Annotated in this window: 393 protein-coding genes, 12 tRNA genes, 3 rRNA genes, 2 other RNA genes, 9 pseudogenes and 1 other annotated feature (2 of these 420 cut by a window edge); of the genes and pseudogenes, 248 read left to right on the top strand and 171 right to left on the bottom strand. The window is 43.1% G+C overall.

Annotated features, from left to right (window positions below; all coding sequences use genetic code 11):
- Positions 1-500, top strand: the 3' portion of a protein-coding gene (locus tag PYW33_RS12500) for a YggT family protein (protein ID WP_004278259.1). The gene continues 70 nt to the left of window position 1, outside the view; only the last 500 of its 570 coding nucleotides appear in the window; its start codon lies beyond the left edge, outside the window; its stop codon occupies positions 498-500.
- A 239-nt stretch (positions 501-739) separates the two neighbouring features.
- Here PYW33_RS12500 and polA read toward each other — a convergent pair whose 3' ends face one another.
- Complete coding sequence (gene polA, locus PYW33_RS12495; RefSeq protein WP_004647534.1) at positions 740-3,502, bottom strand: DNA polymerase I; 2,763 nt, start codon at positions 3,500-3,502, stop codon at positions 740-742.
- A 161-nt stretch (positions 3,503-3,663) separates the two neighbouring features.
- Here polA and PYW33_RS12490 point away from each other — a divergent pair, with 161 nt between their 5' ends.
- A complete protein-coding gene (locus PYW33_RS12490) occupies positions 3,664-6,372 on the top strand; it encodes a DUF2339 domain-containing protein (RefSeq protein ID WP_004647536.1) in 2,709 nt (902 codons plus the stop codon).
- A 47-nt stretch (positions 6,373-6,419) separates the two neighbouring features.
- On the opposite strand, the gene PYW33_RS12485 is transcribed toward PYW33_RS12490, so the two are convergent.
- Both PYW33_RS12485 and PYW33_RS12480 read right to left on the bottom strand, forming a co-directional pair.
- A complete protein-coding gene (locus tag PYW33_RS12485) occupies positions 6,420-7,343 on the bottom strand; it encodes a mechanosensitive ion channel family protein (RefSeq protein ID WP_004647537.1) in 924 nt (307 codons plus the stop codon).
- 9 nt (positions 7,344-7,352) lie between these two features.
- Entirely contained in the window at positions 7,353-8,132 is a 780-nt protein-coding gene (locus PYW33_RS12480; protein ID WP_086044916.1) for a hypothetical protein, read from the bottom strand.
- Between the two features lie 144 nt (positions 8,133-8,276).
- Between PYW33_RS12480 and gspE the strand changes: the two genes are divergently transcribed.
- Complete coding sequence (gene gspE, locus PYW33_RS12475) at positions 8,277-9,764, top strand: type II secretion system ATPase GspE (protein ID WP_004647539.1); 1,488 nt, start codon at positions 8,277-8,279, stop codon at positions 9,762-9,764.
- 50 nt (positions 9,765-9,814) lie between these two features.
- Here gspE and PYW33_RS12470 read toward each other — a convergent pair whose 3' ends face one another.
- From PYW33_RS12470 to PYW33_RS12445, 6 genes are all read right to left on the bottom strand, one after another.
- A complete protein-coding gene (locus PYW33_RS12470; RefSeq protein WP_004647540.1) occupies positions 9,815-10,207 on the bottom strand; it encodes a DUF4951 domain-containing protein in 393 nt (130 codons plus the stop codon).
- Positions 10,208-10,392: 185 nt separating this feature from the next.
- Positions 10,393-10,818, bottom strand: a complete 426-nt coding sequence (locus tag PYW33_RS12465; protein WP_004278250.1) for an organic hydroperoxide resistance protein — start codon at positions 10,816-10,818, stop codon at positions 10,393-10,395.
- Positions 10,819-10,920: 102 nt separating this feature from the next.
- A complete protein-coding gene (locus tag PYW33_RS12460) occupies positions 10,921-11,748 on the bottom strand; it encodes a carbon-nitrogen hydrolase family protein (RefSeq protein WP_004647541.1) in 828 nt (275 codons plus the stop codon).
- A 20-nt stretch (positions 11,749-11,768) separates the two neighbouring features.
- Positions 11,769-12,287, bottom strand: coding sequence for an anti-anti-sigma factor GigB (gene gigB / locus PYW33_RS12455; protein ID WP_004647542.1), 519 nt, complete (start codon positions 12,285-12,287; stop codon positions 11,769-11,771).
- A 112-nt stretch (positions 12,288-12,399) separates the two neighbouring features.
- Positions 12,400-13,368 (bottom strand): RsbU family protein phosphatase GigA, encoded by a 969-nt coding sequence (gene gigA, locus PYW33_RS12450; protein ID WP_004647543.1) that lies wholly within the window; start codon positions 13,366-13,368, stop codon positions 12,400-12,402.
- A gap of 103 nt (positions 13,369-13,471) precedes the next feature.
- The gene (locus tag PYW33_RS12445) at positions 13,472-14,371 is read right to left on the bottom strand and encodes an MlaA family lipoprotein (RefSeq protein ID WP_004647544.1); all 900 of its coding nucleotides are present in this window, start codon (positions 14,369-14,371) and stop codon (positions 13,472-13,474) included.
- A 540-nt stretch (positions 14,372-14,911) separates the two neighbouring features.
- Here PYW33_RS12445 and PYW33_RS12440 point away from each other — a divergent pair.
- From PYW33_RS12440 to hisC, 12 genes are all read left to right on the top strand, one after another.
- Positions 14,912-16,449: ribosomal RNA gene (locus PYW33_RS12440) — 16S ribosomal RNA — on the top strand.
- Between the two features lie 60 nt (positions 16,450-16,509).
- Positions 16,510-16,586, top strand: a tRNA-Ile gene (locus tag PYW33_RS12435).
- Positions 16,587-16,657: 71 nt separating this feature from the next.
- Positions 16,658-16,733, top strand: a tRNA-Ala gene (locus tag PYW33_RS12430).
- A gap of 445 nt (positions 16,734-17,178) precedes the next feature.
- A 23S ribosomal RNA gene (locus tag PYW33_RS12425) occupies positions 17,179-20,073 on the top strand.
- A gap of 224 nt (positions 20,074-20,297) precedes the next feature.
- Positions 20,298-20,412 (top strand): 5S ribosomal RNA (gene rrf / locus PYW33_RS12420).
- The 16S, 23S and 5S rRNA genes sit together here with 2 tRNA genes alongside, the layout of an rRNA operon.
- A gap of 197 nt (positions 20,413-20,609) precedes the next feature.
- Positions 20,610-22,061 (top strand): RNA polymerase factor sigma-54, encoded by a 1,452-nt coding sequence (locus PYW33_RS12415; RefSeq protein ID WP_004646021.1) that lies wholly within the window; start codon positions 20,610-20,612, stop codon positions 22,059-22,061.
- Positions 22,062-22,244: 183 nt separating this feature from the next.
- On the top strand, positions 22,245-22,577 hold the full coding sequence (hpf, locus tag PYW33_RS12410; RefSeq protein WP_004646022.1) for a ribosome hibernation-promoting factor, HPF/YfiA family: 333 nt from the start codon (positions 22,245-22,247) through the stop codon (positions 22,575-22,577).
- 133 nt (positions 22,578-22,710) lie between these two features.
- The gene (gene ibaG, locus PYW33_RS12405; RefSeq protein WP_004646023.1) at positions 22,711-22,962 is read left to right on the top strand and encodes a BolA family iron metabolism protein IbaG; all 252 of its coding nucleotides are present in this window, start codon (positions 22,711-22,713) and stop codon (positions 22,960-22,962) included.
- A gap of 7 nt (positions 22,963-22,969) precedes the next feature.
- Complete coding sequence (murA, locus tag PYW33_RS12400; protein WP_004646024.1) at positions 22,970-24,226, top strand: UDP-N-acetylglucosamine 1-carboxyvinyltransferase; 1,257 nt, start codon at positions 22,970-22,972, stop codon at positions 24,224-24,226.
- A complete protein-coding gene (hisG, locus tag PYW33_RS12395; RefSeq protein WP_004646025.1) occupies positions 24,226-24,927 on the top strand; it encodes an ATP phosphoribosyltransferase in 702 nt (233 codons plus the stop codon). Before murA ends, hisG begins: the two co-directional genes overlap by 1 nt.
- Before the next feature lie 185 nt (positions 24,928-25,112).
- Entirely contained in the window at positions 25,113-26,417 is a 1,305-nt protein-coding gene (gene hisD / locus PYW33_RS12390; RefSeq protein WP_004646026.1) for a histidinol dehydrogenase, read from the top strand.
- 133 nt (positions 26,418-26,550) lie between these two features.
- Positions 26,551-27,639: a histidinol-phosphate transaminase gene (gene hisC / locus PYW33_RS12385; protein WP_004646027.1), complete on the top strand. Its 1,089-nt coding sequence runs from the start codon at positions 26,551-26,553 to the stop codon at positions 27,637-27,639.
- Between the two features lie 101 nt (positions 27,640-27,740).
- On the opposite strand, the gene PYW33_RS12380 is transcribed toward hisC, so the two are convergent.
- Positions 27,741-29,072 (bottom strand): anthranilate synthase component I family protein, encoded by a 1,332-nt coding sequence (locus PYW33_RS12380; RefSeq protein WP_004646028.1) that lies wholly within the window; start codon positions 29,070-29,072, stop codon positions 27,741-27,743.
- 259 nt (positions 29,073-29,331) lie between these two features.
- Here PYW33_RS12380 and filA point away from each other — a divergent pair, with 259 nt between their 5' ends.
- The 6 genes from filA (at position 29,332) to filF (ending at position 37,546) form a co-directional block, all read left to right on the top strand.
- Positions 29,332-30,399, top strand: coding sequence for a putative pilus system protein FilA (gene filA / locus PYW33_RS12375; protein ID WP_004646029.1), 1,068 nt, complete (start codon positions 29,332-29,334; stop codon positions 30,397-30,399).
- A gap of 188 nt (positions 30,400-30,587) precedes the next feature.
- Positions 30,588-31,421 (top strand): putative pilus system C39 family peptidase FilB, encoded by an 834-nt coding sequence (gene filB / locus PYW33_RS12370; protein WP_004646031.1) that lies wholly within the window; start codon positions 30,588-30,590, stop codon positions 31,419-31,421.
- Positions 31,422-31,455: 34 nt separating this feature from the next.
- On the top strand, positions 31,456-32,661 hold the full coding sequence (gene filC, locus PYW33_RS12365) for a putative pilus system protein FilC (RefSeq protein ID WP_004646032.1): 1,206 nt from the start codon (positions 31,456-31,458) through the stop codon (positions 32,659-32,661).
- A gap of 12 nt (positions 32,662-32,673) precedes the next feature.
- Positions 32,674-34,338, top strand: a complete 1,665-nt coding sequence (gene filD / locus PYW33_RS12360; protein WP_004646033.1) for a putative pilus system OmpP1/FadL family transporter FilD — start codon at positions 32,674-32,676, stop codon at positions 34,336-34,338.
- A 7-nt stretch (positions 34,339-34,345) separates the two neighbouring features.
- Complete coding sequence (filE, locus tag PYW33_RS12355; RefSeq protein WP_026055748.1) at positions 34,346-35,593, top strand: putative pilus assembly protein FilE; 1,248 nt, start codon at positions 34,346-34,348, stop codon at positions 35,591-35,593.
- Positions 35,594-35,614: 21 nt separating this feature from the next.
- Entirely contained in the window at positions 35,615-37,546 is a 1,932-nt protein-coding gene (gene filF, locus PYW33_RS12350) for a putative pilus system protein FilF (protein ID WP_004646036.1), read from the top strand.
- A 59-nt stretch (positions 37,547-37,605) separates the two neighbouring features.
- Here the strand turns inward: filF and PYW33_RS12345 are convergent, their stop codons facing one another.
- On the bottom strand, positions 37,606-38,154 hold the full coding sequence (locus tag PYW33_RS12345) for an NUDIX hydrolase (RefSeq protein ID WP_161785319.1): 549 nt from the start codon (positions 38,152-38,154) through the stop codon (positions 37,606-37,608).
- A 123-nt stretch (positions 38,155-38,277) separates the two neighbouring features.
- Between PYW33_RS12345 and PYW33_RS12340 the strand changes: the two genes are divergently transcribed.
- The 10 genes from PYW33_RS12340 (at position 38,278) to PYW33_RS12295 (ending at position 46,655) form a co-directional block, all read left to right on the top strand.
- Positions 38,278-38,886, top strand: a complete 609-nt coding sequence (locus PYW33_RS12340; RefSeq protein ID WP_004646038.1) for an NUDIX hydrolase — start codon at positions 38,278-38,280, stop codon at positions 38,884-38,886.
- Positions 38,887-38,910: 24 nt separating this feature from the next.
- On the top strand, positions 38,911-39,438 hold the full coding sequence (locus PYW33_RS12335; protein WP_171057008.1) for a gamma carbonic anhydrase family protein: 528 nt from the start codon (positions 38,911-38,913) through the stop codon (positions 39,436-39,438).
- A 136-nt stretch (positions 39,439-39,574) separates the two neighbouring features.
- On the top strand, positions 39,575-40,240 hold the full coding sequence (tsaB, locus tag PYW33_RS12330) for a tRNA (adenosine(37)-N6)-threonylcarbamoyltransferase complex dimerization subunit type 1 TsaB (protein ID WP_004646042.1): 666 nt from the start codon (positions 39,575-39,577) through the stop codon (positions 40,238-40,240).
- Positions 40,241-40,256: 16 nt separating this feature from the next.
- On the top strand, positions 40,257-41,081 hold the full coding sequence (locus tag PYW33_RS12325; protein WP_004279167.1) for an undecaprenyl-diphosphate phosphatase: 825 nt from the start codon (positions 40,257-40,259) through the stop codon (positions 41,079-41,081).
- Positions 41,075-41,896, top strand: coding sequence for a class I SAM-dependent methyltransferase (locus PYW33_RS12320; RefSeq protein WP_004646043.1), 822 nt, complete (start codon positions 41,075-41,077; stop codon positions 41,894-41,896). Before PYW33_RS12325 ends, PYW33_RS12320 begins: the two co-directional genes overlap by 7 nt.
- Positions 41,897-42,016: 120 nt before the next feature.
- Entirely contained in the window at positions 42,017-43,399 is a 1,383-nt protein-coding gene (locus PYW33_RS12315) for a C13 family peptidase (RefSeq protein WP_004646044.1), read from the top strand.
- Positions 43,400-43,442: 43 nt separating this feature from the next.
- The gene (gene fghA / locus PYW33_RS12310; protein WP_004646045.1) at positions 43,443-44,279 is read left to right on the top strand and encodes an S-formylglutathione hydrolase; all 837 of its coding nucleotides are present in this window, start codon (positions 43,443-43,445) and stop codon (positions 44,277-44,279) included.
- 109 nt (positions 44,280-44,388) lie between these two features.
- Positions 44,389-45,504 carry a YjgN family protein gene (locus tag PYW33_RS12305; protein WP_016806806.1) on the top strand — a complete coding sequence of 372 codons (1,116 nt, stop codon included), beginning with the start codon at positions 44,389-44,391 and terminating at the stop codon, positions 45,502-45,504.
- 11 nt (positions 45,505-45,515) lie between these two features.
- Positions 45,516-46,235: a M48 family metallopeptidase gene (locus PYW33_RS12300; protein WP_004646047.1), complete on the top strand. Its 720-nt coding sequence runs from the start codon at positions 45,516-45,518 to the stop codon at positions 46,233-46,235.
- Positions 46,236-46,238: 3 nt separating this feature from the next.
- On the top strand, positions 46,239-46,655 hold the full coding sequence (locus PYW33_RS12295; protein WP_004646048.1) for a M48 family metalloprotease: 417 nt from the start codon (positions 46,239-46,241) through the stop codon (positions 46,653-46,655).
- Between the two features lie 44 nt (positions 46,656-46,699).
- Here PYW33_RS12295 and PYW33_RS12290 read toward each other — a convergent pair whose 3' ends face one another.
- The gene (locus PYW33_RS12290) at positions 46,700-46,978 is read right to left on the bottom strand and encodes a DUF2218 domain-containing protein (RefSeq protein ID WP_004646049.1); all 279 of its coding nucleotides are present in this window, start codon (positions 46,976-46,978) and stop codon (positions 46,700-46,702) included.
- Positions 46,979-47,146: 168 nt separating this feature from the next.
- Here PYW33_RS12290 and rpe point away from each other — a divergent pair, with 168 nt between their 5' ends.
- From rpe to PYW33_RS12270, 4 genes are all read left to right on the top strand, one after another.
- A complete protein-coding gene (gene rpe / locus PYW33_RS12285) occupies positions 47,147-47,833 on the top strand; it encodes a ribulose-phosphate 3-epimerase (RefSeq protein WP_004279174.1) in 687 nt (228 codons plus the stop codon).
- 628 nt (positions 47,834-48,461) lie between these two features.
- Positions 48,462-48,779 carry a DMT family transporter gene (locus PYW33_RS12280; protein ID WP_004279177.1) on the top strand — a complete coding sequence of 106 codons (318 nt, stop codon included), beginning with the start codon at positions 48,462-48,464 and terminating at the stop codon, positions 48,777-48,779.
- A gap of 73 nt (positions 48,780-48,852) precedes the next feature.
- Positions 48,853-49,335 (top strand): methylated-DNA--[protein]-cysteine S-methyltransferase, encoded by a 483-nt coding sequence (locus tag PYW33_RS12275; RefSeq protein WP_004646050.1) that lies wholly within the window; start codon positions 48,853-48,855, stop codon positions 49,333-49,335.
- 34 nt (positions 49,336-49,369) lie between these two features.
- Positions 49,370-50,032, top strand: coding sequence for a nuclease-related domain-containing protein (locus tag PYW33_RS12270; protein WP_004646051.1), 663 nt, complete (start codon positions 49,370-49,372; stop codon positions 50,030-50,032).
- A 52-nt stretch (positions 50,033-50,084) separates the two neighbouring features.
- Here the strand turns inward: PYW33_RS12270 and PYW33_RS12265 are convergent, their stop codons facing one another.
- The 3 genes from PYW33_RS12265 to paaZ form a co-directional block, all read right to left on the bottom strand.
- Positions 50,085-51,020, bottom strand: a complete 936-nt coding sequence (locus PYW33_RS12265) for a tRNA-dihydrouridine synthase (protein ID WP_004646052.1) — start codon at positions 51,018-51,020, stop codon at positions 50,085-50,087.
- Positions 51,021-51,205: 185 nt separating this feature from the next.
- Positions 51,206-52,645: a spinster family MFS transporter gene (locus PYW33_RS12260; protein WP_004646053.1), complete on the bottom strand. Its 1,440-nt coding sequence runs from the start codon at positions 52,643-52,645 to the stop codon at positions 51,206-51,208.
- 193 nt (positions 52,646-52,838) lie between these two features.
- Entirely contained in the window at positions 52,839-54,950 is a 2,112-nt protein-coding gene (gene paaZ / locus PYW33_RS12255) for a phenylacetic acid degradation bifunctional protein PaaZ (protein ID WP_004646054.1), read from the bottom strand.
- A 263-nt stretch (positions 54,951-55,213) separates the two neighbouring features.
- On the opposite strand from paaZ, the gene paaA reads away from it, so the two are divergent.
- The 13 genes from paaA to PYW33_RS12190 all read left to right on the top strand — a co-directional run bounded on the left by paaA (position 55,214) and on the right by PYW33_RS12190 (position 67,183).
- Positions 55,214-56,158 (top strand): 1,2-phenylacetyl-CoA epoxidase subunit PaaA, encoded by a 945-nt coding sequence (paaA, locus tag PYW33_RS12250; RefSeq protein WP_004646055.1) that lies wholly within the window; start codon positions 55,214-55,216, stop codon positions 56,156-56,158.
- 33 nt (positions 56,159-56,191) lie between these two features.
- The gene (paaB, locus tag PYW33_RS12245) at positions 56,192-56,482 is read left to right on the top strand and encodes a 1,2-phenylacetyl-CoA epoxidase subunit PaaB (protein ID WP_004646056.1); all 291 of its coding nucleotides are present in this window, start codon (positions 56,192-56,194) and stop codon (positions 56,480-56,482) included.
- 16 nt (positions 56,483-56,498) lie between these two features.
- Positions 56,499-57,254 (top strand): 1,2-phenylacetyl-CoA epoxidase subunit PaaC, encoded by a 756-nt coding sequence (gene paaC / locus PYW33_RS12240; protein ID WP_026055746.1) that lies wholly within the window; start codon positions 56,499-56,501, stop codon positions 57,252-57,254.
- A gap of 28 nt (positions 57,255-57,282) precedes the next feature.
- Complete coding sequence (paaD, locus tag PYW33_RS12235; protein ID WP_004646058.1) at positions 57,283-57,783, top strand: 1,2-phenylacetyl-CoA epoxidase subunit PaaD; 501 nt, start codon at positions 57,283-57,285, stop codon at positions 57,781-57,783.
- Positions 57,784-57,858: 75 nt separating this feature from the next.
- Positions 57,859-58,917, top strand: a complete 1,059-nt coding sequence (gene paaE, locus PYW33_RS12230) for a 1,2-phenylacetyl-CoA epoxidase subunit PaaE (RefSeq protein WP_004646059.1) — start codon at positions 57,859-57,861, stop codon at positions 58,915-58,917.
- Between the two features lie 38 nt (positions 58,918-58,955).
- Complete coding sequence (locus PYW33_RS12225) at positions 58,956-59,726, top strand: enoyl-CoA hydratase-related protein (RefSeq protein WP_004646060.1); 771 nt, start codon at positions 58,956-58,958, stop codon at positions 59,724-59,726.
- Complete coding sequence (gene paaG, locus PYW33_RS12220; protein WP_004646061.1) at positions 59,726-60,517, top strand: 2-(1,2-epoxy-1,2-dihydrophenyl)acetyl-CoA isomerase PaaG; 792 nt, start codon at positions 59,726-59,728, stop codon at positions 60,515-60,517. Before PYW33_RS12225 ends, paaG begins: the two co-directional genes overlap by 1 nt.
- A gap of 3 nt (positions 60,518-60,520) precedes the next feature.
- Positions 60,521-62,074, top strand: a complete 1,554-nt coding sequence (locus PYW33_RS12215; RefSeq protein ID WP_004646063.1) for a 3-hydroxyacyl-CoA dehydrogenase — start codon at positions 60,521-60,523, stop codon at positions 62,072-62,074.
- Between the two features lie 11 nt (positions 62,075-62,085).
- Entirely contained in the window at positions 62,086-63,297 is a 1,212-nt protein-coding gene (pcaF, locus tag PYW33_RS12210; RefSeq protein ID WP_004646064.1) for a 3-oxoadipyl-CoA thiolase, read from the top strand.
- Between the two features lie 60 nt (positions 63,298-63,357).
- Positions 63,358-64,650: a phenylacetate--CoA ligase PaaK gene (gene paaK / locus PYW33_RS12205; protein WP_004646065.1), complete on the top strand. Its 1,293-nt coding sequence runs from the start codon at positions 63,358-63,360 to the stop codon at positions 64,648-64,650.
- Between the two features lie 63 nt (positions 64,651-64,713).
- Positions 64,714-65,652 (top strand): phenylacetic acid degradation operon negative regulatory protein PaaX, encoded by a 939-nt coding sequence (gene paaX / locus PYW33_RS12200; RefSeq protein ID WP_004279192.1) that lies wholly within the window; start codon positions 64,714-64,716, stop codon positions 65,650-65,652.
- Between the two features lie 31 nt (positions 65,653-65,683).
- Positions 65,684-66,292: a DapH/DapD/GlmU-related protein gene (locus PYW33_RS12195; RefSeq protein WP_004646066.1), complete on the top strand. Its 609-nt coding sequence runs from the start codon at positions 65,684-65,686 to the stop codon at positions 66,290-66,292.
- 129 nt (positions 66,293-66,421) lie between these two features.
- Entirely contained in the window at positions 66,422-67,183 is a 762-nt protein-coding gene (locus PYW33_RS12190; RefSeq protein WP_004646067.1) for a class I SAM-dependent methyltransferase, read from the top strand.
- Between the two features lie 60 nt (positions 67,184-67,243).
- Here the strand turns inward: PYW33_RS12190 and PYW33_RS12185 are convergent, their stop codons facing one another.
- Entirely contained in the window at positions 67,244-68,053 is an 810-nt protein-coding gene (locus PYW33_RS12185) for a cytochrome C assembly family protein (protein ID WP_004646068.1), read from the bottom strand.
- A 138-nt stretch (positions 68,054-68,191) separates the two neighbouring features.
- Between PYW33_RS12185 and ffh the strand changes: the two genes are divergently transcribed.
- The 3 genes from ffh to PYW33_RS12170 all read left to right on the top strand — a co-directional run bounded on the left by ffh (position 68,192) and on the right by PYW33_RS12170 (position 71,066).
- On the top strand, positions 68,192-69,598 hold the full coding sequence (gene ffh, locus PYW33_RS12180) for a signal recognition particle protein (protein ID WP_004279196.1): 1,407 nt from the start codon (positions 68,192-68,194) through the stop codon (positions 69,596-69,598).
- Between the two features lie 151 nt (positions 69,599-69,749).
- On the top strand, positions 69,750-70,322 hold the full coding sequence (locus tag PYW33_RS12175; protein WP_004646069.1) for an RBBP9/YdeN family alpha/beta hydrolase: 573 nt from the start codon (positions 69,750-69,752) through the stop codon (positions 70,320-70,322).
- A 138-nt stretch (positions 70,323-70,460) separates the two neighbouring features.
- Positions 70,461-71,066, top strand: a complete 606-nt coding sequence (locus PYW33_RS12170) for an RBBP9/YdeN family alpha/beta hydrolase (protein ID WP_004646070.1) — start codon at positions 70,461-70,463, stop codon at positions 71,064-71,066.
- Here PYW33_RS12170 and PYW33_RS12165 read toward each other — a convergent pair.
- Together PYW33_RS12165 and PYW33_RS12160 are read right to left on the bottom strand one after the other, a co-directional pair.
- The gene (locus tag PYW33_RS12165) at positions 71,020-71,760 is read right to left on the bottom strand and encodes a type III pantothenate kinase (protein ID WP_004646071.1); all 741 of its coding nucleotides are present in this window, start codon (positions 71,758-71,760) and stop codon (positions 71,020-71,022) included. The two genes, PYW33_RS12170 and PYW33_RS12165, sit on opposite strands and share 47 nt — an antisense overlap.
- A gap of 14 nt (positions 71,761-71,774) precedes the next feature.
- On the bottom strand, positions 71,775-72,530 hold the full coding sequence (locus PYW33_RS12160; protein WP_004646072.1) for a biotin--[acetyl-CoA-carboxylase] ligase: 756 nt from the start codon (positions 72,528-72,530) through the stop codon (positions 71,775-71,777).
- Between the two features lie 27 nt (positions 72,531-72,557).
- Here PYW33_RS12160 and PYW33_RS12155 point away from each other — a divergent pair, with 27 nt between their 5' ends.
- From PYW33_RS12155 to rlmF, 6 genes are all read left to right on the top strand, one after another.
- Positions 72,558-73,361: a sulfite exporter TauE/SafE family protein gene (locus tag PYW33_RS12155; RefSeq protein WP_004646073.1), complete on the top strand. Its 804-nt coding sequence runs from the start codon at positions 72,558-72,560 to the stop codon at positions 73,359-73,361.
- A gap of 200 nt (positions 73,362-73,561) precedes the next feature.
- Positions 73,562-74,257 carry a GntR family transcriptional regulator gene (locus tag PYW33_RS12150; protein WP_004279202.1) on the top strand — a complete coding sequence of 232 codons (696 nt, stop codon included), beginning with the start codon at positions 73,562-73,564 and terminating at the stop codon, positions 74,255-74,257.
- Between the two features lie 11 nt (positions 74,258-74,268).
- Positions 74,269-77,721: a chromosome segregation protein SMC gene (gene smc, locus PYW33_RS12145; protein ID WP_004646074.1), complete on the top strand. Its 3,453-nt coding sequence runs from the start codon at positions 74,269-74,271 to the stop codon at positions 77,719-77,721.
- Position 77,722: 1 nt separating this feature from the next.
- Positions 77,723-78,688, top strand: a complete 966-nt coding sequence (locus PYW33_RS12140) for a cell division protein ZipA C-terminal FtsZ-binding domain-containing protein (RefSeq protein ID WP_004646076.1) — start codon at positions 77,723-77,725, stop codon at positions 78,686-78,688.
- Positions 78,689-78,796: 108 nt separating this feature from the next.
- Positions 78,797-80,836, top strand: coding sequence for an NAD-dependent DNA ligase LigA (ligA, locus tag PYW33_RS12135; RefSeq protein WP_034606155.1), 2,040 nt, complete (start codon positions 78,797-78,799; stop codon positions 80,834-80,836).
- Positions 80,837-81,061: 225 nt separating this feature from the next.
- Entirely contained in the window at positions 81,062-82,036 is a 975-nt protein-coding gene (gene rlmF / locus PYW33_RS12130; RefSeq protein ID WP_004646078.1) for a 23S rRNA (adenine(1618)-N(6))-methyltransferase RlmF, read from the top strand.
- Positions 82,037-82,157: 121 nt separating this feature from the next.
- Here the strand turns inward: rlmF and PYW33_RS12125 are convergent, their stop codons facing one another.
- Positions 82,158-83,225, bottom strand: coding sequence for an SDR family oxidoreductase (locus tag PYW33_RS12125; RefSeq protein ID WP_004646079.1), 1,068 nt, complete (start codon positions 83,223-83,225; stop codon positions 82,158-82,160).
- A gap of 342 nt (positions 83,226-83,567) precedes the next feature.
- Between PYW33_RS12125 and ftn the strand changes: the two genes are divergently transcribed.
- A complete protein-coding gene (gene ftn / locus PYW33_RS12120) occupies positions 83,568-84,032 on the top strand; it encodes a heteropolymeric bacterioferritin subunit Ftn (RefSeq protein ID WP_004646080.1) in 465 nt (154 codons plus the stop codon).
- A gap of 55 nt (positions 84,033-84,087) precedes the next feature.
- Here ftn and PYW33_RS12115 read toward each other — a convergent pair whose 3' ends face one another.
- The 5 genes from PYW33_RS12115 to PYW33_RS12095 form a co-directional block, all read right to left on the bottom strand.
- Complete coding sequence (locus PYW33_RS12115; RefSeq protein WP_004279208.1) at positions 84,088-84,504, bottom strand: ExbD/TolR family protein; 417 nt, start codon at positions 84,502-84,504, stop codon at positions 84,088-84,090.
- Between the two features lie 21 nt (positions 84,505-84,525).
- A complete protein-coding gene (locus tag PYW33_RS12110; RefSeq protein ID WP_004646081.1) occupies positions 84,526-84,951 on the bottom strand; it encodes an ExbD/TolR family protein in 426 nt (141 codons plus the stop codon).
- A 16-nt stretch (positions 84,952-84,967) separates the two neighbouring features.
- A complete protein-coding gene (locus PYW33_RS12105; RefSeq protein WP_115736958.1) occupies positions 84,968-85,867 on the bottom strand; it encodes a MotA/TolQ/ExbB proton channel family protein in 900 nt (299 codons plus the stop codon).
- Between the two features lie 36 nt (positions 85,868-85,903).
- On the bottom strand, positions 85,904-86,605 hold the full coding sequence (locus tag PYW33_RS12100; protein ID WP_004646084.1) for an energy transducer TonB: 702 nt from the start codon (positions 86,603-86,605) through the stop codon (positions 85,904-85,906).
- 148 nt (positions 86,606-86,753) lie between these two features.
- Positions 86,754-89,420 (bottom strand): TonB-dependent receptor, encoded by a 2,667-nt coding sequence (locus tag PYW33_RS12095; protein WP_004646085.1) that lies wholly within the window; start codon positions 89,418-89,420, stop codon positions 86,754-86,756.
- 724 nt (positions 89,421-90,144) lie between these two features.
- Between PYW33_RS12095 and PYW33_RS12090 the strand changes: the two genes are divergently transcribed.
- The 6 genes from PYW33_RS12090 to PYW33_RS12065 are packed head-to-tail and all read left to right on the top strand — an operon-like array spanning position 90,145 to position 99,611.
- A complete protein-coding gene (locus tag PYW33_RS12090; RefSeq protein WP_004646086.1) occupies positions 90,145-91,902 on the top strand; it encodes an ABC transporter substrate-binding protein in 1,758 nt (585 codons plus the stop codon).
- 22 nt (positions 91,903-91,924) lie between these two features.
- Positions 91,925-93,727 (top strand): ABC transporter substrate-binding protein, encoded by a 1,803-nt coding sequence (locus PYW33_RS12085; protein WP_004646087.1) that lies wholly within the window; start codon positions 91,925-91,927, stop codon positions 93,725-93,727.
- A 20-nt stretch (positions 93,728-93,747) separates the two neighbouring features.
- Positions 93,748-95,754, top strand: coding sequence for a M3 family metallopeptidase (locus PYW33_RS12080; RefSeq protein ID WP_004646088.1), 2,007 nt, complete (start codon positions 93,748-93,750; stop codon positions 95,752-95,754).
- Between the two features lie 12 nt (positions 95,755-95,766).
- Positions 95,767-96,705, top strand: coding sequence for an ABC transporter permease (locus PYW33_RS12075; protein ID WP_004646089.1), 939 nt, complete (start codon positions 95,767-95,769; stop codon positions 96,703-96,705).
- A 7-nt stretch (positions 96,706-96,712) separates the two neighbouring features.
- A complete protein-coding gene (locus tag PYW33_RS12070) occupies positions 96,713-97,864 on the top strand; it encodes an ABC transporter permease (protein ID WP_004646090.1) in 1,152 nt (383 codons plus the stop codon).
- 10 nt (positions 97,865-97,874) lie between these two features.
- Positions 97,875-99,611, top strand: a complete 1,737-nt coding sequence (locus PYW33_RS12065) for an ABC transporter ATP-binding protein (protein WP_004646091.1) — start codon at positions 97,875-97,877, stop codon at positions 99,609-99,611.
- A gap of 56 nt (positions 99,612-99,667) precedes the next feature.
- On the opposite strand, the gene rluB is transcribed toward PYW33_RS12065, so the two are convergent.
- From rluB to PYW33_RS12050, 3 genes are read right to left on the bottom strand one after another with little or no spacing between them, the layout of a single operon-like run.
- A complete protein-coding gene (rluB, locus tag PYW33_RS12060; RefSeq protein ID WP_004646093.1) occupies positions 99,668-100,720 on the bottom strand; it encodes a 23S rRNA pseudouridine(2605) synthase RluB in 1,053 nt (350 codons plus the stop codon).
- A 41-nt stretch (positions 100,721-100,761) separates the two neighbouring features.
- The gene (gene scpB / locus PYW33_RS12055; protein WP_004646094.1) at positions 100,762-101,352 is read right to left on the bottom strand and encodes an SMC-Scp complex subunit ScpB; all 591 of its coding nucleotides are present in this window, start codon (positions 101,350-101,352) and stop codon (positions 100,762-100,764) included.
- The gene (locus PYW33_RS12050; RefSeq protein WP_004279221.1) at positions 101,349-102,143 is read right to left on the bottom strand and encodes a segregation and condensation protein A; all 795 of its coding nucleotides are present in this window, start codon (positions 102,141-102,143) and stop codon (positions 101,349-101,351) included. Before PYW33_RS12050 ends, scpB begins: the two co-directional genes overlap by 4 nt.
- Positions 102,144-102,646: 503 nt before the next feature.
- Here PYW33_RS12050 and PYW33_RS12045 point away from each other — a divergent pair.
- The gene (locus PYW33_RS12045; RefSeq protein WP_004279222.1) at positions 102,647-103,126 is read left to right on the top strand and encodes a hypothetical protein; all 480 of its coding nucleotides are present in this window, start codon (positions 102,647-102,649) and stop codon (positions 103,124-103,126) included.
- An 81-nt stretch (positions 103,127-103,207) separates the two neighbouring features.
- Here PYW33_RS12045 and PYW33_RS12040 read toward each other — a convergent pair whose 3' ends face one another.
- The 4 genes and pseudogenes from PYW33_RS12040 to PYW33_RS12025 all read right to left on the bottom strand — a co-directional run bounded on the left by PYW33_RS12040 (position 103,208) and on the right by PYW33_RS12025 (position 105,765).
- Positions 103,208-103,492 (bottom strand): hypothetical protein, encoded by a 285-nt coding sequence (locus tag PYW33_RS12040; protein WP_004279223.1) that lies wholly within the window; start codon positions 103,490-103,492, stop codon positions 103,208-103,210.
- A 45-nt stretch (positions 103,493-103,537) separates the two neighbouring features.
- The gene (locus PYW33_RS12035) at positions 103,538-104,155 is read right to left on the bottom strand and encodes an L-threonylcarbamoyladenylate synthase (protein WP_004646095.1); all 618 of its coding nucleotides are present in this window, start codon (positions 104,153-104,155) and stop codon (positions 103,538-103,540) included.
- A gap of 99 nt (positions 104,156-104,254) precedes the next feature.
- A pseudogene (locus tag PYW33_RS12030) lies at positions 104,255-105,020 on the bottom strand (IS5-like element ISAba31 family transposase).
- Between the two features lie 82 nt (positions 105,021-105,102).
- On the bottom strand, positions 105,103-105,765 hold the full coding sequence (locus PYW33_RS12025) for an elongation factor P hydroxylase (RefSeq protein WP_004646097.1): 663 nt from the start codon (positions 105,763-105,765) through the stop codon (positions 105,103-105,105).
- A gap of 97 nt (positions 105,766-105,862) precedes the next feature.
- On the opposite strand from PYW33_RS12025, the gene PYW33_RS12020 reads away from it, so the two are divergent.
- From PYW33_RS12020 to lysM, 6 genes are all read left to right on the top strand, one after another.
- The gene (locus PYW33_RS12020; protein ID WP_004279226.1) at positions 105,863-106,420 is read left to right on the top strand and encodes a YceD family protein; all 558 of its coding nucleotides are present in this window, start codon (positions 105,863-105,865) and stop codon (positions 106,418-106,420) included.
- Between the two features lie 77 nt (positions 106,421-106,497).
- Entirely contained in the window at positions 106,498-106,680 is a 183-nt protein-coding gene (rpmF, locus tag PYW33_RS12015; protein ID WP_004279227.1) for a 50S ribosomal protein L32, read from the top strand.
- A 223-nt stretch (positions 106,681-106,903) separates the two neighbouring features.
- On the top strand, positions 106,904-107,890 hold the full coding sequence (fabD, locus tag PYW33_RS12010) for an ACP S-malonyltransferase (RefSeq protein ID WP_004646098.1): 987 nt from the start codon (positions 106,904-106,906) through the stop codon (positions 107,888-107,890).
- Entirely contained in the window at positions 107,887-108,621 is a 735-nt protein-coding gene (fabG, locus tag PYW33_RS12005; protein WP_004646100.1) for a 3-oxoacyl-ACP reductase FabG, read from the top strand. Before fabD ends, fabG begins: the two co-directional genes overlap by 4 nt.
- An 83-nt stretch (positions 108,622-108,704) precedes the next feature.
- Positions 108,705-108,941 (top strand): acyl carrier protein, encoded by a 237-nt coding sequence (acpP, locus tag PYW33_RS12000; protein ID WP_004646101.1) that lies wholly within the window; start codon positions 108,705-108,707, stop codon positions 108,939-108,941.
- Between the two features lie 185 nt (positions 108,942-109,126).
- Positions 109,127-109,621, top strand: coding sequence for a peptidoglycan-binding protein LysM (gene lysM / locus PYW33_RS11995; RefSeq protein WP_004279231.1), 495 nt, complete (start codon positions 109,127-109,129; stop codon positions 109,619-109,621).
- 87 nt (positions 109,622-109,708) lie between these two features.
- Here the strand turns inward: lysM and PYW33_RS11990 are convergent, their stop codons facing one another.
- Positions 109,709-110,176, bottom strand: a complete 468-nt coding sequence (locus PYW33_RS11990) for an Lrp/AsnC ligand binding domain-containing protein (RefSeq protein ID WP_004646102.1) — start codon at positions 110,174-110,176, stop codon at positions 109,709-109,711.
- 140 nt (positions 110,177-110,316) lie between these two features.
- On the opposite strand from PYW33_RS11990, the gene PYW33_RS11985 reads away from it, so the two are divergent.
- The 4 genes from PYW33_RS11985 (at position 110,317) to PYW33_RS11970 (ending at position 114,734) form a co-directional block, all read left to right on the top strand.
- Positions 110,317-111,576 (top strand): D-amino acid dehydrogenase, encoded by a 1,260-nt coding sequence (locus PYW33_RS11985; protein ID WP_004646103.1) that lies wholly within the window; start codon positions 110,317-110,319, stop codon positions 111,574-111,576.
- A gap of 34 nt (positions 111,577-111,610) precedes the next feature.
- The gene (gene alr / locus PYW33_RS11980; protein ID WP_004646104.1) at positions 111,611-112,723 is read left to right on the top strand and encodes an alanine racemase; all 1,113 of its coding nucleotides are present in this window, start codon (positions 111,611-111,613) and stop codon (positions 112,721-112,723) included.
- Positions 112,724-112,771: 48 nt separating this feature from the next.
- Positions 112,772-113,137, top strand: coding sequence for a RidA family protein (locus PYW33_RS11975; RefSeq protein ID WP_004646105.1), 366 nt, complete (start codon positions 112,772-112,774; stop codon positions 113,135-113,137).
- A gap of 169 nt (positions 113,138-113,306) precedes the next feature.
- The gene (locus PYW33_RS11970) at positions 113,307-114,734 is read left to right on the top strand and encodes an amino acid permease (protein WP_004646106.1); all 1,428 of its coding nucleotides are present in this window, start codon (positions 113,307-113,309) and stop codon (positions 114,732-114,734) included.
- 57 nt (positions 114,735-114,791) lie between these two features.
- Here PYW33_RS11970 and PYW33_RS11965 read toward each other — a convergent pair whose 3' ends face one another.
- Together PYW33_RS11965 and PYW33_RS11960 are read right to left on the bottom strand one after the other, a co-directional pair.
- Positions 114,792-115,244: a CopD family protein gene (locus PYW33_RS11965; RefSeq protein WP_004646107.1), complete on the bottom strand. Its 453-nt coding sequence runs from the start codon at positions 115,242-115,244 to the stop codon at positions 114,792-114,794.
- A gap of 23 nt (positions 115,245-115,267) precedes the next feature.
- Positions 115,268-116,497: a beta-ketoacyl synthase N-terminal-like domain-containing protein gene (locus tag PYW33_RS11960; protein WP_004646108.1), complete on the bottom strand. Its 1,230-nt coding sequence runs from the start codon at positions 116,495-116,497 to the stop codon at positions 115,268-115,270.
- Between the two features lie 272 nt (positions 116,498-116,769).
- Here PYW33_RS11960 and PYW33_RS11955 point away from each other — a divergent pair, with 272 nt between their 5' ends.
- The 7 genes from PYW33_RS11955 to rimI all read left to right on the top strand — a co-directional run bounded on the left by PYW33_RS11955 (position 116,770) and on the right by rimI (position 124,653).
- Positions 116,770-118,254 carry an EcsC family protein gene (locus tag PYW33_RS11955; protein ID WP_004646110.1) on the top strand — a complete coding sequence of 495 codons (1,485 nt, stop codon included), beginning with the start codon at positions 116,770-116,772 and terminating at the stop codon, positions 118,252-118,254.
- Between the two features lie 156 nt (positions 118,255-118,410).
- Complete coding sequence (gene rpsL, locus PYW33_RS11950) at positions 118,411-118,785, top strand: 30S ribosomal protein S12 (RefSeq protein WP_002050319.1); 375 nt, start codon at positions 118,411-118,413, stop codon at positions 118,783-118,785.
- Positions 118,786-118,965: 180 nt separating this feature from the next.
- Positions 118,966-119,436 (top strand): 30S ribosomal protein S7, encoded by a 471-nt coding sequence (rpsG, locus tag PYW33_RS11945; protein WP_004279240.1) that lies wholly within the window; start codon positions 118,966-118,968, stop codon positions 119,434-119,436.
- Positions 119,437-119,564: 128 nt separating this feature from the next.
- Positions 119,565-121,700 (top strand): elongation factor G, encoded by a 2,136-nt coding sequence (gene fusA / locus PYW33_RS11940; RefSeq protein ID WP_004646111.1) that lies wholly within the window; start codon positions 119,565-119,567, stop codon positions 121,698-121,700.
- A gap of 93 nt (positions 121,701-121,793) precedes the next feature.
- Positions 121,794-122,984: an elongation factor Tu gene (gene tuf, locus PYW33_RS11935; protein WP_004646112.1), complete on the top strand. Its 1,191-nt coding sequence runs from the start codon at positions 121,794-121,796 to the stop codon at positions 122,982-122,984.
- 223 nt (positions 122,985-123,207) lie between these two features.
- The gene (locus tag PYW33_RS11930; RefSeq protein ID WP_004646113.1) at positions 123,208-124,089 is read left to right on the top strand and encodes a metal-dependent hydrolase; all 882 of its coding nucleotides are present in this window, start codon (positions 123,208-123,210) and stop codon (positions 124,087-124,089) included.
- A gap of 105 nt (positions 124,090-124,194) precedes the next feature.
- Positions 124,195-124,653, top strand: a complete 459-nt coding sequence (gene rimI / locus PYW33_RS11925) for a ribosomal protein S18-alanine N-acetyltransferase (protein WP_004646114.1) — start codon at positions 124,195-124,197, stop codon at positions 124,651-124,653.
- Between the two features lie 15 nt (positions 124,654-124,668).
- On the opposite strand, the gene PYW33_RS11920 is transcribed toward rimI, so the two are convergent.
- From PYW33_RS11920 to trxB, 3 genes are all read right to left on the bottom strand, one after another.
- Entirely contained in the window at positions 124,669-125,484 is an 816-nt protein-coding gene (locus PYW33_RS11920) for an arginyltransferase (protein WP_004646115.1), read from the bottom strand.
- 21 nt (positions 125,485-125,505) lie between these two features.
- Positions 125,506-126,237: a leucyl/phenylalanyl-tRNA--protein transferase gene (gene aat / locus PYW33_RS11915; protein ID WP_004646116.1), complete on the bottom strand. Its 732-nt coding sequence runs from the start codon at positions 126,235-126,237 to the stop codon at positions 125,506-125,508.
- A 92-nt stretch (positions 126,238-126,329) separates the two neighbouring features.
- Complete coding sequence (trxB, locus tag PYW33_RS11910) at positions 126,330-127,292, bottom strand: thioredoxin-disulfide reductase (protein WP_004646117.1); 963 nt, start codon at positions 127,290-127,292, stop codon at positions 126,330-126,332.
- A gap of 249 nt (positions 127,293-127,541) precedes the next feature.
- Here trxB and PYW33_RS11905 point away from each other — a divergent pair, with 249 nt between their 5' ends.
- Entirely contained in the window at positions 127,542-130,601 is a 3,060-nt protein-coding gene (locus PYW33_RS11905) for a DNA translocase FtsK (protein WP_004646118.1), read from the top strand.
- A gap of 61 nt (positions 130,602-130,662) precedes the next feature.
- Here PYW33_RS11905 and PYW33_RS11900 read toward each other — a convergent pair whose 3' ends face one another.
- The 6 genes from PYW33_RS11900 to PYW33_RS11875 all read right to left on the bottom strand — a co-directional run bounded on the left by PYW33_RS11900 (position 130,663) and on the right by PYW33_RS11875 (position 135,290).
- A complete protein-coding gene (locus tag PYW33_RS11900; protein WP_004279254.1) occupies positions 130,663-130,950 on the bottom strand; it encodes a PA4642 family protein in 288 nt (95 codons plus the stop codon).
- 304 nt (positions 130,951-131,254) lie between these two features.
- Positions 131,255-131,527 carry a cell division topological specificity factor MinE gene (gene minE / locus PYW33_RS11895; RefSeq protein WP_004279256.1) on the bottom strand — a complete coding sequence of 91 codons (273 nt, stop codon included), beginning with the start codon at positions 131,525-131,527 and terminating at the stop codon, positions 131,255-131,257.
- Between the two features lie 2 nt (positions 131,528-131,529).
- Complete coding sequence (minD, locus tag PYW33_RS11890; RefSeq protein ID WP_004646120.1) at positions 131,530-132,342, bottom strand: septum site-determining protein MinD; 813 nt, start codon at positions 132,340-132,342, stop codon at positions 131,530-131,532.
- A 66-nt stretch (positions 132,343-132,408) separates the two neighbouring features.
- Positions 132,409-133,122 carry a septum site-determining protein MinC gene (minC, locus tag PYW33_RS11885; protein ID WP_004646121.1) on the bottom strand — a complete coding sequence of 238 codons (714 nt, stop codon included), beginning with the start codon at positions 133,120-133,122 and terminating at the stop codon, positions 132,409-132,411.
- Positions 133,123-133,281: 159 nt separating this feature from the next.
- Positions 133,282-134,346 carry a hypothetical protein gene (locus tag PYW33_RS11880; RefSeq protein ID WP_004646122.1) on the bottom strand — a complete coding sequence of 355 codons (1,065 nt, stop codon included), beginning with the start codon at positions 134,344-134,346 and terminating at the stop codon, positions 133,282-133,284.
- 2 nt (positions 134,347-134,348) lie between these two features.
- Positions 134,349-135,290 carry an acyltransferase gene (locus PYW33_RS11875; protein WP_004646123.1) on the bottom strand — a complete coding sequence of 314 codons (942 nt, stop codon included), beginning with the start codon at positions 135,288-135,290 and terminating at the stop codon, positions 134,349-134,351.
- Between the two features lie 252 nt (positions 135,291-135,542).
- On the opposite strand from PYW33_RS11875, the gene PYW33_RS11870 reads away from it, so the two are divergent.
- The 12 genes from PYW33_RS11870 (at position 135,543) to PYW33_RS11815 (ending at position 147,404) form a co-directional block, all read left to right on the top strand.
- Complete coding sequence (locus PYW33_RS11870) at positions 135,543-136,196, top strand: YiaD family glycine zipper/OmpA-like lipoprotein (protein WP_004646124.1); 654 nt, start codon at positions 135,543-135,545, stop codon at positions 136,194-136,196.
- 137 nt (positions 136,197-136,333) lie between these two features.
- Positions 136,334-138,373, top strand: coding sequence for a UvrD-helicase domain-containing protein (locus tag PYW33_RS11865; protein ID WP_004646125.1), 2,040 nt, complete (start codon positions 136,334-136,336; stop codon positions 138,371-138,373).
- Between the two features lie 47 nt (positions 138,374-138,420).
- Entirely contained in the window at positions 138,421-138,873 is a 453-nt protein-coding gene (gene dut / locus PYW33_RS11860; protein ID WP_004646127.1) for a dUTP diphosphatase, read from the top strand.
- Between the two features lie 387 nt (positions 138,874-139,260).
- A complete protein-coding gene (locus tag PYW33_RS11855; RefSeq protein WP_004646128.1) occupies positions 139,261-140,679 on the top strand; it encodes a phosphomannomutase/phosphoglucomutase in 1,419 nt (472 codons plus the stop codon).
- A gap of 10 nt (positions 140,680-140,689) precedes the next feature.
- A complete protein-coding gene (gene argB, locus PYW33_RS11850) occupies positions 140,690-141,598 on the top strand; it encodes an acetylglutamate kinase (RefSeq protein ID WP_004279270.1) in 909 nt (302 codons plus the stop codon).
- Positions 141,599-141,729: 131 nt separating this feature from the next.
- A complete protein-coding gene (locus tag PYW33_RS11845; protein ID WP_004646129.1) occupies positions 141,730-142,578 on the top strand; it encodes a class II glutamine amidotransferase in 849 nt (282 codons plus the stop codon).
- Between the two features lie 112 nt (positions 142,579-142,690).
- Positions 142,691-143,074 carry an IS66-like element accessory protein TnpA gene (tnpA, locus tag PYW33_RS11840; protein ID WP_004646130.1) on the top strand — a complete coding sequence of 128 codons (384 nt, stop codon included), beginning with the start codon at positions 142,691-142,693 and terminating at the stop codon, positions 143,072-143,074.
- A complete protein-coding gene (gene tnpB / locus PYW33_RS11835) occupies positions 143,071-143,406 on the top strand; it encodes an IS66 family insertion sequence element accessory protein TnpB (RefSeq protein ID WP_004646131.1) in 336 nt (111 codons plus the stop codon). The genes tnpA and tnpB overlap by 4 nt, the downstream gene beginning before the upstream one ends.
- 74 nt (positions 143,407-143,480) lie before the next feature.
- Positions 143,481-145,106, top strand: coding sequence for an IS66 family transposase (tnpC, locus tag PYW33_RS11830; protein WP_004646132.1), 1,626 nt, complete (start codon positions 143,481-143,483; stop codon positions 145,104-145,106).
- A 287-nt stretch (positions 145,107-145,393) separates the two neighbouring features.
- Complete coding sequence (locus PYW33_RS11825) at positions 145,394-145,849, top strand: bacteriohemerythrin (RefSeq protein ID WP_004646133.1); 456 nt, start codon at positions 145,394-145,396, stop codon at positions 145,847-145,849.
- 143 nt (positions 145,850-145,992) lie between these two features.
- Entirely contained in the window at positions 145,993-147,072 is a 1,080-nt protein-coding gene (locus PYW33_RS11820; RefSeq protein ID WP_004646134.1) for a hypothetical protein, read from the top strand.
- Positions 147,072-147,404: an RnfH family protein gene (locus PYW33_RS11815; protein ID WP_004646135.1), complete on the top strand. Its 333-nt coding sequence runs from the start codon at positions 147,072-147,074 to the stop codon at positions 147,402-147,404. The genes PYW33_RS11820 and PYW33_RS11815 overlap by 1 nt, the downstream gene beginning before the upstream one ends.
- 100 nt (positions 147,405-147,504) lie before the next feature.
- On the opposite strand, the gene PYW33_RS11810 is transcribed toward PYW33_RS11815, so the two are convergent.
- Entirely contained in the window at positions 147,505-147,903 is a 399-nt protein-coding gene (locus PYW33_RS11810; protein ID WP_004279275.1) for an outer membrane protein assembly factor BamE, read from the bottom strand.
- 112 nt (positions 147,904-148,015) lie between these two features.
- Here PYW33_RS11810 and fur point away from each other — a divergent pair, with 112 nt between their 5' ends.
- Positions 148,016-148,453: a ferric iron uptake transcriptional regulator gene (gene fur / locus PYW33_RS11805; protein WP_004646136.1), complete on the top strand. Its 438-nt coding sequence runs from the start codon at positions 148,016-148,018 to the stop codon at positions 148,451-148,453.
- 69 nt (positions 148,454-148,522) lie between these two features.
- Here fur and PYW33_RS11800 read toward each other — a convergent pair whose 3' ends face one another.
- Positions 148,523-149,644 (bottom strand): PilT/PilU family type 4a pilus ATPase, encoded by a 1,122-nt coding sequence (locus PYW33_RS11800; protein WP_004646138.1) that lies wholly within the window; start codon positions 149,642-149,644, stop codon positions 148,523-148,525.
- A gap of 30 nt (positions 149,645-149,674) precedes the next feature.
- Positions 149,675-150,712 carry a type IV pilus twitching motility protein PilT gene (locus PYW33_RS11795; protein ID WP_004279279.1) on the bottom strand — a complete coding sequence of 346 codons (1,038 nt, stop codon included), beginning with the start codon at positions 150,710-150,712 and terminating at the stop codon, positions 149,675-149,677.
- Positions 150,713-150,835: 123 nt separating this feature from the next.
- Here PYW33_RS11795 and PYW33_RS11790 point away from each other — a divergent pair, with 123 nt between their 5' ends.
- Positions 150,836-151,525 (top strand): YggS family pyridoxal phosphate-dependent enzyme, encoded by a 690-nt coding sequence (locus tag PYW33_RS11790; protein WP_004646139.1) that lies wholly within the window; start codon positions 150,836-150,838, stop codon positions 151,523-151,525.
- Between the two features lie 31 nt (positions 151,526-151,556).
- Here PYW33_RS11790 and PYW33_RS11785 read toward each other — a convergent pair whose 3' ends face one another.
- From PYW33_RS11785 to PYW33_RS11775, 3 genes are read right to left on the bottom strand one after another with little or no spacing between them, the layout of a single operon-like run.
- Positions 151,557-152,663, bottom strand: coding sequence for an acyltransferase family protein (locus PYW33_RS11785; RefSeq protein WP_004279281.1), 1,107 nt, complete (start codon positions 152,661-152,663; stop codon positions 151,557-151,559).
- 5 nt (positions 152,664-152,668) lie between these two features.
- Positions 152,669-156,274: an AAA family ATPase gene (locus PYW33_RS11780; protein WP_004646140.1), complete on the bottom strand. Its 3,606-nt coding sequence runs from the start codon at positions 156,272-156,274 to the stop codon at positions 152,669-152,671.
- An 8-nt stretch (positions 156,275-156,282) separates the two neighbouring features.
- Positions 156,283-157,536: an exonuclease SbcCD subunit D gene (locus PYW33_RS11775; RefSeq protein ID WP_004646141.1), complete on the bottom strand. Its 1,254-nt coding sequence runs from the start codon at positions 157,534-157,536 to the stop codon at positions 156,283-156,285.
- Between the two features lie 474 nt (positions 157,537-158,010).
- Here PYW33_RS11775 and PYW33_RS11770 point away from each other — a divergent pair, with 474 nt between their 5' ends.
- Together PYW33_RS11770 and PYW33_RS11765 are read left to right on the top strand one after the other, a co-directional pair.
- Positions 158,011-158,469, top strand: coding sequence for an ABZJ_00895 family protein (locus PYW33_RS11770; RefSeq protein WP_004646142.1), 459 nt, complete (start codon positions 158,011-158,013; stop codon positions 158,467-158,469).
- Between the two features lie 153 nt (positions 158,470-158,622).
- On the top strand, positions 158,623-159,528 hold the full coding sequence (locus tag PYW33_RS11765; protein WP_004646143.1) for a TIGR01777 family oxidoreductase: 906 nt from the start codon (positions 158,623-158,625) through the stop codon (positions 159,526-159,528).
- Here PYW33_RS11765 and thiO read toward each other — a convergent pair.
- On the bottom strand, positions 159,517-160,641 hold the full coding sequence (gene thiO / locus PYW33_RS11760) for a glycine oxidase ThiO (protein WP_004646144.1): 1,125 nt from the start codon (positions 160,639-160,641) through the stop codon (positions 159,517-159,519). The two genes, PYW33_RS11765 and thiO, sit on opposite strands and share 12 nt — an antisense overlap.
- A 15-nt stretch (positions 160,642-160,656) precedes the next feature.
- On the bottom strand, positions 160,657-161,670 hold the full coding sequence (gene hemB / locus PYW33_RS11755) for a porphobilinogen synthase (RefSeq protein WP_004646145.1): 1,014 nt from the start codon (positions 161,668-161,670) through the stop codon (positions 160,657-160,659).
- 105 nt (positions 161,671-161,775) lie between these two features.
- On the opposite strand from hemB, the gene PYW33_RS11750 reads away from it, so the two are divergent.
- On the top strand, positions 161,776-162,273 hold the full coding sequence (locus PYW33_RS11750; RefSeq protein ID WP_004646146.1) for a thioesterase family protein: 498 nt from the start codon (positions 161,776-161,778) through the stop codon (positions 162,271-162,273).
- 80 nt (positions 162,274-162,353) lie between these two features.
- Here PYW33_RS11750 and glpK read toward each other — a convergent pair whose 3' ends face one another.
- Entirely contained in the window at positions 162,354-163,838 is a 1,485-nt protein-coding gene (gene glpK / locus PYW33_RS11745) for a glycerol kinase GlpK (RefSeq protein ID WP_004646148.1), read from the bottom strand.
- A gap of 130 nt (positions 163,839-163,968) precedes the next feature.
- Between glpK and ssrA the strand changes: the two genes are divergently transcribed.
- Positions 163,969-164,327, top strand: a transfer-messenger RNA (tmRNA) gene (gene ssrA, locus PYW33_RS11740).
- A 182-nt stretch (positions 164,328-164,509) separates the two neighbouring features.
- Positions 164,510-165,649 (top strand): tyrosine-type recombinase/integrase, encoded by a 1,140-nt coding sequence (locus tag PYW33_RS11735; RefSeq protein WP_004646149.1) that lies wholly within the window; start codon positions 164,510-164,512, stop codon positions 165,647-165,649.
- Positions 165,650-165,668: 19 nt separating this feature from the next.
- Here the strand turns inward: PYW33_RS11735 and PYW33_RS11730 are convergent, their stop codons facing one another.
- Positions 165,669-166,550 carry a hypothetical protein gene (locus PYW33_RS11730; RefSeq protein ID WP_004646150.1) on the bottom strand — a complete coding sequence of 294 codons (882 nt, stop codon included), beginning with the start codon at positions 166,548-166,550 and terminating at the stop codon, positions 165,669-165,671.
- Between the two features lie 351 nt (positions 166,551-166,901).
- Here PYW33_RS11730 and PYW33_RS11725 point away from each other — a divergent pair, with 351 nt between their 5' ends.
- From PYW33_RS11725 to PYW33_RS11685, 9 genes are all read left to right on the top strand, one after another.
- The gene (locus PYW33_RS11725) at positions 166,902-167,810 is read left to right on the top strand and encodes a YagK/YfjJ domain-containing protein (protein ID WP_004646151.1); all 909 of its coding nucleotides are present in this window, start codon (positions 166,902-166,904) and stop codon (positions 167,808-167,810) included.
- 103 nt (positions 167,811-167,913) lie between these two features.
- Positions 167,914-168,192, top strand: a complete 279-nt coding sequence (locus PYW33_RS11720) for a hypothetical protein (RefSeq protein ID WP_004646152.1) — start codon at positions 167,914-167,916, stop codon at positions 168,190-168,192.
- Between the two features lie 20 nt (positions 168,193-168,212).
- Positions 168,213-169,244, top strand: coding sequence for a DUF932 domain-containing protein (locus PYW33_RS11715; protein WP_004646153.1), 1,032 nt, complete (start codon positions 168,213-168,215; stop codon positions 169,242-169,244).
- 175 nt (positions 169,245-169,419) lie between these two features.
- The gene (locus PYW33_RS11710) at positions 169,420-170,478 is read left to right on the top strand and encodes a YqaJ viral recombinase family nuclease (RefSeq protein WP_004646154.1); all 1,059 of its coding nucleotides are present in this window, start codon (positions 169,420-169,422) and stop codon (positions 170,476-170,478) included.
- 195 nt (positions 170,479-170,673) lie between these two features.
- Entirely contained in the window at positions 170,674-171,558 is an 885-nt protein-coding gene (locus tag PYW33_RS11705; protein ID WP_004646155.1) for a recombination directionality factor, read from the top strand.
- Positions 171,559-171,637: 79 nt separating this feature from the next.
- Positions 171,638-171,868, top strand: coding sequence for a helix-turn-helix transcriptional regulator (locus PYW33_RS11700; RefSeq protein WP_004646156.1), 231 nt, complete (start codon positions 171,638-171,640; stop codon positions 171,866-171,868).
- A 73-nt stretch (positions 171,869-171,941) separates the two neighbouring features.
- Positions 171,942-172,526, top strand: coding sequence for a class I SAM-dependent methyltransferase (locus PYW33_RS11695; RefSeq protein ID WP_016807129.1), 585 nt, complete (start codon positions 171,942-171,944; stop codon positions 172,524-172,526).
- On the top strand, positions 172,519-173,532 hold the full coding sequence (locus tag PYW33_RS11690) for an HNH endonuclease (RefSeq protein ID WP_004646159.1): 1,014 nt from the start codon (positions 172,519-172,521) through the stop codon (positions 173,530-173,532). The genes PYW33_RS11695 and PYW33_RS11690 overlap by 8 nt, the downstream gene beginning before the upstream one ends.
- Before the next feature lie 90 nt (positions 173,533-173,622).
- Positions 173,623-175,233 carry an HNH endonuclease gene (locus tag PYW33_RS11685; RefSeq protein WP_004646160.1) on the top strand — a complete coding sequence of 537 codons (1,611 nt, stop codon included), beginning with the start codon at positions 173,623-173,625 and terminating at the stop codon, positions 175,231-175,233.
- A gap of 41 nt (positions 175,234-175,274) precedes the next feature.
- Here the strand turns inward: PYW33_RS11685 and PYW33_RS11680 are convergent, their stop codons facing one another.
- Positions 175,275-175,688: a hypothetical protein gene (locus PYW33_RS11680; protein ID WP_004646161.1), complete on the bottom strand. Its 414-nt coding sequence runs from the start codon at positions 175,686-175,688 to the stop codon at positions 175,275-175,277.
- 299 nt (positions 175,689-175,987) lie between these two features.
- On the opposite strand from PYW33_RS11680, the gene PYW33_RS11675 reads away from it, so the two are divergent.
- Positions 175,988-178,702 carry a type I restriction-modification system subunit M gene (locus PYW33_RS11675; protein ID WP_016807165.1) on the top strand — a complete coding sequence of 905 codons (2,715 nt, stop codon included), beginning with the start codon at positions 175,988-175,990 and terminating at the stop codon, positions 178,700-178,702.
- Positions 178,703-178,842: 140 nt separating this feature from the next.
- Here the strand turns inward: PYW33_RS11675 and PYW33_RS11670 are convergent, their stop codons facing one another.
- Entirely contained in the window at positions 178,843-179,607 is a 765-nt protein-coding gene (locus PYW33_RS11670) for an IS5 family transposase (protein WP_004645258.1), read from the bottom strand.
- Between the two features lie 63 nt (positions 179,608-179,670).
- Between PYW33_RS11670 and PYW33_RS11665 the strand changes: the two genes are divergently transcribed.
- Both PYW33_RS11665 and PYW33_RS11660 read left to right on the top strand, forming a co-directional pair.
- Entirely contained in the window at positions 179,671-180,789 is a 1,119-nt protein-coding gene (locus PYW33_RS11665) for a restriction endonuclease subunit S (RefSeq protein WP_004646163.1), read from the top strand.
- Between the two features lie 74 nt (positions 180,790-180,863).
- Positions 180,864-184,004, top strand: a complete 3,141-nt coding sequence (locus PYW33_RS11660) for a type I restriction endonuclease subunit R (RefSeq protein WP_004646164.1) — start codon at positions 180,864-180,866, stop codon at positions 184,002-184,004.
- Positions 184,005-184,034: 30 nt separating this feature from the next.
- Here PYW33_RS11660 and PYW33_RS11655 read toward each other — a convergent pair whose 3' ends face one another.
- Positions 184,035-184,868, bottom strand: coding sequence for a TIGR02391 family protein (locus PYW33_RS11655; protein WP_004646165.1), 834 nt, complete (start codon positions 184,866-184,868; stop codon positions 184,035-184,037).
- A 389-nt stretch (positions 184,869-185,257) separates the two neighbouring features.
- Between PYW33_RS11655 and PYW33_RS11650 the strand changes: the two are divergent.
- The 3 genes and pseudogenes from PYW33_RS11650 to PYW33_RS11640 all read left to right on the top strand — a co-directional run.
- Positions 185,258-186,199: pseudogene (locus tag PYW33_RS11650) on the top strand (IS5 family transposase).
- 197 nt (positions 186,200-186,396) lie between these two features.
- Complete coding sequence (locus PYW33_RS11645; RefSeq protein ID WP_004646168.1) at positions 186,397-193,557, top strand: ESPR-type extended signal peptide-containing protein; 7,161 nt, start codon at positions 186,397-186,399, stop codon at positions 193,555-193,557.
- Positions 193,558-193,627: 70 nt separating this feature from the next.
- A pseudogene (locus PYW33_RS11640) lies at positions 193,628-194,466 on the top strand (IS5 family transposase); the annotation flags it as partial.
- Between the two features lie 38 nt (positions 194,467-194,504).
- On the opposite strand, the pseudogene PYW33_RS11635 reads toward PYW33_RS11640, so the two are convergent.
- Positions 194,505-195,724: pseudogene (locus PYW33_RS11635) on the bottom strand (IS3 family transposase).
- Positions 195,333-195,449: a sequence feature (AL1L pseudoknot), on the bottom strand. Its footprint overlaps the pseudogene before it by 117 nt.
- Before the next feature lie 304 nt (positions 195,725-196,028).
- Between PYW33_RS11635 and ppk1 (PYW33_RS11630) the strand changes: the two are divergent.
- Both ppk1 (PYW33_RS11630) and PYW33_RS11625 read left to right on the top strand, forming a co-directional pair.
- On the top strand, positions 196,029-198,107 hold the full coding sequence (ppk1, locus tag PYW33_RS11630; protein ID WP_004646175.1) for a polyphosphate kinase 1: 2,079 nt from the start codon (positions 196,029-196,031) through the stop codon (positions 198,105-198,107).
- A gap of 117 nt (positions 198,108-198,224) precedes the next feature.
- A complete protein-coding gene (locus PYW33_RS11625) occupies positions 198,225-198,452 on the top strand; it encodes a hypothetical protein (RefSeq protein ID WP_004646177.1) in 228 nt (75 codons plus the stop codon).
- Between the two features lie 341 nt (positions 198,453-198,793).
- On the opposite strand, the gene PYW33_RS11620 is transcribed toward PYW33_RS11625, so the two are convergent.
- Together PYW33_RS11620 and PYW33_RS11615 are read right to left on the bottom strand one after the other, a co-directional pair.
- A complete protein-coding gene (locus PYW33_RS11620) occupies positions 198,794-199,783 on the bottom strand; it encodes a helix-turn-helix transcriptional regulator (RefSeq protein ID WP_004646179.1) in 990 nt (329 codons plus the stop codon).
- Positions 199,780-200,667, bottom strand: a complete 888-nt coding sequence (locus tag PYW33_RS11615) for a GGDEF domain-containing protein (protein WP_228127475.1) — start codon at positions 200,665-200,667, stop codon at positions 199,780-199,782. Before PYW33_RS11615 ends, PYW33_RS11620 begins: the two co-directional genes overlap by 4 nt.
- A gap of 357 nt (positions 200,668-201,024) precedes the next feature.
- Here PYW33_RS11615 and PYW33_RS11610 point away from each other — a divergent pair, with 357 nt between their 5' ends.
- The 8 genes from PYW33_RS11610 to PYW33_RS11575 all read left to right on the top strand — a co-directional run bounded on the left by PYW33_RS11610 (position 201,025) and on the right by PYW33_RS11575 (position 211,182).
- On the top strand, positions 201,025-203,484 hold the full coding sequence (locus PYW33_RS11610; RefSeq protein WP_004646181.1) for a TonB-dependent receptor: 2,460 nt from the start codon (positions 201,025-201,027) through the stop codon (positions 203,482-203,484).
- A 58-nt stretch (positions 203,485-203,542) separates the two neighbouring features.
- A complete protein-coding gene (locus tag PYW33_RS11605; protein WP_004646182.1) occupies positions 203,543-205,510 on the top strand; it encodes a phytase in 1,968 nt (655 codons plus the stop codon).
- A gap of 72 nt (positions 205,511-205,582) precedes the next feature.
- Positions 205,583-206,269: a protein TolQ gene (gene tolQ, locus PYW33_RS11600; RefSeq protein WP_004646183.1), complete on the top strand. Its 687-nt coding sequence runs from the start codon at positions 205,583-205,585 to the stop codon at positions 206,267-206,269.
- Between the two features lie 6 nt (positions 206,270-206,275).
- Entirely contained in the window at positions 206,276-206,722 is a 447-nt protein-coding gene (gene tolR, locus PYW33_RS11595) for a protein TolR (RefSeq protein WP_004646184.1), read from the top strand.
- Entirely contained in the window at positions 206,719-207,498 is a 780-nt protein-coding gene (locus PYW33_RS11590; RefSeq protein ID WP_004646185.1) for an energy transducer TonB, read from the top strand. The genes tolR and PYW33_RS11590 overlap by 4 nt, the downstream gene beginning before the upstream one ends.
- A 12-nt stretch (positions 207,499-207,510) precedes the next feature.
- Positions 207,511-209,085, top strand: a complete 1,575-nt coding sequence (locus PYW33_RS11585; protein ID WP_004646186.1) for an alkaline phosphatase — start codon at positions 207,511-207,513, stop codon at positions 209,083-209,085.
- Positions 209,082-210,575: an alkaline phosphatase gene (locus PYW33_RS11580; protein WP_004646187.1), complete on the top strand. Its 1,494-nt coding sequence runs from the start codon at positions 209,082-209,084 to the stop codon at positions 210,573-210,575. Before PYW33_RS11585 ends, PYW33_RS11580 begins: the two co-directional genes overlap by 4 nt.
- Entirely contained in the window at positions 210,568-211,182 is a 615-nt protein-coding gene (locus PYW33_RS11575; protein ID WP_004646188.1) for a hypothetical protein, read from the top strand. The genes PYW33_RS11580 and PYW33_RS11575 overlap by 8 nt, the downstream gene beginning before the upstream one ends.
- Before the next feature lie 156 nt (positions 211,183-211,338).
- On the opposite strand, the pseudogene PYW33_RS11570 reads toward PYW33_RS11575, so the two are convergent.
- Positions 211,339-211,545, bottom strand: a pseudogene (locus PYW33_RS11570) (transposase domain-containing protein); the annotation flags it as partial.
- Between the two features lie 64 nt (positions 211,546-211,609).
- Here PYW33_RS11570 and PYW33_RS11565 point away from each other — a divergent pair.
- Entirely contained in the window at positions 211,610-211,885 is a 276-nt protein-coding gene (locus PYW33_RS11565; protein WP_016806891.1) for a type 2 periplasmic-binding domain-containing protein, read from the top strand.
- A gap of 29 nt (positions 211,886-211,914) precedes the next feature.
- On the opposite strand, the gene PYW33_RS11560 is transcribed toward PYW33_RS11565, so the two are convergent.
- Complete coding sequence (locus PYW33_RS11560; protein ID WP_004646189.1) at positions 211,915-212,646, bottom strand: Fic family protein; 732 nt, start codon at positions 212,644-212,646, stop codon at positions 211,915-211,917.
- 155 nt (positions 212,647-212,801) lie between these two features.
- Positions 212,802-213,485 carry a cupin domain-containing protein gene (locus PYW33_RS11555; protein WP_004646190.1) on the bottom strand — a complete coding sequence of 228 codons (684 nt, stop codon included), beginning with the start codon at positions 213,483-213,485 and terminating at the stop codon, positions 212,802-212,804.
- Positions 213,486-213,684: 199 nt separating this feature from the next.
- On the opposite strand from PYW33_RS11555, the gene PYW33_RS11550 reads away from it, so the two are divergent.
- Positions 213,685-214,677: a Fic family protein gene (locus tag PYW33_RS11550; protein ID WP_004646191.1), complete on the top strand. Its 993-nt coding sequence runs from the start codon at positions 213,685-213,687 to the stop codon at positions 214,675-214,677.
- A gap of 332 nt (positions 214,678-215,009) precedes the next feature.
- On the opposite strand, the gene PYW33_RS11545 is transcribed toward PYW33_RS11550, so the two are convergent.
- Positions 215,010-215,948, bottom strand: coding sequence for a LysR family transcriptional regulator (locus tag PYW33_RS11545; RefSeq protein ID WP_004646192.1), 939 nt, complete (start codon positions 215,946-215,948; stop codon positions 215,010-215,012).
- Between the two features lie 118 nt (positions 215,949-216,066).
- Here PYW33_RS11545 and PYW33_RS11540 point away from each other — a divergent pair, with 118 nt between their 5' ends.
- The 6 genes from PYW33_RS11540 (at position 216,067) to PYW33_RS11515 (ending at position 222,432) form a co-directional block, all read left to right on the top strand.
- Positions 216,067-217,032: an MFS transporter gene (locus PYW33_RS11540; RefSeq protein ID WP_004279327.1), complete on the top strand. Its 966-nt coding sequence runs from the start codon at positions 216,067-216,069 to the stop codon at positions 217,030-217,032.
- A gap of 21 nt (positions 217,033-217,053) precedes the next feature.
- Positions 217,054-217,395 (top strand): MFS transporter, encoded by a 342-nt coding sequence (locus PYW33_RS11535; protein ID WP_228128531.1) that lies wholly within the window; start codon positions 217,054-217,056, stop codon positions 217,393-217,395.
- 31 nt (positions 217,396-217,426) lie between these two features.
- Complete coding sequence (locus tag PYW33_RS11530) at positions 217,427-218,950, top strand: M81 family metallopeptidase (protein ID WP_004646194.1); 1,524 nt, start codon at positions 217,427-217,429, stop codon at positions 218,948-218,950.
- 329 nt (positions 218,951-219,279) lie between these two features.
- On the top strand, positions 219,280-220,503 hold the full coding sequence (locus PYW33_RS11525) for an efflux RND transporter periplasmic adaptor subunit (protein ID WP_004646195.1): 1,224 nt from the start codon (positions 219,280-219,282) through the stop codon (positions 220,501-220,503).
- Complete coding sequence (locus tag PYW33_RS11520) at positions 220,500-221,723, top strand: ABC transporter permease (protein WP_004646197.1); 1,224 nt, start codon at positions 220,500-220,502, stop codon at positions 221,721-221,723. The genes PYW33_RS11525 and PYW33_RS11520 overlap by 4 nt, the downstream gene beginning before the upstream one ends.
- Positions 221,716-222,432: an ABC transporter ATP-binding protein gene (locus tag PYW33_RS11515; protein WP_004646198.1), complete on the top strand. Its 717-nt coding sequence runs from the start codon at positions 221,716-221,718 to the stop codon at positions 222,430-222,432. Before PYW33_RS11520 ends, PYW33_RS11515 begins: the two co-directional genes overlap by 8 nt.
- Before the next feature lie 329 nt (positions 222,433-222,761).
- On the opposite strand, the gene PYW33_RS11510 is transcribed toward PYW33_RS11515, so the two are convergent.
- Positions 222,762-223,262, bottom strand: coding sequence for a Dps family protein (locus PYW33_RS11510; protein ID WP_004646199.1), 501 nt, complete (start codon positions 223,260-223,262; stop codon positions 222,762-222,764).
- 766 nt (positions 223,263-224,028) lie between these two features.
- On the opposite strand from PYW33_RS11510, the gene katE reads away from it, so the two are divergent.
- From katE to PYW33_RS11475, 7 genes are all read left to right on the top strand, one after another.
- Positions 224,029-226,152 (top strand): catalase HPII, encoded by a 2,124-nt coding sequence (gene katE, locus PYW33_RS11505; protein WP_004646200.1) that lies wholly within the window; start codon positions 224,029-224,031, stop codon positions 226,150-226,152.
- A 71-nt stretch (positions 226,153-226,223) separates the two neighbouring features.
- Entirely contained in the window at positions 226,224-226,433 is a 210-nt protein-coding gene (locus PYW33_RS11500; protein WP_004646201.1) for a hypothetical protein, read from the top strand.
- Between the two features lie 48 nt (positions 226,434-226,481).
- Positions 226,482-227,468 carry a hypothetical protein gene (locus PYW33_RS11495; RefSeq protein ID WP_004646202.1) on the top strand — a complete coding sequence of 329 codons (987 nt, stop codon included), beginning with the start codon at positions 226,482-226,484 and terminating at the stop codon, positions 227,466-227,468.
- Positions 227,456-228,241: a PIG-L deacetylase family protein gene (locus tag PYW33_RS11490; RefSeq protein ID WP_004646203.1), complete on the top strand. Its 786-nt coding sequence runs from the start codon at positions 227,456-227,458 to the stop codon at positions 228,239-228,241. The genes PYW33_RS11495 and PYW33_RS11490 overlap by 13 nt, the downstream gene beginning before the upstream one ends.
- Positions 228,231-228,845, top strand: a complete 615-nt coding sequence (locus PYW33_RS11485) for a class I SAM-dependent DNA methyltransferase (protein WP_004646204.1) — start codon at positions 228,231-228,233, stop codon at positions 228,843-228,845. Before PYW33_RS11490 ends, PYW33_RS11485 begins: the two co-directional genes overlap by 11 nt.
- Positions 228,842-229,555 (top strand): glycosyltransferase family 2 protein, encoded by a 714-nt coding sequence (locus PYW33_RS11480; protein WP_004646205.1) that lies wholly within the window; start codon positions 228,842-228,844, stop codon positions 229,553-229,555. The genes PYW33_RS11485 and PYW33_RS11480 overlap by 4 nt, the downstream gene beginning before the upstream one ends.
- 205 nt (positions 229,556-229,760) lie before the next feature.
- Positions 229,761-231,005, top strand: a complete 1,245-nt coding sequence (locus PYW33_RS11475; RefSeq protein WP_004646206.1) for an MFS transporter — start codon at positions 229,761-229,763, stop codon at positions 231,003-231,005.
- Positions 231,006-231,032: 27 nt separating this feature from the next.
- Here the strand turns inward: PYW33_RS11475 and PYW33_RS11470 are convergent, their stop codons facing one another.
- The 3 genes from PYW33_RS11470 to PYW33_RS11460 form a co-directional block, all read right to left on the bottom strand.
- A complete protein-coding gene (locus PYW33_RS11470; RefSeq protein WP_004646208.1) occupies positions 231,033-232,466 on the bottom strand; it encodes an alpha,alpha-trehalose-phosphate synthase (UDP-forming) in 1,434 nt (477 codons plus the stop codon).
- Positions 232,423-233,304 (bottom strand): trehalose-phosphatase, encoded by an 882-nt coding sequence (gene otsB / locus PYW33_RS11465; RefSeq protein ID WP_004646209.1) that lies wholly within the window; start codon positions 233,302-233,304, stop codon positions 232,423-232,425. The genes PYW33_RS11470 and otsB overlap by 44 nt, the downstream gene beginning before the upstream one ends.
- 1,054 nt (positions 233,305-234,358) lie before the next feature.
- Positions 234,359-234,553, bottom strand: a complete 195-nt coding sequence (locus tag PYW33_RS11460; RefSeq protein WP_004646210.1) for a hypothetical protein — start codon at positions 234,551-234,553, stop codon at positions 234,359-234,361.
- 502 nt (positions 234,554-235,055) lie between these two features.
- Here PYW33_RS11460 and sbmA point away from each other — a divergent pair.
- The 5 genes from sbmA to PYW33_RS11435 all read left to right on the top strand — a co-directional run bounded on the left by sbmA (position 235,056) and on the right by PYW33_RS11435 (position 241,131).
- The gene (gene sbmA, locus PYW33_RS11455) at positions 235,056-236,249 is read left to right on the top strand and encodes a peptide antibiotic transporter SbmA (RefSeq protein ID WP_016806899.1); all 1,194 of its coding nucleotides are present in this window, start codon (positions 235,056-235,058) and stop codon (positions 236,247-236,249) included.
- Between the two features lie 688 nt (positions 236,250-236,937).
- Positions 236,938-237,903, top strand: a complete 966-nt coding sequence (locus tag PYW33_RS11450; protein ID WP_004646213.1) for a hypothetical protein — start codon at positions 236,938-236,940, stop codon at positions 237,901-237,903.
- 277 nt (positions 237,904-238,180) lie between these two features.
- Entirely contained in the window at positions 238,181-238,702 is a 522-nt protein-coding gene (locus PYW33_RS11445; RefSeq protein WP_004646214.1) for a hypothetical protein, read from the top strand.
- Positions 238,703-238,779: 77 nt separating this feature from the next.
- Positions 238,780-239,175, top strand: coding sequence for a lysozyme inhibitor LprI family protein (locus PYW33_RS11440; protein ID WP_004279354.1), 396 nt, complete (start codon positions 238,780-238,782; stop codon positions 239,173-239,175).
- A gap of 501 nt (positions 239,176-239,676) precedes the next feature.
- Positions 239,677-241,131: an HNH endonuclease gene (locus PYW33_RS11435; protein WP_004646215.1), complete on the top strand. Its 1,455-nt coding sequence runs from the start codon at positions 239,677-239,679 to the stop codon at positions 241,129-241,131.
- 31 nt (positions 241,132-241,162) lie between these two features.
- On the opposite strand, the gene gatB is transcribed toward PYW33_RS11435, so the two are convergent.
- Genes gatB through gatC form a run of 3 tightly spaced genes read right to left on the bottom strand, consistent with a single transcriptional unit; the run spans position 241,163 to position 244,489 of the window.
- The gene (gene gatB / locus PYW33_RS11430; protein ID WP_004646216.1) at positions 241,163-242,644 is read right to left on the bottom strand and encodes an Asp-tRNA(Asn)/Glu-tRNA(Gln) amidotransferase subunit GatB; all 1,482 of its coding nucleotides are present in this window, start codon (positions 242,642-242,644) and stop codon (positions 241,163-241,165) included.
- Positions 242,644-244,122 (bottom strand): Asp-tRNA(Asn)/Glu-tRNA(Gln) amidotransferase subunit GatA, encoded by a 1,479-nt coding sequence (gene gatA / locus PYW33_RS11425; RefSeq protein ID WP_004646217.1) that lies wholly within the window; start codon positions 244,120-244,122, stop codon positions 242,644-242,646. Before gatA ends, gatB begins: the two co-directional genes overlap by 1 nt.
- Positions 244,123-244,174: 52 nt before the next feature.
- The gene (gene gatC / locus PYW33_RS11420; RefSeq protein WP_004279359.1) at positions 244,175-244,489 is read right to left on the bottom strand and encodes an Asp-tRNA(Asn)/Glu-tRNA(Gln) amidotransferase subunit GatC; all 315 of its coding nucleotides are present in this window, start codon (positions 244,487-244,489) and stop codon (positions 244,175-244,177) included.
- Positions 244,490-244,621: 132 nt separating this feature from the next.
- Here gatC and PYW33_RS11415 point away from each other — a divergent pair, with 132 nt between their 5' ends.
- The 6 genes from PYW33_RS11415 to PYW33_RS11390 all read left to right on the top strand — a co-directional run bounded on the left by PYW33_RS11415 (position 244,622) and on the right by PYW33_RS11390 (position 249,373).
- A complete protein-coding gene (locus PYW33_RS11415; protein WP_004279360.1) occupies positions 244,622-245,668 on the top strand; it encodes a rod shape-determining protein in 1,047 nt (348 codons plus the stop codon).
- Between the two features lie 16 nt (positions 245,669-245,684).
- Positions 245,685-246,542 (top strand): rod shape-determining protein MreC, encoded by an 858-nt coding sequence (gene mreC / locus PYW33_RS11410; protein ID WP_004279362.1) that lies wholly within the window; start codon positions 245,685-245,687, stop codon positions 246,540-246,542.
- A complete protein-coding gene (gene mreD / locus PYW33_RS11405) occupies positions 246,529-247,020 on the top strand; it encodes a rod shape-determining protein MreD (protein ID WP_004646219.1) in 492 nt (163 codons plus the stop codon). Before mreC ends, mreD begins: the two co-directional genes overlap by 14 nt.
- A complete protein-coding gene (locus tag PYW33_RS11400) occupies positions 247,008-247,574 on the top strand; it encodes a Maf-like protein (RefSeq protein WP_004646220.1) in 567 nt (188 codons plus the stop codon). The genes mreD and PYW33_RS11400 overlap by 13 nt, the downstream gene beginning before the upstream one ends.
- A gap of 38 nt (positions 247,575-247,612) precedes the next feature.
- Positions 247,613-249,067, top strand: a complete 1,455-nt coding sequence (gene rng / locus PYW33_RS11395) for a ribonuclease G (RefSeq protein ID WP_004646221.1) — start codon at positions 247,613-247,615, stop codon at positions 249,065-249,067.
- Between the two features lie 132 nt (positions 249,068-249,199).
- Complete coding sequence (locus PYW33_RS11390; RefSeq protein WP_004646222.1) at positions 249,200-249,373, top strand: PA1571 family protein; 174 nt, start codon at positions 249,200-249,202, stop codon at positions 249,371-249,373.
- A gap of 158 nt (positions 249,374-249,531) precedes the next feature.
- On the opposite strand, the gene PYW33_RS11385 is transcribed toward PYW33_RS11390, so the two are convergent.
- Positions 249,532-250,914 (bottom strand): WS/DGAT/MGAT family O-acyltransferase, encoded by a 1,383-nt coding sequence (locus PYW33_RS11385; protein WP_004646223.1) that lies wholly within the window; start codon positions 250,912-250,914, stop codon positions 249,532-249,534.
- A 464-nt stretch (positions 250,915-251,378) separates the two neighbouring features.
- A complete protein-coding gene (locus PYW33_RS11380) occupies positions 251,379-252,113 on the bottom strand; it encodes a phosphoadenylyl-sulfate reductase (protein WP_004646224.1) in 735 nt (244 codons plus the stop codon).
- Positions 252,114-252,317: 204 nt separating this feature from the next.
- Here PYW33_RS11380 and thrH point away from each other — a divergent pair, with 204 nt between their 5' ends.
- Entirely contained in the window at positions 252,318-252,935 is a 618-nt protein-coding gene (gene thrH, locus PYW33_RS11375; protein ID WP_004646225.1) for a bifunctional phosphoserine phosphatase/homoserine phosphotransferase ThrH, read from the top strand.
- A 74-nt stretch (positions 252,936-253,009) separates the two neighbouring features.
- On the opposite strand, the gene PYW33_RS11370 is transcribed toward thrH, so the two are convergent.
- The 4 genes from PYW33_RS11370 to PYW33_RS11355 form a co-directional block, all read right to left on the bottom strand.
- Positions 253,010-254,230, bottom strand: a complete 1,221-nt coding sequence (locus PYW33_RS11370) for an OmpP1/FadL family transporter (protein ID WP_004646226.1) — start codon at positions 254,228-254,230, stop codon at positions 253,010-253,012.
- A 313-nt stretch (positions 254,231-254,543) separates the two neighbouring features.
- Entirely contained in the window at positions 254,544-255,974 is a 1,431-nt protein-coding gene (locus tag PYW33_RS11365; protein WP_004646227.1) for an outer membrane protein transport protein, read from the bottom strand.
- Between the two features lie 337 nt (positions 255,975-256,311).
- Positions 256,312-256,387: transfer RNA gene (locus tag PYW33_RS11360), tRNA-Arg, on the bottom strand.
- 88 nt (positions 256,388-256,475) lie between these two features.
- Positions 256,476-257,831, bottom strand: a complete 1,356-nt coding sequence (locus tag PYW33_RS11355) for an amino acid permease (RefSeq protein ID WP_016806906.1) — start codon at positions 257,829-257,831, stop codon at positions 256,476-256,478.
- 332 nt (positions 257,832-258,163) lie between these two features.
- Between PYW33_RS11355 and prpF the strand changes: the two genes are divergently transcribed.
- Positions 258,164-259,354 carry a 2-methylaconitate cis-trans isomerase PrpF gene (gene prpF / locus PYW33_RS11350; RefSeq protein WP_004646230.1) on the top strand — a complete coding sequence of 397 codons (1,191 nt, stop codon included), beginning with the start codon at positions 258,164-258,166 and terminating at the stop codon, positions 259,352-259,354.
- A gap of 224 nt (positions 259,355-259,578) precedes the next feature.
- A complete protein-coding gene (locus PYW33_RS11345) occupies positions 259,579-260,487 on the top strand; it encodes a polyprenyl synthetase family protein (RefSeq protein WP_004646232.1) in 909 nt (302 codons plus the stop codon).
- A gap of 83 nt (positions 260,488-260,570) precedes the next feature.
- Here PYW33_RS11345 and putP read toward each other — a convergent pair whose 3' ends face one another.
- From putP to PYW33_RS11320, 5 genes are all read right to left on the bottom strand, one after another.
- On the bottom strand, positions 260,571-262,061 hold the full coding sequence (gene putP, locus PYW33_RS11340; RefSeq protein WP_004646233.1) for a sodium/proline symporter PutP: 1,491 nt from the start codon (positions 262,059-262,061) through the stop codon (positions 260,571-260,573).
- Positions 262,062-262,274: 213 nt separating this feature from the next.
- Positions 262,275-263,129 (bottom strand): SPFH domain-containing protein, encoded by an 855-nt coding sequence (locus PYW33_RS11335; RefSeq protein WP_004279377.1) that lies wholly within the window; start codon positions 263,127-263,129, stop codon positions 262,275-262,277.
- A 12-nt stretch (positions 263,130-263,141) separates the two neighbouring features.
- Entirely contained in the window at positions 263,142-263,615 is a 474-nt protein-coding gene (locus PYW33_RS11330) for an NfeD family protein (protein WP_004279378.1), read from the bottom strand.
- Positions 263,616-263,717: 102 nt separating this feature from the next.
- Positions 263,718-264,635, bottom strand: coding sequence for a patatin-like phospholipase family protein (locus tag PYW33_RS11325; RefSeq protein WP_004646234.1), 918 nt, complete (start codon positions 264,633-264,635; stop codon positions 263,718-263,720).
- A 63-nt stretch (positions 264,636-264,698) separates the two neighbouring features.
- Positions 264,699-265,328, bottom strand: a complete 630-nt coding sequence (locus PYW33_RS11320; RefSeq protein WP_004646235.1) for a 1-acyl-sn-glycerol-3-phosphate acyltransferase — start codon at positions 265,326-265,328, stop codon at positions 264,699-264,701.
- 137 nt (positions 265,329-265,465) lie between these two features.
- Between PYW33_RS11320 and PYW33_RS11315 the strand changes: the two genes are divergently transcribed.
- Positions 265,466-266,704, top strand: a complete 1,239-nt coding sequence (locus PYW33_RS11315) for an MFS transporter (RefSeq protein ID WP_026055762.1) — start codon at positions 265,466-265,468, stop codon at positions 266,702-266,704.
- A 74-nt stretch (positions 266,705-266,778) separates the two neighbouring features.
- Here the strand turns inward: PYW33_RS11315 and PYW33_RS11310 are convergent, their stop codons facing one another.
- Positions 266,779-267,480 carry an IS1 family transposase gene (locus PYW33_RS11310; RefSeq protein WP_004282341.1) on the bottom strand — a complete coding sequence of 234 codons (702 nt, stop codon included), beginning with the start codon at positions 267,478-267,480 and terminating at the stop codon, positions 266,779-266,781.
- A 156-nt stretch (positions 267,481-267,636) separates the two neighbouring features.
- On the opposite strand from PYW33_RS11310, the gene PYW33_RS11305 reads away from it, so the two are divergent.
- Positions 267,637-268,749: a porin gene (locus PYW33_RS11305; protein WP_004646237.1), complete on the top strand. Its 1,113-nt coding sequence runs from the start codon at positions 267,637-267,639 to the stop codon at positions 268,747-268,749.
- 147 nt (positions 268,750-268,896) lie between these two features.
- Entirely contained in the window at positions 268,897-269,598 is a 702-nt protein-coding gene (locus PYW33_RS11300) for an HAD family hydrolase (protein ID WP_004646238.1), read from the top strand.
- On the opposite strand, the gene PYW33_RS11295 is transcribed toward PYW33_RS11300, so the two are convergent.
- Complete coding sequence (locus PYW33_RS11295) at positions 269,595-270,272, bottom strand: DUF421 domain-containing protein (protein ID WP_004646239.1); 678 nt, start codon at positions 270,270-270,272, stop codon at positions 269,595-269,597. The two genes, PYW33_RS11300 and PYW33_RS11295, sit on opposite strands and share 4 nt — an antisense overlap.
- A gap of 483 nt (positions 270,273-270,755) precedes the next feature.
- Between PYW33_RS11295 and PYW33_RS11290 the strand changes: the two genes are divergently transcribed.
- The gene (locus tag PYW33_RS11290) at positions 270,756-271,442 is read left to right on the top strand and encodes a carbonic anhydrase (protein ID WP_004646240.1); all 687 of its coding nucleotides are present in this window, start codon (positions 270,756-270,758) and stop codon (positions 271,440-271,442) included.
- A gap of 143 nt (positions 271,443-271,585) precedes the next feature.
- Positions 271,586-272,629, top strand: a complete 1,044-nt coding sequence (locus tag PYW33_RS11285; RefSeq protein WP_004646241.1) for a coiled-coil domain-containing protein — start codon at positions 271,586-271,588, stop codon at positions 272,627-272,629.
- A 207-nt stretch (positions 272,630-272,836) separates the two neighbouring features.
- Here PYW33_RS11285 and PYW33_RS11280 read toward each other — a convergent pair whose 3' ends face one another.
- The 4 genes and pseudogenes from PYW33_RS11280 to PYW33_RS11260 form a co-directional block, all read right to left on the bottom strand.
- The gene (locus PYW33_RS11280) at positions 272,837-273,820 is read right to left on the bottom strand and encodes a hypothetical protein (protein WP_004646243.1); all 984 of its coding nucleotides are present in this window, start codon (positions 273,818-273,820) and stop codon (positions 272,837-272,839) included.
- Between the two features lie 102 nt (positions 273,821-273,922).
- A protein-coding gene (locus tag PYW33_RS11275; protein ID WP_115736956.1) for an IS3 family transposase occupies positions 273,923-275,070 on the bottom strand; the annotation gives its coding sequence in 2 pieces (ribosomal slippage) (positions 273,923-274,824 and positions 274,824-275,070; 1,149 coding nt in all).
- A 23-nt stretch (positions 275,071-275,093) separates the two neighbouring features.
- Positions 275,094-276,357, bottom strand: a pseudogene (locus tag PYW33_RS11270) (KAP family P-loop NTPase fold protein).
- A 107-nt stretch (positions 276,358-276,464) separates the two neighbouring features.
- Positions 276,465-279,359, bottom strand: a complete 2,895-nt coding sequence (locus tag PYW33_RS11260; protein ID WP_004646247.1) for a valine--tRNA ligase — start codon at positions 279,357-279,359, stop codon at positions 276,465-276,467.
- A 175-nt stretch (positions 279,360-279,534) separates the two neighbouring features.
- Here PYW33_RS11260 and PYW33_RS11255 point away from each other — a divergent pair, with 175 nt between their 5' ends.
- Positions 279,535-280,206, top strand: coding sequence for a hypothetical protein (locus tag PYW33_RS11255; protein WP_004646248.1), 672 nt, complete (start codon positions 279,535-279,537; stop codon positions 280,204-280,206).
- A 20-nt stretch (positions 280,207-280,226) separates the two neighbouring features.
- Positions 280,227-281,038: pseudogene (locus PYW33_RS11250) on the top strand (SDR family oxidoreductase).
- Positions 281,039-281,060: 22 nt separating this feature from the next.
- Here the strand turns inward: PYW33_RS11250 and PYW33_RS11245 are convergent.
- Positions 281,061-282,167: a GGDEF domain-containing protein gene (locus tag PYW33_RS11245; protein ID WP_004646251.1), complete on the bottom strand. Its 1,107-nt coding sequence runs from the start codon at positions 282,165-282,167 to the stop codon at positions 281,061-281,063.
- A 343-nt stretch (positions 282,168-282,510) separates the two neighbouring features.
- Between PYW33_RS11245 and PYW33_RS11240 the strand changes: the two genes are divergently transcribed.
- Positions 282,511-283,785 carry a glutaminase gene (locus PYW33_RS11240; protein ID WP_004646253.1) on the top strand — a complete coding sequence of 425 codons (1,275 nt, stop codon included), beginning with the start codon at positions 282,511-282,513 and terminating at the stop codon, positions 283,783-283,785.
- A gap of 124 nt (positions 283,786-283,909) precedes the next feature.
- On the opposite strand, the gene dhaK is transcribed toward PYW33_RS11240, so the two are convergent.
- Positions 283,910-285,640 (bottom strand): dihydroxyacetone kinase subunit DhaK, encoded by a 1,731-nt coding sequence (gene dhaK / locus PYW33_RS11235; protein WP_004646254.1) that lies wholly within the window; start codon positions 285,638-285,640, stop codon positions 283,910-283,912.
- 435 nt (positions 285,641-286,075) lie between these two features.
- On the opposite strand from dhaK, the gene PYW33_RS11230 reads away from it, so the two are divergent.
- A complete protein-coding gene (locus PYW33_RS11230; protein ID WP_004646255.1) occupies positions 286,076-287,224 on the top strand; it encodes a RelA/SpoT domain-containing protein in 1,149 nt (382 codons plus the stop codon).
- A 49-nt stretch (positions 287,225-287,273) separates the two neighbouring features.
- Here the strand turns inward: PYW33_RS11230 and metH are convergent, their stop codons facing one another.
- The gene (gene metH, locus PYW33_RS11225; protein ID WP_004646256.1) at positions 287,274-290,960 is read right to left on the bottom strand and encodes a methionine synthase; all 3,687 of its coding nucleotides are present in this window, start codon (positions 290,958-290,960) and stop codon (positions 287,274-287,276) included.
- Positions 290,961-291,496: 536 nt separating this feature from the next.
- Here metH and PYW33_RS11220 point away from each other — a divergent pair.
- Positions 291,497-293,116 (top strand): inorganic phosphate transporter, encoded by a 1,620-nt coding sequence (locus PYW33_RS11220; RefSeq protein WP_016806669.1) that lies wholly within the window; start codon positions 291,497-291,499, stop codon positions 293,114-293,116.
- Between the two features lie 322 nt (positions 293,117-293,438).
- Here PYW33_RS11220 and PYW33_RS11215 read toward each other — a convergent pair whose 3' ends face one another.
- Both PYW33_RS11215 and PYW33_RS11210 read right to left on the bottom strand, forming a co-directional pair.
- The gene (locus PYW33_RS11215; RefSeq protein ID WP_004646258.1) at positions 293,439-294,980 is read right to left on the bottom strand and encodes a hypothetical protein; all 1,542 of its coding nucleotides are present in this window, start codon (positions 294,978-294,980) and stop codon (positions 293,439-293,441) included.
- A gap of 218 nt (positions 294,981-295,198) precedes the next feature.
- Positions 295,199-295,816: a rhomboid family intramembrane serine protease gene (locus PYW33_RS11210; protein WP_004646259.1), complete on the bottom strand. Its 618-nt coding sequence runs from the start codon at positions 295,814-295,816 to the stop codon at positions 295,199-295,201.
- Positions 295,817-295,974: 158 nt separating this feature from the next.
- On the opposite strand from PYW33_RS11210, the gene nfuA reads away from it, so the two are divergent.
- Both nfuA and PYW33_RS11200 read left to right on the top strand, forming a co-directional pair.
- A complete protein-coding gene (gene nfuA, locus PYW33_RS11205) occupies positions 295,975-296,613 on the top strand; it encodes a Fe-S biogenesis protein NfuA (RefSeq protein WP_004279400.1) in 639 nt (212 codons plus the stop codon).
- 193 nt (positions 296,614-296,806) lie between these two features.
- Positions 296,807-298,888 carry a TonB-dependent receptor domain-containing protein gene (locus PYW33_RS11200; RefSeq protein ID WP_004646260.1) on the top strand — a complete coding sequence of 694 codons (2,082 nt, stop codon included), beginning with the start codon at positions 296,807-296,809 and terminating at the stop codon, positions 298,886-298,888.
- A 42-nt stretch (positions 298,889-298,930) separates the two neighbouring features.
- On the opposite strand, the gene PYW33_RS11195 is transcribed toward PYW33_RS11200, so the two are convergent.
- A complete protein-coding gene (locus tag PYW33_RS11195; protein WP_004646261.1) occupies positions 298,931-299,932 on the bottom strand; it encodes a hypothetical protein in 1,002 nt (333 codons plus the stop codon).
- 14 nt (positions 299,933-299,946) lie between these two features.
- A complete protein-coding gene (locus PYW33_RS11190; protein WP_004646263.1) occupies positions 299,947-300,984 on the bottom strand; it encodes an alpha/beta fold hydrolase in 1,038 nt (345 codons plus the stop codon).
- Between the two features lie 315 nt (positions 300,985-301,299).
- Here PYW33_RS11190 and PYW33_RS11185 point away from each other — a divergent pair, with 315 nt between their 5' ends.
- Complete coding sequence (locus PYW33_RS11185) at positions 301,300-301,914, top strand: carbonic anhydrase (protein WP_004646264.1); 615 nt, start codon at positions 301,300-301,302, stop codon at positions 301,912-301,914.
- Between the two features lie 43 nt (positions 301,915-301,957).
- Here PYW33_RS11185 and PYW33_RS11180 read toward each other — a convergent pair whose 3' ends face one another.
- Positions 301,958-302,587 (bottom strand): arylesterase, encoded by a 630-nt coding sequence (locus tag PYW33_RS11180; protein ID WP_004646265.1) that lies wholly within the window; start codon positions 302,585-302,587, stop codon positions 301,958-301,960.
- Positions 302,588-302,598: 11 nt separating this feature from the next.
- Between PYW33_RS11180 and PYW33_RS11175 the strand changes: the two genes are divergently transcribed.
- A complete protein-coding gene (locus PYW33_RS11175; RefSeq protein ID WP_004646266.1) occupies positions 302,599-303,324 on the top strand; it encodes an ABC transporter ATP-binding protein in 726 nt (241 codons plus the stop codon).
- Between the two features lies 1 nt (position 303,325).
- Positions 303,326-305,818: an ABC transporter permease gene (locus PYW33_RS11170; RefSeq protein ID WP_004646267.1), complete on the top strand. Its 2,493-nt coding sequence runs from the start codon at positions 303,326-303,328 to the stop codon at positions 305,816-305,818.
- A 34-nt stretch (positions 305,819-305,852) separates the two neighbouring features.
- On the opposite strand, the gene PYW33_RS11165 is transcribed toward PYW33_RS11170, so the two are convergent.
- Complete coding sequence (locus tag PYW33_RS11165) at positions 305,853-306,671, bottom strand: rhomboid family intramembrane serine protease (RefSeq protein ID WP_004646268.1); 819 nt, start codon at positions 306,669-306,671, stop codon at positions 305,853-305,855.
- A 77-nt stretch (positions 306,672-306,748) separates the two neighbouring features.
- Between PYW33_RS11165 and mtgA the strand changes: the two genes are divergently transcribed.
- Positions 306,749-307,423: a monofunctional biosynthetic peptidoglycan transglycosylase gene (gene mtgA / locus PYW33_RS11160; protein ID WP_004279409.1), complete on the top strand. Its 675-nt coding sequence runs from the start codon at positions 306,749-306,751 to the stop codon at positions 307,421-307,423.
- Between the two features lie 112 nt (positions 307,424-307,535).
- Positions 307,536-309,617, top strand: a complete 2,082-nt coding sequence (ppk1, locus tag PYW33_RS11155; RefSeq protein ID WP_004646270.1) for a polyphosphate kinase 1 — start codon at positions 307,536-307,538, stop codon at positions 309,615-309,617.
- 56 nt (positions 309,618-309,673) lie between these two features.
- Here ppk1 (PYW33_RS11155) and PYW33_RS11150 read toward each other — a convergent pair whose 3' ends face one another.
- The 5 genes from PYW33_RS11150 to rubA all read right to left on the bottom strand — a co-directional run bounded on the left by PYW33_RS11150 (position 309,674) and on the right by rubA (position 313,802).
- A complete protein-coding gene (locus PYW33_RS11150) occupies positions 309,674-310,267 on the bottom strand; it encodes a response regulator transcription factor (RefSeq protein ID WP_016806665.1) in 594 nt (197 codons plus the stop codon).
- A gap of 182 nt (positions 310,268-310,449) precedes the next feature.
- Positions 310,450-311,358 (bottom strand): LysR family transcriptional regulator OxyR, encoded by a 909-nt coding sequence (gene oxyR, locus PYW33_RS11145; RefSeq protein WP_004279412.1) that lies wholly within the window; start codon positions 311,356-311,358, stop codon positions 310,450-310,452.
- 13 nt (positions 311,359-311,371) lie between these two features.
- Positions 311,372-312,310: an esterase EstB gene (gene estB / locus PYW33_RS11140; RefSeq protein WP_004646272.1), complete on the bottom strand. Its 939-nt coding sequence runs from the start codon at positions 312,308-312,310 to the stop codon at positions 311,372-311,374.
- A gap of 57 nt (positions 312,311-312,367) precedes the next feature.
- Positions 312,368-313,546, bottom strand: a complete 1,179-nt coding sequence (rubB, locus tag PYW33_RS11135) for a rubredoxin reductase RubB (protein WP_016806664.1) — start codon at positions 313,544-313,546, stop codon at positions 312,368-312,370.
- 91 nt (positions 313,547-313,637) lie between these two features.
- Positions 313,638-313,802: a rubredoxin RubA gene (gene rubA, locus PYW33_RS11130; RefSeq protein WP_004646274.1), complete on the bottom strand. Its 165-nt coding sequence runs from the start codon at positions 313,800-313,802 to the stop codon at positions 313,638-313,640.
- A gap of 487 nt (positions 313,803-314,289) precedes the next feature.
- On the opposite strand from rubA, the gene PYW33_RS11125 reads away from it, so the two are divergent.
- Positions 314,290-314,832: an adenine phosphoribosyltransferase gene (locus tag PYW33_RS11125; protein ID WP_004646276.1), complete on the top strand. Its 543-nt coding sequence runs from the start codon at positions 314,290-314,292 to the stop codon at positions 314,830-314,832.
- Positions 314,833-314,872: 40 nt separating this feature from the next.
- Here the strand turns inward: PYW33_RS11125 and PYW33_RS11120 are convergent, their stop codons facing one another.
- Complete coding sequence (locus tag PYW33_RS11120; protein WP_004279417.1) at positions 314,873-315,367, bottom strand: YqiA/YcfP family alpha/beta fold hydrolase; 495 nt, start codon at positions 315,365-315,367, stop codon at positions 314,873-314,875.
- A gap of 388 nt (positions 315,368-315,755) precedes the next feature.
- Between PYW33_RS11120 and lysS the strand changes: the two genes are divergently transcribed.
- On the top strand, positions 315,756-317,285 hold the full coding sequence (lysS, locus tag PYW33_RS11115; RefSeq protein WP_004646277.1) for a lysine--tRNA ligase: 1,530 nt from the start codon (positions 315,756-315,758) through the stop codon (positions 317,283-317,285).
- A 352-nt stretch (positions 317,286-317,637) separates the two neighbouring features.
- Here the strand turns inward: lysS and trpS are convergent, their stop codons facing one another.
- On the bottom strand, positions 317,638-318,651 hold the full coding sequence (trpS, locus tag PYW33_RS11110) for a tryptophan--tRNA ligase (RefSeq protein WP_004279419.1): 1,014 nt from the start codon (positions 318,649-318,651) through the stop codon (positions 317,638-317,640).
- A gap of 189 nt (positions 318,652-318,840) precedes the next feature.
- Between trpS and PYW33_RS11105 the strand changes: the two genes are divergently transcribed.
- Complete coding sequence (locus PYW33_RS11105) at positions 318,841-319,767, top strand: DUF808 domain-containing protein (protein ID WP_004646278.1); 927 nt, start codon at positions 318,841-318,843, stop codon at positions 319,765-319,767.
- A 48-nt stretch (positions 319,768-319,815) separates the two neighbouring features.
- Positions 319,816-320,721 (top strand): KPN_02809 family neutral zinc metallopeptidase, encoded by a 906-nt coding sequence (gene ypfJ, locus PYW33_RS11100; protein ID WP_004646279.1) that lies wholly within the window; start codon positions 319,816-319,818, stop codon positions 320,719-320,721.
- A 37-nt stretch (positions 320,722-320,758) separates the two neighbouring features.
- On the opposite strand, the gene PYW33_RS11095 is transcribed toward ypfJ, so the two are convergent.
- A complete protein-coding gene (locus PYW33_RS11095) occupies positions 320,759-321,313 on the bottom strand; it encodes a hypothetical protein (RefSeq protein ID WP_016806662.1) in 555 nt (184 codons plus the stop codon).
- A 215-nt stretch (positions 321,314-321,528) separates the two neighbouring features.
- Here PYW33_RS11095 and PYW33_RS11090 point away from each other — a divergent pair, with 215 nt between their 5' ends.
- Both PYW33_RS11090 and PYW33_RS11085 read left to right on the top strand, forming a co-directional pair.
- Positions 321,529-323,028 carry a cation:proton antiporter gene (locus PYW33_RS11090; RefSeq protein ID WP_004646282.1) on the top strand — a complete coding sequence of 500 codons (1,500 nt, stop codon included), beginning with the start codon at positions 321,529-321,531 and terminating at the stop codon, positions 323,026-323,028.
- Between the two features lie 159 nt (positions 323,029-323,187).
- Positions 323,188-323,529: an MGMT family protein gene (locus tag PYW33_RS11085; protein WP_004646283.1), complete on the top strand. Its 342-nt coding sequence runs from the start codon at positions 323,188-323,190 to the stop codon at positions 323,527-323,529.
- A 43-nt stretch (positions 323,530-323,572) separates the two neighbouring features.
- On the opposite strand, the gene PYW33_RS11080 is transcribed toward PYW33_RS11085, so the two are convergent.
- Positions 323,573-324,013, bottom strand: a complete 441-nt coding sequence (locus PYW33_RS11080; protein WP_004279425.1) for a universal stress protein — start codon at positions 324,011-324,013, stop codon at positions 323,573-323,575.
- Positions 324,014-324,253: 240 nt separating this feature from the next.
- Complete coding sequence (locus PYW33_RS11075; protein ID WP_004646284.1) at positions 324,254-324,658, bottom strand: hypothetical protein; 405 nt, start codon at positions 324,656-324,658, stop codon at positions 324,254-324,256.
- A gap of 175 nt (positions 324,659-324,833) precedes the next feature.
- Between PYW33_RS11075 and PYW33_RS11070 the strand changes: the two genes are divergently transcribed.
- Positions 324,834-324,910 (top strand) — tRNA-Met (locus PYW33_RS11070).
- A gap of 216 nt (positions 324,911-325,126) precedes the next feature.
- Here the strand turns inward: PYW33_RS11070 and PYW33_RS11065 are convergent.
- From PYW33_RS11065 to gltA, 3 genes are all read right to left on the bottom strand, one after another.
- Positions 325,127-326,752: an NAD+ synthase gene (locus tag PYW33_RS11065; RefSeq protein ID WP_004646285.1), complete on the bottom strand. Its 1,626-nt coding sequence runs from the start codon at positions 326,750-326,752 to the stop codon at positions 325,127-325,129.
- 372 nt (positions 326,753-327,124) lie between these two features.
- Positions 327,125-327,628 (bottom strand): hypothetical protein, encoded by a 504-nt coding sequence (locus tag PYW33_RS11060; RefSeq protein WP_004646287.1) that lies wholly within the window; start codon positions 327,626-327,628, stop codon positions 327,125-327,127.
- Positions 327,629-327,784: 156 nt separating this feature from the next.
- A complete protein-coding gene (gene gltA, locus PYW33_RS11055) occupies positions 327,785-329,059 on the bottom strand; it encodes a citrate synthase (RefSeq protein ID WP_004279429.1) in 1,275 nt (424 codons plus the stop codon).
- Positions 329,060-330,064: 1,005 nt separating this feature from the next.
- Here gltA and sdhC point away from each other — a divergent pair.
- From sdhC to pgaD, 13 genes are all read left to right on the top strand, one after another.
- Positions 330,065-330,463 (top strand): succinate dehydrogenase, cytochrome b556 subunit, encoded by a 399-nt coding sequence (sdhC, locus tag PYW33_RS11050; RefSeq protein ID WP_004279430.1) that lies wholly within the window; start codon positions 330,065-330,067, stop codon positions 330,461-330,463.
- The gene (gene sdhD, locus PYW33_RS11045) at positions 330,463-330,828 is read left to right on the top strand and encodes a succinate dehydrogenase, hydrophobic membrane anchor protein (protein ID WP_004279431.1); all 366 of its coding nucleotides are present in this window, start codon (positions 330,463-330,465) and stop codon (positions 330,826-330,828) included. The genes sdhC and sdhD overlap by 1 nt, the downstream gene beginning before the upstream one ends.
- 12 nt (positions 330,829-330,840) lie before the next feature.
- A complete protein-coding gene (locus tag PYW33_RS11040) occupies positions 330,841-332,739 on the top strand; it encodes an FAD-binding protein (protein WP_004646289.1) in 1,899 nt (632 codons plus the stop codon).
- 14 nt (positions 332,740-332,753) lie between these two features.
- Positions 332,754-333,464: a succinate dehydrogenase iron-sulfur subunit gene (locus PYW33_RS11035; protein ID WP_004279433.1), complete on the top strand. Its 711-nt coding sequence runs from the start codon at positions 332,754-332,756 to the stop codon at positions 333,462-333,464.
- 821 nt (positions 333,465-334,285) lie between these two features.
- The gene (locus PYW33_RS11030) at positions 334,286-337,108 is read left to right on the top strand and encodes a 2-oxoglutarate dehydrogenase E1 component (RefSeq protein ID WP_004279434.1); all 2,823 of its coding nucleotides are present in this window, start codon (positions 334,286-334,288) and stop codon (positions 337,106-337,108) included.
- Positions 337,109-337,126: 18 nt separating this feature from the next.
- Complete coding sequence (gene odhB / locus PYW33_RS11025) at positions 337,127-338,341, top strand: 2-oxoglutarate dehydrogenase complex dihydrolipoyllysine-residue succinyltransferase (RefSeq protein WP_004279435.1); 1,215 nt, start codon at positions 337,127-337,129, stop codon at positions 338,339-338,341.
- A gap of 100 nt (positions 338,342-338,441) precedes the next feature.
- The gene (gene lpdA / locus PYW33_RS11020; protein WP_004279436.1) at positions 338,442-339,872 is read left to right on the top strand and encodes a dihydrolipoyl dehydrogenase; all 1,431 of its coding nucleotides are present in this window, start codon (positions 338,442-338,444) and stop codon (positions 339,870-339,872) included.
- 170 nt (positions 339,873-340,042) lie between these two features.
- Positions 340,043-341,209: an ADP-forming succinate--CoA ligase subunit beta gene (gene sucC / locus PYW33_RS11015; RefSeq protein WP_004646290.1), complete on the top strand. Its 1,167-nt coding sequence runs from the start codon at positions 340,043-340,045 to the stop codon at positions 341,207-341,209.
- A 12-nt stretch (positions 341,210-341,221) separates the two neighbouring features.
- Complete coding sequence (sucD, locus tag PYW33_RS11010) at positions 341,222-342,112, top strand: succinate--CoA ligase subunit alpha (RefSeq protein ID WP_004646291.1); 891 nt, start codon at positions 341,222-341,224, stop codon at positions 342,110-342,112.
- Positions 342,113-342,311: 199 nt separating this feature from the next.
- The gene (pgaA, locus tag PYW33_RS11005; RefSeq protein WP_004646292.1) at positions 342,312-344,765 is read left to right on the top strand and encodes a poly-beta-1,6 N-acetyl-D-glucosamine export porin PgaA; all 2,454 of its coding nucleotides are present in this window, start codon (positions 342,312-342,314) and stop codon (positions 344,763-344,765) included.
- Positions 344,765-346,585, top strand: coding sequence for a poly-beta-1,6-N-acetyl-D-glucosamine N-deacetylase PgaB (gene pgaB / locus PYW33_RS11000; RefSeq protein WP_004646293.1), 1,821 nt, complete (start codon positions 344,765-344,767; stop codon positions 346,583-346,585). The genes pgaA and pgaB (PYW33_RS11000) overlap by 1 nt, the downstream gene beginning before the upstream one ends.
- Complete coding sequence (gene pgaC, locus PYW33_RS10995) at positions 346,585-347,862, top strand: poly-beta-1,6-N-acetyl-D-glucosamine synthase (RefSeq protein ID WP_004646295.1); 1,278 nt, start codon at positions 346,585-346,587, stop codon at positions 347,860-347,862. Before pgaB (PYW33_RS11000) ends, pgaC begins: the two co-directional genes overlap by 1 nt.
- Positions 347,849-348,409 (top strand): poly-beta-1,6-N-acetyl-D-glucosamine biosynthesis protein PgaD, encoded by a 561-nt coding sequence (gene pgaD / locus PYW33_RS10990; RefSeq protein WP_004646296.1) that lies wholly within the window; start codon positions 347,849-347,851, stop codon positions 348,407-348,409. Before pgaC ends, pgaD begins: the two co-directional genes overlap by 14 nt.
- On the opposite strand, the gene pgaB (PYW33_RS10985) is transcribed toward pgaD, so the two are convergent.
- The 4 genes from pgaB (PYW33_RS10985) to PYW33_RS10970 form a co-directional block, all read right to left on the bottom strand.
- Complete coding sequence (gene pgaB, locus PYW33_RS10985) at positions 348,315-349,343, bottom strand: poly-beta-1,6-N-acetyl-D-glucosamine N-deacetylase PgaB (protein WP_252509240.1); 1,029 nt, start codon at positions 349,341-349,343, stop codon at positions 348,315-348,317. The two genes, pgaD and pgaB (PYW33_RS10985), sit on opposite strands and share 95 nt — an antisense overlap.
- A gap of 489 nt (positions 349,344-349,832) precedes the next feature.
- The gene (locus PYW33_RS10980) at positions 349,833-351,551 is read right to left on the bottom strand and encodes a flotillin family protein (protein WP_004646298.1); all 1,719 of its coding nucleotides are present in this window, start codon (positions 351,549-351,551) and stop codon (positions 349,833-349,835) included.
- Between the two features lie 37 nt (positions 351,552-351,588).
- Positions 351,589-352,224, bottom strand: coding sequence for a YqiJ family protein (locus PYW33_RS10975; protein ID WP_004646299.1), 636 nt, complete (start codon positions 352,222-352,224; stop codon positions 351,589-351,591).
- A gap of 315 nt (positions 352,225-352,539) precedes the next feature.
- A complete protein-coding gene (locus PYW33_RS10970) occupies positions 352,540-353,082 on the bottom strand; it encodes a hypothetical protein (protein ID WP_004646300.1) in 543 nt (180 codons plus the stop codon).
- A gap of 323 nt (positions 353,083-353,405) precedes the next feature.
- On the opposite strand from PYW33_RS10970, the gene cysD reads away from it, so the two are divergent.
- From cysD to PYW33_RS10955, 3 genes are all read left to right on the top strand, one after another.
- Positions 353,406-354,320 carry a sulfate adenylyltransferase subunit CysD gene (cysD, locus tag PYW33_RS10965; RefSeq protein ID WP_004646301.1) on the top strand — a complete coding sequence of 305 codons (915 nt, stop codon included), beginning with the start codon at positions 353,406-353,408 and terminating at the stop codon, positions 354,318-354,320.
- 165 nt (positions 354,321-354,485) lie between these two features.
- Positions 354,486-356,102 (top strand): sulfate adenylyltransferase subunit CysN, encoded by a 1,617-nt coding sequence (cysN, locus tag PYW33_RS10960; protein WP_004646302.1) that lies wholly within the window; start codon positions 354,486-354,488, stop codon positions 356,100-356,102.
- A gap of 141 nt (positions 356,103-356,243) precedes the next feature.
- The gene (locus PYW33_RS10955) at positions 356,244-356,519 is read left to right on the top strand and encodes a hypothetical protein (RefSeq protein WP_034605933.1); all 276 of its coding nucleotides are present in this window, start codon (positions 356,244-356,246) and stop codon (positions 356,517-356,519) included.
- Between the two features lie 69 nt (positions 356,520-356,588).
- On the opposite strand, the gene PYW33_RS10950 is transcribed toward PYW33_RS10955, so the two are convergent.
- Complete coding sequence (locus tag PYW33_RS10950) at positions 356,589-356,933, bottom strand: thioredoxin family protein (protein ID WP_004646305.1); 345 nt, start codon at positions 356,931-356,933, stop codon at positions 356,589-356,591.
- 130 nt (positions 356,934-357,063) lie between these two features.
- Between PYW33_RS10950 and PYW33_RS10945 the strand changes: the two genes are divergently transcribed.
- The 3 genes from PYW33_RS10945 (at position 357,064) to PYW33_RS10935 (ending at position 359,531) form a co-directional block, all read left to right on the top strand.
- A complete protein-coding gene (locus tag PYW33_RS10945; RefSeq protein ID WP_004646306.1) occupies positions 357,064-358,056 on the top strand; it encodes an NAD(P)H-quinone oxidoreductase in 993 nt (330 codons plus the stop codon).
- 215 nt (positions 358,057-358,271) lie between these two features.
- Positions 358,272-358,475: a hypothetical protein gene (locus PYW33_RS10940; RefSeq protein WP_004646307.1), complete on the top strand. Its 204-nt coding sequence runs from the start codon at positions 358,272-358,274 to the stop codon at positions 358,473-358,475.
- A gap of 153 nt (positions 358,476-358,628) precedes the next feature.
- Positions 358,629-359,531 carry a helix-turn-helix transcriptional regulator gene (locus tag PYW33_RS10935; RefSeq protein WP_004646308.1) on the top strand — a complete coding sequence of 301 codons (903 nt, stop codon included), beginning with the start codon at positions 358,629-358,631 and terminating at the stop codon, positions 359,529-359,531.
- A gap of 151 nt (positions 359,532-359,682) precedes the next feature.
- Here PYW33_RS10935 and PYW33_RS10930 read toward each other — a convergent pair.
- Positions 359,683-359,768 (bottom strand) — tRNA-Leu (locus tag PYW33_RS10930).
- A gap of 10 nt (positions 359,769-359,778) precedes the next feature.
- Positions 359,779-359,852, bottom strand: a tRNA-Cys gene (locus PYW33_RS10925).
- A 153-nt stretch (positions 359,853-360,005) separates the two neighbouring features.
- On the opposite strand from PYW33_RS10925, the gene folD reads away from it, so the two are divergent.
- Both folD and PYW33_RS10915 read left to right on the top strand, forming a co-directional pair.
- A complete protein-coding gene (folD, locus tag PYW33_RS10920) occupies positions 360,006-360,854 on the top strand; it encodes a bifunctional methylenetetrahydrofolate dehydrogenase/methenyltetrahydrofolate cyclohydrolase FolD (RefSeq protein ID WP_004646309.1) in 849 nt (282 codons plus the stop codon).
- Positions 360,855-360,989: 135 nt separating this feature from the next.
- The gene (locus tag PYW33_RS10915; protein ID WP_004646310.1) at positions 360,990-361,658 is read left to right on the top strand and encodes a class I SAM-dependent methyltransferase; all 669 of its coding nucleotides are present in this window, start codon (positions 360,990-360,992) and stop codon (positions 361,656-361,658) included.
- Positions 361,659-361,731: 73 nt separating this feature from the next.
- On the opposite strand, the gene PYW33_RS10910 is transcribed toward PYW33_RS10915, so the two are convergent.
- Positions 361,732-362,154 (bottom strand): hypothetical protein, encoded by a 423-nt coding sequence (locus tag PYW33_RS10910; RefSeq protein ID WP_004646311.1) that lies wholly within the window; start codon positions 362,152-362,154, stop codon positions 361,732-361,734.
- Between the two features lie 134 nt (positions 362,155-362,288).
- A complete protein-coding gene (locus tag PYW33_RS10905) occupies positions 362,289-364,118 on the bottom strand; it encodes a phosphoenolpyruvate carboxykinase (GTP) (protein ID WP_004279470.1) in 1,830 nt (609 codons plus the stop codon).
- Between the two features lie 417 nt (positions 364,119-364,535).
- Here PYW33_RS10905 and PYW33_RS10900 point away from each other — a divergent pair, with 417 nt between their 5' ends.
- From PYW33_RS10900 to groL, 4 genes are all read left to right on the top strand, one after another.
- Positions 364,536-365,474 (top strand): diacylglycerol/lipid kinase family protein, encoded by a 939-nt coding sequence (locus PYW33_RS10900; protein WP_034606170.1) that lies wholly within the window; start codon positions 364,536-364,538, stop codon positions 365,472-365,474.
- Positions 365,455-366,231, top strand: a complete 777-nt coding sequence (locus tag PYW33_RS10895) for a metallophosphoesterase family protein (protein ID WP_004646314.1) — start codon at positions 365,455-365,457, stop codon at positions 366,229-366,231. The genes PYW33_RS10900 and PYW33_RS10895 overlap by 20 nt, the downstream gene beginning before the upstream one ends.
- 168 nt (positions 366,232-366,399) lie before the next feature.
- Positions 366,400-366,690 (top strand): co-chaperone GroES, encoded by a 291-nt coding sequence (locus PYW33_RS10890; protein WP_004646315.1) that lies wholly within the window; start codon positions 366,400-366,402, stop codon positions 366,688-366,690.
- A gap of 70 nt (positions 366,691-366,760) precedes the next feature.
- Complete coding sequence (gene groL, locus PYW33_RS10885; protein WP_004279474.1) at positions 366,761-368,395, top strand: chaperonin GroEL; 1,635 nt, start codon at positions 366,761-366,763, stop codon at positions 368,393-368,395.
- A 66-nt stretch (positions 368,396-368,461) separates the two neighbouring features.
- Here the strand turns inward: groL and PYW33_RS10880 are convergent, their stop codons facing one another.
- On the bottom strand, positions 368,462-368,956 hold the full coding sequence (locus PYW33_RS10880) for a copper resistance protein NlpE (protein WP_004646316.1): 495 nt from the start codon (positions 368,954-368,956) through the stop codon (positions 368,462-368,464).
- Between the two features lie 227 nt (positions 368,957-369,183).
- Here PYW33_RS10880 and PYW33_RS10875 point away from each other — a divergent pair, with 227 nt between their 5' ends.
- Positions 369,184-370,338, top strand: coding sequence for a LuxR C-terminal-related transcriptional regulator (locus tag PYW33_RS10875; protein WP_004646317.1), 1,155 nt, complete (start codon positions 369,184-369,186; stop codon positions 370,336-370,338).
- A 38-nt stretch (positions 370,339-370,376) separates the two neighbouring features.
- On the opposite strand, the gene PYW33_RS10870 is transcribed toward PYW33_RS10875, so the two are convergent.
- Positions 370,377-371,543: a hypothetical protein gene (locus PYW33_RS10870; protein WP_004646319.1), complete on the bottom strand. Its 1,167-nt coding sequence runs from the start codon at positions 371,541-371,543 to the stop codon at positions 370,377-370,379.
- Positions 371,544-371,905: 362 nt separating this feature from the next.
- On the opposite strand from PYW33_RS10870, the gene PYW33_RS10865 reads away from it, so the two are divergent.
- Positions 371,906-372,454 (top strand): 1-acyl-sn-glycerol-3-phosphate acyltransferase, encoded by a 549-nt coding sequence (locus PYW33_RS10865; protein WP_005246937.1) that lies wholly within the window; start codon positions 371,906-371,908, stop codon positions 372,452-372,454.
- Between the two features lie 69 nt (positions 372,455-372,523).
- On the opposite strand, the gene PYW33_RS10860 is transcribed toward PYW33_RS10865, so the two are convergent.
- The 3 genes from PYW33_RS10860 to PYW33_RS10850 all read right to left on the bottom strand — a co-directional run bounded on the left by PYW33_RS10860 (position 372,524) and on the right by PYW33_RS10850 (position 374,579).
- Positions 372,524-372,850: a hypothetical protein gene (locus PYW33_RS10860; RefSeq protein ID WP_004646321.1), complete on the bottom strand. Its 327-nt coding sequence runs from the start codon at positions 372,848-372,850 to the stop codon at positions 372,524-372,526.
- Positions 372,851-372,984: 134 nt separating this feature from the next.
- Entirely contained in the window at positions 372,985-373,746 is a 762-nt protein-coding gene (locus tag PYW33_RS10855; protein WP_004646322.1) for a 3-oxoacyl-ACP reductase, read from the bottom strand.
- 98 nt (positions 373,747-373,844) lie between these two features.
- Positions 373,845-374,579, bottom strand: a complete 735-nt coding sequence (locus PYW33_RS10850; protein ID WP_004646323.1) for a sulfite exporter TauE/SafE family protein — start codon at positions 374,577-374,579, stop codon at positions 373,845-373,847.
- Positions 374,580-374,825: 246 nt separating this feature from the next.
- Between PYW33_RS10850 and PYW33_RS10845 the strand changes: the two genes are divergently transcribed.
- Positions 374,826-375,038 carry a hypothetical protein gene (locus PYW33_RS10845; RefSeq protein WP_004646324.1) on the top strand — a complete coding sequence of 71 codons (213 nt, stop codon included), beginning with the start codon at positions 374,826-374,828 and terminating at the stop codon, positions 375,036-375,038.
- Positions 375,039-375,125: 87 nt separating this feature from the next.
- Here PYW33_RS10845 and rsmD read toward each other — a convergent pair whose 3' ends face one another.
- Positions 375,126-375,683, bottom strand: a complete 558-nt coding sequence (rsmD, locus tag PYW33_RS10840) for a 16S rRNA (guanine(966)-N(2))-methyltransferase RsmD (protein WP_004646325.1) — start codon at positions 375,681-375,683, stop codon at positions 375,126-375,128.
- Between the two features lie 2 nt (positions 375,684-375,685).
- A complete protein-coding gene (gene mrdA, locus PYW33_RS10835; RefSeq protein ID WP_016806650.1) occupies positions 375,686-377,737 on the bottom strand; it encodes a penicillin-binding protein 2 in 2,052 nt (683 codons plus the stop codon).
- A gap of 238 nt (positions 377,738-377,975) precedes the next feature.
- Between mrdA and PYW33_RS10830 the strand changes: the two genes are divergently transcribed.
- The 4 genes from PYW33_RS10830 to PYW33_RS10815 all read left to right on the top strand — a co-directional run bounded on the left by PYW33_RS10830 (position 377,976) and on the right by PYW33_RS10815 (position 380,912).
- Positions 377,976-378,494, top strand: coding sequence for a hypothetical protein (locus tag PYW33_RS10830; protein ID WP_004646328.1), 519 nt, complete (start codon positions 377,976-377,978; stop codon positions 378,492-378,494).
- 65 nt (positions 378,495-378,559) lie between these two features.
- Positions 378,560-379,876: a DUF445 domain-containing protein gene (locus PYW33_RS10825; RefSeq protein ID WP_004279487.1), complete on the top strand. Its 1,317-nt coding sequence runs from the start codon at positions 378,560-378,562 to the stop codon at positions 379,874-379,876.
- A gap of 75 nt (positions 379,877-379,951) precedes the next feature.
- Positions 379,952-380,611, top strand: coding sequence for an adenylate kinase (adk, locus tag PYW33_RS10820; RefSeq protein WP_004279488.1), 660 nt, complete (start codon positions 379,952-379,954; stop codon positions 380,609-380,611).
- A gap of 88 nt (positions 380,612-380,699) precedes the next feature.
- Positions 380,700-380,912: a hypothetical protein gene (locus PYW33_RS10815; RefSeq protein WP_004279489.1), complete on the top strand. Its 213-nt coding sequence runs from the start codon at positions 380,700-380,702 to the stop codon at positions 380,910-380,912.
- Positions 380,913-381,028: 116 nt separating this feature from the next.
- Here the strand turns inward: PYW33_RS10815 and nth are convergent, their stop codons facing one another.
- Together nth and PYW33_RS10805 are read right to left on the bottom strand one after the other, a co-directional pair.
- On the bottom strand, positions 381,029-381,742 hold the full coding sequence (nth, locus tag PYW33_RS10810; protein ID WP_004646329.1) for an endonuclease III: 714 nt from the start codon (positions 381,740-381,742) through the stop codon (positions 381,029-381,031).
- A gap of 3 nt (positions 381,743-381,745) precedes the next feature.
- Positions 381,746-382,537 (bottom strand): RnfABCDGE type electron transport complex subunit B, encoded by a 792-nt coding sequence (locus PYW33_RS10805; RefSeq protein ID WP_004646330.1) that lies wholly within the window; start codon positions 382,535-382,537, stop codon positions 381,746-381,748.
- 349 nt (positions 382,538-382,886) lie between these two features.
- Here PYW33_RS10805 and gdhA point away from each other — a divergent pair, with 349 nt between their 5' ends.
- Positions 382,887-384,230: an NADP-specific glutamate dehydrogenase gene (gene gdhA, locus PYW33_RS10800; RefSeq protein ID WP_004646331.1), complete on the top strand. Its 1,344-nt coding sequence runs from the start codon at positions 382,887-382,889 to the stop codon at positions 384,228-384,230.
- A gap of 70 nt (positions 384,231-384,300) precedes the next feature.
- Here gdhA and PYW33_RS10795 read toward each other — a convergent pair whose 3' ends face one another.
- The 3 genes from PYW33_RS10795 to rlmH all read right to left on the bottom strand — a co-directional run bounded on the left by PYW33_RS10795 (position 384,301) and on the right by rlmH (position 386,571).
- The gene (locus PYW33_RS10795; protein WP_016806649.1) at positions 384,301-385,074 is read right to left on the bottom strand and encodes an META and DUF4377 domain-containing protein; all 774 of its coding nucleotides are present in this window, start codon (positions 385,072-385,074) and stop codon (positions 384,301-384,303) included.
- 127 nt (positions 385,075-385,201) lie between these two features.
- A complete protein-coding gene (locus tag PYW33_RS10790) occupies positions 385,202-385,978 on the bottom strand; it encodes a DODA-type extradiol aromatic ring-opening family dioxygenase (protein ID WP_004646334.1) in 777 nt (258 codons plus the stop codon).
- Positions 385,979-386,088: 110 nt separating this feature from the next.
- Positions 386,089-386,571: a 23S rRNA (pseudouridine(1915)-N(3))-methyltransferase RlmH gene (gene rlmH / locus PYW33_RS10785; RefSeq protein WP_004646335.1), complete on the bottom strand. Its 483-nt coding sequence runs from the start codon at positions 386,569-386,571 to the stop codon at positions 386,089-386,091.
- 167 nt (positions 386,572-386,738) lie between these two features.
- Here rlmH and PYW33_RS10780 point away from each other — a divergent pair, with 167 nt between their 5' ends.
- On the top strand, positions 386,739-387,671 hold the full coding sequence (locus tag PYW33_RS10780) for a M28 family peptidase (protein WP_004646336.1): 933 nt from the start codon (positions 386,739-386,741) through the stop codon (positions 387,669-387,671).
- Between the two features lie 72 nt (positions 387,672-387,743).
- Here the strand turns inward: PYW33_RS10780 and lon are convergent, their stop codons facing one another.
- Entirely contained in the window at positions 387,744-390,170 is a 2,427-nt protein-coding gene (gene lon / locus PYW33_RS10775; RefSeq protein ID WP_004646337.1) for an endopeptidase La, read from the bottom strand.
- 147 nt (positions 390,171-390,317) lie between these two features.
- Positions 390,318-390,899 (bottom strand): 5-formyltetrahydrofolate cyclo-ligase, encoded by a 582-nt coding sequence (locus PYW33_RS10770; RefSeq protein ID WP_004646339.1) that lies wholly within the window; start codon positions 390,897-390,899, stop codon positions 390,318-390,320.
- A 432-nt stretch (positions 390,900-391,331) separates the two neighbouring features.
- Here PYW33_RS10770 and PYW33_RS10765 point away from each other — a divergent pair, with 432 nt between their 5' ends.
- Positions 391,332-391,814, top strand: coding sequence for a VOC family protein (locus PYW33_RS10765; RefSeq protein ID WP_004646340.1), 483 nt, complete (start codon positions 391,332-391,334; stop codon positions 391,812-391,814).
- A 212-nt stretch (positions 391,815-392,026) separates the two neighbouring features.
- Here the strand turns inward: PYW33_RS10765 and PYW33_RS10760 are convergent, their stop codons facing one another.
- Positions 392,027-392,149 (bottom strand): hypothetical protein, encoded by a 123-nt coding sequence (locus PYW33_RS10760; protein ID WP_016806644.1) that lies wholly within the window; start codon positions 392,147-392,149, stop codon positions 392,027-392,029.
- Between the two features lie 116 nt (positions 392,150-392,265).
- On the opposite strand from PYW33_RS10760, the gene PYW33_RS10755 reads away from it, so the two are divergent.
- From PYW33_RS10755 to PYW33_RS10725, 7 genes are all read left to right on the top strand, one after another.
- On the top strand, positions 392,266-392,607 hold the full coding sequence (locus tag PYW33_RS10755) for a hypothetical protein (protein WP_228127476.1): 342 nt from the start codon (positions 392,266-392,268) through the stop codon (positions 392,605-392,607).
- Between the two features lie 159 nt (positions 392,608-392,766).
- Positions 392,767-393,468 (top strand): IS1 family transposase, encoded by a 702-nt coding sequence (locus tag PYW33_RS10750; protein ID WP_004646344.1) that lies wholly within the window; start codon positions 392,767-392,769, stop codon positions 393,466-393,468.
- Between the two features lie 292 nt (positions 393,469-393,760).
- Positions 393,761-393,988: a hypothetical protein gene (locus tag PYW33_RS10745; protein ID WP_004646345.1), complete on the top strand. Its 228-nt coding sequence runs from the start codon at positions 393,761-393,763 to the stop codon at positions 393,986-393,988.
- An 88-nt stretch (positions 393,989-394,076) separates the two neighbouring features.
- Positions 394,077-397,676, top strand: coding sequence for an urea carboxylase (uca, locus tag PYW33_RS10740; RefSeq protein ID WP_004646346.1), 3,600 nt, complete (start codon positions 394,077-394,079; stop codon positions 397,674-397,676).
- An 11-nt stretch (positions 397,677-397,687) separates the two neighbouring features.
- Positions 397,688-398,395 carry a GntR family transcriptional regulator gene (locus PYW33_RS10735; protein ID WP_004646348.1) on the top strand — a complete coding sequence of 236 codons (708 nt, stop codon included), beginning with the start codon at positions 397,688-397,690 and terminating at the stop codon, positions 398,393-398,395.
- A 214-nt stretch (positions 398,396-398,609) separates the two neighbouring features.
- Positions 398,610-399,896, top strand: a complete 1,287-nt coding sequence (locus PYW33_RS10730) for a PQQ-dependent sugar dehydrogenase (protein WP_370940763.1) — start codon at positions 398,610-398,612, stop codon at positions 399,894-399,896.
- A 307-nt stretch (positions 399,897-400,203) separates the two neighbouring features.
- Positions 400,204-400,365 carry a hypothetical protein gene (locus PYW33_RS10725; protein WP_004646350.1) on the top strand — a complete coding sequence of 54 codons (162 nt, stop codon included), beginning with the start codon at positions 400,204-400,206 and terminating at the stop codon, positions 400,363-400,365.
- A 208-nt stretch (positions 400,366-400,573) separates the two neighbouring features.
- On the opposite strand, the gene ssrS is transcribed toward PYW33_RS10725, so the two are convergent.
- The 3 genes from ssrS to PYW33_RS10710 all read right to left on the bottom strand — a co-directional run bounded on the left by ssrS (position 400,574) and on the right by PYW33_RS10710 (position 401,696).
- Positions 400,574-400,757: non-coding RNA, 6S RNA (ssrS, locus tag PYW33_RS10720), on the bottom strand.
- Positions 400,758-400,854: 97 nt separating this feature from the next.
- Positions 400,855-401,142 (bottom strand): cell division protein ZapA, encoded by a 288-nt coding sequence (locus tag PYW33_RS10715; RefSeq protein ID WP_004279505.1) that lies wholly within the window; start codon positions 401,140-401,142, stop codon positions 400,855-400,857.
- The gene (locus tag PYW33_RS10710; RefSeq protein ID WP_004279506.1) at positions 401,139-401,696 is read right to left on the bottom strand and encodes a hypothetical protein; all 558 of its coding nucleotides are present in this window, start codon (positions 401,694-401,696) and stop codon (positions 401,139-401,141) included. Before PYW33_RS10710 ends, PYW33_RS10715 begins: the two co-directional genes overlap by 4 nt.
- A gap of 64 nt (positions 401,697-401,760) precedes the next feature.
- Here PYW33_RS10710 and PYW33_RS10705 point away from each other — a divergent pair, with 64 nt between their 5' ends.
- The 8 genes and pseudogenes from PYW33_RS10705 to PYW33_RS10670 all read left to right on the top strand — a co-directional run bounded on the left by PYW33_RS10705 (position 401,761) and on the right by PYW33_RS10670 (position 409,337).
- Positions 401,761-402,393 (top strand): UPF0149 family protein, encoded by a 633-nt coding sequence (locus tag PYW33_RS10705; RefSeq protein WP_004646351.1) that lies wholly within the window; start codon positions 401,761-401,763, stop codon positions 402,391-402,393.
- A gap of 132 nt (positions 402,394-402,525) precedes the next feature.
- Positions 402,526-403,860, top strand: coding sequence for a Xaa-Pro aminopeptidase (gene pepP / locus PYW33_RS10700; RefSeq protein WP_004646353.1), 1,335 nt, complete (start codon positions 402,526-402,528; stop codon positions 403,858-403,860).
- 292 nt (positions 403,861-404,152) lie between these two features.
- Entirely contained in the window at positions 404,153-404,392 is a 240-nt protein-coding gene (locus tag PYW33_RS10695) for a DUF378 domain-containing protein (RefSeq protein ID WP_004279510.1), read from the top strand.
- Between the two features lie 354 nt (positions 404,393-404,746).
- Positions 404,747-405,512: pseudogene (locus PYW33_RS10690) on the top strand (IS5-like element ISAba31 family transposase).
- 268 nt (positions 405,513-405,780) lie between these two features.
- Positions 405,781-406,350: a GNAT family N-acetyltransferase gene (locus PYW33_RS10685; RefSeq protein ID WP_004646355.1), complete on the top strand. Its 570-nt coding sequence runs from the start codon at positions 405,781-405,783 to the stop codon at positions 406,348-406,350.
- A gap of 105 nt (positions 406,351-406,455) precedes the next feature.
- Positions 406,456-407,664, top strand: a complete 1,209-nt coding sequence (gene ubiH / locus PYW33_RS10680; protein WP_004646356.1) for a 2-octaprenyl-6-methoxyphenyl hydroxylase — start codon at positions 406,456-406,458, stop codon at positions 407,662-407,664.
- On the top strand, positions 407,661-408,908 hold the full coding sequence (locus tag PYW33_RS10675; RefSeq protein ID WP_004646358.1) for an FAD-dependent monooxygenase: 1,248 nt from the start codon (positions 407,661-407,663) through the stop codon (positions 408,906-408,908). The genes ubiH and PYW33_RS10675 overlap by 4 nt, the downstream gene beginning before the upstream one ends.
- A gap of 174 nt (positions 408,909-409,082) precedes the next feature.
- Entirely contained in the window at positions 409,083-409,337 is a 255-nt protein-coding gene (locus PYW33_RS10670; protein ID WP_004646359.1) for a hypothetical protein, read from the top strand.
- 91 nt (positions 409,338-409,428) lie between these two features.
- Here the strand turns inward: PYW33_RS10670 and rsmI are convergent, their stop codons facing one another.
- Positions 409,429-410,271 carry a 16S rRNA (cytidine(1402)-2'-O)-methyltransferase gene (gene rsmI, locus PYW33_RS10665; protein WP_004646360.1) on the bottom strand — a complete coding sequence of 281 codons (843 nt, stop codon included), beginning with the start codon at positions 410,269-410,271 and terminating at the stop codon, positions 409,429-409,431.
- A gap of 10 nt (positions 410,272-410,281) precedes the next feature.
- On the opposite strand from rsmI, the gene PYW33_RS10660 reads away from it, so the two are divergent.
- The 4 genes from PYW33_RS10660 to PYW33_RS10645 all read left to right on the top strand — a co-directional run bounded on the left by PYW33_RS10660 (position 410,282) and on the right by PYW33_RS10645 (position 413,360).
- On the top strand, positions 410,282-411,241 hold the full coding sequence (locus PYW33_RS10660; protein ID WP_004646361.1) for a penicillin-binding protein activator: 960 nt from the start codon (positions 410,282-410,284) through the stop codon (positions 411,239-411,241).
- Positions 411,242-411,252: 11 nt separating this feature from the next.
- Positions 411,253-411,669, top strand: coding sequence for a YraN family protein (locus PYW33_RS10655; RefSeq protein WP_004646362.1), 417 nt, complete (start codon positions 411,253-411,255; stop codon positions 411,667-411,669).
- A 133-nt stretch (positions 411,670-411,802) separates the two neighbouring features.
- A complete protein-coding gene (locus PYW33_RS10650; protein ID WP_004279522.1) occupies positions 411,803-412,489 on the top strand; it encodes a BON domain-containing protein in 687 nt (228 codons plus the stop codon).
- Positions 412,479-413,360: an alpha/beta hydrolase gene (locus PYW33_RS10645; RefSeq protein ID WP_004646363.1), complete on the top strand. Its 882-nt coding sequence runs from the start codon at positions 412,479-412,481 to the stop codon at positions 413,358-413,360. Before PYW33_RS10650 ends, PYW33_RS10645 begins: the two co-directional genes overlap by 11 nt.
- 104 nt (positions 413,361-413,464) lie before the next feature.
- On the opposite strand, the gene nudC is transcribed toward PYW33_RS10645, so the two are convergent.
- The 3 genes from nudC to dnaQ form a co-directional block, all read right to left on the bottom strand.
- The gene (gene nudC / locus PYW33_RS10640; protein WP_004646364.1) at positions 413,465-414,241 is read right to left on the bottom strand and encodes an NAD(+) diphosphatase; all 777 of its coding nucleotides are present in this window, start codon (positions 414,239-414,241) and stop codon (positions 413,465-413,467) included.
- The gene (locus PYW33_RS10635; RefSeq protein ID WP_004646365.1) at positions 414,241-415,884 is read right to left on the bottom strand and encodes a hypothetical protein; all 1,644 of its coding nucleotides are present in this window, start codon (positions 415,882-415,884) and stop codon (positions 414,241-414,243) included. The genes nudC and PYW33_RS10635 overlap by 1 nt, the downstream gene beginning before the upstream one ends.
- 125 nt (positions 415,885-416,009) lie before the next feature.
- Entirely contained in the window at positions 416,010-417,395 is a 1,386-nt protein-coding gene (gene dnaQ, locus PYW33_RS10630; RefSeq protein WP_004646366.1) for a DNA polymerase III subunit epsilon, read from the bottom strand.
- A gap of 207 nt (positions 417,396-417,602) precedes the next feature.
- On the opposite strand from dnaQ, the gene PYW33_RS10625 reads away from it, so the two are divergent.
- From PYW33_RS10625 to PYW33_RS10605, 5 genes are all read left to right on the top strand, one after another.
- Entirely contained in the window at positions 417,603-420,896 is a 3,294-nt protein-coding gene (locus tag PYW33_RS10625) for a LysM peptidoglycan-binding domain-containing protein (protein ID WP_004646367.1), read from the top strand.
- 10 nt (positions 420,897-420,906) lie between these two features.
- Complete coding sequence (locus PYW33_RS10620; protein ID WP_004646368.1) at positions 420,907-422,748, top strand: extracellular solute-binding protein; 1,842 nt, start codon at positions 420,907-420,909, stop codon at positions 422,746-422,748.
- 24 nt (positions 422,749-422,772) lie between these two features.
- Positions 422,773-423,819 carry an ABC transporter permease subunit gene (locus PYW33_RS10615; RefSeq protein ID WP_004646369.1) on the top strand — a complete coding sequence of 349 codons (1,047 nt, stop codon included), beginning with the start codon at positions 422,773-422,775 and terminating at the stop codon, positions 423,817-423,819.
- A complete protein-coding gene (locus PYW33_RS10610) occupies positions 423,819-424,829 on the top strand; it encodes an ABC transporter permease (RefSeq protein ID WP_004646371.1) in 1,011 nt (336 codons plus the stop codon). Before PYW33_RS10615 ends, PYW33_RS10610 begins: the two co-directional genes overlap by 1 nt.
- Before the next feature lie 130 nt (positions 424,830-424,959).
- The gene (locus PYW33_RS10605) at positions 424,960-426,204 is read left to right on the top strand and encodes an NADH:flavin oxidoreductase/NADH oxidase family protein (protein ID WP_004646372.1); all 1,245 of its coding nucleotides are present in this window, start codon (positions 424,960-424,962) and stop codon (positions 426,202-426,204) included.
- 66 nt (positions 426,205-426,270) lie between these two features.
- Here PYW33_RS10605 and PYW33_RS10600 read toward each other — a convergent pair whose 3' ends face one another.
- The 13 genes from PYW33_RS10600 to pyrC all read right to left on the bottom strand — a co-directional run bounded on the left by PYW33_RS10600 (position 426,271) and on the right by pyrC (position 437,033).
- Complete coding sequence (locus PYW33_RS10600; RefSeq protein ID WP_004646373.1) at positions 426,271-427,692, bottom strand: iron-containing redox enzyme family protein; 1,422 nt, start codon at positions 427,690-427,692, stop codon at positions 426,271-426,273.
- 307 nt (positions 427,693-427,999) lie between these two features.
- A tRNA-Glu gene (locus PYW33_RS10595) sits at positions 428,000-428,075 on the bottom strand.
- 46 nt (positions 428,076-428,121) lie between these two features.
- Positions 428,122-428,197: transfer RNA gene (locus PYW33_RS10590), tRNA-Glu, on the bottom strand.
- Between the two features lie 24 nt (positions 428,198-428,221).
- A tRNA-Glu gene (locus PYW33_RS10585) sits at positions 428,222-428,297 on the bottom strand.
- Between the two features lie 131 nt (positions 428,298-428,428).
- Positions 428,429-429,340 carry an alpha/beta fold hydrolase gene (locus tag PYW33_RS10580; protein ID WP_004646374.1) on the bottom strand — a complete coding sequence of 304 codons (912 nt, stop codon included), beginning with the start codon at positions 429,338-429,340 and terminating at the stop codon, positions 428,429-428,431.
- Positions 429,341-429,585: 245 nt separating this feature from the next.
- A complete protein-coding gene (locus PYW33_RS10575; RefSeq protein WP_004646375.1) occupies positions 429,586-430,479 on the bottom strand; it encodes an alpha/beta fold hydrolase in 894 nt (297 codons plus the stop codon).
- Positions 430,480-430,562: 83 nt separating this feature from the next.
- Positions 430,563-431,975 carry an amino acid permease gene (locus PYW33_RS10570; RefSeq protein ID WP_004646376.1) on the bottom strand — a complete coding sequence of 471 codons (1,413 nt, stop codon included), beginning with the start codon at positions 431,973-431,975 and terminating at the stop codon, positions 430,563-430,565.
- 114 nt (positions 431,976-432,089) lie between these two features.
- Positions 432,090-432,165, bottom strand: a tRNA-Glu gene (locus PYW33_RS10565).
- Between the two features lie 177 nt (positions 432,166-432,342).
- The gene (locus tag PYW33_RS10560; RefSeq protein ID WP_004646377.1) at positions 432,343-432,501 is read right to left on the bottom strand and encodes a hypothetical protein; all 159 of its coding nucleotides are present in this window, start codon (positions 432,499-432,501) and stop codon (positions 432,343-432,345) included.
- Positions 432,502-432,582: 81 nt separating this feature from the next.
- On the bottom strand, positions 432,583-435,108 hold the full coding sequence (locus PYW33_RS10555; protein WP_004646378.1) for a TonB-dependent receptor plug domain-containing protein: 2,526 nt from the start codon (positions 435,106-435,108) through the stop codon (positions 432,583-432,585).
- Between the two features lie 150 nt (positions 435,109-435,258).
- A tRNA-Glu gene (locus PYW33_RS10550) sits at positions 435,259-435,334 on the bottom strand.
- A 20-nt stretch (positions 435,335-435,354) separates the two neighbouring features.
- Entirely contained in the window at positions 435,355-436,014 is a 660-nt protein-coding gene (gene rnt / locus PYW33_RS10545) for a ribonuclease T (RefSeq protein WP_004279557.1), read from the bottom strand.
- Entirely contained in the window at positions 435,999-437,033 is a 1,035-nt protein-coding gene (pyrC, locus tag PYW33_RS10540) for a dihydroorotase (protein WP_004646380.1), read from the bottom strand. The genes rnt and pyrC overlap by 16 nt, the downstream gene beginning before the upstream one ends.
- A 152-nt stretch (positions 437,034-437,185) precedes the next feature.
- Here pyrC and PYW33_RS10535 point away from each other — a divergent pair, with 152 nt between their 5' ends.
- Positions 437,186-438,457, top strand: coding sequence for a GGDEF domain-containing protein (locus PYW33_RS10535; protein ID WP_004646381.1), 1,272 nt, complete (start codon positions 437,186-437,188; stop codon positions 438,455-438,457).
- A gap of 75 nt (positions 438,458-438,532) precedes the next feature.
- Here the strand turns inward: PYW33_RS10535 and argG are convergent, their stop codons facing one another.
- On the bottom strand, positions 438,533-439,873 hold the full coding sequence (gene argG, locus PYW33_RS10530; protein ID WP_004279561.1) for an argininosuccinate synthase: 1,341 nt from the start codon (positions 439,871-439,873) through the stop codon (positions 438,533-438,535).
- A gap of 247 nt (positions 439,874-440,120) precedes the next feature.
- Between argG and PYW33_RS10525 the strand changes: the two genes are divergently transcribed.
- From PYW33_RS10525 to PYW33_RS10515, 3 genes are all read left to right on the top strand, one after another.
- A complete protein-coding gene (locus PYW33_RS10525) occupies positions 440,121-440,474 on the top strand; it encodes a hypothetical protein (RefSeq protein ID WP_004646383.1) in 354 nt (117 codons plus the stop codon).
- A 139-nt stretch (positions 440,475-440,613) separates the two neighbouring features.
- The gene (locus tag PYW33_RS10520; protein ID WP_004646384.1) at positions 440,614-442,650 is read left to right on the top strand and encodes an NADPH-dependent 2,4-dienoyl-CoA reductase; all 2,037 of its coding nucleotides are present in this window, start codon (positions 440,614-440,616) and stop codon (positions 442,648-442,650) included.
- A gap of 87 nt (positions 442,651-442,737) precedes the next feature.
- A tRNA-Ser gene (locus PYW33_RS10515) sits at positions 442,738-442,827 on the top strand.
- A 125-nt stretch (positions 442,828-442,952) separates the two neighbouring features.
- Here the strand turns inward: PYW33_RS10515 and PYW33_RS10510 are convergent.
- The 3 genes from PYW33_RS10510 to PYW33_RS10500 form a co-directional block, all read right to left on the bottom strand.
- Positions 442,953-443,924, bottom strand: coding sequence for a methyltransferase (locus PYW33_RS10510; protein WP_004646385.1), 972 nt, complete (start codon positions 443,922-443,924; stop codon positions 442,953-442,955).
- A 335-nt stretch (positions 443,925-444,259) separates the two neighbouring features.
- Complete coding sequence (locus PYW33_RS10505) at positions 444,260-444,958, bottom strand: pirin family protein (RefSeq protein WP_004646386.1); 699 nt, start codon at positions 444,956-444,958, stop codon at positions 444,260-444,262.
- 180 nt (positions 444,959-445,138) lie between these two features.
- Positions 445,139-446,362 carry a L,D-transpeptidase family protein gene (locus PYW33_RS10500; RefSeq protein WP_004646387.1) on the bottom strand — a complete coding sequence of 408 codons (1,224 nt, stop codon included), beginning with the start codon at positions 446,360-446,362 and terminating at the stop codon, positions 445,139-445,141.
- 205 nt (positions 446,363-446,567) lie between these two features.
- Here PYW33_RS10500 and hemE point away from each other — a divergent pair, with 205 nt between their 5' ends.
- The 5 genes and pseudogenes from hemE (at position 446,568) to PYW33_RS10475 (ending at position 452,357) form a co-directional block, all read left to right on the top strand.
- A complete protein-coding gene (gene hemE / locus PYW33_RS10495; RefSeq protein WP_004646388.1) occupies positions 446,568-447,638 on the top strand; it encodes a uroporphyrinogen decarboxylase in 1,071 nt (356 codons plus the stop codon).
- Positions 447,639-447,648: 10 nt separating this feature from the next.
- Positions 447,649-448,452: a DUF817 family protein gene (locus PYW33_RS10490; protein ID WP_004646389.1), complete on the top strand. Its 804-nt coding sequence runs from the start codon at positions 447,649-447,651 to the stop codon at positions 448,450-448,452.
- A gap of 143 nt (positions 448,453-448,595) precedes the next feature.
- Positions 448,596-449,066, top strand: a complete 471-nt coding sequence (locus PYW33_RS10485) for a DUF3015 family protein (RefSeq protein WP_004646390.1) — start codon at positions 448,596-448,598, stop codon at positions 449,064-449,066.
- A gap of 77 nt (positions 449,067-449,143) precedes the next feature.
- A complete protein-coding gene (locus PYW33_RS10480) occupies positions 449,144-451,030 on the top strand; it encodes an Lnb N-terminal periplasmic domain-containing protein (RefSeq protein ID WP_004646391.1) in 1,887 nt (628 codons plus the stop codon).
- Positions 451,031-451,228: 198 nt separating this feature from the next.
- Positions 451,229-452,357 (top strand): annotated as a pseudogene (locus PYW33_RS10475) (GGDEF domain-containing protein).
- Between the two features lie 11 nt (positions 452,358-452,368).
- Here PYW33_RS10475 and PYW33_RS10470 read toward each other — a convergent pair.
- From PYW33_RS10470 to PYW33_RS10405, 14 genes are all read right to left on the bottom strand, one after another.
- Positions 452,369-452,929 (bottom strand): DUF4385 domain-containing protein, encoded by a 561-nt coding sequence (locus tag PYW33_RS10470; protein WP_004646395.1) that lies wholly within the window; start codon positions 452,927-452,929, stop codon positions 452,369-452,371.
- 113 nt (positions 452,930-453,042) lie between these two features.
- Positions 453,043-453,477, bottom strand: coding sequence for a hypothetical protein (locus PYW33_RS10465; protein ID WP_004646396.1), 435 nt, complete (start codon positions 453,475-453,477; stop codon positions 453,043-453,045).
- 323 nt (positions 453,478-453,800) lie between these two features.
- Complete coding sequence (gene folE / locus PYW33_RS10460; RefSeq protein WP_004730181.1) at positions 453,801-454,349, bottom strand: GTP cyclohydrolase I FolE; 549 nt, start codon at positions 454,347-454,349, stop codon at positions 453,801-453,803.
- A gap of 93 nt (positions 454,350-454,442) precedes the next feature.
- Positions 454,443-455,126: a Smr/MutS family protein gene (locus PYW33_RS10455; RefSeq protein WP_004646397.1), complete on the bottom strand. Its 684-nt coding sequence runs from the start codon at positions 455,124-455,126 to the stop codon at positions 454,443-454,445.
- 199 nt (positions 455,127-455,325) lie between these two features.
- Entirely contained in the window at positions 455,326-456,132 is an 807-nt protein-coding gene (gene trpC, locus PYW33_RS10450; protein ID WP_004646398.1) for an indole-3-glycerol phosphate synthase TrpC, read from the bottom strand.
- A 20-nt stretch (positions 456,133-456,152) separates the two neighbouring features.
- On the bottom strand, positions 456,153-457,199 hold the full coding sequence (trpD, locus tag PYW33_RS10445; RefSeq protein ID WP_004646399.1) for an anthranilate phosphoribosyltransferase: 1,047 nt from the start codon (positions 457,197-457,199) through the stop codon (positions 456,153-456,155).
- Positions 457,200-457,208: 9 nt separating this feature from the next.
- Positions 457,209-457,793, bottom strand: coding sequence for an anthranilate synthase component II (locus PYW33_RS10440; RefSeq protein WP_004646400.1), 585 nt, complete (start codon positions 457,791-457,793; stop codon positions 457,209-457,211).
- Positions 457,794-457,911: 118 nt separating this feature from the next.
- Positions 457,912-458,181 (bottom strand): helix-turn-helix transcriptional regulator, encoded by a 270-nt coding sequence (locus tag PYW33_RS10435; RefSeq protein WP_004646401.1) that lies wholly within the window; start codon positions 458,179-458,181, stop codon positions 457,912-457,914.
- A complete protein-coding gene (locus PYW33_RS10430; RefSeq protein ID WP_004646402.1) occupies positions 458,182-458,346 on the bottom strand; it encodes a hypothetical protein in 165 nt (54 codons plus the stop codon).
- A 2-nt stretch (positions 458,347-458,348) separates the two neighbouring features.
- Entirely contained in the window at positions 458,349-458,723 is a 375-nt protein-coding gene (locus PYW33_RS10425; RefSeq protein ID WP_004646404.1) for a hypothetical protein, read from the bottom strand.
- Complete coding sequence (locus PYW33_RS10420; protein WP_004646405.1) at positions 458,723-458,965, bottom strand: hypothetical protein; 243 nt, start codon at positions 458,963-458,965, stop codon at positions 458,723-458,725. Before PYW33_RS10420 ends, PYW33_RS10425 begins: the two co-directional genes overlap by 1 nt.
- A gap of 130 nt (positions 458,966-459,095) precedes the next feature.
- Entirely contained in the window at positions 459,096-460,241 is a 1,146-nt protein-coding gene (locus PYW33_RS10415) for a hypothetical protein (protein ID WP_004646406.1), read from the bottom strand.
- The gene (locus tag PYW33_RS10410) at positions 460,238-461,359 is read right to left on the bottom strand and encodes an ATP-binding protein (protein ID WP_004646407.1); all 1,122 of its coding nucleotides are present in this window, start codon (positions 461,357-461,359) and stop codon (positions 460,238-460,240) included. The genes PYW33_RS10415 and PYW33_RS10410 overlap by 4 nt, the downstream gene beginning before the upstream one ends.
- A 1-nt stretch (position 461,360) precedes the next feature.
- Positions 461,361-461,373 carry the 3' portion of a hypothetical protein gene (locus tag PYW33_RS10405; RefSeq protein ID WP_004646409.1) on the bottom strand. It continues 524 nt past the right edge of the window, so the window shows 13 of its 537 coding nt (coding positions 525-537); its start codon lies beyond the right edge, outside the window; its stop codon occupies positions 461,361-461,363.

Below are 461,373 nucleotides of genomic sequence, written 5' to 3'. Positions count from 1 at the left end.
TTTTAATGCAACTGGCAGCGGTCAGTCCTTACAATCCTGTGGTTCTTTCTACTGTGAAAGCCACTAAAATTGTAGATGTATTTGGTCGAATTTTCCCAACTTTGGCCAAAGGTCGAGTCAGTACTGCTGCTTTGGCATTACTGGTCGTGCTCTATCTGCTTAAAATTTTTGGCATGATGTATCTGTCAGGGGGGATGCCGAATGGGCCTGTCCATCTGATTATTCTGACTTTTGTTACCATGATGCAGGATCTTATCCGTTTCTGTCGTTATTTGATTTTCGCTACGATTATCTTAAGTTGGGTGGTGATGTTTACTCAGTCTCGTTCGCCTTATATTGAAGTCGTGCAAGAGCTGGCTGAGCCTTTACTGGCGCCATTCCGTCGTATCATGCCAAATATGGGGATGATTGACCTTTCTCCAATCTTCGCTATTTTAACTTTGATTATTATCGAAATGATTATGAACCAGGTGGCGATTGTATTGCTTACCGGTCTTTAATCGGATCCAAATAAAAAGGACGCTGAGGCGTCCTTTTTTATTTGCTCCTCCCTTTAGAAAAGGGAAGTTGGGAAGGATTTGTTAAACTTCCCAAACGGTGAACAAGTTTTAATCGCAGTACAAGAAGATGGGATATTAACCTCTCCCTAACCCTCTCCTGAGAGGAGAGGGGATACCTTTAAAATAATATTGGTTTTCACTCTCTCCCAGAGGGGGGAGGGCTGGGGTGAGGAAACCCTTTAATGCGCCTCATCCCAGTTTTTGCCTTTACCCACTTCTACCACCAATGGTACAGAAATCTGCAATACCGATTGCATCACTTCAGCCAGTTTAGGTGCCAGTTCATCGGCAATGTCTTCATCGACTTCAAATACCAGTTCATCGTGTACCTGCAACAGCATTTTGGCCTGATCTTTTGGCAACATTTTGTCGACTTCAATCATTGCCATTTTAATGATATCCGCAGCCGAACCTTGTAGCGGGGCATTAATTGCAGCCCGTTCTGCCGCTTTACGCACCATCATATTACGGGCATCAATATCTGGGGTATATAAACGGCGTCCGAGCAAGGTTTCAACAAAACCTTGTTCTAATGCGACCTGACGGGTACGTTGCATATAGTCATAAATGCCCGGATAGCGGTGGAAATACTGCTTGATATAGTCCTGTGATTCCTGACGGGTAAAGCCTAACTGACGGATCAGACCGAATTCAGACATACCGTAAAGTAGTCCGAAGTTAACAGCCTTGGCCTGACGGCGCTGGTCATTGGTCACTTCTTCCAAAGGAATGCCTAGAACTTCAGCTGCGGTACGGCGGTGTACATCCTGACCATGAATAAATGCATCCAGCAGGGCTTCATCCTGAGATAAGTGGGCCATGAGACGCAATTCAATTTGTGAGTAATCGGCTGCCAGCAAAACACGACCTTCCGGTGCCACAAACGCCTTGCGAATTTGACGGCCAATTTCGGCACGAATCGGAATATTCTGCAGGTTTGGATCAGTCGATGATAAACGGCCAGTTGCAGTCAATGCCTGGTGGTAACTGGTATGCACACGGTGGGTATCAGGATTAGCCTGTTTGCATAAGCCATCGGTATAAGTGCTTTTCAGCTTGGACAAACCACGATATTCCAGAATCAGCTGGGCAATCGGATGTTCAATTTTTTCCAGTACACTTTCACTGGTGCTGTATTGTCCGGTGGTGGTTTTTTTACCGCCTTTTAGCCCCAGCTTTTCAAATAACACTTCACCGACCTGTTTAGGTGAGCTGACATTAAAGCTTTCACCGGCAATTTCCATAATCTGGTTTTCCAGATTTTGCATGGTATTGGAAAATTCGCCCCCAAGCTGATCCAGAAAAGCCAGATCCAGTTCGATGCCGTTTTCTTCCATTTGTGTCAGTACACGTGCGACCGGAACTTCAATATTGTGCAGAATATTCACCAGTTCAGGATGTGCCTGTAATTTCCCGCTCAAGACTTCATAAAGACGATAAGTGACATGAGCATCTTCTGCGGCATAATGTGCTGCAGTTTCAAGTGGAATCTGGTTGAAGGTCTTTTGTTTAGCACCTTTACCGGCCACTTGTTCATAAGTCGTGGTCAGATGACTCAAATACAGACGGGCCACATCATCCATGCCATGACGGGTCGCGACAGAATTCAGGACATAGGAAGCCAGCATGGTATCGAAATACCAGCCTGCCAGATGAATGCCATGATTTTCCAGTACATGTGCATCATATTTCAGATGATGCCCAATTTTCTTTACAGACTCATCTTCCAGAATTGGTTTGATCTGCGCCAGAATTACTTCACGATTCAGCTGCTCCGGTGCGCCTTCATAATCATGTGCCAAGGGAACATAATAAGCATTCTGCGCATCGAAGGCGACCGAGAAACCGACAATCTGTGCAATACGATAATCCAAACTGGTGGTTTCGGTATCAAAGGCAAAACGTTTTTCGGTACTTAGGCGCTCAAACAGTGTGTCCCAGTCCTGCTGGCTTAATACTGTGTGGTAGGTCGCTTGACCTAGCTGGTCATCACTGCTGGTTACAGAGGCATGGTCTTCCAGAGGTTCTGGTGCTGTAACCGCTTTGGCGTTAATAGATTTTGCCGCCTGCTGGTAATTTGAATTATTCGGGTTGTTCGGGTGATCTAAGGACTGCAGCTGGTTACGGAATTCCAGCTCGGTGTACAAATGACGCAAGGTCTCGACATTCGGCTCACCCAGTTTTAAATCGTCATAACCAAAGTTAAGATCCAGATCGATGACAATACTGGCCAGTTGATGGTCCAGTGCAATACCATCGACATGTTCTTTAATATTTTGACCGACTTTGCCTTTGATCTTGTCGACATTTTCTAAAATGCCGCCAATCGAGCCATATTCAGTGAGCAGTTTTGCTGCCGTTTTGGCACCTACACCTGGCACGCCCATAATGCCATCTGATGCATCGCCCATCAGGGTGAGATAGTCAATAATCTGATTCGGCCAGACGCCAAACTTTTCAAACACACCGTCGACATCCAGCGGTTTTTCTTTAAAGCTGTCTTCCAGGGTGACTTTTTCGGTCACCAGTTGTGCCATATCTTTATCGCCCGTAGAGATCAGCACCTGATGTCCCATCGCCTCGGCACGTTTGGCCAGTGTTCCGATAATGTCATCGGCTTCGGCACCCGGTAAGGTATGCAGGGGAATGCCCAAAGCGCGGATCAAGGCATGCAGATAAGGAATCTGTTCGGATAATTCCGTTGGCATGCTGGGACGGTCACCTTTATAAATCGGTGACAGCTCATGCCGGAAGGTCGGTTCTGGGGTATCGAAAATCACCGCCATATGGGTCGGTTGGGTCCGGCGCATCAGTTTTTGAATAGCAGAAATCGCACCACGAATTGCATTGGTATGTAAACCGGTTGACGTGGTTAATGGTGGCAGTGCGTGAAAGGCACGAAATAAAAAGTAAGAGCCATCGACCAAGACAAATGGTGGCATGTAATCAATTCCTTATTCAAAATACAGCGCTATTGTACGTGATTTTTACCGCGCTCGCTGAGGCGAGTCTGAGTTTACAGCTTAGCGAATATCGGCCGAAGATGAAATAAGCAGCACAAGCTGTTGTATGATGGAACGATTCAGGAAAGAGAAATATAAGAATGGCTGCAGGACGGAATGAGTTGCGCATGATCTGGCTGATTACCCTGCTGATAGCCGGGATCAGCGCCTGGTATCTGGGTTATCAGATTGTAACTTATCTGTGTGGTTTGGGGTTTATCTTTAGCGTGATGCAATATGTCACTGCGGTAGAAGCACCGATGAATCAATTGGCCGGACAGCAGCAGATGTCCTTGGAGCGCAATTCTAAAGTTCCTTTATATATCTCATCAATTACTGCCATTGTCGGCGGGTTGGCTGAACTGGACTGGTTGATGGGAATCGGGATTACGGCATGGGTATTCTTTTTGCTCAGGTGGCTGCAACGTCTGGAAGGACGCTTGATACAGTTGCAATCGCAATCTCATTCTGCCGATCTATCCCCCTCGATACCAGCGACCTGGTCTGATGCTGCCCCTTTGACTTCTCAACAGGCTCTAAATTCTCAGTCCACGCCTAATCTCATAGATCAAGTTCAGCGCTGGATATTTCAAGGAAATCCGGTACTCAAAGTTGCGATTGGTATTTTGGTCATCGGTATTATTCTGTTATTACGCTTCGCGACGGAACACTGGCAAATTAGTCTGGCGATGAAACTGGGACTAATTGCGCTAGCAAGTATGAGTGTCGCCGGTCTGGGTTATTGGCTGATTGAGAAAAACCGCAGTTTTGCTTTGGCCTTAGAAGGTTTAGGTTTAGGAGCACTGTTCCTGACCTTATTCTTTGCCTATTACAATCTGGTGATTCCCACGTTACCGTTGGCGACTTTGCTATTCCTCATCATTCTGGCCATCACTTTGTATTTAAGTCTGAAACAGGAAAGCATCGAACTGGCCTTGATGGCTTTACTGATTGCTTATCTGGCGCCGTTTACCTTGCCGACCCGCGATGCTTCTGCTGTTGAGTTGATCAGCTATTATCTGCTGATCAATATCGGGGTGGCGGTGTTGAGCAGTTTCCGGCCATGGAAGATTCTCAATCAAATTGCCTTTTTAGTGACTGCGGTCGTTGGCGGGATATATAGCCTGATTCATGGTTATACATATGAGCGTTATGCCATGACTGCGTTGATTCTGGCACATAGTGCACTGTTTATCTGGCTAGGTTTCCGCTTCAGTCAGTTGCTGGCACGACAGGATCTCTCACGTTTTCACTTAAAACCGGTACTGGACTTAGCGCTGATTTTTGCTGCCCCTATTACCGCTTATATTTTTCTGTATCTGATTCATTTTAATCAGCCCAATCAAAAACTCTGGCAAGCTGGATTAAGCCTGTTCTTTGCACTGGTCTTTGCCGCTTGCTGGACACTGCTGCGCCGTAAACAAACTATCCAGCTCATTTCGCAGAGCTATCTGAGCCTGATGCTGATTTTCCTGGCCTTGGTGCCACCGATCTTATTGACAGAACAATGGAGTGTGATTGGTTGGGCAGTTGAAGGTGTGCTGATTTATTTATGGGCCTTGGAAAAAAATATCCGGGTAGCACACTATCTGAGCATGGGCTTATTGCTGATGGCCGGATTCAGCAGCCTGTATTATCTGGTCGAGATTAATCCAACACCGCGAATCATTTTCTGGATTTTGAGTCTGTGCTATGTGGCAGTCGTAGTCATCAGCCAGCTTAAAAAGCAGTACCAGCAGCAGATGGATAGTCTGAGTGTCAGCTTTTTAAGCAGTTTAAGTGTTGCGGCCAGCCTGATGTTATTTGCCTTGCTGGAAGATGAATTTCCGAGTCAGCATGCCTATGTGCTGAGTTTATTTATCATCACACTGGGTTATGTACTGTTCAATGAAATGATCCTGCGCAAAACCCAGGAATGGTCCTGGTTGCTGCCGAAGTGGAGTGGCATCTCGCCCTTGCTGGTCATTGCGGCGATTCTGACCCTGGATCGTAGTCAAAATGCGGTGATTGTCTGGAATAGTAGTTTTGAACGTGGAGTTTTTGCCCTTTCTACGATGCTACTAGCCATTTTGTGGCTTAGACCGTTGGCTGGCTTGCAGCTCTCCAAGGAGTGGATGAGCTTTGGTGTTTTTAGTAGTCTGGCTTTGGCAAGTGTATGCCTGATCCCGAACATGCCTTATCTGAGCATGGTGATTTTACCTTTATTCTTCTGCCTGTGGTGCTATCGACAGGATCCGCAGTCGGGCTGGCAGCAGCTTTGGCAAACCAAGAGCTGTTTATTGCTGATGGGAAGCTGGCTGGTATGTTCACAGCTGTTTAGCCAGCAAGCCTTTCAATATTACTGGCTGCCGATCCTGAATCCTTTTGACCTGATCAGTATCGCCATGTTTGCCAGTTTTATCTGGATGCTGTTACAGCAAATCAAGGTGGGACGTGATAAAGGCATGATGGCGGTTTTAATGGTACTAAGCCTGTTATGGCTTTCCAGTTATATTGTTTTAAGAGCTTTACATGTGTATCTGCAGACACCGTTTAATGAGCTGGCATTATGGAGCAATGCAACAGTTCAACTTAGTCTGACCATACTCTGGGTATTGCTGGCCTGGATCACCATGTGGACAGCAACACTCAAAAAACTGAAACCGATGTGGATTTTAGGTGGTAGTATTCTGGTGATTGTGACTTTGAAACTCGTACTATTTGACCTGTCACATATTGGCACCCTGACCCGGGTGATTTCATTCCTGCTGGCGGGTGGGGTGATGCTGCTGATTGCTTATATTGCGCCGATGCCGGAGAAGGAGCTTTGAATCCTCTCGCTAACCCTCTCCTTTAAAAAGGAGAGGGAATCTAAGGTTTATTTCAGATCAGGCTCTCTTTTGAGGGTCTTTTCATTGGCGTATTGATCGATCTCTTCATTTTCTAGAGGGCGGGAAAGTGGAGGATCGACAAAGCCCATTTTTGGCACCGGAATTTCAATCTGGTTATCGACAAAGCCGTTTCGAATCCGTTCCTGCATTTCATCACGTACTTTCAGGTAGTTTTCCTGTTGGCACCACACCGCAAACAGCAGTTCGATCGAAGATTCACGGAAAGCGGTAACGGTGACTGCAGGTTTCGGGTCGGCCAGTACCAGCGGATATTTATTGGCAACGTCCAGCAGCACTTCACGTACCTTGATAATATCTTCATGGAAATTGATCGCCAGGGTAATTGGAATACGCCGTATCGGAAATTTCGACAAGTTCTGCACCGGTGCCCGAATTAGCTGTTCATTCGGTAAACGCACATAGATATTATCTTGGGTCAAAAGTTTAACCGAGAGCAGATCAATCGAAATCACTTCGCCTTCAATGGTATGCCCACGAATCAAGGTAATCTGGATGGTATCACCGACTTCAAAAGAACCTTCACCAATCAGGAACAGACCACTGATCAGGTTGGATGCTGAGGTTTGCGAAGCAAAACCCAGTGCGACCGTTAAAATCCCTGCAGCGCCAAGGAAGACACTGAGTTTAAAACCGGCTTCTTTCAGACTAGCCATCACAAACAGCAGGAAGATAAAATAGAAAATTCCGCGGCGCCAGACCAGTTTCTGATGGGCATTAAAACGGACACCAATGGTGCGAATAAAGGTATTGGAAATAAAGCGTGCGATCAGGAAGCCAATAAAGCACAACACCACCGCCACCAGAACTTCGGTCAAACGGTCGGTATTGATATTGGTAAATACTCCCTTTAGGCTGTTGGTGACTTCGGTCGGAATATTTGAACTTGGCATCAGACGCCCTTAGAAAAATGAATCAAACATATTAAATAACGCACCTGCCGGATCGCGCGGTGGATGCAGATAGGCGACTTCGCCGGCATTTGGTGGTGTGCGGTTTTCGACCCGAATCCGTGGTGGACGATCCGAACTTTCATGCAAAACGCGGATTTGTGAGGTCCATAAGCGGCCGGTACTTTCACTGTAAAAAAGCGGCAGGGCAGGCACTGGCACATTCATTCGGTCAAAGCGCAATTGCTGGTTACTGGTATTGTGAAACTCAATCGGCGTGACTGCACGAAAGGCTCGCGGATGTAACTGTTTCAGTTCGGTTCTGCCATCGACTGCGGTGGCATAACAGATTTCCCCCGAACGGTGATTGGGTCCAAACCAGGTGTCTTTTGGCAAGATTACCGGCAAATCGAAAATCGGTTCGCGCTGCCCCTCGACAAAACCGGCAATCCATAAGGGCGTGCTGATATAAAGCGTACCGCGCTGTCCGGCAGGAATATAAATCGGATCGACTGGTTTAATCACCACAGAACGGTCTGCAAGGCGTGGCATCAGTTGCAATTTGTTTTGCGTGGATTTGAACATATAGCGTTCAATTTTCACAGGTGGGGGAAAGGCAAAATTCGGATCATCAATCTGATGCCATTGCTGTTCATAATCGTATTGCACAGAAGGGCGGAAATATTCCAGTCGCCATTCCTGAATCCCTCGGGTCAGCCGAAACAGCAAGGAGCCAAACTGCCAGGCTTTAGACTGATTTATTTCAAAATTCTGTTCTCCCCACCAGCGCATTTTCGCTGTATTCGGGATTAATTCATCTTTATCTTGCGGCAATCTTGGCACCCTTTCTTGCTAAATCTTTGAAAACATACTTCACGCTGTCATATGCTTAGAGTACACTCAATTTAAATTTTTTCATCATTATTATAATCCGCGATGCAAGTACTTAAACAATTACAAATCCCATATAGCTTCGCCAAGCGCCATGGTGTGCTGTTGCGTTATGAGGGAGATCAGGCCTTTATTCTGCGCCGTGACAATACCTCGATGCTTGCATTGCAGGAAGCCCGCCGTCTGCTCGGTTATCCGGCTCATTTTCAGCTTTGTACTGAACAGGAATTTAACCAGTTACTCAGTTCCAGTTTTGCCGGAGATAGCGGCGAATCACAGCAGGTGGCTGCCGGTCTGGAAGATCATCCGGATTTACTCAGTCTGGCTGATTCGGTACCGGAAGCTGAAGACCTGATGGATCAGGAAGATGATGCGCCAATTGTACGTCTGATCAATGCGCTATTATCCGAAGCAATTCGTGTTGGGGCCTCCGATATTCATATTGAATCTTTTGAGAAAAAACTGTCGGTGCGTTTACGGGTCGATGGCCAGTTACGCGAAATTGTCCAGCCACGCCGTGAACTGGCACCGCTTCTGGTTTCACGGATTAAAGTCATGGCCAAACTGGATATTGCGGAAAAGCGTATTCCTCAAGATGGCCGTATTTCATTACGCTTGGCCGGACGTGAAGTCGATGTCCGTGTATCCACCTTGCCATCTTCTTATGGGGAGCGGGTGGTGATGCGTTTGCTGGACAAGCAGGCTGGCCGTTTGAACATGACCCATTTGGGCTTGATGAATAATGACTATGGTCGACTCAAGACCTTAGTGCATCGCCCGCACGGGATTATTCTGGTGACTGGCCCGACCGGTTCGGGTAAAACCACCACCTTATATGCGGCACTTTCTGACCTGAATGACGGTTCTAAAAACATCCTCACGGCTGAAGATCCGATTGAATATCAGCTGGAAGGCATTGGACAAACGCAGGTCAATACCAAAGTGGATATGACTTTTGCCCGTGCGTTAAAAGCCATGTTGCGTCAGGACCCGGATGTGGTCATGGTTGGTGAGATTCGTGATCTGGAAACCGCAGAAATTGCGGTGCAGGCATCCCTGACAGGACATCTGGTGTTATCCACCTTACACACCAATACCGCGATTGGTGCGGTTACGCGCCTGAAAGATATGGGAATTGAACCATTTCTGCTGTCCAGTTCTTTAATCGGGGTAATTGCCCAACGTCTGGTGCGTACCTTGTGTCCACATTGCGCGACCTGGCATGAGGCAGATGCTTTCGAGAAGAATCTATTTGGCAATATTGAGCATCCCCAAGATTTAAGATTACCGCAACCTCAAGGCTGTGAACGTTGTGGCAATACTGGCTTTAGTGGCCGTACTGCAATTTATGAAATTGTCCCAGTCGATGATCATATGCGCCGTTTGATTCATGGCAATGCGGCTGAATATGAAATCGAAAGCTATGTACGTCAGCAGTCAGGTTCCATTCGTGATGATGGTCTGCGTAAAGTATTGGCCGGAAAAACCACGATTGAAGAAGTATTGCGAGTAACCAACGAAGCAGTAGAATAATTTTTTAATCTGCTCGCTTTATCATAATGATCGTCAGGACTTTTGGATATTTACCAGAGACTGACGATTTTTTTCATGAGTTGTACACGAAAAGGTGCAGTCGGATTTCCCGGATTACGCAGAGTTTCATTTTCATAAAAGTTCTGCCAGGCTTGTGCCATTGCTAAACTCAGTCCTTCCTGTTTCATTGTTTCAACATCTGCCTGAGTAATATTGAGAAAACGGGCTTCAGCATCTTTGGGGCCAGCTCCCCAGCCAATAATCCCTTTACCAAATTCAGGCAGAATCATATTGTTGGGTGTTGCAGGAATGGGTAGGCGTTCAATTTCAGTATTGAGCAGAGATTTTATTTTCGGACGGATTTTTTCTGAGAGATAAAGATCTGCAAAAGAGGTTGTAGCAGTGAGGAGCAGGAGAGAATTCAGAAGAACTAGTTTTAACATCAATATAAATCGAATAAATGTAAATAAGAATCATTATATATAATTTCTTAAGTTTTTGCTGCAGTTTTCAAGTGGGGAAGAGAAGTAGCTTTTGACAAAAGATGAAGCGGGTAAATTTTGAAATTTATAATTGAAGTCTAGCTATCCTGAAGCTATTTTTTCAGGATAGCAGGTAAATCAAAATCTTAAGTAATCACATTTAAGTTCACATCAATATTATTGCGGGTCGCATTCGAGTAGGGGCAGACGATATGCGCAGCATCGACCAGTTTTTGTGCTTCTTCCTGATCCATGCCTTCAAGATGGATATTTAAGGTCACTTCGATTCCAAACCCGGTAGGAATCGGACCAATCCCAACATCACCTTCAATATAGGCATCTTTGCTGATATTGAGCTTGTCTCGATTGGCGACAAATTTCATAGCACCCAAGAAACAGGCGGAATAACCTGCGGCAAAGAGCTGTTCAGGATTGGTTCCACCGCCTGGTCCCCCCATTTCTTTAGGTACGGCCAATTGGACGTCCAGAATCTGATCGTTAGAAATGGCGCGGCCATCACGGCCCCCTGTGGCTTTGGCATGTGCGGTATAGACGGCTTTTTCTAATGACATGAGTTAAATCCCTGTTTATTTTTCGTAGAGCTTCTATGCTCGGTGATTTCACCTGAAGAATAAGCAGGGATTTTGTTATTTTATGCAAGCAAATGAAACGATTCAGGAAAGTTGAAGAAGTCTACGGTGTTGCATTAAAGGCATGGATTCACGCACTTTTTGCTGTTCATTTAAATCAAAGTCGACGGTGATGAGTTGAGCACCTTCTGCATGGATCATATTAAGAAGTTGTCCACGACTATTGGTGGCGGCTGCATGCCCCCAGGTCTGGCGTTTTTCTCCATGCCAGCCTTGTTGAGCTGCACCAAGCACCGAACATTGGCTATCTAGAGCACGTGTTTGCAGAAGAAGCTGCCAGTGCATTTCACCTGTGGTATAGGTAAAAGCAGAAGGTGCGGTCAAGAGGTTTGCACCTTTGGCTCGTAGATTTAACGCTAGTTCCGGAAAACGCAGGTCATAACAGACCATTAAACCAATATTACCAAAAGGGGTTTTGGCTACGACAACATCTGTGCCGGGCTCAAAGAACTTGGATTCCTGATAACCGCCTACAGCATCACCGACTTGCACATCAAACAAGTGAATTTTGTCATAACGCGCTTCGGTCCGTTCCGGACTGATACACAGGCTAACGGTACGCACGCGGCCATCTTCAATGATCGAACCATCCGGACGATAAGGGCAGGGTAATGTACCAGCGACGATCCAGGTGTCATATTGATGGGCAAGTTGTTCCAGACGCTGCTGAATCACTTCAAATTGTGCAGCAGTTTCACGCTGTTTTCCTGCGGCAAAACAGACAAAGTTTTCCGGGAAAACAATCAGTTCAGCTCCATTGGCCTTACTTTGTTGAATTAAAGATTCAATCTCCACGAAATTGGCATCAATTTCATTTTGAGAATTCATTTGTACAACAGAAAGTAAAGTCATAGGGTCCTCTTATAAGATGGTTATACCTTTTGCTCGGAAATTTTATCTAAATTGTCTTGCTCTTTCTGTAGCTGTTTGACTAAAGGTTCAAACATGTTCTGATTGCTTTGATTCAGTTTCATCAAGGTTTTATGCGCATCCAGAACCGTATTCAGCATATTTTGATGCGTGACATGTTCTTCCATCAGCGCACGTGTGCAGACATTTGGATCACCACAATAATTCAGAATCACAAACACTTGGCTCAATCCCATACTGTTGGCCAAAGTGGTAATGTCAGAATTGGTAGAAAGCATGACAGCCTGAATATTGTGTACTTGCTTGAGTTTGAGTCCTAGTTTCGCTAAAACACCCAGTACGGTACTGTCAATGAAACTGGTTTCGGTGAGATCAACGATAGCGCCAACTACGTTGTCTTGCTGTTCAATTTTGTTCAGTAATTTGTCTAGACTAATACAAGATTGGGCACGCACTTCGCCGATAAGCTTAAAAATATGCGTTCCATTCAGACTTGCATATTCAACATGACCTGTTGACATATAAATGCCATTTGCAGAGAAGGATATTAAATTATCCCATAGGGTGTATTGATACTCAAGTGGCTGAAAGTAGTAATCAAATTAAGTGCTTATAAAGCCTGTAAATATACTGCTAATTTACGCGGATAAAGCTTAAAAAGGCGATATCGTCAGCCACATGTTCCGGAGCCTGAAAAGATTGATTCTGCAAATGGTGTAATAATTGCGAGAATTGTTCATTTAAACCACCATCAAAAGGTTCCAGTGCGCCATCCGAACAGATAATAAAGCGCGCATTGCGACTTAATACCCATTCATTTTCCTCAACTTCAAGATCTTCGGTTAAGCCCAAAGGGAAACTGCTGGAAGAGAGGATTTTAGGTTCTTGATTGGGTTCAAATATAATCGGTGGAGGATAATGTCCAGCGCTGGACCATTTTAATACATGGGTTTCCAGATTAAGAATCCCGGCAATCATGGTGATGTGCTTTTCAATATTTTCCTGCATCAGCATGCCGTTCAGCTTTTTGATCAGCTCGCGCGGTGTTTTAGAGCGGCCATGGAAAGCTGCCATCCAGGACGTGAGTAAACTACTGGTGACACCATGTCCAGAGACATCGGCCAAATAGAAAATCACTTCTTTGTCGCTGATTTTCCAATAATCATACCAATCTCCTGAAAGATAGGCAGAAGGCTGGAAATAGGTTTCGACCTCGTAATTGGTCAATTCAATCGGATTTGGTAACAATCTTTTTTGTAATTCTGCCGCAGAAGGAAGGTCGCGGCTATCCTGATTACGTTTATATTGTGCGTCAATTTTTTGTAATGCCAGATCAGGATTCTCGGGAAGTTTATTCCAGATCCAGCCAGCCAAAGCCCCTTGTTCCCAGGCCTGAGCCAAAGCAGTACCTTCATTTTCTAAGGCCAGTACAATCGTAGGCAGATTCCACTTATATTTCAGATAATCATGTACATCTGCAATTGCAATAATCGTAGAGTCATACAGTTCATGATCATCCAGATAGATCATCTGAACATGCGGAAGTGCATCAAGTACTTGATCTAAGTAAGGAATATCACGAGTCGGTTGAATGAAATACATAAAAAAGTGATTCAATCCCAAGATTGGTTATAAGATGTACTATAATAAGCAAAGTATTGCTAGCGAACAGATTTTCACTAGCAATCATACATGAGGCTTAAACTTAAAGATCTTCGTTTGAAGATTTAATGTTGCTATCAATAGAAGGTGCATCATCAGAATTTTCATCTTCAAAATCATCTTCTAGGAACAGCGTATCTTGCTCTGTACCTTTCTTTTCTGCAATTGCATAATTGGTACGTTGTAAATAAATATCGCGAATCTGCGCATAGCGATCGCCAGTCAGCACTCCTTCAACGTCCAGTATTTCTGAACGGGTATCGATGGCACGCCAAAACTGATCAGTCCAGTAAAGTCCATCTTCATCTTCGAGAATGTATTTTTGTGGACGAGCTTGACTATCTACAGCAGTACCGATTACGCCACGGACAGAACTTGGACCTAAAAATGGCAACATGATATAAGGGCCAGAAGGCACGCCATAATAACCTAAGGTAATTCCAAATTTTTCCTCTTCATGACTCAAGCCCAGGCGACGCGCTGGATCAGCCAGTCCTAAAGTTGTTAAGGTGTTAATGGTAAAACGACCTAGGGATTTAGCAGCGCGGGCAGGACGACCTTGAATCAGCTGATTCACCACATTCCAAGGTTCACCTAGGTTACTGCGGAACTGGGTATAGCTGCCACGAACATCTTGAGGAACTTTTTCCACATATTGTACGGCTATGGGACGTACCACGGTGCGGTCAATCGCATCATTAAACTGATAGATCTTTCTATTTAACGGTTGAAAAGGATCTTTAACTTCTTCTGCCTGTGCTGCACTGGCATCAACTTTCAATTGCGTTTGTAATTGTTGAGCTTTGGTTGATATCTTTGTTCTAAGCGGCGTTTTTGCAGGCTCGTTTTCCAGATTTTCCACACCGGTGGCCACCTCAGCGAAAACATGTGCGCTTGAAGCTAAAGAAAATAAGCATATAGATAAGTAAATAGAACGATGCATAAGGTAACCTGAGGCCTTTTCTGTGTAAGTAGCACTACTTATTAGTATGAAAATAATAAACGTTATATTCACGAATAGACATCATTTAAGCAAATTTGTATAAAAAATGAATGAAAACACACGAAAAGCTTAAAAAATATACATACAAAATGATTTTCTTGAAAAAGGTGTTGCAGTCCCTCTGAAATGCTGTAGAATGCACATCCATCGGCGGTGATGTTGATTAAAACTTGTTGAGAAACAAGGATTTAGCCTAAAGGGTGAAATCTAGAAGTCTTGAAGAAGTTTAAAAATAATCAATAAAACCTGTTGACTTTTTAGAAATAAAGAGTAATATAGCCGACCTAGCTTGCTGGTGACGAATCAGCAAGAAGATCATTAAGAGATTATGAAGAACAACTTGTGTGGATTTTTACTGGTTGATTGATCGAAATTATTTTCATTGATTGATGGTAGAAATTACTCGAAGTTTATTTGAGAAATATTTGTCAGAAAATTGATGAGCCAAGATTGGTGCCCTTTAAGGCACTACATAGTATTAAACTGAAGAGTTTGATCATGGCTCAGATTGAACGCTGGCGGCAGGCTTAACACATGCAAGTCGAGCGGGGAAAGGTAGCTTGCTACCTAACCTAGCGGCGGACGGGTGAGTAATGCTTAGGAATCTGCCTATTAGTGGGGGACAACATCTCGAAAGGGATGCTAATACCGCATACGTCCTACGGGAGAAAGCAGGGGACCTTCGGGCCTTGCGCTAATAGATGAGCCTAAGTCGGATTAGCTAGTTGGTGGGGTAAAGGCCTACCAAGGCGACGATCTGTAGCGGGTCTGAGAGGATGATCCGCCACACTGGGACTGAGACACGGCCCAGACTCCTACGGGAGGCAGCAGTGGGGAATATTGGACAATGGGGGGAACCCTGATCCAGCCATGCCGCGTGTGTGAAGAAGGCCTTTTGGTTGTAAAGCACTTTAAGCGAGGAGGAGGCTACCGAGATTAATACTCTTGGATAGTGGACGTTACTCGCAGAATAAGCACCGGCTAACTCTGTGCCAGCAGCCGCGGTAATACAGAGGGTGCAAGCGTTAATCGGATTTACTGGGCGTAAAGCGCGCGTAGGTGGCCAATTAAGTCAAATGTGAAATCCCCGAGCTTAACTTGGGAATTGCATTCGATACTGGTTGGCTAGAGTATGGGAGAGGATGGTAGAATTCCAGGTGTAGCGGTGAAATGCGTAGAGATCTGGAGGAATACCGATGGCGAAGGCAGCCATCTGGCCTAATACTGACACTGAGGTGCGAAAGCATGGGGAGCAAACAGGATTAGATACCCTGGTAGTCCATGCCGTAAACGATGTCTACTAGCCGTTGGGGCCTTTGAGGCTTTAGTGGCGCAGCTAACGCGATAAGTAGACCGCCTGGGGAGTACGGTCGCAAGACTAAAACTCAAATGAATTGACGGGGGCCCGCACAAGCGGTGGAGCATGTGGTTTAATTCGATGCAACGCGAAGAACCTTACCTGGTCTTGACATAGTAAGAACTTTCCAGAGATGGATTGGTGCCTTCGGGAACTTACATACAGGTGCTGCATGGCTGTCGTCAGCTCGTGTCGTGAGATGTTGGGTTAAGTCCCGCAACGAGCGCAACCCTTTTCCTTATTTGCCAGCGGGTTAAGCCGGGAACTTTAAGGATACTGCCAGTGACAAACTGGAGGAAGGCGGGGACGACGTCAAGTCATCATGGCCCTTACGACCAGGGCTACACACGTGCTACAATGGTCGGTACAAAGGGTTGCTACCTCGCGAGAGGATGCTAATCTCAAAAAGCCGATCGTAGTCCGGATTGGAGTCTGCAACTCGACTCCATGAAGTCGGAATCGCTAGTAATCGCGGATCAGAATGCCGCGGTGAATACGTTCCCGGGCCTTGTACACACCGCCCGTCACACCATGGGAGTTTGTTGCACCAGAAGTAGGTAGTCTAACCTTAGGGGGGACGCTTACCACGGTGTGGCAGATGACTGGGGTGAAGTCGTAACAAGGTAGCCGTAGGGGAACCTGCGGCTGGATCACCTCCTTAACGAAAGATTGACGATTGGTAAGAATCCACAACAAGTTGTTCTTCATACGATGTATCTGAGGGTCTGTAGCTCAGTTGGTTAGAGCACACGCTTGATAAGCGTGGGGTCACAAGTTCAAGTCTTGTCAGACCCACCAAATCTGACTAACGAAGCATGAAAGTGCTGAAGCAAACAGAACAGAACGATACATTGACTTATTGATAAGCTGGGGACTTAGCTTAGTTGGTAGAGCGCCTGCTTTGCACGCAGGAGGTCAGGAGTTCGACTCTCCTAGTCTCCACCATACATTCCTACGGAATGTATAAAGACAAAAGCTAATAAATAGACAATCAGTTGATTGTTAGTTTAGTCCTTAAGCGATCAAGTGATGAGATCCTAGAGATTAACAAGTACAAGCGTTATGATACGCGCACTTGATAATCTCTGTGATTTATCACAGTTTCCTGACCTGACGAAGGCTGGAAAAATCATTAACAGAATATATTTGAGTTGAAATAATTTGTTCAAACTCGTTTTTAAGATCAACACTAACAGTGATTTATTACTGTGATGTGAAGATTAAGGAAATGAGTTCTAGCGAAATTAACTGAATCAAGCGTTTTGGTATATGAATCTAATTGAAGCTGTACAGTGCTTAAGTGCACAAACGCCAACTGTATGAGTAAGTCGCAAGACAAGCTCTGTTGCTTATCCTACTTGTAAGGATAAACGACTGTTTGGGGTTGTATAGTCAAGTAATTAAGTGCATGTGGTGGATGCCTTGGCAGTCAGAGGCGAAGAAAGACGTGATAGCCTGCGAAAAGCTCCGGGGAGGCGGCAAATATCCTGTGATCCGGAGATGTCTGAATGGGGAAACCCACTTACCATAAGGTAGGTATTGCAACATGAATACATAGTGTTGCAAGGCGAACGAGGGGAAGTGAAACATCTCAGTACCCTTAGGAAAAGAAATCAATTGAGATTCCCTCAGTAGCGGCGAGCGAAAGGGGAAGAGCCCATTAAGTCATATAAGTTCTAGTGGAACGCTCTGGGAAGTGCGACCGTAGACGGTGATAGTCCTGTACACGAAAGGGCTTATATGATGATGTCGAGTAGGGCGAGGCACGTGAAACCTTGTCTGAATATGGGGGGACCATCCTCCAAGGCTAAATACTCCTGACTGACCGATAGTGAACCAGTACCGTGAGGGAAAGGCGAAAAGAACCCCTGTGAGGGGAGTGAAATAGATCCTGAAACCGCATGCATACAAGCAGTGGGAGCCGGCTTAGTCCGGTGACTGCGTACCTTTTGTATAATGGGTCAGCGACTTATATTCAGTAGCAAGGTTAACCGCATAGGGGAGCCGTAGGGAAACCGAGTCTTAATAGGGCGTTTAGTTGCTGGGTATAGACCCGAAACCAGGTGATCTATCCATGAGCAGGTTGAAGGTTGGGTAACACTAACTGGAGGACCGAACCCACTGTCGTTGAAAAGCCAGGGGATGACTTGTGGATAGGGGTGAAAGGCTAATCAAACTTGGTGATAGCTGGTTCTCCCCGAAAGCTATTTAGGTAGCGCCTCGGACGAATACCATTGGGGGTAGAGCACTGTTTCGGCTAGGGGGTCATCCCGACTTACCAAACCGATGCAAACTCCGAATACCAATGAGTACTATCCGGGAGACAGACTGCGGGTGCTAACGTCCGTAGTCAAGAGGAAAACAATCCAGACCGCCAGCTAAGGCCCCAAAATTATAGTTAAGTGGGAAACGATGTGGGAAGGCATAGACAGCTAGGAGGTTGGCTTAGAAGCAGCCACCCTTTAAAGAAAGCGTAATAGCTCACTAGTCGAGTCGGCCTGCGCGGAAGATGTAACGGGGCTAAAACTATATGCCGAAGCTGCGGATGCATAATTTATTATGCGTGGTAGGGGAGCGTTCTGTAAGCCGATGAAGGTGGATTGAGAAGTCTGCTGGAGGTATCAGAAGTGCGAATGCTGACGTGAGTAACGACAATGCGAGTGAAAAACTCGCACGCTGAAAGACCAAGGGTTCCAGTCCAACGTTAATCGGGGCTGGGTGAGTCGACCCCTAAGGCGAGGCCGAGAGGCGTAGTCGATGGGAAATTGGTTAATATTCCAATACTTCTGTGTAATGCGATGAGAGGACGGAGAAGGTTAAGTCAGCCTGGCGTTGGTTGTCCAGGTGGAAGGTTGTAGGCATGTATCTTAGGCAAATCCGGGGTACTCTATGCTGAGAACTGATAGCAAGCTGTACTTGTACAGTGAAGTGGCTGATACCATGCTTCCAGGAAAAGTCTCTAAGCTTCAGTTACACAGGAATCGTACCCGAAACCGACACAGGTGGTCAGGTCGAGTAGACCAAAGCGCTTGAGAGAACTCTGCTGAAGGAACTAGGCAAAATGGTACCGTAACTTCGGGAGAAGGTACGCTGTTGTCTGTGATAGGACTTGCTCCTTGAGCGGCCGACAGCCTCAGAAACCAGGCCCCTGCAACTGTTTATTAAAAACATAGCACTCTGCAAACACGAAAGTGGACGTATAGGGTGTGATGCCTGCCCGGTGCTGGAAGGTTAATTGATGGGGTTAGCGTAAGCGAAGCTCTTGATCGAAGCCCCAGTAAACGGCGGCCGTAACTATAACGGTCCTAAGGTAGCGAAATTCCTTGTCGGGTAAGTTCCGACCTGCACGAATGGCATAATGATGGGGGCGCTGTCTCCAGCAGAGACTCAGTGAAATCGAATTCGCCGTGAAGATGCGGTGTACCCGCGGCTAGACGGAAAGACCCCGTGAACCTTTACTGCAGCTTGACATTGAACTTTGATCTTACTTGTGTAGGATAGGTGGGAGGCTTTGAAGTCGCGACGCTAGTTGCGATGGAGCCGTCCTTGAAATACCACCCTGGTAATATTGAGGTTCTAACTCTGTCCCGTTATCCGGGACGAGGACCATGTCTGGTGGGTAGTTTGACTGGGGCGGTCTCCTCCTAAAGAGTAACGGAGGAGTACGAAGGTGCGCTCAGCGTGGTCGGAAATCACGCGTAGAGTATAAAGGCAAAAGCGCGCTTAACTGCGAGACCCACAAGTCGAGCAGGTACGAAAGTAGGTCTTAGTGATCCGGTGGTTCTGTATGGAAGGGCCATCGCTCAACGGATAAAAGGTACTCTGGGGATAACAGGCTGATACCGCCCAAGAGTTCATATCGACGGCGGTGTTTGGCACCTCGATGTCGGCTCATCTCATCCTGGGGCTGAAGCAGGTCCCAAGGGTATGGCTGTTCGCCATTTAAAGAGGTACGCGAGCTGGGTTTAGAACGTCGTGAGACAGTTCGGTCCCTATCTACCGTGGGCGTTGGAAATTTGAGAGGATCTGCTCCTAGTACGAGAGGACCAGAGTGGACGAACCTCTGGTGTACCGGTTGTCACGCCAGTGGCATCGCCGGGTAGCTATGTTCGGAAGGGATAACCGCTGAAAGCATCTAAGCGGGAAGCCTACCTCAAGATAAGATTTCCCCGAGACTTTATGTCTCCTAAAGAGCCGTTGAAGACTACGACGTTGATAGGTTGGATGTGGAAGCATAGTGATATGTGAAGCTGACCAATACTAATTGCTCGTGAGGCTTGACTATACAACACCCAAACAGTTGTTGTACGAACTTCGAAAGAAGTGAGGATCAATTGATTCGATATTAAGCAAAACAGCTTGATTTAGTGAACGCTTAAGAACAAATGAGAGTATAATTAAGCACTGCTTAGTTCTACTCGCAAGAACTCAAATATACCTGTTAATGAATTCTATTTGGTAGAAAGCAAGGCAAAACGTAAGACCTAGCAAGTATCCATAAACAGTTGTGCTGGCGACAATAGCAAGAGTGAACCACCTGATCCCTTCCCGAACTCAGAAGTGAAACCTCTTAGCGCTGATGGTAGTGTGGGGTTACCCATGTGAGAGTAAGTCATCGCCAGCTCATTATTCGAAATCCCCCTCCGCTAAGGCAGAGGGGGATTTTTTTATGCGCAAATTTAAGTATTTAAACAATTATTAGTCGCGAAAGACTAGAAATTTAAAATCCAATTTGTATGTTTTTTAGTAAATCTGTGTTATAAAAAATAAAACGGCATAAAAATTGCTTATAAAACGGGATTTTCTATTAAGGGGGTAACAATGAGATTATCAGTGGGCATAAAAATTGCGAACTCGCTGTCATTAACTCCACAATTACAGCAAGCAATTCGGCTATTACAACTTTCAAGTCTGGAATTGGAACAAGAAGTTCAGTTGCAACTTGATAGTAATCCTCTATTAGAAAAAGTTGAAGAGCAAATTACCCTTGAAAGCTTATCTACAATTGAATCAAATAATGAAAATCACGATCTAACCAATGAACTTAATGCCGATCATCTGCCTGATGACTTACCTGTAGATACCGATTGGGATGATGTTTATACCCATCAACCTACAAGTCTGGGGGCAGCCGAGTTCGAAGAGCGTGAAGATAATCGTCAAGGGCATCAGAGCCTGCAAGAATATATGCTAGAACAAATTAATCTGCTGAATTTTTCACAGGTTGATAAATTAATCGCTTATTGCATAGTCGATTCTTTGGACGACAAAGGTTTTTTAGATGCTGAGTTGAGTGAAATTACTGCATCAGTACAACATTTACTCTCTTCTATGGGGTCTGAAGAAGAAATTGAAGATGATGAGGTTGCCGTTGTATTAAAGCATATCCAGCGTTTGGATCCGGTAGGTGTAGGTTCTAGAAGCTTGGCAGAATGCCTATTAGTTCAACTTGATAATTTACCTGCGTCAACCCCTTGCCGAAATGATGCGATCAAACTTCTGCAACATTATGAATTGTTGATTACCAATGAGCTTCCTAAGCTGATCAAACAGACTGGCTTAAATCCAGAACAGTTGCGCTGTGCCGTAGATTTGCTAAAAACATTAAAACCGCATCCTGGTCTGGAATTTGAAAACAAGGAATCGGATTATCAGGTGCCAGATGTCGTGGTGATGAAAAAGAATAACTGCTGGCAAGTCAATTTAAACTCGGATGTGCTGCCAAAGTTACGCGTCAATTCTTTTTATGCCAAAATGATTCGTCGTGCAGATCAAAGCGATGATAATCAGTACCTGCGTAATCAGATGCTGGAAGCGAAGAACTTCATTAAAAGTATCGATGAGCGACATAAAACCTTATTGAAAGTCGCGACCTGTATAGTGGAACATCAGAAAATGTTTCTGGAAATTGGTGCGGAAGGCATGAAACCTCTTGTTTTAAGAGATATTGCTGAAGAAGTCGAATTGCACGAGTCGACAGTTTCGCGTGTCACCACCAATAAATATATGCTGACCCCGCGTGGTCTATTTGAACTGAAATATTTCTTCTCGAGCCATGTTGGTACAACTTCTGGAGGAGAAGCATCCTCTACCGCCATTCGTGCCAAAATCAAGAAACTGATTGCTGAGGAAAATGCCCGTAAACCTTTATCTGACAATACTATTGCCAATATGTTGAAAGAAGAAGGGATTGATGTGGCACGACGTACGGTGGCGAAATATCGTGAATCGTTACATATTCCTTCATCTTCTGAACGAAAAGTCTTGATCTGAAATTTAAAATCTGGCTATTCTAAAGATTCATTATGACAGCATAATGAATCTTTTTTCTTTTGAGGAACAGTGAAATGGTTTAATCCAGTACTTCAAATACGAATTTTTTATTTATAAGTTACTGTATTTAAATTATTTTATATTGTGACTCTTCTAATCCTAACGAAGGTGAGGGATAGAACTATGCAAATAACAATTCGTGGACATCATTTATCGATTACGCCAGCAATTGAAGAACGTATAAAAACCAAGTTTTCACAAATGACTAAACACCTGGATCAGGTAAATAGTATGCAAGTGAAACTCTCTAAAGATCATCAAATTGATAAACGCTCTCGGAAGGGCAGCAGTAATCATATCGCAGAGGCGATTATCAGATTACCGGGAATCGAGTTTTTTGCCCACGCCACTGCTGATGATATGTATACCTCAATTAAAATTTTGACGGAAAAATTAAAACGACAGATTGACCGCTATCGGGAAATGCATTTACAGCAGCATGCTTTGGCCTTATAAAGGACAAATGATAAAAAAGAGGTTTTAAAAGCCTCTTTTTTTTATATATATAATGTATGGATCCATGAATTATTTTTGCTATTTATAGTAAAATGGCTCGTTTTACACCCTTAGTCCTATAAGAGGTCTTGTGATGAATAATGAACAGCTCACTGAAATTTTAAAAGCCGCTTTTCCCGAGGCGGATGTTGCTGTGAGTGGTCAGGGCGGAAAATTCGATCTCCGTATCGTGGATGATCAATTTGAAGGTAAGCGTCCAGTTGCACGGCAACAAGCTGTTTATGCTCCTCTCAATGCCCATATTGCCAGTGGTGCAGTTCACGCAGTGACAATTCGAGCAATGACAAAAGAAGAATGGCGCAAAGCAAGCTTATTTGGAGCTTAATAAATTAATGGATAAATTTTTAATTCAGGGCGGTATCAAGCTCGAAGGTGAAGTGCGTATTTCCGGTGCGAAAAATGCAGCTCTGCCCTTATTAGCAGCAATGATTCTTGCTGAAACACCAACTACGCTCAAAAATGTTCCCAATTTGAAAGATGTGAACACATTGGTGAAGCTGATTGCGGGTCTCGGGATCATCATGAGCTATGAAGGTGATACTGTTATTGCGGATACCTCGACATTAGATAACCAGTTCGCACCGTATGAGCTCGTAAAAACTATGCGTGCTTCTATTTTGGTGCTTGGTCCATTATTGGCGCGTTATGGTAGTGCAAAAGTGTCTTTGCCAGGCGGTTGTGCGATTGGCTCCCGTCCTGTCGATCAGCATTTGAAAGCTTTAGAAGCTTTAGGTGCCGAGATTGAAGTCGAAGCTGGTTATGTACATGCCAAAGTCGATGGTCGCCTGAAAGGTGGCGAAGTCGTTTTTGATATGGTGACTGTAGGTGGAACAGAAAATATTCTGATGGCTGCCGTGTTGGCCGATGGTGTGACCACGATTCGCAATGCAGCACGTGAACCTGAGATCACTGATCTTGCGCAAATGCTGATCAAGATGGGTGCCAAGATTGAAGGTCTAGATACCGATACTTTAATTGTGACCGGTGTCGAACGTCTGCGTGGCTGTGAATATGCGGTTGTTGCTGACCGGATTGAAACCGGTTCATATCTGGCAGCAGCAGCGATCACTGGCGGTCGTATCAAAACCACGCATACTGATCCGTCCCTGATGGAAGCGGTGCTGGACAAGTTTGAAGAAATGGGCGCAGAAGTGACCCGTGGTGACGACTGGATTGAACTGGATATGCTGGGTAAACGTCCGAAAGCTGTCAGCTTCCAAACCTTACCACATCCAGAATTTCCAACCGATATGCAAGCCCAGATTATGGCTGTGAATGCCATTGCTCAAGGCTTTGCGACAATTTCTGAAACGATTTTTGAAAACCGTTTCATGCATGTTCCTGAATTGGCACGTATGGGCGCCAATATTCAGGTTGAAGGTAATGATGCTGTGGTAACTGGTGTAGAAAAACTTTCTGCTGCACCCGTAATGGCAACAGATTTACGTGCTTCGTTCTCTTTGGTGCTGGCAGCACTTGCCGCTGAAGGTGAAACGCTGATTGACCGTATTTATCATATTGACCGCGGTTATGAAGATGTAGAAGCAAAGTTACAAAGTTTAGGTGCCCAAATTAAGCGAGTAAATTAATGAGCGATATGAGAAACGATGATCCAAACTTTGACGTAATGGGCAATTTTGATCATGGTTTAACTTTGGCATTAAGTAAGGGGCGTATCTTAAAAGAGACTTTACCTTTGCTAGAAACAGCAGGGATTAACCTTTTAGAAGATCCTGATAAATCTCGTAAATTGATTTTCCCGACCACGCATAAACAGGTTCGTATCTTAATTTTACGTGCTTCAGATGTACCGACTTATGTTGAAAATGGTGCAGCCGATATTGGTGTGGCCGGTAAAGATGTATTGATGGAACATGGCGCGCAAAACGTCTATGAACCATTGGACCTGAAAATTGCGGTATGTAAATTGATGACCGCCGGTAAGGTGGGGATGCAACGTCCTAAAGGTCGTTTAAAAATTGCGACCAAGTACGTGAATTTGACCCGTCAATACTATGCTAGCCTAGGTGAACAAGTGGATGTGATCAAGCTGTATGGCTCCATGGAACTTGCGCCACTGGTCGGTTTGGGTGATTACATTGTCGATGTCGTAGATACAGGCAATACTTTGCGTGCCAATGGTTTAGAGCCACTTGAAGAAATTTGCAAAGTGTCTTCGCGTTTAATCGTGAATAAAGCCAGCTTCAAGCGTAAGCAAGCGTTGTTAAATCCGATTCTGGCACAGCTTGAAAAAGCCGTAGAAGAACGTGAAAAGGCCAAACAGGCTTAAATTTTTTGCATAAAAAACCGTCCTTTTAGGGCGGTTTTTTTATTCGATTGAACATAAATACGATGTAAATTCTTTCATCAATTTTACCAAAAGCTATTTCCAATAAAACTCATAGGGCTAGAGCACTATAGCTGCCGACAAAAGTCTGGAAAACAGGTAAACTAAAGCCTTCGAATTCAAACCTGATGGGTAAATTGATGCGACGTTTATCGACCCAAGATCAAAACTTCAAGCAAGCATTTGCTGACTTGTTGGCTTTTGAAACTGTTAATGATCCTGAACTTTTAAAAACTGTAGATCAAATTATTGCTGATGTTCGTCAGCATGGTGATGCTCATGTTCTTAAACTCACTCAACAGTTCGATCGACATCCAGCGCATCAATTTTCAGAGCTTGAACTGACCCAGGAACAATTGAAAGCAGCATTTGATGGTCTAAGCATGGAAGTCCGGGAAGCGCTTGAACTTGCAGCGAATCGTATTCGGGAATTCCACCAAGCACAAAAACAGGACGGCTGGACCTATGTCGATGCTTTAGGAAATACGCTCGGTCAAAAAGTTACCCCACTGGATCGTGTCGGAATTTATGTACCGGGTGGTCTGGCGTCTTATCCGTCTTCAGTATTGATGAATGCGGTGCCTGCACATGTCGCAGGTGTGCCGGAAATTATTATGGTGGTACCTGCGCCGAATGGTGAGTTAAATCCATTGGTACTGGCGGCTGCATATCTGGCAGGCGTAACGCGTGTCTTTACAATTGGTGGCGCGCAAGCTGTTGCGGCATTGGCTTATGGTACAGAAACCATTCTATCAGTCGATAAAATCACCGGCCCAGGCAACCGTTTTGTGGCTGCGGCAAAACGTGCGGTGTTTGGTCAGGTCGGTATCGACATGATTGCAGGACCTTCTGAAATTCTGGTCTATGCCGAAGGCCAAAATAATGCTGAATGGCTGGCGATGGATTTACTTTCGCAAGCTGAGCATGACACTGTGGCACAGGCCATTTTCATTACACCAGATGAACAGTTGCTGAATGATGTTGAGCAGGCGATTGAAATGCATCTGGCAACCTTGCCAAAGGCAGAAATTGCCCGTACCTCGATTGCCAATCGTGGTGCTTTGGTCTTGGTGAAAGACCGCCAAGAAGCATCGGATTTGATTAATCAGGTGGCGCCTGAGCATTTGATGTTATGTTTAGATGATGCAGAAGCAATGTCTGATAGCATTCGTCACGCAGGTGCAATCTTTATGGGTCGTTATACGCCTGAAGCCATTGGTGATTACTGTGCCGGTCCAAACCACGTCTTGCCAACTTCAGGTACTGCGCGTTTTTCATCGCCACTTGGTGTCTATGATTTCCAGAAGCGCTCAAGCCTGATCATGTGCTCACAAGAAGGTGTAAAAACTTTAGCAAAAACCGCGGATATCTTGGCGCAACAAGAAAACCTGGATGCACATGCGCGTTCAGCACGTTATCGTTATCAATCATAAATAGCATTACAACCTCTCACTGACCCTCTCCTAAAAGGAGAGGAGAATTTAAACCACAAAAATCTTGTGTCTTTAGTAATGAAAATTCCTCTCCCTTTGGAGAGGTTAGGAGAGGGTTTAAAGAGAATACAAAATGAATATCACAACAGAACAAATGCGTTTTTGGAGTCCTGAAGTACGTGAATTAAAACCGTATACTCCAGGCGAACAACCAAAAATCCAGAATATTTTAAAACTTAATACCAATGAAAATCCGTATCCACCTTCACCCAAAGTGGTAGAAGCGGTTCAAAAGGTACTTGCGAATTCGGCGGATGTTTTGCGTTTGTATCCAGACCCTGATGCATCAGAGTTGAAACAGGCGATCGCTAAACAACAAAATGTACCTGTTGAAACCGTCTTTGTTGGCAATGGCTCAGATGAAGTCTTGGCGCATATCTTTAAAGCATTTTTTGTTCAAGAAAAACCTGTACTTTATCCAGATATTACCTATAGTTTCTATCCAGTTTATAGTCAGTTTTTTGGCGTCAAAACCAAAATCTTGCCACTCAATGATAACTTTGAAATTGTTGTAGATGACTATAAACAAGCTAATGGCGGCATTATTATTACTAATCCTAATGCGCCGACCAGTATTGATCTAGGTTTGGCTGCGATTGGAGAAATTTTGCAAGCCAATCCGGATTCAGTGGTGGTGATTGATGAAGCCTATGTCGACTTCGGTGCAGAATCAGCAGTCAAGCTGGTTGAGAAATATGAAAATTTAGTGGTATGTCAAACCACATCGAAGTCACGTTCTCTTGCTGGTCTGCGAGTGGGTTTTGCGATTGCTCAGCCACATTTGATTGCAGCACTTGAAGCAGTCAAAAATAGCTTTAACTCTTATCCGATGGACCGTTTTGCGATTGCTGCAGCGGTAGCTTCATTTGAAGATCAAGCCTACTTTGAAGCACAAAATGCAAAAGTGATTAAGAGTCGTGAAAAGTTGGTGTCCCAATTAAATGAGCTTGGTTTTAAAGTTTTACCATCGAGTGCTAACTTTATTTTTGCCTCATTGCCATTTAAGGATGCAGGCGAACTTGCAAGTGAGTTGCGTGAACGTGGCATTATCGTACGTTATTTTAACAAGCCACGTATTAACCAGTTTTTAAGAATTACTATTGGTACAGATGAGCAAAATCAGCGTTTAGTGGATACATTAAAAAACGAGATTTTAGTTTAATCTCTCAAAACCCCTCTTTCATAAAGAGGGAATTTTTCCTCTCTTTTTAAAGGGAGGCTAGAAGGGATTAAAAAAGCGAATCAAATGATTCGCTTTTTTATTTATTCAGGCTGATACCACGTATTTAACAGATCCAGCATTGCTGAAATTTTATCAAAACATTCTTGGTATTCCGCATCACAATCCGAAGAAATGGTAATACCACCACCCGCCCATAAAGAAACATCTTCCTGATATTTTTGGATGGAACGAATCAGGATGTTCCAGGAACCGGTACCATCAAAATTAAAATAACCCATTGATCCACAATAAGCCCCACGTGCTGCACCTTCCAATTCAGCAATAATCTGCATGGCACGAATTTTAGGTGCGCCCGTAATTGAGCCACCTGGTAGGGCTGACATTAACACCTCGAAAGGATTCACATCTGCTTTTAAGGTCGCTTCTACTTCGCTCACCATATGATGCACTTGATTAAAACTTTCGATATTAAATAATTTAGGTGTTTTAACCGAGCCTGTTTCCGCATAAACACTTAAATCATTACGTAATAAATCCACAATCATGACATTTTCTGCCTGATCTTTTTCCGATGCTTTTAAGGTGTGTTTAGATTGTTCATCCAGCACTGGATCGCTATAGCGTGGCATGGTGCCTTTAATTGGTTTGGTGATAATTTTCCGATTTTTTTCGAAGTCAATAAATAACTCGGGTGAGCAGCTGAGTAATTCAAAATCACCAATACGCAGATAACTCGCATAGGGCGCTTCGGTTAATGTCCAGAATGCTTGGGCAGTCGCTAAGAGGGAGCCTTGGGCACGACCTTTAAATTCTTGGGTCAGATTAATCTGATAGCAGTCACCTGCAACAATATAGTCCTGAATTTTCTGAAAAGCCTGAGTATAGACAGATTTGGTCCAGCGTGAGCTACAAGGATTGTTTAAATGAAATGTCGGGTGAATTTTATCTTGGTTAAGTAAGTTCTGAATATGATTGAAAATCTGTTCTGCCTGTGGATCATCACTATAGAACATCCAGCCATCAGGGGTTGGTTTAATGTAGGAAGAAAATTGACCAATAAATAAACCAGGTTGAGTACGATCTGGATACTGAATATATTGTTGAGCCGCATAATCGTAGCTAATAAAACCGACATAGCCTCCACGAAATCCATTCTTTTGAGGATTTTTTAATGCATCAATCACTAAATTAAATTCAGATGGGCTGGGTTGATATTGTTCAATCCCTGTTCTTTTAAAAGACTGAATTTGTGATGTCTGCGCAACAAAATATTCTTGAGCACAGCAGGCAATGAAAGGCTGACCATTATTATTTAAATACACCAGATGATCTAATGTCTTTAATGCGGACAATACATCTGCAACCAGAGATGATTCAAACTTTAAGGGACGATGATAGAGAGCTTTGGTCATTCACGTATAGGGAGTTCGATATGACTCACTATTTTATATCAAGAAGACAAGAAAATATTTTTAAATCATGAAATACCGTTTATCGGTAAGCGACAGATTGCGACCAACGACAGTTGATCGAAAACTGACTCGACGCTAATTTAAGTGGGCTAGCAAAATTACTCAAGGAACGATGTTTAAGCTGTCAGAAAATAAAAAATACAGCCTAAATACTGAGTAATTCACAACCAAAAAAATAGTACTCTTGGGAGAGTAAACAATGAAAAAATTCACAAAATTAGTTCTAGCGACTTCAGTTGCATTTAGTGCCAATGCGATGGCGATGCAGGCAATGGATGATGCATCTCTAAGCGAAACAACGGGTCAAGACGGTTTGACAATTGGTATCGGCATCTCGAAAATTGCGATTGAAAAATTATTTATCCATGATAATGATGGTTTGAAAGATGGTTATAATCTAGTTGATACAACAGCTGGTACATCAACTCCTCAAACAGCAGGTGCAGGTGCGATCGTAATTCGTGGTACGAGTGATACTGCTATTACTGATGCTGATCGTGTAAATCCTACAACTACAGCACATCATGGTGTATTAATTGGTGCCAATTATGACGATAATGGTGCTTATTTACTTCCATCCCGTAATCTTGCTGATTTAGTGATTGACTCAGATGCTGGTAATGGTAATCCTTTCATTAATGTTGCTGCACAAGTATCGGGTCTAGATATTAAAATTGGCCGAATTGGTGTAACTGCCTCTGGTGCAGATAATCCAGATTCGATTCGCCGAGGCGGTACTGGTGTTGTGAATGACATCATTAGTGGTTTAGAAGTTAAAACGGGTGTAATGAATGCCAATATTCAATTAGGTGCTGCCCCACAAGGGGCAATGATCAAGATGAATACTAAAATGATTGGTGGTTTAGAAATCAATAACCTAGGCATTTTAGATAATTCGACTAAAAATAAAGCGGTGGGGCTTGTAGGCACGACAGCAGTAACTACACGTGAAGCTGGTGAGATTTTTGTCGAAAGTATTAAAATTACAGATGCGGAGTCTAATGATTTAACTATTAGCCAGAACATTTCTGTATTTAACGATGCTTATGTAGGAGCTACTGGCAGTACCTTAGGTAAGGCAGCACATGTTCGTATTGTAAGTAATGATACTGGGGCGAAAGACCAATACATTAAAGGCATTCATTTAGGGAACCGTGAAGCAAGATCATCAATTGGTGATATGGAAGTTCAGGGTTTACAAACTTTCTATTCTCCTGCACAAAATACTTATACTAAAGGCGCAATTATTACTATTTCAGGTCACTAATCTTCATTTAAAAAAAGCGCGTGTTTACACGCGTTTTTTTTATGACTAAATCATTTATCCAAAAAATAAAAAAAATGCTGTATTTTTTTGAAAAAGAAGGTATCTTTCTAGTTACAGGGAAGTAGAGTGAATGCTCTATAAAAAGAAAAATAGGCGCATCATGCCCATTATAAGAAAAGTTAATAATTATGTTAGAGATCGCGTTGGGCTCGGCATTGATGTATTACGCTGCCAAAGAAGCTCTGGATATCAAAAAACAGCCAAATGGTGCTGTTCACTATACTGAAGTTCTTGATTCAAGAAATGACTCTTTTGTACGTATGCACCGTGAAGCTGTAGAAGTAAAACCGGCACTTCTGGATCAGTTTCAGGGCATTGTACGTCAGGCTTATGATTATAGTTGTGGTTCGGCAGCGCTTACGACCCTGCTCAATGGTTATGTCGGTACGCAGCTGGATGAGCAGCAAGTCATGAGTGGGCTGATGAAATTCGGTGAAACGGATAAAATTGTTGAACGCCGTAGTTTTTCTCTGCTTGATATGAAGCGCTTTGTGTCAGCCTTAGGGTTGGAAAGTGGAGGCTATCGAGGGGAGTTCAAAGATTTAGTTAATCAAGATCAGCCCGCCATTGTTCCGATTTCCTATGCAGGATTTAAGCATTTTGTAGTTTATAAAGGTTATAAAAATGGCCGGGTTTATGTTGCAGATCCAGCACTTGGTAATATCAGTTTTGAGGAACGGCGTTTTCAGGATATTTGGGAAAATAACACTTTGTTCCTGATTAATGTACCTGAACAATATCGCAAAAATTTTCTAGCATTAAAAGAATCAGATATGCGCCATGTAGAAGATGCTACGATCAATCGCTATGCCTTGGTTGACATGCAGTATCCACAATTTTATATGGACAAAATTGCTGATAAAGCTTCTACGATCCGTATGGACCGTAATCGTAATACAGAGTCAGAAAAATTTGGGGAATATCAACATAACTTCCTGAGACTGTATTACAAGAATAAATAAAATGAAAAACAGTAATAAAAATTAAAATGGTGAAATGGATATGAACAGTAAATGGATGAACAAGACGTTCTTGGCACTGAGCATTCAAATGGTAATGGGCGTTGCATTTGCTGCAGAAGAACCAGCACTAGGTGAATACGAAACGGTTGATGAGGAAGTTGTCGTTGAAACTGCTGCATCTGTACCGGCTCAAACCGGGCAGGTCGAAACGCAGGCTGCAGAAGAGTCAGAACTAGGTGAATATGAAGCAGTTGAAGAGGCGGTCGTTGAAACAGCATCACCTGTAGAGACTCAGGCTGGCCAAGTCGTAGATGCATCTCAAGCTTTACAGCAACAAGAAGGAGATGCTACTCAGGCAGCTAATCTGGAAGAAGTATTTACGTCAAATGAACGCCAATACTCTCTGATAAAACAAGGCGAAATTTCATCATATTACGATATTGATTATACCTATTATCGAGACACTCAACTTGATATAGAAATGGCTCAGGGCCAATTGTATCAACTACGTGTTCAAGAAAATGCAACACATAGTATGACCAATACTTTCACTTTCCAATATGGCGTGAAAGATAACCTGACCTTGACTGCATCCTTACCTTTAGTGGCCAAAACTGACTTGTTAAAAGATACGTCTACTGCAGGTTTGGGCGATATTAGTTTGGGTGCTCGCTGGGAACCCTTTCCACTAAAAGCGGGTCGTCTGCCTCTGATTTTATTTGCAAATTTGTCGACTAAAACGGGTGATAGTCCTTATGAAATTAATGCCGCGACAGATCTAGCAGCAGGAAAGGGTTATTACTCTGCTGGAGTAGGTGCTAGTACGCGTAAATACATTGATCCAGTCGTGCTGTTTGCATCAGTTTCTGCGAACTATGGTTTTAAAGAATCAGGCCTAAATCAGCGTCGAGGTAGCCGAATTATTGAGGAGTTTGAACCTGGTGTTAGTGGAGGCTTTGCCTTTGGTTTCGCATATTCATTTAACTATGACGTTTCGATGACCATGTCCTATCAGCAAAGCTTTAATACCGGTGCGGAATTTAGCTATAACACGGGTGAAAGTTATTCTGCTGCGGATCAGACCAGTTCTACCTTTGCAATTTCCTTAGGTGTGCGAGTCTCTCCAGAAACCATTGTGAATGGTACCGTTGGCCTAGGGCTGACCGAAGATGCACCGGATGTTTCATTGGGACTGTCATTCCCACTTGATATTTTAGGTTTTGGTAAAAAAATTAGTTAATAGGGGTGTCGTATGAAAAACATTCGACTTAGCCCGTTATTAACAGGAATTATTCTTGCGGGCTGTTCAAGTTATACCTTTGCACAATTGGGAACCAACCTTTCAGTTGATTTACGTGCACTATCCATGGGGAATGCTGTCACTGCAGATCCTCCAGGGGTCAATGCGGTCCACTTTAACCCGGCTGCACTGACTAAAATTAATGGGCTGCAAACCGAACAGCAAATCATTGTGGCTAATTTTGATATCCAGCGTGAGTTTTCAGTACCCGCCGGATATAACGTATTTGGCTATTCTGATGATCCTATTGTCTGTAATGACGGACCTGAAGTTTCATCTGATTTGTGTACCGATTTTAAAGGTCCGGTCAAAGGCGATGTGGAATATGTCAGCCTTTATGTCCCTTTTCTGAAAAAAATGGTGGATTTAGGGGAAGGCCTTCCTTTGACTGCACCGACCATGGGGATTGCATACAATCCACCTGGATCTAAAGCCACTTATGCGACTGCTGTTTATGCTCCTCTCATGGCAGGTTTTGGTCATGAAGATGGTAACCCGGCAAACTTTATGGGGCAGCAGGTTGCTTTAGAGCGGATTACCTATCTGTCACCATCCATCGGTTATGAGGTCAATGACCAACTGTCGATTGGTGCTTCTATCGGGATGTCTTATCAAGCCATCGGGATGAAAACGGACTTGCGTTTCCCGAATGAGTTGATCGGGATGTTGCGTATGATCGACGAAGTTGTGTGTACGCCGTTTAAAGAAAATTCCGACATTATTACAGATATTCTTTTGCTCGGGATCTGTAATGCGGATGAGGGGATGAATCCATTTGGCAAGTTTGGTCAAATGCAACTGGAGCTTGAGCAAAACTTAAGCCCAAGTTATAACCTGGGAATATTGTGGGAACCGCGCGAAGATTTTAGTTTTGGTATGGTCTACCAAAGTTCTGCGAAAATGCGCTTAAAAGGTAAATATCATATTGATAATGCCAAAGCCCCTCAGGAAATGATCAAAGGTTTGATGACCTCGCCAACCGGTCAGATTCTGGCGGCTATTCTTGGCTTTCCAAATTATATACCATCAAGTGAATCAGGTCTGGTGTCGATGGATTTTGAATATCCGGCGCATTTTCAGGCAGGTATCAAATATAAAGTGATGCCAGATTTGCAAGTCAATTTTGATATTGGCTGGACAGACTACAAGGTTTGGGATGAGTTCAAATTCGAATTTGATCGTACCATTTCAGCTCTAAAAATTGCCAAAATTTTGTCCGCCAATGTTACTGACTCAACCTTGGCTTTACCGATGGGATTTGAATCGCCGTGGAACTTCGGTATCGGGATAGAGTATTCCGCTACAGATCGTTTGAAGCTTCGGGCAGGTTATGAGCCACGTACCAGTGCTATTCCGAAAAATAAGCGTAATACCATGGTACCGATCAATGGTGCGCAGTTATTTGGTTTAGGTGTAGGTTACCGATTTGATGCAGACACTGATCTGGATCTATCAATTGGTTTCTTGCGTAGCAAAGATCAGATTCCAGCAAATACCAGTAGTTTAGCCAACCAGACCGGGGTAAATAACCTGTTATTGAACCCATATGCAGGTTTAAACGTAAAAACAGATACCAAAATTACAATTTTAGGTTTGAATTATCGCACTCGTTGGTAAGGGAAAAATGATCAAGACAGGGAACGTTGGATTGACAGCGGTACTGGCATTAAGTCTGGTATCCGTGTCTTTTTATATAAGCGCTAAAGAATTTATTACGATTATTGGTCCGGATGGACGACCATTAGTCGTACCCCGTAATAATGCAGAGAAAAAAACTGAGGACAAATCTCGATTGTCGAAAACAGCAGGAACTGCAGCAGTTCAGTCCACACCTGTAAAGCAAAACTTAGAAAAAGTGCCCGTCGTAGAAAATGGACAAGTTAAACCTAAGCATGGCCATAATATGGTTGTACAACCAGTACAACCAGTACAACCAGTACAACCAGTACAACCAGTACAACCAGTACAACCAGTACAACCAGTACAACCAGTACAACCAGTACAACCAGTACAACCAGTACAACCAGTACAACCAGTACAACCAGTACAACCAGTACAACCGCATATTGCACAAGCACAGATTGAGTCTACACCACAATTAATACCTGAATCTAAAGCTCCTCAAATTTCTGATGCTGAAACTGGATCTTCTGTTGCTACCATACAAAAACCGGGATTTAGCCAGGTTGAAGGCATTGAATATGTGGATAGTGAGTATCTGGAAAATAAAGAATTTAATTTAGAAGGCAAAAAACGTTTCTACAGCATGCTCGAAGGAGTAGTAGATAAAAATATCGGAACTACCCGGATCCAGACAATTGAACGTGAAAAAGGGGTGGGACAATCCGTATTAAAATCCTTGTTTCAAACTCCAGAAGTAGATTCCGGTCCTGTGGTACTGGCCCAAAGTTATTATCGTATTTCACAGTCGGAGACTATCGATAGCTTGGGCATGCAGTGTTTTACTGATAAGAAAATTAAAAAAGCGAAAGAAATCAGCCTTAAAAAAGCAGTTAACCTGTGGCCTCGTGCGCCTCTTAAAGCAGACGAATTTGATTTTGAAGTGGTCAAGCTTCAATTCGATATCCAGAATATTCAGATCAACTCTTATGCCTCTAGCCAGAAAAATCCAACGTATTATTGGCCTTTTGTTGTATTTTTAGACAGTCGTGGCTGTGTGCTTGAAGGAGCGGGCGGTTTTAAAAATCAGGAAGGACAGGCGAATATTATTCAACATGAGCGTATCGAAGGGGTTCTCCAGATTCCTGCACAAACTGAATATGTATTATTGACGCCTTTGGCCTCCGCGATAGATGTTGAAGACAAGATGCTGACAAATCATGGACAACTAAAATTAGTCGCCATTCGATAAGGACTATTCGAGTATAAGAATATGAAAAATAAAATATTATTTCCATTTGCTATAAGTACACTTTTAATGGCACTGAGCGGATGTGGTGGGGAAAGTGCCAATGTTATAAAAGAACCAGGTGATGAAGCTACGGAAAATGGTGCTTGTACCCCCGGTGAAACTAACTGTGTGGAATGGGGGCTGGAATATCCGCTTGATGGTTTAAATTTCAACTGTAGTGGCGATACAGAAAATACGTTTATTACGTTATTTGACAGTAAAAATGGGGTAGCTTCTGGAACCTGCCAAAAGACCGATAATATTGAGTTTTCTATTCAAAGTTTTGGTTCGAATAAGATTAATTTAGGTCAAATAAAACTCAGTGATTATGCCAGTTTTAGTGCCCAGACTCAGCTGCCACGTTTAAGTGTGATTGATATTGCGAGTGGGATTAGCGGACGTCGGGTAAGTAACTTGGAGCCTGGTGATCCTACCGTTCAGGTGGCCATGCGTCTGGTTAAAATTCTGCAAGCTTTGGCACTACAAAAGGGAAGTATTGTTAATCCATCTGATGTGCAACCTTTATATATTACTGAAGACATGCGCAAAAATTTGGCTAAAATCAGTGGAAATATTAGTCTGACTGATACTGATTTGGCGACTAAAATCAAAGATTTTGTTGATATCAGCATAATTTCGGATGAGGTGGCTTTTGCCACCGTTAAAAAACTGGTGACGATTGCTAACGCAGCCGTGTATCAGCCAGAATTTTCATTATTCTCAACTTCAGGCGTAATTGGTAGTAACCTGACGGGTTCAGATGGACTGGTGGGCTGTAATCAAAGTCCTTGTGATATTAAGAATAAGAATAATAAATATTTATTTGGCCATTTTATGCTGATTACCGATCGCCAGGGCTATACCTTTGGCAGCGGCTTACAATGGCGTGATAATGAGTTAATTCTGGCTAAAGAAAATTTATCTTCCTTAGGGGGGATTAATGCTCAACTCATCCGTAAGGTGAAACCGGTACAAATGACCGCTGATCCACAAAGTTCATGGATTCATCCAACCAGTAAAACCATTAACACGCCTTACCGCTTGAATGTTGCAAATAATGCGACTCCGCTTGAGTTGTATCAAGGCAGATTATTGAATGATTATGTGATCGCGGGTAAAGAAGCTTTCTATAAGGTGGTGACTGACAAAAAATCGCTGGATACTTCCGATCAAGCCAACTTGGGGTTGTGGCGTTTGCAGGCCGATGGTGAAAACTATACGGGAAGCGTTGATCTATATAAGATTTTCCCGATTAGTTATCTGGATCGTCAGGTTTTTAAAACAGCGCAGAACGTCGCAGATGGGGAGAAATATATCTTCCCAATGTATGCCAATCTGGAATTTAAATTTACAGATACCACTGTTAATCCAATTACTTTGGGAATCGTAATTGACAGTAATGGTGATGTACGCACCAATATGCAATCTTCCAGCAATTTCGCGACTGATCCGGTGAATGGCTGTAAGGGTGATGTGTTGGCAGATACGTTCTTAGATCATCAAAGCATACAACAATATCGCCTCGGGACTTTGGGACGTGCATTTGTCGCTGATAAAGCGGTTTCCATGCGTCTGATTCTGGCCAATGAAAAGTTTGGTAATATTAATGGCGCATTGGTAGGGGTAGATTCACGCATCCAGTCTTCACCGGATTCTAGGGATTCGATTGTGATCGGTGGTGCGCTGCTCAATTTGTCTAATGTGTTGGATACTAATGTCGGCCAGAATGGGCGTGTAACTTTCCTGAATTCGGCAGGGGATGGGGTACAATGGGCCAATACCTATGCGAGTTTTCAAAAAGTTTATAATAATAACAATGAGGGTGAAACACCGGCAGATATTAGCCTAGCAAAATTAAACGGTGGTTCGGTTGAGTTTAAGCTTGCGGATTGCTATCAAGTCAAAGCCAAATAATATTCTTTAAAAATAAAAAAATCCCATCTTAGTATGGGATTTTTTTATGCCTATTAGATTTAACCGGTATGGTCTAGACGCGTGCCTAAGGTTTCCAGATGCATTGGAAAAATATTATTTTTACGGTCTTCAAAATAATGTCTGAGGGTATGTTCTACACTCGGGAAGGCTAGTTCAGTCCAGGGGATATCTGCTTCATCAAATAAACGCGTTTCGATGGTTTCTTCACCCGCACCAAATTTTCCATCAATCAGATTGGCTTTAAACAACACATAAATTTGACCAATACGCGGAATGTTATACATACAGTAAAGCTGTTCAATGTCTACTTCAGCTTCGGCTTCTTCGCGGGTTTCCCGGGCAGCCCCTTGCTCCATGGTTTCAAACAGTTCCATATAGCCGGCAGGTAAAGTCCATAAGCCATAGCGTGGTTCAATGGCACGACGGCACAACAGTACTTTGTTTTCGAATAAGACTAAAGCGCCACAAATTACTTTCGGATTAATGTAATGAATAGAGCCGCATGAATCACATACGCTGCGAATTTGCTGATCGCCCAAAGGAATTTTAGCAGTGGTTTTATGTCCACAATTCACACAGAAGTTCATATTCATCATCAATGATAAAAGTATGCTCAGGATAACTGAAAAAGCAAAATTTGGCATCATTTCTCTCCCGCCCCGACTAAAATCAGCTATGATGAAATTATGATCATCGTCAGGGTTGAAAGAATGGATGCATGTGAATTGACACAAAGGTTGCAGCAACGCTTACGTTTTTCCAAGCGTATCCGATCTGCGCATGCTGCCGTGTTGATTGCAATTACAGATGAAGCTGACCCCAAAGTATTGCTGACGCGCCGTTCAGCTTATTTGAATAATCATGCTGGAGAAGTCTCATTTCCCGGAGGGAAGCGTGATCCGCAAGATACCAGTAATATTGTGGTGGCTTTAAGAGAGGCCTATGAAGAAACGGCATTGAACCCCTTTGATGTGCATTTAATGGGTGATTTGCCCATGCAAAAAGCCCGAAATGGTATGCTGGTCAAGCCGATTGTGGGACTGATTCCTCCGCAAGTGCAACTGATTCCACAACCAACAGAAATTGACCGGATTTTCTTTGCTTCATTGCAGCATTTGCTTGAAGTGACGCCCACACCCTATGAAGTCCGTTTTGCCCAGCAATCTTTATATTTTCCGAGTATGCGGGTAGAAAATGAAGTGGTTTGGGGCTTGACCGCACGTATGCTGATTTCTTTATTTCAATATGGGCTGGATTATAAAAAAGACTGGCCATTCTTGCTTAATTCTCCAACCTTTAAACGCTCCAAATTTTTTTAACCATTGAACAGGATTTTATCAATGTTGTACAAATTTCAGGGACACTTACCTACCGCTACACATCAGCCCTGGGATGGCTGGGTGGCACCAACGGCAACAGTGATTGGACAAGTTGAGCTTGGACGACAAGTCAGTGTCTGGTTCGGTGCCGTAGTACGTGCAGATAACAGTAAAATCAAATTGGGTGACTTTAGTAATGTGCAGGAAAATGCAGTACTGCATACGGATGCCGGTATCGAGATGAGTATTGGCAATTATGTGACAATTGGGCATCAGGCCATGCTGCATGGTTGTACCATTGGTGATAACAGCCTGATCGGAATTCAGGCAGTCATTCTAAACAATGCCGTGATTGGCAAGAATTGTATTATTGGTGCCAATGCCTTGATTCCGGAAGGCAAGGTGATTCCAGATAATTCTGTGGTGATGGGCTCACCCGGTAAAGTGGTGAAAACGCTGGATGAAGACAGTATTCAAAAATTAACAATGAGCGCTATGCATTATGCCGAGCATTTTCAGAAATTTCAGGATTTGGAAGACGTGCAACTCTAAGGCGCTCTTTTATTGAGTGAATCATAAGCCTAGATTTTCTAGGCATTTTTGTATCTGTTTCGGGAAAATCTCGCGTAGCGGATATGAGTGGAGTATCATATCCGCGTTTTTTATATTCTCTGAATTAAGGTTGTGCATGAAAGTGCTGGCATTGGAGACTGCCAATGAGCAGTGTTCCGTTTCTGTAATCGATGATACTCAAGAACTATTTTTTCAGCTTGATGCGCGCGCCAAGGCACAAACGCAAACGATTCTCCCGATGATTGAACAAGGTCTGCAAGATCTTGGACTGGCCATTGCTGATTTGACCGCGATTGCCTTTAGTCGTGGTCCAGGTTCTTTTAGCGGTGTGCGTATTAATGCTGCCGTGACTCAGGCCTTGGCTTGGTCAAATGATGTGCCGGTAATTCCGGTGTCGACTTTGCAAGCTTTGGCACAAGCAGCCTACCGCTTGCACGGTCTGACTGAAGTGTCTGCGGTATTGGATGCCCGTATGAGCGAAGTCTATATCGCGAGCTATCAACTGGATGCCCAAGGAATTATGCAACCGGTCGATGATGAGCAACTGTTAAGTTATGCAGAAGGTAGCCAAGCTGTGCGCTTTACCCCGGTAGGTTCAGGTGCTGAACTGGTACAAAGTGAAACTTCAATTTATAAAGATGTGCATGCCACCGCACAGGATATCGCCAGCATTGCACGTGCAGCGGCACAAGCAGAAAACTGGGTGAGTGCAGAATTGGCATTACCCGTATATTTACGCGATAACGCGTGGAAAAAAATTCCAGAACAAGGCAAAGCATAATTAATTAGGATAAAGCATGGATCTTTTACTGCTACTCAAAGCGGCCATCATGGGTATTATCGAAGGCATTACTGAGTTTTTGCCTATTTCCAGTACCGGCCATTTGATTTTGGCATCAGAATTAATGAATTTCTGGACCAAGGAAAAGAGTGATGTATTCGTCATCGCGATCCAGATGGGGGCAATTGCTGCCGTTATTTATGAATATTGGGCACGTCTTTGGGGGGCAGCGACCGGGATTGTCAGCGGTGAACCACAAGGTCGCCGTTTAGGCATTGGCCTGATTCTGGCTTCTATTCCGATTATATTGATTGGTCTGACTCTGGGACAAACCGTCAAACAATTACTGTTTAATGATATTGCAATTGCCATTGGTTTGATTGTCGGCGGTTTGATCATTATCTGGATTGAAAAGAATCCACCACAAGTCCGTGTACATGAAGTTGAAGAACTCAGCATTAGAGATGCGATCTGGATTGGCCTGATTCAGGTTTTATCCTTGATACCGGGGACTTCCCGTTCAGGCGCAACCATTATCGGTGCGATGTTCTTGGGTGTGTCCCGTAAAGCAGCGACTGAATTCTCATTTTTTCTGGGTATTCCGGTGATTATTGGTGCTGGCCTGCTAGATCTTTATCAAAGCTATGATGTCTTAAATACCACTGAAGACTGGACCGTGATTGGGGTTGGGCTTCTGGTTTCCTTTATCTCGGCATTGATATTAATCCGTGCGCTGGTCGCTTATGTGGCCAAACGCGACTTTATGATCTTTGCCTGGTATCGTATTGCTTCGGGTCTGCTGATTTTATTATTTGCCTATACAGGTTGGAAATTATGGTAAGCGCGATTCGCTTATATGCCGAATCTGACGATCAAGAGAAAGCACAGCACTTCGAGGCTGTGCTTTCTTCTCGTGGGGTACAGGTCGAGATTGAAACTGTTGAAAAACTCAATGCACGTTTTTTCCGTTTAAATCCTGAACTGGCCCTTTGTGTTGATGCTGACGGACTCTGGTTATGTGCCAACGGCATGAAGATGCAACCGGACTGGCAAGCGGAAACCGGGCGTTTAAAACGCGCATCTTTAAAGTCAGAAATGATTGCACGTGCCTGTAATTTAAGTGAAAAACCAAGCTTAGTTGATGCGACTGCGGGTCTGGGACATGACAGTCTGTTGATGGCACATTTAGGTGCGCAAGTGACCTTGGTTGAACGGCATCCGATTTTGTTCACCTTGCTTGAAGATACCCATACGCGTGCCCAGTCGGATGCATTTCTAAGTCAGGTCGTATCACGGATTCATTTGGTTTTTTCTGATTCAGCCGATTATCTGCAGCAACAGGCCCAGCAGCATCAAATTGTCGATGTAGTTTATCTTGATCCAATGTTCCCACAGCGGGATCAAAATCAGCAGGCAGTCAAAAAGCAGGCACAGGTCAAAAAACAGATGCAGCTGTTGCATATGTTATTGCCTGAAGATGGTGAAATGGATCTGGGTGATAACCTTCTAGAACTGGCGCAGAAAATTGGCAAGCGTGTCGTGGTCAAACGTCCGCGTCTGGCGGTATTTCTGGCCGGAAAAGAGCCAAATCATCAATGGCAAGGCGATGCTTGTCGCTTTGATGCGTATTTTCAGCATGAACTTGTAGCTGAATAGGATAATGGCTTCTTTATTAAGCAAAGATTTGTTATATATTTAAAATTAGCATTGATTAAATGCTTATCAAGCATAAACTTATTCAGCACATTAGCGAGCCACTCATCTCCTTGAAATCCTATGATCGACTTTAAACCCTCCATTAATTTTTGGCACGATTTTAAGAGCAACCAAATTGCCGGGATGTGGTTATTTCTGGGGTCGAGGCGTTCTTTACAACTGGTCCGTCCATCCATCATGCAACTGGTGTTCTGGGGGATCTTAGGGGGCTGCGCCAACAGTTTGTTTAGCTGGCTCAGTTCAGGCCGTATGGGAGATTTTAACTCTCAAGGCCTGATCAGTTATGCGCTTTGGCCTTTCATTGCCCTGATTGTCGGTATTTTTCTTTCGCAACGGGTCAATAATCCACGCTTGATGCTGGTGCCAGCCTTGTTATGGTTGGTGTTAGATACCCATATCATGCTGTTCCAGTGTCTGATTCAGTATCTGGGTGATCTGGATTATCTGCCTTATATCCTTTACGACTATATTCCAACGCTCTTTGTCATGCTGTTTGTCTGGCAAAGTCTGGCAGTGGTCTGGGTGATTTCACGTGAATTAAAATGGCCGTGGTGGGAACGTGCGCTGATTATGCTGGCGACTTTGTTTACGCTAGTAGTTTGGCAGATTTCAGTCAAAGATCAGCCGATCTGGAAAGTCGAAGAAATTCCACCGAGTTTTGCCGAAGATGCTTTCTATGCCCAGCCAACTTTGCTGAATAAAGCGCTGGAAAATATCGAGTATGGTGAATTTGCACAGTCACACTGGTATTTCATGGGAGTAGCTGGAGCGAGCTATCAGGATGTATTCCATTCTGAAGTTGAGCGGATTAAAGAGCAGTTTGATACCCGTTTTGGTACTTTTGGCCGATCGATTGCCTTGGTCAATCACCCAGCGACACGTACCACTATGCCGATTGCTTCCAAAACCAGTATGGAGCTGACATTGCGCCGTATGGGGCAGCAGATGAACCGTGAAAGTGACGTATTATTTTTATATATGACCTCTCACGGTTTGCCGAATGTATTTGAAATGGAAAATGCCCCACTGGATCTGGCGCAGGTTGATCCAAAATGGTTGCGTGAAACACTAGATGCATCAGGCATACGTTGGCGCGTGATCGTAATCTCGGCCTGTTTTTCAGGCAGTTTTGCTTCTGCTTTACAGAATGACAATACCTTGGTGATTACGGCTTCGGCAGCTGACCGTCAGTCTTTTGGCTGTTCGAATGAAGCGGATTATACCTATTTTGGTCGTGCGTTCTTTGATGAAGCCATGCGTGAAAATAGCAGCTTGCAAAGCGCTTTCGCACAGGCCACAGATACCGTAGCAAAATGGGAATCAGCTCAAGGTTTTGAGCCATCAGAACCGCAATGGGTGATTGGTAAGAATATGGAATTGATGTTGCCACAACTGGAGCAACGTTTATTTCCACAGACTAGTACGGCAACACCATCTCCCTAGATCAATGTCATCCACAGACCGGTTGTAATAATAAGGAATAGCCATGGAACTTATACAGAACAATAGAAGCTTTGAAGGTGAACAGCGGATTTATCGTTTTGATTCACGCTATCTTAAAACACCGACTAAATTTGGCATTTTTCTGCCGCCTCAAGCTTTAGAAGGTCACAGCTGTCCGGCATTATTCTATCTGGCAGGTTTGACCTGTACCGAAGAAACCTTTGCCATCAAGGCGCATGCACAGCGTTTGGCGGCGCAACTTGGCTTGATTCTGATTACACCAGATACCTCACCACGTGGTGAAAGCGTGGCAGAAGGCGACAACTGGGATATCGGTCAGGGTGCAGGTTTTTATATTAATGCCACTCAGGCACCATGGGCTGAACATTATCAGATGGAAAGCTTTATTGTCGATGAGCTTTATGCACTGGTCACTGAGGAGTTCGTGATTCATCCCGGCAAGATCGGCATCTTCGGCCACTCTATGGGCGGTCATGGCGCATTGACCTTGGCATATAAATATCCAGAAAAATTTAAATCTGTTTCAGCCTTTGCACCGATTTGTGCACCGAGTCAGTGTCCTTGGGGTGACAAGGCATTCTCGAATTATCTGGGTACTGAGAAAGAGGAATGGCTGAAACATGATGCGACCGCTTTGGTTCAAGAAAAGGGCGCATTATTTAGCGATATCCTGATTGATCAGGGTTTTTCGGATCAGTTCTATAGTCAGCTTAATCCAGCCTTGTTTCAGCAAGCTTGTGATGCCGTCAACCAGCCGCTAACTTTGCGTGAACATCAGGGCTATGATCATGGTTATTACTTTATTCAAAGTTTCGTAGATGACCATTTGCAATTCCATGCCGTGCAGTTAAATCCTTAAAGCAAGACTGCACACATCTAGCAGTACTAAAAAGATTAAAAAACCTCCAAAATGTTTTTACATTTTGGGGTTTTTTCTTTTAATATCAGGTGTATAAAAGTATAAAAAATTGGGGTCGTCATGCAGCAGACAGCAGACAGCAGACGGTATTCGTGTCAGTGAGCCATTATTTCCAGCTGCTTCAAGTTTTTCGACTGAAGCCACGCCTTCAGTCCGCCCCAAATATCAGCGTTATGGATTCAGATTTCATGGCAGTGCATCCGAATATTTTGGTATCTGGATGGTGAATCTGATGTTAACCATTATTACGCTTACTTTGTATAGCCCTTGGGCAAAGGCACGCCGTATGCGTTATTTCTACGGTAATACCCAATTGTTAAAACATCGCTTTGACTTTGTGGCCATGCCGAGCCGGATCCTGCTGGGTCGTCTGTTTGCACTGGAACTATATCTGGTTACCGTCGTGCTGACCAACTATTCAATCCTTGCTAACAGCTCTTTATTGATGGTCGCTGCACTGTGTCTGCCCTGGCTCATTCGGATGACCCTGAAATTCAAGGCCCGAAATAGCAAATATGGCAATGTGCGTTTTTATTTTAATGGCAGCAACCGCGAGGCTTATAGGGTCTTATTTCTGGCCATCCTGATCAATATCTTTACTTTGCTATTGTTTAGTCCGGTGATGATCTGGCTCTACAAACGCTATTACTTTAATCATTTATCGATTGGTCAGTTGCAATTCAAGTTGAATATTAACTGGTCCAAGTTTATGTCTGCCGTTTATCTGCCCTTGAGTCTTTGCCTGCTGGTTGGTATTGGCTGGCTTGCAGCAGTAGTGTACTGGGTGGACCGGATTGGAACCAATTTGTTTAGCCTAGGTTTACTGCTTAGCTATCTGCTTTGCCTGGCGCTGGTCTGGCCGATTATTTATGCACGTTTATACATCATTACCTGGAATCATGTGGAGCTTGGTCAAAGTTACTTCAAAACACGGGTAAGCACCTGGCGTTATAGCTGGATTGTACTGAGCAACTGGATGGTACGTGTTCTTAGTCTGGGCTTAATGACGCCTTGGGCTGCCATCCGTTTATATGAATATCAGTTAAAACACTTAGAACTATATGTGGCAGAAGATGAATCTAATCTTGAGCATATCTTGCAACCTGACCCGAGTGCTTTGGCCGATGAAATCCTGGACGTATTTGATTTCGATGCGTCGCTATAGGAGTAAATGTGATGAAACGACCTGTCGAAGTTAAGTTTTATGATGGAATTCTCGCTGAAGCCCGTCGTGCCTGGATTGTACCGGATCAGCAACAAGGGATTGCCCTGAAACTTGATGAGGATATTCCAGCACAAGTTAGCGCTGCAGATTTTTATTTTGCTTATCCGGACATGGCTTATATTGGGGGTGTCGGTGGTCGTAAACCGATTATTGAGTTACCTGAAGAACGTCGGATTGAGTTTTTAAGCAAAGTGCCGCATTGGCTCAGAATTAAACATAAAGATATTTATCATGCGATCTGGGAGTTTGAACGTTCACCGATCCTGATTTTCTTTTCCATGATCATCGTGATCAGTGCAGTGATTGTTATTTTAAAATGGGGGATTCCTTATAGCGCCAAACAGCTGGCAAAACTCCTTCCGGAGCAGACTCTGGTTGAAGTAGGCAACCGGACAGAGCAGCAGTTAATTGCCCAGACCCAGCCAAGTACACTCCCGGCAGAACAACAGACGCGATTAAAAACTTTGTATGAACAAAAGATTGCTGTAGGAAAACCTGCAAAAATTATTTTCCGTCAAGGTGGATCAAGCATGGGCATGAATGCCGCAGCCATCCCGAATAACAGCATTATTGTGACTGATGAACTGGTGAAAATCAGCGGCACCGATGAAGAAGTCCTTGCAGTACTGGCCCACGAACAAGGCCATCTGGTACAAAAACATAGCATGTAAAAAGTGATTTTTAATCTGGGTGCGGCAGGAATTTTTGCCTTGGTAACTGGAGATTTAAGTGATGTGGTCACCGCATCTGTAGTCGTGTTGACCGATGCCGGATATTCGCAGGCGATTGAACTGGATGCCGATGACTATGCCATGCAGCATTTGCATCAACAGCAGATTTCCAGTATTCACTTGTCTAACTTTTTGCAGCGGGTGGAAAATGCCAGAATACTGGCAGAGGAATCGCAAACCTTAAAAATGAAAAATTTCACTCTCAATATTGATGGAAAAGACCGGCACCTGACAGAAACCGAACTGAAATGGATTCGCCTAATCGGGAAGTTTAAAAAATATCTGGAATCACATCTCGAACTGGATAAAAGAATTGAGCGTATTCATGCCTTTAATGAACAGGCGAATCATCGTATTTAGTTTCTGATCATTGCTATGCCTTGATCATCAAGGCTTTTTAATACCTATCTTTGCCAGTCGGCAGTCAGATGTTCCTGTCCCATACGGATCAGATGATCCAGTACTACATTTTCAAGTTTATTCAGGTCAGTGGATTCATCATTACTTTGAATCGTTACGGTTAGATGATCCTGTTCAGGAGCCAATATCACTTCAGCATTTGGAAAATGAATCAGGAAATTTTGTTCGGTTTCATCAATATTAAATTTATGTTTCCAGTGATTGGCCAGGCGTTTGGCAATTCGTGCTGCTTGTTGCGTCTGGATATGGGCAATACTTTTCATCAGTTTTCTACACTATTCATCATTATCCTGCACTTTAAACCAAGCGGTGATGCCGGCATAAGCCTCAAAGCGTTACACAGCGTTTTAATCTTGCAACATCGAATCACAGTAGCCGGAGCGGATTTGATATAATGGGAAAAATCCAATTTCAACAAGCCAGGTTCTCCCATGTCCAAGCCTTATTTAATTGCCCCTTCTATTTTATCTGCTGACTTTGCCCGTTTAGGTGAAGAAGTCGAGAACGTGTTGGAAGCAGGTGCAGACGTTGTCCATTTTGATGTCATGGATAACCATTATGTGCCGAACCTGACTTTTGGTGCGGGTGTTTGCAAGGCCTTGAAAAATTATGGGATTAAGGCGCCAATTGATGTGCATTTGATGGTTAAGCCGGTAGATCGCATGATCGGAGATTTCCTTGAAGCGGGTGCTGATATCATTACTTTCCATCCGGAAGCGTCTGATCATATTGACCGTTCTTTACAGTTGATCAAATCAGGTGGCGCCAAAGCGGGTCTAGTATTTAACCCAGCAACGCCACTGCATTATCTGGATTATGTACTGGATAAAGTCGATCAAATTCTGCTCATGAGTGTGAACCCGGGCTTTGGTGGACAGAAATTTATTCCAATGACTTTGGATAAATTGCGTCAGGCACGCAAACTGATCGATGCTTCAGGTCGTGATATTCGTCTGGAAGTTGATGGCGGTGTTACGCCAAGCAATATTCGTGAAATTGCCGAAGCGGGTGCCGATATGTTTGTAGCTGGTTCAGCTATTTTTGGTAAGCCGGATTATAAAGCTGTGATTGATGAAATGCGTGCGGAATTAGCGAGAGTAGGGCAGGTTCAACTGTAATCGTTAAAAACTCATAAGTGCATAAATATGTGGATAACTTTATGGATAAGTGTGTAGATATCTATGTTGATAACCATATGGATATGTTGCATAAAATGTAATCATTTGTAGCCTGATTGATTGCGATTTAGACAAAATTTGTATAAAAAGAACTCAAATCGGGTTCTTTTTTATTGCTTATAACCCTTGTGTTTGGTGGTTGTTTATTCACCATAGGTTGATAATGGAACTAGGCAAAAAGTGATCAATGTGTCGTATATTTGTGTTTCATTATGTAATTTCTCCAGACAAAGTTTAAATTTAATTGATGTGTATAACTTAATATTCTGAGTCCATTCTCATGTAATTGTTGTGAATGAATTGCCCGATTATTAGAACTATTTCTGACTTGGCATTTTCAAGATCTATCATAACCAGAGTAGCCATGAATGTCGTGGAGATTTGAGTAAGGCAAAGTTAAGTTGTATCTCGATAAGTCATTTTTTGTAAAAATAGCCAGATTACTGCAATGTGGTTTTATAAAATTTTTACACCTAGGAGGAACGACCTCCCTTGTGAATTGCGTGTCGGAATTTACAGGAAAAATCGTCAGGACGGCCTGATTCTTATATAAAAAGAGGAGGGCTGCATGGCCTGGATAGTACTTATTCTTGCGGGTATTTTTGAAATCGTGTGGGCATATTCGATGAAGCTGTCCGAAGGATTTACTCGTTTAACCCCCAGTATCATTACTATTGTTTTCATGGTACTGAGTTTTGCTTTGCTGGCTTATGCGATGCGTACTTTGCCACTAGGTACAGCCTATACGATCTGGACCGGGATTGGTGCAGTGGGTTCATTTCTCATTGGTATTTGGGTTTTGGGTGAACCCGCTACAGCGTTGCGTATGCTGGCTGCCGTACTCATCATTTCCGGTCTGGTGCTGATGAAAGTATCCTCTTCATAATTTGTTTCTGCCTGTCTCGGTGAACTGGGTTAATATAGAAAATGAACTCCAGCGATTGGGACAGGGCGCCATCATGAACTTAAGTTATATCTATATGGATTCTCCCGTAGGTCAGCTACAACTGGTCGCGAATGAAACCGCGCTGGTGGCCGTGCTTTGGGACTGTGAACAGCCGAATCGGGTGAAACTGGCGACTTTGGTTGAAGATCCGCAGCATCCGGTATTGATTGAAACCAGACGTCAGCTTCAGGAATATTTTGCCGGTCAGCGCAATGTTTTTGACCTGCCTTTGGACTTTGCAGGTACCGATTTTCAGAAAAAAGTCTGGCAGGCGCTACTGAATATTCCCTACGGACAAACGCGAAGCTATCGCGACATTGCTGAACAGGTGGGTAATATCAAGGCAGTACGCGCCGTGGGTGCAGCCAATGGCAAAAACCCGATTTCGATTATTGCACCCTGTCATCGGGTGATTGGTCGCAGTGGCAAGCTGGTAGGATTTGCCGGTGGTTTGGATAAAAAAGAAATCCTGTTAAATATTGAGCGAACGCATTAATATTTAAGCACTTAAAATAAATGAAAATTAGAATATGGAACATTCTACCATACAGCTATTAAGTCCACTCTGGTCCAGTTTAGGGTGGATTCTTCTGCTTTTCTTTGGCGTGATGATTTTTAAATTATTCAAGCCATTTTTAAAAGGGAAATTAGGAGAATTTGCGGTTGCTGCCCATGTCAAACTGTATTTAAAAGATCCTCAATATATTCTGCTCAATGATTTGACTCTTCCAGACGGGACAGGTGCGACCACGCAAATTGATCATCTGTTATTAAGTCCTTACGGAATATTTGTGATTGAGACCAAAAACTATAAAGGCTGGATATTTGGAAACGAGCGACAAAAAACCTGGACCCAGAAAATCTATAAACACAGTTATAAATTTCAGAATCCGATTCATCAAAACTATAAGCACATCAAAGTATTGGAGCAGCTACTGGCAGATATTGTGGAACCAGATCTTTTGCATTCTGTGATTGTATTTATGCCAGATGCCGTGTTTAAAACGCCGATGCCAAATCATGTATTTCGGGGGGCGGGCTGGACCGACTATGTGAAAAGTTTTGATCAACAGATGATTTCTGAAACGAAATTAAAATGGATACAACTGCGGCTAGAAAAAGAAGTTTTAGAAAAATCTTGGAAAACTAATCGGGAGCATGTAGAAAATTTAAAGCATCTTAAGCAGTCATAAGCTTTTACGAGTCCATAAAAAAGCCTTTAAATCATTCAAAGGCTTTTTGGTTTTAAATATTTGAAGCTTTCAGTTTTTCGGTAATCTCGGCCAGAACTTTAATCCGTTTTACTTCATCCCATAATGCTTTGGCTTCAGGATAATGTTTCGACATCATGCCGAGCCATTGCTTGTAACGACCGACCATCCCGATCTCAGTTTTGGCTGGGCCGTTGATAAAACGAATTTGCAGTTGTAGCAGTTCATTCCATTTCATCAAAGGTGCATCCGAGTTTTGACGGATACATTGAGTCAGGTCGGGTGTGGTCACTGCACCACGGCCAATCATCAGGTCTTCGCAGCCAGATTCTAGTCGGCACTGTTTGGCATCGGCATTGTTCCAGATTTCACCATTGGCTATCACATTGATCTTGAGTGCTTCACGAATCGGTTGTAGCTGGTCCCAAAAAGCGGGTGGAGTATAGCCATCGGCTTTGGTGCGTGCATGAACGGTAACCCATGCTGCTCCTGCATCTTCAATGGCATGGGCATTTTCCAGCATGAAATTACGGTCCATATAACCCAGACGCATTTTGGCGGAAACCGGAATATGCGCAGGCACTGCATCACGCACGGCTTTAACCAGCTCATGCACGACTTCGGGTTCATCGAGCAGGACTGAACCACCACGATGACGGTTCACGGTTTTGGCCGGACAGCCAAAATTCATGTCAATTGCCGGTGCGCCCATGGCTGCCACTTTGGCGGCATTCGCTGCTAGCATCTCCGGATTATTTCCTAAGAATTGGACATGTACCGGTGTACCTGCCGCCGTCTTGCCATCATTCAACAGTTCCGGGCAGTAAGTATGATAAATATGATCGGGCAGAAGGGAATCGGTGACACGGATAAACTCGGTCACACACCAGTCAAAGCTACCTACGGATGTCAGCACATCACGCATAATCGGATCGGTTAAGCCTTCCATGGGAGCAAGCACAAGTTTCAACGGTGCACACCTGTAAATTTAAAACGGTGTTATACGTTTTTTTAGGCAGCCTGTCTAGGCTGGATCGGAATTGAATGATGAGTACCTGAAAATTGAACTTTTTGGGCTGATATAAAAAGGCCCTTAATGTGAATTAAAGGCCTTTAAAAGTGAAAATTAAGAAGGTTTAGCAATATCCAGCCATTTTAGTCAGCCAGTTTCTCGACTTTCATACTTTCACGATAATACTGGCAGCCCTTGTACAACAGGAAGAAGCCAATCAATCCGGCAATCGCATTGACGATCGAGATCGAGTTGCCGACCATCAGGGTGTTCTGGAAGTATTTATCCGTAATTAACGCCACAGCGGTGGTTCCGACGCCTAAGGCAATCAGGTTTGAAACCAGCAGGAACTTGGCAGATACTTGTGCGCGTAGCTGGTTTGGTGTCAGCATTTGCGTAGCAGCAGCCGATGCAGGAATCGGGAAAGTGGAGAAGAACATCGCCACAAAAATCAGCGCAAATGAAAGCTGCATATTATCGACCTGAGTAAACAGCACACTCGGAATAATCAGCGCCGCACAGCCAATGGCACCGGTACGAATTGCAGCATCGCTATAGCCACGTTTCGAGAAAAAGTCGATCAGCCAGCCACAGAACAAGGCACCTGAAGTATTCGCGACTAGAATAATCGTACCGAGGATATAACCGGTTTGACTCGCATCCAGACCGAAATTACGCATGTAATAGGCAGGTGCCCAGCCTAGCAGCGAATACAGCATCATGGTGTAAAAAGAAAAGCCAATAAAATGACAGAAAAAGGTCTTTTTATGTGTCTTGATAAAACCGATCGAGTTTTTGAAAGATGCTTTAATGACCTGGCCATCCTGACCGACTTTCATACCCTTACGTGCAGGTTCACGCACCGTCAGCACCATGAGTAGGGCCAGCAATACGCCCGGTAGACCGACAATCATAAAGGTGAGTTGCCAGGTTTTTACTTCACCAATAAGCGGTAAAGCCACGAAGCTGACATCTTTGAGCAGGCCAATCACATAGCCGCCAATCAGGAAAGCTAAGCCCGAACCAATAAAGGCACCAATGGCATATACCCCGAGTGCACGACCTAATTTATCTTTCGGAAATAAATCGGCAACGATCGAATAAAAGGCAGGGGAAAGCGCAGCTTCGCCGGCACCCACACTCAGACGTGCAATAAACATTTGAATAAAGTTTTTACTGAGGCCGCAGGCTGCTGTGGCAAGACTCCAGAAAGCAATCCCGGTCGCAATGATTTTAATCCGGGACTTTTGATCCGCCAGTGCGGCAATGGGCAGGCCCATAATGGCATAAAACAAGGAGAAGGCCAGACCTTGTAATAGGCTGAACTGGGTGTCGCTCAGCATTAAATCGGCTTTAATCGGTTCAATCATGAGCGATAAAATTTGACGGTCTACAAATGACAGAATGTAAGCCCCCATACAAATGACCACCACATACCATTGGTAGGTGCTGCTTTCCGGTGGCGGTTCAATCTGTTCAGACAGCGGCACGGCCGATTCTGCTGGTGTAGGCTCAAAACTTTGATTTGGCGGTTGAATCGTCCTTTCAACCATTTCTAGGTTCAGCGATTTATCATTCATCATGCAACATCCTGTGCTGATCGTTTGAGATATTTATTTGATACTTTTAATTTGATTGTTATTTTTATATTGTATCGCATTTAATTAATCTAGAGGCTAAATGGATAGGCGTCAATCTGTTTTTAAGAATAGATACAAATAATTTTTAAAGACTAAAAAAAGGAATCATAATGATTCCTTTTTTTAGTGTGCATTTTTAGCCACGTTCAACCAGGGTTAAAATATCATAGGTTGCAACCAGTTCATCGCGCTGGTTTTTCACTTTAATATCCCAGACCACCACACCATGTGGCTTCTGTGCCGGATCGCGCAGTGCTTTTGGAGTTTTCTGCTTACAGGTCAGTTCTACCTGAATGGTGTCGCCAATTTTTACTGGCTCCACAAAGCGTAAGTTGTCCATGCCATAGTTGGCAATGACTGGACCCTGAGCGGCATCAACGAATAAACCGGCCGCAGCAGACACCACGAAATAGCCATGGGCAACACGCTCACCAAACAGCGATTCTGCTGCAGCAATCTTGTCCATATGCGCATAGAAATGATCACCGCTCAGGCAGCCGAAATTCACCAGATCTGCTTCGGTCACGCTACGTCGTGCAGTCAGTAAACGTTCACCGATACGCAATTCATCAAATGATTTTTTAAAAGGATGCACTCGGTCTTCAAAGACCTGAGCTCCGGCAGTCCAGCTATGGCCGACTTGGGTCATGGCATTTGGCGAGCCTTGAATCGCAGTACGTTGCATATAATGTTTGACTGCGCGCAAGCCACCGAGTTCTTCACCACCACCGGCACGTCCTGGCCCACCATGCACCAGTAAGGGCAATGGCGAACCATGTCCGGTACTTTCTTTGGCACTTTCAGCATCCAGAATGTGTACACGACCATGCCATGGCGAAATTTTGCTGAGCAGTTGTTCAATATTTTCATCGGTATTGCGTACGATGGATGCCACCAGACTACCTTCGCCACGTGCCACCAGGTCAGCAAGTTGAGCCAGGTCAGTATATGGCATTAAAGTCACTACAGGTCCAAAGGCTTCAATCTTATGGATATTTTCTGCCTGAGCTGGCACTTTGCATACCAAAACTGTCGGTGGATAGCATGCAGACTTTTCAGCGTTTTGTACTTGAATCTTAAAGTCCTGACGCAAGTGGCTACCGAATACGATCTCTGCATCCTGGCTGAGCTGTTCAACTTTTGCCGCGACATCATATTTCTGTTTGACGCTGGCCAAAGCACCCATCGTCACGCCTTCCTGAGCCGGATCACCCACAACGACTTTTTTCAGTTTTTCAATTAGGCGACTCTGTACGGTGTCCAAAAGTTCAGCCGGAATGAATGCACGACGAATTGCGGTACATTTTTGTCCGGCTTTAGAGGTCATTTCACGGAAGACTTCACGGACAAATAAATCAATGCTTTCGTCATTGGCTTGTTCAGTCAAAATCGCGCTGTTGACTGAATCTGCCTCCATCGTGAATGGAATAGAGTAGGCATTGAGGTGCGGATGAGAACGGAGTTTTTGTCCTGTTGATGCTGAACCGGTAAAGGTGACCGTATCTTGAGGATTTAAATGATCAAATAAATCATAAATCTGACCGCAAATCAGCTGAAGTGAACCTTCTGGTAAAAAGCCGCTTTCATGAATAGCTTTGACCACGGCGTGGGTCAGCTCGGCACCTTCTGTTGCCGGTTTGACAATACAGGGTACGCCTGCTAGTAGCGTCGGTGCGATTTTCTCCAGCATGCCCCAGATCGGGAAGTTAAAGGCATTGATATGCACTGCGACACCGGCTTTAGGACTCAGTATATGTTTGGCGCCAAAGTTGCCTTGCTTGGATAGCGGAATCCATGCATCTTCAACCCATGCGGTTTCATCACTCAGTTCGCGACGCACCAAACTCGAATAGGCATATAAGGTCCCAATCCCGCCTTCAATATCAATCCAGGCATCTTTACGGGTACAGCCGGTTGCCTTGGCAAGTTCATAAAAGTCTTCTTTGCGTTCCATCAAATACTGTGCCACTTGCTTCAGTGCATTGGCACGTTGATGAAACGTCCATGTGGCAATAGTCGCACCTTTTTGTTTGGCATACTTCACCACGGCTTGGGTATCGATGCCCTGACTGCCAACTTGATAAACCGCCTCACCGCTAATGGCATGATAAACCGTACGTAAATCGGCTTGCGCTGTGTATTCTTGGCCGTACACCAGTGAAGCTAAGCTTTTGATGGCAATAGGATTATGAGTTGATTCAGTATCTTGATAATCCATTGTGCTTGAGCTGCTGTCTAACTCTAACATTGTAAAAACTCCATTTATGATACGTTTTGAGTGGTATTTTTAATTTTGATGTTTCATAATTTGTGTTGAAAAATTGAAAATGTCAATCATAAATCTGTGTTTAAAAATGAATAACAATAAAATAAAAAATATTAAATGATGTAAAACATATATTTACAAAAAATAAGGGATAAAAATTAAATGATACCAATAAATAGATATTGATTTTAATTACGTATCGTTTTAATTTGGGTGTATCAACACTTGGGATAAGTGAGGGAACAATGAATAACCAACAACAAATCTTCGATCAAAAGATTGAAAAGGATATTTCCATAGAGCCGAAGGACTGGATGCCGGATGCTTATCGTAAGACCTTGATTCGTCAGATCGGTCAGCATGCACACTCTGAAGTGGTGGGCATGTTGCCGGAAGGCAACTGGATTACCCGTGCACCGACCTTGAAGCGTAAAGCTGTGCTGATGGCAAAAGTTCAGGACGAAGCCGGTCATGCTTTGTATCTGTACAGTGCTGCAGAAACCTTGGGTGCGGATCGTGACGACATGATGGATAAACTGATTGCCGGTCGCATGAAATATTCTTCAATTTTCAACTATCCAACCCTGAGCTGGGCCGATGTTGCCGCGATTGGCTGGCTGGTAGATGGTGCAGCAATTGTCAATCAGGTTGCGCTGTGCCGTACATCTTATGGTCCTTATGCCCGCGCTATGGTGCGTGTGTGTAAGGAAGAAAGTTTCCATCAGCGTCAGGGCTTTGAAGCCATGATGGAACTGGCCAATGGTACGCCGGAACAAAAGCAGATGGCACAAGATGCAGTGAACCGTTTCTGGTGGCCGGCCCTAATGATGTTTGGTCCAAGTGACGATAATTCACCGAACAGTGCACAAAGCATGCAGTGGAAAATTAAATTATTCAGTAACGATGAGCTGCGTCAGAAATTTGTCGATAACACCGTGTCGCAAGTTTTGCAGCTGGGTTTAACCGTTCCAGATCCAGACCTCAAATTCAATGAAGCCACCGGACATTACGAATTTGGTGAAATCAATTGGGATGAGTTTTTTGCGATTCTTGCAGGCAAGGGGCCGTGTAACCATGAGCGTATTGAAGCACGCCGCAAAGCTTGGGAAGGCGGCAAGTGGGTACGTGATTCCGCAGCTGTCTATGCTCAAAAACAGCAGCAACAGTCAGCAGCACAAAAAGTCGCTTAAAAAATAGTTTGATCAATATAGGGAATTTTGCTCATGAATAACAAAAACAACTGGTCACTTTATGAAGTGTTTGTCCGGAGTAAACAGGGTCTGAGTCACCGTCATGTCGGCAGCCTACGCGCACCGGATGATGAAGTCGCACTACAAAATGCCCGTGATGTCTATACCCGCCGCAATGAAGGCATCAGTATCTGGGTGGTGAAGTCTGAATTGATTACTTCTTCACAACCAGATGAAAAAGCGGAATTTTTTGAACCTGCTTTGGACAAGGTTTATCGCCATCCGACCTTTTATAACATTCCAGCTGGCATCGAGCACATGTAAGGGAAGGATGAAGATGATGACAAATCAAGTATTGGCAGAATTTCTTTTACATGTGGGTGACAGTCAACTGATCCTGTCACATCGTTTGGCAGAGTGGTGTGGTCATGCACCTGAACTGGAGCTGGATATTGCCTTGGCCAATATCGGACTGGATTTATTGGGTCAGGCACGTACTGCCCTCAGTCTGGCAGGTGAAGTGGAAGAACAGGGCCGTGATGAAGACAGGCTGGCTTATTTCCGAACCGAGCGTGAATACCGCAATTTACTGCTGTGCGAACAGCCGAATGGTGACTTTGCCCAGACTCTGGTGCGCCAGTGGTTGATGGATCACTATCACGCTTTATTGTTTAGCGCCTTAAGTCAAAGTCAGCATGCTGAGTTGGCCGCCTTTGCAGTGAAGTCACTCAAAGAAGTGAAATATCACCAGCGTTTTTCCACCACCTGGATGGAGCGCCTAAGTTTAGGTACAGCAGAAGCCCACGAGAAAACCCAGCAAGGTTTAAACCAGTTATGGCGTTTTACCGAGGAACTTTTTGTCCTGACGGCTGATGAAAGACAGCTAGTCGATAGCGGTGTAATTCCAGATATTGAAAATTTAAAAGCACAGTGGCTGGAAACGATTACAGCCGAGTTAGCGCGATTTGAATTAAGCCTGCCAGAGCTGGGCGCTTATCGCAGTGGGGCTAAACAGGGTTTACATACAGAGCATCTCGGTTTTGTTTTGGCCGAACTGCAATATATGCAGCGCTCATATCCAAACATGAACTGGTAATTCGGCACAATCACAGGGAGTGAGTCGCATGAATCTGATTCGACACGTAGAAGATCAATGTTGGGACGTTTTGCAGCAGGTTTCTGATCCAGAGATTCCAGTATTATCGGTGATTGATCTGGGCATGATTCGTGGCGTCGAGCTGAATCAGCAGGATGAAATTGTGGTGCGACTCACGCCGACCTATAGCGGCTGTCCGGCCACGGATTTATTAAAAGCAGAAATTACCCAGGCTTTCGAGGCGAACGGTTTGACGCCAGTCAAAGTGATTGTCGATCTGTCTGAAGCCTGGACTACGGACTGGATGAGTGAATCGGGCAAACACAAATTACAGCAGTATGGTATTGCCCCGCCGCAAGGCCAGTCACATAGCTGTGGTACGCATGTGGCATTGACCGATGGCATCACCTGTCCACAGTGCTTAAGTCATAACAGCAAATTATTAAGTGAATTCGGTTCAACCGCCTGTAAAGCTTTATATCAATGTCGGGACTGCTTAGAAACTTTTGACTATTTCAAATGTATTTGATTGTAACGATTGCTCGGTGGTCAGGGTAAACCAATAACAAGCCTGAACACCGCCACCTAAAAGAAGGATTTTGCCATGAGCCAATTTATACCGTTAACCATTAAATCGATTCAGCCACAAACCGAGCAGGCGATCTGCATTGCCTTTGATCTCGCGCCTGAACAATTGGATGCTTTCCAATATCAGCCAGGTCAGCATCTCACCATCCGCCATTTAAGCGATGACGGCGAGCTGCGCCGCTGTTACTCCATTTGTAGTGATACTCAGGAAGATATGAGTATTGCAATTAAAAAAATTGATCAGGGTCAGTTCTCGATCTGGGCCAATGATCATTTGAAAGCAGGCGATGTTTTAGAAGTGATGCCGCCGCAAGGGGTGTTCTTTCAAAAAGCAGCCAAGGCAGGCGGTCAACATTATTTAGGTTTTGCAGCAGGCAGTGGCATTACCCCGATCTTATCCATTGTGAAGTCGGTTTTAAACCGTCAGTCGGAAGCCACCTTTACTTTGGTCTATGGCAATCGTTCTTGGAAACAGACCATGTTTTCTGAACAGATTATGGATCTGAAAGATCGTTTTAAAGAGCGTCTGCAACTGGTGAATATTTTTTCCCGTGAATTGAATGATAGCGAGATTTTTAACGGGCGTATCAACGCAGATAAATTGCAGCAGCTGTTTCAGGCCAATCTGATTTCTGCTGAAGCCGATCACTGTTTTGCCTGTGGCCCTGAAGAAATGATGACGGCGGTGGAAACGGTATTACCGACTTGGGGCATTCAGCGCAGCAAGATTCATACCGAACGTTTCAATACCGGGACTGCACCACGAGCAACCGCCCAGCAGATGGAAAGCCGCAGTGAAGAACGCGTCAATATCATCCTCGATGGTCGCGAGCTGATTGTTGAAGTCTCTAAACAGGATGACAGTATTTTAGATGCTGCGCTACGTGCCGGAGCGGACTTACCTTATGCCTGTAAGGGCGGTGTTTGTGCCACCTGTAAATGTAAGGTGCTGGAAGGTCAGGTTGAAATGGCGGTGAATTACAGTCTGGAAGAAGACGAAATCCAGAAAGGTTATGTGCTGAGCTGTCAGGCACGTCCGACCACAGCCAATGTACGTCTGAGTTTTGATGAATAAGTACGGAATCAATTGCTGAGCATAGCAGGAGTTCAAGGATGACTTACATTAAAACCAGCTCACCCAAGCCAGGTGTGGTACTGATTGAGCTGAATCGCCCGGAAAAGCGTAATGCCTTAAACAATGCCACCTTGCAAGACATTGCAGCCTGTTTACAAGACTTGGAAACAGATGCTGCTGTGAAAGCCGTGGTCATCACCGGAAATACACAATGCTTTGCTGCTGGTGCCGATTTAAATGAGCTGGCGCAGTTAGATGTGGTTAGCATCCAGCAGGATCAGCGGCCACTGCTGTGGAAAAAAATTGATGAATTTTCCAAGCCTTTAATCATGGCCGTAAATGGCTATGCTTTTGGTGCAGGTTTCGAATTGGCTTTGCATGGTGACATGGTGCTGACCGGAGAAAATGCCCAGTTTGCCTTGCCTGAAATTGGCTTAGGCATGTTGCCGGGTGCCGGTGGAACACAGCGTCTGGCCCGTCTGGTCGGTCAGCAATTGACGATGCGCTGGGCCATGACCGGTGAAATGATTTCGGCACAGACCGCATTGCAACATGGCATTAGCAGCCAGGTTTGTCCGGCAGAACTGACCGTGCAATACGCACTGGAGCTGGCAGAAAAAATTGCCAAGCAGGCACCGCTGGCTATTCGTGCCATCAAGCAATCCTTAAAGTCGATTCATGAAGTGACTTTAAGTCAGGGATTGAAGCTCGAGCGTCAACATTTTGTCTGGCTGGCGGCGACCCAAGATCGCCAGGAAGGCATCAATGCATTTTTAGAAAAAAGAAAACCAGAATTTAGAGGTGTGTAATGGATTATCAAACAATTATTGTCGAAGAAAAAAATGCAGTGGGCTACCTGACCTTTAACCGTCCAAAACAGCTCAACAGTTTTAATGAAACCATGCATCAGGAAGTGTCCAGTGTCATGAAAGCCTGGGCCAAAGACAGCCAGATTCGTGCAGTGGTGATTTCAGCCGAAGGGCGTGGTTTCTGTGCTGGTCAGGATCTGAATGATCGTGTGGTCGATCCGAATGCCGATGCACCGGACTTAGGCCTGTCAATTGAAAAATATTATAACCCTTTGATCAAACTGATTACCGAGATGCCAAAACCAGTGATCTGTGCGGTGAATGGCGTGGCAGCAGGTGCTGGCGCCAATATCGCCTTGGCTTGTGACATTGTGGTGGCAGCAAAATCGGCTTCTTTTATTCAGGCTTTTTGCCGTCTAGGTTTAGTGCCAGATTCAGGCGGTACCTGGTTCCTGCCGCGTCTGGTCGGGCGTGCCCAGGCGATGGGCTTAGCGATGCTGGGCGATAAAATTCCGGCTGAGCGCGCAGTACAACTGGGCATGATCTGGCAGGTGGTTGAAGATGAGCAACTGCAAGCAGAAGCGAAAAAACTGGCAGAGCATCTGGCGCAGCAACCGACCTATGGTCTGTCGCTGATTAAAAAAGCCATTCATGCCGCAGCTGACAACAATCTGGATGAGCAGCTGATTCTGGAGCGTGACCTGCAACGTCTGGCTGGACGTTCAAGCGATTATAAAGAAGGTGTGCAAGCCTTTATGCAGAAGCGCACCCCTGAATATAAAGGATGCTAAATCATGCAACAGATCAATTTAGAACAAGTCAAAGTTGCTGTGGTGGGTGCTGGGACCATGGGGATTGGTATTGCACAACTGGCAGCCATGCACGGGCATCCGACCTATGTATTTGATCTCGATCGCAGCAAGGTTCAGAGTGCCTTGACTGTTTTAGAGGCGCAGCTCAGCAAGCGCGTACAGAATGGCAAAATGAGCCAGCAACTGCTCGATAGCACTTTGGCCAATCTGATCGTGGCAGAGGACATCCAGCAGCTGGCCGATGCGGGCCTCATTATTGAAGCCATTGTCGAAAAGAAGGAAGTGAAGCAAACCCTGTTTCAGCAGCTGGCTACCATTTGCCCGGAACAGACGATTTTTGCGTCCAATACCTCATCGATTTCCATTACCGCAATTGCCTCGGCTATTCCGCATCCGGAGCGGGTGATTGGACTGCATTTCTTTAATCCGGCACCGGTAATGAAACTGGTCGAGATTATCCGCGGACTGAAAACTTCAGCAGTCCTTGCCGATGCAGTATTTGAGCTGATGAAGGATTGGAACAAAGTCCCGGTACGGGCCAAATCGACCCCCGGCTTTATCGTCAATCGTGTCGCGCGGCCTTATTATGCCGAAGCCTTTCGTGCCTTGCAGGAAAATGCCACCATCCCGGAACAGCTCGATTACATCATGCGCGAATGTGGCCGTTTTGCCATGGGGCCGTGTGAACTTACAGATCTGATTGGGCAGGATGTGAATTTCTCGGTCACACAAAGTGTCTATCAGGAATTTTTCTATGAGCCACGCTACCGCCCGTCCTTGATTCAAAAAGAACTGGTCGATGCCGGTTGTTATGGTCGCAAGTCCGGTCAGGGTTTTTATGATTACGCTCAGGCCAAGCCTACGCCTGTATATGAATTGCCAGTGTGTTATGCCAAGTCGCTGAATAAGCTCAAAGTCACAGTAAAAGGTGAATGGCTACATTCCTCAGTACTGATTGAACGTTTAAAACAGGCCTCTCATGTAGAGCTGAGTTTTCAGGCAGCAGAACAGAATGAAATCCTGATTGGTGACCTTTCTCTGCGATTATCGCTTGGCGAATCAGTTGAACTGGCTTATCCGCATGAGCCTGTGGTGTTGATGGATTGGCATGCAGATTGGGAAAATGCCCAATCGATTCCAGTCGTTGCATCACCAGCATGTAGTGCTGAACAACGCCAGGCAGTGGAGCTATTCCTCATAGGTATGGATATGATACCTATTTGGTCTAAGGATCATCCCGGTCTTTATGTTATACGTAGTATTGCCATGTTGGTGAATGAAGCCTGTGAAGCGGTACTGCATGATATCGCATCAGAACAAGATATTGATTCTGCTATGAAATATGGCGTGAATTATCCTTGTGGTCCATTCGAATGGGCAGATAAAATTGGATATTACACAATTTTACAAATTTTAGAAAATATGTATCGTATTTATGGTGAAGACCGCTATAGAACTAGTATATATTTAGCAAAGAAAGCGGTGCAGGGATATGCACAGAAAACTCAGCAGCAACCATTACGTGTTGCTGGCTAAAAGGAAGAATCATGGAACAGGTTTATATTTTTGATGAAATTCGCACCCCGATCGGACGCTATGCCGGTGGACTGAGCAGCATTCGTGCTGATGATCTGGCAGCGCTACCGGTTCAATATCTGAAAGATCAGCATCCGGCCTTGCCATGGGCAGAACTGGATGAAGTGATCCTAGGCTGTGCCAATCAGGCCGGTGAAGATAACCGCAACGTGGCGCGTATGGCTGCTTTACTCGCAGGGTTGCCTGAATCTGTTTCAGCACTGACCGTAAACCGTTTATGTGCCTCAGGTCTGGATGCCATTGGACTGGCAGCCCGTGCCATCAAATCGGGTGAGGCTCAATTTATTTTGGCGGGTGGCGTAGAATCCATGAGCCGAGCGCCTTTTGTGCAATCCAAACCTACAACTGCCTTTAGCCGTACCCCTGAAATTTATGACACCACCATTGGCTGGCGTTTTATCAACCCAAAATTTAAAGCACAGTTTGGCGTCGATAGCATGCCGGAAACTGCCGAAAACGTCGCTGAAAAGTATCAGATTAGCCGTGCAGACCAAGACCTGTTTGCCTATCACAGCCAGCAGAAAACCGCAGTAGCGCAGCAAAAAGGTATTTTTGCCGAAGAAATTCTGCCAGTCGAGGTTAAAGGTCCGAAGAAAACCACTCTGACCATTTCCCAAGACGAGCACCCGCGTGCAGAAACGACGCTGGATAATCTGGCAGCCTTGAAAACCCCATTTCGTAAAGAAGGCGGTTCAGTCACCGCTGGTAATGCTTCGGGTGTTAATGACGGGGCGGCTTGCGTATTACTCGGCAATCAGCAGTTTGCTGAGCAGTATGGTTTGCGCCCGAAAGCTAAAGTGATTGGAATGGCCAGTGCCGGTGTGGAAGCTAAATATATGGGCATTGGGCCGGTGCCAGCAGTACATAAAGTGCTGAAACAGACTGGACTCAGTCTGGAACAGATGGACGTGATTGAGCTGAATGAAGCTTTTGCTGCGCAGTCACTGGCCGTGATTCGTGAACTCGGCTTGCAAGACGATGATTCCAGAATTAACCCGAATGGCGGTGCCATCGCCTTGGGTCATCCGCTGGGTATGAGTGGCACCCGTCTGGTGATCACGGCCATGAAAGAACTAAAACGCCGTAAAGGCAAATATGCACTCTGCACCATGTGTGTCGGTGTGGGTCAAGGTGTGGCACTGGTTTTAGAAAATATGGATTAAACACATCATTCAATCAATGAATTAAACCGTGGTCAGGAAGACTGCGTCAGGAGTAAGAATATGAATAACAATGCAATGGAAAAAATTGAAAAAGTATCGGTTGATGAGTTACGCAGTGTTCAGCTACAGCGTATGAAAAAGACGTTGCAACATGCTTATCAGAATAGCCCGGTTTATAAAAAGAAATTCGATGATGCTGGCGTGCATCCAGACGATTTTAACTCACTGGAAGATCTGGCCAAATACCCGTTTACCACCAAACAGGATTTACGTGATAACTATCCGTTTGGCATGTTCGCTGTGCCACAGGAACAGATTGTACGTGTGCATGCATCTTCTGGCACCACCGGTCAGCCGACCGTAGTCGGTTATACCCAAAATGATATTAATGTCTGGTCAGATGTAGTGGCGCGTTCATTACGTGCAGCCGGCTTGAGCAGTAAAGATATCATCCAGGTGTCTTATGGTTATGGTCTGTTTACGGGTGGTTTAGGTGCACATTATGGCGTTGAACGCTTGGGTGCAACGGTGATCCCAATGTCTGGCGGACAAACCGATAAACAGGCGCAACTGATTCATGACTTTAAACCGACAGCACTGATGGTTACGCCATCTTACTGCCTGAACATTATTGAAGCGCTTGAGAAGAAATTTGGCACAGCCAAAAACTGTTCGATTAAAACCGGTGTCTTTGGTGCAGAGCCATGGACCAATGAAATGCGTAAAGAAATTGAAGAGCGTCTAGGCATTGATGCGCTGGATATTTATGGTTTATCAGAAGTGATGGGGCCGGGCGTAGCGATGGAATGTCTGGAATCCAAAGATGGTCCAACCATTTGGGAAGATCATTTCTATCCTGAAATCATTCACCCTGAAACTGGTGAAGTGCTGCCAGATGGCGAACTGGGTGAACTGGTATTTACCACCATTACCAAAGAAGGCATGCCGGTAATCCGTTACCGTACCCGCGATCTGACCCGTTTATTGCCAGGCACGGCACGTACCATGCGCCGTATGGACAAAATTGTCGGCCGTAGTGATGACATGATGATTATCCGTGGGGTCAATGTCTTCCCATCACAGATTGAAGAGCAGATTTTACAGATCCAGCAACTCATTCCGAACTATCAGATTCAGATTTGTAAACAGGGACATCTGGATACATTGCATATCCGTACCGAAATGCGTAAAGATAGCAGTGACATTATGGCACACCAGCTGGCAACTCAGCTTAAGGGCCAGATTAAAACTATGGTCGGAATCACCGTGAGTGTCGAAGTGTTGCCTGAAGGGAGCCTGCCACGCTCTGAAGGTAAGGCACAGCGCGTGTTTGATATCCGCAAGTCTGCATGAAGTACTATTAGATGATAGCCAAATGGTCTATCATCCAGTTTCTATAAGGTAAAGTTAAACGCAATGAATCCGAAATTAAAACAAATAATTGATGACTTTATTCAAACTGAAGCACTCAGCGGAACCTCATTAATCATGACCATCTTCGGTGACTGTATTTTTCACCGCGGTGGCATCATCAGTCTGGCCAGTCTAATTCAGCTCATGGATGTCTTCGGATTTAATGAACGATCGGTACGGACTGCCGTATTTCGTCTGGTCCAAAATGGCTGGCTGATGTCTGAGAAAATTGGTCGCACCAGTTATTATCGCGTAACCGAAAGCAGCCGCCAGCGTTTTATTATGGCGGATCAAAAAATTTACAGTTTTCAGCATACCGAATGGGATCAGAAGTGGGATCTGGTGCTGCTCAGTTCAGTGGAACTGGAAAATAAACTGGTTCTGAAAAAAGAACTGGAATGGCTGGGCTTTGCCAATATCGCCACTAATGTCATGGCCTATCCGGGCTGTGATCACCAGAAACTGCAAAACCTGCTGCTGAACCTGAAAATGACCGACCAAGTCGTGGTGTTTAAGGCCGAAACCTTGCAGCTCTGGCAGGAATCCTATCCAACCGTGAAACGCATGGTTGCCACCAACTGGCCGGTGCAGGAACTGCATCAGCGCTATGAAAAATTTATTGCGGATTTCCGGGAATTCTTTCATCTGGTGGAACAGGAAGATGAACTGGATCCGGTTCAGGCTTTTCAGCTGCGAATTTTGCTGATTCATCAATTTCGCCGGATTTTATTAAAAGATCCAAATCTGCCTTTTGAATTATTGCCATCCAACTGGCTTTCCCTGAATGCCCGTAATCTGAGCAGTAATTTATATCAAACCGTGGTTGCGGCAGGGGATGAATTCTTTATGGAGATCGCCCGAACTTCGGAAGGTTCGATGCCGCCGGTACATCCACAATTCTATAAACGCTTTGGCGGTTTGCGACTGGAAGCCGTCAGCTAATCTAATTCTGCATTTTTAAAGGAATAAAATAATGCCGTGTTATGCCATTGATGGTGTGATTCCTGTGGTCAGCCCTCGTGCTTATGTACATCCACAAGCCGTTCTGATCGGGGATGTGGTGATTGAAGAGGGCGTATATATCGGGCCTTTCGCAACTTTAAGAGCCGACTTTGGCGGGATTCACATCCAGAAAAATGCCAATGTTCAGGATTCCTGTACCATTCATGGCTTTCCCGGCAATGTCACGCTGGTCGAAGAATATGGTCATATCGGACACGGCGCGATTTTACATGGCTGTATCATTCGTAAAAATGTATTGGTCGGCATGAACAGCGTGATTCTGGATGAAGCCGAGATTGGTGAAAATACCATTATCGGTGCCAATAGCACGGTTAAAGCCAAAGCTCAGATCCCGGAAAATTCATTGGTGCTCGGTAGTCCAGCGCGGGTTATCCGTCCTTTGGAAGCTAAAGAAATCGCCTGGAAAAGCAAGGGAACGCAGGAATATATTCAGCTGACAGAGCGCTGCTTGTCCTCCATGCAGGAAGTCAATCCTTTAACGGAAGTCTCCGCAGACCGGCTGAGCTACAAAGCCTTCAAGGCAGAGTATCAGATCAAGCAGAATAGCTTGAATGACTAAGTCAAGAACATGATTCTATTCATTGGATGAATTCTGCATTTTAAAAACAGGAAGTGACTGAAACCAAATTCCAACTGCATTCCCTGACTGGCTATTTAGACTGAAATAAAACTGGTCTGGAAAGCATATATGGAAAACAGGGAATTTAAAGATCATTTCTCCCAGCAATCACAGGATTATGCCTTGTTTCGTCCGCATTATCCGGATGCATTGGGAAAGCTATTGGCAGAGCTGTCACCAAGTACTAAATTGGCTGTAGATGTCGGCTGTGGTTCTGGACAGCTTTCAGAAGTTTTGGCGAATTACTTTGATCAGGTGCTTGCTATTGATGCGAGTAGTGAACAGATTGCCCAAGCCAAACCGCATCCAAAAATTCAGTATGGTCAGGCGCTCGCTGAAGAGATCCCGTGTGCTGACCATAGTATTGATCTGATTTCGGTGGCTCAAGCAGCGCATTGGCTGAATCTCGAAAAATTCTACGCAGAAGTCCGTCGTATTGCTAAACCCAATGCCATTCTGGCTTTAATTAGCTATGGCGTGTTCAGTGTGGATGAGCCACATCTGGATCATTATTTTAAGCATTTTTATAAGGTGACACTCGCACTGTACTGGCCACCTGAACGTCGCCATGTAGATGAAGGATATAAAAATCTCCCATTTCCATTTCAGGAAATGGTGATTCAGCCACCGGTATTACAGGTTGAATGGAATTTTTATCAGTTAATTGGTTATATGAGTACTTGGTCAGCCGTGAAAGCAGCCACTCAAGCACTTGGACATAATCCATTAAATGCACTGGCAGATGCCTTATTGCCAGAATGGGAAGATCCAGAATTGCCTAGAGTGATTCGCTGGCCATTGTCAGTGCGTGCGGGGCGTATAATCGTTTAAAGAATATTCAAGCTAAAGCCTGTTTATTGGACAATGAATTGAATATTTCAAGGCTCAGAATTATCGCCCTAGAATCATTTCCAGCACAAATTTAGACCCAATAAAACCCAGTGCCAGCAAGCCAAAACCGAGCAGGGTAAAGCGCACGGCTTTCTGGCCACGCCAGCCAAACTTCCAGTGTCCGATTAATAGGGAACCATAAACCAGCCAGGAAATAATACTGAACGCAGTTTTATGTGCCAGATGCTGGGCGAAGAAATTGTCGATGGTGAAAAAGCCAAAGCCCAAAGCGAGGGTAAGTAAAACAAAACCGGTCATCAGCATATCAAACAGGAGCGATTCCATGTCCTGATAAGAGGGTAGCAAACTGACCCAGACCCGGCGTTTCTGCTTCTTTTTCAGCTCACGATCCTGAAAACGTAAAATTACGGCCTGAATGGTTGCCATGAGCAATACTGCATAAGCAGACAAAGACAAAATAATATGAATATCCAGACCCAAAGAGTTTTGTGCGATGATTTTTGCAGGCTGAGTAAACGCAAAGCCGAGGATCAAACCTGTGGCAGCTACTGGAATTCCGATCAGATTCAGGGCAATAATTGGACGATAAGTACTGTAAATAATGCTGAGTAATAGCATTAGACCGGAGGTAAAAGAAAACAGGGCAAAGACATCATAATTGATGCCTAGCGAGGTATGCATATCGCCATATAAAACCAGTGCATGCAGGCTCAGGCCAAGCAGTGCAGTTAGCGAGACAAACCATTGATTAGGAGCACGTTTAGACATTAAATGAATGAACAGATACCAGAAGGAAGCGGTATAAGCGACTAATGCTAAGATCGTATAAACCAAGGGGAGGCTAACCATGTCAAACCTTTTTAAGGGTGATGAATATTCATTTATATAAATTCGCTGCGAACTACAGTATCCTATAGCATTCTATGCATAAATTTTCTATTTTAAGAAACAATTTTTTGCTCATGGCTATTTTAAGCGGATTTTGCAATGTTTGATACCTTAACAGAACGACTCACGCAGAGTTTAAGAAATGTTACTGGCTCAGGGCAGCTAACCGAAGACAATATTAAAGATACGTTACGTGAAGTGCGTATGGCGCTTCTTGAGGCCGATGTTGCATTACCTGTAACTCGTGAATTCATCGCGAAAGTTAAGGAAGAAGCATTGGGCCAGGAAGTGATGACTCAGTTATCTCCTGGGCAGGCTTTTGTCAAAATCGTTCATGACGAATTGACCAAAATGATGGGCGAGGCCAATGAAAGCCTCGACCTCGCTGCAAAACCACCTGTGGTTGTCCTGCTGGCAGGCCTGCAGGGTGCAGGTAAAACAACAACTGCAGCAAAACTTGCACGCTTCTTACAAGAACGTCAAAAGAAAAAAGTCGCGATGGTCTCTGCCGACGTATATCGTCCGGCTGCGATCAAACAGTTACAGACTGTCGCGGGTGAAGTCGGTGCGATTTTCCTGGAATCCAGCGCAGACGAAAAACCGATTACGATTGTGAATCGTGCGATTGAACAGGCAAAAATCCAGTTTGCCGATGTGCTGATTGTCGATACGGCAGGTCGTTTGCATATCGATGATGACATGATGGGTGAAATCAAAGAGCTGCATGCAGCGATTAACCCGACTGAAACCCTGTTCGTGGTCGATGCCATGACTGGTCAGGATGCGGCAAACACCGCTAAAGCATTCAACGATGCCTTGCCTTTAACTGGTGTGATTCTGACCAAAACTGATGGTGATGCGCGCGGTGGTGCGGCATTGTCAGTGCGTGCGATTACCGGTAAGCCAATCAAATTCTTGGGTATGGGTGAGAAACTCGATGCCTTGGAGCCATTCCATCCTGAGCGTGTCGCACAGCGTATTCTCGGTATGGGTGATGTACTTTCTTTGGTCGAAGAACTTGAACGCAAGGTCGACAAAGAAAAAGCCGAAAAAATGGCGAAAAAACTGCAAAAAGGCGGCAGCTTCAACTTTGAAGACATGCTGATGCAGTTTGAGCAGATGAACAAGATGGGCGGCATGATGGGCTTCCTGGACAAACTTCCTGGCATGAGCAATGCCGGTCTGCAAGATGCGTTGGCGCAAGCCAATCCTGAAAAGCAGGTCAAGAAAATGGAAGCGATTATCCAGTCGATGACTATCAAAGAGCGCCGTAACCCGGACTTGATGAACCCAAGCCGTAAAAAACGTATCGCAGCAGGTTGTGGTATGGAAGTGGCAGAAGTCAACAAGCTGATCAAGCAACATGCCCAAATGGCCAAGATGATGAAAAAATTTGCCAATCCATCGGGTATGGCGAAAATGATGAAATCACTTGGCGGCTTGCAGAAACAGTTTGGCGGCGGCGGTGGTATGGGTCCATTGTTCGGCGGCAACGACAAGAAATAAGTTTTATTTTAAAAAAAGGCGCAATATGCGCCTTTTTTTATTGCGAATAAATGGTCAAACTGGTTTAAACAAAACAACATTTACTTACCCAAAATAAAAATCCAATCAGGCAGACTCGGGAATATCAGCACAAAATAAAGAGAAATTTCAAATGAACCAAGTAATTGTCGTACATGGTTATACTGCAAGCCCGGAAGAAAATTGGTATCCATGGATTCAGGAAAAAGCCCAACAGGAAAATGTCAGTTTAAAAGTACTCCGGCTGGATCCATCGCCTACACCGACACTGGACACCTGGGATCAGCAAATGCGTGAACAGATTGATGCAATTGACGAGGACAGTATCTTTATCGCACATAGCTTGGGAACTGTGGCCGCATTGCATTACTTATCCAGAGAATTAAAACAGCAGAAAATTCAGCAACTGGTACTGATCGCGGGATTTAATGGTCGATTGGGTCGCCTGGATGAAGTAAATCCTTTTATTGATGCTGCTGAGATCGATTTTGATTTACTCAAACAGCAGATTGCAGAGCGTGTAGTGATCTATTCTGAAGGCGATGATCGGGTTGCGCCTGAATTTAGTCTGGAACAGGCGGACAGTCTGGATGCCATTGTGGTGAATGCCAAGCACCATGGGCATTTTATTGATTCTCAAGGTTGTACTGATCTGCCGGAACTCTGGAAAGTGATCAAGCCTTATCTGATTAAATCCGAAGTTTAAGCATGTTGTTGTATTCGCTAAATTTTAAAGTTTAACATGAGATGGTGTTCAAAAAGGCACTTGAATTCCATCTCCAGACTGGTTAAAACTAATTTTTTGTCGACGCAATTTGCGTTCAATGATAATAAGTAAATCACTATGAAAAATATAATAAAAAAAGTCTATATCGTCCCTGATTATCAGGCGAACTCCAATGATCACTGGTATCCTTGGCTGAGTCGCCAGCTTAAAAATGCCGGTTTTGAGTCCAAGCGGATTATGCTGGCCAACCCCTTTCAGCCTGATTTAGAAGAGTGGCAGCAGAATCTGAAACTGCACATTCCGCACATGGATGAACATACCTTTTTAGTTGCACATGGCCTGAGTTGCGTCAGTGTTTTAAAATTTTTACAGGAACATTATATTCAGCAGCAACACAAGATCGGCGGCATCATTCTGGTCTCGGCCTTTGATACACCGCTGGTGGCCTGGTCAGAACTGAATAAAATACTGCAGGCTGTGCGACTCGATCTGAAAAACTTGCCGTATAGCTATAAACGTGCGGTGATGCTGATCTCCAGTAATGATCCCTATGTGCCTGCACCGATTTCCTTGCGTTTAGCACATAGCTTGAATGCACAAATTTTTGAGATCAAAAAAGCCGGGCATTTCAACAAGTCCGATGGCTTTGCCGATTTTCCGCAATTGCTGGACATTATCAAACAGTGTCTGGCAAATGAGCTGCAAAATGCTGCAGGCCTTTAAGCAAAAGATCCGGTTCAATCCGGGGCTGATACTGAGCGAGATGTTGCGCAAACAGCGGCGCATCTCCACCAGTTAAAACCAACTGTGCAGGGAAATCACGCAATACTTTTTCGATGATACTCAGCAGACCAAGTAGGATGCCATGATGTACCGCATCGATGGTATTGCGTCCAGGATTGAGTTCAGAAAAAGCGGCATCCGGAATTTTAATGCCTTTGGTATTCTGAATTAGGGAGTCACGCTGCAAGTATAGATTTGGCAGAATAAATCCACCCAAATGTTGTTGTCCTTGCGCCAGATCAATGGTCAGCGCCGTACCGCAACTAATCACACAATAATTTTCATGCGTTTGCGTCGCCACTGCAAGTACCTGTAACCAGCGGTCAATCCCCAGTTGCGAAGGTTCATCATAGCCACAGATCAGACCGGCATATTCTGCCTGTACTTGAGCAAAAATCACTGGAATATGCAGGCTTTCTAAAATGCTGAGAATGCGCTCATTATTGATTTTATCTTGGACAGAGGATAGACCTACCTGATGCAAGCCCAGCGCTTTGAAATGCTGGATCAGGCCAAGTAACAAATCAGCAGGGGACTGTAAATGTAATTCTGCTGCCTGTTCAATAATCTGATCATGCTCGGTAATCCAGTATTTAAGCCGGGTATTGCCGATATCCAACCATAATTTTTTCATTGCTGTATGCCTGTTCATCCACCGTGTTGAAGGCGGAGCTGTCCCTGATAAAAGGTCTGGATTCCCTGATCGGTCAAAATCTTGACTGCACCATCATCCTGAATCCCGAGAAAAGTACCGGAATATTGCCCTTGCACGTCAGTAAATTCAACCGTTTGTTGCATAAATGCAGCCGATCGATTGAAACGCGCCGCCAGGTTTTGACTGCCATAATTAAACCATTGCCCGGCTTGCTGAATCGCCAGATATAACTGGGCAATCAGCTCGACTCTTGAGGTATGTGATAATCCCAACTCGTTCAAGGAGCTAACCTGCTGATCTGGAAGGTCAGTGAGCAGAGGATCGATATTTAAACCTACACCGACCACCACCTGTGTAGATGAAATCGGCTCGACCAGAATGCCGCCCCATTTTCCGTGCAGGCTATACAGGTCATTCGGCCATTTCACCTGTAATTCCAGGCCTTTTAGACTGGGCATTTGCAGGATATTTAACGCAATTTCTAGCGCCAGACGACCATCGATGGGTTTTTGTGTATGCAGCAATGTGCTTAAATAGATGTTCCCTTCAGGTGAAATCCACTGACGTTGACGCTGTCCACGGCCTTGGGTCTGCACATGACTGCACACCAGAACCTGCTGCACCCCCTTCGTTGCCAATTCGCGTACATCATCATTGGTCGATGTGGTAATCGGTTTGATGAGTAATACTTCCGGGAGTTGGCCTGCATCGCTTAATCGTTGTTGCAGTTCACGAGTTTCTACATCCATTTGAATCTAAACGTGGTAAATATCGTTATGGAGTTAATCATATATTTATTGATTGGTGCAATTGCCGGATTCACCGCAGGCCTGTTTGGGGTCGGTGGTGGTTTGATTATTGTGCCGATCCTGTACATTGTTTTTACCCAGCTTCAGTACGATCCCAGCGTGATTATGCATATGGCGGTGGGCACTTCCTTGGCAACGATTATTGTGACTTCTATCAGTTCGGTGATGGCGCATCATCAGCGAGGGGCAGTACTATGGCCTGTGTTTCGTAATCTGGCGCCAGGTCTGATTATCGGTTCTTTCCTAGGTGCGGGGATTGCCGATTATTTATCTGGTCAGGGTTTGCAGTTAATGATTGGCTTCTTTGCGGTCTGGGTGGCATTTAGAATGTTCAAGGGAGCGCATATCCAGATTGATCCGAATCAAAAATTGCCTTCAACCCCGGTACAAATTGCTGCAGGTGGTGGAATCGGTGTGGCATCGGCGATCTTTGGGATTGGCGGGGGAAGTCTGACCGTCCCATTTCTGAATCGCTGCGGAATCGTGATGCAAAAAGCCGTAGCGACCTCTGCGGCTTGTGGATTGCCAATTGCAGTCGCAGGTGCGCTGGGTTTTATCTGGTTTGGTAAACAGGCGCAGGTTACCGTACCAAATACCATTGGCTATATTCATATTTATGCCTTTATCGGGATCAGCATGATGAGTTTTTTCACGGTCAAGCTGGGGGCAAAAGTGGCACATCTGCTTTCACCGGCCGTATTAAAAAAATGTTTTGCTGCACTACTGACCACCGTCGGCCTGTATTTTATTTATCAAGGGTTTATGGCCTGATTTAAACCTTTTCGGTTGGACTGATGTACCGTATAAGGAGAATAGCTCACTATTCTCCTTTTTTATGGGCCTAAGTTGGCTATATAGACATAAGATTGTCTGACAATGTCAAAGTATTTATGGATAAAAACCCGTTTAATAGCAACATAGTCCAAATAAAGGGCTAAACCAGTATCCATAAAAATAAAGACAGGAACGGTATGCCATTAGAACAAGCGCACAGTTTGTCTGAGCAGATTGCCAAGCACATTAGCGAACAGATTATTCGCGGTGAACTGGTCGAAGGCGAACGTATACAGGAACTCAGGATTGCCTCAGAGCTTGATGTCAGTCGGGGTTCGGTTCGTGAAGCCCTGCTTTTGCTGGAACGCACCCAGCTGATTGAAATTTTCCCGCGCCGTGGGGCGATTGTCTCGGAAATGTCGGCCTTGCAGGTGCGTGCCTTATTTGACATGACCTCATTATTGCTCGGGCAAATGGTGTATCGCATGGCGGAAACCTGGCGGGTGCATGAAGCTGAGCGCATTCAGCTATTATTAGAGCAATTGGAAGCAGAAACTCGCCAAGGACACACTGAAAAGTTTTATGATCTGATCTTTCAGGGCATGGCCCAGCAGCATGAGATGGTGGGGAATCCTTATCTGATGCGCTACTATCAGGAACTGCTGCCATCTTTACGTCGGAGCTATTTTCTGACCCTGAATATTTCCAGACGCGAGTTACAGGAATCTTTTGACTTATTTAAACTGGTCACTGAAGCAATTTTGATACGAAAAAGCCATCAGGCCACTTTATTTATGGAAGATTTTTGTCGACACTTGCGCAACCTTGTGTTGGAATCTCTGACACGGATGAAACAAATTGAACTCGCGTGGGCCAGACGCTCACGACGTTAAATCAGGACATTATGCGTTTAAGCAGTTTAAAACTTTCAGGCTTTAAATCTTTTGCCGACAGTACCACTTTGCATTTTAAAGATAATCGTACTGCGGTCGTGGGACCGAATGGTTGTGGTAAATCTAACGTCATTGATGCCATACGCTGGGTCATGGGCGAGTCCAGTGCGCGCCAGCTGCGTGGTGGCAGCATGCAGGACGTCATCTTTACCGGAACTGCGAAACGTAAACCGGTGGGCATGGCCAGTGTAGAACTGCGCTTTGACAATACCTATGGCAAGCTGGGCGGTGCTTATAATGCCTATAATGAACTGGCAGTACGCCGTCAGGTCAACCGCGATGGCAAGTCCGAATATTTCCTGAATGGCAGCAAATGCCGTCGTCGTGATATTACCGATATTTTCCTTGGTACCGGTCTTGGGCCACGTTCTTATGCGATTATCGAGCAGGGCATGATCAACCGTCTGGTCGATGCCAAGCCAGATGAAATGCGGGTTTATATTGAAGAAGCCGCGGGTGTATCACGCTATCAGGCGCGTCGCCGTGAAACGATGCTGCATCTGGATCACACCACACAAAACCTGTCGCGTCTGGAAGATATCGCCTCCGAACTGAAATCCCAGCTAAAAACCCTGAAACGTCAGTCGGAAAGTGCGATTCAATATAAAGAACTGGAAGGACAGATCCGTACCATCAAGATCGAAATTCTGTCTTTTCAATGTGAGCAAAGCCAGCGTTTACAGGAAGAATATACCCTTGAGATGAATACGCTCGGGGAAAACTTTAAGCTGGTACGTTCCGAACTGACCACCGTTGAACATGATTTGGGCAGCACCAGTGAACTGTTCCAGCGTCTGATTCAGCAATCCACTCCTTTGCAAAGCGAATGGCAACAGGCCGAGAAAAAACTGGCTGAACTGGAAATGACCCTGCAACAAAAGCAGTCTTTGCTGGAGCAGAATTCCACCAGTCTGATCAAGTTGGAACAGCAAAAAGTCCAAACCAAAGAGCGTTTGCAGTTGATTGAACTGCAACTCGAAACCTTGCAGCAGCAACTTGAAGATCAGCAGGCACAATTGCAGCAGCAAGATGGCCAGAGTCAGGCGCAAAGCCAAAACTTGACTGAGCTCAAAGCTCAACATAGCACTGTGGCAGCGCAATTTACCCAGATCAAAACCCAGGTCGAACAGCAGCAACAGCGTAAATTACAGATGTTGGCTCAAAGCGAGCAACTGGCAAAGAATATTGAGCGGATTGAACAGCAGAAACAGACGCTCCAACAGCAAAGTGCACAGATTCAGCAACAGGCGCAGCAAGATGAGCTGGATCAGTATCAGGCAGACAAAGCCCAAGCTGAACAGCAAATCGTTGGCTATGAAATTCAATTAACAGATTTAAGAACTCAATTCGAGCAGATGCAGGCAGAGCAGGCGAACCATCAGCAGCGCTTGATGCAGCTCAAATCTGAAATTCAGGTGCTTCATTCAGAAAAGAAAAACCTGAGCCAATTACTGACCAAAGCCAATCCAAATGCTAAAAACGATGCGGTCCAGCTGATGCATGTACTTAAGCTCAATGATGCAGGCAAAGGACATGCCAGCCTGATCGAAAAGTTTTTGGCCAAGTGGCTGTCTGCCCAGATTCTGGCAGAGGGTGAGTACTTCCTTGAAGATTGTGCGCGTCAGTTAAAGCAACAGGCTGTTCAGAATAAAATTCAGATTGCCAATACGATGTGTCTGGCCGACTGGATTGAATCTCCGCATTATTCACTGTGGCAACAAGTCGCGGTCGTAGATACATTAGCACAAGCATTACCGCTTCAAACTGACCTATTACAAGGCCAGTCAATCCTAAGTCTGGATGGCTATCATGTTGGGTCAGACTGGGTCATTGCGCTGGACTATGATGAAGCCAGTCAGGCCGGACAAGGCGCATTGAGTCATCGAATCCGTCTGGATGAAATCGAGCAGCAGCTTGCGGAACTTGAACCCAAGCTTATGCAGCTGGAGCAGCAGTTACCTGAATTCGCCGATCAGGTTAAAGCTTTGCAAAATCAGATTCAGAGTATCAGCGAGCAGCACAAGCATACCCAAAAGCAGCTGCAGCAACTCGATGTCAATATTGCTAAAGTACAAAGTAGTGCGCAGGCTTTTGCATTGCAAAAGCAGCAATTACAGCATCAGTTACAACAACTGGATGAGCAGCTTGAAGAAGATGCCATGCAGAAAGATGATCTGGAAATTGATCTGCATGCCTTGAATATCAAACTGGAACAGGCGCTACCAAATTATAAAACCCTGCAATTCCAGCTGGAAGAATTGAGTACTCAGCTGGATGACTCACAGCAGCTCAGTCAGCAAGCGCAGCAGGAATTAGAAGTGCTGCGTAGGCAAAATGTGCAAAGCCAGCAGCAAATTGAATTGCTGGAAAAAGATCAGGTATTCCTAAAAGAACAGTCTCAACAAATTACTGCACAAATCGAGCAGGCCAAGAAATTTGTTGATCCGGTACAGCTGGAATTACCTGCTTTACAGAGCCAGTTTAATGAACAGGCGCAGATCACTGAAAAGCTGCAAAAGACCTGGGCCGACTGGCAGATTGAATTAAATCAGGTGCAGAGCAAACAGCAGCAGCTGACCGAACAGCGTCACAGCTTCCAGCAGCAGGATGAAAAACTCCGCAGTACACTGGAAGAAAAACGTCTGGCCTGGCAGGCAGCCAAATCTGATTTGCAGCATTATTCTGAACAGCTGAAAGAATTGAATAGTGAAGTAATTTCCGGACTGAATATTGACCTTAAAGCACATCAGGCGAAACTGGAAAAAGCTCAGGCTCAGTTCGATAAACTTGGTGCAGTCAATCTGGCGGCTTCTGAAGAATATGAAGAAGTGTCAAAACGTTATGAGGAACTGAGTCACCAGATGCAGGATCTGGAAAATACGGTTGAACAGCTACAGGCCGCGATGAAGAGTATTGATCAGGAAACCCGTAAACTGTTTATGCACACGTTTGATCAGGTCAATGCTGAACTGCAAAACCTGTTCCCGAAAGTGTTTGAAGGCGGTGAGGCGAGTTTAAGCCTTGAAGATGGCTGGCAGTCGGGTGTAAAACTGATGGCCCGACCACCGGGTAAACGAAACAGCTCATTGGCCTTACTCTCTGGTGGAGAAAAGGCCTTAACCGCATTAGCATTGGTATTCGCGATTTTTCGCTTAAATCCGGCACCATTTTGTGTACTGGATGAAGTCGATGCACCGCTGGATGATGCCAATGTGGGACGCTTTTGTAATTTAGTTAAAGAGCTTTCTGAACACGTGCAATTTATTTATATTACCCATAACAAACTTGCAATGATGATGGCGACTGATCTTTTAGGTGTAACCATGCCTGAACCGGGAACATCAAAATTAGTGACAGTTAATTTGGAACAGGCAAAAGAATACGGCCTAGCTGCGGAGGTATAATATGGAAATCACCACCATTATCGGGATTGTTATCGCAATTGTGATTATGCTGTTTGGTATAAGAATGCTGTTCAAAAAACCTGTAGAGGCTGTACCTTCACTGGATGCCAACCTGCATATCGACCCGGATAGCCAGACCCCGATCATTCCAAGGCATGTACGTTCTCAGTTGGCACAACAGGATGTCGAATCTGATCGTATCGAGCCAAGCTTGGGTATAGATGAACCGGCTCCTGAAAAGCCTTCCGCCTTTCGCAAGGCTGAATCAACTCCGGTTGAGCCAAAAGCAGTCGAAACTCCTGTAGCTGCCCCGTCAACAGAAGCTGAAGTAGTGGAAAAGTCGGTAGTCACGGCAGCGGATGTTCAACAGGTAGAAGCGGAACAGAAGAATAGCCAGATTGAAACCAAGGAAGAAATGCCTGAATTCAGCCTGAACAGCAACATCGAAAAAGCAGAAATTTCTGAATTTAATGATGAAAGCAGTATTCTGGATGCACATCTGCATGAGCAAAAAATAGTGGATGAAGAAAGTGCTTTGTCCAATGCTGAAACCATTATTTCTTTGCATATCTATCCACAAGGCCGTGTACTTTCGGGTGATAAAACCTTGAAGGTTTTATTGAAATATGGCCTGCGTTATGGCGAACTGGCCTGTTTCCACCGCTATAGTGAAGATGATTCAAAACTGCTGTTTTCGGTACTGCAAATGACGGATACCGGCATGGAAGGTTTTGATCTGGAAACTCTCTCGACTCAGGAAGTCAAAGGTCTGGCCTTCTTCCTGGCTTTGCCGCATAGCGATGTACAAAATGCCTTTGATACCATGGACAGTATTTCACGTCTGATTGCCCGTGAAGTGGATGGTCTGGTCTACGATCAGAACCAGCAGGAATTTACACCACAATTACGTGAATTCTGGCGCCATCAGGCGATTGATTATCGCGCGGGTCAACCTACAGAAGTTTAAGCGGTTTTGTTCGATCTGCAAGTTGAATCTGTGGACTGCAATTTTTATAATAGCCAAAAGCTGAATATTCTACAGGGCGGATTTTCCGCCCTTTTTTATGGTGAAATTATGACCCAAGATGCCACTGTCATTGCGCAAATGCGTCAACTGATTCAACTGCTTGCCAAGCATAATCATGCTTATTATGTGATGGATCAACCGAGCATTGAAGACAGTGAATATGATCAGCTCTTTCATCAGCTCAAAGCTTTAGAACAACAATATCCCGATCTGATCCAGCCGGATAGCCCGACCGATAAAGTGGGTGGGCAGGCGCTTTCAAAATTTGTGACCGTAACACACGCCGTGCCGATGCTGTCATTAGGCAATGTCTTTAATCAGGAAGATCTGCTGGCTTTTGCCCGCCGTATTGAAGAACGTTTGCCGAATCAAAAAATTGAATATGATGTTGAACTGAAATTTGATGGTCTGGCCATTTCACTCTGGTATGAGCATGGCGTACTGACGCGTGGGGTGACGCGCGGCGATGGGGAAACCGGTGAAGACATCACCCAGAATGTCAGAACTATTCGCAACCTGCCGAAACTTCTATCTCCAGTGAATGGCATCATTCCCGATTTGTTGGAAGTCCGCGGCGAAGTGTTGATGCCGAAATCCGGTTTTGAAAAATTGAATGCTGCCAATGCCGCCAAAGGTGAAAAGACCTTTGCTAATCCGCGTAATGCTGCGGCAGGAAGTTTGCGTCAGCTGGACCCGAATATTGCTGCCTCGCGGCCATTGGCTTTTTATGCTTATGGGATTGCTCAGTGCGTGCCGCATCATGGACAAACCACTATGTCCGCCAGTCTGGAATGGTTACATCAGTTCGGTTTTGCGGTTGGCGAGCGTCACTTTATCTGTGACAGTATTCAGGACGTGCAAAAGGTCTACGAACAGATCATTGATGAGCGTGCCAGTCTCAGTGTCGAAATCGATGGTATGGTGATCAAGGTCAATGACCTGAAACAGCAACAACAGCTTGGTTTCCTGAGCCGTGAACCGCGTTGGGCCACCGCCTATAAATTTCCGGCAGTTGCAGCACTGACCACAGTAGAAAATATTAACTGGCAAGTGGGTCGTACTGGAACATTGACGCCGGTTGCGCGTTTGAATCCGGTCGCTGTTGGTGGAGTAACAGTCTCCAATGTGACGCTGCATAATATTGGGGAAATTCACCGTCTGGATGTGCGTATTGGCGATACGGTCAGTGTTTATCGTAGTGGCGATGTAATTCCTAAGGTGGAAAAAGTCTGGCCGGAATTCCGCCCAGTCGATGCAGTAGAAGTGCATTTACCTGAACAATGTCCAGTATGTGATTCACCAGTAGTGATGCCGGAAGGTGAAGCATTGGCCCGCTGCTCTGGCGAACTCTATTGTGCTGCGCAGCGAATCGAAACCATTCGTCATTTTGTGTCGCGTAAGGCCATGGATATAGAAGGGCTGGGTGATCGCTGGGTAGAGTCACTGCTACATTTAAATCTTCTGAAAGATGTATCAGATATTTACCATCTGCATGAGCACCGTGAGCAATTACTCCAGATTGAAAAAATGGGGGAAAAATCGGTCCAGAATTTAGTTGATTCTATCGAGAACAGCAAGAAAACCACACTGGCAGCTTTCATCTATGCACTCGGTATTCGTGGAGTAGGAGAAACTACGGCACGTATGCTGGCCAATACTTTCCAGACACTGGATGCCTTACGTGAGGCAGATCTGGAAGCATTAAAGAAAACTCCAGATGTAGGTGATATCACTGCGGAATGGATTCTGGATTTCTTCCAGGCACCACATAACCTGGAAGTTCTGGATCGTTTACTGGCTGCCGGTATTCACTGGGATGCACCGATTGCACCGACCCGTCAGCCGTTAAACGGCGAAAGCTGGGTGGTCACCGGGACTTTAAGCAGTATGGGACGAGATGATGCAACCCAGTTATTGCAAGCCTTAGGTGCACGAGTCAGTGGCAGTGTGTCCAGTAAAACCAAATGTGTGGTTGCGGGTGAAAAAGCGGGTTCTAAGCTCGATAAAGCAGAAAAACTCGGTGTACCTGTGATCAATGAAGCGCAATTTATTGCTTTGATGAAAGAGCATGGGCAAATCGAAGACTAATCAGTTCTAAACAATGACTCAAATAAAAAAGACACCGAGGATGATGAATCTTCAGGTGTCTTTTTTATTGCTAGTTCAAAACTATAGGTGAATGAGAGGGGGAGGATAGACAAATACAAGGACAGGTTCGGCAATGTGAGTTGAATTCACGTACAATATCGATTCATTTGCAGGTATAGATCCTGCCTTATTGATTCTGTTCTCCCGTTGATGATTGGCATACACATGGCTCAAGCAAAGAAATCTTTTCCGCAACAAAAATCGGAATTACATGCACGAAATCTGCATCGTAGTCGTTACGATTTTCCTCAGTTAATCCAGAGTTGTCCGGAACTTGCCCCTTTTGTCATCCCGAATCAATATAACGATCTTTCAGTCAACTTTTCTGATCCTCAAGCTGTGAAAATGCTCAATAAAGCATTGCTCAAGCATTTTTATGGTATTCAATATTGGGATATTCCTCAAGATTATCTTTGCCCACCTATTCCGGGTAGAGCCGACTATATTCACTATTTAGCGGACTTGTTGAGTGATAGCAATAAAGGTCAGATTCCAACAGGACACGCCGTTCACGTATTAGATATTGGGGTGGGCGCGAACTGTATTTATCCGATTATTGGTCATCGTAGTTATGGTTGGAAATTTGTTGGCTCAGACATTCATCCTGCATCGGTAAAAAGTGCTCAATTTATTGTGGAGGCAAATCCAAATCTCAGGAAGGGGATTCAGATTCGATTGCAAAAGACACCGAGCAATATTTTCAAAGGTGTGATTAAACCTTCAGATCGTTTTGATTTGACCCTGTGTAACCCACCATTTCATGCTTCGCAAGATGAAGCAAATGCCACAGCAACGCAAAAAATACGCAAACTTGGTAAACCGGTTGATCGGTCTAAAGTGGTGTTAAACTTTGGCGGACAAAAGAACGAGCTGTGGTGTGACGGTGGAGAAGAACGCTTTGTTTGCCAGATGGTACAAGAGAGCACACAGTTTGCTGAGCAATGTCTTTGGTTTAGTACACTGGTTTCTAAGAAAACCACATTGCCTATGCTGTTAAATACCTTGCGTAAGTGCGGTGCAGTGGAGGTAAAAACCATTAAAATGACGCAGGGGCAAAAAGAGAGTCGTTTTGTGGCTTGGACTTTTCTAGATGCAAAGCAACAGCAAGCGTGGAAAAATGCGCGTTGGACTTCTGCTTAGCTTGTTTTTAGGCAGGAATAGTGAGCTTGTGGGCGTATAAGTCGGTGTAGTAGCTCAAATTTAATCTGACAGACACAATAAAAAAATCGGTAACTGTCAGATCAGGTTTGAGCAAGTACGATTAAGGAATATATTTTTTCACCACACCATCATCTAGTAATTGCTGGAAGTGCTCGACCAGACTCTCTTTCACCGGACGATATTCCAGACCGAGTTCATCCTTACTTTTTTGTGCATTAAAGAAAATTGGATAACCCATATTCAGTTCTACAAATTTGCGGCTAAAACCTGCTACAGGCCCGAACAGTTTAAAGGCTGCTTTGGGCAGTTGATTGCGTGGGAACGGAAACTTATTGCCGAAATGTGCCCGTAGAATTTGGCCCATTTCCAGCAGACTTAAGCTTTCACTACAAATGATATAACGGCCATGCGCTTGCGGATTAAATGCAGCACGGATATGCGCTTCAGCGACATCCTGAACATCGACCACGCCATTCCACATCGGTGGAACGCCAAGCAGGGTCATGCCATTGGCAAACTGTTGCAGGACTTCTACGCTGCCAGACTGGGTATTTGGTGTTAAGGATTGACCAAAAACCAGTGCCGGATTGATACAGACCAGATCCCAGCGATCCTGTGCTTCAGCCATTTCCCAGGCTTTACGCTCTGCCATGACTTTGGAATAAGGATAAGGCTGATGCGTGGCCGAACTGGTGGTATTCCAGCATGATTCATCAAAACTGTTATTTTCAGTTTGTAGAATATCAATGGCATCGCCATAGGTAGATGCAATACTCGATGTCACGATCACGCGTTTCACTGCTTCAGTCTGATTGACACTATTCAGTACATTTTCAGTGCCTAATACCGCAGGTTCGATAATATCTTTGACTGCATCTTTATAGTTGGTGACCACAAAAGGTGAGGCCATATGAAAGACAATTTCACAACCTTGCATCGCCTGATCAAAAGAACCCGGGCTTAATAAATTGGCCTGAAATAACTTGAGAGTTCCCGGTGTGCTGTCGGCAATTTTTTCTAAATGGGCAAAGCTTTTACTTTTATTTAGGTCACGTACCGTGGCATGTACAGTATAGCCTTGCGTGAGTAATTTCTGGATGACCCAGCTGGCAATATAACCCGATGCACCGGTAACCAGAACAGGCGCTGTTGTTTGTGGATGTGTCATATCGGAACCGTTGTTGTTTTAAATTTGTGTGAATGATAAGCGAAATTTAAGCATGAAGTACGCCAATGCAGTGATGTTTATACAAAAAGAATGAATCTGTCTGGTCAAAATTAAGATTTACAAATTTTAACGCATGTGTTTATTTGCCGGTTTTAGGTTATTGGCAAGCGTAATGAAAATGCAAAGTGTTGTTTTATAAATGGGATTTCATTAAGAACGAAGTGTAAATGCAAGTACTTCTCATTTTAATTATATAAAAATCAAATATTTAACCATGGTTAAGCTTTGCAAATTCAATTGCTTTTCGCCATAATAGCAAAATACAGGTAGGGAGTTATTCAAATGCGCGGAAATCCAGAAGTCGTAGATTATTTAAATATGTTGATCGGTGGCGAACTGGCTGCTCGTGACCAATACTTGATTCACTCTCGTATGTATGAAGATTGGGGATTGACCAAAATCTTTGAACGTATCGATCACGAAATGCAGGAAGAGTCCCAGCATGCGGATGCAATTATCCGTCGTGTTCTGTTCCTGGAAGGAACGCCAAACATGCAGCGCGATGACGTTGAGATTGGCGACGATGTGGTGAGCTGCCTGAAAGCCGATCTAAAACTTGAATACCACGTGCGGGAAAAACTGGCGCAGGGCATCAAGTTATGCGAAGAAAAAGGTGACTATATCAGCCGTGATATGTTACGCCAGCAAATGTCGGATACCGAAGAAGACCATACTTACTGGTTAGAAAAACAATTGCGCTTAATCGAACTGATTGGTCTGCAAAATTATATTCAGTCACAGATGTAAAACCGGATGAATAAAAAACCCAGCACATGCTGGGTTTTTTATATCTTGAAAATACTTAGTTGTTATTACTCATAATGCCAATTTTTTTGACCTCCAGCCTTTGAGCTGCCGCCATGACCATAGCGATATGTTTATATTCAGTGGCACGATCCGCCTTGATTTTAATCTGATCCTGATCCGCTTTTTGCGCTACTGTCTTGAATAAGTTTTCCAGAGCTTGGGTATTTGCTACCGGCTGTTCATTCCAGAAAATCTTACCTTGTGCATCCAGACGTAATTCCACCAGCTCAGGCGGTTTTTCATCGGTTACAGGAGGCGTTCCATTCGGTAGATCGATATTAATCGAGTTATTCGGCAAAGGAATTGTGATAATAAACATAATCAGCAAGACCAGCATGACATCAATCAATGGGGTCATGTTGACATCTAACATCACATCATCGTCTTGATTTGAACCAACATTCATACCCATAAACTTAATCCTTCTTTGTGCTTAAGGTGTAGCGGGCGGAGTGGTGACAAAAGCAATTTTGCCAATACCCGCTTGCTGGGTCGTACTAATCACCTGATCAATTGCTTCATAAGGTGTTAACTGATCACCACGAATATGCACTTCAGGCTGCGGACGTTTCTGTGCTTCTGCCTGTAAACGGCTCAGTAAAACTGTTTTATCTGCAATATTAATTTCGTTCCAGAAAATATCGCCAGTTTTATTGACAGCCAGCTGAACATTTTCTGGCTTGGTTTCATACAGTACATTTCTTTCTTCGGGCAGATCGACAGGTACGGTATGAATGGCAACCGGTACAGTAATCAGGAAGATAATGAGCAGAACCAGCATAATATCAACCAAAGGTGTGGTATTAATGGTTCCAATTACCTCATCATCGCTGTCGTTTGAATTGACCATCATTCCCATGGCTGATGCCTCACTCTTACTTCACGTCACGATTGACAGGATTATTGGTCGTAATTTCGCCGCTGAGTAATACTGCGTGTAAATCAGAACCAAAGGTACGTACTTCTTCCATGACCGCTTTATTACGGCGAGTCAACCAGTTGTAGCCGAGTACCGCAGGAACTGCGACCGCAAGACCGATTGCAGTCATGATCAGTGCTTCACCAACCGGGCCGGCAACTTTATCAATGGATGCTTGCCCTGAAACACCAATGGCAGTCAATGCATGGTAAATCCCCCAAACGGTTCCGAAAAGTCCAACGAAAGGTGCGGTAGACCCGACTGTCGCAAGGAAGGCCAGGCCACCACTCAGATGGTTCTGGATTTTGTCGATCGCACGGGAAATTGAGATAGTGACCCAGGTATTGAAATCAATACGCTCAAGTAGTGTACCGCCATGATTTTTAGTTGATTTAATCCCTTTTTCCGCAATAAAACGGTAGACGCTGGCTTCGTCCAGATTCTCGGTTGCATTATCCAGAGAAGAAGATTCCCAGAAAGTATTTTCAGCTTGCTTAGCCTGTTTGCGAATCTTGCCTTGTTGCAGGCATTTGCTGATCATGATGTACCAGGTACCGATCGACATGACCACCAGAATAAACAAAGTGATTTTAGAAACAATATCACCTTCTTTCCACATGGCTTCTAGGCCATAAGGATTGTATCCAGCTTTTTCATCGCTAGCTTCAGCAGGCAGTGGTGGCGGGGTCGGTGTAGCCGCTGTTGCAGGTGTTGTTACCACTGTTTCAGTGACAGCACTGGTATTGGGGGTAGCGGACTGTTCTGCAAAAACTGTTTGCAGAGGTAATAAAGTGCTCATGGCAATTACACCAGCAGCAGTCATATTTTTTAAAGGTTTTAGTGATTTTTTCATCATGGATCTCCTGATTTTTTTCTTTATCTGTTGTATCTGTTAGTCAAGGACAAATTCATATGGAATGTCATACCAAGATTCTTGCGGTTCGCCATTTTTCATTGCCGGCTTGAAAGTACATAAGCTGAAGGCCTTGGATGCTGCACGATCCAGCGCACGACTACCGCTCGACTTTTTCACTTTGGCATCCTGGACCTTGCCGGTGGTATTTACATATACAGAGATCAAGACTTCACCTTGTTCTTCATTCATCAGTGCATCACGTGGATAGTCTGGGCGTTTACAACCTGCTTCACCTTGTGAAACACCACGAGTTACGCCAGCGGGTGGAGGAGCTGGGGCTGGAGCGGCTGCGACTACTGGAGCCGGTGCTGCTACCGGACTTGGTGAAGGACTCGCTGCAACGGGAGTAGGTACTGCAACAGTTGTCGGTTGGGTTGGTGTTGGAAGTGTTTTCTGTACAGGAACGACTTTTTCAACCGGTTTCACCTCAGGCACTTGTGCTACTTTTTCCACGATTTTTGGTGGTTCAGGTGGTGTTTCTTTTGGTGGCTCAGGTTCAGGCGGCTTAATATCTTGAATAATCATTAGCTCAACTGGCTGTTCCGTTGGTTTAATAATGTCTTTTGCCATACCAGCCATGAGTACCAGGCCAACCAGGATATGCAAAAAAACAACGACCCCAATACCAGTCAGTTTTTTGGCGGAGTTTTTTTCTAAGTCTTCAAACTTTGTGCCCATCATGACTCCTAGAATTTAAGACAAACAGGAAATAGTGCACTGATGAGAAAATTTTTTTAGTTACAGGCAGCATTATTTTTTGTTTGGCTAAAATTAAACGGGGAAAACCGCAAACACCGCTTGGCAGCAGTGTTTGCGAAGTAATTAATTAAAAGAATTTATAAGTACCACGTAGGAAGTAGGTACGGCCCATTGGATCACCGTGACGAGGGTCATAGCCATATTGAGCATTGTTGGTTGCATCAGAAGCAGGTGGTTCTGCATCAAACATGTTGCGAATACCTGCAGTTAGCTCTAAATTCTTGAATCCGCTATAGGTGCCTGCAAAGTTATAAAGCGTATAGGCACTTACATCACGTTCTTGAGAAAAGTCTTCATAACCACGGATATATTGTTGTTCTAGTCTCATTTTCCAGTCTTCATAAGACCAGTTGATATTGGCAATATGTCTCCAGCGGACGACTGCAGGATCATCATAGATGCCGACGAGCCCTTCCCATTCACCGTTTGGTTCTTCTTGCTCATCCATTTTGATGACATAGGTACCATCAATCCCAAAACCAAAACGGCCTGTTGCTGTCATTGGGCTTAAGTAGTTCAGGCTGAGGTCAATCCCTTCAGTTTTTAATCCACCCATATTTTGTAGAGTTGTATTTAAATACTGGATACGACCATCTGGAGCGTAAACGATCAGATTGCCATAGCGATCAAGGTCATTAAAAATGTCATTAGGAGTAACTGAGCTGACTAAACCTTCAATGTCAATATTGTAGTAATCAGCGGTGAATACCAGATTCTTGATTGGTTCATATACGAATCCGGCTGTAAAAGAGGTTGATTCTTCTGGCTGTAAGTCTGGGTTACCACCTTGTTTACGCTTGAACTGCATACCACATTGGTCTGCAAATTGGGTGCTGGTCGGTTGACCGTTAGCATCACAAAAACGTGGGTTATTGAAGTTAGTGCTAGTATTGGTTTCACTTTGTAAAGAGTTGATTTCCCACATACTTGGGGCACGGAATCCAGTACTATAAGAACTACGGAACATTAACTCTTTAACCGGTTCCCAACGTAGGGATACTTTTGGATTGAAAGTATCACCAAAGTCACTATAGTCATCATAACGTGCCGCAAGTTGAGCTTCTAGAGTCGGCAAGATCGGTACATGTAATTCAGTAAACACCGAAGTAATATCACGGTCACCTGAACTTGACGGTTTATTTGGATCAATACCAGAACCTGGAACCTGGCGAACAAGATCGGCATTCACCTTGGCTTCCCAGTCCTGAGTGGTGTAGCTACCACCCAAGGCAAATCCAACTTCACCTGCAGGTAGTTCATAGATTGGACGGCTGACGGTGAAATCTATAGTGGTAGAATCCAGACTTGCCATATTTGTTGGGCCTGCCACATCAAAAGTAGACCATTTCCCAGCATCTGCAGCGGCCTGAGGACCAAATGGGTTTAAGGTGCCATCATTAAGTGCGGCTTGAACCAAACTTTGATTCAGGTAACCACTGACGAAATTATCAGTTGCTTCACTTTTGGCATAAGTAACGCCACCATTTACATCCCAACCGTAGACTTCACCTTCAATCCCTGCAAAAAAGCGGTTTGATTCATTTTCTGATTGAGAAACACGGTTACCTGATTGTGAACGTAAATAAAGTGCTGCTCTTGGATCTACCAGACCAGCGATGTCTGGTGTAATGCCGTTGCCTGGATAATATTTGCTGGTATTTGGAATAGAAAGACTACCTCCCCATACATCAGGTGCTATCGAGGTTTTTACTTTACTTTCAGTATAAATATATTCAGCAACCGCATTTAATGAATCGGTTAATTTGAAGGTACCTTTACCTAGAGCTGAAAAAGTTTCTTCTTCTGGAGTAATACCAATGAGTGCTTGAGTGTTTAACAGGCAACGTGTACCAGATACAAACATATTTGGTGCATTATTACAGTTTTGATTGATATAAGGGTTAACTACACCTACACCTGAATCTAAAAGGTTGGCAGGGAAGCCGGCACTTGAACCGATCGCCATGTTCAACTCTGGAATTAAACCACCACGACGGCTGACTTTACGATCTTTGGCCATGATCATGTCAGAAGTACGATAATCTACTACACCGTAAACGTTGAAACCTTGTTCATCCAGATCACCATAACCACCGAAAATAGAGACATCATATTTGTCGCCATTCTTTTCTTCAGGTGCTTGCAGTCCACCAGAAATACCGAAACCTTGGTATTCCTTTTTGATAATAAAGTTAATTACGCCGGCAATTGCATCTGCACCATATACTGCAGAAGCACCATCACGCAGAATCTCGATTCGCTCAACCATCGCGAGCGGAATAATATTCAGGTTAACTTCAGAAGTACTAAATGGGCTGTTAGCCAAACGACGCCCATTTAATAAAACTAAGGTCTTATCAGTACCAATCCCACGCAGGTTGGCAGAAGAACCTGAAGTATTACTTTTACCAATATTTTGAGAAACAGCAAAACCAGCTTGGTTAGCACTTACTTTATTAATGGCTTCTTCAACCGTGGTGACCCCCTGATTCACCAGATCTTCAACTTTAAGCACAGTAATAGGAGATGCACTTTGTGCAGCTACTCCTTTAATAGATGAACCTGTCACTGTCACTTTTTGAACCTTGGTAGGTTGAGCGGCAGAGTTTTCTGGTTCATCGGCTGCATGTGCCAAAGACAAGCACATCATACTTAAGGTAAGCGTACTTAACTTGAGTATTGTCTTGCCAACTGTTGGAGCCCCCATAGATCCGACCAATTTGTTTTTTTTCATCGTAATTTTCACCCTTTTGTTATGTGAAGTAGTGCTGGGAGGACTTAAGCAAAGCGAATGCCAACTTATAAATTATTAACTTTAAAAAACATTAAGTGATTGAAAGAATTATATTTAATTTGGTTTTTTTAGAGATTTACTAAATTCTGATGAAGAAATATTAAGAGAGTAGGGTTTAAAATCTGAAGAAAGTCTCTATAGGAAACCATGAGAAAGTAAAAAATAAATATTTAATGAATAAGAAAGGAATCTAAAACTGAAAGAGAAATTGAATAAAGTTTAATCATGGTGCATAATTTTTACATAAAATATATAATATTTTTTTAAAATAAATTATTTATAATACAAGTACTTGTGTTTATTTATTGTTTACCTAAAGGTATACAATAGTGCAATAAGATGAAACAGGGTTGAGTTATTTTTGTGCGAAATGAACTTCAGTAAGAATTTTGAGGATAAAAATTTAATTAATGATTCATGGAAAATATTATGTTATTGATAATGTTTTAAATGATTAATAAAAATAAGCTTTTTTGAGTTAATAACAGGAAAAAAACGTTATTTTTTGAGGATGGCATGAAATTCGCTTTGTTCAGTTTATTCCATCTGTCCAGCTTTGACCCATCCATTGAAGCAAATATGGGATGATGTGTTAAAGACTTCCTATAGCAATAAAACTTCAAGATCAAGAATAGGTACAAATTTGAAATCAGCATTTTTCAGTATGACAATTTTGGCCTTGGCCATGACTACGGGGCAAGCCTCCTGGGCAAAATCATCTGCACATCCGGATAAAGTTTTAAACTTGGCTTTCGAAGCACCTGATGATGGTTTTGATATGGTCAAAACCTATAATTTTTATAGTGGTAGCGTTGCTGAAGCTATTTTTGAGCCTTTGTTGCGTTATGACTATCTGGCCCGGCCTGCAATTTTGGCCCCAAATACCGCCGAGTCTTTACCCGTGGTTGAACAGGATGGCAAAGTTTATACTTTTAAAATCAAGCCAGGAATTTATTTCAGTCCGGATCCGGCCTTTCAGGGCAAGAAGCGTGAACTGGTCGCCCGGGATTATATTTATTCCATGCAAAGGGTGATGGATCCAAAAAATCATTCACCTTCTTTTTCCTTTATTGAAGGCAAAATTCTTGGCGCAGATCAGGTCATCCAGCAGGCTAAAAAAACGGGTAAATTTAACTATGATGCTCCGATTGCCGGTTTAAAAGCTCTAGATAAATATACCTTACAAATTACCTTGACCCGTTCAGACCTGAATTTTCCTTACATTCTGGCCTATGTTGCTTTTAGTGGTACCGCACGGGAAGCGATCGAACATTATGGTCATCGGGCAGGTCAGCATCCGGTTGGAACAGGGGCGTATCAGTTACACAAATATGTGCCGCGTAGCCGTATTGAACTGACTGCCAACCCGAATTATCGCGGTTTTGTCTGGAACTTTAAGGGCGATGGTTCCGAATGGGATCAACGTATTGTCAAAGCCATGCAAGGCAAGCAGATGCCGCAAATTGGCAAGGTCAAAATCAGTATTATTGAAGAGGAACAGTCTCGCTGGCTGGCTTTAAAGTCTGGACAACTGGACTATGACAAACTCACTGCGAGCGGTGCCGAACAGGCACTGGAAAATAAGCAGCTGAAAAGTGAATACAAGAAAAAAGGCATCCTGCATTATCCGAATAAAGAACCGGAAATTACCTATACCATCATGAATATGCGTGATCCGTTAATTGGTGGAAATTCACTGGAAAAAATTGCCTTACGTCGTGCTCTTGCCTTGTCCTATAACCAGAAAGAAGCTATCCAGCAGCTGTACAAAGGTCATGCCGATAAAGCTGAAATGATTTTGCCAGAGGGAGTAGGTGGACATGACCCGACGTATAAAAGCAGTATTGCTTATAACCCATTACTGGCCAATAAACTGCTTGACCGCTTTGGTTATAAGAAAGGCGCTAATGGTTACCGTAGCTTGCCTGATGGCAAGCCTCTGATACTAAAAATGAATTCAACCAGCTCAAGCTCTTCGGTGATTTCTGCAGAATTATGGAAAAAAAATCTGGATGCGATCGGGGTGCGAATTGAGTTCAAGGTCAGTAATTTTGCTGACAATTTAAAAGAAGCCACCCAATGCAAGCATATGATGTGGGGTGGAGCCTGGATTGCGGACTATCCGGAAGGGGAAAACTTTGCCCAGTTACTGTATGGGCCAAATGCGCAGCAAGGCAACCTGAGTTGCTATACCTCCAAAACTTATGATGCACTGTACCAGACCGCGATGAAACTGCCGCCGCAGCAGCGGGCGCCATATTATGAGCAGATGAACCGTCAGATGGAGGCCGATAATCCATGGATTCTGCACAATACTCGTATACGTAACTGGTTGATTCATCCGCATGTACAGGGTTTTAAGGCCCATCCGGTGACCAGAGCAGTTTGGCAATATATGGATATTGAACCTGTTAAAAAATAACTTGAGAAGATTAAGAACCAGTATGAATGTGAATAAAAATACTTTAAAAAAACTGGCCAGTGGGGTGCTAATGGCTGGTTTGATGATGGCAGGGGGCGCGTCCACATGGGCTAGCAATCCTGCCAACCCGAATAAGGTTTTAAAAACAGTATTTCTGGCAGCTGAAACCGGTTTTGATCCGGGTTATATCCAGGACCGTTATTCAGCCAAAATTAATGCCGCGATTTTTGAAACCTTATTTACCTATGATTATCTGGCCTCGCCAGCAAAATTAGTGCCATTGACTGCGGTCAGTCTGCCTCAAGTGAGTGCGGATGGCCTGACTTATACCATCAAAATCAAAAAGGGTATTTATTTTGCCGATGATCCGGTCTTTGGCGGTAAAAAACGTGAACTGACTTCGTATGACTATGCTTATAGCTTGAAACGTCTACTGGACCCAAAGCTGCATTCACCGAACAGCTGGTTGCTGGATGGCCGAATTAAAGGGCTGGACGCATGGATGGCCCTAACCAAAAAGAATGGCAAAGCCTATGAAAATCCGTTTGAAGGTATTCAGACCCCAGACCGCTATACCTTGGTATTAAAGCTGAATAATCCGGATCAGAACTTTCCGATGTTGCTGGCACATGGGCCGGCCGCTGCAGTAGCTCGTGAAGTGATTGAAAAATATAAAGACAAGGCGGGTTGGGTCATGAATAGGCCAGTGGGAACTGGTCCTTATGTGCTCAGCCGCTGGACACCAGGCTCACGGATTATCTTAAAACCAAATCCAGCTTATCGTGGTTTTGTCTGGGACTTTAAAGCCAGTGGTGCAGAAGATCAGGCCATTGTAAAAGCCATGCAGGGCAAAAAAATGCCTCAAATCGGCACTATTGATGTGCGTGTTATTGAAGAAGCGCAATCCCGGATGCTGGCATTTAAGAAAAATGAACTGGACCTGCTCGAAATTGAGGGCGATATCGTCGTACAGGCCCTTGATGGCGATAAATTAAAGCCTGAGCTGGCACAGCAGGGGGTGAAGCTGTCACGTATTTTAGAGCCCTCCATTAGTTACCATTACTGGAATATGCAAAACCCGGTCGTGGGTGGTTTCGCGCCAGAAAAAATTGCCTTACGTCGTGCCATGGCGATGGCATTTTCTGTAGAAAACATGATCAATGTATTACTTAAGGGAGATGGAGCAAAACTGCACATGCCTATTCCCCCAGGAGTAGCAGGTTATTCACCGTCCTATAAAAGCAGTATTCCCTATTCAGTCAAAGCAGCCAACATGTTGCTCGACCGCTATAACTACAAGATCGGTGCAGATGGCTGGCGAAAGACGCCTGAAGGTAAACCTCTGGTGATTGAACTGATTACTGGGAATACCAGTCGGGGCCAGCAGCAGGGTGAATTCTGGAAAAAGACCCTGGACAGTATCCATATTCAGCTGACCAGTAAGGCCATGCCATTCGCTGAAGGCATCAAGCTGGAAAAGCAATGTAAAACCATGTTTAAGAGTTCTGCATGGATTGCCGATTATCCGGATGCTGACAACTTTATGCAGTTGTTCTATGGCAAGAATATCAATGTCACCAACAATGCCTGTTTCAAGCATCCTGAATTCGACCGTCTATACGAACAAACCCAGAGCATGCCGCCTGGACCGGAGCGTGATCTGCTCTACCGCAAAATGACCCGGATTCTGGAAGTCAACATGCCGACCTTGATGCTCTATAGCACCTACCGTAACGCTTTGACCCAACCCCAAATTATTGGACATAAGTCCCATCCGATTCTGTCTTCAGAATGGATGTATATCGATATTAATACGAAAAAGTAAGAAAAAATCTGGAGATGAATATGAAATCAAAATCTTTAAAATTAAGTACCTTATGTTTAATGATGATGGGGGGATATCAAGGTGTAGCGGCAGATACCCAAGTACAGCTGCTGCCATTATTCAAGGCTGCAGAAATTCCGTCTTTATGTGATGCCAGTCTGGCCTCGATGCAAAAAGATATCCAGATATTTGAAAATAAGAAAATTAAAAATAAAGCCAAGGCAGGGCCTTATCTGGCTGAATGGGATGAATTGCATGCCAAAGCCCGTGATTTCGGTGCAGCAGTGGGACTATATAGTAATGTCGATCCGGATCCTGCATTGCGTCAGGCAGCCGATGACTGTGAACTTAAAATCAGCAAATACCAGACCACCCTGTATCAGAATCCGAAACTGTATGGACAGTTCAAAAAACTGAAAGCCAGCGATCCGATTGATCAGAAATTTTTAGAAGATATTCTGGAGCAGTTTGAGAACACCGGGGTACAACTCAGTGCAGAAAAACAGAAACGACTGAAAGAAATTATTGAAGAAAGTACCAAACTGGGACAGGATTTTTCCAAAAATGTGCGGGATAACCCTGAAAAAGTTGAATTTACTCCAGCTGAAATGAAAGGCCTGCCAGAAAGTTACATCGCAAATTTAAAGAAAAATGAAAAGGGCAATTATCTGCTTGGCTTTGATTATCCGGAATATCAGCCTTTTATGGAGCTGGCAGAAAGTGATGAAGCACGCAAACGTTACCAGACCGCTTACACGCGTCGCGGGACTGAACAAAACCTGCAATTCATGAAAAAGGCCATTGATCTGCGTTATGAAATGGCACAACTTTTTGACAAGGAAAGCTATGCCCATTCTGCGCTTGAATTCCGCATGGCCAAAACTCCGGAAGCAGTGAACGGTTTTCTGGATGAGGTTTATGCCAAAGTTGCACCTCTAGAAAAGCAGGATGTAGAACAATTACGCCAGTTCAAGGCTGAAACTTTAAAAGTTCCACTAGAGAAAGCAGAAATTACACGCTGGAATCAGGGTTACTGGAGTGAAAAACTGCGTCAGGCCAAATACAAGGTAGACCAGGAAAAATTGCGGGATTATTTCCCGACAGAAGCATCGCAAAAATGGTTATTCGCTATTTCTTCGGAACTCTATGGCATTGAGTTCAAGCCGGTGAAAGTCAAGGCCTGGCATGATGAAGTGGAATATTATGCGGTACATGACAAGGCTACGGGCGAATTCCTGGGCGGATTATATGTTGATAAATACCCGCGTGAAGGCAAATATGGGCATGCAGCTGTCTGGGGAGCTTATGGCGGCAGTACCCTGAATCAGCGTCGTCCGGTATCGGTACTGGTGACCAATTTTAACCGTAAGGGCTTGAACAGCAATGAACTGGAAACCTTTGTGCATGAAATGGGTCATGCCTTGCACGGGATTCTTTCGAAGACCCGCTATACAGAACAGTCTGGTACCTCGGTAGAGCGTGACTTTGTAGAAGCACCATCACAGATGTATGAAGAGTGGGCACGCCGTCTGGAAACCTTGTCAAAAGTAGCAGATTACTGTGAGCCGGCATGTCCTCGGGTGGATGCTGCCATGACCGAGCGCTTAAAGAATGTGAAGAATTACGGCCGAGGCCTGCATTATGCCCGTCAGGCTTTATATGCCCAATATGATATGGCCTTGCATGGTAAAGATGCAAAAAACATTGAGCCTTTAAAACTCTGGCAGGATATGGAAGGTAAAACTGCCTTGGGTTATGTTAACGGTCAGCAGTTCCCGGGACAGTTCGGGCATCTGATGGGCGGCTATCAGGCAGGTTACTACAGCTATATGTGGTCTGAGGTCATTGCCCTGGATATGCTTTCCTCCTTTGGCGATCAGCTGATGGACAAGAAAGTCGGTGCGCATTATCGCAATACGGTCCTGGCTCAAGGTGGTCAAAAGCATGGCGAGCAAATGGTGAAAGACTTCTTGGGTCGTGATCCGGACAGCAAAGCTTTCTTTAATGAAATCTCTGGAAAAAATTAAGGAAGGCAAGCGATGCTGGCATATATTATTCGACGGCTTTGGCAAATGATCCCGACCATGCTCGGGGTGATTTTGCTGATTTTCCTGCTGTTTAACTGGGTAGGCGGAGACCCTGCCTATATTCTGGCCGGTAAAATGGCCAATGCGGAACAGATTGAAAACATCCGTCAGCAACTGGGTGTGGATCAACCGTATTACGTACAACTCTGGATCTTTATCAAGCAGATTTTAACCTTTGATTATGGGGTGAGCTGGAGTACCGGAGAATCGGTGGCACAGATTATCACCACCCGTTTGGGGCCCTCACTGACCATTCTGATTCCACTGACCATTCTGCAAACTATTATTTCTATCATTTTGGCTTTGGGTGTGGCTTCGGTTCGTGGTTCTTTGACAGATCGCATGATCATGATGCTGTGTACGATCGGTATGTCGATCAGTATTCTGGTTTACATCATCGTGTTCCAGTATTTCATGGCTTATGAACTGAGCTGGTTCCCGGTACAGGGTTGGAGTGATAATTTCGCTGACAACCTTTTCAAATATGCCTTGTTACCTGTGCTGATTATGTTGGTGGTCAGTATTGCACCAACACTACGCCTGTATCGTAGTTTTGTACTGGATGAAGTCAATCAGGACTATGTACGTACTGCGCGTGCCAAAGGCTTGGGTGAAAACCGTATCATGGGCGTGCATGTCTTGCGCAATGCCTCGATTCCGATTATTACCGATGTGATGGCAGGACTTCCGGCACTGCTGATCGGTGCTTTCCTGATCGAACGTTTTTTTGGTATTCCGGGAATTGGCCGTGAAGTTATTATTGCGGTAGAACGTTCCGATTTTCCTGTGATTAAAGCCATTACGGTCTATGTCGCTGCTGCGACCATGATATTCAACCTGATTGCCGATCTGATCTATAAATGGGTCGATCCGCGTGTACAGTTGAAGTAGGTGAATTATGCTGAGTGCGATATTTAAAAAAGAACAAGCGGCTGAAGCAGCACCTGAATCGGCTTCAACAGGATTATGGCAACTGGCCATGCGCCGTTTGAAACGTGACCGGATTGCCATGTTTTCCCTGTATGTGGTGCTGTTTTATCTGCTGCTGCTGGTACTGTCAATGAGCGGCCTGATTGCCAAAGACTGGAATAAAGAAGTGGCGGTCAGCTATGCACCGCCGAGTTTTATCAGTGCAGCGCCAGTTCCGGCTGTATCTGATACAGAGCAGGGCGCAGAATCTGTACCTCTACCAGTCAATCCAGTTGATCCTTTAAAAGATGTCATTGCTGAATTGAATGCTGAAATTGCTGCTGAGCAGGGTGCTGGTGCAGGCATCGATTATTATGGAGTGGTCGATCCGCTGGCAGAAGACATGAAGGCCATTAATCAGGAGCTCGGCGGCCAGCTGATGGATGAAAGTGGGGAACTCAAGCAAAGTCTGGTCTTCGGCGCCGATAAATGGGGACAGGATGTTTTACAGAAAACCATCAAGGGGGCTGAAACCTCGATTCTGGTTGGACTGATTGCAGCCTTTGTCGCTGTACTGATTGGAACTGCACTGGGTGCAATAGCAGGTTACTTTGGTGGCTGGGTCGATGATCTTCTCAACTGGTTTTATAATATCTTTACTTCGATTCCCTATCTGTTGCTGGTTTTGGCGATTGCCGCAGTGTTACAACAAAAAGGTATTTTATCAATCATCCTGATTTTAGGTCTGACTGGCTGGACCGGGGTCTTCCGTTTGGTTCGTGCCGAATACATGAAACATACGGCACGTGAATATGTGCTGGCTGCCAAGGCGATTGGCGTGAGCAATATGCGTCGTATGTTTGTCCATATTTTTCCCAATGTCAGCCATATTGCCCTAGTACAGATGTCTATTTTGGTGGTGGCATTTATCAAGTCTGAAGTCATTTTGAGCTTTCTTGGTTTCGGTGTGCCTATCGGGGTAGTGTCATGGGGCAGTATGCTAAATGAAGCGCAAAGCGAGCTGATTTTGGGTAAATGGTGGCAACTGGCGGCAGCCTCAATCGCCATGGCGGTATTGGTGACTGCTTTCTCGATGTTTACCGATGCACTCCGTGATGCATTAGATCCAAAACTGAAATAGGAGCGCAACGATGTCTGAAATCAATCCAAGCACAGCACCTGCGTTACTTCGCGTAGAAAATCTGCGAGTCAGTTTTAAAGGTGAAAATAAAGAATATATTGAGACCGTAAAAGGGGTTTCTTTCGAGATTCCGGCCAATACCACGGTTGCACTGGTAGGTGAATCGGGGAGTGGCAAGTCGGTTACTTCCCTCGCCACTATGGGCCTGCTTCCGGCAGAAAGCGCACGTATTTCAGAAGATAGCCAGATCATCTTTGAAGGGAAAAACCTGCTCAAGCTTAAAACCCGTGAAATGCGCCAGATGTGCGGCAAAGACATTGCCATGATTTTTCAGGAGCCGATGTCTTCGCTAAATCCGGTATTTACGGTAGGCATGCAGATTGCAGAAATCCTGCAACTACATTTGGGCATGAATAAAAAACAGGCACGTCAACGTACTCTGGAACTGCTCAAAGAAGTGGGTATCCCTACGCCAGAAACTAAAATCGATGCCTATCCGGGGCAGCTTTCCGGTGGACAGCAACAACGGGTCATGATTGCCATGGCCATTGCCTGTGAACCTAAACTGTTGATTGCAGATGAACCGACCACAGCTCTGGATGTGACTATTCAAAAGCAGATTCTGGACTTGCTGGAATCGCTGCGGCAACGTCGCCAGATGTCGATGCTGTTTATTACCCATGATTTAGCATTGGTTGGTGAAATTGCCGATCAGGTTATTGTGATGCGCCATGGGGAAATCCGTGAACAGGGTCCGGTTCGGGAGGTGCTGGACCGGCCTCAGGACATGTATACCAAAGCCTTGTTGCACTGCCGCCCGCAACTCTCGCAACGTCCGCTACGTTTGCCGATGATTAGTGATTTTATGAAACAGGATGGCTCAACCTGGCTGGAAGATATCCGCCTGAATACTCAGCTTCCGCAACGTTCACGTGGACTAAAAGGCGGAGAGGAAATTATTCTGGATGTACGGGATCTGAAAAAATCTTTTTATAGTCGTAAAGGACTGTTTGGCAAAGATGAGTTTCAAGCAGTAAAAGGAATTTCTTTCCAACTGGCCAAAGGCAAGACCTTGGGGCTGGTCGGGGAATCTGGTTCGGGTAAAACCACCATCGGTTTATTGCTGATGCGTCTGCAACAGGCTACGGGCGGTAAAGCACTGTTTCAGGGTCGGGATATTTTGGACATGTCGGAACAGGAATTTACGCAGTATCAACGTAAAATCCAGATCATTTTCCAGAATCCCTATGCTTCTCTAAATCCACGTTTTACTGTTGGACAAATCCTGATGGAACCGATGCAGATTCATAAAATTGGTCAGGATGATGCAGAGCGCAAACAAATGGCCTTGGATCTGTTGGAGCGGGTCAGCTTGCCTGCACAGGCTTTTTATCGTTACCCGCATGAGTTTTCAGGTGGTCAGCGTCAGCGAATTGCGATTGCACGTTGCCTGACCTTAAAACCCGAGATTTTGATCTGCGATGAATCGGTCTCGGCATTGGATGTCTCAGTACAGGCGCAGGTGCTGAATTTACTGCAAGATTTGCAGGATGAATTCGGACTCAGCTATATCTTTATTTCACATGATTTGTCGGTAGTGAAATATATTTCAGATCAGATCATGGTGCTGAATCATGGTGAATTGGTGGAAATCGCCAATTCAGATGAGTTGTATCAATCGCCACAGCATGAATATACCAAGCGTTTACTCGGTGCTATCCCGCAAGGGATTCCACAAAGTGCCTGATGCATAAGGCATAAAAAAAGTCAGGCAATGTGCCTGACTTTTTTTATTTATCTTAATTAAAACTTTTTAAAGCCTTTGTTGATACCATATGGACGACGCGGCGCATTTTCATCACGCTCTTCACGACGACCAAAGCCTTGATCCGGACGGTTTTCACGACGCACAAACTGAGTGCCATTCTGGTTTTCAGCTCTGTCACGACGACCATAAGCATTGTCATCACGACGCTCACGGCCAGTATTATTTTGTGGTTGCTCATCACTGTCACGACGTTGCTGACGCAAGAAACCGCCACGGCGTGCAGCCATCGGCTTGTCCTGCATACGTTCATTACGGCGTTTCGCCATACCAAACAAACCAGTACCTTGACGTGGTTTCAATTCCACAGCTTTGGTCAGGTTGTCGATATCGTTTTTATCCAGTTCAATCCAGCGACCGGTACGCAGTTCGCGTGGCAAAATCACAGTACCATAACGGGTACGCAGTAGACGGCTGACTTTCAGGCCTTGTGATTCAAAGATACGACGTACTTCACGGTTACGACCTTCTTTTACTACCACCTGGAACCAACGGTTGATCCCGTCACCACCGAGTTCAGAGAAAGATTCGAATTTTGCCGGACCATCGTCTAGCACCACGCCTTTGAGCATGTTGTTACGAATTTGTGGTGTAACTTCACCCATGACACGAACTGCATATTCACGTTCGATTTCATTCGATGGGTGCATCAAGCGATTCGCAAGTTCACCATCATTTGTGAATAAAAGCAGACCGGTCGAGTTAATATCCAGACGACCCACCATTACCCAGCGATCGCCCGGAATAGCAGGCAGCTGTTCAAATACAGTCGGACGGTTTTCAGGATCGCTACGTGAGCAGATCTCGCCTTCAGGCTTGTAGTAAATAATGACACGACGACGGATTTCGTCTTCAATCTGGAAGGCAACTTTACGACCATCGATGCGAAGCTCATCACCTGGTTCGATTCGTTCACCCACTTGGGCAATTTGCCCGTTGACACTTACACGACCCGCGGCAATGACTTCTTCCATATAACGGCGAGAACCCAAACCAACGCGTGCAAGCACCTTTTGCAACTTTTCACTCATGACAGCATAACCTTAGAAATAATTATCAACAGTTCACCTATTTATGACTTCGGTGCATTCGCATCGAGGGCCATAAAAGCTTCCTTGGCATCCTGCAGGGGAGGCAATTGGCCCAAACTATTCAGGCCAAACGCATTTAAAAATTGTGGCGTTGTCATTAACAACGCAGGTCTTCCAGGGAGTTCACGAAATCCAGACTCTTTAATCCAGTTCCAGTCAAACAGCGTACGCAAGTTTTGACTGTTATTCGTGACACCACGAATCTGTTCAATATCCGCTCGAGTCACTGGCTGGTGATAAGCAATCACAGCAAGTGTCTCCAGTAATGAAGGCGACAAGCGAGCCGGTCGCTCAGGCCAGGTCTGTGCAATAATATTACGATATTTTGCACGCACTTGAAAACGATAACCTTGTGCTGTTTCAATCAGTTCAATTGAACGGCCATGCATCAGCATGGAAAGTTGTTGTAAATACTGGCGTAATTCCTGCTTGCTATAGCGATCCTGAAAAGTTTCTTTCAGATGAGCCAATGAAACCGCGGAGTCGCTGGCAAAAATAATGGCTTCAAGCTGCATCAATACTTCATGCAGATTATCTTCTGCAGATAACAGCGTATTTTGATCGAGTGTCATTGACTGGCTCCTTGAATCGCGAGCGGGGCTTCAATACCTGTAGCAATAATCTGAATTTTTTGTTGTCGGGTCAGTTCCAGCACCGCCATAAAGGTTACCACCATACCCATACGGCCTTGGCTCGGTTTTAACAAGTCCTTAAAGCTGAGTATTGCGCCAGTTTCAATACAACTTTCAATATAGGCAATACGTTCTTCCAGCAGTACCGGTTCCTGTTGCACCTGATGAATCACCGGTTCAGGACGGTTAAATATACAAAGCAAGGCATCACGCAATAAATCGCTTGAATAGCCTTCATTCGGCTGCTGGATTTCGCCCAAACTGACGTTGGTGGTGAAAGTGTCACGTTCCAGAATCGGCATCTGGCCCAGACGTTCTGCTGCCTGTTTAATTCTTAAATAATTTTCTAAACGGTCAATCAGTTCTTGTTTTGGATCCTGTTCAATCGCAGTCAGGCTTTTCGGTTTCGGCAAAAGCAAACGTGATTTCAGATCTGCCAGTAAGGCCGCCATCACCATATAGTCGGCCGTCAGCTCGATATTCAGGGATTTCATCGCGTCCATATAAGACAAATACTGCGCTGCAATCGGCGCGATATCGACCTGTAACAGATCAAAACCGTTTTTTTGAATCAGGTAAATTAAAAAGTCGAGTGGGCCTTCAAAATGTTCTAATAAGATTTCAAATGCCGCTGGAGGAATGTACAGATCCTCTGGAATTGTATCCTGCCATTCATCCAGAACCCGAATGTGCGGAGCAGATTCCATAGTGTTATGGATAATTTGAGTCATTACAATTATAGGCCACGCGAATTTTCAAAGGCATGCAAAGGCTTGATTTTCGGTATCTGATCGAAAGAAAAGCACAGGATTAAGCATTGTCATTGTACTGGAAAAGTAACTTTAAATAAATTAAATAAGCCGTCAAAGCCATAAAAACTTAAAAAAATAATGGAATTTCTCTGCGATTTAAAAATAGTAACGAGAAGAATGGCAGAACCGGGCAGGAAATGATGTAGTGATTTTTACGTTAAATTGATTCTCATAATTAAGCATATCTGGTAGATGATGCCAGTTGACTCACTTAAAAACCCGATCAATACAGTGATTCTCATCAAAAGAAGAAATAAGCTAGCTGGCAGATATTGAATGATTTTTAAACGGATTTCCCATTAAAAAACATAAAATTAATAAGTATTAATAAAATATTTCCCTATGATTTTTGGTCAAAAATCTCGCTATACTCTCGAAGAATAGTCAAGAATCACAAAAATCAATAAAAAGGTGAAGAAAGCATGCCACTTATTCTGGTTGTTATTGGGATGATCGCATTCGGGGGATTTTGGGCTTATCCCAAATATCAGATTATGCAGCTTGAAGATGAAGCACGCACAGGACTGAAATCAGGCGGATTTTCAGCTTTTGCAGAACAGGCCCGACCTGTCATGCAGGCCATGAAAATGGATTTTAGTGTGCTGGACCAATATCCCAATATTCGTTTTTACATGCGGCATATGGCCTATGAGGGCGACCAGCTGGATGAGCGGATTAAACTGGATATGCAAGCCATGTCTTGTGAGTCGATCAATTCCTTTAAAGTCATGGAACCCAAAGCACGTACGGCGATGCTGAATGTACTGGAAGATGATCAGATCATTTTTCATGTGTATCTGAAAAATAAGCTGGGCGAGGAACTCATGCACCATGAACAGAAGCTATCGCAATGCCCAAATTTCATTGCAGTTCGTCATTATGAACGTAGTTCAGATTCCTAAACTGGTTTTGGCAACCATTGCATACCTGTCGAATTGAAAAGAATAGAACTGCAACCTCTCACCCTATGCTTTTTTAGATTTTCATGGTGAGGAATGATTGTATTCCTTGGTCGCAAATTCAATGATACGTTGGCAAGTCTCTGCCAGGCATACATTTTGGTTTGAATAGATCTGCAACAACTGTCTCGCTACAGCCAACGTCAGGAAAAATTGGTACTCAGTATGATCAATATTTACAGTGGGATGGGAAGGAAAATGTGCTTCGACCATGACTGCCTTGGATTGCAGTGTCCAAGGCAGTTCTGCATAGATTAAATCCTGTGCAGAAAATTCATGCTGATTTAGCAGGAGATAAAATAAATCCATTCATTTTGACTCCTTCAATGTTTGTAGGAAATTCTCAGACCTCATTTATTCAAAGGCGCTGACATCTCCCATACCACGACGAATCACTTCTGGATGATCACCAGATAAATCTACAATAGAGGTCGTGCTCAACGTGCCTAAACCACTATCTACAAAAACATCAATGCGTTTGCCCAGTTGCATTTCAATATCATAAGGATCATCGAGTGGGTCAGTCTGACCCGGTAAAATCAGGGTAGAGGTCAACAACGGTTCACCGAGTTCTTTCAGTAACATCTGACACACCGGATTATTCGGAATGCGTAGACCAATGGTTTTCTTTTTAGGATGCATCAAACGACGTGGAACTTCGCTGGTCGCAGGTAAAATAAAGGTGGTGATGGCCGGTGTATTATTTTTCAGCAAACGGTACATGGCATTGTCCACCTTGGCATAAGTGGCAATATCGGACAAATCACAGCACAGAATCGCATATTGATGCTTTGGGCCCAGACCACGAATTTGCGCAATCCGCTCCATGGCACTCTTGTTCCCAATCTGGCAACCAATCGCATAGGCAGCATCAGTGGGATAGACCACCACATCACCCGCACGGATACGTTCCACTGCCTGACTGATTAAGCGGGGTTGCGGATTGTCTGGGTGTACGCGTAAATGCAGCATAGAGACTACTCCAAGCTTGGGCTGATGGCTTATTATGTGGCGCTCAGGCAAGACCTGGCAATCATAAAAAAGGTAGATTTGTGTAGGGTCTGTTGACATTTACTGTTCATAATTAACCCTATAAAGGTAGCCATAAAAATATACAGGCTAAAGCAACAGAACTTTGATAATTTCTTTTGAGCTTGTCATATCGAGTAGCTATTCCTCTAAATTGCTTTAATCTACAAAACATATTTTCAACTAAATGCTTGATTTTATATAAATACCAGTCCATATGGTCATTGTTCGATTGGCTATTTGTTTTCTTTGGTATATTCGCTTTAGTCCCTGTTTTCCTGATCTGTTCACGCAGTGGTTCTGAATCATAGCCTTTATCTGCACATACCACTTTTGTCTCTTTTAAATCTAATGTTGATATTAAATCAGGTGCAACTTTAACATCATGTGTGGTTCCATCGGTAATCATGAAATCAATAGGATTGCCATGTGCATCAACAATCAAATGTATTTTTGAGGAGTTTCCTCCTACACTTTTAGAAATAGATTGATTCGCTATGCCGGCAGAATGTTGATGAGCACGTACATGAGAGCCATCAATAAAAATCCACTCCATATCGGGGCATGAGGCTAGTAATTTGAATAATCTAAGTAACTTACCGCTGCTTGACCAACGATTAAAACGTTTGAAAATAGAGTTTGAATGACCAAAACAGCAAGGAATATCTCGCCACGGACAGCCTGTTCTAATTCTATAGAGAATAGCTTCAATAAAATTGCGTAAATTTGAGTTGTGGTGAATGGATAAATTACGCAGAATAACTTTCAACTTTTGCCAGTGTTGATCTGTCAGCATGGTACGAGGCATAGCGAATAGTAAAATTGGGTTTGGCGATTTGATTTTACTACTTCGCTATTTTTTTAAGCTAAAAGTGTCAACACACCCTAATTTAATCAAGCATTTCACGTATAAATTCATCAGATTGTAAACTTTTGCCACCTCTGATGTAGATACAGATACATTGGATAAAGCGCGCTGCATCACGTGGAAGTTTGGCTGTACCATTAAAATAAGCCTGTACTTGAGCGTAGACATTATCTTTAAAGCTGGCGCCATCACCGCCGTCGCCAGTCAGATTGTCCAAAGAAACCCGGAATTTACGGCCAAAAGCCTGGGCAAACATCCATTCAATTGCCTGTGGCTTGATTTCGACCTGTTCAAACAAAGCCTGCTGTTCGCGGGTACGGCCATCCGGTGCATACCAGTAACCCAGATCAGGTAGCAGGCGGCGTTTGTCTCCGGCAATGGTCCAGTGGCTGATTTCATGCAGAGCACTATTAAAGAAACCATGCGCAAACTGGATCCGGGCAGGACAGTCTACGCTGGCAGGGAAATATTCTGGTTCAAATTCGCCGCGCACTAAAGTGACATTTAAATGGGAAAACCAGTGATTAAAGTGTAAGATGAGCCAGTCCACCTGCTGCGCTTCTGACGATAAATTCGCCCATGGCGAGAGTTGCACTTGTTGTGTTGAACTGTCAGAATCAAGGCTTGGAATTGTGCTAACGAGTGATGAAACATTCACTTCTGTTTGCGGCTGCAACAGATGCATGACTTGAGTTACCCAAATGGTCTGTCGAAATAAGTACAAAATTGTATCTTAATCTTTGACAGAGTACTGATGAATTTGTAGAATTGCCGCCTTAATTATGTCAGCAAATACCTTTCCGGCACAGATTGAGCCGTTTAAATGGGCTGAACAGGGCTTTAAATGGTCAGGTCAACTGCCTTTATCCCGCTTTGTTCGTATCGCTCGTGAAGCTGTTGGATCAATTGATGATCAATTGATTAACATAGACTGTAAGCTATCAATGGATGCCTATCATCGTATTGCATGGCTAGATGGTCACGTTGAAACAAAAGTTCCTATGGAATGCCAGCGTTGTCTGGAAACTGTAGAAATTGAACTGGTTTCATCGTTCCATTTAGCACTTGTGGATGATGAGTCACTGATAGAGCGCTTGGATGAGGATGCTGATTTCATCGTCCTAGGTGAAAGTGAAGCAACGACCAAAGGTGATTATGATGCACCGGCGACCGCTGATTTGCTCGCGCTGATAGAAGATGAACTGTTATTGTTGATGCCGTTGTCGCCTAAACATGAGTTTTGTGAACATAAGCATCAACCTGCCGTAGAAGAAGTGGCTGAAGAAAAACGGGACAACCCGTTTGAAGTTTTGGCTGCTTTGAAGGGTAAACTTAACTAATTTTTGTGTTATACTCTTGTGTATAAGACAATCGAATTTGTTCTGATCCATTTTTTCGATCTTTGTAAGGAGCCATCATGGCCGTTCAGCAAAACCGTAAAAGTCGCTCTCGCCGTGACATGCGCCGTTCACATGACGCTTTAACCGAGAATGCATTAACTGTAGACCAAGCTACTGGCGAGACTCACCGTCGTCACCACGTATCTAAAGATGGTATCTACCGTGGTCGTCAATTATTCGCTAAAGCATCTGCTGAATAATTGGTGATGTATTAAGCGTCAAGCTTAGTAGAAAAAATGGGAGCATTTAGCTCCCTTTTTTTTGTCTTTGATTTTTAGGTGTATCGGTTTTTTGTTGTATTTGGCAATTACCGCCAGCAAAATTACATGCTAAATTGCGCTCCACAATGATTTAGGTGGTCTTATTGGTCAGTCTTCTTGTTAGGATTGAAGAAGCACACCTCTTGAATGAAAGGATTTTATTATGTCTGCTACACCACTCGAACAAGCAGTGCCAGCAACAAAAACTGCATTTGTGTTTCCGGGTCAGGGTTCACAAAAAGCTGGTATGCTGGCTGAGCTTGCAGAACAGTTTGCAAGTATTCGCGAGACATTTGCAGAAGCATCTGAAGCCGTCGGTTTTGATCTGTGGCAGATTGCGCAAACTGGCGAAGGTCTGGATCAAACTGAATTTACCCAGCCGGTATTGCTGACTGCAAGTATTGCCTTATGGCGCGTGTGGTTAGAATCTGGCGGTGTAGCACCGAAATATCTGGCAGGCCATTCACTGGGTGAATACAGCGCACTGGTTGCATCAGGTGCTTTAAGCCTGGGTGATGCTGCGAAGCTAGTGAACTTGCGTGGCAAACTCATGCAGACTGCTGTACCTCAGGGTGTGGGTGCGATGGCTGCCATTTTGGGTCTGGACGATGCCAAAGTGATTGAGCTGTGTGCACAAGCAACTGCAGCAGGCGAAGGTTCTGTCGAAGCGGCGAACTACAATGCGCAAGGGCAGGTTGTCGTTGCAGGCAATAAAGATCGCGTTGAAGCAGTGATGGCATTGGCCAAAGAAAACGGCGGAAAAGCCATTGCATTGCCAGTATCGGTTCCATCGCATTGTTCATTAATGAAACCTGCTGCTGAACAGTTTGCTCCGGCATTGGAACAAACCGCCATTGAGCTACCACGCATTCCTGTATTACAAAATGTAGGCGCGCAAGCGGCAACCAGTGTAGATGAATTGCGTCAGGCGTTGACCGCGCAACTTTATGAGTCGGTACAATGGACTAAAACCTTACAATTCCTTCAAGATGAAGGTGTTGAGTACATCGTAGAATGTGGTCCGGGTAATGTATTGACCAACTTGGCGAAACGCTTGCCGAATATTCAAAAAGCACTTCCACTGGACAGTCAATCTCGTCTGGAAGATGCATTAAACACCGTATTGGCGGCAGAAGGGAAAAGTGCATGACACAGGAACGTAAAGTTGCTCTGGTAACAGGTGCAAGTCGTGGTATTGGTGCTGCGATCGCACAGCAATTGATTCAAGACGGTTATTTTGTCGTAGGTACTGCAACGTCTGAAGCAGGTGCGGAAAAATTATCGGCAGAATTTGCTGAAAATGGCGCTGGAAAAGTACTAGATGTACGTGATGGTGCTGCGATTGATGCGCTGGTAACGGACATCGAACAGAACTATGGTCCAGTCCTTGCGTTGGTCAATAATGCAGGTATTACCAAAGACAATTTGCTGCTGCGTATGTCTGAAGATGACTGGGATGATATTTTAAATATTCACCTGAAAGCAGTTTACCGTCTGTCTAAGCGTGTACTCAAAGGCATGACCAAGGCGCGTTTCGGCCGCATCATCAATATCAGTTCTGTGGTGGCACACTTTGCCAACCCAGGTCAGGCCAACTATTCTGCTGCCAAAGCAGGTATTGAAGCATTTAGCCGCAGCTTGGCCAAAGAAATGGGTAGCCGTCAAATTACCGTAAACTCGGTCGCACCAGGTTTTATTGCGACTGAGATGACTGAACAGTTAAGCGAAGAAATTCGTAAAAAAATGACTGAGCAAGTGGCATTAAACCGTTTAGGTGATCCACAGGATATCGCAAATGCCGTAAGTTTCTTGGCTTCAGATAAAGCCAGTTACATTACTGGTACAGTTATGCATGTAAATGGGGGCTTATACATGAGCTAAGCTCAAGTATAAACTTTCCAAATTTTTTAGATTCAATTAAACTAACGGCATTAAAAACGCCACAAGCAATGAGGAGAATTCCTGTGAGCGATATCGAACAACGTGTTAAGCAAGCAGTTGCAGAACAACTTGGTATCAAAATCGAAGAGATTAAAAACGAAGCATCTTTCATGGATGACTTAGGTGCAGATTCTCTAGATCTAGTTGAACTTGTTATGTCTTTCGAAAATGATTTCGACATCACGATTCCTGATGAAGATTCTAACGAAATCACAACTGTTCAATCTGCAATTGACTACGTTTCTAAGAAACTAGGTTAATCGCCGATTTCAGCTTTGCTGAACATAAAGACCACCCTAGAGGTGGTTTTTTTGTGTCTGCTTTTCACATGAATGGAGGTTTTACAATTCATTACCTTTCTGTCACCAATGACTAACTATCTCTCTAGAGTTTTCATTATAAAAATAAGAGTGATGTGACATTAACAACAAGAATGGAGTCCGCTATGGGTCTTTTTGATTTTGTAAAAGGTATCGGTAAGAAGAATACAGCTGCTGCGGAACCACAGGCTGCACCTACAACGACAACGCCGGCTGCAGCACAACCTGCGGAGCCTTCTGCTCAGGAAGTGGCAAATAAATTACTCGGCCATGTGAAAAGTCTGGGCCTTCCGATCACTGGTTTATCCATCAGTTATAATTCAGCCTCAGATCTGGCGACGGTCAGAGGTCAGGTACAAAGTCAGGCCGATCGTGAAAAGATTGTTCTGGCCGTGGGTAATATTGATCATGTGGCCAAAGTGGATGATCAGCTTACAGTGAGTAGTCCTGAGCCGGAAAGTAAGTTCTACACGGTGAAATCAGGTGACAGTTTGTCAAAAATCTCAAAAGAGTTTTATGGTGATGCCAATCAGTATAATAAAATTTTTGAAGCCAACCGTCCGTTGCTCAAAGATGCAGATGATATTTTTCCGGGACAGGTGCTCCGCATTCCTGCTTGATTTTTAATAAGTCCAATCAATGTTCGATCTCAAAGCCCCGTTTGGGGCTTTGTTGTTTTTGCCAGTAGCTTTAAAAAGCCATCATTACTAAATACCCAAGTCCAGATATAAACTTTCTTTGACTTCTTCCATCACCACATAGCTGTGCGAGGAGGCAGAGGCGGGTAGTTTTTTCAGTAAATCTCCCAGTAGACGGCGATAAGCACTCATTTCTTTTAAACGTGCTTTGACCAGATAATCAAAATCACCGGAAATTAAATGGCATTCCAGGACTTCCGGGATTTCGGTTAGGTTACGTGCCACCTGATCAAAGACATCACCTGATTTGGCAGAGAGTTTGATTTCCAGAAAAACCAGCAGGTTGCGCTCCAGCATTTCCGGATTTAAACGGGCGTAATAGCCCATGATAATGCCTTCGCGCTCTAGCCGTTTTACCCGTTCTGAACAGGGCGTGGTCGATAGATTGACGCGTGCTGCAAGTTCGCTAATGGCAATCCGGCCATCGCGTTGCAGGATATCCAGAATCATGCGGTCAATGCGGTCTAATTTGCGCATCAATATTTCCCTCTTTTTTTTAATTCTGCCCGAAAAAATATTTATTCCACTGAATATACAGTCTGAATATAGTGAATTTAACTATTAAAGCAAAAATATACTAGTGAAATAAACTGAAAAGATGTTTGAGGGTTAAGGTAATGCGCGTATTAGTTTTGGGTAGTGGTGTGATTGGTGTGGCAAGCGCTTACTATCTGGCGCAGCAGGGAGCAACTGTGACTGTGCTGGATCGTCAGGCAGGTCCGGCGCAAGAAACCAGCTTCGGTAATGCCGGGCAGATTTCCCCAGGATACTCGACCCCTTGGGCTGCACCAGGTATTCCGTTTAAGGCAGTCAAATGGATGTTTCAGCATCATGCACCGTTGGCGATTAATGTCGATGGCAGCTTGTGGCAATTGCAGTGGATGGCACAAATGCTGAAAAACTGTAATGCGCAGCATTATGCAGTCAATAAAGAACGGATGGTGCGTGTGGCTGAATATAGCCGTGACTGTTTGCGTAATTTGCGCCGTGATATTGGCATCTCTTATGAAAACCGTTCAAAAGGCACTTTGCAGATTTTCCGTAAAGATGCGCAGCTGGATGCGGTGCAGCGCGATATTGAAGTTCTGAAAGAAACCGGAGTTGAATTTGAACTACTGGACCGCGATGGATTGGCGCGTGTAGAACCGGCATTGGCACAGGCAAAAGACAAACTGGTAGGCGGTCTGCATTTACCCAATGATGAAACAGGTGACTGCTATCTGTTTACCAATGCCCTGGCAGAACATGCCAAAGGGATGGGTGTAGAGTTTAAGTTCAATCAAAACGTTGAAAAGCTGATTGTAGAAGGTGACCAGATCAAAGGTGTTCTGGTGAATGGTCAGGTACTCACGGCAGATAAATATGTGCTGGCCTTTGGTAGTTATTCACGTGATTTCCTCAAACCGCTTGAACTGAATTTACCGGTCTATCCGGTGAAAGGTTATTCACTGACCATTCCGATTTTAGATCCGGCCTATGCACCACAATCTACAGTACTGGATGAAACCTATAAAATTGCGATTACCCGTTTCGACCAGCGCATCCGCGTAGGGGGAATGGCTGAACTGAGCGGTTTTAATTTGGGTCTGAATGAAGATCGTCGCGGCACGCTGGAAATGGTGACCCGTGATTTATTCCCTGGAGGAGACATGAATCAGGCCAGTTTCTGGACAGGACTGCGTCCAATGACCCCGGACAGTACGCCAATTATTGGGAAAACCCGTTTTAAAAACCTGTTCCTGAATACTGGACATGGCACGCTGGGTTGGACCATGGCCTGCGGTTCAGGAAAATTAATCAGCGATCTGGTTTTGGCACGTGATCCTGAAATTAGTACCGAAGGTCTGTCATTGGCGCGCTATCACCAGGCGGCTTAAGACTATCTGAGGCGGAATATTCAAGGAGGAATGTATGCCACGTCCCATTACTGCAATTATCCATCAACAGGCGCTTGCGCATAATTTAAGTGTGGCGCGCCAATGTATGCCCAATAGTCAGGTATTTGCCGTGGTCAAGGCCAATGCCTATGGGCACGGGATTGAACGTGTCTATGCTGGACTTGAAGGTGCAGACGGTTTTGCCTTTCTGGATATTGAAGAGGGCGCGCGGCTACGTGCGCTGGGATGCAAGAAGCCGCTAATGTTGCTCGAAGGTATTTTCGCTTTTGAGGATTTATTTGCATGTGTGAAGCATGAAATGAGCTTTGCCATTCATTCCCGGCATCAAGTGCAATGGCTAAAACAGTTTGCTGAAATAGCACCGGATGCACATTTTGATGTGTTCTTGAAAATGAACAGCGGCATGAACCGTCTGGGTTTCGAGCCGCAGCAATATGCAGAGATCTGGCAGGAACTGCATCAGCTGAATAATGTGCGTTCAATCACGCATATGACCCATTTCTCCGATGCAGATGGCCAGCGTTTTGGACAGGATGGGATTCAGTATCAAAACCTGATTTTTAGCCAGGCCATTCAGGGGTTTGAGGGTAAAATCTCACTCAGTAACAGTGCGGCCATTCTGCGTCATCATCAAACCCTTCATTCCGATATTGTACGTAGCGGCATCATGCTGTATGGCAGTTCACCAGATTATCCAACCCACACGATTCAAGACTGGAATCTGCAACCGAGCATGAGCTTGCGCAGTGAAATTATCGCCATTCAGATGATCCAGACAGGTGAGAGCATTGGCTATGGTTCCAAATTTATCGCCACGCAGAATATGCGGATCGGGATTGTGGCCTGTGGTTATGCGGATGGTTATCAACGGTTATCGGCGACCGGTACGCCCGTGCTGGTCGATTCAATCAAAACACAGACATTGGGTCGAATCAGTATGGATATGCTGGCGGTAGATCTGACTGCGCTGCCGCAGGCGAATGTGGGGAGTGAAGTGGTACTTTGGGGACGATCTTCCCAAGGTGTGGCTTTGCCGATTGATGAGGTGGCGGCCAGTTCAGGCACCATCGGCTATGAGCTGATGTGTGCGGTGACCGCCCGGGTTCATTTCCAGATTGACGCTTAAATTTTTAATTTAAATTTTATTTAAATATCCCAAATAAGGAAGATTAGCATGACACAGGACAATACAGCCATTCAGCGACTCAACAGCAATCAAATCATGAGTGCGGTGACGATTCATCATCAAACTGTGTATCTATCAGGTCAGGTGCCAAATAGCACGGATCTGGATGTACGCGGCCAAACACTGGAAGTCTTTGCAAAAATTGAAGAATTGCTTGCACTGGCAAATACCGATAAAAGCCAGCTGCTTTCTGCACAATTATTTGTCAAGCATCTGGATGATTTTCAAACCGTGAATCAGCTTTGGGTGGAATGGTTACAAGGACATGGTACGCCGGCACGTGCTACGATTCAGGCAGATTTGGTCAATCCGGACTGGCTGATTGAAATTGCAGTCATTGCAGCTCAAGCTTAATTGAATTTTTGATATTGAAATCTCCCATGCAATGATTTAAGTCGTTTTAGTGCAGTAAATCTCACTGAACAGCGCAGTAAAAAGTATGAAAATGTCATAATAAGCGTTCGAGGACTGAACGTTGTAAATTCAGCTTGATGCTGTTGTAAAGATTAAAAAGGATGTAAACATGAAAACCACCCCGGGCACAGAAGACGTAAAATCGTCGCCGCATGAGTTGCAACGAAAACTCTCTAACCGACATTTGCAGTTAATCGCCATTGGTGGCTGTATCGGTACTGGCCTGTTTATGGGATCGGGAAAAACCATCTCCCTGGCAGGCCCTTCAATTTTGATCATTTATATGATCATTGGTGGCATGTTCTTCTTTCTGATGCGTGCGTTGGGTGAAATGCTGTTGTCCAATCTGCATTACAAATCTTTTATTGATATGGCCCATGACCTGATCGGGCCGGGTGCTGGCTATTATATTGGCTGGTCGTACTGGCTGGGTTGGGTGCTGGTAGGGATTGCCGATCTCGCGGCGATTATTAACTATTTGAGTTTCTGGCTGCCCGAAGGCATGGCCTTTACCCCGATGGGGCAGGCGATGATTAGTATTGGCTGTGTGCTGTTTATTCTCGCGATTAACCTAGTCACGGTCAAACTGTTTGGTGAGATTGAATTCTGGTTCGCACTAATCAAGATTTTAGCCATTCTTGGTTTGATCTTTGTCGGTGGTTATATGGTGTTTAGCGGTTTTCAGGCACCGAGTGGCGCCGTCGCCAGTTTTAGTAATGTCTGGGCGCATGGTGGCTTATTTCCCAAAGGCTTTACTGGTTTTCTGGCAGGCTTCCAGATTGCCATGTTTGCCTTTGTCGGGGTGGAACTGCTCGGTACGATGGCGGCAGAAACCAAAGATCCGGAAAAGAATTTACCCAAAGCGGTCAACGCCATTCCTACGCGGATCATTCTGTTCTATGTATTGTCATTGCTGATGATCATGTCAGTTACACCATGGCATTTGATTCCTGCGGATCAAAGTCCATTTGTGAGTTTGTTCCTGTATGCCGGTATTCCAACTTCAGCCATTATCATGAACCTGGTGGTATTGTCGTCAGTGATGTCCTCTATGAACAGTGGGGTATTCTCGACCAGTCGTATGTTGTTTGGTTTGGCACGTGATGGACAGGCGCCTCAAGCTTTAGCGCGGTTATCTAGTCGGGCAGTACCAGCCACAGGGTTATTTTTCTCCTGTGCTTTTATTATGTTGGGGGCAGCATTTCAGTATTTTGTACCAAACACCATGGAAGCTTTTACTCTGGCAAGTTCGCTGTGTGTGATCCTGTTTATTAGTATCTGGAGCATCATCATGGTGTGCTACATCCGTTACCGTAAGCAGCAACCGCAAAAACATGTGGCTTCGACCTTTAAAATGCCGGGTGGGGTATGGATGTCTTATGTGGTATTAGCATTCTTGTTGTTCGCCTTGATTATTCTAAGCTTGGAACCTGATACTCTAAAAGCTCTGATGATCAGTCCTTTATGGTTGATTATTCTGGCAGTGACCTATCGTTTGCTGTATAAGCCGCGTATGCGTCAGCGTGGTAATCCTTAAATATTCAGACATAAAAAATCCCCGACTGATCGGGGATTTTTTTATTGCGCAGGTGAATTAGAAAGTAGGTTTAACCACGACTAAAATCACCACTGCAAATAAGATCAGGGTTGGCATCTCATTAAAATAACGCCAAAACTTGTGTGACTTGTAGTGTGCATTACCAATCAGCTTCTTGCGGTAATAACCACACACCAGATGGTAAATCACCAATAAGCCGACCAGGCCGACTTTAAGGTAAAACCATAAGGCTTCATGATAGTGACGCGTTGCATCACCCCAATCCACCAAAAAGTGCGCCGTAATCAAGGTAGCCAACATGGCTGGCCACATGATGCCACGGTACAGCTTACGTTCCATGACTTCAAAGCGTTGATGACTGACGGCATCTTCGCTCATGGCATGGTAAACATACAGCCGTGGCAAGTAGAACAAAGCCGCGAACCAGCAAACTACTGCAATAATATGTAATGCTTTTACCCACAAGAAAGCATCAGAAGGAGCATCCATCAAGTCACCCTAAACTGGGCAGCTTAGCCTTCCCATTTTTTGAAAATGAGACAAGCATTTACGCCGCCGAAACCGAAACTGTTACTCATGACAGTATTCAATTTTGCGTCACGTTTTTCAAGCACGATATCAAACGGTTTCGCGCCTTCATCCAGCTCGGTCACGTTGATGTTTGGAGCAATAAAGTCATTCTGCATCATCAGAACTGAATAAATCGCTTCTTGAACACCAGCAGCACCAAGACTGTGACCTGTCATTGACTTGGTTGAGCTGAGTGGAGGAACCTGACCTTCACCAAAAGCACGTTCCATTGCTTTAAGTTCTGTGATGTCACCTGCTGGAGTAGAAGTACCATGCGTATTTACATAGTCAATTTTATCGACACCGTGTTGTTTTGCTTCTTCTAAAGCCATTAGTACGCAACGCGTTGCACCTTCACCAGATGGTGCAACCATGTCGGCACCATCCGAGTTGGCTGCATAGCCTACGACTTCGGCAAGAATGTTGGCACCACGCGCTTGCGCATGTTCCAAAGACTCAAGAATCACGAAACCACCACCACCGGCAATCACGAAACCGTCACGGTCTGCAGAATAAGGGCGTGATGCTGTTTCAGGGCTGTCATTGTATTTAGAGCAAAGTGCGCCCATCGCATCAAACAACAAGCTTTGTGACCAGTGATCTTCTTCACCGCCACCTGCCAGCATTAAATCTTGTTTACCGAGTTGAATCAGGTTGTAGGCATAACCGATGGCATCGGCAGAGGTTGCACATGCACTGGTAATGGTATGCGCCACGCCTTGTAATTTGAATGCAACGCCAACGTTAGCCGTAATGGTGTTAGTCATATTACGTGGTACAAAGAAAGGACCGATTTTACGCGCACCTTTGGTTTGCAATAATTCGTTCATTTCAATAACAGAAGCAGTTGAACCGCCACCTGAACCACCCGCGATACCATAGCGTGGGTTGCCAGCTAGATCTTCAACCTTTAAACCTGCATGTTCAACTGCAGCAAGAGCTGAGTTGTACGCATACATCGCACATACACCCATAAAGCGTTTCAGTTTGCGGTCGATCCCATCGAAATCCTGCTCGGCTGCAGCACTGACATGACTTTTGAAATTGAGTTCAGCATAAGTCGGATTAAAACGTGTTCCTGAAATCCCGTTTTGTAAAGAATGGTTTACATCCTCTAATGTATTACCAATACACGAGTTAATACCCATGCCAGTGATGACAACACGTTTCATCTACAGATCCTTATAGTTTGCTCTATGCTCAGCGCAGATATCTGGGTTTTAAAATCGCCCAATCCAGCGCTTAGCCTTATTTCATGATGGGGAACATGATAGCAGAAAGACTTTTGAAATCTTATGGCAAATGTTATGCCGTGTGACAGTCGGTTGAGTTTGTGAGTCGGCGTGTAGGGGTTTTACTAAATGAAACAGAATAAAGTTGAGATAAACGCTGACTACACCTAGTATTTATACCAAATACAAGCACATGAATGCTGAGGTAAAAAATGGTAAATGCTAATAATAAACAATCTAATGGTCTGATTTCGAATGCCTTTGGAGTGGCGAAAAAGTTCAGTTCAACTGGATTGGATTTATTGAATCATGTTGCGCCGGATTCGGTGACTAAAGCGCTGAAGCCTTCCAGCTCCGATCAGGTGATTGACGGTTCGGCGAAGACGAAAAGCGCTTTTTCAGCTAAAAAATATGACAATCCTCAGCAAATGCTTCGCGAGCATCTTCCAAATGTCTCTCGTCAACTTCTCGGGCGCCGCTTTAATACCGTGAATAATGTCGCGCATTTTGTTTCTCCCGATCTGACCGAAAAAGTGTCTAACTACTTTTATGACCGTCTCAATCAATTCAGTAATCAAACCAGTTCAGTTGATGCCATTCTGAATGAGGCAGGAGCGAAAGATTTAGAGGAATTGACTCAGGACGTCGATCGATCCAAGCGAATTTCACAGGCTTTGGGTGAACAAAACAAATGGATTGCAACGGTGCAGGGTGCAGTGAGTGGTGCTTCAGGGATGCTTGGCACCGCGATTGATATTCCCGCTTCTTTACTGATGGCGTTGCGTACCATTTATCAAGTCGGTCGCTCTTATGGTTTTGACCTGAGCAAAGAAGATGATCAGGAAATCGTCCAGCATATCTTTAGACAGATCGACCTGAGCCTGATTGCAGAAAAGCAAACCTTGTTATTGGGTTTAAAAGCGTTAAGTAATACCCTTAAAACTCATGATATCTCCCAGCTACAAGCCATGCTAGGTTCTGATAATGATGTCAGCGCTATCAAACAATGGCTAAGTCGTCATGAGGGAGAGGCTAAATGGGAATGGATAAATCATCTGCCAAAAATTTCGATTCTGGAGCGATTAACCAAACTGACGCCTCTGGCGAGTGCTGGTATTGGTGCTGTATATAGTCATCGTTTTGTCGAGGATGTAAATCAGAAAGCTCAGGAAGCATTCTCGCATGCACGCCAATACCTGATTCAGCATCAGGATTCGCAATTGTCTCCTTATGCTGCTTATGAAAAAGCAGTTAGTTTGTTGCAACAGGCAACTCCGAAACTCTTAAATGGTGCCTCTCACGAAGTTGAGCCTGCGAAAGATAATCTGATCATGGATAAAGATATTGCGATTGAAGGCAATAACACGATTACCCAAGTCAAGCTGGTCAAAAAAGAGCAGAATGATCTAAGCTCTGAAGAAGCAGAAGTGAAGAAAGATGAAAAAGTGAGTGAAGGGCTGGAGGCGCTCAACGATGAGTTGGTTGAACCCGCGGCAGACAAGCAGTCGCAACAACCGGCTTTAACCAAAACTTCATTTGACCCGGAAATCGAAGCTGAACTGCATCCAGAAGCTGCTGACGAGGCAGAAGCTGCTACAGAGACTTCACAGCAGGGTGCAGAGGATCAAGAAAATTCGGAAACTGAATCTGAAGCTCAAGACGTGAGCAAAAAAGCCGGTAAAAATTCAAAAAAATAAGCGAATTTTGAAGGTAAATAAAAGCAGGCAAATGTCGTGAGAAACGGTATTTGCTTGGCTTGAGTAGGTTGACCAATTTTGCATCTTGAATTACAATTGCATGCCCTCAAAAAGTAGTAGTTTTTTGGGGCTTTTTATTAACGGGAGAATTGCCAAATGGCAACAACAAATCAGTTGATCCGCAAGGGTCGTACGACTTTAGTTGAAAAATCTAAAGTTCCTGCGTTGAAGGCTTGTCCACAGCGCCGTGGTGTTTGTACACGTGTTTACACAACTACACCTAAAAAACCTAACTCAGCAATGCGTAAAGTTTGCCGTGTTCGCTTAACTTCAGGTTTCGAAGTTTCTAGCTACATCGGTGGTGAAGGCCATAACCTACAAGAGCACAGTGTTGTTCTTATCCGTGGTGGTCGTGTTAAAGACTTACCAGGTGTACGTTACCATACCGTTCGTGGTTCTTTAGACTGTGCTGGTGTTAAAGATCGTAACCAGTCTCGTTCTAAATACGGTACTAAACGTCCTAAGAAATAATTCGTTAAGAATTAAATTTTAAGAACGTAGAACCGCAATCCTTTATCGTCTCGCTTGTCTGATTTCTGCATTAATTTTGTGAAAATTCCAAGCGACGTATAGTAAGGCCAGCGAGTAGTACATGACACTTTGTACTCATGCTGGATAAACCTGAAGTGTCATCTTTATAGGTAGTTTAAAATGCCAAGACGTCGCGTAGTCGCTGCTCGTGAAATCCTTCCGGATCCTAAGTTCAGCAGCCAAACAATCGCTAAATTCATGAACCACGTAATGCAAGATGGTAAAAAATCTATTGCTGAAAGTATCGTTTACGGTGCTTTAGACCGCGTTCAAGAAAAATCTAAAGTAGACCCAGTTGAATTTTTCGAGACTACTCTTGAAAAAGTTCGTCCTATGGTCGAAGTAAAAGCACGCCGTGTTGGTGGTGCTACATACCAAGTTCCTATGGAAGTACGCCCATCCCGTCGTACTGCTCTAGCGATGCGTTGGTTAGTAGATGCTGCTGCTAAGCGTTCTGAAAAAACTATGGCTTTACGTCTTGCTGGCGAGTTGCTTGATGCATCTGAAGGCAAAGGCGCTGCGGTTAAGAAACGTGAAGATGTGCACCGTATGGCTGAAGCCAACAAAGCATTCTCTCACTACCGTTTCTAAGCAGATAAAACAGGCCCTATTCAGGAGGGTGATAAGACCGTCATGGTTTTGTCACCAAAGCGCTTTAAGTTGCTATGCAGCTTAAAGCGTCCTGTTTTAAACAACAAAATTTAGGAATGCTAGAAATCATGGCACGTCAAACCCCAATTTCTCGTTATCGTAACATTGGTATTTCTGCGCACATTGATGCGGGTAAAACCACAACTACAGAACGTATTCTGTTCTACACAGGTGTATCTCACAAAATTGGTGAAGTACACGATGGTGCAGCAACAATGGACTGGATGGAGCAAGAGCAAGAACGTGGTATTACCATTACTTCTGCTGCTACGACTACATTCTGGTCAGGTATGTCTAAACAGTTCCCTGAACACCGTATCAACGTAATTGATACACCGGGACACGTTGACTTCACAATTGAAGTTGAACGTTCTATGCGTGTTCTTGATGGTGCGTGTATGGTTTACTGTGCTGTAGGTGGTGTACAACCTCAGTCTGAAACTGTATGGCGTCAAGCGAACAAATACCAAGTGCCTCGTTTAGCATTCGTGAACAAGATGGACCGTACTGGTGCCAACTTCTTCCGTGTTGTTGAACAAATGAAAACACGTTTAGGTGCATCTCCAGTACCTGTAGTAATCCCTGTTGGCGCTGAAGAAAACTTCCAAGGCGTAATCGACTTGATCGAAATGAAAGCGATCATTTGGGACGAAGCTTCACAAGGTATGAAGTTTGAATACGGTGAAATCCCGGCTGAACTTCAAGAAACTGCTGAAGAATGGCGTACAAACATGGTTGAAGCTGCTGCTGAAGCTTCTGAAGAGTTAATGGATGAATACCTGAACAATGGCGATTTGACTAAAGAACAAATCGTTGCTGGTCTACGTGTCCAAACTTTGGCTTGTCAAATTCAACCAATGCTTTGTGGTACAGCATTCAAAAACAAAGGTGTTCAACGTATGTTGGACGCAGTAATTGAATTCTTACCGTCGCCTACAGAAGTTAAAGCGATTGAAGGTGTTCTTGACGATAAGGCTGAAACTAAAGCGATTCGTGAAGCATCTGACGAAGCTCCGTTCTCTGCACTTGCGTTCAAAATCATGAACGACAAATTCGTAGGTAACTTAACTTTCGTACGTGTTTACTCTGGTGTTCTTAAACAAGGTGATTCTGTTTATAACCCAGTTAAATCTAAACGTGAACGTATCGGCCGTATCGTGCAAATGCACGCGAACGATCGTCAAGACGTTGAAGAAATTCGTGCGGGTGATATCGCTGCGTGTGTAGGTCTTAAAGACGTAACTACAGGTGATACACTTTGTGATGAGAAAAATGTCATCACACTTGAGCGTATGGAATTCCCAGAGCCAGTAATTGCATTGGCTGTTGAACCAAAAACTAAAGCTGACCAAGAAAAAATGTCAATTGCTTTAGGTCGTTTGGCTAAGGAAGATCCATCATTCCGCGTTCGTACTGATGAAGAGTCAGGTCAAACAATCATCGCTGGTATGGGTGAACTTCACCTTGACATTATTGTTGACCGTATGAAGCGTGAATTCGGTGTTGAAGCAAACATTGGTAAACCAATGGTTTCTTACCGTGAAACGATCAAAAAGTCAGTTGAGCAAGAAGGTAAATTCGTTCGTCAAACTGGTGGTAAAGGTAAATTTGGTCACGTATACGTACGTTTAGAGCCAATGGATGCTGATGCTGGTAAAGACTACGAGTTCGTTGAAGAAGTTGTTGGTGGTGTAGTTCCTAAAGAATTCTTCGGTGCTGTGGATAAAGGTATCCAAGAGCGTATGAAGAATGGTGTCCTTGCTGGTTACCCAGTAGTTGGCATTAAAGCTACATTGTTTGACGGTTCTTACCATGATGTCGATTCGGACGAATTATCGTTCAAGATGGCTGGTTCTTATGCCTTCCGTGACGGTTTCATGAAAGCAGATCCTGTTCTTCTTGAACCTATCATGAAAGTTGAAGTAGAAACTCCAGAAGACTACATGGGCGATATCATGGGTGACTTAAACCGTCGTCGTGGTATGGTTCAAGGTATGGATGACTTGCCTGGTGGTACTAAAGCAATTAAAGCTGAGGTTCCACTTGCTGAGATGTTTGGTTACGCGACTCAAATGCGTTCTATGTCTCAAGGCCGTGCAACATACTCTATGGAATTTGCTAAATATGCTGAAACTCCACGTAACGTGGCTGAAGGCATCATTTCTAAATTCCAGTCTGGCGGTAAAAAAGGTGACGACGAGTAATCTTTCGATTACTATAAGCCCAAACTAATTCATAGTTAAAAACCAAGTGCTCATGCAGTGATCCTGCATGAGTAGTTTAAAAAGGAAGATCTCATGGCTAAGGCTAAGTTTGAACGTAATAAGCCACACGTTAACGTGGGCACAATTGGTCACGTTGACCATGGTAAAACAACTTTAACAGCTGCAATTGCAACTGTATGTGCGAAGAAATTCGGTGGCGAAGCGAAAGACTACGCTGCAATCGACTCTGCACCAGAAGAAAAAGCACGTGGTATTACAATTAATACTTCACACGTAGAATACGATTCTCCAACTCGTCACTACGCTCACGTAGACTGCCCGGGCCACGCCGATTATGTTAAAAACATGATTACTGGTGCTGCTCAGATGGACGGCGCGATCCTTGTATGTGCTGCGACTGATGGTCCTATGCCACAGACTCGTGAACACATCCTGCTTTCTCGTCAGGTAGGTGTACCTTACATCGTTGTATTCTTGAACAAATGCGACCTTGTAGACGACGAAGAGCTTCTTGAGCTAGTTGAAATGGAAGTTCGTGAACTTCTTTCTACTTACGACTTCCCGGGTGATGACACTCCAGTAATTCGTGGTTCTGCTCTTCTTGCGCTTAACGGTGATGACAGCCAATACGGCGAGCCAGCTGTAGTTGCGCTTGTTGAAGCACTTGACTCTTACATTCCAGAGCCAGAGCGTGCGATCGACCTTCCATTCCTTATGCCAATTGAAGACGTATTCTCAATCTCTGGTCGTGGTACAGTAGTAACTGGCCGTGTAGAGACTGGTATCGTTAAAGTAGGTGAGTCTGTAGAAATCGTTGGTATCCGTGATACTCAAACTACTACAGTAACTGGCGTAGAAATGTTCCGTAAACTTCTTGACGAAGGTCGTGCGGGCGAGAACTGTGGTGTTCTTCTTCGCGGTACTAAGCGTGAAGACGTACAACGTGGTCAAGTATTGACTAAACCAGGTGCGATCAAGCCGCACACTAAATTCGATGCGGAAGTATACGTACTTTCTAAAGAAGAAGGTGGTCGTCACACTCCATTCCTTAACGGTTACCGTCCACAGTTCTACTTCCGTACTACGGACGTAACTGGTGCGATCGCGCTTAAAGAAGGCGTGGAAATGGTTATGCCTGGTGACAACGTTGAGATGTCAGTAGAGCTAATCCACCCGATCGCAATGGACCCAGGTCTACGTTTTGCGATCCGTGAAGGCGGTCGTACAGTTGGTGCTGGTGTAGTTGCTAAAGTAACTGCATAATCGCTGATTGTGTAAGAAAAGCGCCTCTTTGAGGCGCTTTTTTTTGATTCAAACTTTTATAAAACTAAAAATAAATTGTCTGACAATGATTTCAAAAGCTGTCCTTATCTGATATCGGCTTGACCTAAACTGCACTTATGTAAAAAAAATTACCACGTAATATACAGATAAGAATATGAATATTACATTTTTGGGCCTGGGTTGGCCTGATGGGAGTGGTCACATGAATGCGAAAGTAAATATTACCAATCGTGCGGGTGCTAGTTTTCCGGTTCGTCGCATGAACTTTGATTTTGATGCTGTACCGGAATATTGGATGAATGGTTCAGCAGGTCTCACTCATTTTATGACCGCATTATCTGCGCTATTTCCAGCAGGTGAAAAGTTTTTTATAGATTCAGTCCGCGCGGTACGTAACCATCCTGCAATTGCCAATAATGAAGCATTACAAAAAGAAATTTCTGCTTTTATTGGTCAGGAAGCCATGCATACTCACGAGCATATCGGCTTTAATGCTTCTGCGCAAAAACATGGGCATGATGTCGAGACGCTTGATCGTTATACCGATAAAGTCATTCAAACGACACGTAAAGTCATGGCTAAACTGGGTAAGCCTGTGGGAATTACCCAAGAAATGGTAGATTTGACTGCAACTACGGCACTTGAGCATTTCACTGCAACCATTGCCTCACAGCTTTTGACCAATAGCCACATTCAGGAATTGATGACAGATGAAACCATGAAAACCATGTGGTTATGGCATGCTATCGAGGAAAATGAACATAAGGCAGTTGCACATGATGTCTTTGAAGGAGTTTTTGGCAAAGGCCTAAAAGCCTATGCACTGCGTACTTCATCCTTGGTCATCGCAATGGCAACCTTATTTGTGGTGCAAAGCTATTTCCTCGCCCGTTTGCTTAAACAGGATCAGCAGTTTAATCTTGAGTCCTTAAAAGCCATTTATACCTATGCCTATAGTCCTTCTAAAGGTGTCATTACCGGTATGGCGAAAGAAATGCTGATGTATTTTAAACCGGGATTCCATCCGAATGATCATTATACAGATCAACTGTTGGCGACTTGGAAAGCTAAATTGGGTTTGTGACAGAACTGAAGATTGGAAAGCGACTAAAATCGCTCTTTTTTTTGCTCGATTTTTTGGATGAACTTTCTATAATGCGGAGGTTGATTCTATATAAGATGAACGAAGATGATTCGTTTAATGCAAGCAGCGGATGTAGAAGTCGTTGCAAAGATTGAAAAATCAGTTCAATCACATCCCTGGACTTTAAAACAGTTCGAAGATGCTGTAACAGCTTATCAAAGTACCGTGATTGAAGTAAAAGGGCAGGTGGTCGGATTTTGTATTTTACAACCGGTGCTGGATGAAGCCAATTTATTGCTCATGGCGATTGATCCGGCACAGCAAGGTCAGGGCTTGGGCTATCAGTTGCTGGAGGCTTCAGTGGCGATGCTAAAAAATAATCCGGTGCAGATTTTCCTGGAAGTGCGCGAGAGTAATCTGGCTGCGATCAAGCTGTATGAAAAATCAGGCTTTCATCAGATTGATCTGCGCAAGAATTATTATCCTAACAGTAACGGAAGCCGTGAACATGCCATCATTATGGTAAAAGCATGTACGGATGATTTTGCTAGTCTATTTAAATAATACAAACTGACGACCTTATTTAATAATCTGGTGATTCCATCCGCTGGGTAAGGTCGTCATTAATGAGTTTCCCAATTGCTGAATCTCCGTGGCACTCAATGCATGATTTAAACGTCGCCATTGTCCATCGATCAAGAGTTCCAGTGGCAGATACTGAGATTTGTAATTCATTTTGCTAGAATGCGGCACCCAATAACCCAGATAGATAAATTGCAAGCCCAGCTTTTGTGCATGTTCAATCTGTTTCAAGATTGCAAAAGCACCGAGTGAACGACGATTTTCATCTGGGTCAAAGAAGGTATAGACGGCAGAAATGCCATCATCCAGCAAGTCACAGGTTGAAACACTGATTAGACGCTCATCTTGCCATAATTCTAGAAAGAAGCTGTCGGCACAGCTTTGTAATAAAAATTTTTCGAACTGATCCCGAGTGGGTGGGAACATGTCGCCATCTGAGTGGCGTTCATTAATATAGCGTTCATACAGCGCATAATGTAGATCACCGGCGTGCTCTGGACTGGTAATTTTCATCACCAGGTCCTGATTCCGTTTCCAGGCTTTTTTTTGTGAACTGTTCATGCGGAATTCAGCAACGGGTACACGCGAAGACAGACATTGACGACACAGATGACATTCGGGTCGATAGACGAAATCACCACTGCGGCGGAAACCGGTACGTGACAGTTCCGATAAAGTGACTACATCAATTCGATGTGCAGGATCCAGAAAAACCATGCGCGCCGACTTGTTGGGCAAATAGCTACAATCATGCGGCGGCGTAATATAATACTGTAAATCGTTCAGTAGGGCCTTTGGCTGATAAGAGTTCATAACAACTACCCTCTGTTATTTTCATTCACTTAAGCGCGCGTTTTGCGCTATTGTTTTACTTGAAAATACACCTTCCTGATACTTTTTCCAATCGATAGCAGGCTTTTTTACAATATCTTGTAAAGAATTAAGATAAGCTTGGCGAGAAATTGTGCAGGCACCCAGGCTTAACAGATGATCGTTGACCAGTTGGCAGTCGATCCAGGATAGTTTATTTTCCTGTCCAATCAGCATTAAAGTATAGAAAGCCATTTTAGAAACATCGGTTTGCGTACTAAACATGGATTCACCAAAACAGCCTTGACCGATGGTCACACCATAAAGTCCACCGACGACGCGATCTTCATCCCAGACCTCAATGCTATAGCCATATCCTGCGTCAAACATGTCGCAATAGCCTGCGATAATATCTTCACTGATCCAGGTGTCGTCTGCATAAGCACGAGGCAATGAACAGGAACGAATCACTCTTTCAAAAGCATGATTGACCGTAATCTTATAGTCCTGCTTTTTCATATTACGTAGCAGGGATTTGCTAGGATGATAATCTTCGGGGCGAATAATGCAGCGTGGTTCCGGACTCCACCAGCAAATCGGATCACCTTCTGAAAACCATGGAAATAATCCATGCATATAGGCTTCATAAAGTGTGGAAGGGGAGAGGTCTGCACCAATACAAATCAGTCCTTCACCTTCAGGATCAACCTCGACCGGATTGGGAAAAATGAATTCTGAGGGAGGAAGTAAAGACATGGCAGACCCGACATAAATCTATAGATAAATCATCATCTCATTCTAGCAATAAAAAAGCCGTCCATAATGGACGGCTTTTTTATTCTTGCTGCTTAGTCTAGTTTGCCCATCGCATCAAGATATTTTTCTGCATCAAGCGCAGCCATACAGCCTGAACCGGCAGAAGTAATGGCCTGACGGTAAATGCTGTCCGCAATATCACCGGCTGCAAATACACCCGGTACCGAAGTTTGGGTTGCATTACCTGCAGTACCGCTTTGTACCTGGATATAACCGTCACGAAGCTCTAACTGGCCTTCAAACATGGTGCTATTTGGCTTGTGACCAATCGCCACAAACATACCCGTCACATCGACGTTTTGAGTAGAGTCATCTTGAGTTGATTTAAGACGAACCGAGGTCACGCCAGATTGTGCGTCACCGAGTACTTCATCGACTTGATGGTTCCAGATAATGCTGATCTTGCCTTCTTTTTCTTTGGCAAATAAATGATCTTGCAAGATTTTTTCAGAACGTAGTGAATCACGACGGTGAACCAGAGTCACGTGAGACGCAATATTGGATAAGTACAACGCTTCTTCAACAGCGGTATTACCACCACCTACAACCATGACTTTCTGGTTTTTATAGAAGAAACCATCACAGGTTGCGCAAGCACTGACACCTTGACCCATATAGGCTGCTTCAGATTCCAGACCGAGGTATTGGGCAGTTGCACCGGTACAGATAATCAGGGCATCACAGGTGAATTCTTCCATATCGCCTTTTAACACGAAGGGGCGCTGGCTAAGATCCACTTCATTGATATGGTCATACACGATTTCAGTGCCAAAACGCTCTGCATGTGCCTGCATACGTTCCATCAATGCTGGACCAGTCAAACCTTCGGGATCACCCGGCCAGTTATCGACGTCAGTCGTCGTGGTCAGCTGACCGCCCAGTTGCAAGCCTGCAATCAGGGTAGGTTTCAAGTTTGCACGCGCTGCATATACTGCTGCGCTATAGCCTGCAGGGCCAGAACCTAAAATAATCAGTCGTGAGTGACGTGCGCTCATCAGCTGTATCCTTTTTTATTTAGAAATTTATTGAATTATACGTGAAACTGTATAACAGTGGTGTGAGATTAAAGTCGATATTATTGATCATTGAAATCGATTTGGGCTATATAGCATAAGTAACATTGTGCTTGCACAATAGTGCATCTTTTTTCACAGAACAGGTGCATAATATGTATTTTATTGCGTCGCTTTTTTCAAGCATTGAAGCAAAAGAATATTCATGAAGAATTGGTTACAGGACAGTATATGACAGCGGTGTCGAGTGCCTATGCACAGCGCTTAGTAATGACATTATTTTTAGTCTCATTTGGGATTTATCTGTTTCTTGCAACAGTGACCTATACGCCATTTGATCCGGGGTGGATGCATATCTCCAGTGATACGCAGACGGTTTCGAATGCCAGTGGGGTAGCGGGTGCCTGGATTGCAGACCTTTTGTTTGGCTTCCTTGGTTGGGCAAGTCTGCTGATCCCTGTCTATCTGTTTATGGAAGCGATTCAGGTCTGGTGGCCGCGTAGCTTCCTGAACCGGCCATTTCGCTATGCTGCGCAATTCTTCCTGTTGCTGACCACCTCAGCGCTGTTGTTTTTATTTTGGCAAGTCCCTGCTGATACGCTGGATAATTCTTCCGGCGGTATTATTGGCTATGAATTAGGCCAGAGTCTGGAACAACTGCTGACAGTATACGGTGCAGCATTCTTCCTGCTGGTGCTTTGGGTGGTGCTATTTACCTTGGCGTTTGGGGTGAAATGGAACAAGACCTGGAGCAGCCTCAAAGCAACCCCTGCTTATTTACAAGACCTATTCTACCGCAATGTGCCTGAAGGCATGTCTGATTTTGACCGGACTGCACCTGTCGCCAAAAAAGAGCCAGTCATTAGTGCAAAAAAAGTAGCGGTTGCAGTAACACCTGCGCCTGAGCATCAACTGGTAGAAATAGATCCGGTGGTGCGCGATCAGGTGGCTGAACGCTTATTTGATGATTTTGCCGATAAAGAATCACAACAACCGCAGTTTTATGAGGATATTCCTGAGGCTGAGCAGCAGGCTCCTGAGCCAGTCGAGACATTTAAGCAAGTACAGCAAGTGCCTCAACAGCCGGATCGTGTGGTAGCGACAGGCGAGGTGTGGCGTGCCTTACATTCAAATGAAGATCAGCGCCATAAACAGGATATTGATGCCTTACTCAAAGCAGCCGAAGAAGAACAGCTTAATTCTCCAGTCTCACATATAACCGCTCCTCAACCTGTTGCAGCACAGACTCATGCTCATACCAGAACCGCATCGGCTCCGCATACAGGCCTGGACTGGGATGATGATGAAATCTTTGATGAACTTCTGGCTGCAGTTCCGCAAGGCAAAACTGCGACCGATGTGCATAGTCCATTCAATACAGCGCCAGCCGAAAAGACGGCAAGAATTGTAGAAGACATGACCAATGTTGCACCTGTCATGGCGTCTATGACAACGGCACATGTCGTGAAAAATAGCGCATTACAGGCCGATCTGGATGACCTGGGTGATTTACTGATTGAAGAAGATGAGCCAAGCCAACCAGTACGTGCATCAAGCTATGCCCAATCTTCTGCTTTTGTTCAGGCACCAATTCAGCATCAGGGTATAGAGCAACCAGTATCTCCTCCTTCTGCAACTCATGCAGCAGTACGCGAGGCTTTATCTAAAGAAGAATTTGTAGAAGCCTGGCAAGAAACGGCTGGTAAACCACAAGATGAAGACGAGTTTGATTTTGATGCTCCTTTAACTGATGCTTCAGGCCGTCCGATGTCACGTGCCATGCAGGTGGTGGAGCGCCGAAAAGATTTATCACCGCTTCCAGGTCTGGATTTACTGGATGAAGTCGATCCGAATAAAAAAGTGAATTTTACTGAAGAGCAGCTGGCACGTTTATCTGAATTGCTTGAAATCAAGTTGCAAGAATTCAACGTCAAAGCCAAAGTGGTAGAAGCACAGCCAGGCCCAGTCGTGACACGTTTTGAACTGGATCTGGCGCCAGGGGTAAAAGCCTCTAAAGTGACGAATATTTCGCGTGATTTGGCACGTTCGATGTCGATGGCATCGGTGCGTGTGGTTGAAGTCATTCCGGGCAAACCGTATATCGGAATTGAAGTACCAAACAGTACCCGTGAAATGGTCCGTTTGATCGAACTTTTGACCATTCCAGCCTTTACTGATCCGAATAGCATCCTCTCCATGGCAATGGGTAAGGATATTTCCGGTAATCCGGTGATTGCTGATCTGGGTAAAGCGCCGCATATGCTGGTGGCAGGAACCACAGGTTCCGGTAAATCGGTGGCGGTCAACTCGATGATTCTATCGATGTTGCTGAAATATACACCGGATGAATTGCGTCTTATTCTGATCGATCCGAAGCAGCTGGAACTGGCGAACTATAACGATATTCCACATTTATTGACGCCTGTAGTTACCGATATGAAAGATGCGGTCAGCGCATTGAACTGGTGTGTCAATGAAATGGAACGTCGTTATAAACTGATGTCTTTCCTGAAAATCCGTAAACTAAGCGACTATAACCGCAAGGTGGAAGAGGCGATTGCCAATGGTGAAGACCTGATCGATCCAACCTGGAAAGCCAGCGATTCTGTTGTGGGTGAACGTGCGCCGCGTTTGACGCCATTGCCTTCCATTGTGATTGTCGCGGATGAGTTCGCGGATATGATCATGCAGGTCGGTAAGAAAGCTGAAGAGATGATTACCCGTCTGGCACAAAAATCACGTGCTGCCGGTATTCACCTGTTGCTTGCGACCCAACGTCCATCGGTGGACGTGATCACCGGTTTGATCAAAGCCAATATTCCAACACGTGTCGCGCTACGGGTTAACTCCAAGATCGACTCGCGTACTATTCTGGATGCGGGTGGTGCAGAGGACTTGCTCGGTCACGGTGACATGCTATTCCTCGGCCCGGGTAAAATCGAACCTGAGCGTGTACATGGTGCCTTTATTGCCGATGACGAAGTCAACCGGATCTGCGATGCATGGCGTGAACGTGGTTCACCAAATTATGTCGACGAGATCCTGACACCATTTGATGAAGAACCATCCAGCCGTGGTTTTGAAGATGGTGGTGAGGGCAGTTCAGACCGTGATGCACTGTATGACCAGTGTGTAGCTTTTGTTTTGGAAACCCGTAAGGCTTCTACTTCATCCTTGCAACGTAAATTCAGTCTGGGCTATAACCGTGCTGCACGGATCATTGACCAGATGGAAGAAAACGGCATTGTCAGCGGTATGGGTGCCAATGGTAAACGCGAGATTCTGGTTTAATTTCAGTCTACCTACAATAAAAAAGCCTGCTTTCAAAGCAGGCTTTTTTATGTATTTTGACTCAGGCAAATTTTGCCAATACATCCAGAAACTCGGCACTTTGACGCGGGAAAGTGGCAATCACGTCATGAATCCGTTGTCCTTCCGGATTGGTTGCATTGACATCACGGCCATCAGCGACAAATTTCGTCAACAGGCGTTCATAATCAAATGGACGCATATGCTTGAAAGCATGATAGAGCACGTGAAAATCAGCATTAACACCTGCAGGAGGAAGCTGATTCAAGTAGGCAAATACACGCTCATCTGACCATTCTTCGTTAAAGGTCGCTGGTTGAGATAATGCCATCGCAATTTCCTTGATCTAATGTAGTTTTTTCGGCATGAAAAAAGGCAAAATATGAGTACGCAAGTGACAATGTCCTTAAAACGACATTGTCTAGGCGAAGTCTCGCTACTCGTCTTATGACTAGGTAGCGTAGAGTTACTAGCCTATTGGAAGCCTAGCTTCTCGTCTTCTGGGTAAAGCAGTATTTTACGACCAGCCCACTCGAAGCATAGCTTCTCATCTTGCGGCCGGGTAAAGCAATGCTTTACTAATCCGGCCTCATATTTTGCCTTGAATCAATTTACTTGACCAATCAAAAATCAGATTATCGTTCTTCAGGTAAATTGATATTCATTTCAAGCATTTCAATATTGGCTTCAGAACGGACCTGCATTTGAATATGCTGTTCATCGACACCGCGAACATAACGATTGACCACTTGCATGATTTCAGTCTTCATCTGGTCAATTTTGTCCTGGCTCAAGCGACGACCCAAGCCTTGTTCGGATGCAACGATCACCTTCAAACGGTCTTTAGCAGTCCGTGCGCTTGATGGTTTATCCTCGCCACTAAAAAGTTTACTCCAGAATCCTGCCATGTCTACGCTCCAAATAGTCGTGCTAACCAGCCCTTAGGTTTTACCTCGATATGACGGTAAGGACGCTCTTCGCCAAGGAAACGCGCAACCAGATCATCATAGGCCTGACCTGCAGAAGCTTCAGTGAAAAGAATCACCGGCTTACCTTCATTCGATGCCTGTAAAACGCTTGGACACTCAGGAATAACGCCCAAGGTCGGTACACGTAAAATATCCTTAGAAATATCATCAATCGTTAGCATTTCCTGTTTATCGGCACGTTCCGGATTGAAACGGGTAATACACAGATGCTTACGAATGCGACCTTCGTTTTGTTCTACTTTTTTTGTTTTGCTATCGAGCATACCAATGATACGGTCAGAGTCACGGACTGAAGAAATTTCAGGGTTGGTCACAATGATCGCTTCATCCGCATGGTACATGGCCAGAATGGCACCACGCTCGATACCGGCAGGTGAATCACAAATAATATAGTCAAATTCCTGCGAAAGCTCATCCATTACACGTGCTACACCCTCATCGGTTAAGGCATCTTTATCACGTGTTTGGGAAGCAGGTAAAATATATAAATTCTCAATATCTTTATCGCGAATCAGTGCTTGTTGTAATCGTGCTTCGTTATTTAAAACATTCACAAAATCATAAACTACACGGCGTTCACAGCCCATAATCAAATCAAGGTTACGTAAACCTACATCAAAATCAATAACAACAGTTTTGTGACCACGTAGGGCTAAACCTGTTGCAAAAGATGCACTTGTTGTAGTTTTACCTACACCACCTTTGCCTGATGTTACGACAACAATTTTCGCCACCGAATCCACTCCTGTTATGGTTCAAATCCCCTGTTTAAAATGGGGTTTTTGGTGTTTATTTATACATTAAAATTGTAGAGCTTCAAATACAAGCTCTTGTTGATCATTCAAGTAAATATGCACTGATTTTTTGACCACATGCGGAGGAATGTCATCCGCTACGCAATAGGTTCCTGCAATCGAAATCAGTTCTGCTTCGAGGCTATGACAGAAAATACGTGCTGCAGTATTACCACCCGCACCTGCAATGACACGGCCACGCGCGCTGCCATAGACATGAATATTGCCCGAAGCAATCACTTCTGAACCACTATTGATGCCGGCATTAATAATAATGTCGCCATTATGTTGCACGATACATTGGCCGGTACGCAGGATTTCATCATGATATGAGGTGATATGCGCGACGATCGGGGCAGCAGGGGCCTGATCATCATTCACCGCTGTAGGTTCTGGTTTAACTTCCACGACCTGTTCTTTGGTGGCTTTAATTTCTTCTAACTGGCGATCAGGTGGCAGTACCGGGAACTGAATGGCGCGCGCCTGATCTCCAAGTAAGCCTTCAGTAACAGCCATAGGCTGTACATCCAGACTGATTAACAGTTGAATCAGCGCAATGAGTTCCTGTTCAACTGAACTTTCAATGACTGCCAAAGTGCCGGGTGGAAATGCTGCTTGTAATTTTGGGCTAAGTTGCTGGCGGATTGCATCATGATCATTGGTATCTAGGCTAATGCGTATCGCATTGACCATTCTGCCTTTTATCCGTATATCAGCCATAATTCTTCCTTAAATACTTCTGACGTGCTGGTTTTGTGTCGAAGCAATGTTGTAAATAGTGCAAATCCTAGAACAAATTGCAGTAATTCTCTAGCGATCTCAGTTATTTTTTTATGCGAACAGGACCGGACGGATTAGTCTGATTCTGTACTTTAAACTTTACTTATCTATTGAGCTCTGATTTTGCTCATGTTCTTCTAAAATCTGTTGCCACTGTTTGACTTTTACCTGTTTTCGGATTGCTTCAAGTGTTTCAAAAACAGCCGATTCGACCAATTTATCAATATGTGGATTATGTTCAATCTGAATCTGGCTGATTTTATCTGAAATTAGGGTAAAAGTCGGATTTTCTTTTTGGCCTGTGTGGGTAAATGGTTCAATCAGTCCTTGCGTGATATTTTCTCCGAGGCGTTGACCAATACTTTGAATTTGCTGTTCGATCCGGCTACCTACGATTGGAATCAAACGTAATAATTGGGTCAGTTCCGGAGTATCTTCAATCGCCTGATTCACTACTTGCCCTACATTTTTAGCGATCATGGAACGTTGTGACTGTAATTCCCTACCCAAAGACTCCTGCAAGATATCTGCCAAGGCAATGGCCAGTAATTTACGGTGATGTTCCACTAAATCATCAATTAACTGTTTATGTGATGTACTTGTGGTCAGTTCACGCTTGATGCCGTCCAGTACGGTCAGTACCACCCGGCTGGAAAGCTCTTCCATCAGCATGTTGTAATAAAAGTTGCCTTGGCGATACCAACGATTGGGAATTACTTTATAACCATGGCTATGCAGGTTGTAGCCAATCGCAACCGCACGCAGCAGACGTAGGAAACGTAGCTGAGGGATAATAGATAAAATTTCATACCAGTGCACAAAAGGGAAGAACCACCAGCGTCGATGATGACGCAGGACAATCGCGATGACCCAGCGTGCCAGTAATTCACAGACCAAGAAGGTGGTAAACCAGCCCTCGGTAATGATGACCCAAGGGCGTAAATCACTTTTATAAAACTGCAAGATTTCCGGTAAACGAATGAAGTCAAACAACCACTGCCCAAAATCGCTCATTAAAATGGCGTTAGCACTGAGACAGAACAGATTGATGATGATCAGAACCATCATGAAAATATCGTAAATCAGTGCAATTTTCCAGCCCCAGGTTCCTTTACGAACAAATTTAAATGAGCTGGACGTAATGTCCGGGTTGTCTTTCTTCATAATTACTCGGTTACAGATCCGACCGGGGCTTGGGCAAAGTTCTGCTGCATTTGTGCGATGAGCTGATCTTTTTCAGTCCAGATTTGATCAATCCATTTTTGAAAACGTGCACGATATTCAGCATCATCTTCATAATTGCCGCCCAGTACCCAGTCTGGAATATCAATTTTTCTTAAATTTACCGCAATACGTGGCACTTCACCTAACCAAAATTCACCATAGCCCGGAATACCGTCAGGATAAACAATGGTCATGTCGACCAGCGCATCAATTTTATCGCCGAGAATACTGAGCGCCAATGCCAGACCACCGGCTTTAGGTTTCAGTAAATGTGTGTAGGAAGACTGCTGCTGATCATGCTTTTCCTGGGTAAAGCGGGTGCCTTCCAGATAATTTAACAGGGTAAAAGGCTGACTGATCAGCTGTTCACAAGATTTGCGTGCTTCTTCCATATCCCGGTATTTCAGTGCAGGATTTTTGGCAATCTGTTCCTTGCTATGCCGCTTCATCATCGGGAAGCCCAAAATTTTAAAGGCCTGTCCAACAAAAGGAATAAAAATAAGTTCCCATTTGGTAAAGAAACGCGTCAGGGGCATACGGGTCAGACCGAAGTACTGGTTGACGGTGGTATCGACCCAGCTTTGATGATTACAGGTCATCAAATAACGGCCCTGCATATTCAAATCCAGTGATTCATCTACGCTGATTTGCCATTGCGTGTTTTTCAGCACATGCTCAATCAGCCAATTATTGACCCCTAACCAGCTGTTGGTAATCTTGATATTGGTTTCATCCACTTTTGCGGATTTTTTAAAAAGTTTGGTTAAACCCAAGGCCAGCACCGGGGGACCATGAAAAAAAGTACTGCCCGTCATGACGGATGTGACCGTCAGGCCACGCGCCAGTTTTTTTAAAGTCGGTTGCTTGTTGCTATTCGATGACATATCCAAACAGTCCCCAGAGATTAATCACTTAAATTTTTTCATATTTTGAGTAATATAGAGACAGTTAGGCAAATAAAAAAGCCTAAACAGGAAACTATGAAGATATTGTGACGAACTACTTGGTTTTAGTTACATATAAACATTACAAAATATTACTAAACGATTTATTATTAACAAAAATTCAATGGTTAGCCCATTCAATTTAAATCATTATCTCGCTTAACAACAAAGCATACAACAAGGAGTCATGCGATGCGTGCACTAGTCATTTCAGCAGCTGTAGCAGGGGCCGTAGCACTTACAGGTTGTCAATCAACTGGTAATAACATCGGTGGTGTGGAATATGATAAAGCTGCTCTAGGTACTTTAATTGGTGCTGCAGCAGGTTACGGTGTTTCTAAAGGCAATGCGAATACCAGCCGTCAAAATAACCGTGCAGCAGCGATTGGTGCTGTTGTTGGTGGTGCAGCGGGTGTGTATCTTGATAACAAAGAGAAAAAATTACGTCAAGCAACAGCGGGTACGGGCGTAGACGTTAACCGTAATGCAGATGGTTCGATTAACCTTGTGATGCCAGGCAGCATTACATTTGATACCAACAAATCAAATATCAAACCAAACTTCTATGGCACTTTAAACAAAGTGGCGCAAGTATTAACTGAAGATAACAAGAGCGGTATCCTTGTAACTGGTTATACCGACAGCACGGGTAATGACTCAATTAACTTGCCATTGTCTCAAGCACGCGCAAACTCTGTAGCGACTTACTTGGCAGGCCAAGGTGTTTCACGTACACGTATTAATGCTCAAGGTTTAGGTTCAGCGAACCCAATTGCAGACAATACAACTGCCGCAGGTAAAGAGCAAAACCGTCGTGTAGAAATCGCGGTATATGCAGTTCAATAATTCTTGAACGCTTAAGAAAAAACCACCTTCGGGTGGTTTTTTTATATCTGAATATTGATCTGATTAATCGTATTTTAAATTAGGCAACTGACGCAGAGATGACTATAATCGGAGCCGAATCTAGAAGAGGAAGCCATATGTCACTCGCCAGTCAGTTAAATGACAAGCAACTTGAAGCCATGAAATACACTCAAGGACCCTTGTTAGTACTTGCAGGAGCGGGTTCAGGCAAGACTTCAGTGATCACGCGAAAAATCGCGTATTTAGTCAAGCATTGCGGGATTCCCGCACATCGTATTACTGCGATGACTTTTACCAACAAGGCAGCACGTGAGATGAAAGAGCGTGTCAGCAAATTGTTGACACGTGAAGAAAGTAAAGGCGTTTCAGTTTCAACCTTCCATACTTTTGGCCTGAATATGCTGCGCCTGGAGTTGAAACATACCCCACTGAAAAATAATTTCTCAATTCTGGATGCTGACGACTGTAAACGCATTCTGATGGATCTGATGCAACGTGACAATTTATCCGGTGCAGAAAGCAAAGAACTGATCGCCAAAGCCATGAAAATGATCTCGGACTGGAAAAATGATCTCATTCCACCTGAGCAAGCCCACACCACCTGTGAAACTGCCGAAGATGTGCAGTTTGCGCATTTGTATCAGCTTTATGAACGTAATTTACGCGCCTATAACGCCGTGGATTTTGATGATCTGATTGTAATGCCAACGCGCTTGCTGCAGGAAAATGCAGAAGTCCGTGACAAATGGCAAAACCGCGTGCGTTATTTGCTGGTCGATGAATATCAGGATACCAACACCGCACAGTATATTCTGGTGAAATTGCTGGTTGGCGTGATGGGACAGTTCACCGCCGTAGGCGATGATGATCAGTCAATCTATGCCTGGCGTGGGGCTAAACCGGAAAATATGGCCTTGCTGCAGCAGGATTTTCCTAATTTAAAAGTGATTAAACTGGAACAGAACTATCGTTCGACCAGTCGTATTCTCAAGGCAGCCAACACTGTCATTGGCAATAATCCGCATATTTTTGATAAAAAACTTTGGTCAGACAAAGGCCATGGTGAAGTAATCCGTGTGATTACCTGCCGCAATGATGATGATGAAGCAGAGCGTGTTGTTAAAGACCTGATCACGCATAAATTAATGAACGGTAAAAGCTGGAAAGATTATGCGGTGTTATATCGCGGCAATTTCCAGGCGCGTATTTTAGAAACCCATCTACGTCAGATGCAGATTCCGTATAAATTGTCTGGCGGACAGTCCTTCTTCGCACGTGCCGAAATCAAGGACATGATGAGTTATTTGCGCCTGATCATTAACCCTGAAGACGACAGCGCATTCCTGCGAATTATCAATACGCCAAAACGGGCGATTGGTCCGGTAACGCTGGAAAAACTTGGATTATTTGCTCAGGAAAACAACCTGTCCTTGCTGGCTGCAGCAGCGGATCAACGTCTGACCATGGCGATTCCGAAAAAGGCCACGACTCAATTGGCCGAATTTGCCGATTTTATTGAGGGCTTTACCCGCAATTTACTGGATGATGATGAACCAGTACCGATCATCCGCCAGATGATGATTGAGGCCGGTTATATCGATTACATCAAGGAAACTGCAGCCACGCCAGCACAGGAAAAAACCAAGCTTGACAATATCGAGGTGCTCTACAGCAGCATTCAGAGCCTGATTAACCGCGCTGAAGATGTCGACGAAAAAAATATTGAAAGTGTGATTCGTAAAATGGTGCTGCTGGACATGCTGGAGCAGCAACAGGAAGAAGAGGACACCGATAAAGTCAACTTATTGACTTTGCATGCGTCTAAAGGTCTGGAATTTCCTTATGTCTATTTGATTGGTCTGGAAGAAGAAATTCTGCCGCATAAAAACTCGATTGCTGCAGAAACCGTCGAAGAGGAACGCCGTCTGATGTATGTGGGCATTACCCGTGCACGTCAGGGCTTGACCATTACTTTGGCAGCGCAGCGCAAGGCCGGTGGGCAGATGAAGCAGATGACCCCAAGCCGTTTTCTGGATGAATTACCAGAAGATGAGTTGGAATGGTTAGGTCGTAAGAAAAAGCTGGCAGGCAACATCGATCCGAAATTACAAGCCCAACATTATCTTGATAATTTGCGTAACCTTATCAAACGATAAGGCGCAAGGCTTGCTCTTATTTTAAATGAAACAACAGGAATGAATACATGAAAGTTCAGGTGAAAGTCCTTGACTCGCGTCTCGGTCAGGAATGGCCATTACCGACTTATGCTACGACAGGTTCAGCGGGGCTGGATTTGCGTGCGTGTGTTGCAGAAACCACAATCATTGAACCAGGCCAAACGGTTTTGGTAAAAACTGGTTTAGCAATCTATATTGAAGATCCTGCATTTGCTGGTCTGATCTTGCCACGTTCGGGTTTGGGCCATAAACATGGGATCGTGTTGGGTAACCTGGTAGGTTTAATTGATTCTGATTATCAGGGTGAATTGATGGTATCCGTTTGGAACCGTAGTCAGACGGCATTCAGCTTAGAGCCAGGTGAACGTTTGGCGCAGTATGTGTTGGTTCCTGTGGTACAAGCTGAATTCGATCTGGTGAATGAATTCGAAGCGACTGAACGCGGTGCTGGCGGTTTTGGTCATACGGGTAAAAACTAAGTTTTAATAATGGCTTACATTCATTAACTGGATGTAAGCCATTTTTAGTTGATTAGATTAAATATTAAAAAAAATGAGTTGGTTGAAATATATTTAAAAAATAAAACCTTATTTTTTCGGCCAAGTAGAATTATTTAAATCCAAAATTGATGTAATTATCAAATGTCTAATTAGATGAAACTCAAAATAAATATAATTGAATAATCATTGTTTAATTACAAGAACCCTATAATTCTAAAGTTGTAGATTATATTTTTATAATTGATTGTTACATTGAAATCGTTTAAAAATAGCAGGTCTTAAAACAAAAACAAATGTTTAAAGTCATTATGATGAAATCATCATTTTAAATCTCCTTATTTTAACGAATAGTGAAAAGACAGTTTTATGGGATCTATGAATCATCCATTCCCCATGCATATCTTTCGTGCCTATGACATACGCGGTAAAGTCAGTCTATTAGGTGCCGGGATCATTGATGCAATTGCCCACGGTTTAGCCCAGCAGTATCAGGCTGCGGGACAGACACGTGTCGCCATTGGTTATGATGCACGCATCAGTAGTCCGGCTTTTGCCGACATCATTGCCCGTATTTTTAAAGACTATTCGCTGGAAGCCACTATTATAGGCTGTTGTTCCAGCCCGATGCTGTATTTCACCGCACGCCAGTTTGATGGCAATGGCATTATGGTCACCGCCAGTCATAATCCTAAAGAAGATAATGGGATTAAATGGATTATTGATGGTGAACCACCTTGTCCTGAGATGATTCAACAGGTGGCCCAACTGGCAAAGTCACATTGCGATAGCCAGCTAATTACTTTAGCTGAACTGCCGCATCAGATTATTCCAGAGTTTTGCATGCAGTATCAGCAGGGAATATTAGAAGATATTCAATTAAAGCGCTCATTTAAAGTGATTCTGGATGGTCTGCATGGCTCAGCCGGACGTTGTGCTGACTTGGTACTCAGAAAAATGGGCTGTGAAGTGATTGCTTTACGTTGTGAGGCCAATGGATATTTTCCGGATCATGCGCCGGATCCTTCGCAGGACAAACATCTTGAGACTTTACGCCAAACTGTCATGCAACAGCAGGCTGATCTCGGTATTGCTTTGGACGGTGATGGCGATCGCCTGGTTCTGGTTGATGAACATGGTCAGATTATTACAGCCGATCAGTTATTATGCCTGTTTGCCGAAATTTGTCTCACTGATTCAACGCCACGCCAATTTGTTTATGATGTGAAATGTTCAACTCTAGTTCGCGATACAGTGCAACGTCTGGGCGGTGAACCGGTGATGATTCGTACCGGCAGTTCATTTCTCAGAACCTATCTGAACCAGTCTCAGCAGCAAGCCATTTTTGGTGGGGAATATGCCGGACATTATGTCTTTAATGATGGCCGCGGCTGGGGCTATGATGATGGCCTCTATGCAGCACTCCGAGTCATGGAATATTTAGATCAAACGGGGCAAACTCTCGCGCAGGCCTTGGCAGCTTATCCAAAACGGTATGGTACTGAAGATCTTTATATTTCAACGCGTCAAGTACGTCCAGTTGAGCTTTTAAACTTCGTTGAACAACAATCCGCAAGAATTAATGCGCAAATCAGTAAAATTGATGGGATACGTCTTGATTTTGAGGATGGTTTTGGCATCATTCGAGCATCCAATACAGGTGAGTATTTCACAGTGCGCTTTGATGCCAATAATGCCCAAGGTCTGAATGAAATTCGTCACTTGTTTGTAGCCATGTTGCGTGACCGTTATCCAGAGATCGCTCAAGACATTTTAGATGCTCAATAAGGAGAGGCGAATGCCAAATCAACAAACAGGCATCGACAAAGCACAGATTTTGACAGAAGCTTTGCCGTATATTCAACGCTTTGCGGGTAAAACCCTGGTGGTAAAATACGGCGGTAACGCGATGACCGATCCTGAGCTGGAAAGTTCATTTGCACGTGATATCGTATTATTAAAAACCGTCGGTATTAATCCGATCGTGGTGCATGGCGGTGGTCCGCAAGTCGATTCCATGCTGAAACAGCTAGGCCGTGAATCAGACCGTATCGACGGCATGCGCGTGACTGATCCTGCGACTATGGAAGTGGTCGAGATGGTGCTTGGCGGTAGCGTTAACAAATCTATCGTGAATTTGATCAACCAGCATGGTGGCCGTGCGATTGGTCTTACCGGTAAAGACGGCAACCTGATTCGTGCGCAAAAGCTGCTGATGGAAAAAGTGGCTGAAGATGGTTCAGTTGAGCAAATTGATCTGGGTCTGGTCGGTGAAGTCGTTGGCGTGAAAACTGATGTTCTGGAAATGTTTACCAATAGTGACTTTATTCCAGTCATTGCCCCGCTAGGTGTCGATGAAGAAGGCAATACCTATAATATCAATGCTGATTTGGTCGCTGGTAAAGTCGCTGAAGCCCTAGGTGCAGAAAAACTGATTCTACTCACCAATATCACCGGTGTCTTGGATGAAAATAAAAACCTGTTGACTGGTTTGACCACTCAAGAAGTCGATCGTCTGATCGAAACTGGCGTGATTTATGGCGGCATGATTCCAAAGGTCGGTTGTGCGCTGGATGCGGTAAAAGGCGGCGTCGTAAGTGCACATATCGTGGATGGCCGTGTACCTCATGCCAGCTTACTAGAAATTTTCACCGATCATGGTGTGGGCACCCTCATTACCAATCGTGCCAATCCGCATCGTTCTTAAGCCAATTTTTGCAAAAAAGAGTCTCAATAGAGACTCTTTTTTATTTGGATTTCTTATAGCCACCTATTTGAAATGACTAGGACAGTCATGCACAATAAGCTTCTAAGTAAATAGAGAGCTGAAACCAGACCATGTGCCAACTGCTCGGAATGAATTGTGCCACCCCGACGGATATTACTTTTTCTTTTCGCGGGTTTTCCCAGCGGGCGGGCATTACCTCTGATCATGCGGATGGCTTCGGGATTGCTTTCTTTGAAGATAAAGCCTGCCGTCTGTTCGTTGATAACCAGTCTGCGGTTGAGTCGCCGATTGCCGAGCTAGTGCGTAACTATCCGATCAAATCACGTAATGTGATTGCCCATATCCGTAAAGCCACTCAAGGCAAAATTAATCTGGAAAACTCGCATCCTTTTAGCCGTGAACTTTGGGGGCGGCAATGGATTTTTGCCCATAATGGCGATTTATATGATTATTTTCCTGAACTGTCAGGGCGCTTTACCCCAGTCGGAAATACCGACAGTGAGCGTGCCTTCTGTTACCTGCTGGATCAACTGGTGAAACGCTTTGGCTATCATGAGCCGAAACTGGATCAGGTTTTCGATCTTCTAGCTGAAATTTCACCTGCAATCGCGGAGCATGGCACCTTTAATTTCTGCCTGTCGAATGGTCAGGCGCTGTTTAGCTATGCGATTACTAAACTCCACTGGCTGGTACGTGAATACCCGTTTAGACCGGCTCAGCTGATTGATATTGATGTCGAAGTGGACTTTAGTCAGGTCACGACCCCTGAAGATCGCGTCGCAGTGATTACCACTGAACCATTGACCCAGAATGAAGAATGGACTGCCTTCCAGCCCGGTGAAATGATCCTGTTTCAGCATGGGGCGAAAGTACGTTCTCAGTTGACGCATGTTGAACGTCTGGAACGTGAACGTCTTGATCCTTCCTTAAAACGCGTCACGCGAGCTGATCAATATTGAAATGCGATTAAAGACGGAGTTTAAACGTAAGCGTCCGCTGAACACACCTTCTGAATTCATCCTATAAGCCTTAATTTAGTCCCCACTTAGAAACAAGTGGGGACTAAAATTTATGACTACAAATCACCAGACATCCATCGCATCTCTTGCGAAAAAACGAAGAACATACAGTGCTGAATTTAAACAGCAGATCGTTCAGGCTTGTAAAGCACCAGACGTTTCAATTGCTTCAGTCGCTTTGCAACATGGATTGAATACAAATCTTGTATCCAAATGGATTCGCTTAATTGATGCTAAGCCAGGGAATGATCGCTCACCACTACCGAATAAACCTGCATTTATTGCCTTATCTTGCTCTGCACCATTAGATCCTACTCCTACTGACATGTTAAAGGTTCAAATTACTTTACCCCACTCAAAAGCAGAAATTGGCTTGAAATGGCAAGTATCAGAAATATCTGCTTTAGCAGAATTACTCAAGGCACTTGCAACATGATCCGTATCGATGAAATCTGGTTGTCTACCCAGCCCATGGACATGCGTGCGGGTATGGATACGGCCATGGCGCAGATTATGAAATCCTTTGGTTCAATCAAACCGCATTGTGCTTACCTGTTCTGTAATAAACGTGGCCATCGTATGAAAGTACTGGTACATGATGGATTGGGCATCTGGCTGTGTGCCCGGCGGCTGGAACAGGGCAAATTTCACTGGGCTCAAGTTCACCAAGGTGAAACCGTGGCCCTCAGCCCGGAACAGTTACAGGCACTGATCCAAGGTTTGCCCTGGCAGCGCATTGGACGACAGCAGGTGGTGACGATGCTTTAAACCAGGCTGTTCCATTCTGCTATTCTCCAAACGTTCTATTTCATTCTTCTCATGACCTCAGGCATACTGCGGTCATGAATACGCTGCCAGACTTAAGCCAACTGACCCATGAACAACTGCTGGAATTCACCAGGCAGTTGGCGTTGCAGCATCAGTCTCTGGCACAATCAAAGCAAGAATTAGAAAAATCAAACCAGCAATTGGATGCCAAAGTTCAGCATCTTGAAGCATGCAACCAACATCTTTCCATTCTCAATCAAAAATACGAGCATGAACTGGCGCTGTTTAAACAGCACAAATTCGGCAGTAAAAACGAACATCTCACCGCAAAACAAATCCATCTCTGGGATGAAGCGGTCGAAGAAGATATTGCAGCCGTTGATTTGGAACTGGAACGGCTGAATGCAGATAAAACCGATGCAGCGACACACAAAGCCAAAGCAAATAAACCTAAACGTCGACTGCTGCCCGATCATCTACACACCATCCGTATTGAGCATGAACCTGCATCAACCCAATGCAGTTGTGGCTGCCAGTTACGTCGTATCGGCGAAGATATCAGTGAAAAACTGCATTTCAGACCGGCACAGTTCTATAAGGAACAGCATGTGCGTGGTAAATGGGTCTGTGATCAGTGTGACACCCTGACTCAGCAAGCGATGCCTGCCTATGTAATTGATAAAGGCATTGCTTCACCTGAATTGCTCAGCCATGTGCTGGTATCGAAATATGCCGATCATTTGCCGCTGTACCGTCAACGCCTGATCTATCAGCGGGCGGGAATCGAACTTTCTAGATCAACGTTATCTGACTGGATAGGTCGCTGCGGAGTAGAACTCGAACCTCTGGCCAATGCCTTAAAAGAGGTGGTACTACAACAGCAGATGCTGCATGCCGATGAAACGCCGGTCACCATCATGCGGATGGGTGATGATGAGAAAAAACCGAAAAAAGGTTATGTCTGGGCCTATGCCACTACACAGTACAATCCAGTTCAGGCGGTGATCTATGACTTTCAGGATAGTCGTTCAGGCCAGCATGCTGAAGCGTTCTTGAAAGGCTGGCAGGGCTATCTAGTCTGTGATGATTACAGTGGTTATAAAGCACGCTTTAAATCAGGCCAGGTCATTGAGGTGGGCTGCATGGCCCATGCACGTCGTAAATTCCATGAACTGCATGTGACCGGGAAAAGTCAGGTCGCTGAACAGGCATTGGTGCTGATTCAGAAACTGTATGCGATAGAAGCAGAGCTCAGGAAAAAGACCGATGGTACAGCGGAAGACCGCCGCGAATACCGACAACAGCATAGTCAACCAGTGATGCAACAACTATATGAATGGCTCAACCAACATCATCTGACAGTGCCATCGAGTTCTCCCACCGCCAAGGCCATCAATTACAGTCTGAAGCGTTGGCCAGCCTTAAGCCGCTATCTGGATGATGGCAATCTACCTATTTGCAATAATTGGGTCGAGAATCAGATGCGTCCCTGGGCGTTGGGGCGCAAGAACTGGCTGTTTGCTGGCTCGCTGCGCAGTGGTCAGCGAGCGGCAAACATCATGACGTTAATCCAGTCAGCAAAGCTGAATGGGCTGGATCCGTATGCCTATTTAAGTGATGTGCTGAAAAGGTTACCGACACATAAAGTGACCCAGATTGAAGAGTTACTGCCACACTGCTGGAAACCTAAATTGAATTAAAAATTGGTATGGGATTCAGCGGACGCTTACGTTTAAACTCCGTTTTTTTATATTTAAAAAATAAGAAAAAATCTAAGAATAAATAAAGGCTTATTGTGGATTTTGGTTAATTAATATCTTAGCCTTTTACTCAGGATAAATTATTTTTAATTATATATAACAGAAACTTAAAATGAAAAAGCCGGATTTAGGCGGAAAGCCGACTAATTTGCTTCATTTTTATTTGAATCAATACGCTATATGCTCATTTTCACGTTATAAGTCCTTAATATTTATAGGTGGTCGTAATGAAAATGAAATGGGTTCCAGATTATAATACTGGTATCGATGTGATTGACGATCAGCACAAACGAATTCTCGATTATATCAACGAAATTGATGGAATTGATGCCAATACCGAGCGTGCCCGTATTAAACAGATTCTTGATAATATTATTGATTATACCCAGTCGCATTTCACCTTTGAGGAATCTCTTCAGGAAGAAGCCGGCTATAAATATCGGGTGCCGCATAAACGTGTGCATGACCTGTTTATTAAGAAAATTGAATCTTATCGTGACCGTTTTGAACTGGGGCAGTCGATTGAACATGAACTGCACGAAGTATTATCGAAATGGCTGATTAACCATATTCAGCACGATGACGCCGATTATGTCGGTGCCGTGAAAGAAAATATGATGGGCATCATCAAGGAAAAAGAAAAGAAAACCGGTAAAAACTGGTTCGCTCGGTTTTTCTCATAATAAAATATCTAAAGAGATAACAAGAATTACAATTTAATTATAATTTTGGCGCAGCAAATCACCGTTAAGGTGGTTTGCTTTTTGTTTTTGATTTTCACCGCTTCACAAGGCAAAATAGCGCTAGATTTTTATAGGAATGCATCATGCAGGACAATGCTATGTCAAAATGGTTATCGCCGCTGATGGCTTTCTGTTTATCGTTTATTATCATCGCGACGCTCGCACCGATAACCGGTATACAGATTGATCGTCAGCTGGATTTCTGGATGCTCTGGTTAGCCACCATGCTGATTCTGGCACTTCCAGTCTGCTACTTGGAAATTGCTTTGGCCAAGCGCTCTAGAACAACGCCATTACAGGCGCTGTCAACGCTGACCCGTGAAGCTGATGCGTCACAGAAATGGCGTATTGTCGGCTGGTTAAGTGTGATTTTTATTCCGTTTCTGGCAGGTGCAATGCTGAACAATGCCAGTAATGTTCTGGCGGTTGCTGCACTTGATCTTGCACCGAACCTTTTGTTGATCGGATTGACAATAGTAGCGTTGGCCCTGTCACTGCTACCGCGTCAAATTTTATTGGCTGTTACAACGATTGGGGTGCTCGCATCTCTGGTTCTGGCCAATGTAATGGGAACTGCACTACCTGCATGGCAAGTCACGCCAGTCGAATTCTCGGAATGGGGCAATGCCACCGTATTAGCGCTGGTGGCAAGTGGTCTGGGCATGGGCTTGTACTGGCAGTCTAGCCTAAGCGCTGTACAACAACAGGATGTCGCCAGCAAGACGGTATTGCCGATCTGGATTGCGCAGCTCGTTGCTGTCATTGCATTTGCTTTCTTTGCTGTGCAAGCGCAAATCCCTGCATTCACCTTGGTCGCAGCGATGGTGGCAGCTGCCGCATTAATTTTGCAAATGGCACGTGAACAGTTACAGCAACGTCAGCTTCATCCTGCGATTCAATGGGCGATTGTGGCGGCGGTTACGCTGATCTGGGCTATTCCAAATCTAAGCCCAATTTTCAATGTGGTCTTGCTCGTCTGGGGCTTATTGATTTGTTTGATCTATGCATTATTTGCCGGCTGGATCATGAAGATCAGTCATTTGCGTAAATCAATGAATTTTAGCTCTGAAGCGTTTTATAACATCTGGCGTATTGCAGTACGTGTGGTGTTGCCGGTCGGGATTATTCTGGCAATCATTGCTGTCTTAGGACAATTCGTCTGATGAGTGAGGCGATGATCTGGGTAGCGTATGCGACGTCAGAAAAACAATTTCATCTAGCCGTGCCATTTCAGCCCGGCATGACGGCACTGGATGCGATTGAGCAGAGTGGAATCCGTGAGCAGGTCGACTTGCCTGAACCGTTATCTCTGGGCATCTTTGGGGTGCGTTTGCAAGATCATCAGCAGCCACTGGCAGCAGGGGATCGGGTAGAAATTTACCGAGCACTGACCATCAATCCTAAAGACATCCGACGTAAACGCGCCGAGAAAAATCCTGTGGGTCGTTATGCCAGAGGCAATCTTTTAAGAAAGCTGAAACCATCTTCCGAATAGAAAGCGGCTTGAATGAGCAGTAGCCTCAATGATCTGCTCAATCAATCAGCTTAATTAAAAAAGCCCCTAATGATTCAGGGGCTTTTTCATGTGAAACCGACTATAGTGGGGGAGCATTTAAAATCGCTTCTTTTGATCCTGGTAAGCCGGGTTGAGATTCTGGAATCGTCTCCAGACCTTCAACACGTTCCACGATACCAGACTGGTTAAAGTAGATTTTCAAATGCTGGCCTTGGGCTGCCGGGATCTTGGCTTTTTTAGCGTAGGTTCCTGGGGTATAGTTATAGATGTAGTCCCAACGTAAAGGATTCAGTGGATCGCTTACTGTTGGACTGCCCAGTAAGAAACGCACCTGTTGATGGCTCATTCCCACCTGAATTTTAGCGGCTTGTGCTTGGGTTAAAGGGGTTCCTTGTGGAATATCTACTTTATAAACACCTAATGTCGAACAGCCGACGAGCAATGAAGTGACGAATAACGTCAACATGATTTTTTGCATTTTGCTAAACTATCCCAAATTAATTATGATGCATTTGATCCAAGGATAGATCATACTGCATCTAAACTTTGTTGCATATTCCAACTTTGATTTTGTTGAGAGACCTTTTTACATGACTATTTCAAACCAAGATTTACGAAAAGCTGGACTGAAAGTTACCCTTCCACGAATTAAAATATTAGAATTACTAGAAAATTCAAAACAACATCATTTAAGTGCGGAAGATATTTACAAGACTTTACTCGATCAGGGCGAAGATGTAGGTTTAGCAACTGTGTATCGTGTGTTAACGCAATTTGAAGCAGCGGGCATCATCGAACGTCATAATTTTGAAAATAATCATTCAGTTTTTGAAATTATGCAGGAAGATCACCACGATCACCTGGTATGTTTAAATTGCAGCAAAGTTGTTGAATTTATTAATGACACGATTGAAAAAGAGCAGCATGACGTTGCTGAGAAATTTGGTTTTGAATTAACCGGTCACTCACTGAATCTGTATGGCTACTGCGATGCGACTGCATGTCAGGAAGTGTTCCGTAAAAAATAATTTGAGCTCTGGTTCAAACAAAAAAAACAGGCTTCATGGGAAGCCTGTTTTTTTATGCGCTCAATCCGATCAGGACTGACCGTCAAAGGTGATATTGGAATGTGCACGCAATAAATGGCTGCCACCTTCTTCTGACAGTTTGATTTGCAAACGCAGGTCGTTGGGTGAATCCGCATGTTTCAGTGCATCTTTATAGCTGATCTGTTTGGCTTTATACAGATCATACAGCGCCTGATCGAAGGTCTGCATGCCCAGTTCACGGGAACGCTTCATCAGATCCTTGATCTCATGCACATCACCTTTACGAATCAAGTCGGCAATCAGTGGCGAGTTAATTAGAATCTCAATGGCAGCGCGGCGACCATTGCCATCGATGGTTGGAATCAGTTGCTGTGCCACAATCGCTTTCATGTTTAGGGACAAGTCCATAAACAGCTGATTATGCCGGTCTGCTTCGAAGAAATGGATAATCCGGTCAATCGCCTGGTTAGCGTTGTTAGCGTGCAGGGTAGCAAAGACCAGATGACCGGTTTCGGCAAAGGCAATCGCATAATCCATGGTTTCACGTGAACGGATCTCACCAATCAGAATTACATCCGGTGCCTGACGCAAGGTGTTTTTCAGAGCGATTTCAAATGAATCTGTATCAATGCCGACTTCGCGCTGGGTGATAATACAGCCCTTATGCTGGTGAATAAATTCGATCGGATCTTCAATGGTAATGATATGACCTTTGGAATTTTCATTGCGATAACCGACCAAAGACGCCAGCGAGGTTGATTTACCGGTACCCGTTGCCCCGACAAAAATAATGATGCCACGTTTGGTCATCGCCAGTTCTTTTAAAATTGGCGGTAACTTGAGTTCATCCATAGTTGGAATAACAGTTTCAATCCGACGCAAAACCATCCCCGGTTGATCGCGTTGCTGAAAGGCACTGACACGGAAGCGGGCACTTTTGTCCGGTGTGCTGATGGCAAAGTTACATTCACGACTGTCAGCAAATTCTTTACGCTGCTTTTCAGTCATGATGGAATTGAGCAGTTGTCCTACTGCCGCACCCGGTAATTTTACTGAGCCAATCGGTAAAATCTGACCATTAATCTTGATGGATGGTTCGACATCGGCAGTAATGAACAGATCCGATGCTTTTTTCTCCACCATATAATCGAGTAAGCCGTTAAAATCCATGTATATAAACCCCAATACAATTCAATTTTCTTATAAAAATGCTTCTGGCTGTTTGGCTGCAGTACGTGCAACTTGCGGGCTGATCAAACCTTTGGACACCAGTGTTTTCAGGGTCTGGTCCAGTGTGGTCATGCCATAGTTGGCACCGGTCTGAATTGCTGAGTACATTTGTGCGACTTTGTTTTCACGAATTAGGTTACGAATCGCCGGAATACCAATCATGATTTCATGCGCCGCCACACGCCCACCGCCATTTTTCTTCAGCAGAGCCTGTGAAACTACGGCTTGTAGGGATTCAGACAACATGGCACGTACCATGTCTTTTTCTTCAGCAGGGAATACGTCGATCACACGGTCAATGGTTTTGGCCGCTGAGGTGGTATGCAGGGTGCCGAAAACAAGGTGACCCGTTTCTGCCGCAGTTAAAGCCAGACGAATGGTTTCAAGGTCACGCATCTCACCGACCAGAATAATATCCGGATCTTCACGTAATGCAGAACGTAATGCTTCATTAAAGCCATGCGTATCACGATGCACTTCACGCTGGTTAATCAAACATTTCTTGGACTGATGCACAAATTCGATCGGATCTTCGACGGTCAGAATATGGTCATAGCGGTTGTCATTAATATAATCCAGCATCGCCGCCAAGGTAGTTGATTTACCCGAACCGGTTGGACCTGTGACTAGTACCAGACCACGTGGATATTCACAGATATCTTTAAAAATCTGTCCCATGCCCAGATCTTCAAGGGTCAGTACTTTAGAGGGAATGGTACGGAATACCGCACCGGCACCGCGGTTCTGGTTAAATGCGTTGACACGGAAACGTGCCACGCCAGGCACTTCAAAAGAAAAGTCAGTTTCCAGATTTTCTTCAAAATCACGGCGCTGTTTATCGTTCATGATGTCATAAACGAGTTTATGCACTTCTTTGTGTTCTAATGCTGGCAGGTTGATGCGACGAACTTCCCCATCGACACGAATCATTGGCGGTAAGCCCGCAGACAAGTGTAAATCCGACGCACCATTTTTAGCAGAAAATGCCAACAATTCTGTGATATCCATAAGGTCCCCGAGTTCATTAAAATGTTAATTATTTTGATAGAATAATAAGGCTTTCCCACAGCTTAACCAACACTTAGTTCATGGGCAAGGGAAAAAAAGATGAATGAAATGAGAACCCCATCAATGAATATGTTGCAACAGTCACGAAATCAGGTCTTAGTGCAAATTGAAACTGCCTGTATTCAGGCCGGCCGCGAAGCAGATGCGGTGCAACTGCTTGCCGTTTCCAAGACCCAGCCGAGTAGCGTGCTGGCAGATATGTATCAGGCAGGGCAACGTGCTTTTGGTGAAAATTACTTGCAGGAAGCGCTGGAAAAAATCACGGCCCTGAAAGAGCTGGACATTGAATGGCATTTTATTGGACATGTGCAGCGTAACAAGACCAAGCATCTGGCAGAAAATTTTGCCTGGGTGCATGGGGTGGATCGTCTGATTATTGCCGAGCGCTTATCCAATCAGCGTGGAGATGATCAGCCTGCACTAAATATCTGTATTCAGGTGAATATTGATGGTCAGGATACCAAAGATGGTTGCCAGCCGGCAGAAGTTGCAGATTTAGTGGCACAGATCAGCCAACTACCGAATGTGCGTTTACGTGGCCTGATGGTGATTCCAGCACCGAATAATCCTCAATCCTTTGGTGATGCCAAAGTTTTATTTGATGCAGTCAAAGTTCAGCATGCACATCCTGAAGATTGGGATACTTTAAGTATGGGCATGTCTGCGGATATGACCGAAGCGATTGCTGCGGGTTCTACCATGGTTCGTGTTGGCACAGCCCTATTTGGTGCACGGCCTAAAAAAGATGTATAAACTACTAATGTCAGTTTTTTGCAGCAAAACGTTATCGCAGGGTATTGGATAACGCTTTTTTTCTGGCTGGTTCGAGCCATTTAGCCATCAGCCAGGCAAAGACTATTATGCCGAACATGCTCGTAAGCAAGGCTAAAACTGCTCCACCCAGACCATAGCCTAAAGTTGCCGGAATACAGCCCAAAATAAATAAAAGTAAGGGGAAATGGGTGACATACAAGGTATAGGAAAAGTCTGCGGATTGAACCCAGACCGCATGATAATGACTGCGTTGATACTGGAGCTGTACCAGCCAGCAGCTAAAGGCCAGACCCACACAGAAATTAAAAGGGGTGAAATTCGCAGCGCGGTATTGCTGGGTTTCATCGATCATCTGAAACTGGTAAGCATCAAAACAGGCAATTAGAAATGCCAAGCCGAATAGGGCTAATTTGACCGATTGTAAGCGGTTTAAAAAACGTAGCTGGATATATTGAAATGAACAGGCAAAGGCACTAAGCCAGACCAGAAAATAAATAAAAAACTGGATGTTCAGTAATGACAGTATAGCCAGAACTATAAAAAATCCGATTTTGGCGATTTCCGAATTTTTTAAAAAAGGTAGGAATCCGGCCAGCACATAAAACCACACTTCATAGCTCAGGCTCCAGAGCGCAGCATTGGCTGAAACCGTTGGTGTTACAAAGCCATTCAAAAATAGCAGCGAACCAATAAATTCCATCATGTCTACACTATAGTCAGTCCGGATCATCATGCCAAAACTGTGTTGAAAAGCATGAGTATGACTGGCAAATAATAGTGGAGCAAGCAGATATAAAAGCAGCGTCAACCCCATGGCAAACAGAAAGGGTGGTAAAATTCTGCTGCAACGCTGTCGGGCATAACGGTGCAGATTGAACTGACCATGCTGATGAATGTTGTGCTGAATCGAATAGCCGATCAGATAGCCACTTAAGGCAAAGAAAATCATGACTGCAGCCTGCCCAAGCAGGCGTATCCATGAATAAATGCTGGTATCGAAAGGCGCAATAAATGCCTGAAAGCAGTGACTGAATAACACCACAATGGCACTGATACCCCGTAGGCTCTCAAGCTGTAGGCTGAAATAGTGCGAGAGCGTATTCGGGGCAGTGTTCATGATCCTTAGCCTATAATCTGAATGGTACTTGCACCTGCACCAACCGGTTTGACCTGAATCTGTACCGGAATACGTTCATGCATTTCCTGCACATGCGAGATTAATACAACTTTACGACCCTGACTTTGTAAATGATCCAGTGCATTCATCACCATATGTAACGAAGCAGGATCTAGCGTACCAAAACCTTCATCAATAAACAGTGATTCCAGTTTCATGGAGCCGGAGGCCATATTGGCAATCGCCAAAGCCAAAGCCAATGAAACCAGGAAGGTTTCACCACCCGATAGGGACAGCACAGGGCGGACTTCACTATTCATGTCCAGATCAATAATCGCCAGACTCAGGCTATCCGGAATACGGTGTAACTGATAGCGGGGTGCCAACGGTTGCAACTGCTGATTTGCATATTCCACCAGAATATCCAGATGATGTTCCTGGGCAATTTTCTGGAATTTGGTACCTTCCTTATGTCCGATCAGGTCGTAAATACGACCCCAACGGTATTCTTCGGCTTTGATCTGCTCAATTTGCTGCTGATATTTGGCATAGGTGTTTTGATTATTGGCATTCATACGCAGTTTGGCATCAGTTTCATTGAGCACTTCCTGCTGCATTATTTTTTCCTGATGCAGCATGCCAAGTTTTTGTTCAATTTCCTCAAATTCATGTTCTGGCTGTAGTTTTAAATGGGCCTGATATTGTTCTTCAAGTAATTGCCAGGCTGTTCTGGCATTTTCGAGTGCCTGTTTCTGGTTGGCCAGATTCTGACGAATGTGTTGATGGTTGCTCAGATCAATACTGAGCCATTGTTCAATTTGAGCTGCCGTCACTTGCGGATGTGCTGCTTGCCATGCCTGAATATCTTGCTGATATTGAGCCAATTGCTGATCGATCTGCTGAAGTTGGCTGATAAATTCTTGCAGTTTTAAGTGGGTTTGATGCCACTGTTTTTCGGCCTGCGCCGTGCATTGACGCTGTTGTTCTAAAGTCTGCTCTAAGGTCTTGGCTTGTAGCTCTAGTGCATCGCGCCATTCTGCAGCGACACGGTAGACTTGTCCTGCATGTTCTTGGGTCAGTTCAGCCAGTTGTTGACGCAGGTCTTTGCCTTGCTGAATCAACTGCTCTACAGACTGACTCAATTGAGCAAAATTTTGCTGTTCCAATTGTAGTTGATACTGGCTCTTTTCCAATATCTGCTGCTGTTGATGCAGGTCAGATTCCAGCTGCTTTTGTACTGCCAAGTGCTGCATGCGGTGCTCTACTTGTCGTTGCAACTGAGGTAAGCAGAGCATAGGTGGCTGCGACTGGTACTGCTTGGGCAGTATGCTTAAAACTGGGTGTATCAGCTGGTCGAGTTGCTGACGTTGCTGTAGAGCCAGTTGTAATTGGTGCAATTGCTGTTGTTGTTGACGCCATTGTTGTAATTGTTGCTGGAGCTGTTGTTCCTGCTGTTGTGATAGTTCTAGCTGCTGGACCAGACTTTGAGTGTGATTCGCCAGTAACTGGATGAATGTAGGAAGATCATTGTGCTGCTCGGTAACCACTTCCAGTTTAAGTAGTTGAGATTTACAGTCAGCAGAGGATTGTTGAATCTGGTTTTGCAGGATCTGGCAACGCTGTTGCTGTTGCTCAATTACTGTTTGTGCTTTAGACATTTCAATGCGTTGCTGCTGCTGAGATTGCAGTTGCTGATCGAGCTGCTGTTTTGCCTGCCGTAACTGTTGCTCCTGTAGCTGGTTCAGGCTCTGTTCCAGATGTTCATGGACGGCATCGACAAAAGGATGGGCTGGGCTTCCACAGACCATGCATGGCTCATCCGGTTTTAACTGGCCACGAAGATCCTGCACACTTTGCGCATGCAATAAACGTTGCTGGGCAAGTATTTGTTCCAGGTGTTCATAGGCCTGTTGTTCAGCCTGAATCTGCTGATGTAGTGCCTGTTCGGCCTCTTGCTGCATTTTTAGTTGCTGCTGTTGGCTATTTACAGCAGATTGCAGTTGTTCAAATTCTTGTGATTGTTGAACGATTTGTTGTACCTGCTGTTGCAGCAGGTCGAGCTGACGCTGTTCCGCTTGGCGTTGCTGACGCATTTCCTGAATGGTTTTGAGATGCTCTTCTAGCTGTTCCAGACTATGATGCTGTTGTATCCACTGGTTCAGATTTCCTGAAAGTACTGTAACGGTTTTTTCCAGTTCAGGTAAAGGCTGCTTCAGGCTGTCCGGATTCTGTTGCTGCAGTTGCTGATACTGACGCATAAAGTCTTGTATGCGTTGCAAGGTACTTTGCGGCTCCAGATCGAACACATTTAAAAAGCCAGATTCAGCCAATTGTTGTGCAACCTTTTCTTGCCGAGCTTGTAGCTGATTCAAAGTCTGTTGTTGCTGTCGCAGTTGTTCTTCTAAAGGCTGTAGACGAAGGGTTTGAAACTGGCTTTGCTCTGCATGCAGTTTTTTGTACCGCTCTGATACCGTATCAATTGCATGATCCAGCCTTAAACCTGCCTCCAGATGCGGTTTCAGGTTTGCCAAGTGTTGCTGAAACTGGTGCTGCTGTTGTTGTAAGGCTGTAAGTTTGGCTTCTTCTGCTACAAAGCTCTGTTTGAGCGTTTCAAATTCCAGCGTAAATTGGGTGTGCTGGTGCTGAATCTGCTCTTTTTGAGGGGCTAGACGGGTACGACTCACAAACTGATCCCGAATCGACTGGAATTCATCCAGCTGCTCCAGTAGCTGTTGCTGTCCTGCAGATTTATTTACTGCATCTTGCTGTACTTCGTAGACTTCTTTTTTGGCATGGACTTCTGCATAGAGTTTATGTCGGTCCAGATGCCATTGTTTCTCATTTTCTAGCAGTTTTTCTGATTGCTGCAAATTCTGAAGTTGCAAAGACAAAGAGTTCTGCTGCTGTTGTAAAGCGCTGATGTCTTCTTCAGACAGAATTTCAATATGCCCGATCAGCTTTTCCAGATCGTTGCGCTTGTTTTTGACTTCGCTGAATTTCTCTGCAGCTTTCTGACTAACTAGACTGAAAATCTGCGAATTGGTGAGATATTCCAGCAAGTCTGCGCGTTCATTATCTTTGGCTTTAAGAAAGGCACCGACTTCCGACTGTGCCAATAACACCGCGCGGGTAAACTGCTCAAAATTTAAGCCTACCAGTTTTTCAATGAGGGGGGTGACTTCCGATATTTTTTGCGTCAGTGTGGTGTCATCATCCAGACATTTGACGTAGCGGTCTACTTTTAGATTGCCATCGACTTTCTGGCGTGCCCGTTTAATTTCCCAGCGTGCTATATAGCGTTTGCTATCGAGTGCAATAAATTCCAGTTCGGCAAAACCATGCACGCAGCCACGGCGCAGAATATTCTTGGAATCCTTGATGGACACATCCTGACCGCCAGCATCTTTCAGGCTGCCTGTCGCACCTTTTAGGCGGGGGATTTCATTGTATAGCGCCAGACACATGGCATCGAGCAGGGTGGATTTTCCTGCACCGGTTTTTCCAGTAATCGCAATCAATCCGGCATGAGCCAGTGGGCTGGATTCAAAATCAATATGATGAGTGCCAGTGAGAGATGCCAGGTTATTCAGGCTTAGACGTAAAATTTTCATGGCCAATCCTAGGCTTGTTGTTTTTGTGCAAGTTCGTGCTGGGCTTCAATCAATAATTCCTGAAAATCCCGTTGTACCGAATGATCCTGCTCATAGCCCATTTTTTTCCAGATATTGAAAAATAGCGATTCCGGGGTAGGGGGTGCCAGATCAATTTTAGACTGGCTTGAACTAAGGTCGACCTGTTGCTGGTAAATCCGGCTGATGCGGAGCAGTCGGTAACGGTTAGCAGGGAGGGCCTGTTCTATTTGCTGACGCAGGTCTACCGGAGGCGGCGCATCGGTCGTGTATTCCACTTCCAGAAAATGCCGTGCAGAAAGCTGCTCGATTTCTCCGGCGGGCAGCGCCTGAATTTGAGTAATTAAATTTTCCAGCTTTTCACGAACGCGGAACAGCTCGACAGTACGCGGAATGCTTAAGGCATCGTACTGAAAGCGGTTTTCCGGGTTTTGTTCAGGATCAATCCGGACTTCAACCACCTGATGCTGGTAATGGATTTCACTAAATGATAGCGGAATCGGGGAGCCACTATAGCGAATATGCGGCTGACCGACTTTTTGTGGTTTATGCAAATGCCCGAGCGCGACATAATCAATCACATCATCAAACAGCGCCGTCGACAGGGCTTCTTCATTGCCGACGATAATCGGACGTTCAGAGTCCGAGGTCTCACCACCTTGCATGTGCGCATGTGACATTAAAATTAGTGCCTGATGTGGCTGTTTGCGGGCTCTGGCTTCGGCAATCAGTTGTTGATGCAGATAACTGATCGCGTTCTGGTTATTGCTGGTATGTTCATTCAGTCCGGTAATTTCGGCACTGCGTAAATAGGGTAGGGTCAGACACCAGGCGATGATATTTTTATCCCGATCATAAATAGGAATAAGTAGACGATCCAGGTTCAGGGTATTTTCTGCAGTGCGGCCTACGATTCCCACAGCTTTGGCATTGAATTTGGCCAGCAAGGGTTCAACCTGTTCAATCCGATAACCGGAATCATGATTGCCTGCAATCATCAGGGTCTGCATATGTGGCGCCAGGTCGTGGGCGTCGGCCAGAAACTGGTATAGTTGTCTTTGCGCACTGGAAGCTGGATTGATCACATCAAAAATATCGCCGGCAATCAGCAGAGCATGCGGCTGCTTTGTTTTAATTTGCTCAAGTAGCCAAGTCAAAAACTGTGCATGTTCAAATTCACGGTCATGGTTATGGAAAAATTGTCCCAGATGCCAATCGGAAGTGTGAAGAAAATGAACTGCCATGTAATGAACCCCAAGATATCTGCCTTGCTACTATAGGAAAAAGCACAGGTAAAAATCTACTTGTAAAACGATATTTCAGCGAATTGTTGGTGATGTTTAAGCTGAATTTATTTTGATCAGTATGGAAATTACTGGATGATCGCATCCAAATCATCAGACATCGAAAAGTCATGCAATCCATCAGGCTTTTAAAAAAATAGGAATTTTAAAAAATAAAAACCGACGATTCGAGTGATGATGAAATCGTCGGTCAAATTTGTGTTACATGAAGATTTTGGCTGCTATTCAAAATTTCCCTGTACACTGGACTTATTGCTTTAGCTCTAAAGGTCAGCAAAAATTCGTGGATGCCAGTCCAAATTTTTGTACCTTGTACCCTATATAACGTCACCCTATAGTGGATGGTTGACAATAAAATGAAAAAAAACCTGATTTTTTTTATACTAGCTTGTTGAAGATCACTGAGTCATGCATATGTTGCCGCTAAGTCGTTATTTTATCTGGTTTTTCGTTATATGTTTTATTTTTACTTGTATTTGCGGTGTACTGGCAGCCTTGCTGCCGATGGGCATGGGTGCAGTCTTGACGATTGTTCCGTATCTGGTGGCCATGATTTGGGTGCTTTTTAAATTTCTAAAACAGCAAAAACGTGCGCCGACCCAGGCAGAGCGTAAAAAATTCACCCTCGGTTTTAGCCTGATTTACTGGGGCTATAATTTATTATTTCTGTTGCTCGGTATTGTCATCGCCACCCGTTCCAATCCGAATGCCTGGCAGGACTTCTTGCTGTATCTACAGCAGCCACAATTTATGAGTATTGTGCTGATCATGTTCCTGATGATCGCAATTCCACTATATCTACTGACGTACTGGTTTTATGGCAAGCAGGCCCAGCGTATGGCAGAGAAAATGTTTGGCCATTCGCCTCAGTGAATATAGATGAATCATTTTGTGACCCGATCTTCATAAATTAATTGAATGATGAAAGATACAAATTCTCCACTACAAAGATCTTCTTGGTTTAAAAAGCTGAAGATGAGTGGCGTATAATTTAAACCAAGAAAATAATAAGGCGAAGAATGACGAATGTATAAACCTGTAGTGCTGGTGACGGGAGCGAGTGGTTTTATTGGCAGTCATCTCGTGCATTTTTTACTGGAACGGGATTATCGGGTGATTGGTCTGACCCGTCAGAAAAATAAACGTGAACCACATCCGGACTTCCACTGGATTAACCAGCTGGAAGAATTAAAACAGCATCAGATTGATTATGTGGTCAATCTGGCTGGCGAAAGCATCGGTCAAGGCCGTTGGACGGCAGCGCGTAAAAAGAAATTGCTGGATAGCCGTTTAGATAGCACCAAACGGTTATTTGATTATTTAGAAAAAAATCAGCTTAGACCGAAACGGATTATTTCAACATCGGCCGTCGGCTATTATGGCATTGATCCGACAGAGCGCTGGGATCAGGTCTGCACGGAGCAAAGTCCGCCACAAGATATTTTTATGTCCGAACTCTGTGCGAAGTGGGAGCAGCTGGCCTTGTCCTATACTAACCAGAACACCAAGATTGTTCGCTTTGCGGTGGTGTTTGGCAAAGGTGGTGGGATTCTTCCGCAGATGCTATTGCCGATTAAGCTGAATCTGTTTGGGCGGATTGGTCATGGACGTCAGCCAGTGACCTGGGTGCATCTAGAGGATGTGCTGCGTGCGATTGAATTCTTGATACTTGAGGATACAGCCGAGCAGATCTTTAATGTGGTCGCGCCAGAAAAAAGTAGTCAGGCCCAGTTTGCACGAACTACGGCCCAGATTCTGAAACGCAAACCCTTACTTCCACTACCCGCATGCAGTCTGAAAATGATGCTGGGAGAACAGTCACAACTGGTATTGAACGGTCAGTATGTACAGCCCAAAGCCTTGCAGGAGGCTGGATTCCAGTTTCATTATCCAACTCTGAAAGAAGCGCTGGATAATATCCTAAAGCACTAAATGACTGGACTCTAATAAACAGACTGGATCATAAGGAACTGGATCAACGATTGGCGTTTGTTCAAGGATAAGTTGAGCGAGTAGTTTGCCTGATGCCGGCCCCATACATAAACCATTACGGAAATGTCCGAAATTGGCCCAGGCATTGTGTAGCTTGGGAATTCTGCCTATATAGGGAATGCCATCGGGTGAGCTGGGTCTTAATCCGGCCCATTGCTTGACCAGCGGAAAATCTGCCAGTTCCGGTACCATCTCGATGCACGCCTGTAAAATATCCTGCCGAATTTCGGCAGAAGGCGAGGTGTCAAAACCGACCTGACGCATACTGGAACCACATAAAATATGTCCGTCTGGTCGTGGAATCAGGTACATCACCTTGTTCATGCACATGGTCGGCAGCCAGTTTTCTGGCGTTTTAAACAGCAGCATCTGACCTTGCACCGGTTGTACCGGAATTTCCAAACCAAGTTGCTGTGACCAGTATTGTGACCATGCTCCGGTTGTGAACACATATTGATCTGCCTGAAAAACCTGGCTATGTTCATCTGAGATACTTTTTACACAGCCTTGCTGAATATTGAGCCGAGTGATTTTACAGTCTTCTTGCCAGGTGACACGAGGATGCTGCTTCAAATAGTGAATGATCGACTGTAATAACCGTGGATTACGGATATTCGCCAGTTCAGGGAAATAAATCGCCTGCTTGAATTTGCTCTGATTAATTCTTGGATTGATCTGTTGCAGTTTAGCCTGATCAAGCAATTCTGCCTGTTGCTGCGGATCCTGATGTGTTTTGGCATAACTTAAACCGATTTCAAAATCGGATTCATCAAAAATCAGCATACCTGTTTCATGAATCTGGAAATCGATGCCAGTGAAAGGTTGCAGTTTTTGATTCCAGTCCTGATACATGGGTTTGGCATGTCGAGCCAGAGCATTTACAGCAGCGGGATAACGCCACGGATACATCGGGGAAAGGATTCCTCCTCCAGCCCAGGATGCAGCCTGTCCGGCGGCCTGTTGATCAAAAAGGGTAACAGAACATCCCTGTTCAAGCAGTTCCAGCGCCGACATCAAACCGGTGATGCCAGCGCCGACAATGGCAATATGCATTGCGCCGAAATCCTTTTACTTCATGTCTTTCAGTTTAAGCGCAGCTTCTTCAGCAAAATAGGTCCAGATACCATCTGCACCGGCACGACGACAGCTCATCAATGATTCTAAAATGACGCTATCAGATAACCAGCCATTTTGAATTGCCGCAGCCAGCATCGCGTATTCGCCACTGACCTGATAGACAAAGGTTGGTACGCCAAAAGTGTCTTTGACTTCGCGGACGATATCCAGATAAGGCATGCCCGGTTTAACAATCACCATGTCTGCACCTTCCTGAATATCCAGCGCAATTTCATGCAGGGCTTCAGCACGGTTACCGACATCCATCTGGTAATTGTATTTATTGCCGCCTTTTAAGTTGCTGGCAGAACCGACTGCATCACGGAACGGGCCATAGAAACTTGATGCATATTTGGCTGAATAGGCCATGATCGAAGTATAGATATGACCATTTTGCTCAAAGGCCTGACGAATCGCACCGATCCGGCCATCCATCATGTCACTTGGAGCAAATACATCTGCACCGGCTTCGGCATGGCTCAAGCCCTGTTTAATCAGGCACTCGACCGTTTCATCATTTAAGACATAACCGTTCTCATCAATAATGCCATCCTGACCATGTGTGGTATACGGGTCTAATGCGCCGTCAGTAATCAGCACCATTTCTGGCAGTTCTTTTTTCAATAAACGCAAGGTGTTTTGTACCAGACCATCTTCACGCCACGCAGCTTCTGCAGTCAGGCTTTTATCTTCTTGTGGGGTGACCGGAAATAGCGCCAGTTTATTGACACCGAGTTCCAGTAGACGTTCTGATTTTTTTAACAACAAGTCCGCTGACAGACGCTGGATATTCGGCATACTTGGAATATCTTGGGTCTGGTTTTGTCCTGGCAGGACAAATACTGGATAAATGAGATGATCTGCCGCGAGATGGGTTTCACGAACCATCGAACGTAAATGTTCATTTTTACGAATACGACGCATGCGAGTTGCAGGAAACGCGGGACGATTGAACGTATAAGTCATAAAAATCTCAGTAATCAGTATTAAACTAGGCCTCTATTGTAGCCCTAACTCAAATTTTTGGGCATAAATTAGCGGTTTTTTATTGTGGTGGATTCGGGCAAAGTGATGAGTAAGACAGAGAGAAACTGGACCGGTAATATACATCTGGGCTCGAAAGTGGATATTGATGTAGTCCTGAACCAGCTGGTACATGCTTTTAATAGCTCTCCTTTTTTTAAGCATAACGGCATGACCATGCGGGTGGTCGAGGGCCAGATTGAGGCCTATGTAGAAATGCAGGATTTCATGATTGGTAATGTGGCTTTCCAGATTCTGCATGGCGGTCTGGCTGCAACTGTACTGGATAGTGTCGGTGGTATTGTGGCCATGGGCGAACTGTATAAAAAAGCTGAACCGGAAACGATTGCAGATACCATTAAAAAAGTATCGCGTCTGGCGACGGTCGATATGCGGGTAGATTATCTGGCGCCTGGACGTGGCAAATATTTTATTGCACGTGCAGAAACCTTACGTTTGGGGCGTAAGGGCTGCACCATGCGCATGACCATGGTCAATGATGAAGATAAGGCGATTGCAACTGCAATTGCGTCTTATGCCTATTAATAAAATCGTGAAATGAGGAAATTAAAAAGCACTGTTTAACAGTGCTTTTTTTATAATGATCAAATATGAACCTAGAGGATTTAGAGATCAGATTTAGCCCGTTTCAAGGCATTTTGCCATTTGGCTAAATGCATTTCTCTTTCGTCATTTTGCATTTTGGGTTCAAAAGCACGGTTCAGCTGCCAGGACTGGGAAATTTCATCCAGGTTTGAAAATACGCCAGCTTTTAATCCGGCCATAGCGGCTGCGCCCCAGGCAGTAGCTTCTAGCATTTTCGGACGCAGTACCGGTACATTCAGAATATCGGCCTGAAATTGCATTAGCATGTCATTGCTGCTGGCACCACCATCAACCCGCAGTTCTTTAAGTGGATGTGCAATATCAGACTGCATCGCACTGAGCACATCCGATACCTGAAAGGCAATAGATTCAAGGGCTGCACGAGCGATATGCGCTTTGGTCGTACCGCGTGACATGCCACAGAGTAGGGCACGTGCTTCACTATCCCAATGCGGCGCGCCCAGTCCGGTAAATGCCGGAACCAGAACCACGCCGTCACTATGCTCGACCTGATGCGCCAGTTTTTCCACATCACTGCTTTTTTGAATAATTCCGAGGCCATCACGTAACCATTGCACTACAGCACCAGCCATAAATACGCTGCCTTCGAGCGCATAGGTAGTTTGGTCCTGGGCTTGCCAGGCAAGAGTAGAAAGCAGCTTGTTCTGGCTAAGCTGAATATTATGTCCGGTATTGAACAGCATAAAGCAGCCAGTACCATAGGTGTTTTTAGCACTGCCCACCTCAAAACAGGACTGGCCAAACAGGGCAGACTGCTGATCCCCCAAAATTCCGGTAATGGGAATATTGGCCCCCAGTAAGCCAGAAGCAGTGTCAGCGACATAACAATCAGAAGAAATAATTTTCGGTAAGACCGAAGCAGGGATATTAAACAGCTCGAGTAGCTCTTCATCCCACGACTGTTGCTGCAGATTCATCAACATGGTACGAGAAGCGTTACTGGCTTCAATGACGTGCTCTGCGCCTTGGGTCAGATTCCAGATCAGCCAGCTATCGATCGTACCAAATGCCACATGGCCTTGTTCAGCGAGTGCCCGTACTCCCTCGACATACTCTAAAAACCAGACCAATTTTCCCGCACTAAAATAAGGATCAATCCGTAGGCCGGTTTTTTGCTGAATTTTGGACATCAGGCCTTGTTCAATCAGCCGGTTACACCAATCAGACGTACGACGGTCCTGCCAGACGATTGCCGGGGCGAGCGGTTTGCCGTTTCGACGATCCCAGACTACAGTGGTTTCACGCTGGTTAGTCAGGCCAAGGGCTCTAATATCTTTTGCCAGAATACCTGCAGTCGCTAAAGCTTGCTGTACCACCGCAATCTGTGAGCTCCAGATTTCCTGTGCATCCTGTTCCACCCAGCCTGAATGTGCGGTGTGGATATGTGTTTCACGTTGAGCCGTTGCCTGAACTTGTCCATGTTCATTAAAAATAATGGCCCGACTTGACGTAGTTCCCTGATCCAGGGCCAGAAGGTAGCTCATAATTTTTCTGTTATTCGGCTTGAAAAGTAAAATATTAGCGCAATAATGTAATTAAGCGCATCAAGTTGTGTAAATGTTCAGAAAATACATCGTAATTTTTGACATTTATGCTATGATTGCCTTGTACTTTGGGGGTGTTTCTGGCTTCGACGCTGGTGATGAAACTCATAGATGCATGCCGAGAGCGCATTTTCTCTCGTAAATCAAATTTGCATTTTTTAGTCGCAAACGACGAATCATACGCTCTAGCTGCCTAAGGGCAGCTTGTCCGCCTCTCCGAATACTTGTGGTTAGAGAGTCCGACTGAAGCGCACGCACACAAGTCCGTATAAAGCCAAGCCTCGGGGCTTTGTACTAAATTAAGAGGATCGCGATTTGTACCCTGTTCGTCGGGTCACAAAGAGTTAAAACAATAGACGATATCTAAGCATGTAGTATTCTCGAGCGTAGTGCTGGCGGACGCGGGTTCAACTCCCGCCACCTCCACCAAAATTCTTTCCGAAGTAATCCATCGGAATCTAAAAAAGCCTTTAAACTCAATGTTTAAAGGCTTTTTTTTATGCCTGTTTGTCCGATAGCGTCTGATCCCATTTGACCCCATATTTGCTCTTTGTGGGTAAATATTGGGAAAATTTACCCAGAAATTAATACATCAATTATGGGTAATCGATATGCCACTTACAGATACTGAATGTAGAAAAGCACAGCCGAAAGACAAACAGTATCGTCTTTCGGATTCACATGGTTTATCCCTCATCATTACCACCAAAGGTCAAAAATATTGGAATGTACGCGTCACTGTCCATGGTGAGCGTAAGTCTGAATCGCTTGGTCCATATCCAGATTTAAGCTTAAAAAAGGCAAGGGAGCTTGCATATGAGCTTAAGCATCGATTCTCACGTTCAGTGCTGCATGAAGAATTAAAGCCATATTTCAAAGAAGTTGCAGAAGATTGGTTCAATAATCAAAAAGAAACCTGGTCATCCAAACATATTAGTAATGTTAGAGCTTCATTGGATGAGCTTTATATTGCTCTTGCTAATAAGCGTATTAACCAGATTCAGGCTCCTGAGATTCTGCAGATTATTAAGAAGATTGAAGCTAGAGGCTCGCTTGAAATTGCAAAACGTACCTTATCTCGTTGCGGCATGGTCATGAAGTATGCCATTGCGCATGGCTATCGTTATGATAATCCGGCAGGTGATCTGGTTTATGCTCTCAAGAATAAAAGAGTCAAAAATTTGGCTTCGCTTACTGCCTCTGAAATGCCTGAATTTTTAAGAAAGGTAAGAGCTTACCCAAGTGATGCTCAAACACATCATGCCATTATTCTGATCATGCTGACAGGTGTTCGGGTTAGTGAATTGCTGCAAGCACGCTGGGAAGAATTTGACCTGGAAGGGCGTAAGTGGGATATCCCTGAAGAGCGGATGAAGAACCGTCTTCCACATCGTGTACCGTTGACGGACATGATGATTGCCGAGCTTCAGGCTTTGAGACTTACCCATAATCAGGAACTGTTATTTCCACATCGTTTAAATAACAAAGAACCTATGCGTAGCGAATCTATTTTGGCCGTGATCAAGCGTTCGGGCTATGCAGGTCGGATGACCACACATGGTTTTAGATCGCTATTCAGTACAGTCGTAAACGAATCAAATCTGTTTAATCCAGATGCCATTGAGCGCCAGCTTGCTCATGTGCCTCAAAATAGAATTCGCTCGGCCTATAACCGAGCACAATACTGGGATGAGCGGGTAAGGTTGATGGCGTGGTATGGGGAGAAGATTAAGGAGTGGATGGCTCAGTAAAGAGCCTTTCCTTTTTTGATCACTTATATTCTCTATATTCTTCATATGCCTTATTAATCAATTCTTCTAGAACATTACTTTCAGACATATTTTTTAAATGTGCTAATTTCTCTAAATGGTTTTTTGTCTTTTTCTTTAATGGTAAGTGAAAATATTTTTTAGGGTTTTCTTTATTTTTTTCTCTAAAAATATTTTGCTGCCATGATTTTTTAAGTTTATTTATTTCAATACAATATTTTTGTAGGTCATTAATATAGAGAAAGTCCCAATATCCTAAAAGTTTCTCCAGTTGGTCATTAGAGTTAGTAGGGGTGAAATTAGGAAAAGTAATTATGCGATTTTTTCTTTCTGTATATTTTAAAGCCCAATCTATAAATTCAGGATTTTCTATATATTTACTTAGAAATACTACTGGATTGTCCTTATTGCTTATTTGTTTTAAATAATGTCTTAATTCATCAACTTGTATATTAAAATTAAATAATTCAATATGTATTAAAAAGATAAGAGAGAAATAAGGATTTCTGAAATTATATCTTCTTGGTATATCTTCTTTATATTTGTATTTAAGATTATTGATAATTGCCCAGCATAATCGACTATCTTTTTCTAAAAATTTTAGATCTTCATTCAGAATATATTTATGTTTATTTTCATAACAATTTTCTAAAAAAATCTCTAAATTCTTGGGTGTGGAATTTTTGAACTCAATTTCTAAATAATCAGCTATTTCTTTAAAATTATGTCTGTCATTAATAAGTTTAAGAACACCCATTTTACTCATATCATTTTTATCAGCCCAACGATCTACTATCCAGATTAAGGATTCATCCTTAAATTCTTTAAAAATTTTTATAGTAAGTTCATAGTTAGGATGATCTTTATCAATAGTGTTTAACATAAGATTTTTACATAAATATTTGTAGTGATTACTGTAGTATTTATAGTAGTTTTTTTCAATACTAAAACTATACTGGACTCCTCGAAATCATAGTTTATACACGTTTTTTGGTAGTCATCACTATGCTTTTGCTTAATTCTAGCTTTTTTAAGGCTAGAGACTAAGTGTAAAGCAGGGAGGAAATATGCTTAATGTGGGGATTAGATGCTGTACCACAGGTGAAGTTTGGACTCTCTAGAGCTTTGGTTATATATATTATCTTTTATTAGCTAACATGCTATTGAGAAGTAAACGTATAAATATACTGAATTCCCTATCTCTTATGTAACTATCACATACATAGGTTTAAACATGAGAGATTCAATTAACCAAGCACAACTTACACTTGAGATTGAGAACTTCTTAAAATGTCTAAAAAGAAGAAGTAGGGAATGGGATGAATTCTATTCGCAGCTTACTAATCTATTATTCGACTTTGATGATATTTATGATCCTGATGATCAATACATAGGTTATCTTCAATTCTTTGTAATTCTGAGATATGACTTGCAGAGAATAAACTCCGATTATTTTGATCTTATGGATGAGCTAAAGATAATTGGGTATAGAGAGATGAGATCATGGTTTTTAGATTTATCTGAGGATTTTGAAAAAGATTATAAGATTATCGAAAAACAGAAAGATGAAAATAAAATTGAAGTGCAGAAATATTGTAGATCAATACTTAATAAATGTAGTCGAATATTAGTCTCTCGTGTGGACTTGGGTTATTTGCAAGAACATTCTAGTCGAATCAGAGTTGAAGATATTTATAAGGACTTAGATATACTGCTTAATCGTATCCAAAATAAAGATGGCATATTTAAACATGTGATCGGGTATATATGGGGAGTAGAGCAAGGTGGTAAAAGTAAAGGTTTTCATTGCCATTTAGCAATCATTTATGATACTGCCTTTCGTGATGGAAGCGCAGCATATTGGGGGAATAAAATTATCGCGCTTTGGAGTGAGATTACTCGAGATTATGGTCAAGGCTATAATTGTTGGAACCGCGAACGCGTAAAGGAGCTCCGAGGTAGAGATGAGCTGGGGATCGGTTTGATTTATCGTCGCGATTCAACCCAAGTGACAAATTTCATTGAGGCAATGGAATACCTTACTGATCATCACAAACGTACCCTTCAATACTTACGAGTTAAACCGAGAGGGCGAAGAGTATTTGGCAAAGGTCAGTTAATAACGCAATATGATAGACGCTAAATGAAAATAATCTCAGATATACATTATCTAGATGAAAACGAGTTTTTTAACTTTGCAAGGCTTACCAATCGGTGAGCCTTTGTCATTTCTAGAGGTATATATTATGAGTTTAAATTGTCCTTATTGTTTGTCGGATCAGGTCATTCAGGTTGTTAATCATCAGGTGAGTGGTTCTAATTCCACAGGTCTAGCAGCATCAACTTCGTTCGCAACCATCGGTGCATCCATTTCAAAGGGTTTACCTTTGCCTGTATCACCACTGCTTGGCGGGCTTGCAGGTGCGGTCATTGGTGGTTTATTTAGCAGCGTGTTTAATGAGCCTAAAAAGCCAATCACTATGACCTACTACCACTGTAATCAATGTCAGCAGAACTTCCGCTAATAACCTAGGAGATAAGAACGATGGCACATCAAATCGAACAAATCGCCTATGTTGGCGAAACCCCTTGGCATGGTTTAGGTAACCAGCTGAGTCCGAAACAACCACTGGAAGTCTGGGCACAGCAAGCCGGAATGGACTGGCGGATTGAATCCTCGAACGTCAGCTATATGGCCCAGAATGAACGTGGTCAGAGCATCATCATGCCGTTTGAAGAGCAGCGTGTCTTGTATCGCTCAGATACACATGCGCCTTTATCTGTGGTCAGTCAGCGTTACCAGGAAGTTCAACCCAAAGAGATTCTGGAGTTCTACCGGGATCTGACTGAGCAATCAGGTTTTGAGCTAGAAACCGCAGGGGTTTTGAAAGGCGGGAAGAAGTTCTGGGCATTAGCGCGTACTGGGCAAAGCACTGCATTAAAGTCTAAGGATGTTAGTAATGGTTATATTCTGCTGGCTACTGCATGTGATGGTACTTTGGCAACTACAGCGCAGTTCACCAGTATCCGGGTGGTTTGTAACAACACTTTAGCAATTGCTCTACGTGGGCAGAGCAGTAGTGCTGGTGTAGTGAAAGTTCCACATAGCACCAAGTTTGATGCCGAGAAAGTGAAACAGCAATTGGGTATTTCAGTTCGTGCTTGGGATGAACACATGTATGAAATGAAACAGCTCACACAGCGTAAGGTGAGTCAGCAAGAAGCCAAAGCCTACTTTGATGCGGTGTTTAATAACAGCACCATGGCAATTTCTGATCCTGAAGAAAACATCATTCAGTTCTACCGTAATGTCGCTCAGCAGGCTCAGGAGAAAAAGCCTGAACCAAATGGTCGTGCCATGAATAAGGCCTTGGACATGTTCAATGGTCAAGGTCGTGGTGCTGACTTGTCATCAGCAAAAGACACTGCTTATGGATTACTTTGTTCGATCACAGAATTTGTGGATCATGAACGACGTGCCATGAGTACAGATCACCGAATTGATTCAGCTTGGTTTGGTGCAGGTGCGGGTGTGAAACAACGAGGACTGGAGCAAGCGCTTGCTTTGATCGCCTGAAATTAATCGACTCACTTATGTTGCAATCAAGTCACCCCAAACAAATGCTCATCAGAGCACTCATGTAACCCCTCTCAATTAAAACAGCAAACAAATCGCCATACCCGACCTCGTGTCGGGTATGGCTTTTTTATGCATTTCTTTTATAGAGATCAGAATTTATAAGGATAAATCCATGAATCAAATTGCATCTATTACCCATCAGCCTACGACTGTAGGATCAAAGATTGTAGTCAATCCAACCATCACCACCAAACGCTCAACAGCAGCCAAGCGACTGGTCAACACCAAAGGGATGGAATATCAGGACTGGCTCGAAGTTCGTAAGCAAGGCATTGGCAGCAGTGATGCCGCGACTGCCTGTGGTCTCAATCCCTATATGTCGATGCTGGAACTCTGGCTGATCAAAACAGGACGACAGGCTCCATCCATAGAAGATGAAAGCTCAGGTGTAGCACCGCTGTATTGGGGCAAGCAGCTGGAACCTTTGGTGGCAGAGTTCTATAGCATGCACACCAATAACAAGGTGCGACGGATCAATGCGGTACTTCAGCATCCTGATCCCGATAAACACTTTATGTTAGCCAATCTGGATTACAGCGTGGTCGGCAGTGATGATGTTCAGATCTTGGAGTGTAAAACAGCAGGTGAGCATGGTGCTAAGTTGTGGCGTGATGGTGTGCCTTTGTACGTGCTGTGTCAGGTGCAACATCAACTGGCGGTGACAGGCAAGCAGGCAGCACATGTTTGTGTCTTGATCTGTGGACATGAAACCAAGATCTTCAAAGTGACACGGTCTGAATCAGTGATTGAGCATATTGTCAAAGCAGAACGATATTTCTGGGAGTGTGTGGAAAAGGACATCCCTCCATCAGTGGATGCCAGTGAATCGGCAGCCAAAGCTATTCAGCAGCTCTATCCAGCGCATATACCCTTGACTGTAGAGGATCTCTCGCAAAATGAAAATGCCAATTTGATGTTCGACAAGCTCATCAAAATGAAGGAAGAGATTCAGCATCAGCAGGAACGCTTTGACCAACTTAAACATGAAATTCAGATGATGATGCAAGACAAAGAAAGGGCTGTCTTTGCACATGGCTCAGTGGTCTGGAAGAAAGCCAAGGACTCCATCAGCCTCAATACCAAGGCACTGCTTCAGTATCAGCCTGAGCTTATTGAGCTTTATCCACTTGAAAAGCAGGGCAGTCGTCGATTCAACATCTATACCGACTAAGCCCTATCTACAGCACCAAATCAAAAATTCACAAAAATCGCTCCCCGCTCTCTACCCTTCGGTAGAGAGCAAATCGGTCGCGATCTCTGTAGCACTTTATCTGGCTCTACATTCTTTGGGTAACTTATTTGGTCCTTGTTCCGACCTACATAGATAGACCCAAATTTGTAACGTAATACATTAAGGAATATCAACATGATTAAAGGTTTAGCAATTACCCCTCCAATCTTGGGGCGTATCAGTATCGGTCGGATGATCGAAAAGAATGGCAAGCGTCTACCGGAAAAAGATGACCAGTTCACTATTACTTCCCAGATTCAAAGCAAAGAGGGATGGGTGAAACATCCATTAGATGATCAGCTTCGAGCTAATACTCCCAATCAAAAGCTACGCTCAATCCCCGTCAGAATGATCTTTAATGATCCTGATCTGAACTTACGCGCTGAATACACCTTATTTGACCGACAGACCGGACGGCCAGTGTGCGTCGGTAATGGAGAAGCCTGCCAACGTTTAACCAATCAAGGGGTCGAGCAACAACCCTGTCCATCTCCTGACTTATGTCCTCTGGCTCAAGGTGGCAACTGCAAACCTTATGGACGTTTACATGTCAATTTAGATGAGTCGGATGAATTTGGCACATTCATCTTTAGAACCACGGGCTTTAATAGTATTCGGACTTTGGCTGCACGACTGAGTTATTACCATGCAGCATCAAATGGTTTGTTGTCTTGCCTCCCATTGCAGCTGATATTGCGAGGCAAGAGTACGACACAGAGTTATCGTCAACCGGTCTATTACGTGGATTTGACTTTAAGGGAAGGGATTAGTCTCAATGAGGCTATTATTCAGGCGAAGCAAATTGATGAACAGAGCAAACAGGCAGGGTTTTATCAGGAGGCTTTGGACTTTACCGCGAGAAAGGGGTTTGGGAATGGAAGGATGGACGTGGATATGGAGGAAGGCTTGGATGTGGTTGAGGAGTTTTATCAGCCTGTTGAGGGACAGCAGATCGAGGAGGCTCAGACTGCATTTAATATCCAGCAGGGATTAAAAGGATCTGTGACGGCTCTGAATTAGAACGGACAGGGTAAAACCTTACGGGATTGCCGTATCTCATGAGCGAGTTGCTCGAAATCATGAGATAGGAGTAAACATCATGAATGCCTTTGTAGGTCAGACTTTTCAGATGAACCAATTTATTAGCATCAAACAAGTTGTAACGTTTGTTGGTGTGGGGCGTTCCACCATCTATGAAATGATGGATGAGAACTCACCTTATTATGATCCTACTTTTCCGAAGAAAGTAAAAATCACCAAGAACCGTATCGGCTGGTCAGCTTATGAGATCCATCAATGGATGGAAAATAAGTTGGCGAGCCGTGAATAGAAAGGGAGCAAAAGCTCCCTTATTTTTTTGTTTTCTTGTAGACTAAAAATGTCTTTTAGCCTAAGTGTCTGTAATGAAAACAATAGACTACTACAATAAGCATGCAGAAGAATTTACAGCTTCAACTTTCAAGGTCGAAATGGAAAGCCTTTACGCACCATTTTTAAGGTATTTACCGGAACAAGCGTCTATTTTGGATTTGGGCTGTGGTTCGGGGCGTGATTCCTTCGCTTTTAAAAATAAAGGTTATCAAGTTGAGGCAATAGATTATTCTGCCGAGCTGGTTAAAAAGGCCAAGGAGTTGACCGGCATTGAAGTACGTCAACAAAGTTTCTATGAATTAAATGAGAGTGAGAAGTACGATGGTATTTGGGCCTGTGCTTCTCTTTTACACTGTGACAGAGATTGTTTGCCTGAAGTGATGGGGCACATATTTAAAGCACTAAAGCCAAATGGTGTGTGTTACATGTCTTTTAAATATGGTAATACAGACCGTGAGAAAGACGGGCGTAGCTTTACTGATCTAAATGAGCAGCAAGCGCATGACTTACTTAAGCAGATCGATCAAGCTTTACTGTTACAACAATGGATTACGATAGATAAACGTCCAGATCGTGATGAAAAGTGGTTAAATCTACTTTGGAAAAAGCATGCCTGATTTTATTCCTACAGCGCAGGAGCAGCTTAAGTTCCTTAAAAATATTCAGCTGATTTTACAGTCAGGTAGTTTTAGCAGTACCTATAAATTTGCGTTACTGATTAGCCTTAGCCGATTGGCTATTGAAAAAGGTGAAGACTCAGGCAAAAGCCTATCACTTGAGTATACAGAGATTGCTGAAAAGTTTATTGAGTTGTATTGGAAGCAGGCTGTGCCATATACCTTTAATGATCAAGGACAGCTGATCTTGAATCAAAACAATGGTAAGCAGGCAGCTATTGTGAAGCGGATAATTGAACATAGAAAAAATTATTCATCACTTGGGGTGTTAAGGCGAGATTCATTGGTATGGTTGGCGCTACTTAATGAGGTAAAAATCATTGTTAGAAAAATGCCTGTAACTTTCTTACAGAATATTAATGGTCAAGATTTTGAGTTTTTATATCAACTAGATCAGTGTGGGAATCAGCTCATTCTTTTACCTCAAGTCATGTATTGCTTAAGGCAGTTCAGTGAGATTATTGAAGAGCTGTGTCAGAAACGTTGGATTGACTACATCCGGAAGAACAGTAGCAATGCACCAATCTTGAATCAGTTACCGAACCTTGAACAATTCATGTTTGAGCCGAATAGAAACCAGTTAAATGCAGTAGCAAATGTATTAGTGGATCTACAAGACTGTAAATGCTTCTACTGTAATAAGCCAATGCGTAAAGGCAATTATGTAGTTGATCATTTTATTCCTTGGTCAATGTATCCATCGGACACAGGGCATAACTTTGTATTGGCTGATTCAAGCTGTAATTCTAAGAAGAGTAATTTGCTTGCATCAGATGAATTTTTGCATAAGTGGCAAGAACGTAATGAAGAACAGGATTTGCTGATTGTGGATCGAATTTCCGTACTGGGTTTTTTAACGGATAAAGAGCGTTCGTATAAAGTGGCTGACTGGGCATATGCTCAGGCAATAGAAAATAATTATTCTATTTGGTCTATAGGTAAGTGAAAACAATATGTAAAAGAAGAAGAAACTTATATGATTTAATACTTCAGATAAAAATTTATATATGCATTAAGAACAGTGGGTGATTTAGGAATGGCTTCATTATATCTAAACAGATTGAGCGTAAATGAAAGAGAAAAATTAATTAATGATCTTCATTTAACACAAAAAGGTCAGTGCTTTATTTGTGAAAAGCCAATAGATTTAGTCATTCACTCTGACAGTATTGATATCGATCATGTGATTCCATCTGCTCATAATGGCAAAGATGATCCTAGTAATTTTGCAGTAACACATGCGAGTTGCAATAGGTCAAAACAGGCAAGTAATCTTGAAGTTGCTCGGATATTGCAACGCTTTAAACAATTAAAAGAAGACTTACAGCAGGATAATAAAGTTCCGAATTTAGCGCATATTCTAGATAAGGCTAATGGTGGGAAACATGAAATTAGTTTTAAAATTGAAGGTGACACCATTCAGTTCAGCTTATCTAGTATAGGTGATGAAAAAATTTATCAATTACCTCTCTATCAGGATGATCTAAGTGCGTTTAAATATTTCTTCGCAAAAATGCCAATAGAATATCTACATCATGATCAACGAATTAATCCAAGATCAATTGGTCCTAATATTGGTAAGTTAGTTGAAGAGTTTTATCAAAAGAGACCGCAACTGCATATTCCTTTAGCATGGATGAAGAGTGAGCATAATAAGTCGGGTATCTTTATATTTGATGGTCAACATAAAGCAGCTGCACAAATCATGTTAGGCGTGCGTTCTTTACCTGTAAGGGTTTTTGTTGATGTAGATGCTGACGTGTTGATTACGACAAATTTCAACGCTGGCACCACATTAAAACAAGTAGCATTTGATAAATCTGTACAACGACATTTAGGTAGTACGTTATATCAAGATAAGTTGCAGCGTTACCGTACAGATACGGCACGTGACGTAAATGATTTCACCTTTTCAGAAAAGGATTTAGCATCTCACTTTAAAGGCCAAGCTCGTGAGATTAAACGCTACGTTTTGGATGCAGTTCGTAATGCAGTAATTACCAGCCAAGACAATAAATTGCGTGACTATATTGATATGGCAGGTAAGGCAACTGAAAAACCAATTTCATACAGCAGCATAGAAAGGACGTTCTATTCATTTTTTATTCATTCAGATCTATTAGAAACACGCTTGGATTATAAAACTGATATAGGGGAAAATCCTCGAGAGCTTGAGGTTAGTCAGTTGGTTCAGTTGATGAATATCATTGCTGAAGAGTTCTATATCGGGAAATATAACTTTGATATTGGAACAGGCCAGATCGAAAGTAAAATTCAAAAAGGGCAGGTCATTCCGCTCGAACACTTAAAAGCTTTTCGCTTGAGTAAAGAAGAGATTGTTTATAATTGGCTATCGTTCGTACGAGATTTAATTAGTAATTATTATAGTACGGTAGGTGGTGCCTACTATCCTAATAAGCCATTTCAAACAAAATTCCCTGATCAGCTATGGATTAATATCCGCAATTTTCTAAGAAATTTTGCGGCTCTTCCATTTCTAGTGAATACACAACTGTCATCCACGATTTTCAGTGGAAAACGTTCTACTGATTACTGGCAGACGATTTTGAAAACTGGTGAAAGTAATGATGGTATTAAAGTGATGCCTCATGGGATTATTCTTATTCAAATGCAGCAACCTAATTAAAGGCATACCCTTTGCAGCTTTATGACTGCAAAGGGAAATATTTAGAATTTAGTAATACCACTAATATTTTTTAGAGCAGTCGCTTCAATGGTGGTCACTTTTTTTAAGCCAGGCCTTTTGGTTAGAAATTTTTGATGGATTAACTGCCAATCTTCATTTGATTTATCCAATTCTAACGGTAAGGTTAGTAAGGATTTTTTGCCTTTATAGGCATACAAAAAATCATCTGAGACTATAGCAGGCGGTGTTGCTTTTGCATGAACGGTAAAACAATCAACTAATGTATATCGGGTTTCTTTATTACTTATTTTTTCGCCCTGAATCATCCAAATAATATCACCTGCATTAAGGCGAAATTCTTCTTTCGAGTAGACAATAGATTGCTCAAGAGCAGCGTAAGGGAAGGGATTTTCTTCAGAATGCGCTTGATGATAAGCAAGCCAATGTTGCTGCATTTTATTAAGACCTTTGATGTTGCATTACAATATTAAGCTATCCATTATAATCGACTTAAATAACGAAAAATTATTCAATTTTTCATCTTAATTTTATTAGTTGAATGAGTGTGTAAATAACTCAAAATAACAGTTGTCCTATATGCTCAAATTACCGAGAATATGGGCAATTGATTGGTCTGTATTGACAGGCTATAACCTCTTTTAAGCATCTACGAATGCTCTAATATTTGATTAAATGTAGACCACCTATGAACAAGCAACAACTCGCTTCCAAAATTTGGGATTCCGCAAACAAAATGCGCTCAAAGATTGAGGCAAATGAATACAAAGACTATATCCTAGGTTTCATGTTCTACAAGTTCTTGTCTGATAAAGAATTAAGCTTTTTAGAAGCCAATGATTTTGCACAATCAGATATTGAAGCACTGACAGAAGAAGATGCTGAAACAGTAGAATTTATTAAAAATGGTATCGGTTATTTCATCGCTCATGATGACCTATTCTCAACATGGCTCAATAAAGGCTTAGACTTTACCGTTGCTGATGTTCGTGATGCCCTTTCCGCTTTTTCACGCCACATTCATAGCTCTCACAAAAAAGTGTTTGATGGTATTTTCAAAACCTTAGAAACAGGTCTTAGCAAGCTTGGCGATAACTCAAATAGCCAGACCAAAGCGATCAGTGACTTGTTGCAACTGATTAAAGTCATCCCAATGAATAGCAAGCAAGACTATGACGTGCTTGGTTTCATTTATGAATACTTAATTGGCTCTTTTGCTGCGAATGCAGGTAAAAAAGCAGGTGAGTTCTATACACCGCATGAAGTTTCAGTTCTTATGTCTGAAATCATTGCACATCATTTAAAAGACCAGCCTGAAATTAAAATTTACGATCCAACAAGTGGCTCAGGGTCATTGCTGATTAATATTGGTAGCTCGGTGGCTAAGCATGTCAATGATGCCAATAAAATCAAATACTACGCACAAGAGTTAAAAGAGAATACTTATAACTTAACCCGTATGAACTTGGTGATGCGTGGTATTTTGCCTGCCAATATTGTGGCAAGAAATGCCGATACTTTAGAAGATGATTGGCCATTTTTTGAAGACAATGATCCAATTAATACTTACGAACCGCTTTATGTAGATGCAGTGGTATCTAATCCACCATATTCACAAGCTTGGGATCCAGCAAATAAAGATGCAGATCCTCGATACAAAGAATTTGGTTTAGCTCCTAAAACCAAGGCGGATTATGCGTTCCTGTTGCATGATTTATATCATTTAAAACCAAAAGGTATTATGGCCATTGTCTTACCACATGGCGTGTTGTTCCGTGGTGGTGAAGAAGAGCGTATCCGTACTAATTTAATTAAGAAAAACCATATTGATGCCATTATTGGTTTACCTGCCAATATTTTCTTTGGTACGGGTATTCCAACGGTCATTATTATTTTAAAACAACAACGCCCAACCACAGACGTATTGATTGTTGATGCATCTAAAGGGTTCGTGAAGCTCGGTAAGAACAACCATCTACAAGCATCGAATATTAAGAAAATTGTCGATACCGTGATTGAACGTAAAGACGTTGAGCAGTTCTCACGTCTAGTAACGCAAAAAGAAATTCAGGATCAGGGCTATAACCTCAATATTCCTCGTTATGTAGATTCTTCAGCAACGGCTGAAACATGGGATATTTATGCCACCATGTTTGGCGGTATTCCTAAAAAAGAAATTGATGCACATGCAGCATATTGGGCAGCATTCCCACAGTTACGCCAAGACTTATTTACAAAAAGCGATACCCCTTACGTGAATTTGGCGGTGACTGAAATTAGCCAAGCGATTCAAGGCCATCAAGATGTAAAAGGCTTTGTTGGTCAATTTAATACCGCATTTGCTGATTTTAAGGATTACTTAAAAGGCGAACTCATTGGCAAAATGCAAAGCTTGCACATTGCCCAGCAAGAGGATGTTTTAAGTAAAGACATCTTTAAGCGTTTAGCTGATATTCCATTGGTGGATAAATATCAGGCGTACCAAGCTTTAGATGACCAATGGCAAGGTATTGCAGGTGATTTGGAGATTATTCAATCTGAAGGTTTGAATGCTGCCAAAATCGTTAATCCAAATATCGTGATTAAAAAGAAAGATGGTAAAGAGCATGAAGTACAAGAAGGTTGGCTAGGCTATGTATTGCCATTTGATCTAGTACAGCAGCGTTTATTGTCTAAAGAGTTGGAAGCATTAAAAGCCAAAGAGCGTGAACTTGCAGAAGCCAGTGCAGAGATTGAGTCTTTGATGGAGTCTTTATCTGAAGAAGATAAAGAGCAGTTGTTAAATGAAGCCAATGATGCTTTTGTGCCTGCCGAAATTGCTAAAGCCTTAAAGCAAGCTTATGCGGAAATTGAAACGCCTGAAATTGTTGCACTCAATGAGTATCTTGAGTTTTTAGGTACAGACCCTAAACCGAAAAAGCCTCAAAAAGAGCAGTTTGTAAAAGACCATACAGAAGTGCAATGGTCAAACATTGAAGCAAATAAAGATGGCACTTATGCAGCCCCAAAAGTTAAAGCGTATTTAAAGCAATTACGTTCAGGCTTTAGTTTTGAAGAAGGCAGTTTAGAGGCAACTTTGGTGCAGGTGGATGAGTTACTTGCACAAGAAAAAGAGTTAAAAGCACAGATTAGTAAAGACGAAGCTGTACTGCATCTTTTAACCAAAACCACGATAGAAGCTTTAGAAGAAGCGCAAGTGAAAGCGTTGCTAGAAGCGAAGTGGGTTGAACCGATTGTTTCTGCGATTTTGGCATTGCCGAATGAAGTGATTGAGCATTTGACCGATACGGTACAGGCTTTAGCAGATAAGTATGCAGTGACCTATACGGAAACCACGCAAAAGCTGACTGAAGCAGAGCATAGCCTTGCAGACTTGATTGATGACTTAACTGGTGATGAGTTTGATATGCAAGGTTTGGCACAGTTTCAAGCATTGTTAAAAGGGGTGTAATGTGGAAAAGCAAAAGTGCCCTGAAGTGAGATTTAATCAATTTAATGGGTCTTGGTTTGAAAAAAATCTTTCTAATGAAGTTAGTTTTTATTCAGGTTTAACTTATTCTCCAAATGATATTACTAGGGTCTGTTGACATTTCAAGTATAGAATTTACCCGATAAAGGTAGCCAAATAAATATACAAGCTAATGCAACTGCCCCCTCATAGCTACACTTTAGCTTATCATATCGTGTTGCTATTCCTCTGAACTGCTTTAACCTACAAAATGCATTCTCAACTAAGTGTCTGATTTTATATAAATACCAATCCATATGATCATTATTTGACTGAGTATTTGATTTTCTTGGAATATTCGCTTTAGTTTTTTTCGCAGATATTTGTTCTCTTAATGATTCAGAGTCATATCCTTTGTCTGCACAACATACTTCCGTTTCACTCAAATCAAGTTTTTCAATCATTTTGGGAGCAATCTTGACATCATGTATCGTTCCATCGGAGATAATAATTTCGATTGGATTGCCATCCGCATCAACAGCTAAGTGTATTTTAGAACTATTTCCACCAATGCTTTTAGAAATATCCTGATCTTTTATTCCAGCAGAATGTTGGTGTGCCCGAACATGACTACCATCAATAAAAACCCATTCCATATCAGCACTTGAAGAAATTAATTTAAATATTTTCATTAACTTATCATTTTTACACCAACGATTATATTTTTTAAAGATTGAGTTATACGAACCAAATTCTTTAGGCAAATCACGCCATGGGCAGCCTGTTCTTATTCTATAAAGTATTGCTTCGACAAAATTTCTCAAATTAGATTTGAAATAGATATCAAAATTTCGGAAAATAGAAAGTAACTTAGACCAGTGTTGATCATTCAGCATTGTACGAGGCATAGCGAGAAGTAAATTTAGTTTGGCGATTAAATTTTACTTTCTCGCTATTTTTTTGAACAGTAAATGTCAACAGACCCTAATAAAAATGGAACATTAGTTTTACGTTCTTCTAATGTACAGAATGGAGAAATTTCACTCTTAGATAATGTATATGTTCGTTCGGAGGTTGCATACTCCCAAAATGTTGATGAAGGAGACATTATTGTTGTTGTCCGAAATGGTTCAAGAAGCTTAATTGGCAAACATGCAACTATCAAGAATAAGATGATAAATACAGTCATTGGTGCATTCATGACTGGCGTAAAATCATCTCAACCTGATTTTATCAATGCTTTATTTGATTCGAATAATTTCACAAATCAAGTTAATAGAAATTTAGGTGCTACTATCAATCAAATTACGATTGGTGCTTTCAAGGAAATGAATTTTTATTTTCCTCAAGAAGAGGAAAAAGTTCAGATTGGTGAGTTTTTCCAAAACCTTGACCAATCCATTGCTTTACATGAAAAGAAATTGGCTCAAACGCAAAACTTTAAAAAAGCGATGTTGGAAAAAATGTTTCCAAAACAGGGCATCCTGTGTCCTGAAATTCGTTTAAAAGGTTTTAGTGGTGATTGGGAAGAAAGGCAGTTAAAGGATATTTCTTTCAAAGTTCTTGAAAAGAATAGTGAGCATTTGTATTCAGAAACTTTTACGAACTCTGCACAGTTTGGTGTAATTTCTCAACGTGATTTTTTTGATAAAGATATTTCAAATACAAATAATATCGGAGGATATTACGTTGTAAAAGATAATGATTTTATCTATAACCCACGTATCTCAAACTTTGCTCCAGTTGGTCCGGTTAAGAGAAATAAGCTTGGTCGTACAGGTGTTGTCTCTCCACTATATTTTGTTTTTAGAACACATGACGTTGATCATCAATTCTTAGAAACTTATTTCGAAACATCTGTTTGGCATAAGTTTATGTTTCTGAATGGTGATACAGGGGCACGTTCAGATCGTTTAGCAATAAAAGATACGATTTTTATGGAAATGCCAATTTATTGTCCTTCTTTTGAGGAACAACAGAAAGTTGGTCAGTTCTTTAAACAATTAGATGAAACAATCAAGTTACAACAGCAACAGCTCCAAACTGTAAAAAATCTGAAACAAGCATTGTTAGAAAAAATGTTTGTTTAATCATTGCTATATCCCCCTTTATTTAAAGGGGGATTTTAAAATCTAAATACTGACTTGATAAAACCTAAATTGATATGACCTTTAAAAGCGAAACAGCATTTGAACAAGCACTCATTGACCTCCTTTTAAAAAAAGGTTGGCAAGATGTCATTAAAAATCCAACAGAACAGGATCTCATTAATAACTGGGCAGAGATTCTTTTCCAAAACAACCGAGAAATTGATCGACTGAATAATCAGCCGTTAACCCAAGGGGAAATGGCTCAGATTATTGAACAGATCAATACACTCCGCACGCCTTTTGCCCTCAATGGATTTATTAACGGTAAAACGGTATCCATTAAACGAGACAATCCAAATGACAAACTACATTTGGACAAAGAAGTCAGCTTAACCATTTACGACCGTCAAGAAATTGCCGCAGGTAAAAGCCGTTATCAAATTGCGCAACAACCGAAATTCCCAACCAAATCTAAAATCTTAAATGACCGTCGTGGCGACATTATGCTGCTTATTAATGGTATGCCACTCTTTCATATTGAATTGAAACGCTCAGGTGTACCCGTCAGCCAAGCGTCACATCAAATCGAAAATTATGCACGTTCAGGCATTTTTACAGGTTTGTTTTCCTTGGTGCAGATATTTGTTGCCATGAACCCAGAGGAAACTTGGTACTTTGCCAACCCTGGCCCTGATGGAAAATTTAACTCAGACTTTTATTTCAACTGGGCAGATTTTAATAACGAGCCGATTAATAATTGGAAAGAGATTGCAGGAACGCTGTTGTCCATTCCAATGGCGCATCAGCTCATAGGCTTTTATACCATTGCAGATAAAACTGATGGTATTTTAAAAGTCATGCGTAGCTATCAATACTTTGCGGTACGTGCTATTTCAGATCGTGTGGCACGTATTGAATGGGATGGGCGTGATCGCTTAGGTGGCTTTGTTTGGCATACCACTGGCTCAGGTAAAACCATGACCAGCTTTAAAGCAGCTCATCTCATTGCGACCTCCAAAGATGCAGATAAAGTCATCTTTTTGATGGATCGTATTGAACTAGGTGTACAGTCACTAGAGCAATATAACAACTTTTCAGAGATCGAAGACTTTGTCCAAGCGACTGAAGACACGCATGCATTAGTCAGTAAGCTAAAAAGTAAAAACCCAAATGAAGTCTTGATTGTGAGCTCAATCCAAAAAATGAGTAATATCAAAAATGAAGATGGCGGTTTAAATGCACATGACATTGAACTGATCAATAAAAAACGCATTGTCATCATTGTAGATGAAGCACATCGCTCTACATTTGGTGAAATGTTGATGACCATTAAAGAAACCTTCCCACAAGCTGTATTCTTTGGTTTTACAGGTACACCGATTCAAGAAGAAAATGAAAAAAATATGAATACCACGGCAACGGTATTCGGGAATGAATTGCACCGTTACAGTATTGCAGACGGTATTCGAGATAAAAACGTTTTAGGCTTTGACCCTTATTTAGTTTCAACCTATAAAGATGCTAAGTTGCGTGAAGCAGTTGCACTTGATGAGGCTAAAGCCAATACGGTAAAAGAAGCCTTAGATGATCCTGAGAAAAAAGCAGTCTATCAGCGATTTATGGATAGCAAGCAAGTTGCAATGGAAGGACATACGGATAAGACGGGTAAATACATCAAAGGGATTGAGGATTATCTGCCAACGTCACAGTATCATCGTACAGAGCATCGCAATAAAGTTGTCGAAGATATCAAAGACAATTGGGTGCAGTACAGCCAAAATAATAAATTCCATGCCATGTTTGCGACCAGTAGTATTCCTGAAGCAATTGAGTACTATCGACTGATTAAAAAGGCGATGCCAGAGCTCAAAGTCACAGCCTTGTTTGATCCAAATATCGATAACACAGGCAATGCAGCTTTTAAAGAGGAAGGTCTGGTCGAAATTATTGAGGATTACAATGCACTTTATGGTATGGAATTTACTTTAGCCAACCATGCCAAAATGAAAACCGATATAGCGGATCGTTTGTCACATAAAGAAGCTTATAAGCGTATTGAACATACGCCAGAAAAACAGCTTGATCTGTTAATTGTAGTGGATCAAATGCTGACAGGTTTTGACTCAAAATGGGTTAATACACTGTATTTAGATAAAGTATTGGAATATGCAAATCTAATCCAAGCATTCTCACGTACCAATCGTTTGTTTGGTAAAGATAAGCCTTTTGGTATTATTCGTTATTATCGTCGACCGCACACCATGAAACGTAATATCGATGCGGCGGTAAAATTATATTCGGGTGATAAGCCATTGGCTTTATTTGTTGATAAATTGCCAAGCAATTTAAAAAACATCAATGACATCTTTGAAAAAATTGATGACCTATTTAAAAATGCCCATGTGTCTAATTTTGATAAGTTACCGGAAGATGATCAGTCATGTGCTTTATTTGCAAAATTGTTTAAACAACTCAACGAATATCTTGAAGCAGCTAAAATTCAGGGCTTTAAATGGGATAAGTTGAGTTATGAGTTTATAGATGAGCAGAAAAAGAAATTTACCATTCAATTAAAGTTAGATGAGCAAACATTCTTAGTTCTGGCACTGCGTTATAAAGAACTGTTCTCGAATGGTGGCAATGGTGGAGGATCAGGTGGCGGTAACATACCTTTTGAAGTGGAAGGCTATTTAACAGAAATCGATACGGATAAAATCGATTCAGATTACATGAACAGTCGTTTTGATAAATATCTGAAAGCACTGCATAACGGCGATTTAGAGCTTTCTGTTGAAGATGCGTTAAATGAATTGCATAAGAGTTTTGCAATGCTCAGTGCCGAGGAACAGAAGTTTGCCAACATCTTCTTGCATGATGTACAGCGAGGGGATGTAGAGCTGATCGCTGGTAAGTCATTTAGAGATTACATTACTGAATATCAAGTTCAAGCGAAAGAGGATGATATACATCATCTTGCAAATGCATTAGGACTTGATGAAACGAAGTTAAGACAACTCATGAATGCTCAAGTCACTGAAAACAATATCAATGAGTTTGGGCGTTTTGATGAGCTTCTAGCCTCAGTAGATAAAGTCAAAGCGAAACAATATTTAGAAGCTAAAGATGGAACTGCCATTCCTCCATTCAAAGTTAATATTCGAGTGAATGCAATGCTAAGGAAATTTATATTGAGCAATGGTAAAGAATTAGCATAGTGAAATAAGACAAGGCCAGATGGCCTTGTCTTATTTTGATTCTATTTTTATTGCTTCAGCTTCTAATAGGTATAACTCATTGATCAATAAAAACTCACGATATTGATGAATTAAGTTTTCATCTTTTTCTCGATGTGCACGAGCATTTCGAAAAGCCATATACGCACCCGTGAATAAATTTACTCGACCTTTAATCTCTGCGCTGTCTGGTACGTCCCAAGTGAGAATGGTATCTTCACCTTGAAAGACTTGTGCAAATAGCTTGGTGCTATGCTCATTAATACCTGTACGTGTACGAACAATATCTTCAAGTCGTTTATATGCTTTTGTTAGTGCGGAGTCGGGATCCTGCTTAAACAGTAAAGCTAAGTCAAAAATTCTTTCATCAATAATCGAGTACGGCAGCTCTAGTGGATAATAACGCTTTAACTTAAAAGTTTGGGCTATTTCATTTTCAAATGGATAAATATAGTCATGCAGACGGATCGGGCGAATGATTTTTTGTTGAAAAATAAAATCGATATCCTGGTCACTCAATGATGAGCTATTCAATCTATTGAGGAGCTTTGTGGACACTAGGATTTCTTCAGTTTCAATTCGATGCTTTCTTAAAGTAGTCAGGGCTTTTGCTAGACCTTTTGGTCCTTCGCCTGAATAACCTGATGTGAATCCACCACGGATGATGTAATAATTTTCGTTTAGATCTTTAAGTATAAAGGCATGAGATTGTTCATTTGTGAGCAATAGTGCATAACTTAGATCTGCATGAGTTTGGATTAAATTGTGTAGGCTAAAGAGACATGTTTCTGTGATTCCAGCGTCACCTAAATAATCGACATGATAGTAGTTTTCTGTTTTGAACATTTTTATAAAAATAAAGAGTCGTTGTTTGAAAAGATGATGGGGTAAATTGGGGTAAAAATCTAGCGCTTTAATTTTTTTAATGATTAGATTTCATTAGGGATTTTAGGTGAGTTAAACTGTCACCATCTCAATCTTGCTCTTATCAACTTATTGACTTTTATTAAGAGAAATACAATTAAAAAAAGTCCTTAAGATATTCAGTTTGTTAGATGATGGATATTCCTAAGGTGAGTTGTGAATCCGAGAAGATGCTTTAGCTTATTTTTTAATGATCTTTATGCACCTATACAGCTGAGAAATTTCAATTATTAAAAGTTGGCGCGCAGGTTTTAATATAAGCTAATGAAATACAAAAGGCTCCGACAAACCCGGTACGATTCAATTTTCAAATGAAGAAGCCTACACACAAAATCTACCGCACTACCAATTGGCCCGCATATAACCGAGCACTCATGAGTCGCGGAAATATTGCCCTTTGGTTGGATCCTGCTACGCAATGGTATGCTCCATCAAAAGGCAAACAAGGGCGAAATCAAATCTACTCCGACGTAGCCATCCAATGCTGCTTAATGATTAAATCCTTATTCCGTCTGTCTTTACGTATGGTTACTGGCTTTGTGCAAAGTCTGATTAAGCTTTGCGGCTGAGCAGCCCCGAATATCAGTGATATTCGTATTCCACCATTTGTAGAAAACAAAAGCATATTGATATTGCAAGCAGCTACCAAAAAAGTAGCGATGGGCTGCATCTACTCGTAGACTCTACAGGCATGAAGCTTCTAGGTGAGGGCGAATGGAAACGCAAGAAACATGGACCTGAATATCGTCGCCAATGGCGTAAACTACATATTGGCATAGATGCTAAAACCCTACAAATACGAGCAGTTCAGCTTACAACCAATAATCTCAGTGATTCACAGGTGCTTGGTGATTTACTTAATCAGATTCCACAAGATGAGCAGATTGACTCTGTTTATACCGATGCAGCTTATGACACCAAGCAATGCCGTCAGGCCATTGCAGATCGGCAAGCGCATGCGGTGATTCCACCTAGAAAAAAATGCGAAACCATGGAAAGATAAAAAGAGTAGCTCGCTAGAGCGAAATGAATTATTTCGAACAGTTAAACGTTTAGGCAGGACACTATGGAAAAAATGGTCAGGCTATCATCGGCGAAGTTTGGTTGAAACTAAGATGCACTGCATTAAATGATTAGGAGATAAACTCAGTGCAAGGCGTTTTGATAGCCAAGTGAATGAGATTCATGCACGTGTAGCAGGCCTCAACAGATTTACGGAATTAGGTCGACCACTTACCCAAGTTACGCCTTAAATTTAGCTCAATTAGGGCGGCTTTGTATTTCAAATCTTTGTGCAACAAAGCTGTAATATATTTATAGCATCTACCAGATGCTATTTTTTCTCTAAAAAGTTATTACCATTCGTCAGAATACCAGTTTTCAGTGATATACAACTTTGTATGTAATGTTTTGTAATTGTACCAAATGTTTAAAAATTACAGGTACAGATATGAACCACATCTTTAAAAAAATCTGGAATAAATCTTTGGGGCGTATGGTTGTTGTTTCGGAGCATGCCAAAAGTGCAGGTAAGACCGACAATACCACAGGTGAGCAACCAAATAGCCTAAGCAAAGTTCAGCATGATGAACAAGGCAAAAACGGGGTTTTTGCCTATAAACCTTTTATTTTACAAAGTCTGGTTTTAAGTATTGCCGCGATTTCGGGAATGAGTGTTTGGGCAGGAGATGTCTGTGATGGCAGTACTGACACTGGTGAACAATCTTTAGACAGTACCGCAGGCGGCCTAGATGCTTTTGCCTGTGGTCATAAGAATGAAGCATCGGGTGATTCTAGCAGTGCATTGGGGTATAACAATAAATCATCGGATAGTTATAGCAGTGCATTGGGTTATAATAATACAGCATCGCAAAACTCTAGCAGTGCAGTCGGTATGGGGAATACTGCATCGGGTTGGGCTAGCAGTGCAGTCGGGGGTGGAAATGAAGCATCGGGTAGTAGTAGCAGTGCAGTCGGTTATTACAATAAAGCATCAGGTAGAGCGAGTAATGCCTTTGGTACAGCCACAATTGCCAATAAACAGGGGGCAATTGCTGTAGGTGGCTGGTATGACCAAGATAACAATAGTAGCTTTACACATGGTGGACCCGAAACCGCAGCAGCCACAGGTGTAAGTTCAGTTGCGATGGGTGCAGGCGTAACCGCAACGGCAGACCGTAGCAGCGTGTTTGGTGTGGGTAGCCAAGCCACGGCACAAAATGCAACAGCGATTGGTTTTAACTCTTTAGCTGATGAAGCCAATACAATTTCGGTTGGTCGTGCAGGTGCAGAAAAACAAATTACCAATGTTAAGGCAGGTACGGCAGATACCGATGCGGTCAATAAAAAACAACTGGATACAGCGATTTTAAGTGTTTCAGGCGGAACTGTCGCCACCGACAACTACGCTCACTATGCTGGTGATACCGCTTTAGGTTCGGCATCGGGTACTGTACATACGACCACACGAACCAATGGAAGAATTACCACAGTAGCAGGCATTACCGTCACTGCAACAGGTGAAAATATTGATGACATTACCTCATTTACTGTAAATGGGGTAACAACAACCAAAGCAGCCGACCCAGACAAAGTTGCTGCCTTTATTAACGCAGCGAAAAACGGCGGAAATATTGCCGTTGGTCTATATAGTAGTGCTGTAGGGGTAAAAAATGTTGCATCGAATTATGGTAGTAGTGCCGTTGGTAGACAAAATAAAGCATCGGGTTTTGAGAGCAGTGCATTCGGTTCTCACAATGAAGCATCGGGTTATGCGAGCAGTGCAGTCGGTTATAGCAATGAAGCATCGGGTGTGAATAGCAGTGCAGTCGGTTTTGGCAATGAAGCATCGGGTGTGAATAGCAGTGCAGTCGGTTTTGAGAATACTGCATCAGGAATAGTCAGTAATGCCTTTGGTGTAAAGACAATCGCCGATAAAAAAGGATCAATCGCCGTAGGTGGTTGGTATGACAAAGATGAAGATAGCTTAATTAATACTATTTTAACAGAAACCGAAACCGCAGCAGCTACAGGTGTAAGTTCAGTAGCGATGGGTGCAGGCGTAAGCGCAACGGCAGACCGTAGCAGCGTGTTTGGTGTGGGTAGCCAAGCCACGGCACAAAATGCAACAGCGATTGGTTTTAACTCTTTAGCCGATAAAGAAAATACCATTTCAGTGGGTCGTGCAGGCGCAGAGAAACAAATTACCAATGTGGCAGCAGGTACACAAACCACCGATGCAGTCAATAAAAAACAACTCGATGATGGATTGGCAGCTAAAGTAGATCAGTCTGCACTTTTCAATCCAGTTACAGGTATTTTAAATCCAGTCACAGGTTTACCAAGCAAAATTGGTTATGACACGCCTACTGTAGATAAAATTACCTTACGTGGTACAGGGGGGACGACCATTTCCAATGTCGCAGCAGGCACACTAGCCACCGATGCGGTCAATAAAGGACAACTGGATACAGCGATTTTAAGTGTTTCAGGCGGAACTGTCGCCACCGACAACTACACTCATACTTCAACCGAGACCGCTTTAGGTTCAGCGAAAGGTACACCGCATGCCACAACAACCACAGCAGGAAAAATTACCGCAGTGGGTGGCATTACTGTAACCACTGACCTAGCGACAGCAGGCATAAGTATTGATGATATTAATTCATTTACAGTGGGTGGGGTCATCACGACCAAAGCAGCCGACCCAGCCAAAGTAGCAGCCTTTATCAATGCAGCCAAGAAAGGCGGAAATATTGCGGTTGGTCAACTGAGTAGTGCGGTAGGTACAGCAAATATTGCATCGGGTAATAATAGCAGTGCATTGGGTTCTAATAATACTGCATCGAGTAATAATAGCAGTGCATTGGGTTATGGGAATACTGCATCGAATCTATATAGTAATGCATTGGGTTATAGGAATACTGCATCGAATCTATATAGTAATGCATTGGGCTTTAATAATGACGCATTGGGTTGGTCTAGCAGTTCGGTTGGTCTTGGCAATCTGACAACACAATTTGCTTCAAGTGCGTTTGGTTTTTTTAATGCTGCTGTCGCCGAATCCTCAACCGCTATGGGGTCGGGTATTAGTGGAGGCGTATCCTCACGACTACGAACTTTAGAAGAAAAAGTTGAAAATGGTAAGTTGGTCAGCGTCAATGGCGTTGCAGTGACTGCAACAGGTAATACGACTGCAACAATTACACATGTCAATGGTGTAGCGGTCGATGAAAATCAAAAATCTCAATTTTTAAATATATTACGACAAGGGAATGTGGCGGCAGGTCAATATAGTTCTGCGATGGGTGTACGCAATTTAGCCACAGGTGTAGATAGCAGTGCTTTTGGCTATGGCAATGATGCATCGGGTGTGAATAGCAGTGCAGTCGGTTTTGAGAATACTGCATCGAATGGAGACCTCAATAATGCTTTTGGTGCCTATAATAAAAACAATGGCGCTGCGAAAAATACCGCGGTTGGTATTGGCAACATAATTAATTCTTCAGCCTGGGGCACTAATGCGTTAGGTTATAGCAATAACGTAAGTAATCTGTATGGTTCAGCCATCGGCACAAAAAATACCGTCACTGTGGTTGGAGGTAATGCCATAGGTCTAAATAATATAGTAACAGGCGGATATGCCAACGCCATAGGTACCGGTAATACCGTGATTGGGCAAAATGGTGCTGCGGTCGGCTCCGGTTTGGCCGACTATGCAGGTAATTTAGGTCCACAGGTTGTTTTAACGCCCTTCAGCTACACACCAACGTTTAGCAGTGTGGGTGGCGTCACCACTTTGGATGGTGTGGTGATAAAAACCAGCGCAGCAGATTGGGCGGCATTATCTGCCAATCCAAGCTTGTTGACCGAAGTCAATGGACAGAGCGTCACAGCAGCACAGGCAACCGATATTATCAATAACTTCAAACAGGGCGGAAACCTTGCATTGGCTGATCGCAGTAGCGTGTTCGGGATTAACAGTAAAGCGGTGGCAACAGGGGCAACTGCCATCGGTTTAAATGCGGTAGCCGACCGTGCCGATACTGTGTCGGTAGGTCAGGCGGGTGCGGAAAAACAAATTACCAATGTCAAAGCCGGTACCACCGATACCGATGCGATCAATAAAAAACAACTGACCGATGCGCTGGCTGCCATACCCAATGCCACCCCTAGCGATAACTATGCACGTGCTTCTAGCTCAACTGCATTGGGTTCAGCCAAAGGTTCTCCACATACCATTACCACAATCTCAGGGAAAATTGCCACAGTGGGGGGTATTGCGGTAACCACCACCGGTGCAGGGACTACTCTGGATGATATTGACTCTTTTACCGTCAATAGTCTGACCACCACCAAAGCCGCCGATCCGGTTAAATTTGCAACCTTTATTAATGCCATCAAAAAAGGTGGCAACCTGGCGATGGATGGTCAAGCCAGTGCCCTGGGTACCGGCAATATTGCCTCAGGGTTATATAGTAATGCGGTCGGTAATAGCAATACTGCATCGAGTGGTTATAGTACTGCGGTGGGTTATATGAATACCGCATCGGGTAGTAATAGCAGTGCGGTGGGTTATGTGAATATTGCATCGGGTTGGTATAGCAGTGCGGTGGGTTATAGGAATGAAGCATCAGGTTTGGGTAGTAATGCCGTAGGTGGTAACAACCTAGCGAAAAGCCAAGCTAGCAATGCTTTTGGTATTACAAATACCGTAGATCATGGTGCATCAAACACAAATCCCTTTATTAGTGATAATAGTAGTAGAACGACAGCCAATGCCTTTGGTAGTGTCAATAATGTAACTGGTGCAGGAGCAACCGCAGTCGGTTTAAAAAATACTGCATCAGGTGTGGTCAGTAGTGCATTTGGTACAGGTGCAACTGCCAATAGAACTGGATCAATTGCCTTTGGTGGTTGGTATGACCAAAATGCTGATAATGAAATTGATGATGCAAGTTTAACCGCATCGGAAACCGCAGCAGCGACAGGGGTAAGCTCAGTTGCTATTGGTGCAGGTGTGACCGCAACGGCTGACCGTAGCAGTGTGTTCGGTGTAGGCAGCCAAGCGACAGCATTAAATGCCACCGCCATTGGTTTTGACTCTTTAGCTGATGAAGCCAATACAATTTCGGTTGGTCGTGCAGGTGCAACAAAACGGATTACCAATGTGGCAACACCAGTAAATGCGACTGATGCCACCAATAAAGCTTATGTGGATACTGCATTAAGTAATTTTACAGCTAATGCCGATACAGTTCTATACGACACCGCCTCGAACCAAGCGACATTAACGCTGGCAGGTGCAAGCGGTACAAAAATCACCAATCTGCAAAATGCTACTTTAGACGCAAACTCTAAAGATGCAGTGACAGGCAAGCAGTTACATGCAACCAATACGGCCTTAACAGATGGTTTAGCCTTAAAAGCCGACCAGACTGCATTAACCACAGGTTTGTCTAGTACATTGGCAGATGCTAAAACTTACGCAGACACGGGCTTAGCTTTAAAAGCAGATCAAACCGCGCTAACCACAGGTTTGTCTAATACATTGGTAGATGCCAAAACCTATGCAGACACGGGCTTAGCTTTAAAAGCAGATCAAACCGCGCTAACCACAGGATTGGCGAATACCTTAACTGATGCAAAAGGTTATACCGATGTGGAAGTTGGTAAACTGGATACTAAACTTGGTACAGAAGTTGGCAACTTAAATACAGCCATTACCAATAGTGCCAATACGATTAACACCCGTATTGATGGTGTGGATACCCGAATCGGCAATGAAGTGACTACCTTAAATACCAGGATTGGTACAGAAGTTGGAACACTGAATACCCGAATTAGCAATGAAGTTGGAACGATGAACACCACAATTTCAGGAATTGATGGACGAGTCACGACTAACACAAATGACATTGCACTGTTAAAAACCAATACAGGGAATCTTGCAGCAAATGCAGTGATCTATGATTCAGCAACCAAAGACACAATTACTTTGGCAGGTACAAACGGTACGAAACTTACAGGTCTGCAAGATGCAACATTAGATGCAACGTCTAAAGATGCAGTGACAGGTAAACAGTTACATGTGACCAATACCAGTGTCACAACATTGAGTGATCGGGTGACCACGGAAGTTGGCAACTTAAATACAGCAATCACAACCAGCGCAAATACGATTAATACCCGTATTGATGGTGTCGATACCCGAATCGGCAATGAAGTCACTACCTTAAATACACGTGTTGATACGACTAATACTGCGTTGGTTCAGGCATTAGGTGGTGGTGCGGCATGGAACAATGGTGTATTCACAAATCCAACTTTTACAATCCAAGGAAAAGCTAAAAATACAGTGAGTGATGCATTCATTGCAGTTGATCAACAATTAGGTGCAATTAAAACCTCTGTATCAGATTTAAAAACACATACAGACCAGCAAGCTGTATCTAATTTAAATGATGCAAAAAATTATGCAGATCAACAAACAACCACTGCATTAAATAATGCAAAAGGCTATACCGACCAGAAAACCACATCAACCTTAAATGATGCAAAAAGCTATGCAGACCAAAAGGCGGTTGATGGTAAAGCCTACACAGATCAGCAAACTGCATCGACACTAAACAATGCGAAAAATTATGCTGACCAGAAAGCTGCCGATGGCAAAGCCTATACTGATCAACAAACTGCATCTGTACTTAATGATGCAAAAAGCTACACAGATCAAAAAGCGGCATCTTCTTTAAGTGGCGCAAAAGATTATACCGACCAGCAAACGGCATCGGCACTTTCCAGTGCGAATAGCTATACCGATGGCAAAATTGCAGATGTGCAAACTCAACTTACAGCCAGTAACCAGTTTGTTCAGGTGAATGGAGTAACTGATGCCCAAGCTGCTTCGGCAACAGGTGAAAACTCGGTTGCGATTGGAACAAATACCGTAGTGACAGGCCATCGCTCAACTGCTGTAGGTGTGGGTAATCAGGTTTCAGGTAATGGTTCTGGTGCCTTTGGTGATCCAAACACGGTATCTGGAAACGGTAGTTATGTTGTGGGTAATGACAATAAAGTCACGGGTGATAATACCTTTGTGCTGGGCAATAATGTCGATACTCAAGCCAAAAATGCAGTGGTATTGGGTAATGATTCTGCATCGGATCGTGATAATACGGTATCAGTTGGAGCAAAAGGCAAAGAACGCCAAATCATCCATGTGGCGGATGCCGTTGAAGATACCGATGCAGTCAACTATCAACAGCTAAAAGCAGCAGAAAAATCGACCAATAACTATACCAATGAGCGTGTAAATGCCTTAAATAGCGCGTTTAATGATTATCGTATGGAAACAGAACAGCGCTTCCATAAAGTGGATGAACGTTTTAACCGCCAAGGTGCCATGACTGCTGCGATGATGAATATGTCAAGTAGTGCTGCCAGTGTCAAAGGACAAAATCGTGTCGGTGTGGGTGCTGGCTTTCAGGGACAGGAACAGGCGGTGTCAATTGGCTATCAACGGATTATTAATGATAATACCTCACTCACCATTGGTGGCGCATTTACCAAGGAAGAAAGTTCGGGTGGTGTAGGCGTTGGTTTTGGTTGGTAAAATTTAAAGCATAAAGGGCTTTGTTGCACAAACCTATCTATAAAGGCTTTTTCAGCGATATAATTTTCAAATGAAGAAGCCTACACACAAAATCTACCGCACTACCAATTGGCCCGCATATAACCGAGCACTCATGAGTCGCGGAAATATTGCCCTTTGGTTGGATCCTGCTACGCAATGGTATGCTCCATCAAAAGGCAAACAAGGGCGAAATCAAATCTACTCCGACGTAGCCATCCAATGCTGCTTAATGATTAAATCCTTATTCCGTCTGTCTTTACGTATGGTTACTGGCTTTGTGCAAAGTCTGATTAAGCTTTGCGGCTGAGCAGCCCCGAATATCAGTGATATTCGTATTCCACCATTTGTAGAAAACAAAAGCATATTGATATTGCAAGCAGCTACCAAAAAAGTAGCGATGGGCTGCATCTACTCGTAGACTCTACAGGCATGAAGCTTCTAGGTGAGGGCGAATGGAAACGCAAGAAACATGGACCTGAATATCGTCGCAAATGGCGTAAACTACATATTGGTATCGATGCTAAAACCCTACAAATACGCGTTATTCGGCTCACAACCAATAATGTCAGTGATTCACAGGTGCTTGGTGATTTACTTAATTAGATTCCACAAGATGAGCAGATTGACTCTGTTTATACCGATGGAGCTTATGACACCAAGCAATGCCGTCAGGTCATTGCAGATCGGCAAGCGTATGCGGTGATTCCACCTAGAAAAAATGCGAAACCGTGGAAAGATACAAAGAGTAGCTCGCTAGAGCGAAATGAATTACTTCGAACAGTTGCACGTTTAGGCAGGACACTATGAACAAAATGGTCAGGCTATCATCGGCGAAGTTTGGTTGAAACTAAGATGCACTGCATTAAATTATTAGGAGATAAACTCAGTGAACCGTACCGGGTTTGTCGGAGACTTTTTTATTTAAGTTAGGCCACCTGACCTAACGGGTTAATCTTATCATAGTACATTGCTTCAAACTCAAAAGGCGATACATAACCCAGTGCACTGTGTACACGCTCTTTATTGAACCAATCTACCCAATTTAGTGTCGCAAGTTGTACATCTGCTAAACCTTGCCAATCTGCTTTTAAATATTCAATCACCTCGGTTTTGTATAAGCCATTCACCGTTTCAGCCAAAGCATTATCGTATGAATCACCAGTTGTACCGACTGATGCTCGTAAATTTGCTGCTTCTAAACGATTGGTATAGCGAATGGAAAGATATTACACACCTCTGTCGGAATGATGAATCACATTCTTTGGCATGCCTCGATCATGCAATGCTTGCTCCAATGCATCGAGCACCATATCTGTATTCATTCGTGTAGATACTTTCCAGCCAACAATTGCTCGTGAGAACACATCAATAATAAAGGCGGTATAGACCCAGCCTGAATTTGTTTGAATATAGGTAAAGTCAGCAACCCACAAGTGATTAGGCTGATCAGCTCTAAAATTCCGTTTCACCAAGTCAGGTGCTCGTTTTTGGTCATCTCGGCTACGGGTGGTTTGTTTGTTCTTACCTCGCCAAACACCTTGTATATCTAGCTTCTGCATCAATCGAGCAACTGTACAGCGTGCAATAATATAGCCTTCACGTTTCAGTTTTTGCCAGACTTTACGTACACCATACCGACCTGAACTTTCCTTCCAAATTCGTTTAATCTCCTCAGCATGATGCAAGTCATGTAAATCTCGCTTTGCTCGATGTTCTGGATTTTCGCAGAGATCTAGAGTCCGGTAATAGGTTGAAGGTGCGATCGGTAAAATTCTACAAATCGCATCAACACCATATAAGTCTTTATTGTTATGGATGAAATCCACCATTATTTGTGTGGGCGGTCGAGCTCCGCCTGGGCGAAAAAAGCGGCTGCTTTACGTAGAATCTCATTGGCGCGTTGCAGTTCTTTATTTTCGCGTTTGAGTTGTTTGATACGTTCTTGGTCTGAAAGCTGCTGTACTTTAACTGGATTTTGTTTATCTAAATATTTTTGATACCAAACACGTAGTGTTTCAGGAGTACAACCAATCTTGGGAGCAATTGCTGTGATCGCAGCCCAATTCGATGGATAATCTTTTTCAGATTCAATCAATAATTGAACCGCTCTTTCTCTGATTTCAGGGGTATATTTTAATTTTGTCATCGGAATAGTCTCTCAGAATATTGAGTCTCCGACAAACCCGGTACGGTTCATAACGTTGTCCCTTTCTTCTAAACTCAGATAAAAGTCTAAATATTACCCACATGAAATAACAATACAATACGATGTCATAAAAATGTCATGAAGCAGTCACAGAATACTTAATTGAATAAAATTAAATTCTTAGCCTTCTTGCAGAATTAATCATTTTTTATTTACGAAGAATTAATTAACCTCTTTCAAAGGCTTTAAAAGAATTTTTATTAGCTTCCTTCAGCGCTGCAATCTAACTTTATAAGAGCCATAAATGACTGCTTTAAATGTGCCTTCAAATTCTTCCATACATACATTAAAAACTTATATTAATCGGGACCTTTCCTTACTTGAATTTCATAAGCGAGTATTGGCACAGGCGAAAGATACTGAATATCCTTTACTTGAACGACTCAATTTTTTAATTATTTTTTCAAGTAATCTGGATGAATTTTTTCAAATACGAGTTGCCAGTTTAATGCAACAAATTGAACTTTCAGATCATGCTAGAACTCATCCAGATGACTTACTACTCTCAGATATAGTCACCACCATTTCCAAACTTGCACACGAAGCTGTCGAAGAACAGTATAAAATTCTTAATTATAATCTCTTACCACAACTGCAAGGACATGGCGTTCATTTCATTCAGTATGGTGACATCCTTGAAAAACATAAAGAATGGATTAAAAATTATTTTCATCATGAAGTTCAACCTGTGGTCACGCCTATCAGTCTAGACCCCGCACACCCTTTTCCTCGTTTAGCCAATAAAAGCTTAAATTTTATTGTCACTTTGGAAGGCAACGATGCCTTTGGACGAAAAATTAATTTAGCGATTGTTCCAGCACCACGATCATTACCTAGATTAGTGAAGTTACCTAAAAATATTTCTGGTGAGGATGAACACTACATTCTACTTTCAGCCATTATTCAGCAACATCTTCATGAATTATTTCCAGGGGTGACCACCACTGGATGTTATCAATTTCGGGTCACACGTAATGCAGATTTAAGTATCTCAGAAGATGTTGAAGACTTAGCAATTGCCTTAAAAGATGAACTATCCTCACGACGCTTTGGTCGGGCTGTAAGACTTGAGGTGACTAAAAATTGCCCTGAAAATATTATTGATTATTTACTTGGACAATTTGATCTTAAGCAAGAGCAACTCTATCGTATTGATGGCCCGCTTAATCTGGCGCGCTTTATATCGAACTTTAATTTGCCTGAGTTACGTTTTCCTTCCCATGTACAAAAATTACCGAAAGTGTTGTATGGGAAAAAATCCATATTTGAGGTATTAAAAACCGAAGATGTTTTATTACATCACCCTTTTCACTCTTTTGCTCCGGTCATTAAGCTACTGAAAGAGGCAGCCCGTGATCCACATGTGTTAGCCATAAAACAAACCCTTTATCGTAGTGGTGTAGATTCTGAAATTGTGCAAGTCCTTGCTGAAGCAGCACGAAATGGTAAGGAAGTCACAGCAGTGATTGAATTACGTGCTCGCTTTGATGAGGAGTCAAATATCGAAGTTGCCAATCTATTACAAGAAGCTGGGGCGGTTGTTGTATATGGGATCGTTGGTTATAAAACCCACGCCAAAATGATTCTGATCGTGCGTCGTGAAGTAGACAAGATTAAACGTTATGTTCATTTAGGCACAGGTAACTATCATGCAATGAATGCCAAAATCTATACTGATTATGGACTACTGACCAGTGATGCTGATATTTGTGAAGATGTCCATAAAGTCTTCCAGGAGCTCACAGGCATGGGGAAAATGGTCAAATTGAAAAAACTTTTTCATGCACCATTTACTCTGCATTCTCAATTGATTGAACTCATTGAAAATGAAACTGAAAATAGCAAAGCGGGCAAAAAAGCGCAGATTATTATTAAAGTCAACGCCTTAACTGAATCTCAACTAATTGATGCTCTGTATAGAGCGTCTCAAGCGGGCGTTCAAATCGATTTGATTATCCGTTCAATTTGCTGCTTACGCCCACAAGTGAAAGGACTTTCTGAAAATATTCGAGTCCGCTCAATTGTGGGACGTTTTTTAGAACATACCCGAGTTTATTATTTTTACCATCAGGGTGAAAGTAAACTTTTTTGCGCCAGTGCAGATTGGATGGGGCGTAATTTATTCTCTCGCATCGAGACCTGTTTCCCAATCGAAGATAAAAAACTTCGTAAACAAATTCTGGAAGAGGGCTTAATGAATTATCTTCAAGATAATCGGCGTGCATGGGAATTACAAGCCGATGGTACCTGGATACAATGTCAGGCTGGCAATGGACAGGCAGTCCATATTGCCCAGCAACAATTAATGAATCAAATTATTTAACGAAAAATTTCAAGTCATTGTATAAATGACAATCATTTGCAATGATTTAAACTTATTTTAACTAAACTGTAACAATACAACCCTAAAGTAAAAATCAAGTGGGAATGAGTCAATTACATGAATGATATCAGTGTTAAAAAGATCAACAAATTAATTGAACAGTTCGAAGAAGAAGGCAATAAAACACAAGCGCTTGAAATAGGTTATAAAACATATGCCATGCTTATGTCTGATCAGAAATTTGCTGATAAAGTGACAAAATCAGCAGAAAATTCTGAAGAGCGACTTTATAAATCGATAAAAATAAAACTTATTCCTGAGAAACATCATTTTAAAATAAAGTAAGAAGTACCAAACTTATAAAATACGATAAGTGACCGTCACATGACGCATAAGTTGTCATTGATAAAAAACCGCCATTATTGGTGGTTTTTTTATAGCAAAATAAATAGTTTTATATTTCAAAGTTATGTTCATCATTTAAAGAGAAATATAATTATTTAAGGGGCTGTAGTAGAAGTGACTATAACCCCAAACGGCCATCTCTTGATTTACCTTGCTCTAGACTCTGCTCAACCTTGGCATTTAGATCAATACCCATAATTAAGGGACCATGATCACAAGAGAGATATTTTGGTGTTTTTTTAGGAAGGTGGTGATAGTCCAGCCCACTAGAGGTAGCTCACTTAGAATGTAACTAGGCTACTCCAACGCTTAAATGCTCTTTTAAAATTATGTATGTCATTAATATTTAAATAGTTTGCTATTTGCTCATCACTATAATGATGTAATTCTTTTAATTGTATTGATGTGAATAATCTAGCTTGGTCTAATAGTTGCTGATAACTAGTATGATGTTTATGTAATCTTCTTTTAAAACTAGCAATACTCATTTGAAAATATTCAGCACATTCCTCAAGATTCGGTACTTGATGAATATTACGAATAAGAAAATTATAAACTTTTTGAAGAAAACTCTGTTCTAATCCTAACTGTTGTTGTACCAAATTAGCTTGTCGATAATAAGCTTGACGCATTGCACTAGTTTGATAACTCTGTTTTTGTTGGCTCTCACAAATATCGATATGCATGGCATTGACAAGGGTGTTAAACTTAATGTCATCTCCAAGATGTTCCCAAAATTGTTCGATAAATTTTGGCTCGTCACCTACAAAACTATAAGTAATATTCAATTCCTCTTGCATGCTATTCATCAAAATAGCCCTAAGGGCGGTCATAGCACTAATTGCTAAATAATTAGCATGGATCTCCTGATTATTTAACCAAAATAGAATGATCTTTTTTTCCGAATAAAATGCAACGGGAATGCACCATGGGGTTAGGAATATATGAAATTCAACATAGCGTTGTACGGCTTCTTTTATATTCTGACTGTAGGCAATTGCATTTAAGGCAGGGTGAGTTAAAGTTTCAATATAACGTTGCCCAAACAGAAATTGAACTTCCGGATGGGTAATACTCTCATGCATATTTCGTATCATTTGTATCAGTTGTTCTAAACTTACAGCATGATTCTCTGTGATCAAACTCTCAAGAAAAACGGGCGTTCCCTTTAAAATAATATTGGGATTTACACCGTATTGCTCAGCCAAATCAATCAATAATGCAGGGGCCAGATATGTGGGTAAAATCAATTGATCGTTTTGATAGCTCATACCGAAACCTTTACATTTTTTAGCTTTCGATGCTGCTGACTTTTGATTTGTTTATATAGTTTTTGAATTTCTACAGCTGGATTTTCTTGATGTACTTGACTAATGCTATAGCTGCAATCTATTTTAAATTTATGAAAATCTTCAGATGTATAAAATATTTGTGACTGAATACATTTTTGTAATTCTCTAGCCATCATTTCGACTTGTAGTTCTGTCAAATCAATTAACATCAAAATAAACTTATCTCCTGCTAAACGACAAACTAAGTCACAAGGTCTTATGTTCATACTTATCGTCTGAGCAATCATAGATAGCACTTGATTACCTGATTCAAAACCAAATTGTCTATTGATCAAAGTTAAATTCTTTAGATTGATCATCATCAGATGTATGCTTTTTTCTGAATTATTTTGCTGACTTATTTCATATTGTAATTGTTGTTTAAAGTATTGAGCATCTGCCAAGGGGGTAATTGCATCAAATAAACGATGATCCCGAAATACATGCTCTTTAGTTTGTAGCTTTTTGGACAATACCAATTGTTCTTTGTGCCAGTTAATCATAGCTGCAGTAAGTACAACAAAGCCTATCGGTGTAGTAAAAGATTCTAATAAATCATCCCAAATCAGTGTTTTGGGTATTGATATAAATTCATCCAATACATCCATCCATAAAGCTAAAAATACACATACCAGACCCCAGTAAAAATAGCTCGTCACATATCCTCTCGGGCGACTTTTAAGAATGAGATAAATCCATAATAAAACGAGTATACAGGCCAGCCCCTCTCCAAGAATATCAATGACCTGAATTTCATTTTGAGTTTTGAAACTACCAAAAAAAATAAATGAAGCTAAGCAGATCAGAGCAACAGTGATAATCAATAAAAAGTGTCGTGGATAGTGTAGAAAGGGTTTTAACATAGCAGGGGTGTGGTTATTGTTTTGATAAAGCTAATCAGCATTCTATGACAGTTTCATTGCAAATATATTTTCTTCCACTTTTCAAATTAGCTCACTATAAATATCAAAAATCTACTTAACTCCCTTTTAATTCTATAATTCACATTCACTTAGTTCAGTCTACTTGAGCAATGAAAGATATAGTCCCATCAAATTAGCTCAAAATGATCTAAAAAGTTAATTCTCTGATTTTTAGATTTTTTTCCTGTCATCATTCAGTCATTATGCATATTTAAGGTGCTCAACAAACAGCCGTTGCGCTATTTGGGGAAATAACAAATGAGCACTCATCGCAGTAAGAAAAAAACACCTTTCACTTTTAAAGTCACTACCTTAGTTTTATGTATAACAGCTATTGGTCAAAGTATGGCTGCAGAAACAAAAACTGAATATGTTCGTGTTGTAGGTCAAGCAGCAAGTATTAATGAAGCCTTGAAAGAACAACGAAAATCAAACTCTATAGCTAGTGTAGTACATGCCGATGCTATTGCGAAGCTGCCAGATGACAACGCTGCTGAAGCACTACAACGTATTCCTGGTGTTTCTACAGAACGTGACCAAGGTGAAGGTCGTTTTGTGACTGTGCGAGGTTTAGGAGCTGATCTGAATACCGTCACTATTAACGGCACCTTAGTCCCAGCACCAGAAGCAGGACGTCGTGGAGTTGCGCTAGATGTATTGCCAGCAGAACTTGTACAGTCATTAACTGTTGTTAAAACTTTGACCCCAGATATGGATGCAAATTCACTTGGTGGAACAATTGAGGTAGAGAGTTTATCTGCTTTTGATCATGACGGTCTGTTCTATACTGCTGCGGTTGAAGGTGGTTATGATGATAAACGTGAAGAGTATAGTCCTAAAGTTTCAGGCGCGGTCAGTCAAAAGTTTAGTCTAGGTTCGGGTACTGACAATCTTGGTATTGCGGCAGCACTAAGTTGGCAAGAGCGCACTTTTGGCTCAGATAACGTTGAAACAGGTGGAGCATGGGACGATCACCTGTTAGAAGAAACTGAACTGCGTCAATATGATATTGAACGTGAGAGACTTGGTGCCGGACTAAATTTTGACTATCGTCCAAATAAGAACAGTGAATACTATTTACGGACATTGTATAGCCGCTTTAAAGACAATGAAACGCGTCAAGGTATGGGTGTTGAGTTTTCAGACCCATTGGCAATGCATACTCCAAGTGATGCAGAGGTAGTTCGCAGTTTAAAAGAACGTGAGGAAACTCAGGAAATCAAATCTTTTGTACTAGGTGGCAAAAATCGTTTTGACCAATGGACACTAGAAACACAAGTGGGCTACAGTGAAGCATCAGAAAAGAATCCTGGTGGGATTGCTGAAGCAGGGTTTGCAGGTGAGTTTGAGGATGTAGAGTACACAAGTACACGTATCCCCGTGGTTAAAGGTAATGCTAGCTTGTATGATCCGGCACAGTATGAGCTTGATGAAGTAGAATGGGAAAAAAGTACTGCCAAAGATAAAGAGAAAAATGCCAAGTTTGATCTTAGCCGAGACTATTTGATCAAAGATTATGCTTCTGTTTTTAAATTTGGTGCAAAAGTCAGTCAGCGAACTAAAACGAATAATACAGATATCTGGAAAGTAGAGGATTTACAAACTTTACCTGCACATTTTGGACAAAATAGTCACTATGAACTTGCACAGTTCGGCCCAACGTTGTCTAGTGCTCCAATCCATAATCAACTGGCTCAATTGAACCTAGAAGATTGGGTTGATGATGAAGAATCCGTAATTAATGACTATAAAAGCTCCGAAGATATTCATGCGGCATATTTCATGAATACAATTGATTTTGATCGTTTACGCGTCATTGCGGGTTTACGCTATGAAGATACTGCTTTTGAAACTCAAGGCTATCGAATCTTAGATGGGGAAACCACCAATATTTCTACCAAAAATGATTATGATCATTGGTTACCAAGTTTACATTTTAAATATCAGTTAAGTGCAGATGCCATTCTAAGAGCAGCATGGACCAATACCGTGGTACGTCCGAACTTCGAACAGTCACGACCAGGTATTTACATTGATGGCGATGAAGCTGAGTTTGGTGATCCAAATCTCAAGCCACTTGAAGCCTCAAATTTTGATTTAGGTGTAGAGAAATACTTGGGTGATGCCAGCATTATTTCCATGAATGCATTTTATAAAGATATTGAGCACTTTATTTATAACTCCAATGTAGCAGGTACAGGGGACTGGGCTAATTTTGATGAGGCACTAACTTTCAAAAACGGCTCATCTGCTAAAATTTATGGTGTAGAACTGGGTTATAGCCAAAAATGGAACAACTTTATCTTTGGCTTAAATAGTACTTTCAGCCGTGCTAAAGCAGATATTGATGGCATGGTAGATGGTGAACTAATGACCAGAACCATTAACTTTCCACACCAATCCAAAGTTGTAGGCAATGCCATGATTGGTTGGGAAAATGATCTGTTCGGCCTACGTCTTGCGGCCAACTATAAATCACGTTATCTCAATGAAGTTTCGGATGTCGATGATCCTGAGAAAGATTTATATACCGATGATCAAGTATTTCTTGATTTTAGTGGACATGTGAATTTTAACAAAAATATGCAACTGTTCTTTAATGCTCAGAATCTTACTGATGAAGTGTATTACAACTATAACAGCAACCGTAATTATAACGCTCAATATGAAGAATACGGTCCAAGCTATAAAGTTGGTCTGAAATTCACACACTTCTAAGCCTTTAGCTCACCCAAAGCCAGATTGGCTTTGGGTGCTTTTTATTTCGAGAAAATTCATGACAACACTTTTTAAATTGAGCGCTTTTTGTGCAGCATTTTTGACTTTATCTGGCTGTGTATCCACTAGTCCAACTCAGCAAAAACATATCAGCAGCTCTCTGCAATCTGAGCATATCCTTTCAGAACTAGATCAGCCCGCTCTTCAAGTTGATCAAGTTTTTAAATTACCTATTAAAGTAGAGGATGCTCATTGGGTCGAGATCATAGGTTCAGATGCTCAGGTGATTACTTCTAGTAAAATTGAAGGTTTAAGCCTGTGGAATAAAGACCGTCAACGTGTACAGCATATTCCTGGTTCTTTTAGTAAAATTGATTATCGAATAATTAATAATCAGCTCATTATTCAGACTACAGATCTCTCTATACAGCAGCCTGTAATTTTTAATTTTAATATTAAAGCAGGCACCTGGGCAAAACCTACCTATCTCCCTGTACGTAAGTTTAAAACTGAAGATAATTGTCTATATCTTACTTCTGATCAGTCTCTTTATAGCTTCTTTATCGGTGAAGAAGGGGTTGGGGAGCAATGGATGATTCAGTCCAAAGATTCAGCGCAAATTACTCCTCGTTTTATCCGTAAAATGAGCTTGCCACCTAATAGTAGTTTTTGTGTCGTAGATGACCATAATGCCAAGCTCTATATTAATGAAGAAAACGTAGGAATTTGGTCTTATGAGGCAGACCCTGAAGCAGACCTCATCCGATATCCCGTTGATTTAAACGATCCACATGGCTCTATTCTTGGGAATATCAGTGGACTGAGTTTAATAGATAATGCACTAGCAGCAATAGATGAGTCAAAAGCGATCCTTTACCGCTACAGCATAAAAGGAACATCTTGGGAAAAGCTTCCGCCAGTCACTTTACAAAATGTGGATGAGGCAGAACGTATTCACCTAAAAGGTAATCAAGATCAAAAACAACTCCTGCTTGTAGACGGTGAAATCAAAATGTTGGATCTTGATTGGACCACTCAGAAACTGCCTTCTACGCAGACTGTATTAGCCCTACCAGCAGATGTCGAAACTGATTTGGTGCCTAACAGTGGAGATGCAGCAGATGATCCTGCAATCTGGATTAATCCAACAAACCCTAATCTATCACGTGTATTGGGCACAGATAAGCAGGGTGGGCTTGCAGTCTATGATTTGCAAGGTAAACAGTTGCAATACTTGAAAGTAGGACGTCTGAATAATGTTGATATTCGACCTAATTTCAAACTTGGGCAACAGAAAGTAGATCTAGCGATTGCTACTAATCGTGATCAAAACAGCTTGCATCTGTTTAGTATTCATCAAAAAACGGGACAAGTTAAGGATTTAGGAAAACTTCCTACAGACCTACAGGATATATACGGATTCTGTATGTATCAGAATCGACAAGGTGAAACCTTTGCCATTCCAAATGATAAAAATGGAACCTTTGTACAGTACAAAATTCAAAATAACGCTAAAGGTCTAACTGCACATGAGGTGCTCAGATTCAAAGTCACATCACAGCCAGAAGGTTGTGTGGTCGATGATGAAAATGATCGTATTTATGTAGGAGAAGAGGATAAAGCTGTTTGGACCACAAAACTCAATGATCCTCAGCATATCAATCTGCAAAACGTTATTAGCGTTGGAGAACATGTAAAGGCAGATGTTGAAGGACTTGCAATCTATAAAGGGAAAGTACGCGATTATTTGGTTATTTCTAGTCAAGGAGATGATAGTTACGTTGTAGTCGACGCTAAAGCACCATATCAAATACGTGGAAAATTTAAAATTTCAGCCAATTTGAACTCAGAGATTGATGCTGTATCTGAAACAGATGGGCTGGAAGTGACTTCAGCAAATCTGGGTGGGGTCTGGAAGCAAGGTATGTTGGTTGTTCAAGATGGTCGTAAGCGGATGCCAGAAGGGAATCAGAACTATAAGTATGTAGCATGGGAAAAGATTGCTCAAGCCTTAGGCCTGGAATAACACTTTTCATCAGGTACAGTGCACCGTGCTGTACCTATATTCGAATTAAATTATGATTTTATTGAGGTTTTTATGTCAAATCCAACTACGGCACAGCTTTCAGTATGGGAACTGATTAGCCATGCCAGTTTACTTGTTCAAATGGTCATGCTGATATTATTGTGCGCATCGGTCATTAGTTGGTATGTCATTATTAAGCAGGGGATCAAACTGCGTCAGGAAGCATTAGCAAATAAAGTTTTCTTAGGGCATTTCCACCAACAACAATTTCCTCTTAGCATGGTAGAAGAATCTGAACAAAAAATGTGTGGTTTAGAACAAATCTACCAAGCTGGACTAGATGAGTTTAATGCCCTCAGAAATGCCACAACTTCGGTTTCATCAGTCGAGGTAACGGATCAAGTTGAGCGTCGTCTTTTAAGCAGTGTCACGGAACAGGAAGAAAAACTGGAAAAGCACTTGAGCTTTCTTGCGACAGTTGGTTCAGTCAGCCCATATATCGGTTTATTTGGAACTGTATGGGGCATCATGAATTCTTTTATTGGTCTATCACAACTTGAGCAAGCAACACTTTCTGCTGTAGCTCCTGGTATTGCAGAAGCTTTGATTGCTACAGCCATTGGTTTATTTGCAGCTATTCCTGCTGTGATTGCCTATAACCGCCTAAGCGCACGTGCAGAAAAAATTTCTAATAGCTACTACAGTTTCGGAAATGCGTTACAAACTCGAATGCTACGTTTTTTACAAGCAGGAAATTAACAACAGATGCAGAAACGTCAGAAAAAGCGTGTGCTCAACGCAGAAATGAACGTCGTTCCTTATATCGACGTGATGTTAGTGCTGCTTGTAATTTTTATGGTCACTGCACCCATGCTCACCCAGGGGATTAAAGTGAACTTACCAAATCTAGAAGCAGAAACATTGGTCACCCCTAAAGATCAGAAAGTAATCACTATTTCTATTCAGGAAGAAGGGCAATACTACTGGAATGTTGGGGAAACTGTCGATACAAAACAAGTGACAGATCGGGCAACCAACTTGGCAGAAATGAAAGAGAAGTTATCTCCATTGTTACAGAATCCTCAGGACCTGCAAGTTTTCATTCGTGCTGACAGTACTGCCAATTATGAACTTGTTGCTCAGACGATTGGTATTTTGCAACAAAGTGGTGTTGAGCAATTAGGCTTAGTGACTGAGGAGCAAGATCAGTGAACAGTATCTCACAGATCAACTCTAGCTCTGCTGTCGCTCTATCTATCACTGCGCTACTGCATGCAACTGTGATTTACAGTTTATTGAATCAGAACTTTGATAGTCCTATCAAAGAGGTAGAGCCAAAAACTGTACAGGTTAAATTTGTACAGCTTCCCAAAACTACAGTATCTTCACCTCAAGTTGAACACGCTCAACCTGAACCAAAAGTGACTCAACCCTTAGCAACCCCTGTTCAGCCCTTACCGCCTCAACAGGCTGAACCTGTCAAAACAAATCAGACATCAAAGCCACAACCTCAAAACAAACCTTCACCAAGTAACCTAGACAAAGCAGTTGTTAAAAAAACATCAACTAATGATTCAGCTTCTATAATATCTTCCACTGCTGAAGAGCCTAAAAATATTACCCCTACACCCATCCAGTCTGATGTCTCAACAAACACCGCTACACCTGTAAATAAGCCTGCAGCGACTGAAAAGGTTAAAACGCCTCCAACCTTTGATGAGAAAAACTATAAACCGATTTCAAAGCTTAAACCTGATTATCCAATGCGTGCTTTGGAAAATGAACTTGAAGGGAACTGTACTATCGAATATAGCGTGAATACCCAAGGGCACGTTATTAACCCTAAGGCCTTATCTGACTGTGATCCTGTGTTCATTCGCCCTTCACTCAATGCGGCTCGTCAGTTCAAATACCAGCCACATATTGTTAATGGTCAGGCTGTTGAAGTACCTAAAATTAGAAATACCTTTGAATATCGAATTGAATAAAGGCCACTAAATATGCTCACCTCCTTGCATTACCTGTCCTCGTTTAAACTTCTAGGAGTTTCATTCTGCACCAGTATGCTTATAGGTTGCCAAGGCATTCCTGATACACAGGTTTCTAGTCGTCAAATGTCTGTGAAAGCTCCTAAACAAGTAGTGTTTTTTATTGGTGATGGAATGGGCATCACGACATTGACTGCAGCAAGAATTTATAAGGTCGGTGAATCAGGAAGTTTAAGCATTGATCAATTGCCAGAAACAGCATTTGTCCGAACATTTTCAGAAAATGCTCAAGTCACTGATAGTGCCCCCTCTATGGGAGCCTATATGACCGGCGTAAAAATGAAAAATGAAGTCATTTCAATGCAAACAGGAACTAATGCCGTTGAACTAAAAAATGGACAGCAGCAATGTGATACAGATCCAGTAAACCGTAACAAAGCTTTTAGTGAAACCTTGCTTGAAAAGGCAATTTCCGCCCAATACGCAACAGGAATTGTGACCACAACTCGAGTGACGCATGCAACCCCTGCATCGACTTATGCTCATATCTGTCACCGTGATGCAGAAAATGAAATCGCTGCACAATTGGTACCGAGTAAGATAAAAGCAGATCGATATAGCAATTACAACACGCGTTTAAAAAATGGAATTGATGTCATTCTTGGGGGAGGGAAACGCCACTTCCTGCCAACAGAGTCTGGAGGGAAACGCCAAGATGGTCGTAATTTCTTAAAAGAACTTAAAAAACAGGGCTATCAAGTTGTTGAAAATCGTAGTCAACTGAACAGTTTAGATCCTGCAGATCAGCGCAAAATCATAGGCCTCTTCAATGACTCCCACTTAAATTACGATCTAGACCGTCAGAACAAACAGATAAATGAACCTAGCCTGAAGGAAATGACCTTAATAGCTTTACAGAAGCTTTCATCTAATACCAAGGGTTTTTTTCTGATGGTTGAAGGAGGGAGGATTGACCATGCATTGCATGATACCAATGCAAAACGAGCACTTCAGGATGTGATTGCGCTAGATGACACACTACAGGCAACCATTGATTTTCTGAAAATTAAAGATCCTCTGCTCGAAAATAGTTTAATTATCATCACTGCCGACCATGATCACACGCTCATGTTGAATGGCTATGTAGAGCGTACTGGCCCTTATCTGCCAGGACAGCAAACTAGTGTACTCGGACTTGTAAAAAACCAAAATGGATTAACACGAGACATTAATGGTAATCCCTATCCAGTCATTAGTTTTGGCAATGGGAAAAAGCGTCCAACTCTAAATCGAAATGATGATTCGGTAACTCAATTACGTGATGATGATGAATGTCGTCCTGTGATGAATACCTCATCCTATACATTTAGTTATACACCCTCCTATCAGGGATGGTGTACAGGTGCAGCTGCAGATGATTTTCAGCAGGAGGCCGTTATCCAAACTGGTTTTAAGGATTCTGAGACCCATGGTGGCACAGATGTTTTTCTAGGGGCAATAGGTCAAGGTTCAGATCAATTTTCAGGTAGTTTGGAAAATATTGACGTCTTTTATCGACTTAATCAGATTATGGGATTTGAGAAATGAAATCTAAATTCAGTATGTTGTTGATTTCATTATGTGGCTGTACATCTGTAATGGCTGATCCACCATCTAATACTCCTGCAAAAAATATTATCTTTTTTCTTGGCGATGGGATGGGACCTACGACAGTAACCGCAAGTCGGATTTACGCAGTTGGTGAGGCTGGTAAGCTTACAATAGATCGCCTAAAACATAGTGCTCGCATTAAAACTTATTCTGAAGATGCACAAACTACAGATAGTGCTCCATCTATGGGTGCCTATATGACGGGCTTAAAAAACAAAAATGATGTGATTTCCATGCCTACAGGCACTCTCGCAAAAGAACCCAAAGATTTAAAACTTGCGAATGGTCAGAGTATTCATAACGCCATTAATTTATGCCAACCTCGAATACCTGAACAAACAGTTCCATCTCTTTTAGAGTTAGCAATACAACGAGGTAAAGCGGTTGGTGTGGTGACCACTGCAGAGTTAACCCATGCAACGCCTGCGGCAACCTATGCTCATATTTGTCATCGTGATGCAAAGTTTGATATTGCAGTACAGGCAGTACCAAATGGATTGGGGTATAACCCAAAACTTAAAGAGGGGATTCATGTACTCATGGGGGGTGGTCGTAACCATTGGACACCTTACCATGCTATCAACAATCCACAGGGCCGTGCTGATCAACGACATTTAATTCAGGAAATGCAAACTCAAAAGTATCAATATGTAGAAACAGCATCCGCCCTTCAGCACGCTAATCCGAATCAAAAAATTCTGGGGCTATTCTCAGCGACGTCTCATCTGCATTATGACCTAGATCGAATCAATAAAAATATTGTGGAACAACCTAGTTTGTCAGAAATGACTTTAAAATCTATTCAAATGCTTGAAGCACAGTCTAAGGGACGTGGATGGTTTTTAATGGTGGAATCGGGACGTATTGATCATGCTTTACATGCCAATAATGCCAAACGCGCATTACATGAAACTAAAGCTTTTGATGATGCCATTCATGCAGCTATACAGCAGGTAGATCTTAGCAATACCTTAATCGTGGTCACTGCAGATCATGATCATGTCATGACTTTTAATGGTTACAATGCGCTAACAGGAAAGACTACGCCAAATCAGCCAGGTATTTTAGGTTTAAATTATCACTATCAAATAACAACACAACCAGATGCTTTAGCTAAAAAAATGGCAGATGGCAAACTACATGCTCCCTCACTTGATGTAAATGGTAATACCAACACCGTCTTAGTTTTTGGTAATGGTAAGAGGCAGAGAGAAAATATTCAGCAAAGTGTAACTGAATCTCAGGTATTTGATGATAATTACCAACAAGCTGTTGGGGTACAACTCGACCGTTCTGAAACACATGGTGGTGGAGATGTAATGTTATTTGCTGAAGGGAAAAATGCTCATTTATTCAAAGGCACTCAAGATAATATCTGGGTCTTTCAACAAATAATCAAGGCGGTAGGGTTTACTGACCATGAATAATAAATGCCAGTTCGTATTCGGTTTAGTATTGATTATTCTATGCATTCCCAAACCTTTCGCGCGCGCTGCTGAACATTTTCAAATTGATTATGAACACCTACAGCAAGGTCATGACGGCATTACACGAATTGAACGATATTCAAATCTGATGATTCGTGATCAGGGCAACATTCTTATCAAACGTTTAAACAGATTGCCTAGTGACTCTTATATTGATATAGGCAAGCATCAACATTTTGATATTTCAAATATGTCTATCTGGATAGCTAGGGAGCCTGAAACCAAGCGCTTGACCATTCAATTAGTTGACTTTGATGAAAATCAACGTATCCATCTTAATGAGATTAATCAGGAAATTTTGGGCTTTAGTAATTGTTGGGAGTGTTACTCATCTCTTTTACCTCACTCTACGACACCGAAGAACAACATAAAAAATGGGCACATTCATTTGGACTATAATAGCCAACGCGATATTGTTAAAAACTATAAAGCTACCCATCATAAAGGCTATAACTCGTTTCAAGTAAAGCCTTTACCAACTCAAGAAATGGATTGGGATAAATTGTATAAACTTAATTTAAAACAGTATGATGACTTTAGTGATTGATCTGTTCAGAAAGTATATATATTTCTATATGTTCAAAAAAATCTGCAGAATTTTTTTTGGATAGATGTTCGGGTAACTTGGGGAAAACCTATACCTTTAATTTTTTTAATAAGCTGATTTCACTGGTAAGCGTCCGCTGAATCCCATGCCTATTTTTTAATTTTGGTCGGATTTCCAGCGGTGTGGCAATAATTCTTCAATCTGGGTCACTTTATGTGTCGGCAGCCTTTTCAGAACATCACTTAAATAGGCATACGGGTCCAAGCAATTCAGCTTTGCTGACTGGATCAGGGTCATGATGTTTGCAGCTCGTTGACCACTGCGCAGTGAACCTGCAAATAGCCAGTTCTTTCGTCCCGCTGCTGGCATTGCTGAATAAGTTGATGTTTAAATTCAGCCGTAAAGGTTCGATGGGGCTTTTTTAGCGTTGGATGATTTGAATATACAAAAACAGCTAGTTATCCAGGACTTTGGTTATACAATCTTACCCCTAGTTTCTGTAATAAATGAGTTTAGGGCAGAATTAATTAAAGTTACTCCAATTTTAGACCCCTCATTTTCTCGTGTGATTACTTTAGCAACGCACTCTACGAGAAATATTCCCAAGCATATTAGGATCATTTCACGCGAAATTATTGGTTGTGTTGAGCAATCTATTGATGAGAAAAAATGGCCGAATGCTCAATGGATATATGAAAATTAATATCTAAATTTTATTTATAAAATTGTAAGTTAAAGACCTAAAACCACTTGATATGGTTTAAATCCTTCAAGTACAGCATCCGAAACCAATTGAATAAAAGCTTCAGTTTTTCCGTAAGCTATCCACTGATCAAGAGCTTCATAATAAGCCAAACGATTTTCAACTGTGATGACACAAGGTGGATAACCAGCTTTAATCAATTCGAGGTTCATCAATAGACGTGATGTACGGCCATTGCCATCAATGAATGGATGGATACCTACAAAATCAGCATGTACTTTGGCTGCACGTTCAATTGGATGCAGCTTATGTGCTTCACTATTATACCAGTCTACGAATTGAGCCATCTTGTCATTTAATAACGTGTAATCAGGCGGGGTAGACGTTGCACCAGAGATTAAGACATTTTGTTGGCGATAGCGGCCAGCATTATCATCATCAATATTTTTTAAAATGAGTTGATGGATATTGCGAATTTGCCATTCAGAAAATGGTTCCTCTTTCTGAATGATATCCTCAACATAGTAAATTGCATTTCTATGGTTGATCGCTTCGAAGTGTTCTCTTAATGCCTTTCCGCCAACAGTAATACCTTCGAGTACTACTTTAGTTTCTAGCAGGGTGAGTGTATTGCCTTCAATTGCATTCGAATGATAGGTCCAGCGGACAATAAGATCTTCTTGTAAATTTTTAACAATTGATGGAGAAAGAGGGCGATGTTGATCTAATTTTTTCTTTAAATCATCAATAGTTTCAAACATAACCTTATCCCTGAATTTATCTTAGTCGATCATACATGAAAAAAGAAATATCAGAAATGTAGTGATATATCATTACATTTTGTATTGATTATAAAAGTAGTAATTGGATGGCTTTCAATATTCTAGACACGAGACAGCCTCATTTTGAAAACCCATTATTGTTCATTTCCCCATACGCCCATTGCATGCTGTAGATGACCAGTTTTGACATAAAGCGTTGCGCCTGATAGACCTGCCTGAAATTTAGCCGCACTATTGATGGGAAGACGGACCCATGAACCTGCGGGATATATTTCAGTGCCGCAAAATAATTGACCTTTGATAATTAGCACTTCAATCCCTTGTTCTGATTTCTCTTCGAAAATCTGAGCAGGTTTTAGCTTTTCTAAATAGGTCTGTTCATGTTCCGATTGAAATAACGGGCATCTCATCCGATGTTTAGTAAGCTTCCAATTCGCTGGATCATTGGTATTAATTCGGGTGGGCTCTATCTCATTTTCGGTCATTTGCATCAGTTTCACAAAGATTAAACAACCAGCTTTACTGGAAACCTGATGAGTTGAATGATGGGGATTACGTAAATACCAGCCTGCCGGATAATCATCTTCAGCATTCTCTGTAAAAATGCCTGACAAGATAAGGACTTCTTCACCCAAAGGATGCTGATGTTCAGGAAAGGCAGATTCTGGCGCGTATTTCACAAGACTAGTTGCACGTGCTTTCTCATTGCCAATACGATCAAGCATCATTCTATCGACTTCACCTCCTGGAGATTTCACCCAATGGTAATCCTCTGGCTTGATGATGACGGGCTGTGAGAAGTCGGCATGAATAAACATAATGCTGTCCTGTAATGAAAAAACCTACGTATTTTAACGAGAATGCATAGGTTTATTTTAAAAGAAATAGCGATGAGTTATCTCACTGTTTCAGAAAAGATAAGCAGGTTAATAGCAGATATTACTCATTAAGCTATGCAATATTAATATTTTAGAGTTTAATCAACTGTGCTTTGTTTTTACATCAATGAGGAATGGCATGAGATATCAACCGCCTTATACGATCACCTCTAGAATTATTCACTTGATTGCACAAATTAGTGAATCAATAGGGCGTTTGACTGCATTAACCCAAATTCAAGATAGCCTTAAATTGCGAAAAGCAAATCGTATCCGAACGATTCAAGGGTCTTTAGCGATCGAAGGGAATACCTTGAGTACAGAGCAAATCACAGCGATCCTGAATGGCAAGACCATTATCGCGCCACCTAAAGAAGTTCAAGAAGTCCGTAATGCCCTAAAAGCATATGAAGAAATTCAAAATTGGAACCCTGATCAAGAAACACATTTGCTGAAAGCACATCAAATATTGATGACAGGACTGATTGATGAGGTTGGACAGTATCGCCATGGCGGTGTTGGTGTGATGTCAGGGGATCGAGTCGTGCATATGGCTCCGCCTGCAAATCAAGTGCATCGCTTAATGGGAGAATTATTGCAGTGGTTGGCTGAAGGCAATGAGCACCCATTGATTCAGAGTTCAGTATTTCATTATGAGTTTGAGTTTATACATCCATTTGCTGATGGCAATGGGCGTATGGGACGTTTATGGCAAACTTTAATCTTAAGCCAGTGGAATCCAATTTTTCTCAATATCCCTGTAGAAAGCTTGATTTATCAAAACCAAAAAGCTTATTACGATGCATTGCAAGCGAGCACAGATCGCTCAGATTCAGCACCTTTTATTGAGTTTATTTTGCAGATGATTTTAGATGCAATACTCAGTTCTGATGCCAGCGATCAAGATACCGCTCAAGATAGCGTACAAGTTAGCGATCAAGTTAAACGTCTCGTCCAGAAGATGGAGCAGAAGGAATATAGCTTAGCTGAGCTTATGGCTCTATTAGACTTGTCCCATCGAGCAACATTCCAAAAAAATTATTTAACTCCAGCATTAGAAGCCGGTGTGATTGAACGCACCTTTCCTGATAAGCCTAAGAGTCCTAAGCAAAAGTACAAATTAAAAAATTGAACTATACTGAGGTGGATGTGATTATTAATATCATAATGAGCTAATTGTAATGTTATAACATTTCATTTATTTTTAGGTGTAATTTTCTGCTATAATGTCAGTACGCCACTTCAAATCCTGAATTCGGATTTGAACAAGATTTTAAAGTGATTCAATGCACTAAATCTAATTTGGGTCAAAATTGGGTCAATGAATTTTTTTATTCAACAAAAGAGCTTTAAAATGAATGAGTTAGGTTTTGAGTTCAATTGACGCCACCTCCACCAAAATTCTTGTTATAAATCAGACGCTTATTTAAGTGGCTTTTTTATTGCCTAAATTTTATAAGCGATTTAAAAAATCAAATCAAAACTAGAGCGAATACGCTCAATCAATAAATGCTTCGACTCTGACAAATGGGTATTTTTACGTACCATCAATTGGGTCTGAGCCATGTTGCACAGCTCGGAATCAATAGTTAAAGCAACGGCCTGACCTTCTTTGACTGCATCTGCAATATCTGCATAGCGCATGGCGGAAATCCCATGTCCAGCCACAACATAGTTTTTTAGAGCATAAATAGAGTTGGTGGTCAGGCCAATATTCAGGTTTACTTGTAAGCGCACCATTTCACTGTCGAGTAACTGACGGAAACCATGCCCTACGGGCATTAAGGCAAATTTATAGGCTGAAATTTCGGAAAGACAAATGCGATGCTTGAGCTTGGCAAGAGGATGACCGGCAGGAACAGCCACAATAAAAGGTTCTATTTTATGGGCAATAGTGCTGATGTCTGTATGAAATGGGGGATTATACGCCAGTCCAATATGCGCCAGGCTGTCCACGATATGTCGTACCACATGTTGGGCACTCATTAATTCTAACTGGATTTCAAGATTTGGATATTTATGATGCACATGTCGAAGTACATCATAAATCATGTGTTGCATATAACTTTCACTAGAAACAATGTTCACTTTGCCGAGTTGAGAAGATTGCAGCTGAAATAAACTGTCAAATAATTCATTTTCACGATTTTTATTTTCCTTGAAATACTCAAGTACCAGATAGGCAGCTTCAGTCGGAATAATATGCCGTCCCTTACGTTTAAATAAGTTTATTTTTAGTTCAGATTCAAAGAGTTGAATCTGTCGGCTCATGGCAGACTGTTCGATATTCAGGATGTCTGCTGCTTTACGCATCGAGCCAAACATCATCACCGTATAGAAATAGCGTAAACGCTTTTCATTGATTCCGTTCAGTGGCGCAAGGAATTGCAAGTTTCTGTCCATAAAAACTCTGATGCTTTTAAAGCATCAGTATGCCTAAAAAATTACATTGTTATCAAGTCAGGAGCATGCTTACATGGGTTTTGAACAATAAGAAGATCTAGATAAAAAGGAGTTTTAGATGGATTTAATCACCTCCCGTCAACAACGGTTAGACCAGATTTACAAGAAAGTAAGCTGGCGCCTGCTGCCATTTTTATTGCTGTGTTATTTCTTTGCTTATCTGGACCGGATCAATATCGGATTTGCCAAGTTGCAAATGCAGCAGGAGCTGGGCTTTAACGATGCAATTTATGGCATGGCAGCCGGCATATTCTTTTTAGGTTATGTCCTGTTTGAAGTGCCAACCAACCTGTATTTTGAAAAAGTCGGCGCCAGAAAAACCATTACCCGCATCATGATTTTGTGGGGCCTGACCTCCATGTCGATGCTATTTGTCACCACCCCGCAGATGTTCTATGTCTTGCGCTTTTTACTAGGCGTATTCGAAGCCGGTTTTGCCCCGGGCATGATTTTCTATCTGACCTATTGGTATTCCGGTGCACGCATGGCACGTGTCATGGCGATTGTCATGCTGGCCGGGCCGCTTGCTGGCATGTTAGGCGCACCGTTATCGACACAAATTATGAGTACTTTCCATCAGATTTATAATCTTTCTGGCTGGCAATGGTTATTTTTATTAGAAGCTGTGCCGACCGTGCTGTTGGGCTGCGTAGCGTACTTTTATTTAACTGATCATCCCTCACAAGCAAAATGGCTGTCCCAAGAGGACAAAGCCTTATTGGTGAAAGAAATTTCCCAACATCAGTCTGCCACTGGTCATAGTAATTTTAAAGCGGTATTAAAGGATCCTTGGATTTATTTCATGGCCTTGGCCTACTTCACCATTATCTGTGGGATCTATGCGATTGGCTTCTGGCTACCATCTTTACTGAAGTCGGGCGGTATCCAAAATTTGCAGATGATTGGTTGGCTGGTGGCGATTCCATATTTATGCGGTGCAATTTTCATGATCATTTTTGCCCGCAGCTCGGACAAATGGCAGGAACGGAAATGGCATTGTGTAGTGCCGACGGTATTGGCCTGAGTCAGCTTGATGTTGTCGGTGATGAGTGCGAATTTCCTGCTGTCCTTTATTGCGATCTGTACCGCAACGGCCTTTATGTTTAGTGCCTATACCATTTTCTGGTCGATTCCATCGAAATACTTAAGCGGTAGTGCGGCAGCAGGCGGAATTGCCCTGATTAACAGTATCGGATTACTCGGTGGTTTTGTCAGTCTAAATATTATGGGCATGGCGCAGTCAATGACCGGTTCCATGCTGGCAGGCTGGTTCACGATTGCTGTGATCATGATGCTCGGAGGCACTTTCCTGATCTATGCCTTCAGACTGAAAAAGCAAGTTGTTTCCCAGCAAGTAACACGCGCTGCCTTAATCGTCGATAAATAATCAATCATGCAGCATAGGAAGGATTCAAGATATGAAGAAAATCATCATTGCGGGCTTTCAACATGAAACCAATACCTTTGCCCCGACCAAAGCAAGATATGTGGATTTTGTCCAGGGCGGGGGATTTCCTCCGCTTAGCCGCGGCGCAGATGTCCTGAAATTTCGGGAACAGAACATTCCGATTGGCGGTTTTATTCAACAAGCAGAACAATTCGGTTATCAACTTTTGCCGGTAATCTGGGCTGGCACTTCACCTTCAGCGCATGTAGAGCAGGACACTTACCAACGGATCTGTGATGAAATTATTGCAAGCATCCAGCAGCATCCGGCAGATGCGGTGTATCTGTATCTGCATGGTGCCATGGTTAGTGAACAGGTGGATGATGGTGAAGGGGAATTTTTAAGACGGGTTCGTGAAGCAGTCGGGTCGGACATTCCGGTAATTGCCAGTCTGGATTTCCATGCCAATGTCACGCAAGCGATGTTTGCTCATAGTGATGCATTGATTTGCTATCGGACTTATCCGCATGTAGATATGGCCCAAACTGGACAACGCTGTGCCCAACTGCTGAATCAAATATTCGAGGGCAAAAAACTGTATAAGAAAATGTACAAGCTACCGTTTTTGATTGCGTTGAATGCACAATGTACCGAGCTGGAACCTACCCAGTCTTGTATGAATTTACTCGAACAGCTAGAACAAAATAATCCTGTCCAGATGAATTTTACGCCGGGTTTTCCGGCGGCAGATTTTGAGGAATGTGGCGGTTGTATCTGGGGCTATAGTGAAAACGCTGAGCAGTTAGATCAGGCCATGCAACGCTATATCGACCATGTGCTGCAACAAGAAGCGCATTGGAATATGGATTTTTTATCACCAGATCATGCCGTGCAGCAGGCAATTCAACTTTATCAACAGCATTATTCGGCCAAACCCGTGGTGATTGCCGATACTCAGGATAATCCGGGAGCTAGTGGCGATTCGAATACAACCGGGATGTTATCGGCGCTATATCGACATCCGGTTAAAAATGCATTGATTGGCCTCATTGTCGATCCCGCGGTGGTGCAACAAGCCTATCAGTTTGAGCTTGGTCAGCATTTTTATGCGCAACTGGGTGGAACATCGGGTATTGTCGGGGATGCCCCATTTAGCGCTGAATTTAAAATCAAAGCCTATAGCGATGGAAAATTCAGCTATGGCGGACCCATGATGCATGGCGTTGAGGCGGATATCGGCCCGAGTATATTACTGGAAATAGACGGTATTGAAATTGCAGTCAGCTCTTACAAAGCCCAGTTGCTCGATCGTAATATGTTTAGAATTTTTGGTGTTGTGCCTGAAGATAAATCAATTATTGTAGTGAAAAGCTCGGTACATTTTCGTACAGATTTTCAGGACATGGCTGCTGCCATTTTAGTCGCAAAAGCGCCTGGGGCCATGAAAGCAGACCCGAATGACCTGCCTTGGCAAAAGATTGAGCCTGATAGACGACTCGTGCCAATGGGCGAAAGTCTGGCGCAGCGTGATCAGCCATTGCGTCGTACGGTCTAATATTTAACTAATATTCAATTAACACCCAAACGATTGAACAGGCAAGCTCTATCATGATCTAGCCTGTTTTTTGATCACATCTCCATTTCCTTAAACTTAATACAATTTTCTGTTACTTGATTCCGTGTCTGGATCTGCCATAGATGAACTTGACTGACACCGACTTAAGCTAGCTCAAAAAAGTGGACAGGAACTCAACATTCTTTTCAAACTCAACAAAATACCTATAATTCCAATTAGAAACTTGTTGTAAATTAAACCTTAGGAAAAAAACAAATACAGTTTTGACTTTCTTATTTCAAATTAGACGAATCAACCGGAGATTCTCATTGCGCGCTGCCCGCTATAAAATTTTGCTCATTATCGTATTGCTACTGGCAGTAGGGTTTGCTCTATTTCGCTGGTGGCAAGGGCCAGTGGTGCCTAGTTATACGCTGAGTGCCATGCCGCTAGTACAAAATGTTGTTGCGACCGGACGTGTTGCGACAGTATCACGTGCCCAGGTAGGCAGTGAAATTAGTGCTGTGGTTCTGCAACGTCTGGTGCAGGAAGGCGATCAGGTTAAACCGGGTGATCTGCTAGTGGTATTGAAGTCGGATGAATTGCTGGCCCAAGTCAGACAGGCTGAGCTGGCATTGACTGAATTGGCAAGCAGCCGACGGCCACAGGCTGCAGCAGAACTGGCCAGTGCCAAAGCCCAGTTGGAGCAGGCCAGCCGAGAAGCAGCACGTAGACGTAATGCAGAAGCCGGCATCCTGTCGAGGGAAGAAGTCGAACAGGCTGTGGAAGCAGAAAGAGTCGCGCGCAATAATTATGAGACAGCCCGGGTAAAAGCAGGCGCATTGGCTGCGGGTCAAGTCGAAGAAGCGTCGCTTCGGGAACAGCTGGCGGTGGCACAGGCGCAACTGGCCAAAACCAAGATTCGAGCGGCGGTCGCCGGTACAGTATTGACACGCGATGTCGAGCCGGGTGATCTGGTTCAGCCGGGACAAACTTTATTTACCATTGCGTTAATAGGGAATACAGAAATCCGGGTACCGCTAGATGAGCGGAATTTACCGCAACTCGCCTTGCAGCAAAATGCCACCGTAATTAGCGATGCCTATCCGGATCAGTCTTTCCCGGCCCGGATTAACTTTATTGCACCAAGTATCGATCCACAGCGAGGTACGGTAGAAGTCAGGTTAACTGTCAATCCCGTACCAGATTTTCTGCGTCAGGACATGACGGTATCGGTGAATGTCGAGACGGCCAAACGAGCACGGGCTCTGGCTATTCCGAATGATGCTTTAAGCAGTATCAAGGGAGATAAAGCCGTGGTCTTAATGGTACGTGATGGAAAAATACAGCGTCAGCAGATTACTTTGGGCTTGCGTGGCCTGGCCATGTCAGAAGTGAAATCCGGGTTGAGCGAGGGTGATCAGGTGTTGGTAGATGCCGAATCTTCATTGGAGGATGGCACCAGAGTTCGCTTAAAACCACACCAGAGTTCATTACAGAATTCTGCTGATATGGCCAATAGTAAAAATGAATTACCGGTGAACTTCGATTGAAAAATTTATTCGGGCGGCTCTGGATCGAATGGAAAATCGCGGTCAGTTTTTTGCGCGAGGGTCGCGCGCAGTCCATCATGATCACCATCGGGGTTGCCGTGGGCGTAGCGGTGATCGTCTTTATCACTGCGTTGATTCAGGGGCTGCAAGCCAATATTGTTGAACGAACCTTAGGTACACAGGCTCATATTCGTCTGCTGTCACCGGATGAAGTCAACCGGATTGTGTCACCTCCCGCCGGAACAGTGCAATTATTGCAGGAAGACAAACGGGCACAGCGCCTGCGTTCGATTAACAATTGGCAACAGATTACCGAAACACTAGACCAGTTGCCTGTACTGACCTCCGTCTCGCCGGTGGTGTCGGGGCCAGCTTTTGTACAACGTGGTGATGCGATCGAATCAGTGGCCTTGGTCGGGATGAATTTAGAACGTTATCAGCAGATCATTCCATTAAAAGAATATTTAATCAGTGGCCAGTTGCGGGTCGGCGCGGATGATGTACTGATTGGCAGTCAATTGGCCAAAGACCTCGGTGTTCAGGTCGGCAGCAAGTTGCGACTCGATACTGGCCAACAGAACAGTGCTTTGGTGAATATTGCCGGTATTTTTGAACTGGGTGTGCGCGAACTGGATGCGCGTTATGTATATCTGGATCTCAAGCAGGCACAGTCCTTACTCGGCCTGCCAGGCGGGGTAACGGTGATTGACCTAACCATTGCCAATATTTTTGAAGCAGACCAGGTTGCCGCACAAGTCGGACGCCTGACCTCATTAAAAGCCGAAAGCTGGATTGAAACCAATGCACAACTGATGAATGCCATTACTGCACAAAGCCTGTCGACTAATATGATTATTGTCTTTGTCGCAATTTCGGTGGCTTTCGGGATTGCCAGCGTCATGTCCGTCAGTGTGGTGCAGCGCACCCGAGAAATTGGTATTCTGCGGGCGACAGGTGCAACCCAATCGCAAATCCTGAGGGTTTTTCTGTTTCAGGGCGCAATCTTCGGCTTGCTCGGTTCAGTGCTGGGCAGCATAGTCAGTTATGGCCTGGTGTGGGTATTTAATAATTTTGGTCCGGGATTATTCTATATTCCGATATCGATTGAACTGGTGATTTTGGCATTATTGTTGGCGACATTAACAGGCGTACTGGCTGCAGCGGTGCCATCACGTCGGGCCGCGGCACTCGATCCAGTGGAGGCGATTCGTCATGTCTGAGCAATCTCAGGAAGTTCTGCGTCTGGAAGCGCTACGCAAGTCTTATAACATTGGACAGCCCAATGAAGTTGAGGTTTTGCATGGCATTGACCTGCGCATTGATCGCAACGACTTTGCTGCACTTATTGGCCCTTCCGGTTCTGGAAAAAGTACCTTACTGAATATTCTGGGACTGCTAGATAAACCAACGAGTGGCGAGCTGTATTTGTTGGGACAACCTACCAGTGCGATGGATGATACCGGCCGTACGGCGCTGCGCGGCAACAGCATCGGATTTGTATTTCAGTTTCACCATCTGATTCAGGCATTTAGTGCACTGGATAATATTCTCATGCCTTTAATGATGGCGCATGGCAAACCGAATCAGCAGGCAATGCAACGCGCACGTGATTTACTGGCGGCAGTGGGGCTGGAAAAATTTGCCGAGCGTAAACCGAATGAATTGTCCGGAGGACAGCAGCAGCGGGTGGCCATTGCTCGGGCCTTGATTACTGAGCCGGCCTTATTATTGGCCGATGAACCGACAGGTAATCTGGATACCCAGACCGCGGCTGATATGTTTGAACTGTTTCGTAAAGTGCATCGTGAACGCGACTGCGCCGTACTTTTAGTCACGCATGATCCGCGCCTGTCTGCCACTTGTGATCGTACCATCAATCTGGTCGATGGCCGGATTGAAAGTGATTCGAGCAATTCTCCTCAAGATTAAGCTGTACTGTAAGGAGCCAGGAGGGCTAATTTTTTGAAGCGATCGAAAAGATATTTCAGATTTATAGCTTTCAAAAAATGATAGCCATATATGAGATTGAAATAATCTGTAAACAATCTGTTTGTTAAAAAAGGATGTATGCGATTGCCTACATCCTTAAATTTTGATGGTTTAATTTTAATGATCCTGACTTTTAGCTTGATCTAATCATTGAGTGCCGATAAATCCCCCTAATATAAACGTCAGGATGAAGCCGAACTTTAATGGCACTACCGCAAGTTTCCATTTCATCCTGTGAATAAGCCTGATTTCAAAGATTCGATCCGATTTTATTGTTCCAGATTGCTTCTCAGCATCCAGGCAGTTTTTTCGTGTACTTCCAGTCTTTGCGTGAGAATGTCAGCGGTCGGCTGATCATTGGCTTCTTCAATGATCGAAAAAATACTTCTGGCGGTACGTGCCACAGTTTCATGTGCATCTACCAGTAAACGTATCATTTCTTCAGCTTTAGGTACACCTTCGACTTCTTTAATGGAGGTGAGTTTTACAAACTGTTTATAAGTGCCGGGTGCTGCAAAACCTAGAGCACGAATACGTTCAGCAATGATGTCCAACGCATTCCATTGCTCGGTATATTGAGTCATAAACATGTTGTGCAGGCTGTTGAACTGGGGGCCGGTGACATTCCAGTGGAAATTATGGGTCATCAAATACAGGGTATAACTGTCTGCTAAAAGTCTGGATAAACCATCGACAATTTTGGCGCGATCATCATGCGAAATCCCGATATCAATTTTCATTGCTTTAGATTCTTTTTTAGAAGAGGCCATGCTCTTACTCCTTCAAACTTAACGCGATACGGTGTATTAAAATAAAGTCGGATGTATCTGAAGCCCGAGCCAAGAGATGAAATGATCTCTATGACTTTGTATTTGATCTAACAGGCTAAGAGATTTAAGTGGTTATAAGTTATAGATATTAGATCAATATAAAGGCAGGAAGTTTAGTCATTATGTATAAGCAGGGCGCGGGATTGTAACTATTTAAATCTGTCAAGTTCTGACCATCTTCAGCGGTAGCACGTTAATTTTTCATAGCAAATTGAACTTCTAAAAAAGTCCTAATCATTTCAGGACTGAAACATCGTGTTAGGTTATGACGCTTATTTATGAGCAAGATCACATATCACTCCACTGAGTCTTTATTTCAAAATATCTCTGTAATATTTTAAAATTTTATTTTAAACAAATAACTTAGATTAAAATCTTAATCACTAATAAACCCGAAATTTATAAAAAATAACACAATGCTGCCTTAATTAAACAAGGCACTACAAACAATAATAAATCTCTTTCTCAAATGCAGTTATGTTAGGACACAGGCGAAACCAATAACAATATTCCCAGAAAAGCAAAAATGCTTCGAGTCAGCATATTCAGAATTCAGAAGAAATATGAGGCTGATACAGGATCGGCTGTAGCAGATTGACTTGCGGGATGAGTTTGATTGGTCAAGCCATGCAACATATCAGCTCAAGCGACTTTGAGATAGACCAAAAATATCTGCACTAAACTCAAGCTCAGCAAGGAATACATCATGAAAATTAAGGCCAATAGCCCCGCGACTGGTAAAGACGGTTTAGACAAACAAAATACCAATAAAAAAAGTGAGCAGCTCGACGCATATCGCAGTGATGCGACCGAGCAGGCACTCACCACCAATCAAGGGGTTAAAATTTCCGATAACCAGAACAGTCTCAAGGCAGGGGTTCGCGGTGCGACCTTGATCGAAGATTTTATTCTTCGGGAAAAAATTACCCATTTTGACCATGAGCGAATTCCAGAACGTATTGTGCATGCCCGCGGTGTCGGCGCACATGGCTATTTTGAGGCTTATCCGGGGAATGAAAAACTGACCAAGGCAGGCTTCCTGACTAATACCAGTGTACAAACGCCAGTATTTGTGCGTTTTTCTACCGTACAGGGCCCGCGTGGTTCAGCAGATACGGTACGTGATATTCGTGGTTTTGCGACCAAGTTTTATACTGAAGAAGGTAACTTTGATTTAGTGGCGAATGATGCCCCAGTATTCTTTATTCAGGATGGGATCAAGTTCCCGGATTTTGTACATGCGGTCAAACCTGAACCTCAGACCGAGATTCCTACTGGTGCATCTGCACATGATACTTTTTGGGATTTTGTTTCCTTAGTGCCTGAATCTGCACATGCGGTGATGTGGGCCATGTCGGATCGGGGTATTCCACGTAATTTAAGAGCCATTCAAGGCTTTGGTGTGCATACTTTCCGTTTTATCAATACCGAGAATAAAGCGGTTTTTGTGAAATTCCACTGGACGCCAAAACAGGGTCTCGCCCAACTGGTCTGGGATGAAGCACAAAAACTGGCGGGTAAAGATCCGGATTTCCATCGTCGTGACTTATATGAAGCGATTGCATCCGGTAACTATCCGGAATGGGAGCTTGGTGTACAGGTCGTTCCAGAAGAAGATGAGATGAAGTACGACTTCGACTTGCTGGATCCAACCAAAATTATTCCGGAAGAACTGGTGCCGGTGACACCGATTGGCAGAATGGTACTTAACCGTAATGTTGATTATTTCTTCGGTGAAACCGAGCAGGTAGCATTCTGTCCGGGACATATTGTGCCAGGACTGGATTTTACCAATGATCCATTATTACAAGCACGTCTGTTTTCCTATACCGATACCCAGCTTAGCCGTTTAGGTGGTCCAAATTTCCACCAGATTCCAATCAACAAGCCGGTTTGTCCATTCCACAATAACCAGCGTGATGGTTTACATCAGCGTATTGTACATACTGGTCAAGCCAGTTATGAGCCGAACTCGATTGACAATAACTGGCCGGCTGAAACCCCGCCAGCAGCACAAGGCGGTGGTTTTGAAAGCTATCAGGAACGTATTGATGGACACAAGATCCGTCAGCGTAGCGAATCATTCAGTGATCACTTTAGTCAGCCCCGTCTTTTCTATCGCAGCCAGACGCCGCATGAGCAAAAGCATATTGTCGATGCCTATGTCTTCGAGCTGAGCAAGGTGGAGCGCAAATATATTCGTGAGCGTGAAGTGCTTGAAGTGCTCTGCAATATCGATCTGGATTTGGCACAGCAGGTTGCTGACCAATTGGGTATTGAAATTCCAGCAGAGAAAAAAGCAGCAAAATTGCCAGAGGTGCAGATTTCACCACGCTTATCTTTCGAGGCATTCAAACCTGAAGATATTAAGGCACGCAAAATTGCGCTACTGGTGCACGACAAGGCCAATGAGGCGAGTATCAAAGCTGTTCAAGCCTGGGCAGAATCAGAAGGTGCTGTGGTCGATGTACTGACCCCAAAACCGGGTCCGGTACTGGGTCTGCAAGGTGGGGTGATTCCTTCCGATGGTATGCAAAAAGCCGAGCCATCCATCGCCTATGATGCTGTGGTGATTGCTGACGGTGATAATTACGATGTGGTGATGAAAGATGGTGTGGCGACTCATTATCTGCTGGAAGCCTACAAGCATTTAAAACCAATCGTGTTCCTGGGCGATAAAGGCAAGCTGATTGAACATTTACGCTTGGTTAGCGATGAAGGAACTCTGGCAAACGGACAGTTTGCAGCAGTACAAGATAGCTTCAAGACTTTGATCCTGAACCATCGTGTCTGGGCGCGTGAAGCGATTGCAGAAGCAATTCCTGCCTAAACGATCTAATTTATATTTTAGAGGATAGAGGCTCCGGCTTCTATCCTGATGGTTTTAAAATGGATGAAGAGATGGTGAGACCGGATGTCAAAAAGTTGTTGGCTCAAGCACAACAAACCAAATGGAGCAGAGAGCAGGATATCTATCTCATTGAGCATAATCATTTGCCTCTAACTGAACTGATGCAGCAACTCTGTTTCAATGAAGAAGAGATTAATACACGGCGTAAGGTATTAGGGCTGACCACACGTTTAAAACAAATGCGCAAGCTTTCTCATTAACTGACTTTAAAAACACAACAACATTATCCGTATTTTATGAGGAACCGCATGCAGAACCTCGGTTCAATATTACAAAGATTTGAAAACTCTCCTCTGGAGCTACAAGAAAAAATTCAGCACACTTTAATGGAACTGGTGGCGATTTCCGATCAGGTGCCTTATCCCGCTTCCGGAGCCACCTTAAAACGCTGGCAGATGCTTAGTCAGGTTTCGGCAAGCAATCTGAGCCTAGGCAAATTGTTTGAATCCCATCTGGACGCCTTGGCCATTTTGCATGAATTGAATATTCCGGTAGAACAAAAAGGCCTATGGGCAGTATGGGCGGCAGAAGGTGGACCCAAACCTTTAACATTGCAAGCAGGAAAGCTAAGCGGAATTAAGCCTTGGTGTTCTGCATCGGTCTGGGTGCAACACGGTCTGCTGACTCACCGTGATGAGCAGCAACAATCCCAATTACTGATTCTAGATTTGTCGCAAGAAGGCATTCAGCATCATCAGGATGCCTGGCAGGCAGTGGGCATGCAGCATACCGTGACTGCCCGGCTGGAACTGGATCAGGTCGAGGTAGAAAAAGTCGCAGCTCCGGATGCCTATCTGGATCGGCCCGGATTCTGGCACGGTGCCGCAGGTGTGGCTGCGTGCTGGTATGGCGCAACCGTGCGTTTGGCTGAATATTTAAGGCAGACGTTCTTGCTCAAACCGCATGCCTATAAAGCCATGTATCTCGGTGAAATTAGTCGGGAGCTTTTAGCGACACAGTCCTTATTTTATCAAGTTGCTGAATTGATTGATCAGCAACCGCAACACGCACATGAGTTAAAGATTCGTAGCCTACGTGCTCAGGTGGAAGCGACTGCCTTAAATGTACTAACTCATGTAGGTAAGGCACTTGGTGCTGGGCCGTATTGTGAGCATCCGCATTTCGCTCGGCTTGCAGCAGATCTTCCGGTATTTATTCGTCAAAGTCATGCTGCATTTGACTTGGAGCGGATTGGCGAGCTGACTGCACAGGAGGAACAATTATGGACGTTATAAGACATGAGATTGTAGGGGATCGTGTCATCCATGGTGAAGGCACAAGACTTGAAGAATGGCGTTCCTGTCAGATCCTGCAACAGATGCCGGAATTTGATATTCCTAAGGTTATTCCTCTAGATGCCAGAGTCTGCATCATTGCCCCTCATCCTGATGATGAAATTTTGGGCTGTGGAGGCCTGATTCAGCGTCTGGACAAACTTGGCTATCAGATCATACTTTTTGCCGTTACCAATGGGACAGCCAGTCATCCCGGCTCTAGTCTGTATACTCCCGAAGAGTTGAACCAGATTCGTCCTGCTGAAACGCGAGCAGCTTTAGAAGCGTTACCTTTAAAACAGAATATTTTGCGGATCGCTTTAGATATTCAAGATGGCAAGGTGGCCGAACAGCGGGATGTGTTGCAACAGCACCTGCAATCTTATCTGCAACCGAATGATGTGTTAATTAGCACATTTGTTCATGATGGACATCCAGATCATGAAATTACGGGGCAGGTCACACAGCAGCTGGCCACTGAGCTTAATTTAACCTGTATTCAGGTCCTGATTTGGGCATGGCATTGGGCAACACCTGGAGATACCAGAATTCCCTGGACCGTCGCTCATCAACTCAAATTAACTGAGGAAGAATTACAATATAAGTCTCGAGCTGCGCGGTGTTTTAAGAGCCAGATCGAGCTTGATCCGACAATAGATGAATCACCGATTCTGCCAGAGCAGGCATTGCAACGTATTTTACAGCCCTGGGAGGTATATCTGTATGAACAGTAAAGCAGCCTATGATCAGGAATATTTCGATGCCTTATATGCACTGAATCAGGGAGACCCCTGGCAATATGAACAGCGTTGGTATGAACAGCGCAAACGGCAGATTTGTCTGGCGGTCTTGCCAAGCTTGCAGTTTGACTCCGCGATTGAAATTGGTTGCAGTAACGGCATCTTCAGTCAGGAACTGGCGCAGCGGACAAATAGCTTAATGTGTCTGGATGCCAATGATACTGCGATCCACTTGGCACAGCAGCGTCTACAAGCTTATCAGCATGTACAGGTTCTACAGCATATCGTACCAGATGAGTTGCCCAAACAAAAATTTCAGCTCATTGTCGTCAGTGAGATTTTATATTATCTGAACCTGACTGCACTGCAACAGGTGCTGACATGGTTGCATACTGCGCTGGAACCGGGCGGATGTATCTTGAGTTGTCATTGGCGCGCGCCGATCTCGGGATTTAGCTTAAATGGTGAAGATGTCCATCAGTATCTCAAAGCGCATTTAAACTATGCACATCGTTTAAGCTTGCAGGACTCCGATTTTTTGATAGATCTGTGGCTGAATTCAGCGCAATCCGTAGCAGAGCAGGAGGGCTTAAGATGAAAAAAATCGGTGTGGTAATTCCGGCCTGTAATGAAGAAGCCTATATCGAACGCTGCCTGTTAGCCTTAAAATCAGCACAAACTTATTTTTTTCAATACTTTAAAACAATAGAAAATCTTCCTGAAATTCATATTCTCGTGGTCTTGGACCATTGTACCGATAGCACCGCACTTAAAGTTCAGCAAATGAACATTCCGGCTATGAGCTGCGACTTCCGAAATGTCGGTAAGGCACGCCATTTGGGGATTCAGCAAATGATCGAGCAGGGCTGTGACTGGATTTGCTGTACCGATGCCGATTCATTCGTACAGTGTGACTGGTTTCAGATGATGTTACAGCATCAACCCACCGATGCGATTTGTGGTGTGGTTGAGCTGGATCAATGGGATCATTTAAGCCGGAAAACCCGTCAGGCTTATCTCCGACATTATCAGGACAGCATGGGACATCGGCATGTTCATGGCGCAAACCTGTGTTTTAAAGCTTCGGCTTATATACAGGTCAATGGGTTTCAGCAACTGGACTGTCATGAAGATGTCGATTTCATCCGTCGTTTAGAAAAAGCTGACGCGCAGATTGTCTGGTCGAATCAGCTGAGAGTCACTACCAGCAGTCGTCTTAGCTCAAAAATTGCTGCAGGTTTTGCCCATTTTCTGCAAAAACTTGAGCTTAAGCAGGCCGCGAAAAAACCGATCAGCCTGTGCAAATAAAAGCATAAAACTATAAATTTTATACAATCAGACACTTGTAAAAAATCTTAAAATTCGTGTCTAAAAACTATTCCATTTAAATTTATTCTGTTTATAATTCACGCAAATTCAGCCCCGCAAACTTATACATTCTAGCTATAAGTCTGTGGGGTTTTTCTATGGATGAACGGTAATGGATGCCTGAGCCTTCTTTTTTGGTAATACAATGTTCAATCAAACACTGCTTTCTCGAATTCAGTCTCCATCACCATATCTATGGCAGAAAATAGCGACTGCGTTATGCTTCTTTAGCTTGGGCTTTAGTACTGCGGCTTGGGCACCCTTAATTCCATATGCACAGCAGCGCCTGTTATTAAATCATGCTGATTTTGGCCTGTTATTGCTGTGTGCCGGAATCGGTTCAATGCTGGCGATGCCGCTGGCCGGTCGACTGGCCAATGCCTTGGGTTGCCGTGCTGTTTTGGCCGTAATTCTCAGTGCATTTTTATTTATTTTGCCTGCTCTGGCTTATAGTCCGAATCATTTAATGATGGCAATCAGCCTGTTTTTCTTTGGTGCCAGTGCCGGTGCTTTGGGCGTGACTGTCAATATCCAGGCTGCACAGATTGAGAAAAAACTCGGTAAAAGTTTAATGTCGGGTTTTCATGGAGTGTGTAGTTTAGGTGGTCTGGCAGGCGTACTGGGCATGACCATGTTAATGGGACTTGGCTTGGCGCCTTTAACCGGTGCGGTGATTGTCAGTGTAATTTTGCTGCTTATTGCCTTATTCGCTGTTCCTTTAAGTTTGGGTGCTGAGCCAAAAACAGCGGTAGAAGAAACATCACCAGAACAACCGGTAAAAAAAGCAGCACCGACCTGGGCAATTTTAGGTATTGGTCTGATCTGTTTTGTGGCTTTCCTTTCGGAAGGTGCCGCCATGGACTGGAGTGGTATTTATCTTGCTACTGAGTTCAGCCTGCCTGCGGCGCAAACCGGTTTGGCTTATAGTTTCTTTGCGGGTTTGATGGTGTTGGGACGTTTTAGCGGTCACTTGATTATTCAGCAGTTTGGTGAAAAAAATACAATTCTATTAAGCGCACTCTTGGCTGCAACCGGTTTATTAACCGTGGTTTTTGCCCCAGTCTGGCAGGTGGTATTGGTAGGTTATGCGATTTTAGGTTTAGGTAGTGCCAATATTGTACCGCTGATGTTTTCCCGTGCAGGACGTCAGAAAACTTTGGCTTCACATGTGGCATTGTCTTATGTATCGGTATTTGCCTATACAGGTTCATTGATTGGACCGGCATTGGTTGGCTTCGGTAGTGAAATCATCGGATTGAGCTTAGTATTTAGCGTGATTGCGATTGGTCTATTGAGTATTGTGATTTTGAATCATTTCACTGCAGACCCAAGCGAAGTACAACAAAGCGAAGAGATTGTGGCTCCTCTTCAAAATGAAACACCAGCTTAATGCTGGTGTTTTTTTTTACTTAAAAATTTAGGCATGCATACTGAACTGGTTTGAAACTCCTGCAGCCACCGGACGATAGATCCGCAAGCTTTGTGAGTTTTTCAGGTCAGTAATAAACTGATCACGCCAGCGAATAATATCGAAATTTTTCAAGCCTTGGCTTAAATAACGATAGCGCTCTAAACGTTCTGATTTAGACATGCGCAGCGCCTTCTTCAAAGCTTTAGCCATACTGTCATGCTCATAAGGATCGACCAGTAAGGCTTCTTTCATTTGTTCAGCAGCACCGGCATATTTAGATAGAATCAAGACACCCGGATCTAAAGGATCCTGTGCAGCAATATATTCCTTGGCGACCAGATTCATACCATCCCGGATCGAATTTACCCAGCAAATATCAGCCTTACGATACAGTTGCATCAAGGCTTCATGACCCAAGGTGTCATAGCTGCAATCAAAGGGTAACCAGTCCGTTGTGCCATGCTGGCTATTGAGTTCATGCACGGCAGCTTTAAATTGCGTATACAGGTTCTTATAGGTTTTTACATCCAGTCGGCATGGGCAGGCAATTTGTAATTGCTGGAATTGATTTTTAAACTCCGGTTGATCTTCCAGCAAGCTCTGCAACGATCCGATTTTCTCCAATAAGCCTTTACTATAATCAATCCGGTCAACTGAAATGATGGTTTTATAAGGCTGCACTGTATCCAGATCAAAGGGAAGCTTTTCCAGATGGGTATCTGAGGCCTGATTCTGTAGTTGCACAGGATGCACACCAATCGGATAGCATTTCACATGAATCTTTCGAGATTGATAATTCAGGATTTCATTGTGACGATGCTGCACTTTTAAGGTCTGTTCAAGGAAATTTAAACAGTTTTCCTGATCGCGAGAGGTCTGCAAACCCAGTACATCGTAGTTGGCCAAATGATGTGCCAAATCGCGATGGGCGGGTAAAGTCTGCCAGAGCCTTAGTTCAGGAAAGGGAATATGCAGGAAAAAGCCAATACGGTTACGCATGCCCAGTTTACGGCAATAATGCGCCACGCTTAAAAAATGATAATCATGGATCCAGATAATATCATGTGGAGATGCTACCTGTTTCAGGTGCTTGGCAAAGCGTAAATTGACATCCTGATAGATCTTAAAATCCTGCGGCTGATAATCTACAAGTTGATGCTGATCGTGCATCAGTGGCCATAATGCATTGTTGGCAAAACCACAATAAAAACCTTGATATTGGGATTCAGTCAATGGACTCGTGTGATATTCAACATTTTGATGCTTCAGGATTTGAAACTTCTGCTCTTTCGTCTGGTCAACTCGGGATCCATTCCAGCCAACCCAGATACCGCCTATATCCTGCAAAGCATCCTGCAATGCCACCGCTAATCCACCTGCCTGGGTATTGTCTGACTTAGGTAGATTTACACGATTTGATAACACTATGAGTTTCGACATGTAATTTCTCCAATAATAATTGTTGTTGTGCTTTCAGTATTTCTAGAAATTCTGCTAGAAAAGCCTGTACTTGAGTCACGTTTTCGAGGCGATGTTGTGCCACGGTGTTGCCTGTACCGACTTTGATAGAGCAGCCTTTGAATGTGTTGATGACTTGAAAACCGGCTTCGTCGGTCAGGTCATCTCCGATAAAAATGGGGTAATGATCACTTAAGTGATATTGCTGAATGATTTGCTGGATGGCTGAACCTTTATTTGCCCCTTTGGGCACCAGTTCGAATACAAACTTTCCAGCCTTAAGTTCAAAATCCTGAAAATGAGTAAGACAATTCAAGGCAAATGCATGCACTTGATGCTCTAAATAGGGATGTTCACGAAAATGCAGGGCGACTGAATAGTCTTTAATTTCTATTCGAGTCTGAGGAATATTATTACTATGTTCTGTAATATAATTTTTTAATAATTCAAACTGTTCAGGATTTAAATCAATTAACTTGCTTAAACGCGATTGATAGCTTAATTCCAGACCGTGAGAACCGGCAATATTCCAGTCAAATGGATAAATAAGTTTTTGGGCTTGTGCAATTGAGCGACCGGTCACTAATATTAGCTGAATATATTGTTGTAACTCTTTTAAGGTATTTAAGGTTCCGCTCTTAATTATACTTTTTGCTGGATCTGGGTGGAATTCAGAAATGGTTCCATCAATATCAATAAATAAAACAAGTTTGTGAGAATAAATAATAGGTTTGAGCTGATTTAAAATCACTTGAGGTAATATATAAGAAGATGTAGCAAGTGAATCTTCTAGGTCTTGATCTTCTTTGAGAATCGACATAAATACTACCTAAGCCTCTGAAATTAAATTGATTTAAAAGTTAAAATTACCTGAATGATCATTGATCTGATTAAATTTATAACATATTTCATTTAACAGACTGGCTTTAAGTGCAGAAACGAAACACTTTTAACAAGTACAGTTACTTTGTAAGATTTAGAAATATTTTGGTAGAAATCCAGTATTGTTAATAAATTTTAAAAATAAATTATGAGAATTTTATATTTTAAGATTTTCTTGGATTGATTGTTTTTCAGGATTTTAAATAATAAGATTTATTATTTAATCTTTATTTTTGAATATGTATTTTTTAATTAATTTTTTAGAATATAGTATTTATTATTAATTTATTTTTTTATTTTTAAATATATGAGGGAGATGTAATTTTGAGATCTTTTTAAATAGAATAATCTAAATAAATTTATAAATCAGGTATATATAATTAAAATATTTAACTTAAGTTTATGAAAATTAATAATTTTTAAGATTGGCTGAGCTGTCTTAAAAGAAAAAATACTAATATTGGCTAGAGGGAAATTTCGTATTATCAAATTTTCTTGGGACCAATTGCAGAGCTATACAATTTAAACAGCCTCTTAATTTAGCATCTCAGATTAATTTTTAAATCTTATTGATGAATTTTATCAAAGGATAAAAAAACGAAGCAAGACGAATATCATTTCTATGACTAACGCTGAAAATAATTTGAATATTCTTCTTTGAATCAAAGCGTAGTATATTAGATGAAGTTGCGCTAAACAAAGATGAGAGATTTAAACGTGGTATGGTCATCACAGAGCAGATACAAAACCGGAAAAATAGAGAATTAATGATCTTATATAGACCGAAAAAATTAGAGAAGTTTCAATTAATTTTTTGCTCAAATGGATGAGTCAATTTAACAGCAGTAAATGATGAGAGAAAAGGGAAGAAATAATTTCTTGAAAAAATAATGAAAGAGCAATTAAAGTAGAGAGAAGCTCAGGGTCGTATCATATAAAGTTAAGAAACCAAACTCAGATACAACCCGTCTATTTGCATGAAAGAAAAATACTCAGATTTCTCGCCACACTTCATTTTCGTCTTTTAACGGAATGGTAAAGTTAAAATCATCATCATTACTGACCAGAAGACTGGTTGGAGTCTGCATGACCACTTTCAAAACAGTACCTGCTTCAAAACTAATAGGGGCGCAGTTTTCTTTTTCTAGAGTCACCGGTTTAAGTAATTCAATTACCGAACTTTCCATAGTTTTTTCCAAAATAAGATTACTTTTCGATAATTAAATCATAGCATGATTTTTGAAAATTTAACTGTTTCTTCAAAAACTGAGAACTTGATCAATGACTTATTCAAATAGGGAGAAGTGCTCTATTTAGATTAAAGATACCTAGAAGACATGCAGTATGGCTGATTTTCATCCTATTCTCGCAGTGCTCGGAAGCATAAGGCTCTTTTACATAAACCCGACAGATAACAGGCATAAAAATTTTATCAAAATAACGAAAGGTCAAAAACATGATGATTTTTCTGTTTTTTGGTATCGCTCTACTGAATGATAAAAATCGAGAATATAAGGAAAATCATAACGCAGAGCTGAATGATAAAAATAAGTTTCTAGAGACTTGATATCCTTCTATCCTTTTTTACACTAAATTGAAAATTAATGCTTTATAACAGTAAAAATCTAAAATAAGAATAAACTAGGCGTCATTTGGATGACCAAGAGACATAAGGAGAACTGGGTCGGTATGTTTAAGTCATTTTTCCCGCAACCCATCTGGTTTTTTAGCAGCCTGATTTTATGGTTTATCATTAATCTTGTGCTTTGGCATAGTGGCGGATCAGGATGGGGAACCTATCTGGGTTTTCCTGAAAATTATTTTGATGAAAAGCTTACAATCGGTATCGGGCGTTTCTGGTCAGCTCAATTCATCTGGTTCTATCTCTGGTATTTCATTGCAACTACGATATTTGCGCTGTTCTGGCAATGGAAAGCCAGACACCGATGGCAGCGCTGGTCGGTCTGGGGCTCGGCATTTATTCTGTTTAATATCTGGTTCGGGGTACAGGTCAATGTCGTATTAAACGAATGGTATAGCCCGTTTTATGATCAGATTCAACAAATGCTCACTAAGGGTGGTGGGGATGTTTCATTGCTGTATCAAGGCGCATTAACCTTTATTTATATTGCGATGGTTTATGTCACTTTAGCGGTATTTAACCTGTTTTTTGTCAGCCATTATGTCTTCCGCTGGCGTACCGCGATGAATGATTATTACACCGCACATTGGGAGCAGTTACGTCATATTGAAGGTGCATCACAACGTATCCAGGAAGATACCATGCGCTTTGCCAAAACCACGGAGCAGTTAAGTGTTTCCTTGATCGAAGCGCTGATGTTGCTGATGGCATTCCTGCCGATCTTATATCAGCTCTCTAGTCATGTGAAAGTTTTACCGATTGTAGGGGAAATACCGCATGCTTTAATGTGGGCCTCGATCGGCTGGGCGGTATTGGGTACGGTCATTTTAATGGTCGTGGGAATGAAATTGCCCGGACTGGAGTTCAATAACCAGAAAGTTGAGGCAGCCTATCGTAAAGAGCTGGTCTATGGCGAAGACTATGCTGATCGCGCACATCCGCTGACATTACAAGAACTGTTTAGCCGGGTACGCTGGAATTATTTCCGGTTATATTTTCACTATGCTTATTTCAACATGGTTCGGATCTGGTACTTGCAGTTAGACAATATTTACGGATTATTTATTCTGTTTCCAAGTATTGCAGCAGGGGCAATTACTCTTGGTTTGATGATGCAAATCCTGAATGTATTTGGCAAAGTGCGGGAATCTTTCCAGTATCTGATTCTGTCTTGGCCGACGATTATTGAACTGATGTCGATCTATAAACGCTTAAAAGCATTTGAATCACATATTGATTAATTTTTTCTCATATTATTATCCTGCTTTATCAGCCAAACAGTTTTAGGTTTGGCTTTTTTTAGGGCGAGTTAATTTACAAAATCCAATGGAAAATATCGATCTGACCGTTGGTCAGATGACTTGGGTAAATCGTGTCAGAACCTCCCAATATTGGGGTATTCAGATATTTTTTTCTTGTCTAAAATCCTAAGGGCCAGCCAAGATGGCGTTTAATTTCCGGTGGTTTGACGTATAAAAATAACAAATGTACGTTGAGGAAATTATTCTTATGCTGATCTTGTTCAGGCAATGTTATAGCGGATAAAAGGTAAATTTATTACCCATTATAATAAAGGTCTGTAGCGTTCCCTGAATAAGCCGCCGGAGAAGGACTCACCGCCTTCTTCGGTTTTTTATGTGTTTTTTCTATCTTTTTCTTGAGTCCTGAATGGAATTGTTTATTATTTGAACTGATTTAAAAATGATACTTGTGTCAATTTTTATCACATGAAGCTTGGCATAATCAGCAAAGTTGAGGCTGATATGTGCCTTTTTACCATTTAAATATTATAGTTATCAATATCTTGTGTTTGTTGTTTTGTGCTATTTAAGCTATGTTATACGGGATTTTGGGGTTGAGATATTTGCTGTGAAGCTAAAAGTAATAATTCTAATAATAGGGGCAGCAGCTTTAGCTGGATGTAATAGCGTGAATCGGTTGAAATCAGAGGTGTTACATCCTTTTGCCAGTCCGGAAGAACTAATTGCCAAACGGGCTTTGAATCAACGTGATGGTAGTGCAAAAGATTATGTTTATCTTTGGGGACAAGCTCAGAAAAATAACACGACTCAGGCCATGTATCCGCGTTCGATACTGACGCAATATTGTCATGAACAGGGTGGTAAATTTTCACTGCTGTATAAAAGTAATTTTAGTGCAGTGGCAGATGTTGCCCAGCGTAAACGCCTGAGTGCCAATCGGGGTGTTGTACAAGGTAGTGGTGCCTATCAGTGTCGTATGGATGACCTGACTGAAAGCTGGATTGTCTCGATTGAGCCAATTTCTGAACGACAAGTTGATAAAACTAGCCAGACACGTAGTGTTCGACTATTCACCCAGGTCATGAGTCTTTCTCAAGCAAAAAACTTTTATCGTCCAACTAAAGCCAGGGTTGCTGTGGAGAAAACCACACCTGCATCGATAAAAAGCACGACTTCTCCTAAGACTCCTGCCGCAAAGACGACAAATGAGCTGAAGGAATCAGCACGTAAAGAATTAGAGCGAAAGGAATTAGAAAGAAAAGAGCTTGAGAAAAAAGAAGCAGAGAAAAAGCAGCTAGCAGCGGCATCAGCTCGAGCTGCGGTAGCAGAAACACCGCAACAACATCAGATGAAAATCTATGTGGCAGCGCGACGTGATATTAATAGCGGTAAGAATCTGAATAATGCCTGTAACAACGCCCAGCGTGCCTATAACTATGGCAAATTGCAGGGCACAGAGGGAACACGTGTCTATACTGAATCAGGGATGCTGGTAGCGCGCTGTTTAACCAGTGTGCCGAGTTATAGCAGCCGTTTTTCCAATGCCAAAGGTCAGGCGGTAAAAATTTTGCAAAACCTGGCCAATAATTATAATCATGCCGGAGCAAAGAATATGCTCAGGCAGGTGAAGTAGGACTATTTTTTCCTTCTTAATCCATCCTCTTTCGAGCATCCTTAAAATACATTCTGAGGATGCTTTCACTCGCCTTTTTTTTAAAGTGGCGTCTTAAAAAATGCTGAACAGAGACGGGGATTTCTAATCTCAAACTCACATTTACACTCAATACACCTAATCAGATATCGGTCTTTTGCCCGTGGCTTGTGTATTGCCATAAATTACAGAGTAATAACACGGGCAAGGTGCGAGTCTATGATACAAAGTAGCTGATTGTTAAAAAAGAGATTCGCTTATGTCACGCCAAACTGAGGTTATCCGTCGCAGATTTACAGCTAAAATTCGGTGGGGATTAATGGCAATGGCCTTGATGGCTACCACCCAAATGGCTATTGCGGGGCCAACCGTCGAGCAGCTGAGTAACTGTCTGGTGAAATCCACCACGGCAGCAGATAAAACAACGGTGCTGCAATGGACCTTTGTTGCCTTATCTGCACATCCGGAATTGAAGAAATTCAGTAATGTGAATGAAGCACAAAGAACCCAGCTGGATAAAAATTTAGCCCAAGTATTGCAGCGTATATTGGTAGAGCAATGTTCTGCACAGACCAAAGCGGTAATTGCTGCGGAAGGCGTACAAGCGGTGGGTGACAGTTTTCAGGAACTTGGACGGATTACCGGTGAGGAAATTTTAGAAAATCCTGAAATGAAAAGTCAGCTTAAAGGTGTGCTGCGTTATGTGGATTTAAATAAACTGGTGGTCACTTTCTTGACACCGGATGTGTGGAATAAGTTGGGTGAGTTAAGAGGGAAATAACTGATTGAATGCATGCGTGCCAGGGTTCAATTATGGTATTTATTATGAATAACATAAATGAAAAGATAGGGGTTGTTATGTTCAAACGCACTGCTTTATTGGGTTTAAGTATGTTTATACTTCCTCCTGCGCTGTACGCAGGGGACAATGATTTGAGTCGGCAATACTCAAATTGTATGGATCGCTCAGGTGGCGTTACTGTAAATATGCTGGATTGTATTGCGGCCGAAACAGATCGCCAAGATACACGGTTAAATAATGCCTATAAACAGACGATGGCATCGCTGAATGCAAACCGTAAAAAACAGCTTCAAGAGGTTCAGCGTCTCTGGATTCGCTATCGTGATGCCAATTGCGATTTTTATGCCGACCCGAATGGAGGGACGATTGCAACTGTAAATAGCAATAGTTGTTACATGGAAGCGACTGCCGCACGTGCGACTGAATTAGAAAATTTAAGAGAAGAGTATTAATTTAAAAAAATCCTCTCCCTAGCCCTCATCCTTTCTTGCGCTTCATTTTAAAGCAGTGCTTTAAAACTTGCTCAGGAGAGGGAACCACGCGTATCAATTGATGACGTGGCAAGTCCTCCTTTGAAAAAGGGGGATTTGGGGGGATTAATGATTACAATAAATCAGGATAAAATTTCTCAAATTCTTTATTCACAGCTTCACCACGCAGCAAATAGCCTTTCGGTTGGATATAACTATAAATTTCTCGTGTAGGCTGTTCATGCCAACCAATGTTAAAGGCACAGAGTTTTGGAAAAAATTGTAGGTGACTGTAATTCAGATTGTTATGAATCCAATAAGCGAGTTGTTCCCAATTGGCTTGGTCTTTTTCATAGAGTTCTAAAAATGCAGGAACGACAATACATGCCGTTGCGCCATAACCTTTTGCATCAGGATAGTCCCATATATGATTGAAAATTTTCTTAAATTTATATTGTAAACTTGCCTTCTATTTTGATATTTATGAATTTTAATAACTTAATTTTTGGGCATGTCGTGCATATATGTTATTTGTGTGGATTAGAATTAATAAGCTTAAAAGGGCTTAAGCTAAGTAAAGAACAGAAAATTGAAAAGATAGAAAGTCTTAAAAATAAAGGACAATGTATAACGCATGAAGAACATATTATTCCTAATGCTTTAGGCGGATATCTGAAGTCAGAAGATGTACTATGTGAGGAGTGTGGGAGTAAGTTAAACGATTCTATCGATAAAAAATTTATAGAAAATTTTGATTTCTTGAAAAAACTATTAGATCTTAGAGTAGATCGTTCTTCAAACAAAAATAACCAAACAAAAGCTAAAGTTTATTTATCAAAGTTAAACATTATTTTAGATGTCATGTGGTCTAGTCAAAAGATAGAATGTTTTGGTGCGACTCATCATATAGATCAGAAAGAGAAAAAGCTTCATTTCTTTGGAAAAAAACAAAGAGTGGGAAAATATTTAAAAGAAAAAAGACTTGACTCATTAGGCTACAAGTTAATTATAAAAGAATTTCTAGAGTTGGAAAACGAGGATCGGATTTTTCCAAATTTTAATATTGAGAATCTTAATTTTAAACAAGAATTAGCGAAAATATGTGCAGGCTATGCAACAAAATTAGGTATAAAAAGAGATTTTTTGAATAGAATAATTGACTTTGAAAATCAAAACATTCTAGATAAATTGTGTGTAATTCCTTTTTATCCTTTTACTGAATTGGATATAGAGATTGAAAAGATAAAGTCAGAGTGCTACGAATACCCACATCATTTCTTATCATTATTTACTTTGCAATGTGAAGGACAGGAAGAAAAATTAATTTTTTGTTATGTTGAGTTATTCTCAACATTCCAATGGTATGTCTTATTGTCAGATAACTACACAGAAAATCAAATTTCTGAGGTTTATGCTCAACCTGTATTGTTTAAGGAATTTCAAGAGACAGACTTGGATTACAAACAAGGGAAATATTATTATGATCTTTTAAAGTATGGTGGTTATGACAAACTAACTTGGGACGATTTTAATGGAATGGATTATGAGGAGCAGAAACGGAAAGTTAATCATGTTATGGAGAGAACTAGATATGATTTCTATTACGAAAATTATTTAGATGCTATATTTACTCCGATAACTCATAATTTTTTTTTGAATAAAAATGATAAGTCTCTTAATCTAGGTTTTAATATTAAAGATCTTTATTTAAATGAATATGATGATGAAGGTGAATTAATATCAGAATCAGTGAATGTGAAGCAATATAGGATATTTTATGAAGATAACCTTCCTAGGAGAGAGAAAAAATTTTATGTATTTGAATCCTATAGACAAATGAAAGATAAAGAATTTTTAGAGAAATTAAAAATTTATAATCATACAAAATTTTTTCAGCTTCTAGATTTTATACAAAATAAAACTAAAAACCCGCTCTAAAGCGGGTTTTTTATTCCAAAATTAATCAGTCTCAACCAATCAACTTCTTCATCAATTCATTTACTTGAGCAGGGTTCGCTTTACCTTTTGCTGCTTTCATCACTTGACCAACTAGACCATTGAACGCTTTCTCTTTACCAGATTTATACTCTTCAACCATCTTCTCATTGGCAGCAAGCACGTCTTTAATAATCGCTTCAATCGCGCCTGTATCAGTTTCCTGTTTCAAGCCTTTTTCAGCAATAATCTCGTCCGCAGATTTGCCTTCTTCCCACATAAAGCCGAATACTTGCTTCGCGATCTTACCGTTAATTGTGTTGTCCACAATACGTGCAATCATACCACCAAGTTTTCCAGCTGATACAGGAGAATCAGCCAAATCTAGGCCTGCTTTGTTTAAAGCACCTGAGAATTCGCCCATCACCCAGTTTGCCGCAATCTTACCTTGTGCAGCGCCACCAGCAGCCTTAACCACCTCTTCGTAGAACTCTGACATTTCACGAGTCAATGTAAGCACGTGAGCATCGTACTCAGTCACACCAAAGTCAGTCACAAAACGCGCACGACGTGCCGCAGGAAGCTCAGGCATGGTTGCTTTAATTGCTTCGATTTGTTCGTCCGCAATCACTACAGGCAACAAGTCTGGGTCAGGGAAGTAGCGGTAATCGTTCGCTTCTTCTTTAGAACGCATTGAACGCGTTTCCATCTTTACAGGGTCGAACAGACGCGTTTCCTGATCAATGGTGCCATCCCAGTCCAGAATTTCCATTTGACGTTCAATTTCAACATTGATCGCCTGTTCAATGAAACGGAATGAATTCAGGTTTTTCAATTCACAACGTGTACCGAAAGGTTGACCCGGACGACGTAAAGACACGTTACAGTCACAACGGAACGAACCTTCCGCCATGTTACCGTCAGAAATGCCTAACCAGCGCACTAGCGTGTGAATCGCTTTAATGTATGCAACCGCTTCTTCAACTGAACGCATATCCGGTTCAGATACGATTTCAAGTAAAGGCGTACCTGCACGGTTCAAGTCGATGCCTGACATACCTTCGAACTGGTCATGGATCGATTTACCTGCATCTTCTTCAAGGTGCGCGCGCGTTACGCCAATGCGTTTAACCGTGCCATCTTCAAGTTGAATGTCGATATGCCCCAAGCCCACAATCGGGTTATCCATCTGGCTGATCTGATAACCTTTTGGAGAATCCGGGTAGAAGTAGTTCTTACGTGCAAATACAGATGCCTGGTCGATGTATGCATCGATGCCCAAACCAAAGCGAATCGCAAGATCAACTACTTCTTTGTTTAATACCGGCAATACGCCCGGCATAGCCAAATCAACCAGGCTGGCTTGCGTGTTTGGATCATTACCGAAAACAGTCGATGAACCTGAAAAAATTTTGGTATTGGTGGCAAGCTGAGTGTGAATCTCGATACCAATAACGACTTCCCAACCATCAATCAGGTTGGATTTTGGTTTAGCCGATTTTTGAGCTTGAGCCATTATGCGTTCTCCTCAGCAATTGCAGCGCGTTTTGTATGCCAATCGGTGGCCTGTTGATACTGGTGTACCACAGACAACAATTGAGATTCTGACCAGTAATTACCAATCAGCTGTAAGCCAACTGGCAAGTTATTTTGGTCAAAACCGACAGGCGCGTTAATCGCAGGAAGACCTGCCAGATTTACCGCAAGCGTATAAATATCGCCCAGGTACATTTCAACTGGCGTTAAATCTGCACCAATTTTATAGGCAGTCGTTGGCGCAGAAGGTGCTGCAATGACATCGACCGATTCAAATGCTTTAAGGAAATCTTGCTGGATCAGGCGACGTACTTTCTGTGCTTTTACATAGTAAGCATCGTAATAACCTGCAGACAGGGCATACGTACCAATCAGGATACGGCGTTGCACTTCTGCACCAAAACCTTCTGAACGTGAACGCTTGTACAGGTCCATCAGGTCCACAGGATTTTCTGCGCGATAGCCATAACGTACGCCATCAAAACGTGATAGGTTCGAAGAAGCTTCGGCAGGTGCGATCAGGTAATAAGTCGGAACATAGCTTTCAGTCATGTTGAGGTCGATCTCAACAAGCGTAGCGCCCATTTCTTCTAACTTTTTAAGTGATTCTTCGACACGTGCTTTAACATCTTCAGCTAGGCCAGCAACATTAAAATACTGTTTTGGAATACCAATGCGTAAACCTTTTACTGAGGTAGCGTTCAGGTTCGCGACATAGTTATCTACCACTTGATCCATTGAAGTTGAATCTTTGGCATCATGACCGGCCATGACATTCATCAGGTAAGCACAGTCTTCTGCAGAACGTGCCATTGGACCACCTTGGTCTAGTGATGATGCATAAGCAATCATACCGAAGCGCGATACACGACCGTAAGTCGGTTTAAGACCGGTCAGACCACAGAATGATGCAGGTTGACGGATTGAACCACCGGTGTCAGTACCAGTTGCAAATGGTGCCAAATCCGCTGCCACAGCTGCTGCAGAACCGCCTGAAGAACCACCAGGGACATGGCCCAGGTTCCAAGGGTTGGCAGTTGCGCCGTAATATGAGTTCTCAGAGGTCGAACCCATCGCGAATTCGTCCATGTTCACTTTACCCAAAGTGACCAGGCCCGCAGCTTTACCTTTCGCTACAACGGTTGCGTCGTAAGGAGAGATAAAATTGTCCAGCATTTTTGAACCGGCAGTGGTTTTAATGCCTTGGGTACAGAAAATATCTTTGTGGGCAACTGGCACACCAGTCAGGGCAGAGGCATTGCCAGCTTTGATTGCAGCATCGGCAGCATCAGCTTGAGCCAATGCCTGTTCAGCAGTCACGGTCACATAAGCCTTGACCTGTGCATCAATTTTTTCGATGCGTTTTAAATAGTGTTGAGTCAATTCGCGGGATGAAAATTGAGCATTTGCCAAACCTTCAGTCAGTTCACGAATGGATAAGCGGTGTAAATCTGTCATGAGAAATAATTCTTTACGTTTAATTTAATAAAAAGAATGAACTGGGTAATAATTACTCAATCACGCGTGGGACGAGATACAAACCGTCCTGTACAGCAGGTGCAACTGCTTGGTATTCCTCACGATGATTGCTTTCCGACACGACATCTTCACGTAAAGGCTGTGGGTGGTCGAAAGGGCTTTTCAGTGGTTCAACACCGTCGGTATTGATGCCTTTCAGGGTTTCCATCATGCCTAAAATTTTATTTAAACTTTGAGCATATTCAGCAGATTGCGTATCATTGAGAGATAACCTTGCAAGGTTGGCAATGGCTGAAACTGTTTCTGCACTTAAATCTGCAGAATGCTGTGCATCCGATGTAGACATAATATTACCTAATCAGTATTAAAAAAATTCAAATTATCATGCGTTATGATAAGCGATTGACTTGTCCAAATCATCACATTTAGTTAAAGTGGCCACCTTGCGTCCATATAAAGTTTAACTGAGAACGTCCCCGTGATTCTAAAACGACTAATAGGCTTGTTTTCGCCCGATCTTGCCATTGATTTAGGTACAGCAAATACACTTATTTATGCGCCAGGACGAGGCATTATATTAAATGAACCGACGGTTGTAGCCATCCGTCATAGTGGTTCACATAAAATTGTTGCGGCAGTCGGTCTTGAAGCGAAGCAAATGCTAGGTCGTACCCCAGCCAATATCTCAGCGATCCGTCCTATGAAAGACGGTGTGATTGCGGATTTTGAAGTCACTGAGACCATGCTGAATCAGTTTATTCGCAAAGTACATGAAAACCGTTTATTTACTCCGGCACCGCGTGTCGTGGTTTGCGTGCCATGTAAATCAACCCTTGTTGAGCGCCGTGCCATTCGTGAAGCCGTGTTTAATGCGGGCGCACGTGATGTACGTTTAATCGAAGAGCCGATGGCAGCAGCGATTGGTGCAGGTATGCCAGTTGAGCAAGCCTGTGGTTCGATGGTGGTTGATGTGGGCGGTGGTACCACTGAAATTGCGATTATCTCGTTGCAGGGTTGTGTTTATGCAGATTCGTTACGTATCGGCGGTGATGTATTTGATGAGCAGATCATTAACTATGTGCGTAAAGCGCATGGCTGTGTGATCGGCGAAACCACGGCTGAAGTGATCAAAAAAGAAGTGGGTATGGCGTTGCCAGATGAAGGCGCTAAACCGCTTGAAATTGAAGTTCGTGGCCGTAACCTCGCAGAAGGTGTGCCTCGTGCGATTGTGGTCAATTCAGACGAAGTGACCCAAGCGATTTCTGATCCATTGCAAAACATCGTGTCTGCGGTGAAATCTGCTTTAGAACATACCCCTCCTGAGCTTTCTTCGGACATCGCTGAACGTGGTATCGTGTTAACCGGTGGTGGTGCATTGCTACGTAATCTTGACAAACTGCTTGCCAAAGAAACTGGCCTGCCAGTGGTAGTGGCAGAAGATCCACTATCATGTGTGACTCGTGGTGGCGGCAAGGTACTCGAATTTTTCGACAACCCAAATCATGACATGTTATTCGTAGGCTAAGAAAAGGATTCGGCGGGTGCAAGCACATCTGTTTTCTCGACAACCGCCATCTTTTCGCTCTTTTATCATTGCATTGGTAACATGCTTGGTGGTGCTTTTCTTTGATTGGCGCATGCCGCATGTTGTTCAACCTGCAAGGGATGTCCTGTACGCTGCTTATAATCCTATTTATGCGGTGGCCAGCTATCCGGTATTGTCGCGAGAGTGGTTGAATCAACAAACCAAGTCTGAAGCTCAATTGCGTCGGGAAAATACCGCGATGCAGGCCGAGCTGTTACAGGCACAGGTACGCTTACAAAAAATCTCTGAACTTTCTGCTGAAAATACCCGTTTGCGCGGTCTATTGGACACGCCGCTGATCATTGATGGACGTATTGAAATTGCCGAAGTGATTGGCACCGATGCCGATCCATTACGGCATATTATCGTGATCAACCGTGGTTCGAATAACGAGCTGAAAGTCGGGCAAACGGTACTGGATGACAAGGGGATCATGGGGCAGATTATCAATGTCTATCCGCATAGTAGCCGGGTCATGCTGTTGTCTGATAAAGAACATTCACTGTCAGTGCGCCTGGAACATACTGGGATGCGTGCCATTGTCTCGGGTACGGGTGATCTGGGACGTTTAAAAATGGAATATGTACCGACCAGTGCCAATATCAAGGTCGGTGAAAAAGTCTATAGTTCGGGCTTGGGACAACATTTCCCGGCAGGTTATCTGGTGGGGCAGGTGTCTAAAGTACAACGCCATAATTCTGGTGAATTTGCCCAGATTGATGTGACGCCTGCGGCTCAACTCGCCGGTGGACATCATGTCGTAGTGTTATTTTCCGATTCATTAGCGATGGAGCAACCGCATGTCAATCGCTAAGATGAAATCCAGAAAGCATCGTGATCCTTTAATGGCTATTGTCATTTCGGTGATTGTGGCTTCTATTTTAATGGTCTATCCACTTTCCTATAATCTCTCGGGCTGGCGTCCGCTGTTTATGCTGATGATCATGCTCTTCTGGGTGTTATGTCAGCCAACCTGGTGCGGGATCTGGTTTGCCTTTGGCACCGGTATTTTTATTGATCTGTTGCTGGATGCACCTTTGGGTCTGAATGCGCTGAGCTTTATCATTATTGCCTTTTTAGCTCGCTTTCTGACCCGTGAACGCCGTATCCTGACCTTTAATAATCTCTGGGTGATTATGGGGCTGGCGATTGTCGCATATCTGCTGATGATCTTTTTTACCCAGATTATAGCTGGCGTGCAATTTTCTTATGCACGGCACTGGATTCCGATGGTGACCAGTATTCTGGTTTGGCCTGCTATTTATTATATGCTCAAAAAATGGCGCATATAATTCTAGCTTCGAGCTCACCCCGGCGTCGCGAGTTATTGCAACAACTCGGGCTGAGCTTCGATATTTACAGTCCCGAGATCGACGAATCTGTACAAGCAGGCGAGTCGGTCGCAGCCTATGTTGAACGTCTGGCACGAGCCAAAGCAGATGCCGTGGCTGAGTATTATCCAGATGCCATCATCATTGCTGCGGATACCAGTCTGGGGGTGGATCAGGAGATTCTGGGTAAGCCTGAATCCAAACAACATGCGATTGAAATGTGGACAAAAATCTCCGGTCGATGGCATGATGTCTATAGCGGTGTCTGTGTTCGTACAAAGCATGAAAAATACAGTATAGTGGTACGCACACAGGTCGAATTTCAAATCCTGAGCGCCGTAGATATGGAAAGTTACTGGGCGACAGGTGAGCCACTGGGTAAAGCCGGGGCTTATGCGATTCAAGGAATTGCAGCACGTTATATTCCAAAAATACAGGGCAGTTATTCCAATGTGGTCGGCTTGCCTTTATATGAGACAGTACAGTTATTACAGACGGTTAAGGCACTAAATTAACTGCTGAAAAGAATTCTTATAATGTTTTGAGTGTAGTTATGTCTGACGAGTTGTTGATTAATGTCACGCCGATGGAATGTCGGGTCGCGTTAATTGAAAACGGCACGGTCAATGAACTGTTTGTCGAGCGTACGGCCAAGCGTGGCCTGGTAGGGAATGTCTATAAAGGAAAAGTGGTGCGGGTCTTACCCGGCATGCAGGCTGCTTTCGTGGATATCGGACTTTCTCGTACTGCGTTTTTACATATCAATGATATGGTCTGGCCCCGCAATCAACCGACGCCGAATGTCTTTGAGTTACTTCAACCGGGACAAGTCCTCACGGTTCAGGTGATGAAAGATATGCTCGGTACCAAAGGCGCACGCCTGTCTACCGATCTGTCGATTCCTTCGCGTTATTTGGTGCTGATGCCATATGGCAATCATATAGGTGTATCACAACGGATTGAATCTGAGGAAGAGCGCAATCGCTTGCGTTCCATCATTGAGCGGATTCAGGCAGAACATAAGCTGCCGGGTTCAGTGATTGTGCGTACTGCGGCAGAAGGGATTGAAGAAGAAGCCATCGCACAGGATATGGCTTATCTGGCCAAGCTTTGGGAATATATCCAGCGCAAGCAGAAGATTATTGCAGTACCATCTTTGATCTTTGAAGAATTGCCTTTGCCGCAACGGGTGATTCGTGATCTGGCCAATGAAGAAACTGCTAAAATTTACGTGGATTCACGTGAAATTCATGCCAAGTTGCAGGAATTTGTCGAAGAATTTGTCCCGAACATGAAAGACCGTTTGCTGCATTATCCGGGCGAGCGGCCAATTTTCGACTTGTATAATGTCGAAGAAGATCTGCAAAAGGCATTGCAAACTCGTGTCGCATTGAAGTCTGGCGGTTATCTGATGATTGACCAGACTGAAGCCATGGCCACAATTGATGTCAATACCGGTTCTTATGTTGGTGGCCGTTCGTTGGAAGATACGGTTTTTAAAACCAATATGGAAGCGACGGATGTTATCGCGCGTCAGTTACGTCTGCGTAATCTCGGCGGCATTATTATCATCGACTTCATCGATATGCAGGAAGCGCAGCATCGTGAAGAAGTGATGAAACAGTTTGAGCGCATGTTAGAACGTGACCACGCCAAGACCAAGATTACTCAGGTATCAGAACTGGGCTTGGTGGAAATGACCCGGAAACGCACCCGTGAGTCGCTGGAACATCTGCTGTGCGAGTCTTGTCCGACCTGTCAAGGACGCGGTTATGTCAAAACAGCCGAGTCAGTATGTTACGAAATATTCAGGGAGATTCTGCGTTATGCTCGTGCTTATGAGTCACAGAGTGGCTTTACTGTCGTTGCGCATCCGGCTGTTATTGATCGATTATTGACGGCAGAAGCGCCTGCAGTCGCTGATCTGGAACATTTCATTAATCGCGTGATTAAGTTCCAGGTGGAAAATCTGTATACGCAAGAGCAATACGATATCATTCTCAGCTGAAATTGTAACAGAATATCGTTAAACACTTGTTACATCTGAAATTTTACAACAGGGCCTTTATTTACAATACTAGATGCATGAATTAGCCAAAGCCGTTTCTTCCAGTTTCAGGCTTAGCAAAAGGAGTGTGTGATGAGTATGAGTAAAGCAGTAATCCATAAAGGCCTAAAACACGTATTAGAACCAAAGACTGTACATGCGGGATATATCGTTGATGAGCGCGGTAATGAAGTTCAAATTACCGCGAGCATGATCCGTAACGTCTGCCATCAATTATTACAACAGTGCCGTACTATTAAAAGCTGATTGCATTTGTGCATTGTTTCTAACTTGTCAAAAATAATTTAAAAAGATTTCAAAAATAAAGAAAAGGGACCAGATCGGTCCCTTTATTCTGTGCTCAAAGACTGGCAAAAATGATCAGCACCTTTGGCAGCCCATCTATCTTATTTATTCATCCGCGGCTAGCTTACCGCCCGTAACTTTGGGACAGGTTCGCCATCTACAATAAGTTCAAAACGTTGAATTTCTTCTTCCAGATGTGTCAGCAAGTTCTGCATTTTCGGCAGGGCATTACGACATGCAGTTAAGCCGACTTCCAGTTTGTCTAGATAGCTGGTCATGGTGATATTCAAGGCCTGACCATCCAGTACGATAGAAGCCGGATAAAGTGCTTCAAGACGTGCACCATTCCAGTAAAGGGGCTCTTGTGGTCCAGGTACATTGGAAATAATGACGTTAAACGCCTGACGTGTCGGCATTAAACCGGAGGCAATATTCAGACCTGCTGCACCGTAGACAAAGGCACTATAGTTCAAAATCTGGTTGGCATTCATACGTTTGAAGCGTTCTTTGGCACTCAGTACACTACGGCGTACGATCTTGAGACGTTCCAGCGGATCTTCTTTATGCGTACCCAGATTGGCCAGAATCATGGTAATACGGTTGGATATATCTGAATCGTCACTGCGAACAGAAGCTGGAACCATAGCAATTAACGGTTTTTTCGGTAAGGCATTTTGCGATAATAAATATTCACGTAATGCACCTGAACAAATGGCCAGGACGATATCATTAATGGTCACGCCCAATGCCTTAGAAATATGACGTAAACGTGAAAATTCGAAAGACTGGGCTGCAAAGCGACGTGAAGCACTGACGCGTTGATTCAGAATACTGCTTGGCGCCTGAAAGCTGGATACATAATCCGGATTGCGTCCCATATCTTTCATGACGGTTTGCGACAGTTCATAAGCAACTCGTGGCGCACATTCCAGTTGCCCCTTAATGGTCTGCAGGACATTTTTAAACCTGTTCACTTTAGGTGCTTTCAGGCGTTTAGCACGTGGCCCTTCTACACACCACGGCGGTACAATACTCTTGGCATGGGGGTCAAATGAAAGTGATTTTTCTACCAGACGCATGCCGGCAATCCCATCTACCATGGCATGGTGAATTTTGAAATACATGGCAAAACGGTTACCTTCAATACCTTCAATAATATGACAGGTCCATAAAGGTTTGGCACGATCAATCAGGGCACTATGTTCTTGAGAAATATAGGTCAGCAATTCACGGATACGGCCCGGTTTTGGCAGGGCGATATGACGAAAATGATGATCTAAATCAAATTCTTGGTCTTCATCCCAAAACAGGCCGTTTAAATAATTGTTAAAAGGTGGGATTGGAGAGCATTTCGAATTTTGGATATCCGTGACTAGATCCTGAATAAAGGAAGCTGGCGCATTGTCGGGAATTTGGAATAAAAATAGTCCACCTACATGCATAGGCTGCTGCCGTTTCTCTAAAGTTAAGAAAATAAAATCAATTGGATGTAATGGACGCATAGCGTGGATTGCCTCACTGCATTCTCTATGGCTTTTTTGCTAAAAGGCCTTGTTAGAATTATTACTTTAGTTTTTAAAGTATATCTTTTTTAGCATATAAATGAACTGCTTTATCTTGCCTCAACTGTGAAAAAGTGGCTATTGACAAGAACAAAATATCTTCCTAAGTTTATGAAATGTGAAAATTTTAGTTTTAAAATAGATTTCTAAAAATAGTATTTTCTAGGCGAAGTGGAGTGTAACTTAATAATTATGTGTTATTAGAAGAATAGCATTGTGTTCAATTTCACATTTTATGCAAATAAATCAATGAGCTAAAATTTTATCAATTCTTTAATTAAAATAATATTATCCCGATAAAAGGTAATTTCTATCTTGTCACTAAATGTAAAATTATCAATTAAAAAAGACTATCTTTATTAAAAAAATAGCCTTTCAATCAATAGGAGCGATAAAACTTAACTTTATTTTTTTAGATTGCCAGCATGTAAGCCACATTCTTTATGGGTGGCTTCTTCCCACCACCAGCGGCCTTCGCGTTCATGCTGATTTGGCAGCACAGGGCGAGTACAAGGTTCACAGCCGATAGAAACAAAACCTTTCTCATGCAGGGCATTATAAGGGACTTCCATCATACGGATATAACTCCAGACATCTGCACTGGACCAGTTGGCTAGAGGATTGTACTTAATCAACTGCTTTCCAGGACCGGAGAAACCTGGATCTGCCTGAACCACAGGAATTTCATTACGGGTACCCGGGCTTTGGTCTTTACGCTGACCGGTAATCCAGCCATCCAGCGTGGCCAGTTTTTTACGCAGTGGTTGAACCTTGCGTATACCGCAACATTCTTGATGGCCATCTTCAAAGAAACTGAATAAACCTTTTGTCGTCACTAGATTTTGCACGTCTGCAGTTTCGGGGAAGCAGATTTCAATCTCGATATTATAATGCTTACGCACCCGCTCAATAAACTGATAGGTCTCTGCATGTAAACGTCCAGTATCCAGACTGAATACCCGGAATGGTTTACCCAGATGAGAGGCCATATCAATCAATACAACATCTTCGGCCCCAGAAAATGAAATCGCAATTTCACCTTGCTGGCTCAGTGCAAGTGCCAAGATTTCATTAGGCGATTTATCTGCATATTCAGATGCAAGTGCATCAATACGATCAATAGTAGGAATGATGGTCATGAGAGTCCTGGCGATATAGGCTTGGAAAGGACATGGCCTATATTAATTAATTTCACATCTATTTTAATAGAATTGATTTAGTTGACTTATCACTAAAAAATAAATACTTATGAAAAAAATAGATTTAAAAAAGTACAGTGCAAAATCTATTTCTTCAGCTATGATAGTGCAAAATTTTTTCAATACAACTCAGAGGGAATGTTCATGGAAGTCGTATGTCTAGATTTAGAAGGCGTGTTGGTTCCAGAAATCTGGATTAACTTTGCCAAAAAAACCGGGATTAAAGAGCTTGAAGCGACGACTCGTGACATTCCTGACTATGATGTACTGATGACCCAACGTCTGAATATTTTAAAACAGCACGGTTTAGGCTTGAACGATATTCAGGAAGTGATTGCAGAAATGGGGCCGTTCCCAGGAGCAAAAGAATTTGTGAAATGGGTGAGTACGCATTTTCAATTAATTATTCTTTCAGATACTTTCTATGAATTTGCACATCCATTGATGAAGCAACTGGATTGGCCGACGATTTTCTGTCATAAACTGGAAACAGATGAAGCAGGCATGATCTCGGCTTATAAACTTCGTCAGCCGGACCAAAAACGTCAAGCCGTAAAAGCATTACATGGCTTGAACTTCCGTGTGATTGCAGCAGGAGATTCTTATAATGATACCACGATGCTAGGTGAAGCAGATCATGGTTTCCTATTTGATGCGCCTGAAAATGTGATTGCTGAATTCCCGCAATTCCCGCCAATTCGTGGTTATGATGCGTTAAAAGAAGCGATTCGTAATGCTTCAGTACGTGATATTCCAGCTTAATATTTAAGTGTATGTAATAAAAGAAAGGGCGCTTATAGCGCCCTTTCTTGTTGAATACTAATTTTTTAACGCAATTAGAAACGGTAACCGATTTTCATACCATAGCCGATTGCATGGTTGTCTTCAAAGCTACCTTTTACTTCACCACCTGTTTGTGCTTGTGCATCTCCTAGCCAGAAGTATTTAACCCCAGCCTGGATAAAATAGTTTTCTGCAGGGCTGTATTGGCCGCCTAGACCGACACTCCAATAACCTTCAGTTGGACCCAAGGTGGTTACCGGGTTTCCTGCGCCAGAGTCATAACCTACAGCAGCAGAGCCTGACCATTTAACGTTAAATTTATGACCTAAACCCACATTTGCAGACCATTGATCATCTGAATAATCGACAAGATTCTGCTGTTTTCCGGTGAGTGCGCCAGTTAGCTGAGATAAATAAGCAGGTTTTACTGCAAACTGATCCCAATGTACCCAGCGAATATTAGCAAAGGCTAAGGTATTTTTTGCAATGCCTGACTGTAAGTCAATGTTGACTGATTGTGGTGTAGTAATTTCCGCTTTATGGTAAGTTGGAATTACTGGTTTACCTAATAATGTGCCAGTTAATCCAGGAATATATAAAGCCCCATCTGTACCAAAACCGAAGGTTTCTGTGGTATCTAATTCATGTTTAATTTCAGAGCGATAAGTCACAGCAGCTTTTAAGGCAATTTCAGGAATAGAATATGCAAAACCAGCTAACCAACCGTAAGCTTCACTTTCTTTAAGGTCAATATCATAACCGCCAAGAACTTGCGGGCCTCTATAAGCTGTACCACGTAGGGAGACTTTCGCCTTTACGCTTTGATAGACAGGTCCGGCATAAACATTCCAGTTCTCATTTGGCTGATACCCTATAAGTGCTGTAATGCTATTGGTTTTTACTTCAACAGAAGTGCCTTCCAATACACCAGTATTGGTATTTACTGTAGCAAAAGCATTAGATTCAGGCGCATATTGAGAGTCAGCTCCAAATGGCTGGTCATAAAGTAAACCCAGAGATATTTTATCAGTTGCCTGAATTTTTATAGCAGCAGTAGGGAAGTAGTAATCTTCAGCCATATCGCTGACTTTATTGCCGGCATTGTCTTTACCTTGAACTTCTGGATCTAAAACAGAAATACCTGCTTCCGCATAGTTACCCGGCTGTAAAAAAGCAGAAATAGATTGACCAGAACGGTCTAAGCCAGCTGCTTGAACTGCAGAAAGAGGTAAAGTGCTAAGTACAATAGCAGAATAAATTTTATTGAGCTTCATGGTACGTTCCCTGATGCCATCTGTAACAAAAATGTGCAGGAAAAGTAACATAATTTTAAAAAGAGTAAATACTCAGCTCTGTTGAAGAAATGAACTAAGGCGGTTAAGGAAAGGGCTTGATTAGAGTTTTTATACTAATTTTATTGGTATAAATATATGAAAAATATCAGATTAAATTAACTTTAAATAATGTGAAAGGATTGAAGTTCTATTAATTTTAATTGGTGCTAAAATAATCGAATGATATGCAAGTGTATAAAATTAGAGTTAAAAAATAAAAACCACTCGAAAGTGGTTTTTATTTAATCAGAGCTTAGAAGCGATAGCCGATTTTCAGACCATATGCCCATGCATCGTTATCTTCAAATTCAGCAACATACTCAGGACCACCAGCTTGTGCACCAGTTTGTGCTTTTGCATCACCTAACATGAAGTATTTTACACCACCAGCAATGAAAGTGGCTGGGGTTGGGCTGTATTGAAGACCTAGGCCAACATTCCAGTAACCTTCAGTTGGACCAAGTGTAGATACAGGGTTGCCTGCACCAGAATCCCAACCTACTGATACGTTACCAGCCCATAGGTCATTAAATTTACGGCCTACACCTACAGTTGCTGAAATTTGGTCATCTTCATATTCAACCAGATTAAAGCCATTTGGACGACCTATTAGAGGGCCTACAGCTTCACTTACATTGCCAAATTGGTAAGGACGAATAGAAAAGTTTGACCAGTCTACCCAGCGTACATTAGCGAAAGCTACAGTATTTGCCATTACACCTGTTTGGAAATCCAAGTTTACAGATTGAGGTGTAGTAATTTTGGTTTTTCCAGAATCATCTAGAGTAGCAAGCTGAGCAGGAGAAACACCTAGACCACCTAATACAGTTGTTAGTAAAGGGAAGTTTAAAAGTGATAAGTCTTCAGAAGCTGAAATATCATGGTCAATTTCTGAACGATAAGTTACAGAAGCTTTTAAAGCAATATCTGGGATTTGGAAGGCTAAACCTGCTAACCAGCCTGTACCACTTGTTTCTTTAAATGTCGCATCATAACCATTGAAAAGGCTATATGCTTGACCGCGTAAGCTTAGATTCCCTTTAACGGTTTGATAGACACCACCACCATAGATATTCCAGTTTTCAGTCGGTTGGTAACCAAAAACTAAAGATAGGTTTTGAGTATCTACTTCAACTTTAGTATTGCCTTCGCCTAAGAAATTATTACCTGCAGCAAGTGCTCCAGTTAACTGTTGAAAAGCTGGACTACTTCTAACTTGTGCTTCAGCACCTGCTAGCGTTTGTTCATTTACTGGTGCTCCTAGGGCTTCAAGAGCTGCAACTGCTCTAGCGCGTACAATATTGTTTATTGCACCAGTTGATAAGATAGTGTCTGTACCTGGGTTTGAAGTAAAGACATTAGTGCCTTGGTATTCAGCATCAGCACCATATGGTTGATCATATAAAATACCAACTGAGAATTTTTCAGTAGGTTGAAACTTTAATGCTGCACTTGGGAAATAGTAATCACCAGCCATATCATCAATATTACGGCGTGTTTCACTTGTACCAGCTTCTTTACCAGATACATCTGGGTCTAGGACAGAAATACCTGCTTCAAAATAATTACCTGGTTGCAGGAAGGCCGCCATTGATTGGCCTGAACGATCTAGAGCTGCTGCAAAAGCACCCGTCATTGGTACAGTTGCAAGAATCATTGCAGTAGTTAATGTTTTTAATTTCATTTACGTCTTTCCTTGAGGTACAAATTTATATCTAGCGTTGTTGTTTGCACTTATTAAATTCTTGGAGATTTCGGGTATTTATCCGCAATCATTTGTTACTCCATGTGACAAAAATAGCACAATTAAAATAAGAGTAAATGCTCTAGAAAAAACTAATTAGTCTAAAAAAGCATCAAAATAGAGTTTTTACACCAAAAAATAGCCTCATTTTGAAATAAGTATTTGAAAGTAAAAGAAATAAAATAATGAAGAAAAAATGATTTTTTGTATAAAAAATATTCTAAAAATATGAAGATTAACGCTAATTTTTTGAAGTATAGATCACATTTTGAAAGGATGGTGCGCCCTGCGGGACTCGAACCCACGTCGGTCGCTTAGGAGGCAACTGCTCTATCCAGTTAAGCTAAGGGCGCGAAAAGAAGGCTATTGTACTGTAAAAAATACAAAAAAAAGTTATTGCCGAAGCAATAACTTTTAAGGACTCATAGCTACAGGAGTTGTCTAGGTATTTTTAGGCTTAAGTAACTTAAACAGACCCAACATAATCACAATCCAGACTGGAATCATATAGACCGATTCCTGGAAACCTTGTGTCCACATGATATAAAGAATAGTTGCGATAAAGCCCAGTACCAAGATGTTGCTTGCAGGTGACCACAGAGCAGGGAACGATGTTTTCTGTCCGAGCTTTTTCATGCTCTGAATAAACTTCAAATGAGTTAGGGTGATCATAGCCCAGTTCAAGACCAATGCACCGACTACGATGTAAATCAGATGACTTAAAGCATCTTCAGGCACGAAGTAGTTGAGTAGTACACAGCCGAAAATCAGCACGGCAGAGAACAATACAGCAGGAATTGGCGTACCTTGCTTATTCACTTTCATGAAGACTTTCGGGGCATTTCCTTGCTGCGCTAAACCATACAGCATGCGGCTATTGGCATACATCCCGCTGTTATAGACAGACAAGGCAGCTGTTAAGATAATAAAGTTCAGTAAGTGTGCTGCCCAGCCAATACCCAATTGACTGAAAATCATCACAAACGGACTTTTATCCAGACCGCCGAGTTCCAGCTGATTCCAAGGCACCAGCGATAACAGAATCGTCAATGCACCAACATAGAAAATCAGGATACGGAACACCACCTGATTAATCGCTTTCGGAATGGTTTTTTCTGGATTTTCAGCTTCTGCCGCAGCCATGCCGATCAGTTCAATACCACCGAAGGCGAACATCAGGAAGGCCAGCATGAAGAACAGGCCTTCAAAGCCATTCGGGAAGAAGCCACCCGCAGTCCATAAATTACTGAACGATGCAGTTGATGAAGCATCTGCGGTTAAGATCAGATATAGCCCGAACACAATCATCGAGATGACCGCAGTCACTTTAATGATCGAGAGCCAGAATTCCGATTCACCGTAGAATTTCACATTGCCGAGGTTGACCAGCGTAATCAAGATAAAGAAAAACAGTACCGATGCCCAGGCTGGAATATGCGGCCACCAGTAGTTGATATATTTCGCAACAGCGGTGAGTTCGGTCATGGCCACCAGGATATACAGAATCCAGTAGTTCCAACCTGCAAGGAAACCGGGGAATTTGCCCCAGTATTTATAAGCAAAATGGCTGAATGAACCTGCGACCGGTTCATGAACAATCATCTCACCCAATTGACGCATGATTAAAAATGCAATCAAGCCACCAATGGCATAGCCCAAAATAATAGAAGGACCCGCAGATTGGATCACCTGTGCGGAACCTAAGAATAAGCCTGTGCCAATTGCACCGCCCATGGCGATCAACTGAATATGACGGTTCTTTAAGCCACGCTGAAGTTGTGAAGACTCGTTATTCAAAGTGTTCAGCCCGACAATGGAAAATGATAAGTGGCTGATTGTAATTGATCAGACTAAAGAAGCCTAGTCCATCCTAAGAATGAAATATTGTTGGAGGAGTAATAAAAAATATTCATATAAATAACTGAAATAAAATATAAATGAATCAATATATTAATTTTATTGAAACTGTTACTGATGAGTTCTCTTTTTTCTTGGATAAAATACAAATGCCGTTTTTTTATACTAAGGTCTGGCAGTCAAGCAGTTCTGCTTTCAACATACTATACTTTGAATATAAATATTGAATAACCCGTACGAAAACAAAGACAAGTCAAAGGATGAAATAATTCATGAGTTTTGCCGCCCAAATCAAGATTCCTGCAACCTATATGCGTGGAGGCACCAGTAAAGGTGTTTTCTTTAAGCTGGATAACCTGCCTGTAGAAGCACAACAGCCGGGCCGGATTCGTGATCAGCTTTTGCTGCGCGTGATTGGTAGCCCCGATCCATACGGGAAACAGATCGACGGTATGGGTGGTGCCAGTTCCAGTACCAGTAAAACGGTGATCCTGTCAAAAAGCCAACACGCTGATCATGATGTCGATTATTTATTTGGTCAGGTGTCAATTGACCGTCCTTTTGTGGACTGGAGTGGCAACTGTGGCAATCTGACCGCGGCAGTAGGTGCATTTGCCATTTCCAATGGTCTGGTCGATGCCGAACGTATTCCTGAAAATGGGCTGTGCACGGTACGTATCTGGCAGGCCAATATTCAGAAAACCATTATTGCACATGTGCCGATACAGAATGGACAGGTGCAGGAGTTGGGTGATTTCGAACTGGATGGCGTAACCTTTCCTGCTGCCGAAGTGCAGATCGAGTTTCTGGATCCAGCCGATGACGATGCTGAAGGCGGTTCAATGTTTCCAACAGGTAATCTGGTCGATACTTTGGAAGTTCCCAATATTGGCAGTTTCGAAGTGACCATGATTAATGCCGGCATTCCGACGGTATTTTTGAATGCTGGAGATCTCGGTTATAAGGGTACCGAGCTTCAGGATCATATCAATAATGACGTGGCAGCCCTGACAAAATTTGAGACAATTCGTGCCTATGCAGCGAAGCAGATGGGACTGATTCAGGATATTGCCGAAGCCGTAACCCGACAACATACTCCAAAAATTGCCTTTGTTGCACCACCGAGTAGCTATACCTCTTCAAGTGGCAAAACTGTCACTGAATCAGACACCGATATTCTGGTTCGTGCCTTGTCTATGGGTAAACTCCATCATGCCATGATGGGTACGGCTGCGGTGGCCATTGGTACGGCAGCTGCTATTCCCGGAACATTGGTGAACCGGGTCGCAGGTGGAGTAGAGCGTGAAGCAGTGCGTTTCGGTCATCCTTCCGGGACGTTGAGAGTGGGTGCACAAGCAAGTTTTGAAAATGGTGAGTGGAAAGTGAAGAAAGCGATTATGAGCCGTAGTGCCCGTGTCTTGATGGAAGGCTGGGTGCGCGTACCAGAAGATGTTCTCGTTTAAATGCTGTGCATACATTTAGCCTGAATAAAACCACCGGTTCTGCGGTGGTTTTTTATTGTTTAAAATCTCTGACTTGCTTATTTGATGTTGAATAGCGAATTTCAGCAGAACAATACGATTTATGGCTGAAAATTCAAGGCATTTCTAGGTACAATGCCTGATCAGCGTACAGGCATTTATTCGCTTGTCATTTTATTTTTCTGGACTACGTATTCGAGGCGAATGTGTCATCTATTACTGACGTATCAACCCATGCACTCACTCAAGCACAACACCGCATTCAACAGGATTTATTGACCGCTCTGGAAGCCTTTGCCATTCCGGAACCGTTAAGGTCGGCAGTCCATCATGCTGTGATGCTTGGCGGTAAACGAGTACGTCCAGCGCTATGCTATGCCACCGCCGCATTAAAGCCGAACCAGAATAGCGCTGCAGTGCGCCGTGCAGCGGTTGCGATCGAGTTTATTCACTGCTATTCACTGGCCCATGATGATCTACCATGTATGGACAATGATTTGCTGCGCCGTGGCCAACCGACCTGTCATGTGGCTTATGGGGAAGATACAGCATTGTTGGCAGGTGATATCCTGCAGTCTATGGCTTTTGAAATTTTGGGTAGCCGTCTGTTTGATCAGGGGCCAGCGGTAGAAGCTTCCATTGTACTGAAGCAGATGCAGATTCTGGCAACCGCTTCTTCGAAAATGGTGAATGGTCAGGTTTTAGATTTGCAGTCTGAAGGCAAAAAAATCGATCAGCAAGCACTGGAAAATATTCATCGCAATAAAACCGGTGCTTTGATTAGCGCCGCGATCATGATGGCGGCGGTGACAATCTTTGAAGGCACCGATCTGGCCATTCCTAAATTACGTGAGTTTGGACAGGCGATTGGTCTGGCTTTCCAGGTACAGGACGATATTCTGGATATTATTTCCGATACCGAAGTCTTGGGGAAAACCGCAGGTAAAGATGAACAGGTAGAAAAATCGACTTATCCGGCATTGATGGGTCTAGAGCAGGCCAAAGCCTATGCCCAGCAATTACATGATCAGGCGATCAATGCCTTGAACCATTTTGAAGGTCAGGCGGAAGAGTTGATGCAAATTACCCAGTTCCTGCTCACGCGCAAAAGCTGATTGAAAAATTATTTTTCTAAAAAATTTTAAAGGAACCGCATAAAAAAAGAGGACTTGAAGTCCTCTTTTTAGTTGATACAGAATTATTTACTTTCGTTATACAGGCGTTCAGCTTCTTCAAAACGGTCAGTAATTTCTGCTGTTGGTGCTTTACCCATCAGACTCACCACCACAATCGCCAGCATTGAACAGATAAAGCCAGGAACGATTTCATACAGACCAGTGTCAGCAAACAGGTTCTTCCAGAAAATAACCACGACTGCACCAACGATCATACCCGCCAAGGCACCATTCAAGGTCATACGTTTCCAGAACAATGACAGGATAATCAATGGACCAAAAGCGGCACCAAAACCTGCCCATGCATAAGCCACCAGACCCAGCACTTTAGATTCAGGATTACCCGCCATCCAGATCGCCAGCAAGGCAATCAGCAGTACCATCAAACGTCCAACCCAGACCAGTTCTTTTTGCGAGGCATTTTTACGCAGGAAAGATTTATAGAAGTCTTCTGTCAAAGTGCTTGAACAGACCAAGAGCTGACAGCTTAAAGTACTCATTACTGCCGCCAGAATCGCCGCCAGAACTACACCTGCAATCCATGGGTTAAACAGGATTTTGGTCAGTTCCATAAATACGGTTTCAGGATTGGCATTCACCACGCTTGCCAGTTCTGGATGCTGCTCGAAATAAGCAATACCGAAGAAGCCGGCTGCGACTGCACCGCCCAGACACAGAATCATCCAGGTCATGCCAATACGACGTGCATTTGGAATGGATTTGACTGAATCTGCAGCCATGAAGCGCACCAGAATATGCGGCTGGCCAAAGTAACCCAAACCCCAGGCAAGCAGGGAAATAATTGCAACAAAGCTCAGATTACCCAGAATATTCATTGCTTGAGGACGAGCAGCTTCCAGTGCCAAAGTCACCTGGGACATATCCGAGAACGCCATCAACGTCACGATTGGCGTCAGCAACAGGGCAAAGATCATCAGACCGGCCTGAATGGTATCGGTCCAGCTCACAGCCAGGAAGCCACCAATAAACACATAGCTGATGGTGGCAATGGCACTGATCCAGAGCGCAGTGCTGTAAGACATGTCAAACATGCTTTCGAACAGACGCGCACCTGCAACCATGCCGGAAGCACAGTAAATCGCAAAGAAAATCAGAATCACGAAAGCCGAAACAATACGCAGGATTTTTTTCTGGTCGTTAAAACGATTCGAGAAATAATCCGGCAGGGTCAGGGCATTGTGCTGGACTTCGGTATGCACCCGCAGACGACCAGCGACCAGTAGCCAATTGAGCCAGGCACCAATGATCAGACCGATGGCAATCCACATCTCAGACAGACCAGAAAGATAAATCGCACCGGGCAGACCCATCAGTAGCCAGCCACTCATGTCGGAAGCCCCTGCAGAAAGTGCAGTTACGAAACTCCCTAAACGTCGGCCCCCTAAGATGTAATCGGAAAAGTTGCTTGTCGCGCGATAAGCCATTAGGCCGATCACCACCATTGCGACAATATAGAAAAGAAAAGTAATTAAGGTTGGATTTAGGGAGCTCATACGGTATCCATTTTTAAGTTGGACAGTAGATCGAAACAAGGAATAAGATAGCTGCGAAAAGCTTTAATCCGAAAGCCAGGCAACATCAAATCCAGTAGATTTCAAAAATAAACGCGAAATTTAACCATAAATTCACATTTTTTGCTGAGATTTTCTTGCGCGAATAAAAATAGGCAACCCTCGGGCTGCCTATGTATAAAGTCAAAAGATAAATTAGTTAGGGCGACCCATGACACCGCGGATCGTATTTAACACATCGGCTGGAAGGACCACGGTCTTGGCATTTGGCGACTTGGCCATATCCTGCATGGCTTTAATATACTGTTCACCCAGTAAATAGGCGACCGGAATTTCATTATCACCAATGGCAGAAGTCACCATGTCAATTGCACGTTGTGAAGACTCAGCCAGAACCACTTGCGCTTCGGCATCACGACGTGAGGCTTCCAGACGGCCATCCGCTTCCAGAATTGCGGCCTGTTTTTCACCGTCAGCTTTGGTGACGGTTGCACGACGCTGACGTTCAGCAGCGGCCTGTTCTTCCATCGCGGTCTGCATGGTGATTGAAGGTTTAATATCTTGAATTTCTACAGTTTTTAAGGTAATACCCCAATCCGAAATATCATCGGAAATACTGGATTTCAAGCGTGCCTTAATATGATCACGCGAAGACAGGGCATCATCCAGATCCATTTCACCGACAATCGAACGCAGTGAGGTTTGTACCAGGTTCTGAATCGCCCAGGAATAGTTTTCAATCCCGTACACGGCTTTTTCTGGTGTGGTCAGGTTGATATAGGCCACGGCATTCATCAGCAAAACCGCGTTATCACGGGTAATCACTTCCTGTGAGGGAATATCCAGAACGATATCTTTGGTTGTGACTTTATAGGCGACTTCATCGACATAAGGAATGACAAAATTCAGACCCGGATTTAGCGTGGTGTGGTATTTACCCAGACGCTGTACGATCCATTTGTAGCCTTGCGGCACAATCCGCACACCTTTAAAAATGGTAATCGCAACAAAGGCCAGAAACGCGATAACAATGATAGAACCACCAGACATAGCTTATTCACCTTATTGATTTTGATAATTCGTGCTGTGGGGTTGTACGACCAGATCATTACCCAGAATATCCACGACGCGAACGCGATCTCCGACTTGAACTGGGTCCAGAGTTCGGCATTCCCATTCATCCGAACCTAAAACTGGCATCGGAAAACGCACCCGGATTTGCCCATGATCCAGATTGATCTGAATCACCATGCCCACTTGACCAATGGTCGCCTCACGCGACAGACCGGCTTTGGTCTTGTCAATGGAAAGCGGTTTGATAAACTTGAACCAGAGCAGCGTACACAGTACAGAAAGTACGATCCAGGTCAGGAGCTGGGTCGTCAGTCCCATCATCGGGAACATCCAGTACAGGACGCCAACCATGATGGCACCGATCCCGAACCACAGGGCAGCAAATGCGGGCAGTAGTAATTCCGATAGAATCAGAAGGATGCCTAATACAAACCAGTGCCAAGGTTCAAGAACTAATTCCATATCGTGACCTATATCGCTAAGTATTTAATTAATCATCATCTTTATATGATTGATCTTCAATGTAGCAGATGCGGCCGCAGATGAATATAAAAAATTCATGCATCAAAATTTTGCCGGACGTGGCGGTTTAAATGCCGCGGGAGACTGCTTGAAGTTGCTAATGGCTTTTTCAATAGTACGGATTTTCAGCTGAGCAGCCTTTTCACCTTCCAGAATGGTCGCATTACTGGCTTTCAGGTCTAAAGTACCAATATGGCCGACTTTGGGCTGGATCACCACATTGGCCTGACTCAGTTCCTCATGAATGCTTTGCTGTCCCATAATATTCAGGGTCTGGTCTAGTACGCCCCACATATTTAGAGCCTTATTACCATCCGGACGGGCAGAAATATCCACGGCAATCACAATGTCTGCTCCCATATCTTTGGCGGTCTTGACCGGAATCGGACTGACCAGACCGCCATCGACATATTTGCTTCCACCAATCACTGCAGGCACAAACACATTCGGAATGCTACAGGAAGCACGAACTGCCTGTCCGGCATTGCCTTTAATAAAATCTGCCTTGCGGCCATTGTCCAGGCGAGTGGCAACTGCAGCAAAACGAATTGGGAATTGTTCAATTGGTTTGTTCGCTACATTCTTATTGACGAAATCCTGCAATTTTTGCCCAGCAATAATCCCTTGCCGGTTCAAGGTTAAATCGCGGATATCCGATTCTTTAAAATTCAGGGCAATCTGCTGTAACTGATAAGGCGATTTACCACTGGCATATAAGCTACCGACAAAACTGCCAGCACTGGTTCCGGTGACAATCTTCGGTTTGATGCCGTGTGATTCGAGCACTTTAATGACGCCAATATGGGCAAAACCTTTGGCACCGCCACCACCGAGGGCAATGGCGACGACAGGTTCACGGGCTTTTATTGGCGTGGCAGGCGTGGGTGTTTTAGTGGCTTTGTCACAGGCTGCAAGACTGAATCCAAGACAGCCGATCAAGGCATAACGGGCTAATTTCATTATAAAAACTGGTGATTAAATCAACAAAATTCAGGCTATCACATCAAAAAAAGCCGTATTTGCCTAGTCTTTTTTCAAAAGCTTTTGTAACGGCTTGGCCACCCAGTCAGGATTTTTGGCTGAGAATTTACCTTGATAATGCTGATAAATCTGTTCCAGGTCATATTCATAATCACCAGTCAGATGGTACACGCCCAGGATATGAATGGTCTTGATATCGTAATCAAAGGAAAACATCACAATCGGCAAATGGGCTGCCTTGGCAATATGATAAAAACCGCTGCGAATTTTTTCTGGTGCTTTACGTGAACCTTCCGGTGCCATACCGACCCAGATCTGTTCTGATTTTTCAATGATGTCTACAATCTGTCGGGTATGACCTTGCGGACTATCGCGCACCACCGGAACGACGCCAATCCATTCCAGAACCGGCTTCAGTGGTGTGCGGAACAGGCTGTCTTTACCAAAAATTGTAATCTGTATACCGAGACCGAGCAGGGCGTTAAAACCCAGCCATGCATCAATATTGGAAGTATGCGGAGAAATAATCGCGACTGCTTTAGCTAAGTCTGGAAATTCGCCTTCCAGATGCCAGCCTTGGGCCAAAAAAAGCTGCCTGAAAAAAGTCCGGCTCAACTTGCTGCCGCGGGCCGGGACATGTGGCGATAGCCGAGGGAAACGTGTTTGGGTCATTGCTTCTGTCTCTTCCTGAAACTAATTTTTCTTTATTTTTGATTATATTAGACTGTTGTAAAATCCGGATCATTGGCAAAATGTATGGCATCTTAAATGCCGTTAATGCATTTTCACCTAAAGGACTTGGCCTGCATATGCGGAATATCTATATCTTACTGTTTTCGCTGTATTGGGCACAGGGGCTTCCGGTCGGATTTATGACACATGCCTTGCCGGTCATTCTGCGGGCTGAAGGGGTATCGCTGGCGCATATCGGGGGCTTTGGCCTGCTGATGATACCTTGGTCGATTAAAATATTCTGGGCACCTTGGGTTGATCGGCACGGATCGAGCGCCCAAGGTCATTACCGTAGCTGGATTATTCCCTTGCAATGGCTGTCAGTTGCTGTATTGATTGGGCTCTCATTTCTACCGATTCAGGCCTTGAATCAGCCGCTGTATTTACTACTGTTTTTTATCACGCTTTTATTGATGAATGGTATTGGCGCCACGCAGGATATTGCCACCGATGCACTGGCGGTCAATATTCTGAAAAATGAACAGCAACATTGGGGTAATACCTTTCAGGTCATCGGTTCACGACTGGGATTTATTGTCGGAGGTGGAGCAGTATTATGGTTGCTCGATCTGCTGCAATGGCAAGCCACCTTTCTATTATTGGCCGCTCTGGTCTTTATTAATACTTTACCCATTTTACTTTTTAGAGAACCTCAGCATTCAAAAATTATCACGCCAGCTGATAAACGACCTGCATTCAGCAATATAAAAACCTATTTTCAATACTTCTGGTCAGATTTAAGCTTGGCGAGGTGGCTTCTGGTTTTACTGACCTTTAAAATCGCCGATGGTTTATCCGGGCCTTTATTAAAACCGTTAATGGTAGATCTCGGACTGAGCTTTAGCCAGATTGGTCTTTATGTCACCATGCTGGGAGCCATGGCTGCCTTGATTGGGGCAGGACTGGCCGGTTGGTGTCTGAAGTACTGGTCGCGCAGCTCGAGTTTGATCGTTTTCTCAATTCTAAAAATATTGGGCTTAATGGCCTACGCCTGGCTGGCTGCCCAGTATGAAACCCAAAAAAAAGTAGAAAACTGGATGATATATCTGATTAATGCCGCCGAAGACATGATCTCTGCCATGCTTTTGGTGGTCATGCTGACCTTGGTCATGCAATACAGTCGCAAGTATCTGGCCGGTACTGATTTTACCTTTCAGGTGGCGCTGATGGCCACGGTAAGTGGGGGACTTTATAGCCTGAGTGGCATTTTTGGAGATGCTTTAGGCTATCAAAATTATCTAAACCTGATCGTGATCATAGCAATTTTCAGTTTAATTCCAATTTTCCGATGGATGAAAGTTGCAGAAAAAGTATAAAATTTCTAAATAATCAACTATTTGGTTAAATGTTAGCCTAAAGTACTGGTGGTGTTTCAAAAAGTATGCTGGCATTAAACGAATCCATTATTGATATAAAAGAACACTAAATCAAAGGCTTTGAAATGATTTTCAAGCTTTTTGGAGAAGTTGCAGCTTCTCCTAAAGCCTCGCCTGATTCGATGCCGTAATCGACAATTATTGCCTTCTATACCCACAGTGAAAAATTTACCAATCAACTGTTTGCATTCTTTAAAGGTCGTAACAAAGCTATCCCAATGGTCACTTGATATACATGTATAGCTTACACCTAACTGCTTCAATTTTAATTTAAGTCGTTTTGCAGTGGCTAAATCTCGGTTACCCCATACATAAGCAACAATTTCACCTGTTTCTCGATGATAGGCATAAATTAGCCATTGTTTATTTTGCTTATGACCAACAAAAGTCCAAAACTCATCTACTTCAAGGGTTTCATAATGACTTTGCTGTGCTCGAAGTTGATATTTTGATTGGCTAAGTGTCCGTAGAACTTTACCGATACTTACTCTTTCAATTTCTGCTATATCCCTGACACCACTGCCTCGCACCATGAGGTGTAATATTTTGGTTTTGATACCTGAGTGACAGCCTTGATAACTGAGAGCATGATCACCAATAAATTGACGTCTGCATATTTTACATTGGTAATTTTGCTTACCATCTACTTTTGTGCCATTTTTCTTTATACTGTCACTTAGGCAGGCTGGACACTTGATTTCTAGAGTTATTCGCATTTCTCTATTTTATCAAAATCCAACCTGCTTTTTTTCAGCATACTTTTTGAAACACCACCAAAGTACTAAATAGAATATATAAATATTAATTTAATAATTTTGTAATATAAGCGCCGTGTGTATTATTTGTTACAAAATAAATTAAGGATATTTTTGATGAAAACTAAGTTAGCAACAGCAATTGCATTCAGCCTTTTGGCGGGGACAACTTTTGCAGCACCAACTTTCTATGGTGAGATTGATGCGTCAGTAGATTATTTACCTGAAGATAATGCTTCACCAGTATCTGACAAAGATGTAATTGAACTAAGTTCAAATAGCTCATTCGTTGGTTTAAAAGGGGATGAAAAGTTAACGGATCGCCTAAGCGCAATTTATGCAATTGAATGGGCTTTTAACTCTGATGGTGAGGGTGACGACTGGTCTAAACGTAACCGTTTTGTTGGTTTAAAAGATGCAAAACTTGGTACTTTAAAAATTGGTGCACATGACACTCCATTAAAACAATTGTCTAGCCCGGTAGATACCTTCAATAATTATGTAGGTAACCGTGCTGATGTAAGTGGTATTTTCACTGGTGAAAGCCGAGTAGCGAATGCTGTAGTGTATGAAGCTCCAGCTATTGCCTTGCCTCAAGGTGCTATTAAAGTGAATGCTTTATTGGCAACTGGTGAAAATTCAGGAATTAAATCTGATAAAGGTGTAGTTAAAACTGCAAATCGTGGTTTAGGTGATGCTTGGTCTGCTTCTGTAGTATATGACAGCCCAGTAGTTGTAGCAGGTGTTGCTTATGACAAAGCAATTCCGACTAACTTCTTAGGGCGCGGTTTTGATAATGCTTCTGCTCCAGAAGTAACGGGCGGTACTTTATTTGCTGCTGCAAATACCATTCGTGCAATTGGCCGTGTAAATCTAGATGGTGGTTTAGCGCTTAAAGCTCTTTATCAAACTTCAGAAGTGGCGGATGTGGATGCAGCTTCTAAAGCAGTTGATTTGCTTATTGATGATGCTCAAGGTTGGTTAATTGGTGCTGAATATAATCTTCCAAATGCAAAAGCTTGGACAGTTAAAGGTCAATACAGCCAAAACACTACAAGCTTCAAAGATAATACTGCCGATTATGAAGCACAGCAGATCTTTGTTGGTGCAGATTACGCATTTAGTAAACAAGTGAAAGCATATGGTTATGCCGGTTATCTAACACTTGAGCGTGGTTCTTTAGAAACTAAACAACCAGTTGTTGGTACAGGCTTAGAGTACAAATTCTAATTTAGATTTTGTACTCTAAGAAAAGGCGATGCTTTGGCATCGCTTTTTTTATGCTTAAAACAACAAAACTTAGCAATTTTATGTCTGATCTAATGAGTTTCGGGCTGTTAACATGATTGAAAGTTTCAGCATCTCGTTTTGAAAATTATGCCTATTCAAGCTGTTTTATTTGACCTCGACAATACCTTGACCCATCGTGATCTGACTGCACAGGCCTATAGCCGTTATCTGGCAGAATATTATGCGCCAGCATTGAAACAGGTCGAGTCTGATAAAATTATCGAGATTGTAAGACGCATCGATAATGGCGGTTATCCTAAAAAGGAATTGCTAACGCATGGCAGCATCGGGGCTTCGGCAGCTTATGCATTATTACAGGAGCTATCTTGGTTAAATCCACCCAGCATAGATGAGCTGGCACAGTTCTGGTTTAGCCAGTTTGGTCGCTGCGCCGTAGAAATGCCGGCAGCAGAGCAAGTATTAACGCAGCTGAAAGATGAGGGTTATCAGCTAGCCATTGTTTCCAATGGCGGACATGACACCCGTTTAAATACGATTCGGGGTTTGGGTATTGAAACTTATTTTGATGAGATCATCAGTTCGGGACTAGTAGGCTTTAACAAACCACAGCCAGAAATATTCCAGATCACTGCAGAGCGTTTAGGCGTGCAGCCTGCACAGTGCCTGTATATTGGCGACCATCCAATTAATGATGTACAAGGAGCTACAGAGGCCGGAATGCATGCATTATGGATGCAAGGCTTTCATGCAGATGCTGAACATATCCAATATAAAATTCAGCAACTGCCGGAAATTTTTGCCCATTTGCAGTTACTGAATCAGGCTTAAGTGATTCTTAAACAGTCAATCGTTTCGGCCCATTGCGAAGAATCACAGCGCGGACATTGCTGGTCGGCATGCGAAAGGGTTTGTACCTGTCCACAGTAAATGCAGGCATATAATTGCCCGGCCTTGACCTGTTGGACAATAGAGCAGGTTTTAGGAAAAAGTGGCAGCCCAGGCCGAACCTCATCCGATTTGAAAAACAGGATACTGAACTTACCGTCAGTTTCCAGTAAACCGGTGCGTACCTGACCGAGATGTTCTACGCCTTGCTGGCGCATTTCGGCAAAGAATTCATCATGGGACATTTTACCTTTTTTAATCTCTTCAACGACCAGCACGCCATCTTCTACGATATAAATCGGTTTACCTTCCAATAGGTCTTCAAACCATTGATATTTCATCATGAGCCAGGTGGTCAGGCGATACATGATAATAATCACCGACATCACCAGGACTGCCTGAATCAGAGGAATATCTTCGGTAAACATCGGGTCGCCGGCAATCGAACCCAAGCTCAAAATGATAGCGACTTCGAAGATGGAAAGCTGACGTACCCCGCGTTTTCCGGTCAGGCGCAGAAACAGGATAATCATCGTATACATCAGGGCACAACGCAGCAAAATTTCTGCAGTAAACTCCCAGGTGGTGTCATGTATAAATATCGTGGCCCAGTCCATTTAAATTCTTTATCCTCATTTTGCTCTTTGGCTCGAGTCTAGCAATATCAGTATTTTATTTGCTGCTGTGTTTATGTAAGTTTATGAATCAAGACAGATTCTATTTAAAAAAGAAGCTTGAGCTTAAAAATCTAGCTATTCAATTTATTCAAAATAAGATAGAGATTTCATGTAAATAATGCATAAAAAATCAGCAGATTAAATTTGAAGAAGATCACATTCTCTGCTGTCTATTTTTAAATCTATAAAAGTATTATCCATTTGAAATCTACCAATATATATTCTGAATAATGTGTTTTGAAGAACTAGGAGTGTTTAGAAATTTGTAAGCAAATCACTTCATCTCTATAAAAATCTGTAGTTTGTGGCCTGAAAAATAGAGTGATTACACCAGGTTAATAAACTGTTTTTAAATTAAAAATTGTGATTTTGACTTCCAACAAGGGATGTATTGTGAAAAGAATATTCACGCTTTTAACGGTTATGGGTTTAAGTACAGCGGTCTGGGCAGATGCGGATTGGGATTATACTCAGCCTGAGCAATGGTCGACTTTGAGCCAGAAATATTCGGCCTGTAATGGTCTGAACCAGTCACCAATCAATATTGAGCGAACAGTGAAAGCAGAACTGGAACCGCTCAAGTTCAGCTATAACACCATGATTCATGCGATCGAAAATAAAGGTCATACTGTTCAGGTGGATTTTTCGCAAGGTGGTGAATTGCAACTGGATGGCGATACCTTTGTACTGAAGCAGTTTCATTTGCACAGCCCGAGTGAAAACCTGATCAAGGGTAAAAGCTATCCACTGGAAATCCATTTTGTCCATTCCAATGCCAAAGGTGAGCTGGCTGTGGTGGGGATGATGTTTGAACAGGGACAGGAAAGTCAGATGCTCAAACGCATGTGGAGTCGCCTACCAAAAAAACAGGGTGAAAAAGTGGTTTTGAAAACGCCACAAGCGGTGAATCAGATGTTGCCTAAGAATCTGGATTATTATCGCTTTAGCGGCTCGCTGACCACACCTCCGTGTTCGGAAGGCGTACGCTGGCTGATTCTGAAAGATATTCAGCAGGCTTCTGCCAAGCAGATTTCGGAATTTACCAAACTGATGGGGCATCCAAATAACCGTCCGGTACAGTCCTTGAATGGCCGTGTAGTGCTGGAATAATCAATATGAGAGCGAAAAAGCAGACTTTGGTCTGCTTTTTTTAATTCTGATACAAATTTCGAAAGGGCACACTGAAAAGGACTTTGTGACGAAAGCTGAAAGATTTAATATGGATATTATTTCTTCTTTGACCTTCTCCTGCCATGCTCTTTGACTTAAAAACCATGATTCAGCCATTCACAGCGCTTTCGCCACAGCAGAAGAAGCTGGATCATCTGATTGATAAAATCGAGCAACAGAAACAGGAATTACACCAATGGCAACAGGCTGAAGAAGATCTGCAGCAATATACCCATAAAACCTTCATGCCAGTTTACCATGAATTGCATGGCGTACTGTTCAAGCAGCTGGAACAGCTCTGGAAGCACCTGCAGGAAACCACATTTTCCAAGGCAGAACTGGTGGTGCTGGATGAAAAGATTCAATACCTTGCAAATTATCTAAAAGACTCTCAGGCAATGTCGGTGCAACAAGCTCATAAAGTGAATGAAATCTTCACTTACTATCAGCAACGTGCCGAACATGCCCAATTCAGAAAAAGCCAAAAGAAAGTAAATGAACTGGAAACATTTTTTAAGAATGAGCATCCCTCAGATCTTGCAGATGTAGAAGTATTTGAAGAATGGGAATCAGATCATTTTCAGCAGGCACGTGAGCAGGCCAGATTAAAACGCCAGCAGGAAAAACAGGAACAGGCAGCAGCGATGGCAGAGCAGTCATTGAAAACCGTTTATTTAAAAATTGCTGCCATCATTCACCCTGACCGTGAAGTGAATGATGTCAAAAAAATCAAGAAAACTGAATTATTGCAACGTGCCAACGAGGCGTATGCAGAGCAGGACCTGTTTACGTTACTAAGAATGCAACTACAAATTGAACAAGATCAGGATGTTTCACAAAAAGGTTTAAGTGCAGAGCAACTCAAGTTTTATCAACTCGCTTTGGATGCACAGAGTCAGAAATTACAAGATCAGATCGATGTATTGATACATAGATTAGTCTGGTCACAAAAAACCAGAATTGCAGTAAAAAAGGCGAAAGGCAAAGTTCAGATTGCTGACCTGTATAAGCAAATCGATGAAGATACTTCAGCCATCAAACAGCAGATTAAAGTAGAAAAAGAACGCCTGATGTATATCAAAAAGGTAAGTGGCTTGGAGATGTTTTTAAGGCATGGGATGCTTTAACTTAATTAGAATTACCTCTCCCTAACCCTCACTTGCGCTTCGTTTTAAAGCAGTACTTTAAAACTTGCTCAGGATAGGGAACATCCATTACAGAATAAATTTAAGCTAGAATTTCAATATTGGAATTAAATAACAATAAATTAAAGTCACAATGAAAGTTCCCTCTCCCTTTGGGATGAGAAGCACTGCTTCGCAAGGGGGTGAGGGTTAATCATCTAAATCATCATCTTTTCCATTAGTTTTAGCTTCTATATTTTTCTTAAACATTTCTATTAATTCTTTTTCCTCTTCTGAAAGAACAGAATGATCAGCAGAGTCAATTATGTTTGATATGCGTGGAATATCTAAAAAATTTTCTACAGTATCAGCTTTAATTTTTTTTGAAACATTCGATATTGTATAAAAATCATTGGATGATCGAGTCACTTGAATCATCTTGCTGAGTATTTTTAAAACTCCATTTATATCTTGAGTTTGTTTTTCGAACCAAGTGAGTACATCAGAAGAATTCCCCCATTCTTTCCAACGATACATGAGTGAAAGGAATGATGTATTTTTTAATAGACTTTCAGGATTTGAATTAGCGAATTGATTTAATTGATTTATAAAATCATTTTTGAGTTGTTCAAAATCATATTCTTCGAATATTGTTTCATTATTCTTTTCTTTGTTTTGATGTTCTGCGGTTAGAATGTAATCAATAATTGAAAAATTAGAATTTTGATTAATGTAATTCTGTAATATTTTAGCCCGAAATTTTATATCGGGTATATCTTCTAAGGACCAAGAGCATAATCTGAATAAATAAGTTTGGGCTGAAAAACCAAAAAATTTACTAGATTCATGATTAATTTCATCACCAGCATCTAACATTGCGTAAATGTATGAATTAATATTTTCTTGAGGAACTTGTTTACTATATGCTTCAAATTTGGATAGAAAGTCTTCAAGTAAATTTCTGGCATCTAGGGCAAGAATTTTCTCTTTAAGCTGTTCTCTATTAGCAGTTAGTTGCAGGAAATTTATAAAGTCTGACGTAGAAAAATCTTCGCTATCAAAACTAAGTTTGAAATATTTATCAAAGTGGTCTTTATGGCATACTCTGAGTTGAGTAAACCATTCTTGATATGAACTATGATCATGATAATAGTTACTTATGATCCACTGAGTAGTAGGAAAGAGGGTTTTCAAAATACCTTCGACAGATTCTCTATTGTTCTCAGATGCGCTCTTGAAAATATCTTCAATTATTCGTGAATACTTTACTTTATCTGTTGAATAGCCACCAAAATTCTAGACACACATAACCATCTGTTGATGGGCCTTTTCATAATCTAATGGAGAACACTGACCATTGGAACCATGTCTGCGTTTTGAATTGTAGAACATCTCAATATATTCAAAGATATCCGACCTTGCTTCAGTTCTCGATACATATATTTTCTTCTTGATCCTCTCTCGCTTTAACAACTGAAAGAAACTCTCGGCAACAGCATTATCATGACAATTTCCTCGTCTGCTCATACTGCTTTCAAGATTATGATGTTTGAGAAATGTCTGCCATTCATGACTGGTGTATTGACTGCCTTGGTCAGAATGGATCAAAACTTTGTTCTTTGGGTTTCTTCGCCACAAAGCCATCAGTAATGCATCTAACACCAGATCTGTTGTGATTCTGGATTTCATAGACCAGCCAATAACAAGACGCGAAAACAGGTCAATCACAACTGCGAGATATAACCACCCTTCATGAGTACGGATATAAGTGATGTCAGTCACCCATAATTGGTTCGGCTGCGTTGGATTAAATTGGCGGCCCAAAGTGTTTGCAGCAACGACAGCTGGAGTACCTGCATGAGTTCTAGGTTTGCGATAGCCACGCTGTGATTTAAGACCATTCGCCTTCATGAGCCGATATACCCGATTGATCCCGCAACTTTCGCCAACATCTTTCAAATCACAGTGAATCTTGCGATAACCATAGACTCCGCCAGATTCCAACCAGAACTGTTTAATCAGTCCTGAAAGCTGTTGCCGTTTCTTGGCAGTTTTACTGGTGGGTTGCTTTAACCATGCGTAATAACCACTGTGATGAACATCTAAAGTTGAACATAAACGACGAACAGGCCATATATGTTGGTTGTCCTGAATAAAGGCGTACCTCATTTGGACTGGCTTGCGAAGTACACCGCGGCCTTTTTTAAGATGTCTCTTTCTTCTGTAACCCTTTGAAGCTCTTTTTTTAACTTTGCTAACTCTGAACTTGGGTCATTAAACTCAGTTGTCCTAGGTTGCTGTGGATCATAACGTTTAATCCAGGTATACAGACTATGGGTGGTCGTCCCTAAACGTGCAGCAACTTCAGCTACACTATGACCTTTCTCAGTAACTTGCTTTACTGCTTCAATTTTGAATTCTTCAGGGTATCGTTTACTGCTCATAAGCACCTCGTTAATTAGCCATTTTATCTAACTAAAAGGTGTCTACAAAATCGGTGGCTATTCACTGTTTGATTGTTACTTGAGACAGAACGTAAAGTGGTAAAAGCTTCTTTAGAGTTGGAGAGTTTGCTATAAACATTCGGCTCAAACACTCTTAAGCATTCAATGGCTATCAAATCTATTGGATCTGCTTCGAAAATATCATTATTTTTAAAAAGATTGAAGTTAAAGCATAGAGTCGAGTTGAATCTATAGACATTTCTTAAATTATTGAAATAGTTTTTTAAACCGTTATGATAAATTTCCACCCATCTTTTTTGATCAAATTTTTTGTCTGCATCAGTATGACTATTTATCACATCTTCTAGTAGATTAACTAGAACTTCATGGACTTGTTTTAATTGAATTTGTGGAATTGTAAAAGGTATTTGAATAATTTTTTCTAGATAGTTCTCGCCAGATTGCGTAGTATCAGTGAGCTTTTTTTCAACTATATCTTTCTGAAATAAAAGTAAAAATATTACATTAGGAAAATCAGTATTTGCTTTAATTAATTGAAAGATCATTCGCAACTCTACAGTTGTTAAGCGATCAATATCATCCATAACGATCAAAAGAGGAGTTGTCCTACTCTTCAAAGCGGTAATTAATTCCTCACGAATTTCTGCTAAGGTTTTTTCATTCAGTTTAGCCTTTTGACTAGAATTTTCTGACATTTTACCTAGTATGTCACTTCCTTTCTCAGTAACTGACATAAGGATAGGAATGAGTGATGTTAAGGTCGTAATGAGTAACACTAATTGTGTATTATCAGTAAAATAGCTACTTACTAGTCCTGTACCTAAAATTGCAGTAGTTAATAAAGGAACGAAAAGATTAGCACTTTTAAAAATCGTGTGAGCTGTAGAAAGGTGATTACCATACTTAGCAAATATATTTGCCAAATTTTGATCTTCTTTAGATGAGTCTTTCCTTCCAATAGATTTTGATATTTCATCAAAAAAAGCTTGAACAATCTTATCCTGAGCTGACCATTCCCAAGGTGAAAACTCTATAATTGTGGGTGAGTTATCTTGCTTTTTTTGAATAAGACAATGCCATATTTTTAATTGATGATTTTCCTGAGCCCCAATCTCCATGCAACGCAATAACTAGACTTTCATCACCTTTCCATTGAGAAATAGCATCACTTAAGTTTTTTGCAAAATCAGCTCGACCTAATAAGTCTTGTTCTAAATTTCTAATTGGTCTATCAGCAGAAAATGCGTATTTATCTATATTTGTCATGTTGGGGTATTTATAAAGTTTTAATCAAATAATTCTATCAAATATCATTATGATTTTAAAAAAAATCCCCTCACTAAGAGGGGATCTTTTTGAATCAAACTACAGCATTAAAGCGCTGCAATTTGCTCCATATTCGCTTTAATCGTCGCTAACTGATCCGCAAACTCAGCAAGTTTTGCTTTTTCGCCTTCAACCACAGCAGCAGGCGCTTTCGCCACAAAACCTTCATTAGCAAGTTTAGTTGCAATTTGGTCATGCTGTTTTTGGACCTTGTCTAAGTCTTTTTGTAGACGACCCAATTCCGCTTTAGGGTCAATTAAACCCTTCATTGGAACGAACACAGATACGTGACCGACTACAGAAGAAGAAGACAATGGTGGTTGTTCGCCATCCGCCAAGAAGGTGATGCTTTCAACTTTTGCCAATGCTTTAAACAACGGCTCAATACGAGAAATTTGGGCAGTTTCAGCTTCAGTGGTGTTCTGTAAAAGTACAGGCAATAAACGCGCATTGCCTAGACCCATCTCACCACGGATGTTACGTACCGCACCAATCAAACCTTGCAGCCATTGCATATCTGCTTCAGCTTGGTCATTCATCAATGCTTCGTCAGCAGTTGGGTACTGTGCAAGCATGATGGTTTCGCCAGAGATACCCAATTTAGGCGCAAGCGTTTGCCAAATTTCTTCTGTCAAATACGGCATTAACGGATGAGCAAGACGTAAAGACGCTTCCATGACCGCGAGCAATACACGACGAACTTCAGCTTTACGCTCTTCAGAAACGTTTTCATCGTTCAATACAGGTTTGGTCAGTTCTACATACCAGTCACAGTATTCATTCCAGATGAACTCGTAAATCGCTTGCGCAGCCAAGTCTAAACGGTAGGTTGCAAATGCAGTTTGTACCGCAGCAGTCGCTTTTTGCAGACGGCTTACGATCCATTGTTCAGGCAATTCCCAAAGATCAGGACGCGCTGTTTGACCAACCGTTTGACCTTCAATATTCATCATCACGAAACGCGTTGCGTTCCAGATTTTATTGGCAAAGTTACGGTAACCTTCAACACGCTTCATGTCGAACTTGATGTCACGACCAGTATTGGCAAGTGCACAGAATGTGAAACGAACTGCGTCAGTACCGTAAGACTGAATCCCTTCAGGGAATTCTTTACGGGTCGATTTTTCAATCTTCGCTGCCTGTTTCGGGTTCATCAAACCTGTAGTACGTTTTTGTACCAAAGTTTCTAAATCCACACCGTCAATCAAGTCTAATGGGTCAAGCACGTTACCTTTAGATTTAGACATCTTCTGACCTTCGCCATCACGTACCAAACCGTGAACGTACACAGTTTTAAATGGCACTTGTGGCGTACCATCTTCATTCTTCATGAAGTGCATGGTCAGCATGATCATGCGGGCAACCCAGAAGAAGATGATGTCAAAACCTGTCACCAGTACATCTGTTGGATGGAATGTATTTAAGAAGTAGTTGGCTTTGTCTTTTGCTTCGTCGCCAGTCCAACCTAAAGTTGAGAATGTCCAAAGACCTGAAGAGAACCATGTGTCCAGTACATCTTCATCCTGGTTCAACTCAACATCGGCAGGAATATTGTTTTTCGCACGAACTTCTTCCTCGTTACGACCTACATAAACGTTGCCTTGGGCATCGTACCAGGCCGGAATGCGGTGACCCCACCACAATTGACGTGAGATACACCAGTCTTGGATATTGTTCATCCAAGCCATGTACATGTTGCTGTACTGCTCAGGAACGAACTTGATACGGCCGTCTTGAACTGCTTCAATCGCAGGTTTCGCAAGTGGCGCAATTTTTACATACCATTGGTCAGTCAGTAATGGCTCAACGATCACGCCTGAACGGTCACCGCGAGGTGGTTTTAATGTATAAGGTTGAATCTGGTCTAACCAGCCTTCAGCTTCAGCCTGTTCAACGATCTTCTTACGTGCCTCAAAACGTTCTAAACCAATGTAATCTGCAGGCGCAGGAATGGTTTTAGAAATTTGCTCGCCCGCTTTCGCGATGTATTCAAACTCAGCCAACACTTCAGCATTTTTGTTGAAAATGTTGATGATTGGCAATTCGCAACGTTTACCCACTTCATAGTCATTGAAGTCGTGTGCAGGGGTGATTTTTACACAGCCTGTACCGAATTCTTTGTCTACATATTCGTCTTTTACGATTGGAACTGCACGACCTGTGATTGGTAAGATTATATTTTTACCTACTAGATCAGCATAACGTTCATCATCCAGTGCAACCGCAACCGCAGTATCACCCAATAATGTTTCAGGACGCGTCGTTGCAACCACGATGTGATCTTTACCATCGTGGGTGCGGAGTGACTTATCTTCAAAGAAATATTTGAAGTGCCACAATGAACCTGCTTCTTCTTTATCAGACTCAACTTCCAGGTCAGAAAGGGCAGTTTGCAGTTTTGGATCCCAGTTCACCAGACGTTTGCCGCGGTAGATCAGGCCTTCTTCGTGAAGTTTTACAAACACTTCTTTTACTGCGTTTGATAAACCATCATCCATCGTGAAGCGTTCACGTGACCAGTCAACCGAAGAACCTAAGCGACGGATTTGACGGGTAATGTTACCGCCAGACTGTTCTTTCCATTCCCAGACTTTTTCGATGAACTTTTCACGACCCAGGTCATGACGGCTAATCCCTTGTGCACCCAGCTGACGCTCAACCACCATTTGCGTTGCAATACCTGCGTGGTCAGTACCCGGTTGCCAAAGCGTATTTTTACCAGACATACGGTTGAAACGCGTCAAGGCATCCATGATGGCATTGTTGAAACCATGACCCATGTGCAGGCTACCAGTGACGTTTGGTGGCGGAATCATGATACAGAAAGATTCGCCTTTTTCAGACGGCTTAAAGTAACCACGCTCTTCCCAAGTTTGGTACCATTTTTTCTCGATCTCGTTCGGATCGTAGGTTGTCGCGATATTTTGCGCTGAGTCAGTCATAGTCTAAACAGATCAAAAGTGAATGAAAAATTGGATCTATTGTAGCAAAAAAAATAGTGCATGCGGCAGCTTAACCAAATGCAAACTTTAGCCAATTGGCATGTATAGCAACTCATCGTATGATAGATTGATAAAAAAACGCGACTCATCGCAGCATATCAAAAAGGATAATAAGATGAGCTATAACATTTCCCTGAAGCTTCAACCCGAAACCCATCAGCGCTTTAAAGACCTTCATTCCAGATTAAATGCCGGCGAGCGAGACAGTCTTGCCAGACCCTTAGGTGAAAATCTGGCCGATATGGCCTGTGAAATTATTGACCAGATTTTTGGTCAGGTGGTGCAGTTGGCCAATTCACCGGACAGCGAGTCCGAAAAAGTGATTCAGCAGATTATGCATAACACCCGTAAATATATGCCGTGGTCGGTTTCGTTGTTTGGCAATGAGCGTCTGATGCCTATGGTGAACTATTTGCATCGCATGACCTATGAGCATCAAGGTGATGCTTTTGTTCGATATCCGGTGGAAAAATTGCTGGTGATGGAGTTGCTCGGCTGTATTGACCAGATGAAAAATGGTAATCATCAATATGTATCACCCGCTTTAAAAGCCTTTACTCAGGTGGTCGATCAAGGGGTGACACATCTGATCCGTGAACCGAAAAAAATGTTGAAATTTAATGTGGTGGTCGATAAAACCTTGAATGGGGTGATTCATTTAACCACCCAGTTAGGCTATAAACGTTTTGACAAGCTCGGTAGCATCTATGATGCCGATACGATGAGTTATTATTTTGAGCATTTGCTGGCATTTCTGGAAGATGAAATGCAGCACCATATTCATTAAAACAAGGGAAAGAGGATTTCATGGCGAAAGTTGAAGACTTAAATGGAAAAGTGGTCTGGATTACCGGCGCATCTTCAGGGATTGGCAAGGCGATTGCCCAGCAATGTGCTGCACTTGGGGCACAGGTGGTACTGACTGCACGTCGGCATGAAGAACTGGAAAATGTTCGCCAAAGTCTCACTAATCCAGATCAGCATATTTCAGTCATTGCCGATATCACGGATGAAAGCCAGGTTCGTCATGCCTATGAACAGGTTTTGCAACAAAAAGGCCGGATTGACTGGCTGATTAATAATGCAGGACTCAGTCAACGTGCCCTGATTCAGCACACCACCATGCAGACTGAACGCGCTATTATGGAAGTCGATTATTTCTCGCAGGTATTTCTTACCAAAATGGTATTGCCGACCTTTCTGGCACAAAAATCAGGTCGTATCGTGTTTATTTCCAGTGTGGCAGGTTTGCTTGGCACCCAGTATCGTATCGCGCCTCCTATTCAGCAGCCAAAGCAGCGATTCATATGTGGGCCAATAGTTTACGTGCTGAAGTTGCTGATCAGGGCGTTCAGGTCTCAGTGATATTCCCGGGCTTTGTTCAAACCAATGTGTCGTTTAATGCTTTAAATGGGGAAGGCAAGCCACAAGCCAAGCAGGATGAAGCGATTGAAAATGGTCTGTCGGCAGAAGATTTTGCCCGTCAAAGCGTACAAGCCTTGCAGTGCGGCGAAGAATATATCGTGATTGGCGGAAAGAAAGAAAAACTTGGTGTGCTAGTTTCACGTATTTCCCCCAAGGTGCTGTACAAAATGATTCGCAAGACCAAGGTGAAATAAGAGATTTAAAGTTTTATCAAATTCAGGCAATTTTCTCTTGAGCGAATTGAACCTGATTACGGCCCATCTGTTTGGCCTGATATATGGCATGATCGGCCGCTAAAGTGGCTTCTTTAATCTGATTAGGATGATTGAAGAAGCTGACTCCGATACTGATAGTCAGGTAAATATGCTGCTGTTCATGATGTAATGGAGTTTCTTTAAGCTGTAACCGGATCCGTTCAGCAATTTTAAAGGCGGCATCTTTTTGAATGTCATGCAAGACGAGCAGAAACTCTTCACCGCCAATCCGTGACACCTGGTCTTTACTGCGAATATTGGCTTTAAATATCTGACTGATATGTTGTAAAATCAGATCACCGACCTGATGTCCATAACGATCATTAACTGCTTTGAAATGATCTAAATCTGCCATCAAAACTGCATGCTGTAAGGCAGGATTAGGATCTATTTTTTGAATATAGGCTTCAAATCCACGGCGGTTTAATAATCCGGTTAGTGGGTCGTGATGGCGCTCCCGTTGCAACTTTCGCACCAGATCCAAAATTGCACAGCCAATGAATAAACCTAAAAAGATCAAATCAATCAGCAGCAGGAGCAGCTGTGTAAATGCCCACGCTGGTTCGTAATGGGCGACAAATCCCTGATCCTTAAGTAAAACAGAGAATAGCAAGGCACGACCCATAATGATGAACACGGTCGCGAGGGTAAAAATTTTCAGGTAACTGTCGATACGTAAGCCTGTGCTCGTCCGAATAAAGGCAATTGGGCGGTGCAAATAAATTGCCGCAGTAATGCTACCAATAATCAGCAAACGGGCAGTCTGGTCAGCAGTCACTTGGGTAAAGTAGTAAATACCAAACGCACCCAAGGCAATCAGGTAAATATAGTTTGGCCATGCATAGTCGATTTTTAAACGCTCATAAATGGCTTTGCTGTGAAAGGTACAGGACAAGAAGTAAAGAGCAGCAATGAAACTAGATATTTCAACTAAAACTGATGCAGATAAAACGGTATTGAGTAATATCGTCACGCCAATCAGAATCAGTGCATAAGCATAAGATCTTAAATAATTAGGTAAGCCTTTATAATAGGAAATACTCAGCGTGATGATCCCCAGGCTCGACATGATGCTGGGCACGAGTAGACTGTAAAAATTCAAATCCGGGATCAGCGTGTTAGATTATAATGTGAGCAGGTGGGTGAATAATATCATTTATTGCGATGAAAAATATAAATAAAATGGATAATCAAACTAATCGAAATGACCTGTTGAACCGCTCGATATTTTATAAAAACTCAAAAAAATAATATCAAAATGCCCCTTACTCCTGATGATCATTGAGCTGAAAAGGCATTTGTTTTAGTCCAAATCAATGGACGTATTTATAAAATGCTACCAATTTGGACTTGTAGTTTTATCCTGAAAATTTAAGGTGTAAACAGGATGAAAATATAAAGGATCTATCTGAATGAAAACCCCGGTGCCCGATTATCTCCAGCATGTATTAACGGTCTGTCATGATAATGATCAGGGCGCTTTGGCTGACTATATCCCTGAACTGGCAGCGGTAGATCCAAACAAGTTCGCTTTGGCGCTGACCACGGTGGATGGCACGATTTATTCCACGGGAGATGATGAAACCGAATTTACCATGCAGTCGATGTCCAAGCCTTTTGCCTATGCCTTGGCATTGCAGCATTTGGGAATTCCAGCAGTACTGGAAAAGGTCGGCGTTGAACCTTCAGGAGAGGCTTTTAATCAGATTTCGCTAGATAAAGAAACCAATCTTCCTAAAAATCCAATGATTAACTCGGGTGCGATCATTACGCATTCTTTGATTCCGGTACAAAAAGGCATTTCACGTGCGGAATGCTTACGCCGTTTTTTAAGTGAGCTGGCAGGACGTCAACTGGAATTCGACAAGCAGGTGTATAAGTCGGAAGTCAAAACTGCATTCCGGAACCTGTCGATTGGCTATATGCTACGTACCGTAGGTGTGCTGGATTCGGATCCGGTAGAAATCGTCAATGGATACATCAAGCAATGTGCGATTAAAGTGACGGTCAAAGATCTGGCAAATATCTGTAGTGTGCTCGCCAATGGCGGTGTTCAGGCCAAAACGGGCAAACAGCTGCTAGAGCGTGATGTGGTGCGCCAAGTGCTCAGCGTGATGATGACCTGTGGCATGTATGATGCGGCGGGTGACTGGCTGACGACGGTGGGCATTCCTGCCAAAAGTGGTGTATCGGGCGGAATTATCGGGGTATTGCCTGGGCAGGTGGGAATTGTGGTTTTTTCTCCTAAAATTGATGAGCATGGGCATAGTGTACGTGGCGTGGATATTTTTGAGCGTTTGTCGCGGGACATGGGCTTGCATCTGATGGAAGGGACGCCATCGGCACAGACCATTTTGCAAAGTCGTTATACGGCAGGTAAGAACAATGACATTGTCGTGTATGAGCTGCGCGGTGTATTGCAATTTACAGAATCCGAAATGTTGCTGCGAATTTTGCAGGATGAGCCAGACGCTCAAACACGTATAGTCATAGACCTGACCAATTTGACTTTGATTCATGATGTGGGTGCACGCATGTTATTTGAAGGTGTCAAACGTTTACAAGCGAATGGGCACAAAGTGGTGGTCATTGACTCAGAAGGCGTATTGGGTGAGGAACAGGTGAAAGGCAATAAGCGGGTAGTGGTGACAGAAGAGTTAGAGCGCTATTTAGAGAAGTTTAGTTAGACCATGTTGATGGGGATGAGCAATGTCTTACCTTACTTGACTGATGCTTTAAGATGTACAGCCTAGAAATGAAATATAAAAAAGCCCCGACCAGTGTCGAGGCTTTTTTAAAATATTGTAAAGCTTATTTAATATGCTGGGTAATGTCCGTAAAGATCACGCCTAAGCCATGTGCACCAGCATCTGGATAGCCTAAGCTACGATCACCCACCGTACCGGCACGGCCCATACGCGCCACGATCTCTTTGGTCGATTCTGCACCTTTTACCGCAGCCTTTGCACCAAGTATAAAGTTCTCTTTAAAAGGTTTGTCTGTATTGGTAGACCATGAATCTGCACAAGGAACCAAAGCATCAATCAGGGTTTTGTCGCCCACTACAGCGCCACGACCAAATGAACGCTCACCTGTCACTTGAATGCCTTTGACTGCTGCTTGAAGCATCTCGGCAAAATCTGCCACGCTTAGAGTTTGTTTCCCTTGAATAGCTTTACTGGCCGAACGGAATGCTGAACCCCAAATTGGACCTGACGCACCACCACAGTGTTCCATAATAATCATGGAACTGTTTAGCAAGAATTCATCCATGTGCTGTGCTTGAATCAGGCTTTGCCATTCACGTTTCAGTTGTTTAAAGCCTTTGGCGACGCTCATACCAAAATCGCCATCGCCTGCATGCGCATCTAGTTCGCAGAATGGCACTTCATTTTTGATGATGCAGGCCGCCATGACATCGACCACATAACGCATGTTTTCAATCGTGAATTGTTCATTTTGAATTTCAGCATGTTCAGGCTGAGTTTCGACTTCTGTATTGGCGGTTTGTTTTGCTGCTGCGTCTTGTGCTGCAAATTCAAATGGTAGTGCAGGCGAGCCATCCAGTTTAAATGCTGGAGTATTGGCTTCCGCATCCAGATAGGTTTTCAGTTCATCATCCACAGCAAGCAATGAAACCGATGCACCGTTCATGTCGATACTGGTCATGTAGTTGCCAACAAATGTACGGTAAATCTTGATGCCTTTACGTGCCAGATGTTCGCATACATCATTGTTAAACACATACAGTTCTTGCATTGGTGTTGAACCAAAGCCATTCACCAACAACGCAACTTCTTGCATGTCAGGACGGTCAAGAAATAAGTCATCGACCATACGTTGTGCCATTTCTTTCGATGGCAAGATTTTTTCACGACGGATGCCGGGTTCACCGTGGATACCGACGCCGTATTCCATTTCATCATTCGCCAAGGTGAAGGTGGGTGTACCTTTCGCAGGAACGGTACATGAGCTATAAGCAAAACCTAAGCTAATCACGTTATCTGCCGCTTTTTGTGCGACGGCTTTAACTTCCGCCAGCTCTAAACCTTTTGATGCTGCTGCACCTGCAATCTTATGTACGAAGATGGTACCAGCAACGCCACGACGACCGACCGTATAAAGGCTATCTTTTACCGCGATATCATCTGCTACTTTTACATAATCGACTTTAATGCCATCTTCCTGAGCAAGTGCTGCACCATTCTGGAAATTCATCATATCGCCAGAATAGTTTTTGATGATCATCAAAACGCCTTTGTCTGTTGCCACATGTTGCAGGGCTTTGTAGACCTGAATTTGAGAAGGTGATGCAAACACGTCACCACATACAGCCGCGTCTAACATGCCTGTACCGACAAAGCCCGCATGTGCAGGTTCGTGACCACTACCACCGCCACTAATCAGTGCCACGTTATTGTGTTTTTGTTTACGTGAAATGATTTTATGCGATTCGGTAAATGTCAGTTCAGGGTGAGCAAGGACAAAGCCTTTGCACATTTCGACAACCAGATTTTCAGGGTTGTTGATGAGTTTTTTCATGGAGGAAGGCCTTCACGTATTCTGGGAGATGTGTAAAGTCTTATTATTATGGAAATGTTTGAAATTTGCAGACTCAAAAGTGTAAAAACAGATGATTTTGGGGTGAGCGGTTAGAAAAGGGGCAGTTTCAGATTTTTTATTGGTTGTTAAATTTTACCTCTCCCTAACCCTCTCCTAAAAGGAGAGGGAATGTCTATTCATAAATTCATGTCAGCATTCAAATAGTAATGAATGCTCCCTCTCCCATTGGGAGAGGGTCGGGGTGAGGGTGGAAACAGTGATTGAGTATGATTGTAGTCAATACTTCACTGATGATGGATTAGAAGCAGATCGAAACTGAGATGAAGCTTTGGCACAACTTAGGTTAGTTAATTAAATGAACTACATTTTTTCTGTAAACTATTATAAAATTTAAAAAATAAGAAAATTAGTGCTATGAAGTATTCGAAAAAACAAATCGAAAAAGCTGGATTTGACTTAATTGGTTCAGCTATTGAATTTGATAAAAAATTGTTGTCTGAAACGATGAGTGTTTTGACTGATTGGAGAGATAGTCATATTACTGCATTGGATACATGCGAAAATTTTCTAAAGAGTAAAGTCTATTCAACTGATAGCGCTGCTTTTATTGCTAAAAGAATAAAAAGAACTGAATCTATCGTAAAGAAATTAAAAAGATTTAATAAAATGAGCCTGAAAAATATGCAGGACATTGGAGGTATTAGAATTGTCTTGGCAAATAATAAAAAAGTAAAAAAATTATTTGATGAATTGTGTAAAGAACCAAATTTTATGAACGATGATGGCAATGTTAAATTCAAAGACTATATTCTAGAACCTAAAGCTGATGGATATAGAAGTATCCATATAATTGGAAAATTTTTAAATGATGATCAGGAACTCAAAAATATAGAAGTTCAATTAAGAACAGCATTACAACATTGTTGGGCTACTAGTTTAGAAATTATAGATTTATTTACGAATCAAAATTTGAAGTTGAATGAAGGCACAACAGAGTGGCGTCTATTCTTCAAGTATGTAAGTAATCAGTTCGAAATTATCGAAAGTTTAAAAGGATTTAAAAGAAATGATCAACGATCAATGGTTACAGAGTATATAGAGTTTATAAAAAAAGAAGAGAAATTAAATTCGATGAATGAAGCTGTATATATACATAACTTTGTGACGAAATTAATACCAGGTAGTAGTTATACTATTGAGTCCTTATTTCAAGAATATGCGAGATCATTGCATTCAATTGATGAGAAAATTCTTAAGGGGAAATCTAAGCAAGGCTATGTTTTACTAAGGTTAAATGTTTTTACAGGGCGGTTGGATACAGAATACTATGATAAATCTCAATATTCTGAAGCGTCTAAACGATACAGTTTTTATGAAACTACTCTAGCTGCTAATAAAAGTTGGGTTGTCGCATTAGTTTCATCGAATGCTGTTGGTGGGATTAAAGAAGCTTATCCAAATTATTTTGCTGATTCGAAGGTTTTTTGGAATTACATTGCGTTAATTAGACAAGCAGCGTTTATTGGATACTTTACTAATCAAGCAAGAAAAAAAGTAAGTTAAAAAAATCCCCTCACTCGAGGGGATTTTTATATCAAAGCTTGGTGATGTCTTAAGAAATCGAATCATCCAAATTCGGCGCTAACCAACGTTTCGCTTCATCTAACGTCCAACCTTTACGCTTCGCATAATCTTCCAACTGGTCGCCAGAGATTTTACCCACGTTAAAGTATTCAGTTTCAGGGTTTGCATAATAGAAACCGCTCACTGATGAAGGTGGCCACATCGCAAAGCTCGTCGTCAAGTACGTACCAATCTTGTCGGTTGTACCTAACCAATCAAAGAGTGGTGCTTTTTCAGAATGCTCAGGACAAGCAGGGTAGCCCGGTGCAGGACGAATACCGACATACTTCTCTTTGATCAATTCTTCATTTGAAAGCTGCTCATCTGCTTGGTAGCCCCAGAACTCTTTACGAACACGCTCATGTAAGTGCTCCGCAAATGCTTCTGCAAAACGGTCACCCAAGGCTTGAACCATAATTGCGTTATAGTCATCGCCTTTGGCTTTGTATTCTTGAGATAACTCTTCCGCACCGAAGATTGACACGGCAAAGCCACCCAAGTAATCCTGAGCTACATCTTTTGGCGCAATAAAGTCAGCCAGAGAGTAGTTTGCTTTGCCAGTGACTTTGTCAGACTGCTGACGTAAGTGTTCGAAGCTGTGCGTTATATTGCCTGATTCATCAGCAACCGCAACTGTATCTGCGGCTACACGGTTTGCAGGGTAAATGCTGAACGTTGCACGCGCATCAAAGCGTTTATTCTCGATGATGTCTTTCAGCATGGCTTGAGCTTGTTCATACAAGTCACGTGCAGCTTCACCCACCACTTCATCTTCAAGGATTTTCGGGAATTTACCCGCCAAGCTCCATGAAATAAAGAACGGCGTCCAGTCAAAATATTCCACCAAAGCTTCAAGCGGATAATTTGTGAAAGTTTCAGATCCAATGAAGTTTGGTTTAACCGGTGCATTCTTGTCGAAGTCGATCTTGAAGCCATTTTCAACAGATTCTTGATAAGACAATTTCGCCGCTTTCGGTTGCTTGTTGGCAAGACGGGTACGAATTTTTTCATAATCCGCTGCATAGTCAGCCAAAAGCTTAGGTTTCATCTCAGGAGAGAGCAACTGCGTGGCTACACCCACGGCACGTGAAGCATCCGCGGTATAAAGCACGCCATCATTATGATATTGCGGTGAGATTTTCACTGCGGTATGCGCTTTAGAAGTCGTCGCACCACCAATCATTAAGGGAATATTAAAGCCTTTGCGCTGCATTTCTTTGGCAACAAACACCATTTCATCCAATGACGGCGTGATTAGACCAGACAAACCGATGATATCGACTTTTTCATCAATCGCAGTTTGCAGAATCTTCTCGCATGGCACCATCACGCCCAGATCCACGATGTCATAACCATTACAGCCTAATACTACACCAACGATGTTCTTACCGATGTCGTGTACGTCACCTTTCACCGTAGCCAGCAGGATTTTACCTTTAGCTTCAGCTTGGGTTTTCTCGGCCTCAATGAACGGGTTCAACCACGCCACAGCCTGTTTCATCACACGTGCTGATTTTACTACTTGCGGCAAGAACATTTTACCGGCACCGAACAGGTCGCCGACCACATTCATACCTGCCATCAATGGGCCTTCGATCACATCGAGTGGGCGTGTAGAGTTTAAACGAGCTTCTTCAGTATCTTGGTCGATATAAGTCGTGATGCCTTTTACCAACGCATATTCAAGACGTTTTTCAACAGACTCATTACGCCACTCAAGATTTTCTTCGGCTTTTTGCGTACCACTTTGACCACGGTATTTTTCAGCAACCGCAAGTAGTTTTTCGGTTGCTTCCTGACCGCTTTCACCCTGGTTCTGGTTTAAAACAACATCTTCAACCGCTTCTTTCAATTCTTTATCGATGTCATCGTAAATCGCCATCTGACCGGCATTTACAATACCCATAGTCATGCCTTGCTGAATGGCATAGTACAGGAACACCGAGTGAATCGCTTCACGTACCGGTTCGTTACCACGGAACGAGAACGATACGTTCGACACACCACCAGAAATCATCGCATTTGGCAGGTTCTGTTTAATCCAGCCAGTCGCTTCAATAAAGTCCACACCATAGTTGTTGTGTTCTTCAATACCGGTTGCAATCGCAAAGACGTTCGGGTCAAAGATAATATCTTCGGACGGGAAGCCTATTTCATTCACCAGAACATCATATGAACGCTTACAGATTTCTTTTTTACGCGCAGCTGTATCGGCCTGACCATCTTCATCAAATGCCATCACGATGACCGCAGCACCATATTGACGGCAGAGGCGGGCACGTTCGACAAACTCGTCATGACCTTCTTTCAGGGAAATCGAGTTCACCACGGCTTTACCTTGCACACATTTCAGGCCCGCTTCGATAATCTCCCATTTAGAAGAATCCAGCATGATGGGTACGCGTGAAATATCTGGCTCAGAAGCAATCAGATTCAGGAAGTGCACCATCGCACCTTGCGAATCGAGCATGCCTTCATCCATGTTGATGTCGATGATCTGCGCACCGGCTTCAACCTGTTGACGGGCAACATCAAGTGCTTCGGCGAAGTTTTCTTCACGAATCAGACGCAGGAATTTTTTCGAACCGGTGACGTTGGTACGTTCACCGACGTTCACAAACAGTGAATCTTTGGTGATGTTAAATGGCTCTAAACCACTTAAACGACAAGCCGGTTCAATTTCAGGAATTTGGCGAGGGGTAATGCCTGCAACAGCATTTGCAATCGCGCGGATATGATCCGGCGTAGTGCCACAGCAACCACCGGTAATATTAATTAAGCCACTTTCAGCAAATTCTTTAATAAATGCTGCAGTTTCTTCCGGCGTTTCATCATATCCACCGAAGGCATTTGGCAAACCAGCGTTTGGATGCGCTGAAACAAAGGTATCGGCAACATCAGACACGGTTTTCACGTGTGGACGCATCGCATCTGCACCCAGCGCACAGTTAAAGCCGATAGAAAGTGGCTCTGCATGGCGCATCGAGTTCCAGAAGGCTTCAGCGGTTTGACCGGTTAAAGTACGACCTGATGCATCCGTGATCGTACCTGAAATCATGATTGGCAGTTCATAGCCCAATTCTTTAAAGACTTCTTTCACTGCAAAGATGGCAGCTTTGGCATTTAAAGTATCGAACACGGTTTCGATCAGGATGATGTCTGCACCACCTTCGATCAAAGCTTTGGTTGATTCAATATAATCAACTTTTAAAGCATCAAAGGTGATGTTACGGAACGCCGGGTCATTCACGTTTGGAGAAATAGAAGTGGTACGCGATGTCGGACCAATCACACCTGCCACAAAGCGTGGTTTTTCAGGCGTTGAATATTTGGCACAGGCTTCTTTGGCCAGACGCGCTGCTTCACGGTTAATTTCAGGAACCAGATCTTCCATGTGGTAATCCGACATTGAAACGCGGGTACCGTTAAAGGTGTTGGTTTCAATAATGTCGGCACCAGCTTCCAAGTAAGCTTCATGAATGCCTTGAATGATTTGTGGCTGAGTCAGTACCAGCAAATCATTATTACCTTTGAGATCATAGGCCCAGTCAGCAAAACGCTCACCACGATAATCGGCTTCTTCCAGTTTATGGCGCTGGATCATGGTACCCATCGCACCATCGATAATTAAAATTCTTTTGGCAAGAAGTTCTTTTAAAGTGGTAAGTGTAGACATTCAAACTTTCTCAGCAGAAATCAAAAAAAACGACGCTAATCTTAGCAGATTAGTTGGCTGATTTCTGCTGAGATTGCTCAGAATGATGGATAAGCATGATATGAAAATTTGATAAGTCATCTAGAAAAACAACAAGTTTTAACATCCGGATCAGAAAATATTGCAATCTCACATCTGATTCGATGCCTTTCAGGCAGTAAACAAAATCAAAAAATTAAGCTGATGCTTTCATTCATGAAATTGTCATATTGATGGCTTATGCTGTGCAAATGAAACTTTTGCTCAGCTTGATGACAGGCAGGGTTTGAATCGTTTTGGTAGCAAAATATGTGCGGTTGCTAAGCTTAAATAAGCTGGAATCTTATCTTAAGTAAATGATTTATAAAATCAAAATCTAGTGTTTTAGTCGGAATTAAACAGGACGAATAGCAGCAAGAAAATCCAAATAATTGCTTCATATGACAGCAGTTTGTCATATAATTGTCACAATTTAACTGAACAATATGGGGATTCTTGAATCCTCTATTCCTGCTTGCATGAATCCTAATCAAACTCCCGTAGATTCAGCACACGGGTCGGCTTTCCAAAAGTCGACCAATGTTCATGTGCCAACACCGAAATTCTTTATGCCGGTGTTCCTGACTCTTATTATCACTACGCTGATTTATATCGGCTTCCAGTTGTCTGCAGATTTAGCGCATGTACCGGCCTTGGGCTTGTATTCAGTTATTTTGTTAGCGACAGCACTTTTTATTGCGTTGAGCTTTGAGTTTGTCAATGGCTTCCACGATACCGCCAATGCAGTTGCCACGGTCATCTATACCAATGCACTTTCTGCTCCTGTCGCAGTGATGTGGGCCGGCTTCTGTAACTTCCTTGGGGTTATGGTGGCCAGTGGTGCGGTCGCTTACGGCATTATTGCGTTATTGCCGGTCGAGCTGATCATGAATGTCGGCTCCGGAGCAGGCTTTGCCATGGTCTTTGCCATGCTGATCGCGGCTATTCTCTGGAATCTGGGAACCTGGTTCCTCGGTATTCCAGCATCCAGTTCACATACCCTGATCGGTTCGATTCTGGGTGTGGGCATCATGAACTATATTCTGAATGCCGGTACTGGCGCTTCAGGTATAGACATGGAGCAGGTGATGAAAGTCGGTAAGGCGCTGTTATTCTCGCCTTTAATCGGTTTTGCATTTGCTGCGATTGTGTTCCTGCTGGTGAAAAAAATCTTCAAGCGTCAACTGGAACTGTTTCAGCCACCTGAAGGTAACAAGCCACCACCACCATTGATTCGTGCCATGCTGATCTTTACCTGTACTGGGGTGAGCTTTGCCCATGGTTCAAATGACGGTCAAAAAGGTATGGGTCTGATCATGTTAATCCTGATCGGCTGTGTGCCGTTGGCGTACTCGCTGAACAAAAATCTGGATGTACAACATATTCAGTCTTTTGGTCAGTTATCTGCACAAACAGCGGATGTGATCTATCCAAATCATCAGGATATTCCGGATGAACAAGCCCGTGATGTGATCACCAAGTACATTCAGACCAAGGAAATTACCCCTGAAGTCGTGCCTGCATTGGCAAGCTTGACGGATCATCTGGGTGAAAAAGTTGGTAGCTATACTAGCATTAAGGATGTTCCTGAAGCTCAAGTTTCTGAATTTCGCAACGACATGTACCTGAGCACCACAGCATTTAAACGTCTGGATAAAGCAGAAGCTTTACCAACAATGAGTGCTGCACAGGAAAAAACAGTAGATGAATACCGTGACAATCTGGATTCATTCCTGCAATACATCCCGACCTGGGTGAAAGTGGCGACAGCCTTGGCACTTGGTCTGGGTACGATGGTCGGCTGGAAGCGTATTGTCGTTACTGTCGGGGAGCGTATTGGTAAACAGCATATGACTTATGGTCAGGGTATGTCTGCCGAACTTGTTGCGATGTCAACCATTGCGGCAGCAGATGGCTTTGGTATGCCGGTATCCACTACCCATGTATTGAACTCTGCAGTAGCAGGTACCATGGTGGCGAACAAGTCAGGTCTGAACTTCCAGATGGTGAAAACCATTCTGTCTGCCTGGGTCTTTACCTTGCCAGCAACGATCTGTCTGTCAGGCGGTTTGTACTGGGTACTGTTAAAAGTGTTCTAAGAGATAGACAATAAAAAACGCTGCTTCGGCAGCGTTTTTTTTATAGGTGATTTTTACCTCTCTCTAACCCTCACTTGCGCTTCGATTTAAAAGCGGTGCTTTAAAACTTGCTCAGGAGAGGGAATTACATTATTTATTCAAATAAAGCGAGTTTAATTTGAATAGTATTCATTTTATTAAAAAACGTTTCTTTAGATGCTTAATACTCATTTGAATCCATTGGGGAAGCTCCCTCTCCCTTTGGGAGAGGGCTGGGGTGAGGGGATAAACATTAAATAAAAGTTTATCTAACGTAGAAGAAGTCTCGAAAGAAGGAACTAAATTACTTCTTCAACTTACTTAATAATCCTTTTGGCAACTTCTCCGTTGCAAAACCATACAGCGCAGCAAAAGGCAATGCAGTACGCGCCAGATAAGCAACCCGCCACAAACCACCATGATTCGCGCCATGCATCATCAATTCAAGCGGATGGTTGAGTTTTACTTCAGGATTGGCCACCGATTCCGGATTACGCAGATCATGAATCCATAGTGCCGCCATAATCGCATTGGTGGTTTCAGGCGCGAAAGCTTCAACATCAAACAGGCTGGCACCGTTAAATGCGGCTTTTAATAGCGGATTCTTGGTCACGGAATAGGTGGTCGTCGAAGGCGCAATATTGATACTGACCCGTTGGCCTTGAGCGCGAGCCAAGGTGGCACGCCATTGCTGGATACGTTTTGCCAGCGCATAGTTCGGGCCTTGTTCAACTACTAGACAGTCACAAATGCCATATGCCTGATCACCAGACTGAATCAGTTCATGCGCATTTTTCTGGAAAAAATGTTTGCGGCTTAAAGTGGAAACACCTTTGGAGATGATTGCCTGTGCCTTGGAGCGTTCAGTATATTTTACTTTTGACGCTTCAATCACTTCACTCGGCACCGCATACACATCGGTCGGCGTACACATGTACATCAGGCTGGTATTGGCTTTTTGCTGGCTGACATGCTGCATGATGGCATCCATCGCCATAGAGACGCGGACATGCTTTTCACCATCAAGATAAGCAATTGCAGCCAGATCCAGATCCTGCTTGAACTGTAATAACCATTTGGCAATTTCAGGAATCTGGGTTAGCAAATTCGCGCCCAGTTTTTCTTTTAAAATATCAAGTGAAGTATCAGCAGGCAGGTCTTCAGTACAAGGTGCATACAGCGTGGCATTGCCTTGGCTGATGGTATCAACAATCTTGCCCCATACCCTGGTATTCGGCAGATCAATCGCTACAATATTGGCTTTCCATTTCGCCAGCCAGGTCAAAGGGCCGGCTTCCGATGCGGCACCAAACAGCACCGTGGTCCGATCGGAAAGATCAAACCATTCAGGATGCACCACACATTCACGCAGGGCATTGGCATGACTGGTTTCCACGATGCCTTGGCTTTCCCAGTGCTCAATCTGCTCCAATAAGGCGTCACCTTGCAGCTTTTGACCGTGGTAAGGCACATACCATTCTGGTGCCGATTTGCTATTACCTGTCAGCTTGAAGGTATGCAACTGACCCGCGGGCAGAGTTAAAGCATCTTGTAATACATACTTTTGACCATCACGGTAAAATTCAAAAGTCTGATGTGCTTTTGCCAATCCATCTTCGGCAATTTTCAAGCTGGATTCAGGGGAACTTAATCCTTGCTCGACCAGCTGCTTAAAATGCACAGTATATTGTTTGCGCCAGTTTTTTTCTGATTGTGCCTGTTGAGAACTGCGTGAATCGACATTGGCTAGCGCTGCCGCGATGATTGCGCGCCCTGCTTTAGAGCTACTTGGTTTTTGTTGCTGAGACTGAAGAGGAAATTGAAGACCGTCTGGTGTAGTGGACATGCAAAATATCTCGAGAATGATAGTAATTAATATACAGATGTATATATTATCGCTGCAAAATTCAGTCCAAGATTGGCATTAAGTGACATCATCACTTTCTAATATATTACCAGATGTTTCAAACTAATAAGGGAGCAGCAGCTCTCTTATTCGTTTTCAGCAGAAATATGAGGCTTAACTCATATGTAGCTTTATTCCTTCAGTATTTAAAAAACTGATTAAAACGGAACCTGCATCAGTTTATTCAGGAAATGCGGAATCAGGCGTGGCTCCAGAATAATCGTCATGACTACCCCGTAAGCCGCTCCCCATAAATGCGCGCTGTGATTAATATTGCTATTGCCTTTTTTGCCTGACCAGATGCTATAGGCTACGTACAGCACAGCAAAAATAATGGCAGGAACCGGAATGAAGAACACAAAGATCAACTTCCAAGGTTCAAACAGAATATAGGCAAACAGCACAGCCGACACTGCACCGGAAGCACCTAAACTGGCCCAGCGCGCATCATTTTTATGCTTTAGGTAACTTGGCAGAATGGCTGCGATCAGACCACCAAGGTAAAACAGGATAAAACCCAGGTCATACAGATATTGACGATAAAAGCTTTCAATCACGCTGCCAAAAAAGAACAGGGTAATCATGTTGAACAACAGATGTGCACCATCCGCATGGATAAAGCCATGCGTAATAAAGCGGTCGTATTGTCCACGTTGCAGTGCCGGCGGCCAGAAAATCAGGCGATTCATCACCGTCTCTTTGGAGAAAGCAATAAATGACACAATACAGGTGATCAGAATAATGGTCACGGTATGATTAAAAGGTAAATCAAGCATATAAATGATTCTAATGGTGCCTATTTGCCAATTATCATGCCATTAAAATTGAGCTAAAGTTGTACTTTTATAATAAATCCGACAATTTTAGTTGATTTTTAAAAATTACCCCGCATCTTCAGTTAAAATGGCCGCTTGAGCTTGAGGAAATTATTGTTATGTCGACTGAGAACAGCAGCACTCCAGTTGTTGGTGAAATTCCCAACTTATTGATTACACCAACAGCACAAGAGTATTTAAAGGATCTACTGGATAAACAGAACACCCCGGGTATTGGTGTGCGTGTTTTTGTAGAGCATCCGGGTACTCCTCGCGCTGAATGTTGCATGGCCTATAGTGCACCTGATGAAGTTGTACCGACAGATTATAAGCAGGAATATCCTGATTTCCCTGCTTTTATCGACTCGCCATCTATTCCGTATTTACTCGATGCCGTGATTGACTACAACAAAGACCGTTTTGGTGGTCAGTTGACTTTCCGTGCGCCGAACTCTAAAGTGCCACGCGTAGGGCCAGATGCATCGGTAGAAGAGCGTATTACCTATGTATTGCAGTCTGAAATTAACCCGGGCCTAGCAGGCCATGGCGGTAACTGTGCACTGGTTGAAGTCAAAGAAGACCCTGAAAAAGGTTTAACCGCTGTACTTAAATTTGGTGGTGGTTGCCAGGGTTGTTCAGCGATTGATATCACCTTGAAACAAGGCGTAGAAACCACATTAAAACAGCATGTACCTGAATTAATGCATGTCGTTGATGAAACGGATCATAGTCAGTCTGAAGGTGCGTATATGAAATAAGCTGTTCCATATAACAGTTTATTTATCGCATTTTAAAAAACCTCGACAGTTCGAGGTTTTTTTATATCTGGCTTAAAATATATTGAATATTAATGATAATAATTATCAATAGCAATTGTATTTAAGTGGAAAGCTGTTACACTTCGCAACCGAATAAACATGATCTCTTCATAAATATTGGGGCGCACAAGGTATGAATAAGCCATTCTTAAAAACAACTTTAGCTTTTGCCGTATTCACAGCAATGACTGTTTCAGTACAAGCACAAGACCAAGTTACTGAAGAAAAAGAAGGCGTATTGCAGTCTGAGACGACCAAGTTACAAACGATTGTGGTGACTGCAACAGGTTATGAGCAAGATTTGGCTAAAGCACCTGCTTCCATTACTGTGATTGATCGTGGAGAATTGGATAAACGTGAATATAACGACATTACTGATGTGCTGCGTAATACGCCTGGGGTCGTGGTTTCGGGTTCGGGTTCTGCACAGACCATCAGTATTCGAGGCATGAGTTCAAACTACACCTTGTTTCTGGTCGATGGTAAGCGTCAATATGGCAAGGATGTGAACCCGAATGGGGATGATGGCGGTTTTGAGAAAAATATTCTGCCACCACTTGCCGCCATCGAACGTATTGAAATTATTCGTGGTCCAGCTTCTACACTGTATGGTACGGATGCTATGGGCGGGGTAGTCAATATCATTACCAAAAAAGTGTCTGATGAATGGTCTGGCAATGTTGAATTAGGAACCATCATTCAGGACAGTAGCCGTTCAGGTGATATCAAAAATGCTTCTGCATATCTTGCGGGTCCTTTGATTGCAGACAAGCTGGGCTTGCAGCTGGCAGTCAATAAGCAGGAACGTAATGAAGACCGTTATGTGGGCGGTTTTCGTGGCACAGAACGTGAAAGCTTAAATTCACGTCTGACCTATGCCATTAATGATGATCATGATGTACAAGTTGAAGCCAATTTCGTGCAGCAGGAATCAACTACGTCTGTAGGGGAAACGGTAGCACCTGCTCAAGGTGCTGCAGATTCATTCTCGCGTAATTATCGTAATGTTTATTCATTAACCCATAATGGCCGTTATAGCGATAACTTGGACAGTTCATCTTATATTCAATATGAAAATTCAAAAAATCCGGATCGTGGAAATACGGAACTCGGCACCAAAGGGATTACCCTGGATACTTGGACAGCCAATAGTCAATGGAACTTAGCCTTAGGTGATCATACGCTGTCATTCGGGGGATATCTTAAAGATGAAAAACTGGTCGATAAAGCGACTAACCGTAATCCTAATGCACCTGAATTTAGTGAATTAACACGTTGGTCTGCTGCCGCTTTCTTTGAAGACACCTGGAGTATTACGGATCGCTTCGATTTAACCGCCGGTCTACGTTATGACCATGATGAAAACTATAGCGGTCATTTATCGCCACGCCTCTATGGAGTCTATTCTATAAATGATAACTTTGTGGTAAAAGGCGGTGTGGCCACAGGGTATAAGCAGCCTGATATTCGTGCAGCAACAGATGGATTCTATAGTGTTACAGGTGGTGGTGGTGCACCCTTAGCAACAGGTCGTGGCATCATCCGTGCTAATCCAGATTTAGAACCTGAATCAAGTGTATCTACTGAATTGGGTTTCAACTGGAAAAATGATTATATCAATACATCGCTGACTGGCTTTATCACTAAATATGAAGATCGTATTACGGAAGTTCGTGCCTGTGAAACCGATACTGATGGCACCACAACAAACCGTAATAACTGGCAGAATTGGAAATGCTTCGAAGGAGATATTCCATTCTACTTTATTAGTGAACGGATCAACGTGGATGAAGCAGAAATTCGTGGTGTAGAAGCAACCGTAGAAGCCAGTCTGAATGACTACACAACATTGACGGCAAACTATACCTATACTGATTCAGAGTTTAAGTCAGGTGCTTTTAAAGGACAGCCACTGAACCAGATGCCAGAACACATGTTTAATATTGGCGTGAATTATGAGCTAAATGATGCATTAAACGTCTGGAGCCGCTTGCACCATCGTTCTGAAACCTCTGCATACCTGAGCCGTACTTCTATCGCTCAGCCAAATCCAGGTTACCAATTTGTAGATGTCGGCTTTAACTATAAATTCAGTCCGAATCTAACAGGTAAATTTGGTGTCTATAACCTACTGGATGAAAAAGCTGAAGATATTGATGGTGATCAATTGTTAGATGGCCGTCGTTACGGTATCAGCCTGAATGCAAAATTCTAAGCAAATGACAATATAAAAAAGCCGCTTTAAGCGGCTTTTTATTTAAATCTTAAGAATTTTTAAAGTATCTGCATGGTAATAAAATTGTTCCAGATATTTGCGTGCGCGTTCACGTAAATGGCCTTGAGAAACCATCTGCTGGATTACCGGGCTGAGCAGATGCTGCAATTCATTCTGAATTAAAGCTTCATCAATATTCAGATCACGTAATAACTGATCAAAAGTATGTTCCTGATTGCGGACATACCAGGTATGAATTCCGTCATGTAACTGCTGCCACAGATAGTCAGTCTGGCGTATGTGATCCCAGATGTCATGACCTAAGCCGACCGTCTGATTCAGATCCTGAAGTTCAATATAATTCTTTAAGACTGATACTGGCATATCTTTGATTTTATGCCAGAGATTGGCCTGAAAATGATAGAGTTTCTCGTCGTCAAAATGCTGGTTCAGCACATGCTCACTCATCTGGCTGAGCTTTAGAATGTTTTTTTGCAGATAACGTGCAATGGTGCTATCGAGGTTGGTATCGGTGACATTTTCCAGAACGGATTTGCCCATTTTCATAAAGCGGGAAACCCCGGGCACGCTTTTGGCAATCATGGAGTTATCCATATAATCCTGAATGGAATGCTGGATCAATTGGGTAATCATGGCTGAAAATGCCGGATTATTCACGACGGTTTTAATCAGACGCTGACGATGGCCACTTTTGCTGGCCACATACTGGGCGATTTTATCGACGGTCAGGACTGGAATCAGATCGGCAATCGTGGTGGTATCATTGGCCGGATGCACCAATGCAAAACGGATATGCTCGGCAATCTGTTCAATCAGAAAGCTGCTGGCTACAGTACCCAGAATCTGTTTTTGTAAAAGCTGATTGATCAGTTCACAGCTCCACAGCTCTTTTAGCGTCTGTTTACGCAGCCACAAATAAAATGCATGAAACTCGCTTTGAATCGTTTCAGATTGAGAAAATGCCTGATCGAGAAAATCAAGTTGAGCATCGATCAACTGCTCAATCATCGGGTGTTTCTGCATAGCATCTCTGAAACTTAATTTAAAGGAATGAGTTTATCAGCAAGCGGGTTTTTTAGGGTCTGCGTCTTGGCCAGAAAAGGCAAATAATGTTGTGCGACCTGTTTTTCTGCTTCCAGAATCGGCATATGCCCGACATTGTTTAAAATCACCGGTTTTTCGGCACGTTTCAGCAGGGCATGCAGTTCTTTAACTACTTCGACATTAATGATCCGATCCTGTCTGCCCCACAAAATCAAGGTCGGTGCTTCTACCGTGCGGGTCAGGCGAGCAAAGGTTTCCGGTGTATAAATCCGGTTTAGCATCACCACCTGATCAATCGATTTACTGGTTTGTTCAGCGCGTGAAATCAGCAGTTTTTCCTGTGCATGTCGTAACTGATAAGGAATCACCGGCGGGTTCTGCATCAGCTGTTTGGAAACATCTTGCAGATCACCGGGCTTGCTGACGATGAGATCTTTTAAGGCCTGTGGGTCTTTGGTATAGGACGTATTCCCCATTTTGTAGAGGCCAGCGCTATTGATTAAAAACAGGCTTTGCGTATCGAAAGGGTATTGAGAGGCATACACCGTAGCAATCGAGCCGCCCAAGGAATGTCCGGCAATATGTAAATTCTCATCCACATTTAAGGTTTCAATAAATAGACGCAGTTGCGAGGTCACATTGGGCACAGAAACATCAAAATTGTCCGGAACTTTGGTGTCGCCGTTGCTCGGCAGATCCGGAATAATGACATGATAATAGGGCGTCAGAAACTGGGCAACCCGGTTCCAGTTGTCGCGCGTGCCGGCCAGACCATGAATCAGTAGAATGGATGGTTTGTTCTTGGCGCCGCCTTCGCTATAGCTCCAGGTGACCTCGCCAATTTTGAGGGTCTTGGATTTGAGACCGGCAAGGCTGCGTTCCTGCAACAGATGCTGCTGCAAGACTTTGGCAGATGTTTCATTTTTCTGGCTAAACAGTATTTGAGCATGTGTCAGGCCCGGTAATGCCATGCTTAAGGCAACCACGGCTGAACAAATCATTTTCGAGCGCAATTTTATTATTTTCTTCATTGGCCATTCCCCAAAACAAACCCAGTGAGCAAATTGCTCAATTAAAATACTTCCATGTTATAAATTTGCAATTTTCATTCAAATAAAAACATTATTCTTCACCCTATTTTAAATCAATCCTTGCGCTTGTCACCCATTAGTTTTTTGCTAGATTGCATTAAATGACTGGAAAATGTGATGTATTGCGCATAAATTCCCTGCAGAAATGAAATTAGATAAATGCTAAAAATTTAATCAGCTAAGATTTTTTGCAAGTGACATTCAAAAAAACTGGCAGTAAGATATTGCAACTAAAACCATCGGTGATAGAAAAGAATGCTCACAGCTCAAGAAGCTTTAGAACGTCTTAGACAGGGTAACCAACGTTTTGTCAGTGGCGATACCACGCATCCAAAACAACTTAGCCACCAACAGCGCGCAGAAATGGCAGAGGATCAGAATCCGTTTGCGATTGTTTTGGGATGTTCAGATTCGCGCGTTCCAGCCGAAATGGTTTTTGATCAGGGTCTCGGTGACCTTTTTGTGATTCGTGTTGCAGGTAATATTGTTGCACCTTCACAGGTCGGCAGTGTTGAATTTGCCGCGGCACGTTATGATTGCGCGATTGTGGTGGTGTTAGGTCACAGTCACTGTGGTGCGATTAAAGCCACTATTGATACTTTAATGTGTCCGGATTGCCCGCCATCGGCAAACCTGATGTCGATTGTGAACCGCGTACGTCCTTCAGTTGAAACCTTAATGCAAACTGAACTGAAAAACGACTTGGCAAAATTATCCAAGCATGCGGTACGTTCCAATGTATTTGCTTCGGTGAATCAGTTGCGTCATGGTTCAGCCGTTCTGGAAAACCTGATTGGACAAGGAAAATTAAAAGTCGTCGGTGCTGAATATTCACTGGAAACTGGTGAAGTGACATTCTTCGATTTCTAATCACGATTCATCTAAATACATTCTAAAATAAGTTAAAGGCGCTTTATAAAGCGCCTTTAATATATGGATAAGCATTATTTAACAGGATCGTCTGTGCTTTAGCATTTGGATGAATCAGATCCTTTTGCATCAGGGTTTTGTTGCCGGCTACACCTTGCATAAAGAAGGGCAATAACTTCACCTTATATTGCTGACTGACCACTTTATAATTATTTTCAAAAGCTTTGCTATAGGCCTGACCGTAGTTAGGCGGCATTTTCATACCAAATACAATAACCTTGGCTTTGGCTTTCTGGCTCTGCTGAATCAGGCTGGCTAAATTTTTTTGAATCATTTGCGGTGGTTGTCCACGTAAGCCATCATTGCCACCTAACTCAATCACCACAAGGTCTGGACGATGCGTCTGTAACAGTTTAGGCAGTCTGGCCAGTGCTCCGCTGGTGGTTTCGCCACTGACACTTGCATTGACCACTTTATGCTGTTTCGGATACTGTTGCTCTAAACGCTTTTGTAATAAATGTACCCAACCTTGCTGGGGCTGGATACCATAACCTGCACTTAAACTATCACCTAAAATCATAATCGTCTTTGCTGAAACCCCAAGAGGTAATAGGCACAGACTGAGAAAAAAAAAGTAAGGCAATAGCCGAGTTTTCTGATTAAGATCTTTCATATAGGACACGTATGATTCAAAGCAGCAACGATTCGACCATCATGCCACAGGCTATTATTTCTGCCCAGAAATTGACACAAAAGATACAACTTTCACAAAAACAACTCACCATTTTTGAGGATCTTGATCTGGATATTCAGGCCGGAGAACAAGTGGCTATTACCGGTCGTTCCGGTTCCGGAAAATCCACATTACTGGGTATTCTGGCGACACTGGATCAGGCAAGTTCAGGTCAGCTTCTGGTCTGTGGCGAATCAGTGTCTAACTTGAATGAAGAACAACGTGCGCTGGTACGTTTAAGAAATATCGGATTTGTCTTTCAGTCTTTTCAGCTCTTACCGCACCTGACTGCACTTGAAAATGTAATGCTGCCACTGCGCCTGCAGCCCGGCTTTAAATATGCAGAAGCTGAGCAAAAGGCGTTGGCATTACTACATAAGGTCGGTCTGGATCGACAGGCGCAGCAAACCCCAAAAGTATTGTCCGGGGGAGAACAGCAACGTGTGGCGATTGCACGCGCACTGGTCAGTGAACCAAAAATCATTTTTGCCGATGAACCTACGGGCAATCTCGATGGTGAAACAGCCAGAGAAATTGAACAACTGCTATTTCAACTGAACCGGGAACTGGGAACAACTTTGGTGCTGGTCACGCATGACCGCAAATTGGCGCAGCAGTGTCAGCGGCATTTTGAACTGCTGAATGGCGAGCTGATTGAACATCCGAATGGAGGATGAAATGAATCCATTATTTCGTCCTTTACTGACGCAAAGCTTTAAAACGACCGGGATTTATCTACTGATTATTGCCTTAACACTGGCGATCAGTGCGACCACTGCACTCAAATTTAGCAATGAACAGATCCAAAATGCAGTTGCCTTGCAGGCAGCAGAAATGCTGGCCGGTGATCTGGTGCTTTCAGATAATGAGCTTTTGCCAAAGCAGTGGCGTGATCAGGCCAAGCAGCTGGATTTAAAGCAGTCAGAAGTCACTTTCTTTAGCAGTATGGCCTATACCGATGCGCAGTTTGTCATGGTCAATGTCAAAGCCATCGATCAGGCTTTTCCTTTGCGTGGTGAACTGCGGGTGCAACCGGCAAAAAAGTCGATTCAGTCTGGTGAAATCTGGCTTAGTCCACGAGCCATGGATTTGCTCAAAGTCAAACTGGGCGATCAGCTCAATATTGCCGATGCAGCATTTAAAGTTACTGCCAAGATTGAACAAGACTCCAATCAGGAGCTTGGATTTTCCGGTTTTTCACCGACCGTAATTATTTCTCAGGCAGATGTCGCACGAACCAATGCCATTCAGGTGGGGAGCCGGATTGAATATCGCCTACTTATGGCTGGCCGTCCGGATGATACCCAACAATATGAAGCCCTGTTCAAGCAGCAGGTCAAGTCAGCAAACGCCTCAGCTGAAACGCCAGCGGAAGTACAAGGGCAGGAGTTTGAGGAGCAAAGCAGTCTCAGGTTACGCAATGCCAGTGAAGGCAATACCCGCTTGATGAAGCCGATTGCTAATCTGGACACTTTCCTGCAACTGGCCAATATTCTGACCATTCTATTATGTGGGATTGCCATTGCTTTAACCGCGCAGCGTTATGTACAGCAGAATCAGGATCATATTGCCTTGATGCGTTGTATTGGCGCCACCAAGCAGCAGATTCTGTCGGCTTATCTGGCTTTACTCGGGATGGTGCTGTTAATTGCGATGCTAATTGGTACCGTGGTCGGGATCAGTCTGGGTTATGGACTGTTGCAATTGATGTTGCAGCTGATTCCAAATTTGCAGATTGAGTTTTCGGCCATCGCGATGTTGCTCGGGCCTTTGCCGGTCGCCATGCTGACCAGTGCCGTAGTGCTACTCGGTTTTGTCATGCCAAGCTTGTTGCAATTGCTAAATACGCCACCGATTCGGGTCATTCGCCAGCAGGAAAAATCAGTACAATCCATGCTGTGGATGCTGCTGACCGGAACGCTCAGCCTGATTGTTTTTAGTGTGATTTTGACTGAAAATCTGTTGCTGACCGCCTGGGTGATTGGCGCGATTATTGTGTTATGTGCAGTGCTGTATCTGACGGTATGGGGGGTGTTGAAACTGCTGCGGAATATGAAGCTGAATCTGTCAGCCTATGTACGCACGCCTTCTCAGACCGCCTTGCAGATTACGGCTTTAGCCTTGGGCTTGAGCCTGATTACAGTATTGGCCGTCTTGCGTACCGATCTGCTAGATCGTTGGCAGCAACAGTTACCGGAAGGTACGCCGAACCAGTTTGTTTATGGCTTACCGCCTTTTGATATGCCGGATCTCAAAGCCCAACTTGAGCAGAATGGCTGGAAAAGCACACCGCTATATCCAAATGTCCGTGGGCGTCTGGTCGCCAAAAATGATCAGCCATTTGCCGAAGAGTTGGTTAAAAGTAGCAATACTTTAAGACGTGAGCTGAATCTGACCCAGTCAAATAGCTATCCACAAGATAATGTGATTGTCAGTGGTGACGCGGTATTAAAACAAGTCGGCACCGTATCGGTCGAAGCCAATACTGCGGAAGAGCTAGGGATCAAGATCGGAGATAAACTCAGTTTCAGTCTGCCAGAAGGGATACTGGAAGCTAAAGTCGTTAATCTAAGAACCGTCGAATGGGAAAGTTTTAGCCCGAATTTCTTCTTTATCTTTGCACCGAATAGCATGGATGCCAATGCCGGCAGTTATCTGGGCAGTTTTTATGTCCCGGAAACAGATAAAGGCAAACTGGTCCCTGTGATCCAGCAATTTTCCAACACGGTCTTTATTGATGTCAGCCTGATTCTGGAAGAGATCAAACGCATTGTGAATGTGCTGGTGCAAATCGTGACGATTCTGGCGGTACTGGTCAGCATTTCCGGTTTTCTGGTGCTGATGGCCTGTCTGAACCTGTTGATGGATGAACGCAAACGTGAAGTGGCTTTGCTACGATCATTCGGTAGTTCCAAGCAGAAACTGAAAACCATGATGAGTCTGGAAATTGGTTTTATTGGGCTGTTTGCCGGAATAGTTTCCTGCCTGTTTGCCGAAGTGATCAGTGCGATTGCCAGTTATAAAATGGATTTAATGATTCAGCCGCATTGGGAAATCTGGATTATCCTGCCGATCTTTATGACCTCTTTATGTGCGCTGATTGGCCGTTATCGCCTGAGTTATCTGTCAGAGATTCCACCCTTACAAAGCTTGCGTGAGATGAATCAATAAGATTCATCTCCGTGATTTTTAAACTGGCTGAGAGTTAAAGTTTTAGTTGCTGTTGCATCATTTCCAGAATCTCTTGCCACAGTGGGCGAATGGGTTCGAGTAAGGCCAAGTTATGTTGATAAAGCAGCACACAAAGGCCGAACCCGACAATCAAGGCAATCAGATTGAACAGGTGGCTACGCTGCATTTTTTGCCCGATGTACCAGAGCAAGGTGAGAAAAGCCCCCATCAGCATGCCGCCAATATGTGCGGCATTGTTGATTCCACTGATCATAAAGCCCAGCGTGAGGTTTAGACCCATCACCATCACCAGGGTTTTTTTATCCAGAATAAAACGTTGCTGTGGCAGCATTGGCAATAAAGCCAGCACCGTGAGTGAAGCACCGAGTCCCATCACGGCACCAGATGCGCCGGCACTGACCGCAGGCAATAAATCGGGATTGGCCACACCGCCTTCGATCAGGCTATAGCTGTCCTGAATGTTCATATAGCCACTGAGCAGGCTGCCCATTAATCCGGCACACACATACAGGCCAATAAAATACATCCGGCCAAACAGCTGTTCGGCAACACTACCAAAAATATACAAGGCCCACATATTCAACATCAGGTGAATCAGGCCAAAATGAAAAAATATGCTGCTAAACAAGCGCATGGGTTCCGCTAAATAGGTTAAAGGTGCATAATCGGCACCCCAGAGAATAGCGTCTCGGGTACTCGGCTGGTTAACATCCATGCCATGCATGGCTTGCCAGCCAAATAATCCAACATTGATCCCGATTAAAATGGCGGTGATCCACCAGAGATGCATTTCAAGTTTGTGATGTTCGACAGGGGGAGAGTATTCAGACATGCTATTTTTTTGCTGTGATTGTATATTTCGAATAAGCTTAACACGAAAAATTAAATTTTCAGGAGTAACGCACTGACATGAAAGCCTTTCTGATCCGCACGATGCTCGTCATCGTCAGTGTGATTCTGCTGGTTCAATTGTGGATCTTTGCCAGTCTGGCCTGGTGGCGAACCAATCCGGTGAACACCACCATGATGATGCGGATTGATTACTGGACAGAACCTTCCAAAGCGATTCAGCATCAGTGGCGTCCCTATGACGAAATCAGCCTGAATCTGAAACGTGCCATCGTCACTGCGGAAGATGGAAAATTTATTCATCACCATGGTTTTGACTGGGACGGAATTCAAACTGCGCTGAATAAAAACAGAAATCAGGGCCGTGTAGTGGCCGGTGGTTCGACAATCTCCCAGCAATTGGCGAAAAACCTGTTCCTCGTCAACAAGCGTTCCTTTGTGCGTAAAGGTCAGGAAGCAGTCGCAACCTGGATGATGGAACGCATGTGGTCGAAAGAACGGATTCTGGAAGTCTATTTAAACTCGATCGAGTTCGGGGACAATATTTACGGCGTTGAAGCGGCGGCCAAGCATTATTTTGGTAAAACCGCGCAAAGTCTGACCCGGGATCAAGCCATCTTTCTCGCGGCCATTCTCACCAATCCGAAATACTTTCAGGATCATCGCAATTCCTCTGCATTAAATGCGCGTAAACGGATGATTCAGCGCTATATGCGCTATGCAGAATTACCTTAATTGATGATTTGAAGAGAAAGCCCAATTATTTGGGCTTTTTTTTATGAAATTGTCATCAATTTGAAGCATACTTGGAGCGATAAGCACAATTTTAAATCCGCATAGGTTTGATATGAATACGGCAGCCAGCACAACTTCAGCACAGCCCGAATATACATATAATGATCGTTATATTAATCGTGAACTGTCTATCCTAGACTTCCATTTACGCGTTCTGGAACAGGCTGTCGATCCTTTACATCCATTGCTCGAACGCATGAATTTTCTGTTGATTTTCTCGCGTAATCTGGACGAATTTTTTGAAATCCGGGTCGCCGGGATGATGGAACAGCTGGATCTGGACAATGAAAGTCGGAGTCCGGATGGCTTGACTCCAAAGCAGGTTTTAGAACAGATTTCTAAAACGGCACATGCCGCCATTGAACGTCAATACCGTATTTTAAATGAAGAAATTTTGCCAAAACTGCGTGAGGAAGATATTTGCTTCTTGCGCCGTGGTGAATTGACCCCAGCTCAATCTGCCTGGGTGAAAAAATATTTTCAGGAGCAGGTGGCTCCCGTCCTCACGCCGATCAGCCTAGACCCAGCGCATCCATTCCCGCGGCTGGTGAATAAATCACTGAACTTTATTGTCACGCTGGAAGGGAAAGATGCTTTTGGCCGTCAGATTGATCTGGCTGTGGTACCTGCACCGCGTTCTCTGCCACGCGTGGTACGTTTACCGGATGAACTGACCGATGGAAAAGAACATCATGTAATGCTGTCGGCGATTATTCATGAGCATGTTTCTGACCTGTTCCCGGGGATGACAGCGACTGGCTGTTATCAGTTCCGTGTCACCCGAAATGCCGATTTGGCCTTGAATGAAGATGTGGAAGATCTGGCCAAGGCACTCAAAGGTGAACTCAGTTCACGCCGGTTTGGTCGTGCGGTACGTCTGGAAGTAACGGAAAACTGCCCACAGCATATTTATGAATATCTGCTGAATGAATTTGATCTGGACGACGAGCAGCTTTATAAAGTTGCTGGCCCGGTCAATCTGGCACGTTTACTATCTAATTTTAAACGTCCGCATTTACGTTATGACTCGCATACTCCCATCATTCCTAAAGTACTGAAAAAATCTGAAAATATTTTTAGTGCGATGCAGAAACAGGATATTTTGCTACATCATCCCTTTGAATCTTTTGCGCCGGTCATTTCATTATTACGTGAAGCGGCACGCGATCCACAAGTACTGGCGATCAAGCAGACCTTGTACCGTAGTGGACCAGATTCTGAAATTGTCCAAGTGTTGGCAGAGGCTGCCCGCAATGGCAAGGAAGTGACCGCAGTCATTGAATTACGTGCGCGTTTTGATGAAGAATCCAATATTGCGGTGGCCAATGTCCTCCAAGAAGCGGGTGCGGTCGTGGTCTACGGCATTGTCGGTTACAAGACTCACGCCAAGATGATTCTGGTGGTGCGCCGGGAAAATAACAAACTGGTGCGCTATGTGCATCTGGGCACCGGTAATTATCATGCCGGCAATGCGCGAATCTATACCGATTACGGCCTGTTAACGACGGATAAAGATCTGTGTGAAGATGTGCATCGTATTTTTCAGGAACTGACCGGTATGGGGAAAATGGCCAAGCTGAAAAAGCTGCTGCATGCGCCGTTTACCTTACATGCCCAGTTACTGAACTATATTGATAATGAAATTGCCTATGCTCAGGCAGGGAAACCGGCGCAGATTATTGTCAAAGTCAATGCGCTGACCGAAATGCAGTTGATTAACAAACTCTATGAAGCTTCTCAGGCCGGGGTACAAATTGACCTGATTATTCGCTCAATTTGCAGTTTGCGTCCGGGGTTGCCGGGGCTGTCAGAAAATATCCGGGTGCGTTCAATTGTCGGACGTTTCCTGGAACATACCCGCGTGTATTATTTCAGCAATAATGGCAATTCACGTATTTACTGCTCAAGTGCAGACTGGATGGATCGTAACCTGTTTAATCGGGTCGAAGCCTGTTTCCCGGTCGAAGATGAAGCTTTGAAAAAACGCATCTATCAACAGGGTCTGTTGAATTACCTGAAAGACAACCAGCAATCCTGGTTATTGCAAGGTGATGGCACCTGGCTGCGGGCACAGCCAAAAGAAGGTGACAAACCGCATAATGCACAACGTATTCTGTTAGAGCTGTTTAAATAAGTTTAAGCATTTAAAGAGGCTGAATATTCAGCCTCTTTTTATTCCGAAGATAGAATTTAACTGTTCAAGCTGAGTTGAACCAGTTTTCGATAGATATGTTTGACCCGACTATACATCTGATAGTCCTTCATCTGGAGCTGGTTTTGTCGTTCGGCTTGCGATTGATGTTGACTCAATACTTTTAATAACTGCAATTCAGCGAGGTTAAGACAGGTTTTGGCAATGGGCTGGTGCAGGATATAGTCTGCCAGTTCAGTATGAATGTAGGCTCCGCCGCGTAAGACAATTTTTAGACTCTCAGCGAACTGCGGTAATGAATCATGATGCTGCATATAGCTATCTGCTCCGGATAATAAAGCAGAATAGATCGTTACTATGGCATCCGTATTGAATATGGTAATAACAGGCGGGTACGGGTTTTGCTGTTTCAGCTGACGGATCAAACTGATCTCTGAAGTTGTTGCTGCATGATAAAGAATCAGATTGGGCAGATGTTCAGTAATCATGGACTGTGCAGACAGTATATTGTCCGCATACAGCAGCATATCTGGCTGATAGCCCAGTTGCAGTAGCACGGTTTGGATTTTTGACAGGTCGAGTCCAGTCGGTGAACGAATCACTAAAACCGGTGCAGGCAAAAGGCTAGCCAATAAAACGCGATCCTGTAGATGCGATAGAGAGCTATACTGTGAATCAGGCAGATGCAAATGCCTATCCCAAAGAATAGTGATTTAGCTGAAATGTAGAGATTCTAAGTTTCTAGGCGGACTGGATGCATTCAATTCAAGATATAAAAAAGGAGCAACATGTGCTCCTTTTTATTATCTATAGATCAGGCAGCATCGTGCTGAGTGATTTTCTGGAAAATCTGTAATAGCACATCAAACTCGCTTTGCAGCGGTGTGCTTTTACGGGTTACCAATGCCAGGGTACGACTTGGGGCTGAATCGATCGCTTTTACCTGAATCTCAGGATTGCCTTTAATCATATTGGTATGGATCGCAATTTCAGGCAGCAGGGTAAAGCCCAGATTTGCAGACACCATTTCGATTAAAGTCGGCAGTGAGCTGGCTTTTAAACGGTGATCATTTTTACGCTCACCAATCGGGCAGGCACTCAAGGCATGATCACGCAGGCAATGACCTTCTTCAAGTAACATCAGGCGAGACAGATCCAGATCTTCTAAAGAGTTTGCTTGTGCAGCATGCTGATCAGATTTTTGGTAAACCAGATACAGATTCTCTTTGGCAATTTCAGCAACTTTCAGACCACGGGTGTCGAAAGGCAATGCCAAAGCCACCATATCCAGGTTGCCATGTTCCAGCTTTTCTACAATCTTTTCACTTTGCGCTTCATGCAGATGCAACTGGATTTTTGGTAATTGCTTATGCACTTCATCCAGCAGCTGGGACAATAGGAAAGGTGCAATTGTTGGAATGACGCCGAGATGTAGATCACCGGTTAAAGGTTCACTCATCTCACGACTTAAACGCATTAGGTCCTGAGCATCGGCCAGTAGAACACGTGCGCGTGCAACCACTTGTTCACCAAGAGGCGTTAAACGAACATTCTGGCGGTCGCGTTCAACAAGTACGCCACCGAGTAAACGCTCCAGCTCCATGATGCCGCCAGACAAGGTTGACTGGGTGACAAAGGAGCGGCGAGCAGCTTCTGTAAAGTGTAGCGTCTCTGACAGTGTTACGAGGTATGACAGCTGTCTTAGGGATGGTAATGCAGCCATAGTGTCCTAATGTTTATGATTTAAAATGATCAGCAAATAATTCGCTAAGATATGGAATAAAATGCGGTGGGATATCATGCCCCATTCCATCAATTAATTCAAATTTAGCCCCTGAAATTGCTTTCGCAACGGCCTTGCCATGGCTAGGAGGCAGCAATCGATCTCGAGAACCATGGACTACCAGGGTTTCTTGTTTGATTTGCTTGTCCAGTTGCAGCAATGAGCCTGTACATAATATTGCTAAAAACTGTTGAAGTACACCAGCAGGATAGTAACTTCGCTTATATAATTTACGGGCGGTCTGTACCGCTTCCAGATGATTGACATAACCTGGCGAGCCGATGATCTTAAACAGTTTCAAACTATGATCAACAATGCCATCTTCATCTGTTGAAGCCGGTTTGTCAATCAAACTAAAGAGTTGCTTAGGGAAGGGCGGTGGCAACATCGGCTGGTTATTGCTGGTAAACAGTAAGCCCAGTTTTTTGACTTTGTCCGGATAACGCGCGGCCAGAATCTGGGCAATCATACCGCCCATCGAAGCACCCAGCACATAGACCTGTTCCAGCTGCATTTTTTCAATCAGCAGACTGACATCTTCGGCCATATCATATAGATCATAAGGTGCACCCTGATTACCCAGACCCAGCACAAAACGGCTCATCATTTTCAGGGTATTCAGGCGTGGACCTTTGTGATGGACTTTTGAAGACAGACCAATATCACGATTATCAAAACGGATGATGTGATAGCCATTGTCTATCAGTGACTTGCAGAAAAAGTCAGGCCAGTACAGCATTTGCCCACCCAGACCCATAATCAGCAAAATGGTGGGATGTTCCGGATTTCCGCCAACCTCGACATGTAGCTGGATCCCATTACCAAGATCAACCTTGGTTTCATGCATAAACGAGGTATATGGGGAAAGATTAAACTGTGCTGCGCTGTACATAGTCGCTGTCCTAATTAAAGGATATTTCGTTTAAAAAATATCCTTGCTATTAAACCTCTAAACCGCAGCAGGAATCAAGTCAGGAACCTGCTTGGTCAAGGCCAGACGCTGTTTGGCTGCAGTGGCGCCCAAAAGCACGAAACCGCGTAAGGTGCCGTTAGCATCGAACGCTTTAGCCAGCATGCCATCGTCAAACTCTTCAGTTTCCCAGGTGACATCAACATCAACCGGTGCAGGCAATACCGTTAAAGGAGCAGCAGGCGTTTTAACTGCCACTGGCATAGCCGGATAATGCACGGCAGTATGTTCACCATTTAAGGTTTTTGCCAAAGCGCGGGCTTGTTGCATGATCGGCATAACATAAGGCAATAAAGTTCCATTGACCTCGGCACAGTCGCCCACAGCATAAATATCGACCTGGTTGGTTTCCAGTTGTGCCGTGGTTAACACTCCGCGACTGGTATGTACGTCTGCCTGTTTCGCCAAAGAAATATTCGGCTGTAAGCCCACCGCAGATAACACTACATCAGCGACCAAAGACTGACCGTTGGCCAGCGTGACCAGATAATCACCATTGCCCGCACGAGAGACTTTTTCGACCGTTGTGCCCAAGACAAAGTGAATGCCGGTTTCTTCAAGATTCTTCTGGAATGCAGTAGCAACATGTTCTGGCAATAAGCGGCCAAGTGGCCGAGGGGCTAAATCAATGACTGTAACCTGATGATCGGTATTTTGTAGGTCGTTGGCAAATTCACAGCCAATCAGGCCTGCACCTAAAATTACTACACGTTTGTCTTCACGTGCTGCCAGATTGTTACGGAAAGCTTTATAGTCACTCAAATTGTTGACGACATGAATGTCATCGCTGGCATCACCGGCAATCGCCAGACGTACCGGATTGGCACCGATGGCTAATACCAGTTTGCTATAATTTTGCGTACTTTCCTGACCATCTTTTTCCAGAACCAGCTGATGATCTTCCGGATGAATGGCTTTGACCCAGGTATGCTGTTCAATGCGCATATTCAGCTGTGCTGACATTTTAGCCGCATCGCCTAGTGGAATTTGTTCAGGCGCTTTATTGCCAGCCAAAGCATTGGAGAGCGTCGGTTTGGCGTAATTGACCGCATCATCCGCACAGATCATCAGCAATTCATGTTCTGGATTGAGTTTACGAAATTCACGTGCTACGGCATAACCCGCCATACCTGAACCAATAATGACGATAGGATGCATAGTTGTTTCCATATGGTAGAGCTCCATGCTGTATAAATGATTGAAAGGCATAAAAAAAGACCATATGGATATGGCCTTTAACTGGACGTGATTAGACTTCGATCATTTCGAAATCAATTTTAGACACGCCGCAATCTGGACAGGTCCAGTCATCTGGGATATCTTCCCATTTGGTGCCTGCTACGATCCCGTCTTGAGGCCAACCTTCTGCCTCGTCATAAATCCATCCACATACGATGCATTGAAACTTTCTCATGTAACTCTCCAAAACTGAGCAACTGTAGGCGTCAGCTTAAAATCCATAAAAGGCAAGACTCTAAAAGAATATGACTTTTTAACAGTGAACATATTTGGCTAAATTTTTACGCAGTTCTATTCATAAAGTAAAGTGAATAAAAGCTTAATCAGCGAAATTAGCAGCAGAATAGACGACACATTCCTCATTTATCTAAAAATCACGCCAATCAGCTTTTCTGGCGTAGGCGGTTAAAGGATAAAAAGCTGACGATGGCAAAAATGAGTGTTTATCTTGTGGGATAGACCAAAGTCGTGCAGTAAAAACTTGAGTTTTTAGGTAATTTAAAATCAGTAAAGTCCGGATTAAATATTTTTAAAATAAATCAATATAATAAAATCAATATCTTGTAATTAAACGTCGGGTTTTTATTAGGCAGCTTGGCTTGTCCGCTCTACTCAAATAGGTTTAAAATTCCCATATTCCTTTTCTTTTTTTAAGATCTCCCATGAGCAATTTGTCTACTTCTTTGTGGTCTCACATTCGTACGGTCCAAGATTTTCCAAAACCAGGAATTTGCTTCTTTGATTTGACCCCACTTTTCATGAGCAATATTGGTCCTTTGACTGACGCTTTGATTGCCAGCATTCCTGCTGACAAACTGGCAGAAGTAGAAAGCTTTATTGCGGTCGAAGCGCGTGGTTTTGTGTTGGCAAGCTTGTTGGCACAACGTACAGGCAAAGGCTTATTGTTGGTGCGTAAAGCAGGCAAATTGCCACCTCCAGTGGTCGGTGTGGGTTATAGCCTGGAATATGGTATGGATCGTTTAGAAATGTCTGCGGAAGTTCAGTCCCAGAAAGTAATTATTGTGGATGATGTTCTGGCAACTGGCGGAACCTTAAAAGCAGTGAATGAACTGGCTCAAAAATGTCAACATGAAGTACTTGGCGCAAGTATCTTCCTTGATCTTCCTGACCTGCATGCTGAATTAGGCCTGGATATCTGGTCAGTGCTGGATGACAAATCTCAGCCTGAAGCGGCAGTTGCTTAAGTTATACATTTAAAAAAAGCCCCAAAATTGTGGGGCTTTTTTATTGCCTGATAAAATGATCTTCGATTTCCTGAATCAGTGTATTAATTTGCTCAGGATGTTCCAGACGATGATGGCCGCCATCAACTGCCTGAATTTGCATATAGTCTTCAAGTTGTGTCTGAACCGCATGCATATCCAGAATTTCATCGCCCAGCTCCAGATAGGCAAACTGAGGAATATCATGCTGTAAATCGTGATGCCCAATCGGCGGATAATCATCGCGGAAGTTAGGCTGCAAAATGGGATTGGCCACTACACATGGAATTTGATACGCTTGTGACATTTTCAGTGCCCAATAACCGCCAAGACTGTGGCCGACCAGAATATCCGGTTTGATGGTTTCAATCATCTCATGATAAAACTCGGTGACCGAACTATAACTCAGATTTCGATAATCGACATCGATACAGTATTTATGTACCACATCAATGGCATGGAACTTGGTGGATTCTCTGGAGGAATCTAAGCCATGTAAAAACAAAATCTTAGACATAGTTCATTACTCATTTTTATGGGACATGCCATATTGGTTATTTGTTGATTGGCATATCATCTTCAATCTGAGCGTCATTGTAGAACGTCTGGGTGTACAAGGCAGTTAGCTATTGGTCTAAGCCACAATTTTGCAGTGCAATGATTTTGTATAACCCCTGTCTGATTTAAACTTTAATCCCAACTGAGAGCAGCGGGGTGCTGCAAAAGGTTGAAGAAAGGGAATTTAAAAGAGTGACAGAAGGGCTCAACCGAATGGTGTAAATAGCAGGATAGTGGATTTTTCCAAAGAAAAGCCGGTTCCTGAGAGTGTTTGCGCTACGATTTGAGAAGGATTTCTGCTATTCTATGCAACTTCTATTTTTTAACTAATCTTATTCGAGGCAGAGATGACGCAAACTAACGCTCAATCGACTTCTGAACAAATCATTTCCGAAAACGATTTAATTGCACAGCGTCATGTCAAGTTAAAGCAAATCGAAGCTCAGGCACAAGAAACAGGTAAGAGCCCATGGCCGAATACCTTTAAGCGTGAGCATTATGCCCAAGATTTACAAGACCAGTTCGCTGATAAATCTAAAGAAGAAATTGAAGCAGGCGAAAAGGTCTACGTCAAAGTTGCCGGTCGAGTGATGTTGAACCGTGGTTCATTTATTGTGATCCAGGACATGACAGGTCGTATCCAGCTATATGTGGCGCGTAAAGAACTCGCTGAAGATGTCCTGGCTACCATTAAAGGTCTGGACCTTGGCGATATCATCGCAGTCGAAGGTTATATCGGTCGTTCAGGTAAAGGCGATTTGTATGTACACATCGAACATTTTGAATTACTGACCAAATCATTACGTCCGCTTCCAGACAAGTTCCATGGTTTGAACGATACTGAAGTAAAGTATCGTAAACGTTATCTTGATCTGATCGTTAACGAAGAAACACGTAAAACTTTTGAAATTCGTGCCAAAGTTGTGGCGGGTATCCGTGCCTTCCTGACTGAAAAGCGCTATATGGAAGTTGAAACGCCAATGATGCATGTGATTCCAGGCGGTGCATCGGCACGTCCTTTCGAAACACATCATAATGCACTGGACATGTCGCTGTTCTTGCGTATTGCGCCAGAGCTTTACTTAAAGCGTTTGGTGGTCGGCGGTTTTGAACGTGTGTTTGAAATTAACCGTAACTTCCGTAACGAAGGTGTTTCTACCCGTCACAACCCTGAATTCACCATGATCGAATTCTATCAGGCTTATGCAGATTACAAAGACTTGATGGAATTGACCGAGCAAATGCTGGAGCGTCTGGCGATTGATATCTTGGGTACCACTGATGTGCCTTATGGCGATGAAGTGTATAGCTTCAAAGGGCCATTCAAGAAAATTTCAATGTTCGATGCAATTCTGGAAAATAACCCGCAATTTACCCCTGAAAATGTCAATGACCGTGAGTTCCTGGCAAAATTCCTTCAGGAAGAATTGAAAGAGCCGGTGAAACCAGGTTTTGGTCTGGGCAAACTGCAAACCATGGTATTTGAAGAAACCGTAGAAACCAAATTGCGTCAACCGACGTTCATTACTGAATATCCAGCGGAAACTTCTCCATTGGCGCGCCGTAATGATCACAATCCACACATTACCGACCGTTTTGAATTCTTCATCGGTGGCCGTGAGTTGGCAAATGGCTTCTCGGAATTAAATGATCCAATCGATCAGGCTGAACGATTCCAGGCACAGGTTGCTGAAAAAGATGCTGGTGATGATGAAGCTATGCATTACGATGCTGACTTTGTAGAAGCATTGGAATACGGTCTTCCTCCAACAGCAGGTGAGGGTATTGGTATTGACCGTCTGGTGATGATCTTTGCCAATGCAGCAAGTATCCGCGATGTGATCTTGTTCCCGCATATGCGTCATAAAAATGCTTAAATGCTGAATTCAAAATAACCCGCTCTGGCGGGTTTTTTTATACTTGAAATAAAATAGATTCAAAAATTAAAGACAAAAAAAACGCAATGATTGGGGTTGTCATTGCGTAGAAAAAGGAATGTTTTTTCAAACTATTTCAAAATTAACTGTGGAGAGAGTTAAATCTGATTCCTTACTGAATATGACCATAATAGGACGCATTCTCATATGACTCATCAGTATTCATGTTAATACATGTTAAATAAGGTTAAAACTATGAAGATTATGTGGGGGCATTTGCATCATTTTTGCGCAATTTTAGCTTAAATAAAAAAGCTCTTCATCAGAAGAGCTTTTAAGAGCAATTTTATATTTAGAAATGGAATACGCCGAGGCCAGATTTAACTTCATCCAGTGTCGCCTGGGTAATATCGCGACATTTATCCGTACCAGTTTTTAGAATATCCATGATGTAATCCGGATCTTTAGCCAGTTCAATACGACGCTCACGAATTGGACCGATCAATTCTTTTAAAATGCTTTCCAGACGTTTTTTCACTGTACCATCGCCTAAACCACCACGACGATAATGGGCTTTAAGTTCTTCCAGCTCTTCTTTATTTGGATCGAAGGCATCTAGATAGGTGAATACCACGTTGCCTTCGACCTGACCTGGATCTTCAATACGTAAGTGATTCGGATCGGTATACATGGCATTGACGGCTTTCTTAATATCTTTATCTGTTGCATCTAGCACAATGGTATTGCCCAAAGATTTCGACATTTTTGCTTTACCATCAAAACCAGGTAGGCGACCAACATTGGAAAGTAGTGCCTTACATTCTGGTAACAGGTCATGACCAATTTGACGGTTTAAACGACGCACGATTTCGTTGGTCTGTTCGATCATTGGAATCTGATCTTCACCCACAGGAACTACAGTGGCCTTGAATGCCGTAATGTCAGCAGCTTGAGCCACCGGGTAGCACAAGAAACCGGCTGGAATATCACGCTCAAAACCACGCATCTGGATTTCAGATTTAATGGTCGGGTTACGCTCAAGACGTGAAACCGTCACGAAATTGAGGTAAAGCATGGTCAGTTCATTTAGTGCTGGCAGGCATGACTGCACACAAATTGTGGTTTTAGTTGGATCAATACCGACAGCCAGATAATCCGTCGCCACTTCAATAATGTTACGACGTACTTTTTCAAAATTGTCCGCATTATCAGTTAGGGCTTGAGCATCGGCGAGTAACAAGTGTTGATGGTGAGAATCTTGCAGACCTACACGAGAGCGTAATGAACCGACAAAGTGGCCGAGGTGGAGTTGTCCGGTAGGACGGTCGCCCGTCAAGATCACTGGACGATTATCTTGATTACTCATTATCTATTCCAAAGGGTAGTCAGTACTACAGCTGTATTTTAACGAATGGCAACATTGTACGGCATTCTGTTTTTGATTGTCAGCCAGAAAAAAAGCTGTCGTAAAAAAATCTTATAAATTAAACAAGTGAATACAATATTTTTAAGAATTTTGATTAAACTATCTGGAAAGAAGATAAGGATAATAAGTATGGCGAGCAGTTTATTACTATTATTAGATGATATTGCTACTGTTCTGGATGATGTCGCTGTCATGAGCAAAATGGCAGCAAAAAAAACAGCAGGCGTCCTTGGTGATGATCTGGCTTTAAATGCGCAGCAAGTGACAGGTGTGCGGGCTGATCGTGAATTACCGGTGGTCTGGAAAGTTGCCAAAGGTTCTTTTGTTAATAAACTGATTTTGGTGCCGCTGGCATTATTAATCAGCTTTATTGCAGGCTGGCTGATTAATCCCTTGTTGGTGCTGGGTGGTTTGTTCCTATGTTATGAAGGCGTGGAAAAAATTATTCATACCTTGCATACACCGAAGGCCAAGGACGCGGAACAGGCGCGTGAGCAATTGATTCATACAGAAATGGATTTGCACCAGTTTGAAAATGAAAAAGTCAAAGGTGCTATTCGCACTGACTTTATCCTGTCTGCTGAAATTATCGTGATTACTTTGGGAACGGTCGCCGCAGCCTCGATGCTGACCAAAGTGACTGTTTTAAGCCTGATCGCGGTGGTGATGACCATTGGTGTTTATGGTTTTGTTGCGCTGATTGTCAAACTGGATGATATCGGTCTGCATCTGACTGAACAGCAGTCCGATTTTAAACAAAAAATAGGACGTGGCTTGTTGGCATTTGCCCCGATCTTAATGAAAATTCTCTCCATTGTTGGGACCGCTGCGATGTTTCTGGTGGGCGGTGGAATTATTAACCATGCAATTCCTTTTATTCATCACTTTACTGAAGACAGTGTTGCTTATGTGCAGGATATTCCCAGCATTGGCAACATTGTCGGTGCCGTAACACCGACCTTGATTAATTTCGCAGTAGGAATTTTAGCGGGTCTGCTGGTCATGCTGGTCATCAGCCTGATTAAGAAAATCTGGCCTAAATCATCAAAAGCTTAAGGTGTGGAAATATCTGGATATTAAGCAGATTAAGAAAAGGAAAAGACTATGCGTTGGAAAGGTCGTCGTGTCAGTAGCAATGTAGAAGACCGTCGCGGTGGTGGTGCCAAAGCTGGCGGAATCAGTATTGTTGGGTTGATTGTAGCCTTTGTGGCCTGGAAGTTTTTTGGTGTCGATCCACAGCAGGCTTATCAAACCACCAAGCAGGTCACTCAGGGTGTATCGGGTGCAGCAGAAACACGTGGCCTGGAAAATCCCACGCCAGAACAGCAGGAGTCGATTGATTTTGTCGGCACCGTATTGGCAGATACTGAAGATACCTGGAATCAGGTGTTTCAGCAGCAGTTAAATCAGCAGTATGTTCCACCGAAACTAGTGTTGTTTAACGGCATCGTGAATTCTGGTTGTGGTACGGCTCAGGCGGCCATGGGACCTTTCTACTGTCCGACAGACCAGAAAGTGTATATCGATACGGCATTCTTTAAAGATATGCGCAGTCAAATGGGCATTACCGGAGAACAGAATGCCACCGAACTTTCCCGCAATGATCAGGCGGGGGATTTTGCGCTGGCCTATGTTGTGGCCCATGAAGTGGGGCATCATATTCAGACGATTTTAGGTATTTCTTCTCAAGTACAACAGGCGCGTCAGCAAGCAAGCGAAGTGCAAAGTAACCAGCTTTCAGTGCGTCAGGAATTGCAGGCAGACTGTCTGGCCGGCGTCTGGGCTTACCATAATCATGAGCGAACCCAATTTTTGGAACAGGGCGATGTGCAGGAAGCGATGGATGCCGCTCATAAAATTGGCGATGACTATTTGCAGAAACGTGCCCGCGGGCAGGTGGTGCCGGACAGCTTTACTCATGGCAGCAGCGCGCAGCGGGTACAATGGTTTAATACCGGCTTGAAATCCGGTCAGGTTGCGAATTGTGATACCTTTAATCAAAATATTTAAATGACTTCGATAAAAAAAGGAGCAGATGCTCCTTTTTTTATTTATGCAGAAAACGCCGGAAATTTCTTAATATCTTGATACTGACGAATAATGCAGCCAAAGCAAACAGTGCAATTGCAAAGACCGTATATTTGAGGTTGCTCATGTCATTTTGATAAAACTGCTGAATATCTTGTTTGTTATATTCTAAAGCAGTTGCTTTGCCAGTCCGGCTATCTCTGAACTGGATTTTTTCAATATAGAACAGATTTCCCGCTTTGATTAAGTCAACAGTCTGGATTTGACGGGTATGCGATTGATTGTCTTCATCGCTACATAAAGCGCTGTAATGTTCACAGTTGATTTTGGCCACATAACCATTTCCTGCAATCAGAATAAAAATGGCATTGTCCGGTCGCTGGTTATTGGACACCAATACATACTGCTCCCCGGTTGAACTTTGTAAGGGAATGCTGGTGGCTTGCTGATAATGCTGTTCTGCTTGCAGAATTTCCTGAATTTTAGCAAAGCAGGTAAAACATAAGGACAACGTGATCAGAAAAATCACGCTGGCAAAACAGAGACGAAAAATGGTTTTGACAGTTTGATGCATGGGAGAAAAATTCAAAATAGAATGATGGGAAAGCAAAAGCCGAGTGCTGATCTGTATGTTAAATCATCATTCGAAAATACTGAAAAGAAACTTAACTCAATTCGATAAAAAACGGACTAAACTTGTTTTGCCAGAATACCTTGCTATTCAAATCTCTATTTTAACAACGCCTCTCGGCGCATAGTGCTCCATATCGCCCGATTTTAGGAAACCGAATGGGAAATTTCTTTTTTCTTCAGCTACTCACAGTCGTATTTGCCCTGTCCATTGCTACGACGATGTTTAATAAGCGTGTTTTGGGTTTTCCGCAAGCGATTGGTGTCCCTATTGTCTCGGCAATCTTTGTTTTCATTTTGCAGTGGGGCGCCAGTTTACTGCATGGCAATCCATTCTTTAGCATCAATATTGACAATATCGAGCAGGCTGTTCGTCACGTCGATTTCTATGATTTTCTGATCAATGGTGTGATCTGTTTTATCCTGACCTCATCTGCGCTGAAATTTAAAGTTTCGGATTTACGTAATCACTGGCGGCCGATCAGTATTCTGGCCGGTCTGGCTTTGGTGTTCTGTGCAGTGTTCTTTGGCGTAGTGTTGTATGGTTATCAGTTCCTGATTGGTAAGCATGTTGACTTGCTGGTTTTGCTTTTGCTAGGGGCGGCTTTAGGCGCTACAGATCCGATCGGTATCAAAGGCGTATTGAGTTCGGTTCGCGCACCGCATCATTTGATCGTTAAATTGGAAGGTGAGTCGTTATTTAATGATGCAATGTGTATTGCCTTATTTATGACCTTACTTAATGTCCTGCAAGGTGAAAACTTTACGATACTGGCAGTACTGCAAACCTTGCTTTATGAGATTGTCGTGGCAGTGCTGATTGGTCTCGGATTCGGTTTTGCGATCTTGCGGATTTTGCGCGGTAAGCATGAAATGGAATCTCTGATTTTGACCACGGCCTTGCTAGCTTGTGGTTCCTATCTGGTGGCTTTGCTGGCACATGCTTCCGCGCCAATTGCCTGTGTGATTGGTGGTTTGATTGTTGGCAATAAATGGAAAGAAATCCTAGCAGATGCCGAAATTGGTGACGTTAATCATTTCTGGCATACGGTTGAGGGAATTATCAATTCATTCCTGTTTACTCTGATCGGTCTGGAATTGTTTATTCTGGACTTGAGTACCAGTCTGGTTCTGGGCGGGATGGTGGCCTTTGTGATTCTGCATCTGGCCCGTTTTGCAGCCAACTATCTGGCCTTTGCTATGTTCCCAAAAGTCAGCAAGAAAAGCTATAACGGTAGTTTGACCATCCTGTCTTGGGGCGGGGTACGTGGCGGGATTTCTTTGGCCTTAATTCTGGCGGTCGCCAATATTCCTCAGCTGGAAGCCTATAGCAGTATTCTGGTGGGTTATACCTTTATTGTGGTGCTGTTGTCCGGTGTGGTGTGCGGCTTGGGCCTACCTGCGGTCATGAATGCCTTTTATTATAATCCCAATGAAGAGACACAGGGCTTTAAAGGTTGGTATCAACGCATGTGCCATAAAATGAATCGTAAGGGTTTTCGCTATATTGTCGGAGAAGATGCCAAAGGAAATGAGACTATTACTATCTTTCAGCCAGAAATTCTGATTGATCAGAAAGATGCAGATGGCGTTGCCACGGTGCATCATCCAGATAAGGTTCAGGAAGTAAAACGCTTAGAAAATCCGGATAATTTCTAAAGATAAAACTTAGAAGATCAAGAGACTGTTAGATTGGTTTTTATAGTGAGATGAGAGCTTGAATCAGCGTATTTCATCAGGCTTAATCACTCTCCTATAGCTTTTTTACTGGGGGTGGATTGTGATTTTTGATTTAAATAAGCTATTAATGAGATGAAAATGACCCAGACAAGTTCAGCCAGTCAGGAAATGGCAGAAATGATTTTGGCTGTGGTCAATCAGATTCCGTATGCCAAAGTCGCCACCTACGGACAGATTGCTAGACTGGCAGGTTTACCCAAACATGCGCGATTGGTCGGACGGGTATTAAGTCATCTAGATTCGGACACTGATATTCCTTGGTATCGGGTGATCAATGCCCAGGCGAAAATCAGTGTGAAGCAACTGGACGAACATGGCCAGAATATCCAGCAGCAAAAACTCATGCAGGAAGGAATTTTTCTTAAAGGTGATCGCTTGGATTTAAAACGCTATCAATGGGATTGTCTGGTCAAGATATAAAAGAAATCCCCACTTGGTGAAAAGTGGGGATTTTAAACATAACTTAGTTGCGAATCACCATTACTGGGATATCCGCTTGGCCGAGAATGCTTTGCGCTACGCTGCCAAGGAACAGCTTTTTGAAGCCCGTGCGACCATGGGAACCAATCACGATCAGGTCAGAATTTAAATCTTTAGCTGCTTTGACAATCTCGCTATAAATTACCTGACCCTCAAGGAGCTGTGTATCCACTTCAACACCGGCACCAGAGAATTTTGCTTTGGCTTCATCCAGCGTTTTCAGGATGGAAGTACGGGCACGTTCAATCAGGTCATTGGTTTGTGCCGCAGAGATATATTCCGCAGCGATATAAGGGTCCAGTGCCAGCACTTGAACCACTGTGACTTTACTGTTAAATGCTTTGGCAATTTCTACAGCTTTATCCACTGCAGCATACGATGTTTCTGAACCGTCAACAGGTACTAAAATATGTTCAAAAGGCATTAGAATTCTCCTGAGGGGAATTTAGAGTTATAAAATTATGACGCGTTAAACCGGGTACGAATAGTTGTTTATACTTTGATCATAGCCTGTATTGTATAAAAATAAAACCAAGTAAATACATAGGTATAATGTCTAATAGATTAAAAAATGAAGCACCTGTTTAGAGCTATTTAATTGGGTGATTTATTTAGCCTAAGTTAATAATTTATATGTAATTAATGTGATAGCCTAAGACAGTGATTAATCACATCGAATAGAGGTCGGGTCTAATTTTATTTGCGGTGACAGCTGTTCATAGCGATTTAAAATTGTTTGAGCTTCACCTGCATAAATTTTTTGCTGTAGCTGCCGGATTTTATGTTCTGTCACATGTAAACGCGCACAATGTAATGCAATCTGATTTTCCCGGGTTACCGCCAGTCGTTGGCTCTGATCATATTCCGGATAGCGCTCGATTTTCTGCTGTGCTCTGCTGAGTTGTGCCAAAGACCTTTTCTGCTGCATGCTCATCAGTTGCTGCTGATTAATCCACTGTGCCACATCACGTCTGACGCCATTATAATCTACGAAAATAGGCGAGATGGTCTGGCAGGCACTCAGACTTGAAAGGCCAATGAGTAAAATAAATATTTTGATTTTATACATCTAATGATTCCTCGAAGAATTAAATGGTGCTATGAATGCGTGAATTACATACTAAAAAACCCTTTTTTGTTTAAAATTTAAAAGTTTATTCCGTATTTGCATAAAGACTGAACATTTGTGTTTTAAAATGCTTGACGATAGAAGCTGAAATTACGATAATGCGCACACAGTTTACGGCTATGTAGCTCAGTTGGTTAGAGCACCGCACTCATAATGCGGGGGTCACAAGTTCAAGTCTCGTCATAGCCACCATTTTAAAAGACCAAGCTCTCAGCTTGGTCTCTTTTTTTGTCTTTTAAAAAGTACTGCAAACTATAAAAAATATTTGAAGCATCCACTAATTTTTTCAGATTTCTCAAAACATCATTTTTCCTTAATGTTGAGTCTGATCTTCATTTTACTGTCGCATAAAAAAATCGCCCAAGCATTCACTTGGACGATTCTGATTTACATCATTGAGAGCAGAATTTAGCTACCTGCTTTCCATCCATTGACGATTGGATAACGACGCTCACGACCATAAGAACGTGAACTGATACGTGGTCCAATGGCACCTTGGCGGCGCTTGTACTCATTGATATCAACCAGACGAATCACTTTTTTCACGACTTCAGCATCAAAGCCTTTGGCAATGATATCGTCTTGACTCATATCTTCTTCAATATAAGAGTACAAGATCGCATCTAGAATGTCATAAGCAGGCAAAGAGTCTTGATCGACCTGATCCGGACGCAGTTCTGCTGAAGGTGGGCGGGTAATCACACGTTCCGGAATCACTGGAATTTCTGAAATGCTGTTACGATACTTCGCCAGTTCAAACACAATGGTTTTATATACATCTTTCAGAACTGCATAACCACCGACCATATCGCCATACAGGGTGCAATAACCGACAGCTAGTTCAGATTTATTACCGGTTGCCAGCACCAGATTACCGAATTTATTAGACAGGGCCATCAATAAGGTGCCACGTGAACGTGCTTGCAGGTTTTCCTCGGTGGCATCGACTGGAGCATTGCCAAAGAATGGGAATAGCACCTGCATAAAGCCGCTTACCACTGGATTGATTTCGGCAATACCGAAAGTCACGCCCATATTTTTGGCTTGAGCCGCTGCATCTTCTACACTGATTTGTGCGGTATAGGTATAAGGCATCATCACGGCTTGAACTTTGTCTGCACCAAGCGCATCTACAGCAATCGCCAGGGTCAGGGCAGAGTCAATCCCGCCAGACAGGCCCAGAATCACACCTGGGAAGCCAGAGCGTTGTACATAATCACGTGTGGCCATGACCAGGCTTTGATAAATCTCAGCCATGGTGTCTAAAGCAGGTGCAATTGCGCCTTTGCTGAATTGCAGCTGTTCAGCATTAAATTCTGCAATTGCCAGATTTTCCTGGAAAGTTGGTGCCTGTAAAGCCACCTCGCCAGATTTGTTGAGCACAAAACTGGTACCGTCAAAGATCAGATCATCTTGGCCACCGACCTGGTTACAGTACACCAGATTGATATTTAGCTGTTTGACCAAGGCCGCCATGGTTTCAATGCGATGTTGTGGTTTACCCACTTCATATGGCGATGCATTCAGTACCAAAGCTGTGTCGATATTCAATTTTGCCAGTTGCTGAACAGTGGCTAAAGACCAGACATCTTCACAGATCAGTACGCCAAATTTATGTCCAAGATACTCAAAAACCAGATGCTGATGACCTTCGCCAAAATAACGCTTTTCATCAAATACGCCATAGTTTGGCAACACTTGCTTGTTATAAACACCCAGTACTTCGCCATCTTTCATGACAGCAGCCGAGTTATAACGCTGACCATCTTCAGTTTGATTAACAAAACCAAAGACCATGACAATATCTTTTACTTCAGTCAGTTTTTCAAAAGCCGCTTTGGTGCGTTTCACCAGGCTCGGGCGAATTAATAAGTCTTCTGCAGGGTAGCCCAGCGTTGAAAGTTCAGGAAAGATAATCAGATCCGCTTTATCTTTTTTAGCCTGATTCGCCAGATCAATCATTTTTTGCGTATTTGCATCCAGATTGCCCACATGTGGAGAGAATTGAGCAATTGCAATTTTAAAACTTTTCATTCCAAGTAAATCCTATTCCTATAGGTTGATACACTAAATTACTGATTTTTATAATTCTAATTATCCAGTTGAGTGCACATCGATATTCATAAAATGCCAAATGGCTTAAATAAAAAAACTTTTTATCGCATGATCATTGAATCTTAATCTGCGATGCAAAATAATCATACCGGCTTATTTTATCGAAATTTTATCGATAAGCTAGAGCTGATTTAGCAGAACAGGCATTGAGTGAAAAAGTTATTATATAAAATTAGAAAATATGCTGATTTTTTATGCATCTAGGCTTATATAGATTTAAAGATTGAAGTCGAAATTTTGGCTTTTAAAATATGCCTTATCTATTTTCTTTGGAATTAAACTGATTAAATATCATCTGTTTATTTGTGAGTTTAAAATAATATTCGGAATTTTTTTTAGAAAAATATCCCGGGCAATATCGCCTTGCTGTTCAATATTGTAGGTTGAAAATGATTTGTTGGGATTAAATTGATATTTGTACGGATTATATTTTCCCAAGCTAAGAAAATAAGCACTTTGTAAAAATGCGCCTTTTAAAAGCACATTGATGCGGCATTGGTGTTGATAAATATGCGCCATCTCATGAATAAAGAGCGCTTGATAAGATAAACTCTCGCGTGAATAATCTTCCCGATAATTTAAATTGCGTACATGTATGTAGCCACTGGGCGCCATAATGACATGTTTGGATTGCCAGGGCAGGTAGGGGTGATTCATGATTTTAACGCGGGAATAATCGATCAGGTTGCCAAATACTCGTTGGGAAATTTTGATTTCACCAGACGTTAAACTGCGGCACTTAAACTGTTCAAAACGAACCAGTCTCAAAATAAAGGGCAGAAAATACAACAGCATTCAATATACGTCCTGTTTTTAGGTGACTTAATCCGTGAATATGATTTTGATATATTCATTTTAAAACGTTTCAGGTCAATTTTTTGTAGGCTTTTGTCAGTGCTAAAAAAACCACCCGGGTGGGTGGTTTTCTTGAGTCTTTCGACGCGGTTCGAATTAACGAACGATATCGCGTTGAACTTCGCCAGTATAAAGCTGACGAGGACGACCGATCTTGTAAGGACCGCTGTGCATTTCTAACCAGTGGCTGATCCAGCCAACAGTACGTGCAAGCGCGAAGATCACAGTAAACATTTCTGTCGGGATACCAATCGCTTTAAGGATGATACCTGAGTAGAAGTCTACGTTCGGGTATAGGTTACGCTTGATGAAGTATTCGTCAGAAAGCGCGATACGTTCAAGTTCCATAGCCAATGCAAGCTGTGGATCATTGATGCCAAGTGCACCAAGAACTTCGTCACAAGTTTCTTTCATTACTTTCGCACGTGGATCGAAGTTTTTGTAAACTCGGTGACCGAAGCCCATTAGTTTAACTTCTTTAGTTTTTACTTTTTCCATGAAGCCAGCAACGTTTTCTACAGTGCCGATTTCGTCAAGCATCTTAAGAACAGCTTCGTTCGCGCCGCCGTGAGCAGGACCCCAAAGTGCAGAGATACCAGCAGCGATACATGCATACGGATTCGCACCGGTAGAACCAGCTAAACGTACTGTAGACGTAGACGCATTTTGTTCGTGGTCAGCATGAAGCGTGAAAATACGGTCCATTGCTTTTGCAAGAATTGGATCAACTTTATAATCACGGTCTGCAGGAGTAGCAAACATCATGTGCAGGAAGTTTTCTGCATAACCAAGGTCGTTACGTGGGTAAACGAATGGTTGACCGATGGTGTACTTGTAGCTCCAAGCCGCCAGCGTAGGAATCTTCGCGATTAAACGAATTGCAGTGATTTCACGGTGGTTCACATCTTCGATGTCAAGGTTGTTGTGATAGAACGCAGACAACGCACCAACCACACCTACCATGATCGCCATAGGATGCGCATCACGACGGAAACCATTGTAGAAACGGCTAACTTGATCGTGAACCATTGTATGGTTACGTACTTTAGCGTCAAATTCTTCTTTTTGCTCAGCAGTTGGAAGTTCGCCATTTAACAATAAATAGCAAGTTTCCAAGTAATCAGCTTTAGTCGCCAATTGATCGATTGGGTAGCCGCGGTGTAAAAGTACACCTTTGTTACCATCGATGAACGTGATTTTAGACTCGCACGCAGCTGTCGCCATAAAACCAGGATCAAAAGTAAAGTGACCTGCAGCCAACACATCTTTAACGTCGATTACATCTGGGCCCAATGTGCCGCTGTAAATTGGTAGTTCAATTTCTTTGCCATCAAGCTGTAAAACGGCTTTCTTGCCAGTTGCTTCAGACATTCAATAGATCTCCTGTCCTGGTGAATGTATATCCGCTTTGTCTATCAATCTTTTAATGCACAAAACGGACGGATCAAAAATTTGCTATAAGATTAGTGAGTACTGAAATTTTGTCAATTATACTTATGGATGAAAAATGACGGCCGCACAGCAGTTTAGTCACATTCGCTCAGTATAAAAAGTTCAGTAAAATCACAGCATCAAACCTCTATAATAAGTCAAATTGATGCAGAGGTGCAGAAAAAAATAGACTGCTTGGGGCATTTGTAAGCGTTTTTTCCTAGCAAGAAATGCGGGCGAAAATAGTGAAAGATTAAGGTGAGCATGCTTAAAACTATATAAATCTCATAACTTACATCGTTTTTGCCAAGCTGAATTTAACAGGTAGAATTATAAATAAAAGCAATTAATTGAATTTTGAATATGGTTCAATTGATTAAAAAGTAGCTTAATAAATGGCCAGTTTGGCAGCAAAGGTAAGCAGTATAAAAATAAATGAATGATTTTTTGAATCTAAATGCTTCAAATCGATTGAAAAACCCATCGTGTGGTGTACTAAGTCGCTATTTAACATCAGGTTATCTGAATCACTGCGCTGCTGATGAATTGGGGCAATTGGTCTGTTAAATCTAGACACTTGATTTAAATCTGAATTAAAAAGAGATTTAAATAATATTTGTGATGGAACTGTGCATCTTTAGTCTAAAACTCAAACATGATCCTGTAGGCTGAAAACCGAGTAAATTAATCATCTTAATTATTTAAAAACAATCATATAGATAGGAATTGAAAGGGTGGAATAATATATAAAGTCTGACTTATTGTTGTTAATGATTCTTATTTAATGGTTTTTTATCCAAAAAGCCAAATTCAGCCGTTTGTATTTTAATAGTTCACGTTTTATAATTCAGTGTCGTTTTGATTTTAGGCATGTATTTGCCTGAGAATGCCAGCTTTCCTTCGAATTAATTCCAACAAACTCCGGATGGAGTTTTTACTTACAGGATGCCCGCTGTGAAAAGCAACAGACCTGTCAATTTGTCCATGGGTCAAGTTTTAGAAGTAAACTTAAAATCACCCGTGGCTATTGCATCAATTCTACACCGTCTTTCAGGTGTTATCGTATTCTTACTCGTACCGGTCCTTCTATGGATTTTAGACAAGTCATTGTCTTCGCCTGAAGGTTTTGCGCAAGTTCAAGAAATCTTTAACGGTTTCATTGTTCGCTTTATTGTATGGGTATTTGTCGCCGGCATGATTTTTCACTTTATTGCGGGTGTTAAGCATTTACTTGCTGACATTGGCGTTGCTGAAGAACTAGAAAGTGGCCGTGTTGCATCTACTATCGCATTAATCTTGTCTGCAATCGGTATTGTTGCAGCATTTGTATGGATCGTACTCTAATGAAAAGCGCTACTGGTTTAACAGGTTCAGGTTCTCGCGATTGGTTTCTCCAACGTGTCAGTGCTGTAGTTCTAGCTGTTTATACCGTTGTTGTACTGGGTTGGATTCTACTGAATGGTGGTTTCAACTTTGAACAGTGGTACGGCTTTATGATGACAGTTCCAATGAAGATTATGTCTTTATTGGCGGTCTTATCTCTTGTTGCACACGCATGGATCGGGATGTGGCAGGTATTCACGGATTATGTGACTACTCGTCAAATGGGTCCTTCAGCTTCAGGTTTACGCCTTGTACTGACTTCAGCAGTGATCATTGCTGTACTTGCATATGCAATCTGGGCGATCCAGATTTTTTGGGCGAATTGATAGGAAACAATCATGGGCGCTATAAACCCTAAAGAAGATTACACAAATATTCCACACGAAACTTTCGATGCTGTCATCGTTGGTGGTGGTGGTTCAGGTATGCGTGCGTCTTACCAACTTGCTCAAGCTGGTTTGAAAGTTGCGGTTCTGACTAAAGTATTCCCAACCCGTTCGCACACTGTTGCAGCGCAGGGTGGTATTGGTGCATCTCTTGGTAACATGCAAGAAGATAACTGGCACTACCATTTCTATGACACCGTTAAAGGTTCGGACTGGTTGGGTGACCAAGACGCGATCGAGTTCATGACTCGTGAAGCGCCTCAAGTGGTTTATGAGCTTGAACACCTAGGTATGCCATTCGACCGTAACGCTGATGGTACAATTTACCAGCGTCCATTCGGTGGTCACTCGGCAAACTACGGTGAGAAAGCTGTGCCACGTGCATGCGCTGCTGCCGATCGTACCGGTCACGCACTTCTTCACACGCTTTATCAAAGCAACGTGAAAATGGGCACTCAATTCTTCGTTGAATGGATTGCGCTTGACCTGATCCGTAACGAAAAAGGCGACGTTCTTGGTGTTACAGCAATTGATCAGGAAACTGGTAAAATTGCAGTATTCCAAGCAAAAGCGACTTTGTTCGCTACTGGTGGTGCTGGTCGTGTGTACCGTGCATCTACAAATGCTTATATCAACACTGGTGACGGTCTTGGTATGGCTGCTCGTGCAGGTATTCCATTACAAGATATGGAATTCTGGCAATTCCACCCAACGGGTGTTGCGGGCGCAGGCGTATTGTTGACTGAAGGTTGTCGTGGTGAAGGTGCAATCCTTCGTAACAAAGACGGCGAACCGTTCATGGAACGTTATGCACCAACTTTGAAAGACTTGGCGCCACGTGACTTCGTATCACGTTCTATGGACCAAGAGATCAAAGAAGGTCGTGGTTGTGGTCCTAAAGGCGATTACATCCTGCTTGATATGACGCACTTGGGTGCTGACACGATCATGAAACGTCTTCCATCTGTATTTGAGATTGGTAAGAAATTCGCGAACGTTGACATCACTAAAGAGCCAATTCCTGTAGTACCAACAATTCATTACCAAATGGGTGGTATTCCAACGAATATTCATGGTCAAGTGGTTGTTCCTGAGTCTCGTGAAACTGAAGCGCTTGTTGCTAACTACAATAAAGACACCGACGTTTACTCTACAAATGCCGAAGGTCGTGACTTTGCTAAGCCAGTAAAAGGCTTCTATGCAATCGGTGAGTGTTCATGTGTATCTGTACACGGTGCGAACCGTCTAGGTACGAACTCATTGCTTGACTTGGTTGTATTTGGTAAGGCTGCTGGTCAACATATCATTGAATATGTGACTAAACAGCACGATGGCGAATATGAGCCACTTCCAACAACTGTGCTTCAAGAAACTGTTGAACGTATTCGTAAACTTGACGAATCGACTACAGGTGAGAATGCTCAAGACGTTGCTGATGCAATCCGTGACATCGTTCAAGACCACGCTGGTGTATTCCGTACATCTGCGCTTCTAGACGAAGGTGTGAAGCAGATTCTTGCAATTGAACCGCGCGTACGCAATATTCACTTGAAAGACAAATCTAAAGTATTCAACACTGCACGTATTGAAGCACTTGAAGTTGAAAACTTGTATGAAGTTGCGAAAGCAACGCTTATTTCAGCTGCTGCTCGTAAAGAATGCCGTGGTGCACATACGGTTGTAGACTTTGAAGAGTCTCCAGACCATGCTGAATACCCATATGGTCGTCGTGATGATGAGTGGATGAAGCACACTTTATGGTTCTCTGCGGATAACCGTCTAGAGTACAAGCCAGTTCGTTACCGTCCATTGTCGGTTGACGCGATTCCACCTAAACCACGTACATTCTAATCAGGAGAATTCAGATGAGTAGAGGTACTCGTACATTTCATATCTACCGCTACGATCCTGACAAGGATAAAGCACCGTACATGCAAACTTTCAAACTTGAACTGACTGATAAGCACCGTATGTTGCTTGACGCACTTCTTGCATTGAAAGTACAGGACGAGACTTTAACGTTCCGTCGTTCATGTCGTGAAGGTATTTGTGGTTCTGATGGCGTGAACATCAATGGTAAAAACGGTTTGGCGTGTCTTTGGAACCTGAACGATTTACCAAATGAAATTACTGTTCGTCCATTGCCTGGTCTTCCTGTAGTGAAAGACTTGGTGGTTGACATGAACCAGTTCTATGATCAGTACAACAAGATCCATCCATTCTTGATCAACAACCAGCCTGCGCCTCCTAAGGAACGTTTACAGTCTCCTGAAGAGCGTGAGCATCTTGATGGTCTATATGAATGTATTCTATGTGCATGCTGTTCAACTTCATGCCCGTCATTCTGGTGGAACCCGGACAAGTTCTTGGGTCCTTCAGCATTGTTGAACGCTTACCGCTTCATTATTGACTCGCGTGATACGGGAACACAAGAGCGTTTGGCTCGTCTAGACGACCCGTTCTCATTGTTCCGTTGTAAAGGCATTATGAACTGTGTATCTGTATGTCCTAAAGGCTTGAACCCAACTAAAGCAATCGGTCACATCCGTAATATGCTTTTAGATATGGCAGGCTAATAGGCTGCTCTTCGCAGTTTAGAAAAAAGCACACCTTCAGGTGTGCTTTTTTTATGCAAACTATTGGAAAAATTAAAAAATCATAGGATAAAAATAAAGATACTATACTTAAAATGTATAAAGTTGAGTGAAACAGTCAGGAAAAGGGTAATGGCTTTGAGCGCCATATAAGAAGAACATGTGATTATTTTGGGTATTTATGATTTTTAGATGTAAAACTGACCTGAAAAATAGCAAGAACGATGTTATTATATAACGGAAATTTAAGGAGGGAGTGGATTGAAAGGTTTGCTCTCTTTTTATTTATCGGAAATGCTTAGGACTTAAGTCTACATTGAATCTATTTTTGAGATAAAGCACCATATATTAGAGTAAAATATCTGAACTGTATTTAGCCAATTTATGGAAGGTATGTGTCAAAAAAATCAATTGAAAAGTTGAGATTATGTTAGCATTTAGCTCATGACTATGTTTAAAAAATGCCACGCCAGGTACATTTTTTAAACACTGCATAATCAGGGACTGGTATATAAAGGTAGACCCGAGTCGCTTTAGAAAAAATCTTTGTTAATGCTTGCTTTTTTCTAAGTCGATTTGCAAAAAATTGCCCGGTTTCGATCGGGTATTCAATGAGTGATGATGCCGCTGAGGGGCGTTATTGTTCATTAAACATATCAAGATTTTCTTGGTGTGGTGATAACGCCTCATGGCTTATGCCTTATGGGGGACTAGTATCATATTACCAATTTGATGCTAATAATCCTGGGTTTTGCTTAAAAAGCATCCTGAAAATGTTTTTGCAATAGGAAATGGGTCCACAAATGCAAGAAGTTGCTGACGCTCTGCGTCTTGACACTGAACTTTCCGCTGATAGTGCAGCGTATATTGAAGAACTTTATGAGCAGTATCTGACTGCTCCAGACTCAGTGGGTGCTGACTGGAGAGCGTACTTCGATAAATTCCCAAAAGGTGATCAACCACACAGTAATGTACGTGAGCAATTCCTACTTTTAGGTCGCAATTCAAGCCGTATTCAGCCTATTGTTCAGTCGACAGTCAGCTCAGAGCATGAACGTCGTCAAATTGGCGTGCTACAGCTGATTGCTGCTTACCGTAACCGTGGCCACCAGAAAGCAAAACTGGATCCATTAGGTTTGGCGAAGCGTGAAGTTGTGCCTGATCTAGATCTTGCTGCGCATGGTTTGACTCAGTCTGACTTAGACACAGTATTCAATACTGGTAACCTGGCGATCGGTAAAGAAGAAGCGACTTTGGCTGAAATGGTTCAGTCAATGGAAGCCACTTACTGTGGTTCAATCGGTGCTGAATACATGCACATCGTGGACACCAAAGAAAAACGTTGGATTCAACAACGTCTAGAAAGTGCACGCGGTCAATATGGCTTCAATGCTGATCAAAAGAAACATGTCCTTGAGCGTTTAACTGCGGCTGAAGGCCTAGAAAAATATCTTGGTAATAAATTCGTTGGTGCCAAACGTTTCGGCGTTGAAGGTGGTGAAGCATTCATCCCGATGGTCAACGAAATTATTCAGCGTGCAGGTTCTGTAGGCTGTAAAGAAGTTGTGATCGGTATGCCTCACCGCGGCCGTTTAAACCTTCTTGTTAACATCATGGGTAAGAACCCGGCTGACCTGTTTGGTGAGTTCGAAGGTAAGTCTATTCACAAGAAAGGTTCTGGTGACGTTAAGTATCACCAAGGCTTCTCTTCAAACGTGATGACTCCAGGTGGCGAAGTTCACTTGGCATTGGCGTTTAACCCGTCACACCTTGAAATCGTTGGCCCTGTGGTTGAAGGTTCAGTACGTGCACGTCAAGTACGTCGTAAAGACATTGGCGGCGATGACGTATTGCCATTAATCGTACACGGTGATGCTGCATTTGCAGGTCAGGGCGTTAACCAGGAAACTTTCCAGATGTCACAAACTCGCGGTTATACCGTGGGTGGTACAGTGCACATTGTAATTAACAACCAGGTTGGTTTCACGACGTCTGATCCACGTGACGCACGTTCTACAGAATACTGTACTGACATCGCAAAAATGATTCAGGCACCGATCTTCCATGTGAATGGTGATGATCCTGAAGCTGTGGTGTTCATTTCACAATTGGCACATGACTTCCGTCATACCTTCCGTAAAGACGTTGTGATTGACATGTTCTGCTACCGTCGTCGTGGTCATAACGAAGCGGATGAGCCAGCTGCAACTCAACCAATGATGTATCAAGTGATTAACAAGAAAGCGACTACGCGTACGCTTTATGCGGATCAATTGGTACAACAGGGTGTTCTTGATCGCGCAAGTGCAGATCAAATGGTTGAAAACTACCGTGCAGACCTGGAAGCGGGTAATCACGTTGCCAATGCACTGGTACTTGAACCAAACAAAAAAATGTTTGTGGATTGGACTCCTTACTTAGGTCATGAGTACACAGACGAGTGGGATACAACTTTCCCAATCGAACGTCTAAAAGAGCTTGGCAAGAAAATGCGTGAGCTTCCTGAAGGCTTCGTGATGCAGCGTCAAGTTGCAAAAGTAATTGATGACCGTCTGAAAATGCAAACGGGTGAAATGCCTCTGAACTGGGGTGCTGCTGAAACTCTGGCGTATGCAACTGTACTAGATGATGGTTACTTGCTTCGTTTAACGGGTGAAGACGTAGGTCGTGGTACTTTCTCACACCGTCATGCAAAACTGCATAATCAGGTAGATGGTTCAACTTATCTTCCACTGTGTAACCTGAAAGAAAACCAGCCGCGTACTGCAATCTATGACTCTTTGTTGTCAGAAATGGCTGTATTGGCATTTGAATATGGTTATGCGACGACTCTTCCTAAGAGTTTGATCATCTGGGAAGCACAATTCGGTGACTTCGCAAACTGTGCACAGGTTGTCATTGACCAGTTCATCTCATCTGGTGAAACCAAATGGGAGCGTGTATGTGGCTTAACTATGCTTCTTCCACACGGTTTTGAAGGTCAAGGTCCAGAACATTCATCTGCACGTTTGGAACGTTTCTTGCAGCTATGTGCTGAAGACAACATGCAAGTCATCACACCGACTACGCCTGCGCAGATTTTCCACGCATTACGTCGTCAAGCGATTCGTCCAATCCGTAAGCCATTGATTGTTACTTCGCCGAAATCTTTACTTCGTCACAAGCTTGCTGTATCTAGCCTTGAAGAGCTTGCAAACGGTACATTCCAAACCGTGATTGATGAAGTAGACAACATCAACAAGTCAGATGTAACCCGTCTGGTTCTGTGTGGTGGTAAGGTGTATTACGACCTAGTTGAAAAACGTCGTGAAAAAGAATTGAACAACACTGCAATTGTACGTATTGAACAATTATATCCATACCCAGAAAAACGCCTGGCAGAAGTGCTTGCGCAATATCCAAACGTTAAAGAACTTGTTTGGGCGCAAGAAGAACCGAAGAACCAAGGCGCTTGGTTGTTCATCGCACCGCGTCTATATGACGACGTGATGAAAGCGGGTAAACAAGTACGTATTAGCTATGCAGGCCGTGAAGCTTCTGCTGCACCGGCATGTGGTTCACCATATTTGCATGCAAAACAACAAGCTCAGCTCATCAACGACGCGCTTGCGATCGACGCTGAATAATCCAGGAGATTCTAAGTAATGGCAACCGAAATTAAAGCACCGGTATTCCCAGAGTCAGTTGCGGACGGTACGATCGCAACTTGGCACAAACAACCAGGTGAAGCAGTGTCACGTGATGAAGTGATCTGCGATATTGAGACTGATAAAGTTGTTTTAGAAGTTGTTGCTCCTGCAGACGGTACACTTGCATCTATTATTAAAGGTGAAGGCGATACTGTTCTTTCAGCTGAAGTCATTGCACAGTTTGAAGAAGGTGCTGTTTCTGGCGCTACGCAAACTCAAGCAGTTCAGTCTGAAGAGAAAGTTGAACAAGCTGCTGCGCAAACTGAAGCGGGTAATGCACCGATCGTTGAACGTCAACAAGTACAGGATCAGGCTCCAGCAGTGCGTAAAGCATTGACTGAATCTGGTGTTGCAGCTGCTGACGTTGCAGGTACAGGCCGTGGCGGTCGCATCACGAAAGAAGATGTGGCAAATCATCAGGCGAAACCGGCAGCACCTGCAGCGCAACCATTAAGCGTTGCAGTGGGCGAGCGTATCGAAAAACGTGTTCCTATGACTCGCCTTCGTAAGCGTGTTGCTGAACGTTTACTTGCAGCGACTCAAGAAACTGCAATGTTGACCACGTTCAACGAAGTGAACATGAAACCAATCATGGAAATGCGTGCTCAATACAAAGATGCATTTGAGAAGCGTCATGGTGCGCGTCTTGGCTTCATGTCATTTTTCGTTAAAGCAGCAACTGAAGCACTTAAACGCTATCCAGCGGTAAATGCTTCAATTGATGGCGATGATATCGTGTATCACGGTTATTACGACATCGGTGTTGCGGTTTCATCTGAGCGTGGTCTAGTGGTTCCTGTACTTCGTGATACAGACCGCATGAACTATGCTGAAGTTGAAAATGGCATCCGTGCATATGCTGGCAAGGCACGTGACGGTAAACTGGGTATCGAAGATATGACTGGCGGTACATTCACCATTACTAATGGTGGTACTTTCGGTTCATTGCTTTCTACACCAATTCTAAATACGCCACAAACTGCGATTCTGGGTATGCACAAAATCCAGGAACGTCCGATGGCGGTGAATGGTCAAGTAGAAATCTTGCCAATGATGTACCTTGCACTGTCTTATGACCACCGTTTAATCGATGGTAAAGAAGCAGTCGGTTTCCTTGTAACAATCAAAGAATTGTTAGAAGAGCCAGCGCGTCTGATCCTTGATCTGTAATTTATTCATTAAAAATCTCCCCTAACCCCCTCTTTAAAAAGAGGGGAAGATCCCCCTTTGGAAAAGGGGGATTAATAAGGGGGATTAGTTGGAGATAAACATGTCTCAATTCGATTTAGTCGTAATTGGTGGTGGCCCGGGCGGCTACGAAGCAGCAATTCGTGCAGCTCAACTTGGTTTTAAAGTTGCGTGTATCGAAAAACGTATTCATAAAGGTAAACCATCTTTAGGTGGTACTTGCTTAAACGTCGGTTGTATCCCGTCTAAAGCTTTACTTGATTCTTCACATCGTTATGAAGATACAGTTCAACATCTAGATGACCATGGTATTACGACTGGTGAAGTTAAATTCGATCTTTCTAAAATGCTGGCTCGTAAAGACAAAGTTGTAGATCAATTGACTGGCGGTATCGATCAGTTACTTAAAGGTAATGGCATCGAGTGGTTAAAAGGTACGGGTAAACTGCTTGCAGGTAAAAAAGTAGAATTTGTTTCTCACGAAGGTGAAACTCAAGTTTTAGAGCCTAAATATGTGATTCTTGCGACGGGTTCTGTACCAGTAAATATTCCAGTGGCTCCTGTAGATCAAGACTTAATTGTTGATTCTACTGGCGCGCTTGAATTCCCAGAAGTACCTAAGCGTTTAGGTGTAATTGGTGCGGGCGTGATCGGTCTTGAGCTTGGTTCTGTATGGCGTCGTCTTGGTGCTGAAGTTGTTGTATTTGAAGCAATGGATGCATTCTTACCAATGGCTGATAAAGCATTGGCAAAAGACTTCCAAAAACTGTTGACTAAGCAAGGTATGGATATCCGTATCGGTGCAAAAGTTGCAGGTACTGAAATCAATGGTCGTGAAGTAACGGTTAAATATAACCAAGCTGGTGAAGACAAAACTGAAACTTTCGATAAATTGATCGTTTGTGTCGGTCGTCGCGCATATGCTGAAGGTTTATTGGCTGATGATTCAGGCATTAAATTGACTGAACGCGGTTTGGTTGAAGTCAACGATTGGTGTGCAACTTCAGTTGAAGGCGTATACGCAATTGGTGACTTGGTACGTGGTCCAATGCTTGCGCATAAAGCAATGGAAGAAGGCGTAATGGCGGTTGAGCGTATTCACGGCCATGCTGCACAAGTGAACTATGACACCATTATTTCTGTAATTTACACACATCCGGAAGCGGCGTGGGTAGGTTTAACAGAACAGCAAGCGACTGAAAAAGGTCACGAAGTTAAAACGGGTCAATTCGGTTTTGCTGTGAACGGTCGTGCTTTAGCTGCGGGTGAAGGTGCCGGTTTCGTGAAGTTTGTTGCTGATGCAAAAACGGATCGTTTACTCGGTATGCACGTGATTGGACCTGCTGCGTCTGATATCGTTCACCAAGGTATGATCGCGCTTGAGTTTGTATCTTCAGTTGAAGATCTTCAGTTGATGACTTTCGGTCACCCGACATTCTCTGAAGTGGTACATGAAGCTGCACTTGCAGTTGATGGGCGTGCGATTCACGCGATCCAACGTAAGCGTAAGTAATTCGAAAAAAGAGCGACTTAGGTCGCTCTTTTTACATTTCATGGTTGTTTTTATTGGAACAATCATCTAAAAATAAAGATAACGATTTTAAGAAATGCTGGTGCTGCTTTGACGGACGTCTGGGTGCTAGTGGGTTATAACAAGGCAAAGAAGTAATAAAAGGTTATTCAATGAATTTACATGAGTATCAAGCAAAAGCGCTATTAAAAAAATATGGTATGCCTGTGCAGGAAGGGATACTTGCCACCAATGCCGATGAAACGGTGCATGCTTTCGAGCAGCTGGGTGGAAAGTTCGCAGTATTGAAAGCACAGGTGCATGCGGGTGGCCGGGGTAAGGCTGGTGGGGTAAAAGTGGTGAAATCGGCTGCCGAGGCTGCTGAATATGCCAACCAGATTATTGGTTCACGCTTGGTGACTTATCAAACGGATGCCAATGGTCAGCCAGTCAATAGCATTTTAGTTTCGGAAGATGTTTATCCGGTTGAGCGCGAGCTGTACTTGGGCGCTGTTGTAGATCGCTCGACTCGCCGCATCACTTTTATGGCATCGACTGAAGGCGGTGTTGAAATTGAGAAAGTGGCCGAAGAAACCCCTGAAAAAATTATTAAAGTTGAAGTTAATCCTTTAGTTGGTCTAATGCCATTTCAGGCGCGTGAAGTTGCTTTTGCACTTAAACTCAAAGATGGACAAATTAATCAGTTTGTTAAAGTCATGACGGCTGCTTATCAGGCATTTATAGAGAATGATTTTGCACTTTTCGAAATCAATCCGCTGTCTGTGCGTGAAAACGGCGACATTCTGTGTGTCGATGCCAAAATCGGAATTGATTCAAATGCGCTGTACCGTTTGCCTGAAGTGGCTGCTTTGCGTGATAAGTCTCAAGAAAATGAACGTGAGTTAAAAGCCTCTGAGTTTGATCTGAACTATGTGGCTTTAGAGGGTAACATTGGTTGTATGGTCAATGGTGCCGGTCTTGCCATGGCAACCATGGATATTATTAAGCTGTATGGCGGTCAACCAGCCAACTTCCTGGATGTTGGTGGTGGTGCAACCAAAGAGCGCGTGATTGAAGCCTTTAAAATTATCCTTGCAGATAGCTCTGTACAGGGCGTATTAATCAATATTTTTGGTGGAATTGTACGTTGTGACATGATTGCTGAAGCAATTATTGCAGCGGTTCAGGAAGTAAATGTGACTGTTCCAGTGGTTGTTCGCCTTGAAGGCAACAATGCGGAACTGGGCGCGAAATTACTGGATGAATCAGGTTTGAAATTGATTTCTGCAGACGGTCTTGCTGACGCTGCAGAAAAAATCGTTGCTGCTGTAAAAGCTTAAGGAGTATCTAACATGAGCGTATTAGTTAATAAAGACACTAAAGTATTGGTACAGGGCTTTACAGGTAAAAACGGTACATTCCATTCTGAACAGGCTTTGGCCTATGGTACCAAAGTTGTGGGTGGTGTAACCCCAGGTAAAGGTGGTCAAACCCATCTAGAATTGCCTGTATTTAATACCATGCGTGAAGCGGTGAAAGAAACAGGTGCAGATGCTTCGGTGATTTATGTTCCGGCCCCCTTTGTACTGGATTCTATTGTTGAAGCGGTTGATTCTGGCATTGAGTTAATTGTGGTGATCACTGAAGGTGTACCGACCATCGACATGCTTAAAGCCAAGCGTTATCTGGAAACCAATGGTAATGGCACACGTCTCATCGGACCAAACTGTCCGGGTATTATTACGCCAGGTGAATGTAAGATCGGGATCATGCCGGGACATATTCATCAGCCGGGTAAAATCGGGATTATCTCGCGTTCAGGCACATTGACTTATGAGGCTGTGGCGCAAACTACAAAACTCGGTTTAGGTCAGTCGACCTGTATCGGGATTGGTGGTGACCCGATTCCGGGCATGAACCAGATTGACTGCTTGAAACTGTTCCAGGAAGATCCACAAACTGAAGCTATCATTATGATTGGTGAGATTGGCGGTACTGCGGAAGAAGAAGCTGCGGAATATATTCAATCGAATGTGACCAAGCCAGTTGTTGGTTATATTGCGGGTGTGACTGCACCTAAGGGCAAGCGTATGGGTCACGCAGGTGCGATTATTTCAGGTGGTAAGGGCACAGCAGAAGAAAAGTTTGCTGCCTTTGAGCGTGCGGGTATGGCGTATACACGTAGTCCTGCCGAACTCGGTTCAACCATGCTACAAGTGTTAAAAGATAAAGGTTTAGTATAATTGTAAATTTAAAGTTAATAAAATGCCCTCAATATTGTGGGCATTTTATTTTTAAAGTAGCTTAAAAATAAAATAGAAATAAACCATTCTTGATGATCCTATTTAAAAAATTAAAAAGATTTTTGTAATAGATATTGTGAATTAAATCACATTTATCTTATTATAGGGTTAATAATTATACTAATTTGAGAAAAATAACATGATCAATAGAACAATGATCATTCCTCTAAGTTGTTTTACGATTCTTATTTCACAACCGTTTAATACTCTCTTGGCCCAAGATATAAGTCATAAACGTGAGCAAGCTACTAGTCTAATTTATCAGGGGAAAATAGAAGATGGTTTAGAAAAACTAAAAAATATGCTTAAGGAAAATCCATCCGACCAGAAACTTTTGGCTGACTATATTGTATTGAGTTATAACAATGCACGTTTTAGCAAAACAGATCTAAAATATCTGCAACAGATTAAACCGGCAGAATTTCCTGAATATGCCCAGATTAATTTGATTAAGGCTTTGCGAGACCAAAAAGAATTTGGGTTGGCTCAGTCTTATATTCAGCAGTTTGCCAAACAAAGACCGGCATCCTATTGGAATGTCTGGTCAGGGGTAATTTATGCAGAGTCTCAACAAAAGGATCGTGCCAAACATGCACTTTCTCTAGTCTCTATTGATGGACTTTCGGCAGATTATTTGAGTCTCACGGCATATGCTTACCGATTACTGGAGATGCCGGTTGAATCTTTAGCAATTGCAAAGCGTGCTGTTCAGGCCAATGCTAATAACGAATCACACTCACAATATGTATTGGCTCTGCTAGCCAATAGTGATTATTTTACTGCTGATCAATATATTAAAAATCAACGGTTAGATATTAATCAGCCTCAATTAAAGCATGTCCTTAAGCTGAATGAGTTTTCTCAATATACGCAACAAGCAATTCAGTATTATCAGGTGGCTCATCAGCAGGATCGAGGATATCAGGCCAATCTGAAACTGGACGAAATCTTGCAGGAGATGAGAGCTTATGAAACTCAACTGCCGGATGATATCGATATTCGACGCCGATTTTACTATAACTATATTTATGCATTAAGTTTCAGAAATTTATCTTCAGAAGCACTTCTACAAATTCCTAAAGCTGAGCAGCCTGTAAAGGCGATGCCACCTTATGTGCGTCAGGCATTGGCTGCTGCTTATTTAAGAGAGCGTCAACCTAAGCAGGCAGAATCACTTTATACATCCTTATTGTCTGAAAAAAATTATGCCGATTATGAGGTTTATGAAGGTTTGTATTACAGCTTGATCGAACAGGAGAAATTTCGTGAAGCAAATGACATTATTAACTTGATGGATCAGGTTTTGCCCACCTATCAATATAGTAATGCCAAAGGTGTAGACCGTACGACCCATAGTAACCGCTATGAATTTTATAATCTGAAAGGTCTAAATTATGCTTATCGCAATGAGTTAGATAAAGCAGAACACTATTTTGAAAATTTAGTCGATCATGCACCGAATCATGCGGTTTATTATAATAATCTTGCACAAGTACAACGTTGGCGTGAAAAACCTCAGCAGTCTGAACACACGCTTACACAGTGGAATGGCGTCGAGCCGGTTACTCAGTTTACCCGTATTAATCATATGCAAAATGCCCAAGCCTTATCCGATATTCAGGAATGGCGTAAAACATATACTTTTCTGGCAGAGCATGAGCCAGATGATACTGGGGTAATTGAAAGTTCAAAATTTTTAGGAGACCGTGATCGGGCTACTATTCAGCACTCTAGCAGCTTTTCAAAGAGTGAAGCAGATAATCCTGATATCTTGGGGCGCTTACAAGGGTCACGTGAAGTAGAAAGCTGGACCCGACTGAACAGTCCCTGGTTTGCTGATAATTTCCGTGGTTTCGTTGATCACCGTTACCGTTGGGCTAAATATGATTTTGGTAAGTTGGATGATCAGCGTATAGGCGTAGGAGCGGAATGGCTATCCAGACGTAAACATGCCACGCTTTTAGTTTCACAAACAACGGATGGTGATCGTCTTGGTGCACAATTGGGTTGGTCGCATTGGTTGAATGATCATTGGAACTATATGCTGGATTATAACAGTCAGGCAGCGATTCCTTTGCAGGCTCAAGATGAGTTTGACGGAAAATCTTATTTAGTAAATTTGAATTGGCAAGCACACGAATCGCGAAAGGCGGGACTCAGTTATGTCTATACCGATATCAATGATGGTAATTTACGTCAGGAATTAAGTGCATATTTTAAACAGCAGATTTTTCAAGGACCGAAGCATCAGACGGTAGCGACTCTAAGTGGCTATTATGGAAAAAATGATGTGCTGGATGTGTCCTATTTTAATCCTGAACATAGCAACAGTTTTGAGTTAAATATTGAGCATAACTGGCTGACCTGGCGTCATTATGAGCGTAATTTTAATCAAAAGTTGAGTGCTACGATTGGGGCATATAATCAGAAAAACTATTCAACTGAGCCGATTTATAACTTGAGCTATCAGCATGAGTGGCAGTTATCAAGGACTTGGAAAATGGATTATGGAATTGGCTACAGTGTACATCCATATGACGGAAATGATGAAGAAAAACTATATGCCGTCTTTGGTTTTGAGGGGCGATTCTAATGAAAATATTAATCAAAACCTTAGTTGCAGTATGTCTTAATACGATGATGTACTTGCCAATTTGCACTCATGCAGAAGGTACTGCAATTGAATTAAAAGAAAATCAATTTGTTACTTTAACTTTTCATGATGTGCGTGATGATATTGCCAAAAGCGGTGACCGCGATGTATATGCCATCAGTACTAAAAATTTAGGGCAATATTTAGCTTGGATGAAAAAGGAAGGTTGGACAGCAATCCGGCTAGAGGATGTGTGGCAAGCTCGTCAGAAACAGTACTCTCTACCTGAAAAAGCTGTTTTATTGAGCTTTGATGACGGTGCATTAAGTAGTTATAGTCGAGTATTTCCGTTATTAAAGCAATTTAATGTGCCTGCCGTATTTGCTATTCCAACCAGTTGGATTAATGGAAACACCAAAGATGCGTATGAGGCTTATGGAGCTGGTAACCTAATGAATTGGAACCAGATGCGGGAAATGCAAGCGAGTGGCTTGGTCGAGTTTGTTTCCCATTCAGATAATATGCATCACGGTGTTTTGGCAAATCCACAAATGAATATGCAGCCAGCGGCAATTACTCGTATATATAGCCCTGCCACCAGAAATTATGAGTCGGATAAGGCTTATGCTGCACGCGTCATTGCTGATTTAAAAAAATCAAAACAGATTCTGGATCAGGAATTGAACATTAATACTCGGGCAATTTTCTGGCCTTATGGGGCAGTTACTCCAGAAGCGGAGGCTTTGGCGAGAACAGCCGGTTTACCTATGTCTTTCAGTTTGGGATCAATTTCTTCATTGGCTGATTCTGTAAAGACTTATCAACGTGCCTTGGTGATGCTGAATCCAACCCCTGAAATTTTGCGTGAAGAGAAAATTGATTTCTTAACCTACGCACGATCACCTAACAGAATGAAAAAAACCTTTTTACGATTGGACTTAAATGAGCTTGTGACACCAAGCTATAGCGAATCAGATCAAAAATTGGGACAGCTCCTTGATCAAATCAACGCCTTTAAAAGTAATGTATTGGTACTACGTACTGTCGCTGATTTAGATGGCGATGGTAAGATTGATGTCAGCTATTTTCCAAATCGTCAGTTAAAAATGCAGCAGGATTTGCTAAATCGTACAGTCTGGCAGGCACGTACCCGTAGTGCACATAAAGTCTATGCAGAATTACCTTTGACTCTGGAAACTGAACAAAAATATGATTTGGCCGAGCTGACTGGGGATTTGGTCAAGAATAACAGTTCAATCGAAGGCCTTATGATTGAAACTGGGCAAACACTGCGCTGTGCAATTGATCAGGCGATCTGGAGTGAAATATGTAAGACTAATCTACAGACTATTCTTAATATCAAAAACCGTACCAAGAATAAAGCCAGTTATTATGCCAATATCAGTCATAACTATCAGACCGCGTTAAAAATTAATGTGGGCGACAGCAAGTTACTCGGATTAAAATCATTAATTGGCAGGATTCCAGACCATGCGGATTTTCTTTATTTAACAGTTGATCCTGTAAAGGATCCACATAGCTTCAAAGCACTGTTGACTGCAATTCAGAGCTTATCTGTCGAGGAGCGGGAACACTTGATTGTAAGCCTGCCAGTGGATACTTCAATAAAATCCTGGAATATTTATCAACAAGCGTATGCTCAGCTTAAAGCGCATTCTATCCAAAAACTTGCAATAAATAATTATCAATTTAGTAATGCAAAAGCGGTACATCAACAACTCTATAAAACACTGAGTCTGAATGATAGTCCATTGACTTACCGTGACCCGTTTGTGCAAATCACACAGGAGAAAAGGTAATGGAATGGATTAATCAATTACAGCTGAGTGACCTTTACTTTGGCTTTGCTTTTTTCTATCCACTCTTTATGGCATGGTTATGGATTGCAGGTGGAATCTGGTTTTATCTGAAACATGAGATCAAACAACCCATTATTCCTGAACCTTCAAAACAGGGCTGTAGCATTATTATTCCTTGTTTTAATGAAGCAGAGCAGGTGCGAGATACCATTCGCTTTGCCATGCAAAGCCAATATCCAAATTTTGAGGTAATTGCAGTCAATGATGGCAGTACGGATGGTACAGGTAACATTCTGGATGAACTCGAAACCCAATATCCTCAGCTGAGAGTAGTACATCTGGCAGAAAACCAAGGCAAGGCCTATGCATTAAGATCAGGTACGATGGTTAGTCAGTTTGAATATCTGATTTGTATTGATGGAGATGCTTTGTTGCATCCTCATTCGGTATTATGGATGATGCATCATCTGATCAAGTTTCCACGTGTTGGTGCAGTGACTGGTAATCCCCGAATCATTAACCGTTCCAGTATACTGGGTAAAATTCAGGTTGGAGAGTTTTCTTCAATTATTGGTTTGATCAAGCGGGCACAACGAACCTACGGACGTATTTTTACGGTTTCCGGTGCGATTGTCGGCTTTCGTAAGACTGCGTTGAACCGGATCGGTTACTGGCGTGATGATATGATCACTGAAGATATTGACGTGTCTTGGCGGCTGCAGTTCGATCATTGGGACTTGCAATATGTACCCAAAGCTTTGTGCTATATATATATGCCTGAAACTTTTAAAGGGCTCTGGAAGCAGCGTTTACGTTGGGCACAAGGTGGAATTGAAGTGTTATTTGCCTATATTCCTAAAATATTTAAATGGCGCTTACGTCGAATGTGGCCGATTGCTATTGAATCAATTATTAGCGTGATATGGGCTTATTTCATGTTTGGGATCATTGTATTGTATGTGTATGGAGTGTTTATGCCGCTTCCCGGGGAGTGGGCGATTCAGACTTTATTGCCGCAATGGTATGGTGTGGTTTTAGGTATCACTTGTCTAATCCAGTTTTTTGTGAGCCTTTATATTGATAGGTACTATGACAAAGACCGTATGCTAAGAAATTACTTCTGGGTGATCTGGTATCCCTTATTCTTTTGGATGATTACCATGTTGACCACAGTAGTTGCACTTCCTAAAACTATATTTAAAAAACAACAACGTGCACGATGGGTAAGTCCTGACCGTGGATTTCGACCTGAGGAAGAAGACTATGAACAACGTTAAAAATGAAAGAATAATAACAGATCTATCTCAACTGGAATTGCCGGAATATATTGATAAACCAGAATATGTTCGCCATAAAACAGTGGGCTATAGTTTAATAGGTTTAGGGTGGATATGCTGGATGTGGCTATTTATGCCACTCCTTACCCTAGGTCTATGGTGGTTTGAAGGTAGGACAGCAATCCATCAATTAGCAGTTGATCCGGTTACTCATGGCAATACGACCCTAGGAGATATTGCTATTCTAGTGGCTTGCTTTATTGTCAGTTTGTTTATCTGGGCAAGTTATAACTGGATCCGTTTCAAGGGGAACGAACGCCGTACTGCGCCTAAAGAAGTTAAATTTGATGAATTAGCCGCTTCTTTTGAAATTAGCCCAGTTGCTATTCATACCTTAAGTTCTGCCAAAAATATTACTCTATATTATTCTATACAGGGGAAACTGGTGGAATTTAGCGTGAATGATCCACTTGAAATACCGACTTTATCTCCACTGCCGCAGGATGTGCTTGCGCAAAGTCATCGGGATAATACCCGATATGCTTAACCCCGTGTTGTTGCAAAAAGTGGATGGTTTGTACTAGTTCTGAGGTAGCGATCTTCTGATTGCTACGCCAGTCTGTGGCCTGTAATTCAAAAATGGTACGATCCAAATCTGGATCGTACTTTTTGGATTGCTGAATTAAGTCTAAATAAAATTGGTGATGGTCGCCTGCCTGTTCCATATAAGGCATGGCCATAATGGCATTGTAATTATAATATCTTAAAGTGCTGCTCACGGACTGGCTAAACCATTTTTCACTTTCTGGCTGTAAGACGATAGGCGCGTAAGTATTTCGTGCTGTTAGTAATTGAGGACGATAATGTTGTAACAGACGAGTGATTCCTGCAGCCAATTGATCAAGATAAGCTGTTTTGGCTGCTGCAAAAGCAGATTGCTGTGGATGCTGTGGCTCTTCCAGTAACTTCAAGTCATATCCCCATTGTTGATAGACTTGCCGTGCTACTACTGAAGCATCTTCAAAATCATTTAAGGTAATATCGTCGTGATATAGTACACCGTCTACAGCATTCTTCTGAATAAAGTCCTGAAAAATTTCTGCAATATATTTTAAATTCGTCGGGTCAAAGGGGGATAGCCGGATATAACCATGTGTTTTGTCCTGACTATGTTTAACATATTGTAGCTGATAGGATTTTGGTAGCTCCCAAGCTATTAAAGGCAGCCACGCATAGATCTGTTTGACCTGTGTATGTTGCCGGATCTGTTTTAGTAGTTCAGGAAATAAATTGGCCCGCATTGGAATATGCCGATTTTCAAAATAAACCAGATTAGCAGAACCATTGGCATCCGGATCAGCAAAAGCCTGTAAAAAAATAGTATTGGGCTGAATTTGTTGAATACGCTGGATCAAGGCTTGGATATTGGATTGTTGCTGTTGTTGGTCTGAATCAAAAATATAATCTAGGTCAATATGCATAATCCGCATCTGTTTAAGCTGCTTAGCGTTTTTAGTCTTAAACAATTTTTTTATATTTGTGGGTTGATTCAAATACGGCTCTATAATGACATTAATAGGATGAGAGGGAGAGTGAATTGCATTGGAATCTTCATGATTATTTGCACAGGCACTCATTGGAATACCTAGGCATGCCAAGAGGGTGAGTAGGAATTTTTTTTTATAGGTGGAAACTGAATAGTAGTAAGCCATTTTAGAATGCTACTTGAGACTATTAAGTTACTATAAGAATTTTTTTATAGAAGACCAAGTCTAGCAATCGATGAATCTCATAATTTCTGACGAACAGTCAATATCCAAATGGATGAAGTGAAGCAGTATATGATGTCAAACATCATCGGCTTCAAATCTTAATAAAGAAATAGATAAGATATATAAGCGTATATTGAAAATTATCCCCGAATAGGTATTAAAAAGGCGGCCAATGACCGCTTTTTTGAGTAAGTAATATTAGGCAGATGTACCAGTTTTGGCTTTAAGGCTCTGAGTCATGCCGTTGATATCACCACCTTGAATACCAAGCTCACTCATCAGACTGTCAATAAGCGGTGCTTGGCTACGATAACGTAGGGCGCTATTCACTACCTGATCTGATAGAGCAACATTACCATTCTCATGATGGGCATCTGCCTGACAGGCACCGGTATGACCGCCATGTAGGCCATTCACTTGGAGAATCTTGATATCATCAATATTTTCCATTGGCTTGACACTTTCCCGGATAATTTCAGGCAAGTATTTCAGCATGGTCAGACGAATCTGCATTTCGACCTGTTCAGGTGACAGGACGTTATTGGCTTCATTGACCGCACGCGTACCTTCAGCATCCACCTGATACTGTTTTTCCATTGCCTGAGCCAGTAGGATTTTTGCATCCGCTTCACCCTTGGCTTTAAGGCGGACTTTTTCTGCTTCGGCTTCAGCCGCAATCCGCACAGCTTCTGCATCATCTGCTGCCGCCTGTTTGCCAGCTTCAGCAGCAACTGTAATTGCAATCGCATCTTTTTCAGCGTGTTCTTTGGCTGCGACCAGCTCAACTGCCTTTTGACGCTCTGCCTGCTGGATTTGACGTACGGTAATGACTTCTTCTTCCGCTTTTACCGCTTGTGCACGTGCCTGATCAGCTTGGGCTTTAGCTTCAGATTCAGCACGTGATTTTTCCGCAATAGCAATGGCGCGGTCCTGTTCAGCCAGTTCAATGGTTTTCTTTTGCTCGACCTGTGCTTTTTGAATCAGCTGAGCCTTTTGAATATTTTCATTTTCGACATCACGAGCGGCCAAAATACGCTTGAGTTCGACTTCTCGTTCAGCGGCAATTTGTGCTTCTTCTGCTTCACGTTTTTTGCCGGCTTCCTGAGCGGCAATTTCAGCCAGCTGTTCAGCACGGCGAATGGCAATTTCACGTTCTTGTTGCAGTTTGGCATATTCTTCTTCACGAATAATTTGCAGGCGCGCCTGTTCAGCTTCCAGATTTTTGGTTTTAATCGCCAGATCGGTATCCTGTTCAATATGGTTGCGCTTACGACGACGGTCTTCAATGGTTTCAGTGAGCTTGGTCAGACCTTCAGCATCAAACGCATTTTGCGGATTGAAGTATTTAAATCCGGTCTGATCCAGTCCAGTCAAGGAAACCGTTTCAAGCTCCAGACCATTTTTATGTAAATCTTCTGAAACGACTTGCTGAACTTTTTGCACGAAATCGACGCGTTTTTCATGCAGTTCTTCCATGGCCATTTCTGCCGCCACTGCGCGCAGTGAATCAACAAATTTACCTTCCACCAGATTTTTCAGTTCATTCGGTGACATGGTTTTTTGACCAAGGGTTTGTGCTGCGGTGGCAATTGAATCTGCGGTAGGCTTGACCCGTACATAGAATTCGGCCATGACATCGACCCGCATACGGTCACGGGTAATCAGTGCCTGATCATCAGCACGGCGGACTTCAAGACGTAGGGTGTTCATATTTACCGGAATAATTTCATGTAACACCGGAAGCACGATTGCGCCTCCACCTAAAATCACTTTTTCTCCACCCCAACCGGTACGCACAAAGGAAATTTCCTTGCTTGAACGACGGTATAAGCGTGCAATGATGAGACCGAAGGTCACCAGTGCCACAAAAATAATTCCCGCAATAATTAAAATATTATATAAATCAAATGTTAACATTGTTGTAAAGTCTCAATTGAGTGCTAGCTAAATAAAATTAAAGTGCAATGGCTTGAAAGCCGTTCTTGGTTTTGTGGGTTAGAACTACATTCTGACCTTGATTTAAAATTTGATTGTTTTCTGGTTCGACCAGTACATAATGGGTCTGGCCATGTTGATCCCGGACTTTGGCTTGTGCGGGAGAATTCACTTTGGCATCTCCCAGAATAATGGTCGCGGTACGCCCGATGAGTTCATCGCTATGAATCGCAGAGGTTTCATCTTGGGGCAGGAGTTTACTGGCGGCCATGGCAAGAAAGCGCACCACAGGCATACACAGAAACAGGCAGGCTGGAGAAATCAGCCAGACGTTAAACAGCTGACTGGTCAGGCGCTCAAATATTCCCTGAATCAATAAACCGCTCAAGCCATAACTGGTCAGGAAAATGATTAGCCAGATAAATAAAGGCAGACGCCCCAGATATAACCAGTCAAATACTTTGCTGAAAACACCGGGAGACTGATCCGGGCTTATTTCCGGTTGCAGGGAATCTTCAGGTAAAAACTGTTCGAAGATATGCTGAGAGCCGCCGCCAAGCAGCAATAGAATACATTCTAGTGCAGCAAACATCAGCATTAGGCTCAGGCTAATACTAAATACGATATTTGATGGATGCGTAAACAGTTCCCACATTTCTTTATCTCTATAATTATGTTTTTAGGAAAAGTGTCTGAAAGTTTTTATTGATATAACGATAACAGTAATTGCTGATTTTGTATGCAAAAAAATAACAAAAAACCTTACAAACAAGGATTGAATATGTTGATTATTTGATAATTATTGAACTATTAAAATTAATAATAAACTATAAGAAGCTAACTGGATGTTTGAGCAAGTGATGCCATAGCGGCAATAGGAATTCTGAATAGCATGGCATTCTGTGTGTGCTTGCCTGAGAAAGTATAGAGATACATCGACCTGAGTATCTCCAAATTTTTCTGTTCAAGTTTAAAGTAGGGCAGTCTGAATCCGGACTTTCATATCTAGAGTCTGTTGCAGAATATAGTGTTGCATCCATTTGACTTGTTCGCCCATAGGATTGACCTTGACTGCAGTATTCAGGAAGTCGAGATCAGGCTGCTTGAAAAGCTGCTTTTGCAAGGTTTGCTCCAAAATCTGACTGTTGGTTGTCAAAGGTAATGCCACTAGATAGAACGCTTTAGGATAATTATAAAAGGCATATAATAAGTTAAAGGCTTTTTGATCACCTTTGAGGTTGCCAGCACCAATTTCGTAAGCTGCGTTCTGGTTACTATAAGTAACGCCGATTAGAAATTCCCAATGACCTTCTTGCAAACGCAGACCAAACTGTAATCCAATTTGATCCGCGGTCAGCTCGTGTTGCAGATAGATATTTAAAGGCTTGCCATCATCACTGAAAGGTTCTTGCAAGACCAAAATATGTTGCTGGTGCTGATAAATATAACCAGCAAGCTGGGCCTGTTCCAGACGGGTTTTTACAGTGGTGAGATCAAAAGCGCTATAGGGCATAAATGAAGTATATCAAGAGGGAGAATTGAGTCTTACTCTAGTAATTTTTTAACTATTTGAGAACCACTACTTTAGATTATTTTCCTAGGATTTTATTGGTTTAGCGACAGGTTAATATATACCTCTACCACACAATATCATCGCTTGAATTGTGCAAATCATTGATTCATAAAAACTGATATTCATTATTGATGAATTTTTATATGAGCTTTTGATATATCAATATCATAAAACAAGCAATGGATAGGATAAGTAAATCACTATAATGAATATAAATTTTCAAAAGTGTCATAAGTACACGTTTTTCTAAGCTGGTGTTGTCCATGTCGTTAAATGAGGAAAGACTTACTCATCTCAAACAGCTTGAAGCTGAGAGTATTCATATCATCCGCGAAGTTGCTGCCGAGTTTGAAAATCCGGTCATGCTGTATTCGATTGGTAAAGATTCAGCGGTCATGCTGCATCTTGCGCTAAAAGCGTTCTACCCAGCAAAACTTCCATTTCCATTATTACATGTCGATACAGGCTGGAAGTTTAAAGACATGATCACTTTCCGGGACAATATGGCGAAAACCCATGGTTTCGATTTGATCGTGCATCAGAATAGAGAAGGGGTTGAGGCAGGTATTAACCCGTTCGACCACGGTAGTTCTAAATATACCGACATCATGAAAACTCAGGGCTTAAAACAGGCCCTGGATAAATACGGTTTTGATGCTGCTTTTGGTGGCGCGCGCCGTGATGAAGAAAAATCACGTGCCAAGGAACGTGTTTATTCATTCCGTGATTCGAAACATCGTTGGGATCCGAAAAACCAGCGTCCAGAACTTTGGAATCTTTACAACGGTAAAGTGAACAAGGGCGAAAGTATTCGTGTATTCCCATTATCTAACTGGACTGAGCTGGATATCTGGCAATACATCTATTTAGAAAGTATTCCATTAGTACCACTTTATTTGGCTGCAGAACGTCCTGTGGTTGAACGTAGTGGCACACTTATTATGGTTGATGATGAACGTATGCCTTTAAAAGAAGGTGAAGTTCCACAAATGAAATCGGTACGTTTCCGTACTTTGGGTTGTTATCCATTAACAGGTGCTGTGGAATCTACAGCCAATACCTTGCCGGAAATTATTCAGGAAATGTTGCTGGCAACCAGTTCTGAGCGTCAAGGTCGTATGATTGACCATGATGAAGCAGGCTCGATGGAGAAGAAGAAGCAGGAAGGCTACTTCTAATTTAATCTCCCCCCTTGCGCAGCAATGCTGCTCACCTCTTTAAAAAGAGGGGGAACTCCTAAATCAGAACGGAGATAAAGTCCCTCTTTATTAAAGAGGGATTTAGGGAGATTAAAAAAAGATTCAAAACAACCGATTTCTAAAGAATATGTGGAGCTTTGAGCGATGTCTCATCAATCTGATTTAATCAGCCAAGATATCTTGGGCTATCTGAAACAACATGAAAATAAAGACCTGTTGCGTTTCCTGACTTGCGGTAACGTGGACGATGGTAAATCGACGTTAATCGGTCGTCTGCTGTACGATTCAAAATTGATTTATGAAGATCAATTACAGGCTGTGACCCGTGACTCGAAAAAAGTCGGTACGACTGGCGATGCACCTGACTTGGCGCTTCTGGTCGATGGTTTACAAGCAGAGCGTGAGCAAGGCATTACCATTGATGTAGCATATCGTTATTTCTCGACAGAAAAACGTAAATTCATCATCGCGGATACGCCGGGACACGAACAGTACACCCGTAACATGGCAACAGGTGCGTCGACGTGTGATCTTGCGATCATTTTGATTGATGCGCGTTATGGTGTGCAAACCCAGACGCGTCGTCATACCTTTATTGCGAGTTTGCTCGGGATCAAGAACATCATTGTTGCGATCAACAAGATGGACTTGGTGGAATTCTCTGAAACACGTTTCAATGAAATCCAAGCTGAATATGCGGCATTCGTTGCACAATTGGGCGATCGTAAACCAAGCAATATCATCTTTACGCCTATTTCTGCATTGAATGGCGATAACGTGGTGAACAAGTCAGCCAATACGCCATGGTACACTGGTGAAACGCTGATGGGTACACTTGAATCGGTGGAAATTAACCGTAGTTCAGCGAAGCAGGATTTCCGTTTCCCTGTGCAATACGTGAACCGTCCAAACCTCGACTTCCGTGGTTTCTGCGGTACGATCGCACTTGGCGATATCAATGTTGGTGATACCGTAACAGCTTTGCCTTCTGGTAAATCATCGACTGTTAAAGAAATTGTCACTTTTGATGGCAATCTTGAGCATGCAGTTGCAGGTCAGGCAGTGACTTTAACGCTTAACGATGAAATTGATATTTCACGTGGTAACGTGTTAATTCGTGCGGATCAAGCTGTTCCAAATATTTCCCGTTCAGTTCAAGCGACTGTTGTGTGGATGGCAGATCAACCACTTGTACTGGGTAAGCTGTACAACATCAAGATTGGTACGCAAACCGTTCCGGCAAAAGTAACGGCGATTCATTACCGTACCAACGTCAACACATTGGAAAAAGTTCAGGTAGATAAGCTTGAGCTGAATGCAATTGCCAATGTAACTGTTGAATTTGATGCACCAGTAGTCTTTGACCGTTATCAAGACAGCCGTTTCACCGGTTCGTTTATCTTCATCGATCGTTTGAATAACGTGACGATTGGTGCGGGTATGGTGGAAGAATCAGTTGAATGGTCTGCACACGATGAGCCTGTTACTGCGGAATCACGTGCGGCACGTTTGGGTCAAAAACCTGCTGCGGTGACTGTATCTGGTAAAGCTTTGGAAAATGCTCAGGCGCTAGAAAGCTTGCTGATTCAGCAAGGGATCGTTGCTATTGCTAAAGCAGGTTTGAATGCGGAGCAGGTTGCACTGGTTCGTGAAACTGGTGTGGTTGTGATTACCGATGCTGCTGAAGGTACAGACACGACTTTAACTGCTGAAGCAGTTGAAGAACTTGCTGAGAAGATTGTGGAATTGGTTCGTCTTTAAGACTGGACTGATTTGAAGAAACCCGCTGAAAAGCGGGTTTTTTATTGCCTAAATTTTGATTGCATGAAAATCATTCGATTAGTCAAAATGTGATCTTTCAATTTACTAGTCAATTAATACAATACTCCCTAGATTTGGGGAATATATGAAAAATTAATATTGCTGGCTGGCTTGTGTGTGGCTTTTGGAGCTGAAGCCAAACAGAGCAGCCAAAGCGTTGAAGCAATCAAGCAAAAAATAATCCAGCAGTCGATTGAGAATTATCCGGGAAATTGTCCGTGTCCTTACAATACTGCAAGTAATGGTAGTCGTTGTGGTAAGCGTAGTGCTTATAATCGTGCAGGCGGATATGCGCCGCTGTGTTATCCGGAAGATGTGAGTGATCGAATGGTAAAGGAATATAAAGGGCGTAGTTAATTAAAGGCTCCGTATTTAGATAGTGAGCTAAAAGAAATATTTTTGTTAGATTTGGCTTCACATGGGTAATTATTCATAAGAATCATTGAGGACTAAGGCCAGAATTGCTTTCATTTCAGTTAAACTTTTCACGCCTGCAATCCTTTTAATAATTTCTCCATTTCTAAAAATAAGCGTAGAAGGCAAACCATAGGCATTATAGCGCAAGGTTAAAATCGGAGACTGATCCACATTGATCTTGCCAAATTTAACTTCAGGATTTACCTCAGCATAGTATGTCGCCAGTTCGGCAAAGACCGGAAAATTCTGAACACAGGGCTTGCACCAGTCTGCATAAAAGCGAATCACGGCAAAACCTTCAAACCACTCAAAATCACTGTAATTGTTTTCGTTATATTCGATCACTTGGGTCATGGTTGGCCTATTATCAATTTCCTGAATAGTCCCCCGATTATACATAAGTCCGATGTAGCTTCATTCCTCATGCTAACTATGTTCAAATAAGTCCAAGATATATGAAATGCATAGATTAGGGAAAGAAATCATGTCGCAACAAACCATGCAGCAAGTCATTATTACAGAACCAGGTGGTGTCGATAAACTCGCTTATGAAACGGTGACTTTACCTGAACCTAAAGCAGATGAAGTTCTGGTGAAAGTTCATGCCTTTGGTATTAACCGTCCAGATATCCTGCAGCGTCAAGGCTTATATCCGATGCCGAAAGGGGTAACGCCAGTTCCTGGCCTGGAAGTGGCAGGTGAGGTGGTTGCGATTGGTAGTGATGTAAGTCAGTTTAAAGTTGGTGATCAAGTCTGTGGTTTGACCAATGGTGGCGGTTATGCTGAATATTGCGTCATACCTGAAAGCCAGACCTTGAATATTCCTGAAGGCGTAAGTTTTGTACAGGCAGCGGCCATTCCTGAAACTTTCTTTACTGTATGGGCGAACGTGTTCCAGATGGGTAAGGCCAAAGCAGGGGAAACTGTACTGGTACATGGTGGAACGAGCGGGATTGGTACGACTGCTTTAATGTTATGTAAATCACTCGGAATCAAAACTTTTGCAACTGTCGGTTCAGATGAAAAAGTTGCGGCTATTTCTGATTTAACCACGGCTATTAATTATAAAACTCAGGACTTTGAGCAAGTTATTAATGAAGCCACTGACAATGGTGGTGTCGATGTCATTTTAGATATGGTCGGTGCACCATATTTAGAGCGTAATTTGAATTTGTTGCGCCGTGATGGACGTCTGGTCTATATCGCTTTCTTGGGTGGTGCCAAGGCCAAAGAAGTCAAACTGGGTCAAATCATGATGAAACGTCTGACCATTACCGGTTCGACCATGCGTGCACGCAGCACGGCTGAAAAAGCGGAAATTGCACAAGGCCTGAAAGAGCAGATTGCACCATTGTGGGCAAAAGGCGAATGTCTCCCGATGATCTATAAAACGTTTAAGTTCGATCAGATTCAGGATGCCCATGCCACAATGGATACTGGAGAGCATGTGGGTAAAGTTGTAGTTGAAATTATTTAATACGAGATAAGTGATTCAAAAAAAGCCAGTAATTTTACTGGCTTTTTTTAATTTTAAGTAAAATATTATTACAAATAAATATATAAAATCTTGAATAAAAATTAAAAAATGTTAACTGTTCGACACAACCTGTCAATTATGACACGTAAATTGCATGTATAGATAATTCCGACCAAATGGTTAAACATTCACATGAATGTGAGAGGGAAAATAAGATGAAAATTATTTCAACAGCATATAGTTCAAAACATAGTTTAAGAGCATTACGACGTATTCATAAAATGATTATTCGCGGAACCATCAGCTGGGTAGAGTTACATAAAATGTATCGGGCGATGCTGCATCTGGAGCGTTATATAGAAAGATTAACAATACAAAATCGTCATTCAAGCAAGAAAGCATCCAGAAAATCCAAATAAGATCTTGTATGTTTAGGGTGAATAAAGGGTCAAGATCTGATGCAAAAAAATATCTTAGACTTTGTCCTAATATTATTCATTGATCGGCATTCAGTATAATCATTCAACATCTAGCGATAAATAAGTACATGAGAATGTATTAAGTGGGGATTTATGAAGCGCCCAGCTTCAACACATGAGCGTCTTGCAGAGCGTTTAGCCAGAATTTTGACCAAATTAAACGTCGGATATCAACTCCGGGCTGCAGAGCTAGCTGCAGAATTTCAGGTCAGCACCCGCACCATTGAGCGTGATTTTGATCGTCTAGGCTCTTACTTACCCTTACTTCAAGATGAACAGAAACGATATTATCTGGAACCCTCTTATTTAGGGCGCTTTAAATTGCAGGATATCCAGACCTTTGCCCAGCTTTCGGGGATCAGTGAGCTGTATCCGGCGCTGGATATGTCTTTTATGCGTGAATTGCTGGATGAGCGGGCAAATCAGGTATTTTCGGCAAAAGGCTATTATTTTGAAGATGCCAAACAGTTTGCCGAGCATTTCAAGTTGCTTGCAAGCGCAATCTATAAACGTCAGCAGGTTGAGTTGCAATATTCAGATCAATTGCGAATCATTAAGCCTTATCGCTTGATTCACCATCATGGTATCTGGTATCTGGTGGGTGTAGATCAGGACAAGTTGCGCACCTATCGCTTAAGTCAGGTGCAACAACTCAAGCTGGTTTCTGAGGTGGAGAGCTTTGCGCATGATCCTGAAATACTAAAAATACTGGTAGATGAAGACAGCATCTGGTTTGGGCAGCAAAAGCAGCAAGTCTTAATCAAGGTACAACCTGAAGTCGCGATCTTTTTTAAAGAGCGCCGTTTATTTCCAGAACAGCAGATCGAGCAGGAAACAGGGACTGGAGAGTTAGTGATTAGTTGCCAGATTCGTCACGAAATGCAGTTATTGCCTTTGGTGCGTTACTGGTTACCTTATGTGAAAATTATTGAGCCGATTCATTTCCAGCAAAAACTGGAACAGGATTTGCAAGGATATTTACGTTCTGCTGGATGATATTGAGAAAGCAGAGCAGGAGGGCCTGATTAATGATGACACTTTAAATGGGAATTTAATTTACTTATTTTTTGACTAACTAAATTACAGACATAAAAAAACCAGCTTTCGCTGGGTTCTTTATTTGCACCATCTTTCTATAGTAGAAGAATGGTGCCCGAGGCCAGACTCGAACTGGCACGCTTTGTGGGCGGGGGATTTTAAATCCCCTGTGTCTACCGATTTCACCACTCGGGCTTTAACAAGATGGAGGCGGAGGTCGGAATCGAACCGGCGTCCACGGAGTTGCAGTCCGCTGCATGACCACTCTGCCACCCCGCCGCGTCTTGTTGATGCGTATATTAGCAAGCTCAGAAAAAAAAACAATAGTGTATTCATCTGTATGCGCATAAAAACATCATCTGGCGGAAAATATTTAAATTATTCATGTAGAATGTGCAAAATTGATTCATATCAACACTTGGGAGAAGTGCCGTGGCATTAGTTCTAGACGGTCGTGCATTGGCGAAGCAAATTGAAGCTGACTTGTTTACTCGCGTAGAAGCGCTGAAAGCAAAATCAGGTCGTACTCCAATTCTTGCGACGATTTTGGTAGGTGACGATGGTGCATCTGCAACTTATGTTCGCATGAAAGGCAATGCCTGCCGCCGTGTTGGTATGGATTCACTCAAAGTGGAACTTCCTAAAGAAACCACAACTGAAGAATTATTGGCTGAAATTGAAAAATTAAATGCAAATCCTGATGTGCACGGTATTCTGCTTCAGCACCCGGTTCCTGCGCAAATTGATGAGCGTGCCTGTTTCGATGCAATCTCGCTTGAAAAAGACGTAGATGGTGTCACTTGCCTGGGCTATGGTCGTATGGCAATGGGTGAGGCAGCCTATGGTTCAGCGACGCCTGCGGGTATTATGACTATCCTGAAAGAGAACAACATTGAAATCGCTGGTAAACATGCGGTAGTTGTAGGTCGTTCTGCAATTTTGGGTAAACCAATGGCTGCGATGCTGCTAGAAGCGAATGCAACCGTAACCATTTGCCACTCACGTACTCAAGATCTTGCTAGCTTCGTTAAGCAAGCAGATATCATTGTTGGTGCGGTAGGTAAAGCAGAATTAATTCAAAAAGACTGGATCAAACAAGGTGCAGTGGTTGTTGATGCTGGTTTCCATCCACGTGATGGCGGTGGTGTTGGTGATATCCAACTTGTTGGCATTGAAGAAATTGCTTCTGCTTACACACCAGTTCCGGGTGGTGTAGGTCCAATGACGATTACCACTTTAATCCGTCAAACGGTTGAAGCTGCTGAAAAAGCTTTAGGTTAATCAAATCCTCCCTAACCCTCCTTTTTAAAAGGAGGGAACTCTGATCACTATTTTTGGATGGAGTTTCCCCCTCTTTTTTAAAGAGGGGCTAGGGGAGATTCTTCAAAGACATTAATACTAATTAAAAGAAATCTAATGAGCTGCACCTTCCGACTCCCTCAAGCCCCAGAACATCTACTAAAAGCCTTGCATGATGTGATTCCACACTGTGAGCTACATGCACAGCAATTGCCGGATACACCCATTTCCCTGTGGCTGATTCCGCCAATATTCCCAACAGATAAGCTGGATGATGAGGTGATTCGTCGCATTTGGAATGATACACCATACTGGATCTTTTGCTGGGCCTCAGGCTTGGCGATGGCGCAGTGGCTATTGGCAGAGCCGCATCATGTTAAAGACAAAGTAGTTTTGGATTTTGGGGCGGGATCGGGCGTAGTTGCCATTGCGGCGAAAATGGCAGGTGCAAAACGTGTGATCTGCTGTGATATCGATCAAGTTAGTCTAGATGCGTGTCGTGCCAATGCAGAGCTAAATGATGTCGAGCTTGAATATCTGGATGACCTATATAAGGCAGAGAAAGTGGATATTTTATTAGCCGCAGATGTGCTCTATGATCAATGTAACCGTTTCTTCCTGGATGAGTTTTTAAAATTTGCACCTGAGGTGTGGGTTGCAGACAGTCGGGTAAAAAACTTTAGTCATCCTCAATATGAAAAACTGGATGAGCGTAGTGCGACGACCTGGCCGGATTTGGATGAATCGCCCGAATTTCGTAATGTCAGTTTCTATAAAACACGTTAATTTTAAAAAATCAAAAAGGGCACTAGGCCCTTTTTGATTGTCTTACTCTGATTAAGTAACTAAGTATCAGATATTAAGAACAGGTATAACGAATAACCCGCATGGTCGTAGGGCGGGCTTCTAAAGCTTCGCGTGCACCCGGGTTCTCGCTATTATGTAAATCAGGCGTATTGCTCAAGCTGATTTGCGTGCGGCTATTACCCAGTTGGCGGCCATAGTTTTCCTGTTCCGCAGTTGGATTGGAAATTTCATTGGTGCTTAAAATCTGGATGTTGTAAGTTTTGGAATTTCCTAATACGTGTCTGCAAGCGGCTTGCAAGCGATTTTCATCCTGGCTTGGTCGTCCTGAGAGGGTGTAGCTCAAGGTTGCTGTATTGCCTGAACGTTCCAGAATTTCATAGCCACTTTGTCCATTGAATTGATGGGGTGTGGTCTGACATGCACTCAGTACGAAACTGCTCGCAGCCATAGCCAAAATTACTGTTGTTCTTTTCATATTTATAGTTCCTGAAGTCTTGGCTTAAGTATGCCATATTTTGCTTAAACTGCTGCTCTGGTCAATTGTGATCAATTGTTTAAACAGCCAATAAAAAAGGCCGCTTACGCGACCTTTTTTAATTAAATCAGCAATTAAGCAGATTTAACCGCAGCAATAAGTTCTGCTTGACGAGTTTTTAACGCTTCCGGTAAACGCTCACCTAACTTATCGAACAATTCAGTATGGCTTTCAAGCTCTTTGATCCATTGATCTTTGTCTTGAGAAGTTACTAGGTCAAACTGTTCTTTAGTGAAGTCAGAACCAGTCCAGTTCAGCTGTTCGTAAGTAGGAACTAGGCCGATTGGTGTTTCAACAGCATCAGCACGACCTTCACAACGGTCAATGATCCACTCAAGAACACGCATGTTTTGACCGAAACCAGGCCATACGAAGTTGCCTTCAGCATCACGACGGAACCAGTTCACGTTGTAGATACCTGGAAGTTTGTTGCCAGCAGCAGCAGCTTTCGCACCCACTTGCTCACCCATTTCTAACCAGTGCGTGAAGTAATCTGCCATGTTGTAGCCCGCGAATGGAAGCATCGCGAACGGGTCACGACGAACAACACCTTGTTGACCAACAGCAGCAGCAGTTGTTTCAGAGCCCATCGTTGCAGCTTTGTAAACACCGTCAACCCAGTCAAATGCTTCTGAAATTAGAGGCACAGTGTCTGCACGGCGACCACCGAAGATGAACGCAGAAATTGGCACGCCAGCTGGATTTTCCCAGTCAGCGTCAATAGAAGGGCATTGACCAGCTGCAACTGTGAAACGAGCATTTGGATGCGCTGCTTTTTCTTCGCCAGTGTGTGGTTGACCTTTCCAGTTAGTCAAGTTGGCAGGCGCTTCTTTAGTCAGACCTTCCCACCATACTTCACCGTTGTCAGTCACAGCGACGTTTGTATAAATCACGTCTTTGTGCATGGTTGCCATACAGTTCGGGTTGGTCTTGGTGTTGGTACCAGGCGCTACACCGAAGAAGCCAGCTTCAGGGTTGATTGCATATAAGCGACCGTCTTCACCTGGTTTGATCCAAGCAATATCGTCACCTACAGTTTCAATCTTCCAGCCTTCATAGCCTGCTGGTGGAATCAACATAGCGAAGTTTGTTTTACCACATGCAGATGGGAATGCAGCTGCGATGTAGTGTTTTTCGCCTTGTGGATTGGTCACGCCAAGGATCAGCATGTGTTCAGCTAACCAGCCTTGTTGACGACCCATAAATGATGCAATACGTAATGCCAGGCATTTTTTACCCAACAATGCGTTACCGCCATAACCAGAACCATAAGACCAGATCTCACGAGTTTCTGGGTAATGCACGATGTATTTTTCTTTGTTGCAAGGCCATGCAACATCTTTTTCGCCGTTCGCAAGCGGAGCACCTACAGTGTGTACGCAAGGAACGTATTCACCGTCAGTACCAAGAACGTCATAAACAGCTTTACCCATACGAGCCATTTTAGACATGCTTACTGCAACGTAAGGAGAGTCAGTTAACTCGATACCGATATGAGCGATATGAGAACCCAATGGACCCATTGAGAATGGAACCACATAAAGTGTACGACCTGCCATTGAACCGTCAAATAAACCGTTCAATTTTTCGCGCATGACAGCAGGTGCTTCCCAGTTGTTGGTCGCGCCAGCATCGTCTTTGTTTTCAGAACAGATGTAAGTACGATCTTCAACACGTGCTACGTCAGAAGGATCAGAATTTGCAAGATAAGAACCAGGATGAGTTTCTTGATTCAGCGCTTGCATTGTGCCGTTAGCGATCATCAAGTCGATATAACGTTGATATTCTTCTGCGCTACCGTCACACCATTCAATTTTTGCTGGTTTTGTTAATTTAGCAATCTCTTCCACCCAAGCAATAAGCTTAGGGTGACGAACGAATTCTGGTGCGTTCACTTGGGTCATGGTGAGGCCTATCTCAAATGTGTACAAATTAGATGTACAAAGTACAATCCGAGCAATAAAAAATATCGCCCAGATGAAATATGAAAAAAAGTGGCTGTATTAAAGCATAAAATGATAAAAAAAATAAGACCAAAGAAGTGCTAGATTTCTTTTGGAATATAATGCTATTTTATTTATAAATATAAGTAAAACAACAAGATAAAACTAAATATTTGAATTATTGATTCTATTTATTTAAATGATGAATGGTATTTATTTTAAAAATTAATATTAAAATCATTATCTTAATTTTATAAGATCTCTAATATTCATTATTGATTAAATAAATGGTTGCCATTTGAATTTTACATAAAGCCACTGTTAATTGTCTATGAATTGGACAAAATGCCAATAGGCTTCAATGAAATTGCGCGAAAAATGTCTAATCAATCTAAACCCTTATCGCTGATTTTTAATCATAAAGCTGGTTTTCGCATACAGGGGCCAGAAGGCATTTATGAACAGCTGATCGATATATTTTCAGCGCAGGGTTATCAAACTAAAGCTTATGAAATCAATGATTCACAGCAATTTGATAAAATTATGACTGAGGTGCTTGAACAGCATTTGGCATCTAGCGAGTCAGGAATCATCGTTGCGGCAGGCGGAGATGGCACTTTAAATACAGTCGCCAAACATGTGTTGAATACGCAAATTCCTGTCGGTATTTTGCCTTTAGGGACTTTTAACTATGTGGCGAGATTATTGGGGATTCCGCTGGATTTGCTTGAAGCGGCAAAAGTGATTGCGACAGGACAGCCACAACGTATGAATGTTGCTCGTATCAATCAGGAAATTTATCTGAATAATGCCAGTTTAGGTCTATATCCTTTATTTATTAAAAAACGTGAAGACTATAATCGTATTTTTGGTCGCTTACCGCTACATGCCTATACTTCTGCACTGGATGTTTTAATTCGCGACCGTAAAGAATTAAAACTAAAAATCTGGGTGGATCAAAAGAAATATCCGGTAAAAACACCACTGATTTTTTTTGGCAATAATCCCTTGCAACTGGCGGATATGAAAATGCGCATTGCAGAAGCGGCTGAAAAAGGCAAAGTGGCGGGAGTTGTAGTTTCTAAAAGTGATAAGCTTACTTTATTTAAGCTAGTGTATCAGCTGATTCGTGGCAAGATTGACCAGGCATCGGATGTTTATAGTTTTGCAGCCGATCAAGTTCGAATCGAATCCCGAGCCAAGAAACTGATGGTAGCGATTGATGGGGAAATTGTGGAAATGGCCCCGCCACTCAATATTTCTGTATTAAAAGATAGCCTAAACGTAATGGTGCCACATGATCCTGCATCTGTCTGATCTGCATTTTGGAACAGAGAAGCCGGAGTGTTTAGAAGCGATTCGGCATTTCTGTCAGACCCATCCACTTGAAGCCGTCGTCATCAGTGGTGACCTGACTCAGCGCGCACGTTTGGGTCAATTCTTTGCCTGCAAAAAATTTTTAGATCAGCTCAATACGCCTTATATGGTGATCCCGGGGAATCATGATATTCCGCTCTATCATTTGTGGAATCGGCTTTTCAATCCATTTACCCGTTACCAGATTTTTTTTGGTGAATTGGAGCCAATATTTGAAACTGAAAATTTTTATCTGATTGGGGTGAATTCGATCCGACGTCGATATCATACCAAAGGGCATTTATCCCTTGAGCAGATTCAGCGTATTGACCTGACGCTGGCGCAGGCACCTGCGTCCAAATTAAAAATCATTGTCAGCCATCAGCCTTTTTATGTGCCTTTTCAAAATAAGCGCGGTTTCAAAGACAGCCCATTGATGGCCAAAATTGCTTTAGAGGCTTGGGCAGAGCATGGTCTGTTTGCGGTGTTGCATGGGCATCTGCATCAACCGGCGATTTATGATTTGAATCAGATGTTCGGATTGGGGATGGATCATCCTGTATATGATGTACATGCAGGTACTTCTGCGTCAAATCGTCTACATAAAGATGAACCGAACAGCTTTAATCTGATTGATGCCACAGGAAAAATTTCTCAATATTTATTCGATGAAGTGGCACAAGCCTTTATGTTGAAGGCTGATCTGCCGAATAAATAGACGAAAACCTATGATTCGTTAAAAAAAACCAATTTTTTTTCATTTTTGCCCTTGAAGCGTTTTATTCCATCTCCATAAAAGTGACATCAAAAATTTTTGATGATGACCCATGGAATAATTAAGTCGTCATCAGTGACCTAAAAAAGACTTAGTCTGATGGAGTTATTTATGAGCAACATTCGTCCATTACATGACCGCGTTGTTATTCGTCGTGTTGAAGAAGAAACTAAAACAGCTGGGGGCATTTTACTTCCAGGTTCGGCTGCTGAAAAACCTGCTCAAGGTGAAATCATTGCAGTTGGTAATGGTCAAATCACTGACAATGGCGTACGCGCGTTAGACGTAAAAGTTGGCGACAAAGTATTGTTCGGTACTTATGCAGGCACTACTGTAAAAGTAAACGGCGAAGAGCTTTTAATCATGAAAGAATCTGACATTTTAGCGGTATTAGAAGCTTAATCTGCGCTAAAAAAGTTTTATTCATTCCAAATCAGATTTTGTAAAGATACAACAATATTCGGAGTCAAATATGTCAGCTAAAGACGTAAAATTTGGTGATTCAGCTCGTTCAAAAATGATTGCTGGTGTAAACACCCTTGCAGATGCAGTAAAGGTTACTTTGGGTCCTAAGGGCCGTAACGTTGTTATCGACCGTTCTTTTGGTGCACCGCACATCACTAAAGATGGTGTCACTGTTGCCAAAGAAATTACGCTGAAAGACAAGTTCGAGAACATGGGTGCTCAACTGGTTCGTGAAGTTTCTTCAAAAACCAATGACATCGCAGGTGATGGTACAACGACTGCAACTGTATTGGCACAAGCAATTTTGAATGAAGGCATCAAGTCAGTAACAGCGGGTATGAACCCAATGGACTTGAAACGCGGTATCGATATTGCGGTACGTTCTGTAGTTGAAAACATCAAGGCAACTGCAAAACCAGCATCAGACTCTAAAGCGATTGAACAAGTAGGTTCGATCTCTGCTAACTCTGATACGACTGTAGGTCAGCTGATTGCGCAAGCAATGGAAAAAGTGGGCAAAGAAGGCGTGATCACGGTTGAAGAAGGTTCAGGCTTCGAAGATTCGCTTGACGTAGTTGAAGGCATGCAGTTCGACCGCGGTTATATTTCTCCGTACTTCGCGAACAAGCAAGATACTTTAACAGCTGAACTTGAAAATCCATTCATTCTTCTTGTTGATAAGAAAATCAGCAATATTCGTGAATTGATTACAGTACTTGAAGCTGTTGCTAAAACTGGCAAACCGCTTTTAATCATTTCTGAAGATGTTGAAGGCGAAGCGCTTGCGACGCTTGTTGTCAACAACATGCGCGGTATTATCAAAGTATGTGCGGTGAAAGCACCTGGTTTTGGTGATCGTCGTAAAGCTATGCTTCAAGACATCGCGATCTTGACTGGCGGTACTGTGATTTCTGAAGAAATCGGCATGCAGCTGGATCAAACGACGCTTGATCACTTGGGTACAGCACATAAAGTAACTGTATCTAAAGAAAATACTGTAATTGTAGATGGTGCTGGTAATGCTGGCCAAATCGCTGACCGTGTACAGCAAATCCGTGCACAGATCGAAGAATCTACTTCAGAATATGACAAAGAAAAACTTCAAGAGCGTGTAGCGAAACTTGCTGGCGGTGTTGCTGTCATCAAAATCGGTGCTGCAACTGAAGTTGCAATGAAAGAGAAAAAAGACCGTGTAGATGACGCGCTTCATGCGACTCGCGCTGCAGTTGAAGAAGGTGTCGTTGCGGGTGGTGGTGTTGCACTAGTACGTGCTGCATCTGCACTTGAAGGCGTAACAGGCGCGAATGATGACCAAAACGTAGGTATCAACATTCTTCGTCGTGCGATTGAAGCACCGCTTCGTCAAATCGTATCTAACGCAGGTGATGAGCCTTCTGTAGTGATCAACGCTGTGAAGAATGGCGAAGGTAACTTCGGTTATAACGCTGCAACTGGCGAATATGGCGATATGCTGGAAATGGGTATTCTTGACCCTGCTAAAGTAACGCGTTCTGCACTTGAGCACGCCGCTTCTGTTGCTGGCTTGATGCTGACCACTGAATGCATGATCACTGAAATCCCAGAAGACAAACCTGCAATGCCTGATATGGGTGGCATGGGTGGTATGGGCGGCATGATGTAATTCATCATCCGAGCATTTCATAAAAAATCCCCGCAATAGCGGGGATTTTTTTATGCGTTTACAAAATTATGATGCGGACTTTTTAACTAATTTATAATTTAAATTACTGTCGATTTTTTTACCTGATTTCATCTCGCGTGCTTCAACAAAATTTTCACCAACAAAGAATTTACGGTTTTCAGCTTTGTTATCTAATGTGATGATTGAAGGATCTTGAGGGTCAAAACTGAAACTACCTTTAGTTTCCGTCTCATTATTTCCAGCTTTACCTAAATATTCCTCATTTAGCTCATAGGTTTTATCCGGATTGAGATCTAGCTCGACCTTAATCCCTTCACAGTCAGCACAAGGAAAAACACCTTCGTATTCACCTGCCCAATCTAGCGAGGTTTCTGCGCTATCAGCACGGTTCACACTGGTATCCGCGTTATTTTGCTCCATCATGGCTGGGCTGGATTGAGCATTATTATTCATCGGCTCATTATCATTGGGCTTTGAACAGGCGGTTAAAGCTCCTGCAAGAACGACTGCTATCGCACCAGTAAGCGTTAATTTTTTCATTGTTTTGACCCTATTAAATTATTTGTTATGAATTACATTAAAAGTAGTCAGTACAGATAAATAGGGCAATCTTGTTAAAGTTTGATTCATTAGGTGAATCAGGCCAGAGTTATTGATAAGTGAACAGGATTTAAGAATTTTTAGCCAAGTTTAAAGTCACTTTATGCTGTTTCGTTAACCAATTCTGAACGCTATGATTAGAAAATAATGATAATGCGGAGGGGATAATGAAATTAGAACAAGAAAATAATCTGATTGCAAAAATTTATGATGCTGCTGTATTGCCATCTTTGTGGCTGGACGTGATCAAAGATATCGTGAGCTATACTAAAAGTAAGAGTGCAATTTTTACCGGTCTGGATCAGCTTAATCCAGGCTATGATTTTGTTTACACTCATAATATCCCTAATGAAAGTTTGGCCGCTTATCGAGATGAGCGTATCCGAGTGATTGATATGAAACTGCATATGCCATTATGGAATGCGATCGAGATGGGCGATGCATTGAGTCATAACTGTCAGCACTATGCAGAACAGCCGGGTACGGATCACTATGTGTTCTATGAGAAGTGTTTAAAGCCTGGCGGTGTATCTTATCTGGCGGGCGTATTGCTGGATCGGGGAAATTATCGTTGGGCAGTACTGGGTATTCATCGTGCACCTGAAGTACAGCCTTTTGAACAGCCTGAGCTGGATTTTCCAAGACGTATCAGTATTCATTTACGCCGGGCTTTGCAAATTCACCGGCAAATCAACTTGATTCAACAAGATAATTTAAGCTTGTATACGGTATTGGATAGTTTAAAAACTGGGATTGTACTGCTCGATCAAAACCTGTGTTTAAGTTATTCCAATCCTGTTGCGCAAAAGATGCTTGATCAAAGTTCATGTCTGGATCTGGATATACATAACCGTCTAAAAACCAATTATGCTCAGCAGATACGTTTTGATCAGCTATTAGAAAGTGCTTTGCTGGAAGATACGACCATTCAGACTGAAGTGGGTGGAGTCTTGGCGTTGAGTGATGGGGCAGGCTCGCAATTCATGCTGACGGTGGTGCCATTTAAGAAATTAAGAAATATGCAACATTTACAGTCTGCTCAGCATCAGATTGCCTTATTTATGACAGATAAAAACCAGTATTATTCCCTGTCAAGAACTTACCTACAACAGTGTTACCAGCTTTCCAAAAGAGAGTTTGATTTATGTGAGTTATTAATTAATGGTTATAAAATAGAAGATATTGCAGAACAGTGTGGCATTACGCTGAGTTCGGTGCGGACTTATTTTAAAAATATTTATGAAAAAACCCAATGTTGTTCGCAAATCGAACTGATGCATTTATTGATGGGCTGTACCATTCAATTTGAACATATTGATTAAACCGGCTTGAATTTCATATTCAAGCCGGTTTATGTGGGTTATTTAACACGTTGTAAAGTTACAGGATCTTCACCTTGCGGATGTAAGATAAGATTGTTGTTAGATATATTGATGTTTGCAATTGTCTTACCGCCATTTGAACTATCTTGTAATCCACCACACTCATTGGTATCGAATAATACCTCGGTTGTGGTGAGAGTATTTGCTGACAATGTATATTTGCCATATTCAATTCCTGGCCAACCACAGTCATCTCCACCTTCAGTGTCTAGGAAGAAATAATAGTTGTTATCGAAGAAAGCAAATAGGTGCGTTTCATTGAGTCGCCACGTGCCGACGAGACTATTAGACTGCTTAACTCGATTTAAACGGTATTCAGTACTAACGCCGGGTTCAGTAAGAATTAATTGAGTTCCATTAAAGTTTAAAGAATAAGGTTTATTCTCGGCAGGATGTGAAAGTCCCCATTCACCATTGGTGTCATGTAGGATTTCCGGTTCAATCACGGTTGTTGTTGCATTCCATTTTAAGCGGCCCATTTCAATGCCTGCTTGACCACTCTCATCTTTTGCTTCTGCTTCACCTAGTGCATAGCGTCCATCTTCCAGAATGTGAATCAACACAGCAGTGTTATCGGTACGGTTAATCTCCCACGTACCGGCAATATCTTTGTAGAAGGTCGCTTGGAAGTTTTCTGAAGCTTTTTCTGGTGTTATCAACTGATCTGGTGTGATGGCTGTTTTGGTGACAACTTCATTTACGAAGTCGGTGGTACTTTGGTTAAAATTAAGCTTTACAGCAGTGAAGGCTGTTTTAGTGTCATCACTAATCTGAATGCCATCGCTATGATCACCTTTTCCATCTAAGGATTGTAAAAAAACCATAAGGTTGATACGCGCATTTTCACTTTCGACTAAATCTAATGGTGTGATACGCTCCTTTGCTTCAATTTCATCACCGAGTTGTACACCCCCAATAAAGAATTTTACTTTTTCATCATCATTAAATTTAAATTCTCCTTTTTCGTTGGTAACTCCTGTTGCACCACTACTTGTGACATAGCGTACTCCAGAAATCACAGCATCCGTCAGCACCCCTGTCTGGGTTCCAATATTACTTGCAGGAGGTGTACTTGAGTTATCATCCGAACCGCCGCAGGCACTAAGTAACCCCGCTAAAGCAAGGCAAAGTAAAGTTTTTTTCATTAGAATCTTCCTGAAATTTATAATGTGGATACAGTATAAAAAGACCCCCATATTTGCCATATCCCAAAATTAGGAGGTCAAGAGCTTTTTAATGCATGAATTCTTTAAATTGGAAAGAAATTCCTATTTATATGGGGAAGCAATCTGAACTATCCGTAAATTGATGTGTGAGATAAGTTGAAGGCGGTAAAAATAATCAACTATTCATTTAAAAATTCTAATTATACAAATATAGATTAATTGTTTATTTATTGCTCATAGAACACTATCTATATTTGTCTAGGTTGCTAAAATTCGCGCAATTTTGAATAGAATTGGTGCGTGACGTGTTTGAGAAGTTAGCAGAACAAAGCCTGAACCTGATGGGTTGGGAAATTGATAACCATTGGCCCCTAGATTTAGACCAATGTGTCATGATTGCTGCTCCTCATACCAGTAATTGGGATGCATTGTATGCACGTCTGGCCTTAAAAGCATTAGGCGTGAATGTTCGCTTAACCATTAAAGACAGTTACATGAAATTGCCATTTGGGCCTTTTGTGCGTGCTATGGGCGGTATCGGGATTGATCGCCGTCCTAAACAGCCGGGTGAGCCTCGTCCGAGCATGGTTCAGCTGATGACAGACTTATTCAAGACTCATCCTAAACTGGTCATGCTGGTCACGCCAGAAGCAACGCGTGCAAAGCAGGAACAGTGGAAGACAGGTTTTTATCATGTAGCGATTAATGCAGGTGTGCCGATTGCATTGGCCTATATGGACTATGCCAAGAAGAAAACTGGCGTAGGTAAAATCGTTTATCCGACAGGGGATTATGAAAAAGATATGGCGGAAATCATGGCATTTTATGCAGAGATTCAGCCAAAATTCCCTGAATGCTTTAGTGTAGATCAGCGTTATTATCAGAATTAAAACTGAATTGAAAAAGCAGGAAAATTCTCCTGCTTTTTTATTGCCTAATAATCATGAAGATTGACAGACTTAAGATGCATGTTCAGAAGCGGGCAAAATTCCACCCAGATTTTGGCAGGCATCTTTATACAGATCATATTGCTGTTCTACTACTTCATGCAGTGGCAGGTCAAACAGCTCTTCACCCTGATGATATTGCTTGATATAAGATTCGACCTTTGATTTGCTGCTATACAACATCTGCTGATAATAGTCGGTCATACTGTTATGTGGCATTTGGGCGGTATCTACCTTGACACAATGGAAATTTTGCAGTAATTGTTCTGATTTTTTCAAATCGCTGGACATACAACCTGCCAGTAGCAAGGTACTGAGCAATGTCGTGATAAATTTCATGGAAAGTAGACTAAAGGCTTTATGGGAGCGCACTATTGTAGAAGTAAAACCCGGTCACAAAACCTTTTTAATCTACCAAATGGTTAAAAAATAGAACAACAGAATTTGAAAATTCAAGTCCATTCTCTAAACATTTAACCTTTGACCAAGCCACCATCTACAATCAGGTTTTGTCCTGTGACGGCACGTGAATAAGGTGACAAAAACATCAGGATTGCAGCAGCAAATTCTTCTGGTGTAATTACGCGGCGTAAAGGCGTCGATTGAGCAATCAGGTCAAAGACAATGTCAGGTGTGGCCTTACTGGCATCCGTGGTTTGTAACAGGCCACCAGAGAGCATATTCACATTGATGCCATATTGTCCCAAGTCCTGCGCCGTGGTGCGGGTAAAGGCCAATAATGCAGCTTTGGCGGTGGTATAGTCATGATAAGGAACCACCGGATTTTGCACCAGGTTTGTACCAATATTCACGATCCGGCCAAACCCTGCCTGTTTCATATCATCCAGTGCGGCTTGTGTAGTATTTAAGGCAGCCTGTACTGCACCGCTAAATTGCCGTTGCAACATATCCCAAGTCAGCGTTTCTACTTTAGGGCGTGCATCACCATTAAATTCAAATTGAATCAGTGCGTTATTGATTACAGCATGAATCGCTTCCCCGAAATGGGTTTTAGCTGCGGCAAATAAAGCACGTACCTGATCAGCTTGGGTCACATCTGCCTGATAAATAAAGACTTGATCTGGATATTGCTGGGCCAGCTGTTCAGCTTGCTGCTGACTGCGATGATAGTTGACGACCACACGCGCACCCTCCGCCAGTAAAGCCTGAGTAATGGCTAAACCCAAACCACGTGCACCGCCAGTAACAAGAACGATCTGATCACGAATCTCCATAATGATGATCTATATTTACAAAGATTGGCCTTAACATAGCAGTTATTTCACCGGATTCAAGCTTTAGCGGGGAAGACAGACTCGGCTTGATCTTGTGTTTAAATGAATTGGGACGCTAATAGAAAACAGCCTGCACTAAAGAGTAAACTTAAGATCATGCGTTTGAACAATAATTCCGAAATTTTATAAAATAGTTTTGCGCCTAAAATCGCCGGAATACTCACAAAAACAATCAGCAATGCCAGATACGGTAAATGGCTTTGATTGATCAGGCCTTGCCATAGATACGTACCCAGCGTGAAGAGCTGAATTGCAAAATTAAAATGCCGCAAAATATAGCGCTGCTGGGCTTTGGATAATTGTTTTAACATCACCCAGGCCGAAGGAATGGCACCGCAAAAACCGCCCAGTCCTCCTAAAATTCCGCCAATAAAACCGATGCAGCTATCAGTCAATTTTCCTGAATGCTGAATTGTTTTGAATTGCGGATTGAATAGCATCACCGGACACCACAGTACCAGAAAAAATCCCAAGATCATCTTAAAGGTATCTGCTTGAATGATCTGCAACAGATAAGTACCCAGCGGCACGCCAATCAGACCAGCAATCAGATAAGGCAGCACCAACTGCCTGGATAAAACTAGCTGCTTTTTTTCCTGACTGAGTGAAATCACATGACTCCAGATCGAGGCAAATACCAGCAAGGGCGCGGCCAGTTGCGGAGGCAGCACCCAGACCCAGAAAGACATGGCGATCAGGGCAAAGGCAAAGCCGGTCAGCCCCTGGACAAAACCTGCGACCATTGCACCAAGAATAAATAACAGCCAAGTCATAAAGATCAGGTCATAAGCAAAGGCAGCAGTATTCTCAAGATTTAAACAAAAGCCAAGCTTCCATTTAGCTGGATTTATGCAAATGAAAGTTCAAATTCTCATAAAAGCATGAATGCTAATTAAAAAAAAAGAGGTTTACGGCCATGCATAAAACATGCATAAATCTCTACAAGAGTGCAACAATGGCTCCGTTCACTCTCCATGAACTCGCCTGATACTGACAGAGTGCAGTAAGAGGTGATGGACATGATGAAAAAAGTGATATTACTTTCTGTATTGGCTGTGTCATTAACCGGTTGTGTGGTTGATCCTTGGGATGATGATTATCGTGGCAACAGAGATCGTAATGGACATTATGATCGAGACCACAGAAATCATGACTGGAAAAATAAGGACCATAAAGATCATCGGGATTGGAAACGTGACCGAGATAACCGCGACTGGCGCCGTGATCGTTAATCACAGTCTTTAAATTTGACTCACTACAATGACAAAAAGGATTCCACTGAGGAATCCTTTTTTAATGTCTCTTCAAAATAATTTAAATCAAGAAATACTTTTTTGATAAAGCCCCGCACGAACTGTACCGGCTTTGGTATTTTTAATTAAACGCCATGAAGACGGCAATTTAAGCAATTGTAAATCACGATCTGCTTCTACATAAATATAGGCATTGTCCTTGATCAGAGGATCTGCCTTTAGCGCTAGTTCTTCCCATAAATCTAAGCTATATGGCGGATCTAGAAAAACCAGATCAAACTGTGCCTGAAGGGTAGACAAAGCTTGCTGCGCCGTAGCTACCTTTAATTGAGCACGTGCTTTGGTGACTTTTAAAAGTTCCAGATTTTGGGTTAGAAATTGTGCCTGAGTACGATCCGGCTCAATCATCACCACTGATGCAGCACCACGCGATAATGCCTCAAACGCCAATGCCCCAGAGCCGGCACAAATATCCAAAACCTGTGCATTTTGTACATTCCACATCAGCCAGTTAAACAGTGTTTCCCGAACACGGTCAGGCGTCGGGCGCAAACCTTCAATGCTGGCAAAAGGCAATTGGCGGCGTTTCCAGTCACCACCAATAATTCGAAGTTGGTTTTTCATCTTTAGTCTCGCTCTACTGGTGTAGGAGCAGGTGTTGCTGCGGGAGATGCAGTCGTATTTGCAGAAGTCGGAGCAATCATTTCGGGCTGGTCACTGGCTGGAACGGCACTAGATGCTGCATCCTGACTCAACATGCCTGCACCACTTGGCAATTCAGCTGGCTTGATTCCGGCCGTCATCAGACCACCACTTAATTGGTGGCCTTGTGGGCGTACCGGATTTTTATCTTTATGCAGTAACCAGTAATCAAAAATTGGACGGGCCAGAGCCGTTGCGGCACTACCACCGCGACCATTTTCCAGAATAACTGCAATCGCGATTTCAGGATTTTCAGCAGGTGCAAAACCGACAAACAGGCCATGATCCAGCTGACGGTCAGTCAATAAGGATTCATTATAGCGCTTGCCCTGAGCAATACTTTTTACCTGTGCCGTACCGGTTTTTCCGGCAATAGAATATTGTAAGCCGCTTTTGATGCCTCGGCCTGTACCGGATTGAATTACGTCCACCATCGCATCACGCATTTTGATCCAGTCTTCTTCCTGACCATTAAAATCGATCTTGCCATGCGTGCCATTATGCACCTTGAACGGTTTGGCACCGCGACTTTCGCGCAGAACATGGGGAATGACTTTATTGCCATGGTTGGCGGTAATGGCTGTGGCCATAGCCAGCTGCAATGGCGTTGAAGTAAAAGCACCCTGACCAATACTGACAGAAATGGTTTCACCACGTGACCATTTGGCCTTGCGGGTACGCATTTTCCATTCCGGGTTTGGATACAGTCCTGAGCTTTCACTTGGTAAGTCCACGCCGGTTTTTTCCCCAAAGCCAAACTGACGCATCCAGGTATTCATTTTTTCAATACCCATGCGGTAGGACATGACATAGAAATAAGTATCACAGGAGACGACTTGGGCCTTATGCATATTCACTGCGCCATGCCCGGATTTTTTATGGTCACGGAAACGGTGACTGTCTCCCGGCAGGCTGAAATAACCCGGATCAGAAATAGTGGTATCCCAGTCCACCAAACCATGATGCAGACCACCGAGTGCAAACATTGGTTTAATAGTAGAGCCAGGCGGATAAACCCCTTGCACGGCACGGTTATATAAAGGTTGATCAAGGTTATCACGCAGGAACGAATAATCTTTGGTGCTGATCCCGGTCACAAACAGATTCGGGTTAAAACTTGGACTGGAGACCAGCGCCAGAATTTCCCCGGTTTTGGGATTCATCGCCACAATCGCGCCACGACGCCCGGCCAGTTGCTCCGAAGCGACTACCTGCAAGCCGTAATCCAGTGACAGGAACAGATCATTACCACGTACCGGATCTTTACGGCCCAAATGATGCAGCACATTACCAAAGGCATCTGCTTCTACCGATTCATTTCCCGGCACACCATGTAAAAGTTCTTCATAGGATTTTTCCACACCGATTTTTCCGATCAGGTTGGTTCCAGCATAGAGATCCTTATCAATTGATTTCAGTTCTTTGTCATTAATCCGACCGACATAACCAATCACATGTGCGAACAGGTCACCATGCGGATAGTAGCGGGTCATCTGGGTTTCAATATTCACGCCCGGAAACTGATATTTCACTTCACTAAAACGGGCAATATCATTTTCGTTCAGATTGAGCTTGATTGAAACCCGTTCGGTTTTACGCGCTGTTTTAATCCGGGTTTGAAAGCGTTCAAGATCTTCTTCGGTCAGTTCCAGAATCGGTTTGAGGCGTTCGAGCGTCTGGTTGATATCCTGTACGTCGGCACGACTTAAAGTGGCAGTAAATACTGGGTAATTATCGGCCAGCAGAACGCCGTTACGGTCATAAATATAACCGCGCGCTGGAGGCAAGGGCTGTAGACGAATCCGGTTCTCATCAGAAGCTGTAGTAAAGCTTTCAAAGTTGAACAATTGCAAATAGGCATAGCGGCTGACCAGCAGCAGCATAAAGAAAATGACAATCCCCATGGAAATCAAGACTCGACTGCGATAGATGCGCTTTTCTTGTTGTGCATTTTTTAAAGGAAAGTGCTGCTTCATACGCGATCGACTTAAGACCTGAGAGTGGTAGAAAAGAATCAAAGTGGAGTATTCTAACGCAACTGCACTTGATTTGATAATGAAAAACTGTCCTTGCAATCAGTTCCTTTAAGCTTTGACTTTGCAGACATTAAAATTGTAAAGTGCTGTATATAAGAGTTGTGATAATTCTGCTAGAGTAAAATCTAATAAAAATAGGACTATACCAAAAACTATAATTAAGGAAGATGGTGAAGGAATGAACAAGGTTTACCCTTTGTTAGCGTTTGCATTGTGGGCGAACGGGGCTTATGCACATGATCAAATAAGTACTACTACAACTAAAATAGAGCCTGCTCAGGCAAAAGCCTTTAATGTGGGTGTTGGTTTTACCCAGAAATTACTGCATTTAAATACCGAATGGGTGAACCCTTATGGGATTGCTTATGTGAAAGGTGGTGTTTTTCTGGATGATGATCGTACGATTGGCGGTCAGGCAGGCTTTCGTTATCCTGCACATCTCACCGGCAAAGACAAAAATGGTTATTATGTCGGGGTTTATGCCGGTCATATCGACAGCAAACAGGTTGATGGCGAGTATGAAGGCCGTTTAGGTGCTGGCGTTGATTTGGCCTATGTTTTGCTTAGTTCAGAACGGATCAGCAGTTTTAGTATCGGGATCGGTGCCGGAGAGAAACTCGAAGACCGAAATGGTCGTGCTGTGGCTGAAACAGAACCCCGGCTACAATTTTCCTATACTTTAAGTATCGGTTTATAGACAAAATATTCGACCTTATTAATATGTGTATTCTGTGAACAAAAAATTAAATATGGAAGTTATGCATGCTTGAGTACGTCAACGAGTTGTGGCAAACCTTTGTAAACCGCCCGGATTTTTGGGCCGTGCTCAGCATTATTCCAGTGACTGCATTTGTAACCTGGGCTCACGTCTGGATGGCGCTGAAAATGGTCTTTTATCCGATCAATTTTTGGGGTTTCCATCTCGGGCCATTACCTGTGGGCTGGCAAGGGATTGTGCCACGCAAAGCTGGACGTATTTCAGGCATTATTACCGATAACACACTGTCAAAATTAGGCTCTATCCGCGAATTTTTACAGGCGATGGATCCGGATGATATGGCACGCATCATTGGCGAGCAGGTCGGTTTCGAACTGGAACATCTGATTGATGAAGTCATGATGGATCGCAATGCGGTGCTCTGGGAAAACCTGCCTTTTGCCATCAAACGCAGAATTTATGCACAAGCACAAAAACAAATGCCGGCAATTTTGCGTGAATTAGTGACTGAGCTGACCATGAACGTCGAGTCACTTGTAGATATGCGTGAAATGGTAGTGAGCCAGATGGAAGGCGACCGTCGCTTGATGGTGCGTATGTTCCTGAAGGTGGGTCAAAAAGAGATCAATTTTATCTGGCATATCAGTGCCCTCATCGGGATGTTCTTTGGGATTTTCCAGATGATTGTCTGGTTTGTAGTGCCGTGGCACTGGACTGTACCGTTCTGGGCTGCGATCTGGGGCTTTTTGACCAACTGGATCGCGATCTGGATGGTATTCAACCCACTCTATCCACACCCAGTAAAGTACCCGCAATTCTTTGCCCGTACCACAAATCGCAAGTTTCCGTGGATTAAGCCGGTGATTCCTCGTATCGGCACCTATAACATACAAGGCGCATTTATGAAACGTCAGGATGAAGTCTCTGACGTCTTCGCAAGTGTAGTCACAGAAGACCTGATTACGTTAAAATCGATCATGACCGAGATGATGTATGGCGGCAGAAAAGACAAAACCCGCCGCATTATCAAACGTCATATTAATGAAATTATGGAAACACCCCTGGTTCGGACCTCTTTACAGCTGTCTTTAGGACCAAAAGAGTATGCAAAACTCAAGACGGACTTGATCGATCGCTCGATTGAAATTACGATGGTACCTGTATGCGACCCAGCATTTAATGCGAGCCGTGCACAGAAAATCTATCAAATGTTTAGAGACCGCATACGTGAGTTGACTCCGAAGGAGTTTCAGAATCTTTTACGTCCTGCATTTCAGGAAGATGAATGGATTCTGATTTTATTGGGTGGGGTAACCGGTTTTGTCGCGGGTTTAATCCATTTGTTTGTGGCTTTCTTATAATGAGATGTCGGGGGACACAATCGGGTGATTGTGGTCGTGGCGTCATACATATTGTTTAAATGAGGATGTTTATATATGCGCATTATCTTACTCGGACCACCTGGAGCAGGTAAAGGTACACAAGCTCAGTTGATCTGTAAGCGCTACAATATCCCACAAATTTCAACCGGTGATATGCTCCGTGCTGCAATTCGTGAAGGAACTGAATTAGGTCTACAAGCTAAAAGTGTCATGGACAATGGCGGTTTGGTTTCTGATGAGTTGATCATTGGTCTGGTGAAAGAGCGCATTGCGCAACCTGACTGTGTAAACGGCTGCATTTTTGATGGTTTCCCGCGTACCATTCCTCAAGCAGAAGCCTTGGAAAAAGAAGGCATTGCAATTGATCACGTGATTGAAATTGATGTACCAGATGAAGAAATCGTACAACGTCTTTCTGGCCGTCGTCAGCATCCTGCATCTGGCCGTGTCTATCACATCGTTTACAACCCGCCAAAAGTGGAAGGTAAAGATGACGAAACGGGTGAAGATCTGGTTCAACGTCCTGATGACCAGGAAGCAACCATTCGTAAGCGTCTAGGTTCTTACCATACTGAAACCGAGCAACTGGTTGGTTTCTACCAAGGCCGTGCAGCGTCTGGTGAAAATGCACCAACTTATGACAAGCTAAATGGTTTACGTCCAATCGATGAAGTTCAAACTGATCTTTTCGCGATTCTGGATCAGGCAAAATAATCGGCTGACGATGATTTTGACAATCGGAGAGCCCTAAGTCATATTAGGGCTCTTTTTTATTGCGTATTTGAACAGGGTACTTGTTGCTATGAAATTTGGCGTATTGGTGTTGATGGTAGTCTTTCTGGCAGTATTGGTAGGTCTGTTCTATTTCAGTTTTAAAATGCTCAACAAAGTACGTCAGGAAGAACGTGCTGAAAATGCAGCAAAGCGACCTGAGCGCCAGCTCCATCCAAAATTACAAGCCGAACTTGAACAGCGCAAGCAGCAGGAAAAGGCTGAACAAGATCAGGATAAATAATCCATAATAGTTCAGCTCAGCTAAGAATTTGGTTTGAACGAAAAGCACTCTTCTCATAGTCGATAAAAAGGTGACACATTGGTCACCTATTTTTATCCCAGCTTGATCACGCCGTTCTATTCAGCAAGCTCAATATTTTTCACTGCAATTTGGCGGGCTGCACCAAATTCAAACCGATCCGGCCAGTTACACACATCGGATACTACACATTCATGACATTTCGGTTTGCGCGCAATACACGTATAACGACCGTGTAAAATCAGCCAGTGATGTGAATCAATGATAAATTCCTTGGGAATGACTTTGACCAGACGGTGTTCAACTTCCAACACATTTTTGCCAACCGCTAGTCCGGTACGGTTACCTACCCGGAAAATATGGGTATCAACCGCCATGGTCGGCTGACCAAAGGCCGTATTCAGTACCACATTCGCCGTTTTACGACCTACACCCGGCAGGGCTTCTAAGTCTGCACGATTGTCCGGTACGATGCTGTTGTGCTTCTGAATCAGCATCTCGCAGGCTTTAATCACGTTGACCGCTTTCGAGTTATATAAACCAATGGTCTTGATATATTCCTTCAAGCCGTCCACACCTAGCGCATAAATGGCTTCCGGTGTATTGGCGACTGGAAAGAGTCTGTCCGTGGCTTTGTTAACGCTGACATCGGTGGCTTGAGCAGAGAGCGTGACCGCGACCAGCAATTCAAAAGGACTAGAATAATTTAGTTCGGTTTTCGGATTGGGACGCTGTTCACGCAGGCGTTCAAAAAAGGTCTGAATCTGCTTTTTGGTCATGTTTTTAACAGGCTTGGCCTTTGCTGTGGTCATGTTCTATCCCTGTAAAGCCTGTAATTGCTGTGTCAGTTCTTCCAGTTGGGTACGCTTTCGGACATCTTCACGAACCGAAAGCTGTTTTTCCAGTTTTTTAATTTGGGTACGTAGTTTTGCCAGTTCAATCGTGGTTTTGGAGTCGAGGGCTACAGGTACATGCTCTGGCTTGCTCGCGACTTCAATCACGGGAAGTTGCTCATTTAAAGCTGAGAAACGGGCAAACAGGGCAGTATCGATTTCTGCACGGACCACAGGTCCCTTACGATCGGTACGCCGTTTTTCTTCACGCTGGATGTGCGCATAGTAGCGTTGACGTAAATCCTCCTGTTCCGCTATGCGCTGTGCTTCATTTGGTAAAGGCTGATCATCTTCGACTAGGTCAATACAATCTACCGGACAGGGTGGAATACACAGTTCGCAACCGGTACACAGGTCAGTCAGAATGGTATGCATCAGTTTACCGGAACCAATAATCGCATCGACCGGGCAGGCACTAATGCATTTGGTACAGCCAATACATTCATCTTCACGAATTACGGCTTTGATGCGCTGAGGTCGACCATCGGCTTGAACTGGCCAGACACTTTCTTCAGCTTGAAGTTTAGGACGATTTAATAATGCAGCCAAAGCATCGGCAACAGGCTGTCCGCCCGGCACACATTTATTGGCATTTTCCCCCTCAGTAATCGACTGGGCATAAGGTAAACATCCGTCACGGTGACCGCAGAGTCCACATTGGGTTTGAGGGAGTAAAGCGTCAATCGATTGGACCAGAGAAATGGGCGAATTCATGTATAACCAGCGTTACTCATGGCAAGCATGAGAGAGTAAGTGAAACAAAATATGTCGATTCATCAATTTTAACATATTTTTAAACTCCTAAGTCGTGCGCAATTAAGGGTCAACTTGTGCCTTATTATTAGGCATAAATCTGAATGTAAGCCTTGATTCGATTGGCATTTCCTGACATAGAAAAAATTTTCATAATCAATATAAATATTTGTTATCAAATTAATTTTAAAGTATTTTCAAAAAAAGTATTGTAGATTAGTTACAAAAGATATTTAATATTTTGCGCCAAAATTTAACATTGATTGTAAATTTGACCAATTTTGATCCATTTTCTGCTGAGGATTAAGCGTTGAAATACAACACACTTAATGAGTTCCTAGATTACGTAAAATCACGTGATGCACATCAACCAGAATTTCTTCAAGCTGTAGAAGAAGTGATGACCAGTTTGTGGCCGTTCATTGAAAAGAACCCACAATACGCAGCACATGGTTTACTAGAGCGTCTAGTTGAGCCAGAACGTGCGATCCAGTTCCGAGTTTCTTGGGTAGATGACCAAGGTCAGACTCAAGTAAACCGTGCGTTCCGCGTACAGTACAACTCAGCGATCGGTCCATTTAAAGGTGGTATGCGTTTCCACCCTTCAGTGAATCTTTCAATCCTAAAATTCTTAGGCTTTGAGCAAACATTTAAAAATGCTTTAACCACACTTCCTATGGGTGGCGGTAAAGGCGGTTCTGATTTTGACCCTAAAGGCAAATCAGAAGGCGAAATCATGCGTTTCTGCCAGGCTTTAATGATCGAGCTGTATCGTCACCTTGGTGCGAACACAGATATCCCTGCAGGTGATATTGGTGTAGGCGGTCGTGAAGTGGGCTACATGGCCGGCATGATGAAAAAATTAAGTAACGATACGGCATGTGTATTCACTGGTAAAGGTTTAACTTTCGGTGGTTCATTGGCACGTCCGGAAGCAACGGGTTACGGTACTGTGTATTTCGCTGAGGAAATGCTTAAGTCTCGTGGCGAAAGCTTCAAAGATAAAGTCGTTGCGATTTCAGGTTCTGGTAACGTTGCGCAATATGCTGCTGAAAAAGCAATGTACCTCGGTGCGAAAGTGGTTTCACTTTCTGACTCTGCCGGTACAGTTCACGTTAAAGACGGTTTCACTGAGGCGCTTCTTGCTGAAGTCATGGAACTTAAAAATGTAAAACGTGGCCGTATTTCAGAATTCGCGTCTAAACATGGTTTCGAATATCTTGAAGGACAACGTCCTTGGGGTATCAAGTGTGATATCGCATTGCCATGTGCGACTCAAAACGAACTTGATGCAGACGACGCTGCTCAGCTTCTTGCAAACGGTGTAATCTGTGTGGCTGAAGGTGCGAACATGCCTTCTACGCTTGAAGCGGTTGAGAAATTCGTTGAAGCGAAAATTCTTTATGCGCCAGGTAAAGCATCAAATGCAGGTGGTGTGGCAACTTCTGGTCTGGAAATGTCTCAAAACGCATTGCGTTTAGGCTGGACTTTCGAAGAAGTTGATGAGCGTTTACACGCAATCATGAAAGAAATTCACCGTAACTGTGTGAAATTCGGTACTAAAGAAGACGGTACTGTGAACTATGTTGACGGTGCGAACATTGCTGGCTTCGTAAAAGTTGCTGATGCAATGCTTGCTCAAGGCGTATTCTAAGTCTGACTTAGTCTAAGCTGAAAAAACCGGGGCTGTTGCCCCGGTTTTTTTATATCTGGTATTTTTAGCCTTAAAGAGCACCCTTAACTAATTCACGCTCAACCGCTATATCAAAAATATAGGCATATTTCGATTGATCAGCTGCCGGATGCTTAATTTCAAAACGTTTGACCCGAATAATCTGCCGTTCATTTGGTGAATGCCGAAAACCTTCAATCTGATCATAGAATAAAGTCCAGTCCTTATCGACCTGAGTTTTCAGGCCATTCTGATCATATTTTACTTCTTTGACTTGCAAGCAGCTTTGTTGGGTTACGCCAGTACATTGTTTGGTATCGGGGGAAATTTCCAGAAAAATTGTTTCAGCCTGTCCTTGGTATTTGGTTTCCGGAGTCATTTTCCCGATAAATTCATAGGTTTGACCATTTGCGGCCATCAACGTCAGGGTCGGCTTGTTAGGATCTGTTACATTGAGCATAAAAGGAATGTCACGCTTCTGTAAAAGCTGGCTGACAAAACGTTCCTGCTCCATCAAGGCTGCATCACAGGCCATTTCAGTGCCTACAACTTCGCTGGTGGTGATGATATTGTTTTTGACTGACCAGGTCGTCCCGAGTCCATTACAGCCCGTCACGGCGCTCAGCCGGCCTTGAGCATCAAAACTGAGTACGATTGGTCGTTCTAGTCCACGATTTAGTTCCCAGTGATAGGCTGGAAAGATCTGATCTGCATTTTTTTGTTGGATGGTGGCCACTGCAAGATCTCCAGCTCGTTGAATATCACTGGACTGACAGCCTGCAAAAGTTAAAGGCAATAATGCCAGCACAATAAATTTTAATTTCATGGACTTATAATGAAGTATATAAAGTTCAAACAATAATAATGGATGTATTGCAAAAAAATATGGATACATTTCGCAGCTTTGAGTTGCAAAATGTATCCATCATTAAGATTTTAGCGCTGAAGCAAGATTAATCGAAGCGGTAAATATCCATACCGAGTGAACCCATGGTGAAACTGCTATGTACCAGACTAAAACGCTGACCTGTGCCCATCGCAAAGAAAATCGGAGCAAAATGTTCCAGCGTTGGATGATTCCGTGCCATATGCGGAATATTGGACCAGTCCAGTACAGCATCATAATCATTGTGCGTCAGTTTATGCACCACAAAATTACGGAAGCCTGAGGCCCATTCGGGTACATCAGCAGCCGATCCATCCCAAGACAGTTCACGTAAATTATGGGTAATACTGCCCGAACCAATCAGCAGGATTTGCTGTTCACGTAAAGGTGCGAGACTTTGACCAATCTGATAAATCTCATCCGCACTCATCGACATGGGTAAGGAAATTTCTACCACGGGAATGTTGGCATCTGGATACATATGTAGCAGCGGCATCCATACACCATGATCACGCGGACGAGTACTGTTGGCATGTGCAGAAAAGCCGGCATTGGCCAGCAAGCCTAAGACTTTCTCGGCCAATTCAGGATTTCCCGGTGCAGGGTAGCGTAATTGATAAAGTTCAGGCGGGAAACCACGAAAATCATGCCAAGTTTCTGGGCGAATTGCGCTACTGACTTCCAACGCATCACTTTCCCAATGCGCAGACATCACAATAATCGCTTCCGGGCGTGGCAGATTTTCGCTCAAACGATGCAAGGCAGGACCCACTTGCTCAGGATTCAGCGCCAGCATAGGAGAGCCATGAGAAATAAATAAGCCGGGCAACGTTTGTAAGTTCATAAGTCAAACCACATCTGGAAGATGCCTCAATAATGCATGAAAAATAGAAATAAGAGCAGAAGAGATTATTCAACAAAACGTTGCATATAAAGAACGCTTCAGCAAAATCATTAGCCTGCCCGATGATAAGGATGGTTGTTATTGATGCTCATAGCACGATAAAGCTGCTCGATCAGCATGACACGTACCAGTGGATGCGGCAGGGTTAACTTGGAAAGTGACCAGTGCCATGCCGCAGCTTTACGTACGGCTTCCGAGTGACCATCCGGCCCGCCAATCGCAAGAGCCACATCATTGCCTTCCAGCATCCAGCCTTTCATGGTTTCAGCCAGTTTTTCGGTACTAAATTCGCGTCCACCCACTTCAAGCGCAATCAGGGTTTCATTCTGCTTGAGCGCATTTAAAATGCTGTCGCCCTCAATATTGCGGTATTTCAGAATATCGGCTTCAGAATCGTTTTTGCCCCGTTTCGCCATCGGCAGCTCAATAATCTGGGTCTGTACAAAAGGTTGAATACGCTTGAAATAATCTTCAAAACCAGTCAGCACCCACGCTGGCATTTTTTGACCAATGGTCAGGATACGGATTTTCATACAGACAGATCAATAATTGGATACCTCATTATAACGATCAAACAACACGAAGTTGAGCTGGGAAACAAATTGAAATTGAAATGAGAGATTTAGTGTTGCTTTAATGTCCGTAGTTCAAGTATCCGCTTGATAAAGGAATGGAATAATAATAAATGCGGAACAGTGTCATGATAAAAGGATGTTGTACTGTGCTGCTGTTACTGATAGGCCTCATGGGGCCTAGTCTCTGTGCAGCCAATTCGAGCAAAAATGCTCAGGTCTCTCATCTGGAATTATTTTTTAGCCAGATCATGAGTGTCGATGAATACCGAAATTATAAAAATCTAAAAGAGCTGAATCGGGTATCTGCCTGGATCAAAGGGCAGATGCAGCGCTTTGGTATTCCATGCCAGTTTCAGGTTTATGTGGTCAATAACCTGAGTTACCGAAATGTCATCTGTAGCTTGGATACTCAAGCCAAAACCAAGATGGTGATGGGGGCACATTATGATGTCTTTAGTGCCCGAAACGGTGCTGATAATAATGCCTCAGGGGTAGCGGGTTTACTGGAAACCGCAAGATTACTGGCCCTGCAAAAATCCAAGCTCAAACATGATGTCGAATTTGCTTTCTATACGCTTGAAGAGCCGCCTTTTTTCAAGACAGAACATATGGGCAGTTATATGCATGCCAAGTCTTTAAAAAAGCAGAAGCAGAAAATTAAGGGCGTGGTGATTCTGGATTCGATTGGTTATTTTGATGAACATCAGGTGCAGAGCTATCCGGTGGGATTAAAGTGGATTTATCCACGACATGGTAACTTTATTGCCGCGATTGGGCATTTAGCCTCAACTGGCCTGACTGGAGATTATTGTGATGCCATGCAGCGTTTTAACCGTCTGGAGTGTCAACGCTTTGTTAGCCCAAGTTTTGCTCAGGATATGAATTTCTCTGGCTATCTGAATTATGCCAAATTCAACTATTCGACCATGTTGATTACCGATACTGCGAATTATCGTAATCCTTATTACAATACCGAATTGGATACTTTAGACAAGCTTGATCTGAACAAGATGACTCATGTGATTGATGGATTGGTTACGATGGCACTACAGCCATAATTCAGTTGTTTTATTCAATAACTCAATAAAAAACCCTGCCGAAGCAGGGTTTTTTATACGAAACATCAAGTCTTAATGACGCGCTGCTTTCGCTTCTTCTTTGGTTTTCACAATTGGTGCTTTAACCAAGGCTTTTGGCAAAGAGGTCAGTGCCAGCGGTAAAATCTCATCAATCGATTTTACGGCTTTAATTTCTAGACCTTCTTTGACATTTTCTGGAATTTCCGCCAGGTCACGTATGTTTTCCTGTGGAATGAATACCAGCTTGATGCCACCACGATGGGCTGCCAAAAGTTTCTCTTTCAAGCCACCGATACGCAGCGCACGACCGCCCAGACTGGTTTCACCTGTCATCGCGATATCCGGACGAATCGGGATACCCGTGAAAGCAGATACCAATGCTGTAGTCAAAGCCAAACCTGCCGATGGACCATCTTTCGGTGTTGCGCCTTCAGGTAAATGCACATGCACGTCGGTTTCTTCAAAGCGCGAGGCTTCGATGCCGAGTTCATCCGCACGGGTACGCACTACAGTCATCGCAGCGGTAATCGATTCTTTCATGACATCGCCAAGAGAACCGGTGGTAATGAACTTGCCTTTACCTGGGACTGCTGCAACTTCAATGGTCAGTAATTCACCGCCGACAGAAGTCCAAGCCAGACCATTTACACGGCCAATTTGCGCTTCTTCTTCCGCCATACCGTAGTCAAATTTATGTGGACCCAAGTAATCTGGAAGATTTCCTGCGGTCACTTCAACCTGAAGGTTTTTGGCTTTCTTGCTAACCGCTTCTTTTACCACTTTACGTGCAATTTTTGACACTTCACGTTCAAGGTTACGAACACCGGCTTCACGGGTATAACGGCGCACGATGTCACGAATCGCCTCTTCATGCACGGTCAATTCTTTGGCACGTAGACCATTGTTCTTGATTGCTTTAGGAACAAGGTAACGATCCGCAATATTTACTTTCTCTTCTTCGGTATAACCCGGAAGACGAATCACTTCCATACGGTCCAGCAGCGCCTCAGGAATGTTCATACTGTTTGCGGTACAGATAAACATCACTTCAGACAGGTCCAGATCCAGATCCAGATAGTGATCGCTGAACTTGTTGTTTTGTGATGGATCAAGTACCTCAAGCATCGCAGAAGCCGGATCGCCACGGTAGTCTTGCGCCATCTTGTCGATTTCATCGAGCAGGAACAACGGGTTTTTTACACCCACTTTAGTCAATGACTGCACAATTTTACCTGGCATCGCACCGATATAGGTACGACGGTGACCGCGAATTTCCGCTTCATCACGCACGCCGCCCAGTGCCATACGCACGAACTCACGACCAGTTGCTTTGGCAATTGATTCACCGAGTGAAGTTTTACCCACACCTGGAGGACCAACCAGACACAGAATCGGGCCACGCAATTTTTTCACGCGTGACTGAACTGCCAGATATTCCACAATGCGATCTTTGACATCGTCCAGACCATAATGGTCTGCATCCAGAATTTCCTGTGCTTTGCTCAGGTTAATGCTGACTTTGCTGGCTTTATTCCATGGTGTATCCAGAATGACTTCCAGATAGTTACGTACCACAGCAGCTTCACTTGAAGCAGGCTGCATCGCTTTTAATTTACGGAATTCAGCTTCTGCTTTTTTACGTACATGCTCAGGCAAATCTGCTTCAGCCAGACGTTTTTCAATTTCAGCGACATCGTCTTCCGCGCCGCCGTTCATATCAGAAAGCTCGCGCTGAATGACTTTCATTTTTTCATTCAGGAAATATTCGCGCTGGTTCTTTTCCATCTGACGTTTAACAGAATCATGCAGGGTTTGCTCAATCTGTTGTTCTTCAGACTGTTGCAATAGATAAGTCATCAGCTCAGTCAAATGCGCTTCGAATTCGTCATGTTCCAGGAATTTCTGTTTGACATCAATATTCAATGGAACACGGGTTGCGACGAAGAACAATAACTGTAATAGATCTTCAATTTTGTTGGCTGCGGTGATCAGTTCACGCGCATTACGAAGTTTCGCTTCTGCATATTGAGCGAAAAGCGCACGTAATTCCTGCAAGCGCACAGCTTGGGTATCTGCATCGACGCTCACCGTCATTGGGCTGAGTTCATGCTCTGCTGTCAGATACTCAGTTTCGTCAATGATGGTTTTCAGTTTGGCACGATGCAGGCCTTCAATCAGAACTTTAATACAGTTTTCATCATTTTCGTGATTCACAACTTGCACAATCTTCGCGACAGTACCGTATTGATATAAATTGTCGTGATCAATTTCTTCTGTAAGCGAATCTTTTTGCGCAACTACAAATACTAGATTGTCACTGTTACGAGCCACATCAACTGCATTGATCGATTTTTCACGACCGACAAACAGCGCAATTTGCATATGCGGATAAACCACCACATCACGCAACGCCAAAAGGGGTAGTACACTTGGAACCTGAGGCTCTAAGGTTTCTTGATTCATAATAATTTCAGACATGAGCACTCCTAATGAGTGACAACGGTGTTGCCATGCTTTTAATAGTGATGGGTAATTTTAAAAATACAAGGGCAGTTAAGATTAAATTGTATGAAAAATGACTAATTATGTGATTTTAAAGTAGTTAGCAAGGGTAAAAATGCAAAATTAACGTTTGAACTTTATAAAAATTGTCGGGGTGATTAAAGCATCAAGGGGCTGATCCCATATTTCACGTTTTAACGGCTGTGCCAGCAGTTGAAAGTTATGCGCCAGACCCAGACGGAACGGACGCCCGGGCGCAGAAGCCAAGGTACGATCATAAAAACCGCCGCCCATACCAATCCGTGTGCCCGCAGTATCACAGGCCAATAGCGGCATGAGCAATAAATCCAGTTTGGAAACATGCACACCACGGGTGCTCATGGGCTCTCGCATACCCAGCCGATGATGAGCAAAGCGCTTGTTATGATATTGATGCTGGCTGATTCGAATCCAGACCAGCTGCTTATTCATGTCGCAAATCGCTGGTAGATACACCTGTTTGCCCAGTTTAAAGCAGCGTTCAATAATCGCCTGGGTCTGAATCTCCCCAAAGGCATGCAAATACAGCCCAATACGTTGGGCATGAATAAATTCTGGACTGCGGATCAGACGGTTTAGAACTTTTTGTGCGGACTGCCTTTGCTCAAATTTAGAGAGATGACGACGCGTTTTACGAAGGTATCTTCTTAATTCCTGAATGGTCATAGGGCAAAAAGCATATGCAACAAAATTGTGCTCTAGTCTAAGTGGGAATTCTGGAAAAGTAAAAAATAATTGTAAGCTGCAATTTTATATTATTCCGTATCTGCTGATTTAAATTTAGCTAATTTGTCACCAGTTTCAAAGTTAAAAAACAGTTGCATCACTGGTTGTTAAAATGTGTTGAAACGGTCAATTTATTTTCTTTGATTCACGATTTTCCAAGCAACCGATTGTTCAGTGACAAACTCTGGAAACGCATCAGTTTAAGCACTTTGCAACAGCTTTAGATCAATAAAAATACAATTCTAAAGTAGGTTTATTCTGTTTTTTGGTGAAAGATAGACAAGGGATTATATGACTATTCTCGACCGATATATGAGACACATTGTGCTTAGGCAGAGCACGTAAGACCTAAATCAATGGAGATTGAACATGATGAATATTGCCAAGAACACCATCTGTCTTTGGTATGATGACGATGCCGAAGGTGCAGCACGATTTTATGCAGAAACCTTTCCAGACTCCTCAGTTGGCGCGATCAATCTTGCACCCGGAGATTATCCCTCCGGAAAAGAAGGCGATGTTATCACCGTTGAATTTACGGTGATGGGCGTTGCCTGCATTGGACTGAATGGTGGCGCTGACTTTCAACACAATGAAGCATTTTCATTTCAGGTGGCGACTGAAGACCAAGAAGAAACAGACCGTTACTGGAATGCCATTATTGGCAATGGTGGTCAGGAAAGTGAGTGTGGATGGTGTAAAGACAAGTGGGGCATTTCCTGGCAGATTACGCCAGTGGTCCTCATCAACGCCTGTAACAGTCTTGACCGCGCTGCGGCCAAGCGCGCATTTAATGCGATGATGACCATGAAAAAAATTGACATCTCCGTGATCGAAGCGGCATTTCATGGTTAAGCGCCAAAGATATTGTCTTTCATTCGAGTTGATATTGCTGTGTAGCGCAATTTCACTGCAATAGTTAAATCTTCTCCTTTCTTTTTATCAACTCAAATTATCCCTCAACTCTATAAGGATCCGTTACAAAAATTTCAGATCAATCCAACTTGATTTGAACCTAAATCCAATTTCTTCATGATGATTCAAGGAGAATGTGCCATGAATTTTCCTCAATTACTGTTTATGGCGGGATGGGTCGCCCTGTCTGCACCTGCCGCTTTAGCCGTTGAACCGCCCATGTCGGGCAAAGCTAGCTCAGGTGCAGCTTCCTCTGCCGCCGATAAGAAAGCCATTGCAAGTGCTATGACTGCCGCACCTAAAAAAAGTAGCCGCTGCGGCCACGATTGTCGCTGTCGGTGCAGATGGCAAAATGCGTACCTTGCGCAAGGGCAATAATGGGTTTACCTGTATGCCTGATAATCCGACTACGCCAGGTCCAGACCCAATGTGTATGGATCAGGCCGCTCTAGAATGGGCAGAGGCCTGGATGGGACATAAACTGCCCACAGTCGGGAAAGTAGGCTTTATGTATATGCTGGCAGGTGGTACGGATGCCAGTAATGTTGATCCCTATGCCAAGAAGCCTAGTGCGGGCAATCATTGGGTCAAAACGGGTCCCCATGTCATGATCGTCGGTGCTGAAGCTCGTTTCTATGATATGTATCCTAAGCATAAGCAACCGGATACCGCTTTGCCCTATGTCATGTGGTCTGGGACGCCTTATCAGCACTTAATGATCCCGGTGAAATAGTGAATACCGTAATGACGAATACACGCTGATTCAAACCTTTCAATTCAGGTATTTAATACACTCAATTTTTATGACTGTACTAAGCTACAAATAGAATAGTTGGTGGTGTTTCAAAAAGTATGCTGAAAAAAACAATATGGCTTTTGATAAAATAGAGGTATGAAAATAACGCTACAAATCAAATGTCCTACCTGTCTAAGTAACAATATAAAGAGAAATGGCATCAAAGTAGATGGGAAACAAAACCATCAATGCAAAGATTGCAAACGTCAGTTTATTGGTGATCATGCATTAAGCTATCAAGGATGTAACTCAGGTATTACCGGCAAGATATTACATTTAATGGTCAGAGGAAGCGGTGTAAGAGATATTGCTGAAGTCGAGCGTATCAGCATTGGCAAGGTATTACGAACCTTAAGTGAATCGATCTATCAGATTCAGCCTAAACAAAGCCACTACGAATGTCTTGAAGTCGATGAACTTTGGACTTTTGTAGGGAATAAGAAAAATAAACAATGGCTTATTTATGCCTACCATCGAGAATCTGGAGAAGTTGTTGCTTATGTTTGGGGTAAGCGGGATTTAGCAACGGTTCAACGTCTTAAAGCTAGACTTAAAAAGCTTGGGGTTCAATATGCTGGAATTGCGAGTGATCACTGGGATAGTTTTATCACAACATTTCAATGTTGCAAGCAAGTGATCGGTAAGTTTTTTACCGTCGGTATTGAAGGTAACAACTGTAGAATTCGTCATCGAATCAGGCGTGGATTTAGGAGAAGTTGCAACTTTTCTAAAAAGCTCGAAAATCATTTTAAAGCCTTTGATTTGACTTTCTTTTACCTTAATAACGGATTTGTTTAACGCCAGCATACTTTTTGAAACACCACCGAATAGTTCACTTAGAAGCTCATCAACAGATGGGCTTTTATATGAGCATTGCAAAAGTTGAGATGATGCAGATCATGCAATATGAGTTTCAGAATAATTTTTGCACTGAATTGAAAACAGGCTGAACCAAAAACAACCATCCAATGAAATTCTCCCTAATTTATACATCTTAAATTTTATTAAGATATTGAAAATAAAATAAAAATTAAACTGGCATAAGTTCTGCATAACTGTATTCAAACTTGGATACAAGATTGGATACAGAATGCTTCATCAGAAAATGATCGGCTGGATAGTCCCAGCATGCCGCGATGCCGATCAGCAAAAAATGCTTCCACTGAATAACTTGGCTCAATTCATTGCCCGACTTGAGGGGAATGAACCTGCCTGGATTTCGGTTAGGACTGCTGCATATCTTATTCAAACAAAAATTGATGTATTCAAAAAACTGTATTTCGGACTGTATGTATCAGAGGCTGCCAGAGATCAGTGACGGCGGTAGGCTTATATGCAGCAGCTTAATCAAAAAAATAGATCAATTCGGCAGATTCAGAAAATAGATAAAATAACAGAGGATTCATATGTTTAAGACTGTATTGATTGCAAACCGCGGCGAAATTGCCGTTCGTGCCATTCGCACATTAAAAAAAATGGGCGTAACCAGTATAGCCGTCTATTCAGAAACGGACCGTTATGCACAGCATGTGATTGATGCAGATATTGCAGTGTCCTTAGAAGGGACCAAACCGAGTGATACCTATTTAAGTATTGAAAAACTGATTGCTGCAGCCAAGAATACCGGGGCTGAAGCAATTTTCCCAGGTTATGGTTTTCTGTCAGAAAGTGCTGACTTTGCCCGTGCCTGCGAAGAAAATAATATTGCTTTCATGGGACCAACAGCTGAGCAAATTTTAGAGTTTGGTTTAAAACATCGTGCCCGTGAACTTGCTGCAGCTGCCAATGTACCGATGACTCCCGGTACAGGTCTGCTAAATAGTCTGGACGAAGCTTTGGCAGAAGCTGAAAAAATTGGTTATCCAATTATGCTGAAAAGTACAGCAGGCGGTGGCGGAATTGGCTTGACCCGTTGTGATGATGCCGAGGCACTTCAGGAGGCTTATGAAAGTGTAAAACGTCTGGGCGAGCAGTTCTTTAAAGATGCCGGAGTATTTTTAGAATGCTTTCTCGATAAAGCCCGTCATGTCGAAGTACAGATTTTTGGGGATGGTCAGGGGCAAGTGGTGGCTTTGGGCGAGCGTGACTGTTCACTGCAGCGCCGTAATCAGAAGGTTGTGGAAGAAACACCAGCGGCACAGTTACCTGAAGCAACCCGTCAAAAATTGCATCAGGCGGCAGTTGAACTGGGCAAATCGGTGGAATATCGCAGTGCCGGTACGGTTGAGTTTATTTACGATACAGCACGTGACGAGTTTTATTTCCTTGAAGTGAATACCCGTTTGCAGGTGGAGCATCCGGTGACTGAAATGGTGACCGGTTTAGACCTGATTGAATGCATGTTGAAAGTTGCAGCAGGTGATACTCTGGATTGGAAGCATCTAAGCAGTATTCAGCCTCAAGGTGCAGCGATTGAAGTACGCATCTATGCCGAAGATCCAGTTAAGAATTTCCAGCCGAGTCCAGGGATTTTGACCGATGTCTTTTTTCCGGAAAATGTCCGGGTTGATACCTGGGTGAGTACCGGAACTGAAATTTCCCAATACTTTGACCCGATGATTGCCAAGATTATTGTGCATGCTGAAGATCGTGATACTGCCATTCATACGCTTAAATCAGCTTTAGCTGAAACTCGCCTGAATGGTATTAGTACCAATCTGGATTATGTGCATACTGTTATTTCAGATCCACGTTTTGAACAGATGCAGATCTGGACACGCATGCTGGATGATTTCAAATATGTGCCGAATGTGATTGAGGTGATTCAGCCGGGTACACAAAGTTCGATTCAGGATTATCCGGGTCGTGTCGGGTATTGGGATATTGGTGTACCGCCTTCAGGCCCAATGGATGATTATGCCTTCCGGCTGGCCAATAAAATTGTTGGAAATGTCGAGGCCGCCGCCGGGTTTGAATTTACCCTGCAAGGTCCAATCCTCAAATTTCATGCAGAAAATATCATTGCTTTAACTGGCGCACCTTGTCCGGTAAGTCTGGATGATGAAGCAGTAAATTTCTGGCAGCCTATTCAGGTAAAAGCAGGCCAAACCCTAAAAATTGGACAGGTTGAATCTGGATGCCGGACCTACCTGGCTGTACGAAATGGTCTGAATGTGCCGGAATATCTGGGTAGCCGTTCTACCTTTGCTTTAGGTAATTTTGGTGGACATGCAGGCCGAGTGTTACGGGCTGGTGACATGATTAAGATGGTGAATCCTGAGCTGCCGGCCGATGGTCTACCTTTAGCGATTGCAGAACCTGAAGTTTTGGCAACAGATCTGATTCCAAGTTATGGCAAGGAATGGAAAATTGGTGTGCTCTATGGTCCGCATGGCGCTCCTGATTTCTTTAAAGCTGAATATATTGAGGAGTTTTTTGCATCAAGCTGGAAAGTGCATTTTAACTCGAACCGATTGGGTATCCGTTTAACCGGACCGACGCCAAGCTGGGCGCGTGAAAATGGCGGTGAAGCGGGTCTGCATCCATCCAATGTACATGACTGTGAATATGCCATTGGTGCGATTAACTTTACCGGTGATTTCCCCGTAATTCTTGCCAAAGATGGTCCGAGCCTGGGTGGCTTTGTCTGTCCGGTGACCATTGCCAAAGCTGAACTCTGGAAAATTGGTCAACTGAAAGCCGATGACACGATTAGCTTCTATCCAATCTCGGTAAAGCAGGCCAATGCGCTGGAGCGGCAGCAAATTCAAACCCTTCAAAACTTTGCCAAGGCAGAGATAACCAGCGAGGCTGAAATCGTTACAGTTCAGGCAGAAAGTATCCTGGCATTGCGTGAAGCTACGCCAGATGCACCAAAAGCTGTATATCGTCAGGCAGGTGACAGTTATATCTTGCTGGAATACGGTGATAACGTACTGGATTTGGCCCTACGCCTGCGCGTACACCGCTTGATGCAACTGATCCGTGAAGCTGATCTTGACGGTATCCTGGAATTATCACCTGGTGTGCGATCCTTGCAGATTAAATATGATGGTCTGCGTTTGAGCCAGCAGCAACTGATTCACTTCCTGCTTGGTCTTGAAGAACAGATGGGTGATTTACGTGACATTAAAATACCTTCAAGAATTATCCATTTACCCATGGCCTTTGAGGACTCAGCGACTCTGGGTGCGGTTGAGCGTTATCAGGAAAGTGTCTGTGCCAAGGCCCCATGGCTACCGAATAATGTCGATTTTATTCAGCGAATCAATGGTCTAAACACTCGTCAGCAAGTTAAAGACATTATTTTTGATGCCAATTATCTGATTTTAGGGCTAGGTGATGTATATCTGACTGCACCTTGTGCAGTGCCCATTGATCCGCGCCACCGTTTACTGAGTTCCAAATATAATCCGGCCCGTACTTTTACCGCTGAAGGTACAGTCGGGATTGGTGGTATGTATATGTGTATTTATGGCATGGACTCACCGGGTGGCTATCAGTTGATTGGCCGTACCGTACCGATCTGGAATAAGTTTAAAAAGAACAAGCAGTTTGGCGATCAGCAATGGTTCTTACGCTTTTTTGACCAGATTAAATATTATGAGGTCACTGAGGCCGAACTGGATCAGTTCCGTGCTGATTTCGCCCATGGTCTGGCAGAAATCAAAATTGAGGAATGCGAGTTTGACTTTGCAGCATATCAGGATTTCCTTGCTGCAGAACAGGACAGCATTGCCACCTTTAAAGCGCAGCAGCAGGCTGCTTTTAGTGCCGAGGTAGAACGCTGGAAAGACGAGTTTGATGCACCTGTAGAAATAGAAGTGCTGCAGGATGACACCGATTACAGCCAGTATGTCCCTCTCAACGCCTCTATGACCGGCAATATCTGGAAGATTTTTGTAGAAGCGGGGCAGATTGTGAAAAAAGGCGACACGGTGGCCATCATTGAAGCCATGAAAATGGAACTGCCGGTCTATGCTGACGATGATGGTATCGTTAAAGCGATTATCTGCCGTTCTGGTCAGACCGTGCATAGTGGTGAGCCACTGGTCTATATGGAGTAATGGAGTGAGCCATGACTATTGTTCGCAATCCAAGTACTAAAGCGACCGGAAAAAGCTCAGACAATCTGTCTGAGCTGGTTCTCCAGAAAATTAAAAATGATATTTTTGACTTTAAACTGATGCCGGGAGAGCGGTTTACCGAATCGGAAATTGCTGAAAGCTATGCCGTCAGCCGTACACCTATTCGGCAAGCTTTGTATCGCTTGCAGCAGGAAGGTTATGTCGAGGTGCAGTTTAGAAGTGGCTGGAAGGTTCGGTCACTAGACTTTAAAGTTTATGAAGAACTGTATGATCTGCGGATTTTATTGGAAGGTTATGCAGTCGAACAACTTTGTCAGATGCCCAAAGACCAGTTGCAGGTTGCTCTGGCTGTTTTGATTCAAACCTGGTGTATTCAACCAGAACAATATATCTATGATCTCAGGCGGTTATCTGCACAAGATGAAGCATTTCATTGTCATTTGGTATTTGCAGCCGGCAATACAGAAATGGCAAAAATACATAGTGAGATCAGCGAGAAAATTCGCATCATACGCCGTCTGGATTTTTCCAAAGATTATCGGATTGAGGCCACCTATGCCGAACATCAACAGATTTTAAGGGGATTACTTGCACAAGATGCAGCGTTCTGTCTCTCTATATTGGATGCCCATATCCGGCACAGCCGTAATGAGGTGAAAAAAATTACACTGGAAATGTTATCCTCTAGTCCTGCGTAAGTTAATCAGGATAAATTTATTTTATAGCAAGAAAAATATCAGACCTGACTTAAAATTGATAACCAATTCATAACCAGAAAAAACAAGAACCCGCTAGTGGCATCTCAAATTGTTTTTTAAAGTAAGTTGAGGATGATAATAACAAGAGATAAAAATGCTTCATCAGCCTATTCAACTTTTACTTACAGGTGCCGGCTGTGCACTTCTCTTAACCATGACTGGATGTACCATGCCTTCCAAATCGCCCATCAATGACAGTTATGGTTCCCAGCCACATTTGCCCAAACCAAAATCAAGCTTGCTGCCTACGGTCAATATTGCACCTGCTAAAGGTTGGCCTGAAGGTAAAATGCCGACAACAGCGACAGGTTTAAAAGTTCAGGCATTTGCCAAAGGGTTGCAGCATCCGCGCTGGCTGTATGTATTGCCGAATGGTGATGTACTGGTGGCTGAAACCGATGCACCGCCTAAGCCCGATGACAGCAAAGGGATCAAAGGCAAAATCATGAAATGGGTGATGCAACGTGCAGGTTCATCGCACCCCAGTGCCAACCGCATCAGTCTGCTTCGCGATAGCAATGGAGACGGGGTGGCTGAACAAAAAATCGTATTTTTACAGAATCTCAATTCTCCATTTGGCATGGCACTGGTCGGCAATATGTTGTATGTGGCGAATACTGATGCCCTAATGCGCTTTCCTTATCAGAACGGTGCGACTCAAATTACAGCAGCCGGTACCAAGGTGCTGGATTTACCGGCAGGCCGTTTAAACCATCACTGGACCAAAAATGTCATTGCCAATCCTGCCGGCAGCAAACTCTATATTACAGTGGGTTCCAACAGCAATGTCGCTGAAAATGGCCTAGAGCAGGAGCAGGGCCGGGCACTAATCATGGAATTTGACATAGCCAGTGCTCAAGCGCGACCTTTTGCTACCGGACTGCGTAATCCGAATGGTATGGACTGGCAACCCCAGAGTGGCACACTCTGGACGGTGGTAAATGAACGTGATGAACTCGGCAATGATCTGGTTCCTGATTATCTGACCTCTGTCAAAGAAGGCGCTTTTTATGGCTGGCCCTATAGTTATTATGGCCAACATGTAGATACCCGGGTCAAACCGCAAAATCCTGCGCAAGTTGCGCAGGCCATTCCACCAGATTATGCATTGGGCAATCATACTGCATCATTGGGCTTGGCCTTCTATAGGGCAGATCTGATGCCTCAATATCGAAACGGTGCGCTGATTGGCCAGCATGGTTCATGGAACCGCAAACCGCACAGTGGCTATAAAGTGATTTTTATTCCCTTTCAAAATGGACAACCGATGGGCCCACCTCAAGATATCTTGACTGGATTCTTAAGCGATCAGGGCGATGCATATGGGCGACCGGTCGGTGTGGCGGTAGATTCTTCAGGTGCCATTTTGGTTGCTGATGATGTCGGTGATGTGATTTGGCGAGTATCACCCTTGTGTACACCAGCTGCAGTAAGTAAATAAAGGTTTAGGGATTCAGGATTTTATTCGGATCTGAATCTGTGGAAAGTAAAAGTTAAAGCAAAGACTGTTTCATTCAAACGTCAATATTTTGATTGAAAATATGCAAAGGCTAGCGGATTTAAAATAATTTTTAAGCTTCATTTAAGCTGGCTGAATTAGGCTTTCAGGATATTTTTACGCGGGATTACAGCATGTACAGAGATTCTGCTGATCCTATTAAAAATATCTAAATCTAAGTGCCAGTTTTAAGTGCCAATAAAAACTGGATATAAAAGTTAGAACGTTGCAAAAAAAGAGGGTTTTAAGAATGAAATCAATTGTTGCATTTATTTTCCCTTGGTCATTATTTATGACCCTTCATCGACCAGCCGAAGCCACAGTATGCTTAATGCTTCATATTTCGATTTTAGGCTGGATTCCTGCTGCAATCTGGGCCATGCATACTTTATATCGGGATAAAATAGCCTGAAAATAGGAAAATAAGTTACTGAAAGATTGTTTGATTTTGACGGAAGTAATTAAAGCCCTATCTTTTTTATAGCTAAAGATTTTTTTTCATTCCAGATGATGAATACATCAATAAAATGAATCTAGAGGAATGTTCGAGAGAAATACTACAAAATTAAAATAAGAGGAAATTCAGGAAAAATTATAATTATATTTTGAAAACGAAATTGAAGTACTCCGAAGATGCCGCTGCATGTGTCGTTACCCTGAACCCGATGAGTTCAAGGAGGATGCGACGTATACTTGCTGGGTTTCCCATACGGAGATGGGCATACACTCTAAATATACAGAACACACCCATAAGTGTTAGTATCGGCAGGGGAATAGACCCGCTGGCGAACACCTCAGAGTTAAGTTAATTATAAACAATAATCCCGGTGTGGCAACTCTATGCTGTTCATGAACTGTAAACAGTTCGGTCGAATGTCCGAAGTTTAAACAGAATTCGAGATTATTCAGTCAGTTCTTCAACTTCTTCTAAAATAGTTTGTAACAAACGCTCGCAATGCGCATATTGTTGCAGTGATCTGTTCATATTCAAGACCTCCTGCATCAGCTCAAGTGCAACCATAATAATCAGCTTGCTAGGTTCCATGCGTGGTGCTTTACGGCGAAATTCATCATATTTGTCATTTAATAACTGTGCCGCGCGTTCTAATTCTTCCTGCTTGTCAGGAGTAGAGGCCAAACGGAAACTATGCCCCAATACTCTGAGATCAATTGCAATTTGTTCACTCATGATGAGGCTTCCTCAGTCGCTTCAGTCGGATGGGCCAGTTGTTGAATTTCCTGTGCGTGATGATCCTGCGCAGTGCCAAGAATGGCCAGACGTTGAATAATCGCTTCAACCTTGGCTTTGGCATTTTCATTTTTCTGGGTTAAACGTTCAGATTCCTGAGTCAGACGCTGAATTTCCTGCTGGGCATGACGCTGTTCAAGGATCATCTTTTCCTTAACTACGCGCAGTTCATTCCGTTCAGCCAGAATTTCCTGAAAACGGTTTTTCAGGTCGGTACAGCTTTTTTCCAGACGACCATAACGGTCTGCCAGTGCAGTTGCATCATTATTAAGCAGTTGAAACTGGGCACGAGAATCCGTCAATTGTTCTGTCAGATTTTCATTTTCTTGTTGTTTTTGCGCAATCACGCTGTTTTTTTGTTCAATTTGCTGTTGATGTTGCATCATTGAAGAGTCTTGCTCTTCGCGCAAACTGGAATTTTCACTTTCAAGCCGTGCAAGTCGCGTTTTTAACACGCCGATCTGCACTTGTAGACGCTGTAATTCTTCTAACATATCGAGGTCGCACAGTGTTGCAAACAAAGGTAATATATAAGCAGTATAAAGATTGGATAAACGAATGCAAGACGATATTTCAGGTTGGACCGAATGGCACCGCAATTTTTCTTCAATTGAGGAAATTTCTAGCCCTAGCGAACTACATGGTTTGCTAACTGGCATTGTTTGTGTCACCCAGGCGCCAAGCAGTGAAGAGTGGTTACAGATTTTAGAAACACTGGATGTACCTGAACTGGATGCCGAAGCATTAGAGTTGTTGACGGGCGAAGCTGAAGATGTGTTTCATGCACTGTCTGAAGATGAGCTGGATTATTTACCTTTGCTGCCTGATGATGAGCATGTGCTTTCAGAACGCGTACAGGCTCTGGCGGACTGGTGTGCAGGCGTGGTCTTAGGTTTCGGACTGGCTTCAGGACATATCCGTCAGGATGAAGTTGAGCTGATTGAACATTTACAAGATGTAGCCGCAGTTGAATTTGAAGACTCAGACGATGATGCCGAAGGTGAAGAAAGCTATCAGGAATTGTACGAATTTGTGCGTCTGATTCCTGTCAGCCTGTCTTTAGGGCGTAAAAAGGTCGAAGTTGAAGAAACACCACTCTTACAGCAATTTAGTCAAAAAAATCAGCCTAAAGCCGCTGTTACAGACGCGCAAAGTGTGGTCGAGATTTTCTCGCCTAAACGTCCAAGCTGATGAAATGCTGAGGTGAACCATCAGCTGCTTGAATTCAGGCATATATTTTGCTGTTACAGTGAAATCTATAGTCTGATTTCAAGACTATATTCTAAATACAAGTATTGATCGATAAGAAAGAAGTAAGGTGTAATGAAGAAATTGACACAGGCAGTTTTTGAGGAACGTCGCGCAATCCTCGCAGGGGAAATCGGTTTACGCAGTATCGCTATTATCGCGACCAGTCCGGTAGCCATGCGTAACCGTGATGCAGATTATAAATACCGTGCAGACAGTAGTTTCTTCTATTTAACCGGATTCGCGGAACCTGAAGCTGTGGCTGTGATTGAAACCTTTGACACTGAAGAAGAAGGCTATAGCTACAGTTTGTTCTGTCGTGAACGCAACCGTGAAATGGAAATCTGGAATGGCTACCGCGCGGGTATTGATGGGGCTATTCAGGATTATGATGCAGATGAAGCCTATGCGATTGATTTGCTGGATGAAGAAATCTTAGAAAAGTTACAAAATAAAGATCAGTTATTTTATCGCATTGGACAGCATGCAGAGTTTGATGCGCGTGTCGCCAAATGGATTGCAACTGCAAGTGGTGAAAGCCGTCGTGGTACTTCTGCGCCAGCGCAAGTCATTCAGCTGGATCGTATTGTTGATGAAATGCGTCTGCATAAAGATGCAAATGAAATCGAACTGATGCAGATTGCTTCCGATATTTCTGCTGATGCACATATGCAAGCGATGCTAGCAGTACGTCCGGGTATGATGGAATATGCGCTGGAAGCCGAGCTGAATTATGTCTTTGGCAAAAATGGCGGTGTTCCGGCTTATAACAGTATTGTCGGTGGCGGTGAGAATGCCTGCATCCTGCATTATGTAGAAAATGACAAAGAACTGAAAGATGGCGATTTAGTCCTGATTGATGCTGCAGCTGAATATCAGTTCTATGCTTCAGACATTACCCGTACCTTTCCGGTAAATGGTAAATTCAGTCCGGAACAGAAAGCCTTATATAACGTAGTACTGGATGCTCAAATCGCTGCGATCAATGCCGTGCAAATTGGTAACTCGTATAAAGAACCTCACAATGTTGCAGTGCGTATTTTGGTGCAGGGTTTGCTCGATCTTGGCTTGATGCAGGGTAATATCGACGAGATTATAGAAAAAGAAGCTTTTCGTCAGTTCTACATGCACGGTACGGGGCATTGGCTCGGTATGGATGTGCATGATGTCGGTGCTTATAAGGTTGATGGTGAATGGCGCTCGTATGAAGAGGGCATGGTCGTGACCGTTGAGCCGGGTCTCTACATCGCGCCTGATGATGAAACAGTGGATGCCAAATGGCGTGGAATTGGCATCCGAATTGAAGATGATGTGGTAGCCACTGCAAATGGCCCGCTGGTTTTAACTGCGAAAGTTGTCAAAACGGTAGAAGAGATTGAAGCATTGATGGCGAAAGCGCGCGCTGCCTAATCCAAGAAAAATACAGAAAGCCGGTCGCGAGATCGGCTTTTTTTATGACATTTCTATGCCGTTTTAAACAAGAATTCCTAGCTATATCGAATCGATCAAAAAGTGATTTAGCTTACGTTTATCTCGAACAAGTCAAATAAAACTAACCTAAGTAAAATTTACAGCTTAAAAAGTGACAGGAAGTCAACACAGAAAATCTGTTTTTAGCATCAAAGCTACATATTAAATGCGCTGAGATTCTCATACTTTCTCTGATCCTTAAATAAACTTAAATAACAGCAGGAGAACACTTATGAGATTAAATACGATTGACTGGATTGCTTATGCTTTAACAATCATTGGTGGCATTAATTGGGGTTTAATTGGTGCATTCGATTTTAATTTGGTCGCTGCAATCTTTGGTGATATGAGCGCCTTATCTCGAATTGTTTATGTATTGGTTGGTTTGTCGGCATTGTACCTGATTTATACAGGAACGAAGTTGGGTAAAACAGTACACCACACAGATCATCATACCAATATTGTGCGTTAAGCTAATCTTCTTGGGCGAGTTTCTTGCAAGATAGGATTCATGTCTTCGAGTAACTTGCCGAGAGGATAGAAATAGTGTGGAAGATGAAGAAACCTCGGTATATTTCCGGGGTTTTTTATATAGGTGTTTATAGGTTATTAATAGAATCATCCTCAGATCTACAACAACACTTAGCTAAAGATTAATGATTACTATCATACAAATAAGATTAGGTTGTACATGGTTGGATAAATTTTTTTTAAAATATCTGTTAGCTAAAAAATCGAGTTATATTTAGGGTGTGTTGACACTTTTAGCTTAAAAAAATAGCGAAGTAGTAAAATCAAATCGCCAAACCCAATTTTACTATTCGCTATGCCTCGTACCATGCTGACAGATCAACACTGGCAAAAGTTGAAAGTTATTCTGCGTAATTTATCCATTCACCACAACTCAAATTTACGCAATTTTATTGAAGCTATTCTCTATAGAATTAGAACAGGCTGTCCGTGGCGAGATATTCCTTGCTGTTTTGGTCATTCAAACTCTATTTTCAAACGTTTTAATCGTTGGTCAAGCAGCGGTAAGTTACTTAGATTATTCAAATTACTAGCCTCATGCCCCGATATGGAGTGGATTTTTATTGATGGCTCTCATGTACGTGCTCATCAACATTCTGCCGGCATAGCGAATCAATCTATTTCTAAAAGTGTAGGAGGAAACTCCTCAAAAATACATTTGATTGTTGATGCACATGGCAATCCTATTGATTTCATGATTACCGATGGAACCACACATGATGTTAAAGTTGCACCTGATTTAATATCAACATTAGATTTAAAAGAGACAAAAGTGGTATGTGCAGATAAAGGCTATGATTCAGAACCACTGCGTGAACAGATCAGGAAAACAGGGACTAAAGCGAATATACCAAAGAAAACAAATAGCCAATCGAACAATGACCATATGGACTGGTATTTATATAAAATCAGGCATTTAGTTGAAAATATATTTTGTAGATTAAAGCAATTTAGAGGAATAGCTACTCGATATGACAAGCTCAAAAGAAATTATCAAAGTTCTGTTGCTTTAGCCTGTATATTTTTATGGCTACCTTTATAGGGTTAATTATGAACAGTAAATGTCAACAGACCCTATAAAACTCTCTAAAAATAAGAAAATAATAGTGATTGAAAATGGGCCTTCTGCTCCTGACAGTGATTATCAGCTTATTTATAAATGGCTTGATTCACAATTTTATCATTCAGGATCTACGAGCATCAGTATGTATTCAAAATTGTGCGAAGCGAGTAGATCGAGTTATACCAATTTGACTAGGTTTGCGATCGAATCGTATAAGTGCCAAATGAAATTACAACATTCCGTTTTTTAATGCCGAGTTGATAAAAGTGAGTATAAATATTTTAGTTGCTGAATTAAAGACAACTTGGTTGGAGTTAAGAGCATATAAAGTTGGAGATGAATTTTCATTATTCCAAGAGTATTGTGGCGACGTTGAAGCATCAAAATACTTACAACGACAGGTGCATACAACAGTCGGTCAAACTCAGCAGATGTTGCAGAAATGGGCGTTAAGCTATTGGCAGCAACCGATTAAAGGATTTTCATGGGTGATTGCTGAGCGAAAAAGTCATCTGGCAATCGGGTTACTAACGATCATTCAACAGCAAAATAGCAGCCTTGAAGTTCATTTCGAACTTGGTCCTCGATTTCAGGGTCAGGGCTATATGCTTGAGGCGATGAAAGCGGTGATTCAGCATTTTAAACAATATCTCCCACTTAAATTACTGGATACTTTCTGCGATGCAGAACATGTACAGGCACACCAAGTGCTGTTAAAGACAGGGTTTAAAGTTGTTAAACGGATCAGTGCTTATACTGTATTGCCGAAGTTGGGTACTGAAAAGCGTGATGTCTTGGTTTTTCAATATAGGCTGGATCATCATGAAGAAAACTAAATAAAACGAATCATTATAAAAATTTAAAGCCTTGAGGTAAGATAAAACCAGTATACGTTTTATGTAATTCGCCATAGATGCGAATAAACAAATAAGGAAGTAAGCATGCAACAAGAAGTCATCATTGTCGGTGGTGGTATGGTCGGCTTAAGCCTCGCATTAATGTTGGCGAAAACCAATATTGCAGTCAAACTGTTGGAAGCCATCAAATATCCAGATTATGATGATGAAAATCTTGCGCCCTATCATTCCAGTTTTGATGCACGTAACAGTGCCTTGTCACGCCGTAGCGTGCAGATTTATCAGGAACTTGGACTTTGGAATGCCTTGCAAGAACATGCTACCCCAATTCTGGAAGTGAATATTACCGAACAAGGCAGCTTTGGTAAGGCCCGACTGAAAGCCGAGCAGGAAAAAGTCGAAAGCTTTGGTCAGGTCATTGAAAATGCCTGGCTCGGTCGTGTACTGCTGACCCAAGTCAAAAAAGAGCCATTAATTGAATTGATTGATGGTGTTCAAGTGACCTCCCTTATCCAAGATACAGACTTTGCTTATATCGAAGCTCAGCGTGGTGAATCATCACTAAAATTACAGTCCAAACTGGTTATTGCCGCCGATGGACGGGATTCTTTCTGCCGTAAAGCCTTGGGTATTGGTGCGTCAGAACATGATTATGATCAGGTTGCAATTGTGACCACAGTACAAACGTCTAAGCCACATGGTCATGTGGGCTTTGAGCGTTTCAGTCATTTAGGGCCTTTGGCACTGTTGCCATTGCCGGGCGAATATCGCCGTTCCGTGGTCTGGCCAGTGAAAAAAGGTACTGAAGGAGAATGGCTGGGAGATGAAAATGACCAGCATTTCCTCGATGCCTTGCAGGAAACGTATGGCGATCGTGCCGGAAAGTTCCAGAAAACCGGAAAACGGTTCAGTTTTCCCTTATCTCAAGTGTTAGCTGAAAAACAGGCTGTTGGCCGTGTCGTGTTGATGGGCAATGCAGCACATACGATTCATCCGGTGGCTGGTCAGGGTTTTAACCTGTGTATGCGTGATGCGCATGTATTGGTGCGTTACCTCAAGGAACAGCAAGCACAAGGCGCAGACTTGGGCGATGCTGCAATATTACAAGACTATGAAAAATCTCGTCTCAGTGACCAGCAACGAGTGATCAAATTCTGTGATTCAGTGGTGCGTGGCTTTAGTAACCAGAATCCATTTTTAAAGCTGATTCGTAATACGGGTTTAATCGCTTTTGATACGATTCCAGGCATCAAGCCACTGGTTGCAAATTATGCCATGGGGTTAAAAGCATGAGCTTAAATCAAACTAACGAAATATTAGACGTCGTCATTATTGGCGGTGGATTGGTGGGTGGGCTTACAGCGCTTTTGTTAGCCCAAGGTGGCATGCAGCCTACAGTTCTGGATGCAGCGCCAATTCTGGATGCAGATAAAACCTTAAAGGTGGCCAATCCGCGTGTCCTGGCTCTCAGTCAGGCAACCATTCACTTGTTAAAGACGGTGGGGGTCTGGGAAAACCTGGCACGGCAGCAGCCTTATACCGGCATGCAGGTCTGGAATAAAAATGGCTATGGCGAAATCAATTTCGGCCAGCCTTCAGAAAAAACACCCTCGCTAGAACAGGCTTTAGGTTCGATGGTGGAACCAAGCATTCTGAATCTGGCCATTCAGCAAAAGATGCTTGAAGATGTTCAAGATTATAGAACACAGGTCAAAGTCAGCCGCGTTGAACGTGACGTCGGTGTGTGGATTATTCATCTGGCCGATGGTACTCAGCTTAAAACCAAGCTGGTGATCGGCGCCGACGGTGCCAATTCCTTTGTTCGTGAGCAAGCTTTCATCGATATTGATGTACTGGACTATAAACAGGCGGGCATCAGTTGTGCCATTAAAACTGCACAACCTCATCAGCATATGGCACGTCAGATTTTTCTCGAAACCGGCCCTCTGGCTTTTTTACCCATGGCCAGCCTTAGTCCGGAAGAGCAGGGACATTGGCAATCGATTGTTTGGACTTTGCCAGAGGATTATGCTGAAGAATATGCAGCGCTCCCCGATGCTGAATTTACCCAGCTATTGACCCGTGAAAGCCAGCATATGCTGGGTGAAGTCTTAGAGGCGACACTACGTGCCACTTTCCCCTTAAAAGCCCGCGCTGCCCAACAATATGTTCAAGATGGTTTAGCCCTGATTGGAGATGCCGCACATGTGATTCATCCGCTGGCAGGTCAAGGGGTGAATATTGGCTGTCTGGATGCTGCGATACTTTGTGATGTTTTACTGCATGATCAGGCGCGTGGCGTATGGGCACATGAACAAACCCTAAAACGCTATGAGCATCGCCGTAAAAGTCAGAACGATGCCATGATGCACAGCATGTCTGCGATTGGCTGGATGGAAACCACTTTATTCTTCCCGATGGTTTGGGCACGCAATTTCGGCCTGAAACAGGTAGAAAATCAGCCCATGTTGAAAGATGCATTTATGGCGCAGGCCAACGGTCTGAGTTTACTTAAAGACACACGCTACGCAGCTTAAGACAGAAATGTAAATTTTTTAAACAAACATCAATAAAGAGTAACGATTTTGTTTAAAAAAGATACGATTTTTTGATGTTTAGTACTAGGCGAAGCCCAAAGAGATTGCTAAATTTCACTTAATTCGATACCTGGCTTGGAATACCAAGCAAGCGCCATTTTTGGGGAGATGCAAATGACAGACATGAATGATTATGATGACGACGTTGAAGATTCAATCGTTGACGATGATGAAGCAAAAGCAGCTGAAAAAGGCGCGGTCGATAGCACAGAGGTCGTCAGTGATACCGATCTTGTAGAAGCTGAAACTTTGACCGTCACTGCAAAGCTGAAAAAGCGTCAAGCACTGGAAGACGAGATTGCGGCTTTCCTTGCCAGTGGTGGTCGTATTGTTGAAGTTCCGGCAGATGAATCAGTAGCCAAAGAATAAGTTATTGATTAACTTGTCTCTTATAAAAAACACCACATCAATTGTGGTGTTTTTTTTACAAATCAAAACGAGATAGAAATATCTAGAGCAATTAATCGTTTGCCGAAGTCAGTTCTAAAGCACGTTGATAAGCGATTTTCTTTTTAATACCCGTTAAATCTGCTGCCAACTGTGATGCTGCTTTGACCGAAAGGTCCTGTAACAAACGTTTCAATAATTTATCCAGCTTTTCTTGATCCAGATCTTTTTCTTCGGTGGCACCGCCAATCACCAGAACAATTTCGCCTTTTTGCTGATTGTGATCATTGCTAATGAATTCCACCAATTCACCCAAGGTCATTTTCTTGATAGTTTCAAAAGTCTTGGTGATTTCTCGCGCAAAACCGACCGGGCGATCTGCTCCGAAAACGCTGGCCATATCCTTAACGGACTCCAGAATCCGGTGCGGTGCTTCATAGAAAATTAAAGTCTGGGTTTCATCTTTCAGTTTTTCCAGATTTAGCAGACGCTGACTTTGTCTGGATGGCAGAAAACCTTCAAAACTGAAACGGTCACTCGGCAAGCCGACTGCACTTAAAGCTGCAATCGCAGCACAAGCACCAGGAACGGGAATCACGCGGATATTATGCGCTTGAGCAGCCCGGACAAATTTAAAGCCAGGGTCGCTAATCAGGGGAGTGCCAGCATCACTGATCAGGGCCATATCTTCGCCATTGAGCAGGCGCTGGATCAGCTGATCAATCTTGTTGCTTTCATTATGCTCATGACAGGCAGTCAGAGGTGTTTGAATATTAAAGTGTTTAAGCAACTGTGCGGAAGTTCGTGTATCCTCAGCAGCAATAAGACTCACCGACTTCAACACCTGAATTGCACGATAACTCATATCATCTAAGTGCCCGATTGGAGTCGCAACAACAAATAACTGAGCACTCATAGGTTTCTCCATGTGGAATAAATTGAATAATAAAAAATGGAAGATTAAAAATAAAATATTGGGCTTGTGTTTAGTCAGCTACATCAGCAGCGTACAAGCAGAAGTGCTGATCATTCTACCCGAATCCGGGCCTTTGGCGCGAGCTGCATCGAGTATCAAACAGGGTTTTCTCAGTGCTTATGCTACTTCCGGGCAGAAAGTTCCATTAAAATGGGTCAATTCCAATCAGAAAAATATCTCCCAGCTACTGAAACAGCATGTCAATAAAAAGACCAAAATGGTGGTGGGTCCATTGGCACGTAGCGATGTGGAACAACTACTCAAGAGCAAACCTAAAGTACGTACCCTCAGCCTGAATGATGTAGCAGGGTCATTACCCCAAGTCTGGCAATTCAGCCTGTCCAAAAAAGAAGATGCTGCTGCCTTAAAAACCTTATTGCACAAAGATGGAATTCAACAGCTGCTGATTTTACGCCAGCCGGGCAGTGAAGCTGAGCATGAACTGTTGCTGATGTCATTGTTCAGTCAGAGTGATCTGAAATTTAAGATCGTGAACAAGGCACCCATTTTTTTAATGCCGAAGCAGGGGCTGTTATTCCTCGGCAATGCAGAAGGCCTGGCTACTATACCGGAATTAAGCCGTAAACGGATGTATACCGTAGCCAATGCGATCAGCGAGCAGCACAAGCTGCCACAAGGGATCAAGTTCTGTGATGTTCCGGTACTTTATCTGGCTGACTGGCCGGATGTTCTACAGGCTTATGTCAAAGAGCCGGTGGATATGTCCTATCAGTGGCTGATTGCCTTCGGTGGCGATGCCTGGCAGATCACCCAGCAGTACCTGTCACAACCGCGTTCACAGAATATTGAATTTCAGGGTAGAACTGGCCGGATACAGATCAGTGAACACAGCATTCAGCGTAGTCCAGAATGTTTCCAGTACAGTGGCACAGGCGTCAAGCTACTATGAGCGAAAGAGCAATGCTGCGACAGCAATTAGGTGCATGGGCGGAGCAGCAAGCGGCCCAATTGATGCAAAACCATGGATTTCAGTTCCTGGCAGCCAATTATCACAGTCGCTATGGCGAGCTGGATCTGATTCTGGTGTGTGATCAGGAACTGGTCTTTGTGGAAGTCAAAGCACGTGCGCAAACCCGATATGCGCAAGCGATCGAGTCGATTTCCAGAGCAAAACAGGGAAAGATGCTCAAGACTGCGATGTGCTTTATTCAGAAAAATCCACAATTTGCACACTATTACTATCGTTTTGACGTGATTTGTTTTGATTTTAAACAGCAATTTGCAAAAACCATACAGCATGACTTTTCGCAATACCCTTATGATCTGGAATGGATTGAAAATGCTTTTACTTTTGATCAAGAGTTTATTAACCTTTGAACAAAATAAGGTCTAAAGATGCTTATATTTGCTTCAAGATCATTGTAAAGTTCAAGCAGAATTGACATGATCTGAGCTTGAAAACAGATTATTAGATTGAAAAAGACGTAATAAAATGAAGGAGTCTTGCTGAGTGGTTAAGCGTATTGCAATAACAATGCTGTGTGTCGCAAGTTTATCAGGTTGTGCAAGTTTTATTTCCAGCGGCACAGGTACGGCTCCTGTCGGAACTGAAAGTGGGGCGCGTACCTTGGGGCAGGTATTTATTGATTCCTCAATTGTCCGTACTGCAAAAATTAATCTTTATAAATTGGATTCGCGCTTTAAGCAGGCCCGGGTCAATATTGAAAGTTTCCATGGCAATGTCTTGTTGACCGGTCAGGTGCCGGATGCCCATTTAAAGCAACTGGCTGAAGATAATGTCAAATCCATGAGTGATGTCAAAGCGGTACATAATTTTATTACTGTCGGCAATCAGATCAGCTATAGCACCATCATGCAGGATACTGCGGTGACTGCAAATACCCGTGGCTTGATCATGAAAGCGACTGTGGTAGCGGATAGTAAAGTGCATGTGCATACTGAAGATGGCGTACTGTATGTGATGGGTCGTTTAAATGGTGCCGAGATTGCTGACCTGAATCAGGTGTTACAACAGGTGGGTAATGTCACTAAAATTGTGACCCTAATTGATAATGTGGAGCAATATTCAAGTCTGGCTAATCAAAACTTTGCCGCACCGGCATATGCGCAGCCGGGTATTGAACAGACGCCAGTGGCGATTGATCCTGATACGGTTGAACCGACCTATGAACCATAAGGTCGGCCAGTTTAAAACCCAACTCTCACAGCGTATTTTGCAGTTTCAACAGCACTATCAAGATTTCCGGTTATACGATTTTGGTAGTTATGCTTTAAATCGTTTAACTCCGAAACAAGGTTACACAGTCGAAACCCAATTGGCCTATGGCTTGAAATCCCGGCAACGCTTTGACCTGTTTCGGAGTCAGCAGCCTTTGCCACATCGTCCCCTGATTGTGTTTGTGCATGGCGGTGCTTGGTTGCATGGCGATAAAAAGGATTATCAGTTTATTGGCGAGTCCTTTGCTAAAGAAGGTTATGATGTGGTGGTGATGAATTATCATCTGGCGCCACAACATATTTTTCCGACCTATATTCATGATCTGCATTTGTTACTGAATCATTTGCAGCAGTCAGCTGGACAGTTGCAGATCTGTGCTGAAAATCTGGTCTTGATGGGACACTCTGCCGGGGCATTCAATGTGATGTCTGCCTTGTATCATCCGCAATCTGCCAGCATTGATCACAATCAAATCCGGGCGATTATTGGTCTGGCGGGGCCTTATCATTTTGATTACAAAAATGATCCGATCTGTGCCGATGCATTTGATCAGGCGGTGCCTTATCAGCAGGTGATGCCTTATTATTTTGTTAAAAATAGCTCAATCCGGCATTATCTGTTTATTGCCGAAAAAGACAAGATTGTTGGGCATTTCAATAGCCAGGATTTGGACCGTGTACTGAAAGAGAAGGGCAATCATAGCCATCTGATTCAAATTCCGAAACTTGGTCATATTACGATTGTGGGTTCACTCTCCAGTTTGTTTAGCCAGTTTTTCCAGACCAAGGCACAGGTGCTTTGGGCGCTCGAGGATGCATTTAAATCCTGAGACTGATATTTGGTTTAACTAAGCAATAGATAAAAAAGAATCCAGGGGAGAACATCCACTGGATTCTTTTTTAAGCCGTTGAGCTAAATCTTTCGAATGCAGATTTATAGCCAGGTCTTGGTATCATCTGCGACTACTGTACCTTGAGTCACATGCATGATCATGGCATGGGCAATACTGCCTTTAAACGGAATTTCAGGCAGCTGATCGAATTTAAAGAATTGCGCATCGCTAATTTCTTCTTCCTGCAGCTGTAGCTCACCACCAGCATATTCTGCCTTGAAGGCAATCATCAGGTTACTTGGGAAAGGCCAGGGCTGGCTGGCCAGATACTGGATATTTTTGAGATGCAGACCGACTTCTTCCAGCGTTTCACGACGTACTGCATCTTCTAGGGTTTCACCCACTTCAACGAAACCGGCAATCAGGCCATACATCTGACTTTTGGTATTGCGCGCGTTTTTGGCCAGTAAAATCTCGTCTTTGCCTCGGGTAATGACGGTAATAACGCAAGGCTGTACCCGTGGATATTGCCGGTAGTTGCAGGATGGGCAGACCATGGCATATTCAACAGCATGCGCTTCAGTCGCTGTACCGCAATGACTACAGAACTTATGGTTACGACGCCATTCTAAAAGTTGTACTGCGCGGCTGGCCTGTTCGAATTGCTGGGTATTCCAGAACTGTAACAGCTGACGGATGGGAACCAGTTGCAAGCCTGCAGGAATCGGCTCATCGGGAAGAAGATCACGGGCAATCACCTGATCACCCGTGTGGAGTAGCAAATCACTTGCTAAGGCTTCAACCCGTGGAAGTTGAAAGTGTTGATCGACCAGCAGTTGCTGTTGTTGAAAAATATAAGCAAGTGATAATTTGGACATTAGGCAACTATTTTGAGTTTCTCACTACTGTCCAATGCTACCTGAAACATCGCCTGTAATACAGGCTGTTTGTTCTTTAAGTTATCAATCATCATGTCGGCACTGGCCAGGGTGTCTAAAGCACGATGAATTTCTTCCGGACTTAATGCAATCGACAGATCAATACGGTTCTTGATGAATTCTGCAGTGGTGGTGAACGCAGTACGAACATGTTCTGCATTCAGGAACAGCATCGCGCCGCCAATCTCGCAAAACTGTACAGGAACAGGTTCGAGGGCAGTCAAGTCATGATCTTGCAGGTAATTGCTGAGAATCTGGCTAGAAAGCTCGATCAGGGCCTTGGTTTCTGTGAGTAAAGCAGCGTGTGCTTCATCCAGACGGTCCAGAGAAATATTCATGTTGTTGACGCGCAGCTGCAAGCGGCTCGAAGTGTGATGACGTTCCAGTACGCCAATCGAGTTCATGGCAGACAGAATGACATTCATCAACTGCTGGGCAAAGCTGGCATCCTGCATCATCTCCGGCTGGCTCAGTGAAGCGGCCTGACGGGTCAGGTCATGATAGGCTTCATTCAGGTTCAATACCTTGAAGATATTCGCCAGATTATTCAGTTGTGCCTGCAGTTCCTGAGTCTTTTCAGGCGTCATGTTCTGATAGTTGAACTCGATGTCATTACGAATTTGCGCCATTTCCGTGGTCACCAATTCGCTGATGGTATGCATGGTTTCAAAGTCTGGGCCATACAGATGGCGACTGAAGACCTGTAATTGCATATCGGTCAGCAGGTCATCGCCCACATTGAGCTGGCTACGGATAGATTGCGCAGTTTCATCTTCCTGACTGATACATAGGCTGAGCACATTGGCCAGATCAGCCAGCGAAGCCTTGAAGCTGTCTGCCGAGCTAAAATACTGTGCCATGTTGCGCTCAATGCTCACCAAGGTGCGTAGACGTGGCTCATTAATCAGCAGGTGCTCAATATTGTTTAACGCGACATATACCAGATTCCAGTACTGCTTGCTGTCATGTTGTTCTGCAAGTCCGGCCAGATAAGCCCCCACCAGTTTGATGGCTTGCAAATCCAGTTCACTTTCTTCCTGATTGATCAGCTTGTTGAGTGACAGCTTATACAGACGGTGTACATATTGGGATTTTTCCAGACTTGGTGCCTGTGGCAGCGCAAAATCAGGAGTGACGCAATCTAATAGCGATTCTACATGCTGGCCTTCAGTCGTCAGTGGTTTACCCAAAGCCAGTTCCAAGCGGTTCAGGGTATCCAGCAAAAACTGTGGAATTTTTACTTCACGCAAACAGATAAATTCGATATAGCGTTTCAGCATAGTGGTGCCTTCACTCAAGGCGATCACTTCTTGAGTATTGACCTGCGCCGGATTCCCCATAATCTTGCGCATTAATTCTGCTGAATATTGAGCGACTTTTGCCAGACTGGACATGTCGATGAGTGCCAGAACCTGGGCGCATTGTTCGAACTGATTTAATGCATCATCAATACCAAAAGGTAAAGTCTGGTCTTCTACCAAGGTGCTTACTGCTGATTCGACTAACTTGATCGAGTTATCAACCTCATTTTTTATTATCAGTAAAGCTGTTGGATCAAAATGTATAGAGGTTTGGTAAGACATGATCTGCACCTTTCCTGGAGTATTATCTATATATGAGCCCCGCTTTAAACTACGGGGCCTCTTTGTATTTACTATAACTGAAGAACGATAGTTTTAAACCTAAAGTATCCCCGGAAATGTAGATTTTATTTCGCGAAAAGGCAAGCAGTTCCATGTTTTTCTTCGAATTGTTTGACCCAATTCTCATGTTCCTGTAATTCCTGTTCTGACGGGAGAATCACCGGTAATTCAATTTCAACTCTGGCCATCTCTGAACGGCTGTTCTGGTCTTCAGACTGGGACAGGGCATCGATATCAAAAGACACCTGTCCACCGGTCATCGCCAGATAAACATCGGACAGGATTTCCGCATCGAGCAAGGCACCGTGGAAGGTACGGTCGCGTTGTGGAATCTCGTAACGGCGCACTAAGGCATCCAGCGAGTTTTTCTGCCCTGGATGCTTGGACTTGGCCAGTGCCAGAGTATCGGTGACGTCACAGACTTCGGAGAGCGCCTTAAAACCTGCGCGTTTGAATTCCATATCCAGGAAGTTCATATCGAAGGTCGCGTTATGCGCAATAATTTCCGCGCCGTGTAAATAGTCAAACAGTACCTGAGAAATTTCTTCAAACAGCGGTTTGTCTTGCAGGAATTCGTCGGTGATCCCGTGGACATTCACGGAATCGCCGACCGGTGTTTTCGGATTGATATAGATATGAATCGAGCTGCCGGTCAGTTTGCGGTTAATCATTTCCAGCGCGCCGACTTCAATAATCCGGTCACCATCCTGATAATAAAAACCGGTGGTTTCAGTATCCAGAATCAGCTGTCGTGGGCCATGCAGCTGTAACTTGGCCGGTGTAATGACAATTTGCGGATGTATCTCAGTCGAGGCAGATGCGTCTGAAGATGAAGCATCTTCATTGCTGTCCGTTGCTAAAACTTCAGTCTGTACAATTTCTTCAACAGTCACTTCGATGATTTCTTCCGGCAGGTCTTCCAGCTCTTCTTCACTCTCAGCCAGATCCAGACCGAAAGGATCATCTAGCAACCAGTCGGGTTCAGATTTTTTTTTATCTTCAGACATTGAAAGGCTTTGCTTGGATTTTTTCAGGGTTTCATCAGCACCCAGATTGGCCAGCTGATCGGCCATTTCATTGCCCGGATGTCCAGCATGACCTTTGACCCAGTGCCATTCAATATCGCGTCCTTGACAGACTTCATCGAGTTTTTGCCACAGATCCGGATTTTTGACGTCTTTCCAGTTTTTCTTTTTCCAGCCATGAATCCATTCGGTAATGCCTTGTTTGACGTACTTGGAATCGGTATAGATCACCAGTTTGTCTTGCTTGTCACAAAATAAAATGCCTTCAATCGCAGCCGTCAGTTCCATACGGTTATTGGTGGTATGATCTTCACCGCCACAGATTTTGTGTTCTTGTTGGCCGTTAACAATGTACGCACCCCAACCGCCTAAACCCGGGTTGCCGCGACAGGCGCCATCAACATAAAGTGTGATAGTGTGTGACATAGATTAAATCCGATCAAAATAGAACAAGCTGGAAGGCTTATTGTATAGCGCAAATGCAGTCGATCAATCTATATGTCCGGGATTTTTTAATTTCTTGTAACATTTAACGTGAAATCGCGGTAAATTATTGGCTTGAGTCTTCGACATGCTTCACTACAATGGCATATCTAAAAAATAAATTTATATACGAGTTGTTTGGATTTTTTTATGTATAAACCAACCGCAATTTTGTGGCAGCCGACATTACCTACATTTTTAAAATATTCTGTACTGGGAACTGCACTTGCTTCCCTAGGACTGACGGGCTGTTCATCTACACAAAGTGCGACCCAAACAGCATCAAGCAAGCAGGTTGGATCACAATATCTGGATGCCAGCAGTCTGGATGGACTCGAAGATTTACTCTCTGCAACGGATATGCGTGCAGTCGAAGGCGACCGTTTACAGATTCTGAAACATGGTGATGTCTGGAAACGCATGACCGTGGGTTTCAAGATGGACTTAAGTGTCTGGAATCCGCGGATTGATGCGCAGCGTGGCTGGTTTATTTCACGTCAGCCTTATCTGGATCGCTTAAGTGCGCGTGCATCACGTTATTTATATTACACAGTAAAAGAAGCAGAACGCCGTGGCATGCCGACCGAGTTGGCACTGTTACCGATTATTGAAAGTTCTTATGACCCGGCAGCGACCAGTAGTGCGGCGGCAGCAGGTTTATGGCAGTTTATTCCAAGTACCGGCCGCATTTATGGTCTAAAGCAGACTTCTTTATACGATGGTCGTCGTGATGTAGTGGAATCGACCCGTGCAGCCTATGAATTTTTAGGCAGTCTGTATAACCAGTTTGGTTCTTGGGAATTGGCGCTCGCTTCTTATAATGCCGGCCCAGGCCGTATTCAGCAGGCGATTAACCGTAACAAAGCTGCAGGTCTGCCTACCGATTATTGGTCATTGAAACTACCACAAGAAACCATGAGTTACGTGCCACGTTTCCTGGCGGTTGCACAAATTATTAAAAATCCGGGCAGTTATGGGGTGAGTTTGCCACCGATTGCCAACCGTCCGCATTTTCGTGAAGTACCGGTCGGTGTTGCCAGTTTAAATGAAATTGCAGCGATTACCGGTTTGAGCCGTGCAGAACTGTATCAATTAAACCCGGGTCATCGTGGTGATCATATTGATCCTGCAAGTCCGCGCCGTATTCTGATTCCTGCTGACTTAAGTCCTTCAGTGGATGAGAAGCTGAAAAAATTATCCGGTTCAGGTGGTTTATGGGCGAGTAACACGAACAGCTTGCCGCGAAATACGACGACAGTGGTGCCCACCAGAGCTGCACCGCCAGAATTAAATACCAAAACGATTACACCTTCTAAACAGACTCCGCCAGCGGTTGTTAGTAATCAGCCTGCAACGACCGTTGCTAAAACAACGACTCCGGCTAAAGCTGCAAGTACGCCACCTGTCGTCACAGCAGCGGTAAGTACCGCGACAACGGCAAATACTGTGACCCAGACTACGAAAAAGATTTCGACGCCTAAAGGCTCATCTGCCTTGGCCAGTTTTGCGGCACAAAGTGATTTGCCAATTCCAAGTGCGCCGCGTATTCCGGTAGCTGTAACACCTGCAGCGCCAGCGAAACAGATTCAGGTCGAACCACCGATTTCGGCAGCTGAGCGTCAGCAAGTTCAGCAGGCGGTCATCGCACAGGATATTCAGAAAACTGTAGATGAAATTCTGCAGCCTGTTGCAACACCGGCAGAACAGGCCCAAGTGGTTGAAGAGCTGAAAGCATTGGCGCCGGCTGGCACAGAAATTGTTGATCCTTATGACGGTAAAATCAAGCTGACTGCCATTCAAACCAGCCTGTCTGTTGCTGAGCAGCAAGGCAAAGAGCTCACCAAAGGCTTTTCTTATCCGAAAGAAGTTGCTGACAATACCACTGCGAACTCGGTTGAAGCCAAGCTAAATCAGGGCAAAAATTACGTCAAGACGGATTCTGAAGTGGTAGTGGTTGCTCCAAAAGGAAAACGCAGTACCTATAAGGTGTTACCAGGTGATAATCTGGCAATGATTGCGGCTAAAAATGGGGTGAACTGGCGTGATGTGGCGAAATGGAACCAGATTGATCCAAATTCTCCACTGTATGTGGGCACCACCATTTATCTGTATGATGCCAAACCTGTACAGGAAGCCAGCAAAGCCAAAGAAAAGCCGGAAACTTATGTCGTTCAGGCCAATGACTCTTTGACTAGCGTAGCGACCCAGTTTGGTTTTAGCGTGAAACAACTGGCTGATTTTAATGGACTGAATAGTAATAGCGGTCTGTTTGTTGGGCAAAAGCTGTCATTGAAAGATACAGGGCAGTCCAAAGCCAAAGTTGAAGACACGAAAAAAGCTGAAACTGTCAAGGTTCAGACCAAATCCTATACAGTGAAACGTGGTGAGTATCTGAAACTGATTGCCGATCGTTATGGGCTTTCAAATGCTGAACTGGCATCCTTGACTTCAGGTCTGACTGCCGGTAGCAGTCTGATGGTGGGACAGAAAATCAATGTACCACTTCAGGAAGTTGAAGGGCTAACGGCATCTAGCCAGAAAACTGAGCAGAAGTTTGAAAATGTCAAAGTCGATCAGACTGCGACTGAAAACTATCAGGTCAAACGCGGTGAAACCCTGTATAGCATTGCCAGTCAAAGCAAGCTGAGTGTTTCTGAACTGGCTGCATTGAATGGGTTGTCTGCCAATAGTGGTTTACGTATAGGTCAGACCATCAAGATTCCAGCCGGCAGTCAGATCCCTGAAACCTATACGGTTCAATCGGGTGATACGTTGACTGGCATTGCCGCAAGATACAATCTGTCAATGGACCAGGTGGCGAGCCTGAATGGCATGTCACGTAATGCCGGTTTGCGTGTGGGACAACGCCTGAAACTGAGTGGTGACGTGACAGAGCCGGTATCTGAAGTGGTTGTGGAAACTGCGGCAAAAAATACAAAATCGGATTCGCATGTGGTGAAATCAGGCGAAACCTTGAGCTCTATTGCGCGTCAGTATCATTTACAACTGCAATATCTGGCAGATTTGAACGGCCTGAATACCAATAGCACAGTGCGTATTGGTCAGCGTTTAAAAATTGAGGGTGACTTTCCGGCAGATAAAAAAGTTGAAGGCGTGAAAGTGGCAGCTAAGCCTGTAGCTTCTAAGGCAACTGAATCCTATACGGTAAAATCCGGTGAATCCCTGAATGTAATTGCCAGCCGTTTAGGCATAAGCGTGACCGACCTGGCTCAGTTAAATAATCTGAGTCCACGCGCAGGATTGCGTGTCAGTCAAACGATCCAGATTCCAAAACTGGTGACGGATTATAAAGTCAAACGCGGTGATACCTTAATCGGTCTGGCTTCACGTTATGGTCTGAACAGCAATGAACTGGCGGAAATGAATGATCTCAAACCAAATACACAATTGCGTATTGGTGATGTGATTAAAGTGCCGAATTAATGAATGGATCATGAGATTCGCGCATTTATTTAAAACTTTCAGATTGATCTGGCTAGCCCCGCTGCTCGTAAGTAGCAGTTGGGCAGCCCTGATCACCACCCCATATATTGCACTACATAGCCAGCCGAAATATGCCCAGGCCAAATCCCTGCCTTATGCCAATCCGCAAGCACCGAAAGGCGGTACGCTGATTCTGGCAGCTGATGGCAGTTTCGATAATTTGAACAGCATGAATGGCAAGGGCAATGTCACTGAGGGGGGCAACTATATTTTTGACAGTTTGCTGTCCAAGTCACTGGATGAGCCCGGTGTGTACTATCCTTTGCTGGCGGAAAAAGTCAGTTTTGACCCCAAGAAAACTGCCTTTATTATTTTTCATTTAAATCCGAAAGCACGGTTTAGTAATGGCCAGCCGGTAACTGCACAAGATGTCAAATACAGTTTTGAACTGTTTCAGACCCAGTCCAATTTTGGCCTGCAGATGTATTTGGCTGATTTAAACCGGCTGGAAGTCCTGTCACCTTTACAGGTCAAAATGCATTTTAAATCCGGACATAATCCGGAAATGGCGATGATTGTCGCGCAGATGCCCATTTATTCTAAACAGGAATGGCAAAAACGTAATTTTAAAGAATTGACGCTGAAACCGATGCTGGGTTCAGGGCCTTATGTCATTGAACACATAGATGCTGGACGTAGTATTAGCTACAAACGCAATCCCCGATACTGGGGCAAAGACTTGATGGTCAATCGCGGGCGTTATAATTTTGACCGGATCAAGTATCGTTATTATCGTAGTCCTGAAATCAAGTTTGAAGCTTTCAAGTCGGGCCAATTTACCTTGCATGAGGAAAAACAGGTCAACCGCTGGGTGAAAGACTACCAGTTTCCCGCCGTTCGGCAAGGACAGGTGCAGCGTTACCGCTTTCAGCATCACAACCCGATTCCGACCCAGAGTCTGATATTCAATACCCGCCGTCAGCCTTTTGCCGATATCCGTTTCCGCCAAGCCTTGAGTTTTGCCTATGACTTTGAATGGCTGAATAAAGCCATGTTCTATGGTGAATATCAGCGCCTGAACAGCTTTTTTTCCAATAGCGAGCTTGCATCTCATGGACGGCCAGGCATTCAAGAACTGCACATTTTAAAACCCCATTTAAAGCAGCTTGATCCGGTTCAACGTCAGGCGGTACTTGAGGACTGGAAATATCCTCAGTCAGATGCCTCCGGTTTTAACCGGAACAATCTGTTAAAGGCCCGTCAATTGCTATTAAAGGCAGGCTATCGTTATCAACAGGGGAAGTTGGTCAATGCTGCGGGTCAACCGGTACAGATTGAGTTCCTGTTACATCAGGCGGAACAGCAACGTGATCTGATGCCATATCTACGTCATTTAAAACGCTTGGGCATTCAGGCCAGCATTCGTATGGTAGAAACCGCGCAATATTATGAACGGCTGCGGAATTATCAGTTTGATATGATTGTCGATACCATGCCGCAATCCCTGACACCGGGGCAGGAGCAGAAACAGTTCTGGGGCAGTCAGGCCGCCACGCAGCCAGGTAATTATAATTATGCCGGCATTCGAAATCCGGCCATTGATGCCGTCATTCAGCAGGTGACACAGGCTCAAAACCGTGAACAGCTGGTGAATAGTACCCGAGCATTAGACCGTTTACTGCGTGCAGGCTATTATCATATTCTGACTTATGGTACGGGCGAATACTGGTATGCTTACTGGAATATGTATCAGCAGCCGCAACGAAAACCTAAACTCTCCGCCGGGATTGATTACTGGTGGGTCGATGCGGCAAAGGCCAGACATGTGGCTGATTATTTCAAACAGCATTAAGCTCCAAGCCTATCAAGGAGTGCCATGAGCACTTATATTCTCAAACGTCTGTTGCTGATGATTCCAACCTTGCTGATCATTTTGCTGATCAATTTCATGGTGATCCAGCTGGCACCCGGTGGTCCGGTGGAGCAGGTGATTTATCAGGCGCACCAGGTCAATGGTTTGACGCATACCGGATTGCAGTATCAGGGAAAGCAAGGCCTCACACCGGAGATGCTTGAGCAGATCAATACCCAATACGGCTTTGACCAGCCGCTGCATATCCGCTTTTGGGAAATGGTAACGCGTTATGCGCAGTTTGATCTGGGGCAGAGTTTTTTCAAAGACAAGCCTGTGACTGAACTCATCTGGGAAAAATTTCCGGTATCGCTTTCTTTAGGCCTGTGGAGTACTTTGCTGATTTATCTGGTCTCCATTCCTTTAGGGATCAGTAAAGCCCGCAAACATGGCAGTCTGTTTGATCAGACCACCTCTCTAGTTTTGGCCGTGGGCTATGCCATTCCAGCCTTTATTTTTGCCATTTTACTCATCGTCTTTTTTGCTGGCGGGTCTTATCTGCACTGGTTTCCCTTGCAGGGAATTCGCTCTGAAAATTTTGCTGAACTCTCATTCTTTGCGAAAATTCAGGATTATTTCTGGCATATGGCCTTGCCGCTGTTGGCCATGGTGCTTGGCGGATTTGCCAGTTTGACCTATCTGGTCAAATTTTCCTTTGTAGAAGAGCTGAGCAAGCAATATGTCCTGGCTGCACGGGCAAAAGGTTTAACTGAATATGCAGTGCTATATCGGCATGTATTCCGGAATGCCATTTTAGTGCTCATCGCAGGTTTGCCCGAAGTTCTGATCGGGGTGTTTTTCGTGGGCAACCTGTTTATCGAGATTATTTTTAATCTGGATGGGTTAGGTGTTTTAGGGTTTGAGGCAATTATCCAGCGTGACTATCCGGTGATTTTTGGTACTTTGTTTATTTTCACCTTGCTCGGTCTGATACTGCGTTTACTCAGCGATTTGCTCTATCAACTGATTGATCCAAGAATTCATTTCAGTTCACGTCGAGGATCACAATAATGTCTTCCTTGATGCAAATACGCTGGCAACGTTTTAAGCAGCATAAGCTGGGCTTTAGCTGCTTCATTATTTTCAGTGCTATTTTCATCATTTCCTTGGGTGCAGAACTGATTGCTAACGATAAACCCTTGCTGGTGAAATATGATCATGCTTTTTATCTGCCCATCCTGAAATCCTATCCGGAAACCACTTTTGGTGGGGTATTTGAGACAGAAGCAGAATATAAAGATCCTGCCGTACAGCAACTGATTGCAGAAAAAGGCTGGGCGATCTGGCCCATCATTCCGTTTTCCTATCAAACGCCAAATTTTGAACTGGCTGAACCGGTGCCATCGCCCCCGAGTGCGCAAAACTGGCTGGGAACAGATGATCAGGGCCGTGATGTTCTGGCACGGATTCTATATGGTTTAAGGATTTCATTACTGTTTGGTTTTGCTCTGACTTTATTGTCTGCGGTGCTGGGAATTTTAGCAGGGGCAATTCAGGGTTATTATGGTGGATGGATTGACCTGATCGGGCAACGCATACTCGAAGTCTGGAGCGGTTTGCCGATGCTGTTTATGGTGATGGTACTGGTCAGTCTGTTTACCCCGAGTATTTACTGGCTATTTCTGATCATGCTGTTATTTGGCTGGACCACACTGGTGAGTATGGTGCGCGCTGAGTTTTTGCGCGCCAGAAATCTGGAATACGTCTGGGCAGCAAGAAGTATTGGGGCCGGGGATGGACGGATCATGTTCAAACATATTCTCCCCAATGTGATAGGTTCTAGCCTGTCACAGTTACCTTTTATGCTAACCGCCAATATTACTGCACTGACAGCGCTGGATTTTTTAGGGTATGGTTTGCCACCCGAGTCGGCATCCCTAGGGGAACTCTTGCTTCAGGCCAAAAACAACTTAAATGCACCGTGGCTGGCATTATCGGGATTCTTTAGTTTGGCAATTGTACTGAGTTTGCTAATCTATATGGGAGAAGCGGTACGGGATGCTTTTGATCCAAGAAACTAAATCACAAAAATCTTTAACCATGAAAAAATAAGCAGATAAAAATTGTGTAAATTTGACAAGACTGATTGTCAATTGTTCTGGCTTACGTTATAAACGAGTACAAAATAAAAGTAACGTATCAGGACAGATCATGACTCAATTGGCCGATTCCATTCAAATTCGCAATATCACTTTTAAAAACCGCATCATTAAAGGTGCCATGAGTGAAGCACTGGCCAATGATGCCGGCCAACCCAATCAGGCGCATTTCAAGTTGTATGAAGCATGGGCCGAAGGTGGTTTGGGTTGTGCTATTACGGGTAATGTCATGGTGGATTATCGTGCTAAGAATGAACCGGGCGTCGTAGTGGTAGAAACAGAACGCGATCTGGCGCAGCTCAAAGTCTGGGCCGACGTAGGCAAACAGCATGGCATGGTACAATTGGTCCAGTTGTCGCATCCGGGCCGCCAGTGTCCTAAGGGCCTGAATCAAGAAACGGTTGCACCGTCCGCAGTCCCATTTAGTCCGGCTTTGGCAATGAGCTTTGGAACCCCGCGGGAACTGCGTGAAGATGAAATCCTGGATATTATCCAGCGCTTTGCCACTTCGGCTGCTATCTGTGAAAAAGCAGGATTTGAGGGGGTGCAGTTGCATGGGGCACATGGTTATCTGATTAGCCAGTTTCTGTCACCGCTGACCAATAAGCGTCAGGATCAATGGGGTGGTAGTATTGAGAATCGTACCCGTTTCTTGCTGCAAACCTATCAGGCTGTTCGTGCTGCGACTTCGGAAAATTTTATTATTTCGGTTAAGCTGAATTCAGCTGATTTCCAGCGCGGCGGTATTAGCGAAGAAGATGTCATCTATGTCTTTAAAGCGATGGACGCGGCAGGCATTGATATCATTGAAGTGTCAGGTGGTAGCTATGAAGCACCTGCGATGGCCGGCGTGAAAGCAGACAAGCGCAAGGCCTCGACCATTGCCCGTGAAGCCTATTTCCTCGATTTTGCCGAAAAAATCCGTCAGGAAGTGAAGTGCTATATCATGGTCACTGGTGGATTCCGAACAGTTGAAGGCATGAATGCTGCGCTTGACAGTGGTGCCTGTGATTTTGTTGGAATCGCACGTCCCTTTGCAGTAGAACCTGACTTGGGTAATCGTCTGGTTGCAGGGCAGGATGTACGTTATGCGGTTGAGAAAATTAAAACCGGTATTCCAATGGTCGACAAGATGGCGATTATGGAAATCATCTGGTATGCCGCGCAGTTTAAGGAAATTGCTAAAGGCAAGCAGCCTAATCCGAAACTGTCACCACTAAAAGTCTTTTTGCAGTATCTGAAAGGCAATGTCAAAGCGGTAATCAAGGGACAATTAAACTCACGAAAATCGGCTTAATTTTTATCAAAAAAACCGGACACTGCAAATGTCCGGTTTTTTTAATTTCTGGCACTTAGGAGTGCTTTAGGAATAATGCATCGCCTGGGTCTGAAAAGGAAATAATAACTGGCTTAACTGACGAGTCGCCCATAAGCCTATTTCGGTGTGATGCATATGCGGTGCAGTATAAGGAATCAGTAGATCAATTTTCTGTTCAGCACCTTCACAGCGCATAAAGCGGCTTTTTAACTGATTCAAGCGCTGCTGGTCCATGCGGCTCATTGCAGGTTCAATTTTTGCTTGTGATGGCGCTGCACTACGAGAGGACAGGCGAGTTGCTAAGCTTGCACCCTGAATCCAGTCTTTAATAATCTGTTTTTCGGTTGCATTAAAAACCCCAAACATTTTACCTTCCGGATGATCTATCATTTTCCAGAAACGGCTTTGCTCCACTGGTGCATCTTTTACGATCCAGCCTTTGTCAATCATGACCTGCAAAAACTCGGCAATCTGGGCAGGATTGGATAACCAGTCATTGATGGTCTTGCCACTAAACTGGCATTTCTGATTATGAATATATTGACCAATCAGCGCTTTATTCTGGAAAACTTTTAAAGCCATCTGCCCAATATCCAGTTCCTTAATGATCTGGGAGGAACTTTTGCCGATGTCATTCAGAACATAGCCTTTTTTAATCAGTTCAAGATAAATTTGTGGATCTTCAGCTTGATTAAAATGCTGGATAAACGCTTGCAGGGATTTCTGTGCATGACCATTGTGAACATTATCAATAGTAATGTGCACATTGAAATAATGCGGATCGATACCCAGTTCAGCCAGTTCATAATTGGTGATTAACAGATGTAGCGGTAACTGTTCATAGCCGAGATTAAAGCCAATGACCAAAGGTAAATATTTGGCTGGGGCATAAGCTAGTGCTAGCTGTACGGCAGCCTGTTCGTAGTAACTGTCATCCAAATGCTCGGTGTAACTGTTCAGCTCATAATGACTCAACAGGTCCTGATACATGGTGACATGATTGGCACGCGGATGCCCTAAACCAAGCTCTTCGAGATAGATGTAAATCAAATCTTTTAGCTCGGGCTGATTACAGTTTGGCACGGTCGAATATAACCAGGAACCATCGACCAGTTTGACCGGTGCAACTTTGGCCAGGAATTCGAAAGCATGAGAAACCGTTGGAAAATATTCCCGAGGCTGCTGCTGTTTACGGCGATTGACATAGGCCTGGAAAGTGGCACAGATTTGATGATGTTGTTCTAAAAGATGCTGTTCAACCTGTGCGGGCTGATCTAACCATCCGAGAGTATCAATATTTAAATTTTTAATCAGATCGCTCAAATAAGATTCAGCTTTTTCAGTTTTGGTATATGTCGAAATTTCAGTATCTTGAAAAAAGTCGACCCAATCCTTAAAGCTTTTAATTTGATAATTATGATTTTTATTTGGCGATAAAGGTAAACTTAGCTCTGTGCTGACGAACATAATCTGATCCTTGCAGATTTCTCTTGATTTACCTTAACGTGCCCTCTAAAAGCAGGGTGTTGAATTTTTGTTCTAATTTATTGGTGTATTGCTTTAAATGAAAATGAACGGATATTTCTATGCATAGAAATGTTAAAACAATACAAATTGTAAAATTAAGAATGGGATGGCAGCCCCCAGAAAGAGAGCTAGATTTGAACGAATGATAAAAACAAGGTTTAAAGTTTTCAGAAATAAAATTTGCAAGATAAAAAAAGCCCGAGTCGCAATGCTCGGGCTTTTTGTTGAGATGTTGCCATCTCGAATATGGCGTCCCTACGGGGATTCGAACCCCGGTTACCGCCGTGAAAGGGCGATGTCCTAGGCCTCTAGACGATAGGGACAGTACAGAAGATAAATTTTAAAACCGCTACTTTTAGCTTGAAGTAATGGCGTCCCTACGGGGATTCGAACCCCGGTTACCGCCGTGAAAGGGCGATGTCCTAGGCCTCTAGACGATAGGGACTTAATAAAATGTACTTCTGAAAATTGGCGTCCCTACGGGGATTCGAACCCCGGTTACCGCCGTGAAAGGGCGATGTCCTAGGCCTCTAGACGATAGGGACGTTTCAGAGGTGGGCGTATAATAGGGTGAAAACAGGGGGGTGTCAAACGCATTTCCATAAAAAAAATGATTTTCTGGGTTGAGTGCATAAATTTAAAACAATCTAGAGAAAATACTGGAAAATTACATGGTTTAAGCTGGATTTTTAAGCAATTCCAGAATTGCTTCTACTACCTGCGGATGGAGTAAATAGCCGGTAATATCATGCGGGCGGTGAATATGGGTACGAATGCCGTGGTTAATAATTGCGGGTTGAAACTGAAATGGCGGTTGTGTAAGAGGAAAGGCGGTAAGAAAATCATCAGTTGAATAAAAATTTATCCAGTCGCCTGTAATTGCTGCAGGTCGTACAATGGGTTGCGGTAAATGTGACTGGATCACCTGAAAGGCTAATGGCGATCCTAAAGTAATAAAACGCTGTACGTTCAGTTCAGGATGCTGAATAAGATAATTATAGGCAATCACACTGCCCAGAGAATGAGCAATCACAATACAAGGTTTGCGACCATTCAATTGCCGGGCAATTCGCTCATGAACTTCCTTCATGAAAGCAGGATTGTCGAGATACAGATAGGTTTCAATCAGAAATTTTTGAAGCAGGCTCCGATGCAGACTGGGAAAATAATTCAGCAACAATACAAAGTCGCGCAGTGCAACATTTTTGCTTAGCGTGGTAATAAATTTGAATTTCTGTTTAAAATCCATCGGGCCATTCAAATGAAGCTGGGGAAGATCGGAAATCACGGGCTTGCGCCAGCCAGGACGTGGAACGGGTGCAGGAAGCTGAGGATGGACAGGTTGACGGAAACGAAAGCTGGGCCATTGCTGGGGCATCAAGGTTCCAGCATTCAGGATGTTGCGAACGTTATAGTGTGAAAGTAAGTCTCCATAAAATGGAATGTGAATGTGACGTCGTAAATAACTGAATCTGGCATCATGACGGTGTTTGCGAATGCCTTTTTGAAGTATATGCAGCCAGCGCTGGCGGATCGATGCAGCACTATGATGTTGCTGGTTCATTCCATGAATAAAAATAACTTTCATCGATACCTCACGGAGGTCGATCTATATATTCACAGTATAGAGAAAATTGCGGCAAGCCAAGCTGCACTTTTTGTGGCGTTAATGTTTAAATTATCTTCGATAAAACAATCATTAACAGACATTTGTATATTTATAAAAAAGGCAGAAAAAGCAGTGAATTGGTAGGTTCGGATGAAAGATTATACTGAATAGAAGAAGAATATGAATGGAACGGTAAAAGTTGAATTTAGAGTTTGGCGTGAGTCTTAGAGTAATTCCAGGAGCGCTTTAATGACGTCTGGATGCTGAATATAACCATCAATATCATGCGGATGATAGATGGAAGTATGAATCTCCTGATTGATAATCGCCGGCTGAAACTGAAAGGGTGGTTCTGATAACCGAAAGGTAGTCAGAAAGTCATCACTACAATAGAAATTTATCCAGTCACCTGAAATTGCAGTAGGTCGTACAATTGGTTGCGGCAGATGAGCCTGGATGACCCGAAATGCCAACGGTGATCCGAGGGTAATAAAACGCTTGATATTCAGCTCCGGATGCTGAATCAAATAATTATAGGCAATCACGCTCCCGAGTGAGTGTGCCACCAGAATCTGTGGCCTACTGCTATAGAGTTGATCATGAATGCGGCGGTGAACTTCCTGCATAAAATGTGGGTTGGCCAAATAAAGATAAGCTTCTAGCAAAAATTTATGCAAAAAGCTGGCGTGTAAGCTGGGAAAATAATTGATGATTACCGCAAAATCCCGCAAGGCAATATCTTTGCTTAATGCTGTGATGAACTTCAGTTTCCGATTGAAATTCAGGATATCATCAAGATTTAACTGCGGGACGTCACAAATTTGATAGGTACACTGATCTGGTGGCGGTGCCGGTTGCAGCTGTGCGGGATGTAAAAAAGGGAAATGCGGCCATTGTTGCGGCATCAGGGTGCTGGCATTCAATACGTTATGAAAATGATGCCGAGAAAGTAAATCGCCATAAAAAGGGATACGGATATGCCGTTTTAAATAAGTAAAACGGGCTTGCTGTTGAGGGTTTTTCCGGAGGCCTGTTTTGAGGAGATGCAGCCAATGTTGACGTAATGAAGTAGCCGTATACTGTTGCTTGTTCATGCCGTGAATAAACACAATTTTCATCGACGCACCCTTAAGGCTGCCCACTATGGTTATAGTATAGATAAAAAAAAGAGCGGCCGGAGCCGCTCTTTTAAAACTGATGCTTAAGACTTGTTGTGATAAAAGGCATAATAACTTGCATAACACGCTGCAATAAACAGCAGACATCCTACGAAGCTGATGCGCATTGATGGATCAAAGACCATACTGACACAGGTAATAAAACAGAACACAAAGCCCAGGATTGGCACAATCGGGAACAATGGTGCAGCGAAGCCCAGCTCTTTAGCCGTATGACCTTGTTTATACCACTGACGACGGAAGTTGAACTGGCTTAAGCAAATACTCATCCAGACCACCACCATGGTAAACGCCGCAACGCCCAGCAAGTTGGTAAAGATCGTTTCTGGCGCAAACTGTTCAGACAATAAACCTGGCAATGCACCCAGCATGGTCACCATGACTGCAATATACGGTACACCGCGAGCATTCAGTCTTGAGAATACGGCAGGTAACTGTTTGCTGTATGACAATGACCACATCATACGTGAAGCAGCAAATAGACCTGAGTTGGCAGCAGACAACAATGCAGTGATAATGACAAAGCGGATGATGTCTTCAGCATATGGGATACCAATGTGCTGGAATACGGTTACGAATGGGCTGCTACTCACGCCTTCAGCGGCTAAGCCCGCTTCCTGATGCGGAAGTAAGGCTGTTACCACGATAATGGTACCTACAAAGAAAATTAATAAGCGGAAAATTGCCGTATTAATCGCTTTAGGGACATTTTTCGCAGGATCTTCAGTTTCACCGGCAGCCACACCAATCAGCTCGGTACCAGAGAAGGCAAAGTTCACGATCAGCATCGTAGCAAAAATCGGGAATAGACCTTCAGGGAACCAGCCTTGTGCAGTCAGATTGGTAAATAAAGGTGCAGCTTCATAGCCTTGATAGCCCAGAACACCAAAGATGGCCAATAGACCTAAAAGAATAAAAGCAACAACCGTGACCACTTTCACCAGTGCCAGCCAGAATTCGGATTCGGCAAACCAGCGAGTAGAAATCATATTTAGACTAAATACGAATACACCAAAGATAATGGTCCATAACCACATAGAAATGTCCGGGAACCATTCCTGCATCAGCAAGGCCGCTGCAGTAAATTCAGTTCCGAGAGTGACCGACCACGTCAGCCAGTATAACCAGGTGATGGTATAGCCTGTGCCTGGCCCAATATAGCGTTTGGCATAAGCACCAAATGAACCAGATTCTGGCATATGAACGGCAAGTTCGCCCAAACATAGCATCACCATGTACGCGATAATACCGCCCAGGAGATAAGCGAGAATGGCACCTACAGGCCCCGTTTGTGCAATGACTTCACCCGACCCTAAGAATAGGCCTGTTCCGATTGCGCCACCAAGCGAAATCATGACCAGATGTCGAGTACTCATAGCGCGTTTTAAAGGCGCAGAATTGCCCTGATGCGTAGCATCATTCGGAGATGAGTGCATAGGAAATAAGAAATACTTCAAAGGAATGAAGCGAGCTATTGTAGTGAAAAACTACAAATCTGCAATCGAATAATAGTAATTTCGAATAAGGTCTGATCGTATGAGATCAATAGATGGCGTCCCTACGGGGATTCGAACCCCGGTTACCGCCGTGAAAGGGCGATGTCCTAGGCCTCTAGACGATAGGGACGTTGCGAGGTGATGCGTATATTAAGGATTAAGCCGGGGTTTGTCAAAAGGGTTTTTGCTAAAATTCATTTAACAGTTTAAACATTAGGCAAAACAAAAACTTTATTTTATTAAGATGTTATTTTCTGAACAGATTTCAGGACTATAAAAAATAAATATTTGAAAAGATCACTAAAACTTAGTGATCTGGAGTTTGATATTGCTCAGGCTGAGAGTTTTCAGCTGGGGTTGATACTGTCTCAGTCTCCGCAGTGTTGTCATCATCACGGTTGACGATATAGAGATATAGCGCGGATGGGGCTAAAATCAGTAAAACCAGTAAGATCTTTTTTAACATGATACAAAGGCAAAATATGAAATCGCATTAATTATAGCCTAAGCAAATCTAAAAGAGCAGCAGCATGTACCTATTCAGGCTCTAGAATTTAAAAGTAACATCTGCAATAAATTGGCGGCCGATTTCAGTCATCACACGTGGTCTATCATTTGAGGTCGAGCCTGTTGTATAGGTATTCACGCGGTTGGTTACGTTGTTAATGGTTAAACCAAAAATTGCCCTTAAATCTTTTGAAATTTCCCAGTCATAGGTGGTGCGCATATCCCATGTAAATTTGGGTTTAATTTCAGAGGCTAAATAGGTATCAAGCAGTTCACCTTCATATTCGACTTTGTCATTTTTATCGGAGACTGCAACCATATCATCGTAACTGTCTTTATAGCTAAAGAAGTTTGAAATACGTACAGGCAGTGTATCGAATGTAATGTCCCAATTTACTCGTGCGGTCCATGGTTGGTTAAAGTTTGGGGGAGGGCGGTCTGACCAACGGATAATTTGACCATCATAAGAGACCCATTCATCTTGAATGGCTTGATCATAGGCTGAAGTGTAATCTATATAACTGCGGAAGACTTCACTGTAGTCAAATCCCAAGGCAAATAAATGTTGGCTATCCCCCAGAGCGATCGGTTGACGATTTTTAAGTGTTAAGGTGTAGATGTCAGCTTTGCCACTTCCATCATTGTTATATTCGTAGAAGAATTTTGATCCATCGAAAGGAGTAGCTTTAGTTTTTGATATTTCATCCTGATATTTGCGATTGACCCATTTTAGCCCTAGATCCCAATTCTGGATTTGTGTATTCAGGCCTAAAGCAGTCTCGTCACTGAAAGGGGTATTGAGCGCTGAACTACGCGCACCGCTGGATAGTGCAGTTTGTGTTGCTACCCAAGGCGCATGTGGTTTTTCACGTGACAGTTTGTAGAGCAAATCATTTTGAATTTCATTCAGCTCTGTACCTAAAGTTTGCTGACCATAGTAGCGATTCCATCCCGCGGATAAATGCAATTGATCATTACTAAAGGGTTTGTAAGAGAGACGGCTACGAGGAGCAATATTGATATTACTACTTAAAGAGTCATAATCAGCGCGAACACCAAAGCGTGTTGAAAATTGATCATTCCACTGAATATTATCTTCAATAAATATATTTAGGCGATCTTGCTGAGCTTGGATAGCACCAGCTTTGTACAGAGTGCCACCAGCGATATATTGTCCATTCCAACCATTTATCGTTAGTTTATCATCACAATATGGGTCACTTTGAAGGCAGGTAGTATCTTTGCCAAGTTCTTTTAAGTTGATCTTTGTCGCGAGTAAAACATCCTCGGCTCGTTTCCACTCAACATGAGCATGGCTATAACCCGCACCTAGAGTCATGTTGTGTTGGGATTGACCAACTTTAAATGGGTCTATATTGGCTTGTAGGTCGTAAGAGAGAACGTCTTGGAGTTGTTTGATTTCTCCCATGATGGCGCCTTCTCGAACAACATCGGTATTATTCCAATCTTTACTTCCTTCGGCGTAGTACCAATGCATACTGTAGTTATTATCTGCAATGCGTTGTGTCGCCGAGTTTTGGAAATTAAGTTTATGTACGAGAGTACCTAGATTGAATTGGTGTTCGAGTTCAGAGAATAATGTAAGTGTTTCGGTTTCAGTGGTACTTCCCGAATCACGATTGCTGTCCACATAGCTCAAACTGTCCAGCAATCCATAATCCAAACCAAACTTCGCTTTGGTTGAGGCGTTTGGTGTATAAAATAATGTTGCACCAAGATTTGAGATATGTCGTTCTTGATCAATTGTTTTAGGTGTTTCAAAGCCACTTTTGACTGGAATAATGGACTCTCTTTGAGAAGCATAAGCATTAAAGCCCCAATCATTCGAGAGCTTCCCATAAATATTGGTGCTTAGACCTTGTTTGGTATATTCCTTTTGGTAGTCATCTGTAGGTTCTTCAAATTTACTTTCTTCTAAAGGTGAAATTGAGTTGTAGCGAGCCCAATCACTTTCAGTGTAATCGTAAGTGATAGAACCGTGAATTTTACCTATCTCTGTTTGCGGTGCGCATATTTTAGCATTTATAACACCACCTGTGAATTGACCATAAGCGGCAGACACATTGCTATCTAATACTTCAAGCTCACAAAGTAGGTCAGTGTTCACTGCCATAGCTTGTGCGCCAGTCCCAATATCTTGAAACGTATTTGTGTTTGAATTTGCTGGATTAATAAGTAGGTTGTTGGAAACACCATTCACAATGAAATTGTTTTGGAAGGTTTGTGCACCATTAATTGAGATTTCGGCAGGTTTAATTTCACCTTGAGAACCTGCTGCAAGTTGTGACTGACTAAACTGCACATTCGGATTCACTTTTAAAAAATCGGTAATGTTCTTTGAGCTATTTGGCGTACTTTCTAAATCTTCTTTTGAATAAACTGTTTTTCCCACTTCATTTGCTTGCTGAGCTTCGATAATAATCGTGCTGAACTTAACCGTAGCTTCCTTGAGGATGGATTCTTGATAATTTGATTCTTCTGCAAAACTAGATGTTGATAAAGCTGTTAGAACCGCAATAGAAAGTGGGGAATAAGCAAAACGCATGAGAAGGGTTAAATCTGCGAAAGATAATGGAAGTGATTATCATTAACTTAGAGTAGGTAAGAATTATTTTCATTAATTAATTGATAAAAGTGTAGGACTTGAGCAGCTTAAGATGCTGATCAAAGAAATATAAAGAAGAGAAAAAATAGATGGCGTCCCTACGGGGATTCGAACCCCGGTTACCGCCGTGAAAGGGCGATGTCCTAGGCCTCTAGACGATAGGGACGTTTAGAAGATGGCGGTATCTTATTGATCCGCCACCAGAGTGTCAAGCAGGTGAGGTGCGAGTTTGTTTAAAATATAGCAAAACAGTTCAGCGGTCTTCTGCGTATCATATAATGCAGAATGGGCTTCTTTGCCATCAAACTCAATCCCAGCCTGAATACAGGATTTTGCCAGTACGGTCTGACCAAACATCACCGCACTTAAAGTCACTGTATCGAAGACAGAAAAACTATGAAATGGGTTCTGGTTTTTGGTTCCGGTACGCGCAATCGCGGCCTGAAGAAAACCCAAATCGAAATGTGCATTGTGTCCAACTAAAACTGCATGGGTACAGTTTTGCTGGCGACGCACTTCATTCACAGATTTAAAAATACGCTTAAGCGCAGTTTTTTCATCTTCGGCCATTGCGATTCGCATCGGATTCGAAGGATCGATCCCAATAAACTCCAGCGAACGTCGGTCGAGATTTGCCCCTTCGAAAGGATTGATATGTGCATGGTAAGCTTGACCCGGCACAAATTGACCCTCCTCATTATAAACAATCGGAATGGCCGCAATTTCCAGCAATGCATCAGTCTGCGCATTAAAACCTGCAGTCTCGACATCGACAACTACAGGTAAGAATCCACGAAAACGTTGACCAATGATTGGGAGCGTTTCATTTGTCACACTTTTCTCCATTGAATGGTTTTACCAGCATACAGTGGGATAATCTGTTCACCATCCAGATAGTCTAAACTTTCAGGGATTACTTGATCTTCTTTAACCAGGGTAATGGTATTGGTATTACGTGGCAGGCCATAGAAGTCTGCACCAAAATGGCTGGCAAAACCTTCCAGGCGTTCAATTTTACCCACCTGATCAAATGCCTGAGCATACAGCTCAATGGCAGTCGGCGCACTATAACATCCTGCACAGCCACACGCATTTTCTTTTGCATTTTTTGAATGCGGCGCGCTATCTGTTCCCAGGAAAAATTTAGGATTACCGCTGGTTGCGACTTCCAGCAAAGTTTGCTGATGCGTTTGACGTTTTAAAATCGGCAAGCAGTAGAAATGCGGCTTGATCCCACCAACCAGCATGTCATTGCGGTTAAACAATAAATGTTGCGGCGTAATGGTTGCAGCGACATTACGGTCTTGCTCAAGTACAAAGTTTGCTGCTTCGCTGGTGGTGATGTGTTCGAGCACCAGTTTCAGCTTGGGAAATTGTCTGAGTAAGGGAGCCAGCACTTCATCCAGGAAACGCTTTTCACGGTCAAAAATATCGACATGATTATGCGTCACTTCACCATGTAGCAATAAAGGCACTTGGTGTTCTTCAAGCTGTTCAATTACGCCGTAGACTTTGCTCATATCGCTCACACCACTATCGGAGTTGGTGGTCGCACCCGCAGGATAGAGCTTGATGGCATTGACATGCGCAGATTCTTTGATCTTTTTAACTTCGCTTGCCGGGGTGTTGTCAGTGAAATACAGCACCATACGCGGGTCGAAATTTACCCCTTCAGGCACATGTGCCATGATACGTTCACGGTAGACATTGGCTTCTTCGACAGTTTTAACGGGTGGCACCAGATTTGGCATGCAAATGGCGCGAGAAAACTGCTTGGCTAAATCGGGAACGGTACGTTGAAGTGCTAAACCATCACGCAGGTGAACGTGCCAATCATCTGGCTGGAGAATCGTAATCGTATTCAAGGCAAATTCAGTCGAACAAATAAAACAAATGATAATCCATCTATAGTAAAAATGGTAACGAGAAAGCGCTACAAAATAAGGGATATGTATAAATTAATTTTAAAAAGTATGTTATTTTAAAATTAATAAAAAAATTACATAAATACTTGGCAATGGAATACAAGTACAATCTAGCGAAATTGCAAGATGATAAAGAAGACATAGAACAACTGATTACACGGCAAAGCCAGCGTGTAGGCCCGGTCTTCCCTCAAAATCTGGAACAAGAATTCTGGACCAAAAATCTGGAACGCGCCCGCAAACATGTCGAAAAATATGTGTGGGCTGGGGTATTGGCCTATTTCCTTTTTTTAGTGGTAATGATTCCTACAGATTACTGGAGCATCAGCAAAGAATATTTCGTGCATGATTTTGTCCTGTGTATGTTGGGCCTGCTCAATGGCGGCGTGTCATTAATCATTTTTTATATGTTCTCCTGTTTACCCAAGATCAAGCGCTTTTTTCCTCAGGCTTCGATGCTGTTGGTGTTCTGGGTACAGGTGTCAGTTTCATGTATCACCATGTCGATTAAAACTGAAGCCTTGCAGCATCAATCCATGGCGATAGTCACGATCGTGTATATCCTGGGTTATATTCTGACCGGTATTAAACCGATTCAGATGCTGGTCACCGGATTACTCGCTGCGGCAACTACTATTCTTGTATTGTTTAGCCTTTCAGTTGAATTTAATCCTATGGTTTTTGGACGGATTTTAATTGGAAGTTGCTTGCTGGGTTATGTGATTAGCCATATGATTTTTGCCCGTGAGCGTGTGATTTTTCTCTATAGTATTCGCGCCAGAATCAGTGAGCAGATCCAGCGTATTCATACCAACGAATTATTACATTTGAGTCAGTATGATGAACTGACCAAGATTTCCAATCGACGCACCTTTGATGAGACACTGGAGGTCCATTTCGAACGTGCACGCCGTGAAGAAACGGCTTTGGCGATTCTGTTTATCGATGTAGATTTCTTTAAAAATTACAACGATTTTTATGGACATCAGAAAGGTGATGATGTCATTTCGACGATTGCCAAAACCATCAAGAATGCGATCCGTCATATGGACTTTGTCGCACGTTATGGCGGGGAGGAGTTTGTAGTGCTCTTGCCAGAAACGGATGCACATGGTGCTTATGCAGTGGCTTCAAATATTTTTAAGGCGATTGACCGTCTGGAAATCCCGCATGAAAAATCCTCGGTTGCGAAACATATCACCATCAGTTTAGGCATTACCGTCTATCGTGGTGAGGAAGATATTGATAAGGATGCATTGTTGGGAATCGCGGATCAGGCGCTATATCGTGCCAAACAGCTTGGACGCAACCAGATTTATTATCAGTCTATTCGATCAGTCAATTCAGATATTGCAAATGGCTAGAGATTATTAAAATGAATAAAACAATCATCAATAAAAAACCGCGCTCAGGGCGCGGTTTTTTGCTTAAGACAAAACTTAGTTTTTGTCTTTCAGTTGTGGCACTGCAGATGCAGAACCGACTGCCAGTAAACCAGTTTCTGTATAGATGCCCAGTTTCGCACGTGTATCCGTGATATCCAGGTTACGCATAGTCAACTGACCGATACGATCCATCGGCGAGAACATAGAATCACCTTTCTCCATAGTTAAACGCTCAGCTTCATAAGTGAGGTTTGGAGATTCAGTGTTCATAATCGTGTAATCATTACCACGACGAAGTTCGATTGTTACTGTGCCAGTAACTGCTTTAGCGACCCAACGCTGTGCAGTTTCACGTAGCATAAGCGCTTGAGAATCGAACCAGCGACCTTGGTACAGCAAACGACCTAAACGTAAACCGTTAATGCGGTATTGTTCAATCGTATCTTCGTTATGAATACCCGTTACCAGACGCTCATAAGCAATGTGAAGCAGCGCCATACCCGGAGCTTCATAGATACCGCGAGATTTCGCTTCGATGATACGGTTTTCGATTTGATCCGACATACCTAGACCGTGACGGCCACCGATGCGGTTCGCTTCAAGAATAAATTCAACTGGATCTTCAATGCGTTGACCGTTAATCGCAACCGGGAAGCCTTCTTCAAAAGTAATCGATACTTCTTCAGCTTTCACTTCTACGTCATCTTTCCAGAACGCAACGCCCATGATTGGCTCAACGATTTTGATGCCTGCATTCAGGTATTCAAGATCTTTGGCTTCGTGCGTCGCACCCAGCATGTTTGAGTCAGTTGAATAAGCTTTTTCTTTTGACATTTTATAGTCAAAACCATTGTCGATCAGGAACTGTGACATTTCTGCACGGCCGCCCAGCTCGTCAATGAAGGTTTGGTCTAACCAAGGCTTGTAAATTTTAAGCGCAGGATTGGTCAACAAGCCATAACGGTAGAAACGTTCAATGTCATTGCCTTTATAAGTCGAACCGTCACCCCAGATGTTAACGTCATCTTCTTTCATGGCAGTTACAAGCATGGTGCCAGTTACTGCACGACCCAATGGTGTCGTGTTGAAATAAGGCATACCACCTGTAGAAATATGGAACGCACCACATTGAATTGCAGCAATACCTTCTAATGCAAGCTGTAAACGGCAGTCGATTAAACGTGCTTTTACTGCGCCATAAGCTTCAGCTTTTTTTGGAATCGCATCGTAATCGTCTTCGTCTGGCTGACCCAAGTTTGCTGTGTAAGCATAAGGTTCAGCGCCTTTTTGTTTCATCCACAAAAGAGCAGCAGAAGTATCTAGACCACCAGAGAAGGCAATACCAACTTTTTTACCTACTGGGACATTCTGCAAGATAGTTGCATTATCAGACATTGTTCATCCTAATGATATGAAATAGGCACGCCAGAATTGGTGGCCTGAAAAAATACATATTGCATCAATTGTATCATTAATTTATTTAGGTTTGCTTTAGAAAAGAAAAACTCGTTTTAAAATCTCTATTCAATAGGCTTAAATAATCATAAATCGCACGATTTTAACCAGAATCCTGCTGAAAAAGTAAAAAATTGGTTATATTCAGCCGAATAATTTAAAAACCAGATAAAACAGGAATAAAAGCATGGCGACTCATATCCCACCTTTACCTAATTTAAATCCTAAAACCAAGAATGAAACACTGGCACTGTTGCATGGGATTTATGCCGGCCTGATTGGTTTTAGTACAGTGCTGTTTTTATATCTTGAATATCAGCAATCCAGTATTTCCATGCTGAGTTTAGGTGTGGTGCTGCTGCTTTTAGGCTTGTTGATGTTTTTTAATATCCAGGCCAGTATAAAGGTGAAGCAGGGCAATGGTTCAGGACGTACTTTATCCAGAATAATGGCTATTCTGATGTTGCTGAGTTTTCCAATTGGTACAGTATTGGGCGTGATTGCATTATGGAAATCCAGCGCACGACAATGGCAGAACTAATTCGTCATGTATAGAAAGAACTGTTTCGAAGATTGATATTTGTGCCTGAAAATGCTGAACTCCGGGTCATAAAAAGCCGCTGAAAATCAGTTAAAGTAAGGGAATGACTTGCTCAGCCAAATATAATCAGGGATTTGTTATGACCACGACGCGCTATGCCAATATTTTAAAACCACTTCATCTGGGTTTCACCACCATTAAAAACCGGGTGGTAATGGGATCGATGCATACTGGTCTGGAAGACCGCTTCTATAACTATCCTAAACTGGCTGCGTATTTTGGTGAACGAGCAAAGGGTGGCGTAGGTCTGCTGATTACAGGGGGAATATCGCCAAACCGTCAAGGCTGGTTGTTGCCGGCGGGCGGTACCATGAATACCTTGGGCGATATTGCGCCACATCGTCTGGTAACGCATGCAGTGCATAAGCATGGCGCCAAAATTCTTTTGCAGATTCTGCATGCCGGACGTTATGGCTATCAGCCTTTTGTGGTTTCAGCCAGTCCGATCAAATCGCCGATTTCTCCTTTTAAACCGCGTGAAATGTCAGATAAACAGATTCTGAATACCATTCAGGATTATGTAAAAACTGCCAGCATTGCCAAAAAAGCCGGCTATGATGGCGTGGAAATCATGGGTTCTGAAGGCTATTTGCTGAATCAGTTTTTAAGCCGTCATGTCAATCAGCGTAACGACCGTTGGGGTGGCCCGATCGAAAACCGGATGCGTTTTGCCGTAGAAATTGTTAAAGCGATTCGTTCTGAAATTGGTGAGAAATTTATTATCTGTTTCCGTTTGTCGCTTCTCGATTTGGTGCATGATGGCAATACCATGCAGGAAGTCATTACCGTAGCTAAAGCTTTGGAAAAGGCTGGAATTACTTTGCTCAATACCGGGATTGGCTGGCATGAAGCACGTATTCCCACCATTGTGACTTCTGTACCGCGAGCTGCTTTTGTTGATTATACCGCTGAAGTCAAAAAACATGTTTCAGTGCCGGTGATTGCATCCAACCGGATCAATATGCCAGACACTGCCGAGGCGATTCTGGCCTCTGGTCAGGCAGATATGGTGCAGATGGCACGTCCACTTTTGGCCGATGCTTTCTGGGTCAATAAAACCGCGACCAATCGTGTTGATGAAATCAATACCTGTATTGCCTGTAATCAGGCTTGTCTGGATCATACCTTTAAAAACCAGCGGGCAACCTGTCTGGTCAATCCGCGTGCCGCTTATGAAACCGAACTGGTTTATATCAAAACCAAAAAACCGAAAAGTATTGCAGTGATTGGCGGGGGAGTTGCAGGTCTGTCTGCTGCTACGGTCGCAGCCAGTCGCGGGCATGATGTGACGCTTTTTGAGGCCAATCATGAAGTAGGCGGGCAGTTCAACCTGGCTAAAGTCATTCCAGGGAAAGAGGAATTTCACGAAACGATTCGTTATTTTAAAGTGCAGCTAGAAAAAACCGGAGTTGATCTGCGTCTCAATACCCGTGTCAATCGCGAGCAGTTGGAGCGTGAAGGTTTTGATGAGGTGATTGTGGCTACAGGTGTCGTGCCGCGTGCCTTGAATATCGAAGGCAGTCAGGCACCACAAGTCTTGTCTTATGCAGAAGTGCTACGCGGCGCGCCTGTCGGTGATCGTGTTGCGGTCATCGGCGCGGGTGGTATTGGTTTTGATGTGTCGGAGTTTTTATTAAAGCCGCCGCATCAGGTACAGCCGCAACCTGTGGATGAGTGGAAACGTGAATGGGGTGTTGATTCCCAACCAGATTATGTGACTGAAGGCGGGTTACAGCGTGCTGAAGTCGAACCACCAGTACGGGAAATTTATTTATTACAACGTAAAAAAACACCACTTGGCGCAGGACTGGGCAAGACTTCAGGCTGGGTACATCGTGCCCAGTTAAAAAAACATGCCGTGCGGATGTTGCGCGGTGTGCAATATAAATCTGTCACGGATGAAGGCTTATGGATTGAGGTAGATGGCCATGCTCAATTATTGCGTGTGGATACCATTGTGGTATGTGCAGGTCAGGAATCGGTAAAAGACCTGATGCCGAGTGCTGGGGAAAATACCTTGGCGCAGTATCATATTATTGGCGGTGCAAAACTGGCTGCTGAACTCGATGCCAAGCGCGCCATTCGTGAGGGAGCGGAATTAGCAGCTAAACTGTAAGGATTTGATGAAACTATATGCAGTTGATTGCATTCACTGTAATTTTCACTTGTCAGCCGGACAAAAGCTCCGTATTATTGCGCCCATGGAAGCGTGGCAGAGCGGTTTAATGCACCGGTCTTGAAAACCGACGAGGGTGTGAGTCCTCCGTGAGTTCGAATCTCACCGCTTCCGCCAAATTTTAAAAACCCCAGTCGAAAGATTGGGGTTTTTTTATTTCTATGATTTTAATAAAACGATTTAAAATAAGCTGATAGCGAACAAAGTCAAAATTTTAAAATTCCATAATTAATAAATATTCTTTAATTGCCTACTTCAATTTTGATTAATGCCAACGCAATTCTTTCCACATGTTGGTAAGCCGGTTGTTCCAGTTCTTCACCAAAAATATCCGGGTCAATTTCTTCATAGGACCAGATTATATTTTGATGCTGTTTCATCAAATCTTTAAGATGCTGCAAAAACAGATTGCCATGTTCAGTCACGGTCACACCGGTATATAGAAATAAATGTCCGCCAGAATTCAGGCGCTGTAGACCTTCTTTTATAATCCTGAATGATAAATCACAGCCATCCAGCGCATTACCGCCATGACGATATTGACGTTGTTCGGGATCAATTAAATACGGTGGATTAGCAAAAATCAGATCAAATTTTCCATCAAGATTGGAAAATAAATTACTTTGAACCGGATGAATATGGTTTAAGCCGGCAAAACTGATATTAATCTGGCTATAGAGCAAGGCTTTGGGATTCAGGTCTGCAACCATCATTTCATTCACATCTGGAAAATGTCTGGCAATACTGATTGCGGCTGCTGAAGTGCCACAACACATTTCCACGACCCGTTTGAAAGGGTGAGTCTGAGCAGCTAGATATTGCTTGAGATGATAGATAAAGCGATAAGTATCCGGACCAAAAAATACCGCATCTTGCTGAGTAGTCGGAAAAGCTGAATGAATAAAGAGTTCGCCATCGAGTGAAGAAACTCGAATCTGACTCAAGTATTGATCTTCCTGAACCTGTAGAAGTTGATGTTCTTGCAATAATTCAAACAGAACGGGATCAAGATCAGTTTTTTTAAAGTTTAGATTCCAGCCAAAGATATCCTGAAGGGTTCTGTGCTTATAAATTTTATTCTTTTTCCGATTCAGAATTCGCTGGTGGGAAAGTGGTGTAATGGTCGTGAACTGATAATCTTGTTGTTTTAAAAAGGCTAATAAATAAAACAAAGCTTGTTGCTGGATGCTTTGCATCTCTAAAATCTGGTTCATACGGATATGCTCTTCTATTTATTTAACCTACATGAAAAGATCAATTCACTTTATGGCTGCAAAAGACAATATCAAAACCAGTCGCGAATGATCAAAGCTATACAGCAATGGATTTCATAGAAATGGATCAGTTTATATTCACCTAAATAATGCATTGCTTAGGTAAAAATGTGATGAGAATTGGTTGGATTTGTATAGGTAGCAGGCATAATTTTCTTAGTTAAGAAACCTTATTATGATATTGCCACCTATTATTTCTTATTTACGATTATATGTATAAAAATGGCTATTAATCACTGGGATCAATAGCCATTAGAGCTGAGAGCTTTAAAAGCTTAGTTGGGTACTTCCGGCAAATCAAACCAGATCACTTGCGCATCTTCGCTTGCTTTAATTTCTGTATCATCTAGAAAAGCAATTGCGCCGCCCGCTTCCACTGTATGTTCAGCGATCTGGACAGTGCCAGAAACAACATGTACATAATTAATATGCTGGGTCGCTTTCACTTCCAGACTTTGGCCTTGCTGAATCACCGCAGTTTTGACTTCGGCATTCTGACGAATATGCATCGGTGCATTGTCATTCGGACCACAAATCAAATGCCACTGGTTCGGTTGCTCATGCGGGTCAAGACGGATTTGCTGATAATTCGGCTTGGCATCACGTTCATTTGGAATAATCCAGATTTGCAGTAAATGGACCTGTTCGTCGCCTTGGTTCATTTCACTGTGTCGCACACCGGTTCCTGCACTCATCAGTTGCCATTCACCCGCAGCGATTCCGCCATGATTGCCCATGCTATCCTGATGGGTAATGGTTCCTTTCAGCACACAGGTCAGGATTTCCATATTGTCATGTGGATGTGTTCCAAAACCCTGATGTCCATCAATTAGATCATCATTAATAACGCGTAAAGCACTGATACCCATATACTTTGGGTTATACCAGTTACCAAATGAGAAGCTGTGTTTAGACTCCAGCCAGCCCATTTTTACATGACCACGATTTTCGCTAGGATGTAGAAAAGCATTCATGATTTTATCTCGACATTATTTTTAACTTGAGATCATCATACTGTCGTTTTATAACTGAAAAAATCTCAAATAGGCGACAGATCATTGCATTTTTGCAACGACAGAGCTGAAAGTAAATATAAGGAATAAAAAAGCCCGCTCAAAAGCAGGCTATTTTTATTCAAATCGGCAGACCGATCATCATTCTAAGAAACGAACCGTTACCCCAGATTTGACTTTACGGCCAAGATCATTGGCATCCCAGTTAGTCAAACGAATACAACCATGTGACGCTGTTTTCGAAATGGTAGACGGGTTTGGTGTTCCGTGAATACCAAATGATTTCTTGCTTAAACCAATCCAGATATTCCCGACAGGACCGTTAGGACCCGGTGGTAAAGATAGTGGTTTTAAGTTTTTACCTTGTACAAAGTTAGACGGTGAATAGCTGTACCAAGGGTTTGGTGCAACACCTGTTACTTTATAGGTTCCGGTCGGAGATGGTGTATCCGCACTACCAATGGTGGCAGGGAATGACGCGATCATTTGATTTTTACTGTTAAATAAGTACAGTTGTTTCGCACCTTTATGTGCAACAATCAAGTGAATACCTTCAGGCAAGTCATTACGTACATTACTGACCAGTAATTTTTCCCCAACTTTATTAAAGTTAGCATTTGGATTGAGTTTCTTTAAGAAATTCTCATCCATATGGAATTTTTCGCTCAACATTTCACTGACACGTGTGTAGTACAAGCCTTTCATTTTCGCCTGTAACGCATAATCTGAAGGAATAGACTTGGCAAATGGGCCTGCCAGATCTTTTTCAGTAATGGTGTATTCAACAAAGGCTGGCTTAGAACCCTGACGTGCAACTAGTTTATCCCAGGTTTCCTGAGTCAAAACACCTGTCGGTTTAATGCCATTCATTTGCTGGAAAGATGCAATGGCTTTTAGTGTATTTTTACCGCTGGTTCCGTCAATCGCACCTGGTGATGCATGGGCATTATTCAGCATGACATGCGCACGTGCGTAAACTGGGAATTGACCTGCACCGATATTTTCATACCATTGGGCATTGTTTAAACCGTCTAAAGTCCAAGAAGCTTTGGTCATCGCAGAGTTAGTCGGTGCTTTGGTATTTGGTGCTGCGCCAACAGAGGCAGTCTGATCTTCGGTATCCTGTAGCTCATTCAGCGCTTCAGATGCCTGTTTTAAGTCTTGTTGTTCTTGTGCAGTAATTTGCGCTTCTGCAGGTGCTGCTTGGGCCGCTGAAGCTTCAGTTGCTAATGGATCAATCGGATCTTGCACTGCAACATCAGTCACCACTTGGGGTTTTAATGGTTGTTCAGCAGTAGACGCGGCAAAAACTTGACCTGCGAAAATGCAACCTAGACTCACAGCGAGCATTGTGCGAACGAACATGTAACTCAACCTTAAGAATTATTTCTTTAACTATGTGAAAAAACACTATAAGTATTACAGAAAAAATGTGGAGATGCAGTAGTTGTTTTGTGTAAATCACTAGGTTGCCGTTCAATCCGATCGGTTTTTAAAGTTGCCAGAAGTTATTAAAACTGCGGCCTTTTTGCTATGATGTTGGCAATGTCAAAGAAAGATGGGAATGTGAATGACGACCTTAAAAAATGATCGTTTTCTGCGCGCATTGTTGCGTGAGCCTGTAGATGCTACGCCAGTATGGATGATGCGTCAGGCTGGCCGTTATTTGCCTGAGTACCGCGAAACGCGTACCAAGGCAGGAGATTTCCTTTCGCTTTGCAAGAATACTGAACTGGCCTGTGAAGTAACTTTGCAGCCTTTACGCCGTTATGATCTTGATGCCGCGATTTTATTCTCGGATATCTTGACGGTTCCGGATGCTTTGGGACTGGGGCTGTATTTTGAAGCCGGTGAAGGCCCGAAATTTCACAAGACCATCCGTACCGAACAGGATGTCGCCAATCTGCCTGCATTTAATGCCAAGTCGGATCTGGATTATGTGATGAATGCCGTTTCGACCATTCGTTCAGCCTTGGGCGGTCAGGTTCCTCTGATTGGTTTCTCGGGCAGTCCATGGACTCTGGCAACGTATATGGTCGAAGGCGGTTCAAGCAAGGATTTCCGTTTTACCAAACAGATGATGTATGCGCAGCCTGAAGTTTTGCATGCTTTACTGGATCGTCTGGCTGATGCAGTGACTGAATATTTGAATGCGCAGATCTATGCGGGTGCACAAGCGGTACAGATCTTTGATAGTTGGGGTGGGGCATTAGCACATCGTGAATATATCGAGTTCTCGCTGAACTATATGCAGAAGATTGTCGCTGGTTTGCAACGTGAGAAAGACGGCCGCAAGATTCCGGTAATTCTGTTTACCAAAGGTGGCGGTCAATGGTTGGAACCGATGATTACGACAGGCGCAGATGCATTTGGTCTGGACTGGACCACGCCATTGAATGTCGCTCGTCAAACGGTTGCTGGTCGTGCAGCACTTCAGGGTAACCTGGATCCTGCAACTTTATATGGTTCATCAGACACCATCATTAAAGCGACAAAAGCCATGCTGGATGATGCCTATGCCAATGGCGAGAAAACCGGTTATGTTGCCAATTTAGGTCATGGTATTACCCAGTGGGTTGATCCGGCGAATCCAAAAGCATTTATTGATACCGTACATGAGTATAGTGCCAAATATCTTTAGGATGTAAACCTTGATCGATCTATTCAAATCAGGGTTTGAATTTACTTATAAGGCAGCTTCGGCTGCCTTATTTGGGATTTTACTCCTGCTCGCTTTTGCGCTGACTGCTTCTATGGGCAGCGATCTCTTCTTTGGTTTTTACCGGTATGACTATCTGCTTTTTTTTGCTTTGCTGATTCAGGTGATATTGCTCTATACCAAACTGGAATCCTGGGCTGAAGCCAAAGTGATTGCGTTATTTCATCTCATGGCCATGGTGATGGAAATCTTCCTGACCCATCCGGCAATTGCTTCCTGGCATTACCCTCAACCCGCAATATTTAAAATCCTGACCGTGCCTTTATTTGCCGGTTTTATGTATTCTGCGGTCGGCAGTTTTTTTGCGCGCTCTTTACGTCTATATCAGGTTTCATTTGAAAAACTGCCGCGTTTTAGCCATATGCTGACATTGGCTGTCTTGTCTTATATCAACTTTATGAGCAAGTTTTTTATTCCCGATTATCGGGTGATTTTATTTGTCTGGAGCGTGCTGATGTTCTGGAAAACCAGAATTCGCTTTCAGCTGAATCGGCATACTTTTCAGTTGCCGATGTTACCCGTACTGCTGATTCTGGCGTTTATTATCTGGATTGCCGAGAACATCAGTACCTTTTACCAGATCTGGCTCTATCCAAGCCAGATTGAGCAATGGCATATGGTGGGATGGGGCAAACTGGGCTCCTGGTATTTGTTGTTATTGCTGAGTCTGGTGTTAGTACTGAAAATCTTGGGACAGCGTAATTCACAAGGCGATTGGGCGCTCAAGGAACAGTAAAATCAATCAGGTTATGTTTATGTAAAGCATACATTTTTTCAATTGCGCCAAACTTGACTTGTCGCTACTCTGCTGAGTATGTAATTTAAATTACATTATTAGAGTAATAACAAAGATTGCATGAGAATAATTGGAGAATAACTATGTTGAAAAAAATTATGCTGGCGGCGGTATTGGCGACTGGTTCAAGCATGGCGATGGCTGACCGAGATGTCGGTTGTGGTATCGGAAGCCAGGTGTGGGCGGGTCAGTCTGGTATTATTCCTAAACTCTTTGCAGGTACGACCAACGTTCTGTTCACGAATCAGTGGCTCGGGATCACTTTTGGTACTTTAGGTTGTAGCCAGGGCGGTACCGTAACCGCTCAAGTGGTGACCTTTACCAATGAAAACGCTGAAACATTGGCGCGTGATATGGCAGTTGGAGAGGGTGAAAGCCTGAATGTTCTGGCTGAACTTTTGAATATTAAATCTGAAGATAAAGCTCGTTTCTTTAGCGTTTCCAAGCAGAATTTCTCTGAAATTTATTCCGAAGAAAACCAGAATACATTACAAGTTTTAAGCACCTTACAAACTGTGATGGCCAAAGATGAAGTATTGAAATCCTACATCTGATCCGCACCCTAAAAACCCTGCTGTTCTGGCAGGGTTTTCTTATGACTAAAAGAAATTGATGAGAATAAGTTAACTGAATGAAATATGCGTTCTTCATGTTGGGCCTGACATTCAGCCCTTTAAGTTTTTCTAGCGAAATTAATCCAGACATCCAGCATTATATCGCTCAGGCCGAAACTCAGCATCTGGATCAGAGCACTACCTGGCAACGTCTCATGTATGCCAATCCCCAAGGTCATAGCGAGGTTAACTATTCGGGCTATTTCCTGGCAGAGCAGGGAAAAACTGATCTAAAAAAAGAAATGCAGCATAACATTCAGGCTTTATTCCTGAGCGCAGAGCCGAATCAGTCCGTCCGCTGTAAGTTTCCTGCACGCAGCAGCTGGTTAATGCAGCAATTGAATATTTCCGAGCAACAATTGCCTGCGGTCAGTTGCCCGGATTTGGATAAATGGATTGGCGAGGTCAAGCCTTATCAGGCAACCCTGATCTATGCCACGGATTTTATGGGTAATCCCAGCTCGATGTTTGGTCATACCTTGTTGCGTCTGGATCCTAAAGACCAGCAACAACTCAATCTGATTTCTTATGCGGTCAACTATGCTGCGACGGTCGATGGCAATGACAACTGGTCCTTTGCCTGGAAAGGGCTGACCGGACAATATCCGGGTGAATATTCCCTGATGCCATATTACCGCAAGGTCAAAGAATATGGTGACTTTGAAAGCCGGGATTTGTGGGAATATGAATTAAACTTAAGCCCGCAAGAAACCAGATTTTTGGTACAGCATCTCTGGGAAATGCAAAATGTAAGTTTCCCTTATTATTTTATCAATGATAATTGTGCTTATCGCCTGCTGGGGCTATTTGATCTGGTACGTCCCGAGTTAAATCTACAGAAACAGTTTAATTCGACTGCGATTCCGATTGAAACACTGAAAGTCGTAGAACAGCAGGGTTTGATCAAACAGAAAGTTTACCGTCCAGCGCTTGAAACTCAATTGCTGGCTCAATCCAGACAGCATGGCAAAGCGCTGGCAAAAACTGCGCATCAGTTAGCTTATGCAGAAACAGGTGTAATACTTTCAATTTTGCAGCCTTATCCGGCAGAAGATCAGGCCAAAATTCTGGAAATGGCCTATGATCATTTATATCTGGACTTTCTCCGACAAAAAGTCGATGAATCTTTTGTTCAACCACGTTTTCGTAAGTTATTAGGCTTAAGAAGCCAGCTGGATATCGAGAAACAGCGTAAAGCGCCTGAACGTCCAAAAATAGATCCGGTACAAAGCCATCATGCACGCAATATCAGTCTTCAGGCCGGACAGGTTCAGGGTGAATCCTTTGTCCAGCTAGGGCATCGGCAAGCCTATCATGATCTTATCGATCCGCAAGGTGGTTTTCGAACAGGCACACAATTATTGTTTCTAGATGGGGCTTTGCAATATCGTGACAGTGAGCTCAAACTGGAACAGCTTGATCTATTTACCGTCAATTCCTATAACCCGGTCAATCCGTTTAATACGCCATTGTCCTGGGGTTTTAATCTGGGCTGGCAACAGGAGGCACTGGATGCGCATGGCCAGTTTAGTGAAGATGAGCAGCATGGCGTCGCCAGCTTAAAAACTCAGGGCGGTTATAGCTGGGCAAATGCCAGCCGTGAACATCTATGTTATGCACAAATGCAAACTCAGCTACAGGCAGGCAAGGCACTTGATCAAGGCTGGCGCGTAGGTGCAGGCCCTACTGTGGGGTGCCAGAATATCTGGAGCGATCAGATCAACAGTCTGGTGCAGGTGGAACTGCCTTATTGGGAGGATTCGCATCGCTGGCAGCTGAAACTGAATACTGAACTCCAATATGCATTCAATCCACAACATGCACTTCGGCTGTCTTGGGAATATCAGCAACAGCAGTCCAAAGACTGGGATCAATGGAGTCTTGGTTTGATCCGGTATTTTTAAGATTGAGTTAAAACTGATTAGCACTATTCATAAAGTGCTGTGTATCCATGAGGCTACTGTTCGGTTTTCCCTTGTATAAAAAAATTGGCTGGGTTGGGTATAAATAATCTGGTCGATATTTTAGGAAAAATACCTGATATTTGCTATATTTATCACATAATGTGAGTGCAAATTGCAAGGTTTTGGGGAACAGACAGTATGAATAATGAATGCATGGCAAGACTGGCCGAGCAATGGGAACAGATCTGTCAAAATTATTCATCTGATGACTTATTGCATGCCTTTCACTTTATTCAAGATCATTCCCTGATTCTGGTGGAAGAATTCTATAAAAACATGCTCATTGAAAAGGAATCTGCAGAATTCTTTTCTGATGACTTGATTCAACAGCGCTTGCGTGACACTTTAAATGCCTGGCTACTTGAAAGCTTTAGTGTAGGAATTAATAAACGCTATGCCGATGCCGTGCAGAAACAGGCGATGGTGGGGCATGTGCATGCGCGTGTCGGAATTCCGTCCTGGCTGATCATGCGCGGTGTACGTGAAATTGAATCATCCGATGCTGTCCAAGTCTGAGTTCGGTTTATGGTTTATCCATAAAGCCTCTTATGCTTTTACCGGTTCTGATCAGGTCGATTTAATCATTGAACGGATTTATCAAGTCGATGAACTTAATCAAGATATTATGGACTGTACGGACAAAAACAATATGCTGGGACTGATCCAGCAGATCCGTGACTTAAACCGCGAAATTCAGTTGTTGGTAGATCAGTTATTTCAGGTGGCCGAATATATTGAATCAGGTAATGATTCATTGACCCAGTTACTGAATCGCCGTTATTTGAATACGATTATTTCATGTGAAATCACTTTTTCCCGTAAGAATCATACGCCTTTGTCTTTACTTGCCATTGATGCTGATTATTTCAAAAGTATTAATGGCAAATTCGGACATGCAGCAGGTGATCTGGCTTTGAAATTTCTGGCCGAAGCATTGCAAAAATACAGTCAGGGCAGTGATTATGCTTTCCGGGTCGGCGGTGAAGAGTTTTTGCTGTTACTGGTGGATACTGATGAAAAACGTGCCCTCAATATTGCTGAAAGTATTCGTAAATATATTGAAAATGGCATGATTAATTCGGCACAAGGCCAGCAGTTTAAATTTACGGTCAGTATTGGTTGTGTGCTTTATGATGGACATCCGGATTATCAGCGCTTCCTGAATGCGGCAGATTCTGCCTTGTATATGGCGAAGAACAACGGGCGTAACAGAGTCTATATGGCTCATCAGTCCTTGAATCCAGTCGCACAGCCACTCTCTGTTTAAATGAAAGATATTTATCCAGTTGCAGCCTGCTGCTCTATAAATTCCTGAAATTTCTTTTTTTGCTGAAGATATTCGGGATGATTTTTAGCTTCATCCCATTTCTGTTTAAAAATTTTGGCAGCAGCGGCTTTAACAGGATCTTCCTGATTGCGTGGCAGCTCGGAACGGCCATGCGCGCCACTTAAACCTTTTTTGTCTTCCGGAACCGGACCGTCATACTTTTTGCCGCCTTTATGATTGGCATAACGCCGGGCACGGGTAAAACCCATCTGTAAAAACTTGCGTGCCATGTCAGCACCAATAAAATCTCCTTGTTTTAAATAGTCCAAGAAAAGCTGATAGATTTTCTCGCTACTGGCTTGGGCTTTTGCTTCATCTGCAAAGCGCCAGTGTGGCAGGATTTCCGATTTATAAGGCTCAACCAGTAATACACCTTGTTCACCACGGCCAATCCGGTAGAGCTCGGGTCGTTTACGAAAATTAATCTTTGCAAAGTCCAGAGAATAATCAAAACTATTCGAAACTACACGTGACGGACGTTTTGGTGGGGTTACTTTGGCAGATGACTTCATATTCGGCCTTTTCTGAAATTTAAAATGACTCAATATTTCAGCTAATACAAATTATGAAAATGAAAGGCAGGATACAGAAAAGCCCCTGTCTTCTAGAACTAGGGGCTTTCATTTTACTTCGATTTTTTCGAACTGGTCTTCGAGGTTTTAGCCTTGGTTGACTTGCTCTTAGAGGAGCTACTCGACTGCTTTTTAGCAGGCGCCGATTTTTTTGAAGAAGACTTTTTCACTTTAGTGTCGTCTTTACTCTTGTTGCTGCTTTTCGCTTTAGCCGGTTTTTTCGCAGAAGAGGTCTTTTGGTCTTTCGCTTTATCACTCGCTTTTGAGCTCGAATTTTTCTTCGCCTTCACTTTTTCATCTTTGCTGGCATTGTCTTTCTTAGAAGATGCCGCTTTAGATTTACTGCTCGCCGCTTTTTTAGTGACTTTGCGATCACTGTCTTTGTCACTACTCTTATTCGACTTTTTCAGTTTCTCATCTTGGGTCTTTTTAGCAGTTTTTGCTGATTTTTTGCTGTCTTTCGCCTGGTTATTTTTACTATTCGCCATGGTTACTTTCCTTATCATTAAAAATCAATCAGAAAGATATAAAGCGCTTTGCTGTATATCAACTTCAAATTACTTTAATGGGAGAGCGGCAGGATTAAAACTTTATCGTGTATCCAAGTGTAGGCTTGTTGCAAACACAAGCAGGAATTGTTTGAGTTCTAGACTGAAACATAGCAAGTTTTGGGACAGGTCTTTAAACCCTGTTACCAGGTGTTATTTATAGCAAGTGAGCTTTTGAATTAAGTATTGATATCCTCTTCCTTTAAAAGCAAAAAACCCCGAATGATCGAGGCTTTGAGTAACTTATTTTTAAGCTTTAATAATTAATAGCTTTCTGGAACCGCACTTAAAAATTCACGACGTGTTTCTTTGTCGGTTTTAAAATCACCAATAAATGATACCGTACGTGTGGTTGATTCCTGCTTGCCTACACCGCGCATCATCATGCACATGTGCGCAGAATCAATCATTACTGCAACACCGCGTGCTTTGGTGACTTCAGCCACTGCTTCTGCAATTTGCTGAGTCAGATTTTCCTGAATTTGCAAACGGCGTGCAAACATTTCAGTAATGCGGGCAAATTTAGACAGGCCTAAAACATGACCTTCTGGCAAATAGGCGATATGTACGCGGCCATAAAATGGCAATAAGTGATGCTCACATAGCGAATAAAATTCGATGTTTTTGACCAGTACCATTTCACGGTTATCGGAAGGGAAGACCGCCTTGTTGGTCACTTCTTCAAGTGTCTGGCTATAACCCGAGGTTAAATATGAAAATGCTTTCGCAGCGCGCACAGGCGTATCTTTGAGACCAGGGCGATTTAGATCTTCGCCAACGGCAGTAAGAATGTTTGCGTAGGATTGCTGCATAGTCATATGACGTATTCACTTAAACTGAGAATGAACAAGGACGGCATTGTAGCAGAAAACTTTTACAATGCCTTGTTTTGAGGCTAAAACCGTTTACTGTTTGAACTTTGGATTCTTTTCTGCACGTTTGAGCAGAACCAATACCGCACCGGTACCACCTTGCTTTTCAGGTGCACTGACAAAAGCCAAAACATCGCGATGCTGACGCAGCCAGCCGTTCACATAGGTTTTTAAAATCGCTTCCGGACCTTTGCCATGTACGATTTTAATCACGTTCTGGTTTTCATCTTTGGCGATCTGGATAATTTGCAGCACGGCTTGACGCGCTTCTTCCACAGTACAGCCATGCAGATCCACAGCTTCAAACCAGCGCAAGTTACCGGCTTTCAAGTCTTCAAACACTTTATGCTGCAAGGTGGCAATGCGGTAACTCAAGTTGGCCTGACTCCCGACAGGATTGAGCATGGCTTGAGTATCTGATAAAGCCATTGCCTCTGTTTCCATCGGGCCAGTAGCCGCTGCACGCTTTGCCAGGATTTGTGCATCCGGCTTTTTCTTGCGTGGCTTGTCCAGTTGAACCGTATTGCCCGATTCAATTTTTTGCACGCCCTGCATTTGCTTGCGGAATAATTCAAGTTCTTCTAAAGCCTCTTGCTCGACAGTCTTTTCAACAGGTGCAGCAACGACCGCAGGCGTTTGCGGCTGTGTAATTTGCTTCTTAAAAGATTTCAGCAGGTTGTACTGATCTTTAGATAACGAAGAATCGTGTTTACTCATAATGTAAAAACAAGGGAGATACGGAATTTACAAGAATTATAGTCTGAAAATAGACAAAGGAGAACTGAATTGCGTTCATGACATTCGCTGAGGATTTTAAATACGCTCGAGATTCTATGATCTACTTTTTAATATTGAAAATAAAAAAGCCCAATCCTGAGATTGGGCTTTTTAAGTGCTTAGGTAAGTATTTACAACTTTAAACTGCTTCAGGCTCACCAAACAGATCACGGAAAGCATGATCCGGACGTGGCTGTTTCATAAAGCTTTCGCCGACCAAGAAGGCGTGAATATCATGTTCCTGCATCATGGCGACATCGGAAGGGGTTGCAATACCGCTTTCAGTCACCAGCAAGCGTGAAGGATCCAGTAATTTTTTCAAACGAATCGAGGTGTTCAAATCCACATCAAAGGTTTTTAAATTACGGTTATTCACGCCGAGCAAACAACGATCTGAAAGCTTTAAAGCACGGGATAGTTCTTCTTCATCGTGAACTTCAACCAGTACATCCAGATGATGTTCAAATGCAGTTTTGGACATTTCTTCTAACTGCTGGTCAGACAGGCAAGCCACAATTAGCAAGATACAGTCTGCATGCAGGGCACGTGCTTCGATGACCCCATAAGGATCGATCAGAAAGTCTTTGCGCAGTGCAGGCAGGTCGCAATGTGAACGGGCAATCTGAATATTGTCATCATGTCCTTGGAAAAAGTCTACATCGGTCAGCACCGATAAACAGGCTGCGCCTGCCTCCTGATACTGTGCTGCAATTTCCGCAGGGTTAAAGTTCTCGCGAATAATGCCCTTAGATGGCGAAGCTTTCTTAATTTCAGCAATGACACCCGGACGTTTCGACACTAAAGACCGGGCAAAACCACGCACAGGTGATGCACCTTGTGCCAGTTCTTCCAGATCTTTATAGCTTTTCTGCTTTAAACGTAGGGCAAATTCTTCTTTTTTACGGTCAACAATTTTGCCTAAAATTGTATTTGCGATATCCACCATGATCAAAATCCCTGACCGAATTAAGCTTCGTAATGTTTAATAGTTTTGGTAAATTCAGACAGTACACTCATTTTCTCAAGTGCCTGACCGCCATAGATAATGTCATGTGCCAGCGCAACACCTTGCTTATAGCTGCTGGTCAAACCGGAGACATAAATACCTGCGCCGGCATTCAGCGCGATCATATTGGCGGCTTTATCGCCGATGTCTGATTTTTTCTTGCCCAGTGCATCTTTGATTAAAGCCAGACTTTGCGCAGAATCTTCCACAATCAGTCCGGTCAGAGTTTGCGATTCAATATCGACCGATTCAGGAATAATTTCCCATTCGGTGACTTCGCCATTTTTCAGTTCAGCAACATGAGTTGAAGAGGCTATACTGATTTCATCCAGACCATCACGTGAATGTACTACCATCACATGTTCAGCACCGAGCTGTTTCATAACTTCGGCAATTGGACGGCAGAGTTCATTGGAAAATACGCCAATGACCAGACGTTGTACGCCAGCCGGATTGGTTAAAGGACCGAGCAGGTTGAAAATGCTGCGAATCCCCAATTCTTTACGTGGGCCGATTGCATATTTCATGGCTTGATGATGATTCGGTGCAAACAGGAAGCCGACACCGACATCACGGATACAGCGTTCAGTCTGCTGCATATTCAGGTCCAGATTAATCCCGGCCTGTTCCAGCAAATCTGACGAACCTGATTTGGTCGAAACGCCGCGGTTACCATGTTTGGCAATGGTTGCACCCGCTGCTGCGATCACGAATGCAGAGGCAGTAGAAACGTTAAACAGGTTTTGACCGTCACCGCCTGTGCCGACGATATCGACCAGATAAGGAATGTCACTGACATCAATTTTAGTGGCAAGTTCACGCATGACACGTGCAGCTGCGGTAATCTCATCAATGCTTTCGCCTTTAAGACGTAAGCCCATCAGCAGGGCACCAATCTGGGCATCGGTCGTTTCACCTGACATGATGGCACGCATCACGTCTTGCATTTGATCCTGAGTCAGGTGAATGTTTTTAGTAATATTGCTTAAAGCTTGTTGAATATTCATAAGGTGTTCTTAGGCATAAATTTCGAGAAAGTTTTTAAAGATTTGATGACCATGCTGGCTCAGAATCGATTCGGGATGGAACTGCACGCCTTCGACCGGCAATGTCTTATGTTTCACACCCATAATTTCTTCCATAGAGCCGTCAGCTTCATTGGTCCAGCAGGTCACTTCCAGACATTCGGGCAAGGTGGCTTGATCAATCACCAGTGAATGATAGCGCGTTGCAGGAAATGGAGAAGGGAGATTGCTGAAAATCCCGGTATCACTGTGGTACATATCAGACAGACGGCCATGCATGACACGTTTGGCACGCACGATATCACCGCCAAATGCCTGACCAATACTTTGATGACCAAGACAAACGCCCAGTAAAGGAATTTTTCCAGCAAAATGCTGAATCGCAGGAATAGAAATCCCTGCCTCACTTGGCGAGCATGGGCCGGGGCCAATCACTAAATACTTGGGTTGCCATCGCTCTATATCTTCCAATGTCACGGCATCATTACGGACTACTTTTACTTCTTGATTCAGTTCGCCAAAATATTGGACGATGTTATAAGTAAAGGAGTCATAGTTGTCGATCATGAGAAGCATATCGCACGTAACCTCTTGAAAATTGTGAAAATGAGCATCTTTATTTCTAATCGTTACTCACTATGTTACTCACTTTTAGAAAAGTGACTGATTTTGCAGGCATTAAAAAGCCGCTCAATCAAGCGGCTACTTTACCAGTTTTTGAATGCCTTGTGACAACTTCGTTCACATAACTATTTAGGTAGTAACTTCGTGGACCATCTTTGCTTGGCTGGTCAATTTCTCCTTTTTTGATCCTGTCATATAAAGTTGGTTCGCTCATGTTCATGCGCTTGGCAAATTCCTTGATACTCACTCGGCGCTCATCCTGATTTGCCATTGCTCTTTTAAGCTCCTGCATTTCATCAAAAATGGCTTGGAGTAAATTGTGCTCAGCTTCAGTTCCCATCTAAGACACCTCCTTTAAGCTTTGAACTACTGATTCCGGCAACCCAAAAAAATCATTTAGAGTTTTATCAAATTCACCGCTTTCAATGAATTGATCCATCAGGTTTACTTGCTTATCGATATGGCTATCTTCACAAGGCTCACATGGTTTTTGAATATCAATCAATTTTATTCTCCCGATCCATTTACCATAGCTTGGTAAACTTGAAGAGCAGGGTGTCGGAATAGTCTCTCTCCCAGTGGTGCATTTTCATTAAGGCATTCAGAATTAGCTTTAGTGCCTCTTTGGATCATTGCTTCAGTTGGTTCTTTTGGTACTAAAACAAACCCTTCAGGCACCGCTTGGGCTTTACTTTTTGCACAAGCCAACCACGCGTACCACCGCTGGTTCATAAGGTGAACATACTCGACCTCTGTGTCGCTAACATTGTTTTTGCGCCACATAAACTGTTCTGTTTCTTCATTGAATTGGATTTTTCGAGAATCACCTTTGTAATTCACATAAACATTAAGAAACGCTTCTTTTTCTTTCTGAATATCCATCACACCACCTTCACATCTAAATAATCAGGGTTATCCAGATGTTCTTCATATTCATGAAATAACACCTGACATGCTGCATTACCTGTTAAATCACTTTTTAAAAACACATAGCTCAAAGTTTTACGTGTACCTTTTCCGGTAAATGTAGAACTGCCATCTGCAAGCTCTTTCTTTGAATAACCCAGCTTTTCAAGCCACAACTTAAAGCCCACTTGATGTTTCTTTTTAATTCTGAAGATCATCTGTACCCCCAGTTGCTTGCAAAATCCTGTAGGCAATCATCAATACCGAATAGGTTGATATTGCGGTAGGTCCGGATCCGACCCTTGTACTGCACAAGCAGTACTCGGGTCGTAGATGAGTAGGAGTAACTCATGAAGCCTCCCCAGTTTCAGCAGCTTGAATCAAGGCATCTTTGCGCTGTGCATACAGGCTAAGTAGTTCCTGATGATCAGCTGGAAGTAATTTAGCTGCAGGTATTGCTGGTGCCAGTCGTTCTAAAGTTTCAACTGAATCCATGTCATAGATTCGATTGATCAAAACCTGCTTCTTCTTTTTGTAGAACAGATCGATAGAGGCACTACCATGCTCAGCACTTTCCACTGCTGCTTGTTTGCGTGCAGTGTTTTCAATTTGATCAATCAAACTTGGTTGCGCGACTTCAATGACTTCTTCTGCGATTGGTTCAGGTTCAGCCTTAGGCGTGTATTGTTCAGGATCCAGCTCAAGCAATTTATCTTCGGTAAGCTTGCATAAGTGCTGTTGATATTTTTGATCTAAGTGTCCATTGGCCAGAAATACGTGACGGAATGAAAGAACGTCATCGGCCTTAGTAAACTGGGCAATTTGAGCTGTAAACTTTTCAACAAGCTTTACCGGGTCGGTTTCAATTGAATCCTCTTCAGTTTCTGCAACTGGAGCTTCAGTATTAACTGTGGATTCTTGCTCTACGACCTCAACAAGTTGAACTATCTCTGGCTCAGGCTGTTTTTCAATATCTGGTACAGCATCACCTGGGCCAGCTGGAATGCCAGGCTGCTCAGTATCTTCCTTGGCTTTTCGACTACGACGTTTCTTTTCAGGCTTTTCCTCACCGCCAAGTCGTACAACCAGGCAATCACCACTTAATTCACGGCCTAAAACCTTAGATATTGCTTGTAATTGAAGCTTTGCATTTTCAGCATCATATTGTACAAATCCATTATTGATGGATTCTATGAGTGCTGTACAGGTCATCTTGCCGAACTCAACAACATAGATAGATGAACCATATGTGTTGATGACATAGATATCTTGACCTTCACGAATATCATCAAGAGTCAAAGGCTTGGTAAATGTAATACCAGCCAGTTCCATGGTTTCAATCTTGATGCAGAACTCATAGCCTGGCATAGCGAAAATCGTAGCCGGGAATTGAGACAGATCATCAAAATCCATTAACTCATCAGCAGCACGGCACATGATATTGCGGCCAGCCATCATTGCTTCAAAAGCTTCTTTGCTATTTAAAATTTTCATGCTGTCATTGCTCCCTTCGCTACTTGTTCTATTTCATTTTTTACAGCTTCAAATTTAGAAGCTTCTATTTGGTTGAGAGCATCAAGCCCTAAGTGTTCACATACTGTTTTTGCATCAAGGCCACAGGTATCGATGAAATCCTGCAGATCGGCCAGCTGCTCATCAGAAATGCCATTGAACTCTGGTGGATCTGTCCATGCATTGCGCTGTCTATCGAATATGCACTTCATTTCCAGAGCACGACGAACCAGCTCGGCACGCATATTCTTGTAATACAGATGAGTGTCTTCAAGGGACTGAGTGAGCTGATTTAGATCACTCGCATACTGGGCCTCACCACAGCTTTGTACCCAGTTTTCTAGATCTTCTTGAGCCTTGATTGCGGCCAATTGATCTGGTGTCAGGGTATTGATATGGTCCTTAGCCTGTTTGATAAGATCGGCCAGAAATGTAGGGCTGGTCTTTAGATCCGGCACCCATACCTCACCAGTTTCACCACCTAAACCACCTGCATTTTTGGCATGGTGAGTGGGGCATGGTCTAAAGCTAATTACCCGGGCATTTTTACCTTCACCAGTAGTGACTGTGGTCAAATAGCCCATGATGTCAGCAATGCGATAAAGCTCATTTCGGTTTTTACCACCCAGATCAGGACGATAAATTACCTGGTCACCGCTTTGATCTTCAGAAGCGTGAGCAATAAACACCACATCCTTTCCAGATGCGATCAGAGTGTTCACATACTGTTTAAAGATGTTGTTGGCCAAACCCTGGGCTTTAAGCTTTAACGATCCATCTTTCTGTTTATTGGTCGCATTGAGCATTAAATGGGTTTTGATGCTTTCAAGCATTGCACCGACGGTATCAATCACAATGGTGTTATACGGTTCAAGATCGGCCATTGTTAGGTTTGCAACATCAGACCACTGGTGAGCCTGAACTACAGCACCGCGACGAAGCTCACCAGTACGGTGGGAACCCTTGTCAAAGTCGAATGAAATAGCCTTATCACCAGTAAAGCCGATAGAGGTTTTACCCAAGCCTGGATCTGCATACAGGTAAACAATAATTGCCTGAACTAGCAGCGCTTGATTCGCTGGAATAATATTAATCGCCATCTCAACGTGCTCCT

The organism is Acinetobacter lwoffii (genome assembly GCF_029024105.1).
GTDB lineage: Bacteria > Pseudomonadota > Gammaproteobacteria > Pseudomonadales > Moraxellaceae > Acinetobacter > Acinetobacter lwoffii.
This window is presented reverse-complemented; position numbering and strand designations above follow the sequence as displayed.

Bases quoted from the DNA above. Each gene is read 5' to 3' on its own strand.
- PYW33_RS12090 (WP_004646086.1), top strand. From the start codon at position 90,145: ATGACAATTTTGGCCTTGGCCATGACTACGGGGCAAGCCTCCTGGGCA.
- PYW33_RS12020 (WP_004279226.1), top strand. From the start codon at position 105,863: ATGTCAGCAAATACCTTTCCGGCACAGATTGAGCCGTTTAAATGGGCT.
- PYW33_RS11080 (WP_004279425.1), bottom strand. From the start codon at position 324,013: ATGCCTTTTGAACATATTTTAGTACCTGTTGACGGTTCAGAAACATCG.
- PYW33_RS12225 (WP_004646060.1), top strand. From the start codon at position 58,956: ATGACTTACATTAAAACCAGCTCACCCAAGCCAGGTGTGGTACTGATT.
- rng (WP_004646221.1), top strand. From the start codon at position 247,613: ATGTCTGACGAGTTGTTGATTAATGTCACGCCGATGGAATGTCGGGTC.
- PYW33_RS11700 (WP_004646156.1), top strand. From the start codon at position 171,638: ATGAATGCCTTTGTAGGTCAGACTTTTCAGATGAACCAATTTATTAGC.
- PYW33_RS11660 (WP_004646164.1), top strand. From the start codon at position 180,864: ATGACCTTTAAAAGCGAAACAGCATTTGAACAAGCACTCATTGACCTC.
- PYW33_RS10575 (WP_004646375.1), bottom strand. From the start codon at position 430,479: ATGAAAATTGTGTTTATTCACGGCATGAACAAGCAACAGTATACGGCT.
- alr (WP_004646104.1), top strand. From the start codon at position 111,611: ATGCCACGTCCCATTACTGCAATTATCCATCAACAGGCGCTTGCGCAT.
- gigB (WP_004647542.1), bottom strand. From the start codon at position 12,287: ATGTCAACAGGTCATGTTGAATATGCAAGTCTGAATGGAACGCATATT.
- hemB (WP_004646145.1), bottom strand. From the start codon at position 161,670: ATGACTTATACGTTCAATCGTCCCGCGTTTCCTGCAACTCGCATGCGT.
- PYW33_RS11035 (WP_004279433.1), top strand. From the start codon at position 332,754: ATGAGTAGAGGTACTCGTACATTTCATATCTACCGCTACGATCCTGAC.
- PYW33_RS12100 (WP_004646084.1), bottom strand. From the start codon at position 86,605: ATGGGCACAAAGTTTGAAGACTTAGAAAAAAACTCCGCCAAAAAACTG.
- PYW33_RS11780 (WP_004646140.1), bottom strand. From the start codon at position 156,274: ATGAAAATTTTACGTCTAAGCCTGAATAACCTGGCATCTCTCACTGGC.
- PYW33_RS11625 (WP_004646177.1), top strand. From the start codon at position 198,225: ATGAATGATATCAGTGTTAAAAAGATCAACAAATTAATTGAACAGTTC.
- rnt (WP_004279557.1), bottom strand. From the start codon at position 436,014: ATGGAGAAAAGTGTGACAAATGAAACGCTCCCAATCATTGGTCAACGT.
- PYW33_RS11550 (WP_004646191.1), top strand. From the start codon at position 213,685: ATGAGATATCAACCGCCTTATACGATCACCTCTAGAATTATTCACTTG.
- PYW33_RS10615 (WP_004646369.1), top strand. From the start codon at position 422,773: ATGAGCACTTATATTCTCAAACGTCTGTTGCTGATGATTCCAACCTTG.
- paaK (WP_004646065.1), top strand. From the start codon at position 63,358: ATGAATAACAATGCAATGGAAAAAATTGAAAAAGTATCGGTTGATGAG.
- PYW33_RS12150 (WP_004279202.1), top strand. From the start codon at position 73,562: ATGCCATTAGAACAAGCGCACAGTTTGTCTGAGCAGATTGCCAAGCAC.
- PYW33_RS10520 (WP_004646384.1), top strand. From the start codon at position 440,614: ATGACCACGACGCGCTATGCCAATATTTTAAAACCACTTCATCTGGGT.
- uca (WP_004646346.1), top strand. From the start codon at position 394,077: ATGTTTAAGACTGTATTGATTGCAAACCGCGGCGAAATTGCCGTTCGT.
- putP (WP_004646233.1), bottom strand. From the start codon at position 262,061: ATGAGCTCCCTAAATCCAACCTTAATTACTTTTCTTTTCTATATTGTC.
- PYW33_RS11875 (WP_004646123.1), bottom strand. From the start codon at position 135,290: ATGTCATCGAATAGCAACAAGCAACCGACTTTAAAAAAACTGGCGCGT.
- trpD (WP_004646399.1), bottom strand. From the start codon at position 457,199: ATGAATATTCAACAAGCTTTAAGCAATATTACTAAAAACATTCACCTG.
- PYW33_RS11120 (WP_004279417.1), bottom strand. From the start codon at position 315,367: ATGTCTAAGATTTTGTTTTTACATGGCTTAGATTCCTCCAGAGAATCC.
- scpB (WP_004646094.1), bottom strand. From the start codon at position 101,352: ATGACACTCGATCAAAATACGCTGTTATCTGCAGAAGATAATCTGCAT.
- PYW33_RS11710 (WP_004646154.1), top strand. From the start codon at position 169,420: ATGAATCAAATTGCATCTATTACCCATCAGCCTACGACTGTAGGATCA.
- PYW33_RS11585 (WP_004646186.1), top strand. From the start codon at position 207,511: ATGCTCACCTCCTTGCATTACCTGTCCTCGTTTAAACTTCTAGGAGTT.
- rubA (WP_004646274.1), bottom strand. From the start codon at position 313,802: ATGAGAAAGTTTCAATGCATCGTATGTGGATGGATTTATGACGAGGCA.
- prpF (WP_004646230.1), top strand. From the start codon at position 258,164: ATGAGTTTTGCCGCCCAAATCAAGATTCCTGCAACCTATATGCGTGGA.
- PYW33_RS11470 (WP_004646208.1), bottom strand. From the start codon at position 232,466: ATGTCGAAACTCATAGTGTTATCAAATCGTGTAAATCTACCTAAGTCA.
- PYW33_RS10635 (WP_004646365.1), bottom strand. From the start codon at position 415,884: ATGTCTTACCAAACCTCTATACATTTTGATCCAACAGCTTTACTGATA.
- PYW33_RS10485 (WP_004646390.1), top strand. From the start codon at position 448,596: ATGTTGAAAAAAATTATGCTGGCGGCGGTATTGGCGACTGGTTCAAGC.
- PYW33_RS11390 (WP_004646222.1), top strand. From the start codon at position 249,200: ATGAGTATGAGTAAAGCAGTAATCCATAAAGGCCTAAAACACGTATTA.
- PYW33_RS11605 (WP_004646182.1), top strand. From the start codon at position 203,543: ATGACAACACTTTTTAAATTGAGCGCTTTTTGTGCAGCATTTTTGACT.
- rluB (WP_004646093.1), bottom strand. From the start codon at position 100,720: ATGAGTGAAAAGTTGCAAAAGGTGCTTGCACGCGTTGGTTTGGGTTCT.
- PYW33_RS10880 (WP_004646316.1), bottom strand. From the start codon at position 368,956: ATGAAAAAATTAACGCTTACTGGTGCGATAGCAGTCGTTCTTGCAGGA.
- PYW33_RS10860 (WP_004646321.1), bottom strand. From the start codon at position 372,850: ATGAAATTTATCACGACATTGCTCAGTACCTTGCTACTGGCAGGTTGT.
- ubiH (WP_004646356.1), top strand. From the start codon at position 406,456: ATGCAACAAGAAGTCATCATTGTCGGTGGTGGTATGGTCGGCTTAAGC.
- PYW33_RS11960 (WP_004646108.1), bottom strand. From the start codon at position 116,497: ATGAAACGTGTTGTCATCACTGGCATGGGTATTAACTCGTGTATTGGT.
- PYW33_RS11190 (WP_004646263.1), bottom strand. From the start codon at position 300,984: ATGAAGAAAATAATAAAATTGCGCTCGAAAATGATTTGTTCAGCCGTG.
- glpK (WP_004646148.1), bottom strand. From the start codon at position 163,838: ATGAGCTACCTTCTGGCCCTGGATCAGGGAACTACGTCAAGTCGGGCC.
- PYW33_RS10620 (WP_004646368.1), top strand. From the start codon at position 420,907: ATGAGATTCGCGCATTTATTTAAAACTTTCAGATTGATCTGGCTAGCC.
- sdhC (WP_004279430.1), top strand. From the start codon at position 330,065: ATGCCCGCTGTGAAAAGCAACAGACCTGTCAATTTGTCCATGGGTCAA.
- ligA (WP_034606155.1), top strand. From the start codon at position 78,797: ATGACCCAAGATGCCACTGTCATTGCGCAAATGCGTCAACTGATTCAA.
- PYW33_RS11655 (WP_004646165.1), bottom strand. From the start codon at position 184,868: ATGTTCAAAACAGAAAACTACTATCATGTCGATTATTTAGGTGACGCT.
- PYW33_RS11990 (WP_004646102.1), bottom strand. From the start codon at position 110,176: ATGCGCAAATTAGACCGCATTGACCGCATGATTCTGGATATCCTGCAA.
- PYW33_RS10675 (WP_004646358.1), top strand. From the start codon at position 407,661: ATGAGCTTAAATCAAACTAACGAAATATTAGACGTCGTCATTATTGGC.
- rsmD (WP_004646325.1), bottom strand. From the start codon at position 375,683: ATGAAAAACCAACTTCGAATTATTGGTGGTGACTGGAAACGCCGCCAA.
- PYW33_RS10935 (WP_004646308.1), top strand. From the start codon at position 358,629: ATGAAGCGCCCAGCTTCAACACATGAGCGTCTTGCAGAGCGTTTAGCC.
- pepP (WP_004646353.1), top strand. From the start codon at position 402,526: ATGAAGAAATTGACACAGGCAGTTTTTGAGGAACGTCGCGCAATCCTC.
- PYW33_RS11180 (WP_004646265.1), bottom strand. From the start codon at position 302,587: ATGAAAGATCTTAATCAGAAAACTCGGCTATTGCCTTACTTTTTTTTT.
- filD (WP_004646033.1), top strand. From the start codon at position 32,674: ATGAAAAACATTCGACTTAGCCCGTTATTAACAGGAATTATTCTTGCG.
- PYW33_RS11735 (WP_004646149.1), top strand. From the start codon at position 164,510: ATGCCACTTACAGATACTGAATGTAGAAAAGCACAGCCGAAAGACAAA.
- PYW33_RS11955 (WP_004646110.1), top strand. From the start codon at position 116,770: ATGGTAAATGCTAATAATAAACAATCTAATGGTCTGATTTCGAATGCC.
- PYW33_RS10535 (WP_004646381.1), top strand. From the start codon at position 437,186: ATGGAATACAAGTACAATCTAGCGAAATTGCAAGATGATAAAGAAGAC.
- mtgA (WP_004279409.1), top strand. From the start codon at position 306,749: ATGAAAGCCTTTCTGATCCGCACGATGCTCGTCATCGTCAGTGTGATT.
- hpf (WP_004646022.1), top strand. From the start codon at position 22,245: ATGCAAATAACAATTCGTGGACATCATTTATCGATTACGCCAGCAATT.
- PYW33_RS11795 (WP_004279279.1), bottom strand. From the start codon at position 150,712: ATGGATATCACAGAATTGTTGGCATTTTCTGCTAAAAATGGTGCGTCG.
- PYW33_RS11725 (WP_004646151.1), top strand. From the start codon at position 166,902: ATGAGAGATTCAATTAACCAAGCACAACTTACACTTGAGATTGAGAAC.
- PYW33_RS11730 (WP_004646150.1), bottom strand. From the start codon at position 166,550: ATGTTAAACACTATTGATAAAGATCATCCTAACTATGAACTTACTATA.
- PYW33_RS10905 (WP_004279470.1), bottom strand. From the start codon at position 364,118: ATGACCCAAGTGAACGCACCAGAATTCGTTCGTCACCCTAAGCTTATT.
- PYW33_RS11210 (WP_004646259.1), bottom strand. From the start codon at position 295,816: ATGCTTGATTTACCTTTTAATCATACCGTGACCATTATTCTGATCACC.
- PYW33_RS11305 (WP_004646237.1), top strand. From the start codon at position 267,637: ATGAAAACTAAGTTAGCAACAGCAATTGCATTCAGCCTTTTGGCGGGG.
- paaB (WP_004646056.1), top strand. From the start codon at position 56,192: ATGAATAACAAAAACAACTGGTCACTTTATGAAGTGTTTGTCCGGAGT.
- PYW33_RS11685 (WP_004646160.1), top strand. From the start codon at position 173,623: ATGGCTTCATTATATCTAAACAGATTGAGCGTAAATGAAAGAGAAAAA.
- tnpC (WP_004646132.1), top strand. From the start codon at position 143,481: ATGAATACGCTGCCAGACTTAAGCCAACTGACCCATGAACAACTGCTG.
- PYW33_RS12185 (WP_004646068.1), bottom strand. From the start codon at position 68,053: ATGGTTAGCCTCCCCTTGGTTTATACGATCTTAGCATTAGTCGCTTAT.
- gltA (WP_004279429.1), bottom strand. From the start codon at position 329,059: ATGTCTGAAGCAACTGGCAAGAAAGCCGTTTTACAGCTTGATGGCAAA.
- filE (WP_026055748.1), top strand. From the start codon at position 34,346: ATGATCAAGACAGGGAACGTTGGATTGACAGCGGTACTGGCATTAAGT.
- PYW33_RS10830 (WP_004646328.1), top strand. From the start codon at position 377,976: ATGAACAAGGTTTACCCTTTGTTAGCGTTTGCATTGTGGGCGAACGGG.
- PYW33_RS12115 (WP_004279208.1), bottom strand. From the start codon at position 84,504: ATGGGTATGAATGTTGGTTCAAATCAAGACGATGATGTGATGTTAGAT.
- PYW33_RS10890 (WP_004646315.1), top strand. From the start codon at position 366,400: ATGAGCAACATTCGTCCATTACATGACCGCGTTGTTATTCGTCGTGTT.
- PYW33_RS12070 (WP_004646090.1), top strand. From the start codon at position 96,713: ATGCTGAGTGCGATATTTAAAAAAGAACAAGCGGCTGAAGCAGCACCT.
- PYW33_RS11865 (WP_004646125.1), top strand. From the start codon at position 136,334: ATGTCACTCGCCAGTCAGTTAAATGACAAGCAACTTGAAGCCATGAAA.
- fghA (WP_004646045.1), top strand. From the start codon at position 43,443: ATGGAACTTATACAGAACAATAGAAGCTTTGAAGGTGAACAGCGGATT.
- PYW33_RS11300 (WP_004646238.1), top strand. From the start codon at position 268,897: ATGCCTATTCAAGCTGTTTTATTTGACCTCGACAATACCTTGACCCAT.
- PYW33_RS12465 (WP_004278250.1), bottom strand. From the start codon at position 10,818: ATGTCATTAGAAAAAGCCGTCTATACCGCACATGCCAAAGCCACAGGG.
- PYW33_RS11965 (WP_004646107.1), bottom strand. From the start codon at position 115,244: ATGGATGCTCCTTCTGATGCTTTCTTGTGGGTAAAAGCATTACATATT.
- fusA (WP_004646111.1), top strand. From the start codon at position 119,565: ATGGCACGTCAAACCCCAATTTCTCGTTATCGTAACATTGGTATTTCT.
- PYW33_RS11645 (WP_004646168.1), top strand. From the start codon at position 186,397: ATGAACCACATCTTTAAAAAAATCTGGAATAAATCTTTGGGGCGTATG.
- PYW33_RS11820 (WP_004646134.1), top strand. From the start codon at position 145,993: ATGCAGGACAATGCTATGTCAAAATGGTTATCGCCGCTGATGGCTTTC.
- PYW33_RS11165 (WP_004646268.1), bottom strand. From the start codon at position 306,671: ATGTCTGAATACTCTCCCCCTGTCGAACATCACAAACTTGAAATGCAT.
- filA (WP_004646029.1), top strand. From the start codon at position 29,332: ATGAAAAAATTCACAAAATTAGTTCTAGCGACTTCAGTTGCATTTAGT.
- PYW33_RS12195 (WP_004646066.1), top strand. From the start codon at position 65,684: ATGCCGTGTTATGCCATTGATGGTGTGATTCCTGTGGTCAGCCCTCGT.
- pcaF (WP_004646064.1), top strand. From the start codon at position 62,086: ATGGAACAGGTTTATATTTTTGATGAAATTCGCACCCCGATCGGACGC.
- sucC (WP_004646290.1), top strand. From the start codon at position 340,043: ATGAATTTACATGAGTATCAAGCAAAAGCGCTATTAAAAAAATATGGT.
- PYW33_RS11920 (WP_004646115.1), bottom strand. From the start codon at position 125,484: ATGAACTCTTATCAGCCAAAGGCCCTACTGAACGATTTACAGTATTAT.
- PYW33_RS11260 (WP_004646247.1), bottom strand. From the start codon at position 279,359: ATGACTGACTCAGCGCAAAATATCGCGACAACCTACGATCCGAACGAG.
- PYW33_RS11325 (WP_004646234.1), bottom strand. From the start codon at position 264,635: ATGAAATTAGCCCGTTATGCCTTGATCGGCTGTCTTGGATTCAGTCTT.
- ffh (WP_004279196.1), top strand. From the start codon at position 68,192: ATGTTTGATACCTTAACAGAACGACTCACGCAGAGTTTAAGAAATGTT.
- dnaQ (WP_004646366.1), bottom strand. From the start codon at position 417,395: ATGTCACACACTATCACACTTTATGTTGATGGCGCCTGTCGCGGCAAC.
- thiO (WP_004646144.1), bottom strand. From the start codon at position 160,641: ATGCATATTGCCATTGTCGGCGCTGGCATCACCGGTTTGATGTCGGCG.
- PYW33_RS10555 (WP_004646378.1), bottom strand. From the start codon at position 435,108: ATGCGTTTTGCTTATTCCCCACTTTCTATTGCGGTTCTAACAGCTTTA.
- PYW33_RS11675 (WP_016807165.1), top strand. From the start codon at position 175,988: ATGCGCTCAAAGATTGAGGCAAATGAATACAAAGACTATATCCTAGGT.
- pgaB (WP_004646293.1), top strand. From the start codon at position 344,765: ATGAAAATATTAATCAAAACCTTAGTTGCAGTATGTCTTAATACGATG.
- nfuA (WP_004279400.1), top strand. From the start codon at position 295,975: ATGTCGACTGAGAACAGCAGCACTCCAGTTGTTGGTGAAATTCCCAAC.
- gatA (WP_004646217.1), bottom strand. From the start codon at position 244,122: ATGACAGATTTACACCGCTTATCCATTCGTGAACTGACTGAAGGTTTG.
- PYW33_RS11620 (WP_004646179.1), bottom strand. From the start codon at position 199,783: ATGAGCTATCAAAACGATCAATTGATTTTACCCACATATCTGGCCCCT.
- otsB (WP_004646209.1), bottom strand. From the start codon at position 233,304: ATGTCGATTCTCAAAGAAGATCAAGACCTAGAAGATTCACTTGCTACA.
- PYW33_RS12345 (WP_161785319.1), bottom strand. From the start codon at position 38,154: ATGAACTTCTGTGTGAATTGTGGACATAAAACCACTGCTAAAATTCCT.
- PYW33_RS11500 (WP_004646201.1), top strand. From the start codon at position 226,224: ATGGTGAGACCGGATGTCAAAAAGTTGTTGGCTCAAGCACAACAAACC.
- PYW33_RS11490 (WP_004646203.1), top strand. From the start codon at position 227,456: ATGGACGTTATAAGACATGAGATTGTAGGGGATCGTGTCATCCATGGT.
- PYW33_RS10695 (WP_004279510.1), top strand. From the start codon at position 404,153: ATGAGATTAAATACGATTGACTGGATTGCTTATGCTTTAACAATCATT.
- tolQ (WP_004646183.1), top strand. From the start codon at position 205,583: ATGTCAAATCCAACTACGGCACAGCTTTCAGTATGGGAACTGATTAGC.
- PYW33_RS11485 (WP_004646204.1), top strand. From the start codon at position 228,231: ATGAACAGTAAAGCAGCCTATGATCAGGAATATTTCGATGCCTTATAT.
- PYW33_RS12065 (WP_004646091.1), top strand. From the start codon at position 97,875: ATGTCTGAAATCAATCCAAGCACAGCACCTGCGTTACTTCGCGTAGAA.
- PYW33_RS11065 (WP_004646285.1), bottom strand. From the start codon at position 326,752: ATGAAAAGTTTTAAAATTGCAATTGCTCAATTCTCTCCACATGTGGGC.
- PYW33_RS11285 (WP_004646241.1), top strand. From the start codon at position 271,586: ATGCTCTTTGACTTAAAAACCATGATTCAGCCATTCACAGCGCTTTCG.
- PYW33_RS11985 (WP_004646103.1), top strand. From the start codon at position 110,317: ATGCGCGTATTAGTTTTGGGTAGTGGTGTGATTGGTGTGGCAAGCGCT.
- PYW33_RS11195 (WP_004646261.1), bottom strand. From the start codon at position 299,932: ATGCAGAAACACCCGATGATTGAGCAGTTGATCGATGCTCAACTTGAT.
- PYW33_RS10525 (WP_004646383.1), top strand. From the start codon at position 440,121: ATGGCGACTCATATCCCACCTTTACCTAATTTAAATCCTAAAACCAAG.
- PYW33_RS11365 (WP_004646227.1), bottom strand. From the start codon at position 255,974: ATGAAATTAAAAACATTAACTACTGCAATGATTCTTGCAACTGTACCA.
- PYW33_RS11545 (WP_004646192.1), bottom strand. From the start codon at position 215,948: ATGGACAGAAACTTGCAATTCCTTGCGCCACTGAACGGAATCAATGAA.
- PYW33_RS10895 (WP_004646314.1), top strand. From the start codon at position 365,455: ATGATCCTGCATCTGTCTGATCTGCATTTTGGAACAGAGAAGCCGGAG.
- PYW33_RS12155 (WP_004646073.1), top strand. From the start codon at position 72,558: ATGGAGTTAATCATATATTTATTGATTGGTGCAATTGCCGGATTCACC.
- PYW33_RS11315 (WP_026055762.1), top strand. From the start codon at position 265,466: ATGCGGAATATCTATATCTTACTGTTTTCGCTGTATTGGGCACAGGGG.
- PYW33_RS10670 (WP_004646359.1), top strand. From the start codon at position 409,083: ATGACAGACATGAATGATTATGATGACGACGTTGAAGATTCAATCGTT.
- PYW33_RS10770 (WP_004646339.1), bottom strand. From the start codon at position 390,899: ATGACCATTCAGGAATTAAGAAGATACCTTCGTAAAACGCGTCGTCAT.
- PYW33_RS12325 (WP_004279167.1), top strand. From the start codon at position 40,257: ATGGATCTTTTACTGCTACTCAAAGCGGCCATCATGGGTATTATCGAA.
- PYW33_RS11810 (WP_004279275.1), bottom strand. From the start codon at position 147,903: ATGCAAAAAATCATGTTGACGTTATTCGTCACTTCATTGCTCGTCGGC.
- PYW33_RS12490 (WP_004647536.1), top strand. From the start codon at position 3,664: ATGGCTGCAGGACGGAATGAGTTGCGCATGATCTGGCTGATTACCCTG.
- PYW33_RS12110 (WP_004646081.1), bottom strand. From the start codon at position 84,951: ATGGGAATGATGGTCAATTCAAACGACAGCGATGATGAGGTAATTGGA.
- PYW33_RS10945 (WP_004646306.1), top strand. From the start codon at position 357,064: ATGTCGCAACAAACCATGCAGCAAGTCATTATTACAGAACCAGGTGGT.
- PYW33_RS10805 (WP_004646330.1), bottom strand. From the start codon at position 382,537: ATGAATTCGCCCATTTCTCTGGTCCAATCGATTGACGCTTTACTCCCT.
- PYW33_RS11445 (WP_004646214.1), top strand. From the start codon at position 238,181: ATGTCACGCCAAACTGAGGTTATCCGTCGCAGATTTACAGCTAAAATT.
- PYW33_RS11370 (WP_004646226.1), bottom strand. From the start codon at position 254,230: ATGAAGCTCAATAAAATTTATTCTGCTATTGTACTTAGCACTTTACCT.
- rpmF (WP_004279227.1), top strand. From the start codon at position 106,498: ATGGCCGTTCAGCAAAACCGTAAAAGTCGCTCTCGCCGTGACATGCGC.
- PYW33_RS11245 (WP_004646251.1), bottom strand. From the start codon at position 282,167: ATGTCGAGCCTGGGGATCATCACGCTGAGTATTTCCTATTATAAAGGC.
- estB (WP_004646272.1), bottom strand. From the start codon at position 312,310: ATGTACAGCGCAGCACAGTTTAATCTTTCCCCATATACCTCGTTTATG.
- lpdA (WP_004279436.1), top strand. From the start codon at position 338,442: ATGTCTCAATTCGATTTAGTCGTAATTGGTGGTGGCCCGGGCGGCTAC.
- PYW33_RS10940 (WP_004646307.1), top strand. From the start codon at position 358,272: ATGAAAATTATTTCAACAGCATATAGTTCAAAACATAGTTTAAGAGCA.
- PYW33_RS12040 (WP_004279223.1), bottom strand. From the start codon at position 103,492: ATGGATTTATTTTATCTCCTGCTAAATCAGCATGAATTTTCTGCACAG.
- PYW33_RS11295 (WP_004646239.1), bottom strand. From the start codon at position 270,272: ATGGACTGGGCCACGATATTTATACATGACACCACCTGGGAGTTTACT.
- paaX (WP_004279192.1), top strand. From the start codon at position 64,714: ATGAATCCGAAATTAAAACAAATAATTGATGACTTTATTCAAACTGAA.
- PYW33_RS12125 (WP_004646079.1), bottom strand. From the start codon at position 83,225: ATGACACATCCACAAACAACAGCGCCTGTTCTGGTTACCGGTGCATCG.
- PYW33_RS12140 (WP_004646076.1), top strand. From the start codon at position 77,723: ATGGAAATCACCACCATTATCGGGATTGTTATCGCAATTGTGATTATG.
- trpC (WP_004646398.1), bottom strand. From the start codon at position 456,132: ATGGTGGATATCGCAAATACAATTTTAGGCAAAATTGTTGACCGTAAA.
- PYW33_RS12380 (WP_004646028.1), bottom strand. From the start codon at position 29,072: ATGACCAAAGCTCTCTATCATCGTCCCTTAAAGTTTGAATCATCTCTG.
- metH (WP_004646256.1), bottom strand. From the start codon at position 290,960: ATGTCTACACTTACCACTTTAAAAGAACTTCTTGCCAAAAGAATTTTA.
- PYW33_RS10865 (WP_005246937.1), top strand. From the start codon at position 371,906: ATGGGTTGGGAAATTGATAACCATTGGCCCCTAGATTTAGACCAATGT.
- PYW33_RS11185 (WP_004646264.1), top strand. From the start codon at position 301,300: ATGCTCACAGCTCAAGAAGCTTTAGAACGTCTTAGACAGGGTAACCAA.
- PYW33_RS11215 (WP_004646258.1), bottom strand. From the start codon at position 294,980: ATGTCCACTACACCAGACGGTCTTCAATTTCCTCTTCAGTCTCAGCAA.
- PYW33_RS10510 (WP_004646385.1), bottom strand. From the start codon at position 443,924: ATGAACCAGATTTTAGAGATGCAAAGCATCCAGCAACAAGCTTTGTTT.
- PYW33_RS12260 (WP_004646053.1), bottom strand. From the start codon at position 52,645: ATGATGAATGATAAATCGCTGAACCTAGAAATGGTTGAAAGGACGATT.
- PYW33_RS10735 (WP_004646348.1), top strand. From the start codon at position 397,688: ATGACTATTGTTCGCAATCCAAGTACTAAAGCGACCGGAAAAAGCTCA.
- PYW33_RS12320 (WP_004646043.1), top strand. From the start codon at position 41,075: ATGGTAAGCGCGATTCGCTTATATGCCGAATCTGACGATCAAGAGAAA.
- ftn (WP_004646080.1), top strand. From the start codon at position 83,568: ATGCGCGGAAATCCAGAAGTCGTAGATTATTTAAATATGTTGATCGGT.
- PYW33_RS11880 (WP_004646122.1), bottom strand. From the start codon at position 134,346: ATGAAGAAAGACAACCCGGACATTACGTCCAGCTCATTTAAATTTGTT.
- PYW33_RS11515 (WP_004646198.1), top strand. From the start codon at position 221,716: ATGTCTGAGCAATCTCAGGAAGTTCTGCGTCTGGAAGCGCTACGCAAG.
- PYW33_RS12415 (WP_004646021.1), top strand. From the start codon at position 20,610: ATGAGATTATCAGTGGGCATAAAAATTGCGAACTCGCTGTCATTAACT.
- gatB (WP_004646216.1), bottom strand. From the start codon at position 242,644: ATGGCTCAAGCTCAAAAATCGGCTAAACCAAAATCCAACCTGATTGAT.
- PYW33_RS11930 (WP_004646113.1), top strand. From the start codon at position 123,208: ATGAATGCGAAAGTAAATATTACCAATCGTGCGGGTGCTAGTTTTCCG.
- PYW33_RS11530 (WP_004646194.1), top strand. From the start codon at position 217,427: ATGAAGAAAATCATCATTGCGGGCTTTCAACATGAAACCAATACCTTT.
- rpe (WP_004279174.1), top strand. From the start codon at position 47,147: ATGTCCAAGCCTTATTTAATTGCCCCTTCTATTTTATCTGCTGACTTT.
- gatC (WP_004279359.1), bottom strand. From the start codon at position 244,489: ATGTCTACATCGGATGCACAGCATTCTGCAGATTTAAGTGCAGAAACA.
- sucD (WP_004646291.1), top strand. From the start codon at position 341,222: ATGAGCGTATTAGTTAATAAAGACACTAAAGTATTGGTACAGGGCTTT.
- lon (WP_004646337.1), bottom strand. From the start codon at position 390,170: ATGTCTGAAATTATTATGAATCAAGAAACCTTAGAGCCTCAGGTTCCA.
- pgaB (WP_252509240.1), bottom strand. From the start codon at position 349,343: ATGCATATTGACCTAGATTATATTTTTGATTCAGACCAACAACAGCAA.
- PYW33_RS12270 (WP_004646051.1), top strand. From the start codon at position 49,370: ATGGAACATTCTACCATACAGCTATTAAGTCCACTCTGGTCCAGTTTA.
- PYW33_RS11790 (WP_004646139.1), top strand. From the start codon at position 150,836: ATGAATATGTTGCAACAGTCACGAAATCAGGTCTTAGTGCAAATTGAA.
- PYW33_RS10625 (WP_004646367.1), top strand. From the start codon at position 417,603: ATGTATAAACCAACCGCAATTTTGTGGCAGCCGACATTACCTACATTT.
- rimI (WP_004646114.1), top strand. From the start codon at position 124,195: ATGATTCGTTTAATGCAAGCAGCGGATGTAGAAGTCGTTGCAAAGATT.
- PYW33_RS11380 (WP_004646224.1), bottom strand. From the start codon at position 252,113: ATGACCATCATTCCTACTATTGATCGTATTGATGCACTTGCATCTGAA.
- PYW33_RS11495 (WP_004646202.1), top strand. From the start codon at position 226,482: ATGCAGAACCTCGGTTCAATATTACAAAGATTTGAAAACTCTCCTCTG.
- PYW33_RS11785 (WP_004279281.1), bottom strand. From the start codon at position 152,663: ATGAACACTGCCCCGAATACGCTCTCGCACTATTTCAGCCTACAGCTT.
- hisD (WP_004646026.1), top strand. From the start codon at position 25,113: ATGGGTAAATTGATGCGACGTTTATCGACCCAAGATCAAAACTTCAAG.
- PYW33_RS11665 (WP_004646163.1), top strand. From the start codon at position 179,671: ATGTCAACAGACCCTAATAAAAATGGAACATTAGTTTTACGTTCTTCT.
- PYW33_RS10505 (WP_004646386.1), bottom strand. From the start codon at position 444,958: ATGAATGCTTTTCTACATCCTAGCGAAAATCGTGGTCATGTAAAAATG.
- adk (WP_004279488.1), top strand. From the start codon at position 379,952: ATGCGCATTATCTTACTCGGACCACCTGGAGCAGGTAAAGGTACACAA.
- PYW33_RS10915 (WP_004646310.1), top strand. From the start codon at position 360,990: ATGAGCTGCACCTTCCGACTCCCTCAAGCCCCAGAACATCTACTAAAA.
- PYW33_RS10795 (WP_016806649.1), bottom strand. From the start codon at position 385,074: ATGAAATTAAAATTTATTGTGCTGGCATTATTGCCTTTAACTTTTGCA.
- PYW33_RS10875 (WP_004646317.1), top strand. From the start codon at position 369,184: ATGAAATTAGAACAAGAAAATAATCTGATTGCAAAAATTTATGATGCT.
- PYW33_RS11670 (WP_004645258.1), bottom strand. From the start codon at position 179,607: ATGCCTCGTACAATGCTGAATGATCAACACTGGTCTAAGTTACTTTCT.
- ppk1 (WP_004646270.1), top strand. From the start codon at position 307,536: ATGAATACGGCAGCCAGCACAACTTCAGCACAGCCCGAATATACATAT.
- tnpB (WP_004646131.1), top strand. From the start codon at position 143,071: ATGATCCGTATCGATGAAATCTGGTTGTCTACCCAGCCCATGGACATG.
- PYW33_RS11815 (WP_004646135.1), top strand. From the start codon at position 147,072: ATGAGTGAGGCGATGATCTGGGTAGCGTATGCGACGTCAGAAAAACAA.
- PYW33_RS10645 (WP_004646363.1), top strand. From the start codon at position 412,479: ATGAACCATAAGGTCGGCCAGTTTAAAACCCAACTCTCACAGCGTATT.
- PYW33_RS11310 (WP_004282341.1), bottom strand. From the start codon at position 267,480: ATGCGAATAACTCTAGAAATCAAGTGTCCAGCCTGCCTAAGTGACAGT.
- cysD (WP_004646301.1), top strand. From the start codon at position 353,406: ATGTCGTTAAATGAGGAAAGACTTACTCATCTCAAACAGCTTGAAGCT.
- PYW33_RS11510 (WP_004646199.1), bottom strand. From the start codon at position 223,262: ATGGCCTCTTCTAAAAAAGAATCTAAAGCAATGAAAATTGATATCGGG.
- PYW33_RS10470 (WP_004646395.1), bottom strand. From the start codon at position 452,929: ATGAAGTCATCTGCCAAAGTAACCCCACCAAAACGTCCGTCACGTGTA.
- PYW33_RS11475 (WP_004646206.1), top strand. From the start codon at position 229,761: ATGTTCAATCAAACACTGCTTTCTCGAATTCAGTCTCCATCACCATAT.
- PYW33_RS11705 (WP_004646155.1), top strand. From the start codon at position 170,674: ATGATTAAAGGTTTAGCAATTACCCCTCCAATCTTGGGGCGTATCAGT.
- PYW33_RS10715 (WP_004279505.1), bottom strand. From the start codon at position 401,142: ATGAGTGAACAAATTGCAATTGATCTCAGAGTATTGGGGCATAGTTTC.
- PYW33_RS10725 (WP_004646350.1), top strand. From the start codon at position 400,204: ATGAAATCAATTGTTGCATTTATTTTCCCTTGGTCATTATTTATGACC.
- PYW33_RS12075 (WP_004646089.1), top strand. From the start codon at position 95,767: ATGCTGGCATATATTATTCGACGGCTTTGGCAAATGATCCCGACCATG.
- PYW33_RS11845 (WP_004646129.1), top strand. From the start codon at position 141,730: ATGTGCCAACTGCTCGGAATGAATTGTGCCACCCCGACGGATATTACT.
- PYW33_RS10435 (WP_004646401.1), bottom strand. From the start codon at position 458,181: ATGGGAACTGAAGCTGAGCACAATTTACTCCAAGCCATTTTTGATGAA.
- gigA (WP_004647543.1), bottom strand. From the start codon at position 13,368: ATGTATTTCATTCAACCGACTCGTGATATTCCTTACTTAGATCAAGTA.
- polA (WP_004647534.1), bottom strand. From the start codon at position 3,502: ATGCCACCATTTGTCTTGGTCGATGGCTCTTACTTTTTATTTCGTGCC.
- murA (WP_004646024.1), top strand. From the start codon at position 22,970: ATGGATAAATTTTTAATTCAGGGCGGTATCAAGCTCGAAGGTGAAGTG.
- PYW33_RS11435 (WP_004646215.1), top strand. From the start codon at position 239,677: ATGAATTTTAATAACTTAATTTTTGGGCATGTCGTGCATATATGTTAT.
- PYW33_RS11170 (WP_004646267.1), top strand. From the start codon at position 303,326: ATGAATCCATTATTTCGTCCTTTACTGACGCAAAGCTTTAAAACGACC.
- PYW33_RS12045 (WP_004279222.1), top strand. From the start codon at position 102,647: ATGCCACTTATTCTGGTTGTTATTGGGATGATCGCATTCGGGGGATTT.
- PYW33_RS11460 (WP_004646210.1), bottom strand. From the start codon at position 234,553: ATGGAAAGTTCGGTAATTGAATTACTTAAACCGGTGACTCTAGAAAAA.
- hemE (WP_004646388.1), top strand. From the start codon at position 446,568: ATGACGACCTTAAAAAATGATCGTTTTCTGCGCGCATTGTTGCGTGAG.
- PYW33_RS11290 (WP_004646240.1), top strand. From the start codon at position 270,756: ATGGGTTTAAGTACAGCGGTCTGGGCAGATGCGGATTGGGATTATACT.
- dut (WP_004646127.1), top strand. From the start codon at position 138,421: ATGAAAGTTCAGGTGAAAGTCCTTGACTCGCGTCTCGGTCAGGAATGG.
- PYW33_RS10440 (WP_004646400.1), bottom strand. From the start codon at position 457,793: ATGCTTCTCATGATCGACAACTATGACTCCTTTACTTATAACATCGTC.
- PYW33_RS12485 (WP_004647537.1), bottom strand. From the start codon at position 7,343: ATGCCAAGTTCAAATATTCCGACCGAAGTCACCAACAGCCTAAAGGGA.
- rpsG (WP_004279240.1), top strand. From the start codon at position 118,966: ATGCCAAGACGTCGCGTAGTCGCTGCTCGTGAAATCCTTCCGGATCCT.
- PYW33_RS10660 (WP_004646361.1), top strand. From the start codon at position 410,282: ATGTGGAATAAATTGAATAATAAAAAATGGAAGATTAAAAATAAAATA.
- PYW33_RS10870 (WP_004646319.1), bottom strand. From the start codon at position 371,543: ATGAAAAAAACTTTACTTTGCCTTGCTTTAGCGGGGTTACTTAGTGCC.
- PYW33_RS10745 (WP_004646345.1), top strand. From the start codon at position 393,761: ATGCTTCATCAGAAAATGATCGGCTGGATAGTCCCAGCATGCCGCGAT.
- PYW33_RS10465 (WP_004646396.1), bottom strand. From the start codon at position 453,477: ATGGCGAATAGTAAAAATAACCAGGCGAAAGACAGCAAAAAATCAGCA.
- PYW33_RS11200 (WP_004646260.1), top strand. From the start codon at position 296,807: ATGAATAAGCCATTCTTAAAAACAACTTTAGCTTTTGCCGTATTCACA.
- PYW33_RS11330 (WP_004279378.1), bottom strand. From the start codon at position 263,615: ATGGAATTAGTTCTTGAACCTTGGCACTGGTTTGTATTAGGCATCCTT.
- PYW33_RS10950 (WP_004646305.1), bottom strand. From the start codon at position 356,933: ATGACCCAAGTGATCGAATATAACGAAAACAATTACAGTGATTTTGAG.
- PYW33_RS11175 (WP_004646266.1), top strand. From the start codon at position 302,599: ATGATTCAAAGCAGCAACGATTCGACCATCATGCCACAGGCTATTATT.
- PYW33_RS11690 (WP_004646159.1), top strand. From the start codon at position 172,519: ATGCCTGATTTTATTCCTACAGCGCAGGAGCAGCTTAAGTTCCTTAAA.
- odhB (WP_004279435.1), top strand. From the start codon at position 337,127: ATGGCAACCGAAATTAAAGCACCGGTATTCCCAGAGTCAGTTGCGGAC.
- PYW33_RS10910 (WP_004646311.1), bottom strand. From the start codon at position 362,154: ATGAAAAGAACAACAGTAATTTTGGCTATGGCTGCGAGCAGTTTCGTA.
- lysS (WP_004646277.1), top strand. From the start codon at position 315,756: ATGACGCAAACTAACGCTCAATCGACTTCTGAACAAATCATTTCCGAA.
- argB (WP_004279270.1), top strand. From the start codon at position 140,690: ATGCCAAATCAACAAACAGGCATCGACAAAGCACAGATTTTGACAGAA.
- groL (WP_004279474.1), top strand. From the start codon at position 366,761: ATGTCAGCTAAAGACGTAAAATTTGGTGATTCAGCTCGTTCAAAAATG.
- PYW33_RS10420 (WP_004646405.1), bottom strand. From the start codon at position 458,965: ATGATCTTCAGAATTAAAAAGAAACATCAAGTGGGCTTTAAGTTGTGG.
- PYW33_RS11610 (WP_004646181.1), top strand. From the start codon at position 201,025: ATGAGCACTCATCGCAGTAAGAAAAAAACACCTTTCACTTTTAAAGTC.
- PYW33_RS10580 (WP_004646374.1), bottom strand. From the start codon at position 429,340: ATGAAAGTTATTTTTATTCATGGAATGAACCAGCAACATCATAGTGCT.
- PYW33_RS11855 (WP_004646128.1), top strand. From the start codon at position 139,261: ATGGGATCTATGAATCATCCATTCCCCATGCATATCTTTCGTGCCTAT.
- PYW33_RS11560 (WP_004646189.1), bottom strand. From the start codon at position 212,646: ATGTTTGAAACTATTGATGATTTAAAGAAAAAATTAGATCAACATCGC.
- paaD (WP_004646058.1), top strand. From the start codon at position 57,283: ATGAATCTGATTCGACACGTAGAAGATCAATGTTGGGACGTTTTGCAG.
- PYW33_RS10970 (WP_004646300.1), bottom strand. From the start codon at position 353,082: ATGCCCTATAGCGCTTTTGATCTCACCACTGTAAAAACCCGTCTGGAA.
- fur (WP_004646136.1), top strand. From the start codon at position 148,016: ATGACTATTTCAAACCAAGATTTACGAAAAGCTGGACTGAAAGTTACC.
- PYW33_RS11555 (WP_004646190.1), bottom strand. From the start codon at position 213,485: ATGTTTATTCATGCCGACTTCTCACAGCCCGTCATCATCAAGCCAGAG.
- PYW33_RS10825 (WP_004279487.1), top strand. From the start codon at position 378,560: ATGCTTGAGTACGTCAACGAGTTGTGGCAAACCTTTGTAAACCGCCCG.
- PYW33_RS11220 (WP_016806669.1), top strand. From the start codon at position 291,497: ATGAATCCTAATCAAACTCCCGTAGATTCAGCACACGGGTCGGCTTTC.
- PYW33_RS11750 (WP_004646146.1), top strand. From the start codon at position 161,776: ATGAGTAAGACAGAGAGAAACTGGACCGGTAATATACATCTGGGCTCG.
- PYW33_RS12050 (WP_004279221.1), bottom strand. From the start codon at position 102,143: ATGACTCAAATTATCCATAACACTATGGAATCTGCTCCGCACATTCGG.
- katE (WP_004646200.1), top strand. From the start codon at position 224,029: ATGAAAATTAAGGCCAATAGCCCCGCGACTGGTAAAGACGGTTTAGAC.
- paaA (WP_004646055.1), top strand. From the start codon at position 55,214: ATGAATAACCAACAACAAATCTTCGATCAAAAGATTGAAAAGGATATT.
- PYW33_RS12460 (WP_004647541.1), bottom strand. From the start codon at position 11,748: ATGACTTTACTTTCTGTTGTACAAATGAATTCTCAAAATGAAATTGAT.
- rsmI (WP_004646360.1), bottom strand. From the start codon at position 410,271: ATGAGTGCTCAGTTATTTGTTGTTGCGACTCCAATCGGGCACTTAGAT.
- PYW33_RS12290 (WP_004646049.1), bottom strand. From the start codon at position 46,978: ATGAAAAGTATTGCCCATATCCAGACGCAACAAGCAGCACGAATTGCC.
- PYW33_RS12025 (WP_004646097.1), bottom strand. From the start codon at position 105,765: ATGCATCTGTTGCAGCCGCAAACAGAAGTGAATGTTTCATCACTCGTT.
- tuf (WP_004646112.1), top strand. From the start codon at position 121,794: ATGGCTAAGGCTAAGTTTGAACGTAATAAGCCACACGTTAACGTGGGC.
- PYW33_RS11720 (WP_004646152.1), top strand. From the start codon at position 167,914: ATGAGTTTAAATTGTCCTTATTGTTTGTCGGATCAGGTCATTCAGGTT.
- PYW33_RS11400 (WP_004646220.1), top strand. From the start codon at position 247,008: ATGGCGCATATAATTCTAGCTTCGAGCTCACCCCGGCGTCGCGAGTTA.
- PYW33_RS12170 (WP_004646070.1), top strand. From the start codon at position 70,461: ATGAAAAATATAATAAAAAAAGTCTATATCGTCCCTGATTATCAGGCG.
- fabD (WP_004646098.1), top strand. From the start codon at position 106,904: ATGTCTGCTACACCACTCGAACAAGCAGTGCCAGCAACAAAAACTGCA.
- lysM (WP_004279231.1), top strand. From the start codon at position 109,127: ATGGGTCTTTTTGATTTTGTAAAAGGTATCGGTAAGAAGAATACAGCT.
- PYW33_RS10655 (WP_004646362.1), top strand. From the start codon at position 411,253: ATGCTGCGACAGCAATTAGGTGCATGGGCGGAGCAGCAAGCGGCCCAA.
- rubB (WP_016806664.1), bottom strand. From the start codon at position 313,546: ATGCATCCTATCGTCATTATTGGTTCAGGTATGGCGGGTTATGCCGTA.
- PYW33_RS10455 (WP_004646397.1), bottom strand. From the start codon at position 455,126: ATGAGTAAACACGATTCTTCGTTATCTAAAGATCAGTACAACCTGCTG.
- PYW33_RS10980 (WP_004646298.1), bottom strand. From the start codon at position 351,551: ATGTTAACATTTGATTTATATAATATTTTAATTATTGCGGGAATTATT.
- PYW33_RS10600 (WP_004646373.1), bottom strand. From the start codon at position 427,692: ATGTTCGTCAGCACAGAGCTAAGTTTACCTTTATCGCCAAATAAAAAT.
- thrH (WP_004646225.1), top strand. From the start codon at position 252,318: ATGGAAGTCGTATGTCTAGATTTAGAAGGCGTGTTGGTTCCAGAAATC.
- PYW33_RS11230 (WP_004646255.1), top strand. From the start codon at position 286,076: ATGAAGTATTCGAAAAAACAAATCGAAAAAGCTGGATTTGACTTAATT.
- PYW33_RS12095 (WP_004646085.1), bottom strand. From the start codon at position 89,420: ATGAAAAAAAACAAATTGGTCGGATCTATGGGGGCTCCAACAGTTGGC.
- PYW33_RS10560 (WP_004646377.1), bottom strand. From the start codon at position 432,501: ATGTTAAAAAAGATCTTACTGGTTTTACTGATTTTAGCCCCATCCGCG.
- ypfJ (WP_004646279.1), top strand. From the start codon at position 319,816: ATGCGTTGGAAAGGTCGTCGTGTCAGTAGCAATGTAGAAGACCGTCGC.
- PYW33_RS10500 (WP_004646387.1), bottom strand. From the start codon at position 446,362: ATGTTCGTTCGCACAATGCTCGCTGTGAGTCTAGGTTGCATTTTCGCA.
- trpS (WP_004279419.1), bottom strand. From the start codon at position 318,651: ATGAGTAATCAAGATAATCGTCCAGTGATCTTGACGGGCGACCGTCCT.
- PYW33_RS10750 (WP_004646344.1), top strand. From the start codon at position 392,767: ATGAAAATAACGCTACAAATCAAATGTCCTACCTGTCTAAGTAACAAT.
- rlmH (WP_004646335.1), bottom strand. From the start codon at position 386,571: ATGAAAATCCGTATCCTGACCATTGGTCAAAAAATGCCAGCGTGGGTG.
- PYW33_RS11905 (WP_004646118.1), top strand. From the start codon at position 127,542: ATGACAGCGGTGTCGAGTGCCTATGCACAGCGCTTAGTAATGACATTA.
- PYW33_RS10845 (WP_004646324.1), top strand. From the start codon at position 374,826: ATGATGAAAAAAGTGATATTACTTTCTGTATTGGCTGTGTCATTAACC.
- hisC (WP_004646027.1), top strand. From the start codon at position 26,551: ATGAATATCACAACAGAACAAATGCGTTTTTGGAGTCCTGAAGTACGT.
- PYW33_RS11580 (WP_004646187.1), top strand. From the start codon at position 209,082: ATGAAATCTAAATTCAGTATGTTGTTGATTTCATTATGTGGCTGTACA.
- PYW33_RS10730 (WP_370940763.1), top strand. From the start codon at position 398,610: ATGACTGGATGTACCATGCCTTCCAAATCGCCCATCAATGACAGTTAT.
- PYW33_RS11075 (WP_004646284.1), bottom strand. From the start codon at position 324,658: ATGTATAAAATCAAAATATTTATTTTACTCATTGGCCTTTCAAGTCTG.
- PYW33_RS11480 (WP_004646205.1), top strand. From the start codon at position 228,842: ATGAAAAAAATCGGTGTGGTAATTCCGGCCTGTAATGAAGAAGCCTAT.
- PYW33_RS11320 (WP_004646235.1), bottom strand. From the start codon at position 265,328: ATGACCCAAACACGTTTCCCTCGGCTATCGCCACATGTCCCGGCCCGC.
- PYW33_RS11575 (WP_004646188.1), top strand. From the start codon at position 210,568: ATGAATAATAAATGCCAGTTCGTATTCGGTTTAGTATTGATTATTCTA.
- filF (WP_004646036.1), top strand. From the start codon at position 35,615: ATGAAAAATAAAATATTATTTCCATTTGCTATAAGTACACTTTTAATG.
- PYW33_RS10855 (WP_004646322.1), bottom strand. From the start codon at position 373,746: ATGGAGATTCGTGATCAGATCGTTCTTGTTACTGGCGGTGCACGTGGT.
- PYW33_RS11715 (WP_004646153.1), top strand. From the start codon at position 168,213: ATGGCACATCAAATCGAACAAATCGCCTATGTTGGCGAAACCCCTTGG.
- sdhD (WP_004279431.1), top strand. From the start codon at position 330,463: ATGAAAAGCGCTACTGGTTTAACAGGTTCAGGTTCTCGCGATTGGTTT.
- PYW33_RS10850 (WP_004646323.1), bottom strand. From the start codon at position 374,579: ATGACTTGGCTGTTATTTATTCTTGGTGCAATGGTCGCAGGTTTTGTC.
- PYW33_RS10480 (WP_004646391.1), top strand. From the start codon at position 449,144: ATGAAATATGCGTTCTTCATGTTGGGCCTGACATTCAGCCCTTTAAGT.
- PYW33_RS11680 (WP_004646161.1), bottom strand. From the start codon at position 175,688: ATGCAGCAACATTGGCTTGCTTATCATCAAGCGCATTCTGAAGAAAAT.
- PYW33_RS11870 (WP_004646124.1), top strand. From the start codon at position 135,543: ATGCGTGCACTAGTCATTTCAGCAGCTGTAGCAGGGGCCGTAGCACTT.
- PYW33_RS11040 (WP_004646289.1), top strand. From the start codon at position 330,841: ATGGGCGCTATAAACCCTAAAGAAGATTACACAAATATTCCACACGAA.
- PYW33_RS12470 (WP_004647540.1), bottom strand. From the start codon at position 10,207: ATGTTAAAACTAGTTCTTCTGAATTCTCTCCTGCTCCTCACTGCTACA.
- sbmA (WP_016806899.1), top strand. From the start codon at position 235,056: ATGTTTAAGTCATTTTTCCCGCAACCCATCTGGTTTTTTAGCAGCCTG.
- PYW33_RS11085 (WP_004646283.1), top strand. From the start codon at position 323,188: ATGACCCAGACAAGTTCAGCCAGTCAGGAAATGGCAGAAATGATTTTG.
- PYW33_RS10610 (WP_004646371.1), top strand. From the start codon at position 423,819: ATGTCTTCCTTGATGCAAATACGCTGGCAACGTTTTAAGCAGCATAAG.
- PYW33_RS10605 (WP_004646372.1), top strand. From the start codon at position 424,960: ATGACTCAATTGGCCGATTCCATTCAAATTCGCAATATCACTTTTAAA.
- PYW33_RS10710 (WP_004279506.1), bottom strand. From the start codon at position 401,696: ATGTTAGAAGAATTACAGCGTCTACAAGTGCAGATCGGCGTGTTAAAA.
- PYW33_RS12105 (WP_115736958.1), bottom strand. From the start codon at position 85,867: ATGATGAAAAAATCACTAAAACCTTTAAAAAATATGACTGCTGCTGGT.
- PYW33_RS10765 (WP_004646340.1), top strand. From the start codon at position 391,332: ATGAATATTGCCAAGAACACCATCTGTCTTTGGTATGATGACGATGCC.
- gspE (WP_004647539.1), top strand. From the start codon at position 8,277: ATGCAAGTACTTAAACAATTACAAATCCCATATAGCTTCGCCAAGCGC.
- PYW33_RS12315 (WP_004646044.1), top strand. From the start codon at position 42,017: ATGATCGACTTTAAACCCTCCATTAATTTTTGGCACGATTTTAAGAGC.
- pgaA (WP_004646292.1), top strand. From the start codon at position 342,312: ATGATCAATAGAACAATGATCATTCCTCTAAGTTGTTTTACGATTCTT.
- PYW33_RS11825 (WP_004646133.1), top strand. From the start codon at position 145,394: ATGAAAATGAAATGGGTTCCAGATTATAATACTGGTATCGATGTGATT.
- PYW33_RS12085 (WP_004646087.1), top strand. From the start codon at position 91,925: ATGAATGTGAATAAAAATACTTTAAAAAAACTGGCCAGTGGGGTGCTA.
- PYW33_RS11105 (WP_004646278.1), top strand. From the start codon at position 318,841: ATGGCGAGCAGTTTATTACTATTATTAGATGATATTGCTACTGTTCTG.
- PYW33_RS10410 (WP_004646407.1), bottom strand. From the start codon at position 461,359: ATGGCGATTAATATTATTCCAGCGAATCAAGCGCTGCTAGTTCAGGCA.
- PYW33_RS11770 (WP_004646142.1), top strand. From the start codon at position 158,011: ATGTTGCCGCTAAGTCGTTATTTTATCTGGTTTTTCGTTATATGTTTT.
- PYW33_RS10815 (WP_004279489.1), top strand. From the start codon at position 380,700: ATGAAATTTGGCGTATTGGTGTTGATGGTAGTCTTTCTGGCAGTATTG.
- PYW33_RS12080 (WP_004646088.1), top strand. From the start codon at position 93,748: ATGAAATCAAAATCTTTAAAATTAAGTACCTTATGTTTAATGATGATG.
- fabG (WP_004646100.1), top strand. From the start codon at position 107,887: ATGACACAGGAACGTAAAGTTGCTCTGGTAACAGGTGCAAGTCGTGGT.
- cysN (WP_004646302.1), top strand. From the start codon at position 354,486: ATGTCTCATCAATCTGATTTAATCAGCCAAGATATCTTGGGCTATCTG.
- trxB (WP_004646117.1), bottom strand. From the start codon at position 127,292: ATGAGCGCACGTCACTCACGACTGATTATTTTAGGTTCTGGCCCTGCA.
- PYW33_RS10900 (WP_034606170.1), top strand. From the start codon at position 364,536: ATGTCTAATCAATCTAAACCCTTATCGCTGATTTTTAATCATAAAGCT.
- PYW33_RS11975 (WP_004646105.1), top strand. From the start codon at position 112,772: ATGACACAGGACAATACAGCCATTCAGCGACTCAACAGCAATCAAATC.
- pgaD (WP_004646296.1), top strand. From the start codon at position 347,849: ATGAACAACGTTAAAAATGAAAGAATAATAACAGATCTATCTCAACTG.
- ibaG (WP_004646023.1), top strand. From the start codon at position 22,711: ATGAATAATGAACAGCTCACTGAAATTTTAAAAGCCGCTTTTCCCGAG.
- folE (WP_004730181.1), bottom strand. From the start codon at position 454,349: ATGCAGCAATCCTACGCAAACATTCTTACTGCCGTTGGCGAAGATCTA.
- PYW33_RS11800 (WP_004646138.1), bottom strand. From the start codon at position 149,644: ATGGATTTTAACGGCTTACTCGATTATATGGTGGAGAAAAAAGCATCG.
- ppk1 (WP_004646175.1), top strand. From the start codon at position 196,029: ATGACTGCTTTAAATGTGCCTTCAAATTCTTCCATACATACATTAAAA.
- PYW33_RS12445 (WP_004647544.1), bottom strand. From the start codon at position 14,371: ATGCATCGTTCTATTTACTTATCTATATGCTTATTTTCTTTAGCTTCA.
- PYW33_RS10705 (WP_004646351.1), top strand. From the start codon at position 401,761: ATGCAAGACGATATTTCAGGTTGGACCGAATGGCACCGCAATTTTTCT.
- pgaC (WP_004646295.1), top strand. From the start codon at position 346,585: ATGGAATGGATTAATCAATTACAGCTGAGTGACCTTTACTTTGGCTTT.
- PYW33_RS11775 (WP_004646141.1), bottom strand. From the start codon at position 157,536: ATGGCAGTTCATTTTCTTCACACTTCCGATTGGCATCTGGGACAATTT.
- PYW33_RS12165 (WP_004646071.1), bottom strand. From the start codon at position 71,760: ATGAAAAAATTATGGTTGGATATCGGCAATACCCGGCTTAAATACTGG.
- PYW33_RS11090 (WP_004646282.1), top strand. From the start codon at position 321,529: ATGGGAAATTTCTTTTTTCTTCAGCTACTCACAGTCGTATTTGCCCTG.
- PYW33_RS11030 (WP_004279434.1), top strand. From the start codon at position 334,286: ATGCAAGAAGTTGCTGACGCTCTGCGTCTTGACACTGAACTTTCCGCT.
- PYW33_RS11240 (WP_004646253.1), top strand. From the start codon at position 282,511: ATGAAAACCCCGGTGCCCGATTATCTCCAGCATGTATTAACGGTCTGT.
- PYW33_RS10415 (WP_004646406.1), bottom strand. From the start codon at position 460,241: ATGAAAATTTTAAATAGCAAAGAAGCTTTTGAAGCAATGATGGCTGGC.
- PYW33_RS12280 (WP_004279177.1), top strand. From the start codon at position 48,462: ATGGCCTGGATAGTACTTATTCTTGCGGGTATTTTTGAAATCGTGTGG.
- PYW33_RS11125 (WP_004646276.1), top strand. From the start codon at position 314,290: ATGAGCAATTTGTCTACTTCTTTGTGGTCTCACATTCGTACGGTCCAA.
- PYW33_RS11255 (WP_004646248.1), top strand. From the start codon at position 279,535: ATGAGCTATAACATTTCCCTGAAGCTTCAACCCGAAACCCATCAGCGC.
- PYW33_RS11900 (WP_004279254.1), bottom strand. From the start codon at position 130,950: ATGGCATTATCTCAACCAGCGACCTTTAACGAAGAATGGTCAGATGAG.
- minC (WP_004646121.1), bottom strand. From the start codon at position 133,122: ATGGCTGATATACGGATAAAAGGCAGAATGGTCAATGCGATACGCATT.
- PYW33_RS12480 (WP_086044916.1), bottom strand. From the start codon at position 8,132: ATGCGCTGGTGGGGAGAACAGAATTTTGAAATAAATCAGTCTAAAGCC.
- hisG (WP_004646025.1), top strand. From the start codon at position 24,226: ATGAGCGATATGAGAAACGATGATCCAAACTTTGACGTAATGGGCAAT.
- rlmF (WP_004646078.1), top strand. From the start codon at position 81,062: ATGGCTCAAGCAAAGAAATCTTTTCCGCAACAAAAATCGGAATTACAT.
- PYW33_RS12300 (WP_004646047.1), top strand. From the start codon at position 45,516: ATGAAACGACCTGTCGAAGTTAAGTTTTATGATGGAATTCTCGCTGAA.
- mreD (WP_004646219.1), top strand. From the start codon at position 246,529: ATGTCAATCGCTAAGATGAAATCCAGAAAGCATCGTGATCCTTTAATG.
- rpsL (WP_002050319.1), top strand. From the start codon at position 118,411: ATGGCAACAACAAATCAGTTGATCCGCAAGGGTCGTACGACTTTAGTT.
- PYW33_RS11765 (WP_004646143.1), top strand. From the start codon at position 158,623: ATGTATAAACCTGTAGTGCTGGTGACGGGAGCGAGTGGTTTTATTGGC.
- PYW33_RS11535 (WP_228128531.1), top strand. From the start codon at position 217,054: ATGAGTGCGAATTTCCTGCTGTCCTTTATTGCGATCTGTACCGCAACG.
- PYW33_RS12175 (WP_004646069.1), top strand. From the start codon at position 69,750: ATGAACCAAGTAATTGTCGTACATGGTTATACTGCAAGCCCGGAAGAA.
- PYW33_RS11970 (WP_004646106.1), top strand. From the start codon at position 113,307: ATGAAAACCACCCCGGGCACAGAAGACGTAAAATCGTCGCCGCATGAG.
- PYW33_RS12160 (WP_004646072.1), bottom strand. From the start codon at position 72,530: ATGGATGTAGAAACTCGTGAACTGCAACAACGATTAAGCGATGCAGGC.
- PYW33_RS11385 (WP_004646223.1), bottom strand. From the start codon at position 250,914: ATGCGTCCATTACATCCAATTGATTTTATTTTCTTAACTTTAGAGAAA.
- PYW33_RS11095 (WP_016806662.1), bottom strand. From the start codon at position 321,313: ATGCATCAAACTGTCAAAACCATTTTTCGTCTCTGTTTTGCCAGCGTG.
- paaZ (WP_004646054.1), bottom strand. From the start codon at position 54,950: ATGTTAGAGTTAGACAGCAGCTCAAGCACAATGGATTATCAAGATACT.
- PYW33_RS10780 (WP_004646336.1), top strand. From the start codon at position 386,739: ATGATAAAAGGATGTTGTACTGTGCTGCTGTTACTGATAGGCCTCATG.
- PYW33_RS11335 (WP_004279377.1), bottom strand. From the start codon at position 263,129: ATGTCTGGTGGTTCTATCATTGTTATCGCGTTTCTGGCCTTTGTTGCG.
- PYW33_RS11540 (WP_004279327.1), top strand. From the start codon at position 216,067: ATGGATTTAATCACCTCCCGTCAACAACGGTTAGACCAGATTTACAAG.
- oxyR (WP_004279412.1), bottom strand. From the start codon at position 311,358: ATGGCTGCATTACCATCCCTAAGACAGCTGTCATACCTCGTAACACTG.
- PYW33_RS12190 (WP_004646067.1), top strand. From the start codon at position 66,422: ATGGAAAACAGGGAATTTAAAGATCATTTCTCCCAGCAATCACAGGAT.
- paaG (WP_004646061.1), top strand. From the start codon at position 59,726: ATGGATTATCAAACAATTATTGTCGAAGAAAAAAATGCAGTGGGCTAC.
- PYW33_RS12275 (WP_004646050.1), top strand. From the start codon at position 48,853: ATGAACTTAAGTTATATCTATATGGATTCTCCCGTAGGTCAGCTACAA.
- minE (WP_004279256.1), bottom strand. From the start codon at position 131,527: ATGGCAGGATTCTGGAGTAAACTTTTTAGTGGCGAGGATAAACCATCA.
- smc (WP_004646074.1), top strand. From the start codon at position 74,269: ATGCGTTTAAGCAGTTTAAAACTTTCAGGCTTTAAATCTTTTGCCGAC.
- PYW33_RS12340 (WP_004646038.1), top strand. From the start codon at position 38,278: ATGGATGCATGTGAATTGACACAAAGGTTGCAGCAACGCTTACGTTTT.
- filC (WP_004646032.1), top strand. From the start codon at position 31,456: ATGGATATGAACAGTAAATGGATGAACAAGACGTTCTTGGCACTGAGC.
- paaE (WP_004646059.1), top strand. From the start codon at position 57,859: ATGAGCCAATTTATACCGTTAACCATTAAATCGATTCAGCCACAAACC.
- nth (WP_004646329.1), bottom strand. From the start codon at position 381,742: ATGACCACAGCAAAGGCCAAGCCTGTTAAAAACATGACCAAAAAGCAG.
- tsaB (WP_004646042.1), top strand. From the start codon at position 39,575: ATGAAAGTGCTGGCATTGGAGACTGCCAATGAGCAGTGTTCCGTTTCT.
- PYW33_RS10755 (WP_228127476.1), top strand. From the start codon at position 392,266: ATGCCTGATAATCCGACTACGCCAGGTCCAGACCCAATGTGTATGGAT.
- PYW33_RS11060 (WP_004646287.1), bottom strand. From the start codon at position 327,628: ATGCTGTTGTATTTTCTGCCCTTTATTTTGAGACTGGTTCGTTTTGAA.
- PYW33_RS10790 (WP_004646334.1), bottom strand. From the start codon at position 385,978: ATGAACTTACAAACGTTGCCCGGCTTATTTATTTCTCATGGCTCTCCT.
- argG (WP_004279561.1), bottom strand. From the start codon at position 439,873: ATGTCTGATAATGCAACTATCTTGCAGAATGTCCCAGTAGGTAAAAAA.
- aat (WP_004646116.1), bottom strand. From the start codon at position 126,237: ATGTCTTTACTTCCTCCCTCAGAATTCATTTTTCCCAATCCGGTCGAG.
- PYW33_RS12035 (WP_004646095.1), bottom strand. From the start codon at position 104,155: ATGCTGCATTTACGCGTACACCCAGACAATCCGCAACCCCGCTTAATC.
- PYW33_RS10975 (WP_004646299.1), bottom strand. From the start codon at position 352,224: ATGTGGGAACTGTTTACGCATCCATCAAATATCGTATTTAGTATTAGC.
- PYW33_RS11695 (WP_016807129.1), top strand. From the start codon at position 171,942: ATGAAAACAATAGACTACTACAATAAGCATGCAGAAGAATTTACAGCT.
- dhaK (WP_004646254.1), bottom strand. From the start codon at position 285,640: ATGAAAAAACTCATCAACAACCCTGAAAATCTGGTTGTCGAAATGTGC.
- PYW33_RS12215 (WP_004646063.1), top strand. From the start codon at position 60,521: ATGCAACAGATCAATTTAGAACAAGTCAAAGTTGCTGTGGTGGGTGCT.
- PYW33_RS10425 (WP_004646404.1), bottom strand. From the start codon at position 458,723: ATGGATATTCAGAAAGAAAAAGAAGCGTTTCTTAATGTTTATGTGAAT.
- nudC (WP_004646364.1), bottom strand. From the start codon at position 414,241: ATGTCCAAATTATCACTTGCTTATATTTTTCAACAACAGCAACTGCTG.
- PYW33_RS11440 (WP_004279354.1), top strand. From the start codon at position 238,780: ATGTTCAAACGCACTGCTTTATTGGGTTTAAGTATGTTTATACTTCCT.
- tolR (WP_004646184.1), top strand. From the start codon at position 206,276: ATGCAGAAACGTCAGAAAAAGCGTGTGCTCAACGCAGAAATGAACGTC.
- mrdA (WP_016806650.1), bottom strand. From the start codon at position 377,737: ATGAAGCAGCACTTTCCTTTAAAAAATGCACAACAAGAAAAGCGCATC.
- filB (WP_004646031.1), top strand. From the start codon at position 30,588: ATGTTAGAGATCGCGTTGGGCTCGGCATTGATGTATTACGCTGCCAAA.
- tnpA (WP_004646130.1), top strand. From the start codon at position 142,691: ATGACTACAAATCACCAGACATCCATCGCATCTCTTGCGAAAAAACGA.
- paaC (WP_026055746.1), top strand. From the start codon at position 56,499: ATGACAAATCAAGTATTGGCAGAATTTCTTTTACATGTGGGTGACAGT.
- PYW33_RS10570 (WP_004646376.1), bottom strand. From the start codon at position 431,975: ATGCACTCATCTCCGAATGATGCTACGCATCAGGGCAATTCTGCGCCT.
- PYW33_RS10760 (WP_016806644.1), bottom strand. From the start codon at position 392,149: ATGGCTTTCTTATCGGCGGCAGAGGAAGCTGCACCTGAGCTAGCTTTG.